Origin of the sequence: Plantactinospora sp. WMMB334, from assembly GCF_049179095.1 — a bacterium.
Taxonomy (GTDB): Bacteria; Actinomycetota; Actinomycetes; order Mycobacteriales; family Micromonosporaceae; genus Plantactinospora.
Genome location: NZ_JBMHME010000002.1, coordinates 8,101,642 through 8,426,601 on the forward strand (window position 1 = coordinate 8,101,642; position 324,960 = coordinate 8,426,601).

The 324,960-nt window shown below is 72.1% G+C and carries 268 protein-coding genes, 1 tRNA gene and 13 pseudogenes (1 of these 282 only partly in view); 162 read left to right on the forward strand and 120 right to left on the reverse strand.

Annotated elements, in window-relative coordinates; genetic code table 11:
• Positions 1 to 579, reverse strand: partial view of a LacI family DNA-binding transcriptional regulator gene (locus tag ACN27G_RS35330; protein ID WP_421496957.1) — the 5' portion only. Its footprint begins 495 nt before the window's first position; 579 of the gene's 1,074 nt are visible here — the first part of the coding sequence; its start codon is at positions 577 to 579; the stop codon falls past the left edge of the window.
• 265 nt (positions 580 to 844) lie between these two features.
• Between ACN27G_RS35330 and ACN27G_RS35335 the strand changes: the two genes are divergently transcribed.
• From ACN27G_RS35335 to ACN27G_RS35350, 4 genes are all read left to right on the forward strand, one after another.
• The gene (locus ACN27G_RS35335) at positions 845 to 2,146 is read left to right on the forward strand and encodes an extracellular solute-binding protein (RefSeq protein ID WP_421496958.1); all 1,302 of its coding nucleotides are present in this window, start codon (positions 845 to 847) and stop codon (positions 2,144 to 2,146) included.
• A 111-nt stretch (positions 2,147 to 2,257) separates the two neighbouring features.
• Complete coding sequence (locus ACN27G_RS35340; RefSeq protein ID WP_421496959.1) at positions 2,258 to 3,277, forward strand: carbohydrate ABC transporter permease; 1,020 nt, start codon at positions 2,258 to 2,260, stop codon at positions 3,275 to 3,277.
• Between the two features lie 2 nt (positions 3,278 to 3,279).
• Complete coding sequence (locus ACN27G_RS35345) at positions 3,280 to 4,206, forward strand: sugar ABC transporter permease (protein WP_421496960.1); 927 nt, start codon at positions 3,280 to 3,282, stop codon at positions 4,204 to 4,206.
• Positions 4,203 to 6,044, forward strand: a complete 1,842-nt coding sequence (locus ACN27G_RS35350; protein ID WP_421496961.1) for a glycoside hydrolase family 13 protein — start codon at positions 4,203 to 4,205, stop codon at positions 6,042 to 6,044. The genes ACN27G_RS35345 and ACN27G_RS35350 overlap by 4 nt, the downstream gene beginning before the upstream one ends.
• Before the next feature lie 78 nt (positions 6,045 to 6,122).
• Here the strand turns inward: ACN27G_RS35350 and ACN27G_RS35355 are convergent, their stop codons facing one another.
• Both ACN27G_RS35355 and ACN27G_RS35360 read right to left on the reverse strand, forming a co-directional pair.
• Positions 6,123 to 6,872, reverse strand: coding sequence for a DUF305 domain-containing protein (locus ACN27G_RS35355; RefSeq protein WP_421496962.1), 750 nt, complete (start codon positions 6,870 to 6,872; stop codon positions 6,123 to 6,125).
• Between the two features lie 173 nt (positions 6,873 to 7,045).
• Positions 7,046 to 7,651 carry a TetR/AcrR family transcriptional regulator gene (locus ACN27G_RS35360; protein ID WP_421496963.1) on the reverse strand — a complete coding sequence of 202 codons (606 nt, stop codon included), beginning with the start codon at positions 7,649 to 7,651 and terminating at the stop codon, positions 7,046 to 7,048.
• A gap of 98 nt (positions 7,652 to 7,749) precedes the next feature.
• Between ACN27G_RS35360 and ACN27G_RS35365 the strand changes: the two genes are divergently transcribed.
• The 9 genes from ACN27G_RS35365 to ACN27G_RS35405 all read left to right on the forward strand — a co-directional run bounded on the left by ACN27G_RS35365 (position 7,750) and on the right by ACN27G_RS35405 (position 18,240).
• The gene (locus ACN27G_RS35365) at positions 7,750 to 8,802 is read left to right on the forward strand and encodes a hypothetical protein (RefSeq protein ID WP_421496964.1); all 1,053 of its coding nucleotides are present in this window, start codon (positions 7,750 to 7,752) and stop codon (positions 8,800 to 8,802) included.
• Between the two features lie 196 nt (positions 8,803 to 8,998).
• Positions 8,999 to 9,340, forward strand: a complete 342-nt coding sequence (locus ACN27G_RS35370; protein ID WP_421496965.1) for a hypothetical protein — start codon at positions 8,999 to 9,001, stop codon at positions 9,338 to 9,340.
• A gap of 318 nt (positions 9,341 to 9,658) precedes the next feature.
• The gene (locus ACN27G_RS35375; RefSeq protein WP_421497591.1) at positions 9,659 to 10,726 is read left to right on the forward strand and encodes a BMP family lipoprotein; all 1,068 of its coding nucleotides are present in this window, start codon (positions 9,659 to 9,661) and stop codon (positions 10,724 to 10,726) included.
• A gap of 232 nt (positions 10,727 to 10,958) precedes the next feature.
• Positions 10,959 to 12,569, forward strand: coding sequence for an ABC transporter ATP-binding protein (locus tag ACN27G_RS35380; protein ID WP_421497592.1), 1,611 nt, complete (start codon positions 10,959 to 10,961; stop codon positions 12,567 to 12,569).
• Entirely contained in the window at positions 12,566 to 14,047 is a 1,482-nt protein-coding gene (locus tag ACN27G_RS35385; protein WP_421496966.1) for an ABC transporter permease, read from the forward strand. The genes ACN27G_RS35380 and ACN27G_RS35385 overlap by 4 nt, the downstream gene beginning before the upstream one ends.
• Positions 14,048 to 14,053: 6 nt before the next feature.
• A complete protein-coding gene (locus ACN27G_RS35390) occupies positions 14,054 to 15,331 on the forward strand; it encodes an ABC transporter permease (protein WP_421496967.1) in 1,278 nt (425 codons plus the stop codon).
• A 30-nt stretch (positions 15,332 to 15,361) separates the two neighbouring features.
• Entirely contained in the window at positions 15,362 to 16,066 is a 705-nt protein-coding gene (locus tag ACN27G_RS35395) for a cytidine deaminase (protein WP_421497593.1), read from the forward strand.
• Between the two features lie 58 nt (positions 16,067 to 16,124).
• The gene (locus tag ACN27G_RS35400; RefSeq protein ID WP_421496968.1) at positions 16,125 to 17,405 is read left to right on the forward strand and encodes a thymidine phosphorylase; all 1,281 of its coding nucleotides are present in this window, start codon (positions 16,125 to 16,127) and stop codon (positions 17,403 to 17,405) included.
• Positions 17,406 to 17,559: 154 nt separating this feature from the next.
• A complete protein-coding gene (locus ACN27G_RS35405) occupies positions 17,560 to 18,240 on the forward strand; it encodes a DUF4272 domain-containing protein (protein ID WP_421496969.1) in 681 nt (226 codons plus the stop codon).
• A 56-nt stretch (positions 18,241 to 18,296) separates the two neighbouring features.
• On the opposite strand, the gene ACN27G_RS35410 is transcribed toward ACN27G_RS35405, so the two are convergent.
• On the reverse strand, positions 18,297 to 19,157 hold the full coding sequence (locus ACN27G_RS35410) for a putative RNA methyltransferase (RefSeq protein WP_421496970.1): 861 nt from the start codon (positions 19,155 to 19,157) through the stop codon (positions 18,297 to 18,299).
• Positions 19,158 to 19,226: 69 nt separating this feature from the next.
• Here ACN27G_RS35410 and ACN27G_RS35415 point away from each other — a divergent pair, with 69 nt between their 5' ends.
• The 5 genes from ACN27G_RS35415 (at position 19,227) to ACN27G_RS35435 (ending at position 25,746) form a co-directional block, all read left to right on the forward strand.
• Positions 19,227 to 20,306, forward strand: a complete 1,080-nt coding sequence (locus ACN27G_RS35415) for an adenosine deaminase (RefSeq protein WP_421496971.1) — start codon at positions 19,227 to 19,229, stop codon at positions 20,304 to 20,306.
• A 601-nt stretch (positions 20,307 to 20,907) separates the two neighbouring features.
• Positions 20,908 to 24,270, forward strand: a complete 3,363-nt coding sequence (locus tag ACN27G_RS35420) for a nitrate- and nitrite sensing domain-containing protein (RefSeq protein ID WP_421496972.1) — start codon at positions 20,908 to 20,910, stop codon at positions 24,268 to 24,270.
• Positions 24,267 to 24,671, forward strand: coding sequence for a roadblock/LC7 domain-containing protein (locus ACN27G_RS35425; protein WP_421496973.1), 405 nt, complete (start codon positions 24,267 to 24,269; stop codon positions 24,669 to 24,671). The genes ACN27G_RS35420 and ACN27G_RS35425 overlap by 4 nt, the downstream gene beginning before the upstream one ends.
• Positions 24,672 to 24,779: 108 nt before the next feature.
• Positions 24,780 to 25,157 (forward strand): DUF742 domain-containing protein, encoded by a 378-nt coding sequence (locus ACN27G_RS35430; RefSeq protein ID WP_101371820.1) that lies wholly within the window; start codon positions 24,780 to 24,782, stop codon positions 25,155 to 25,157.
• 1 nt (position 25,158) lies between these two features.
• A complete protein-coding gene (locus tag ACN27G_RS35435) occupies positions 25,159 to 25,746 on the forward strand; it encodes a GTP-binding protein (RefSeq protein WP_421496974.1) in 588 nt (195 codons plus the stop codon).
• A 312-nt stretch (positions 25,747 to 26,058) separates the two neighbouring features.
• On the opposite strand, the gene ACN27G_RS35440 is transcribed toward ACN27G_RS35435, so the two are convergent.
• From ACN27G_RS35440 to ACN27G_RS35450, 3 genes are all read right to left on the reverse strand, one after another.
• The gene (locus ACN27G_RS35440) at positions 26,059 to 27,291 is read right to left on the reverse strand and encodes an ABC transporter substrate-binding protein (protein WP_421496975.1); all 1,233 of its coding nucleotides are present in this window, start codon (positions 27,289 to 27,291) and stop codon (positions 26,059 to 26,061) included.
• 372 nt (positions 27,292 to 27,663) lie between these two features.
• Positions 27,664 to 29,994 (reverse strand): transposase, encoded by a 2,331-nt coding sequence (locus ACN27G_RS35445; RefSeq protein WP_421496976.1) that lies wholly within the window; start codon positions 29,992 to 29,994, stop codon positions 27,664 to 27,666.
• 37 nt (positions 29,995 to 30,031) lie between these two features.
• A complete protein-coding gene (locus ACN27G_RS35450; RefSeq protein ID WP_421496977.1) occupies positions 30,032 to 31,021 on the reverse strand; it encodes a DNA primase in 990 nt (329 codons plus the stop codon).
• Between the two features lie 153 nt (positions 31,022 to 31,174).
• Here ACN27G_RS35450 and ACN27G_RS35455 point away from each other — a divergent pair, with 153 nt between their 5' ends.
• The gene (locus ACN27G_RS35455) at positions 31,175 to 31,516 is read left to right on the forward strand and encodes a PadR family transcriptional regulator (protein WP_421496978.1); all 342 of its coding nucleotides are present in this window, start codon (positions 31,175 to 31,177) and stop codon (positions 31,514 to 31,516) included.
• Positions 31,517 to 31,534: 18 nt separating this feature from the next.
• On the opposite strand, the gene cydC is transcribed toward ACN27G_RS35455, so the two are convergent.
• The 4 genes from cydC to ACN27G_RS35475 form a co-directional block, all read right to left on the reverse strand.
• Positions 31,535 to 33,496: a thiol reductant ABC exporter subunit CydC gene (cydC, locus tag ACN27G_RS35460; protein ID WP_421496979.1), complete on the reverse strand. Its 1,962-nt coding sequence runs from the start codon at positions 33,494 to 33,496 to the stop codon at positions 31,535 to 31,537.
• Entirely contained in the window at positions 33,496 to 35,325 is a 1,830-nt protein-coding gene (gene cydD / locus ACN27G_RS35465; protein WP_421497594.1) for a thiol reductant ABC exporter subunit CydD, read from the reverse strand. Before cydD ends, cydC begins: the two co-directional genes overlap by 1 nt.
• Positions 35,326 to 35,482: 157 nt before the next feature.
• On the reverse strand, positions 35,483 to 36,406 hold the full coding sequence (locus ACN27G_RS35470) for a M56 family metallopeptidase (RefSeq protein WP_421496980.1): 924 nt from the start codon (positions 36,404 to 36,406) through the stop codon (positions 35,483 to 35,485).
• A gap of 4 nt (positions 36,407 to 36,410) precedes the next feature.
• Positions 36,411 to 36,866 carry a BlaI/MecI/CopY family transcriptional regulator gene (locus ACN27G_RS35475; protein WP_421496981.1) on the reverse strand — a complete coding sequence of 152 codons (456 nt, stop codon included), beginning with the start codon at positions 36,864 to 36,866 and terminating at the stop codon, positions 36,411 to 36,413.
• A gap of 188 nt (positions 36,867 to 37,054) precedes the next feature.
• On the opposite strand from ACN27G_RS35475, the gene ACN27G_RS35480 reads away from it, so the two are divergent.
• Both ACN27G_RS35480 and ACN27G_RS35485 read left to right on the forward strand, forming a co-directional pair.
• A complete protein-coding gene (locus tag ACN27G_RS35480; protein ID WP_421496982.1) occupies positions 37,055 to 37,234 on the forward strand; it encodes a hypothetical protein in 180 nt (59 codons plus the stop codon).
• A gap of 49 nt (positions 37,235 to 37,283) precedes the next feature.
• Complete coding sequence (locus ACN27G_RS35485; protein ID WP_421496983.1) at positions 37,284 to 38,438, forward strand: FxsB family cyclophane-forming radical SAM/SPASM peptide maturase; 1,155 nt, start codon at positions 37,284 to 37,286, stop codon at positions 38,436 to 38,438.
• Positions 38,439 to 38,450: 12 nt separating this feature from the next.
• Here ACN27G_RS35485 and fxsT (ACN27G_RS35490) read toward each other — a convergent pair whose 3' ends face one another.
• The gene (gene fxsT / locus ACN27G_RS35490) at positions 38,451 to 42,371 is read right to left on the reverse strand and encodes an FxSxx-COOH system tetratricopeptide repeat protein (RefSeq protein WP_421496984.1); all 3,921 of its coding nucleotides are present in this window, start codon (positions 42,369 to 42,371) and stop codon (positions 38,451 to 38,453) included.
• Positions 42,372 to 42,381: 10 nt separating this feature from the next.
• Complete coding sequence (locus ACN27G_RS35495) at positions 42,382 to 43,638, reverse strand: TIR-like protein FxsC (RefSeq protein ID WP_421496985.1); 1,257 nt, start codon at positions 43,636 to 43,638, stop codon at positions 42,382 to 42,384.
• A 477-nt stretch (positions 43,639 to 44,115) separates the two neighbouring features.
• Here ACN27G_RS35495 and fsxC point away from each other — a divergent pair, with 477 nt between their 5' ends.
• The 3 genes from fsxC to fxsT (ACN27G_RS35510) all read left to right on the forward strand — a co-directional run bounded on the left by fsxC (position 44,116) and on the right by fxsT (ACN27G_RS35510) (position 50,294).
• Positions 44,116 to 45,291: an FxsC protein gene (gene fsxC, locus ACN27G_RS35500; protein ID WP_421496986.1), complete on the forward strand. Its 1,176-nt coding sequence runs from the start codon at positions 44,116 to 44,118 to the stop codon at positions 45,289 to 45,291.
• Positions 45,292 to 45,514: 223 nt separating this feature from the next.
• Positions 45,515 to 46,375 (forward strand): TIR-like protein FxsC, encoded by an 861-nt coding sequence (locus ACN27G_RS35505; RefSeq protein ID WP_421496987.1) that lies wholly within the window; start codon positions 45,515 to 45,517, stop codon positions 46,373 to 46,375.
• Positions 46,362 to 50,294: an FxSxx-COOH system tetratricopeptide repeat protein gene (gene fxsT, locus ACN27G_RS35510; RefSeq protein ID WP_421496988.1), complete on the forward strand. Its 3,933-nt coding sequence runs from the start codon at positions 46,362 to 46,364 to the stop codon at positions 50,292 to 50,294. The genes ACN27G_RS35505 and fxsT (ACN27G_RS35510) overlap by 14 nt, the downstream gene beginning before the upstream one ends.
• 33 nt (positions 50,295 to 50,327) lie before the next feature.
• Here the strand turns inward: fxsT (ACN27G_RS35510) and ACN27G_RS35515 are convergent, their stop codons facing one another.
• The 5 genes from ACN27G_RS35515 to deoC are packed head-to-tail and all read right to left on the reverse strand — an operon-like array spanning position 50,328 to position 56,381.
• Positions 50,328 to 52,163 (reverse strand): HEXXH motif domain-containing protein, encoded by a 1,836-nt coding sequence (locus ACN27G_RS35515; protein ID WP_421496989.1) that lies wholly within the window; start codon positions 52,161 to 52,163, stop codon positions 50,328 to 50,330.
• Between the two features lie 24 nt (positions 52,164 to 52,187).
• The gene (locus tag ACN27G_RS35520) at positions 52,188 to 53,009 is read right to left on the reverse strand and encodes an aminoglycoside N(3)-acetyltransferase (RefSeq protein ID WP_421496990.1); all 822 of its coding nucleotides are present in this window, start codon (positions 53,007 to 53,009) and stop codon (positions 52,188 to 52,190) included.
• 33 nt (positions 53,010 to 53,042) lie between these two features.
• Positions 53,043 to 53,867: an aldehyde dehydrogenase family protein gene (locus ACN27G_RS35525; protein WP_421496991.1), complete on the reverse strand. Its 825-nt coding sequence runs from the start codon at positions 53,865 to 53,867 to the stop codon at positions 53,043 to 53,045.
• Positions 53,860 to 55,290: an aldehyde dehydrogenase family protein gene (locus ACN27G_RS35530; RefSeq protein ID WP_421496992.1), complete on the reverse strand. Its 1,431-nt coding sequence runs from the start codon at positions 55,288 to 55,290 to the stop codon at positions 53,860 to 53,862. The genes ACN27G_RS35525 and ACN27G_RS35530 overlap by 8 nt, the downstream gene beginning before the upstream one ends.
• A gap of 5 nt (positions 55,291 to 55,295) precedes the next feature.
• Positions 55,296 to 56,381, reverse strand: a complete 1,086-nt coding sequence (deoC, locus tag ACN27G_RS35535) for a deoxyribose-phosphate aldolase (RefSeq protein ID WP_421496993.1) — start codon at positions 56,379 to 56,381, stop codon at positions 55,296 to 55,298.
• A gap of 123 nt (positions 56,382 to 56,504) precedes the next feature.
• On the opposite strand from deoC, the gene upp reads away from it, so the two are divergent.
• Together upp and ACN27G_RS35545 are read left to right on the forward strand one after the other, a co-directional pair.
• Positions 56,505 to 57,137: a uracil phosphoribosyltransferase gene (gene upp, locus ACN27G_RS35540; RefSeq protein WP_421496994.1), complete on the forward strand. Its 633-nt coding sequence runs from the start codon at positions 56,505 to 56,507 to the stop codon at positions 57,135 to 57,137.
• 116 nt (positions 57,138 to 57,253) lie between these two features.
• Positions 57,254 to 57,931 carry a GOLPH3/VPS74 family protein gene (locus tag ACN27G_RS35545; RefSeq protein ID WP_421496995.1) on the forward strand — a complete coding sequence of 226 codons (678 nt, stop codon included), beginning with the start codon at positions 57,254 to 57,256 and terminating at the stop codon, positions 57,929 to 57,931.
• A gap of 42 nt (positions 57,932 to 57,973) precedes the next feature.
• Here the strand turns inward: ACN27G_RS35545 and ACN27G_RS35550 are convergent, their stop codons facing one another.
• Entirely contained in the window at positions 57,974 to 59,674 is a 1,701-nt protein-coding gene (locus tag ACN27G_RS35550) for a phospho-sugar mutase (protein ID WP_421496996.1), read from the reverse strand.
• Between the two features lie 887 nt (positions 59,675 to 60,561).
• Complete coding sequence (locus tag ACN27G_RS35555) at positions 60,562 to 62,514, reverse strand: protein kinase domain-containing protein (protein WP_421496997.1); 1,953 nt, start codon at positions 62,512 to 62,514, stop codon at positions 60,562 to 60,564.
• A 233-nt stretch (positions 62,515 to 62,747) separates the two neighbouring features.
• Between ACN27G_RS35555 and ACN27G_RS35560 the strand changes: the two genes are divergently transcribed.
• Together ACN27G_RS35560 and ACN27G_RS35565 are read left to right on the forward strand one after the other, a co-directional pair.
• Complete coding sequence (locus ACN27G_RS35560) at positions 62,748 to 64,331, forward strand: acyl-CoA mutase large subunit family protein (RefSeq protein WP_421496998.1); 1,584 nt, start codon at positions 62,748 to 62,750, stop codon at positions 64,329 to 64,331.
• 492 nt (positions 64,332 to 64,823) lie between these two features.
• Entirely contained in the window at positions 64,824 to 66,077 is a 1,254-nt protein-coding gene (locus tag ACN27G_RS35565) for an amidohydrolase (RefSeq protein WP_421496999.1), read from the forward strand.
• Positions 66,078 to 66,150: 73 nt separating this feature from the next.
• Here the strand turns inward: ACN27G_RS35565 and ACN27G_RS35570 are convergent, their stop codons facing one another.
• Complete coding sequence (locus ACN27G_RS35570) at positions 66,151 to 67,155, reverse strand: DUF4349 domain-containing protein (RefSeq protein WP_421497000.1); 1,005 nt, start codon at positions 67,153 to 67,155, stop codon at positions 66,151 to 66,153.
• 139 nt (positions 67,156 to 67,294) lie between these two features.
• On the opposite strand from ACN27G_RS35570, the gene ACN27G_RS35575 reads away from it, so the two are divergent.
• Complete coding sequence (locus ACN27G_RS35575) at positions 67,295 to 68,299, forward strand: hypothetical protein (RefSeq protein WP_421497001.1); 1,005 nt, start codon at positions 67,295 to 67,297, stop codon at positions 68,297 to 68,299.
• A 246-nt stretch (positions 68,300 to 68,545) separates the two neighbouring features.
• On the forward strand, positions 68,546 to 69,304 hold the full coding sequence (locus ACN27G_RS35580) for an SCO6745 family protein (protein WP_421497002.1): 759 nt from the start codon (positions 68,546 to 68,548) through the stop codon (positions 69,302 to 69,304).
• 122 nt (positions 69,305 to 69,426) lie between these two features.
• On the opposite strand, the gene ACN27G_RS35585 is transcribed toward ACN27G_RS35580, so the two are convergent.
• Both ACN27G_RS35585 and ACN27G_RS35590 read right to left on the reverse strand, forming a co-directional pair.
• Positions 69,427 to 70,242, reverse strand: a complete 816-nt coding sequence (locus tag ACN27G_RS35585) for an ABC transporter permease (RefSeq protein ID WP_421497003.1) — start codon at positions 70,240 to 70,242, stop codon at positions 69,427 to 69,429.
• Between the two features lie 58 nt (positions 70,243 to 70,300).
• Positions 70,301 to 71,026: an ABC transporter ATP-binding protein gene (locus tag ACN27G_RS35590; RefSeq protein ID WP_421497004.1), complete on the reverse strand. Its 726-nt coding sequence runs from the start codon at positions 71,024 to 71,026 to the stop codon at positions 70,301 to 70,303.
• 131 nt (positions 71,027 to 71,157) lie between these two features.
• On the opposite strand from ACN27G_RS35590, the gene ACN27G_RS35595 reads away from it, so the two are divergent.
• Entirely contained in the window at positions 71,158 to 73,149 is a 1,992-nt protein-coding gene (locus tag ACN27G_RS35595; RefSeq protein WP_421497005.1) for a sensor histidine kinase, read from the forward strand.
• A gap of 31 nt (positions 73,150 to 73,180) precedes the next feature.
• Here ACN27G_RS35595 and ACN27G_RS35600 read toward each other — a convergent pair whose 3' ends face one another.
• Entirely contained in the window at positions 73,181 to 73,636 is a 456-nt protein-coding gene (locus ACN27G_RS35600) for a gamma-glutamylcyclotransferase (RefSeq protein ID WP_421497006.1), read from the reverse strand.
• A 106-nt stretch (positions 73,637 to 73,742) separates the two neighbouring features.
• Between ACN27G_RS35600 and ACN27G_RS35605 the strand changes: the two genes are divergently transcribed.
• Positions 73,743 to 75,146, forward strand: coding sequence for an NAD(P)H-quinone dehydrogenase (locus tag ACN27G_RS35605; protein ID WP_421497007.1), 1,404 nt, complete (start codon positions 73,743 to 73,745; stop codon positions 75,144 to 75,146).
• Between the two features lie 186 nt (positions 75,147 to 75,332).
• On the opposite strand, the gene ACN27G_RS35610 is transcribed toward ACN27G_RS35605, so the two are convergent.
• Positions 75,333 to 76,379 carry a twin-arginine translocation signal domain-containing protein gene (locus tag ACN27G_RS35610; RefSeq protein ID WP_421497008.1) on the reverse strand — a complete coding sequence of 349 codons (1,047 nt, stop codon included), beginning with the start codon at positions 76,377 to 76,379 and terminating at the stop codon, positions 75,333 to 75,335.
• Positions 76,380 to 76,605: 226 nt separating this feature from the next.
• Here ACN27G_RS35610 and ACN27G_RS35615 point away from each other — a divergent pair, with 226 nt between their 5' ends.
• From ACN27G_RS35615 to ACN27G_RS35635, 5 genes are all read left to right on the forward strand, one after another.
• On the forward strand, positions 76,606 to 78,231 hold the full coding sequence (locus tag ACN27G_RS35615; RefSeq protein WP_421497009.1) for a circularly permuted type 2 ATP-grasp protein: 1,626 nt from the start codon (positions 76,606 to 76,608) through the stop codon (positions 78,229 to 78,231).
• On the forward strand, positions 78,225 to 79,178 hold the full coding sequence (locus tag ACN27G_RS35620) for an alpha-E domain-containing protein (protein ID WP_421497010.1): 954 nt from the start codon (positions 78,225 to 78,227) through the stop codon (positions 79,176 to 79,178). The genes ACN27G_RS35615 and ACN27G_RS35620 overlap by 7 nt, the downstream gene beginning before the upstream one ends.
• A 97-nt stretch (positions 79,179 to 79,275) precedes the next feature.
• Entirely contained in the window at positions 79,276 to 80,139 is an 864-nt protein-coding gene (locus tag ACN27G_RS35625) for a transglutaminase family protein (RefSeq protein WP_421497011.1), read from the forward strand.
• Between the two features lie 242 nt (positions 80,140 to 80,381).
• Positions 80,382 to 81,593 (forward strand): threonine--tRNA ligase, encoded by a 1,212-nt coding sequence (gene thrS, locus ACN27G_RS35630; RefSeq protein ID WP_421497595.1) that lies wholly within the window; start codon positions 80,382 to 80,384, stop codon positions 81,591 to 81,593.
• A 134-nt stretch (positions 81,594 to 81,727) separates the two neighbouring features.
• On the forward strand, positions 81,728 to 82,324 hold the full coding sequence (locus ACN27G_RS35635) for a TetR/AcrR family transcriptional regulator (protein ID WP_421497012.1): 597 nt from the start codon (positions 81,728 to 81,730) through the stop codon (positions 82,322 to 82,324).
• Positions 82,325 to 82,396: 72 nt separating this feature from the next.
• Here ACN27G_RS35635 and ACN27G_RS35640 read toward each other — a convergent pair whose 3' ends face one another.
• Together ACN27G_RS35640 and ACN27G_RS35645 are read right to left on the reverse strand one after the other, a co-directional pair.
• Positions 82,397 to 83,836, reverse strand: coding sequence for a GuaB1 family IMP dehydrogenase-related protein (locus ACN27G_RS35640; RefSeq protein WP_421497013.1), 1,440 nt, complete (start codon positions 83,834 to 83,836; stop codon positions 82,397 to 82,399).
• A gap of 93 nt (positions 83,837 to 83,929) precedes the next feature.
• Positions 83,930 to 85,747 (reverse strand): biotin carboxylase N-terminal domain-containing protein, encoded by a 1,818-nt coding sequence (locus ACN27G_RS35645; RefSeq protein WP_421497014.1) that lies wholly within the window; start codon positions 85,745 to 85,747, stop codon positions 83,930 to 83,932.
• A 175-nt stretch (positions 85,748 to 85,922) separates the two neighbouring features.
• On the opposite strand from ACN27G_RS35645, the gene ACN27G_RS35650 reads away from it, so the two are divergent.
• From ACN27G_RS35650 to ACN27G_RS35660, 3 genes are all read left to right on the forward strand, one after another.
• Positions 85,923 to 86,678, forward strand: coding sequence for a PadR family transcriptional regulator (locus tag ACN27G_RS35650; protein ID WP_421497015.1), 756 nt, complete (start codon positions 85,923 to 85,925; stop codon positions 86,676 to 86,678).
• Positions 86,679 to 86,803: 125 nt separating this feature from the next.
• On the forward strand, positions 86,804 to 87,757 hold the full coding sequence (locus tag ACN27G_RS35655) for an ATP-binding cassette domain-containing protein (protein WP_421497016.1): 954 nt from the start codon (positions 86,804 to 86,806) through the stop codon (positions 87,755 to 87,757).
• A 35-nt stretch (positions 87,758 to 87,792) separates the two neighbouring features.
• Positions 87,793 to 88,548 carry an ABC transporter permease gene (locus ACN27G_RS35660; protein ID WP_421497017.1) on the forward strand — a complete coding sequence of 252 codons (756 nt, stop codon included), beginning with the start codon at positions 87,793 to 87,795 and terminating at the stop codon, positions 88,546 to 88,548.
• A gap of 105 nt (positions 88,549 to 88,653) precedes the next feature.
• On the opposite strand, the gene ACN27G_RS35665 is transcribed toward ACN27G_RS35660, so the two are convergent.
• The 6 genes from ACN27G_RS35665 to ACN27G_RS35690 all read right to left on the reverse strand — a co-directional run bounded on the left by ACN27G_RS35665 (position 88,654) and on the right by ACN27G_RS35690 (position 93,410).
• Positions 88,654 to 89,307, reverse strand: a complete 654-nt coding sequence (locus ACN27G_RS35665; protein WP_421497018.1) for an O-methyltransferase — start codon at positions 89,305 to 89,307, stop codon at positions 88,654 to 88,656.
• Positions 89,308 to 89,372: 65 nt separating this feature from the next.
• Positions 89,373 to 90,065 (reverse strand): Maf family protein, encoded by a 693-nt coding sequence (locus ACN27G_RS35670; protein ID WP_421497019.1) that lies wholly within the window; start codon positions 90,063 to 90,065, stop codon positions 89,373 to 89,375.
• Positions 90,066 to 90,122: 57 nt separating this feature from the next.
• Complete coding sequence (gene mycP, locus ACN27G_RS35675; protein WP_421497020.1) at positions 90,123 to 91,247, reverse strand: type VII secretion-associated serine protease mycosin; 1,125 nt, start codon at positions 91,245 to 91,247, stop codon at positions 90,123 to 90,125.
• A gap of 11 nt (positions 91,248 to 91,258) precedes the next feature.
• Entirely contained in the window at positions 91,259 to 92,635 is a 1,377-nt protein-coding gene (locus ACN27G_RS35680) for a hypothetical protein (protein ID WP_421497021.1), read from the reverse strand.
• Complete coding sequence (locus ACN27G_RS35685; protein WP_421497022.1) at positions 92,628 to 93,092, reverse strand: hypothetical protein; 465 nt, start codon at positions 93,090 to 93,092, stop codon at positions 92,628 to 92,630. The genes ACN27G_RS35680 and ACN27G_RS35685 overlap by 8 nt, the downstream gene beginning before the upstream one ends.
• A gap of 90 nt (positions 93,093 to 93,182) precedes the next feature.
• Positions 93,183 to 93,410, reverse strand: a complete 228-nt coding sequence (locus tag ACN27G_RS35690) for an acyl-CoA carboxylase subunit epsilon (RefSeq protein WP_421497023.1) — start codon at positions 93,408 to 93,410, stop codon at positions 93,183 to 93,185.
• A 91-nt stretch (positions 93,411 to 93,501) separates the two neighbouring features.
• Between ACN27G_RS35690 and ACN27G_RS35695 the strand changes: the two genes are divergently transcribed.
• A complete protein-coding gene (locus ACN27G_RS35695; RefSeq protein WP_421497024.1) occupies positions 93,502 to 95,709 on the forward strand; it encodes a protein kinase domain-containing protein in 2,208 nt (735 codons plus the stop codon).
• Positions 95,710 to 95,813: 104 nt separating this feature from the next.
• Entirely contained in the window at positions 95,814 to 96,029 is a 216-nt protein-coding gene (locus ACN27G_RS35700) for a hypothetical protein (protein WP_421497025.1), read from the forward strand.
• A 183-nt stretch (positions 96,030 to 96,212) separates the two neighbouring features.
• Here the strand turns inward: ACN27G_RS35700 and ACN27G_RS35705 are convergent, their stop codons facing one another.
• Positions 96,213 to 96,401 carry a hypothetical protein gene (locus ACN27G_RS35705; protein ID WP_421497026.1) on the reverse strand — a complete coding sequence of 63 codons (189 nt, stop codon included), beginning with the start codon at positions 96,399 to 96,401 and terminating at the stop codon, positions 96,213 to 96,215.
• A 247-nt stretch (positions 96,402 to 96,648) separates the two neighbouring features.
• On the opposite strand from ACN27G_RS35705, the gene ACN27G_RS35710 reads away from it, so the two are divergent.
• The 5 genes from ACN27G_RS35710 to ACN27G_RS35730 all read left to right on the forward strand — a co-directional run bounded on the left by ACN27G_RS35710 (position 96,649) and on the right by ACN27G_RS35730 (position 100,323).
• Positions 96,649 to 96,870 (forward strand): winged helix-turn-helix domain-containing protein, encoded by a 222-nt coding sequence (locus ACN27G_RS35710; protein ID WP_421497027.1) that lies wholly within the window; start codon positions 96,649 to 96,651, stop codon positions 96,868 to 96,870.
• 42 nt (positions 96,871 to 96,912) lie between these two features.
• The gene (locus ACN27G_RS35715) at positions 96,913 to 97,653 is read left to right on the forward strand and encodes a M50 family metallopeptidase (protein ID WP_421497028.1); all 741 of its coding nucleotides are present in this window, start codon (positions 96,913 to 96,915) and stop codon (positions 97,651 to 97,653) included.
• A gap of 34 nt (positions 97,654 to 97,687) precedes the next feature.
• A complete protein-coding gene (locus ACN27G_RS35720; protein ID WP_421497029.1) occupies positions 97,688 to 98,758 on the forward strand; it encodes a ketopantoate reductase family protein in 1,071 nt (356 codons plus the stop codon).
• 88 nt (positions 98,759 to 98,846) lie between these two features.
• The gene (locus ACN27G_RS35725; RefSeq protein WP_421497030.1) at positions 98,847 to 99,356 is read left to right on the forward strand and encodes a SigE family RNA polymerase sigma factor; all 510 of its coding nucleotides are present in this window, start codon (positions 98,847 to 98,849) and stop codon (positions 99,354 to 99,356) included.
• Entirely contained in the window at positions 99,349 to 100,323 is a 975-nt protein-coding gene (locus tag ACN27G_RS35730; RefSeq protein WP_421497031.1) for a hypothetical protein, read from the forward strand. The genes ACN27G_RS35725 and ACN27G_RS35730 overlap by 8 nt, the downstream gene beginning before the upstream one ends.
• Positions 100,324 to 100,374: 51 nt before the next feature.
• On the opposite strand, the gene ACN27G_RS35735 is transcribed toward ACN27G_RS35730, so the two are convergent.
• Positions 100,375 to 101,967: an acyl-CoA carboxylase subunit beta gene (locus tag ACN27G_RS35735; RefSeq protein WP_421497032.1), complete on the reverse strand. Its 1,593-nt coding sequence runs from the start codon at positions 101,965 to 101,967 to the stop codon at positions 100,375 to 100,377.
• Between the two features lie 323 nt (positions 101,968 to 102,290).
• Between ACN27G_RS35735 and ACN27G_RS35740 the strand changes: the two genes are divergently transcribed.
• Together ACN27G_RS35740 and ACN27G_RS35745 are read left to right on the forward strand one after the other, a co-directional pair.
• The gene (locus tag ACN27G_RS35740) at positions 102,291 to 103,214 is read left to right on the forward strand and encodes a biotin--[acetyl-CoA-carboxylase] ligase (RefSeq protein WP_421497033.1); all 924 of its coding nucleotides are present in this window, start codon (positions 102,291 to 102,293) and stop codon (positions 103,212 to 103,214) included.
• A gap of 177 nt (positions 103,215 to 103,391) precedes the next feature.
• Positions 103,392 to 103,964 carry a PH domain-containing protein gene (locus tag ACN27G_RS35745; protein WP_421497034.1) on the forward strand — a complete coding sequence of 191 codons (573 nt, stop codon included), beginning with the start codon at positions 103,392 to 103,394 and terminating at the stop codon, positions 103,962 to 103,964.
• 52 nt (positions 103,965 to 104,016) lie between these two features.
• Here the strand turns inward: ACN27G_RS35745 and ACN27G_RS35750 are convergent, their stop codons facing one another.
• The 3 genes and pseudogenes from ACN27G_RS35750 to ACN27G_RS35760 all read right to left on the reverse strand — a co-directional run bounded on the left by ACN27G_RS35750 (position 104,017) and on the right by ACN27G_RS35760 (position 105,985).
• A complete protein-coding gene (locus tag ACN27G_RS35750; protein ID WP_421497035.1) occupies positions 104,017 to 104,529 on the reverse strand; it encodes a MaoC/PaaZ C-terminal domain-containing protein in 513 nt (170 codons plus the stop codon).
• Positions 104,530 to 104,882: 353 nt separating this feature from the next.
• Positions 104,883 to 105,428: pseudogene (locus ACN27G_RS35755) on the reverse strand (GtrA family protein); the annotation flags it as partial.
• Between the two features lie 62 nt (positions 105,429 to 105,490).
• A complete protein-coding gene (locus tag ACN27G_RS35760) occupies positions 105,491 to 105,985 on the reverse strand; it encodes a GtrA family protein (RefSeq protein ID WP_421497036.1) in 495 nt (164 codons plus the stop codon).
• Between the two features lie 487 nt (positions 105,986 to 106,472).
• Here ACN27G_RS35760 and ACN27G_RS35765 point away from each other — a divergent pair, with 487 nt between their 5' ends.
• From ACN27G_RS35765 to ACN27G_RS35780, 4 genes are all read left to right on the forward strand, one after another.
• Entirely contained in the window at positions 106,473 to 108,335 is a 1,863-nt protein-coding gene (locus ACN27G_RS35765) for a phosphoenolpyruvate carboxykinase (GTP) (protein ID WP_421497037.1), read from the forward strand.
• 82 nt (positions 108,336 to 108,417) lie between these two features.
• Positions 108,418 to 109,314: a hypothetical protein gene (locus ACN27G_RS35770; RefSeq protein WP_421497038.1), complete on the forward strand. Its 897-nt coding sequence runs from the start codon at positions 108,418 to 108,420 to the stop codon at positions 109,312 to 109,314.
• Positions 109,315 to 109,331: 17 nt separating this feature from the next.
• Positions 109,332 to 110,474 (forward strand): NAD(P)/FAD-dependent oxidoreductase, encoded by a 1,143-nt coding sequence (locus tag ACN27G_RS35775; RefSeq protein ID WP_421497596.1) that lies wholly within the window; start codon positions 109,332 to 109,334, stop codon positions 110,472 to 110,474.
• 17 nt (positions 110,475 to 110,491) lie between these two features.
• The gene (locus ACN27G_RS35780; RefSeq protein ID WP_421497039.1) at positions 110,492 to 111,262 is read left to right on the forward strand and encodes an isoprenyl transferase; all 771 of its coding nucleotides are present in this window, start codon (positions 110,492 to 110,494) and stop codon (positions 111,260 to 111,262) included.
• 141 nt (positions 111,263 to 111,403) lie between these two features.
• On the opposite strand, the gene otsB is transcribed toward ACN27G_RS35780, so the two are convergent.
• From otsB to ACN27G_RS35795, 3 genes are all read right to left on the reverse strand, one after another.
• Positions 111,404 to 112,228 (reverse strand): trehalose-phosphatase, encoded by an 825-nt coding sequence (otsB, locus tag ACN27G_RS35785; protein WP_421497040.1) that lies wholly within the window; start codon positions 112,226 to 112,228, stop codon positions 111,404 to 111,406.
• A gap of 175 nt (positions 112,229 to 112,403) precedes the next feature.
• Entirely contained in the window at positions 112,404 to 112,775 is a 372-nt protein-coding gene (locus ACN27G_RS35790) for a hypothetical protein (protein ID WP_421497041.1), read from the reverse strand.
• Positions 112,776 to 112,934: 159 nt separating this feature from the next.
• Positions 112,935 to 113,375 carry a helix-turn-helix domain-containing protein gene (locus ACN27G_RS35795; RefSeq protein ID WP_421497042.1) on the reverse strand — a complete coding sequence of 147 codons (441 nt, stop codon included), beginning with the start codon at positions 113,373 to 113,375 and terminating at the stop codon, positions 112,935 to 112,937.
• 264 nt (positions 113,376 to 113,639) lie between these two features.
• On the opposite strand from ACN27G_RS35795, the gene ACN27G_RS35800 reads away from it, so the two are divergent.
• The 6 genes from ACN27G_RS35800 (at position 113,640) to ACN27G_RS35825 (ending at position 119,190) form a co-directional block, all read left to right on the forward strand.
• Positions 113,640 to 113,981 carry a hypothetical protein gene (locus ACN27G_RS35800; protein WP_421497043.1) on the forward strand — a complete coding sequence of 114 codons (342 nt, stop codon included), beginning with the start codon at positions 113,640 to 113,642 and terminating at the stop codon, positions 113,979 to 113,981.
• 210 nt (positions 113,982 to 114,191) lie between these two features.
• Positions 114,192 to 114,524 carry a hypothetical protein gene (locus ACN27G_RS35805; RefSeq protein WP_421497044.1) on the forward strand — a complete coding sequence of 111 codons (333 nt, stop codon included), beginning with the start codon at positions 114,192 to 114,194 and terminating at the stop codon, positions 114,522 to 114,524.
• A gap of 364 nt (positions 114,525 to 114,888) precedes the next feature.
• On the forward strand, positions 114,889 to 116,307 hold the full coding sequence (locus ACN27G_RS35810; protein ID WP_421497045.1) for a PhoH family protein: 1,419 nt from the start codon (positions 114,889 to 114,891) through the stop codon (positions 116,305 to 116,307).
• A 309-nt stretch (positions 116,308 to 116,616) separates the two neighbouring features.
• The gene (locus ACN27G_RS35815; protein ID WP_421497046.1) at positions 116,617 to 117,306 is read left to right on the forward strand and encodes a lytic transglycosylase domain-containing protein; all 690 of its coding nucleotides are present in this window, start codon (positions 116,617 to 116,619) and stop codon (positions 117,304 to 117,306) included.
• A gap of 142 nt (positions 117,307 to 117,448) precedes the next feature.
• Complete coding sequence (locus tag ACN27G_RS35820; protein WP_421497047.1) at positions 117,449 to 118,108, forward strand: rhomboid family intramembrane serine protease; 660 nt, start codon at positions 117,449 to 117,451, stop codon at positions 118,106 to 118,108.
• Positions 118,109 to 118,221: 113 nt separating this feature from the next.
• The gene (locus tag ACN27G_RS35825) at positions 118,222 to 119,190 is read left to right on the forward strand and encodes an NAD(P)/FAD-dependent oxidoreductase (protein WP_421497048.1); all 969 of its coding nucleotides are present in this window, start codon (positions 118,222 to 118,224) and stop codon (positions 119,188 to 119,190) included.
• A gap of 49 nt (positions 119,191 to 119,239) precedes the next feature.
• On the opposite strand, the gene glpX is transcribed toward ACN27G_RS35825, so the two are convergent.
• Positions 119,240 to 120,271, reverse strand: a complete 1,032-nt coding sequence (gene glpX / locus ACN27G_RS35830) for a class II fructose-bisphosphatase (RefSeq protein WP_421497049.1) — start codon at positions 120,269 to 120,271, stop codon at positions 119,240 to 119,242.
• Between the two features lie 174 nt (positions 120,272 to 120,445).
• On the opposite strand from glpX, the gene ACN27G_RS35835 reads away from it, so the two are divergent.
• Positions 120,446 to 121,126, forward strand: a complete 681-nt coding sequence (locus tag ACN27G_RS35835; RefSeq protein ID WP_421497050.1) for a DUF4245 domain-containing protein — start codon at positions 120,446 to 120,448, stop codon at positions 121,124 to 121,126.
• A gap of 122 nt (positions 121,127 to 121,248) precedes the next feature.
• Positions 121,249 to 122,016, forward strand: a complete 768-nt coding sequence (locus ACN27G_RS35840) for a hypothetical protein (protein WP_421497051.1) — start codon at positions 121,249 to 121,251, stop codon at positions 122,014 to 122,016.
• 87 nt (positions 122,017 to 122,103) lie between these two features.
• On the opposite strand, the gene ACN27G_RS35845 is transcribed toward ACN27G_RS35840, so the two are convergent.
• Both ACN27G_RS35845 and xseA read right to left on the reverse strand, forming a co-directional pair.
• Positions 122,104 to 122,334 carry an exodeoxyribonuclease VII small subunit gene (locus ACN27G_RS35845; protein WP_421497052.1) on the reverse strand — a complete coding sequence of 77 codons (231 nt, stop codon included), beginning with the start codon at positions 122,332 to 122,334 and terminating at the stop codon, positions 122,104 to 122,106.
• 59 nt (positions 122,335 to 122,393) lie between these two features.
• Entirely contained in the window at positions 122,394 to 123,614 is a 1,221-nt protein-coding gene (xseA, locus tag ACN27G_RS35850) for an exodeoxyribonuclease VII large subunit (RefSeq protein ID WP_421497053.1), read from the reverse strand.
• Between the two features lie 103 nt (positions 123,615 to 123,717).
• Here xseA and ACN27G_RS35855 point away from each other — a divergent pair.
• Both ACN27G_RS35855 and ACN27G_RS35860 read left to right on the forward strand, forming a co-directional pair.
• Positions 123,718 to 124,701: pseudogene (locus ACN27G_RS35855) on the forward strand (4-hydroxy-3-methylbut-2-enyl diphosphate reductase); the annotation flags it as partial.
• A 141-nt stretch (positions 124,702 to 124,842) separates the two neighbouring features.
• Positions 124,843 to 125,289, forward strand: coding sequence for a hypothetical protein (locus ACN27G_RS35860; RefSeq protein WP_421497597.1), 447 nt, complete (start codon positions 124,843 to 124,845; stop codon positions 125,287 to 125,289).
• 113 nt (positions 125,290 to 125,402) lie between these two features.
• On the opposite strand, the gene ACN27G_RS35865 is transcribed toward ACN27G_RS35860, so the two are convergent.
• The gene (locus ACN27G_RS35865) at positions 125,403 to 128,678 is read right to left on the reverse strand and encodes a S8 family serine peptidase (protein ID WP_421497054.1); all 3,276 of its coding nucleotides are present in this window, start codon (positions 128,676 to 128,678) and stop codon (positions 125,403 to 125,405) included.
• A gap of 258 nt (positions 128,679 to 128,936) precedes the next feature.
• The gene (locus ACN27G_RS35870) at positions 128,937 to 130,088 is read right to left on the reverse strand and encodes a DNA recombination protein RmuC (RefSeq protein WP_421497055.1); all 1,152 of its coding nucleotides are present in this window, start codon (positions 130,086 to 130,088) and stop codon (positions 128,937 to 128,939) included.
• Positions 130,089 to 130,144: 56 nt separating this feature from the next.
• Between ACN27G_RS35870 and ACN27G_RS35875 the strand changes: the two genes are divergently transcribed.
• A complete protein-coding gene (locus ACN27G_RS35875; protein ID WP_421497056.1) occupies positions 130,145 to 130,933 on the forward strand; it encodes a hypothetical protein in 789 nt (262 codons plus the stop codon).
• A gap of 136 nt (positions 130,934 to 131,069) precedes the next feature.
• Entirely contained in the window at positions 131,070 to 131,717 is a 648-nt protein-coding gene (locus tag ACN27G_RS35880) for a hypothetical protein (RefSeq protein ID WP_421497057.1), read from the forward strand.
• Positions 131,718 to 131,757: 40 nt separating this feature from the next.
• Here ACN27G_RS35880 and ACN27G_RS35885 read toward each other — a convergent pair whose 3' ends face one another.
• Positions 131,758 to 133,446: a glycoside hydrolase family 3 protein gene (locus ACN27G_RS35885; protein ID WP_421497058.1), complete on the reverse strand. Its 1,689-nt coding sequence runs from the start codon at positions 133,444 to 133,446 to the stop codon at positions 131,758 to 131,760.
• A gap of 291 nt (positions 133,447 to 133,737) precedes the next feature.
• Between ACN27G_RS35885 and ACN27G_RS35890 the strand changes: the two genes are divergently transcribed.
• Positions 133,738 to 135,705, forward strand: coding sequence for a serine hydrolase (locus ACN27G_RS35890; protein ID WP_421497059.1), 1,968 nt, complete (start codon positions 133,738 to 133,740; stop codon positions 135,703 to 135,705).
• A gap of 509 nt (positions 135,706 to 136,214) precedes the next feature.
• Positions 136,215 to 137,177, forward strand: a complete 963-nt coding sequence (locus ACN27G_RS35895) for a DUF559 domain-containing protein (protein ID WP_421497060.1) — start codon at positions 136,215 to 136,217, stop codon at positions 137,175 to 137,177.
• A gap of 108 nt (positions 137,178 to 137,285) precedes the next feature.
• Here the strand turns inward: ACN27G_RS35895 and ACN27G_RS35900 are convergent, their stop codons facing one another.
• Positions 137,286 to 137,801 (reverse strand): M23 family metallopeptidase, encoded by a 516-nt coding sequence (locus ACN27G_RS35900; protein WP_421497061.1) that lies wholly within the window; start codon positions 137,799 to 137,801, stop codon positions 137,286 to 137,288.
• A gap of 98 nt (positions 137,802 to 137,899) precedes the next feature.
• On the reverse strand, positions 137,900 to 140,503 hold the full coding sequence (gene valS, locus ACN27G_RS35905; RefSeq protein WP_421497062.1) for a valine--tRNA ligase: 2,604 nt from the start codon (positions 140,501 to 140,503) through the stop codon (positions 137,900 to 137,902).
• 76 nt (positions 140,504 to 140,579) lie between these two features.
• Here valS and ACN27G_RS35910 point away from each other — a divergent pair, with 76 nt between their 5' ends.
• A complete protein-coding gene (locus ACN27G_RS35910; protein WP_421497063.1) occupies positions 140,580 to 141,509 on the forward strand; it encodes an aminoglycoside phosphotransferase family protein in 930 nt (309 codons plus the stop codon).
• Positions 141,510 to 141,651: 142 nt separating this feature from the next.
• Here the strand turns inward: ACN27G_RS35910 and ACN27G_RS35915 are convergent.
• From ACN27G_RS35915 to ACN27G_RS35940, 6 genes and pseudogenes are all read right to left on the reverse strand, one after another.
• A pseudogene (locus ACN27G_RS35915) lies at positions 141,652 to 143,574 on the reverse strand (ABC transporter ATP-binding protein); the annotation flags it as partial.
• An 83-nt stretch (positions 143,575 to 143,657) separates the two neighbouring features.
• A pseudogene (locus ACN27G_RS35920) lies at positions 143,658 to 145,637 on the reverse strand (ABC transporter ATP-binding protein); the annotation flags it as partial.
• Positions 145,638 to 146,085: 448 nt separating this feature from the next.
• Positions 146,086 to 146,865 (reverse strand): annotated as a pseudogene (locus ACN27G_RS35925) (DUF692 domain-containing protein); the annotation flags it as partial.
• Between the two features lie 79 nt (positions 146,866 to 146,944).
• Entirely contained in the window at positions 146,945 to 147,877 is a 933-nt protein-coding gene (locus tag ACN27G_RS35930; RefSeq protein ID WP_421497064.1) for a TIGR04222 domain-containing membrane protein, read from the reverse strand.
• Between the two features lie 108 nt (positions 147,878 to 147,985).
• A complete protein-coding gene (locus ACN27G_RS35935) occupies positions 147,986 to 148,477 on the reverse strand; it encodes a methylated-DNA--[protein]-cysteine S-methyltransferase (RefSeq protein WP_421497598.1) in 492 nt (163 codons plus the stop codon).
• A 29-nt stretch (positions 148,478 to 148,506) separates the two neighbouring features.
• Positions 148,507 to 150,114 (reverse strand): DNA-3-methyladenine glycosylase 2 family protein, encoded by a 1,608-nt coding sequence (locus ACN27G_RS35940; RefSeq protein WP_421497065.1) that lies wholly within the window; start codon positions 150,112 to 150,114, stop codon positions 148,507 to 148,509.
• Between the two features lie 171 nt (positions 150,115 to 150,285).
• Here ACN27G_RS35940 and ychF point away from each other — a divergent pair, with 171 nt between their 5' ends.
• Complete coding sequence (gene ychF / locus ACN27G_RS35945; protein WP_421497066.1) at positions 150,286 to 151,389, forward strand: redox-regulated ATPase YchF; 1,104 nt, start codon at positions 150,286 to 150,288, stop codon at positions 151,387 to 151,389.
• Positions 151,386 to 151,874 carry a DpnI domain-containing protein gene (locus tag ACN27G_RS35950; RefSeq protein WP_421497067.1) on the forward strand — a complete coding sequence of 163 codons (489 nt, stop codon included), beginning with the start codon at positions 151,386 to 151,388 and terminating at the stop codon, positions 151,872 to 151,874. The genes ychF and ACN27G_RS35950 overlap by 4 nt, the downstream gene beginning before the upstream one ends.
• Before the next feature lie 205 nt (positions 151,875 to 152,079).
• On the opposite strand, the gene ACN27G_RS35955 is transcribed toward ACN27G_RS35950, so the two are convergent.
• A complete protein-coding gene (locus tag ACN27G_RS35955) occupies positions 152,080 to 153,270 on the reverse strand; it encodes an ISAs1 family transposase (RefSeq protein WP_421492187.1) in 1,191 nt (396 codons plus the stop codon).
• A 272-nt stretch (positions 153,271 to 153,542) separates the two neighbouring features.
• On the opposite strand from ACN27G_RS35955, the pseudogene ACN27G_RS35960 reads away from it, so the two are divergent.
• Positions 153,543 to 154,226 (forward strand): annotated as a pseudogene (locus ACN27G_RS35960) (glycoside hydrolase family 15 protein); the annotation flags it as partial.
• 105 nt (positions 154,227 to 154,331) lie between these two features.
• Complete coding sequence (locus tag ACN27G_RS35965) at positions 154,332 to 154,568, forward strand: hypothetical protein (protein ID WP_421497634.1); 237 nt, start codon at positions 154,332 to 154,334, stop codon at positions 154,566 to 154,568.
• Here the strand turns inward: ACN27G_RS35965 and ACN27G_RS35970 are convergent.
• A pseudogene (locus ACN27G_RS35970) lies at positions 154,526 to 154,780 on the reverse strand (IS701 family transposase); the annotation flags it as partial. The gene ACN27G_RS35965 and the pseudogene ACN27G_RS35970 sit on opposite strands and share 43 nt — an antisense overlap.
• A gap of 83 nt (positions 154,781 to 154,863) precedes the next feature.
• Positions 154,864 to 156,219: an IS4 family transposase gene (locus ACN27G_RS35975; RefSeq protein WP_421494632.1), complete on the reverse strand. Its 1,356-nt coding sequence runs from the start codon at positions 156,217 to 156,219 to the stop codon at positions 154,864 to 154,866.
• 398 nt (positions 156,220 to 156,617) lie between these two features.
• Here ACN27G_RS35975 and ACN27G_RS35980 point away from each other — a divergent pair, with 398 nt between their 5' ends.
• Positions 156,618 to 157,136 carry a hypothetical protein gene (locus ACN27G_RS35980; protein WP_421497068.1) on the forward strand — a complete coding sequence of 173 codons (519 nt, stop codon included), beginning with the start codon at positions 156,618 to 156,620 and terminating at the stop codon, positions 157,134 to 157,136.
• Positions 157,137 to 157,201: 65 nt separating this feature from the next.
• Here ACN27G_RS35980 and ACN27G_RS35985 read toward each other — a convergent pair whose 3' ends face one another.
• Positions 157,202 to 158,080, reverse strand: coding sequence for an SDR family oxidoreductase (locus tag ACN27G_RS35985; RefSeq protein WP_421497069.1), 879 nt, complete (start codon positions 158,078 to 158,080; stop codon positions 157,202 to 157,204).
• 154 nt (positions 158,081 to 158,234) lie between these two features.
• Here ACN27G_RS35985 and ACN27G_RS35990 point away from each other — a divergent pair, with 154 nt between their 5' ends.
• Positions 158,235 to 158,624 (forward strand): winged helix-turn-helix transcriptional regulator, encoded by a 390-nt coding sequence (locus ACN27G_RS35990; protein WP_421497599.1) that lies wholly within the window; start codon positions 158,235 to 158,237, stop codon positions 158,622 to 158,624.
• A gap of 48 nt (positions 158,625 to 158,672) precedes the next feature.
• On the opposite strand, the gene ACN27G_RS35995 is transcribed toward ACN27G_RS35990, so the two are convergent.
• Together ACN27G_RS35995 and ACN27G_RS36000 are read right to left on the reverse strand one after the other, a co-directional pair.
• The gene (locus ACN27G_RS35995; protein WP_421497070.1) at positions 158,673 to 159,038 is read right to left on the reverse strand and encodes a PH domain-containing protein; all 366 of its coding nucleotides are present in this window, start codon (positions 159,036 to 159,038) and stop codon (positions 158,673 to 158,675) included.
• Positions 159,039 to 159,071: 33 nt separating this feature from the next.
• Positions 159,072 to 159,386, reverse strand: coding sequence for a 4a-hydroxytetrahydrobiopterin dehydratase (locus ACN27G_RS36000; RefSeq protein ID WP_421497071.1), 315 nt, complete (start codon positions 159,384 to 159,386; stop codon positions 159,072 to 159,074).
• A 257-nt stretch (positions 159,387 to 159,643) separates the two neighbouring features.
• Between ACN27G_RS36000 and ACN27G_RS36005 the strand changes: the two genes are divergently transcribed.
• A complete protein-coding gene (locus ACN27G_RS36005; protein ID WP_421497072.1) occupies positions 159,644 to 160,042 on the forward strand; it encodes a (deoxy)nucleoside triphosphate pyrophosphohydrolase in 399 nt (132 codons plus the stop codon).
• Positions 160,043 to 160,140: 98 nt separating this feature from the next.
• On the opposite strand, the pseudogene ACN27G_RS36010 reads toward ACN27G_RS36005, so the two are convergent.
• From ACN27G_RS36010 to ACN27G_RS36040, 7 genes and pseudogenes are all read right to left on the reverse strand, one after another.
• Positions 160,141 to 160,392: pseudogene (locus ACN27G_RS36010) on the reverse strand (succinate dehydrogenase/fumarate reductase iron-sulfur subunit); the annotation flags it as partial.
• 54 nt (positions 160,393 to 160,446) lie between these two features.
• Positions 160,447 to 161,238, reverse strand: a pseudogene (locus tag ACN27G_RS36015) (succinate dehydrogenase/fumarate reductase iron-sulfur subunit); the annotation flags it as partial.
• Positions 161,238 to 163,163: a fumarate reductase/succinate dehydrogenase flavoprotein subunit gene (locus tag ACN27G_RS36020; protein ID WP_421497073.1), complete on the reverse strand. Its 1,926-nt coding sequence runs from the start codon at positions 163,161 to 163,163 to the stop codon at positions 161,238 to 161,240. The pseudogene ACN27G_RS36015 and the gene ACN27G_RS36020, both read right to left, overlap by 1 nt.
• A gap of 12 nt (positions 163,164 to 163,175) precedes the next feature.
• Positions 163,176 to 163,997, reverse strand: a complete 822-nt coding sequence (locus ACN27G_RS36025) for a hypothetical protein (protein ID WP_421497074.1) — start codon at positions 163,995 to 163,997, stop codon at positions 163,176 to 163,178.
• 269 nt (positions 163,998 to 164,266) lie between these two features.
• Entirely contained in the window at positions 164,267 to 164,911 is a 645-nt protein-coding gene (locus ACN27G_RS36030) for a hypothetical protein (RefSeq protein WP_421497075.1), read from the reverse strand.
• Positions 164,912 to 164,989: 78 nt separating this feature from the next.
• Positions 164,990 to 166,441, reverse strand: a complete 1,452-nt coding sequence (locus tag ACN27G_RS36035; protein ID WP_421497076.1) for a TldD/PmbA family protein — start codon at positions 166,439 to 166,441, stop codon at positions 164,990 to 164,992.
• A 25-nt stretch (positions 166,442 to 166,466) separates the two neighbouring features.
• A complete protein-coding gene (locus tag ACN27G_RS36040; protein ID WP_421497077.1) occupies positions 166,467 to 167,903 on the reverse strand; it encodes a TldD/PmbA family protein in 1,437 nt (478 codons plus the stop codon).
• Between the two features lie 567 nt (positions 167,904 to 168,470).
• Here ACN27G_RS36040 and ACN27G_RS36045 point away from each other — a divergent pair.
• Positions 168,471 to 172,378: pseudogene (locus ACN27G_RS36045) on the forward strand (LamG-like jellyroll fold domain-containing protein).
• Positions 172,379 to 172,561: 183 nt separating this feature from the next.
• Positions 172,562 to 177,931 (forward strand): annotated as a pseudogene (locus ACN27G_RS36050) (hypothetical protein); the annotation flags it as partial.
• 59 nt (positions 177,932 to 177,990) lie between these two features.
• Here ACN27G_RS36050 and ACN27G_RS36055 read toward each other — a convergent pair.
• Positions 177,991 to 178,935 (reverse strand): annotated as a pseudogene (locus ACN27G_RS36055) (IS256 family transposase); the annotation flags it as partial.
• A gap of 52 nt (positions 178,936 to 178,987) precedes the next feature.
• On the opposite strand from ACN27G_RS36055, the gene ACN27G_RS36060 reads away from it, so the two are divergent.
• Entirely contained in the window at positions 178,988 to 180,271 is a 1,284-nt protein-coding gene (locus tag ACN27G_RS36060; protein ID WP_421490881.1) for an IS256 family transposase, read from the forward strand.
• 25 nt (positions 180,272 to 180,296) lie between these two features.
• Here ACN27G_RS36060 and ACN27G_RS36065 read toward each other — a convergent pair whose 3' ends face one another.
• Positions 180,297 to 181,400: a hypothetical protein gene (locus ACN27G_RS36065; protein WP_421497078.1), complete on the reverse strand. Its 1,104-nt coding sequence runs from the start codon at positions 181,398 to 181,400 to the stop codon at positions 180,297 to 180,299.
• 311 nt (positions 181,401 to 181,711) lie between these two features.
• Here ACN27G_RS36065 and ACN27G_RS36070 point away from each other — a divergent pair, with 311 nt between their 5' ends.
• The 7 genes from ACN27G_RS36070 (at position 181,712) to ACN27G_RS36100 (ending at position 188,707) form a co-directional block, all read left to right on the forward strand.
• Positions 181,712 to 182,005: a hypothetical protein gene (locus ACN27G_RS36070; protein ID WP_421497079.1), complete on the forward strand. Its 294-nt coding sequence runs from the start codon at positions 181,712 to 181,714 to the stop codon at positions 182,003 to 182,005.
• On the forward strand, positions 181,995 to 182,273 hold the full coding sequence (locus ACN27G_RS36075) for a hypothetical protein (protein ID WP_421497080.1): 279 nt from the start codon (positions 181,995 to 181,997) through the stop codon (positions 182,271 to 182,273). The genes ACN27G_RS36070 and ACN27G_RS36075 overlap by 11 nt, the downstream gene beginning before the upstream one ends.
• A gap of 174 nt (positions 182,274 to 182,447) precedes the next feature.
• Complete coding sequence (locus ACN27G_RS36080) at positions 182,448 to 183,599, forward strand: oligopeptide/dipeptide ABC transporter ATP-binding protein (RefSeq protein WP_421497600.1); 1,152 nt, start codon at positions 182,448 to 182,450, stop codon at positions 183,597 to 183,599.
• Positions 183,596 to 184,645, forward strand: a complete 1,050-nt coding sequence (locus ACN27G_RS36085) for an ABC transporter ATP-binding protein (RefSeq protein ID WP_421497081.1) — start codon at positions 183,596 to 183,598, stop codon at positions 184,643 to 184,645. The genes ACN27G_RS36080 and ACN27G_RS36085 overlap by 4 nt, the downstream gene beginning before the upstream one ends.
• Positions 184,642 to 185,739 carry an ABC transporter permease gene (locus ACN27G_RS36090; RefSeq protein ID WP_421497082.1) on the forward strand — a complete coding sequence of 366 codons (1,098 nt, stop codon included), beginning with the start codon at positions 184,642 to 184,644 and terminating at the stop codon, positions 185,737 to 185,739. Before ACN27G_RS36085 ends, ACN27G_RS36090 begins: the two co-directional genes overlap by 4 nt.
• Positions 185,740 to 185,799: 60 nt before the next feature.
• A complete protein-coding gene (locus ACN27G_RS36095; protein WP_421497083.1) occupies positions 185,800 to 186,798 on the forward strand; it encodes an ABC transporter permease in 999 nt (332 codons plus the stop codon).
• Positions 186,799 to 186,952: 154 nt separating this feature from the next.
• Positions 186,953 to 188,707 (forward strand): ABC transporter substrate-binding protein, encoded by a 1,755-nt coding sequence (locus ACN27G_RS36100; RefSeq protein WP_421497084.1) that lies wholly within the window; start codon positions 186,953 to 186,955, stop codon positions 188,705 to 188,707.
• A gap of 71 nt (positions 188,708 to 188,778) precedes the next feature.
• Here the strand turns inward: ACN27G_RS36100 and ACN27G_RS36105 are convergent, their stop codons facing one another.
• The 3 genes from ACN27G_RS36105 to metH form a co-directional block, all read right to left on the reverse strand.
• Positions 188,779 to 189,267, reverse strand: coding sequence for a type II toxin-antitoxin system PemK/MazF family toxin (locus ACN27G_RS36105; protein WP_421497085.1), 489 nt, complete (start codon positions 189,265 to 189,267; stop codon positions 188,779 to 188,781).
• Between the two features lie 157 nt (positions 189,268 to 189,424).
• Positions 189,425 to 190,027, reverse strand: coding sequence for a hypothetical protein (locus tag ACN27G_RS36110; RefSeq protein ID WP_421497086.1), 603 nt, complete (start codon positions 190,025 to 190,027; stop codon positions 189,425 to 189,427).
• A gap of 113 nt (positions 190,028 to 190,140) precedes the next feature.
• The gene (gene metH / locus ACN27G_RS36115) at positions 190,141 to 193,779 is read right to left on the reverse strand and encodes a methionine synthase (RefSeq protein ID WP_421497601.1); all 3,639 of its coding nucleotides are present in this window, start codon (positions 193,777 to 193,779) and stop codon (positions 190,141 to 190,143) included.
• A 344-nt stretch (positions 193,780 to 194,123) separates the two neighbouring features.
• Between metH and ACN27G_RS36120 the strand changes: the two genes are divergently transcribed.
• A complete protein-coding gene (locus ACN27G_RS36120) occupies positions 194,124 to 194,945 on the forward strand; it encodes an SAM-dependent methyltransferase (RefSeq protein WP_421497087.1) in 822 nt (273 codons plus the stop codon).
• A gap of 32 nt (positions 194,946 to 194,977) precedes the next feature.
• Here the strand turns inward: ACN27G_RS36120 and ACN27G_RS36125 are convergent, their stop codons facing one another.
• The 3 genes from ACN27G_RS36125 to ACN27G_RS36135 form a co-directional block, all read right to left on the reverse strand.
• A complete protein-coding gene (locus ACN27G_RS36125; RefSeq protein WP_421497088.1) occupies positions 194,978 to 196,213 on the reverse strand; it encodes an RNA polymerase sigma factor in 1,236 nt (411 codons plus the stop codon).
• An 11-nt stretch (positions 196,214 to 196,224) separates the two neighbouring features.
• A complete protein-coding gene (locus ACN27G_RS36130; RefSeq protein ID WP_421497602.1) occupies positions 196,225 to 196,635 on the reverse strand; it encodes a YciI family protein in 411 nt (136 codons plus the stop codon).
• 190 nt (positions 196,636 to 196,825) lie between these two features.
• Positions 196,826 to 199,012 (reverse strand): prolyl oligopeptidase family serine peptidase, encoded by a 2,187-nt coding sequence (locus ACN27G_RS36135; protein ID WP_421497089.1) that lies wholly within the window; start codon positions 199,010 to 199,012, stop codon positions 196,826 to 196,828.
• A 150-nt stretch (positions 199,013 to 199,162) separates the two neighbouring features.
• Here ACN27G_RS36135 and mshB point away from each other — a divergent pair, with 150 nt between their 5' ends.
• The 3 genes from mshB to ACN27G_RS36150 all read left to right on the forward strand — a co-directional run bounded on the left by mshB (position 199,163) and on the right by ACN27G_RS36150 (position 201,211).
• Complete coding sequence (gene mshB / locus ACN27G_RS36140) at positions 199,163 to 200,122, forward strand: N-acetyl-1-D-myo-inositol-2-amino-2-deoxy-alpha-D-glucopyranoside deacetylase (RefSeq protein WP_421497090.1); 960 nt, start codon at positions 199,163 to 199,165, stop codon at positions 200,120 to 200,122.
• 17 nt (positions 200,123 to 200,139) lie between these two features.
• A complete protein-coding gene (locus ACN27G_RS36145) occupies positions 200,140 to 200,595 on the forward strand; it encodes a hypothetical protein (protein ID WP_421497091.1) in 456 nt (151 codons plus the stop codon).
• Positions 200,596 to 200,746: 151 nt separating this feature from the next.
• Positions 200,747 to 201,211 carry a hypothetical protein gene (locus tag ACN27G_RS36150; protein WP_421497092.1) on the forward strand — a complete coding sequence of 155 codons (465 nt, stop codon included), beginning with the start codon at positions 200,747 to 200,749 and terminating at the stop codon, positions 201,209 to 201,211.
• A 22-nt stretch (positions 201,212 to 201,233) separates the two neighbouring features.
• Here the strand turns inward: ACN27G_RS36150 and ACN27G_RS36155 are convergent, their stop codons facing one another.
• A complete protein-coding gene (locus tag ACN27G_RS36155) occupies positions 201,234 to 202,358 on the reverse strand; it encodes a GNAT family N-acetyltransferase (RefSeq protein WP_421497093.1) in 1,125 nt (374 codons plus the stop codon).
• Positions 202,359 to 202,437: 79 nt separating this feature from the next.
• Between ACN27G_RS36155 and fdxA the strand changes: the two genes are divergently transcribed.
• The 5 genes from fdxA (at position 202,438) to ACN27G_RS36180 (ending at position 208,559) form a co-directional block, all read left to right on the forward strand.
• On the forward strand, positions 202,438 to 202,761 hold the full coding sequence (gene fdxA / locus ACN27G_RS36160) for a ferredoxin (RefSeq protein ID WP_421497094.1): 324 nt from the start codon (positions 202,438 to 202,440) through the stop codon (positions 202,759 to 202,761).
• A 62-nt stretch (positions 202,762 to 202,823) separates the two neighbouring features.
• Positions 202,824 to 203,900 (forward strand): succinyldiaminopimelate transaminase, encoded by a 1,077-nt coding sequence (gene dapC / locus ACN27G_RS36165; protein WP_421497603.1) that lies wholly within the window; start codon positions 202,824 to 202,826, stop codon positions 203,898 to 203,900.
• A gap of 50 nt (positions 203,901 to 203,950) precedes the next feature.
• Positions 203,951 to 204,607: an SIMPL domain-containing protein gene (locus tag ACN27G_RS36170; protein WP_421497095.1), complete on the forward strand. Its 657-nt coding sequence runs from the start codon at positions 203,951 to 203,953 to the stop codon at positions 204,605 to 204,607.
• Positions 204,604 to 205,251, forward strand: a complete 648-nt coding sequence (locus tag ACN27G_RS36175; protein WP_421497096.1) for a nucleoside/nucleotide kinase family protein — start codon at positions 204,604 to 204,606, stop codon at positions 205,249 to 205,251. The genes ACN27G_RS36170 and ACN27G_RS36175 overlap by 4 nt, the downstream gene beginning before the upstream one ends.
• 155 nt (positions 205,252 to 205,406) lie before the next feature.
• A complete protein-coding gene (locus ACN27G_RS36180) occupies positions 205,407 to 208,559 on the forward strand; it encodes a putative bifunctional diguanylate cyclase/phosphodiesterase (protein WP_421497097.1) in 3,153 nt (1,050 codons plus the stop codon).
• 41 nt (positions 208,560 to 208,600) lie between these two features.
• Here ACN27G_RS36180 and dapD read toward each other — a convergent pair whose 3' ends face one another.
• On the reverse strand, positions 208,601 to 209,554 hold the full coding sequence (gene dapD, locus ACN27G_RS36185; protein WP_421497098.1) for a 2,3,4,5-tetrahydropyridine-2,6-dicarboxylate N-succinyltransferase: 954 nt from the start codon (positions 209,552 to 209,554) through the stop codon (positions 208,601 to 208,603).
• A 114-nt stretch (positions 209,555 to 209,668) separates the two neighbouring features.
• Here dapD and dapE point away from each other — a divergent pair, with 114 nt between their 5' ends.
• Positions 209,669 to 210,742, forward strand: coding sequence for a succinyl-diaminopimelate desuccinylase (gene dapE / locus ACN27G_RS36190; protein WP_421497099.1), 1,074 nt, complete (start codon positions 209,669 to 209,671; stop codon positions 210,740 to 210,742).
• Between the two features lie 111 nt (positions 210,743 to 210,853).
• Here the strand turns inward: dapE and ACN27G_RS36195 are convergent, their stop codons facing one another.
• On the reverse strand, positions 210,854 to 211,018 hold the full coding sequence (locus ACN27G_RS36195) for a hypothetical protein (protein WP_421497100.1): 165 nt from the start codon (positions 211,016 to 211,018) through the stop codon (positions 210,854 to 210,856).
• A 172-nt stretch (positions 211,019 to 211,190) separates the two neighbouring features.
• Between ACN27G_RS36195 and ACN27G_RS36200 the strand changes: the two genes are divergently transcribed.
• A complete protein-coding gene (locus ACN27G_RS36200) occupies positions 211,191 to 212,075 on the forward strand; it encodes a TIGR00730 family Rossman fold protein (RefSeq protein ID WP_421497101.1) in 885 nt (294 codons plus the stop codon).
• A 134-nt stretch (positions 212,076 to 212,209) separates the two neighbouring features.
• On the opposite strand, the gene ACN27G_RS36205 is transcribed toward ACN27G_RS36200, so the two are convergent.
• Both ACN27G_RS36205 and ACN27G_RS36210 read right to left on the reverse strand, forming a co-directional pair.
• Positions 212,210 to 212,554 carry a hypothetical protein gene (locus ACN27G_RS36205; RefSeq protein ID WP_421497102.1) on the reverse strand — a complete coding sequence of 115 codons (345 nt, stop codon included), beginning with the start codon at positions 212,552 to 212,554 and terminating at the stop codon, positions 212,210 to 212,212.
• Between the two features lie 106 nt (positions 212,555 to 212,660).
• Entirely contained in the window at positions 212,661 to 212,915 is a 255-nt protein-coding gene (locus ACN27G_RS36210) for a hypothetical protein (protein ID WP_421497103.1), read from the reverse strand.
• Between the two features lie 216 nt (positions 212,916 to 213,131).
• Here ACN27G_RS36210 and ACN27G_RS36215 point away from each other — a divergent pair, with 216 nt between their 5' ends.
• From ACN27G_RS36215 to nudC, 11 genes are all read left to right on the forward strand, one after another.
• The gene (locus ACN27G_RS36215; RefSeq protein WP_421497104.1) at positions 213,132 to 214,991 is read left to right on the forward strand and encodes a hypothetical protein; all 1,860 of its coding nucleotides are present in this window, start codon (positions 213,132 to 213,134) and stop codon (positions 214,989 to 214,991) included.
• A 346-nt stretch (positions 214,992 to 215,337) separates the two neighbouring features.
• Entirely contained in the window at positions 215,338 to 216,222 is an 885-nt protein-coding gene (locus ACN27G_RS36220; RefSeq protein ID WP_421497105.1) for an AbfB domain-containing protein, read from the forward strand.
• A 296-nt stretch (positions 216,223 to 216,518) separates the two neighbouring features.
• Positions 216,519 to 220,127: an ATP-dependent helicase gene (locus tag ACN27G_RS36225; protein ID WP_421497604.1), complete on the forward strand. Its 3,609-nt coding sequence runs from the start codon at positions 216,519 to 216,521 to the stop codon at positions 220,125 to 220,127.
• Entirely contained in the window at positions 220,124 to 223,588 is a 3,465-nt protein-coding gene (locus ACN27G_RS36230) for an ATP-dependent helicase (RefSeq protein WP_421497106.1), read from the forward strand. Before ACN27G_RS36225 ends, ACN27G_RS36230 begins: the two co-directional genes overlap by 4 nt.
• Positions 223,589 to 223,965: 377 nt before the next feature.
• Positions 223,966 to 224,169 carry a transcription antiterminator/RNA stability regulator CspE gene (gene cspE / locus ACN27G_RS36235; RefSeq protein WP_007464836.1) on the forward strand — a complete coding sequence of 68 codons (204 nt, stop codon included), beginning with the start codon at positions 223,966 to 223,968 and terminating at the stop codon, positions 224,167 to 224,169.
• Between the two features lie 249 nt (positions 224,170 to 224,418).
• Complete coding sequence (locus ACN27G_RS36240; protein WP_421497107.1) at positions 224,419 to 225,777, forward strand: DEAD/DEAH box helicase; 1,359 nt, start codon at positions 224,419 to 224,421, stop codon at positions 225,775 to 225,777.
• A 203-nt stretch (positions 225,778 to 225,980) separates the two neighbouring features.
• A complete protein-coding gene (locus ACN27G_RS36245; RefSeq protein ID WP_421497108.1) occupies positions 225,981 to 226,190 on the forward strand; it encodes a hypothetical protein in 210 nt (69 codons plus the stop codon).
• A 188-nt stretch (positions 226,191 to 226,378) separates the two neighbouring features.
• On the forward strand, positions 226,379 to 227,401 hold the full coding sequence (locus ACN27G_RS36250) for a hypothetical protein (protein WP_421497109.1): 1,023 nt from the start codon (positions 226,379 to 226,381) through the stop codon (positions 227,399 to 227,401).
• Between the two features lie 96 nt (positions 227,402 to 227,497).
• Positions 227,498 to 228,811 (forward strand): M16 family metallopeptidase, encoded by a 1,314-nt coding sequence (locus ACN27G_RS36255; protein WP_421497110.1) that lies wholly within the window; start codon positions 227,498 to 227,500, stop codon positions 228,809 to 228,811.
• Positions 228,808 to 230,133 carry a M16 family metallopeptidase gene (locus tag ACN27G_RS36260; RefSeq protein ID WP_421497111.1) on the forward strand — a complete coding sequence of 442 codons (1,326 nt, stop codon included), beginning with the start codon at positions 228,808 to 228,810 and terminating at the stop codon, positions 230,131 to 230,133. The genes ACN27G_RS36255 and ACN27G_RS36260 overlap by 4 nt, the downstream gene beginning before the upstream one ends.
• A gap of 79 nt (positions 230,134 to 230,212) precedes the next feature.
• Complete coding sequence (gene nudC / locus ACN27G_RS36265; protein ID WP_421497605.1) at positions 230,213 to 231,145, forward strand: NAD(+) diphosphatase; 933 nt, start codon at positions 230,213 to 230,215, stop codon at positions 231,143 to 231,145.
• Between the two features lie 187 nt (positions 231,146 to 231,332).
• Here the strand turns inward: nudC and ACN27G_RS36270 are convergent, their stop codons facing one another.
• Together ACN27G_RS36270 and ACN27G_RS36275 are read right to left on the reverse strand one after the other, a co-directional pair.
• The gene (locus ACN27G_RS36270) at positions 231,333 to 231,644 is read right to left on the reverse strand and encodes a hypothetical protein (protein ID WP_421497112.1); all 312 of its coding nucleotides are present in this window, start codon (positions 231,642 to 231,644) and stop codon (positions 231,333 to 231,335) included.
• Between the two features lie 294 nt (positions 231,645 to 231,938).
• Positions 231,939 to 232,916 (reverse strand): helix-turn-helix domain-containing protein, encoded by a 978-nt coding sequence (locus tag ACN27G_RS36275; RefSeq protein ID WP_421497113.1) that lies wholly within the window; start codon positions 232,914 to 232,916, stop codon positions 231,939 to 231,941.
• Between the two features lie 275 nt (positions 232,917 to 233,191).
• On the opposite strand from ACN27G_RS36275, the gene ACN27G_RS36280 reads away from it, so the two are divergent.
• Positions 233,192 to 234,529, forward strand: coding sequence for an MFS transporter (locus ACN27G_RS36280; RefSeq protein WP_421497114.1), 1,338 nt, complete (start codon positions 233,192 to 233,194; stop codon positions 234,527 to 234,529).
• On the opposite strand, the gene ACN27G_RS36285 is transcribed toward ACN27G_RS36280, so the two are convergent.
• On the reverse strand, positions 234,495 to 234,740 hold the full coding sequence (locus ACN27G_RS36285; RefSeq protein WP_421497606.1) for a mycoredoxin: 246 nt from the start codon (positions 234,738 to 234,740) through the stop codon (positions 234,495 to 234,497). The two genes, ACN27G_RS36280 and ACN27G_RS36285, sit on opposite strands and share 35 nt — an antisense overlap.
• A 113-nt stretch (positions 234,741 to 234,853) precedes the next feature.
• On the opposite strand from ACN27G_RS36285, the gene ACN27G_RS36290 reads away from it, so the two are divergent.
• Positions 234,854 to 237,022: an ATP-dependent DNA helicase UvrD2 gene (locus ACN27G_RS36290; RefSeq protein WP_421497115.1), complete on the forward strand. Its 2,169-nt coding sequence runs from the start codon at positions 234,854 to 234,856 to the stop codon at positions 237,020 to 237,022.
• Between the two features lie 569 nt (positions 237,023 to 237,591).
• A complete protein-coding gene (locus ACN27G_RS36295; RefSeq protein ID WP_130464862.1) occupies positions 237,592 to 237,957 on the forward strand; it encodes a WhiB family transcriptional regulator in 366 nt (121 codons plus the stop codon).
• Between the two features lie 382 nt (positions 237,958 to 238,339).
• On the opposite strand, the gene ACN27G_RS36300 is transcribed toward ACN27G_RS36295, so the two are convergent.
• The 3 genes from ACN27G_RS36300 to ACN27G_RS36310 form a co-directional block, all read right to left on the reverse strand.
• A complete protein-coding gene (locus tag ACN27G_RS36300) occupies positions 238,340 to 239,761 on the reverse strand; it encodes an ABC1 kinase family protein (RefSeq protein WP_421497116.1) in 1,422 nt (473 codons plus the stop codon).
• Positions 239,762 to 239,880: 119 nt separating this feature from the next.
• Positions 239,881 to 240,990, reverse strand: a complete 1,110-nt coding sequence (locus tag ACN27G_RS36305; protein WP_421497117.1) for a hypothetical protein — start codon at positions 240,988 to 240,990, stop codon at positions 239,881 to 239,883.
• A gap of 225 nt (positions 240,991 to 241,215) precedes the next feature.
• On the reverse strand, positions 241,216 to 241,383 hold the full coding sequence (locus ACN27G_RS36310; RefSeq protein WP_165436864.1) for a DUF5679 domain-containing protein: 168 nt from the start codon (positions 241,381 to 241,383) through the stop codon (positions 241,216 to 241,218).
• A 515-nt stretch (positions 241,384 to 241,898) separates the two neighbouring features.
• Between ACN27G_RS36310 and ACN27G_RS36315 the strand changes: the two genes are divergently transcribed.
• Together ACN27G_RS36315 and ACN27G_RS36320 are read left to right on the forward strand one after the other, a co-directional pair.
• Entirely contained in the window at positions 241,899 to 242,429 is a 531-nt protein-coding gene (locus ACN27G_RS36315) for a M48 family metallopeptidase (RefSeq protein ID WP_421497118.1), read from the forward strand.
• Between the two features lie 53 nt (positions 242,430 to 242,482).
• The gene (locus ACN27G_RS36320) at positions 242,483 to 243,106 is read left to right on the forward strand and encodes a hypothetical protein (RefSeq protein WP_421497119.1); all 624 of its coding nucleotides are present in this window, start codon (positions 242,483 to 242,485) and stop codon (positions 243,104 to 243,106) included.
• A 102-nt stretch (positions 243,107 to 243,208) separates the two neighbouring features.
• Here the strand turns inward: ACN27G_RS36320 and ACN27G_RS36325 are convergent, their stop codons facing one another.
• A complete protein-coding gene (locus ACN27G_RS36325; RefSeq protein ID WP_421497607.1) occupies positions 243,209 to 244,450 on the reverse strand; it encodes a zinc-dependent metalloprotease in 1,242 nt (413 codons plus the stop codon).
• 182 nt (positions 244,451 to 244,632) lie between these two features.
• Here ACN27G_RS36325 and ACN27G_RS36330 point away from each other — a divergent pair, with 182 nt between their 5' ends.
• From ACN27G_RS36330 to ACN27G_RS36360, 7 genes and pseudogenes are all read left to right on the forward strand, one after another.
• Positions 244,633 to 245,649: a PDZ domain-containing protein gene (locus ACN27G_RS36330; protein WP_421497120.1), complete on the forward strand. Its 1,017-nt coding sequence runs from the start codon at positions 244,633 to 244,635 to the stop codon at positions 245,647 to 245,649.
• A gap of 147 nt (positions 245,650 to 245,796) precedes the next feature.
• Positions 245,797 to 248,805 (forward strand): UPF0182 family protein, encoded by a 3,009-nt coding sequence (locus ACN27G_RS36335; RefSeq protein ID WP_421497121.1) that lies wholly within the window; start codon positions 245,797 to 245,799, stop codon positions 248,803 to 248,805.
• A 106-nt stretch (positions 248,806 to 248,911) separates the two neighbouring features.
• Positions 248,912 to 248,985: transfer RNA gene (locus tag ACN27G_RS36340), tRNA-Met, on the forward strand.
• A 178-nt stretch (positions 248,986 to 249,163) separates the two neighbouring features.
• Positions 249,164 to 249,259: pseudogene (locus ACN27G_RS36345) on the forward strand (IS5/IS1182 family transposase); the annotation flags it as partial.
• Between the two features lie 130 nt (positions 249,260 to 249,389).
• Positions 249,390 to 250,028, forward strand: coding sequence for a TetR/AcrR family transcriptional regulator (locus ACN27G_RS36350; RefSeq protein ID WP_421497122.1), 639 nt, complete (start codon positions 249,390 to 249,392; stop codon positions 250,026 to 250,028).
• A gap of 241 nt (positions 250,029 to 250,269) precedes the next feature.
• Positions 250,270 to 250,521, forward strand: a complete 252-nt coding sequence (locus ACN27G_RS36355) for a ferredoxin (RefSeq protein ID WP_421497123.1) — start codon at positions 250,270 to 250,272, stop codon at positions 250,519 to 250,521.
• A gap of 81 nt (positions 250,522 to 250,602) precedes the next feature.
• Positions 250,603 to 251,847 carry an alpha/beta hydrolase family protein gene (locus tag ACN27G_RS36360; RefSeq protein WP_421497124.1) on the forward strand — a complete coding sequence of 415 codons (1,245 nt, stop codon included), beginning with the start codon at positions 250,603 to 250,605 and terminating at the stop codon, positions 251,845 to 251,847.
• 889 nt (positions 251,848 to 252,736) lie between these two features.
• Here ACN27G_RS36360 and ACN27G_RS36365 read toward each other — a convergent pair.
• Positions 252,737 to 252,865, reverse strand: a complete 129-nt coding sequence (locus ACN27G_RS36365) for a hypothetical protein (RefSeq protein WP_421497125.1) — start codon at positions 252,863 to 252,865, stop codon at positions 252,737 to 252,739.
• A gap of 329 nt (positions 252,866 to 253,194) precedes the next feature.
• Between ACN27G_RS36365 and ACN27G_RS36370 the strand changes: the two genes are divergently transcribed.
• Both ACN27G_RS36370 and ACN27G_RS36375 read left to right on the forward strand, forming a co-directional pair.
• Positions 253,195 to 253,689 carry a DUF1772 domain-containing protein gene (locus tag ACN27G_RS36370; RefSeq protein ID WP_421497126.1) on the forward strand — a complete coding sequence of 165 codons (495 nt, stop codon included), beginning with the start codon at positions 253,195 to 253,197 and terminating at the stop codon, positions 253,687 to 253,689.
• A 68-nt stretch (positions 253,690 to 253,757) separates the two neighbouring features.
• Complete coding sequence (locus ACN27G_RS36375; RefSeq protein WP_421497127.1) at positions 253,758 to 254,003, forward strand: hypothetical protein; 246 nt, start codon at positions 253,758 to 253,760, stop codon at positions 254,001 to 254,003.
• Positions 254,004 to 254,057: 54 nt separating this feature from the next.
• Here the strand turns inward: ACN27G_RS36375 and ACN27G_RS36380 are convergent, their stop codons facing one another.
• Complete coding sequence (locus ACN27G_RS36380) at positions 254,058 to 255,386, reverse strand: ABC transporter substrate-binding protein (RefSeq protein WP_421497128.1); 1,329 nt, start codon at positions 255,384 to 255,386, stop codon at positions 254,058 to 254,060.
• Between the two features lie 191 nt (positions 255,387 to 255,577).
• Between ACN27G_RS36380 and ACN27G_RS36385 the strand changes: the two genes are divergently transcribed.
• Entirely contained in the window at positions 255,578 to 256,408 is an 831-nt protein-coding gene (locus ACN27G_RS36385; protein WP_421497129.1) for a phosphoribosylaminoimidazolesuccinocarboxamide synthase, read from the forward strand.
• Between the two features lie 26 nt (positions 256,409 to 256,434).
• On the opposite strand, the gene ACN27G_RS36390 is transcribed toward ACN27G_RS36385, so the two are convergent.
• The 3 genes from ACN27G_RS36390 to ACN27G_RS36400 form a co-directional block, all read right to left on the reverse strand.
• The gene (locus ACN27G_RS36390; protein WP_421497130.1) at positions 256,435 to 257,568 is read right to left on the reverse strand and encodes a glycosyltransferase; all 1,134 of its coding nucleotides are present in this window, start codon (positions 257,566 to 257,568) and stop codon (positions 256,435 to 256,437) included.
• On the reverse strand, positions 257,565 to 258,740 hold the full coding sequence (locus ACN27G_RS36395; protein ID WP_421497131.1) for a glycosyltransferase family 4 protein: 1,176 nt from the start codon (positions 258,738 to 258,740) through the stop codon (positions 257,565 to 257,567). The genes ACN27G_RS36390 and ACN27G_RS36395 overlap by 4 nt, the downstream gene beginning before the upstream one ends.
• Positions 258,741 to 258,853: 113 nt before the next feature.
• Positions 258,854 to 262,732: a hypothetical protein gene (locus tag ACN27G_RS36400; protein WP_421497132.1), complete on the reverse strand. Its 3,879-nt coding sequence runs from the start codon at positions 262,730 to 262,732 to the stop codon at positions 258,854 to 258,856.
• Positions 262,733 to 262,915: 183 nt separating this feature from the next.
• Here ACN27G_RS36400 and ACN27G_RS36405 point away from each other — a divergent pair, with 183 nt between their 5' ends.
• Positions 262,916 to 263,479 carry a hypothetical protein gene (locus ACN27G_RS36405; protein ID WP_421497133.1) on the forward strand — a complete coding sequence of 188 codons (564 nt, stop codon included), beginning with the start codon at positions 262,916 to 262,918 and terminating at the stop codon, positions 263,477 to 263,479.
• An 89-nt stretch (positions 263,480 to 263,568) separates the two neighbouring features.
• Here the strand turns inward: ACN27G_RS36405 and ACN27G_RS36410 are convergent, their stop codons facing one another.
• From ACN27G_RS36410 to ACN27G_RS36420, 3 genes are read right to left on the reverse strand one after another with little or no spacing between them, the layout of a single operon-like run.
• Positions 263,569 to 263,808 (reverse strand): hypothetical protein, encoded by a 240-nt coding sequence (locus ACN27G_RS36410; protein WP_421497134.1) that lies wholly within the window; start codon positions 263,806 to 263,808, stop codon positions 263,569 to 263,571.
• Positions 263,809 to 263,859: 51 nt separating this feature from the next.
• A complete protein-coding gene (locus tag ACN27G_RS36415) occupies positions 263,860 to 264,036 on the reverse strand; it encodes a hypothetical protein (protein WP_421497135.1) in 177 nt (58 codons plus the stop codon).
• Entirely contained in the window at positions 263,979 to 264,590 is a 612-nt protein-coding gene (locus tag ACN27G_RS36420; RefSeq protein WP_421497136.1) for a hypothetical protein, read from the reverse strand. Before ACN27G_RS36420 ends, ACN27G_RS36415 begins: the two co-directional genes overlap by 58 nt.
• Before the next feature lie 131 nt (positions 264,591 to 264,721).
• Here ACN27G_RS36420 and ACN27G_RS36425 point away from each other — a divergent pair, with 131 nt between their 5' ends.
• The 7 genes from ACN27G_RS36425 (at position 264,722) to ACN27G_RS36455 (ending at position 268,135) form a co-directional block, all read left to right on the forward strand.
• Positions 264,722 to 265,024: a transposase gene (locus tag ACN27G_RS36425; RefSeq protein WP_018735371.1), complete on the forward strand. Its 303-nt coding sequence runs from the start codon at positions 264,722 to 264,724 to the stop codon at positions 265,022 to 265,024.
• Entirely contained in the window at positions 265,021 to 265,917 is an 897-nt protein-coding gene (locus tag ACN27G_RS36430; protein WP_421491819.1) for an IS3 family transposase, read from the forward strand. Before ACN27G_RS36425 ends, ACN27G_RS36430 begins: the two co-directional genes overlap by 4 nt.
• Before the next feature lie 301 nt (positions 265,918 to 266,218).
• On the forward strand, positions 266,219 to 266,638 hold the full coding sequence (locus ACN27G_RS36435; protein WP_421497137.1) for a Scr1 family TA system antitoxin-like transcriptional regulator: 420 nt from the start codon (positions 266,219 to 266,221) through the stop codon (positions 266,636 to 266,638).
• Positions 266,631 to 266,990 carry a Scr1 family TA system antitoxin-like transcriptional regulator gene (locus tag ACN27G_RS36440; RefSeq protein WP_421497138.1) on the forward strand — a complete coding sequence of 120 codons (360 nt, stop codon included), beginning with the start codon at positions 266,631 to 266,633 and terminating at the stop codon, positions 266,988 to 266,990. The genes ACN27G_RS36435 and ACN27G_RS36440 overlap by 8 nt, the downstream gene beginning before the upstream one ends.
• 16 nt (positions 266,991 to 267,006) lie before the next feature.
• Positions 267,007 to 267,207: a DUF397 domain-containing protein gene (locus ACN27G_RS36445; protein ID WP_421497608.1), complete on the forward strand. Its 201-nt coding sequence runs from the start codon at positions 267,007 to 267,009 to the stop codon at positions 267,205 to 267,207.
• Positions 267,204 to 267,710: a hypothetical protein gene (locus ACN27G_RS36450; protein ID WP_421497139.1), complete on the forward strand. Its 507-nt coding sequence runs from the start codon at positions 267,204 to 267,206 to the stop codon at positions 267,708 to 267,710. Before ACN27G_RS36445 ends, ACN27G_RS36450 begins: the two co-directional genes overlap by 4 nt.
• A gap of 32 nt (positions 267,711 to 267,742) precedes the next feature.
• Complete coding sequence (locus ACN27G_RS36455) at positions 267,743 to 268,135, forward strand: MmcQ/YjbR family DNA-binding protein (RefSeq protein WP_421497140.1); 393 nt, start codon at positions 267,743 to 267,745, stop codon at positions 268,133 to 268,135.
• Between the two features lie 217 nt (positions 268,136 to 268,352).
• Here ACN27G_RS36455 and ACN27G_RS36460 read toward each other — a convergent pair whose 3' ends face one another.
• The 3 genes from ACN27G_RS36460 to ACN27G_RS36470 all read right to left on the reverse strand — a co-directional run bounded on the left by ACN27G_RS36460 (position 268,353) and on the right by ACN27G_RS36470 (position 270,713).
• Positions 268,353 to 268,613 (reverse strand): type II toxin-antitoxin system RelE family toxin, encoded by a 261-nt coding sequence (locus ACN27G_RS36460; protein ID WP_421497141.1) that lies wholly within the window; start codon positions 268,611 to 268,613, stop codon positions 268,353 to 268,355.
• Between the two features lie 107 nt (positions 268,614 to 268,720).
• Positions 268,721 to 270,211, reverse strand: coding sequence for a glycerol kinase GlpK (gene glpK / locus ACN27G_RS36465; RefSeq protein WP_421497142.1), 1,491 nt, complete (start codon positions 270,209 to 270,211; stop codon positions 268,721 to 268,723).
• A 31-nt stretch (positions 270,212 to 270,242) separates the two neighbouring features.
• Positions 270,243 to 270,713 (reverse strand): ATP-binding protein, encoded by a 471-nt coding sequence (locus ACN27G_RS36470; RefSeq protein ID WP_421497143.1) that lies wholly within the window; start codon positions 270,711 to 270,713, stop codon positions 270,243 to 270,245.
• A gap of 143 nt (positions 270,714 to 270,856) precedes the next feature.
• On the opposite strand from ACN27G_RS36470, the gene macS reads away from it, so the two are divergent.
• Complete coding sequence (macS, locus tag ACN27G_RS36475; protein ID WP_421497144.1) at positions 270,857 to 272,020, forward strand: MacS family sensor histidine kinase; 1,164 nt, start codon at positions 270,857 to 270,859, stop codon at positions 272,018 to 272,020.
• Between the two features lie 46 nt (positions 272,021 to 272,066).
• Complete coding sequence (locus ACN27G_RS36480; RefSeq protein WP_421497609.1) at positions 272,067 to 272,699, forward strand: response regulator; 633 nt, start codon at positions 272,067 to 272,069, stop codon at positions 272,697 to 272,699.
• 48 nt (positions 272,700 to 272,747) lie between these two features.
• On the opposite strand, the gene ACN27G_RS36485 is transcribed toward ACN27G_RS36480, so the two are convergent.
• Positions 272,748 to 273,314 carry a DUF5709 domain-containing protein gene (locus tag ACN27G_RS36485; protein ID WP_421497145.1) on the reverse strand — a complete coding sequence of 189 codons (567 nt, stop codon included), beginning with the start codon at positions 273,312 to 273,314 and terminating at the stop codon, positions 272,748 to 272,750.
• A 207-nt stretch (positions 273,315 to 273,521) separates the two neighbouring features.
• On the opposite strand from ACN27G_RS36485, the gene ACN27G_RS36490 reads away from it, so the two are divergent.
• Positions 273,522 to 274,721 carry a glycosyltransferase gene (locus ACN27G_RS36490; protein ID WP_421497146.1) on the forward strand — a complete coding sequence of 400 codons (1,200 nt, stop codon included), beginning with the start codon at positions 273,522 to 273,524 and terminating at the stop codon, positions 274,719 to 274,721.
• On the opposite strand, the gene ACN27G_RS36495 is transcribed toward ACN27G_RS36490, so the two are convergent.
• Positions 274,679 to 275,698, reverse strand: a complete 1,020-nt coding sequence (locus ACN27G_RS36495) for a hypothetical protein (protein ID WP_421497610.1) — start codon at positions 275,696 to 275,698, stop codon at positions 274,679 to 274,681. The two genes, ACN27G_RS36490 and ACN27G_RS36495, sit on opposite strands and share 43 nt — an antisense overlap.
• Before the next feature lie 71 nt (positions 275,699 to 275,769).
• Entirely contained in the window at positions 275,770 to 276,561 is a 792-nt protein-coding gene (gene hisN, locus ACN27G_RS36500) for a histidinol-phosphatase (protein ID WP_421497147.1), read from the reverse strand.
• A gap of 50 nt (positions 276,562 to 276,611) precedes the next feature.
• Between hisN and ACN27G_RS36505 the strand changes: the two genes are divergently transcribed.
• From ACN27G_RS36505 to ACN27G_RS36530, 6 genes are all read left to right on the forward strand, one after another.
• Positions 276,612 to 277,220: a DUF2087 domain-containing protein gene (locus ACN27G_RS36505; RefSeq protein ID WP_421497148.1), complete on the forward strand. Its 609-nt coding sequence runs from the start codon at positions 276,612 to 276,614 to the stop codon at positions 277,218 to 277,220.
• Positions 277,221 to 277,305: 85 nt separating this feature from the next.
• Entirely contained in the window at positions 277,306 to 277,836 is a 531-nt protein-coding gene (locus ACN27G_RS36510; RefSeq protein ID WP_421497149.1) for an EXLDI protein, read from the forward strand.
• 279 nt (positions 277,837 to 278,115) lie between these two features.
• Complete coding sequence (locus ACN27G_RS36515) at positions 278,116 to 278,454, forward strand: PadR family transcriptional regulator (protein ID WP_421497150.1); 339 nt, start codon at positions 278,116 to 278,118, stop codon at positions 278,452 to 278,454.
• Positions 278,447 to 278,818: a DUF1048 domain-containing protein gene (locus tag ACN27G_RS36520; RefSeq protein ID WP_421497151.1), complete on the forward strand. Its 372-nt coding sequence runs from the start codon at positions 278,447 to 278,449 to the stop codon at positions 278,816 to 278,818. Before ACN27G_RS36515 ends, ACN27G_RS36520 begins: the two co-directional genes overlap by 8 nt.
• Positions 278,815 to 279,645: an ABC transporter ATP-binding protein gene (locus tag ACN27G_RS36525; protein ID WP_421497152.1), complete on the forward strand. Its 831-nt coding sequence runs from the start codon at positions 278,815 to 278,817 to the stop codon at positions 279,643 to 279,645. Before ACN27G_RS36520 ends, ACN27G_RS36525 begins: the two co-directional genes overlap by 4 nt.
• 11 nt (positions 279,646 to 279,656) lie before the next feature.
• Positions 279,657 to 280,418, forward strand: coding sequence for an ABC transporter permease (locus tag ACN27G_RS36530; RefSeq protein ID WP_421497153.1), 762 nt, complete (start codon positions 279,657 to 279,659; stop codon positions 280,416 to 280,418).
• Between the two features lie 103 nt (positions 280,419 to 280,521).
• Here ACN27G_RS36530 and rsgA read toward each other — a convergent pair whose 3' ends face one another.
• Both rsgA and aroA read right to left on the reverse strand, forming a co-directional pair.
• Positions 280,522 to 281,673, reverse strand: a complete 1,152-nt coding sequence (gene rsgA / locus ACN27G_RS36535; protein ID WP_421497154.1) for a ribosome small subunit-dependent GTPase A — start codon at positions 281,671 to 281,673, stop codon at positions 280,522 to 280,524.
• Between the two features lie 9 nt (positions 281,674 to 281,682).
• Positions 281,683 to 282,993, reverse strand: a complete 1,311-nt coding sequence (gene aroA, locus ACN27G_RS36540) for a 3-phosphoshikimate 1-carboxyvinyltransferase (RefSeq protein ID WP_421497155.1) — start codon at positions 282,991 to 282,993, stop codon at positions 281,683 to 281,685.
• Positions 282,994 to 283,130: 137 nt separating this feature from the next.
• Between aroA and ACN27G_RS36545 the strand changes: the two genes are divergently transcribed.
• From ACN27G_RS36545 to rsrA, 5 genes are all read left to right on the forward strand, one after another.
• Positions 283,131 to 283,853 carry an SOS response-associated peptidase gene (locus ACN27G_RS36545; protein WP_421497156.1) on the forward strand — a complete coding sequence of 241 codons (723 nt, stop codon included), beginning with the start codon at positions 283,131 to 283,133 and terminating at the stop codon, positions 283,851 to 283,853.
• Positions 283,854 to 284,053: 200 nt separating this feature from the next.
• The gene (locus ACN27G_RS36550) at positions 284,054 to 284,458 is read left to right on the forward strand and encodes a WhiB family transcriptional regulator (RefSeq protein WP_421497157.1); all 405 of its coding nucleotides are present in this window, start codon (positions 284,054 to 284,056) and stop codon (positions 284,456 to 284,458) included.
• Positions 284,459 to 284,773: 315 nt separating this feature from the next.
• On the forward strand, positions 284,774 to 285,388 hold the full coding sequence (locus ACN27G_RS36555; protein ID WP_421497158.1) for an alpha/beta family hydrolase: 615 nt from the start codon (positions 284,774 to 284,776) through the stop codon (positions 285,386 to 285,388).
• Positions 285,389 to 285,647: 259 nt separating this feature from the next.
• Positions 285,648 to 286,520, forward strand: coding sequence for a sigma-70 family RNA polymerase sigma factor (locus ACN27G_RS36560; protein WP_421497159.1), 873 nt, complete (start codon positions 285,648 to 285,650; stop codon positions 286,518 to 286,520).
• A 4-nt stretch (positions 286,521 to 286,524) separates the two neighbouring features.
• Positions 286,525 to 286,809 carry a mycothiol system anti-sigma-R factor gene (gene rsrA / locus ACN27G_RS36565; RefSeq protein ID WP_421497160.1) on the forward strand — a complete coding sequence of 95 codons (285 nt, stop codon included), beginning with the start codon at positions 286,525 to 286,527 and terminating at the stop codon, positions 286,807 to 286,809.
• A 276-nt stretch (positions 286,810 to 287,085) separates the two neighbouring features.
• Here the strand turns inward: rsrA and ACN27G_RS36570 are convergent, their stop codons facing one another.
• A complete protein-coding gene (locus tag ACN27G_RS36570; RefSeq protein WP_370657623.1) occupies positions 287,086 to 287,160 on the reverse strand; it encodes a 50S ribosomal protein bL37 in 75 nt (24 codons plus the stop codon).
• Between the two features lie 240 nt (positions 287,161 to 287,400).
• Between ACN27G_RS36570 and ACN27G_RS36575 the strand changes: the two genes are divergently transcribed.
• Together ACN27G_RS36575 and ACN27G_RS36580 are read left to right on the forward strand one after the other, a co-directional pair.
• The gene (locus tag ACN27G_RS36575; protein ID WP_421497161.1) at positions 287,401 to 287,616 is read left to right on the forward strand and encodes a biotin/lipoyl-binding carrier protein; all 216 of its coding nucleotides are present in this window, start codon (positions 287,401 to 287,403) and stop codon (positions 287,614 to 287,616) included.
• Entirely contained in the window at positions 287,613 to 288,200 is a 588-nt protein-coding gene (locus tag ACN27G_RS36580) for a GNAT family N-acetyltransferase (protein ID WP_421497162.1), read from the forward strand. The genes ACN27G_RS36575 and ACN27G_RS36580 overlap by 4 nt, the downstream gene beginning before the upstream one ends.
• A 4-nt stretch (positions 288,201 to 288,204) precedes the next feature.
• Here the strand turns inward: ACN27G_RS36580 and ACN27G_RS36585 are convergent, their stop codons facing one another.
• Positions 288,205 to 288,819, reverse strand: coding sequence for a TetR/AcrR family transcriptional regulator (locus ACN27G_RS36585; RefSeq protein WP_421497163.1), 615 nt, complete (start codon positions 288,817 to 288,819; stop codon positions 288,205 to 288,207).
• Between the two features lie 118 nt (positions 288,820 to 288,937).
• On the opposite strand from ACN27G_RS36585, the gene ACN27G_RS36590 reads away from it, so the two are divergent.
• Complete coding sequence (locus ACN27G_RS36590) at positions 288,938 to 290,530, forward strand: MDR family MFS transporter (RefSeq protein WP_421497164.1); 1,593 nt, start codon at positions 288,938 to 288,940, stop codon at positions 290,528 to 290,530.
• A gap of 114 nt (positions 290,531 to 290,644) precedes the next feature.
• On the opposite strand, the gene ACN27G_RS36595 is transcribed toward ACN27G_RS36590, so the two are convergent.
• Positions 290,645 to 292,489 (reverse strand): tetratricopeptide repeat protein, encoded by a 1,845-nt coding sequence (locus ACN27G_RS36595; protein ID WP_421497165.1) that lies wholly within the window; start codon positions 292,487 to 292,489, stop codon positions 290,645 to 290,647.
• 190 nt (positions 292,490 to 292,679) lie between these two features.
• On the opposite strand from ACN27G_RS36595, the gene ACN27G_RS36600 reads away from it, so the two are divergent.
• Positions 292,680 to 293,714: an SIS domain-containing protein gene (locus ACN27G_RS36600; protein ID WP_421497611.1), complete on the forward strand. Its 1,035-nt coding sequence runs from the start codon at positions 292,680 to 292,682 to the stop codon at positions 293,712 to 293,714.
• 92 nt (positions 293,715 to 293,806) lie between these two features.
• A complete protein-coding gene (locus ACN27G_RS36605) occupies positions 293,807 to 295,330 on the forward strand; it encodes a histidine kinase N-terminal domain-containing protein (protein ID WP_421497166.1) in 1,524 nt (507 codons plus the stop codon).
• 55 nt (positions 295,331 to 295,385) lie between these two features.
• Here the strand turns inward: ACN27G_RS36605 and ACN27G_RS36610 are convergent, their stop codons facing one another.
• A complete protein-coding gene (locus tag ACN27G_RS36610) occupies positions 295,386 to 296,813 on the reverse strand; it encodes a glycosyltransferase family 39 protein (protein WP_421497612.1) in 1,428 nt (475 codons plus the stop codon).
• A 184-nt stretch (positions 296,814 to 296,997) separates the two neighbouring features.
• Positions 296,998 to 298,449 carry a glycosyltransferase family 39 protein gene (locus tag ACN27G_RS36615; RefSeq protein ID WP_421497613.1) on the reverse strand — a complete coding sequence of 484 codons (1,452 nt, stop codon included), beginning with the start codon at positions 298,447 to 298,449 and terminating at the stop codon, positions 296,998 to 297,000.
• A 430-nt stretch (positions 298,450 to 298,879) separates the two neighbouring features.
• Between ACN27G_RS36615 and ACN27G_RS36620 the strand changes: the two genes are divergently transcribed.
• From ACN27G_RS36620 to ACN27G_RS36635, 4 genes are all read left to right on the forward strand, one after another.
• Complete coding sequence (locus tag ACN27G_RS36620; RefSeq protein WP_421497167.1) at positions 298,880 to 300,619, forward strand: nitrite/sulfite reductase; 1,740 nt, start codon at positions 298,880 to 298,882, stop codon at positions 300,617 to 300,619.
• A complete protein-coding gene (locus tag ACN27G_RS36625) occupies positions 300,616 to 300,792 on the forward strand; it encodes a hypothetical protein (protein WP_421497168.1) in 177 nt (58 codons plus the stop codon). Before ACN27G_RS36620 ends, ACN27G_RS36625 begins: the two co-directional genes overlap by 4 nt.
• Complete coding sequence (locus ACN27G_RS36630; RefSeq protein ID WP_421497169.1) at positions 300,789 to 301,550, forward strand: phosphoadenylyl-sulfate reductase; 762 nt, start codon at positions 300,789 to 300,791, stop codon at positions 301,548 to 301,550. The genes ACN27G_RS36625 and ACN27G_RS36630 overlap by 4 nt, the downstream gene beginning before the upstream one ends.
• Positions 301,551 to 301,687: 137 nt before the next feature.
• On the forward strand, positions 301,688 to 302,530 hold the full coding sequence (locus tag ACN27G_RS36635; protein ID WP_421497170.1) for a sirohydrochlorin chelatase: 843 nt from the start codon (positions 301,688 to 301,690) through the stop codon (positions 302,528 to 302,530).
• Between the two features lie 381 nt (positions 302,531 to 302,911).
• Here the strand turns inward: ACN27G_RS36635 and ACN27G_RS36640 are convergent, their stop codons facing one another.
• Positions 302,912 to 303,169, reverse strand: a complete 258-nt coding sequence (locus tag ACN27G_RS36640) for a WhiB family transcriptional regulator (RefSeq protein WP_130464821.1) — start codon at positions 303,167 to 303,169, stop codon at positions 302,912 to 302,914.
• 426 nt (positions 303,170 to 303,595) lie between these two features.
• The gene (locus ACN27G_RS36645; RefSeq protein ID WP_421497171.1) at positions 303,596 to 304,546 is read right to left on the reverse strand and encodes a diacylglycerol/lipid kinase family protein; all 951 of its coding nucleotides are present in this window, start codon (positions 304,544 to 304,546) and stop codon (positions 303,596 to 303,598) included.
• A 42-nt stretch (positions 304,547 to 304,588) separates the two neighbouring features.
• Here ACN27G_RS36645 and ACN27G_RS36650 point away from each other — a divergent pair, with 42 nt between their 5' ends.
• Entirely contained in the window at positions 304,589 to 304,990 is a 402-nt protein-coding gene (locus ACN27G_RS36650; RefSeq protein WP_421497172.1) for a hypothetical protein, read from the forward strand.
• A 97-nt stretch (positions 304,991 to 305,087) separates the two neighbouring features.
• Here ACN27G_RS36650 and ACN27G_RS36655 read toward each other — a convergent pair whose 3' ends face one another.
• Together ACN27G_RS36655 and sodN are read right to left on the reverse strand one after the other, a co-directional pair.
• Positions 305,088 to 305,495 carry an anti-sigma regulatory factor gene (locus ACN27G_RS36655; RefSeq protein ID WP_421497173.1) on the reverse strand — a complete coding sequence of 136 codons (408 nt, stop codon included), beginning with the start codon at positions 305,493 to 305,495 and terminating at the stop codon, positions 305,088 to 305,090.
• Between the two features lie 125 nt (positions 305,496 to 305,620).
• Entirely contained in the window at positions 305,621 to 306,028 is a 408-nt protein-coding gene (sodN, locus tag ACN27G_RS36660) for a superoxide dismutase, Ni (RefSeq protein WP_421497174.1), read from the reverse strand.
• A gap of 158 nt (positions 306,029 to 306,186) precedes the next feature.
• Here sodN and ACN27G_RS36665 point away from each other — a divergent pair, with 158 nt between their 5' ends.
• The 4 genes from ACN27G_RS36665 to ACN27G_RS36680 all read left to right on the forward strand — a co-directional run bounded on the left by ACN27G_RS36665 (position 306,187) and on the right by ACN27G_RS36680 (position 310,543).
• Positions 306,187 to 306,462, forward strand: a complete 276-nt coding sequence (locus tag ACN27G_RS36665) for a S24/S26 family peptidase (RefSeq protein WP_421497614.1) — start codon at positions 306,187 to 306,189, stop codon at positions 306,460 to 306,462.
• Between the two features lie 181 nt (positions 306,463 to 306,643).
• Complete coding sequence (locus ACN27G_RS36670; protein ID WP_421497615.1) at positions 306,644 to 307,870, forward strand: NAD(P)-dependent malic enzyme; 1,227 nt, start codon at positions 306,644 to 306,646, stop codon at positions 307,868 to 307,870.
• Between the two features lie 66 nt (positions 307,871 to 307,936).
• Complete coding sequence (locus ACN27G_RS36675) at positions 307,937 to 308,890, forward strand: zinc-binding dehydrogenase (protein WP_421497175.1); 954 nt, start codon at positions 307,937 to 307,939, stop codon at positions 308,888 to 308,890.
• Positions 308,891 to 309,187: 297 nt separating this feature from the next.
• Positions 309,188 to 310,543 carry a hypothetical protein gene (locus ACN27G_RS36680; RefSeq protein ID WP_421497176.1) on the forward strand — a complete coding sequence of 452 codons (1,356 nt, stop codon included), beginning with the start codon at positions 309,188 to 309,190 and terminating at the stop codon, positions 310,541 to 310,543.
• Between the two features lie 127 nt (positions 310,544 to 310,670).
• Here the strand turns inward: ACN27G_RS36680 and ACN27G_RS36685 are convergent, their stop codons facing one another.
• Both ACN27G_RS36685 and ACN27G_RS36690 read right to left on the reverse strand, forming a co-directional pair.
• On the reverse strand, positions 310,671 to 311,657 hold the full coding sequence (locus ACN27G_RS36685; RefSeq protein ID WP_421497177.1) for an alpha/beta hydrolase family protein: 987 nt from the start codon (positions 311,655 to 311,657) through the stop codon (positions 310,671 to 310,673).
• 104 nt (positions 311,658 to 311,761) lie between these two features.
• On the reverse strand, positions 311,762 to 312,700 hold the full coding sequence (locus tag ACN27G_RS36690; protein ID WP_421497178.1) for an alpha/beta hydrolase family protein: 939 nt from the start codon (positions 312,698 to 312,700) through the stop codon (positions 311,762 to 311,764).
• A gap of 409 nt (positions 312,701 to 313,109) precedes the next feature.
• Here ACN27G_RS36690 and ACN27G_RS36695 point away from each other — a divergent pair, with 409 nt between their 5' ends.
• The gene (locus tag ACN27G_RS36695) at positions 313,110 to 313,280 is read left to right on the forward strand and encodes a hypothetical protein (RefSeq protein WP_421497179.1); all 171 of its coding nucleotides are present in this window, start codon (positions 313,110 to 313,112) and stop codon (positions 313,278 to 313,280) included.
• 64 nt (positions 313,281 to 313,344) lie between these two features.
• Here the strand turns inward: ACN27G_RS36695 and ACN27G_RS36700 are convergent, their stop codons facing one another.
• Positions 313,345 to 313,992, reverse strand: a complete 648-nt coding sequence (locus tag ACN27G_RS36700) for a GNAT family N-acetyltransferase (protein WP_421497180.1) — start codon at positions 313,990 to 313,992, stop codon at positions 313,345 to 313,347.
• Between the two features lie 463 nt (positions 313,993 to 314,455).
• Between ACN27G_RS36700 and ACN27G_RS36705 the strand changes: the two genes are divergently transcribed.
• A complete protein-coding gene (locus tag ACN27G_RS36705) occupies positions 314,456 to 315,709 on the forward strand; it encodes a helix-turn-helix domain-containing protein (RefSeq protein WP_421497181.1) in 1,254 nt (417 codons plus the stop codon).
• A 569-nt stretch (positions 315,710 to 316,278) separates the two neighbouring features.
• Here the strand turns inward: ACN27G_RS36705 and ACN27G_RS36710 are convergent.
• The 4 genes from ACN27G_RS36710 to ACN27G_RS36725 form a co-directional block, all read right to left on the reverse strand.
• Positions 316,279 to 316,458, reverse strand: coding sequence for a DUF6104 family protein (locus tag ACN27G_RS36710; protein WP_421490723.1), 180 nt, complete (start codon positions 316,456 to 316,458; stop codon positions 316,279 to 316,281).
• 74 nt (positions 316,459 to 316,532) lie between these two features.
• Positions 316,533 to 320,399 carry a multifunctional oxoglutarate decarboxylase/oxoglutarate dehydrogenase thiamine pyrophosphate-binding subunit/dihydrolipoyllysine-residue succinyltransferase subunit gene (locus ACN27G_RS36715; RefSeq protein WP_421497182.1) on the reverse strand — a complete coding sequence of 1,289 codons (3,867 nt, stop codon included), beginning with the start codon at positions 320,397 to 320,399 and terminating at the stop codon, positions 316,533 to 316,535.
• A 299-nt stretch (positions 320,400 to 320,698) separates the two neighbouring features.
• Positions 320,699 to 321,529 (reverse strand): ABC transporter permease, encoded by an 831-nt coding sequence (locus tag ACN27G_RS36720; RefSeq protein WP_421490724.1) that lies wholly within the window; start codon positions 321,527 to 321,529, stop codon positions 320,699 to 320,701.
• Positions 321,526 to 322,464, reverse strand: a complete 939-nt coding sequence (locus ACN27G_RS36725) for an ABC transporter ATP-binding protein (RefSeq protein ID WP_421490725.1) — start codon at positions 322,462 to 322,464, stop codon at positions 321,526 to 321,528. The genes ACN27G_RS36720 and ACN27G_RS36725 overlap by 4 nt, the downstream gene beginning before the upstream one ends.
• Positions 322,465 to 322,775: 311 nt before the next feature.
• Here ACN27G_RS36725 and ACN27G_RS36730 point away from each other — a divergent pair, with 311 nt between their 5' ends.
• Both ACN27G_RS36730 and ACN27G_RS36735 read left to right on the forward strand, forming a co-directional pair.
• Positions 322,776 to 323,591 carry a GNAT family N-acetyltransferase gene (locus ACN27G_RS36730; RefSeq protein WP_421490726.1) on the forward strand — a complete coding sequence of 272 codons (816 nt, stop codon included), beginning with the start codon at positions 322,776 to 322,778 and terminating at the stop codon, positions 323,589 to 323,591.
• 140 nt (positions 323,592 to 323,731) lie between these two features.
• On the forward strand, positions 323,732 to 324,724 hold the full coding sequence (locus ACN27G_RS36735) for a lysophospholipid acyltransferase family protein (protein ID WP_421497183.1): 993 nt from the start codon (positions 323,732 to 323,734) through the stop codon (positions 324,722 to 324,724).
• The last annotated feature ends 236 nt before the right edge of the window (positions 324,725 to 324,960 follow it).

The window sequence follows — 324,960 nt, forward strand, 5'->3', positions numbered from 1 at the left end:
CGGCACGAACCGGCCGGGCCCGGTGATCAGGCCGATCCGGCGGTGCCCGAGCGCGACCAGGTGTGCCACGGCCAGCTCGCCGGCCTCCCGGTCGTCGCAGGAGACGAAGGGCGCCGGCAGCCCGGGCTGGTAGCCGTTGACCAGCACGATCGGCAGCGGCCGGGCGATGAGCGTGCGGTAGCGGGCGGGATCGGCGGCGGTGTCGGCGTGCAGCCCGGAGACGAAGACGATCCCGGAGACCTGCCGGTCGAGCAGCATCTCGACGTACTCGTCCTCGGTGACGCCGCCGGGGGTCTGGGTGCAGAGCACCGAGGTGTAGCCGGCCTGTGCCAGCCCGGACTCGACCACCTGGGCGAAGGCCGGGAAGATCGGGTTCTCCAGCTCCGGCACCACCAGCCCGACCAGCCCGGCGCTGCGCTTGCGCAGCCGCGCGGGCCGCTCGTAGCCGAGCACGTCGAGCGCGGTGAGAACGGCCTGCCGGGTCTCCGGCGCCACCCCGGGACGGTCGTTGAGCACCCGCGACACCGTGGCCTCGCTCACTTCGGCCTGCTGGGCGATGTCGGCCAGTCGTGCACGCATGGCGGAACCTTAGCCCATCGACCGTTTCTTGCGTAGGGCACGGCAAGAACTTGCAGGCCCGGTGGTCGGCGAGTTCCGTACGACGCCGGATGCGGCGGTGCCGCCGATCAGGTCCGCACGATGAAGCGCGCAAAAGCGGCTAACAGGGCGGCCAAGATGACGATCCGGAGGCAGTTGTTGCAAGCAGATGTGCAAGGGGTTTCGAAATCAGCAACAGCTTGCTACTGTCCCGCCGATACCCAGCAGGCAGACCCTAGGAGCGCACATGCGTCGCATGGCCAAGGGGGTCGTCGTACTCGCGTCCACGGCCCTCGCTCTGACGCTCGCCGCGTGCGGCGGCGACGACGAGGCGGCGGATCCGACGTCGACAACCGATCCCGCCGCCCTGAAAGCCGAACTGACGTGGTGGGACACATCGGACCCGAAGAACGAGGGGCCGGCGTTCCAGGAACTCATCGCGAAGTTCAACGACACGTACCCCAACGTCACGATCAACTATCAGTCGGTGCCCTTCGGTGAGGCACAGAACAAGTTCAAGACCGCCGCCCAGGCCAAGACGGGCGCCCCGGACATCCTGCGGGCCGAGGTGGCCTGGGTGCCGGAGTTCGCCTCGCTCGGCCACCTCTACGCGCTGGACGGCTCCGAGCTGCTCGCCGACGAGTCCGACTTCCTCGCCACCCCACTCTCGGCGAACAAGTACGACGGCAAGACCTACGGCGTGCCGCAGGTGACCGACTCGCTGGCCCTGCTCTACAACAAGGAACTGCTGAACCAGGCGGGCGTCGCCGAGGCGCCGAAGACCTGGGCGGAGCTGAAGACCGCCGCGCTGACCATCAAGCAGAAGACCGGCGTCGAGGGGCTGTACCTCAACCCGGCCGGCTACTTCCTGCTGCCCTTCCTCTACGGCGAGGGCGGCGACCTGGTCGACCCGCAGGCGAAGAAGATCGTCGTCAACTCCGCGCAGAACGTCGCCGGGCTGCGGGTCGCCAAGGACCTGATCGCCAGCGGTGCGGCGGCGAAGCCGGCCGCCAACGACGCGTACGGCACGATGATGACCCTCTTCAAGGAGAAGAAGGTCGCGATGATCATCAACGGGCCGTGGGAGGTCAACAACGTCGGCAGCGCCCCGACCTTCGGCGGCCTGGAGAACCTCGGTGTCGCCCCGGTGCCGGCCGGCTCGGCGAAGGCCGGCGCACCGGTCGGCGGGCACAACTACGTGGTCTGGTCCGGCATGCCGCAGGAGAAGGTCGACGCCGCCGTCGCGTTCATCAGGTTCATGAGTTCGGCGGAGTCCCAGGCGTACATCGCGGACCGGCTCGGCCTGCTCCCGACGCGCACCTCGGCCTACGCGCTCGACACGGTGAAGACCAACCCGATGATCTCGGCGTTCAAGCCGGTCGTCGACTCGGCCGTGGCCCGGCCCTGGATCCCGGAGGGCGGCCAGTTCTTCGGGCCGCTGGACCAGATGGCCACCGAGGTCCTGGTGCAGAACAAGGACCCGAAGGCGGCCCTGGACGACGTCGCCGGCACGTACAAGGCCGAGGTCGTCCCCGCGTACGGCATGTGATTTCGACCCCGCCGGCCACCCGGCCGGCGGGGACACCCGGCAACACCCGGCAACCCGGCGGGGCCGGCCGACATCGGCGGCCCCGCCGGCTTCCCCTCCTGGAGCGCAGTGATGAGCACCGTGACCGCCGGTCCGGCGGCGGCGCCCGCGCCGCCCGACCGCCGTCCCGCCCGCCGGTCCCGGCTGCGGCGGAGCTGGGACAGACACTGGTACGCCTGGGCGATGGTGCTCCCCGTCGTCGTGGTCCTCGCGGTGCTGGTCTTCTATCCGCTGGGCCGGGGCATCTGGATCTCGCTGACCAACCTGAACGAGGCCAACCAGGTGGCGGAGATCTGCACCCGCTCCATCACCGGCACCGAGGACTGCAGACCCAACCCCAACCGCTGGGAGTTCGTCGGCCTGGACAACTACCTCCGGGTGCTCGGCGGCCAGGTCGGCGAGTTCTGGCAGTGGACCCTGATCACCCTGATCTGGACCTCGGTCTGCGTCGTCTTCCACTACGGGCTCGGGCTCGGCCTGGCGACGATGCTGAACCGGCCGATGCGGCTGCGCGGCCTCTACCGGGTGCTGCTGGTGCTGCCCTGGGCGGTGCCGGCCTTCGTCAGCGCCTTCGCCTGGAAGTTCATCTTCAACGAGCGGTTCGGGCTGGCCAACTCGCTGCTCACCGCGGTCGGGGTCGACCCGGTCGACTGGTTCGCCAACCGGTGGAGCTCGCTCTTCACGGCGATCGTCACCAACATCTGGCTCGGCGTGCCGTTCATGATGGTGGCGCTGCTCGGCGGCATGCAGTCGATCCCCCGGGAGCTGCACGAGGCGGCCGAGATCGACGGCGCGAGCCCGTGGCAGCGGTTCGTCAACGTCACCCTGCCGGGGCTGCGCCCGGTCAGCATGACGGTGGTGCTGCTCGGCACCATCTGGACCTTCAACATGTTCCCGGTGATCTTCCTGGTCACCGAGGGCCAACCGGCCGGCCAGACCGACATCCTGGTGACCGGCGCCTACCGGGCCGCCTTCGAGGGGATCCGGAACTACTCGCTCGCCTCGACCTACGGGGTGCTCATCCTGTCGATCCTGCTCGTCTTCTCGGTCTTCTACCGGCGGGCACTGCGCAAGCAAGGCGAGGTGTGGTGACGATGAGCCGGACCAGCGTCCCGCCGGCCGGGGCGGTCGTCGCCCCCGTCGCCGCCGCCCGCGCCACTCCGGCCCGGCCCGGCGCGCCGGGCACCGGGCGTACCGGCCGCGCGCCGCTGCGCTCCGTGCTGCTGCACGCCACCCTGATCGTCGCCTCGCTGATCGCGATCGGCCCGATCGTCTGGGTGCTCCTCTCGTCGTTCAAGCCCGGTTACGCGGTGCAGAGCAGCGAGCTGACCCTGGTCAGGGACCCGACCCTGGCCAACTATCTCTACGTGCTCACCGAGACCAGGTTCCTGCGCTGGTTCCTCAACTCGGTAGTGGTCGCGGCGTTCACCATGCTGATCGGCATCTTCCTCGCCGCCACCACCGGCTACGCGGTCTCCCGGTTCAACTTTCCCGGCCGCCGGCCGCTGATGATGATCTTTCTGGTCACCCAGATGTTCCCGATGCCGATCCTGATCGTGCCGATCTACATGATCATGGCCGGGCTGGGGCTGATCAACACACCGCCCTCGCTGATCATCGCGAACCTCACCATCGCGGTGCCGTTCTGCGCCTGGATGCTCAAGGGCTACTTCGACTCGATCCCGACCGCGCTGGACGAGGCGGCGGCGATCGACGGCTGCGGCCCCTTCGCCACCTTCTGGCGGGTGGTGCTGCCGCTGGCCCGGCCGGCGCTCGCGGTCACCGGCTTCTACGCCTTCCTGACCGCCTGGGGCGAGGTCGCGTACGCCTCCGCCTTCATCCAGGAGGACCGGAACTTCACCCTGGCGTACGGGCTCCAGCAGTTCGTGCCGCAGTTCAACCCGCAGTGGGAATACCTCACCGCCTCGGCGGTGCTTGTCACCATACCCGCCGGCATCGTCTTCCTCTTCGCCCAGCGGCACCTGGTCTCCGGCCTCACCGGCGGCGGTATCAAGGAATGACGGGGCAGCCCACCGGAGCACACCACGACGGCTCGGCGTACCACGTGCCGGAGCAGGCGCCGGCGCTCGGCGAGACCGTCGACGTCTTCCTCCGGGTGCCGGCCTCGGCACCGGTCCGGCAGGTCTTCGTCCGAAGCACCCCGGACGGCGAGCCGCGCTTCACGGCGGCCACCGTGGACCGGCGCGGCGGCGGCGAGGTCTGGTGGCGGGCCGGGGTCGAGGTCCGCAACCCGGTCACCAGCTACCGGTTCCTGCTGACCGGGCCGGCCGGGCAGCGCTGGCTCAACGCGCTCGGCGAGTTCGGCCACGACGTGCCGGACAACACCGACTTCAAGCTGGTGGCGTACGACCCGCCGCCGGCCTGGGCCCGGGACGCGGTGGTCTACCAGATCTTCCCCGACCGGTTCGCCCGGTCCGCCGCCGCCGACGGGCGACCGGTGCCGGAGTGGGCCGTCCCGTCCGACTGGGACCGGACCCCGGTGATCGGCCGGGGGCCGCAGACGCCGTACCAGTTCTACGGCGGCGACCTGGACGGCGTCGCCGAGCGGCTGGACCACCTCGACCGGCTCGGGGTGAACACCGTCTACCTGACCCCGATCTTCCCGGCCCGCTCCAACCACCGCTACGACGCCACCACCTTCGACGAGGTCGACCCGCTGCTCGGCGGCGACGCGGCACTGGCCCGGCTCGCCGGGGCGGTGCACGGCCGGGGCTGGCGGCTGCTCGGCGACATCACCAGCAACCACACCGGGGACGGCCACCGGTGGTTCGTCGACGCCGTCTCCGACGCCGGCTCACCCGAGCGGGCGCTGTACTACTTCGGCGGGTCCGGCGACTACGAGTCCTGGCTCGGCGTGCGGTCGCTGCCGAAGCTCAACTGGGGCAGCGCCGAGCTGCGGCGGCGGTTCCTGGCCGGGCCGGACTCGGTGCTGGCCCGCTGGCTGCGCCCGCCTTACGGGCTGGACGGCTGGCGGGTGGACGTGGCCAACATGACCGGCCGGCGGGGCCGGGACGCGTACACCCACGGGGTGGCGGCGGCGCTGCGCGCGGCGGTGGTGGCGGCCCGGCCGGACGCGCTGGTCGTCGCCGAGCACGGGCACGACTTCACCGGTGACCTGGACGCCGACGGCTGGCAGGGCACGATGAACTACGCCGGCTTCTGCCGGCCGGTCTGGAACTGGCTGCGCGCCGACGGGCTGGACCTGCCGGACTTCCTCGGCGTGCCGGGTGGGGTGCCCCGGCGGGACGGGCCGGAGGTGCTGGCCACGATGCGGGCGTTCGGCTCGCTGGTCTCGTGGCGGGCGCTGACGCACTCGTGGCTGCTGCTCGGCTCGCACGACTCGGCCCGGATCCGCACCGTCGTCGGCGACGCCGACCGGCAGGAGGTGGCCGCCGGGCTGCTCTGCACCCTCCCCGGCACCCCGATGATCTTCGCGGGGGACGAGATCGGGCTGACCGGGCGCAACGGCGAGGACTCGCGTACCCCGATGCCGTGGCGGCGGCCGGAGAGCTGGGACGCTGCCACGTTCGACAGGTACCGCGCGCTCGTCGGGCTCCGCCGATCGCTGCCGGCACTGCGGCACGGCGGCCTGCGCTGGGCGTACGCCGATGCCGACACCCTGGTCTTCCTGCGCGAGTCGCCGGCGGAGTCGGTGCTGGTGCTGGCCCGGCGCGCCGCCGCCACCCCGATCCGGCTGGCCGGGTCGGCCGGTTGGCCGGGACCGGACGGCGAGGCGGTCAACCTCTACGGCGGGGCGGCCGCGCTGCGGCCGGGTCCGGACGGCGCGGTGACGCTGCCCGGGGACGGCCCGACCTTCCAGGTGTGGCGGCTGCGCTGAGCCGGACCGTCGGGGGTGGCAGCGGCGGGCCGCCGGGCGCGCGGTCGCCGGTGCCGGGCCGGTCGGGCGGGCCAGGCATCACTTCGACGGCGGGTCGAGGATTTCGCGCATCCGGTTGACCTCGACGGCCTGCTCGAAGGCGATGTTCCGGGCCAGCTCCCGGATCCGCTGGTCGACGCCGCTCGCGAGCACCTCCTGGGCCATCGCGATGGCACCCTGGTGGTGCGCGGTCATCATCTCGACGAACATCCGGTCGAAGGCGGTGCCGGTGGTCGCGGTGAGCGCGTCGATCGCCTCCGGGCTCTGCATGCCGTGCATGTCCGGGTGCTCGTGCCCGGTCCCGCCGAGCAGCGGGTCGAGCCCGCGGTCCCGCAGCCAGCCCTTCAGCACCTCGACCTCGGGCTGCTGGGCGGCCCGGATGCGGTCGGCGATCGCGATCACGCCGGTGCTGCCCGCCCGCTGCGGCACCAGCGCGGCCATCTGCAACGCCTGCTCGTGGTGCGGCACCATCATCGTGACGAAGCGGATGTCGGCCGCGTTGTGCGGCGCACCGGGCGGCGGGGTGAGCTGCTCCGGCTGGAGCACCTGCGCCGGCTCGCCCGGCCGGCCGGGCTGGATGACAGGTGCCGTCCCGATCGCATCGGTGGGGAGCACGGAGGGCGTCGGCGCCGGTGTGGGGGTGGTGGCGACGGAGCCCGTTGGCGCGCCGTCGTTCCGGGTGGTCGCGACCGCCGCGATACCGGCGGCCAGCAGCAGCGCCACCGCTTCGACCACCGCGAGGAACGCGATCACCGGGCGACGGCTGCTTCCGGTCGCGTTCCTCGCCAACACCACAGCGTGACTCCCGTCCGCCCTGCCGGCCGGTGGTGGCGTAGCCGGGGCTTCGCACCGGGGCCGGGTCGTCCACCCCGGGTTGGCCGATGGTAGCCCGGCCGTCGGGGCCGTGAAAGATCCAGTAGTCCGGCCGGCAGGGCCGAACCGGAGACCTGGCCGCCCACCGCCTACTTTCGCACGCCCTGGCTGGCCAGCAGGGCGGTTACGCCGTCGAGATAGGTCTTCGGGTCCGGGCCGCCGGTGAGCACCCGTTGCAGGGCGAACCCGGGGATCACACCGAAGAGGACGGCGCCCGCGGCCTCGGCGTCGGCGTCGGCCGGCAGTTCGCCGGCCTGCTGGGCCCGGCGGGCGAGCACGACGAAGCGGGACCGGAAACGGCTGTAGACCCGCGCGACGAACTCGGCCAGCGCGGGATCGCGCAGCGACTCCGCCCAGACCTGGACGGCGAGCGGGAAGACGCCGTCCGGGCCGGTCTGGGACTCGATGAACTCGAGCGCCCGGTCCAGGGCGTCGATCAGCGGTAGCGGTGGCTCCGCGGTGGCGAGCGTCGCGAAGAGTTCGTCGGCGCCGTCGACTACCGACTCGGCGATCGAGGTGACCAGCTCGTGCTTGCTGCCGAAGTAGCGGTAGACCGCGCCCACCGAGAGGCCGGCCTCGTTGATCACATCCTGCATCGAGGTGGCGTGGAAGCCGTTGCGCCGGAAGCAGCGCCGGGCGGCGTCGAGGATCTGCTGCCGCCGGGCCGCCAGGTGTTCCTCGGATACGCGTGGCACGGCACACATTATAAAACGAACGATCGTTCTTGACCGGATCCGGGCGAGGGGAGGACGCTCAGCCAAGAGAACGAGCATTCGTTTTAGAGGGAGCCGAGATGACCCGTCCACTGGAGCACTCCGGTCCGCCACCCACCCCCGCGCACCTCCGCCGGCCGCTGGCGGTCGCCGTCCTGCTGGCGCTCGCGGCGGTGCTGCTGCAGTCGCTGCTCGTACCGCTCTTCGCCGGGCCGGCGATGAACCTGGCACCGCGCGACCTGCCGATCGGCGTCGCCGGCCCGGCGCCGGCCACCGACCGGCTGGTCGAGCAACTCGACGCGGTCGCCCCGGGTGCCTTCGAGGTGATCCGGCTCCCCGACGGCGCGGCGGCCGACCGGGCACTGCGCGACCGCGAGGCGTACGCCGTGTTCGTGGTCGGCCCGGACGGGCCGACCCTGCACACCGCGAGCGCGGCGGGTCCGGCCGTGGCCGCGCTGCTCACCCAGGCGGCCGGCGAGTTCTCCGGTGGCCAGCCCGTGCCGGTGGTCGATGTCGTGCCGGCCGACCCCGACGACCCGCGCGGTGCCGGTTTCGCGGCCGGGTTCCTGCCGCTCGCCCTGACCGGCATGATCGCCGGGGCGCTGCTCTTCCTGCTGGTGCCCGGCCGGCTCGCCCGGCTGGCCGGGCTGGTCGGCTTCGGCGTGCTGGTCGGCCTCGCCGGGCCGCTGGTGCTGCAGGGCTGGCTCGGTCTGCTCCCCGGCGACGCCGTGGCCAACGGGGCGGTACTCGGGCTCGTCGGGCTCGCCGTGGCGGCCCTGCTCTGCGGGCTCGGCGCGGTGCTGGGCCGGGCCGGTCTCGGGCTCGGTGCGGCGCTGGTCTTCCTGGTCGGCAACCCGCTCTCGGCCGTCGCCGCCGCGCCGGAACTGCTGCCCCAGCCCTGGGGCGCCGTCGGCCAGTGGCTGCCGGTCGGTGCCGGTGGCACCCTGCTCCGCTCGACGGCCTTCTTCGACGGGGCCGGCGCCGGCAGTGCGCTGCTGGTCCTCGCCGGGTACGCCACCGCCGGACTGCTGCTGGTCGCTCTCGGCCGCAGACGGCAGCCGGTCGCCCCCGCCGCGACCGCCACCGGCTTCGCCGAGCCGCCGCCCGCCGACCTGGCCCGCGCCCGGGTCTGACTCCGTCGAGCCGCTGCCCTGCCCCGCGCCGGGGTCTGACTCCGTCGCCGCCGGTCGCTGCCCTGCCCTGCGCCGGGTCTGACTCCTCTCCGCCGGCACCACCAGGCGCTCCGCTCCACCGCGTCGTCCCCGCCCGCCCGCATCGCCCTGGGGGCGGGGACGACGGGCCGGGGGGAGATGGGGGAGGATGTCCGCCGTGGAACCTCTCCGGCTGATCCTCCTCTACGCCCACCTGATCGGGTTCGCCCTGCTGCTGGGCGGTGCCGCCGCCCAGTACGTCACCGGACGGATCCGGATCAACTCCCTGATGCTCTGGGGCGCCGTCCTCCAGGTGCTGACCGGGATCGGGCTCTCCGCGCCGCTGCGGGACGGCGACGAGCCGGCCCCGGCAAAGCTGGTCACCAAGCTGGTGATCGGGCTGATGATCTTCGTGATGGTGTTCTTCCCCCGCAAGCGGGAGCAGGTCAACCGCGGCCACTTCCTGGCGATCATCGGGCTGACCCTGGTCAACGCCGCAGTGGCGGTCTTCTGGCGCTGACGCCTGCCACGCCGGGCCGCACCGGCCGCCGCTGCCGGTGAGCGGGTGGCTCCGCGCGGAACGGGTCGAAACGGGACGGGCCATATCCCCAGGTCACGCATCGGGCGGGCGCTGGAGTGATCTTCCGCACCCTGAAGTTACGTAACGGTAACGGGCGTTCAACAGTCAGGCACGATTGTCGGCCGGTGGACAGACGCGGGCGTACGCTCCCGTCCGTAACGTGGGACAGCCGGCGGCGATGCGCAGGCCGGCTCAGGGCTGCCACCGCGGTGGGCGGTGCGCAATGGGAAGGAGACCGTCTTGCGCTCTGTGCGTGGGATGCGGATCGTCTCGGTACTCGCGGCAGGTGGGCTCGCACTGGGCGCAGCCGCCGCGTGTGGCGAGGCTCCGGACGATAACGGCGCGGGCGGCGACGCCGCCGACAAGTACACCGCGTGCATGGTGACGGACGTGGGAGGCATCGACGACAAGTCGTTCAACACCTCCGCCTGGGCGGGGCTGGAGGCGGCCAAGGCCGAGAACGACAACATCGACATCAAGTACGTGGCGTCCAAGGCCGAGGCCGACTACGAGCCGAACCTGACCCAGTACGTCAACCAGGACTGCGACTTCATCCTCGCCGTCGGTGGCCTGATGGGTGAGGCCACCTCCAAGATCGCCAAGGCCAACCCCGACCAGCAGTTCGGCATCGTCGACGCGAAGCTGCCGGAGAGCAACGTCTTCCCGATGCAGTTCGACACCGCGCAGGCCGGCTACCTCGCCGGCTACCTGGCGGCCGGGATGACCACGACCGGCAAGGTCGGCACCTACGGCGGCATGAAGATCGGCCCGGTGACCATCTTCATGGACGGCTTCGTCGACGGCGTCGCCCAGTACAACAAGGTCAAGGGCAAGAGCGTCCAGGTGCTCGGCTGGAACAAGGAGACCCAGAACGGCTCCTTCACCAACGACTTCGTCAAGCAGGACGAGGGCAAGAAGGTCTCCGACACCCTGGTCGCGCAGGGTGCGGACATCATCATGCCGGTGGCCGGCGGTGCCGGGCTGGGCACCACGGCGGCGGCGCAGGCCTCCGGCGGCAGGTACTCGGTGATCTGGGTCGACGTCGACGGCTGCGAGAGCACCCCGAACTGCCCGGCCCTGCTGACCACCGTGGTCAAGAACATCAAGGATGCCGTCAAGGACGCCGTGGTGACCGCGGCCAAGGGCGACAAGCTGGCACACGACCCCGGCTACCTCGGCACCCTGGCCAACAACGGCGTCTCGCTGGCGCCGTACCACGAGTTCGACAGCAAGGTGCCGGCGGAGCTGAAGGCCGAGATCGACAAGCTCAAGGCCGACATCAGCTCCGGCGCGATCACCGTCACCTCGGCCAGCCAGCCCAAGTGACCCGGTGACCGTCGGTCGCCCGACCCGCTCGGGCGGCCGGCCGGGACGGCGTCGACGCCGACGATCCGGTCGCTCCGATCGTCGTGGAGAGTGTCTCCGCGCCGATCGGGGCGACCGGTTTTCGCACAGCAGCTAGGCTGCACCATCCGCCCGCACTCCCCAGGAGGCCGCGCTGAGACTCGAACTGCGGGGCATCACCAAGCGCTTCGGTGAGCTGGTCGCCAACGACCACATCGACCTGACGGTGGAGCCCGGAGAGATCCACGCGCTGCTCGGTGAGAACGGCGCGGGCAAGTCCACCCTGATGAACGTCCTGTACGGCCTGCTCCAGCCCGACGAGGGCGAGATCCTGGTCGACGGCAGTCCGCTGAAGGTCAGGGGGCCCGGCGACGCGATCGCCGCCGGGATCGGCATGGTGCACCAGCACTTCATGCTCGTACCGGTCTTCACCGTCGCCGAGAACGTGATGCTCGGTGCCGAGAAGGTCCGGGGCGGCATCGTCGGCCTGCTCGACCGGCGGCGGGCCCGCCGCCAGGTGGCCGAGGTCTCCACCCGCTACAACCTGCGGGTCGACCCGGACGCGGTGGTCGAGAACCTGCCGGTCGGCGTGCAGCAGCGGGTGGAGATCCTCAAGGCGCTGACCCGGGACGTCGACCTGCTCATCCTGGACGAGCCGACCGCCGTGCTGACCCCGCAGGAGACCGAGGAACTGCTCGGGATCATGCGGTCGCTCAAGGAGTCCGGCAAGTCGATCGTGTTCATCACGCACAAGCTCAAAGAGGTCAAGGCGATCGCCGACCGGATCACGGTGATCCGGCGCGGCCGGACCGTCGGCACCGCGAGCCCGGCCGCGAGCGAGGACGAGCTGGCCGCGTTGATGGTCGGGCGTACGGTCAGCCTGACGGTGCAGAAGCGCGCCGCCACGCCGGGCGACCCGGTGCTGGAGGTCGACGGACTGGTCGTCGACGACGACCGCGCGGTGCGGGCCGTCGACGGTGTCGACCTGACCGTCCGGGCCGGCGAGGTGCTCGGCATCGCGGGTGTGCAGGGCAACGGGCAGACCGAGCTGATCGAGGCCCTGATGGGGCTCCGCCCGGTGCTGCGCGGCTCGGTACGCCTGGCCGGCCAGCGCGTCGACGGCTGGCCGACCAAGCGGGTGCTGCGGGCCGGCGTCGGCTACGTCCCCGAGGACCGCAGCGTCGACGGGCTGGTCAAGGAGTTCAGCGTCGCCGAGAACCTGGTATTGGACATGTACGACCGGCCGCCCTTCGGCTCCGGCCTGGTGCTCCGGCCGGACGCGATCACCGCCTCGGCCCGGGAACGGATCCCGGAGTTCGACGTGCGCACCTCCTCGGCCGAGGCCTCCGTCGGCACGCTCTCCGGCGGCAACCAGCAGAAGGTGATCATCGCCCGGGAGATGTCCCGGCCGCTCAAGCTCTTCGTCGCCGCCCAGCCGACCCGGGGGGTGGACGTCGGCTCGATCGAGTTCATCCACCGCCGGATCGTGCACGAGCGGGACATCGGCACCGCCGTCCTGCTGGTCTCCAGCGAGCTGGACGAGGTGATCGGGCTCGCCGACCGGATCGCGGTGATGTACCGGGGCCGGATCCTCGGCGTGGTCGGGCCGGGGACCCCGCGCGAGGAGATCGGCCTGCTGATGGCCGGCATCACCGCGCCCGGAGCCGAGTCCGCGTCCGGAGCCGTGCCCGGAGCCGAGTCCGCGCCTGGAGCCGAGTCCGCGTCCGGAGCCGAGGCCGGGTCCGACAGCGCCACCACGACCGTCACCCCGGACGGGCCGGCCGAGCCGACCCCCGACGTCCCCGGTAGCGAGGAAGCTCGATGACCGACGGCAACACTCCCGCGTCGCCGGAGCGGCCCGACACCGGGCCGGCGGAGAAGCCCGACGCCGCGTCGCCGGAGAAGAGCCCGGTCGGGAAGCGGCCGGGCCGGGAGACGACGAGCACCGGGCCGGGTGACCCGGCCAGCCCGACGGCGGCCGGCGGTGGTGCCGGGCCGGCCGGCGCCACGGCGGGCGACGACGGCGGTGGCTCCGGCGGTGGCTCCGGCGGCGGCGGAGGGCTGGCCGATCGCGGCGGCGGCGGTGCGGCACTGCTCCGGAGTTTCGTGCAGAACCTCTGGTCGGCCAACACCGTCACGGTCACCGTGCTGGCCATCGTGCTGGCCACGCTGATCGGCGCCGTGCTGATCATCGTCTCCGACCCGGACGTGCTGGCCACCTGGGGCTACTTCACCGCCCAGCCCTCCGACGCGCTCGACGCGAGCTGGTCGGTGGTCAGCGAGGCGTACGCGAACCTCTTCAAGGGCGCGGTCGTCGACCCGGCGGCGGTGCGGGCCTGGGCGGACGGCACCGGCGGCTGGCAGCCGGTCTTCGCGCCGATCTCGGAGACGCTTACCTACACCGCCCCGCTGGTCTTCACCGGGCTGGCGGTCTCGCTCGCCTTCCGGGGCGGCCTGTTCAACATCGGCGCACAGGGGCAGGCCACCATCGGGGTGATCCTGGCCGCGCTCGCCGGCTTCCTGCTGCCGCTGCCGCCGGTGCTGCACCTGATCGTCGCCGTGCTGGCCGGCGCGCTGGGCGGGGCGATCTGGGGATTCGTCCCCGGCTTCCTCAAGGCGCGCACCGGCGCGCACGAGGTGATCACCACGATCATGCTCAACTACGTCTCGTTCTCCTTCCTGGCCTGGATCATCGTGCAGAACGGGATCCACGATCCGGACCGGACCGACGCGATCAGCCGGCCGGTGGACGGCTCCGCCCAACTGCCCCGGCTGCTCGGCAGCGACCTGCGGGTGCACCTCGGCATCGTGCTGGCCGTCGCCGTCACCTGGGCGGTCGGCTGGCTGCTCAACCGCTCCACCTTCGGCTTCGAGCTGCGCGCGGTCGGCGCCAACCCGGACGCGGCGCGGACCGCCGGCATCGGCGTCGGCCGGACGTACGTCCTGGTGATGGTGATCGCCGGGGCGCTCTCCGGGCTGGGCGGTGCCAACATGGTGCTCGGCACCACCGCCACCGCGCTCACCCCGCTGGTGGTCGCCCAGATCGGCTTCGACGGCATCCTGGTGGCGCTGCTCGGCCGGGTGAAGCCGTGGGGTGTCGCGCTGGCCGCCCTGCTCTTCGGGGCGCTCCAGGCCGGCGGCAACCGGATGCAGTCGTACGCCAGCATCTCGCTGGAACTGGTCACCGTGTTGCAGGCGCTGATCGTCATCTTCATCGCCGCACCGGCACTGGTGAAGGCGATCTTCGGGCTCCGGGCCGCCCGGGCCGCCCGGTTGTCCACGAGCATGGCGAAGGGCTGGTAGGCGTACATGTCGACAATGGCTGTCGAGGACGTCGCCGTCGCGGTGCGTCCGGGCTTCTGGACCCGGGAACGCCGGGTCGGTGCCGGTGCCCTGCCGCTCGGGCTGCTCGCGGCGGCCCTCTTCGGTGCGCTGGCCACCGGGGCGGACGCGCGGTTCACCCTGAGCGAGGACGCGGGCGGGGCGGCGCTGGCCGTCGACGGCACCCTCGGGGCGATCGTCTTCGGGCTGGTCGCGGCGGCGGCCGGCGCCGCGCTGCTGGCCGGGCCGGCGAAGCGCTGGTTCACCCCGCTGCTCGGCGTGGCGGTGGTCGGCGTGGTGCTCTCCTTCCTCTGCTGGCAGGTGTCGGCGGCGCCGGCCGGGCAGAACTTCATGCCGCTGGTCAACATCGTCCGGGGCACCTTCATCCTGGCCCTGCCGCTGATCTTCGGTGCCCTGGCCGGGGTGCTCTGCGAGCGCTCCGGCGTGGTGAACGTGGCGATCGAGGGCCAGCTGCTGATGGGCGCCTTCGCCGGTGCCCTGGTCGGCACCATCGCGGCGAGCGCCTGGGTCGGGCTGATCGCGGCGGCGCTGGGCGGCGCGCTGGTCTCGCTGCTGCTGGCGATCTTCACGATCCGCTACCTGGTCGACCAGGTGGTGATGGGGATCGTGCTGAACCTCTTCGCGGTCGGGCTGACCGGCTTCCTCTACGAGCGGCTGATGCAGCCGGAGGCGACGAAGTACAACCAGCCGCCGAGGTTCGAGGCGTGGCCGATCCCGGTGCTGTCGGAGATCCCGGTGATCGGGCCGGCGTTGTTCCGGGGCAACATCTTCCTCTACCTGGCGCTGATCCTGGTGCTGGTGGTCCACGTGGCGCTGTTCCGCACCCGGTGGGGGCTGCGGACCCGCTCGGTCGGCGAGCATCCCACCGCCGCCGACACCCTCGGGGTGAAGGTGCTGGGGCTGCGCTACCGCAACGTGCTGCTGGCCGGCATGGTCGCCGGGGTGGGTGGTGCGTCGTACACGCTGGCGCTCTACACCTTCAGCAAGAACATGATCGGTGGCAAGGGCTTCATCGCGCTGGCCGCGCTGATCTTCGGACGGTGGAGCCCGACGGGCGCACTGCTGGCGGCGCTCTTCTTCGGCTTCGCCGACCAGCTCGGCACCTATCTGGGCGCCATCGACAGCAGCATCCCCAGCGAGTTCCTGGCGATGCTGCCCTACCTCGCCACCCTGCTGGCCGTCGCCGGCCTGGTCGGCAGGGTACGCGCGCCGGCCGCCGACGGTAAGCCCTACATCAAGGGCTGACCAGCGGCGGGGCAGGATGGGAGGGTGGCGATGGAGATTGACTGGGCGAAGCTGCGGGCTGCCGCGACCGACGTGATGCGGCACGCGTACGCGCCCTACTCGAACTTTCCGGTCGGTGCGGCGGCGCTTGTCGACGACGGCCGGATCGTGGTCGGCTGCAACGTCGAGAACGCCGGTTACGGGGTGGCGCTCTGCGCCGAGTGCGGGGTGGTGTCGGCGCTGCACGCCTCCGGCGGCGGGCGGCTGGTGGCGCTCTCCTGCGTGGGGGCGACCGGCGAGCCGCTGATGCCGTGCGGGCGGTGCCGGCAGCTGCTCTGGGAGAACGGCGGCCCGGAGTGCCTGGTCGAGGCGGATCCGGTGCCGCTGCGGATGGCGGAGCTGCTGCCGCACGCGTTCGGGGTGGAGGACCTGGAGGCGATCGCGGCGTCGGTGAAGGTGCCGCCGGTGCCGGAGGAGCTGGCCGCGTGGCGGGGGCGGGGCACCGTCTTCGTGCACCCCGACCTGTCGGGCGGGCAGCGGGTCTGGACGGGTTACTGGGAGCGGGCCGCCGGAGACTCGGCCGGGGCGCAGACCGGCGTGCTGGAGGAGGCGCCGAGCTGGGACGACCCGGACGAGGCGGTGACCTGGGGGCTGGCCCGTACCCCCCGGGTGGTGGTGGTCGACGCGGACGGCGCGATGTTCTGGGCGGGCGAGGGGGAGCCGCCGGTCGAGATCCCCCGACGCTGGGGTTCCTGATCCGTCAGGTTGTGCCGCGCGGGAGGCCGGGATGCGACAGGAGACGTGAGGAAGAGTTGTGGGCGGGTTCGCTGCGGTTGACGTGATCCGGGCCAAGCGGGACGGTGTGACGCTCTCGGACGAGCAGATCGACTGGGTGGTCGACGCGTACACCCGGGGGACGGTCGCCGACGAGCAGATGTCGGCGCTGGCCATGGCGATCCTGCTGCGCGGCATGACGGCCGGCGAGATCGCCCGCTGGACGGCCGCGATGATCGCCAGCGGCGAGCGGCTGGACCTCTCGGGGGTACGCCGGCCTACCGTGGACAAGCACTCCACGGGTGGCGTCGGCGACAAGATCACGCTGCCGTTGACCCCGCTGGTGGCGGCGTGCGGTGCCGCCGTACCGCAGCTCTCCGGGCGCGGGCTGGGGCACACCGGGGGGACGCTGGACAAGCTGGAGTCGATCCCGGGCTGGCGGGCGACCCTGGGCAACGACGAGTTCATCGCGCAACTGGGCGAGGTGGGCGCGGTGATCTGCGCGGCGGGTGAGCGGCTGGCGCCGGCCGACCGGAAGCTGTACGCCCTGCGCGACGTCACCGGCACCGTGGAGGCCATCCCGCTGATCGCCAGCTCGATCATGAGCAAGAAGATCGCCGAGGGCACCGGGGCGCTGGTGCTGGACGTGAAGGTCGGCTCCGGCGCCTTCATGAGGTCGGAGGCGGACGCCCGGGAGCTGGCCCGGACCATGGTCGAGCTGGGCGGCGCGCACGGGGTGCGGACGGTCGCACTGCTGACGGAGATGTCGACGCCGCTGGGGCTGGCGGTCGGAAACGCGGTCGAGGTGGCCGAGTCGCGGGAGGTGCTGGCCGGTGGCGGGCCGGCCGACGTGGTGGAGCTGACCGTGCGGCTGGCCCGGGAGATGCTGGCGGCGGCGGGGCTGCCGGACGCCGACCCGGAGGCGGCACTGCGGGACGGCCGGGCCATGGACGTCTGGCGGGCGATGATCCGGGCCCAGGGCGGGAATCCGGAGGCGCCGCTGCCGGCCGCCCCGGAGGTGGAGGTGGTCCGGGCGGAGCGGGACGGGTACGTCGGCGGCGTCGACGCGTACGGGATCGGGGTGGCGGCGTGGCGGCTCGGCGCGGGACGGGCCCGCAAGGAGGACCCGGTCAGTGCCGGCGCCGGGGTGCTGCTGCACCGGAAGCCGGGAGATCCGGTCCGCGCCGGTGACCCACTCTGCGAACTCCGGGCCGACGACCCGGCGCGGATCCCGGCGGCCCGGGCGGACGCCGTGGCCGCGGTGTCGATCTCGGACCGGCCGCCGGTCGCGACGCCGCTGGTCATCGACCGGATCGGCTGAGCGGCGGCGGTGGGCGCGGCGGGCATGGTGTGAGCGTCCCCGAGCCGCTATCCTCGCTCGCCGGGGGACCACGGAGTCCGGTTCGGCGTCGACCCGGGCGTCACCGGTGCCGGAGGCACGCCCGACCGGTGCCGACGCGACAGGAAACAACACTGTGAGCGTTCTCGTTCCCGACCCGCAGGCGGTCCGCGCCTCGAACGTGGCCGAGCTGGAACGGTTGGGGCTGCCCCTGCCGCCGGAGCAGTTTCCGTTGGTCTGGGAGCCGGGCGACACGGTCGAGCTGCGACCCACCGCCGAGATCGAGGCCCGCACCGCCGTACTGCACCTGGTGCTGGCGCGCTGCTTCGGCATGCCGCCGCAGGAGGGGATGAGCTGGCTGCTCGGCTCGCACCTGGTGGAGCGGGTGACAGCGCCGGAGTGGCAGTTCGTGATCGGCAGCCGGGGCGACCACCGGTCCTTCGTCCTGCACCACGACGCCGTCTTCGCCCTGGCCTGGGTGCTCGGGCTGAGCCGGCATCTCGATCCGACCGAGCCCAGCGACGAGCGGCTGATGGAGCGGCTGCCGGACCTGGCGGCGGGGGAGACCTTCGCGCAGTGGCGCTCCCGCACCCTGGCGGCACCCCGGGACGCGGCGGAGGTGGCGGCCGTACTCGACTTCTACTACTGCCTGGACTGGGGCTACCTGGAGGCGGAGCAGGAGGGGCTGCACCTGCCCGGGATGATCGACAGCAACGCGATCGGGCAGCGGCGGTGGGCGCTGGAGTGGTCGGTGGTGTTCCGGGGGCCGTTCCACGACCCGCCGGCCGGCTGGGAGGAGGTCGACCTCTCGACCTGAGCAGGGGCGCCGATCCACCCGCGGGATGCATCCCGTGCGGACGGGGTGCGGGCCGGTCAGGTGGGGTGGTGGGCGGTGGCCTGGACGGCGACGGTGACGGTGGTCGGCCGGGAGAGGCGGGCTATCCGCCGGTCGAGGTCGGCGGGGTCGGTGTGCCAGGCGCTCGGGCCCATCCCGACCAGGGTGCGGAGCTCGGCGTGGTCGAGCCGGAGCGTGCTCCGGTGTGTCGCGGTCACGCCCCGGCTGAAGTGCCCGGCCAGGCTGCCGGCGAGCCGTGCCTCCTTGGCCGGGTCGACCCGGAGCAGGCCGAGCAGGTCGACCAGTTCACCGAGGTGGTCGGCGGCGGGCGTGACCACCAGCAGGGCGCCGTCGCGGCGGAGCACCCGGTGGAACTCCGGGCCGTTGCGGGGCGCGAAGACGTTCAGCAGCAGCCCGGCGGCGCCGTCGGCGAGCGGCAGGCCGCGCCAGGTGTCGCAGAGCGCGGCGCCGGCCCGGGGATGGGCCCGGGCGGCCCGGCGCAGCGCCGGCTTGGAGACGTCCAGGGCCAGCCCGGCGGCGGCGGGCAGGGCGTCCAGCACCGCGGCGAGGTGCCGGCCGGTGCCGGCCCCGGCGTCCACCACCAGTTCCGGGTACGCCTCCGGCCCGTCTCCGGCGACCGTCCTGGCCAGGTCGGCGAGGGCGGTCGAGATCAGGTCGTAGTGGCCGGCGCGGAGGAACTCGTCCCGGGCGGCCACCATCGCCGGGCTGTCCCCGGAGTGCGTGGCCCGACCGGCGGTCAGGTTCACGTACCCCTGCCGGGCCAGGTCGAAGCTGTGCCCGGCCGGGCAGCGCAGCGCGACCACGGCGGCGGGTGGTACGGCGGCCAGCGGCCGGCCGCAGACCGGGCAGCGGAGCCGCCGCAGGACCTCGGGAGGCACCCGGCCACGATACGTCGATGCCTGGTGGGCCCGTCCGGGGCGGGGTGGCCGGGCCACTAGGGTCGGTGCATGGCGGCAATCGGCTACGACGAGATCGTCCGGGTTCCCAAGGCGTTGCTGCACGACCATCTCGACGGCGGGCTGCGCCCGGCGACGATCGTCGAGCTCGCCGGGGCGGTGGGGCACCGGCTGCCGACCACGGATCCGGCGGAGCTCGGCCGGTGGTTCGTCGAGGCGGCCGACTCCGGGTCGCTGGAGCGCTACCTGGAGACCTTCGCGCACACCGTGGCGGTGATGCAGACGGCGGAGGGGCTGCGCCGGGTGGCCGCCGAGTGCGCCCTCGACCTCGCCGCCGACGGCGTGGTCTACGCGGAGGTCCGGTTCGCGCCGGAGCAGCACCTGGAGCGCGGTCTCGATCTCGACGGCGTGGTGGAGGCGGTGCTGGCCGGCTTCGCCGAGGGCGCGGCCGGGGCGGCGGCGGCCGGGCGGCCGATCCGGATCGGCACGCTGCTGACCGCGATGCGGCACGCCGCCCGGTCCCAGGAGATCGCCGAGCTGGCCGTCCGGCACCGGGACACCGGCGTGGTGGGCTTCGACATCGCCGGTGCCGAGGCGGGCTTTCCGCCGACCCGGCACCTGGACGCCTTCGAATACCTGCAACGGGAGAACTTCCACTTCACCATCCATGCCGGCGAGGCGTTCGGGCTGCCGTCGATCTGGCAGGCGATCCAGTGGTGCGGGGCGGACCGGCTCGGGCACGGCGTACGGATCGTCGACGACATCACCCCCGGCGACGACCGGCCGGTGCTGGGGCGGCTGGCCGCGTACGTGCGGGACAAGCGCATCCCGCTCGAACTCTGCCCCTCCTCCAACGTGCAGACCGGTGCGGCGTCGTCGATCGCGAAGCACCCGATCGGGCTGCTGCGGGACCTGCGGTTCCGGGTCACCGTCAACACCGACAACCGGCTGATGAGCGGCACCTCCATGTCCCGGGAGATGGCGCTGCTGGTCGAGGCGTTCGACTACGGCTACCCGGAGTTGCAGTGGTTCACCATCAACGCGATGAAGAGCGCCTTCATCCCGTTCGACGAGCGGCTCGCCATCATCAACGAGGTGATCAAACCGGCGTACGCCGCGTTGCTGCCCTGAGACGTACCCGGGGTCGGTGCTGGTCCGTCCGTCGGGTGTCGCCGGGTGGGCATGGCGCTGAGCAGGGGCGATTCCGACGATTTCCTCGGCCGGTGTCTCTTTCGGTCGGCAAAACTGCCGGGCCGGTCAGTCCGACTGTCCGGCCGGCCATCCGCTGTCCGCACGAACCGCGTAATCCGGCACTTCGACCTTGCCGGAGCGGACCGGTCGGGCAATGGTTTCTCCGCCCCGGAAGTGCCAGGCTCCCCGATGGGACCGGAGCCGCGCACAGCGGCCCGACGCGGGGGCGTAGGGTTTCCCGTGCCGGTAACGTTCGATATGTTGCGGTGCGGGTTCCGGTTCGGGCCGAGTGGTGACCTTCCGGCTTCGGAGGGTCGATGGCAGTAGAGCATGGACAGGATGCGTGACTACCCTGGGTAACGCCAGAAAGACAGACTGCTGTCGAACCGCCGGGACATCCTGATGCGCTTTCAATCGGTGACAACCTGGGCTTTCTTCTTGAGTAGCGGCGTGATGGAATCTCGGAGGTCCGACCCGCCCGGGTCGGTCGATCAGCGGTGCCCTGGGCCATTGGCCGGGTACTGGATGGGAAGGCGGTGACGTGAGCAAGCGGCCGAAGACAGCAAGCCCGATCCTGTCGCGTCTCCGCTGGCCGGTCGCCGGCCGGCTGCGCGACATGCCGATCTGGTCGAAGCTGGGGCTGATCATGATCGCGCCGACCATCGCGGTCGTCGTGGTCGGCACGACCAGCATCGTCGACCACATGGAGACGTTGGACGACGCGAACCGGGCGCACACCCTGGCGACGCTCGCCCAGGCCTCCGGAGGGCTGGTGCACGAGCTCCAGGACGAGCGGGCGGGCGCGGTGCTGCTGCTCGGCTCGCGTAACGACGCGGACCGGAAGACCAATCGCGAGGCCTACAGCAAGGTGCACCCCGAGGTCGACAGGGCCAAGGTGCCGTACTCCGAGCGCCGGGCGCAGCTCGACGAACTGCCGGGCAACTTCGCCGCCCTGCTCGGCCAGATCGACCAGGGGCTGGCCGACCTGCCGGGGATCCGCAGCCAGGTCATCAACTCCAAGTTGAAGCTGACCGACGCGGCGCAGTCCTACGAGGGCCTGATCAACGACCTGCTGAACATCCGGGACCTCGCCTCGCAGCTCGCCGGCGACTCCTCGCTGAGCGACCGGATGCGCGCCGCCGCCGCCAACGCGCGCGGCAAGGAGTTCCTGTCGATGCGCCGGGTCGTGGTGCACCGCGCGCTCATCGACAACCGGCTCACCGCGGCGCTGCAGACCGACTACATCGCCACCGAGACCGGTCAGCAGCAGGCGTTGCAGACCTTCAAGGCGATCGCCACCGGTCCCGAGTCCGCCTTCTACGACGAGACGGTCACCGGCGCCGACGTGCGTGAGGTCGACAGCTACGGCGGCTGGATCCGGGGCCGGACGGACGAGAGCATGTCCGACGCCCCGTTCGACGCCGAGGACTGGGACTCCGCGATGGTCGGCAACGCCGAGCTGATCCGCGCGGTGGAGGGCAGGCTCGACTCCGACGTGCTGGCCGAGGCCAGCGTGCTCCGCGACGACGTGCAGCGCCAGGTCTTCCTGGAGACCGGCCTGCTGCTCAGCATGCTGCTGCTGGCGGTGCTCTTCGCCTACCTGGTGGCCCGCTCGATGGCCCGCTCGCTGCGCGAGCTGCGGCACGGCGCGCTCTCCATCGCCCAGTACGGTCTGCCGCACGCGGTGTCCCGGCTGCGTGACCCGCAGGTGATGGGACAGATGTCACCGGTGCAGGCCGCCAACCAGATCGCCGAGCCGCTGCCCGTGCGGAGCAAGGACGAGTTCGGCCAGGTCACCGAGGCGTTCAACGCGGTCCACCTGGAGGCGGTCCGGACCGCGGCCGAGCAGGCCGCACTGCGTGCCTCGGTCGCGACGATGTTCGTCAACCTGGCCCGCCGCTCGCAGATCCTGGTCGACCGGCTCATCGGTCACCTGGACCGGCTGGAGCGGGGCGAGGAGGACCCGGACCGGCTGGCCGAGCTCTTCCAGCTCGACCACCTGGCCACCCGGATGCGGCGCAACGACGAGAACCTGCTGGTGCTCGCCGGTGCCGACTCGACCCGGGTGCAGCGCGAGCCGGCGGCACTGATCGACGTGCTGCGGGCCGCGCAGTCCGAGGTCGAGCACTACACCCGGATCGAGTTCGGCACGGTCGACCGGGACATCGAGGTCCAGGCCGCCGCCGTCAACGACCTGGTGCACCTGGTCGCCGAGCTCTTCGACAACGCCACGGCCTTCTCGCCGCCGGACTCGCAGGTGATGGTGGAGGCCCGCCGGGTGGGTGACCGCGCGACCCTCTTCGTCGAGGACCGGGGCATCGGCATCACCGCCGAGCAGTTGCAGGACCTCAACGAACGGCTCGCCACACCGCCCGCGGTCGACGTGACCGTCTCCCGGATGATGGGCCTGGTCGTGGTCGCCCGGCTGGCGTCCCGGCACGGTGTGATCGTCGAACTGCGACCCGGTCACGACCGCGGCACCGTCGCCGACGTCACGCTGCCCGCCTCGATGCTGATCCCCCGGGCGCTCTCCGGTCGGCCGCAGCAGCCGGGTGGCCGGCCGGTCGCGCCGGGTCCGGAGCCGTCCGCCCGGCCGACGCTCGGCGCCCCGCTCGCGCTGGAGAGCGGTCCGGCGATGCCGCCCGCCCCGCGGTTCGGCGACCGCGACACCGCGCCGCACGGTCGGCCGTACGACCGGCCCTACGAGCCGGCGATGAACGGCGGCGGGCATGCCGACGGTCCGCCGGCGGGCCGGCCCCGGGACATGCCGGCCTGGGGCGACCTGACCGGCGCCCGGACGGCACGCAACGGCAACGATTCGTTCACGCCACGGGTCCCCAACGGGCACGGCGGCGAGCCGCTGCCCCAGCGGCGGGCGAGCGAGCCGGATCCGTCGGGTCTCTCGCCGAACGAGACCACGATGTCGGGGTTCATCCCACGGCAGCGCCCGGTCACGCCGGAGCCGCAGCCGAACGGGCTGACCGCACTGCCGCCGGTCTCCGCGCCGCCGGTTCCGCCGGTCTCCGCCCCGCCGGTCTCCGCGCCACCGTTCGGCCTGACTCCGCCGCAGGCGCCGCCGCCGGTCGCGCCGCCCCCCGTTCCGGCGGGCAACGCGCCGCCGGCCTGGCCACCGGTGAACACGCCGGACCGGGAGGCCAGCGCGCCACCCGTGCCGGAACGCCTGGCCGCGGCGCTGGACATGACCGCCGAGCTGCCCCGGATGGCTCGGACCTCCGCCGCGGAGGCGGCGAACGCGGCGGAGAGCCGGCCGAAGTTCGCCGACGAGACCATGGAACTGCCGATTTTCCGGGAGCTGGAGTCGGCCTGGTTCCGGACCCGCCGGAAGCCCGAGGAGACCGGCGGTCAACCCCAGAGAGCCGGCTCGGCCACCCAGCCGGCCGGCCAGGCCGTCGCGGTGGACACCGCCGTCCCCGGCATGGGCCAGAGCACATCCGTATCGACAGGCAACGCGGCGACGATGCGCCCGCAGCCCGGTGGCCAGCAGCCGGGGAACGGGCCGGTCACCAACGGCACCGGCCGACCCGATGCGTCGGCGGGCGGCTGGCGTACGGCCGCCGACGACGGTTGGCGGGCAGCCATGGCGGCCACGACGGCCGCCGGCGCCCCCGAGGGGCAGACCACCCAGACCGGGCTGCCCAAGCGGGTGCCGATGGCCCAGTTGGTGCCCGGAGCCGTGGAGAAGCCGACCACTTCGGTGCAGCGTCGCACTCCTGAGGGGGTGCGCGGGCTGCTGTCCGCGTACCACCGTGGGGTTCAGCGTGGCCGCACGAACCCGACGGACGACCAGTCGACCAGCCCGGAGGCGACTCCGGCAGGGCAGCAATCCCCGCAGGCCGAGGTGGGCCCCACGACCGCAGGCGGCCAGAAGGAGCATGAAGGATGACATCTACCCAGGATCTCGGTTGGCTGTTGGCCAACTTCGCCGATCGTGTTCCCGGCGTCGCCCACGCGATCGCCGTCTCGGCGGACGGCCTGCTCCTGGCGTCGTCACGGGACCTCCCGCGCGACCGGGCGGACCAACTCGCCGCGATCGCGTCCGGCCTCGTCAGTCTCACCCAGGGGGCGGCACGCTGCTTCGAGGGTGGGGCGGTGTTGCAGACGGTGGTCGAGATGGACAATGGTTTCCTGTTCCTCATGTCAATCTCGGACGGCTCGTCCTTTGCGGTCCTCGCCGCCCGCAGTTCCGACGTCGGGCAGGTCGGATATGAGATGGCACTGCTGGTGGACCGGGTGGGCGACGCGCTGACGCCGCAGCCCCGGGCCGCGGCGGGGATGCTGAGCTAGGTGGTACCCCGGCCGGTGTGGTTCGCCGGCCGGTGCGACGACAATGGAACAATGACGAACTCCAGGCTTTGAGCCTCGGATACGGCGAGAAGGAGGTGAACGGCGATGATGGCCGAACGCGACGAGCCGACGGGCGCTCTGGTGCGGCCTTACGCCGTCACCCGTGGTCGTACCCGGCCGAGGCTCGACATCGCCCTGGAGGCGCTCGTCGAGACGACGGTGCGCGGTCGGTCCGCCGGTAACGGCAATGGCGGCCAGGGCCGGGAGCATCAATACATCGCCGCGCTGTGTGACGGTCGGCTGCAGTCGCTCGCGGAGATCGCGGCGCGGATGCAGTTACCGCTCGGAGTGGCTCGGGTCCTGATCGCCGACATGGCCGCTGATGGCCTGGTGGCGGTGCACGAACCGACAATCCTGGACGACTCGAACGACGCGGTGGGCACTGAACTGCTGGAGAGGGTGCTGAGTGGACTTCGCAGGCTCTGACATGTCGCACCGCCCAACGGCCGGGCGCGTGACATCGGCGAAGATCGTCATCGCCGGTGGCTTTGGCGTCGGCAAGACGACACTGGTCGGATCGGTCTCGGAGATCACGCCGTTGACCACCGAGGCGATCATGACTTCGGCGGGCGTGGGTGTCGGTGACACCCGCCAGGTGCCGGGCAAGACGACCACCACGGTCGCCATGGACTTCGGTCGTATCTCGATCGACCGGGATCTCATCCTTTACCTGTTCGGCACTCCGGGCCAGACGCGGTTCTGGTTCATGTGGGACGAACTGGTGCGAGGGGCGATCGGGGCGGTGGTCCTGGTGGACACCCGTCGGTTGGCCGACTGCTTCGCGGCCATCGACTTCTTCGAGCACCGGCGGCTGCCGTACCTCGTGGCGATCAACTGCTTCGACGGGATGCAGTACCACGACCCGCAGGATGTGCGGGACGCGCTGGCGATCTCGAACGAGGTGCCGGTCGTCGCCTGCGACGCCCGGAACCGGGAGTCGACGAAGCACGTGCTGATCTCGCTTGTCGAGTACGTGCTCACCATGCGGCGTTCGCGCGCCGTCGCCCCGGCCTGACCGGCGCGGTACGCCGCTCGTCGGGAGGCCCGGCCGTCGGGTCGGTGCCGTCGTGCCCGACGAGGCCGTCCGGCCCGTGCCGGGGCGACGCTCGCCCGTGGGCCGGTGACGACCGCGCGCGGCGCGGCGCACCTGCGGCGATGATGCGTTCCTTTCGTGGTGACGCGCCGTCCTCGGCCGGTGACCCGCGATGCCCGGTGCGCCCCCGCAGCCGATCGCTGCGCCGGTCGCTCGACGGACGGACTGCCGCGGACGGGTTGCGGCGAACGTGACGTGGCTCGCGGGACACCGCGAACGTGACTCGCGGGACGGTCAGGAGACCCGGCTCCAGGCCCCGGAGATGACCGTGAAGACCCCGAGCGAGTCCGGTTCCATCCCGCCGTGCCGGATCGGTGCGAACGAGTACGCCCCGGCGATCCCGTCGGTGATCTGATTGCCCAGGTAGGCGCGGAGCCGTCCCCGGTCGACGCTCTTGCCGAGCCGGGCGGCGTTGACGACGAGCCGGAGCGCGTCCGACGCGTACGGCGCGAACCCGCTGAACGAGCCGTGCAGGTGGATGTAGCGGTAGATGAAGTCCCGCCGGTCCAGCCCAGCCGGGGTGGTGTTCGTCAACGACGAGCTGCCGAGTGAGCTGGGATGCACCGCGTAGGCGCCCTCAACCGCCGGTGCGTTCGTCTCCGAGAGGGTGTCCTCGGCGACGGCGCCGGAGTCGAAGAAGAGCCTGCCCTCGTAGCCGATCCGCCGCAGCGCCCGGGCCGCGGTGCCGGAGAAGGGGGCCGTGCCCCAGATGATGACGGCTTCGGGCTCCGCGTCGACCACCTTGCGGGCCGCCGGGCGGAAGTCGGCGTTCTCGGCCCGCGGCAGCCGGGCGGACCTGACCAGCTCGACGTCCGCGGCCTTCAGGGCCGCTGTGACGGCCCGTAGGCCCGAATCACCGTGCCCGCCCGTGGTGACCAGCAGGCCGACCCGTTCGAGGCCCTGGGAGCGAATCAGCGGGGCCAGCGTGCGGGCGACGTCGCGGGAGTCGGGCGTGAGCTTGAAGATGTACGTCCGCTGCGCCAGCGGCACGGTGAGGTTGTCGGCGGAGGCGAAGGAGATGAACGGCACCTGCTGCTGCTGTGCGATGGGGATGATCGCGAGCGACGTCTCGGCAAGGCAGCCGCCGATCAGCGCGTGCACGTTCTCCCGGGTGGCCAGCTCGGTCGCGTGCTGGGCGGCGAGCCGTGGTTCGCTCGCGTTGTCCCGGACGACCAGCCGGATGGTGCGGCGCAGGTTGCCGACCGGTACGCCCTGCTCGTTGAACTTGTCGGCGGTGATCCTGAGGGCGCGTTCCTGGAGGACTCCCAGGGCCTGGCCGGCGCCGGTCAGTTCGAGACTGGCGCCGACGACCAGCTCCGTCGAGCCTGGCCCGCGCGGTCCGGCGCCGCCCTCGTCGTCCCGCCCGCAGGCGGCGAGCAGGCTGGTGGCCGCCGCCGCCAGGAGCCCCCGGCGGGTCAGGGTCCACGCCTCGCTCAGGGTCCACGCCTCGACTGCCGGTCCGGCCATCGTTGCCACCCTCCATGCGCTGGTCGTAGGTGTCGCCCACGGTCCCGGGTATGTTGCGGCAACCGGCAGATGTCGTCAACACCACCGGGTGTGGCGAGAAACACCAGGTGGACCGAGGTATGAGGCTGAGTGACCAGTCAGTCGGCCGGGTCTGGCCGTACGGCCCGCCGGGCAGCGTCGACCGGCGGACCGAGCCGTGGCGAAGGGTGTCCAGCCGGGTACGCGCAGCCGCCGTCGGCTTCTCCCACCGGCCGATCGGGCTGGCTCACGGCGGGCTTGTGACGGCATTCAGGAGCGTGCCCACGGGCAAATGCCACCGGGTGACGAGCGGTGGTGGTCCGGCGGGGTCGGAAGTGGTTGGTCCGGCGGGGGTCAGGAGCGGTAGCCGGCGGAGCGGTATTCGTAGTCGCGGTTGTCGGCCCGCTCGTCCGGATCCCGGCTGAAGTCCCAGCCACCGGCGGCCTCCCGGCCCGGCCGGCCGCCGACGGCGTAGCCGCCGATCTCCTGGCCGCGCCGCCAGCCCCGGAAGTAGCCGGTGGTGTGCTCGGCGATCCGCGCCGCGTCACGCACGATCCGCAGTGGCCGCTCGTCCCGCAGCGGCGAGCCGGGCACCAGGTTGGCCTGCGGCACCCGCTTGGGCAGGCCCGCGCTGGTCGAGGCGCCCACCGAGGGCCGGGCCGCCTGCTCGGCGGCCCGCCAACCGCTGTCGGCCGTCGATGCCCACTCGACCTCGGTCTCTTCCGGATGGCCGGTGAACCAGGCGGACTTGGCGGCAGCGAAGATCAGCAGGTCGCCGTCGCCGTCGTCGTCGGAGACGGGGGGCTCGGTCGGCTCCACGCCGCGCCGGGGCAGGCCCGGCCCGCTCCGGGCCGGCTCCTCCCGATCCACCAGGCGCAGCGGCGGGTTGTCGGCGGGCAGGTCGCCACGACCGCCCCGCTCGGCCGGCGGCGGCTCGACCAGGCGCAGCGTGGGCGGCTCCGGCGGCAGGTCGTCCGCCTGCCACGGCGGGGTCACCCGGCCGTCGCCGGGCGGAGTGCTGACCGGCGCGTTCCGCTCACCGGACTGCCCGTACGCCGGATGTCCCGCACCGGTCGCCCGGTCGTCCTGGTCATCGCCCGGCACCAGCGGCCAGTTGGCACGGGAGCCGGGCGGCGCCGACGGCTCGGGCCGGGCGGCCGGCACCGAGACGGTCAGGCCGGCAGCCGAGATCGTGCCCGGGCGCGCCGCTCCGTCCCCGTTGGTCTTGGGCCGGGGCGTGATCGGGGTCGGCCGGCGCTCGTTACGGGCACTGTTGATCGCCGCCGTGGTCAGGGTGGCCCGGAACGGTTCGCCGGCCTCGGCGGGCGGGATCGACCCGCGCTGCGTCGGTGGCATCGGAGTCATCCCGGGCGGCGGGGGCGGCGGCGCGGAGACCGGTCGGTTCGCCAGCGGATCGTTCTGGTACGCCGGTGGTGCCGAGGAGGGCATCGCCGAGCGGGACCCGCGCGGCGCACCGGAGACCGGCACGGCCGGCATGGAGAGCGTCGCGGCCGGGGAGAGCGGGGGTGCGGAGGAGGGGGTGAGCGGTGGCGGCGCCATGGGCGGCGGTGCGACCGGTGGCGGCGCGACCGGCGGCGGCCCCATCGGTTGCGGGGTGGCGGGCGCGGTGCTCGCGGCCGCCGGCTGGTGCCGGCCGCGCCGTCCCGAACTGGGCACCGGTTCGCGGGCCGGACCGGGCAGCCCGGTGCCGCCCGGCGCGGGTGAGGCGGTCTCGCCAGCGCTGCGCCGACCCGCCGCCCGCCGGCCCGGAGCTGGGGCGACCCGGGCGGAGAGGGTGGCTATCAGCGCGTCACAGCCGGCGTCGCAGGCGCGTACCGCCGCCACCGCCTGCCGGACCGCCTCGGCCGAGGCGGAGGTGAATGCCTTGTTGGTGATGCCCCGCGGCGGGGTCTCCGCGATGGCGACCCGCAGCGCGGTGACCGCCTCGGTGATGACGGCGGTCTCGGCGACGCCGTCCGCGGCGAGGTGGGCGGCGATGGCATCGGTGGCCACCGAGGTGTCCCGACCGCGCGCGCTGGTCCCACCGAACATGCCCGGCTCGGGAAGGGCGTCCAGCACGGCCAGGGAGACCGGCTCGGCCGGATCGGGATAGGCCCGCAGCGCGGCCGGATAGAGCTCGCGCAGCACCTCGCGCAGGGCCACGGCGGCGGCGTGCCGGCCGTTGGCGAGCGCGGCGTGCGCGGCGAGCACCGGTTTGAAGCTGATCAGCTCGCGCGGCGGGGGCAGGCTGGCCGCGGAGAGCGCACCGGCCTGCAGGGCCCGGGCGAGCCCGACGGCACGCCGCTCGGCCGGGGCGGACTCCCGCTCCTCCGCCGACTCGTCGTCGGCGAAGCGCTCGGCGAAATCGTCGACGGAGTCGTCGTCGGCAATGGCCAGTGGACGACCGGCCGCGCTCAGCAGCGAGGTCACCAGGTGGTCGTCGCTGTCTGCCGCGACGGCCGCGCCGCTCGGTCCGCTGCTCCGTTCGACGAGCACCGTACCGAGCCGGGCGTAGCCGGCCGGATCGTCGGTGATCTCGCAGACATGGAGCAGCCTGCCTGCGTCATCGACCACCGCGGAGGTCAGCGTCGTGCCGGCCGGAGCCGGCCGCCCCGCCACATCCGCAGAGGCCAGACCGCAGTACACCCGCACGAGCGCCACGGCGTCGTCCTCCTCCCGAGACACAGGGGTGTGCCAAAGACTGATGCTCCCTGGTAAGGGGTCAGTCGCGCCAGTCCACGGCGGCAGAGATCTTGCCGATAATCGTGCGCCACCCGAGACTTGCGGTTTGTGCCCCGATTTTCTTGAGCCGCCGCCGGCCCCGGATCCTGCCGAAACCGCCGGCCGTGGTCGCCCGGAGCGCCTCGTCGAGGTCGTCCAGGCTGGAGCCGGGAGAAAGCATATCCAGTACGGCGGGGAGCCGGAGCGCGTAGGCGAGGTCACGAGCGATCTCGCCGGCCTCGATGAGCAGGGTCGGATCCCAGACGTCGTGCCCGCCGCGCAGGTTCTCCACCACGAGGTCCAGCTCGTAGGAATCCTCGTCCAGCGGTGCGATGTCGGCCGGCTCGAGCCGCTCGACGAGCTGGTCCCAGGTGTCCAGCTCGGCCAGATCGTGCGGTGCTCCCGACCTCACGAATGTGACAAGTGCCTCAGGAGTCTTGAAGAGCAGCAACCTGCCGCGGTGCGTGAGGAAGGCCGGAACCTCCTCGGCCTCCTCCTCCACCGCCGTTTCCTCTTCGGCCGTGGCGGCGGTGGCGGTGTCCGTGTCGTCGTCGGAGTCCCCGCGTCCGCCGGCCCGCTCCGCGTCCTCCCGCTCGGCCTCGGCGAACTGGTCGGCGACCTCCTCGTCGAGGATCACGACGGTCTCGTCGCCGTCGTCCTCGTCGTCGACCTCTGCCCGCCGCGATCGGCTGGCGAAGAGGTCGTCCTGCTCCCGGTCCTCGATGTCGGTCGGTGTCAGCGTCCCCTCCGGGCGGTACGCCCGCAGGGTGAAGCCGGCGCCACTGGGCAGGGCGATCTCGACCGGGTCGATCCGGACGTCTTCCCACAGCGCCCGGTCGGCGGCGCCGGCCGTCGTGCTGTCGACGCCGGCGTCGTCGGGGGTTACCGAGGAGTCGGAGCCGTTCTGCCCGGGGTCGGCAGCTTCGTCGCTTCCGGCCGGCTGGTTGCCGGGCTCGTCGGTGTCGGGCCGGTGGGACGACTGGCGGGCCACGCTGACCTCCGTGTGCGCTCGATATGGGCACCCAACCGGCGGGGGGAGCCGGCGGATCGGTGACTCTGCGCACACACCCTAGTAGGCCGGCGGCGGGCGTGGATGCCGGCACCCCGTTGGACTTCCCTGGGCATATTAGTAGGCTTGCTACCTATGAACGCCCAGGCGTTGCACGGCCATCTCGATGCGCTGCTGCTCGCGGTGCTGGAGCAGGGCGCGCTGCACGGGTACGCGATCATCGAGGCGCTCCGGGCCCGCAGCGGCGGTGTGCTCGACCTGCCGACCGGCACCATCTATCCGGCGCTGCGCCGGCTGGAGCGGGCCGGCTACGTCAGCAGCGCCTGGAGCATCGTCAACGGCCGCGAGCGACGGACCTACGAGCTGACCGGTGCCGGGCACCGCGCCCTGGCCGGTGAGCGGAGCAGTTGGCAGGAGTTCAGCTCGACTGTCGGGCGGTTCCTCGGCGGGGCGGCGTCGCCCGGCGCGCCGGCCTGACCCGCGCCTCGGGCGCCATCAGGAGCCGACGGCGAGACGGTCGCGTTCCGCCGCCGTCTGGCGGAGCCACTGGTCGCGGTACCAACCGGGGCGCTCCACCAACCCGGCGTGGCTGCCCCGTTGCGCGATCCGGCCCGCGACGAGCACGACGACGTCGTCATATCGGTCCAGACCCGAGAGTCGATGGGTGACCAGGACCACGGTGCGGTCCGGACCGGCGTACGCGGTGGCCGAGGCGAGCACCCGGTCGGCGGCGTCCGGGTCGAGGCCCTCGGTCGGCTCGTCGAGCACGAGTACTCCGGTCGGAGCCGCGAGCAGCGCCCGGGCCAGCAGCAGCCGCTGGCGTTGCCCGCCGGAGAGCTGACCCCCGTCCTCGCCCACCATCGTGTCCCAGCCGGCGGGCTGCTGCCGTACCCAGTCGAGCAGGCCGGCCGCCCCGGCCGCCCCGGCCAGCTCGTCGTCGGAGATCCCGGTCCGGCCGAGCAGCAGGTTCTCCCGGACCGACGCGTGGAAGACGTGTGCCTCGGCGAGCAGCCCGCCGACGACCCGGGGCAGCCGCTCGACGGGGAGGTCGGCGAGGTCGACGCCGTTGAGGAGGACCCGGCCGCCGTCCGGCCGGACCATGCCGGTCAGCACGGCGAGCAGGCTGCTCTTGCCGGCGCCGCTGGGACCGACGACGGCGACCCGGGTCCCGGCCGGAAGGTCCAGGCTGACGCCGTCGAGCGCGGGTACGCCCTGCCGGCGGTAGCGGAGACCGACCTGCTCGACCCGGCAGTGCAGCCGTCCCGCGAACTCCTCGGCACCGTCGCCGCCCGGCTCCGGCGCACCGGCCCGGCCAGCCGTTGCCGACCCCGACGCGGCGGCCCGCGGCGTGGGGCCGGCGTGTGGTGCCGGGGCGGCGTGCTGTGCCGGAGCGGTCGGGCGGTCCGCCAGGGTTGCCGGGTTGCCGTCGGCCGGCACCAGCAGGTCGGCCACCCGGCCCAGCCCCGCACGCGACCGGCTCCACTGCCGCGCGGCCCCGACCAGGGCCAGGGCCGCCTCCACGGCGGCGAGCGTGCCGACGGCGAGCACCGCGACGAGTACGCCGTCGACCCCCGCCCGGAGCGCCACGCTGAGCACCGCGACGCTGGTCGCTCCGGCCACCAGCACCCCGAGGCCGTCCACGGCCCAGCCCAGCGCCGCCGTCCGGCGTTCCAGGCGGGCCAGTTCGCGGGCCCGGGCGTCGGCCCGGTCCAACGCCGACCGGGTCGCGCCGAAGGCGGCCAGGTCGGCGGCGCCCGAGGTCAGATCCACCGCGTCGGCGGCGAGCGCGCCGCGCAGCGGTGCGACCCGGTCGGCGGTACGGCGGGTGAGCAGCGCCGCCAGCGCCGGAAGGGCCGCCCCGGCGACCAGCAGCCCGCCGGCCAGGGCCAGCCCGGCGAGCGGCTCGACGGCGGACGCGCCGGCCACGGCGAGCAGCCCGACGGTCGCCGCCGCGGCACCGGGAACCAGCACCCGGAGCAGGAGGTCCTGCACCGCCTCCACGTCGGAGACGAGCCGGCTGAGCAGATCCCCGGAACGCTCCGGGGCGGTGTCGGGCAGGTCGTGCCCGGCGGTGTCTGCCGGGTCCTGCCGGGCGGCGTCCTGCCGACGGATGCCCGGTCGGACCGCATCCTGCCCGGCGGTGTCCTGCCGGGTGGCCAGCGTGGCGAAGACCCTGGTCCGCACCTCGGTGACGACCCGCAGGGTGGCATCGTGTCCGGCCAGCCGCTCGGTGTAGCGCAGCACCCCCCGGCCGATCGCCAGGGCCCGCACCGCGACGATCGCCACGGTGAGGGTGTCCAGCGGCGGCCGGCCGGCGGCGCTGACCAGCAGCCAGGTCGCGGTCGCCAGCAGCGCGAGCCCGGCGAGTTCGGTACCGGCGGCCAGCAGACCGGCGCCGACCAGCCGACCGAGGTACGGTCGGGCCAGCTGCCAGACCGTACGTTCGGGCCGCAGCATCACGCGACCACCTCCCGCGGCGTTCTGGCGTCGGGTGCGGCTCCGTCGACCGGGCCGGCGGTCTCCTCGGTCACCCGTCCGTCCTCGACCCGCAACACCCGGTCCGCCCCGGCGAGCAGCGCCGGGCGGTGCGCCACGAGCAGCGCGGTACGCCCGGCGACCAGTCGCCGGGTGGCGTCGAGCACGGCGGCCTCGGACCCGCCGTCCAGCCGGGCGGTCGGCTCGTCGAGCAGCACGATCGGGGCGTTCCGCAGGAAGGCCCGGGCCAGTGCGACCCGCTGCCGTTCGCCGCTGGACAGCCCGTGGCCGCGTTCACCGAGCCGGGTGTCGAGGCCGTCGGGGAGGGCGGTGACGACCTCGTCCAGGGCGGCGTCCCGGGCCGCCTGCCGGACTGCCCCGACGGGTGCGTCCGGGACCCCGAGCCGGATGTTGTCGGCCAGCGAGGTGCCGAAGAGATGGGCCCGCTGCGGCACCCAGGCAAGCTGCCGGCGCCACCGGTCCAGGTCCAGGGCGGCGAGGTCGGTGCCGCCGACGGTGATCCGCCCGCTCGTCGGACTGGCGAACCCGAGCAGCAGGTTGAGCAGGGTGCTCTTGCCGGCACCGCTCGGCCCGACGATGGCGATCCGCTCGCCGGGCCGGATGGTGAGGGTGACGTCGCGCAGCGCCGTGGTGCGCGGATACTCGACCGTCACGGACTCGAACCGGATCTCACCGCCTGCCCGGTCGCCGTCCGGCCCGCGACCGTCGGCCCCTTCGCCGTCCGCTCCTCCGCCGTCCGGCCGGTCTGCCCGGCCGACTGCGGATACCGGGTCCGGTCGCCGGGGCGCAGTCGCGCTCTCCGGCTGCCCTGCCGCTGCCCGGCGCTCCGAGGGCCTGGTCGGTTCGTGACCGAGCAGGGTCAGCGCCTCGTCCAGCGCGGTGAGTCCCTCCTGGCTGGCGTGGAACTGACTGCCGGCGGCGCGCAGCGGCAGGAACGCCTCCGGGGCGAGCAGCAGCACCAGCAGCGCCGTCTGCAGGGCGAGCCCGCCGCCGAGCAGCCGTAGACCGATCGGGACCGCGACCAGCGCGACCGAGACGGTGGCGACCAGTTCGAGTACCAGGGCGGAGAGGAAGGCGATCCGCAGCGTCCGCATGGTCGCCGACCGGTGCCGGTCCGCCATCCGCCGGACCACGGCCACCTGGGCGGAGGCCCGGCCGAACAGGTGCAGGGTGGGTAGCCCGCGCACCATGTCCAGGAAGTGGCCGCCGAGCAGGGCGAGCCGGCGCCACTGGCGCTCGGTGGCGGCCTGGGCCTGCCAGCCGACCAGTGCCCCGAAGATCGGGATTAGTGGCAGCGTCACCGCGATGACCAGGGCGGAACTCCAGTCGGCGAAGACCAGCCGGGCCAGTACCGCCAGCGGCACCGTCACGCTCAGCACGAGCTGGGGCAGGTAACCGGTGAAGTACGCGTCGAGCGCGTCCAACCCGCGCCCGGCCAGGGTGGCGAGCTGGCCCGTACGCTGCCCGGAGAGCCAGCCCGGTCCACGCCGGCCGACGGCGTCGAGCAGGTCGGCGCGGAGCGTGGCCTTGACCGTCGCCGCGGCGCGGGCCGCCACCGTCCCCTGCGCCCAGAGCAGGGCCGCCCGTCCGGCCACGCTGGCCAGGAAACCGGCCAGGGCGGTCCGGTCGAGCCGCCCGCCGGCCGCCTCGGCCAGCAGCATGGCCAGCGTGGTGGCCTGGGCGATGACCAGTGCGGCGCCGGCGACGCCGAGGACCCCGAGCAGCCCGAGCTGTCGCCGCGCACCGGGCACCTGGCGCAGCAGACGGGGATCGAACGGACGGCGTTTCAGCGGTGCCGGGCCGAGGCGCCGGCCCGGCAGCTCCGCCGGCTCGACCGGCTCGACCGGCTCGGCCGGTGACCATCGGGGATCCATCTACCACGCAACTTCTCGGGCGGTTTCCGGGTCAGGGGCTATCTTACTACGCTATGTAGTAGAGATCCGTGGGTCAGTTCAGGAACAGCGACACCGGCAGGCTGACCAGTGCCGCGGCCAGTGCCAGCGCGGTCGCGCCGGGCAGCCGGCCCGGCCGGCGGGCCACCAGCAGTCGCTGGACCCGGGCGTCGAGGCCGCCGTCCGCCACGCCGAGGGCGCCGGCCGGGGTGACCCGGGAGCCGGCACCGGCGAAGCGCAGCAGTGCGGCGGCGAGCGGGGCGTCGGCATGCAGCCGCCGGGCCTTGTCGTCGGCCCGCATCTCCACCAGCAACGCCACGGCCTCGTGTGCGGCGCGCACCCAGCGGACACCGGGCAGGGCCCGGCAGAGTGCGGTGAAGGGGAGCAGCACGAGATCGTGCCGCTCGTCGGCGTGTGCCCGCTCGTGACTGAGTACCGCCGCGAGCTGGGCCCGGTCGAGCAGGCTCAGGGTGCCGGCGCTGACCACCACCCGCGGGCGTACCCCGGGCAGGCAGTACGCGGTCGCGCTGGGGTGGTCGAGCACCAGCGCGCCGGGCGCGGCCGGATCGTCCCGGGCCACCAGCGTGAGCAGGTCCCGGTGCCGGCGCTGGGCCCGCAGCGCACCGAGCAGGCTGCGCGCGGTCGAGCCGAGCAGGACCACCGCCACCCCCACGCCGATCCCGACCAGCCCGAGGTGGGTGACCCCCATGCCACGCGGAAGATCACCGCCGCCGACGAGGTCGCCGGCGAGCGAGCGGAGTGCCGAGCCGGTGCTCTGCCCGTACGGAGCGAGCCCGAGAGCGATCGGCAGCCCGATCGCGGAGAGCCCGAGAGCCAGCCCCACCGCCTGCCAGCAGATGATCGCGACCCGGGGACTGTGCCAGGCCCACCCTGCGCCCAGCCGGCCGGACCGGGTCAGCATCCGGGCGGCGAGATAGCAGGCCAGCACGGCGAGCGCGAAGTGCGCGGCGTACGTCATCGGGTCATGCCTCGCGCTTCACGGCGGGCCGCCGGTCGCCCGGCGCCGGGCTGGTCGGTGCTCCCGGCTCAGCGGGCTCCTCCTGTGCGTGCGCCGCGATGTCGCCGGCTTCCCCGGCGAGCGCCGCCCGCAGCACCTCGGCCTCGGTCCCGGTCATCGAGCGGGCGAAACGGACCAGTGCGGCGTCCCGGCTGCCGGCCAGGTCCAGGGCGTCGAGCATCAGCCGTGCGATGTGCGCCTCGCGGCTGGCCGCCGGCCGGTAGCGCCAGGCCCGCCCCTCCCGCTCGCGCTCCACCATGCCCTTGCCGGCCAACCGGTCGAGCACGGTCATCACCGTCGTGTACGCCAGCTCACGGTCCCGCAGCACGTCGGCGACCTCGCGTACGGTCGCCCCGGCACCGGCGCCCCGGTCCCAGAGCACGTCCATCACCGCACGTTCGAGATCACCGAGTCGTGTCACGTCGCAAGCCTACTACCCGGTGTCGTAAGATGCCGACCCGTCGACTGCCCGGCCCGTCCGGCGTCCACGGCGGCGAGGTCGCCGCTCCGCCTGAGGTGGCCGCTCGAGGCAGCCACCTGAGGTGGCCGCCGCCATCGCGGCGCACGGTAACCTCTGTCTAACATACTGCGGCGGAGGACGAGTGCGGCATGAAGAGAGTCGGACCGGACGTCGAGGGACAGTTGGTCGATCTCGACGACATCCCGCTGGCCCAGGTGCTGCTGCTGGACGACGACGAGAGCGTCCTGGCCAACTCGATCCGGAGGGTCATCGATGCGGCCCAGCGGGACCCCCAGGACACCGTGGCGGCGTTCAACAACTACGTTTGAGGCGCTGCCGGGCCAGGTGATCGGGGACGGTGCTGCCGGTTCCGACAGGGTGGTCGGAACACCGATCCGGCAGGTGCTGCTCAAGGTCCACAGCCGGTGCAACCTGGCCTGCGACTACTGCTACGTCTACCAGCACGTCGACCAGACCTGGCGCGACCGGCCGAGGACGATGTCCCGGTCGGTGGTCGAGCTGGCGGCGACGCGGATCGCGGAGCACGCCCGGCGGCACGGTCTCGGCCGGCTGACCGTGATCTTCCACGGTGGCGAACCCCTGCTGGCCGGCCGGGAGCTGCTCGCGTACGCCGCACGCGCGGTCCGGGCGGCGGTGCCGGTGACCACCGCCGTCGACCTGCGAATCCAGACCAACGGAGTGCTGCTGGACGAGGCGTTCCTCGACCTGTTCGGGGAGCATGGCATCCGGGTCGGGATCAGCCTCGACGGTCCGGCGGCGGCGAACGACAGGCATCGGATCTTCGCCGGAGGTCAGGGCAGTCACGGCCTGGTCGCGCAGGCGCTGGACCGGCTGCGCCAGGAGCGCCACCGGCGCCTGTACGGCGGAATCCTCTGCACCGTCAACCTGGAGAACGATCCGATCGAGGTGTACCGGCACCTGCTGACCTTCGACCCGCCGCGGATGGACTTCCTGCTCCCGCACGGCAACTGGAGCGCACCACCACCCGGCCGGCGGACCGACACCGCCGACGCACCGTACGCCGAGTGGCTGATCCAGATCTTCGACGAGTGGTACGCGACCAGGCCGCAGCGGACCGGCGTCCGGCTCTTCGAGTCTCTCATCGATCTGCTGCTGGGCGGGCGCAGCGGCAGCGAGGTGGTGGGGCTGAGCCCGAGCGACCTGATCACGGTGGAGACCGACGGCGCGATCGAGCAGGGCGACGCGCTGAAGACCACCGAGGAGGGGATGGCGGCCACCGGGCTGCACGTGGCGTCGTCGACCTTCGACGAGGCGATCGCACAGCCGTCCTTCCAGGCCCGGCAGGCCGGTCTGGCCGGACTCGCCGCCACCTGCCGGGCCTGCCCGCTCGTCCGGGTCTGTGGCGGCGGCCTCTACGCCCACCGTTACCGCGCGGCGAACGGGTTCGACAACCCCTCGGTGTACTGCCGCGACCTGACCAGGTTGATCCGGCACATCCACGCCCGGCTGAGCACGGAACTCTCCGCGCTGCGGACGCGCGAGCCCGGATAGCCGACCCCGCGTTCAGAACTGCAGCAGATCGATCTCGCACTCCGCCCGCTCCCCGGCGAGAATCGCGGCGGTGAGCGGATGTTCCCGGCCGACGCCTCGGGTGGCCCGGGCCAGCAGATCGGCCCGAAACTCCGCCAGCCCGTCGACCACTCCGAGCGCGGTCCGGCTCGCGGCCAGGTTGCAGCCGGCCGCCAGCACGTCCGGGTGTGTCTCGTGCAGCACCAGCATCATCGCGTCGTACGCGGGAATCTCCATGGCCAGCGCCGCCGCCGGATCGCCGAGGGCGAACCGGACGTTCGCCGCGATGACCGAGCACTGCAGGGTGTACGGATGGTCGGCACCCAACACGGTCCGCAGACCGTCGACCACCCCGTCGGCCAACCGGCGGGCGCTGTCCAGCTCGCCGTTGCGCCGCAGGTAGATGACGAGATTTCCCGTGAGCGTGAGCGTGTCCGGGTTTTCGTCGCCGAGGATGTCGCTCTGCCGCCGCACCACCTCCCAGCCCAACTCGAGCGCCTCCACCTGGTTGCCGAGTGCCGAGAGGGTCAGCGCGAGCGTGTTGGCACAGGCCAGCCGGTCCGCATTGGTCACCGGGCGGGTGGCGGTGAAGGTGGCGTAGGCGGTCCTGGCCAGTGCCAACGCGGCGTCGAGCTGGCCCAGCCGCCGGAGGGTGGCGACGAGTTCGATCCGGGTGCGCATGGTGGCCGCCTGGTCCTCGCCGTGCACGTCGCGGTGCCCGCTCAGCGCGCTCTCCAGCACCCGCCGGCTGGCCCGTAGATCACCGGAGAGCCGCAGCACCCTGCCGTAGTTGGTGGCCGAGAAGAGCGTGTCCGGGAAGCGTTCGCCGAGGAGCCGCCGCCGGCCCTGGTACGCCTGCTCGTGCAGCCGGCGGGCCTCCTTGTAGTTGCCGATCTTCTCCAGGGTGACGGCCAGGTTGTTCATCGCCCGGTAGCTGCGGCGGTGGTCGGTGCCGTAGAGGGCGACCGCCTGGCGCAGTGCCTCCTCGCCGAGCTCACGTGCCCGGTCGTAATCTGCCTCGGTCCACAGGTCGGCCGCCAGTCCGGCCATGCAGAGCAGGGCGTACTGATTCCGGAGTCCGACGGTCTCCCGCAGCCCCTGGTAGGCATCCTCGCCCAGCCGCCGGGATTCGCGGTATCTGCCCGCCGGGCGGAGCGCGTTGGCGAGGAAGATCTTGGCGGCCAGCACCTTCAGGTCGTTCTCCGGCCACACCTCCCGCCATGCGGTGAGCGCCGACTCCATCAATTCGGCGCTCGCCACGAAGTCGCCTCGGCGGAAGAGATAACGCCCGACGTCGAGGACGAGCTGGCGGACCTCCTCGTCGGGCGAGTCCAGCGCGCCGGCGGCCTCCACGTGCGGCCAGAGGCCGGCAAAGGCCGGCCAGGTCGCCGGACGCTCCGAGTCGCCCGGACTGGCGGCGACCAGGATCTGGTGTACGTGCCGCCGGTATCCGGCCGCCACCTCGCTCGGCATCCGCTCCCGAATGACGGCCGACACCAGCCGGTGCATCTGGGCGCTGCCCAGCGCCTCGTTGAAACTGGCCAGGGCGTACCGTCGGGTCTGCGCGATCAGCCCGGCGAAGGTGGCGTCGTCGCGCAGCGTCGCGTTCTCGGCAGCCACGACCTCGATCAGCTTGCGGCTGTAGAGCAGCGTCGCCGGGATCGGCTCCGGCCCGAAGAAGGCCAGCAACTCGGTGAGCCGGGCCGCCGGCGGATTCTCCTCGCGGAGCTGATCCAGGGAGATCAGCCAGGTCACCGCGCCGGCGCGTTCGTATCCGGCCGGCGGGTTCTCCGCGAGCAGCCGGGACAACTGCCGGTCGAGCAGGGCAAGATAGCGGTCGACCGGCATCCGGGTCGCCGCCAGCCAGGAGCCGGCCTGCTCGACGGCGAGGGGAAGGTCGCCGAGCGCCTCGGCGACCTGCTCGGCCTCCCGCTGGCTCAGGGCCGGCATCCGCTGCCGGAGCAGTTCGACGCTCTCCTCCCGACCGAACGGCCGGACCTCGACCAGTTCCCCGTCCTGACCCCACACCGGATCCCGCGAGGTGACCAGGACATGCGCGGCACCGCGCGGGAGGAGGTCGGCCACCTCCGCCGGTGCACCGGCGTTGTCGAAGACGAGCAGCCACCGCCGGTCCGTGGCAGGGCGTTCCAGGGTGTCGAGCAGCAACCGGATCCGGTCCCCGGTCGTCGCCGCGCCGGCGATCCCGAGTTCGTCGGCGAGGTCGATCAGGCCGGCCCGGGCCATGCTGTTCTGGGCCGCCGAGATCCACCACACGGCGTCGTAGTCGGTGGCGAACCGGTGTGCGTACTCGTTCGCCACCTGGGTCTTGCCGACTCCGCCGATGCCGCTGAGGACCAGCGGCGGGACCGGGGCGGGGCGCGTCGACAGGTATTCGCGGATCCGGGCCAGCAGCAGGCGGCGACCGGTGAACCGCACGTTGCGCAACGGCAGCCGGGAGACCCGGGGCGGTGCCGGGAAACGGGGTGCCCCGGGCCCGGTGCCGGGCTCGACGACCGGCCGGTTGAGGATGGCCAGCAGGCCGTTGCGGGCGGTCTCCGCGGCCATCCCGGCCACGTCCAACACCCCGAGCCGTTCGAGCTCCTCCGGCGGTGGGGTCCCGTCCAACGAGAGGGTCAGCACGCTCGGCCGGCCGGGTTCCGCGGTTGCCGTCAGGCGGCGGAGCCACTCCGCGAACCTGCGCGGCGGCCGGTACGACGCGGAGAGCAGCACGGTGACCAGGTCGGCCTCGACGGCGGGCTCCGGCTCCGCCATCCCGTCCCGGTCCGGATCCGCCGTCTCCCGCAGGACGGTCGGCAGCCCCACCTCGGCCATCACCCCGGCCACCCACTCCGCCCAGACCCGGTCCTCGGCCGCGTAGCTGATCAGCACCCGGGTCATGGCCCGTGGCCGGGTGCGCTCGAACCGGGTCAACCAGTGCCGCCGGACGGACTCGTCCAGCGGCGCGAGCGGCCGGACCTGGGCGCCACCGAGGACGGCAGCCAACCGCTCGTACGCGGCGAGCAGCGTGGCCGGCTGCCGGGCCCGGTCGCCGAAGACCGCCAGGATCTCCTCGTACGCGTAGAACAACTTGTAGGGGATCTCCACGTCGGCCCAGTACCGGGCCCGGAGCTCCGGATCGAGGTGGTCGAGGAAGGGCGCGAACCGGACCCAGGCGTACTCCCGACCGGCTTCGAGCTTGCTCTGCTCGCCCTCCTCGACCCGCATCGGCACGGGCAGGATCCGTACCGGCTCGTCCAGCCGGAGATGGCGGATGGACCGCGCGACGGCCACCGCGCCGTCGATGCTCTGCGTGCTGAGGGTGAAGCAGTTCAACACGATGTCCGGCAGCAGCACGGTGCAGATCCCGGCGCTGTCACTCAGCCCGGTCCGGCTGTCGATCAGGATGAAGTCGTAGTTGTCGCGCAGGTTCTGGCGCAGTTCGGCGAGGAAGGCGGCGCCGCCGAGCCGGTCGTAGAAGCTGGGCCAGTCGAAGGTGCTCACCGTGGCGGAGTAGGCCGGCCCCTGCCGCCCGGCCGGCAGCAGGTCGAGCTCCCCACCGTGGCCGAACCGCCAGTCCAGGGAGACGGCGTAGCGCCGTACGTCGGGGCTCATCGCCGTCGTCGGGGCTGTTGCCGGCGGCTGCCCCTGTACGGCCGAGGCGGCGAAGTCCCGGACCAGGTCGATGACGCCGTCCGAGGCGTGCAGCTGGGGATCGGCCAGCAGGGGGTGGAAGAACCGGTGCAACCCCGGCGACTCCAGGTCCCAGTCCACCGCGAGGACCCGGTGTCCGTTGCTGGCCAGGATCCAGGCGATGTTGGCCAGCGCCATCGTGCGACCGGTGCCACCCTTGTACGAGTAGAAGGTGATTATCCGCCCGCCGGTCCTGCCGGGCGCGGAAGCGGCTGCTGCCGTCATCGACACCTCCTCACGGTCCCTGGAGAATCGGGCGGGTACGCGGCGGCGCCGGCCCGGAGTCGACCTGACCGGCCTCTGCGAAGAGCCGGTTGCGGGCCACCTCCAGGACCACCTGCAGATCCTCGTCGAAGGACCGGTGGCTGAGGATGTCCGCGCGGTACGCGAGCGCCTCGCCGCTGGCCACCCGACGGATCAGTACGCTGCGCAGCCCGTCCGAGAGCCGTCGCCAGTTGTCGTGCGTCTCGCGGTCCTCGTGGCTTCGCGGGACCATGGCGGCGGTGGCCGGGGCCTGCCGGTCCTGTTCGGTCAGGGCCTGCCGGTAGTCGTCGAGTTGGGTCGCCCAGGCATCCACCAGGAGCACCACTATGGAGTCGCCACTCGTCGCCACGCCCGTCCCGGTGGGCATCGGCAGCGGTGACGCCTCCGAGCTGAGGCCGCGCCGGGCGGCGATCGCCCGGGCGAAGCTGGCCAGCGGGTCCGGCAGCGACGGCCGGTACGGCGCCCAGTCGAGCGCGGCCGCGCCGTAGAACTGCACCTCGCGCCGGACGGTGCTCGCCTCCCGCTGGTTGGGTGCGGCGATCAGGAAGTGCACATGATCGGGGTGGGATCGGATGGGTACGTTCTCGCCGGCCGGCGGACCCCTGGTCTCCGCATCGGGATGGAACGCGCTCCTGACGCTGACGAATTCGACGCGCTGGTGCTTCGGCAGCGGTGTCAGGGGGTCCGTGGTGGCGTTGTCCACGATCCGGTCGGCGAGGATGCTGATCGCGTCGATGTACTCGTCCGCGTTGCGGCGCAACCGCATGAGCTGGCGCAACCCGTCCCGCCGGTACGCCTCGCTGAACACGTCGCGGTCGTACTGCACCGCCTGCACCACCTCCGGCACCTGCCGGGGCGGCAGCCAGAGCACCGGCAGCAGCGCGGCCGAGCGGGCGTCCCCGGTCGCCTCGTGCTGCCGCATCCGGTCGGTGAAGATCTGCCATTCCCGGCCGCACGGCTCGCTGGCGAAGTATCGCGGCGATACCAGAGCCACGAACGAGCAGGCGTTGGCGAGGGCGTCCACCAACTCCGCCGACCACGTCGCACCGATCTCGATGCTGCTCCGGTCGAAGAAGCCCACCCCGGCGTTGCTCGCCAGTCCCGCCCGTACCCGGACCTCGGCGCAGAGATCCCGGTAGAACCGCTCCACGTAGGGGTCGTCGTCGCTGCGCGCGTAGCTGAGGAAGAAGTGCAGGCGGTGGGGGACACCGGGCTGCTCCGCGGTCACCCGAACGACCCCCGTCCTGCCGGTACGACGATTAGGGACGCGGATGGTGGCCGGCGGGGCGGTGGACATCCGCACAGACATGATGCCCGCTCGGCAGGCGATTGCGTAGCCATTGGCTGACCGGATAGATTGGTCGGATCGCTACACGGCGGGTAAAGCCGCGTTGACCTGGCACGATTCACATTCGCGGTCGGGTTGATCAGTTATGACGTGCGTCCATGAGGTAGCAAGGAAGGTGACGCTTCCTTGCGGCGCGTCCAAAGGTTACCCGGGAGGCAATGTGCGGCGTGGACCACGGGTTTCTCCGGTAAACGTCGACCTGACCCTGCCGATCAGTTGCTCGGACATGTCCGCATTGCGGCTTGCGGCCGGGGCGTCGTACCTCCAGAATGGGACCCGCTGTGTCTGCGGCCCTTCTCGGTAAACGTGATCTAGGAAGTCCGGCCGCATGAATCGTCCCCGCCCTAGGAGGAGCTGTTGACGCAGTTCTTCCTGAGTCGTGCTGCGGGTGACGACGACAGCTACGCGCTCCGCTTCTTCCACGACCTGTCCGCCAGGGTCCGGGAGGTCTCCGGCGTGGACGGCGACGTCGGGTTCGTCGAGACGGTCGACGGCGACAGCCGTTCGCCCTGGTCCACGGCGACCCGGAACGCCCTGGCCGGCTGCCAGGCCTTCGTCGCCCTCTGTTCGCCGCGCTACTTTCTGAGCGAGCGGTGCGGACGGCAGTGGTGGATCTTCGCGGAGCGGCTCCGGCAGTACGAGCGGGAGACCGGGCGACGCGCTCCGGCGCTGCTCTCGGTGCTCTGGTCCGACAGCGGCGTCGCGGAGGGTGGTGGCGAGGCCGTCCGGCAGCTCATCCGGCTGCGCAGTCACCGGGCGCGCTACGAGGCGCTGCTCGCCTCCTTGGCCGGGCAGATCGTGGCCTCGACCGAGGAGCACCTCGTCCCGCCGGTCAACCCGAACTTCGACCTGGCCACCGTGCCGAACGCGTTCGACTACACGAGGCTCGAACCGAGCGTCCAGACGCCGCCGCGGAAAGATCTGGCGGATGCCGCGACCCAGCGGGTGCACTTCGTCGTGGCGGCCGGGAGCCGTGCGGAGATGGGCGCCGTCCGCGACGACCTCCGCTGCTACGGTGAGCGGGGGAGGGACTGGGCCGCGTACCGGCCGTCGCTGCCGGAGCCACTGGTCGCGCATGCCCGCATGCTTGCGGCCGAGCGCCTCTTCGGCTCGGACGTCGCCGACCTCGACGATCTGTCCGAACGGCTCGACCAGGCCCGGCGCAACAACGAGATCGTCGTGCTGCTGGTCGATGCGTGGGTTACGAAACTGGCGTCCTACCAGCGGATACTCGCCGAGTTCGACGGCCACGCGGAGCCGATCGTCGCGGTGCTGGCACCGTCGAGCCTGACCGACGCGGAGACGGTCAGACACGGTGGCGAACTCCGGGCCGGCCTGGCCCGGACGCTACCGCGCCACCTGGCGCGCGGCGACCAACTGGTCCGTCTCGAGATCGACAGCCCGGAGGCGTTCGAGACCGATCTCGTGGCGGCGCTGGAGGAGGCGCAGAATCGCATCTTCAGCCACGGCCGGGTGTTCCGCCGGCCCGCCCAGGACGAGCCCGCCGACCGTCCCATCCTGCAGGGTCCGTAATGGACCGATGATGTCACCGCGCACTCTCACTCGACATTCGCCGTCGGCTCGACGGCGGCGGCGATGGCACGACTCGGCACGAGAGTACGATGCGAGGTCTTCCTATAATGAGCATGGCTCGCGAACGACGCGCATTTCGGCAGCTCCGTGCCGTACGGTGATCTCCCACTTCGACGTTGATCGGATATCCCGGTCGGTACGGCGCGGAGTCCGGGGAGGACCGGTGCTGTACTTCTTCTTGAGCTACGCGCATGGTGGACGCGACGACCAGGCCCGCGTCCAGCGGTTCTTCGCCGACCTGAGCACGGAGATCGCGATGCTGACCGGCGAGGATGTCGGCACCCAGGTCGGGTTCCACGATGGCGGGGCGTTGCGCCTCGGGGACCACTGGCCCCGGCAATTGTTCGAGGCGCTCTGTCGCGCCCAGACAATGATCGCGTTGTTCTCCCCGCGCTACTTCCGCAGCGACTTCTGTGGCCGGGAATGGGCGGTGTTCAGTGCACGGATCCGGCGCTGGGAACAGCCCGCCGGACCGCGCCAGGCCCGGTTGATTCCGATCTTCTGGGTGCCGACCCCGGTGCCCGACTTCCTGGATCACATCCAGCATCACGACCCACGGCTCGGCGCGGCGTACGAGCGGGAGGGCCTGCGCGAGTTGCTCCGGGAGGACGGCCGGGACTACGACCGGTTCGTGCTGGCCCTCGCCCGGCTGGTCTGCGAGGCCGTCCAGCAGGATCGCCGGCTGCCCGAGGTCGATCCGCGCTCCGGCGCCGAGGCCGATCTGCGGGCGGTGAGCAGCGCGTTCCACCCACCCGCCGAACCGGTCCGGCCCGATGCGGTCGCGCAGCCGGAGCCGGCACCGAGGTCGATGCCGTGGGACCGGTCGGGCCGGGATGCCGACGCGTCGGGCATACCGCGGGATGCGGATGAACGGGATGCAGACCAACCGGACATTCCGCAGCCCCGGCCGATTCTCAGTCTCGAAGCCGCGGAGGACCTGGAGCGCCCCGATTCGGAAGAGCCGGTCGGGGACGCCGGTGCCGCGCCACACACCGGGTGGGGGGATGGTCATGATCGACCATGAGGACAACCGGCAACCTCTCGGCCGGATCATCACCTTCTATTCCTACAAGGGTGGTACCGGCCGGACGATGGCGCTGGCCAACGTCGCCTGGCTGCTGGCCAGCAACGGCCACCGGGTGCTGACCATCGACTGGGACCTGGAGTCTCCCGGGCTGCACCGCTACTTCCACCCGTTCCTCGTGGACAAGGAACTGCGCGGCTCGCACGGGGTGATCGACCTGGTCCGCGAGTACGCCAGGGCGGCCACCCGGCCGGCCGAGGACGGCTCCGCGGTGCTGGATCCCGCCGAAGTCTCCGACCTGGCCCGGATCCAGCGCTACGCCAGTTCGCTGGAGTTCCCCTTCCCGGGTGACGGTGGGATCGACCTGGTGCCGGCGGGCCGGCAGGTCCCGGAGTACTCGGCCCGGGTCAGCACCTTCAACTGGGACGACTTCTACGACCGGCTCGGCGGGGCGGCCTTCCTGACCGCACTCCGCAAGGACCTGCGGGCGAACTACGACTACATCCTGGTCGACAGCCGGACCGGGCTCAGCGACACCGCCGGGATCTGCACCGTCGTGCTACCGGACGTGCTGGTCAACTGCTTCACCATGAGCACCCAGAGCATCCAGGGCGCGGTCTCGATCGCCCGCTCGATCCGCAACCAGCGCCGGGGACAGCCGATCCAGATCTTCCCGGTGCCGACCCGGGTCGAGGATGGCGAGCAGACCAAGCTGGAGCGCAGCCGTACGCACGCCCGGCAGCAGTTCGAGCCGTTCGTCAGGGCGCTGGAACGGCAGAACGCCGACAAGTACTGGGGCTCCGTCGAGATCCCCTACAAGGTCTACTACGCCTACGAGGAGATCCTCGCCGCGTTCGGCGACCGGCCCCGCCAGGAGGGGACGCTGCTGGCCGCGTACGAGCGGCTGACCGGGATCGTGGTCGGTTCGCCGGTCGAGCTGCCGGTCCTCATGCCGGAGGCCCGGCGGCTGCGCTGGTTGGCCGACTTCGAACGCCGGACGCCGCCGGGACCGGGCGAGGTGGTGGTCAGTTACGCACCGCGGGACCGCATCTGGGCCGAGTGGATCGCGGCCGAGTTGAACCGGGTCAGCCAGTCCAGCCGGCTGGTCGAGCAGCGCCTGTCGGTGGAGGAGGTCGACCGGGCCGACCGGATGCTGGTGCTGCTCTCCCAGGAGTACGCGCGTTCCCGGGACGCGGCGCGGCTGTGGCGGCGCGGGCAGGAGAAGGATTACGACGGACCCGGCCGGTTCATCGTCCCGATCCGGTTCGACACCACCCCGACCCCGTCGACGATCGAGGAGCGGGACGTCATCGACCTGCACGGGGTGTCGGCGACCAGGGCCCGGGAAGCCCTGCTGGCGGCGCTCGATCTGGTGGACGTGCCGTCGTCGCCCGGTGCCGGGGGCGAGGGGCAGACCTGGCCGCGGTTTCCGGCCGCGCTGCCGCCGGTCTGGCGGGTGCCGGCCCGGAACCCGGCGTTCACCGGCCGGGCCGGGATCCTGGAGACCCTGCGGGACCGGCTGCACCGGCATCCGACGGCACAACCGCTGGCCCTGCTCGGCCTGGGCGGGGTCGGCAAGACCCAGATCGCCCTGGAGTACGCGCACCGGTTCGCCGCCTACTACGAGATCGTCTGGTGGATCTCGGCGGACCAGCCGCAGATCGTCCGGGCCGAGCTGGCCAAGCTCGCCGGGCAGCTCAAACTGCCGTCCGGACCGACCGTGAACGAACAGGTCGACGCCGTCCTCCAGGCGTTGCGGCAGGGCAGCCGCTTCCCCCGATGGCTGATCATCTTTGACAACCCGGAGGAGCCGGAACAGCTCCGGGACTTCCTGCCCGACGGGCCCGGCGACGTGATCGTCACCACCCGCAACCAGGGCTGGACACAGGTCGCCGAGCACCTCGAGATCGGGGTCTTCGAGCGGGCCGAGAGCGTCGAGCTGATCTCGCGCCGGGTGGAGACGATGGCGCCGAGCGACGCCGACGCGGTGGCCGAGCGGCTGGGTGATCTTCCGCTGGTGGTGGAGCAGGCGGCGGCCTGGTTGGCCACCACGGCGATGCCGGTGCGGAGCTACCTGCAACTCTTGGACACCCGGTTGCCCGAGATGCTGGCCGAGAAGCCGCCGCAGGGCTATCCGACCTCGGCGGCGGTCACCTGGAACCTCTCGCTGCAACGGCTGCGGGAAGGCCGACCCGCCGCCGCCCGTCTGCTGGAGCTGCTCTCGTTCTTCTCCCCGGAGCCGATCCCGACCTGGCTGCTCCAGACGCCGAGGATGGTCGAGGAACTGGCCAAGGTCGACCGGGCGATGCGCGACCCGCTGCTGCACGGCGCGCTGATCCAGGATATCGGTCGTTATGCGCTCGCCCGGGTCGATCCGGCAAACAACGCGATCCGGGTTCACCGGCTGGTACAAACGGTTATCAGGGACGCGATGAGCGTCGAGGCGAGGGCGGAGAGCCGGGTGCAGGTGCAGGAGATCCTCGCGGCCACGTCGGCGGCGAGACAGGGCGGGGTGGACGACCCGGAGAACTGGTCGACCTACGAGGAGCTGCGCCCACACCTCGAACCCTCCGGCGTGCTCGAGTCCCGGGACGACGCGACGCGACAGCTGGTCCTCGAGATGGTGCGCTACCTCTGGCTGCGTGGCGACCTCGCGGGCAGTGAGGAGCTGGCCGAGCGGGCGCTCAAGCAGTGGTCGACGATGTTGGACACCGAGGACGCCCTCGCCCTGCGGCTGCGGGTGCTGCTCGCCAACACGCTGCGGACCGCAGGCCGGCTCCGCGATTCGCTGGCCAACAGCAGAGAGGTGCTGCCCCGGCTCGCCGAGCTGCTCGGTCACGACCACTTCTACACGCTCGAAGCGGCGGGCGGCCTCGCTGGCGACCTGCAGTACTCGGGAGATTACCGTGGGGCTGCGGACCTGAACCGCGCGTCCTGGCAGCGGTGGCGCGCCACCTACGGCGACGACTTCTTCCGGACACTCGGCGCGGCGAACAACGTGGCGCTGACGGAGCGGTTGGCCGGAAACTACGGCGAGGCCGCGCGGATCGACGCGGACACCCTGCGCCGCCGGCGGAAGGTGCTCGGCGAGCGAAACAAGTGGACCTTGTACTCGGCAATCGCCTACGGGCGAGACCTCCGGGCCCTGGGCGACCACGTGGCGTCCCGCGAAACGCTGGAGCGGGCGCTGGAAGGCTCCCGGGACCTGCTCGGCGACGACGATTGGCTGACCCTGGTCGCGGCCAAGAGCCTTGCGGTGACGATCCGCCGGATGGGCCACCCGCACGACGCCGTCGCGCTGCTTGACGACACACTGCGTCGAGCTCACCAGACACTCACCGAGCGGAACCCGGAGACCAACGGATGTCTGCTGGAGTCGGCCTGCCTCCGGTCCGTGCTCGGGGATCACGTGCTGGCCCAGGCACAGGCACGCGACGCGGTGACCTATTTCCAGAAGGAGTTCGGAGCGGACCACCCGTACACCCTCGGCGCGGAAAATGATCTCGGTATTGTCCTACTCCGGGCCGGGGACGCCGCGGCAGCGCTGCCGGTCCTGGCGGATGCCGCCGAGCGGTTCACCGACGTCCTCGGCGACGACCACCCCTACACCCTGGCCTGCCGGCTCAACCTGGCCAACGCACGATCCGCCACGGGCGACGCGACGGAGGCCCGGCGGCTGGATGAGCGCAGTCAGGGCAGGCTGGTGGAGCGGTTGGGCCGGGAGCATCCGACCACGATCGCGGCCACGGCCAACCTGGCGATCAGTCTCCGGGACACCGGTGCCGTGCACGACGGCCGGCGCCAGCTTCAGAAGGCGCTCGACCTGTCCCGGCAGGTCCTCGGCGACGAGCACCCGAACACCGCCGCGATCCGTGATGGCCAGCGCATCAGCATCGACATCGAGCTTGAGCCGCTTTAGATCGCTAGAGCAGAGCGGATGGCATCCCACCGGCTATCGGCGTGTCGCCAGCTGGGTGGCCAGCCACCGCAGCACGTCGGCTGGGTCGGCTTGGCTGCCGGCCTCGTGCAACTGGCGGGCCAACCCCAGATGCTCGGTCACCCGCCGGGGTAGATCCGACTCACGGCCGAACGCCACGGCGAGCCCGATCCACGCTTCGACGTTACCCCGCCGGATCGTCGAGGCGTAGCCGCGTACCGCGTCGGAGAAGCGGCCGTCCAGGTATGCGAGGTCGGCGGGGCTCGGCGTTGCTGCGGCGTCCACCTCGCCGCCATTGGCGGTCGCCCGGATCATGGCGACCAGAACCGGCTCGGCTGCCACCGAATCGGTCGGTTCCGACGTGGTGGCGACGGGGAACAGGGTGGCCAGGTCCACCCGCTCCGGCAGCCAGGCCGGTCGGGGTGCGTCGGCGAGCCAGCTCAGATCGTCGGCGGGTGTCGGGCCGTTCGTCAGGCGCCACCGGATGATGTAGGCCAGCGCCGCATCGGCGGCGTACCGGTCGATGTCGGTCGGCACCGCCTCGTCCCCCCAGGCGACCAGCTCTCGCGCCATCGGTTTGACGAAGGTGACGCCGAGACGGGTCAACGCGCTGGTTTCGAGCAGGTTCTCGGCGGCGAGCAGGGTGAGCCGGCGCCAGAGTGCGAACTCGAAGTGCGCGGACCGCAGGGCCGCGGGATTGGTCAGGCTCTGCCGACGGCGCCGCCAGAAGTCGCAGACGCCCAGGTGCGCGTACGTGCCCTGCAACAGCGCCGACAGCGGTCGCGGGTCCGGCCGCCACGGGGCGAGATAGTGCCCACCCGGGTCCGCTTCGTGCAGGTTGACCAGGTCGTTGATGGCCACCAGTTTCATGTGTTGGAACTCGTGGATCAGTGACAGGGCGAGGGATTGCGGCTCGGAGAAGCTGGAAACAGCCACCGAACCGAAGGCGTGGAACGAGGTGGCGCCCCGGGTCGTGCCCTCGGCGGCCGGAGCGAGCGGCACCACGGAGACCAACGCGGTCCGGATCCCCGCGGCGTAGTCGGGAAACTGCCGGGTGAGGAGCTTCCAGGCCAGCCGGAAACGCCGGCCGAGCCCTGCCGCAGCCTGATCGGTCAGCCGGTCCGCCGGCAGCCACTGGTAGCAGTCCCGGTACGGGTCCAGGTCCTCGATCGCCAGCTGGTAACGGTGGCGTCCGTCACCGACCTGAATCAGCCGCCGGGGCGCCCAGTCCTCGGACGGCTGTTGGAAGGGCGGCGCGACCGCTACTCGCCGGGTGGAGCCGACGAAGACCAGCCGGCCCGGTACACCGACGATCCGGACCGGACCCGGGCCGAGCCCGGTCGCGGCGCCGAGGGTGGGCAGTACGACGGTCCCACCGCTGTTCGTCAGCTCGACCTCGAACCGCATGCCTGCCAGGGCCGCCGCGGCCGTAGCCAGGGCGGTCAGGTAGTCGAGGGCGCCGCGCGGTTGCCCGCCGTCGCCACCACCGCTGTCGAACCGCCGCAGGCAGGTATTCGCCCAGTTGTCCAGGTAAGGGTGAGCCAGCAACCTACGTGTGACCTCTGGCCGGCGATTCTCAGCGGTCGTGAGCAGCGCGAAGGCCCGTTCTGTCGAGGTCGCGGCAGGACCGCCGAGCAGCCGCGCTCTCCGGTTGACCTCACGCAACTGCACCAGGCGTTTCGACCGTTGGCTGGCGACCAGGATCTCGATCGCGTCGCGGTCGCCACCACCCCGCCCCAGCGCCGTGAACTGCTCGGCCGTAAACCCGTGCCGCTTCGCCGGAGTGTGCCGTGATTGTTGCCGCTGCGACATCGTCGGCGCAGGTCGTGCGGAACGTGGGGGTTCATCCATCTGCCCACCTTCGGCGTGTCGCCGTCAGTCGGGAGACGTGAGCTGGCCCGACGCCGGGCGATGACGGGGCAGCCAGGTCATCGCGTACGTCACCGCAGAGCTGACGGAAAACAGCACCGCCTTCCCAGCGCCCACATTACCGATTCGGACTGCATTCGCGGAGATCGATTCGAAATCCCTGCCGAGCTCGGCGAAGTCGCGGTCGTCCAGCAGTGCGGCCCGATAGCTGGTCCACCGCCGCCGGCCCTCCGGAGTCGTCACCACGCAGCGGTTGGTCCGGTGGCCCAGCCCGGGCAGCCGGTACTCCGCCAGATGGAACGCGGTGCACTGCTCGTATCCGACGCCGACGAGCAACGTGTCGCCGCCGGCCAGCTCGATCGCACCCAACGGGGACTCCGGTCCGAGCTCCGAGGTGATCGGGTGCCGGGCGGTCAGCTCCCGGGCCCGGGCGCCGACCGCCGCGAACGAGGTCTGCGGGTGGTCGCTGCGCGCGGCCCCGGGCCAGGTCCGGACCGTCTCCGCGATCATGCCCAGCTCGCGGCAGGGTGTGACGGCGGGATCGAAGGCCGGCAGCTCCGCCCGGATCGCCGGCCACCAGGACTCGGGGACCCGGACGTGTGACCAGTGGGACGGGTCACGGTTGTCCCAGGTGAACGCCGGTACGACAAGCGTCCCCTCCGCGCCCAGCACGTCGAGCAGTGCCCGGACCACCGTCGGGGCGCCGCCGCAGACCCAGCCGAGCGCCCGCAGCGAGGCGTGCACCAGGATCGTGCTCCCGGCCCGTACTCCCAACTCGCGCAGGTCCCGGACGAGACTGCTCCGGGTCCGTGGCGCCGCCTCGCCCATGCGACGGCAGTGTGCCAGACGAGGTGGCCCTCGTCAGACCCCCTTCGGGTGCCAGACAGTCTTGGTCTCCAGGAACGCCGTCATCCGGCCGATCCCCGGGTCGGCGCTCCAGTCCACCGGCCCGGCGGCCGGCCGCAGCACCCGCTTGAGGTTCCCGGCCGCGGCCCGCTCCAGCTCGGCGGCGAGCTCCGGGTCGGCGACCCCGGTCAGGTCGAGCGCGTTCACGTCCATGTGCCCGGCGAGCCAGGGTGCGGTCTCGGTCGGCCGGCCGGTGAGCAGGTTCACCACCCCGCCGGGCAGGTCGGAGGTGGCCAGCACCTCGGCCAGGGTGACCGCCGGCAGCGGGCTCGCCTCGGCGACCAGCACCACCACCGTGTTGCCGGTGACGATCGCCGGTGCGACGACGCTGACCAGCGCGAGCAGCGCCGGTTCGGCCGGGGCGACCACCCCGACCACCCCGGTCGGCTCGGGTGCGGAGAGGTTGAAGTACGGCCCGGCGACCGGGTTGGCGTTGCCGTACACCTGGGTGAGCTTGTCGGCCCAGCCGGCATACCAGACCCAGCGGTCGATCGCCTCGTCCACCTCGGCGGCCGGCGCGCCGAGGCCGACGAACTGGTCCCGCCGCCCCTCCAGCATCTCGGCGACCCGGTAGAGGATCTGCCCCCGGTTGTACGCGGTCGCGCCGGACCAGCCCTTGACCGCCGCCCGCGCCGCCAGCACGGCGTCCCGGACGTCCTTGCGGGAGGCGAGTGCCACGTTGGAGTTCTGCACCGGATACGACCGCCCCGACTCGCTGCGCGGGAACTTCCCGCCGATGAAGAGCTTGTACGTCTTGCGTACCGCCACCCGCTCAGACATCGAGGTACGCCTCCAGACCCTGCCGGCCGCCCTCCCGGCCGTAGCCCGACTCCTTGTAGCCGCCGAACGGCGAGGTGGGGTCGAACTTGTTGAACGTGTTGGCCCAGACCACCCCGGCGCGCAGCCGGTCCGCCATCCAGAGGATCCGGGAGCCCTTCTCGGTCCAGATCCCGGCCGACAGTCCGTAGGGAGTGTTGTTCGCCTTCTCCACGGCCTCGGCAGGGGTGCGGAAGGTCAGCACCGAGAGCACCGGTCCGAAGATCTCCTCGCGGGCGATCCGGTGCGCCTGGCTGACCCCGGTGAAGATGGTCGGGGCGAACCAGAAGCCCTGCTCCGGCAGGTCGCACGGCGGGGACCAGCGCTCGGCACCCTCGCTCGACCCGATCTCGCTGAGCGTCCGGATCCGGTCCAGTTGTTCCGCCGAGTTGATCGCGCCGATGTCGGTGTTCTTGTCCAGCGGGTCACCGACCCGCAGCCGGGCCATCCGGCGCTTGAGCGAGGCGAGCACCTCGTCGTACACCGATTCCTGGACCAGCAGCCGCGAGCCGGCGCAGCAGACGTGGCCCTGGTTGAAGAAGATGCCGTTGACGATCCCCTCGACGGCCTGGTCGACGGGGGCGTCGTCGAAGACGATGTTCGCCGCCTTGCCGCCCAGCTCCAGGGTGAGCTTCTTTCCGGTGCCGGCGACCGCGCGGGCGATCTGCCGGCCGACCTCGGTGGAGCCGGTGAAGGCCACCTTGTCGATCCCGGCGTGCTCGACAAGCGCCCGGCCGGTCTCGCCGGCCCCGGTGACGATGTTGACCACGCCGGGCGGCAGGTCGGCCTGCTGGCAGATCTCGGCGAAGAGCAGCGCGCTGAGCGGGGTGGTCTCGGCCGGCTTGAGCACCACCGTGTTGCCGGCGGCCAGCGCCGGGGCGATCTTCCAGGCCAGCATCAGCAGCGGGAAGTTCCACGGGATGACCTGCCCGGCCACGCCGAGCGGGCGCGGGTCCGGTCCGAACCCGGCGTGCCCGAGCTTGTCGGCCCAGCCGGCGTAGTAGAAGAAGTGCGCGGCGACCAGCGGCAGGTCGACGTCCCGGGACTCCCGGATCGGCTTGCCGTTGTCCAGCGACTCCAGCACCGCCAGTTCCCGGGAGCGTTCCTGGACGATCCGGGCGATCCGGAACAGGTACTTGGCCCGGTCCCGGCCGGACATCGGGCCCCAGACCTCGTCGTACGCCCGGCGCGCCGCCCGGACCGCCCGGTCCACGTCGCCGGGTCCGGCCTCGGCCACCTCGGCGAGCGCCTCCTCGGAGGCGGGATTTATCGATTTGAGGGTGCCGCCGTCACCGGGCTCGACGAACTCACCGCCGATGAAGAGCCCGTACGACGGCTTCAGGTCCAGCACGGCGCGCGACTCGGGCGCGGGGGCGTATTCGAACATGCTGCTCAGTCCAGGGTGAAGTAGTCGGGGCCGGAGTAGACGCCGGTGCTCAGCTTGGTCCGCTGCATCAGCAGGTCGTTGAGCAGGCTGGAGGCGCCGAACCGGAACCGGTCGGGGTGCAGCCAGTCCGGGCCGGCGGTCTCGTTCACCAGTACCAGGTATTTGATCGCGTCCTTGGTGGTCCGGATCCCGCCCGCCGGTTTGACCCCGACCTGCCGTCCGGTGGCGTCCCGGAAGTCCCGGACCGCCTCCAGCATCACCAGGGTGACCGGCAGGGTGGCGGCCACCGGCACCTTGCCGGTCGAGGTCTTGACGAAGTCGGCGCCGGCCAGCATCGCCAGCCAGGAGGCCCGCCGGACGTTGTCGTAGGTGACCAGCTCGCCGGTCTCCAGGATGACCTTGAGGTGGGCGTCCCCGCAGGCGGCCTTCACCGCCACGATCTCGTCGTAGACCTCCCGGTAGCGGCCGGAGAGGAAGGCGCCCCGGTTGATCACCATGTCGATCTCGTCCGCCCCGGCGGCCACGGCGGCGCGGGTGTCCGCGAGCCGGACCTCCAGCGGCGCCTGCCCGGACGGGAACGCCGTCGCGACGCTGGCCAGATGCACCGGGCCCGGCCCGCCGGGTGGCTGCACCCGGCCCGTCCCGTCCCGAAGCTGTTGTCCCCGGCCCGCCCCGGCGGGTAGCGCCCGGCCGGCGTCCGCGCCGGTCCCGGCGAGCACGGCGGCGGCCACCGGGACCATCGTCGGATAGACGCAGACCGCGGCGACCGGCGGGCACGACGGGTCGGCCGGGTCCGGGCGCAGCGCCTTGGTCGCCAGGGCCCGCACCTTGCCCGGGGTGTCGGCGCCCTCCAGGGTGGTCAGGTCGACCATCCGGATCGCCATGTCGATCGCCCACGCCTTGGCGCTGGTCTTGATCGAGCGGGTGCCGAGCATCGCCGCCCGCTGCTCCGCCCCGACCTGGTCCACCCCGGGCAGGCCGTGCAGGAAGATCCGCAGGGTCGCCTCGGAGCGCCCGACCTCGGAGAGGTCGGAGCGGTCGGAGCGCGCCGGTGCGGTTGCCGCCACCGCGGACGCCGTTGTCGCCGTCATGGCGGCAAGTCTACGCACCGGTACCGCCATGTGATCTTGATCATAGGGCGGCGGAGGTGGCGGGCGGCCCACGAGTGCCGGCGGCGCATCGCGCCGGGCAGGTTACCGGTAGGTTGAGCGACCGTGGACGTACTCGTGGTTGACCATCCGGTGGCCCAGACGAGGCTGACCGTGATGCGCGACGCCCGGACCGACTCGGCGTCGTTCCGCGCCGCGCTGCGCGAACTCACCAGCATGCTGGTGTACGAGGCCGCGCGCTCCCTGCCGGTCGAACGGTTCTCGATCGACACCCCGGTCGCGCCGACCGACGGCATCCGGCTGGCCAACCCGCCGCTGCTGGTCCCGGTGCTCCGCGCCGGCCTCGGCATGGCCGACTCCGCGCTCGGCCTGCTGCCCGAGGCGTCGATGGGGTTCGTCGGGCTGGCCCGCGACGAGCACACCTTCGAGCCGCGCGCCTACATGGAGTCGCTGCCGACCGACCTGACCGGGCGGCCGGTGCTGGTGCTCGACCCGATGGTGGCCACCGGCGGCTCGCTGGAGCACTGCTGCCGGCTCCTCGCCGACCGGGGCTGCACCGACATCACCGTGCTCTGCGTCCTCGCCGCGCCGGCCGGCATCGCGCGGCTGGACCGGTCGGGGCTGCCGCTGCGGCTGGTCACGGCCGCCATCGACGAGCGGCTCAACGACCGGATGTTCATCGTGCCGGGGCTGGGCGACGCCGGTGACCGGCAGTTCGGCGGCATGCCCCGGTTCTGACCCGGCCGGATCGTCCCGCCCCGGCCGGGGCCGTCCGGGGCGGGAGGCGAACCGGCGGCGACCGCGTCGGCCGGGACGCATGCGCAGGTGGCGCCGAGCGGCTACCGTCTCGGGCCATGAGTGGTGTTGGGCTGGCCGAGGAACTGCTGCTGCTCGGCTACGACGATAAGTCCGGCAAGGCGACCGGGTCGCGGATCGGACTCGACCTGGGAATGGCCGCCGCGGTACTGGTCGAGCTCGCGCTCGCCGGCCGGATCGCCTTCTCCGACGGGTCGATCGTGGCCACCGACCCCACCCCGACCGGCGACCCGATCGCCGACGACGTGCTCGCCCGGATCGCGGCGGACTCCCCGCACACGCCGGCCTCCTGGGTGCAGCGGCTCCGGCACGGGTTGCGCGACCGGATCCTCGGCGATCTCTGCGCGCGGGGTGTGGTCAGCGACGTCGACGAGACCGAACTCGGCTACATCCACGTGCACCGCTACCCGGTGCTCGACCCCTCGGTGGAGGCCGAGATCCGGGGCCGGTTGGTGGACGCGCTGACCGGCGAGGCCGTGCCGGACGAGCGGACGGCGGCGCTCGCCGCCGTGATGGCGGCGATCCGGGTGCAGCCCAGCCTCGGGCTGACCGGTCCGGCCGCCGAGGACGCCCGGAAGCGGCTGACGGAGATCGCCCGGAGTGCGGGCTTCGCCGACGACGGCAGCCTGGAGGAGAGCACCATCCGCCCGTCGGTGGCGCTGGTGATCGCCGCGCTCTCCCGGGCCATCGACGCCGCGCTGGGCAGCCGGACCTGACCTGACCTGACCGCCCTCCGCCCGCACCGGCTGCGCGACCGGTTACCAGATGCCGAGGGCGGCGGCGGTCTCGGTGCGCAGCGCGCGTACCGAGGCGGCGGCGCGCTCCCGGGCCGCCGGCACGTCGCCGTCGGGGACCGGCTCCACCACCTCCAGGTACGCCTTCAGCTTCGGCTCGGTGCCGGAGGGCCGGACCACCACCCGGGCGGAGCCGGTACGCAGGATCAGCACGTCCGCCGCCGGGGCGAGGTCCCGCACCGACGTGACCGGCTCGTCGAGCAGCGTTCCCGGGGTCCTCGTCCGGAGGTGGGTCATCGCGTTCGCGATCTCGGCCAGCTCGTCGACCCGGACCGAGAGCTGGTCGGTCAGGTGCACGCCGAACTCGGCGGCCAACTCGTCCAGCCGGTCCGCCACGGTCCGTCCGCCGGCCTTCAGCGTCGCCGCCAGCTCGGCGAAGAGGAGCGCGGCACTGATCCCGTCCTTGTCCCGCACCTGCTCCGGGGCGACGCAGTAGCCGATCGCCTCCTCGTAGCCGTACGTCAGCTCGGCGTCACCGGACTCCGGCTCGGCCCGGACGATCCACTTGAAGCCGGTAAGCGTCTCGCCGTAGGGCAGGCCACGCGCCTGGCAGAGGGCGCGCAGCAGCGACGACGAGACGATCGTGGTGGCGTAGAGCCCGGTCCGGCCCTGCCGGACGAGGTGGTCGGCGAGGAGCACGCCCACCTCGTCGCCGTGCAACATCCGCCAGCCGCGCACCGGGTCGGGGATGGCCACGGCACACCGGTCGGCGTCCGGGTCGTTCGCGATCGCGATATCCGCGCCGATCTTCCCGGCCAGCGCCACCAGCCGGTCGACCGCACCCGGCTCCTCCGGGTTGGGGAAGGGCACGGTGGGAAAGCTCGGGTCCGGCTCGGCCTGCTCGGCGACGATGCCCGGCACCCCGAACCCGGCCCGGCTGAAGACCGAGGTGAGCACGGCACCGCCCACCCCGTGCAGCGGGGTGTACGCGATCGTCAGGTCGCGGGGCCCGTCCGGCCTGACCACCCCGGCGGTGGCCCGGACGTATGCCGCGACCACGTCGTCGCCGAGCACCTCGCCGGGCTCGCCCAGCGGCACGGCCGCCAGCGGCCCCACCGCCCGGATCGCGGTCTCGATCTCCGTGTCGGCCGGGGGCACGATCTGGGCTCCCGCGCCCCGGGGCCCGCCGGTGGCGGCGCCGAGGTAGACCTTGTAGCCGTTGTCCTGCGGCGGGTTGTGGCTGGCGGTCACCATCACCCCGGCGACCGCACCGAGGGCCCGGACCGCGTACGCCAGCACCGGGGTGGGGAGCGGCCGGGGAAGCAGCAGGGCCGGTCGCCCCGCACCGGTGGCCACCCGGGCGGTCCGCTCGGCGAACTCCTTCGAGCCGCGCCGGGCGTCGTACCCGATGATCAGCGGGCCGGGCGCGGCGCGGCCGGCGAGCCAGCCGACCAGGCCGGCCGCCGCCGCGGTGACCACGGCCAGGTTCATGCCGTTCGGGCCGGCGCGCAGCGGCCCGCGCAGCCCGGCGGTGCCGAAGGTGAGCGGGCCGGCGAACCGGTCGGCCAGCTCGGCCGCGCTCGCCGGCAGCCGGTCGAGCACGCCGCGCAGCTCGTCCCGGGTCGCCGGGTCGGGATCGTCGTCGAGCCACGCCCGGGCCCGGGCCCGCAGCCCGGCCAGCTCGCCCGCGGGCACGTCGTCCGACTGGTGAGGTTCTGCCGCCATCGGACTGTGATAGCACGTCGACCGACCCGGCACGCAGCCCGGCCCTCCGCCGCGCGGGTGCACGCTGCGACGGGGTTCGTGAGCCTGAAGTGCAGAAAGTGACTGATCTCCCACGATCAGTTGCGATCACCTCAGCTTTTGGCTAATCTTAGGAATTGTTATCGGCAAATGTCGATAATGAATTCGGCATCCTGGGGAGGATCTGTGCGAATACCGCTGACTGTCGTTCGGGCTAGGTTGTCGCTCATGCTCGTGGTGGTGTTAGGTTGTGTTGTAGGTGTTGTTGTAGCCTCACCGTCCACTGCCCTTGGCTCTTGCTCTCACTCGAGTTCCTACCGCTCGACCAACGGTCCCCTCCGAGTGGTCGGTGCAGGTAGTACTGGTCTAGCTCTCCGCACTGGTCCGCACACCTCTTGTGGACTAATTACGCGTTTTGAAAATGGAACGTACTTGGGGATGGCTTGCTATACAACTGGTGACACGATCAATGGCATTACTACCTGGTCATTCGTGTACCTCTATACAGTTGGGGAGCCGCAGGGGTGGGTCTCTGATTACTACGTCGAAGATTACGGGGCAAATATGAGCTGCTAGGTCATATTTGCGTTGTTGTTAGCCGCCGACGAGTTGCCGACTGACCTTGCACGTGCTGCCCATGCTCGGGTGCTAGCTTCGATTTCCTGTGATGTGGGTCCTCATGGACGCGCTGGTCTTGGGTGCGGGCTGATGGGTTGGTTCTGGCTGCCGGTGACGATGGCTGTTCGACAAACGGACGAACAGCCATCGCATAGGGTGCGATGGTGCCTTCGTTAGACAGAAGAGAACGGCTTGCGACGAGGGTATCCGGGCAAACGTTCCGCTCTTTGGGGCCGAGCTACCCCACGGTCCTATCGGGCACTGGTTAGCTTGAAGGATCGGACCATCTCATCGAAGATTCCCTTGCTGTCCTCGAATCGCTCGTCTGGAGTGGTCAGGTAGAATGAGTAGACGTTGCCGTCGGAGACGACTGCATGCCAGATGCCGTGCCGCTTCTCGTCACCCTTGCCGCAGGTATACTCCAGCTCGGCTGAAGGCTTGCCAGCTAGTTCGGCATCAGCCAGTGCTATCTGCTGGTAGGGCTCGGAGCAACTGGTCTTATTTCTGGCTAAGCGGTCGCCGGCACTTTTGAGGAATGGCAACGGTCGGCTACTCGAGGTGGCCTCTTCTACCAAAAGCCGTATCCGACGTCCACTGTCCTCAGGATCGGTGTAGTCGATCCATACGACCTTTTTTGGTGCAATCTTTTTCCAGCCCTTCGGCACGTTGACAGAGACTCCTCGTTCGCTGTGGGACTGGGTGGCGAACGCGGCCTTGATTGGCGCGGCGCTGGACGGCCCCGCCTGGGGCGCCGGGTTGACCGGGTCGGCACCGCCGCCGCCGAGCGAGAGGGCGACGACGCCGACCAGCAGCGCGGCGGCGACGCCGCCGGCCACGGCGAGCTGCGTCTTCCGGGGCCACCCCTTGACGGTCCGCAGCACCGAGTCGCCGGCCTGCCGGGCGCCGGCCAGGCCGCGACCGAGGCCGCCGCCGCGAGCCGTGTGCACCGTGCCGGCCCGGCCGCCGGCCCCGGGCATCGCCCCGGTCGGCGTGTCGAACGGCCCGCCGCGCCGGCCGGCCGCGCCCGGCATCGCGCCGGTCGGGGTGTCCAGCGGGTTGGCGCCGTTCGCCGGTGGGCGGTTGGTGCCGGCGGCCTCGCGGGCGCTCCGGGCGATCCGGTCGGCCAGGGACTCGCCGGGGGCGAGCATGGCCCGGCCGCCGATCTCGCCGTTCGGCGTCGGCTGCGGACGCGTGGAGCGGGTCGGCTCGGCGGCGGTCGGTGGGGCCGCCGGTGACTGCGGCGCGGCGGCCGCCGGCTGCTGCCACGGTGACCGCTGGCTCGGCACCACCGCGTACGGGTCGGTGACCAGGTGTCCGGCGGCGTTGCTGGCCAGCGGGCCGGCCAGCAGCTCGCGGAGCATGGTCCGGGAGGCGGTCACGTCGAGCCGGCGGGACGGGTCCTTCTCCAGCAGGCCGAGCAGCACCCGGGTCAGTGGGCCGGACCGGGAGGGCGGCGCGGGCGGGTCCTCCACCACCGCGTGCATGGTCTCGATCGGGTCGCCCTTGTCAAAGGGCGGCCGGCCCTCCACCGCCGTGTAGAGGGTGACGCCGAGCGAGAAGAGGTCGCTGGGCGGGCCGAAGTCCTGCCCCATGGCCCGCTCCGGCGAGATGAAGTGCGGCGAGCCGAGCACCATGCCGGGGGTGGTGAGCTGCACGTCGGTCGGCATCCGGGCGACGCCAAAGTCGGTGAGCACGCACCGGCCGTCGGAGCAGATCAGCACGTTCGCCGGCTTGACGTCGCGGTGCAGTACCCCGATCGCGTGCGCCACCTCGAGCGCGCCGAGCAGCGCGATGCCGATCTTGGCAACCGCGCGCTGTGCGAGCGGGCCGTCCTCGATCACCATGTCGGCCAGGCTGCGCGCGTCGAGCAGCTCCATCACGATCCACGGCCGGCCGCCCTCGTGGACCACGTCGTAGACCTGCACCACCGCCGGGTGCTGGAGCGCCGCGGCGGCCCGCGCCTCGCGGAGCGTGCGTTCGTACATCGCGTCGCGATCGCTGGGGGCCAGCCCCGGCGGGAGCACGACCTCCTTCACCGCCACGTCGCGGCGGAGCAGGGTGTCGGCGGCACGCCACACGGTGCCCATGCCGCCGTGGCCGACCGCCGCCCGCAACGAGTACCGACCGCCGATGGTGACGCCGGGTGCCGCACGTCCGTTGGTGGGATTGGCCGGTCCGCCACTCCACGTCGGGATCTGAGTCACAGAAAAGCCACCGAAGAGAATCGAGGGGGCACAGGACAGAACCCCCCTATATTGCGGGTTCCGACCGCAGAAGGGAAAGACAACCGCCGGACTTCCCGATAACTCGACCTTAAGTGTTCATTAGGTCACGCACCGTTCAGGGGCTCCGACGCACTGTGCCGGCCCGCTCACCGCCGGGTGCCGGCGATCCGGGCCCCCGGAGCGGCGCCGGCCGCCGGCTCTACCATGCCGGTATGAGCGAAGGTCGGTCGAGCGAGTCGGGTTTCCCGATCAAGCCCGTGTACGCCGCCGCCGACGTACCGGAAGGGCTCGACGCCCGGCTCGGCGCGCCCGGCGAGTTCCCGTACGCCCGGGGCGTCCACCCGACGATGTACACCTCGCGGCCGTGGACCATGCGCCAGTACGCCGGCTTCGGCACCGCCACCGAGTCCAACGCGCGCTACCACCAGCTCCTCGCCGCCGGCACCATGGGGCTCTCCGTCGCCTTCGACCTGCCCACCCAGATGGGCTACGACTCCGACCACCCGATCGCGCACGGCGAGGTCGGCAAGGTCGGCGTGGCGATCGACTCCGTCGACGACATGCGGACCCTCTTCGCCGGCATCCCGCTGGACAGGGTCTCCACCTCGATGACCATCAACGCGCCCGGCTCGGTGCTGCTGCTGCTCTACCAGCTCGTGGCCGAGGAGTCCGGAGTGGCCGGTTCGGCGCTGAACGGGACCGTCCAGAACGACATCCTCAAGGAGTACATCGCCCGGGGCACCTACATCTTCCCGCCCAAGCCCTCGCTGCGGCTGGTGGCCGACACCTTCGGGTACTGCCGCAAGGAGGTGCCGAGGTGGAACACCATCTCGATCTCCGGCTACCACATGGCGGAGGCCGGGGCGACCCCGGTGCAGGAGATCGCCTTCACCCTCGCCAACGGGGTCGAGTACGTCCGCGCCGCGCTCGCCGCCGGTCTCGCCGTCGACGACTTCGCGCCCCGGCTCTCGTTCTTCTTCGTGGCCCGGACCACCCTGCTGGAGGAGGTGGCCAAGTTCCGGGCCGCCCGGCGGATCTGGGCCCGGCTGATGCGCGACGAGTTCGGCGCGGTGAACCCGAAGTCGCTGATGCTGCGCTTCCACACCCAGACCGCCGGGGTGCAGCTCACCGCCCAGCAGCCGGAGGTGAACCTGGTCAGGGTCGCGGTCCAGGCGCTCGGCGCGGTGCTCGGCGGCACCCAGTCGCTGCACACCAACAGCTTCGACGAGGCGATCGCGCTGCCCACCGAGAAGGCGGCCCGGCTGGCGCTGCGTACCCAGCAGGTGCTGGCGTACGAGACCGACCTGACCGCCACGGTCGACCCGTTCGCCGGCTCGTACGTGGTGGAGTCGATGACCGACGAGATCGAGGCCGGGGTGCGGGCCCTGCTGGACCGGGTCGCCGAGCACGGCTCGGCGGTGGAGGCGATCGAGGCGGGCTTCCAGAAGCGCGAGATCGAGACCTCGGCGTACCGGGTCGCGCAGGAGATCGAGTCCGGTGACCGGGTGGTGGTCGGGGTCAACCGGTTCGCGGTCGACGAGGAGGAGCCGTACCAGCCGCTCCGGGTCGACCCGGCGATCGAGGCTGCCCAGCGCGACCGGCTGGCCCGGCTGCGGGCCGGTCGGGACGCGGCCGCCGTCGAGCGCGCCCTCGCCGACCTGCGCACCGCCGCCTCGGGTACGGAGAACGTGCTCTATCCGATGAAGGAGGCGCTGCGGGCCCGGGCCACCGTCGGCGAGGTCTGCGGCGTCCTCCGCGAGGTCTGGGGAACCTACCGCCCCACCGACCGCTTCTGAGGCGTTAGGAAGGGCCCCCGCTACAACAGAAAGCGATAAGAGGGGGCCCTTCCTTGCACTCCGGGCCGGGGAGTGCGGGTGTGGGATTGCGGGTATCAGGACCGTAGCCGGGTCCGACGGGTGTGCCGACGGACAGCCTGTGCGCAGTCCGTTTGACTACGACTGCCACCCTGGGGACCCCCGCCACCCCACCCGGTGGTGCTGCACCGTCGTCCTGCCAGGAACGCCGGACAGCTCGACGAATCGGACGGGCGGTGTTGCCGCCGAGCTAGATCGTGACCGGCGAAACCGTCACGCGTTGTAGGAGGTGTGGCACAGATGGCGGGGTCTGATGGCGGGATGAGTCGCGCTCCGTACACTGCTGAGCGCTCCTACCAGGGCTTTCGTGACGCTGTGCTGTCTGATCATCACCAGAACGAGGTTGCGCAGCGTCACCGTCGGCGGTCTAGGCTGTCCGAGTCCCATCCCATTCACAGTGATCGAGAATTCGACGTGACGAGTGCGTTGCAACTGCCGACCGGCAGCCTGCCGGCGGCGTCGGAGTCCGAGACGCCGCCGGGGGCCGAACGGCTGCCCGCCGGGCTGGACCGGATGCTCGACCTCCGGCTGCCCGATCTGATCGCGACCCGCCGGTTCCTGCACGCCCATCCGGAGCTTTCCGGACGGGAGTTCGAGACCGCCGCGCTGGTGACCCGGGAGCTGTCGGCGGCCGGTCTGCGGCCGCGCCTGCTGCCCAAGGGCAACGGGGTGATCTGCGACATCGACGGGCGGCCGTCCGGGTCGGTGATCGCGCTCCGGGCCGATCTCGACGCACTGCCGCTGACCGACGTGAAGGACGTCCCCTACCGGTCCACCGTCGAGGGAGCCTGTCACGCCTGCGGGCACGACGTGCACACCAGCGTCGTGCTCGGGGTGGGACTGCTGCTCGCCCAACTCGCCCGGCGGGGCAAGCTGGACGGCCGGGTCCGGCTGATCTTCCAGCCGGCCGAGGAGATCCTGCCCTGCGGCTCGTTGGAGGTCATCGAGGCCGGTGGGCTGACCGACGTCAGCCAGATCTTCGCCGTGCACTGCGACCCCAACCTGCCGGTCGGCCGGGTCGGCCTGCGGGTCGGCCCGATCACGGCGGCGGCGGACAACATCACCGTACGGCTGAGCGGTCCCGGCGGGCACACCGCCCGGCCGCACCTGACGGTGGACCTGGTCGACGCCCTCGGCCGGCTGGTCACCGAGGTGCCGGCGCTGGTGAACCGGCGGGTGCCGGCCAACAGCGGCCTGCTGCTGGTCTTCGGGCAGGCCTCGGCCGGCACCCAGTACAACGTCATCCCGAACGAGGCGATGGCGGCCGGCACGCTCCGGGTGCTCGACCGGGACACCTGGGACGAGGCGCCGAAGATCGTGGCCCAGGTGGTCCGGGACGTGATCGCCCCGACCGGCGCCACGGTGGACGTCGAATACCTGCGCGGCCGCCCGCCGGTGGTCAACGACGCCGAGGCGATCCAGGTGCTGACCGCGGCGACGGTGGCCACGTCCGGCCCGGTCGGGGTGTCCGAGACCCCGCAGAGCATGGGCGGCGAGGACTTCTCCTGGTATCTGGAACACGTACCGGGTGCGCTGGCCCGGCTCGGCGTGGGACGGACGGCGGCAAACGTCGACCTGCACCGGGCGACGTTCGACGTGGACGAGCGGGCCATCGGGGTCGGCGTCCGGCTGCTCGCCCACACCGCGCTCAAGGCGATGGCCGGCTGAGCCGGCCACCGCGCTCTCACCGCCCGGGTACGGCACGGTCCGGCGCGCACCGGCCCGGCCGTCCGGGTACGGCTCAGTCCGGCGGCGCCGAGGACTGGGCCGGCACCGGCGGGCTCTGTGGTGTCGGAGCCGGCGCCCTCCGGCGGGAGGCCCGGCCACGCAGCCGGCGGCTCAGCCAGATTCCACCGAGCACGGGCAGGCCGATCGCGACGACGAACGGCAGCAGCGCGCCGAGCACGGTCAGCAGGATCCGCAGGGACGCGACGAACGCCGTCCAGCCACCGTCCAGGCCGGCCAGGAACCCGGTCGACGGCTCGTCGTCCTCGGGCGCGCGGGCGTTCGGGCCGAGCAGCACGGCGGTGATCGTGGAGAGCGCGGTCAGGTCGGCGAGCCGCCGCTTCCTCGCCTCCAGCGAGGCGAGGTCCGCCTCCCGCTTGGCGAGTTCGCTCTCCAGCATCACCAGGTCCGACAGGGACTTCGCCTGCGCCAGCAGCCGGCGGCCACTCTCCACCCTGGCCTGCTGGGTGGCGATCCGGGCATCCAGGTCGAGGGTCTCCTCGGTGACGTCGTCGGTCTTGACGTCCCGGCGCAGCTGCTCGCCGAGCCGGGCGATCTCCTCCACCACGGCGCCGAACCGGTCGGCCGGGACCCGTAGCTGGAGCGTGGCCTCGGAACGCGACTCGTCACTGCTCCGGTTGTCACCGCCGAGGAAGCCACCGGCGCCGGTCGCGATGCCGACCGCGCTGGCCGCCGCCGCTTCGACATCGTCCACCCGGACCGTGACGGATCCGGTGTAGACGATGGCCCGCTGCCCGACCCCCAACTCGGTCGAGGGCTCCGCTGCCCGCTCGCCGGCTCCGGCCGGCGGAACCTCGGCCCGGTCCGCCGCCGGCGCCTCGGCCGCACCGGGCTGCGCCTGCTCGGCCCCGGCCGGGGCCTCCGACGTCGAGCCGGCGTCGTCCCCGCGGTCGGCGCAGCCGGCGGACAGCAGGGCGGCCGCCAGCGCCACCGTGCCGAGCAGCCTGGCCAGGCGGTGGCCGCGGGTCGGGCCGGGCGTGGTGGTGCTTCGTCCGTTCATGTCCCCTCCGTTCCTCCCTGCCCCGTGTGGAGGCGTTCCGTCAGACGCGCCGCGAAGCAGGCCCGGTTCCGGCAGACTGCGCGCAGGACATCACGATTCGGTGACCGAGGAGTCTCGATGGGACTGACCGGATGTGGCCATGGCCGGCCTCTCCCGTGATCTCGTCGAGCGGCTCTACGCCGCTCCGCCGGACGGTTTCGTCGCCGCGCGCTCCGAGGCGGTCGCCGCCGCCCGGGCCGCAGGAGATCCGGGTGCCGCACGGGAGATCGCCGGGCTGCGCAAGCCGACGGTGGCGGCCTGGTTGGTGAACCTGCTGGCCCTGCGCCGGCCGGAGCTGATGGCCGAGCTGGTCGAACTCTCCACCGCGCTCCGCACCGCCCAGCGGGAGTTGCGAGGTGCCCGGCTGCGGGAACTCTCCACCCGGCGGCGCCACGTGGTGGCCGCGCTGGTCGGGCAGGCCCGGGCGCTGGGCCTGGCGGCCGATCCCCGGCTGACCGCCGGGAAGCTGCCGCTGGCCGAGGTCGAGGCGACGTTGCAGGCGGCACTGGCCGACGTGGAGGTTGCCGAGCAGGCCCGCTCCGGGCGGCTGGTCCGGGCCGCCAGCTACGCCGGTTTCGGTGAGGTGCCCCGGCCACAGTTGCGCCTGATCGTCGGCGGCCCGGACGCCGACCAACCGGTCGAACCGGGGGCTGGGCCGGTCGAGCCGGAGGCTGGGCCGGTCGCGGAGGGCCGGGAACCGGCGGATGCGGCCGGTCGGCGTACCGGCGGGGCGACGCGGGGCGGTGCGGCCGGGGCGGCGGGCACGACCGCCGCCGAGCGGGCGGAGGAGTCGGCCCGGGCCGCCCGCCGCCGCAGCCTGGAGCGGGCACTGGCGCAGGCGCGTACCCGGCAGGAGCGGGCCGAGGCGGAGCTGGCGGGTGCCGTGGCGGCCGAGCGGGACGGCGTCGCGGAGCTCACCGCGGTCGAGTCCGAACTGGCCGAACTGGAACGTCGGCGGGCCGCCGCCGAACAGGAGGTCACCCGGCTGAAGCTGGCCCGGCGGGCCGCCGAGCGGGGAGCGGTCGCCGCCCGGCGCCGCGTCGGCGAGGTGCAGGCCGCCGCCGAGGCGTCGGATCCGGCGCAGGACGGTGACGGTGCCTGGTAGGCCGGACGCCCTGGAGCCGGGGGAGGAGGAGGCCGGGGTGCCGGCAGGCCCGGCACGGCCGGGGCCGCGCAGGGCGTCCAGCGGCGCGGTGGCCCCGGCGCCCTGGGTCCCGGCGCCCTGGGTCCCGGCGCCCTGGGTCCCGGCGCGCCGGATCGGCGGTCAGGACTGCCGAAAAGGGAGTCCGCCAGGCAGACTCGACCGGGTGGTGCGAGCGGAACCCGTGATCCGGACCCGAGGACGGGGGCGTTGACCCCCGAGCAGGCCGCCGGTGCGGCCAGGCCGACGGTGCTGAAGTTGGGCAGCGCGTTCATCGAGTGTCCGCGTACGCTGCGCCGGGCACGCCAGATGGGCATCTCCGGGTGGGCGTTCCTGGTGACCGGTCGCGGTGCGGTGCTCGGCGATGTCCGGACCGAGACCGTGGCCGCGGCGATCGGCATCCTCTCGCCGGAGGCGGTCTCCGACGGCTGGGAGATGGCCGTCCGGGTGGCCACGCCGAGCGCCGTGGCCGAGGTCAGCCGGGCCGAGTGCTGCCGCTGGGGGATCGACTACCTGGCCACGTTCCCGCCGGTCGGCCGGATGATCGAGTTGATCGAGCCGGTCGTGGTGGCGGCCGACGCCACCGGGATGCCGCTCTTCGCGGCCTGGCGGGGGATGCCGGTGCCGGCGGACGCCGCCCCGGGCGCCCGCGCGGCGGTGCTGCTGCACCTGCTCTTCGAGTACTACTCCGGGGCCAGCCTGATGGCGCTCCGCGCCGCCGGCATGACGGCGATGGAGATCATTCTGGCGGGCCCCGAGGGCGAGTCCGGGGCGATCGCGTACGGCTGGTCGCCGCCGTATCCGCCGGTGGGGCCGCTGGTGCGGCGGCGGCTCTGGGCCGAGTCGGTCACCGACCGGATCGTCGCCCAGGCGTTCGGGGTGCTCGACCCGGCGGAGCGGGTGGAGCTGGTCAGCCTGCTCGGCGCCGCGTTGATCGGGGCGCGGATGTCACCGCCCCACCCGCACTGACCGGGCCTGCCGACCTGGGCCGGCCGAGCCTGCCGACCTGGGCGGGTCGGGTGTCGGCGCGCGTCCCCGGCCCGGGTGGCGGCCGGGGACGCGGAAGGGTGGTCGCGGTAGCGGCCGTGCGGTCAGGACCAGCGGAAGAGCCTGGCGGCCAGCGCGCCGAGGATCGCGGTCGACCCGACCAGCACCGCCAGGTGCAGCGGCTGCGGCCAGTCACCGCCCCAGGCGTCCTGCAGCGCCTGCGAGGCGGCCCCGAGCGGGGTGAAGTCGGCGACCCGGCGGACCGCGTCCGGCATCAGGGGACCGGGCGTCCAGACCCCGGCGGCGAAGAGCATCGGGTAGTAGACCAGGCTGCCGACGCCCATCGCGGCCCGGCTCGTCGGGGTGAAGGCGGCGACCAGCAGGGCCAGCGCCACCATTGAGGCCGAGCCGAGCAGGAAGGCGACAAGCAGCCCCGGTACGTCCGGTCGGGCCCGTACGCCGAAGGCCAGCCCGGCGGCGACCAGCGCCAGCCCGCAGCCGACGAGCAGTGCGGCCACGTTCACCACCAGTTGCGCCACCAGCAGCCGCACCGGCGGGGCCGGCGTGGTGGAGAGCCGGCGCAGGACGCCCTTCTCCCGGTCGGCGGCGAGCGTGTTCAGCAGGCTGACCAGAGCCACGGTGCCGATCGCCAGCGCCAGGGTGATCGGCAGGTAGAACTCGATCGGCCGGCGGCCGCCGATGTCGGCGCTCGGTTCGGTGAAGCCCGGCATGGCGCTGCCGAGGATCAGCACCAGGGCGGCCGGAAAGATCACCGTGAAGAAGGCGCCGACGGGTTCGCGGACGAAGAGCTTCGCCTCGGTGACGATCAGCTTGCGGGTGCTCCGGCCCGCGGTGCGGCGCCGGGCCGCCCGGCCGCCTGCGCCGTGGGAAACGGTCTCGGGAGGTGCGGTGCTGTTCATCGGTTCCTCGCTTCTTCGGAAAGTGTCGGCGCTCGGCTGGGCTGGGCGGGGCAAGCGCTCAGTTCGGGCTGGTGATGGCGAGGACGGCGTCCTCCAGGGTGGGCCGCTCGACACCGGGCACGTCGGCCCGGGCGACCAGCTCGGCCGGGGTGTCGATCGCGACCACCTCGCCGGAGCGGAGCACGGCCAGCCGGTCGCAGAGCCGCTCGGCCTCGTCCATGAAGTGGGTGACCAGTACGACCGTCACGCCCCGGTCCCGGACGTCCCGGACGAGCTGCCAGGTGTCCCGGCGGGCCTGCGGGTCCAGTCCGGTGGTCAGCTCGTCAAGTACCGCGATCCGCGGGTTGCCGACCAGGGCGAGCGCGACCGAGAGCCGCTGCTTCTGCCCGCCGGAGAGCTTGGCGAAGACGGTGTTCCGCTTCGCGGTCAGCCCCAGCTCGTCCATCAGCGCCCGCCAGTCCGCGGGCTCGGCGTAGAACGAGCTGTACAGGTCGAGCGCCTCCCAGACCTTCAGCCGGTCCGGCAGGTGGCTCTCCTGGAGCTGGATGCCGACCTGGTGGCGCAGCTCGGTGCGCTCCCGGGTCGGATCCAGGCCGAGGACGCGGATCGTCCCGCCGTCGGCCCGGCGCAGCCCGGTCAGGCACTCGACGGTGGTGGTCTTGCCGGAGCCGTTGGGCCCGACGATCCCGAAGATCTCTCCGGGACGTACCTCGAAGGAGACGTCGTGGACGGCGATCTGGTCGCCGTACCGCTTCCGCAGGTTGCTGACCTCGATGACTGGCATGGGACGAACGCTAGGGAGCGTGTCGGTCACCCGGAATGCGTCCACCTGCCCGGCCGGGGTGCAGGAAACCACACCCCGGCGCGGTGTCTGGGGGCAGTCCGCGCCGCCCGCCGTACGGCCAGACTGGAGGCATGTCGCGCCGGTACGGCCTCGCGTTCGCCCGCAGCCTCGCCCTGACCGGGCTGGGCCTGGTCGGCCTGGGAATGTCCGTGCTGCTGGTCGTGGCGGCCACCCTGGTGGTGCCGTACCTGCCGGCGGCCCGGGGCGCCAAGCGGCTGGCCGATCTCGGCCGGCGGCTGGCCGGGGAGTGGGGCGGCATCCCGGTGCCGGAGGTGCGCCGCCCGGGACCGCCGGTGCCGCAGCGCCGGGCGGACGGCTGGTACGTCCACGACAACCAGCTCTACCGCTCGCCGCGGCTGCCGACGTACCTGATGGAGCTGACCTGGCGCGGCGAGGACCCGGCGCTGCTCCGCGAGTGGAGCTGGCTGCACCTGACACCCTTCGCCGGGGGTCTCGCCACCCTGGTCCCGCCGGTCCTGGCCGGCGCCGGCCTCTGGCTCGGTGCCCTCGGGCTGACCGGCGGCGCGCTTCCCGGGCTCGGGGAGCCGGCGCCCCTGCCGGCGCTGCCGCTGGGACCGGCGCTGCCGCCCCTGCTGGCGCTGCCGCTGGGGCTGGTGTTGCTGGTGCTCGGCTTCCTGGTCGCGCCGTCGGCGCTGCGGCTGCACGCCCGGTGGAGCCGGCTGCTGCTCCAGCCGCCGGAGCGGTCCTGGTGGCACCGCTCCGGGCTGGCCGGCCGGACCGGGCGGTGGTCGAGGGCGGCCTGGCACGGTGCCGGGCTGACCGGGCTCGGCTTCGCGGCCCTCGGCGGCTTCCTGCTGAACCTGGCGGCCCTCGTCGTCGCCTGGGGCGGGCTGTCGCCGCAGGTGTCGAAGCTGACCCGGCCGCTGGTCAACCGCTACCGCCGCTACGCCGGCACCTGGGCCGGGACGGTGATCCGGGAGCCGTACCGGCCGTATCCGGAGCCGCCCCGGCCGGACGAGGACGGGCGCTACCGGGTCGGCCGGGCCCTCCACGACGACCGGGAGACGGCGGTCCGGGTCCAGGGCTACTCCTGGCTCTTCACCGATCCGGCGTTCTGGCGGGACCAGCTCTGGATGGCGACCAACCCGGTGCCCGGACTGCTCGGGCTGGTGCCCGCCGCGCTGATCTCGGTCGGCCTCTTCGGACTGGTGGCGCAGCCACTCTGGTGGGTGCCCTGGGGCGTGCCGCTCGGCCTCTTCGCCGGGGAGTGGGTCACGCCCTGGTACGTCTGGTACGGCGTCACCTACCTGGTGCCCGGTCTCGCCGGGACACCCGGCTGGGTCAGCGTGCCGCTCGGCCTGGCGATGGCCGGTGTCGGCATGCTGCTCGCCCCGGGCCTGCTCCGGCTGCGCCTCCGGTACGACCGGCTGCTGCTCGCCCCCACCGGGTCGGCCGAACTGGTGCTGCGGGTACGCCGGCTGACCGAGACCCGGGCCGACGCCGTCGACACCCAGGCGGCCGAACTGCGCCGGATCGAGCGGGACCTGCACGACGGTGCGCAGGCCCGGCTGGTCGCGGTCGGGCTCAGCCTGGCCGGGATCGAGCGGCTGATCGAGGAGGACCCCGCCGCCGCACGGGCGCTGGTGGCGCAGGCCCGGCAGACCTCGGCGACCGCCCTGACCGAGCTGCGTGACCTGGTCCGTGGCATCCATCCACCGGTGCTCGCCGAGCGGGGCCTGCCGGACGCGCTCCGGGCGGTGGCGCTGGACAGCCCGCTCCCGGTACGCGTCACCGGGCACCTGGCCGGCCGGCTCGACCCGCCGGTGGAGTCGGCGGCGTACTTCTGCGTGCTGGAGGCGCTGGCGAACGCCGCCCGGCACGCCGGGGCCGGCACGGTCGAGATCGACGTCACGCACACCGGTGAGGTGTTGCGGATCACCGTCCTCGACGACGGTCGGGGCGGCGCCGACCCGGAGCGGGGCAGCGGGCTGCGTGGCGTACGGCGCCGGCTGGGCGCCTTCGACGGCGTACTCGCGGTGCGCAGCCCGGTCGGTGGCCCGACCCTGGTGACGGTGGAGATCCCCTGCCCGCCGCCGACGTAGCGGGATGCCGGTCAGGCGGCGGGCATGCCGGTCAGGTCGAGGCGGTGCCGGTGGGGCGGGAACGCAACTCGGCCACGTAGTCGTCGGGCGCGCCGGCCTTCTCCGCCGCGTTGGCGATCTCCGACAGGTACCAGGCGGTCGGCAGCCCGCCCTCGTAGCCGGCGAAGACGTACACCCAGGCGGTGATCTCGCCGTCCAGGGTGACCACCCGGACGTGCAGCTTCCGGTAGGTGCCGGAGGCCACCCCCTCGACCTCGTCGAGTTGGGCGGCGTCCCACGGGTGTACGTCGTAGAGTGCGACGAAGACGCGATCGCCGGGCGACTCGACGATGGTGGTGACGGCACCCTCCCAGCCGAGCACCCCCTCACCGGCGAAGGTGAGCCGCCAGCCTTCCAGCCAGCCGGTGCCCACCATCGGCGAGTGCGGGCAGTAGGCCCGCATCCGGGCGGGGTCGAGGTTCGAGCCGTACGCGGCGTAATGACGCACGGCGATGACGATAGCCGGGCGGAGGGGTGGGGGAGAATACGACCGTGCGTGTCGGACGGGTTCTGGACAAGATTGTCACTACGGGCATCGACGGAGGGCGAGCACTGTGAGCCGGATTGTGATCATCGGCGGTGGGCCGGCCGGCTACGAGGCGGCGCTGGTCGCGGCCCAGTTGGACGCCGACGTCACGGTGGTCGAGACCGACGGCGCGGGTGGCGCCTGCGTGCTGCACGACTGCGTGCCGTCGAAGACCTTCATCGCGAGTTCCGATGTGGTGACCGGATATCGGGACACCGAGGAGTTCGGGGTGCACTCGGACGGGCTGGAGGCGATCACGGTCGACGGACCGACCGTGCACGGCCGGGTCAAGCGGCTCGCGCTCGCCCAGTCCGCCGACATCCACGCGAAACTCATCAAGGCCGGCGTGACCTTCGTCTCCGGCCGGGCACGGCTCGGCGAGGACACGCTCGGTCACACCCACCGGGTGCTGGTCACCCCGTCGGACGGGGACTCGACCTACTCGATGGACGCCTCGACGGTGCTGGTCGCCACCGGCGCCAACCCCCGGGTGCTGCCCAGCGCGGTCCCGGACGGTGAGCGGATCCTGACCTGGCGCCAGGTCTACGACCTGCCCGAGCTGCCGGAACGGCTGATCGTGATCGGCTCGGGCGTGACCGGTGCCGAGTTTGCCAGCGCGTACCTGGCGATGGGGGTCGAGGTGACCCTGGTCTCCAGCCGCGACCGGGTGATGCCGCACGAGGACCCGGACGCGGCGAGCGCCATCGAGCAGGTCTTCCGGGCCCGGGGGATGGAGATTCTGAACAACAGCCGGGCGAACGCGGTCCGCCGCACCGGCGACGGGGTCGAGGTGGAGCTCGCCGACGGCCGGACGGTGTACGGCTCGCACGCGCTGATGGCGGTCGGTTCGGTCCCGAACACCGCCGACCTCGGCCTGACCGAGTACGGCGTGACGGTCGCCCCGGGCGGCTACGTCAGCACCGACCGGGTCTCCCGGACCAACGTGCCCGGCATCTACGCCGCCGGTGACTGCACCGGGGTGCTGCCGCTGGCCAGCGTCGCCGCGATGCAGGGCCGGATCGCGATGTGGCACGCGCTCGGCGACGCGGTCTCGCCGCTGCGGCTGCGTACCGTCGCCGCCAACGTCTTCACCGACCCCGAGCTGGCCACCGTCGGGGTGTCGCAGAACGAGGTGGACTCGGGCAGGGTGCCGGCCCGCCAGGTGATGCTGCCGCTGGCCGGCAACGCCCGGGCCAAGATGGCCGACCAGCAGGACGGGTTCGTGAAGCTCTTCTGCCGCCCGGCCAGCGGCCAGGTCGTCGGCGGGGTGGTGGTGGCGCCGAAGGCGAGCGAGCTGATCCTGCCGATCACCATGGCGGTGGAGAACAACCTCACCGTCGACCAGCTCGCGATGACCTTCACCATCTATCCGTCGCTCTCCGGGTCGATCACGGAAGCCGCCCGCCAGTTGATGCTGCACGAGCTGGAGTGACCGCGCCGGGGGGATCCGACCGATGTCACGGATCGTGACGGGGCGGTGCGTCCGTCGTTGCCGGCGTACCGTTGGCGGCGCGCGGGCCGCGACCGCCGGGTCCCCCGTTCCCGGCGTGGTCGAAGCGGTTCGCCACCGGGCCGCCGACGGGTCCCGCGTCGGCGGCCCACCGCAGGCTCTCCCGGCCTAGCAGCCGGTCCAGAGCACCGCCCGCACCCCGTCGGGCACCCTCGGGTTGTGGAAGCCGGCAACCGTGCCGTTGTCGGCGATGGCACGACCGCCGACGACGTGGTCGGGTGCGGGCGACGGAAGCGTCAGCACGGTGTCACCGCGCTGGATCAGGCTTCCGCCGAGCACCGTGCCGCGCCCGTTGACGTCGGTCTGGTCGTAGCCGAGCTGCGGGTCGAGCACGGTGTACCGGCCGGTCCGCAGATTCCACCGCAGTCCGGCGTTCGCGCCGCCCTGCAGGCCCTGGCCGACCGCCCAGCGTCCGCTCGCGGCCCGGACGGTCACCCACGCCTCCCCGTCGGGTCCGGTGAGCGGCCGGAGCACCCCGGCCGGCGTACGCAGCCACGAAGTCGTCTCGATTCCGTCCGTGCGGCCGACGACGGTGCCGTCGTCGGTGAGGCCGGTGATCGTCGAGTACGGCGACGGAGTATCGATCACCCGGACGGTGCCCGGGCGTCCCGCCGGCCAGAGCAGCCCGTACCGCCGGTTGGTCGGGGTGAGGCCCATGCCGACGATGTCGCCACCGGAGTTGACGGCCACCACTGTGGTGTCGTCGGCCGGGTCGAGCACCGGCAGCAGTTCGCCCCGCCCGGCGCGGTACCGCCACGGCGGCGACAGCACGTCGCGCGGCCCGTTGCCGACGGCGACGCCGTGCCGGTTGACGTCGACCGGGCTGCCGCCCGGCACCGGCGGGTCGAAGCTGGTGAGCCGGCCCCGGTCCCAGAGCAGCACCGGGTGGGTGTCGGTGGCCTGGCGCACGATCGCCGAGCCCAGGACGAACCGGCCGGAGGGGTCCATCGCGGTGACGTCGCTGCGATAGGTGTCCGCCGGCACCGGCAGGGTCCGCATCGTGCAGGCGCCGCCGGGTGCGGCGGGTCCGGCGGGCGCGGGCCGGGCGGGCGGGGACGTGGCGTACGCCGCGACGGCGTACCCGGACGTGAGTGCGACGGCCGCGGTCGTGACGGCGACTCCACGCAGGAGGTTCCGTCGTGAGATCTCGATCATTTCTGCCTCTCCCTAGGTGGTCCAACGTTGCGAACACGTGCCGGAAGCCGAGCGGGTTTCAGTCCCGAACCGGACAGTGGTCGACCGCAACCGATGAGCGCATCGACAGTTCTCGTTGGATGGAGGGCGTGGGCGGCTCCACTGACCAGGAGAAGTGCCCGATTTGGGCGATCATCCGCGGTCTCCGTGTTACGCGGGCGCAACGAGATCGGCGTAACGTCGGGCCATGGCGGACTTGTTCGAGGACTACCGCCTCGGCCCCGGCTGGGACGAGATGTTCGGTGCGCCCGGGATGCCTCGGGACGCGTACGAGGCGCTGCACGCCACCCTGCAACCGCTCTCCAGCGTCGAGCTCCGGGTCCGGGCCGACGTGCTCGCCCGGGCCTTCCTCGACCAGGGGATCACCTTCGCGCTCAAGGGCGTCGAACGGCCCTTCCCGCTCGACATCGTCCCCCGGATCATCGCCGCCGACGAGTGGCGGGTGGTCGAGGCCGGGGTCGCCCAGCGGGTGCGGGCGCTGGAGGCGTTCCTCGCCGACATCTACGGCGCCGGCCAGGTGCTGGCCGACGGCGTGGTGCCGCGCCGGGTCGTGGTGACCAGCGCGCACTTTCACCGCGAGGCCGCCGGCATCGTCCCGCACAACGGCGTACGCATCCACGTCGCGGGGGTCGACCTGGTCCGCGACGAGCGCGGCGACTTCCGGGTGCTGGAGGACAACGTCCGGGTCCCGTCCGGGGTCAGCTACGTGATGGAGAACCGGCGGGCGATGGCGCACGTGCTGCCGGAGGTCTTCGCCGCCACCCGGATCCAGCCGGTCGAGTCGTACCCCGGGCAGTTGCTCCGGGCGCTGCGCGCGGCGGCACCGGTCGGGGTCACCGACCCGACGGTGGTGGTGCTGACCCCGGGCGTGCACAACTCGGCCTACTTCGAGCACGCGCTGCTGGCCCGCGAGATGGGCGTCGAGCTGGTCGAGGGTCGGGACCTCGTCTGCGTGGGTAACGAGGTCGCCATGCGCACCACCGCGGGCGAGCAGCGGGTCGACGTCATCTACCGGCGCATCGACGACGAGTTCCTCGACCCGGTGCACTTCCGGGCCGACTCCGTGCTCGGGGTCGCCGGGCTGCTCAACGCGGCCCGCGCCGGCCGGGTCACCATCGCCAACGCGGTCGGCAACGGGGTCGCCGACGACAAGCTGCTCTACTCGTACGTCCCGGAGCTGATCCGCTACTACCTGGCCGAGCAGCCGATCCTGTCCAACGTGGAGACGTACCGGCTGGAGGACCCGGACGTCCGCGACCACGTCCTCGACCGCCTCCCCGAGCTGGTGCTCAAGCCGGTCGACGGCTCCGGCGGGATGGGCATCGTGATCGGCTCCCAGGCCAGCGAGGAGGACCTCGCCGAGCTGCGGCACCGGATCACCGTCGACCCGCGCGGCTGGATCGCCCAGCGCGAGGTGGCGCTCTCCATGGTGCCGACCCTGATCGACAACCGGCTGCGGGCCCGGCACGTGGACCTGCGGCCGTTCGCCGTCAACGACGGGCGGCGGGTCACGGTGCTGCCGGGCGGGCTGACCCGGGTGGCGCTCCCGGAGGGGGCGCTGGTGGTCAACTCCAGCCAGGGCGGCGGTTCGAAGGACACCTGGATACTCGCCGAGCCGCCCTCCGGGCTCAGCGCGGTCGACCTGGCCACCGGGATCGAGCCGACCGACCCGGAGAGCCCGCTCACGCCACCGGTCCCGGCGCCGCGAAGCCCGGACCCCGGGCCGGACGCCGGCCTGGTCAGCGCGCAGCAGCAGCAACAGCAGCAGTCCGGCCGGGACAGCGCCGCCGCGCCGGGGTGGTCGGGGTGCTGAGTCGGATCGCCGAGTCGCTCTACTGGATCGGCCGCTACGTCGAGCGGGCCGAGGACACCGCCCGGATCCTCGACGTGCACCTGCACCGGATGCTCGCCGACCCGTGGGTCGACGAGGCGACCGCCTGCCGCTCCCTGCTCACGGTGATGGGCGTCGGGCGGCTCGACCAGCCGGTCACCGCCGCCCGGGTGGTCGGGGTGCTCGGCCTGGAGGAGGAGAACCCGAGCTCGGTGGTGGGTGCGCTCGCCGCCGCCCGGGAGAACGCCCGGGGTGCCCGGGAGACGATCTCGGCCGACATGTGGGAGTGTCTCAACTCGACCTGGCACGGCCTGCCGGCGGTCCGGCGCCGGGCCGAGCAGCAGGGCGTACACGCCTTCTTCCGGTGGGTCCGGGAGCGCTGCGCGGTGATGGCCGGGCTGACCGACGCCACCATGAGCCGGGACGAGGGCTGGCTCTTCCTCGTGCTCGGCCGCAGCGTCGAACGGGTCGACATGACCGCCCGGCTGCTCTCCACGCACGTACGCGCGGGCGGCAGCATCCCGTCCTGGCTGACCCTGCTGCGCTCCTGCGGTGCCTGGGAGACGTTCCTGCGTACCTACCGCGGCTCGCTCGACGACCGGTACGCCGCCGAGTTCCTGCTGCTCGACCGCCTCTTCCCGCGCTCGGTCTTTGCCGCGCTCTCCCGGGCCGAGTCGTGCCTGCGCGAGCTGGAGCCGACCGGCGGGCCCGGGCAGCCGGGCCGGACCGGCGTCGCCACCGACGCCCAGCGGATCATCGGCCGGGCCCGGACCGGCCTGGAGTTCCGGGCCGCCGACGAGCTGATCGGCGACCTCGCCGTGGTGCTGGCCGGCCTGGAGCGCACCTGCTCCCAGGTGAACGACGCGGTCTCCCGCCGCTACTTCCGGCAGACCTCGGCGGTCGCCTGGCTCCCGGAGGCGGTGTCGTGACCGTGCCGGGCGGGAAAGGTGCGACGGGCGGGTCGCACGGGCCGGCCGGGAGCGGGTCGTCGGGCGGGCAGGGCCGGACGGGAGGGCAGGGGACGCGATGACGGTGGGAAGCTGGCGGTTGAAGATCAGTCACAGGACCGGCTTCAGCTACGCGGGTGCGGTCGCCTCCTCCTACAACGAGGCGCGGATGTCGCCGCGCAACGAGGCCCGCCAGGCGGTGCTGGAGGCGCGGGTGGAGGTGTGGCCGTCGGCCCGGACCTACCGGTACGAGGACTACTGGGGGACCGTGGTGACCGCCTTCGACGTGCACAACGCCCACGACTCGTTGCAGGTGACCGCCGTCTCCACGGTGGAGACGACCGGCCCCGGTGACCAGGTGGCCGCCACCGACGGCGTGGGCTGGGCCGACCTGCGCGGGCCGGAGAACATGGACCGCTGGTACGAGCTGCTGCTGCCGACCCCGCGTACGGCGCTGGACACGGAACTCACCGAGCTGGCCGAGTCCGTCCGGACCGCCCAGCCGACCCCGCACGCCGCCGCGATGGCCCTCTGCGAACAGGTCAGGGACGAGGTCGAGTACGCCTCCGGCGCCACCGGCGTGCAGACCGACGCGGTGCAGGCATGGCGGCAGCGCAAGGGCGTCTGCCAGGACATCAGCCACCTGGTGGTGGGGCTGCTGCGCACCATCGGCATCCCGGCCCGCTACGTCTCCGGCTACCTGCACCCGGCGCCGGACGCCGCGATCGGGGAGAGCGTCGTCGGGCAGAGCCACGCCTGGGTGGAGTGGTGGGTGGGCCGGTGGACGGCCTTCGACCCCACCAACGGGATACCGGTCGGCGAGCGGCACGTGGTGGTCGGCCGGGGCCGGGAGTACGGCGACGTGCCGCCGCTCAAGGGCGTCTACTCCGGCCCGGCCAACACCGGCCAGGGCGTCGAGGTGGCCATCACCCGGCTGCGGTGAGGCCGGCGGAAATCGGCTGCGGGGGTGGAGCCGGCGGCGGTACGGTGACCGCCATGTGCAGCGCGATGCGGGAGACGACGACGCCGGGAGACCCCGGCGTGCCGCGCTGACGTTCCGTCCGACCGGCCCCGGGGCGATCCGCCCCGGGGCCGGTCGTGCTTCCCGGATCGGCATCCTGCCGGGGCGGAGTCGCCGCCGGAGGCGTACCGATCCGGGAGACCGAGATGTCCGACCACCGCACCATGCCCGACCACCGCAGGCTCGGCCGCGAGCTGGAGCTCTTCCACGCCGATCCGCTCTCCGGCGCCGGCCTGCCGCTCTGGCTGCCGGCCGGCGCCGCGGCCCGGCACAGCGTCGAGGAGTACGTCCGCGAGCTGGAACGCCGGGCCGGCTACCAGCACGTCTACTCGCCGCCGCTCGGCAAGCGGGAACTTTTCGAACTCTCCGGGCATCTCGGCTATTTCGCCGACGACATGTTTCCGGTGCTGCGGCTCTCCGCCGACGACGAGTTCGTGCTGCGTCCGGCGCTCTGCCCGCACCACGCCCTGGTCTACCGGGCACGCGGGCGGTCCTACCGGGAGCTGCCGCTGCGCATCGGCGAGCTGGGCGGGATGTACCGGCCGGAGCGCTCCGGCGTGCTCGGCGGCCTCGGCCGGGTACGCGCGATCTCACTCAACGACGCGCACAACTTCTGCGCACCGGAGCAGGTCGGCGCCGAGGTCGCCGAGGTGCTGGAGCTGATCCGGGCCGCGCACGCCGCCCTCGGGGTACGCCCGGCGGGTTTCCGGCTCTCGCTGCGCGGACCCGGTGAGAAGTACGTCGGCGACGACGGGATGTGGCGGCGGGCGGAGGAACTGCTCCGGGCGGCGCTGGCCGGGCTGCCGTACGTCGAGGCGGCCGGGGAGGCGGCGTTCTACGGACCGAAGATCGACATCCAGGTACGGGACGCCGCCGGCCGGGAGTCGACCCTCTCCACCATCCAGCTCGACTTCGACAAGCCGGAGCGGTTCGACCTCTCCTACACCGATGCCCGGGGCCGGCGCGTCCGACCGGTGATGCTGCACCGGAGCCTGATCGGCAGCATGGAGCGGCTCTTCGCGTACCTGATCGAGGTGCATGCCGGGGCGTTCCCGGCCTGGTACGCGCCGGTCCAGGTCCGGGTGCTGCCGGTCGGCCCGGAGCAGGTGGCCGCGGCGGAGGTGTTCCGCCGGGACTGCGTGTCGGCCGGGCTGCGGGCAGAACTGGTCGTCGACGGCTCTCTCGGCGCCCGGATCAGGGACGCCGCCCTGCGCCGGGTGCCGTACGCGGCGGTGCTCGGCGCCCGGGAGGTCTCGGCCGGCGAGGTGGCGCTGCGGCTGCGGGACGGCCGGGGGGTGGACCCGATGGCGGCGCCGGACGCGCTGCGCCTGATCGCGGGGGTGGTGGCCAGCCACTCGGCGGACCTGCTGCCGTGAGGCCGGGCCCGGCGGGCCACTCCGCAACCGGAGCCATGGGCTGTCCTCCGGTCTTCGGGACTGCGGGCAACTTGTCGATGGCAAGACTCCCTCCCGGGGGCGCATCTTGTCAATGACAAGATATGCTGGCCAGTATGAGCGAGCCCACTGCCGCCGGTCGGCAGTACCACCACGGAGACCTGCGGCGGGCGCTGCTGGCCGCCGCCGCGACCGCGATCGAGGAGTCCGGCCCCGCCGCGCTCAGCCTGCGCGACCTCGCCCGCCGGGCCGGCGTCTCGCACGCCGCCCCGGCACACCACTTCGGCGACAAGGCCGGGCTGCTCACCGCGTTCGCCGCCGAGGGCTTCGAGATGCTCGCCGAGACGCTGGCCCAGGTGCGCGAGGAGTCCGGCGGCAGCCTGCTCGAAACCGGCGTCGGCTACATCGGGTTCGCGGTGCGGCACCGGGCCCACTTCGAGGTGATGTTCCGGACGGAACTCCTGCACCGCGACGACAGTGCCCTCGCCGCCGCCCGGCAACGGGCCGGGGCGGCGCTCCGGGCCGGCGTCGCCGGGCTGCCGGCGGCACCGACCGGCGACGAGGCCGGCAACGCCGCGCTGGCCGCCTGGTCGATCGTGCACGGCTTCGCGACCCTCTGGCTCGGCCGGGCGCTCCCGGCCGACCAGGTCGGCGACGACCCGGAGGCCGCCGCGCGGAAAGTGATCCGGCGCCTCTTCGCCGCACCCGACTGAACTCCGTCAGCCGCACCCGACTGAACTCCGTCAGCCGCACCCGGCCGAGCTCCGTCAGCCGCACCGGTGACGTCACCAGTTGGTCGGCAGCGGCATCCCCTCGGCGTAACCGGCGGCGCTCTGCACCCCGATCACCGCGTTGGCGTGGAACGCGGCGAGATCGGGTGCCCCGGCATAGGTGCAGGCGCTGCGTACCCCGGCGACGATCTCGTCGATCAGATCCTCCACGCCCGGCCGGGTCGTGTCGAGATACATCCGGGCGCTGGAGATCCCCTCCTCGAAGACCGCCTTCCGCGCCTGGTCGTACGCGCTGTCCTCGGCGGTACGCGCGCTGACCGCCCGCGCCGACGCCATGCCGAAACTCTCCTTGTAGCGCCGGCCGTCCGCATCGGTGTAGAGGTCACCGGGCGACTCGTAGGTGCCGGCGAACCAGGTGCCGATCATCACGTTGGACGCCCCGGCGGCCAGTGCCAGGGCGACGTCGCGCGGATGCCGTACCCCGCCGTCGGCCCAGACGTGCCGGCCCAGTTCCCGGGCGGCGGAGACACAGTCGAGCACGGCGGAGAACTGCGGCCGGCCGACCCCGGTCATCATCCGGGTGGTGCACATCGCCCCCGGCCCGACACCGACCTTGACGATGTCCGCACCCGCCTCGACCAGGTCCCGTACGCCCTCGGCCGTGACCACGTTGCCGGCGGCGACCGGGACCGGCGGATCGAGTGCGCGTACCGCCCGCAGGGCCCGGAGCATCCGTTCCTGGTGGCCGTGCGCGGTGTCCAGCACCAGGGTGTCGACCCCGGCCTCGACGAGCGCGGCGGCCTTCGCGGCGACGTCACCGTTGATCCCGATCGCGGCGGCGATCCGCAGCCGGCCCTTGCCGTCCAGCGCCGGCCGGTAGAGCGTGGCCCGGAGCGCGCCCTGTCGGGTCAGCACCCCGACCAGCCGGCCCTCGACGTCGACCACCGGGGCGAGCCGGCGGCGCCCCCGGGACAGCCGGTCGAACCCGGTCCGCGGATCCGCCTCGGCCGGCACGGTGTGCAGCTCGGTGGACATCACCTCGCGTAGCTGCGTGAACCGGTCCACCCCCAGGGTGTCGGCCTCGGTCACCACCCCGACCGGTCGCCCGGCCGGGTCGACCACCATGACCGCGCCGTGCGAGCGCTTCGGCAGCAGATGGATGGCGTCCCCGACGGTGTCCGTCGGGCCGAGCGTGATGGCGGTGTCGTGCACCAGGTGCCGCTGCTTGACCCAGCCGATAACCTCGGCGACCACCTCGATCGGAATGTCCTGCGGCAGCACGGCGAGGGCACCGCGCCGGGCCACCGTCTCCGCCATCCGTCGCCCCGCCACCGCCGTCATGTTCGACACCACGATCGGAATCGTGGTTCCGGTCCCGTCGGCGCTCGACAGGTCGACGTCGAGCCGGGACTCCACGGCCGACCGGACGGGCGCCAGGAAGACGTCGTTGTAGGTCAGGTCCTGCGCGGGCTTCGCGCCGTTGATGAACCGCACCCGGCCATCATGCCCGAGTGCAAGGAAGGGCCCCCGCTTATCGCTTTCTGTATATGCGGGGGCCCTTCCTAACGCTTTCCCCGCATCGCCGGCTCAGCTGATGAGGCAGATGGTGGCGCCGGCGGTGAGCACCGCGCCGACCTCGGCGGTGAGCCCGCTCACCACGCCGGCCCGGTGGGCGTGCAGCGGCTGCTCCATCTTCATCGCCTCCATCACCACGACCAGGTCGCCCTCGGCCACGGTGTCGCCGTCGGCGACCGCGATCTTGACGATCGTGCCCTGCATCGGGGAGGTCAGCGCGTCACCGCCGGCCCCGCCCGTCCCGCCGGAGCGGGAGCCGCGCCGGACGGGTCGCCGGGCGGCGGCACCCGACGCAACCTGGCCGGCGGCTGGTCCCGTACCTCCGCCGTGGCCGGCGGCTGTGGGCGTACCCCCGCCGAAGCCGGCGGGGAGGCTGACCTCGAGCCGCTTGCCCGCGACCTCGACCACGACGGTCTCGCGACCGCCGGCGGCGGCCGGGCCGCCGGGTGGGTCGCCGGCCGGCGCGGCACCGGTGAACGGCGGCACGGTGTTGTCGAACTCGGTCTCGATCCAGCGGGTGTGCACGGCGAACGGCTCGGCGGTGAAGGCCGGATCCCGGACGACCAGGCGGTGGAACGGCAGCGCGGTGGCCATCCCGTCCACCACCATCTCGTCGAGCGCCCGCCGGGCCCGCTGCAGGGCCTCGGTACGGGTCTCCCCGGTGATGATCACCTTGGCGAGCAGCGAGTCGAAGTTGCCGCCGACGACGTCGCCCACGACGATGCCGGCGTCCACCCGCACGCCCGGGCCGGAGGGGAGCCGCAGCGTGGTCACGGTGCCCGGCGCCGGCAGGAAGTTCCGGCCCGGGTCCTCGCCGTTGATCCGGAACTCGATCGAGTGCCCGCGCGGGGCGGGGTCGGCGGCGAACCGGAGCCGCTCGCCGGCCGCGATCCGGAACTGCTCCCGGACGAGGTCGATGCCGGAGGTCTCCTCGGTGACCGGATGCTCCACCTGGAGCCGCGTGTTCACCTCCAGGAACGAGATGGTGCCGTCCGCGCCGACCAGGTATTCCACCGTGCCGGCGCCGTGGTAGTCGGCCTCCCGGCAGATCGCCTTCGCGCTGGCGTGGATCTGCGTCCGCTGTTCGTCGGTGAGGAATGGGGCCGGCGCCTCCTCGACGAGCTTCTGGTGCCGGCGTTGCAGCGAGCAGTCCCGGGTGCCGACCACCACGACGTTGCCGTGCCGGTCGGCGAGGACCTGCGCCTCGACGTGCCGGGGACGGTCCAGGTAGCGCTCGACGAAGCACTCGCCCCGGCCGAAGGCGGCCACCGCCTCCCGGGTCGCCGACTCGAAGAGCGCCGGGATCTCCTCCATCGTCCGGGCCACCTTCAGGCCCCGGCCGCCGCCACCGAACGCCGCCTTGATCGCCACCGGCAGGCCGTGCTCGGCCGCGAAGGCGAGCACCTCGTCCGGGCCACCGACCGGCTCGGCGGTGCCGGGCACCAGCGGGGCGCCGGCACGCTGCGCGATGTGCCGGGCGGTCACCTTGTCGCCGAGGTCGCGGATCGCCTGCGGAGTCGGCCCGATCCAGGTCAGGCCGGCGTCGATCACCGCCGCCGCGAAGTCCGCATTCTCGGAGAGAAACCCGTAACCCGGGTGTACGGCGTCCGCGCCCGAGCGCGCGGCCACGTCGAGCAGCTTGTCGATCCGCAGGTACGTCTCGGTCGCCGTCTCGCCGCCGAGCGCGTACGCCTCGTCGGCGAGGACGGCGTGCAGCGCGTCGCGGTCGGAGTCGGCGTAGACGGCGACGCTGCCGAGGCCGGCGTCTCGGCAGGCGCGGACGACCCGGACGGCGATCTCGCCCCGGTTGGCAATCAGTACCTTGCGCACTCGGCTGCTCCTCCTCAGGTTGCCAGGAACATTGTCGACGACCGGAACCGTACGCCCGTCCGGCGGGGGCGGTCGCGGTGCCGGGGCGCTCGTACGGGCTGAGGCCCGAGGCGGGTGACCCGGGCCACGGGGCGGCGCTGGTGGTTAGTCAAGTTTGGTTATTACGCTTTATGGTGTGTCGGCTACCCGAATGATGATTCTCGGCCTGGTCCGGTGGATGCAACCGGTGCACGGCTACGACGTACGTCGCGAGCTGTTGAGCTGGAGCGCGGACAAGTGGGCCAACGTCCAGCCCGGTTCGATCTACCACGCGCTGCGCAAGCTCACCGAGGAGGAGCTGCTGCGGGAGGTGGCGACCGAGCAGGTCGGTGCCAGGCCGGCGCGGGTGACCTACGAGGTCACGCCGAAGGGTGAGGACGAGTTCCAGAACCTGCTCCGCGGCAACTGGTGGAGCCTCGGCGAGGTGGCCGACCCGTTCTTCGCCGCCTTCTCCTTCCTGCCGGCGCTTCCCCGCGACGAGGCCTCGGCGGCCCTGCGCAACCGGGCCCGGCTGCTGCGGGCGGGTAACGACAGCCTGCGGTCGGCCGTGGAGTCCGACTGGATGAAGCAGGGCAAGCCGGTCCACGTCACCTGGATGTGGCAGCTGACCATCGCCAGGGCAGAGGGTGAGATCGGCTGGTGCGAGCGGATCGCCGACCTGATCGACGCCGGGGTGCCGTACCTGCCCGAGGGCTTCGCCGAGGTTCCCGGCTGGGAGCGGTTCGACACGCTCGTCGACGAGAGCACCTGGACCGACCCGGGGGCCGCGCCGGGCGACGGGGCCCGCCGGGGCGACGGGGCGACGCCGGGCGACGGGGCGACGCCGGGCGACGGGGCGACGCCGGGCGACGGGGCGACGCCGGGCGACGGGGCGACGCCGACAGACGCGTAATAATCAACGTTGACTAGATAAGCTATATCGCGTTAGCCTGCCGGAAGCGTTGCCGTGGGCGCCTTCCGGCGTGCCCCGGGGGGATGGGCCGGTGGGGATACCGGTCCGGCTGACCAGGAGCAGGCATGATCGAGACAAAAGGGCTGCGGAAGTCGTTCCGCTCCCGACAGGGCAGGGAGAAGAAGTCCGTCGACGCGGTCCGTGGCGTCGATCTCGTGGTCGCGGAGGGCGAGATCTTCGGCTTCCTCGGCCCGAACGGCGCGGGCAAGACCACCACCCTGCGGATGCTCGCCACGCTCATCGAACCGGACGGCGGCGACGCCAACATCGCCGGAGTCGACCTGCGGAGCAACCCCGGCGAGGTGCGGCGCCGGATCGGATACGTCGCACAGGGCGGCAGCACCTGGGACGAGTCGACCGCTCGAGAGGAGCTCGTGCTACAGGCCCGGATGTACGGCATCGGCAGGGCCGAGGCACATCGGCGGGCCGCCCGAGCCCTTGACGCGTTCCAGCTCACCGAGTATGCCGACCGCAAGTGCAGGACGTACTCCGGCGGTCAGCGCCGCCGGGTCGACATCGCGCTCGGCATCATCCACGAGCCGAAGATCGTCTTCCTGGACGAGCCGACCACCGGGCTCGACCCGCAGAGCCGGGCACACATGTGGGACGAGATCCGCCGGCTGCGCGCCGAGGGGATGACGATCTTCATCACCACGCACTACCTCGACGAGGCGGACGCGCTCTGCGACCGGATCGCCATCATGGACCACGGCGAGGTGGTGGCCGAGGGAACACCGGCGGAGCTGAAGCGCGAGATCTCCGGCGACGTGGTGCTGGTCGCCACGCCGTCCGCGCAGAAGGCCGGCAAGGTGCTGGAGACCGAGCCGTACGTCACCAGGCTGGAGACTCCGGACGAGGGCGGGCTGCGGCTCTACGTCAACGACGGTGCCCGGGACATGCCCCGGATCCTCCGGGCATTCGACGCCGCCGGCATCGCGCTCGACTCGATCGAACTGCACCGGCCCAGCCTCGACGACGTGTTCCTCACCAAGACCGGCCGCTCCCTGCGCGAGTCCTGACCGCTCGCCGCGCCGCCCCCTACAGGAGACCTGCAATGAAACTTGTCCGTGACACCTGGTTGATCTTCCAGCGGCAGTTCCTGCTGCTGGTCCGCCAGCCCGTCTGGCTCTTCGTCGGCGTCTTCCAGCCGGTGATGTATCTCCTGCTCTTCGCACCGCTGCTCAAGCCCGCGTTGCAGGCGTCGAGCGACGCCGAGGCGTACCGGATCTTCGTGCCCGGCCTGCTCGTGCTGCTCGCCATCTTCGGCGGCCTGTTCCAGGGCTTCGGTCTGATCGCCGAGCTACGGGCCGGGGTGATCGAGCGCTCCCGGGTCACCCCGATCAGCCGGCTCGCCCTGCTGCTCGGTCGGTCACTGCGCGACGTGGTCTCCCTGATCGCCCAGGCGGTCATCATCACCCTGCTGGCGCTGGCCTTCGGGCTCTCGGTGTTCATCGGGGACCTCCTGCTCGCCTACCTGCTGCTGGCCCTGATCGCGCTGATGACGTCGGCACTGTCGTACGGGATCGCACTGGTGGTGAAGAGCGAGGACGCGCTGGCGCCGCTGATGAACACGATCGCCCAACCCGTGCTGCTGCTCTCCGGGATCCTGCTGCCGCTGAGCTTCGCACCCGGCTGGTTGCAGGGGATCGCCGACTGGAATCCCTTCTCCTGGGCGGTCGACGGCGCCCGGGCGCTCTTCGCCGGGGACCTCGGCAACGACGCGGTCTGGCAGGGGCTGTCGGTGATGGCGGTCATCACGGTGCTCGCCGTGGGCTGGGCCGCGCGCGAGTTCGCCCGCAGCGTCCGGTGACGTCCGATCGGGTACGGCGGGAAGTCGCCGGCCAGTGTCGATCGATCGACACTGGCCGGCGTCGGTCAGCGCTGGCCGGCGTCGGTCAGCGCTGGCCGGCGTCGGTCAGCGGCGGCGGGCCAGGGTGAGCCCGTCGGCGATCGGCAACATCACCGGCTCGACCCGCTCGTCCCCGAGCACCGCCTCGTTGAAGTCGGCGACCGCCCGGTCGGCCACGGAAACCGGGGCCAGGACACGGCCGCCGCGCAGCACGTTGTCCACCACGATCAGCCCACCGGCACGCATCCGCGGCACCAACTCGGCCCAGTAGACCGGATAGCTCGTCTTGTCCGCGTCGATGAAGGCGAGATCGAGGTGGGGCTCCGCCGGAAGGGATCGCAGGGTTTCGGCGGCCGGACCGATCCGTAGCTCGATCCGGTCGTCGACACCGGCCCGCGCCCAGTAGCGCCGGGCGACCGCAGTGTACTCCTCCGAGATGTCGAAGCAGGTCAACCGCCCGCCGGACGCCAGGCCACGGGCGATCGCCAACGAGGAGAGCCCGGTGAAGGTGCCGACCTCGACCGCCTGCCGGGCGTTCACCAGCCGGGTCAGCAGGGTGAGCAGCCCGGCCTGCTCCGGTGCGATCTGCATCTCGGCGTCGGCGGGCAACAGGGCCACCGTCTCGTCGATCAGTTCCCGGGTCAGGGCGTCCTGGGGTGACCCGTGCGCCACGATGTACGCGTGCAGTTCGTCGGTGACCGCGATTGACTTTGTCGACACCGCTCGACGCTATTGCACGGCCGCCGGCCGGGGTAGCTGTTTGTGCATGACTGCCGCCGGGTTTGTCAGTGTCGGCCGCCGGGGACGTGTGCCGCAGCCGTCCACAGGTCGGTGATGCGCAGATCGACTTCGCCGAGCAGTGCGCGGAACAGCGGCAGGGACAGTCCGATCACCGTGCCGGGATCGCCCTGCACCCGCTCGACGAACGGGCCGCCCAGCCCGTCGATGGTGAACGCCCCGGCAACCTGCAACGGCTCACCCGTCGCGACGTACGCGGCGATCTCGTCGTCGCTGATCGCCGCGAAGTGCACGGTGGTGGCGGCGACCCGGGCCACCTCGCGACCACTCGGCAGGTCGATCAGGCAGTGCCCGGTGTGCAGTACGCCGCTGCTGCCCCGCATGGCCCGCCAGCGCCGGACCGCCTCGTCCGTGTCGGCCGGCTTGCCAAGAATCTCCCCGTCGAAGGCGAGCACCGAGTCGCAGCCGAGCACGAGCGTTCGCGGCTGTGACTCGACAGGTGAGATCTCCGTGCCCGTGGCGACACCACTGCCCGTGCCCGTGGTGATCCGTTCGGCCACGGTCCGCGCCTTGAGCTGGGCCAGCGTGAGGCTCAGCGCCTCCGGCGTCGAATGGTCCACCTGTGACTCGTCGACACCACTGACGAGCACCTCCGGCTCGATGCCGGCGGCCTGCAGAAGCTTGCGTCGGGCCGGGCTCGCCGAGGCGAGCACCAGGCGCAGCGGGCTTGTCGTACGCACGGCGGCCTACGCTACCCGGCCTGGGGGTGGCCGCCTGCGGACGGGCCGGATCGCGGCTCAGGAGCTTCTCGGCTGTTGCCGCCGACGGGCCAACAGCACCACCGCGAGGACGACCAGCAGGCCGACGACGACGAGAGCGGCCAGGACGCCGATCAGGACCGTGGAGCTGTTCGACTTGTCCTCCGGCTCCGCACCGGCGGCCGGTTGGCTCTGGGTGGGGCTCGGGTCGGCGCTCGCACTCGTCTCGGCGCCCCCCTCCAGCGGCGGCACGTCGGCTGTCAGCGCCTTGACCAGATTGAGTACGCCGTACCCGTACTCCTCGTCCCTGCCCGGTGCACCCTTGTCATCGGCCGTAGCGGTCAGGCGGTGGATGACCTCCTCCGCCGACAGCTCGGGGAACTTGCTCCGTACGAGCGCCGCAGCCCCAGCAACGATCGCCGTAGAGGGAGAGGTGCCGCTGGCGGTCCGATATCTGCCGCCGGGGGAAGTGCTGCTTATGTCCTCCCCGGGCGCAGATATTACAATTTTCGAGCCGGTGACTGAGATGCTGGAGTGGCTTCCATTCCTATCCGTAGCTGCGACCGCTACAACCCCCTGAAAAGCAGCGGGAAACCTAACCAGAATTCCACCTGAGCGATTGCCTGCTCCGGCGACGATCACAACATTGGCACTGAGTGCTGCAGTCACCGCTTGCCGAAGCGCGGGGGTGGAACTCGTGGTCGAAGATATGCTAATTACTTTCGCGCCCTTTCCTACGGCCCAATTGATACCCGTGGCGACGTCATCTGGATCGTTGCTTCCCGTTGTCTTGACATAGCGGATCGGCAGGATCTTGGCGTCAGGTGCGATGCCCAACGCGCCACGGTTGCCCGGTCTGCCGTGCGCGGCTATTAGGCCGGCCATCCGCGTTCCATGACCGTCGTCGTCTACCTGTCCATCTCCTGTTCCTCCTGGAAAAGAATCGGTGCCTTCTAGGAGGTTCTTGTGTAGGTCGGGATGGGGATCAACGCCAGTGTCAATAACCGCGACGGTCACTCCGGCTCCACGACTGATGTCGTGTGCCTTGTTAACTTGCAAATATCTGAGATGCCACTGATTATCCCGCGCTTGGTCCGCGTGGGCGGGGCTGGTCGGAAAAATGGCGACGGCCGTGGCGCAAAGAAGTGCTACGGCCGTACGCATGGTGCGACGGATCACCGGTTGTGGCCAATCGCTGGGCCAGGATCGACCTTGTCGATATTGCGGGCTGGCATCATTACCGGCGCGACCCCTTCGTCGGTCTCCCACGGATTGTCGGGATCCCAATTCCGGCCATTTTCCTCATCGCGGTCCTGGCCGCCCGAGCGCCCCGATGGACCCATGCCGAACGCCTGGCTAGTGGCCGAACCACGACCCATGCCTGCGCCAGATCGCTGGCCTGCGCCGCCGATCGGCGGCGTGCCCGACCCGCTGCCGATGACGCCACCAACCGGATTGATGCGTCGAGCTGCTCCAGTCCCGGTGGTGGGCTGCGCCAGACCTGCTCCGGGCACCCCGCCGATCATTCCGCCCGGCGGCATTGCTCGGGGACCCGGACCAGTGTTCGGGCCAAACCCTGCCTTGTTAAAGCCATTTGTCGGTGTCACGGTGGAGGGATACCCGGGAGGCCTGGTCCCCGGCGGCTTGGTACCGGGCGGCAGGGTGGGCGGGATCGCAGGCGGCGCCAGACCGGGACCGGTGGTCGGCGGCGGGGGAGGAACGACGCTTGGAGGCGCTGGCGGTACAGCCGGAGGCGCAATTGGTCCAGTGCCCCCGAGGATTGGACCGGCGGTGGGTGGAGTTGTCGTCGGAACGACGGTTTGGACAGCCGGAGTTGGAGGAGGGGTGTAGCTGCCACCACCACCCGATGGCATCGGTACAACGGGCGGAAGGACCGGCGGTCCCCCAGTGCCCATCACACTGCTGCCACCCGAACCACCACCGCCACCTCCCTCGTCTACGGTGCGTCCACTTTTGTATACAGGGGGTTGTCGCAGTTGCATTTGGGCGGTGGCGAGTTCGCCGCTCAGCCCGTACATGATGTGGCGAGCGCGCCAGTTCAGGTCTTCCAGGTCGCTCTGTGTCGTGGGCTGCTTTCCCTCGGGGGGACGTCCGTTGTTGGCTGTAAGCGCAGCATCGTATTCCTGCTTGGCCTGCTCCTTCGCAAGGTATTCCTTGTGAATCTCCTCAAGGTCCCTGCGTGACTCCCAGATTGCCTGAGTCGCCCCCATGAAGGTCTGATGGTTGGCGACGGCCGCATCGTAGACGCCCTGCACTGTCTCGATAAGGAAGTCGAGTCGGGCCACGTACGCCCTCGAAGCCTCACTCTTCTCCGGTGGCCATGCTTCGATCAGGTTCTCACGGTACAGCTGCAATCTTCCCAGGTGGAGCAGGCTGAGCTCGAAAGTCTTGCGCCAGCCGCTGACATGCTGCCAGTGGGTATCCGTCTCTTGGTTGGACACCAGTTCCCAGATCTGCCGGACGTTGTGGGATGTCCAGTTGGTCGTACCGGCGACCTGGTTGCTCCGCCCCCCGCCATCGTCATCAAGCATTCGGGCTCCCCGTGGTTTCTGCGCCGCCCTCCGGCATCTCTGCGCTCTCCGAGCCAGGCGGTGGTGGTGCGGCAGCAGCGGTCCTGTCCAGCTCGGTCTCGACGACGCCCACGCGGGCGTGTGAGAACGCGTCAGAGTCTCCGTACCGCTTGCTGACAGTGTCGGCGGCGGTAGCCAGCCCGCCCGTGCCGTCGCCGACCTCCCAGATGCGGTTTGACGTGTCCTGTTGGACGTTGCGGTGCGCGTCGAAGAACGACACCAGCTCGGCGAAGCCGTCGCGGGGCTGAGGTAGCTCGGGCAGCATGTCCGACTGGACCTGTTCCATGTGTGGGACGTAGTTCTGCTGCACCTCGCCCAGGAGCTGCTGGGCGAACTGTTCCATCCGCTGGATGTCGGCCTCGATCGTGCCGCCGTAGTCGCGCAGCCAGGCAGGGCCGAGGTCTTCCTCAGGTATCACGTCTTCTCCCCAGGTGCTACGTACTACCCCATATCAAGGTTAGTGGTTGCAGGCGTGCCTGGGCAGCCCCGTTGGGCGGTCTGAAGCGGTTTACCGAGGAAGGCCGGAGATCCGCCAGGCGTCGCGACCGATGTGGGCCGGTATGCCCGACGGTGACGTCATGCCGGGGCGGCTGTGCAGCGCCCAGGTCGAGGCGGTGGCGGGCTGGACCGATGTGGCTGGTCGGCCACGAAGGAGGATCGCCCCTACCAACGCGGCAAGATCCTCGGCGGTGGGAGTGCCTCTGACCACCCGGAGCAGCGGTTCTTCGTCAGCCATGGCACCGAGGGTATGTCCCCGTCAATTGGCGCAGGTCTCAGATAGGCGTGCCGAGGGTGTGACTGTTGTTGACGTTGGGTACCGTCCACGAGTGTCCAGTGCGCCTCCGCAACTCATCGCTGACCGCTACCGGCTTGTCGAGCCGCTCGGCCAGGGCGGGATGGGTCGTGTCTGGAAGGCGCGCGACGAGGTCCTGCACCGGGACGTCGCGATCAAGGAGTTGGTCCCGCCGCCCGGGCTGACCGAGGACGAGCGTCGGGAGATGCGCGAGCGTTCGCTCCGCGAGGCGCGGGCGATCGCCCGGCTCAATCACGCGAACGTGGTTCGGGTCTTCGACGTACTCCGTACCGACGGTGATCCGTGGATCGTCATGGAGTACGTCCCGTCGCGATCGTTGCAGGACGTGCTGGCCAGCGACGGACCGGTGTCGTCGACCCGGGCCGCCGAGATCGGTCTGGGGGTGCTCGGCGCACTGAAGGCCGCGCACCGGGCCGGGGTCATGCACCGTGACGTCAAGCCCGGCAACGTCCTGCTCGGCGACGAGGGCCGGGTGGTGCTCACCGACTTCGGGCTGGCGACCGTGCCGGGTGACCCGAACGTGACCCGTACCGGCCTGGTGCTGGGGTCGCCCGCCTACATCGCGCCGGAGCGGGCCCGGGACGGCACCGCCGGGCCGGAGGGAGACCTCTGGTCGCTGGGCGCGACGCTCTACGCGGCCGTGGAGGGGCAGTCGCCGTTCGCCCGGCCGTCCGCGATCGCGACACTGGCGGCGCTCGCCACCGAGCCGGCGCCGACGTCACGCCGGGCCGGTCCGCTCAAGGCGGTGCTGTCCGGGCTGTTGCAGAAGGACCCGACGAGCCGGATCAACGCCGAAACCACGGAGCGGTTGCTCCGTCGCGCGGCGGGTCGGCGCCGGCCTTCCGGGATGTCGCTGCTGGAGGGGGTACGTCGGCCGGGGCCCCATGGCCCGCGTGGACCGGGCGAGCCGCGCACCCGGATCGTGCCGTTGCCGGCGCCCCGGCAGTCCACTCCGACACCACCACCGGCACCGGCCGCCTCTCCTCCGGCGCATCCGGCCGCCGAGACGACGAAGTTGCCGGAGACGTCAGGCTTGCCGGGTACGCCGGGCGAGTCATCGCCGGATCCGTCGCCAGCCGGGGAGACGACGAAGCTGCCGGTCGCCCCGGCACCTTCCACCGAGAGCACGAAACTGCCCGGCGCCCCTCCGGCGGCGGAGACGACCACGTTGCCCGCACCAGCGGCGGCGGATGACGAGCCCGCGGCGGAGGCCGTGCCCGAGGCGGAGACTTCGGACGCGGAGACTCCGGAGCCTGAGCGGCCGCCCGCCGAGCCGACGGTCGTCGTCGTACCCGGGGAGTCGGCCGACGAGCCTGCGGCGGAGGCGGGGCCGGCGCCCACGGAGTCCGACGCGGCGCCCGAGACGCCGGAGCCGGCGCCCACCGCGCTCCAGCCGAAGGTGGCGGAGGCGCAGCCGGCGGGTCGGGCAGCCGTCCCGGCCGGCCCTGACGGGTACGAGGACGACCGGCGGGACGATCGTGGCCCGCTGGCCGCGCTGGCGGCAGGCAACCGCCGGGTGTGGCTGCTCGGTGGTCTGATCGTGCTGCTCCTGCTCGCGGTCGCCGTGATCGTGCCGCTGGCCAACCAGGGGTCGGACGAGGGCGGCGAGGATCGTTCTGGTTCGGCTCCGACCAGTCAACCTGCCGCTACTCCACCGGCCGAGGCCACAAGCGCGGCGCCGACTCCGACCGAGGCGGCACCGACCGAGGCGCCGGCCCAGCCGCCGTCGACCCCGGACGGGGAGCCGGGTCAACCACAGGTGCCGGCGGGCTGGATCCTGCACAAGGATTCGACCGGCTTCTCCGTACCCGTGCCGAGGGGATGGCGGGAGTTCCGGGAGAAGTGGGGCTCGAGAGCCGACCAGGTCCGGGTCTGGTTCCGGGATCCGGACGGGCCGCGCCAGATGCTGATCGACCAGACGAACGATCCGAAGCCCGACCCGGTGGCCGACTGGCGGAGCCAGGAGGCGTACCGGCGGGACCACACCGTCAACTACGAGCGGGTCGGCGAGATCCACGCGGTCGACTACTGGGACAAGTGCGCGGACTGGGAGTGGCTGGAGACCGTGAACGGGATACGGATGCATGTCCGCAACCGGGGCTTCGTCACCGCGCCCGACAAGGCGTACGCGATCCGGTGGGACGCTCCGACGGACGAGTGGGAAGAGAACCTGCCGAACTTCGAGATCGTCGCGGACGGGTTCCGGCCGGTCCGGGATTGACACGCATGGCCGCCCCTCCGTCGGGGTAGTGATGATCTCGACGGAAGGAGGTACGACTGATGCGTTCCCGACATCATGCGACGAAGCCGAGTATCGCGCTCTGGATGCTGGTCGCGGTCGGCGATCTCGCCCTGCTGGTGGCGAGCATCGGAATGGTCGCGCTGATCGTGCTCGCGAGCGTCGTGACCGTGGCCGTCGGTACCATCGGTGCGTGGCTGTTGTTGCGGCGAGGCGTGCCAGGTCGGGCTGCGATCCCCGCTCGGGTGGCCGTACCGGCAGCGGGACGGGCGAGGGCCGGTTCCACCCCACGGTTTCGCTGAATCGTGGCGACGACGATAGCGGCAGCCGGATCAGTTATCGACCGCACAGGTGATGACAGGTCCCGCTGCCGCTAACTCGTCGCAGCGAGCCGTAACCTACCGATGATCTCGGCGTTTGCCGCGCTATCGGCGGGATGGGCCGGCCGAGTGTGAGTGCCGAGCCGGGCTGCGGTGGACGCCGTGTCAGGGGCGCGGCCAGCGGCTGTTGAGCCGCCTCGTCAGGTGCGCGACATCGTGCCGGTTGTTGGCGAGGAGGCTGCTGCGGGCGTCCCGGTAGCGCGGGCGGGGCCAGCGGCGCCGGCAGGCCGCGCACCGCCACATGCCGAGCATTCGCCAGAGCGGTGCGGGTCGATGTCGTTCGACGATTGCCATGGAGCGGTCGCGTTCCAATGCGGACCTCCGGCGGTTGCGGGACGCGCGGCGGCTCGCCGGCTGTCAACGGGAGACGAGCCGCCGCGCGGGGGGACCGACTCCACCAGTTGCGGACCAGAGAAATCGGCCAACCGAACATATGGCATCTAGATGCCCTAGGCAACCCTTGATGCATCCTTGTGCATCCTTAGGCTTGTGCTGACATAAGGCCGCGTGATCGAATGCTCCTGCGGACCAGGGAGTATCGGTGACAACCTCAAAGACTCAAAAGATCATTGATGACCTCACCCGTAAAATCGCGGCGGGCGAGTTGAAACCTGGTGACCAGATTCCCAGCGCCGCCGACCTGCGCGCCGAGTATGGCGTCTCGATCACCGTGGTTCGTGGCGCGATCAACTGGCTGAAGGCAACCGGTGTCGTCAAGGGAGTCCCGGGCGTCGGGGTCTTCGTCGCCGAGAGCAAGGAGTAGCCGGCCGGGGCTGGTGGCGGGACGTGAGCTAGGCTCGCGCGGGTGTCAGTGGACGGCGTGACAGAGTTCTGGGACAGGCTCCTCGGAGCGCAGCCCGACCCACCCCCGCTGCTGGTCCTGATCACCGGGCTGGTCGCGCTCGCGGTGGTGGTCACCCGGGTGCCGTGGCGGATCGGCCGCAATGCCATCACCATCGCCCACGAGGGTGGGCACGCGCTGGCCGCCGTACTGACCGGGCGGCGGTTGCAGGGCATCCGGCTGCACTCGGACACCTCCGGGCTGACCCTGTCGTCGGGACGACCGACCGGGCCGGGGATGGTCTTCACGCTGCTGGCCGGCTATCTCGCACCCTCGCTCGTCGGGCTGGCCGGCGCCTGGGTGCTCGGCGGCAACCGGATCACCCTGCTGCTCTGGGTCGCCGTCGCGCTCCTGCTCGCCATGCTGGTGATGATCCGCAACGTCTTCGGCATCGTGTCGATCGTGGTCACCACCGGGGTCGTACTCGTGGTGTCCCTGCGGGCGTCGCCGGAGGTGCAGGCCGCGTTCGCGTACACCGGGGTGTGGTTCCTGCTGCTCGGCGGGGTACGGCCGGTGGGCGAGCTGCAGACGCTGCGTCGGCGGGGTCAACTGCCGCAGTCGGACGCCGACCAGCTCGCCTGGCTGACCCGGATACCCGGGCTGGTCTGGGTCGGGATCTTCGGGGCGGTCAACCTGATCGCGCTGCTGGCCGGCGCCGCCCTGCTGGCCGGCCCGATACTGAACTCCGCCAGCCTGCCCGGCTGAGCAACGGTAGCGGCAGGAGGGTGGGAACAGCGGCATGCGTTATGTGATCATCGGCGCGGGTGCGGTCGGCGGGACCATCGGCGTACGGCTGAGCGAGGCTGGGCGGGACGTGACGCTCGTCGCCCGAGGGGCGCATCTCGCCGCGATCCGCGAGCACGGGCTGCGCCTGGGCACCCCGGACGGGGAACACCTCGCCCGCCTCCCCGCCGTCGGGGAACCCGCTCCCGGCGAGCCGCCGCTGACCCCGGACACCGTGCTGGTGCTGACGGTGAAGTCGCAGGACACCGAGGCGGCGCTGCGGAGCTGGGCCGACCTGCCCGTCCTCGGCGGCGGTACGGCGGCACAACGACTGCCGCTGCTCACCGCACAGAACGGCGTCGCCAACGAGCGTGCCGCCGCCCGGCTCTTCGCACGGGTCTATCCGGTCTGCGTCTGGCTGCCGGCGACGCATCTTGAAGCCGGCCGGGTGATCGCGAGCGGGCACCCGTACTCCGGAATGCTGCATCTCGGCGCCTTCCCGCACGGTTCGGACGACCTCGCCCACCGGATCAGCGCGGACCTGACGGCGTCCCGCCTGCTCGCACCGGTCCGCGACGACGTCATGCGCTGGAAGTACGGCAAACTGCTGCGCAACCTCGGCAACGCCGTCCAGGCACTCTTCGGCACGCCGGCCGGTCTCGAGGCCGACCGGCGGACCGGGCCGGCGGAGGGCGCGGACGATCGGCGGGCGGTGCAGGCCGACCTGCTCGCGGCGGTACGCGCCGAGGGTGAGGCGGTGCTCGCCGCCGCCGGTATCCCGCACACGTCCGAAGAGGAGGAGGCCGCCGAGCGCGGCGACCGGGTGGAGCCGGTGCCGGTGGCCGGGCAGCGCCGGCAGGGCGGCTCGACCTGGCAGAGCCTGGCCCGGGACGCCGGCTCGGCCGAGACCGACTATCTCAACGGCGAGATCGTGCTGCTCGGCCGGACGCACGGCGTGCCGACCCCCGCCAACGGTGCGGTGCAGCGGGCGATGCGCCGGGCGGTACGCGAACGCATCCCCGCCGGTGCCTTTCCCGTCGCAGACCTGACCGACCAGCTCGGCGAGGTGGCCAGCTCGACGAGCTGACCCACGGAAAGCCGAACTGGGCGCGGGGAGGCTGCAACCGCACGTCGGTCCCCAGGCGTATTGGCTATGTCCGCCAGGGGAGGTGCAGGTGCCCGACGTCGACGAGGTTGACGACTTCGACGAGTTCTACCGGGGGAGTCGGCAACGGCTGCTCGGCTACGTCTATCTGCTCACCGGTGACCTGCCCGAGGCTCAGGACGCGGTGCAGGAGGCGTACATCCGGGCGTGGCAGCGCTGGTCGCGGGTGCGCGGGTACGCCGACCCGGAGGCGTGGGTGCGGGTGGTGGCGGTACGGGTGGCGATCAGCCGCTGGCGCAGCCTGCGCAGCCGGGCCCGGGCGTACCTGCGGCACGGGGCGATGGCCGACAGCCCGGCACCGGGCACCGAGACCGTGGAGGTGGTCGCCGCGCTGCGCCGGCTGCCCGAGGAGCAACGGACCGCGATCGCCCTGTACTACCTGCTCGGCCTGCCGGTCGCCGACGTGGCCCGGGAGACCGGTGCGCCCGTCGGCACCGTGAAGGCCCGACTCGCCCGGGGCCGGGCCGCACTGGCCGGGCTGTTGACGGTGACAGATCTGGAGGAGGCCACCGATGCCTGAGCCGACGCCCAGCCGGGCTCCGGAACCGGAGCTGGGACCGGAGCACGCCTTCGCGCCGTCGCCGGGGTCGTCGGCCGGGGCAGCGGCGAAACTCGCCGATCGGATCGAGCAGGAGATCGCCACGGTGCGCTGGCTCCCGTCCGAGGAGATTCGGACCCGGGGCCGGCGCCGCAACCGGATCCGGTCGGTGGTCGGGGCGGTCGCGGTGGTCGCGGTGGTCGCGGTCGGTTCGGTCGTGGCCGTCGGGCGGTACGGGCCGCAGCCGTCGCCGGTCGCGGGACCGCCACCGGCCAGCTCCCCGATCCCGAACCCGGCCCCGGTACCGGAGCTGGTCGAGATCCCGCCGTCGGCGCTGCTGCAACCGGCGGAAGTCGGGCCGGGACTGGTGGTCGACCGGGTCGACGTACGGCCGGACGAGGCGGTGGAGGTGGTCGATCCGACCGTGCCGCACAGCTGCTCCGGGTACGCCACCCGGGCCCGCTACGTCGGGCTGGCCCGGATGATCCGCCGGCACACCGTGCAGCGGCCGCCGACGGTACCGGGTGACCCGCACAGCGGGGCGGCGGTCGTACACGAGCAGGTTGTCCGGCTCGTTCCCGACGCGGCCCGGCAGGTCTTCGCGGATGCCCGCTCCGTCCCCGACCTCTGCGCCGAGTACGTCTCGGCGGGCGCGATCGAGATCGACGGCGAGCGGCTGGGCGTGGCCGCGGTGCACCGCTGGCGGGTGCTGGCCGAGGACTTCGCCGGAGACGAGTCGGTGCTGCTGAACTGGCAGACCACGATCCGCCGGCAGGACACCTCGGCGGTGGTGGACGGTCCCGCCAGCCGGCTGGTCGGCGTGGTCCGGGTCGCCGACCTGGTCGCCACGGTGGACCGGGTCGACGAGTCGGCGGATCCGGAGCGGGGTCGGGCGCTGGTCCGGGCCGCCGCCGCCCGGCTCTGCACGGCCGCCAACCCGCGCTGCTGACACCCGCTGCTGACACCCGCTGCTGACACCCGCCGCGGCGAGCCGGATCGGTCAGAGCGGGATGTTGCCGTGCTTCTTCGCCGGCAGCGTCTCCCGCTTGGTACGCAGGATCCGCAGCGCCCGGACGATCTGGCCGCGCGTCTCCGCCGGCCGGATCACCGCGTCGACATAGCCGCGCTCGGCGGCGACGTACGGGTTGGCGAGGGTGTCCTCGTACTCCTGGATCTTCTCGGCCCGGGCGGCGGCCGGATCGTCGGCGGCGGCCAGCTCGGACCGGTAGAGGATGTTCACCGCGCCCTGCGCACCCATCACGGCGATCTGCGCGGTCGGCCAGGCGAAGTTGAGATCCGCGCCGAGATGCTTGGAGCCCATCACGTCGTACGCGCCGCCGTACGCCTTCCGGGTGATCACGGTGACCTTGGGGACGGTCGCCTCGGCGTACGCGTAGATCAGCTTGGCGCCGCGCCGGATGATGCCGTCCCACTCCTGCCCGGTGCCGGGCAGGAAGCCGGGCACGTCCACGAAGGTGAGCACCGGGATGTTGAAGGCGTCGCAGGTGCGGACGAACCGGGCGGCCTTCTCGGAGGCGGCGATGTCCAGGCACCCGGCGAAGTGCATCGGCTGGTTCGCCACCACCCCGACCGGTCGGCCCTCGACCCGGCCGAAGCCGACCACGATGTTCTGCGCGTAGAGCGGGTGGACCTCCAGGAATTCGCCCTCGTCGACGACATGCTCGATCACCTCGCGGATGTCGTACGGCTGGTTCGCCGAGTCGGGTATCAGGGTGTCCAGCTCCCGGTCGGCGTCGGTGACCGCCAGGTCGCCCGGCACGCCGACAACCGGCGGCTCGTCGAGGTTGTTGCTCGGCAGGTACGACAACAGCGCCCTGACGTAGTCGACCGCATCGTCCTCGTCGGCGGCGAGGTAGTGGGCGTTACCGCTCCTGGTGTTGTGGGTGCGGGCCCCGCCCAACTCCTCCATCGCGACGTCCTCGCCGGTCACTGTCCTGATCACGTCCGGTCCGGTGATGAACATGTGCGAGGTCTGGTCGACCATCACGGTGAAGTCGGTGACGGCCGGTGAGTAGACGGCGCCGCCCGCGCAGGGACCCATCACCAGCGAGATCTGCGGGATCACGCCGGACGCGCGGACGTTGCGGAAGAAGATCTCCCCGTAGAGGCCGAGGCTGACCACACCCTCCTGGATCCGGGCGCCGCCGGAGTCGTTGATGCCGACCACCGGGCAGCCGATCTTCATCGCCAGGTCCATCACCTTGATGATCTTCTCGCCGAAGACCTCGCCGAGGGAGCCGCCGAAGACGGTGAAATCCTGGGCGAAGACGCAGACCTGCCGGCCGTCGACGGTGCCGTAGCCGGTCACGACGCCGTCTCCGTACGGCCGGGTGCGGTCCAGCCCGAAGTTGGTCGACCGGTGCCGGGCCAGCTCGTCCAGCTCGACGAAGGAACCAGGATCGAGCAGCAGGTCGATCCGTTCCCGGGCGGTCTTCTTGCCCCGGGCGTGCTGCTTCTCCACCGCCCGCGCCGATCCGGCGTGCACCGCCTCGTCCACCCGCCGGTCGAGGTCGGCCAGCCGGCCGGCGGTGGTGTGCGGGTCGATGTCGGTGGTATTCGGCTGCCCAGTCACGTCCGCGATCCTAACGACGGCCGGTATCCGGTCAGTGCCCGGTCACGGCGGGTGTGCCATGCCACTCCGCGGCTGGTCGGACCGGCCAACCCGGCGGGCCAGGCGGCTGCATCCCGCCCGCAGGGCTGGCTCGGCTCGCTGGGGTTGGGGCTGGGGTCGGTGAGGTTGGCCGGGCTCGCCGGGGCGGCCGGTACGCCCACCGGGTTCGCCGCCTCAGAACCGACCTGCCGGGGTGGTCGGTCCTGCCGGGCTCGCCGGGGTGGCCGGCCCCGCTGGCCTTGGCCGACGCCGTGTCACGGCCGTGGTGCCCGTACGCTGGCCTGATGCCGGGATCGCCCTACACCGACCTGGACCGCCCGCCGCTGCACGCGCGGCGGTTGCAGCAGGCCCTGATCACGCCGGAGAGTCTCTGGACCCGGCTGGTGCTGCACGCCGAGACCGCGTCGACCAATGCCGACGCGGCCGAGGCGGCCCGGACCGGCGAGCCGGAGGGACTGATCGTGGCCGCCGAGCGGCAGACCGCCGGGCGGGGGCGGCGCGGGCGGAGCTGGGAGTCGCCGGCCCGGGCCGGGCTCGCCGTCAGCGTCCTGCTGCGGCCGGGGCAGGCCAGGCCCGACCGGGACTGGCCGGCCGTGCCACCACCCCGGTACGGCTGGCTGCCGCTGCTCGCCGGCGTCGCGCTGGTGGAGGCGGTGGAACTCCTCGCCGAGCTGGACTCCGCGCTGAAGTGGCCGAACGACCTCCTGGTCGCACCCGCCGCCGATCGTGCCGCGGCGAGCGGACCTGATCGCCCGGCGGGTGGGGAGGCGAAGTGCGCCGGCATCCTGGCCGAGGGGGTCAACGGAGCCGATGGCGCGGCCCCGGCGGTGGTACTCGGGGTGGGGGTGAACGTGACGCTCCGCGCCGACGAACTGCCGGTCAACCCGACCGGACTGCCTGCCACTTCGCTGCAACTGGCCGGTGCGGCGGCCACCGACCGCGACCCGCTGCTGCGGGCGCTGCTGCGCGGCGTCGCCCGCTGGTACGGGCGCTGGCGGGCCGCCGGTGGTGACGCGCTGGCCTGCGGGCTGCACGAGGCGTACGTGCGGAACTGCGCCACCCTCGACCGCGAGGTACGCGTGCTGCTGCCGGCCGGCGACGAGTTCACCGGTACGGCCCGCGCCGTCGATCCGGACGGGCAACTGGTGCTCGCCACCGTCGACGGCGAGCGCCGGGTCGCCGCCGGGGACGTCCTGCACCTCCGCTGAGCGGCGACACCTCCTCCGCTGTCACGGTGCGATTCCCACTGCCGCCATGGTGCGATTCCCGTTGCCGCCATGGTGCGGCTCCCCGCTGCCGCCGCGGTGCGGATCCCTGACGCCGACACGGTGGCACGCGGGCGCTACGGTCACCGCGGATATTCCGATCTGGACGAGGAGGTTGGGGTGGCTTTCCCTGAGGACGTGCTCACCCAGGACGAGCACGTCGTAGCGCACCTGCACCCGCACTGGAAAGCGTTGATCCGACCAGTCGTGGTGCTGGTCCTGGCCGTTGCGGCGGTGGTCGCCGGCCTCGTCCTGCTGCCGTCGACCGGCGCGGGCACCATCGGCGGCTACGTGATCGCGGCGGCCGCAGTGGTCCTGGTGGTCTGGCTGAGCCTGTGGCCGTATCTGGTCTGGCGGACCACGCACTACCTGTTCACCAACGAGCGGGTGTTGTTGCAGAAGGGCGTGTTCTCCCGCGACCGCCGGGACATCCCGCTCGGCCGCATCAACGACCACTCCATGAACCAGAGGTTCCTCGAGCGGCTCCTCGGCTGCGGCACCCTGACCATCGAGTCGGCAGGTGAGCGTGGCCAGTCGGTGCTGGAGGACATCCCGGGTGTGGAGCGGGTGCAGACGATGCTCTACGAGATCGTCGAGGCCAACCACGACAAGCACTCGTTGGGTGACGACGAGATGCGGGAGATCATGGCGGACGCGGCCGAGGGCAAGCCGCTGCGCGAACAGCCGAAGTGAGCTGCGGCGGGGCCCCTCGGCGTACGGCGTGAGGGGCCCGGTCGGGCGGGTGTCAGCCTGCCTGCGCCGGCTCCCGCATCAGGAACCAACCCCGGAACCGGGTCCGCAGTACCTCGCGTTCCGGCTGCCCCCGGGAGTCCAGCCGATCCATGCTCGCGGTCAGCGTGACCGTGCCGAAGCCGGGCCGGGCCGCGGACGGCTTGCTGCCGAGGACGGTCAGCCGGGTCGCCAGCCGGTCACCGGCGCGTACCGGGGCCAACCAGCGCAGCTCCTCCAGGCCCGGCGAGGCGTCCCCGGCGGCCCGGGACAGCACGTGGTCGACGTACGCCCGCATGAAGAGGCTGACGGTGAAGAAGCCGCTGGCGATCAGCCCACCGTGGTGGCTGCGCCGGGCCAGCTCGTCGTCGACGTGGTACCACTGCGGGTCGAAGCGTCGGGCGAAGTCGACCATCTCGCGGCCGTCCACGACGGTCACCCCGAGGTCGAAGGTGCGGCCCGGCGTGAGGTCCTCGAAGAACAGCTCGGCCGGCGCACCGGTCCCCGAGCGGCTCACGACCGTGCTCAACGGGCCGACGAACGCCGTGGGGCGGCGTTCAGTTCGGCGGCAAACTCGGTCTCCAGAGCGTCGTCGTCGAAGGCTGTGTCGTCGAAGGCGTCGTCGTCGAAGGCCGCGTCGATGTTCCCGGCCAACCGGCGGTCCGCGTCCCCGGCCAACCGGCGGTCCGCGTCCCCGGCCTCGGTCAGTTCGCTGACCGCTTCGGCAAGCTCGGCCACCGGGTCGAGTTCGGCCAGCAGGTCGCCGTCCGGCCCGGACTCGGTTCCCGGCCCGGACTGCACCCCTGGCCCGGACCGCGTGTCCGGCCCGGTGGTCTTGCGTACCGCGCCGTCGCCGACAGCGGTGGCATCGGACGCGGATGGCGCGCCCGGGACCGGCGTCGCCGTCGTGACCGCCCGTGCGCTCGTCGCGGCCCGTGCCGTTGTGGCGGTCCGGGCGGTGGTGGCGGTCCGGGCGGTGGCGGCGGCCAGCTTCGGGGACTTGCGGAAGACGAAGGTGCGGTACGACCAGAACCGGAAGACCGTCGCCAGCCCGACGCCTACCGTCTTGGCTACGTTGAGCGCCAGCAGACCGCTGATCCCGAGCCCGTACTTGGCCACCGCGAGAACGCCCAGCTCGATGAGGAGGCCGGCGGCGTTGAAGAGGAAGAAGAGGGCGTATTCGCGGCGCATCGCCGATTTCGGCCGGTCCCGGTAGGTCCAGTGCCGGTTCATCAGGTAGGACGAAACGGTCGCGACGACCGTCGCGACGACATTCGCCTTCAGTTGCCCATCGGCGAACACGGTGAGCGCCAGCGCATTGAACACCGCGTAGTTGACCGCGGCGTTCAAACCTCCGACGGCACCGAATTTCAGCACCTCACGCAGGAACTTCTGCCACCGTTCGGGCAACAGACGGGCGAAACGCATTCGACCACCTTAGGGCAGACGCGGGCGCAGGGTGCGCCGACCGTACGGAGGCAGGTTGTCGGTCACTGCCTCTTGTGACTGTGCGTAATCACGTCCGGCGCGTCGGCAGCCGCCGGCCCGACGAAGACGAAGCGGCGGTAGGACCAGAACCGGAAGAAGGTGCCCAGCGCGGCACCGACGAAGTTGGCCGCGATGTTGTCGGCGACGAGGGACTTGAAGACCCCTGGCCAGATGCTGCCGAGCCCGTAGTGGCTGATCGCCAGGCAGGCGAGGCCGATGCCGAGGCCGACGGCGTTGAAGAAGAAGTACAGCGAGTACTCCCGGGCCATCCCGGAGCGCTCCCGGTGGCGCCACGTCCAGAACCGGTTGCCGACGAACGCGACGGTCGCGGCGATGACCGTCGAGAACGTCTTGGCGGTGAGGGTCTCCCAGCCGAGGCTCGCGTTGGCGAAGTTGAACAGCGCGAAGTCGACCACGAAGGCGACCGCGCCGACCGTGCCGAACTTGCCCAGCTCGTGGATGAGGTGACCGAACCGGTCCAGAAGGCTGCGAAACAAACCGCGTCGCGTGCCCGGCGCAGAGGGCTGTTCGCCGGTGGCGGTCGAAGACACGAGTCGAGCCTACCGGGTGCCGGCCGTCCTCACCGGCCGCTACCGGCGACTCGCGGGTCGGCGGTGGCGGTATCGCCGGCCCGGGGGCGAGTGCTGCGTGGCGTGCAGAGTGAAACTCCACAGCGTCATGACGGCCACGTTTCGCATGTGACCGCCGGGTCATCTGGGGTAGAGGTCAACAGTGAGGATGCCGTGACGCATTGCGATTGCGTCGCAGGATTTGCGTGAAACTGCGCATGGGAGCGAGTAAAGAATCGTCTTGCGGCAGCGGGAGCGCATCTTGTGCAGTTCTTCACAACCAGTCTCGCTGCCCCGAACGCTCGATCGGTTTACGCTGACGGAAATCCCAGGCTTTCACAAGGCGACGCGGTCGCCGGCCCTGTCGGCACCGTACGCCCTGTAATCGGTCAGCGCCGACCAAAGGAGAGAACTCATGGCCGCTCCGGCTACTATCCGGGGTCTCGATCAAGCTCCGACACGCCATCCGAAACTACTCGCCTGGGTCAAAGAGGTAGCCGAACTCACCAGCCCTGACCAGGTCGTCTGGGCAGACGGCTCGGAGGAGGAATGGCGGCGCCTCACCGACGAACTGGTCGACTCCGGCACGCTGGTGCGGCTCGATCCCAACCGGAAGCCCAACTCCTTCTGGGGACGTACCGACCCCAACGACGTGGCACGGGCCGAGGACCGCACCTTCATCTGCTCGGTCGACGAGGCCGACGCCGGGCCGACCAACAACTGGATGGCCCCGGCGGAGATGAAGCGCATCATGACCGACCTCTACCGGGGTTCGATGCGCGGTCGCACCATGTACGTCATTCCGTTCTGCATGGGCCCGCTCGAGGCGGAGAAGCCCATGTTCGGTGTCGAGATCACCGACAGTCCGTACGTCGTCGCGTCGATGCGCATCATGACCCGGATGGGCGCGGCGGTGCTGTCCGGGATGGGCGAGGACGCGGACTTCGTGCACGCGTTGCACTCCATCGGCGCCCCGCTGGAGCCAGGACAGCCGGACGTGGCGTGGCCGTGCAACGACACCAAGTACATCTCGCACTTCCCGGAGACCCGGGAGATCTGGTCCTTCGGCTCCGGCTACGGCGGCAACTCGCTGCTCGGCAAGAAGTGCTACTCGCTGCGGATCGCCAGCGTGATGGCCCGGGACGAGGGCTGGCTCGCCGAGCACATGCTCATCATGAAGCTGACCTCGCCGGAGGGGACGGTCAAGTACGTCGCCGGCGCCTTCCCGTCCGCCTGCGGCAAGACCAACCTCGCGATGCTCGAGCCGAGCATCCCCGGCTGGACGGTCGAGACCATCGGCGACGACATCGCCTGGATGAAGTTCGGCCCCGACGGCCGGCTCTACGCGGTCAACCCCGAGTACGGGCTCTTCGGGGTGGCGCCCGGCACCGGCTGGGACACCAACGCGAACGCGATGCGCACGATCGACCGGGGCAACTCCATCTTCACCAACGTCGGGCTGACCGACGACGGCGACATCTGGTGGGAGGGGATGAGCGAGCAGCCGCCGGCCCACCTCATCGACTGGAAGGGGCGGGACTGGACGCCGGAGAGCGGCGAGCTCTCCTCGCACGCCAACAGCCGGTTCTGCACGCCCCTGTTGCAGTGTCCGATCGTGGCGGACGAGTTCAACGACCCGAACGGCGTACCGATCGACGCGATCCTCTTCGGCGGGCGGCGCAGGGACACCATTCCGCTGGTCACCGAGGCCCGGGACTGGGTGCACGGCGTCTACATGGGTGCGACGCTCTCCTCGGAGACCACCGCCGCCGCCTCCGGCCAGGTCGGCGTCGTCCGCCGGGACCCGATGGCGATGTTGCCGTTCATCGGCTACCACGGCGGCGACTACTTCCGGCACTGGATCGAGATGGGCAAGGGCACCGACGGCGACGAGTCGAAGCTGCCGAAGATCTACTACGTGAACTGGTTCCGCAAGAACGCCGACGGTGACTTCATCTGGCCCGGCTTCGGCGAGAACTCCCGGGTGCTGAAGTGGATCGTCGAGCGCATGGAGGGCCGGGCCGAGGCGGTCGAGACGCCGATCGGCTTCGTACCGGCGCCCGGCGCGCTCGACGTCGAGGGGCTCGACATGAGCCCGGAGGACCTGCGGATCGCCACCCGGGTCGACGTCGAGGAGTGGCGAGACGAACTGCCGATGATCACCGAGTGGTTCGAGAAGTTCGGCGACAAGCTGCCGGGCGTGCTCTGGGCCGAGCTCGACGCGCTGCGGGCCCGCCTCGACGACGAGGCGATCCGGGTCGGCGTCGACCAACGCTGAGGCGTTAGGAAGGGCCCCCTGTACAACAGAAAACGATAAGCGGGGGCCCTTCCTTACACCGCGGTCGGGCATTATCGACGGCATGACGGGGGGCGCGGCGGCGAAGCTTCGGCGGTCGGCCGCCGTCCGGCTGCTGAGCTGGCTGCTCGCCGCGACCGCCGCGGCCACCGTCGCGGTCGACGTGCTCAACTGGTGGTACGCCACGGACCGCGGCTTCGGACTGGCGGTACGCAGCGGCTGGGCCCTGCTGCGCACGATCGGCTTCCTGATCCTGATCCGGCACGTCCGGCGGGGCCGTGCCGGTGCCCGCCCGCTCGGGCTGATCCTCGCGGTGACCACGGTCTTCGCGGTCGGCCGGCTGATCGTGCCCCGGGCCGGTGTGCCCGCGCTGCCGGGGGTGCTCGGCTTCGCCGTGCTGGCCGTGCTCTGCGGCTGCGTGGTGTGGCTGCTCTACCGGTCCCCCGCGCTCCGGGAGCATCTGGTCCGGCATCCCGGCCGGCTGGTCCTGGACCGCCGGGGCATTTCCTGGCAGGAGGTCGCCCCGCGCCGGCCACCGGTGACCGGTTGGCTGCTCACCGCCCGGGTCGCGGCGTTCACGTACGCGCCGCTGACCCTGGTGCCGTGCCTGGTGGCAATCGGCACGATCCTCGACGGCCGGCTCGTCGCGGTGCCTACCGTGGTGCTGTGGTTCGGCATCGGCATCGGGGTCAGCTACGCCGTGCTGTTCAGCACCTTCTTCCTGCTCCGGGGCAGGGCCTGGGCGGCCCGGCTGCTCGTGTTGATCACCGTCGGGGTGATCGCGGTCGATCTTGCCTTCTGTTGGCTGCTGCTCGGGGTCGACGGGCTGGTCCGGGACGGCGTACCGCTGGTGATGGCCGCCGCACTCACCCTCTACGCACTGCGCCGGGGCGGCCGGGCCGCCCGGGACGGCGGCGCGTCGGAGAGTCCCGTCGCCGCCGCTGCCGCCCGTCCGGGTTGAGGTGAGGTGCGGTGGAGATCGTCGACGTCGCGGTGGTGGGTGCCGGGCCGGCCGGGGCCAGCGCCGCGCTGGCGGCCCGCCGGGCGGGAGCGAGTGTGCTGCTGCTGGACCGGGCCGACTTTCCCCGGGACAAGGCGTGCGGGGACGGGATCGCCGCGCACGCGCTCGACGTACTCGAAGAACTGGGTGTCACCGACGCGGTGGCCGGCTACCGGCCGGTGCCGGCGCTGCGGCTGGTGGCGCCCGGTGGCGGCCACGTGGCGCGGCGGCTGCCGCGGCCGGCGTACACGGTGCCCCGCCGGGTCTTCGACGCCCGGCTGGTGGCGGCGGCGCAGGCAGCCGGCGCGGAGCTGCGCCGGCACGTGGTGCGGCGGATCGAGCACTCCGGCGACCGCGTCGTGCTCGACGGCGGGATCGCCGCCCGGGCCGTGGTCGGTGCGGACGGCGCCGGGTCGGTGGTCCGGCGGGCGCTGGGCCACGGTGCCAACCCGGACGGCCACCTGGCGCTGGCGATCCGGGGGTACGCCCCGGACGCCTCCGGCGCGGCCGAGCAGCGGATCGTCACCTCGGCCGCGCACTGGCCGGGCTATGCCTGGTCGTTCCCGATCGGTGACGGCCGGGCGAACGTCGGGTACGGCGAGGTGCTGGCCGGCCGGCCACTGCGCCGGGCGGAGCTGCTGGAACGGCTCGCCGCGCTGCTGCCCGAACTCGAACCGGGGACCGTCACCGGGCTGCGGGCGCACCACCTGCCCCTCTCCACCCGCCGCCCGGCGCCGGGCCGGGGCCGGATCGTGCTCGCCGGCGACGCGTTGTCGCTGATCAACCCGTTCACCGGCGAGGGCATCTTCTACGCGGTGCTCTCCGGGGCGCTGGCCGGGGCGGCGGTCGCCACGGCGCCGCACGCCGCCGCCGACCGGTACGCCGCCGCGCTGCGGCACCGGCTGGGGCGGCACCTGCGGGACAGTTCGGCAGTGAGCTGGCTGGCCCGGCGGGCGGCGGTCGTCGACGGGGTGGTCCGGGCCGCGGATCGGGACGCCCGGGTCTTCCGGGTCCTGGTCGAGCTGGGGCTGGGCGACGGCCGGCTGGACGGCCGGACGATGACCAGGGTGGCCGGCGCGGTGGTCGGCTCGGCCGGCCGGCACTTCCATCGGCGCTTCTGATCGGTACGCTGCAGGGGATGAGTCTGCGCGACCTGATCTACTCGGTGTATGAGCGTCGTCTGACGGCAAAGCTCGCCGGTAAGCCCGTGCCGAAACATGTCGGAGTGATGTGCGACGGCAACCGGCGCTGGGCCAGGGAGATGGGGTATGTCGACCCCAACGACGGGCACCGGGTCGGCGCAGCCAAGATCAAGCATCTGCTGGGCTGGTGCGACCAGGCCGGCATCGGTCATGTCACGCTCTACCTGCTCGCCACCGACAACCTGCGCCGGCCGGCCAGCGAGCTGGACCCGCTGGTGCAGATCATCGAGGACCTGGTGGTCGAGCTGGCCGAGGAGGGCAACCCCTGGCGGCTGCGGATGGTCGGCGCGCTCGACCTGCTGCCGGCGCAGACCGCCATCGCGCTCAAGTCGGCCGAGGAGCGCACCCAGGACCGCAGCGGCGGGGCGCAGGTCAACATCGCGGTCGGCTACGGCGGCCGGCGGGAGATCGCCGACGCGGTCCGCTCGCTGCTCTACGAGCACGCGGCGGCCGGCGGCACCCTGGAGGAGCTGGCCGAGGTGCTCGACGTCGACCACATCGCCGAGCACCTCTACACCCGGGGGCAGCCCGATCCCGACCTGGTCATCCGGACCAGCGGCGAGCAGCGCCTCTCCGGTTTCCTGCTCTGGCAGTCCGCCCACTCCGAGTTCTACTTCTGCGAGTTGAACTGGCCGGATTTCCGGCACGTCGACTTCCTGCGCGCGCTCCGGTCGTATGCGACCCGGCAGCGTCGCTACGGCGCATAGCCGGGTAACGGGAGTCCGGGTAACGGGAGTGCCGACTGCGGCGCATGAGCCAGGGCAGTGCCGCCGCGGCGCATGGCCGGCGGAGTCCAGGCGAGCGGCGGGCGTGGGGCGTTCGGTGTGGGGTGCGCCGGCCGTCAGCCGTCAGGTCAGCCGGTGCAGGGCCTCGGTGAGGAAGTCGCCGAGGGCTTCCGGGGACTCGATGTCCAGGTCGGCGGCGGTGGAGACCTCGTCGCCGGTCTCGGGGTTGGCGACGGCGACGCAGACCCCGAAGAAGTCCGGGTCGGCCGCCTCCCGCGCCCGCAACGCCGCGAACGCCTTGATGTCCGAGACGTCGTCGCCGAAATACCACGCACAGCCGGCGTCCCGGACCGCCTCGTCGATCACCATGCCCTTGTCCCGGTCGACGGGCGGCTTGAGCTCCAGCACCATCCGGCCGACCTGGACCCGCAGGCCGAGCCGCTCCGCCTGCTCCCGGCCCCAGGCCTCGACCTGCTCGGCGAGGTGCGGCGCGGTGCGGTAGTGCAGGGCGACGGAGAGCCGCTTGTATTCCACGAGCGTCCCGTCGGGGAGCGCCGCCCGGGCACGGTCGGCCAGCTCGGCCATGGTGGGCACGAACGGCAGGGCGGCCTCCTCGGTGATGATCTCCCCGGAGGCGAGCTGGTGCTCCAGCCCGTAGAGTCCGTAGATGTCCACCCCGGGAGTGCTGGCGAAGCGCTCCCGGAGGAACTCCACCGGCCGGGCCGAGACGATCGCCACCCGCTGCACCACCTCGGTGAGGGCGGAGATCGCGGCGAGCGCCTTCGGCGCCGGCTCGACGGTCGTCGGATCGTCCCGGACCGGGGCGAGGGTGCCGTCGAAGTCGAAGAAGAGGACGCAACTGCCGGCCCGCTCGGCGGTCGCCCGCCATGCCTGCTCGGCGGTCAGGGAACGGGTCGGGGGCTCGCTACCCGCGTTGATCGGCCGCACGGGCGTCAGCGTACCCCGGCGGGTTGCCGCCGCAGACCTCGAAGCGAAAACGTCTCACCCGAAGGGGGCGGCAACCCCACGTGTCATCGCTCGGGTTGAGGCGAACATCACTTCCGTCGAGGCGGCAACCTCGTTCGTCGCGGTGGCGACCCGCCGGAGTACGGCCTTGCTGCTCTCAGTCGTCGCCGCCGAGCATGGCCCGGCGGCCGTGTAGCCGGGGTCCGATCGGCACCACCGCCGAGTCGTGGCCACGGCTCAGCAGGTAGCCCTCGACGAAGCCGGCGTTGTGGTCCCCGGTGTTCCTGTCGAGCTCGTTCATCCGGGAGGTGAGGTAATCGGTGAGTGCGGTGATGCGCGCGTTGAGTCGTTCGTGTAGATCGGCTACGACGGCCAGGACGGTGGCGGTGCCGGCGGTGGTGACGGCGAGCGCATTCACCAGGAACGGCACGCCGTCGCCGCCGTGTGCCGCCCCGACCACGACGTTCGCAGTCACGCACAAGGTCAGGGAAACCGCCGCGACAACGACAGCCATCCACTTCAGGGTCATGGCTGACCCTCCTTCTGTCCCGCAGGGCTGAATTCGGCCTTGTCCCGTCCCCCCGCCGACGACGAGCCCAAGCAGTACGAAGAGGGACGTTAGCGCGACTGATTGGTTCCTGGAGCTGATTGGATGGGACTCATGCGCTAAGTTGCGCCATCTGAGTAACTACCCAACTTGCCTTCGCCCTTTTCGGGCATCGCGGGGCAGAGGCGGGCGATACGCTAGATAGCGGATGGTCTCCCGAATGTGGAACTTCTCCGCGTCCGAGACGTTAGGGTCGACCAGCCGGCGCAGCAGCGCCTCGACGTCCGGATCCATCGGCGGGGCGCTGGGAGCCGGCCGGGACGGGGTGGTCCGGTCCCAGCCGAGCACTCCGAAGGCGACGGTCGGGTCCAGTCCCAGGCCGTCGCAGAACGCCACCACCCGCTCGGCCTCGGGGTCGCTGGCCCACTCGCCGCGGACCCAACGGTTGATGGTCTGGCGGGACACGCCGGTGCGCCGGGAGACCTCGGTGCCGGTCCAGGCGCGGGTCGCGCGGGCGTCGTCCAGTGCCTTGCGTACGAAGGCAGCGAACGCGATCTTCCGTCCGTGGGCGCGGTCCGGCACCTGGTGACGGTACGGCCAGGGGTCCGACTCCGGGGGGACTGTTACCGTCGTGTACTGCGTGCGTGACAACGGCTCACTTTCCCGGCGCGCGGTGTTCTTGCTTGTGTTGAGGGGCGTCACGTGGCAACAATAGGTGTACGTAGGTGTGGGGGTAATCAGACGAAAAGCTGATACTGTCACGCGTACGGTACGTCCTACCGTGTGTCTCGTGCTTGAGACGTTTCGTGCTCACGAGGGCCATGCCTTCGTGACAGGAGGAGTCCGGTGACCGAACTAGCAACCCGGGCCCAGGCATTCGGTCTGATCGCCGACGGCGTCGCCGCCGGTCTCAGCGCGCCGTGGCGGCTCTACCTGGCGCGCGGCTGCCGCTACCTCTCGCTGAACGTCGGCGACCGCGGGGAGTGGAACTCGTGGCGTGCCCATCTCGGCTGTCCGGAGCTGAGCGTCCGGGTCTACGACTCCGGTGGCGAGATCCGGCGGGCCTCGGTCGCCGAGGTCGTGCTGGACGGCTGCCGGATCAGTGTCGAGCTGGTCGAGGAGGTGAGCACGGACGATCTCGACCGGTTGCTCGTCTCCGACCCGACCCTGGACCAGGAGGAGACGTGACCGGCCGCGACCGGGAGCGGGGAGGGCCGCGACCCGGGGAAGACCGGAGCGGGCGCGGGGACGACCGGAGCGGCCGGGCGGGCCGGCCCGGCAGGGGAAATCCAGGCATCGACGAGCGGAGCGAGGAGACTGCGTGAGCGAGAGTTGCGAGCGAACCGGCCGGCTCAGGCCCCGAACCCATGGCGTCTGCGGGCGGAGCGGGGAGACGGCGTGAGTCCCTTCTTCGTGATCTTCGTCCTGCTCCTGCTCATCTCGGCCAGCTACGCGGCCGGACGGTTGCACGGCCAGCTCAGCTACCGGCTCGGTTACCGCTTCGGTTACCGGCAGGGGTACTTCGACGGGGACCGGGGAGCCTGGAACCGTCGGCGTAGGGAGGCGCAGGCGGCCATCGCCTCGGTGTTGGCGGTGCCATCACCCAGCACACCGCACATCGCCCACACCGTCGTAGGTCAGGGAACGACGTATACGGGCGCCTCTTTCGCGGGGACCGCGACCAACGGCGGACGGCACTCCACCGACGCCCTCGCCGGTCGGAACATCTGACCGGCGGCGCGGTGGGGTGAGCGGTCACCCGCGAGCACGGTGCGCAGGCCCGTCACGGGCCGGCACCGTCGGGATCACGTCAGACCGGTGACGGTGATCCCACCGGCCGGGATGCGCGCAGGGGGCATGCATCCCGGCCGGTCCGCCGCCGGACGCCGTGCGAAGTCGCACAGGTCCGTGCCCTAGCCCAAGCCGGCGTCTCCCGGTTAGCGTCTACGCATGGCACGGGGCCGTCCCGAGCCAGCCGGCCGGCCCGGACTCTGCGACTTGCACGCGCCACGGGGCCCGCATCCGACCCCGTGTCTCCGGGCACCGGACGAGGCGGAACGCGGGTGGACGGGTGCACACCCGCCGGAGCAGGCCTGTGACGACTCGCCGTACCACCCCTCGGGCCGACGACCAGAACCCGGCCGCCACCAGGACCCCGGGCCGGGCCAGGAGCGCCCGCCGCACCCGGACGTCCGAGCCGGCTGCCAGTGCGGAGCCCGCACCAGAGCGCCGTGCCTACGTGCTGGACACCTCCGTGCTGCTCTCCGATCCCGGCGCCTTCCACCGGTTCGCCGAACACGAGGTCGTGGTGCCGCTCGTGGTCATCTCGGAGCTGGAGGGGAAGCGTCACCATCCGGAACTGGGTTGGTTCGCCCGGCAGTCGCTGCGGTTGCTCGACGAGTTGCGGGTGAGGCACGGCCGGCTGGACCAGCCGGTGCCGGCCAACGACTCGGGTGGCACATTGCGGGTGGAGCTGAACCACGCCGACGACACGGTGCTGCCGCCGGGGTTCCGCACCGAGTCCAACGACACCCGGATCCTCTCCGTGGCCCTCAACCTGGCCGCCGAGGGGCGGGAGGTCACGCTGGTCAGCAAGGACATGCCGCTGCGGGTCAAGGCGGCCTCCGTCGGGCTGACCGCCGACGAGTACCGGCACGGCCAGGCCAGCGATCCGACCTGGACCGGCATGTCGGAGCTGGAGTTGGGCGAGGAGCAGGTCAACCAGCTCTACGAGGGTGCGGCGCTGGACCTCGACGTCGCGGCCGGCCTGCCCACGCACACCGGACTGGTGCTGCACTCGCCGCGCGGCTCCGCGCTCGGCCGGGTGCTGCCGGACAAGACCGTACGCCTGGTCCGCGGTGACCGGGAGGCGTTCGGACTGCGTGGTCGGTCGGCCGAGCAGCGGGTCGCGCTCGACCTCCTGCTGGACGAGTCGATCGGGATCGTCTCGCTCGGCGGCCGTGCCGGCACCGGAAAGTCCGCGCTGGCTCTCTGTGCCGGGTTGGAGGCGGTGATGGAGCGCCGCCGGCACCGCAAAGTCATCGTCTTCCGCCCGCTCTACGCGGTCGGCGGCCAGGAACTGGGCTATCTGCCCGGCTCGGAGGCGGAGAAGATGTCGCCCTGGGCCCAGGCGGTCTTCGACACCCTCGGCGCGGTGGTGCACGAGAACGTCATGGACGAGGTGCTCTCCCGGGGGATGCTGGAGGTGCTGCCGCTGACCCATATCCGGGGCCGGAGCCTGCACGACGCCTTCGTCATCGTCGACGAGGCGCAGTCGCTGGAGCGCGGGGTGCTGCTCACCGTCCTGTCCCGGGTGGGGCAGGGCTCCCGGGTGGTGCTGACCCACGACGTCGCCCAGCGGGACAACCTGCGGGTCGGCCGGCACGACGGCGTGACGGCGGTGATCGAGGCGCTGAAGGGGCATCCGATCTTCGCGCACGTCACCCTGACCCGGTCCGAGCGGTCCCCGATCGCCGAGGTGGTCACCGACCTCCTGGAGGACATCCCGCTCTAGCCGGACGCACGAGGATGTTCGGCCCGAGAGAGAGTGTGATCTGTCCAATTTTAGGGTGATTAGTGGCGTGACCCAGTTCACAAATCTTGCCACTCCTTTCCCGGTGGTCCCATCTTGCGCAATCGTGTCCTTCGAGCGCCCACGTCCCGGCGGGAACGACTGAAGATCATTTCTTCCACCGGGGCGGAGGCACCGACGGACAGCGGTCGGTCGGGGTCGCGGCCCACCGGGCCGGGGCGCTCGCGGCGTGACCAGGGGCCTTCAGGTCCGGGCGGCGCCGCGTCCCTGTCCCCGACGAGAGGACCACCTGTGAGTCGGCTGTGGAGCCGGTTCGGTGTCCGGGGAGTCGCCGTCGCCCTGCTCCTGGGGGGCGTCGGCGGCGGTTACTACCTCGGTGAAGACCGGAAAGCGCAGCAACACAGCATCGAGGCCGAGTCGGCGTTCGACGCGCAGCAGGCCGAGTGGGACCTGATCCGTGAGCGGCACGCGGCGCACCTGCGGGCCACGGCCGAGCAGCGGGCCGCCGAGGCGGAGGCCGCGCGCAAGGCGGCCCAGGTCGCCAAGGCGGCTGCGGAGCGGGCCAGGAAGGCGGAGGAGGCCGCCAGCCGCAAGCGCGAACGCGAGAAGCAGGAGAAGAAGGAGGCGGAGGAGGCGACGAAGCCCTACACCGGGCCGATCCCCGCTTCGTGCAACGAATACAGCGGCAACCGCAAGATCGGCTGTGCACTGCTCCTGGACCGGGGCTTCGCGCTCGACGAGATGCCCTGCCTGGACAAGCTCTTCACCAAGGAGAGTGGCTGGAACCACAAGGCCCAGAACAGGTCGACCGGCGCCTACGGCATCCCGCAGGCACTGCCGGGCAACAAGATGGCCTCGGTCGGCAGTGACTGGAAGACCAGCCCGGCGACCCAGATCAAGTGGGGGCTGGGCTACATCAAGGGCCGCTACGACACGCCGTGCGGCGCCTGGACGTACTTCCAGAACGAGGGCTTCTACTGAGCCGTACGCCCGCGCGGGGCGGGGCCCGGACCGACCGACACCGGTCCGGGCCCCGCCCTCTCGGCCCCGCCCCGCCCCGTCGTCCCGCCCTCGCGACCTGCTTCGGTGGCGGTTGCCCGCGGAAGCTGATAGCAACGTCAGGGTGACGTTCGATCCGTTGTCCCGCGGTAACGACCCGAACCGGTTCGGCACCGAAGCCTTCTACGCGGCACTCGGCCGTGCCTTCGTGGCGATGTGCGCCGTCGTGCCGGTGCTCTTCGTGATCGAGGCGCTCGACGTCTGGCTGAACGCCGGATTCGACACCGCCGCCGGGATCATGCCCCGGAGCATCGCCGGGCTCGACGGCATCTTCTTCGGGCCGTTCCTGCACCACGGCTTCGACCACCTCTACAGCAACAGCATCCCGCTGATCCTCCTCGGCACCTTCGTGCTGGCCACCGGGGCGCGGCGGTTCCTCTACTCCACCCTTCTGATCATGTTCGTCAGCGGGCTCGGAGTGTGGATCACCGGATCGCCGCGGACCGTCGTGGTCGGCGCCAGTGGAGTGATCTTCGGCTATCTCGGCCTGCTCTTCATGCGCGGCATCGTCGAACGGAGCTGGTGGAACTTCGGCGTGGTGCTGCTGGTCGGGCTCCTCTACGGCTGGCAGCTGCTCGGGGTGCTGCCCACCGACGAGCCGATCTCCTGGCAGGGGCACCTCTTCGGCCTGCTCGGCGGCCTGGTGGCCGCGGTGGTGTTCCGGCGGCGCCGCCCCCGCGACGACGACCCGTACCGGTCGGAGTCGACGCTGACCCTGCCCTGACCAGGGAACCACCCGGGAGTGGGACGGCTATTGCTTCGATGCGTGCTCTCCGCCTACGGTCGGATCGGCAGAGCCGTTGATCAGTCCGTGGTCGGAGAGCGACGGGTGAGCACATGCGTGAGGTCGATGTCGCGATAATCGGGGCCGGCCCCACCGGGCTCTTCGCCGCCTACTACGCCGGGTTCCGAGGGCTTTCGGTCGCGCTCGTCGACGTGCTGCCCGAGCCGGGTGGGCAGATCACCGCGATGTACCCGGAAAAGATGATCTACGATGTCGCCGGGTTCCCCTCGATCAAGGGGCGCGACCTGGTCGCCAACCTGGTCACCCAGGCGGACGCCTTCGGCCCCGAATACCTGCTCGGGGTACGCGCCGAGAAGCTGTCGTACCTGGACGGCAGGCCGGTGCTGAGCCTGGCCAACGGCGACATGCTGCACTGCGGCGCGATCATCGTCACCGCCGGACTGGGCAGCTTCACCCCCCGACCGCTCCCCGCCGCCGAGAACTTCGTCGGCAGCGGCATCGTCTTCTTCGTACCGCAGCTCGCCGAGCTCGCCGGGCAGGACGTGCTGATCGTCGGCGGCGGCGACTCGGCGTTCGACTGGGCGCTGGCGCTGCACCCGCTGGCCCGGTCGGTCACCCTGGTGCACCGCCGGGAGAGGTTCCGGGCGCACGCCGCCACCGTCGACCGGGTACGCGACCTGCCGGTACGCATCGTGGTCAACGCCGAGGTGACGCGGTTGCGCGGCGACGGCGCGGTGACCGGCGCCGACATCGTGGTGAAGGGCGGCACCACCGAGACGCTCCCGGTCGACACCGTGGTCGCCGCGTTGGGCTTCACCGCCGACCTCGGCCCGCTGACCGAGTGGGGACTGACCCTCGACAGACGGCACATCCGCGTCGACAGCACCATGCTGACCAATTTGCCCCGGGTCTTCTCCGCCGGCGACATCACCGAATATCCGGGCAAGGTCCGGCTGATCGCCACCGGCTTCGGCGAGGCCGCGACCGCCGTGAACAACGCGGCCGTGATCATCGATCCGGCCGCGCACCTCTTCCCGGGTCATTCCTCCGACGCGGGCTGACCCCGGCCGTGGGCTGAGCCGGGTCGTGCCGACCCGGGATCGACCTCGGTCACTCCTGTTCGGCCAGAGGGCGGCCGTCGAAGTCGACCGCCGAATAGAGCGCCAGCTTCTCCAGCCGGTGGTAGGAGTCGATCACCCGGATGGTGCCGCTCTTCGAGCGCATGACGATCGACTGCGTGTACGCGCCACCGGCCCGGTAGCGGACCCCGCGCAGCAGGTCGCCGGAGGTGATCCCGGTGGCCACGAAGAAGGCGTTGTCCCCGGTCACCAGGTCGTCGGTGCAGAGTACCCGGTCCAGGTCGTGCCCGGCGGCGATCGCCTTCTCCCGCTCCTCGTCGTCGCGGGGCCAGAGCTTGGCCTGCATGACCCCGCCCATGCACTTCAGCGCGCACGCGGCGGTGATGCCCTCCGGGGTGCCGCCGATCCCCATCAGCACGTCGACCCCGGACTCTCCCCGGGCGGCGGCGATGGCACCGGCGATGTCGCCGTCGGAGATGAACTGGATGCCGGCGCCGGCCCGCCGGATCTGCTGCACCAGCTCCGTGTGCCGGGGGCGGTCGAGCACGCAGACCGTCACGTCGGAGACCTCGGTGCCCTTGACCTTGGCGATCCGGCGCAGGTTCTCCACGGCTCCGGCGTTGATGTCGACGGCGTCCGCGTAGACCGGCCCGACGGCCAGCTTCTCCATGTAGAAGACGGCGCTCGGGTCGAACATGGCGCCGCGTTCGGCGACCGCCAGCACGGCCAGGGCGTTCGGCATCCCCTTGCTCATCAGCGTGGTCCCGTCGATCGGGTCCACCGCGACGTCGACCTCCGGGCCGGTGCCGTCGCCGACCTGCTCGCCGTTGAAGAGCATCGGGGCGTTGTCCTTCTCGCCCTCGCCGATCACCACGACCCCGCGCATCGGGATCGAGTTGATCAGTTTGCGCATGGCGTCGACGGCCGCGCCGTCGCCACCCTCCTTGTCGCCCCGGCCGACCCACCGGCCGGCGGCCATCGCCGCTGCCTCGGTGACCCGGACGAGGTCGAGAGCCAGGTTGCGGTCCAGGTTCTGTGGCACCCGGGTCCTGGTGTTGGTCATGTCGGCTCCTCCTCGCGGCACTGCGGGGTGGCCCGGCACAGCGTGGCGCGCCGCCGGCCTCGTCAGAATCCTGACACGCTGGTCAACGTAACGCCGGTTCGGGGTGCCGGTGGCCCGGATCGCGGTAACCGGCACCGGGAGGGTTGTCCGGACCAGGGCTGTCAAGATAGAGGCGTGAACTCCACCGCCCAGCCCGCCGACCGTACCCCGGAGAACCAGACGCTGGCCGAACCCGCCGCCGCCCCGGAGGCCCGAGCTGACGCGGAGGCCCGAGCTGACCCGGAGGCTCGGGCCGGCGCGGACGCCCGGGCCGCGGCGGCGGCCGACCAGGTCGTCCCGGCCGCGATCCGGTCGCAGCGGTCGACCAGGGACATCGTGATCTCCCTTCTGGTACTGCTGGTGCCGATCGCCCTCGTGATCGGCTTCGGTCGGCTCGTCCTCGGGGCGGACCAGCCGGTGCTGGTCGATCCGACGCCGGCGGTGCGGCAGGCCAGGGCTGCCGGGGCCTTCCCGGTCAGCGAACCGGCCGGCCTGGGCGAGGGCTGGCGCACCGTCACCGCCGACTTCCGGCGGGAGGCGGCGGGTGCGACCCTGCGGATCGGCTACCTCAGCCCGGACGGCGACGGGGTGCAACTGGTGCAGAGCAGCCTGCCCGCCGACGGGCTCCTGCCGGCCGAACTGACCCGGGACGGGCGGCCGCGCGGCGTCGTCGAGCTGGGCGGGCGCGGTTGGCAGCGCTACACGGCCCGCCCCGGCGAGTCCGCACTCGTCCTGCTGGAGCCCGACCGGACCGTGCTGGTGGTGGGCCAGGCGCCCGAGAGCGAGCTGCACCGGGTCGTCGTCGCCCTGCGGTAGCCGTCCTCCGCCGGTACGCTGCGTGCCTGGACACCTGGTGGGCGCGCGACGCCTGCCGGGCCACATTCTGGGGAGGAACGACAGTGACAATCCGACGGTGGGGCGTCGCTACGCTCGCTGCTGTGGCCCTGTTCGCGCCGGCTCTGGCGGGCTGTACGGACAAGGGCAGCGAGCCGGGCACATCGGGCTCCGGCACGCCGGCGGTGCCGGCGGACGCCAAGGAGGCGCTGCTCGCGTCGACCAAGGAGATCACCGAAGGTAACTTCAGGTTCAGCATGAAGGGTGCCGATCTCGACGGCCAGGGCGTCGTGCACAAGCCGAGTAAGAGCGCCCAGATGACCATGAAGGCCGGCGAGGGCGAGTTCTCCATGGACATGGAGATCATCTACATCGAGCCCGACAGCTGGGTGAAACTGTCGATCACCGGTGCCGAGGGCGTGCCGGGGCTGGAGAGCCTCAACTCCGGCAAATACCAGCATCTCGACCAGTCCAAGATCAAGGGCACCGGCGGCCTCGGCTTCACCTTCAAGGACGTCGACCCGGCCGGCAGCGAGGCGCTGACCAGGGCCGTCGTCGACGTGCAGAAGACCGGCGAGGGCACCTACACCGGCACCATCGACCTGACCAGGGCGACCGGCGCCGGCATGGTCAACGAGGACTCGGTCCAGCTGCTCGGCGCCGAGGCGACGAATCTGCCGTTCGAGGCGAAGCTCGACGCGGAGGGCCGGCTCTCCACGATGACCATCAAGCTCCCGGCGGTCGGCGGCGGCACCGCGCAGGAACTCACGGTCAGCTACTCCGACTACGGTGCGGCGAGCCCGGCCACCGCACCGCCGGCCAGCGAGGTGGTGGAGGCGTCTCCGGAGACGTACGAGCTGTTCGACAAGTGAGCACCGGCCGAGCTGGCGGTCGGCAGGGTTGCTGAACCCACAGGTCGGGTGGGCCCGGGTCAACTCGGCTCGGGCGGGCCGGCGGGGTCAGCCTGGCGTGGACTCCCGGGCCTGGCGGACGGTGTCGATCCGTTGCCGGGCCCCGTCCAGCCAGCCCTGGCAGATCTCGGCCAGCCGCTCGCCCCGCTCCCAGAGCGCCAGCGACTCCTCCAGCGAGGTGCCACCGGCCTCCAGGCGTTCGACGACCGAGGCCAGCTCGGCCCGGGCCTGCTCGTAACTGGGTCCGTCGCCCGGACTGTTCACAGGTTCGTCAGTCATGGTGGTTCCATCTCAGCACACCGTCCCCGGAGGCGAACCCGCGTACGCCCGTTCGCCGGCTACGGTTCGACGACGGCGGTCAGTTCACCCTCGGCGAGGCGTACCCGCAGCCGGTCGTCGGGGGCCACGTCGCCGGGTGCGCGTACGACGTGTCCGTCGGCGCGCTGCACGATGGCGTACCCCCGGTGCAGGGTGGCGGCCGGGGAGAGCGCCCGGAGCCGCGCCAGGGTGTGCCGCAGCTCACCGGTTGCCGTGCCGAGCCGGTGCTGCACGCACCGGGCGGCCCGGTCCCGCAGCGCGGTCACCTCGGCGCTCCGCTGGTCGAGCAGGATCTCCGGCCGGGCGAGCGCCGGCCGGGAGCGCCACGCGTCGAGCCGGTGCGTCTCCCGGTCGACGAGTCCGATCATCGCCCGGTCGAGCCGGTCCCGGGCCATCCGGATCAGCCGGCTCTCCTCGCCGAGATCCGGCACGATCCGCTTGGCGGCGTCGGTCGGCGTCGAGGCGCGCAGGTCGGCGACGTAGTCGACCAGGGGCGCGTCGGTCTCGTGCCCGATCGCGCTGACCACCGGGGTCCGGCAGCCGAAGACCGCCCGGCACAGTGCCTCGTCGGAGAAGGGGAGCAGGTCCTCGACGCTGCCACCACCCCGGGCCAGCACGATCACGTCGATGCCCGGGTCGGCGTCGAGCACCTTGAGCGCGTCGATGATCTGCGGTACGGCGGTCGGCCCCTGCACCGCCACGTTGACGGTCCGGAACCGCACCGCCGGCCAGCGGCGCCGGGCGTTCGTCAGCACGTCCCGCTCGGCCGCCGAGGCCCGGCCGGTGATCAGGCCGATCCGGCCGGGCAGGAAGGGCGGCCGGCGCTTGCGCGCCCGGTCGAAGAGCCCTTCGGCGGCGAGCAGCTTCTTCAGCTTCTCCAGCCGGGCCAGCAGCTCGCCCAGCCCGACCTGGCGGATCTCGTCGGCCCGCAGGCTGAGCGTGCCCCGGGCGGCGTAGAACTCGGGCTTGGCGTGCAGCAGGACCCGGGCTCCCTCGGCCAGTTCCGGAGCGCCGGCGTCCAGCACGTCCCGGTTGGTGGTGACGGTGAGGCTGAGGTCGGCCGACGGGTCGCGGAGGGTGAGGAAGACGGTCGACGCCCCGGGGCGGCGGCTGAGCTGCGCCACCTGACCGTCCACCCACACCCAGCCCAGCTTGCCGATCCAGGCGCTCAGTTTCTGGCTGACCACCCGCACCGGCCAGGGCTCGTCGGGCGTACTGCGGGGGATCCCGGCCTCGGTCATCGGGCCAGCCTACGGCCGCCGCCGTGCCGCGGCCTGCCGGGCGGTTGACCGGCGGCAGAACTGCCACGCGGGTGGAATCCCCGGCGGAACGTAGACTGGGCGGGTGACCGAGGCTCAGGAGACATCCCAGACCGGTAAGCGTGTCCTGTTGGCCGCGCCCCGTGGCTACTGTGCCGGCGTCGATCGCGCGGTGCAGACCGTGCAGGAGGCCCTCAAGCTCTACGGTGCGCCGATCTACGTCCGCAAGCAGATCGTGCACAACAAGCACGTGGTCTCCACCCTTGAGCGGCAGGGCGCGATCTTCGTGGAGGAGAACGAGGAGGTGCCGGAGGGCTCCATCGTGATCTTCTCCGCGCACGGGGTGGCGCCGGAGGTCTACGAGCAGGCGAAGACCCGTTCGCTGCGGGCGATCGACGCCACCTGCCCGCTGGTCACCAAGGTGCACCACGAGGCCCGGCGGTTCGCGGCGGACGATTACGACATTCTGCTCATCGGTCACGAGGGGCACGAAGAGGTGATCGGCACCTCGGGAGAGGCGCCCGCGCACATCCAGCTCGTGGACGGCCCGGAGGAGGCCGACAAGATCACCGTACGGGACCCGTCGAAGGTGGTCTGGCTCTCCCAGACGACGCTGTCGGTGGACGAGACGATGGAAACCGTCGCCCGGCTCAAGCGCCGGCTGCCGCTGCTCCAGTCCCCGCCGAGCGACGACATCTGCTACGCCACGCAGAACCGGCAGCACGTGGTGAAGGAGATCGCCGCAGACTGTGACGTGGTGATCGTGGTCGGTTCCCGCAACTCGTCGAACTCGGTCCGGCTGGTCGAGGTGGCGGTGGACGCGGGCGCCCGCGCCGGCCACCTGGTCGACTACGCCTCGGAGATCTCCGACGAGTGGCTGGCCGGGGCGGGCACGGTCGGCGTGACCTCCGGAGCGAGCGTCCCCGACGACCTGGTCATGGAGGTGCTCGATCATCTCGCCGCGCGCGGCTTCACCGACGTGACCGAGGTGACCACGGCGGAGGAGCGGCTGACCTTCTCCCTGCCCCAGGAGCTCAAGCGCGACATGAAGGCGGCGGCGGCCAGGGCGGCGGCGGAGCGGGCCGAGGTCGAGCGGGCCGAGGTCGAGCGGGCCGAGGCGGAATCGTTCGCGGCGAGCGGCGCCAACGGCTGACCGGCCGGGGGCGGCGTGGCACGGAACGAGCGACGGGTCGTGGGCGTCCAACCCAGCATGCGGATGCGGTGGATCGCCGGTGTCGTGCTCGCCGGCGGGCTGGCCCTCGGCGCCTGTGCGGACTCCGGCTCGACGCCGCCGGACGGAGCGGAGGGAAGCCCGGTGACCCCCAGCGCCCAGCCGGATCCGACCGCCACCGGCCCGACCCCCGGCGGCCCGACCGGCCCCGACCCGACGGTCCCCGGCAATCCGACGGCGGTCACTCCGACCCGCCCGCCGCACGGCGGGGCACCGCCCAGCGGTGCGACCACGCTGAGCGGCACCGTCCGGGCCGGCGTCGAGCCCAACTGCGTCCTCCTGGAGAACTATCTGCTGGTCGGCGGGCCCCGGGACGTGCTCGTCCCCGGCGCGCGGGTGACGGTGACCGGCGAGGTGCGGCCCGGCCTGATGACCACCTGCCAGCAGGGCACCCCGTTCATGGTGCGGGACGCGACCCGCAACTGACCCCGCCGGCCCGGCACTGTCCGAGGTGACCGCGAATCGCCCGGTGCGGACGACGGAGCGGGGCCCGCCCCAGGCTGGGACGGGCCCCGTCTCGGTCGTGCCGACCGCCGGACTCAGTCCACCTCGCCGATCGTCACCAGGGCGGTGCCGACCACGGCACCCTCCACGGTGACCACCCGCAGCTCACCGGAGAGCTGCCGCCCGGCCGGCGGGACCTCCTGCGCGGTCACCGATCCGGTGATGGTGGTCGCGCCCCGGTACGGCAGCGCGTCGTAGTTCGCCGGTACCGACAGGTTGCCGAGGGCGGGCGAGAAGTACACGTCCCGGTAGTCGAACTCGGTGCTGCCGGCCGGCACCGAGTACCCGTCGATCTCGATCTCGTAGGTCCCCGCCGCCGGGTTGGTCAACGAGACGGACTCCTCGGAGTCGCCGTCGGCGTCGTACGCCACCCGGACGCCGTCCTTGTAGACGTAGAGGTCGAGATCGGCACTCACGTCGCTGGTGTTGCCGATCGCCACGTCGAACCGGCTGGCCCCGGCCGGCACCGTCACCTCGTACACCAGGGTCTCGTGGTGGCCGATGCTCGGCCGGCTCGCGCTCGTGCTGCCGAGCGGCCCGCCCGAGCCGGTGACCACGACCGGACCGAAGGAGTTGCTCACCTCCCAGGTGACCGGGGTCGGCTCCCCGGCGACCACGCTGGGCAGCTCGACCACGGCCGGCTCGACCTCGACACCCTGGATCCGGGCCTGGAGCTGGTACGGGTTGCCCAGCAGCGGCGACGTACGCCGCGACTCCACCTCGATCTCCCAGACGCCGGGGATCGGGTTGTCGTACGACCGCTCCTCCGGCTTGCACGCGGCGGCGTCGGAGAAGTTGGTGAAGCAGGCCGTGCTGGCGGTGCTGTCCATCGGGATGCCCCACGGGTTGACCGCGATGAACCGGGTCTGCGAGCCGGGGGCGATGCCGGAGAGGTTGACCTGCAACGACCCGGCACCCTCCGGCACCGTGACGAAGTAGGTCCGGAAGAGGTTGCGGTCCACGGTGCCACCGGCCGAGAAGGAGAAGTCCTTCTTCTTCGGCACCTCGGCGATGGTGACGGCGTTCATGAACTCGAAGTCCACCGCCGGGGTCGCCGGATCGTCGACCTCGATGATCGCGCTGTGCACCCCGACGCCCGCCTTCGCCTCGACGGTGAACGAGACGGTCCTGCCCAGCGGCAGGTCGACGTGCTTGGGCACCTTGCGGAAGACCCTGCCGGCGTCGCCGACCAGCCGCAGCGCGTGCCGGACCGTACCCTTCGGCCCGCTGGTCCGGGTGAGCTTCACCTTGTAGGTCTTGACCACGCCCGGCCGCTGCCCGCCGTCGCCGATGGCGCACCGGTTGTAGATCCCGGTGCCCCGGTCGGGGGTGGCCAGCAGGTCCGAGAGCGGGGTGCAGACCGGCGCGTCGACGGTGTAGCCCCGGGTCTCGATCGCGGCGCCGGCCAGCAGTTGCCAGGCGGCCGGGACGTCGAGCTGGCCGTTGCCCTGGCCGTGCGCGGGCACGCCGGCGATCCAGGACGCCGACGAGTAGACCGCCCGGCGCAGCGCGGCCGTGGTGACCAGCTTGCGGTTCGCCTTGGCGGCCGAGAGCAGCAGCGCGAGGCCGCCGGTCACCTGCGGCGCGGACATCGAGGTGCCGTTGAGCATCTGGTACCCGGGCGGCAGCGGGTAGCCCGCCTCCGGCACCGGGTTGCCCGGCAGCCAGAGCGGGGTGGTGGAGATCGCCGAGCCGGGTGCGGTGATGTTCGGCTTGAAGCCGCCGTCCTCGCGCGGGCCGCGCGAGGAGAAGTAGAGCAGCTGGTACGGCGTGCGGGTCTCGGAACCGTAGTTCGCCAGGTAGGTCTCCTGGCTGATCCCGGCGGCGACGCTGACGATGTCGGTGACCGTGGACGGGTCGCCGATGGTGTTGATCCCGGGGCCGGAGTTGCCGGCCGAGAAGACGAGCTGCACGCCGAGTTCGTTGATGATCCGGCCGTAGAGCTCGGCCCGCAGGTCGCTGCCGTCGTTCAGCGGCCCGAGACCGCCGATCGAGACGTTGACGACGTCCACGTCCCGGTTGATCACCATCTCGACGATGCCGTCGGTAAGCGCGGCGAAGGTGCAGCCGCCGCCCCAGGTGCAGGCGCGGCCGGAGACCAGCGTGGCGCCGGGCGCCCCGCCGTCCAGGTCACGGTTGCCGAACATGTCGTTGGCGGCGGTGATGCCGGCGACGTGTGAACCGTGCGCGTCCTCGACCAGGCCGATGTTGACGAAGTCGTACGCCCCGGGCAGCCCGGCCGGGGTGGTGTCCACGTCCTCGCGGAACTCGACCACGAACGGGGTCTGTTCGCGTACCGGGGTCTCCGGCTTGTCGGTGCCGAAGTGGCCGACGTCGTAGCGCTGCGCGTACGGGCGCATCACCGCGTCGTCGGTGAAGTCCTGGTTCTGGTTGACGTCGACCCGGATGTCGTGGCTGGTGGGGTCGTAGAGGATGCCGAACTGGTCGCTGGTGTCGCCGTCCCGGTTGACGTCACCGCCCGGCTCGCTGCCCGCGGTGATCGCCTCCGAGAAGCGGTTGATCCGGTACGTCCCGGCCGGCGCCGTCCAGGTGGCGCCCGCGTAGCCGAAGCTCGGGCCGGTCACCTCGTCGCGCATGATGCGCCAGGTCGCGTCGCCGTCGAAGAGCGGGTCGGTGGCGGTGAACCAGTCGACTATCTTGCGCTCGCCGGTCGAGGTGGTCTGCAGCGCCGGGTGGTCGAGGTCGACCCCGGTGTCCATGATGCCGATGGTGACGCCCCGGCCGTCCCAGCTCGGATGGGCGGCCTTGAAGTCCACCGCACCGATCTCGTGCGTCGGCATGTACGGGTTCCGGGCCGGGGTGTCGGCACCGGGACCGGCCACCGCCGCCCTGGCCTGCGCCCGCGCCTTCGCCTGTGCCGGGGTGGGGGTCGGCTCGGGATCCGGCATCCTGATCTTGTCGTCGAGGTCCACCGCCGCGACGCCGGGCAGCGTCGCGGCGGCCGGCACGGCCGAGGTCGGCACGCTCGCCCGGAGGTAGCCGACCTCGTCGGCCCGCTTGGCGACGGCACCGCCGAGTTTCCGCAGCCCGGTCACGACCGAGGCCGACCGGCCCCTCTCGGCCGCGATGAGCAGCGTCACCCGGGCCTCGGCGCGGGACTTCGCCTCGGCGAGCAGCTCCAGGTCGCGCGGACCGAGGGTGTCGGTGGGATCGGTCTTCAGCGTCTCGGGTGCGGCGGTCGGATCGGCGCTCGCCGGGGTGGCGTTGGCCAGGGTCAGGCCGCTGAGGGTCAGCACCGAGGCGAGTGCCCCGGCACAGGTCCGTCGACGCCAGGTGTGGGATCTACTCACGTTCATGTCCTCCGCGAGGAACAGGGCCCGGCAACGCAGGGCACACGTGACCGGAATCCTCGTTCTCGGTACGCGTGCCTGTCACTATGGACCTGCGCGTTGTGACCTCCCCGTGACCTGAACGGACCGGTCGGCGGAACACCGGCGCGGATCGGCGTCGATGGCCGACCATTCGGGTGTCCGAACCGGACGCCCCGGGCCGAGGTGTTAGGAAGGGCCCCCGCTACAACAGAAAACGATAAGCGGGGGCCCTTCCTTTCAGTTGTCGAGCAGTTCGGGGGCCTGTGGCTGGCGTGGGGCGGCCTCGACCTGCGGCGGTGCCGGCAGGTCGTCGCCGGCCACACCCAGCTCGGCGAGCTTGCGCGCGCTGACCAGCACCCGCGCCTCCAGCGAGCCGACCGCGCGGTTGTACGCGGTCACCGCCCCGCCGAGCGCGCCGCCCAGCTTGGACACGTGCTCGCCGAGGGTGCCGAGCCGGCCGTACAGCTCGCGGGCGAGCGTGTGCACCGCCACCGCGTTGCGGGCCAGCGCCTCCTGCCGCCACGAGTACGCGACGGTACGCAGCAGTGCCACCAGGGTGGCCGGGGTGGCCAGCACGACGTTGCGGGCGAAGGCGTGCTCCAGCAGCGTCGGGTCGCGTTGCAGCGCCACGTCGAGGAACGGGTCCGCCGGCACGAAGAGCACCACGAACTCGGGGGCCTGGTCGAAGGCGGCCCAGTAGGACTTGGCGGCGAGCGAGTCGACGTGTGCCCGCAGGTGCCGGGCGTGCGCGTCCAGGTGCCGGTCCCGGCCGTGCTCGTCGCGCGCCTCCATCGCGGTCAGGTAGGCGTCGAAGGGCGCCTTCGCGTCCACCACCACCGAGCGGCCGCCGTGCAGCCGGACCACCAGGTCGGGGCGGACCCCCTGCTGGTCGGTGGTTGCCGTGACCTGCTCGGAGAAGTCGCAGTGTTCCAGCATCCCGGCCGCCTCGACGACCCGGCGAAGCTGGTGCTCGCCCCACCGGCCGCGCACCTGGGGCGCGCGCAGTGCGGCGACGAGCTGCTTGGTCTCGGTACGCAGCTCGCCGGAGACCGCCGTCATCGAGCGCACCTGCTCGCGCAGCTCGGCGTAGGCGTCGACCCGGTCGTGCTCCAGCTCGGCGACCCGCTGCTCGTAGCGGCGCAGGGTCTCGTGCAGCGGCGCCACCGCCCGGGCCACCGCCTCCTGCGACTGGGCGGTCGCCTCGTAGGAGAGCGCCCGCATCGACTGCTCCAGCCGGCCCTCGCCGTCCCGGGTGGCCCGCAGGGTCGCGTCGAGCCGGGCGATCTGCGCGCCCGACCGGGCGGTCGCGGCGAGCCAGCCGATCACCCCGCCCGCGACGAGGCAGACGATCACCACGGCGAGGGTCGAGAGGTCCACCTCACAGAGCATGCCAGGCGCCCGGCCGGCCGGTGCGGTCCCTCGCCGGGGCTGGGTACCGTGGGGTGATGGCCGAGGTGATCTGGTTCCTCCTGCTGGTGTTGCTGCTCGGTGGCGGTCTGCTCTGGTGGCAACGGGAGAGTGCGGCCCGGCGGGCCCGGGAGCTGGCCGACGCGCGGGCCGAGGCGGGGCGCTGGTACGAGCGGCTGGGCGGGCAGGTGATGCATCTGCACGGGGAGGAGCCGGCGGTCCGGCAGGCGCTGGCCGACGCCGGTGAGCGCTACAACGCCGCCGGCAGCCAGCTCGAACAGGCGAGCACGACCCGGCAGTACGAGCTGGCCCGGGAGACCGCGCTGGAGGGGCTGGCGTACGTCCGGGCGGCCCGGGTGGCGCTCGGCATCGATCCCGGGCCGGAGCTGCCGCCGCTGGCCGCCGCCCGGGGCGTCGGCGCGGTCACCGTGCCACGGGAGGTGCAGGTGCAGGGCGAGACGTTCCGGGCCGGCCCGAGCCCGGGAGCGGCGACACCGTACTACTACCCGGGCGGCCGGATGCGCGGCCGGCCGGTGCCGGCGGGCTGGTACTCGACCCCGTGGTGGAAGACCGGCCTGGCGGCCGGCGCCGGGGTGCTGGGCGGCATGCTGATCGCCGACGCGCTCTTCTCGCCCGCGTTCGCCGACCCCGGCTACGGCTACGACGCCGGCTACCAGGAGGGCTTCGCCGACGGTTCGGACATCGGCGGCGCGGGCGACGCGGGCGGTGGCGACTTCGGCGGCGGTGATTTCGGCGGTGATTTCGGCGGCGGTGGTGATTTCGGTGGCGGCTTCGGCGGTGGTGACTTCGGCGGCGGCGATTTCTAGCCTTCCGTCCCGTCTTCTTTCCAGCCTTCCGTCCCGTCTTCCCCCGCGATCGTGGTGGCCGTCGGGCTAACCGTCGAGCGGATGGTAGGGCTGACGGGATGGTCCCGACGGCGACGAGCCGGCAGAGTCGTCACCTGTGAGCGTTGACGTGGAGACCGTGGGAGGGCCCCGGCCGCGGGTCGCCGGGAGCTGGCTGGCGAGTCTGGCCGGGGCGGGGCTCGGCGTCGTGGCGGTGACCGCGACCGCCCAGTCGATCGACCGGTTTCACTGGTGGGCCGGCTTCGTCCTCGTACCCGGGGCGCTGATCGCGGCCTCCGGCGGACCGCTGCTGGTCCGCGGCGGCGGGCGCGGCTTCGTGGGATACCTGCTGGCCTGCGTCGGTGGGCTCGTCTTCACCGTCGGGGCGCTGCTGATGCTCGGCGTGATGGGCAGGGGTTGGCCGTTGATGATCACCCTGCCGGCACTGGCGGTCGCCGGCACCTATCTCTGGCGGTCGCCGGACCCGCTGCCCCGGGCCTTCCACCGCACGGTCGCGCTGCTGGCGCTGGACGCCGCCGCGCTCGGGGTGACCTTCCTGCTGCTCGTCAACGACGAGCTCGACTTCGGCTCGATCGGCTGGTGGGGCGGGTTCATGATGGCCGGCGGCGTGATCATCCTGGCCAACGGGATGGAACTGCTCCGGCACCGGATCGCGTACCGGGCCCAGGCGGTCACCCTGGCGGTCGGCCCGGCGGTGGTCGCCTTCCTGCTGGGGCTGCGCTTCCTGCGCGACTGGCCGTTCTGAGCCCCGCCCGTCGGCGCTACCGGGGAGACGCCCGTCGGCGCTACCGGGGGAGCCGCCAGGTGAGGCCGTGCCCGTACGGGTAGCGGTCCGTCGCCGGGTCGGCCGGATCGGGTACGCCGACCGGGAGCCGGCCGCGCGGCGCCACCTCGCCGGTGAGTACCCGGGCCAGCGCCTCCATCGACGCCCTGGTGTAGCCGAAGGTGGCGAGCTGGGTCGGCACGTCGTCGAAGTGCCCGAGGTCGTACGCGTCCCGGACGGCGACCACCAGCACCGGCCTACCGGTGGCGGCGAGCGCGTGCACCAGCTTCTGCTGCCGGGCGTTCGGGTCGGTGACCGTGGTGTCGAAGGCCTTCTGGGTCAGCACCACGGTCAGGTCGTTGGCCTGGGCCGCCGCCACCGCCTCGGCGATCTTCGCGTCGTTGGGCAGCCCGGTCGGCAGTGCGGTGCTGCGGTTGCCCCGGGCGGCCAGCGCGGCGGCGAGGGTGCCGACGTTGTCGAAGGCGCTGGAGTTCCAGCCGGTGACCAGGACCGACCGGTCGGCCCGGCGCAGCGGCAGCAGCCTGGCGTCGTTGCGCAACGCGGTGACGGTGCGGTCGGTGATCTCCCGGAGTGCGGCCTGGTGGGCGGGCTGCCCGACGGTCCGCTCGGCGGCGGCCGGGTCGACCGGTGGCACACCGTCGAGGAGGCCCCGGCGCTGCTTGAGGGTGAGGATCCGGCGCACCGACTGGTCGATGCGGGCCTCGGGAAGCTCACCGGAGCCGACGGCGGCCAGCACGGAGGTGACCGCGAGGTCGAGGTCCGGCGGCATGAGCAGCAGGTCGGCGCCGGCCTTGAGGGCGAGCACCGGTACCCGGTCGTCGCCGTACTTCTGGCGTACCCCGGCCATGCCGAGCGAGTCGGTCACCACCACACCCCGGAAGCCGAGCCGCTCGCGGAGCAGTCCGGTGAGGATCGGCGCGGAGAGCGTGGCCGGGTCGCCGGAGGGGTCCAGCGACGGTACGACGATGTGCGCCGTCATGATCGTGTCCACCCCGGCGGCGACGGCGGCCCGGAAGGGCGGCGCGTCGAGCCGCTGCCACTCGGCGCGGGTGTGCGCGATCACCGGCAGCGCGGTGTGGCTGTCGTCGTGCGTGTCGCCGTGCCCGGGGAAGTGCTTGGCCGCGACGCTCACCCCGGCGCCCTGCTGGAAGCCGACCACCTGCGCGGCGGTCATCCCGGCCACCAGCAGCGGGTCGGAGCCGTAGGAGCGTACCCCGATCACCGGGTTGGCCGGGTTGACGTTGACGTCGGCCGACGGCGCCCAGGCCTGCCGGATGCCGACCGCCCGCAGCTCCCGCCCGGTGATCCGGGCCGCCGTGTACGCGTCGACCAGGCTCCGCCCGGCGCCCAGCGCCATGTTGCCGGGGAAGAGGGTGGCGGGTGCCGGCATCCGCTGCACGACGCCGTGTTCCTGGTCGGTGGAGATGAGCAGCGGGATCCCGGGGGCGCTGGCGACGGCGCCCGCCTGGAGTCCGTTGGAGAGGGTGGCGATCTGTCCGACCGAGTCGAGGTTGTGCGACCAGGTGAAGTAGATGACGCCACCGAGGTGGTATTTGGCGACCACCTCGGCCCCGGTGTCGACGCCGTACGCCGCGCGGTTCGCGGCGGCGTCGGATGCGCTCGGCGCGGTGGCGGACCCGCCGTAGACGTAGGTGGCGAAGAGCTGGCCGACCTTTTCCGGCAGACTCATCCGGGCGATGAGCCGGTCCACGCCGGAGGTGCCACCCCATGTTGCGGAGGGGGGCGGGGCCTGCGCCGGTGCGGCGTGGGCGGGTGTGCCGGCGCCACCGGCGACGAGTAGGACTGTCGCGACGGTCGAGGCCAGTAGCCGGGCTCGCATGGCGCCTCCAGGGAGATCGATCCGCCTACATAAGCTAGTCGTCCCGCACCGCGTGGGGCAAGAAGCTTCTCTGTTATTGCCACAAGCGAAGGAAAGCTTCATGCTTGTCGGTACCTGGCATCGATGCGGGGAGGTATGCCGATGCGTCGGCGGAGGATCGGCCCGATCGGGTTCGGCGGTGGCGTCCCGGAGCGCAGGGCGGCGGGGAGCCTGTCCCGCGTGCCGGCGCTGGCCACGACATCGCTGCTGACCACGACGTTTCTCCTGGCCACGGCGCTCGCCGCGCCAATCCCGGCCAACGCCGGTCCGAAGGTCGGGCAGGCGCTTACCGGCCCGAAGGTCGGCCAGGCGCTGGCGGGACCGAAGGTGGGGCAGGCAGTGGTGGCCGGTCGGGAGGTGGCGGGCCGGGAGAGTGGGCCGCCGACCGTCGACCCGGACGACGTCCGCTTCGCCCGGCGCACCCTGCGGAGCGGTCGGCCGCAGCAGGTCGGCCTGCTGCCGGAGTACGTCGACCGGCTGCGCGCCGACGCCGAGGCGTACCTCGTGCCCACCCCGGACCACCCGAACTTCCCGACCTACGCCGGTGCCGTGCTGCTCGCCGCCAAGGACGGCGTGGTGGTCGCGCACGAGGCCGTCGGCACGGCGGTCAGGTACGCCTCCGTGGGCCCGGCACCGGAGCGGGCCGGCGTCGAGCTGCCTGCCGACCAGCAGATCCCGATGCGCAGGGACACGATCTTCGACCTCGCCTCGATCTCCAAGCTCTTCACCACGGTGGTGGCGCTGCGCCAGGTCGAGCGCGGCACCGTCGACCTCGACGCGCCGGTCGTCGACTACCTGCCCGAGTTCGCCGCCGGTGGCAAGGAGGCGGTGACCGTACGGATGCTGCTCACCCACACCGGTGGGCTGCCCGCCTTCGCGCCACTGTGGAGCAGCTACCCGACCCCGGAGGAGCGGGAGGCGGCGGCCCTGGCCACCCCGTTCGCCTCCGGTGCCAGCCCCGGCAACCAGTACGTCTACTCCGACCTGGGGCTGATCGCGCTCGGCGTACTCGTGGAGCGGGTGACCGGCCGCCCGCTGGAGCAGCTCGTGGCCGCCGAGGTGACCGGGCCGCTGCGGATGCGCGACACCGGCTACAACCCGGCGGCGGCGCTGCGGCACCGGATCGCCGCCACCGAATACCAGCCGTACGCCGACCGTGGCATGGTCTGGGGCGAGGTCCACGACGAGAACGCCTGGGCCCTCGGCGGGGTGGCCGGGCACGCCGGCCTCTTCTCCACCGCCCCCGACCTGGCCATCTTCTGCCAGATGCTGCTGAACGGCGGCGAATACCGGGGCGCCCGGATCCTCCGCGAGTCGACCGTGCGGGACATGCTTGTCAACTACAACGCCGGGTTGGAGACCCGCTATCCGGAGAGCGACCGAGGGCTGGGCCTGGAGCTGAACAAGCACTGGTACATGGGCGGGCTCGCCTCGCCGGTCACCTTCGGGCACACCGGTTTCACCGGCACCTCGATCGTGATCGACCCGCTGTCGCACACCTTCCTGGTCCTGCTGACCAACCGGGTGCACCCGGACCGGAACTGGGGCAGCAACAACGTGGCCCGGCGGGCGCTCGCCGCCGACCTGGCGAACGCGATCCCGGTCCGGCCGCCGCTGGGCGGCACCGCCTGGCGCGCGGACGACCGCGACGGCGGCAGCGTCACCCTCACCGCGCCACTGCGCCGCCCCGCCGGCCGCACAACGGTGGCCAGCTTCCACCTCTGGTACGACACCGAGCCGCGCTACGACGTGCTGCACTTCCAGACCTCGGCCGACGGCGGCGAGACCTGGGCGCCGGTCGACGTGACCCTGCTCGGGCCGGGCGGGCGGTGGACCGCCGAGGGTTCGGTCACCGGCTACGGGGGCCGGCGCTGGTGGCAGGCGTTCGCCGAGCTGCCGGCCGGCGCCACCGACCTGAGCTGGAGCTACGCCACCGACGTCAGCTCCCGGGGCCGGGGCGTCTACGTCGACAATCTGCTGGTGGTCGGCACCAACGGGCTGCTCTTCTCCGGCGAGGGCAGCGACGCGGCCCGGTTCACCTCCACCGGCTGGACCCCGTCGAGTCGTTGATCGGGAGCGCTGCTGTCGGAAATCGGCCTCCGGACCGGTCAGCACGCGCTGTCGCGCCAGGCGTCTCTCTGCCCAGTGTGCAACTGATTCCTCAAGGTCTTTGTAGAAGCGCATCACCGCCGTGGCGAACTCCCTGACACGTGTCACCTCTCGAGAAGACTCGGGGGAGTCGTTGCGCCACGTCGTCGGCCTGGTGGAGCGTGGCCGGGGAGCGAGCTTCCAGGTGGTGATGAAGTGCTCTGTCCTGGCGGGCCTCAAAGGGTGGGCCTCACCCGAACCGACTTACACACAGATCTATCGCAAGCCACACATTCCACGCGATCCCGCGGCCGGACAGCTCCAGGATCTTGGAAACCTATGGTTCGGGGCGCGCCATAACTTACCGAAGATCTTGGGGATCCTGGGGCTGTCCACAGGCGGCGGGGGTGGGATTGCCTGGAGGGGGTGTGCTGGGCAGGGTGGGTGGGGTGGGTGGTGGGGTGGGGTGGGGGAGATCTCCGGTTGGTGTGGTGGGGCCGGGCGGATTGCCCGGCGACGGGGCGGCCGAGCTCGACTGGCTGGCCTTCGAGCAGGCCGGCGTGCTGACCGGCCGGCAGGCGACGGACCTGCTGAGCCGGGGGACGGTTCGGGGCCTGGTCAGCTCGGGCCGATGGCGTTCGATCAGCCGGAACGTGTTGCTGACCGGCAACGGCCGACTCACCCGTGACCAGCAGTTGTGGGTGGCGGTGCTCGCCGCCGGCAGCGGGGCCGTACTCGCCGGGGTCACTGCCGCCACCGAAGCCGGCGTACGAGGACTCCGCCGGGAGCCACTGCACGTGCTCATCCCGGCTGCCCGGAAGGCGCCCGACATCCTGCGCCGGCTACCGCTGGACATGCCGGCCGTGCTGGTGCACCGCACCACGACCCTGCCCGAGTCGCACCTGCAGGTCGGCCGGCCGATGCGTACGACGGTGGCGCGGGCCCTGGCCGACGGGGCGGGCTGGGCGCGCTCGGACGACGAGGCGCGGACCATCCTTGCCGCCGGCTGCCAGCAGCGGCGTACGACGGCCGAGGAGATCCGTGCGGTGGTGACCGAACTGCCGAGACTGCGACGTCGGCTCCTGCTCCTGCGCACCCTCGACGACATCTCCGGCGGTGCCCAGGCACTCTCGGAGCTCGACTTCGTGGCGCTCTGCCGCAGGTTCCGGCTGCCTCCTCCGGACCTCCAGCAACGGCGGGTCGACGCCAGCGGACGCGTCCGCTATCTGGACGCGTACTGGCGGCAGTGGCGGCTGCACGTCGAGGTCGACGGCGCGCACCACATGGATGCCCGACACTGGGAGGCCGACCTGCGCCGGCAGAACGACGTCTGGATCGCCGGGGACCGGATCCTGCGCTTCACCGCCTCGGCGGTGCGCTGCCGGCCGGCCGAGGTGGCCGCCCAACTGCGCGAGGGACTCGCCGCCGCTGGCTGGCGAGCCGATCAGCGCTGACCGGGACGCACAGTCAGCGGTGCGAGTTGGACGGCACTGCCCAGCGCGCTGGCCGGGCCGTACGGCGCTGGCCGGGCCGTACGGGACGCACGGCGCTGACGCGGCGACCTAGCAGCCGACCGTCCGGGTGTAGTTCTTCGTGCCGAAATAGAGGGCCAGGTTGCCGTTGAACCGGGCCTTGACGGCGCTGCCGTTGTGTCGCTGCTCGTAGTGCAGGTGTGGCCCGGTCGAGCCGCCGGAGCTGCCGACGTAGCCGATGGTCTTGCCGTAGCCGACACTGGCCCCGACCGAGGTGTTGAAGCCGCTCAGGTGGGCGTAGTAGGTGGTGTAGCCGTTGCCGTGGTTGATCCGGACGTACCTGCCGTAGCTGGTGTCGCCGAGGTTGGCGACCACGTCGACCGTGCCGGGGGCGCTCGCCTTCACCGGGTCGCCCTGGTCGTTGGCCCGGTTGAAGTCGATCGCGTACTGCGGGCTGTGGTTGGTCCGGGTCTGGCCCGACCAGGTCTGGTTGCAGGGGAACGGCACCCGGAAGGTGGGCGCGGCGGCGGCCGGTGAGGCCGGGACCAGGACCGTGGCGGCCAGCATCACACCGACCGTGCCGAGAGTTGCCACGCGGAAACGCATCCGACCTCCCAGGATGAAACTTCTGAACGCCTGGAGAGACGATCTCAGAAGATTTCCGCCAGGGGAAGTCTCCCTGACCCGTGCATCGCCCCCCGCGATCAGAAGGCGCAGGCGATGACGAGCTCCGGGGTACGGTCCGGGAGGAAGTCGAGCTTGCCGATCCGGCCGGCCGCCTTCAGGTCACCGGCGATGGTGGCGAGCTGCTCCAGCATCGCCGCCGGGCCGAGCGCCTCGGCCAGCGGCACCTCCGTGCGCATCGACAGCTTCCGCTCCGACTTCGCCCGGCGCACCTGGGTCAGCGCGACGCCGGCCAGCTCCAGCAGCGCCGGATCACCCTCGGCGGCGACCCTCTTGATCTCGTACGTCGTCGGCCACGGTGCGCGGTGCACCGAGCCGTAGCGCCACCACGACCAGACCTCCTCGGTGACGTAGGGCAGCACCGGGGCGAAGAGCCGCAACTGCACCGAGAGCGCGGCGGCGAGTGCGGCACGGGCCGACTCGGCGCCCGCACCCTCGCCGTAGGCGCGCTCCTTCACCAGCTCGATGTAGTCGTCGCAGAAGCGCCAGAAGAACGCCTCGGTGACCTGCAGCGCCTCGGTGTGGTCGTACCGCTCGAAGGCGGCGGTGGCGTCGGCGACCACGCCGCGCAGGGCCGCGAGCATCGACCGGTCCAGCGGCTCGCCGGCCGGCGCCCGCAGGGCGTCACCGGCGCCGAGGCCGAGCGCGAACCTGGAGGCGTTGAGCAGCTTGGTGGCGAGCCGGCGGCCGACCCGGATCTGACCCGGGTCGAACGCCAGGTCGGTGCCGGGCCGCCCGTTCGCCGCCCAGTAGCGGACCGCGTCCGGGCCGTGCTCCTCCAGCAGCGCCGCCGGGGTCTGCACGTTCCCCTTGGACTTCGACATCTTCTTGCGGTCCGGGTCGAGGATCCAGCCGGAGAGCACCGCGTCGCGCCAGGGCAGCACCCCGGCCTCCAGGTGCGCACGCACCACTGTGGAGAACAACCAGGTACGGATGATCTCCTGCCCCTGCGGACGCAGGTCCATCGGGAAGACCCGGGCGTAGAGGTCGGGATCGTCGAGCCAGCCGCCGACGATCTGCGGGGTGAGTGACGAGGTGGCCCAGGTGTCCATCACGTCCGGGTCGGCGGCGAACCCGCCCGGCCTGCCGCGCTGCGCCTCGGTGTAACCGGGTGGCACGTCGCTGCTCGGGTCGACGGGGAGCGTCGACTCGTCCGGCGTGAGAGGCTGGGCGTGGTCCGGCTCGCCAGTGTCGTCGAGCCGGTACCAGACCGGGAACGGCACCCCGAAATAGCGCTGCCGGCTGATCAGCCAGTCACCGGTCAGCCCGCCCACCCAGTGCTCGTAGCGGTGCCGCATGTGCGCCGGCACCCAGTTCAGCTCGCGACCCCGGTCGAGCAGCGCGGCCCGCAGCTCGGCGTCCCGGCCGCCGTTGCGCAGATACCACTGCCGGGTCGAGATGATCTCCAGCGGGCTGTCGCCCCGCTCGTAGAACTTCACCGGGTGGGTCACCGGCGTCGGCTCGCCGAGCAGGTCGCCGGAGGCGGTCAGCAGCTCCACGATCCGCCGCCGGGCCGCGTTGACCCGCAGGCCGGCAAGCTCGGCGTACGGGGCCGGGGCGACCCCGGGCGGCGGCTCGGGGAGCAGCCTGCCGTCCCGGCCGATCACCACCCGGGCCGGCAGCCGCAGCTCCCGCCACCAGGTCACGTCCGCCAGGTCGCCGAAGGTGCAGGTCATCACGAGCCCGGTGCCCTTGGCCGGGTCGGCCAGCGGGTGGGCGTAGACGGTCACCTCGGTGCCGAAGAGCGGGGTGCGGACCGTGCCGCCGACCAGGTCGGCGTAGCGCGCGTCGTCGGGGTGGCAGACCAGCGCCACGCAGGCCGGCAGCAGCTCGGGCCGGGTGGTCTCGATCCGCACGTACCGGTCGTCGCGGCCCGGCGCCGGGGTGCCGGCGCTGCCCGGTCCGGAGGCCAGCACCTCGAAGCGGAGTCGGTGGTAGGCGCCCGGCCGCTCCCGGTCCTCCAGCTCCGCCTGGGCCACCGCCGTGCCGAAGCCGACGTCCCAGAGCGCCGGCGCCTCGGCGCTGTACGCCTCACCCCGGGCCAGGTTGCGCAGGAAGGCCCGCTGCGCGGTGGCCCGGGCGGTCCGGCCGATGGTGGTGTACGTCAACGACCAGTCCACCGAGAGCCCGAGTCGCCGCCACAGCTCCTCGTAGACCTGCTCGTCCTCGGCGGTCAGCGAGGCGCAGAGCTCCACGAAGTTGCGCCGCGAGATCGAGACGGGCTGCCGGCGGGCCGCCTCGTCGACCGGCCGCCGCGGCGGCTGCCACCGCGGGTCGTACGGCAGGCCCGGGTCGCAGGCCACGCCGTAGACGTTCTGCACCCGGCGCTCGGTCGGCAGCCCGTTGTCGTCCCAGCCCATCGGATAGAAGACCGTCCGGCCGCGCATCCGCTGGAACCGGGCCACCGTGTCGGTGTGGGTGTACGAGAAGACGTGCCCCATGTGCAGTTCACCGGATACGGTCGGCGGCGGGGTGTCGATGGCGTACACGTCCGACCGGTTCTTCGTCCGGTCGAAGGCGTACGTCCCCTCCTCCTGCCAGCGCGGGGCCCACTTCTCGGCCAGCCCGTCCAGGCTCGGCCGCTCGGGGATCCCGGCGCGCTGGTACCGCTCGGCATCCGTCATTGGCCGATGGTACGCCGGGCGGGCCGCCCGGCCGGCCGGGTTTCCGAGGCGGTGGACCGGCCCGCACACTGGGCGGGTGGATGCCCTGACCACCGATGCGCTGGCCCGCAACGCGGTGCAGGTGTGGGGGCCGGCCGGCGCCCGCTGGCTCACCGAGCTGCCCCGGGCGCTCGCCGAGCTGGCCGCCGACTGGGAGTTGACCGTCGGCGGGCGGTACGAGCTGTCGTACCACTTCGTCGTCGCGGTGACCTGTGCCGACGGCCGGCCGGCGGTGCTGAAGCTGGGGGTGCCGAGCGGGGACTCGCTGCGTACCGAGGCGGCGGCGCTGGCCGCGTTCGCCGGCCGGGGCGCCGTACGCCTGCTCCGCGCCGACCTGGGTCGCGGTGCCCTGCTGCTGGAGCGGGCCGAACCCGGTGGCCGGCTGCGCGACCTGGTGCCCGGCCGGGACGACGAGGCGACCGCCGTGGCGGCGCGGGTGCTGCGCCGGCTCGCCGTGCCCCCGCCGCCGGACTGCCCGCTTCCCGACCTGGTGGCCTACGCCGCGGGCTTCGACGACTATCTGGCGGCGCACGGCGACGGCGGGCCGCTGCCGGCCGACCTCGTCCGCCGGGCCGGCGGCCTGCTGCGTGAACTCTGCGCCTCGGCACCCGGGCGGGTGGTGCTGCACGGCGACCTGCACCACGACAACATCCTGCGTGCGGAGCGCGAGCCGTGGCTGGCGATCGACCCGCACGGCGTGGTCGGCGACCCGGGGTTCGAGATCGGTGCGCTGCTCTACAACCCGGAGCCGGACGACCGGGATCCGGCGCTGACCGCGCTGGTCCCGGCGCGGGTCGAGCAGCTCGCCGACCTGCTGCCGATGCCGACCGAGCGGGTCGTCGGCTGGGGTTTCGTGATGGCGGTGCTCTCGGATGTCTGGACGGCCGAGGACTGGACCCCGGGTGCCCGGTCTCCGGCGAGCCGCGCCCTGGACGTCGCCCGCCTGCTGCTGCCCAGGCTGAGCTGACGGTCCGGTGGCTCGGTGCCGGGCGCCAGGAGACCACGCTCGGGACTCAGGGCTGGACGGTCTCGCTCTGCCGGCTCCGGCGGGCCGGGTCGGTGGTGCCCTGGAGTCCGGTGGTGTGCTGGAGTTCGGTGGTGGCCTGGAGCAGGGAGTCGCACCACTGCCGGTGCAGGGTCGCGTAGCGGCCACCCCGGGCGACGAGCAGCTCCGGCGGCCCGTCTTCGACCACCCGGCCGTCGTCGAGCACCAGCACCCGGTCGGCGATCTCCACGGTGGATAGCCGGTGCGCGATGACGATCGCGGTTCGGTCGGCCAGGATCGTCCGCAGCGCCCGCTGCACCAGCCGCTCGCTCGGGATGTCCAGCGACGAGGTGGCCTCGTCGAGGATCAGCACCGCCGGATCGGCCAGGAACGCGCGGGCGAACGCGACGAGTTGCCGCTGCCCGGCGGAGAGCCGCCCGCCCCGCCGGTGCACGTCGGTGGCGTAGCCGGCGGGCAGCGCGGCGATGAAGTCGTGCGCTCCGATCGCCTCCGCCGCCGCCACCACGGCGGCATCGTCCGCATCCGGCCGGCCGAACCGGATGTTCTCCGCTACCGACCCGGTGAAGAGGTGGTTCTCCTGGGTGACCATGACGATCGCCCGGCGCAGGTCGGCGTCGGCGACGTCGCGCAGGTCGACACCGTCGAGGGTGACCGTGCCCCGGGTCGGGTCGTAGAACCGGGCCACCAGCTTCGCCACCGTCGACTTGCCGGCCCCGGTCGCCCCGACCAGAGCCACGGTCTGGCCGGCCGGGATCGACAGGGTCAGCTCCGGCAGCACCGGGCTGCCGGAGCGGTAGCCGAAGGTCACCGCCCGCAGGTCGACGGCGCCCCGGACCGGGCCGGCCGGCAGCGGCCGGGGTCGGACCGGTTCCGGTACGCCGGGACGCTCGTCGAGCACCCCGGCCAGCTTCTCCAGCGCGGCGGTGGCGGACTGGAGGGCGTTGTAGAACTGGCTCAGCTCCTGCATCGGCTCGAAGAACCGGCGCAGATAGAGCAGGAACGCGGCGAGTACGCCGATCTCGACCTGCCCGTCCAGCACGCGCGTGCCGCCGTAGGCCAGTACCACCGCGATGGTGACGTTGCCGATCACCTTGATGCCGGGGGAATAGGTGGAGATCAGCCGGAACGCCCGCAGGTTGGCCCGCCGGTGGTCGTCGTTGAGGGCGGTGAAGATCTGCTGGTTGCGCGGCTCGCGGCGGAACGCCTGCACGGCCCGGATCCCGCCGAGCGACTCGACGAAGTGGACGATCAGCACTGCGACGGTCTCCCGGGTGCGCCGGTAGGCGTACGCGGAGGCGCGGGCGAACCAGCGGGAGAGCCAGAACAGGAACGGGAAGGCGAGCAGGGTGACCGCGGCCAGCGGCGGATCCAACCAGAGCAGTATGCCGGCCACCGAGACGATGGAGAGCACGGCGAGCACGAGATCGTCGATGCCGCCGTCGACCAGTTCGGCTATCGAGTCCATGTCGCTGGTCAGCCGGGCCACCAGCCGGCCGGACGTGTATCTCTCGTGGAAGCTGACCGACAGGCGCAGAAAGTGGTCGTAGACCCGGCGGCGCAGGTCGAGCAGGATGGCCTGGCCGATCCGGGTGGAGAGGGTGAGGAAGCCGCGCTTGCCGGCGTACTCGGCGACGGCGGCGAGCGCGAACGCCGCAGCCACGGCGACCAGCGGTCCGGCGTCCCCGGCCCGGAGCGGGCCGATGGCCCGGTCGATGCCGAGCATCACCAGGTACGGCCCGGCCATCCCGGCCGCGTTCTGGAGCAGCAGCAGGGCCACCGCCACTCCGATCAGCCGACGGTGCGGCCGGATCAGTGAGCGGAGCAGGGCCCGGCTGCGGGACCGGAGCCGGGCGAGCCCCTGCGCGGTGCCGGTCTCGGCGGCGGTACGGTCCGCCTCCGGATCGGCGGCGGTGCCCCGCCATCGGGTCAGATCCGGGCGGGCCGTCGCGTCGTCGGGTGAGCCGCCTGTCGTCATGACCGGACGAGCCCTCGGCCGCCGGCCAGCTCGGCCGCATCCTCCGCGCATGTGTCCGCCACACCGACGGCCCGGCCGGGCTCCATGTCCTCTGCGCGCCCCATGTCCTCTGCGGGCTTCACGACCTCTGCGGGCTTCACGACCTCGCCGGGCCCGGCATCCTCGGCTTCGGCGGCGAGCACCGACCGGTACGCGGGCACGTCGCGGAGCAGTTCGGCGTGGGTGCCGATGGCGGCGATCCGCCCGTCGGCGAGCAGCGCCACCCGGTCCGCGAGGGCGACGGTCGACGGCCGGTGCACCACCACGAGCGCGGTGGTGTCCCGAAGCACCCGGGCCAGCGCCCGTTCGACAAGCGCCTCGGTCTGCACGTCCAGCGCCGACAGCGGGTCGTCGAGCACCAGCACCCCGGGCCGGCCGAGCACCGCCCGGGCCAGCGCCAGCCGCTGCCGCTGCCCTCCGGAGAGGGAGAGCCCCTGCTCGCCGATCCGGGTGTCGAGGCCCCATGGCAGGTCGTACACGAAATCGGCCTGTGCCACGGCGAGCGCCGCGCGTACCTCCTCGTCGTCGGCGTCCGCCCGGCCGAGGGTGAGGTTTTCCCTGACGGACATCGAGAAGAGCGTGGGTTCCTCGAAGGCGACACCGACCCGGCTCCGGAGCGAGTCGAGCCGGACGTCCCGGATGTCCCGACCGTCCAGGGTGATCCGGCCGGCGGTGACGTCATGCAGGCGGGGCACCAGCGACAGCAGGGTGGTCTTGCCACAGCCGGTGGCGCCGACGATGGCCAGCGTCTCGCCGGGCTCCACCGCCAGGTCGACCCCGCGCAGCACCGGCGGACCCTGCGGGTAGCCGAAGCAGACCCCCTCGAAGCGGAGCGCGCCACTCCGCCCGGCGCTGCCACCCTGCCCGGCGCTGCCGACCGGGGCCAGGGTCACCGCACCGGGCCGGTCGACGATCGCCGGGCGGGTGTCGAGCACCTCGAATATGCGATCGGATGCCGTCATCGCCTCCTGGGCGTTGGCGATGATCCAGGCGAGTGACTCGATCGGCCAGATGAGCATCAGTTGCAGGCTGACGAAGGCGACCAGCTCGCCGATGCTGAGTGAGCCGTGCGCGACGGCCACCGCACCGGCGACCAGCACCGCGCCGAGGATCAGGTTCGGCACCAGGTCGAACTGGGCGGAGGTGCGGGCGAGCAGCCGGCCCTTGCCGGTGGCGGTGTCGTGCAGCGTACGGGTACCGGCCGCGAACCGGCGGGTCATCTCCGGCCGCCGGCCGAACGCCCTGATGGTGCGTACACCCTGCGCGGACTCCTCGATCAGCGTGGCCAGGTCGCCCTGCTCGTCCTGGAGCCGGCGCGCCGCGAGCAGGTACGCCCGGGTGAACCGCCGGCTCGCCAGGAAGAGCGGCACCGCGCCCGCCGCGACCAGCAGGCCGAGGCCGGGGTGCAGCACGATCAGCAACGTCACCACCGCGAGGTAGGTGGTGACGTTGACGACGAGGAAGAGCAGCCCGAAGGAGAGGAAGCGCCGGATCACCGACAGGTCGCTGGTGACCCGGGACAGCAGCTGGCCGGACTGCCAGCGGTCGTGGAAGCCGATGTGCAGGCGTTGCAGGTGGGCGTAGAGCTCGTCCCGGATGGTGGCCTCCATCCCCACCGCCGAGGAGGACTGGGTCCATCGCCGAATGAAGATCAACACGGCTTCGGCGAGGCCGAGCAGCAGTGCCAGCCCGCCCAGCCGGAGCAGCCCGCCGGGGTCGCGGTCCGCGATCGGCCCGTCGACCGCCCGCTGCACCACCAGCGGTACGCAGATGCCCGCCCCGGTCGCCGCGAACGCCGCGAGGAGCAGCCAGACCAGTTGGCCACGGTATGGCCGGAGGTAGCGCCGGAGCCGCCAGAGGTTGCGGGGCAGTGGGGTGCGGAGCAGCGGATTGCCGGGCGGCCGGACCGGGCGACGGGCCAGCCGTCCGGTACCGCGCCGGTCGGGCCGCCACAGGCTGCGCGCCGGGCGCACCCGCAGCCGGGCGGTCAGTCGGAGCCGGGCGGTCAGCCGGGCGGTCAGTCGGAGCACTGGCCGGTCCCGGACCGTGGGCTTGTCGTCACGATCCGGCACCATCCCCTGACGGTATCGGCAAATACCGGGGACGACTGAGTCGTGTTGTTGTCACCTGTCGCCGTCCGCCGCCCTCGTTCACCGGACCGCCGCTGATCCGCTGATCAGTGCTCGTAGCCGACTGATCAGTGCTCGTAGCCGCCGATCAGTGGTCGTGGTGCCGGTCCCGGTGGTGACGGCGGCGTGCCATCAGCCGCTCGGCCTGCACCCGGAGGCGTACGGCGTCGAAGCCGGCCGGCGCCGGCGCGGCCAGCACCAGCGCGCGGAGCAGTCCGGCGTACCGTTCGCCGAGCCGGGCGCGGGCCGCGTCGAGCCCGCCCGCTGGCCCCGGGGGCACGGCCGGCGCCGGCAGGCTCGCCGGGGCCGGGGCCGGGGCCGGGGCCGGGGCCGGGGCCGGAGCGGTGGCGGTGGTGCGCGGGTGCGTGGCGGAGCCGCCCTCGACCACCCGCCGGATCCGGGCCAGGGTGTCGGCGAGCACCTGGTCGCGGGGATAGTCACCGTCCCACTCCAGCAGCACCCCGGGTGGCCGGGCCAGCGCGCACAGCTCGGCGAGCAGTTGGTAGATCTCCTCCGACGGCGCACGGGTGTGCGTGTCGTGCCAGATGCCGTCCCGCGAGTATCCGCCCGCCACGTGTACGTACGCCAGGGCGTCCGGCGGCAGCGCGGCCAGGGTGTCGAGTGGATCGACCGCCTGGTTGTGCCGGTTGGTGTGCAGGTTGGCCACGTCGACGAGCAGCCGTACCCCGGTCCGGTCGACCAGCTCGGCCAGGAACTCGCCCTCGGTGAGTTCGTCGTCCGGCCATCCGAACAGCGCCGCCACGTTCTCCAGGGCCAGCGGCACCGGTAGCGCCGCCTGTGCCAGCCGGACGTTCGCCACCAGCACCTCCAGGCAGTCCCGGGTGCGGGGCACCGGCAGCAGATGTCCCGCCTCCATCCCGGCCGCCCGGACCACCGCGACATGCTCGCTGACCAGCGGTGATCCCAGCATCTCGGCACAGGCGGCCAGGTGGGCGAGGCGGTCCCGGTCGGGCGGCTCCGCACCGCCGAGGCCGAGCCCCACGCCGTGCGGTACGACGGGTACGCCCCGGGCGCGCAGCAGCCGGAGCGATTCCGGCAGCCGGGGTGGGCGCAGCCGCTCGGCGATCACCTCGACGAAGTCGACCCCCGGCAGCCGCTCCACGGTGAGGTCGATCTCAGGTCGCCAACCGATCCCGACACCCAACATCCTCATCGACCTCCCGACTCAAGCCCGGCACGTGCGCGTCCGCGGTCGGCACCGGCAGCGACCGGACGGCTCGTGGCGTGCCGGCTCAGCCGCCGCACCCGCAGCCTCCGCAGCCTCCGCCGCACCCGCCGCAGCCGCCTGCGGTGCCACCGCCCTCGGGCGCGGGTGGGCGGAGCGCGGTTTCCAGGGTGGGGTCGTCGAGCATGACCAGCCCGCCGAGCGCCACGGCGAGCGCGACCGGCACCAGGGCACGGCGCTGCCCTGGGCCGCGGGAGATCTCGTCGGACCTCCGCAGCAGGGCATCCCGGAGCGCCGGGGCGATCCGGTGGGACGGGTGTTTCTCGCCATGCCAGCCGCCGTGTTCACCGAGGGTGTCGACCGCCCGTCGGCCCTCCAGGTAGGCGCGGATGCCGAGCCCGCCGACGGCCGTACCGAGCAGCGCCGCGCCGAGAGCCGGCCACGCGTCGACCGGGAGGAACGCCGCCGCCAGCACCAGCAGCCAGGGCAGGACGACGGCGCCGATCGAGGCGGCGAGCAGCTCGGCCAGCCGCGTGCTGGTCGGCTTTACCGCGTCATCAGAGGTCAGCATGCCGAGGCGTTCCAGCCGCCGGTGGATGTCGAGCATCTCGGACCCGTGTCGGAGTGCCGCCCGCAGGTCGGCCGCGGACCGTACCGGCTGCGGTCCGGTCGTGAGCCGGTCCATGATCGCCTGTTCCAGCGGCTTGGGCGGGCGTGGCTCGCCGGTGACGGCGCTGACCTCTCCCTCCCGGGAGATCCGTACCGACCGTTTGCGGTGCAGCGTGACGAGCGCCGTGTCGACGGCATGCCCGGAACCGCCCGTCAGATAGGCCATCTCGTACGGGCCGAGTTCGGCGAGCGGATCTCCGGTGAACGCCGGTCGCCACTGCCGTTGCCGTACCTGTGGCAGCCATCCGTCCAGTGCCTCCCGGGCCCGGTGCCGGGCCCGGAGGACGAGCCCGACGGGGATGATGGCTACCAGGGCGAGCAGCAGGGTCATGGTGGCTCCCGGCGAGGTGGACCGACCGATCAGTCCGGTGCCGGGGCTCTGCCTGTCTCGGGGACCGGCGCGGCCCCTGATCGGTGTGCGTCAGTATATTTCGCCGTGTCACCCGCGTTCGTGGGCGATCAGCCAGGTTTTCACCGGCAGCCCCCACCGGTAGCCGCCGAGGCCACCGTCGGTGCGCAGCACCCGGTGGCACGGTACGAAGAGTGCGGCCGCGTTCTGCGCGCAGGCCATCGCGGCCGCCCGGACCGCGCGGGGCCGCCCGGACAGCTCGGCGAACCGGGTGTAGGTGATCGGCTCTCCCGGCTTGACCTGACGCAGCGTCTCCCAGGCGTGCGCGAGGAACGCGCCGTCGGTGTGCTGGCGGACCGGCACCGCGTCTATCGCGGCGAGGTCACCGTCCAGATAGGAGCGGATGGCCGAGGTGACCGGACCGAGGTCGGACCGCTCCCGCACGGGGCCGCGTAACCGGGGGTGTACCAGGGCGAGCAGCTCGGCGCTCTCCGTGGTGAAGCCGGCCGCGTACACCATCCCGTCCGGGTCGGCGAGCACGGTCAGCGGTCCGGCCGGCGTCTCGATCCGGCTGCTCGACATCTCGTTCACTGCGTTCTCCATCGTTCAGCTCACGCTCTCCACAGTCTGATCACCGCGTACGACCGCCAGGGCCGCCAGCGGCCGGCGTACGCGTCGAGACCGGCCGGGTCGTCCGGCAGGCCGAGGGTTGCCGCACCCCGGCGTACGCCGAGGTCGGTGGGGAGGAAGACGTCGGGGTCGCCGAGCGCCCGGATCGCGACGTAGCCGGCGGTCCAGGCTCCGATCCCGGGCAGCCGGGTGAGCCGCTCGACCAGCTCCGCCCGGTCCGCGCCGGGGTCGAGGTCGAGGTCACCGGTGGCGACCGCCTCGGCCACGGCCCGGATCGTGGTACGCCGGGCGGCCGGCATGCCGAACGCGGTGTCCGGCAGCGCCAGTACCTCCTCGGCGGAGGGAAACGGCCGGATTCCGCACCCCCGCTCGACCACGCCGGGGGAGGAGCCGTCCGCATCCGTCCGTCCGGCGGTCGCCGGACCGGCGGCGGCGACGAGTCGAGCCAGCACGGCGCGGGCGCCGGCGACCGAGACCTGCTGGCCGACGACGGCCCGGACGGCCATCTCGAAGCCGTCCACCGCACGCGGTACCCGAATGCCCGGCTCCTTCGCCACCGCCTCGGCGAACACCGGATCGGCGCCGAGCACCGCGTCCACCGCCTCCGGGTCGGCGTCCAGGTCCAGGAGCCGGCGGCAGCGGGCGACCGCCGGAGCCAGGTCGCGCAGGTCCGCCAGGCGGAGGGTGGCGGCGACGTGTCCGGGCAGCGGAGTCATGCTGATCTCGGCCGGCCCGTGCGGCAGCCGCAGACCACGGCGGTACGACCCGGCCTCGACCCGCTCGACGCCGGGGACCGCCCGCAGGGCGAGAAAGTCGAGCAGCGCCTCGGCGTGCAGCGGCGCCCGGTAGGCGAGCCGAAGCGCAATCGTCCCTGCCGTGCCGCTCGTCCCCGCTGTGCCGCTCGTCCCGGCGCTGCTGCTGGCTCCCGCCGTGCCGGTGGCGGCGGGGCCGGGCGGCGGGGCGGCGTCGGAGCCCACCGGCCGGGCCGGGCGGCCGCCCGAGCGGCGGGGCGGGGCGCCGGCCGAGCGGCGAGCGGTCTCGCGCAGTTGGGACGGTGCCACCGCGTACACCTCGCGGATCGTGTCGTTGAACTGGCGCACGCTGCCGAAGCCGGCGGCGAAGGCGATCTCGGCCAGGCCGAGGTCGGTGGTCTCGATCAGGATCCGGGCGGTCTGCGCGCGCTGGGCCCGGGCCAGTGCGAGCGGCCCGGCGCCGACCTCGGCGACGAGCATCCGGTTGAGGTGCCGCTCGGTGTAGCCGAGCCGGCCGGCCAGTCCCGGCACCCCATCCCGGTCGACCACCCCGTCCCCGATCAGCCGCATCGCCCGGCCGACGACGTCGGCCCGGACGTTCCAGTCGGGCGATCCGGGGGCGGCGTCGGGCCGGCAGCGCCGGCAGGCGCGCAGCCCGGCCCGCTGCGCGGCGGCGGCCGAGGCAAAGAACCGGACGTTCTCCCGCTTCGGGGTCGTCGCCGGACAGGACGGCCGGCAGTAGATGCCGGTGGTGGTGACGCCGGTGTAGAACCAGCCGTCGAAGCGCTGGTCCCGGCTGTCGACCGCCCGGTAGCAGCGTTCGAAGTCCAGCTCCATGCCCTCGATGGTGCCGCGTGCCCGCCGCGTTGACTCGCGGAAATCGGACCTGGCTGTGCGGGTCTCGCCCGTCGCGGCGGCGGTGGGGGCACGTCCGTAGACTTCACCCCGGGCCGGGCCGGTGGCGCATACCGGGTCGCGGGAGGCTATGAGAGAGGCAGTCGCGTTCGCATGACTTCACTGACCATCGGTATCGTCGGCCTGCCCAACGTCGGCAAGAGCACTCTGTTCAACGCGCTCACCAAGAACGACGTGCTGGCCGCGAACTACCCGTTCGCCACCATCGAGCCGAACGTCGGGGTGGTCGGCCTGCCGGACGAACGGCTGGGCAGGCTCGCCGAGATCCACGGCTCGCAGAAGATCATCCCTGCGCCGGTCTCGTTCGTCGACATCGCCGGCCTGGTCCGGGGCGCCTCGAAGGGGCAGGGCCGGGGCAACGCGTTCCTGGCCAATATCCGGGACGCCGCCGCGATCTGCCAGGTCGTCCGGGTCTTCTCCGACCCGAACGTCGTGCACGTCGACGGCAAGGTCTCGCCCGGCGACGACATCGAGACGATCAACACCGAACTGATCCTGGCCGACCTCCAGACCATCGAGAAGGCGCTGCCCCGGCTGGAGAAGGAGGCGAGGGTCCGCAAGGACCGGGCCGCCGCCGTCACCGCCGCGAAGAAGGCGGCCGAGCTGCTCGACACCGGGGTCACCCTCTACGCGGGCGCGGCGAACGCCGGGATCGAGGTGGCGGAGCTGCGTGAGCTGCACCTGCTGACCACCAAGCCCTTCCTGTACGTCTTCAACGTCGACGAGGCGGAGCTGGGCAGTGCCGACCTGCTGGACGAGCTGCGCCAGCTTGTCGCGCCGGCCGAGGCGATCTTCATGGATGCCAAGGTCGAGTCGGAGCTGACCGACCTGCCCCCGGACGAGGCCCGGGAGCTGCTGGAGTCGATCGGGCAGTCCGAGCCCGGCCTCGACCAGCTCATCCGGGTGGGCTTCCGCACGCTGGGGCTGCAGACGTACCTGACGGCCGGGCCGAAGGAGGCGCGGGCCTGGACCATCCCGGTCGGGGCGACCGCGCCGGAGGCCGCCGGTGTGATCCACTCGGACTTCCAGCGCGGCTTCATCAAGGCGGAGGTCGTCTCCTACGACGACCTGGTCGCCGCCGGCTCGATGGCAGCGGCCAAGGCCGCCGGCCGGGTCCGGATCGAGGGTAAGGACTACATCATGCAGGACGGCGACGTGGTCGAGTTCCGTCACGCACCAACAGCACCGAAGAAGTGAGCCCAACCGTCAGGCAATCCCGTGGTGCGCGAGGCGAAGAGTTGATCGTCCGCAAGGTCCGATGTCCCGGGTGTAAGCGGTCGGAACGCACCTTGCGGAGGCTGCCACCAAACTTCAAGTGTGCCGACGTCATCTGTGATTTCTGCGGCTATCTCGCGCAGGTCAAGACGAAGTCGTTGCGAGGCCCGCTGCCGGACATATGCCCGTCGAAGATCCCGGGGGCTGCCTGGGCACCGCAGCTCGCACGGATGGAGGCGGGTATCTACTTCTCGCTGTTCATCGTCCTTGAGAACGACCTCGGCATGATGTCGATTTTTCTTCTCCCCCGAGACCTTCAGGTCCCCGACATGTTCGTTCCCCGTAAGCCGCTCGGCCCTACCGCCAGGCGTGCGGGCTGGCAGGGTTTTACGATTGATCTATCGCGCGCGTTAGGCCGGCCGACGCGGTATGCGGACGGCGGCGTGGTCGAGTTCAGGTGTCGGTAGGGTCTTTGAGTTGGTTGCGGTAATTTCATGCCCGTCGCGGGCGATCGTCCCACCGATCGTCACCGTCTGGTGCGAATGGTACGGGTCGTCCGCGGCGTCATGTGGTTCCGCTTCCAGGTCGAGCCCCGCTTCAACTATGGCAGGGATCCGCACGAGGTCGACGTGTACATCGAGGGGGAGGTTTCCGCACCCCCGCGTACCAGGGTCATTGCGTAGTCGGGTAGCTGCTGGTCACGGTGGTGATGAGGTCGTGGGGTCGGCGGTTGGCGCGTCGGGTGGCTCGGGCGATGTTGGTCTCGCCGTTGCCGCGATGGAATCCGATCGCGGTGTTTCGCAGGACCGCCGCGACGGCGGGTCCGGTGCCGGTGCGGGCTCGGTGGGAGTCCTCGCCGAAAGTCACATCGCGGACCCAGTGCAGCCGGTTCTCGATATGCCATTCCAGCCGGGCCCATTCCTGCAGGTCAGCAGGCTGGGCGTGGACGGCGGGTAACGATGCCACCAGATAGACCGTCTCCCGCGTTCGCTTGCCAGCCACGGTGCGGGTACGGGTGATCCGGACCGCCTGCTGAGCATGAGGAAAGCCGATGCCGCCGGGAGTCTGCAGGGTCAGCGCCTTGACGGTGCGGGTTTCGTGGCGGCTGTGTCCGGTGTCGCGGTGCTGGTCCCCGACCGGCACCTGCGCCCACGGCAACTGCTTGAGCTGGGCGTACAAGGTCGGCTGGTTGGCCTTGACCGACACGTACAGGTCCCCGCCGGCAGCGGCGACAGCTCGGGCGTGGGCGAGCTGTGTGTGCAGGGCGTCCGCGACGATCACCACCCCGGCCAGGCTGCCCAGCCGTGCCGTGACCTGTTCCAGCAGCGGGGCGAACGCCGGGATTTCGTTCGACTTCGCCGCGACCTGCACCTGCGCCAGGACCACACCGGTCGAGGTGTCGTAGGCCGACAGCAGATGGACCCGTCCCTCGGGCAGAACCGCGCCCCGCAGCACCTTGCCATCAACGGCGATGACCCGCCGCACCGGCGGCGGCGCCGACACCCGCGAGCACAGCCAGTCGGCCAGGACCGCCGTCAACATCTCGGCGTCGACGCGGACCAGCAGCCGCCACACCGTGGTCAGCACCGGTATCCGGCCGGTGAACCCGAGCCGGCCCCACGCCGGCGCATCGAGATCATCAACCCAGTCGACGATCGCGGCGAACGTGCAAGCCCCGGCCATCACCGCGCACACCGCGACCGCGAGCACGCTGGTCAGGGGATAGCGGATCCCTCGCGGGTCACGCGGGTCAGGAACCCGCGCCAGGGCCTCCAGCAGGCCAAACGCCTCATGACCGGCAGCCGTGCTGTCGGACGGGGTAGGGGCGTGCCGGCGGATCACGTCGATCAGCGATGATGACATGCGCGGGTGTGGTCCTTCTCGGTGTCATGTTGTCTCAGCAACTCCATGATCACCGACGGGCCGCACCCGTACCGCATCACCCTCCACACAGGTCACGGCACCGCGTACAGCCAGGTCAGACGCACCTCGATCGACTACGCAAAGACCCTGCCCCGCGTACTCCCTCATGATGAGCGCCATTCGATATCCGGAATCCCGGATTGGCGAGCGGCCGCGCGAACGGAGCGAGGCGGGGGCGTGGGTGCGACCTTCGTGCTGCGTGAGGCGTGGGCCGCTCCCGCTACACCGGCCGTTGGCGGGAGATGGCCGAGCGGTCAGCGATGACGCTCAAGCTCATGACGTACGCACCGACCGGCGCGGTGATCGCCGCCCCCCACCGCCGGGCTACCCGAGCAGATCGGTGGAAGCCGGAACTGGGACTACCGCTACACGTGGATCCGTGACGCGTCGTTCTCCGTGTACGCCCTGCTCAGCTTGGGCTTCACCGACGAGGCGTGGCAGTACCGGCTGATGGGTGGACGACCGGATCCGGGACGCCGAGGAAACCGGCGTACCGCTGCAGATCATGTACCGCGTCGACGGCTCACCCGATCTCGCCGAGGAGGTGCTGGACCACCTTGAGGGGTATCGGGGCTCAGCACCGGTGTGGGTGGGCAACGGCGCGGCCGGCCAACTGCAGCTCGATATTTGCGGCGAGGCGCTCGACGCCCTCCATTTCGCGGACAGTCACGGCCTGATGAATTCACACCAGGAGTGGCTGAGCACCGTGCGGATGGTGGACTGGCTCTGCGAGAACTGGGACCAGCCCGAGCAGGGGATCTGGGAAGCGCGTGGCGATCGCCAGGACTTCACCTTCGGACGCCTGATGTCCTGGGTAGCCCTCGACCGGGCCGTTCCGCCTCGCTCACAAGCGCGGACGACCGGGCGACACCAGCCGATGGGCGAACACCCGGAACCCAGAGTGCTGGCTATGGTTTCCGTTAGCCAGGGTCGTGGTGGGCCGGCTGCGCCACCCCTCCGTAGCGAACAGGTGGCCGAGCCTGTTCGTAGTCTGCATCGGCGTGATGATGGCCTTCGTCAACGCCTCGTCGACCATCGGGGCGCTTGCCTCGATCCAGGACGACCTCCACGTCTCGGGCAGCACGCTGGTGTGGATCACCAGCTCGTTCACGCTCGCGTTGGTGAGCCTGGTGATGTCGGCCGGGACGGTCGGCGAGCTCTACGGTCGCCGCCTCACCTATCTCGTTGGCGTTGTGCTCGCCGCGTCCAATCCCGCCCCGGCGAACCGCCGCACCTGACTGGCCACACCCACCGTGTCCCACACCGCCCGGTTCAGCAACCGCTGAGTCCGATCCGGCGCGGCGGCCCCGATCTGCTCCGCGATGGCCCACCCGTTGTCCTTGGGCACCCCACTGACCAGCGCCGAGACATACCGGCCCGCCTGCTGCCACGTCCGCGTCCGGACGAAACACGACCGCAGCCGCCCCAACAACTCGGCCCGTGCCCGCACCGCGCGGGCGGCCGCTACCCCGGCGGCAGCAGCCGCCTTCGATCTAGTTGCAACGCCTTTCAGTTAGGGCAGTGGTTGGTTGGTCAAGGGTCGTTGGTGATGACATCGATGCTGGTGGTGGCCTTGTAGGTGCGGCGATCGATGTTCGGTCCGCGGGCTTGGTACTTGGAGTTCGAGCGTTTGATCATGCGGCTCTTGGTGCGGATGCGGCGTTCGGGCAGCAGGTTGGCCAGGACACGTTCGCCGATGGCGCCGACCAGGTCGATGACGGTGTCGGCGATGACGCCGGCGGCGTGGACGACTTGGTCGCGGGCGGCGTTGAGGGCGGTGGTGAAACTGGCCCGGTCCGGGTCGAGGCCGGGCTGGCTGTCGGTGGCGTCGACCATGGCGGTGCGTAGCAGTTGGTAGACGATCAGCAGGGCGTGGATCTCCTGGTCGACGCCGTCGGGGGTGCGGGCGCGTAGGACCCGGCCGCCGAGGATGGTGGATTTGAGTTCCAGGTAGGCGGTCTCGATCTCCCATCGCTGGTGGTAGAGGGTGACGAGGTCGGCGGCGGGGTAGCGGGACGGGTCGAGCAGGGTGGTGATGAGCCGGTAGTCACCGATGTGGCTGCCGGTGGTGGTGGTGATGCTGATTCGGGCCTCGATCACGCGGACGTGTCGGCCGCCGATGACTGATAGCCAGGATCCGTCGCGGTAGCGGTGGATCAGCGGGAGTCTGCGGCCGGTCTTGCAGCGGATCAGCAGGTTCGCTCCGGTCGCGGTGAAGGCGGTGATCAGGTCGGCGGCGCAGTAGTTGCGGTCGGCCAGTAGCAGCATCCCGGCGCGTAGGCTGCGGGCGAGTCGCTCGGCTTGGGCTGTCTCGCCGGTGGTGCTCGGGTCGAACACGGCGTCGATGACCGTACGAGTGCCGCAGGTCAGCAGGGCGCTCAGCCGCAGTGTCGGGTAGCCGGAGCCGCCGTTGTTGCACCGGTGTTTGACGTAGCGGTGCAGGTTGGCCGGCGAGTCCGCGACAGCGATCATGGTGCCGTCGATGACGACCGGCAGCAGGCCCCGCCACCACACGGTGGCGACGGCGCCGGTGGCCGCAGGCCCTCGTAGCAGGTCGAACAAGGCCCGCAACGGGGCCGGGCCGAGTCGTTGCCGGGCTTGGCGTAACGCGCTGCCGCTGGGGTCCGGTACCGGTAGCCCGCGCAGGCCGGCGACGAGTTTCGCCCACACCTGCCGGTAGCCGCAATCGGCGAACAGACAACCGGCCAGCAGCAGATACACCACGACCCGGGCCGGCAACAGGCGGACCCGTCGCTGCGTACGCCGGGTCGTGGCCAGCACATCATCGACCATCTCGAACGGCACGAGGCGGGTCAACTCACCGAGATGACCCGCCGCGAACGGTCCGGCAGCTACCGTGACCGTCCGTGTTATGGCAATCTGATCCACCGAGCGGGGTTCCTGGTTCGGGTTGTCTTGGAGTGACAAACCTTGATACCGGAACCCCGCCTCTCATTCCCTGATCAACACACCCCTTGACCAGCCCCACCCACGCCTAACTGAACGACGTTGGATCTAGTTGTCCTCACAACACATGATCAACAGGCGGCTGCGTCCATGTTGCACCACCCCACCCGTTCCACCCGGCGAGCAACCACCACATTAGGTCAGAACACCAATGGCGGCTGCCGTACTGAGCTCTTCAGCACTCACCATCGTCGAGGCCGTCCACGCCGGTACACGCGGGCTGTAGGCGGGATCTCCGGCGGCCGAAGATCCGGTTCCGGGCAACCTCCGTCGAGGCCCAACGCGTTCCTGCGTCAGGTACTCGACGAGGAGGTAACCAGATGCGCCGACTGTTCGGTGCCGTCGTGGCGGGCGTCCTGATCGCCCTCGCGCTCGGCGTACCCGTGCAGGCCGCCAGGCCGGGCGGTTCCGGCTGGGTGCACGTGCCCAGCCCACCGTTCGACTATCCAGCCGGACTGACCTGTGATTTCGGGGTGCACGGCGAACCCATTGTGGACAAGGTGTACTACCGGACCCTCACCACCGCACCGGACGGTACGGCCCGGACCGAGGCCGCCGTCGGGCCGCTGATCTACCGGCTGACCAACGTCTCCACCGGGGCGACCGTCGAGGGCGACGCGAGCTCGAGCAGCCTGATCACCCACCACGACGACGGGGCCCTGACCTACCGGCTCCACGGCCCGCTCCTGCTCGGCATCCGTGAGGGTCGCAGCAACCTTCCCGGCGGCCTCTACGTCATCGACGGCGTCGCCTGGCGCCTCGACATCAGCGCCGACAACTTCCGCACGATCTCCGGCGCCTACCGGATCGCCCAGGACGTCTGCGCCGATCTGAGCTAGTCGCCGTCACCGGCCCCGGAGAGCGCGCGTCTCGCGGCGCGCTCTCCGGGGCCGGCCGATGCGGCTCAGGCGGTCTGGGCGGCGGCCAGCCCCTGGGCGATCGTGTCGGCGATCGGGGTCGTCGGGCGGCCGGCGAGCCGGGACAGGTCGCCGGGAGTGCCGGCGAGCCGACCCCGGCTGATCGCGTCGTCCACGTCGACCAGCACCTCGGCGAAGGGCGCCGGCACGCCGAAGCCGATCAGCATCGCCGCCCGTTCGGCCGGGTCGATCGACCTGTGCACGATCGTGCGGCCGCTCTGCCGGGACACCTCCTCGGCGAACTCCTCGAACGTCCACGCCGTGTCGCCGCTCAGCTCGTACGCCCGGCCCAGGTGCCCGTCCTCGCGCAGCACGGTGGCGGCCGCCGCCGCATAGTCGGCACGGGTGGCGGTGGCGATCCGGCTCCCCGGGGCGACGTTGGTGACGATGGCTTCCTGTGCCAGGATGCCCGGGATCTCGTTGACGGCGTACATCTCCGAATACCAGTTGTTGCGCAGGAACGTGTAGGGCAGGCCCGAGGCGATGATCAGCCGTTCGGTCTCCCGGTGGTCGTCGGCGAGCCGGAAGTCGGCCTCCGGCCCGCCGAAGACGCTGACGTAGCCCAACTGGGCGACGCCGGTGGCCCGGGCCGCGTCGATCACCGCGGCGTGCTGCGGCACGCGCCGGCCCGCGTCGGTGGCGGAGATCAGCAGAACCCGGTCCTCGGGCCGGAACGCCCCGGTGAAGCTCTCCGGCTCGTCGTAGTCGGCGACGTGCAGCCCGATGCCCTGGGCCACCAGGTCGGCGGCTTTCTCCTTGCTGCGTGCGACGGCCGTGATCCCGCCCGCCGGTACGCCGGCACCGAGCAGGTCCGCGATGATCAGGCGGCCGAGTTGGCCGGTGGCCCCGGTGATGACGATGCTCATCGAGTGCTTCCTCCGTTGGTGACACGGTGCCGTCATGGCATAGGCCCAGCTCCTGGACCTGTCGCTAACTTTATCTACGGTACCTGTCTGGTGGGAAGTACGCACTTCTGGGTAAGGTACTGGTGTGAGCGTCAGTGAAGCGTCCAGATCGCGGATATCGGCCGGCGGGGGTGCGGGCGCGCCCCCGCCCGACGTCAACCGCGCGGATTGTCCCTCCCGGGGCGTGCTCGAACACGTCACCAGCCGCTGGGGTGTGCTGGTGCTCTCCGCGCTCCTGCACCGCTCCTACCGCTTCAGCGAGCTGCGCCGGCACGTCGGCGGGGTGAGCGAGAAGATGCTCGCGCAGACCCTGCAGACCCTGGAGCGCGACGGCTTCGTGCACCGCGCCGCCAGGCCGGTGATCCCGCCCCGGGTGGACTACTCGCTGACGCCGCCCGGCCGGGAGGTCGCCGAGCAGGTGTCCGGGCTGGCACGCTGGGTCGAGGGCCGGCTCGGCGACGTCCTCGCGGCTCGCGGGGCCTACGACACCGCGCGGGACGGCTGACGCGCACGGCGTGCCCGGCCGCTCGTGCGGCCGGGCCCGGCGGCCCGGTCAGGCGGAGATGTAGTGCAGGATCACGTTGTGCACGTGGTGGCTCTTCTGGTCGCCCCGGAACTCCACCTCGTAGGTGTGGGTGCCGACGTTGATCGCGATGGCCCCGGTGGAGAAGAACGAGCCGCCCCAGGACTTGTTGCTGACCACGCTCACGCTGGTGATCTTCGAGTACGGGATGCTGGTGATCGCGAACTTCTTGCCGATGAAGGACTTGTCCTGGATGATCACACGCCGGTCGGTCAGGCCGATGAATCCGGTGCCGGCGCCGACGGCGTCGTAGACGGCGATGACCTGCTCGCCGTCGAGGAGGCCGCTCTCGATCTGCTTGAGCTGTTCGCGACGGTCATAGGTGACGTTGGCCATGATCCGAGCGTAGAAGGGCTCCGCCAGTCGCGCTCAGTTCGGAGCGGCGGTCACGGCGCGGTAGACATCCTCGATACGGGCAGCGAGAGTGACCTCGCCCTCCGTGATAGCGCTCTCGTCACGGGGGCCGATCCTGATCTGGGTGTATCCGTCCAGCCGGCGGATCTCGGGGCGGAGATGCAACGCGTCCGCGATGATCTTTATCCGCTCGGTGAGCGCCGCGTGCTGGGTGTCGTCGAGGATGAGGGTTCTCCTGATCTGCTGACCCTCGCGGGTCCAGTCGCCCAGTAGGGTGAGTGCGTCGCTCAGGTAGTCGCGGTCCATCCGGCCGCCCCACAGAGCGCGCATCGCCAAACCTCCCAGGCGTCGTTGCCGGCTTGTGGCCAAATCGTCGCCATCCCGTGTCTTGGTCGGTGCTCCCTAGTCTGTCTCCGGCCGGCGGGTGTGTCCACGTCCACCCTTCCGTCTTCTATTGGCCGGTGGGGCCGGCTCAGCTACCCGAAAACCCGATTGATCTGGCACGCTGGACCCTCGTGCGGACCGATCGGGCGAACGGTAACGACCGTCATGGGGCGACTGGGGGGTTTTCCGGACCCCGTGGCCGGGTGCCGAAGGTCGTGGTGGGTGCGGCCATCGTCGCCGCCGGACGGGTGCTGGCCTGTGCGCGATCTCACCCTCCGGAGGTGGCCGGCCGGTGGGAGTTTCCGGGCGGCAAGGTCGAATCCGGCGAGTCGGAGGTGGCCGCGCTGGTCCGGGAGTGCGCCGAGGAGCTGGGCGTACGCGTCGAGATCGGCGAGCGGATCGGCCGGGACGTCCCGATGGGGCACGGCAGCTCGGTGCTGCGGGTCTATCTCGCCCGGCTCGTCGCCGGCGAACCGCAGCCGCTGGAGCACGCGGAGCTCCGCTGGCTGGGCCCGGACGAGCTGGAGAGCGTGCCGTGGCTGCCGGCCGACGAGCCGATCGTGGCGGCGCTGCGTCCCGTGCTGACCGTTTCGCCGTCCTGACCGTCCCGCCGCCATGGAGACGGCGGAGGCCGACGGCCGTCCGCGCGGGTCGGGATCGCCGTCCGGCAACCCCGACCCGTAACACGGCACGGACGGGCTCAGTCGTCGTCCTGGGGCTGCTTCGGATGGCTGTAGTTGAGGCCCTCGGCCGGCAGCGGGAACGTCACGTCCTCGCCGAACGGCGACGGTGCGGCCGCCCGGTCGAAGGTGAACTCGCTGATCGGCAGCCGGCCCCGGGAATCCACCGGAGGCGCCGTGGGGTGCGGGACCTGACGGCCCCAGTGCACGCCGTGCTCCGCGCCGGCCTCGGCCTCCGGCTCGTGCGACCCGCCCGCGGTCGAGTGCACCCTGCCCAGCTCGTCGGGGTCGCGCGGGGTCTGGGCCGCTGCGGCCCCGTCCTGCTGCTGCCCACGACGGAAGATCTTGCTACCCAGCCACACAACCGGATCGTACCGCCGGTCGACGACGCGTTCCTTCATTGGGATGATCGCGTTGTCGGTGATCTTGATGTGCTCCGGACAGACCTCGGTGCAGCACTTGGTGATGTTGCAGTAGCCGAGACCCTGCGACGCCTGGGCGTATTCCTTGCGGTCCGTCTTCGTGTCCAGCGGGTGCATGTCCAGCTCGGCGGCGCGGATGAAGTAGCGCGGCCCGGAGAAGGCGGTCTTGTTCTCCTCGTGGTCCCGCACCACGTGGCAGGTGTTCTGGCACAGGAAGCACTCGATGCACTTCCGAAACTCCTGCGACCGCCCGACGTCGAGCTGCTGCATCCGGTACTCGCCCGGCGCCAGCTCCTCCGGCGGGGCGAAGGCCGGCGTCTCCCGCGCCTTGGCGTAGTTGTAGGAGACGTCCGTGACCAGGTCCCGGATGATCGGGAAGGTACGCAGCGGCGTGACCGTGATCGTCTCGTTCTCCTCGAACGTGGACATCCGGGTCATGCAGCCCAGCCGGGGCATGCCGTTGATCTCCATCGAGCAGGAGCCGCACTTGCCGGCCTTGCAGTTCCACCGGCAGGCCAGGTCCGGCGCCTCCGTCGCCTGCAACCGGTGGATGACGTCGAGGACCACCTCGCCCTCGTTCACCTGCACCTGGTAGTCGGTCAGCTCACCGCCGGACTCGTCGCCCCGCCAGACCCTGAAGTGCCGGGTCCCGCCGGCCTTGCCGGTCGTGGTCCCCGGCGCGTCCTGTGTCGCCATTACTTGGCCGCCTCCTCAGCGTGCGCCTCTGCGGTGAGGGCGTCGAAGTCCGCCAGTTCCTCGTCGGTCAGGTACTTGGCCAGCTCGGTGCGGTCGAAGAGCTGGATCAACTCGCCGCGCATCTTCGGCACCGGCTTCTGCTCCAGGCGTACCTTGTCGCCGTCGAGGGAGCAGACCAGGTTGAGGGTGCGCCACCGCGGCGCCATCGTCGGGAAGTCCTCCCGGGTGTGGCCGCCCCGGGACTCCTCGCGCTCCAGCGCCGCCCGGGCGGTGCACTCCGAGACCACCAGCATGTTGCGCAGGTCCAGCGCCAGGTGCCAGCCGGGGTTGTAGCGGCGGCCGCCGGCCACCGCCACCCGGGTCACCCGGTCGCGCAGGTCGGCGAGCTTGACCAGCGACTCCTCCAGCTCACCCCTGCGCCGGATGATGCCGACCAGGTCGCCCATCACCGCCTGGAGGTCCTGCTGCAACGTGTACGGGTTCTCCCCGCCCTCGCGCTCCAGCGGGGCCAGCGCCCGGTCCACCGCGGCCTCGACGTCCGCCGCCGCCACCTGCGGGCGGGCGGGCAGCGCGGCGGCGTACGCCGAGGCGTGCTCGCCGGCCCGCTTGCCGAAGACCAGCAGGTCCGACAGCGAGTTGCCGCCGAGCCGGTTGGAGCCGTGCATCCCGCCGGAGACCTCACCGGCGGCGAAGAGCCCCTGCACGTGCCCGTGCGCCGCGCCGCTGTCCGGGTCGACCTCGACGCCACCCATCACGTAGTGGCAGGTCGGGCCGACCTCCATCGGCTCGGCGGTGATGTCGACGTCGGCCAGCTCCTTGAACTGGTGGTACATCGAGGGGAGCCGGCGACGGATCTCCTCGGCCGGCAGCCGGCTGGCGATGTCCAGATAGACGCCGCCGGCCCGCGTACCGCGACCGGCCTTGACCTCGGCGTTGATCGCCCGGGCGACCTCGTCCCGGGGCAGCAGCTCCGGCGGACGCCGGTTGTTGTCCGGGTCGGTGTACCAGCGGTCCGCCTCCTCCTCGGTCTCCGCGTACTGCCTGCGGAAGACGTCGGGGACGTAGTCGAACATGAACCGCTTGCCTTCGGAGTTCTTCAGCACCCCGCCGTCGCCCCGGACCGACTCGGTGACCAGGATGCCCTTCACCGAGGGCGGCCAGACCATGCCGGTGGGGTGGAACTGGAGGAACTCCATGTTGATCAGCGTGGCGCCGGCCCGCAGCGCGAGCGCGTGACCGTCGCCGGTGTATTCCCAGGAGTTCGAGGTCACCTTGTAGGAGCGGCCGACGCCGCCGGTCGCCAGCACCACCGCCGGGGCCTCGAAGAGGACGAACTCGCCGGACTCCCGGTAGTAGCCGAAGGCGCCCGCGACCCGGTCGCCGTCGAGCAGCAGCTCGGTGATGGTGGTCTCGGCGAAGACCTTGATCCGGGCGTCGTAGTCGCCGTGCGCCTTCTTGTCCTCCTGCTGCAACGAGACGATCTTCTGTTGCAGGGTACGGATCAGCTCCAGCCCGGTCCGGTCGCCGACGTGCGCCAGCCGCGGATACTCGTGGCCGCCGAAGTTGCGCTGCGAGATCTTGCCGTCCCTGGTGCGGTCGAAGAGCGCACCGTACGTCTCCAGCTCCCAGATCCGCTGCGGCGACTCCTTCGCGTGCAGTTCGGCCATCCGGAAGTTGTTGAGGAACTTGCCGCCCCGCATGGTGTCCCGGAAGTGCACCTGCCAGTTGTCCCGGGGGTTCACGTTCCCCATCGCCGCGGCGGCGCCGCCCTCGGCCATCACCGTGTGGGCCTTGCCGAAGAGCGACTTAGAGATGATCGCGGTCCGCTTCCCGGCGAGCCGGGCCTCGATCGCCGCGCGGAGGCCGGCACCACCGGCACCGATGACGACGACGTCGTAGTGGTGTCGTTCGATTCGGGTAGTCATGTCAGAGGCCCTTTAGTTGATGAACCGCAGGTCGTCGAACCAGCCGGCGGAGAGTGCCATGACGTAGAAGTCGGTGAGCGCCAGGGTGCCCAGGGTGATCCAGGCGAGCTGCATGTGCCGGACGTTGAGCTTGGAGACGAACGTCCAGAACCGGTACCGCACCGGGTGCTTGGAAAAGTGCTTCAACCGGCCGCCCGCGATGTGCCGGCAGGAGTGGCAGGAGAGCGTGTACGCCCAGAGCATCACCACGTTGCCGAGCAGGACCAGGTTGCCGAGGCCGAAACCGAAGCCCTCCGGGCTGTGGAAGGCGAGGATGGCGTCGTAGCTGTTGATCAGCGAGATGATCACGGCGGCGTAGAAGGTGTAGCGGTGCAGGTTCTGCCCGAGCAGCGGGAAGCGGGTCTCCCCGGTGTAGGTCCTGTGCCCGTCCGGGACGGCGCAGGCCGGCGGCGAGAGCCAGAACGACCGGTAGTAGGCCTTGCGGTAGTAATAGCAGGTGAGCCGGAACAGCAGCAGGAACGGCAGGGTCAGCGCGGCGTCCGGGATGATCCACCAGCCGGGCAGCACCCGGCCGAGGTGCGCCGCCTCGGGAATGCAGGCTTCCGTCACGCACGGCGAGTAGAACGGGGTCAGGTAGTGGTAGTCCGCGACCCAGTAGAAGTCGTGCATGAAAACCCGCACCGTCGCGTACGTGACCCAGGCGCCGAGTCCGATCACCGTGATCAGTGGTGCGAACCACCACCGGTCGGTACGCAGGGTTCTTGCCGCGATGGACGCGCGCTGGCGCACGCCCCCCGGCAGTCCGGCCGGAGGTGGGGCCGTCCTCGTAGTCATCTATGTCTCCCTGACGGGGCCCGGTCTGGCTGACGGGCACGGATGGTGTTCCGGCGGGGCGCGCGGGGGCAGGGGGGACCCGCAGCCGCGCTACCTGCGTCCGCGTCGGTGCACACGTTACGCCGCACGCTTACCGGCACATGCGCAAGGGAGTCTCGCGGGTTTCCCGCCGATTACGAAAGTCCCGCCCGCGGATAGTCGTGCGGTTGTGCAGAACTTCACTCTGCGCGACCCGCCCCGTCGTGCGGACCGGGCACCCGGGCCACGGCTCAGAGATCGGGTGCGGCGAGCCGCCTGGCGGACGCCGCGCACTCCTCCGGCCCGTGCTGCAGCCGGTCCACCACCGGGCGGCCGAGCGGATCGCGCGGCGCCAGGAAGAAGGCCGGCTCGCCGTTGGTCACCTGCCGGTCGAGGGCGTCGGCGTAGCTGCTCCGGGCGTCGACCAACTGCTGCCAGTACTGGCCACGACCGCGCCGCTCGTCGTCGTCCGGGTCCGCGTCCCACCAGCCGCGCAGCCGCTCGACGTCGGAGAGGAACGGCCGGACCGCGGCGTTCTCGTCCCGGATCGCCGCCGCCCGCTGTCCCGGGCTGTCGGTGGCACCGGGCGGGAGCAACCGGTGGAGCCGCTTCTCCAGGTCCCGGCAGGCGGACTCGGCCCGCGCCTGCGCGGTCCGCTCCCGGTCGGACTCCCGGGTGAACCGGCCCAGGCCGGCGGCGAAGGCGCCGAGGCAGCCGCAGACCAGCAGGACGACGACCGCCGCACCGGCGATCACGGCGATGGTCAGCCGGCGCCGCCGCCGCGCGGCCGGGTCGGGCTGCCGGGCCCCCGGGTCGGGCTGCGGTGCCGCCGGGTCGGGTCGCTGGGCGCCCGTCGTCGTGTCGTCGGCGGCGGGGGTGGTCGCGTCGTCCGTCACGCCACACAGTGAAGCACCGCGAAGCGATCCGGGCATCCCCGCCCGACCCGTCTGTCACATCGGCGGGTCGGGCACCGGTCAGCCGGAGGCGCCGCCGGTGAAGTTCCACGAGGCCAGCCGGAGCGGCGGCGCCGACCACCACGCGTTGCTGAAGGTCTGCGACTGCAGCGCGGCGTGCCGGCCGATCCCGAGTACCGCGCCGGGGGCGAGCGCCTGCGGGTACGACTGGGTGAACCGGAAGTTCTGCACGGCGGCGGTGACCTCACCATCCTCGACCAGCCACACGCCGTTGCGGGTCAGCCCGGTGACGACCAGGCTCTTCGGGTCGAGGATCCGGGTGTACCAGAGGTCGGTGACGAGCAGTCCACGGCGTACCTCGGCGACCAGGGCGGCGGTGTCGGCGTCGACCGCCGGCCCGGACGCCTCGGCCGGATCCGGTGCGCCCTCCGGCGACGGGGCGGGGGCGAGCCCCAGGTACAACGGGAACGCCCCGGCGACCGGGCCGGCCGGCACGGCATGTCCGGTGGAGGCGGCGCCGGCCTCGGCGGCGGTCCGCCGGTCGTGCGCGACGCTCCGGGTGACACCCCCGTCGACCAGCGCGACCCGGCTCCGCGCCGTCCCCTCCGCGTCGAACGGCATCGCCGGCCCGGCCAGCGCGTCGTCCAGCAGCGTCACCGACCGGTCGAACTGCTCCGCCCCCGGTACGACGAACGAGCGCTGCTCGTTGTACGCCTTGCCGTTGAAGCCGTACAACGAGAAGTTCTGCAGCAGGTCGGCGGCGGCGGTCGGCTCGAGTACGACCTCGTAGCGCCCCGGCGGCAGTTCGACGGGAGCGACCCCGGCCCGCGCCTTCACCGAGGCCCGCGCGCCGAGCACGCCGCCGGCCAGGTCGGCGAGGCGGTACGAGCCGAGCCGGGCGACCCCGTCGGCGCCGCCGCACCGGGCGATCCCGTCCATCGCCGCCTCGGTGCTCCGCCCGCGCACCGCGTGCCCGGCCGTGTTGGCGAAGGCGGCCTCCCGGCGCCCGCTGCGGCAGTAGCCGGCCGTCTCCAGCCCGCCGGCCGCCTCGACGAACTCCCGGACCCGCTCGGCCCGCTGCTCCGGACCGGCCGCGGCGGTCGCCTCGTCCCAGTTGCCGTCCCAGCCGCTGCCCCAGCCGCCGGTCCCGCCGTCGCCGTTGCTACCGTTGCTGCCGTTGCCGGCACCGTCGATCGTGGACGGCGGGGTCAGCCCCGGCCAGCCCGGGTCGGGCGGGCAGTGTCGGACCGCCGAGACGGTGCGCTCGACCAGTCCACGCAGCCCCTCGTCGGTGGCCACCGTCGAGACCCCGGTGGCGGTACGCCCGTCGAGGTGCAGCCGCAGCCGCACCACCGTGGCGACGTCGGCCATGTTCTGGTGGATGAACGAGTTGGCGAACCGGGTCAGTGCCAGCTCGGCGTGCTCGGCGCCGACCTCGGCTTCGGCGCCCGCCCCGGCGACCTGCCGGACCAGCTCGACGACCCGACCGGCGAGATCGAGTGGGCTTGTCATCACTGCCTCCATTGCCTCGCCGCCGTCATCCCCGGACCCCGACCCGTACATTCGTGAACCGCGCGGGCGCGGCGGGATGCCCGGTGTGGCCGACCTGTCCCGGCTGGCCCTTGCCGCAGTTCGGCGTCCCCCAGGCCACGGTCTCCGAGGAGAGCATGTCCATCGACCGCCAGAACTGCGGCCCGATCCCGGTGTAGGTCGGGTTGCGCAGCATCCGGCCCCGCCGCCCGTTCCTGACCTCCCAGCCGATCTCGCAGCCGAACTGGAAGTTGAGCCGCTTGTCGTCGATCGACCAGGAGCGGTTCAGGTCCATCAGGACGCCGTCGTCGGTCGCCGCGATCATCTCGTCCAGGGTGTGCGGGCCGGGCTCCAGCCCGACGTTCGTCATCCGGACCATCGGCAGCCGGGCCCAGCCGTCGGCCCGGACGCTGCCGGCGTAGTCCAGCCCGGCGACGGCGGCGGAGTCCCGCCCGGCCAGCGTGCCGACCCAGCGCCCCTCGCGGACCGCGTCACGCCGTGCCGCCGGGGTCCCCTCGTCGTCGAAGCCGAAGCTGCCCAGCGCGCCCGGGATGGTCGGGTCGATGGTGACGTTCATCAGCTCGGAGCCGTAGCGGAGCGCGCCGAGCTGGTCGAGGTCGAGCCAGGAGGTGCCGGCGAAGGCGGCCTCCCAGCCGAGGATCCGGTCGAGTTCGATGGCGTGCCCGACCGACTCGTGGATCTGCAACGCCATCTGCTCGCCGCCGAGGATCAGCGTGGTCTCGCCGGCCGGGCAGAGCGGCGCGGTGACCAGCTCCCGGGCCTCCTCGGCGACCCGGGCGGCGTGCGCGCCGAGGTCGAGGGAGTCGACCAGTTCCCAGCCCTGGGTGCCGTACTGCCCCCGGTAGCTGGGATAGGAGCGGCGCTGCGTCTCGCCGTCGCCGATCACCGTCGCCGAGATCCCGGCACCGGACTCCCGGATGTGCTGGTCGATCCGGTGCCCCTCGCTGGAGACGAACCACTTGCGGGTGTCCCAGATCTGGTAGATCCCCTCGGCCAGGTCGGCGCCGTGCTCCCGGGACGTGCCGGTGGCCCCGACCAGCAGGTCACCCTTGTCCGACAGCGGCACCGCGAGCGGGTCGACGACGCACGGCGAACTCCACGACCCGGTGCTTGCCGGCACCGGCAGCAGGCTGCTGCCGGGACCGGCGACCCGGCCACTCGCGGCGGCGATCCGCGCGGCCCGCTCACCCGCCGTCCGGGCCGCCGACTCCGAGAGATCGGGTACGGCGTAGAAGCCCCACCCCGAACCGACCAGCGCGCGTACGCCGACTCCGGCACTCTCGACCTGGGTGACGGACTCGATCTCGCCGTTGCGGGCGGACATCGACTCGTACCGCTGGTGCATCACCCGCGCGTCGGCGTACCGGGCCCCGGCGTCGAGGGCGGCCTGCACCGCCGCCGTCGCCACGTCGAACTCGGCCATCGACATCTCCTCGCTGCGCTCGCCCCGGTCCACGGTCCGCGATCTGCGATCCGCCGTCCGGCCAGGATTGGACGGCGATCACGGGACGACCCTATGCGAGGTGTCCGGGTCAGCGCCCGGCGAGCAGCCCCTCCGGCCGGATCTCCGCGGCGCGGAGAATCCCGGCGGTGGCGTGGTAGTGCATCTTGAGCACCTTGTCGGTGGTGGCGTCGGCCGGCGGGATGGTCTCGCAGACCAGCCGGACCGCCGCACCGTCGACGACCGGTTCGTCGAAGTCGATGTCGCCGGTGACCGGCGCATGGTGGCGGGACGCTGCGGTGCGTGGTGGCCTCCGGGATGGTCGGACAACTTTGCCTGATTCGTGACTACCAGTTGTAAGGCCTCTTTACACGTGATCTTCGATCTCCGTACAGTCATCGACGCACTGTCATCTATCGACCACGGGGGGTTGCGGTGCGGCGTAGCTGGGGGCCAGGGTCGGGGCGGTTGGGTCCAGAGTCGACGGGCGCCGTGGCGATGGGTAGCTCGGCTTCGAGGTACGGCATCGGCCAGCGACCGCGACGGGGTATGGCCCGGTGGGTGGTGGCCGGGGTGGTGGCCGGCAGCCTGGTGGTTCCGGGATCGTCGCCGGCCGTTGCGGCCCCGGCCTGCACCGGGGTTGCCGACACCGAGACCGCAGCGTCCGCGCTCGCAGCCGCCTGTGCCGAGCCGGTGGTGGTGGAGGGTTCCCAGACAGAGTTCGCACAGGTGGTCGCGCAGCCGGAGGGGTGGCTGAGGCTCGAGTCCGCGGTCGTGCCACAGCGTGTCCGTCGGGCGGGCGGGTGGGTCGACGTCGACCTGGGGCTTGTCTCCGGCGGGGACGGTCGGTGGCGGCCGGCCGCGTCCGTAGCCGACGTGACGTTCTCCGCCGGCGGTTCTGGACCCGTGGTGACGTTGACCAGCGAGGGCCGGTCGCTGTCGGTGTCGTGGCCGGGTGGTGCGCTCCCAACGCCGGTCGTCTCCGCCGACTCCGCGACGTACCCAGAGGTTCTGCCCGATGTGGACCTGGTGGTCCGGGCGACCTGGACGGGATTCACCCATGCGCTCGTCGTCAAGACGGCGGGCGCGGCGGCGAATCCGGCCGACAGCAGATCCGGTTCGAACTCGGCGGGGATGCGCAGGTGCTCCCCGAGCCAGATGGACGGCTTCGAGCGGTGGTGGGCAGCCGAGTGCTCGCCTCGGCGGAGCCACCGGTGATGTGGGACTCGCGCACGGCCCCGGCGCCGGGACGCCCGACCGGACCGCAGGCGTCGTCGACCGGCCAGGAATCGTCACCCGCCGCGCCCGGTGACGCGGCGCGGGTCGCGCCGGTGGAGGTGGAGGTATCAGGTGGTGACCTGGTGCTGCGTCCCGACATGGAACTCCTCACCGCCCCGGACGCGGACTTTCCGCTCTACGTCGACCCGGCCTGGTCTGTTTACAAGACGAAGTGGGCCTACGCGACCAACAATGGTTCGACGAACACCGACCACAGCGCGGCTCGGGTGGGCTTGAACCCGGACACGGGGGCGCTGTACCGGTCGTTCTTCGAGTTCTCCACGACCGCGAACGGTGTGTCGCTGAAGGGCAAGCACATCGAGTCGGCGTACGTGCAGATGAAGCTCGACCACTCCTGGTCCTGTGACGACACGGTGGCGTCGATGTACTGGACGTCTGCGATCACCGCCACCCCGAAGGCGTCGTGGTCGCTATCGCTGAAGGCGTTCATGGACTCCGCGTCGGGCCACGCGAACGAGGCGGGCGGCTGCGACTCGATCCAACCCGACATGATCATGAACTTTTCGGGATCGACCGTGACCAGCCGGCTGCAGACCGCCGCGAACGAGAAATGGTCGACGATCACGGTCGGGTTCACCGCCCGGGCCTCGGACGGTTCCGGCGAGTCAACCCAGAACAGGTGGAAAAAGTTCTTCCCCAACAACGCGAAGCTCTATGTGGACTACGACACCGAGCCCGGCCCGCCCAACGGCCTGCAGGTTGCCGGCGTTGCCTGTCCGGCGTCCGGCGTGCTGACCGTGGGCACGGTGAGCCCCACCTTCTCCGCAGTCTTCCCGGACGTAGACAAGAGCGACTCGTTGACCGGGACGTTCGAGTGGATCGAGGTGCCTTCCGGGGGGATGGGCTCGGTGACCAACACGTCGCCGGCGCGCAGGACCCCACCGCCCGCCAAGACCGGAGTAACTCCGAACGCCCGCGCGACAAGTAACGCGGTGTCGATCGCCACCGACAAGACGTACGCCTTCCGGGCCAAGGGCACCGACAAGGCGCCGTACTCGCTGACCGGTGACTGGTCCGCCTGGTGCCAGTTCAGGGCGGACACCATGGTGCCGACGGTCGTGGTGAGTGTGGTGACCGTGCCTGCGGGTCCTGGCATGAAGGGCAGGGTCCGGTTCCAGTCGACGGATTCCGATGTCACCAGGTTCAGGTACGGCTGGGACGCCGCGACCAGGGAGGTCACGGCCCAGGGGACGAGTCCGAAATATGCCGAGGTCGACGTGACCGCGCCGAATTTTGGCCGCAACGTGTTGTTGGTAAAGGCCATCGACGCCACGTTGAACGAGGGAAACGGATCGGCCGAGTTCACCGTCGGGCGGCCGGCACCGCCAATCGCGAAGTGGGGGCTGCAGACCTATCCGGGTGTGGACCAGCCAGCGGCGCTGGCCGACGGGCGGCCGACCCCGACCGACTCGCCGTTGACGGTCACGAACGTGAGCTGGGCCGACGGTGTCCGGATGCTCGGCGCGCAGACCGCATCCTTCAACGGCACCTCCTCGGCGGCGACGACCGCTTCCAGCGTGGTGGACACCACCCAGTCGTTCAGTGTCGCCGCCTGGGTCCGCCTCGGGGTCCTTCCCAGCGGCGCTGACATGAAGGTGCTTGCGCAGGCCGGCACCGACGCAGCGGGATTCGAGCTGGGGGTGCGGCGTACGGGCAGCCCGTCTACACCGTACTGGTCGTTTGTGATGAAGGACACCTCGGCTCAGTCGAGCGCCACCCGGGCGGCGATCTCCCCAACTGCGATCACGGCCGCCGACGTGGGGCGGTGGACGCACCTCGCAGGCGTTTACGACGCGACGGAGAAGAAGCTCCGGCTGTATGTCAACAGTCAACAGGCGGCGGAGGCGGAGCGCGGTGTGACGCCGTGGCTGGCATCCGGCCGGACCGTGGTGGGCCACAGCTTTGACGCTGGCGCGGCCGCCAACAGGTGGAACGGGGCCATCGCCGACGTGCAGGTGTTCGACCGGGTGCTGGTGGCCCACGACTTCACCGGCCAACTGGCGACCGACACACTCTCGGGCGGCTTCAACGAGCCAGGGATGCTGACCGCGACGCAGGTCGGCAACTGGGACTTCGAGGCCGCAAGGCCCTGCTACGTAGCTGACCTGGCAGACACCTGCCAGGCCCCCGATACGGTGCCGAGTTGGGGTCGGTGGCTGGCGTTGACCCGGGGCGCGGCGATCGGGGCCGGACGGTCGGTCAGCGGCTCCGGACTCTGGCTCGACTACGAGTACTTCCCGGAGGAGGGCTACACCGAACCGTCCGAGGAGTACGCCCGCAGCGCGGTGAAGACGGGTGTGACACCTCCCGACGGCGAGGGCAGGGAGTTCACGCAGTGGCAGGAGCGGCCGGTGCTGCGTACCGACGACTCCTTCACCATGTCGGCGTGGGTGATGCTGGACCGCCTGGACGGGATGCGTACCGCGGTGGCTCAGCGAGGAGAGCACGAGAGCGCCGCCTGGCTGAAGTACTCCTCGGCGGACGGCAGATGGCAGTTCAACGTCAGCGTTGAGGACGTCAACCCGTCGGTCCCGACGGGAGTCAGTTCGACCTCGGTGCCCGAGACGGGGGTGTGGACACATCTGGCGGGTGTGTACGACGCGAGCCGTAGCGAAATCCGCCTCTATGTGAACGGCGAGTTGGAGGGTCGGCGGGCACTCTCGTTCCGGCCGATGAGTTCGTCCGGCCCGCTGCTGGTGGGGCGGACGCTGTGGCACGGCAATGTCATCGACCAGTGGAGCGGCGCGATCGACGATGTGGCGGTCTTCCAGGGGGCGATGAGCGACGCCGCGATGTTCGAACGGCACAACGCCCAGGTCCCGGTGAACCCGGGGACGAACGCCCTTCCCCGGGGGGAGCGGCTCACCGGGGCGGAGTACATCCGCTCCGACGTCGGCAACTACCAACTGCTGATGCAGGACGACGGCAACCTGGTGCTCTACCAGGCAGGCCATCCGCTCTGGGAGACCGCGACATCGGGCAACCCCGGCGCACACCTGATCTTCCAGCCCGACGGAAACGTGGTGCTCTACGACATCGACGGCGTCGCCCTGTGGAGCACCGGGACGTGGGGGAGCGCAGCCGACCGGTTGGTCCTTCGCGACGACGGGGACCTCGTGCTGCTCGATATCAATGGTCAGATCCTCTGGCGGCGGTGACCGGATGCCAGCCAGCAGCACGCGCCTTCAAGACGTGTTCGTCGGATTCGGTGTGGGGAGGAACAGCTGATGTTCGCTGGGTCGGCGCGGGGATCGGGGCGCAGACGCCGCAGTGGTGCCGCCGCCAGGGGCGGGCGTGGGGTAACCATCTGGGGGCTGGTCGCGGCGCTGCTCGTGGCACTGCTGCCGGGCGGCCCGGTGCAGGCGGCGCCGGACGTCCCACCGCGGGCGCCCGAGGCGGCGCCGGTGGAGAAGCTCGACACCGACGGCGGGCCGGTGACCGGCCGGGCCTGGCCGCAGCAGCGGGTGAGTTCCGATCCGGCGCCGACACCGGTGTGGCCCGAGCCGGCCACCAACCGGCTCGACCTGTCGGCGACCGCTGCCGCCGGCCGGGGCGTCCGGGCGGGGAAGCTGCCGGTGTGGGTGCGGCCCGTCGCCGGCACGGCGGGGACATCGCCCGCCGCCCTGGATCTCCAGATGCTCGAACGCGACGGTCTCCCCGAGGTCTGGCGGGACGGTCTGGTGCTGCGGGCGAGCGTGCCCGCCGGGGCCGGCGGCGGTGGCACGGTCAGACTCTCGGTGGACTACAGCACGTTCCGGCAGGCGGTCGGTGGCTCGTGGGCGTCGCGGCTGCGACTGTGGCAGGTGCCGGAGTGTGCGTTGACCACCCCGGACGCACCGGCGTGCGGGTCGGTGCCGCTGCGTACCCTGAACGACCCGTCGGCGGGGGTGGCGTCGGCGGAGGTGACCGTGTCGTCACCGCCATCGCCGGCCGCCGTCCGGGGATCGGGCCCCGCCGCGGCGGAGCCGGCCGGATCGCTCGTGGTGCTCGCGGCCGGCGCATCCGGCAGCGACGGTGACTTCGGAGCTACCAGCCTCGCGCCCTCCTCGACGTGGTCGGCCGGCGGGTCGTCGGGGGACTTCACCTGGAACTACCCGATGCGGACGCCACCGGCGACCGGCCCGGTCCCGGCGATCGCGCTGGGCTACTCCTCCTCGTCGGTCGACGGCCGGTCCGAGGTGACCAACAACCAGCCGTCGTGGATCGGCGAGGGGTTCGACTACTCCCCCGGCTACATCGAGCGGCGGTACGTGCCCTGCGTGGAGGATGCGAAGAACGGGGCGAACGGCGGCAGCAACAGCGGCGACCAGTGCTGGCGGTCCGACAACGCGACGATGAGCCTCAACGGTCGTGGCGGCGAGCTGATCTTCCAGACGGGTCGGGGCTGGCATTCCCGGAGCGAGGACGGGTCGAAGATCGAGAAGCTGACCGGGGCGTCGAACGGCGACTCCGGCGACGCGGGCTACGGGGACGTCGGCGAGTACTGGAAGGTGACGACCACCGACGGCACGCAGTACTTCTTCGGGTTGCACAGCCTGCCGGGGCAGAGCGGCCGAACGAACTCGACCCTGACCGTCCCGGTCTTCGGCAACCACTCGGGGGAGCCGTGCCATGAGAGCAGCTTCGCCAGCTCCCACTGCGTGCAGGCGTGGCGGTGGAACCTCGACTACGTCGTGGATGTGCGCGGCAACACGATGTCCTTCTGGTACGGCAAGGAGACCAACAAGTACGCCCGGAACGTCACCGACTCCGACGACGTGACGTACGACCGGTCCGGTTACCTGACCCGGATCGACTACGGCACCTACGACCGCACGGCCGCGACGCACGAGGTCACCGAGCGCAGCGTCACGCCGTACGCGCAGGTGCTGTTCGAGACCGACATGCGGTGCACGTCCAACTGTGGCACCGAGTCCGCCCCGGTGAAGTCCAGTTGGAAGGACACTCCCTGGGACCAGGAGTGCAAGGCGTCCGCGACATCCTGCCCGCAGCAGTACACACCGACGTTCTGGACCACGAAGCGGCTGAAGGGGATCACCACCCGGGTGTGGGACACCACCAAGGCCACCCCGGCCTGGCAGAACGTCGAGTCGTGGACCCTGTCACACACCTTTGCGGCGACCGCCGACGCCACCCACGAGGGCCTGTGGCTGGACCGGATCGACCACGCGGGCCTGGTGGGCGGCACGGTGAACCTGCCCCCGGTGACCTTCGAGGCGGAGTCGTTGCCGAACCGAGTGCTGACCGAGCACGGCACCGCCGACAACTGGCTGCGGATCTCCAGCATCGTCACCGAGACCGGCGCGCGGATCAAGGTGGACTACTCCCTGCCGGAGTGCACCGAGGCGATGGTGGAGACGCTGGACCCGCACACCAACACCAGACGCTGTTATCCGGTCAAGGTCCCGGACCCGGCTGACCCGACCGGTAAGGCGCTGGTCACCGAGTGGTGGCACAAGTACCGGGTCGAGCATGTTGCCGAGGACGACGTGCAACTGACCGGCGGGCACCAGGCGCCGTCCAAGCACACCTGGTACCAGTACGTGGGCACTCCGGCATGGCACTACGCCGACGACGACGGGTTGTCCAAGCCGGACCGGAAGACGTGGAGCCAGTGGCGCGGGTACGCCCAGGTGAATACGCGGGTCGGCGATGATCCGGCGACCCGGACCCTGTCCGTCACCAGGTTCATGCGTGGTATGCACGGTGACCGGGCGGCCCCCTCCGGTGGCACCCGGACGGTGACGGTGCCGGCATCGCTGGGCTCCGAGACGGTCCACGACGAGGACCAGTTCGCCGGGCAGATCCGTGAGCAGATCACCTACAACGGTGTCGACACCAAGCCGGTCTCCAAGGTCGTGCACGTTCCGTGGCGATCCAATCCGACCGCCAGCCGCACCATCAACGGTGACCTGGTCGAGGCGCGGTTCACCGACACCCAGGTCACCTACACGGCCACCGCCCTCGGCGTCGACGGAAGTCGTGGCTGGCGGGTTTCCCGTGGTCGCCAAGTCTTCGACCACACCTACGGGACGATCAACTACTCCCAGGACGACGGAGACGTCAGCGAGAGCGGTGACGAGACGTGCACCACATACGCCTACAACCGAAACCTTGCCAAGAACCTCACCGAACTGGTCAAGCAGACCACCGTCAAGGCGCTGCCCTGTGAGACCCCACCGACCAGCGCGGACCATCTGATCAGCGACAGGCGTGAGTCCTACGACGGTGCGGCCAGCCCGGACACCGCGCCGAAGTTCGGCTCCGTGACAAAGTCGGAGCAGCTCAAGGACTGGTCGCCGGAGACCATGACGAGCTGGCAGACGATTTCCCAGGCCACCTATGACAGCGCCGGTCGGCAGTTGACCAGCACCGACATCAAGGGCAACGTCACCACCACCGCCTACACCCCGACGGTCGGCGGCCCGGTGACCAAGGCCACCACCACCGGCCCGGCGCCGTTCAACTGGGTCACCAGCGAGGAGTACAACCCGTACTGGGGTTCCGCCGTCAAGGGCACCGACCAGAACGGGAAGAACACCGGAGAGGCGGAGTATGACCCGTTGGGGCGAGTCGCCAAGGTGTGGGACTTCGGCTGGTCGAAGTCCACGAACCCGAACCAGCCGTCGGCGCAGTACTACTACACCTTCGCGACAGGCCGCGACGCCTACCCGTTCGTCCGGTCGTTGACGATCAACCCTGACGGCAACTACATCACCTCCATCGAGATCCTTGATGCGCTGCTACGTCCCCGGCAGACGCAGTCCATCTCGCTGGCCGGCAGCGGCGACCGGGTGGTCACCGACACCATCTACGACGAGTTCGGACGGCCGGCGGTCTCCTACGGTGCGCACGCCGAGCCGGGCGCGCCCGCGGGCACGCTCTGGTGGGAGCCGGAGTGGTCGGTGGCCGCGGTGTCGAAGACCCTTTTCGACCGTGCGTCGCGGCCCACCAACGAGATCTTCTTCGCCGGTGACGGGGTCACCAACCTGATCGAGAAGTGGCGCACCGTCACCGCCTACGAGGGTGATCTCACGAAGGTCACCCCGCCGGCCGGGGCGACCCCCACCACGACGGTGACCGACATCAAGGATCGGACGATCGGGGTCCGCCAGCACACCACGCCGGCCGGTGTAGCGGGTGCGTACCAGGAGACCAGGCACGTCTACGACCACAGGGACCAGTTGGTCAAGAGCGTCGACTCGGCCGGCAACGAGTGGATCAACGAGTACGACATCCGGGGCCGGTTGTGGCGGACGACCGACCCGGACAAGGGTGTCACCACCAGCACGTTCAACGACTACAACGAGCTGGTCAAGACAACCGACGCCCGTGGCGAGTCCCTCTGGTACGTCTACGACCAGATCGGCCGCAGGACGCAACTGCGCGACGACTCGGCCACTGGTGCGCTGCGGGCGGAGTGGAAGTACGACACGCTCTTCAGCGGACAGCCCGGCTTCAGGGGGCACCTGGCGCAGGCGATCCGGTACGAGCCGGCGGGGTCGAGCAACGCCTACCGCTGGCAAGTGGGCCAGTTCAACAACCGGTACCAGCCAAGTGGAATCATCTATGTCATCCCGGCGGTGGAGACAGGCCTGGGTGCCAGCTACAACTACTCGTACGTCTACTCCCCGTATACGGGCACAACGACGTCAATGTCGTACCCGTCCGGTGGTGGCCTCGTCACGGAGCAGGTGACGACGGACTACGACTCGGTGACGGGCATGCCGACCCGGTTGGACACCAGCCTCACCGGTTCTGCGGGGACGATGGCGACCGCGTCCTACACCGCCTACGGCGAGCGGTCGGGCTCCATCTACAAGATGCCGGGGGGCGATTACACCCAGGACCTGGTCTATCGGGACGAGGCGACCAGACGGGTCACCCGGACCACGGTGGAGCGGGAAACTGTCGCCGGCACCGTCTCCGACCGGAACTACAGCTATGACGACGCGGGAAACGTCACCTCGATCAGTGAGACCCCGCATGTGGGACAGGCTGATCGGCAGTGTTTCCGGCACGATTCTCTGGGCCGGTTGGCGTCGGCCTGGACGCCGAAGAGCGGAGTGGACTGTGCGGCGGATCCGACGGCTGCCGATCTGGGTGGCCCGGCGCCGTACTGGCATGACTGGACGTTCGACGAGACCGGTTCGCGGCTGACTGAGACCAGTCATACCGCAGCTGGTGAGACCACCCGTAGTTACGCCATGCCGACCGGTGGTGCGGGTGTGGCACGGCCCCACGCGGTGACGGCGATGACCACGACCATGCCGGGGCAGTCGGCGGTGGTGTCCCGATATGGGTACGACCAGGCAGGCAACACGACGTGTCGGCCGGCGGGGACGGCGGCGAACGACTGCGCCACGGCGGCGGGTAGTCAAACCCTGGGGTGGGATGCCGAGGGCAGGCTTGCGACCGTCAGCAGCGGTGGACAGACAGTCGAGACGAACATCTCCGATGCCAACGGCGAACGGTTGATCCGGCGTGATGCGACGGGGACTACGTTGTATCTGCCGGGGCAGGAGATCCGCCGTGAGGGCGGCGTCAACACCGGAACCCGTTACTACAGTTTCGCGGGCACGATCTGTGCCAGTCGTACGGGCGCCTCCAGCATCAGCAATCTGACGTGGTTGTATCCGGACCATCAGGGCACTCAGCAGATCGCGATCAATGCGGCCACGCAGGCGGTCACGGTGCGTCGGCAGACTCCGTAGGGTGTGTCACCTAAAAGGTGTAATTAGGATTCTCTAGATTGATGATCTTTGGGTTGTCAACGTTGTGCTGCGGTCAGGCGCCCGTCGAAGGCGATGTCGAACGCGTTCATCGCGGCTTTCCACTTGTTCGACCAGCGGGTACGGCCCTTACCGGTCGGGTCGAGGCCGCACACGGTCAGGTAGAGCACCTTCAGCGCGGCGTTCTCGGTCGGGAAGTGCCCGCGGGCGTTGACCGCGCGCCGGAACCGGGCGTTGAGGCTCTCGATCGCGTTCGTACTGCACACGATTTTCCGGATCTCGGGGCTGAACTGCAGGAACGGAGTGAACTCCGCCCACGCGTTCTCCCAGAGCCGGACAATCGCCGGATACTTGCGCTCCCACTTCTCGCTGAACTCCGCGAACGCGTCGAGAGCGGCCGAGTCACTCGGTGCGCCGTAGACCGGCTTGAGGTCCTTGGCGATCTGGCCCCAATCGGCTTTCGACGCGTACTTGAACGAGTTGCGCAGCAGATGGATCAGACACGTCTGCACGACGGCCTGCGGCCAGACGACGCCGATCGCGTCGGGCAGGCCCCTGAGCCCGTCGCAGACGACCATCAGCACGTCGGCCACGCCACGGTTTCTAAGCTCGGTCAGCACCCGGGTCCAGAACTTCGCGCCCTCGCCGTTGCTGTCACCGACCCACAGCCCGAGCACGTCCTTGCCACCGTCGGCGGTCACGGCCAGGGCGACGTAGACCGGCCGGTTCGCGACCTGACCGTCACGGATCTTCACATGGATGCAGTCGATGAAGATCACCGGATAGACCGTGTCCAGGGGCCTTGACTGCCACTCCGCCTGATACTCCATCACCCGCTCGGTGATCGTGGAGATGTGGTCCTTGGACACCTGCGCCCCGTACACCTCGGCCAGATGCGCGGCCACCTCACCGGTCGTCAGGCCTTTCGCCGTCAGGCTGATGACCAGGTCGTCGATCCCACCGAAACGCCGCTGCCGCTCTCTTGAGGGTGTGTACAACTAACGGCGGATCTGCTGATCAAGGGAGATGCGCCAGATGACGACCGAGACCACCATCGAGCAGGAGCCGGCAGGCGGGTCGGTGGATGCGGCCACGGATGAGCAGTTGATCGCGCTGCTGGTGGACCGGGCACGCGGTGAGGGGCTGAAGCTGACCGGTGAGGGCGGCCTGCTGCAGCAGCTGACCAAGCGGGTTCTGGAGTCCGCTCTGGAGGGCGAGATCACCGACCACGTCGGCTACGACAAGCATGATCCGGCGGGCAAGGGCACCGGGAACTCCCGTAACGGCACCCGGGCGAAGACGGTGCTGACCGATGTTGGTCCGGTCGAGGTGCGGGTTCCGCGGGACGTCGCGGGGACGTTCGAGCCGCAGATTGTGCGCAAGCGCCAGCGCAGGTTGTCCGGGGTGGATGAGCTCGTGTTGTCGTTGTCGGCCCGGGGGCTGACGCACGGGGAGATCGCCGCGCACCTGGCCGAGGTGTACGGCGCCGAGGTGTCGAAGCAGACGATCTCGACGATCACGGACAAGGTCGTCGACGGGATGGCCGAGTGGCAGAACAGGCCCCTCGACTCGGTCTACCCGGTCGTGTTCATCGATGCGATCAACGTGAAGATCCGGGATGGGAAGGTTGCGAACCGGCCCGTCTACCTGGCGATGGCGGTCACCGTCGACGGACATCGTGACATCCTCGGCCTGTGGGCCGGCGACGGCGGCGAGGGCGCCAAGCACTGGTTGCACGTGCTCACCGAGCTGAAGAACCGCGGCGTCGCTGATGTGCTCATGCTCGTCTGCGACGGACTCAAGGGCCTACCCGAAGCGGTCGAGGCGGTATGGCCGCGCACCATCGTGCAGACCTGTGTGATCCACCTGCTGCGTAACTCGTTCCGCTACGCGGCCCGACAGGACTGGGAGAAGATCGCCAAAGCGCTCAAGCCGGTCTACACCGCGCCCACGGAGGACGCGGCGACGGAGCGGTTCCTGGAGTTCGCCGAGGCCTGGGGCCGGAAGTACCCGGCGATCGTGAAGCTGTGGGAGAACGCCTGGGCCGAGTTCGTACCGTTCCTCGCCTTCGACGTCGAGATCCGCAAGGTCATCTGCTCCACCAACGCGATCGAGTCCGTCAACGCCCGCATCCGCAAGGCCGTCCGCGCCCGCGGACACTTCCCCAACGAACAGGCCGCGCTCAAGTGTGTGTACATGGCGCTGATGAGCCTCGACCCCACCGGCAACGGCCGCCGCCGGTGGACCATGCGCTGGAAAGCACCTCTCAACGCGTTCCAGATCGCCTTCGAGGGCCGGCTCACCCCGGCCAACCACTGACCATTTCAAAAACCAAGATCAGCCGTTAACTTGACACTCCCTGCGCACGGACCGCCTCCTCGGCGTACTCCCGGGCCGGTTCCAGGTCTCCGAGGCTAATGAGCGCTTCGGCAAGCTGCGCCTCCAGGAGGCCGGGCTGCATGTACTCCGTCTCCGGCGGCTCGTCTTCTCGGCGGATCCGCGTCGCCGTCTGCTCGGCAAGCGCCATGCAGTGGTGTGCGTCCCTGACGGCCTTCATGCCGGCGAACGCTTTTGCCTGCATCACGAACAGATCGGTTCTGAGCGCCGGAGAAATATGGGAGCCGGCGCTGCGGAGCCCTGCCTCGGCGAACCCGATGGCCTGCCGGTACTCTCTCAGGAACATCGCCTGGTTGACCAACAGTGCGACGACGTATCCGCCGAACCGGCGATCGCTGGACGCCTTGGCCAGCCGCAGCGCTTGATGGAAGTAGCGCTGTGCGAGGCCATGAGCGTCAGAGTCGTACCCGCAGAGCCCGGCGATGGCAGCCAGCCCGCCGGCTGCTCGGAACAGGTTGCGGCCTGTCCGGTCGCTGTAGGAGCCGCGCAGTAGCGGTACGGTGTGCTCCACCAGAAACCTCACCACACGAACTCTGGTGGTGACCCCTCCGACTTGCCGATACATCGATTCGTAATGTCGGCGGGCGGTTCGGAGCATGGTGACATCTTCAGCTCCGACGCGGGGACCCGACGGCCGCGATACATCGGTGTCGTCAGGTGGGTTCTCCCATTCCCAGACGGGCGCGACAGCGTTCAGCCCGGCGATGAGCGGTGTGTCGGTAAGGTCGCGGCCCTCCTGGTCCGAGCGCCAGAGTGCGGTGGCGCGGGCGATGAAGCCCGACAGCGGCGCACCGTGCGTGCTGTCCGGCCGCCCCATGCCGATGTCTTCGAGGGTGATCCGTCGCGACAGACGCTCGCTGAGAAGCTCGCAAATGATCTCGGGAACGTAGCCGCGTGGGCGTTGCCCCTTCATCCATCGGCCTACGGACGTGTGATCGTAGCGGGTGGGCTTGCCGCTGTTGTGTCCGAGCCGGTTGATCCGGGTAGCCAAACCAGCACGGGACATGCCTGCCTCATGGATGAGCGCATTGAGCAGGATGTTCGGCTCCATCCATCACCCGCTTCTACGAAAGGACCAGTACAGGGTAACGGTGTGCTGTTCACACGGAGTGTGGAGTCGCTACACCACTCGTCCTCATTCGAGCTCTCCCGGCGTCTGCTGCGGGGGAGTTGGCTGGCTGTGGCGCGCCACTACCGAACATCGGTGGCCGCCTACCAGCACCATTGTCGTTCGAGACGAAGGAGGAGCGATGTTGACGAGAACTCGAGGATGGATCTGGTTGCGGCAGCGCCGGGTGCATGACTACCGGTGGGACGGTCGCCGGTGGGTGCGGGTGCCGGGGCCGAAGCGGTGACGGCGCGATGACGAAGCCGCCGCACGTCCCGCCGCCCGAGATCCCCGAACTGCCGGCCGGTGTTCTGCTCCGGCTCCGGGCCGGGGACTGGCACCACCTCCACGACCTGCCCTGCACCGCGTACTGCGACATGACCGTGACGAAGGTCCATGCTGGCGTGACTCGGGAGGACGGTGGCCACCTCTGGGTCTGGGTCACCGGGCACGACCATCCGACCTGCTCGTGGGAGTCCGTCGAGCCGCATCCGCCCTGCGTCGAACTGATGGTCCGGCTCGACGTGCTGCGCCGCCATGCCCGCTGAGGGTGGCGGGTCGGCCGAGATCCTGGACGCGGCGCGCCGCCTCCTGGCGGCGCACTGGGCCGGTACGTGTCCCGCCTGTGCTCCTGACGGCTGCCCGGCGGAGGAGTGGGCGGCGGTGACCCTCTTCGAGGACGCGGTGGCGACGGCGCCGTCCGGCCCGAAGACCCTCGACGACGTACGCCGGATCGCCGGCCGGATCCGCGGCGATCGGGACGGTGCCGGGGAGCCGGGCGGGGTCGACAGGGGCGGACCGGAGCTACTTGAATAGGGGTGATGTGCCGGACCGCCGGCCGGGGGAGCCCGGCGGGCCGGAGATCGACACATGGAGCTTATTTTCAGCCTCCAAACTCTGCTGTAGGTTACCTTCACGCTCCCTCGGGTTGGCGCAGATCAACCGGGCGGTGAGCGGCGGAACGGGTGACGGAGCAGGAGAAGGAGGGCGCTGGTGGGAACGGCGGAAACGGCAGCGTCGTCCGGCAGCCCGGAGGCCAACCCAGCCCCGGAGGCCGACCCGACCCCGGAGGCCGACGACGCCCCGGCAGCCGACCCGACTCCGGAGGCCGACCCGTACCTGCGGGTGCGGGAGCTGCGGGTGCGGTTCCGCACCGAGGACGGGGTGGTGCGCGCGGTCGACGGGCTCTCCTTCGCCGTGCGGCGCGGTCGCACGCTCGGCATCGTCGGGGAGTCAGGGTCGGGCAAGAGCGTCACCAGCCTGGCCGTGCTCGGCCTGCACGACCCGAGGCGTACGGAGATCAGCGGCGAGATCCTGGTCGGCGGGCGGAACGTGGTCGGGATGCCCGACGCCGAGTGCCGCAGGCTGCGCGGCCGGGACGTGGCGATGATTTTCCAGGATCCGCTCTCCGCCCTGCACCCCTACTATCCGGTCGGCCGGCAGATCGCCGAGGCGTACCGGGTGCACCATCGGGAGGCGGGCCGGCGGGCGGCGTGGCGGCGCGCCGTCGAGATGCTGGACCGGGTCGGCATCCCGCAGCCGGGCCGCCGGGCAGAGCAGTACCCGCACGAGTTCTCCGGCGGCATGCGGCAACGGGTGATGATAGCCATGGCGCTGGTCAACGACCCGGATCTGCTGGTCGCGGACGAGCCGACCACCGCGCTCGACGTCACCGTGCAGGCACAGATCCTCGACCTCCTCGCCGACCTGCAAGCGGAGTTCCACTCGGCGATCATGCTGATCACGCACGACCTCGGGGTGGTCAGCCAGGTCGCCGACGACGTGCTGGTGATGTACGCCGGCCGGGCCGTCGAGCACGGCAGCGTCGAGCAGGTGCTGCGCCGGCCGCAGCACCCGTACACCTGGGGGTTGCTCTCCAGCGTGCCGTCGCTGCACGGTGACGCGGACGCGGACCTGGTGCCGATCCCGGGCAACCCGCCGAGCCTGATCCACCGGCCGGCCGGCTGCGCCTTCCACCCCCGCTGCCGCTACGCCGACCGCACCGGCGGCCGGGCCTCCACCGAGGTCCCCGAGCTGCTGCCGGTGGCGGAGCCGGGTCACCTGGTCGCCTGCCACCTGCCCGAGGCCGACCGGCAGCGCTACTACGCCGACGAGATCGCCCAGGTGGGGGTGGCGCGATGAGCCTGGACCAGCGGGCCGGTGCGGCGCCGCTGCCCGCCGACCCCGCCGACCCCGCCGACTCCGCCGCCGGGCCACTGCTGTCGGTGACCGGGCTGGCCAAGCACTTTCCGGTGCGCTCCGGGTTCCGCCGCGCCGGGCTGGTCCGCGCGGTGGACGGGGTCGACTTCGAGGTGCGGGCGGGGCAGACCCTGGGGCTGGTCGGCGAGTCGGGCTGCGGCAAGACCACCACCGGCCGGCTGCTGGTACGCCTGCTGGAGCCGACCGCCGGCCGGATCGTCTTCGAGGGGCGGGACATCACGCACGCCTCCCGGGGCGAGCTGCGCCCGCTGCGCCAGGACCTCCAGATCATCTTCCAGGACCCGTTCGCGTCGCTGAACCCCCGGCACACCGTCGGCCGGATCGTGGCGATGCCGTTGCAGGTCAACGGGATCGTCCCGCCCGGCGGGGTGCGGCAGCGGGTCCGGGAACTGCTCGAACTGGTCGGGTTGAATCCGGAGCACTACAACCGCTATCCGCACGAGTTCTCCGGCGGGCAGCGGCAGCGGATCGGGATCGCCCGCGCGCTCGCGCTGCGGCCGAAGCTGATCGTCGCCGACGAGCCGGTCTCCGCGCTGGATGTCTCGATCCAGGCGCAGGTGGTCAACCTCCTCCGCGACCTGCAACGCGAGCTGGGGCTGGCCTTCGTCTTCATCGCGCACGACCTCGCGGTGGTGCGGCACTTCTGCCAGCGGATCGCCGTGATGTACCTCGGGAAGATCGTGGAGACCGGTGACCGGACGGAGATCTACGAGCGGCCCCAGCATCCGTACACCCGGGCGTTGCTCTCCGCCGTGCCGGACGTGACGACGTTGGGGCCGGCGGGGCGGATCCGGCTGGCCGGGGACGTGCCGACGCCGCTCGACCCGCCCTCCGGTTGCCGGTTCCGGACCCGCTGCTGGAAGGCGCAGGAGATCTGCGCGGCCGAGGAGCCGGCGCTGACCGGACATCCCGGTCGGACCGGCGCGGTGGCCTGCCACTTCCCGGAGGAGGGTGAGCTGCACCAATGAGCGAGCAGCAGATGGCGTCCCAGGCCGGGGCGGTGGCGGCGGGAGTCGATCCGGTGCCGCCGGCTCCCGCCGCCGGGCCGGGTCCGGACGGGATGCTGCCGGCCGGGTCGCCGCCGGACAGTGCCGCCGCACCGGAGGCCGGGGCGGCACCGGTCGCGGCGGGCGACGGGTTCGTCGGGCGGTCGCCGGGGCAGCTCGCCTGGCGGCGGCTGCGCCGGGACAGGGTGGCGCTGGTCAGCGGCGCCACGCTGGTCTTCTTCGTCCTGCTGGCGGCGGCCGCGCCGTTGGTGGCCCGGCTCTACGGCAAGGGTCCGCAGGAGCGCTTTCCGGAACGGCTGGACCGCAACGGCTTCCCGCTCGGCTACGCCGGGGTCTCCGGCGAGCACTGGTTCGGCATCCAGCCGGGGATCGGCCGGGACATCTTCATCCAGGTCGTCTACGGGCTGCGTACCTCGTTGATGATCGCCTTCACCGCCGCGGTGCTGACGATCGCGCTCGGCGTCGTGATCGGCATCGTCGCCGGCTACGTCGGCGGCTGGGTCGACGCGGCGATCACCTGGGTCATCGACCTGGCGCTGGCCTTCCCGTTCTACATCTTCTGCTTCGCCTTCGTGCCGCTCGCGGTCAACCAGTTCTACGGGCCACGCGACGAGGTGGCGTCCTGGTTCCGGCCGGCACTGCTGGTGGCGATCTTCGTGTTGTTCAACTGGACCATCTCGGCCCGGCTGGTCCGGGGGCAGGTGCTCTCGTTGCGCGAGCGCGAGTTCGTGGAGGCGGCGCGGGCCTCCGGGGCGGGCCTGGGGCACATCCTGTTCCGGCAGCTCCTGCCGAACCTCTGGGCGCCGATCCTGGTGACCTTCTCGCTGAACGTGCCGGCGCTGATCACGGCGGAGGCGGCGCTGTCGTTCCTCGGCATCGGGGTGCTGGAGCCGACTCCCGACCTCGGCCGGCTGATCAACGACAGTGTCCGCTACATCCGGGACGTGCCGAGCTTCACCATCGTCGGCGGCACCACGCTCTTCCTGCTGGTGCTGGCGTTCAACCTCTTCGGAGACTCGCTGCGCGACGCGCTCGACCCGAAGTCGAGCAGGTAGTCGAAACAGATAGTCGAGTAGGCAGTCGAGTCCGAGGGCGGGCAGGAAGGAGGCGTCGTCGTGCTGCGGTTCGTGGTCAAGAAGGTGCTGCTGGCGCTGAGCACCCTGCTCGCGGTCAGTGTGGTCACCTTCGGGTTGTTCTTCGCGGTGCCCAACAACCCGGCCGAGCTGATGTGCGGGGACAGCAAGAACGTCTGCAGTCCCGAGCGGATCGAGATGATCGAGCGCCGGATGGGCCTGGACAAGCCGATCGTCGTGCAGTACGGCGACTTCATGCGCGGCATCGTCGCCGGCCGTACCATCGGCAGCGGCGAGACGGCCCGGGACTGCCCGGCGCCCTGCCTGGGCTTCTCGTTCCGCAGCGACGAGCCGGTGACCGGGATCGTCGGTCGCACCCTGCCGGTGACCCTGAGCATCGTCTTCGGCGCCGCCGTGGTCTGGCTGGTGCTCGGCATCTCGATCGGGATGGTCTCGGCGCTGCGCCGGGGCACCGTCTTCGACCGGCTCGCGGTCGGCACCTCGCTGGTCGGCGCCTCCATGCCGATCCTGCTCTTCGGGCCGCTGCTGCTGATCGGCCTGGTCTACGAGACCGGCCTGCTGAGCTATCCGCGCTACACCCCGCTGACGGAGAACCCGCTGGCCTGGGCCGCCGCGATGATCCTGCCCTGGTTCGCGCTCGGCTTCCTCAACTCGGCGACCTACGCCCGGCTCTCCCGGGCGCAGATGCTGGAGACCCTCTCCGAGGACTTCGTCCGGACCGCGCGGGCCAAGGGACTGGCCAAAATCACCGTGTACGGCCGGCACGCGCTGCGCGCCGCGATCACGCCGATCATCACGATCGCCGGGCTGGACCTCGGCGCCTACCTCGGCGGCACGGTCATCACCGAGACGGTCTTCGGGTTCACCGGGCTCGGCCGGACGGCGCTGAACGCCGCGCTCAACCTGGACATGCCGATCGTGATGGCGACGGTGCTGCTCGCCGCCGTCTTCGTCGTCGCCGCCAACGTCCTGGTCGACGTGCTCTACGCGGTCGTCGACCCCCGGGTCCGGCTCGGATGACCGGCAGATGGTGTGCCGGTGGCGGCTGCGGAAACGTTGTCCCATCGTTACTGCTATGAAACTTACCTTCAGGTCAGCTTGAGTGAATATTTCCTTCAACAGATCAACGCCGATTCGATTCTGACCTGCGAGAACGAGACCAGGAGGAATTCCTATGCGACCCAGGCTCGCGATGGCCGCGACGAGCGCCGCGCTCGTGCTCGCGACCAGTGCGCTGGCCGCCTGCTCGGAGAACACCGGGGAGAACGGTGACTCCGACAACGGCGGCGGCAAGCAGTTCACCAGCTCGATCGCGACCGATCCGAAGGACTCCCAGGGGCCGGCGGCCGAGGTGCCAGGGGCGACCGCTGGCGGCGTGCTGAAGCTCTACAAGGAGGAGGACTTCGAGCACCTGGACCCGCAGCGGACCTACACCTTCCTCGGCATGTCCATCCAGCAGATGTTCGCCCGGACCCTGACCGTCTTCAAGGAGGACGGCAACGGCAACGTGCTGCTGGTCGGCGACCTCGCCACCGACCCGGGCAAGGACGTCAACGACGACTGCAGGACCTGGGAGTACACCCTCAAGGAGGGGGTGAAGTTCGAGGACGGCTCGCCGATCCGGGCGGCCGACGTGGCGTACGGGATCGCCCGCTCCTTCGAGGAGAGCATCGACGGCGGCCCGACCTACATCCAGGAGTGGCTGGCCGACAACCCGACCTACAACGCGAACTACAAGGGGCCGTACACCTCGGGCAGCGACACCGTCCCCGGGCTGACCGTGAAGGACGACCGAACCCTGGTCTTCGCCTTCGCCAAGCCGCACTGCGACCTGCCGTTCGCGCTCTCGCTGCCGACCTCGGTGCCGGTGCCGAAGGCCCAGGACACCAAGACCGAGTACGACCGCCGGGTCGTCTCCTCCGGGCCATACAAGATCAAGGAGTACGTGCCGGACACCCGGTTCGTGCTGGAGCGCAACCCGAACTGGGACGCCAGGACCGACCCGCTGCGGCACGCCTACCCGGACACCATCGAGGTCGAGATCGGCCCCAACGACACCGCCGCCACCGAGCGGGTGCTCGCCGGCCAGGGTGCCGACCAGGGCGGCGTGGCCTGGGAGGAGATCCCGCAGGCGCTGGTCAACCAGGTGCTCGGTGACAGCTCGCTCGGCGATCGGGTGCTGCGTAAGACCGCACCCTCCGTCTGGTACCTGAGCATCAACAACGAGCGGATCAAGGACGTCAAGGTGCGGCAGGCGATCGCGTACGCGATCGACAAGCAGGGGCTGCTCACCACCCAGGGCGGCGACGCCGCCGGCAAGCTGACCCACACCCTGCTGGCCGACACCACCATCGGGCAGACCAACTACCCGAACCCCTACGACGGCGGCCCGACCGGCAACCCGGAGAAGGCCAAGGAGCTGCTCGGCGGCCAGAAGCCAAAGCTGGTCTTCATGTCCCGGACCAATGCCTTCGGTCAGCAGACCGCGCCGATCGTCGAGCAGAGCCTGGAGAGGGCGGGCTTCGACGTCACCGTGCAGTACGTCGAGGACCACAACCCGACGGCCCGGACCCGGGGCAACCCCTACGACATCTACCTGTCGAACTGGGCGGCGGACTGGCCGAGCGCGGTCTCGACGATCCCGGTGCTCTGGGACGGCCGCAAGCTCGGCCCGCAGGGCAACTCCAACGTGTCGTACTTCAACGCCGACGACGTCAACGCCGAGATCGACCGGGTGAGCAACCTGCCGGCCGGCGAGGCGGGGCCGGAGTGGGCCAAGGTCGACCAGATGATCATGGAGAAGTACGTCCCGGTCGTGCCGCTCTTCCAGGACAACACGTTCATGGTCAGCGGCGCCAAGGTCGGCGGGCTGATCATCTCCGAGCAGTTCGGCACACCGGTCTTCTACAACAGCTACCTCAAGCAGTAGCGCCGCGGTGCAAGGAGGGGGCCCTTCTTATACAAAAAACGATAAGAAGGGCCCCCTCCTTGCACGCAAGGTCAGCGCCAGCCGTAGCCGGTGCGGAGGGCGCGGCCGACCCGGTCGAAGCGGGGCCGGTCGAGGATCGCGCCCTCCCGCCGGATGCTGTCCTCCCGCATCGTCAGCACCCGGTCGAGCCGGATCCAGCTCGGCCGGTTGTCCCGGTCCCACTCGCCGGGGCCGAGCGCGAGCCAGTGCCGCTGGCCGTCCCGGTCGCTCTTGCTGGAGAGCATCAACCCGAACAGTGTCCGGCTGACCCGCCCGACCACCAGCACCGGACGGTCCTTGCCCTGCCGGGGGTCGTCCTCGTACGCCACCCAGGTCCAGACGATCTCGCCCGGATCGGCGTGCCCGTCGAGCTCGGGTGCGTAGACCAGCTCGCGGCGCTGCAACGCGGTGACCTGGCGCCGCCGTGCGAGCTGGGCGGGGATGGGGCCGGGGGCCGGCCTGGGGCTGCGCCGGGCCACCCGGTTGACCGTCGCCGTCACGCCCTTCCAGAGATTCGCCACGGCGGCACCCTACCCCTCGCCGGTCGCGGTGTTCGGACCGGCGGACTCTCCGGAGTCCGGGACAACGCCGAGCGCCCGAACGTTGGCGCCCGCTCCCGGGCGCCGCCCGTCCCCCGTGCCGGGTGTGGGCGGTCCGGCTGAGGAGGGGCCGCCCCGATCAGCCGATCCGCTGCACGAGGCCGCGGAGCCAGACCGGCCAGCGTGGACTGTCGTGCACCCGTTCCGGGACGAGGTAGCGCTCGTGGTCCACCCGGCGGATGACGTCGTCGCGTACCGGAAGCAGCACGATGTCGAGGCGGAACGGGCGTACCGAGCGGCCCAGCGACTGTTCGACCTCGTCCACCACCCGGTTGACGACCAGTCTGCCGGGGCCGGGTCGGGGGAGGGCGTCCTGCCGGCGGGCGGAGTGCCACCCGTGGGCCTCCTGCCAGCGTTCCGCGACGACCCGGCGCAGCGTCGGCCACGGTGCCAGGCCGAGCGGGTCGGGGGTGTCGTCGGCGGGCTCCAGGCCGGCGCGGGGCTGCGGGCGCTGACCCGCCGGGTCGACAAGCGAGAGCCACCAGCCGAGCCATTCGGTGCCCGGCACGTGCTCGACCGACCGGGTCGGCTCGGGGAGCTCGTCGATGTCCAGCGGACCGGGCACCAGCCGGTGCGCCGGCACCTCGATCCGCTCGCTCGCCCGGATCCACAGTGCGCAGTCGATCAGGAATTCCTGCCTGCGGATGCCGATCCGCCAGGAGATCGGGCCTCGCAGTTCCACCGGCGTCTCCTCCCGTTGGCCGCCACTGACCAGGGTAGTGAGCCGAACGGTGGATAGGCGTAGGTAAATAGACTGAGAGTAACCTCGTCGATACGGCGGAAGGAGGCGGGCGGCTACCGCTCCGGGTCGTAGCCGAGGTTCGGGCGGAGCCAGCGCTCCACCTCGGCGAGCGGCAGGCCACGCCGCCGGGCATAGTCCTCGACCTGGTCGCGGCCGAGCCGGCCGACGGTGAAATACCGCGACGCCGGGTGCGCGAAGAGCAGGCCGCTGACGCTGGCGGCCGGGGTCATCGCGTACGACTCCGTCAGCCCCATCCCGAGGCGCTCGGCGTCGAGCAGCGCGAAGAGTTCGTGCTTGAGGCTGTGGTCGGGACTGGCCGGATAGCCGAGGGCGGGGCGGATTCCCCGGAACCGCTCGGCGTGCAGGTCCTCGATCGCGGGGTCGGCGTCCGGCTCGTACCAGTCGCGGCGGGCCCGCAGGTGCAGGTACTCCGCGAACGCCTCGGCGAGCCGGTCGGCCAGCGCCTTCACCATGATGGCCCGGTAGTCGTCGTGCCGCGCCTCGAAACCGGCGGCGAACTCCTCGGCACCGTGCACCGTCACGGCGAAGCCGCCGAGGTGGTCACCGGCCGGCGCGACGTAGTCGGCGAGGCAGCGGTTCGGCCGGCCGGCCGGCTTGGTGGTCTGCTGCCGCAGCATCGGGAAGCGGGTGCCGGCCGGGTCGTCCAGCACGATGTCGTCACCGTCGGCGTGCGCCGGCCAGAAGCCGTACGACCCGACGGCGGTCATCGCGCCGCCCGCGATGATCTGGTCGAGCAGCGTGTTGGCGTCGTCGTAGAGCTCGCGGGCCACCGGCTGGTCGAGGATCGCCGGGAACTTCCCCTTCAGCTCCCAGGCGAGGAAGAGGAACTGCCAGTCGATCATCTCGCGCAGCGCGGTCAGTTCCGGCGAGACGGTGCGTACGCCGGTGAAGGCCGGCACCGGCAGCTCGGCGAAGTCGACATCCTCGCGGTTGGACCGCGCCTGGGCGAGGGTGAGCAGCGGGACCCGGTCCCGCCCCTCGTGCTGCTCGCGCAGCCGTTGCTGCTCGGCCCGGTTGCGCAGGTCCAGCTCGGTGGCACGCTCCGGGTGCAGCAGGTCGGAGACCACCCCGACCACCCTCGACGCGTCGAGCACGTGCACCGTGCTGCCGTCGTACGCCGGGGCGATCCGCACCGCCGTGTGCTGCCGGGAGGTGGTGGCGCCGCCGATCAGCAGCGGCAGGCTCAGCTCGCGCCGCCGCATCTCGGTGGCGACCGCGACCATCTCGTCCAGGGACGGGGTGATCAGCCCGGAGAGCCCGATCGCGTCCGCGCCCTCGGCGACGGCGGTGTCCAGGATCTTCGCCGCCGGCACCATCACGCCGAGGTCGACCACCTCGTAGTTGTTGCAGCCCAGCACCACGCCGACGATGTTCTTGCCGATGTCGTGCACGTCGCCCTTGACCGTCGCCAGCACCACCTTGCCCTGGCCGCGGCCCTCCTCGATCAGCCCCGCCGCCCGCGCCTGCTCCTTCTCCGCCGCCATGTACGGCTCCAGGTAGGCGACCGAGCGCTTCATCACCCGGGCGCTCTTGACCACCTGCGGCAGGAACATCCTGCCGGAACCGAAGAGGTCGCCGACGACCTTCATCCCGTCCATCAGCGGGCCCTCGATCACGTCGAGCGGGCGGTCCGCCTGCTTGCGCGCCTCCTCGGTGTCGGCCTCGATGAAGTCGACGATGCCGTGCACCAGGGCGTAGGAGAGCCGCTCCGCGACCGGCGCCTCCCGCCAGCCGAGGTCCACGGCCCGCCGGGTGCCGGAGCCGCTGACCGTGGAGGCGAAGCTGACCAGCCGGTCGGTGGCGTCCGGGCGCCGGTCGAAGAGCACGTCCTCGACGAGTTCGAGCAGGTCGGCGGGGATGTCCTGGTAGACGGCGAGCTGCCCGGCGTTGACGATGCCCATGTCCAGCCCGGCCCGTACGGCGTGGAAGAGGAACGCCGAGTGCATCGCCTCGCGTACCACGTCGTTGCCGCGGAACGAGAAGGAGAGGTTGGAGATGCCGCCGCTGGTCCGGGCCCCCGGGCAGCGCTCCTTGATCAGCGGGAGTGCGTCGATGAACGCCTTGGCGTAGCCGTTGTGCTCGGCGATGCCGGTCGCCACGGCCAGCACGTTCGGGTCGAAGACGATGTCGGTGGGTGCGAACCCGGCCCGCTCGGTGAGCAGGTCGTAGGCGCGGGCGCAGATCGACACCTTGCGTTCGGTGGTGTCCGCCTGGCCGAGCTCGTCGAAGGCCATCACCACCACACCGGCGCCGTAGTCCCGGATCCGGCGCGCCTGCGCCAGAAACGCCTCCTCACCCTCCTTGAGACTTATCGAGTTGACGATCCCCTTGCCCTGCACACACTTGAGCCCCGCCTCCAGCACGCTCCACCGCGAGCTGTCGATCATGATCGGGATGCGGGCGACCTCGGGCTCGGTCGCGATCAGGTTCAGGAAGGTGGTCATCGCCCGCTCGCTGTCGAGCAGGTCGGCGTCCATGTTCACGTCGAGCACGTTGGCGCCGCCGCGTACCTGCTCCAGCGCCACGTCGACGGCGGCCTGGTGGTCGTCGGCCTCGATCAGCCGGCGGAACCGCGCCGAGCCGGTGACGTTGGTCCGCTCGCCGATCATCACGAAGCCGGTGTCGGCACCGATCGCGAAGGGCTCCAGGCCGCTGAACCGGGTGCCGTCCGGGATCGCCGGCACCGGGCGGGGCGGCCGGCCGTCGACCGCCGTCGCGATCCGCGCGATGTGCTCCGGGCCGGTGCCGCAGCAGCCGCCGACGATGTTGACCATGCCGCCGTCGACGAACTCGCGGATCAGCCGCGCGGTCTCCTCGGGCTGCTGGTCGTAGCCGCCGAACGCGTTCGGCAGCCCGGCGTTGGGGTGGCAGGCGACGTAGGTGCCGGCGAGCCGGGACAGGTCGGCGACGTGCGGGCGCATCTCGGTGGCGCCGAGCGCGCAGTTCACCCCGACCACCAGCGGCTCGGCGTGCGCGACCGAGGTCCAGAACGCCTCGACGGTCTGCCCGGAGAGGGTCCGGCCGCTCAGGTCGACGATGGTCACCGAGATCCAGAGCGGCAGGTCGGGCGCGACCTCGCGGGCGGCGGCGATCGCGGCCTTGGCGTTGAGCGTGTCGAAGATCGTCTCGACGAGCAGGATGTCGACGCCACCCTCCGCCAGCGCCCGGATCTGCTCCGCGTACGCCTCCCGGACGGTGTCGAAGGTCACGGCCCGGAACGCCGGCTCGTCGACCCGGGGGGAGAGCGAGAGGGTCACGTTCAGCGGCCCGACCGAGCCGGCGACGAACCTGCCGCCCGCCTCGTCGGCGGCCTGGCGGGCGAGCTGGGCGCCGCGCAGGTTCATCTCCGGGACCAGCGCCTCCAGGCCGTAGTCGGCCTGCGCGATGCTCGTCGCGGTGAAGGTGTTCGTCGAGGTGATGTCCGCACCGGCCGCCAGGTAGCGCCGGTGTCCGTCGAGGATGACGTCCGGCCGGGTCAGGTTGAGCAGGTCAGGGTCGCCGGTCACGTCCTGCGGGTGGTCGGCGAGCAGCTCGCCACGGTAGTCGGCGGGAGTGAGGCCGGCGCCCTGGAGCATGGTGCCCCAGGCACCGTCGAGCACCACGACCCGCTCGGCGAGCAGTTCGCGCAGCGCCCAGGTGCGTGCTGCCCGGGTGCCGGGGACACTCGACATCGTCACCAACTGGACCACCTCCGTCGTCGAACGGAGGCGCCCTTGCAGGGATCTGTGCTCGGGTCGAGCGTGGCGGGCACGTCAGCCCGTTGCAGCGCCTCTCGACCGAGGTCCAAGACTACCCGAAAGGGTCCGGACCGGGCCGGAATCGTCGCGGACTGTGGGACGGCGGCGTCGCCGGGACCCGCTGTCGCGGGATCGACGTACGAGGCGGCCTCATCTAATCTCGTGGGCAGATACGCCCGGTGACGCCGCCCGGCACCGACGCCGGCCCGGTGACGGGAACACCTCAGGTCAGGCGTCGATGGCGTGCCCACATCGTGCCCGTTCGGAGGGATCGAGGCTTGACGAGCGAGAACGCCCCACCGGGCGTGGACATCAACCGGGCCAGCATCGCCCGGGTCTACGACTTCCTCCTCGGTGGCAAGGACAACTTCGCGGTCGACCGGCAGGCGGCCCAGATGGCGTTGAAGATCACGCCGGACGGTCTGGAGGCGGGCCGGGCCTGCCGGGCGTTCCTCCGCCGGTCCGTGCGACACCTCGCCGCGGAGGCCGGCATCCGGCAGTTTCTCGACCTCGGCTCGGGACTGCCGACCCAGGGCAACGTGCACGAGATCGCCCACGAGGTGGATCCGGACGCCCGGGTGGTCTACGTCGACAACGACCCCATGGCCCTCGCGCACGGGCGGGCCCTGCTCGCGGACGCCCGGACCACCACCGTGGTCGGGGCCGACGTCCGGGAGCCGGAGGAGATCCTCGACCATCCCGAGGTCCGGCGGGTGATCGATTTCGAGCAGCCGGTCGGGCTGCTGCTCATGGCGATCCTGCACCACCTGCACGACCACGAGGAGCCCGGCGCGGTCACCCGGCGGCTCACCGCGGCCCTGCCCTCCGGCAGCTACCTGGCGATCTCGCACTTCCACGACCCCGGCGAGGCACATCCGGACATCTCGCAGAAGGTCCGGGGAGTGGAGAAGATCTTCAACGAGACCCTCGGCACCGGCCGGTGGCGTACCCACCAGGAGATCCTGGCCTTCTTCGGCGACCTGGAGCTGTTGCCGCCCGGGCTGGTCCCGGTGGCCGAGTGGCGCCCGGACGGCGACGAGGACGCGCGGCAGACCGACACCTACCACACCATCGTGGGCGGGGTGGCCCGCAAGGCCTGAGGCACCGGCGCCCGCCGCGCCACCGGGCCGGATCAACCGAGGCGGGCGGCGCGGCCGTTCAGGTAGCGCTGCTGGGCCAGCCCGGTCGCGCGGCGGGCCGCCGTCTCGTACGCCGCCCGGGCCGCCGCCGTCTCGCCGGCCCGCTCCAGCAGGTGCGCCCGGACGGCGTACATCCGGTGGTCGCCGGCGATCCGGCCGTCGTCGGCGAGCCGGTCCAGCAGCTCCAGCCCGGCCCGCGGCCCGCGGGCCATCGCCACCGCCACCGCGTGGTTGAGCGCCACCACCGGGTTGGTGGCGATCCGCAGCAGCACCTCGTAGAGCGCGACGATCTGCGGCCAGTCGGTCGCCTCCGCGCTGGGCGCCTCGTCGTGCAGGGCGGCGATCGCCGCCTGGAGCTGGTACTGGCCGGTCGGTCCGGTCCGCAGCGCCGCGCTGACCAGGGCCACCCCCTCGGTGATCTGCTCCGCGTTCCAGCGGCTCCGGTCCTGCTCCGCCATGGGGACCAGCGCGCCGTCCGGTCCGGTACGCGCCGGCCGGCGGGCGTCGGTGAGCAGCATCAGCGCCAGCAGCCCCGCCACCTCGGCGTCCTTCGGCAGCAGCCGCTGCAGCAGCCGGGCCAGCCGGATCGCCTCACCGGAGAGTTCGGTGCGGTAGAGGGTCGGGCCGGAGGTGCTGACGTACCCCTCGTTGAAGACCAGGTAGAGCACGTGCAGCACCGCGTCGAGCCGCGCGGCGCGTTCGGCCGCCGGTGGCATCCCGAACGGGACACCGCTCGCCCTGATCTGCCGCTTGGCCCGGCTGATCCGCCGGGTCATGGTCGCCTCCGGCACCAGGAAGGCCCGGGCGATCTCGGTGCTGGTCAGGCCGCCGACGGCACGCAGGGTCAGGGCGATCTGCGAGGCCGGCGAGAGCGCCGGGTGGCAGCAGAGGAAGAGCAGGATCAGCGTGTCGTCGGAGTCCGACGCCGGGCGGTCGGCGGCCGGGGCGAGCCATCCGTCGGGCGGGGTCCAGCGGGCGACGCTCTCCTCGCGGTGCCGCCGGGCCCGCTCGGCCCGGAGCAGGTCGGTCAGCCGGCGCGAGGCGACGGTGATCAACCAGCCCCGGGGACTCTCCGGCACCCCCTCCTCCGGCCAGCCGGTGGCGGCGGCGAGCAGCGCCTCCTGGACCGCGTCCTCCGCCGTGTCGAAGTGGCCGTAGCGGCGGACCAGCGCGCCGAGGACCTGCGGCGCCAGGCGGCGCAGCAGGTCCTCGACATGGCGTTCCGGCACGGTACTTCGCCCTACAGTTCCTCGACGCCCTCGATGACCGGCCGGATGTCGACGTGCCACTCGTTGGTCAGGGTCGCGTGCTCCGGATGCGGGGTCCGGGCCAGCTTCGCCGCGATCTCGGTCGCCCGGTCGAAGCTGTCGCACTCCACGATCGTGTAGCCGGCCAGCACCTCCTGGGTCTCCGGGTACGGCCCGTCGGTCACCACCGGCGCCCCGTCGCGCAACGAGACCCGCCGGGTGTGCACGGGAGCGCTGAGCCCTCGGCCGTCGACGAACTCGCCGGACTCCACCAGCTCGTTGTTCCAGGCCGCCATGAACTCGTGCAGCGCCGCCATCTCCTCCGGCGTCCAGGCCGGCGAGCCATCGCTGCCCCTGCCCGCCATCGCGTCGTAGTCCCGCTGCGAACCGGCCATCATGATCATGTATTTCACGGTCGTTCCTTCCCGTCGGCGCCCCTGCGGCGCCCGTCCGGTGGAGACGTCGGTGCCGCGCCGCGGTTCCGGACATCCGGCCCGGAGAGATCCGGACATCCGGCCCGGAGAGATCCGGACAGCCGGCCGGGAGAGATCCCGGACGTCCGGCCGGGGAGAGATTCTGCCAGTGCTCCGAGGGTCAGAGGTGCTGGCGGAGGAAGTCGAGTTCGAGGGCGAGCAGCCGTTCGGCGGTGCCGCCGGCCGCCATGTGGGTGGCGCCGGTCAGCGGGATGACCGAGTGCGGCCGGCCGGTGGCCAGCAGCGCGGCGGAGAGCCGCAGCGTGTGCGCGGCCACCACGTTGTCGTCGGCCAGCCCGTGCAGCAGCAGGATCGGCCGGGCCTCCTCGGGGTCGCGTACCGGCTCGGCGGCGAGTTCCAGCAGCGAGTGGTGGGCGTACACCTCGGGGCTGTCGGTCGGGGTCCCGAGATAGCGCTCGCTGTACGCGGTGTCGTAGAGGGTCCAGTCGGTCACCGGCGCACCGGCGACGGCGCACCGGAAGAGGTCGGGCCGGCGCAGCACGGCGAGCGCGGCGAGCCAGCCACCGAACGACCAGCCCCGGACCGCGACCCGGCCCAGGTCGAGGTCGGGGTGCTTGCCGGCGAGTGCGGTCAGCGCGTCTGCCTGGTCGGCCAGGATGACGTCGGCGAGTCGCCGGTGCACCACCTTCTCGAACGAGGGCGCGACTCCGGGCGTACCCCGGTTGTCGACGGTGACCACGGCGTAGCCGGCGTCGGCCCACCACTGCCGCTCCAGCCACGCCGACCGGGCGGCCACCACCTCCTGGTGGCCCGGCCCGCCGTAGACGTCGAGCAGCACCGGCAGCCGCCGGCCGGCGACGTGGTTGCCGGGGTAGAGCACCGCGGTCGGCAGCCGGCGGTCGGTGACCCGCTCCAGCGCGGGCCGGGGCGCGTACGGCGGGGTCGCGGCGAGCGAGCGCAGCGAGGCCACCTCCCGGTCGCCCTGCCAGACCGTCCAGGTGCTGCCGGCCGCGTCGAGGGAGCGGGACTGCACCACGAGCACGTCGCCGCCGACCGTGCCGCCGTGCCAGCCCGGGTCGGCGGTCATCCGCCGGGCGTCGATCCCGCCGGCCCCGATCGCGGTACGCACCCGGAACAGGTGCTGCTGGCTCGGCTCCCCCTCGCTCCCCTCCACCAGCAGGTCGGGGCTGCCGTTGCGGTTCGGCAGCCAGCCGACCACCCGGCGCACGTAGAGCGAGGGCGGGGTGAGCAGGGTGCCGTCGGCGAAGAGGCAGCGGGCGTCGTAGCCGTCGTGCGCGAGTTCGCCGCCGACGAGTACCCGGCCGTCGGGGAGGTGCCGGGGGGTGCCGGCGACCGGCTCCACCCAGCGCGGGTCGGCGAGCTCGGCGTGCACCTGCGTCTCGCCGGTGCGCGGGTCCACGGCGAGCACCAGGCCGTGCTGCTGCAACCGGCGCAGTACGGTGATCAGCGGCCCGGTCTCGGCCCACTCCACCCCGACCAGGTAGGGATAGGTCTCCCGGTCCCAGTGCACGTCGACCCAGCCGCCGTCGAGGTCGAGCAGGTGCAGACTCACCTCGGCGTTCGGCCCGCCGGCCCGGGGGTACGCGACCGAGCGGGGCGGGCTGGCCGGGTCACCGGGGTCGTGCAGGTACCAGCGCGGCAGCCGGGCCTCGTCGACCCGGGCGGCGAGGATGGACCGCCCGTCCGGCGCCCACCAGTAGCCGCGGAACCGGTCGAACTCCTCGGCCGCGATGAACTCGGCCAGTCCCCAGGTGACCCCGGCGTCCTCACCGGCGAGCAGCATGTCGGTGCCGTCGGCGTCGACCACCCGCAACTGCCCCACCCGGCCGTCGCCGGCCGCGTCGGTGACGTAGCCGATCCGCTGGCCGGTGGGGTCGGGTCGGGGGTCGAGCACCGGGCCGGTGACGTCGATCTCGACCACGTCGCCGTGCAGCAGGTCGGCCCGGAAGAGCCGGCCGGCGAGGGCGAAGACGGCGACCCGGGCGGCCGGGTCGGTGGCGTACGAGCCGATGCCGGCGGCGCTCAGCCGGAGCCGTTCGCGCAGCGCCTGCTCGGCCGGGTGCGGCGTACCGGTGGGGTCGGCGGCGGCGGTCGGGTCGGCGCCCCCGGTCGGGTCGGCGGTCGGGTCGGCGAGCAGGTCGGCGGGGTCGGCGACCAGGCGTTCGGTGCCGGTCGCCACGTCCAGCATCCAGAGCGCGTCGACCGGGTCGGTCGGGCCGCCGGAGCGGAGGAAGAGCACCCGCGAGCCGTCGTTCGCCACCGTCACGGACCGCGGCGCGCCGCGGTTGAAGCGGCGGGTGCGGGCGGCCAATTCCGGGTAGTCCACATCGTGATCGTAGAGGCGGGCGCGCGGCGATGTGGCCGAGCCGGCCATCGCGTCCCCGTCCGGTACCGGTAGTGACCTGGTGACTCTCCGGGGGCGGCGGCCGACGTCGGTGGGTAGGGCGTGCGGGTGCGGCGGCGTAGAGTTGCCCGGGTGACGAATCCGACCTCGGCCGGCCAGGGCCGGCCGGCCCGGCGGCTGCTGCTGGTGCACGCGCATCCCGACGACGAGTCGATCGGCACGGGCGCGACGATGGCGTACTACGCGGCGGCGGGCGCCGGAGTCACCCTGGTGACCTGCACCCTCGGCGAGGAGGGCGAGATCCACGTGCCGGCGCTGGCCGGGCTCGCGGCGGCCGAGGCCGACCAGCTCGGTGGGTACCGGATCGCGGAGCTCGCCGCCGCCTGCACCGCGCTCGGCGTACGGGACCACCGCTTCCTCGGCGGCGCCGGGCGCTACCGCGACTCGGGGATGATGGGGCTGCCCACCAACGACCACCCGCGGGCCTTCTGGCGGGCCGACCTCGACGAGGCGGCGGCGCACCTGGTCGAGATCATGCGGGAGGTACGCCCCCAGGTGCTGGTCACCTACGACCCGAACGGCTTCTACGGGCACCCCGACCACATCCAGGCGCACCGGGTGGCGATGCGCGCAGCCGAACTGGCCGCCGCCGAGGGCTTCGGACCGGCCAAGATCTACTGGACGGCGATGCCGACGAGCGTGCTGGAGGCCGGCCTGGTCGCCTTCGCCGAGGCCGAGGAGAACCCGTTCGCCGGCGCCGAGCACGCCGACGACCTGCCGTTCGGCACGCCGGACGACGAGATCGCGGCCCGGATCGACGGCACCGACCAGCACACCGCCAAGGAGGCGGCGATGCGGGCGCACGCCACCCAGATCCCGGACAACTCGTGGCTCTACTCGATCGCCAGCAACTTCGGCGGCGAGTTCATGGGGGTGGAGTACTACACCCTGGCCGCCGGGACCCGGGGTCCGGGCTCCGGGCCGTACGGCTGGGAGGACGATCTCTTCGCCGGCCTGCCCGCGTCGACGGCGGAGGCCGGGCCGTCCTCGCCCCCGGTGTCGTCGCCGGCTCGGGTGGCGGCGGCGCGGTGACCCTGCCGAGCGCGTCCGTGTCGACCTTGCCGGAGCAGCAGCCCGGCCCGCCGCCCGCCGGCCGGCCGGGGCTGCGCCGCGCGGTCGACCTCGCGATACGGGTGGTGGGCGGCGTGGTCGCGGTGGTGGCCGCGGCGGCCACTGCCGTGCTGGAGCTGATCCTCTCGACGCTCCGGGTCGGTGGCGTGCTGATCGGGGTGTCGGTGCTGGTCACGGTGCTGGCGAACGCGGCGCTGGGCTGGTTCGCACCCCGGGCCGTCGGACGGCGGTGGGCGCTGGCGCTCCCCGCCGGGGTCTGGTTCGCCGTGATGGTGGTCGCGGCCGGCGGTACCAGCGAGGGCGACATTCTGATCGCCGGCAACAACTGGGTCGGCATCGCGATGATCTTCGCCGGCTCGGTCACCTTCGCGGTGGTGGGCTTCCGCATGATCATGAGCCCGCGCGGCCCGGACTCCCCGCTGCTGCGGCCCTGACCTGGCCCGTCGCGCCTGGCCGCGCCGGGTGGTGCCGGCGTGCACCGGGTTTCCCGTCGTTCGCACCATGGATCCACCCGGCGACGGATGGTAGAACCTTGTGGCAGGTGGCCCCCGGTCCGGTGGGGGCCGGAGGCCAAGAGGACGTGCGATGAAGGAGCGCTGGCTGCCGGTCGGGGTACTCGCGGGTGTGCTGTTCGGGATCAACGTCGTGGCGCGGCTCGTGGCCCGGTTCGCCTTCGGGGACGACACCGGGATGCAGGACCGGATCTCGCTGGGCATGTTCGCCGCGATCGGGGTGGTGCTGGCGACCCTGGCCTTCATCCGGGGCCGGCGCCGCCCGCTGCCCGACTGGGGCGGGGAGATGGCGCTCGCCGTACTGGTCGCGATGGTGCTGACCATCTTCGTCGGGCCGTTCATCAGCGGCAACCAGCCGTTCGCCGCGGGCGCCGGGGCGTTCTTCGCGCAGATCTGGTTCTACGCCGGCTGCGCCCTCGGCGGCGTACTCGTCGGCTATCTGCTGCTGACCGCGTTCGGCTGGGACCACCGGTCGCAGTCGCTGAAGCGGTACGCCGAGGCGAAGCAGGCCAAGCCGCGCCGGGTGGTGCGCCGCTGACCGGCCCACCGGCCCGCCCGGGTCAGCCCCGGCCCGGCTCGACCCGGGTCTGGTAGGTGTGGTGGATGGTGAAGCCGAGCCGCCGGTAGAGCGAGACGGCTGCCTCGTTGCGCTCTTCCACCTGGAGGAACGCCCGGGTCGCGCCGAGCCCGGCCGCCCACCCGGCCAGTGCCCGGACCGCATGCTGGGCGAGCCCTCGGCGCCGGGCCCGCGGGACCACCTCGATCAGGCTCAGGCCGAGCCAGCGTCCCGGACCGGTGACCGTGCCCCGGGCCACCGCGACAAGCTCCCGCCCGTCGCCGCCACCCGATGCTGAGCCGTCGGCGGGCGGCTCGGCGTAGAGGTGCACGAAGCGGACCTGCCGCACGGCGGTGAGGATGTGCCGGGCGGCGTCCGGCAGCTCGGCCGCCGGCTCGCCGTCCGGCGGGGTGGCGGCCGTCTCGGCACCCGGCGGGGTGGCGGCCGGGAGCGGAGCGCCGGTCCGGCCCACGGCGTCGGGCCCGGCGTGGTCGCGGGACTGCTTCGCCTTGCGCTGGGCGGCCAGCGCGTACCAGCCCGGGGTGGGTGTCCCGGTCAGCTCGGGCGCCGGCAGCTCCGGCCGGGGCGGCACGGCGTCCAGGATCGCCGCCAGCGGTGCGGTCTGCACCAGCACCAGCGGCCGGGCCGACCAGCCGCGCGCGTCCAGTGCCGCACCGACCGGGGCGGCCAGCGGCAGCGGCACGTTGACCATGGCCGGTCGTCCACGCTCGGCGTACCAGCGGGCGACCGCGTCGATCGCCTCGTCCAGCGGCCGGTCCGGGTCACCCACCGGCAGTGCGCTGTTCGCCCGCCCGGACCACCCCTCGGCGGTACGCAGCAGCCAGTCGCCGAGCCGCGCCCGGACCGGAGCCGGCCACGCCTCGTCCGAGGCGAGTTCGAGCTCGACCACGGCCGTCGCGTTCGGGCGCCGGGCCGGCGGCACCCGCTTGGCCCGGTGCACCTCGCCCAGCGGCACCCGCAGCGGCCCGCTGGCCGTGGCGAGCGTGAGATGGGTCTCGGTCAGGTCGACCAGCTCGCCGAGGGCGTCGCTGAAGAGCGTCCGACCGCCGCGATCTCCGACAATGCGCCGCACGACGATCCGGTGTCCCACATCGCGGCGTCCCAGCACGATCGACCCCCTCCCCGGCGACATACTAGGCTCTTACCGTCGCGGTCCATCGCGGCGGAGCTTGCGGAGGAGAAGATCGGTGACCTACATCATCGCCGAGCCGTGCGTGGATGTGCTCGACAAAGCGTGCATCGAGGAGTGCCCGGTCGACTGCATCTACGAAGGCAACCGGATGCTCTACATCCACCCCGACGAGTGTGTGGACTGCGGGGCGTGTGAGCCGGTCTGCCCGGTTGAAGCGATCTTCTACGAGGACGACGTGCCGGAGCAGTGGAAGGACTACACCACCGCGAACTACGAGTTCTTCGAGGACCTCGGTTCGCCGGGCGGAGCCGCCAAGATCGGTAAGGTGGAGAAGGACACCCCGTTCATCGCGGCGCAGCCGCCGCGGAGCGAGCACTGAGCGGCACCACCCCGGCTGCCACCCGGCGGCCCGCCGGGGTCGCCCCGGGCCGCACCGGTGACCTGCCCGACTTCCCGTGGGACCTGCTGGAGCCGGCGAAGGCGCTGGCCGCGCGGCATCCGGACGGGATCGTCGACCTCTCCGTGGGCACCCCGGTCGACCCGGTGCCCGAGTCGATCCGGGCGGCGCTGGCCGCGAGTGCGGACGCGCCCGGCTATCCGCTGACCGCCGGCTCGCCGGCGCTGCGCGCCGCGCTCACCGACTGGGTGGCCCGACACTGCGGCGCCGATCCGGAGGCGGTCGGGGTGCTGCCGACGATCGGCTCCAAGGAACTGGTCGGCTGGTTGCCGACCCTGCTCGGGCTCGGTCCGGGCGACGTGGTGGTGATCCCGCAGGTCTGCTATCCGACGTACGAGGTCGGGGCGCGGTTGGCCGGCGCGGAGGTGGTCCGGGCCGACGCCCTGACCGCCCTCGGACCCGACCCCCGGGTACGGCTGATCTGGATCAACTCACCGGCCAACCCGACCGGGCGGGTCCTGCCGCCGGAGCACCTCCGCAAGGTCGTGGAGTGGGCCCGGGAACGCGGCGTCGTGGTGGCCAGCGACGAGTGTTACCTCTCGCTGGGCTGGGAGGAGACGCCGACCTCCATCCTCGATCCGGAGGTCTGCGGCGGCGACCACGCCAACCTGCTCGCCGTGCACTCCCTCTCCAAGCGCTCCAACCTGGCCGGTTACCGGGCCGGTTTCGTCGCCGGTGACCGCGCGCTCGTCGACGCCCTGCTCACGGTCCGCAAGCACGCCGGGATGATCGTGCCGGCTCCGGTGCAGGCGGCGATGGTCGCGGCGCTCGCCGACGAGGCGCACGTGGCCGAGCAGCGCAGCCGGTACGCCGCCCGCCGCGAGGTGCTGCGGGAGGCGCTTGTCAGGTCGGGCTTCGAGATCGAACACTCCGGGGCCGGGCTCTATCTCTGGGCGACCCGGGGCGAGCAGAGTCGGGCCACGGTGGACTGGCTCGCCGAGCGCGGCATCCTGGTGGCGCCCGGCACCTTCTACGGCCCGACCGGCGACCGGCACGTCCGGGTGGCGCTCACCGCCACCGACGAGCGGGTGGCCGCCTTCGCGGCCCGGTTGCCCGGCTGATCCTCCCGCCGGGCCGGGGCCGCCGGGGGAGCGGGCACTAGGGTGGACGGATGACGGATCGACCGATCGTGGTGGTGCGCGGCGAGGTGGTCCGGGAGGTGCCGCCGGAGATCGCCCGGTTCACGGCGACCGTCTCGGCCCGCGACCGGGACCGCCGGGCCGCGCTGGCCCGGCTGGCCGAGCGCGCCGAGGCGGTGCGGGCGCTCATCGACGGCTACGGCGACGCGATCGAGCGCCGGGAGACCGGCCAGCTCTGGGTGCGCCCCGAGCTGAAGCGCTCCGGCGAGAAGGTGACCGGGTACGCCGCCAGCGCCACCACCACCGTGACCGTGACCGACTTCGGGGTGCTCGGCGAGCTGATGCTCCGGCTCGCCGACCAGGACCAGACCACCGTCGCCGGGCCGTGGTGGGAGTTGCGGCCGGATAGCCCGGCGTACCGGGAGGCGCGGCGGGCCGCCGTCGGTGCGGCGTTCGACCGGGCCCGGGAGTACGCCGAGGCGCTCGACGTCGAGGTCAGCGCCCTGATCCAACTCTCCGACACCGGCACCGGCGCGCAGCCGATGATGGCGCTGGCCGGGCACGGCATGGCCTACCGGGCCGCCGACGCGGGGCTCCCGGAACTCGAGCTCGACCCGCGCCCGCAGACCGTGCAGACGGCCGTCGAGGCCCGGTTCGAGATCACCCCGCCCCGGATCCCCGGGCGGTGACCGCGCCGGTCTCGCACACCCTGGCCGAGCTGGTGAACCGGGCCGCCGTCCTGGCCTCGACGGGCCCGCGCCGGCTGCTCGGCATCACCGGCCCACCCGGAGTGGGCAAGTCGACCCTGGCCGGGCTGGTGGTGGCGGCCCTCGACGGCCTCGCCGAGCTGGTGCCGATGGACGGCTTCCATCTCGCCGAGGACGAACTGCACCGGCTCGGCCGGCACGCCCGCAAGGGCGCGCCCGACACCTTCGACGGTGCCGGTTTCGTCGCGCTGCTCCGCCGGCTCCGGGCCGCCGGACCCGACACTGTGTACGCTCCCGAGTTCCGCCGCGAGATCGAGGAGGCGATCGCCGGGGCGATCCCGGTGCCGGCGTCGGTGCCGCTGGTGGTGACCGAGGGCAACTACCTGCTGGTCCCGGAGCGGCCGTGGGGCGAGATACGCGACCTGCTCGACGAAATCTGGTATCTCGACGTGGACGAGACCGAACGGCTGCGCCGGCTGACCGACCGGCACATCGCGTTCGGCCGGGAGCCGGCCGAGGCGGCTGCCCGGGCCCGCGGCACCGACCAGCGCAACGCCGAGCTGATCGCCGGCACGATCGGTCGCGCCGACCTCGTCGTCCGGATGGCACCGTCCAATCCGGCCTGACCGGTGTCCCTGCTCACTGCCCATCGGCCGGCACCAGTACCCGGCGGGGTGATGGCGAAGCGCATCGAGGACTGGTAGACCGATCGGCGAAGCTGTTTCGACCCTGTTGCTTCGACCCTGTTACGCGGCCGGCGGCGACGATCGGCAGGAGAGCCGTGTCAGTTCGGAAACTGTTGTCCTGGTACGCCGGGCTCAACGCTGCGCTGGTGGTCTGCTTCTTCGCCCTGCCGGTGCCGCGCCCGGTGGTGGCCGCCGCGTTCGGGCTGGCCGGCATGGCGGCGGTGGCGATCGGCGTCCGGCGCTACCGGCCGGAGCGCGCGTACGCCTGGTGGCTGCTCGGCGCGGCTCTCGTCGTCTTCGCCGCCGGTGACACCGTCTACCTGCTCGCCGCGAACCTTCCGCTCGGGGACTCCCCGGCAGACTCCGGGCTCGTCTCGGACCTCTTCTACCTGGTGATGGTGCCGCTGATCGGCGCCGGGCTGCTCGGGCTGACCCGCTCCACCACCGGCGCCCGGGACCGGTCCGGGCTCCTCAACTTCCTGATCTTCACCACCGCCGGTGCCTTCCTGCTCTGGGTGCTGGTGATCCGGCCGTACCTGGTCGGTCCGGGGCCGACCACGTTCGAGCAGTCGGTGCTGGCCGCGTACGCCCTGCTCGACGTGCTGTTGCTGGCCACCGCCGCACGGATCGCGGTCACCTCGCGGGGCAGCGTCGCCGGGCTGCTGCTGGTGCTCGGTGCGGCCGGGATGCTCGTCTCGGACCTCAGCTACGGCGCCGCGCTGCTGCGCGGCGGCTGGCAGCCGGGCGGGCCGGACGAGCTGGGCTGGCTGAGTTTCTACGTCGCCTGGGGTGCCGCCGCGCTGCATCCGTCGATGGCGACGCTGACGGAGCCGGCCGAACCGCTGGACAGCGAGATCGGCAGGACCCGGCTGGTCCTGCTCGGCATCGCCGCCACCCTCGCCCCGACGGTGCTGCTCTACGAGGTGCTGAACGGTGACGTCCGGGACGGAGCGGTGATCGCGGTGGTCGGCGGCGTGGTCTTCGCCCTGGTGCTGAGCCGCCTGGCGGACGCGGTGGACGGGCACCGGCAGGCGGTGGCCCGGGAGCGCGGGCTGCGCCGGGCCTGCGCCGAGCTGGTGGCCGCGACCGACACCGCAGAGGTCCGCCGGGCGGTACGCACCGCGGTGGCCCGGCTGGTGCCGAGGCAGGCCGCGCACCGGATCATCTTCTCGATCAACCACACCGACGGGGTGCCGGCGGCCACCACCAGCATCTGGGGGCCGGGGATGGTCGCGGCCTCCCCGTTCTATCCGGCGCCCACTCCGGCCGTCGCCCGGCGCAGCCGGCTGTTGCGGGTCCGGATCCTGCAACCGGCGCTGGCCGAGCAGCTCCGGGGCTTCGAGACCGTCGCGCTCTGCCCGCTGGTCGGCGACGGCCGGACCGAAGCCGTCGTCGGCGGCGGCCGGACCAGCGGCGGCGGCCGGACCGGCGGCGGCGGCCGGACCGGCGGCGCGCCCCGGGTCGGCGCGCTGCTGGTCGCCACCGACAGCCGGCTGCTGCCCTCGCTGCGGGACTCGCTGGAGGTGCTGGCCGCGCAGGCGGCGATGGCGCTGGAGCGGATCGGCCTGGCCCAGGAGATCAACCGCCGGGAGAGCGAGGCCTACTTCCGCAGCCTGGTGCAGAACGCGGCGGACGTGATCCTCATCGTCGGCGACGACCATCGGATCCACTACGCCAGCCCCTCCGTCCGGAGCGTCCTCGGTGTCGAGCCGGCGGACTGCACCGATCTCGGCACGCTGCTCTCCGCCGAGGAGCAGCTCCCGGTCGCCGCCCTGCTCACCTCGGCGGCCGGCGAGCCGGAGCGGCGTGGGACCGACTGGTGCGTACGCCTTCCGGACGGGCAGCGGGTGCAGCTCGAGGTGACCTGCCGGGACCTGCGCCGGGACCGGGCCGTACGCGGCTTCGTGCTGACCCTGCGGGACATCACCGAGCGGGTCCGGTTGGAGCAGGAGCTGACCCATCGGGCGGTGCACGACTCGCTCACCGGGCTGGCCAACCGGGCCTCCTACCAGGACCAGGTCTACGAGGCGGTGGAGAAGGCCCGGGACGCCGACCGCACGGTCGGCGCGCTCTCCATCGACCTCGACGAGTTCACCGCGGTCAACGACACCCACGGGCACGCCATCGGCGACGCGCTGCTGATCGCCGCCGGTGAGCGGCTGCGGGAGATCGCCGGGCCGAACGACCTGGTGGCCCGGCTCGGCGGGGACGAGTTCGCCGTGCTGATCCCGGACGCGGACGACCCGGAGCAGGTGGAGCGGGTCGCCGACCACCTCGTCCGGGCACTCGCCGAGCCGCTGGAGGTCGGCGACACCGTGGTCAACGGCTCGGTCAGCGTCGGGGTGGCCACCACCGCCGACGCCAGCGACGCCGGTGAGCTGCTGCAACGCGCAGACCTCGCGCTCTACGTCGCCAAGGGGGCCGGCAAGGGCCGCTGGTGTCGCTACCAGTCGGAGCTGCACACGGCGATCGTGGAGCGGCTGGAGCTGCGGGCCGCGCTGGCCGAGGCGGTGGCGAAGCTCAGCTTCTCCGTCGACTACCAGCCGATCGTCGACATGCGGACCGGGGCGGCGGTCGGCTTCGAGGCGTTGGCCCGCTGGCACCACCCGGCCCGGGGGCCGGTGCCGCCGGCGCTCTTCATCGGGCTCGCCGAGGAGACCGGGCTGATCGAGCCGATCGGGGACTACGTGCTGCGCCAGGCGACGGCCGCGATGGCCCGGTGGCGGGCCGTACGGGGCGAGCGGGACGCCCCGTACGTCAGCGTCAACGTCTCGGCCCGACAGCTGCGTACGCCCGGCTTCGTGACCACCGTACGCGCGGCGCTGGCCGCCGCCGAGGTGCCGCCGGACCGGGTGATGCTGGAGATCACCGAGAGCCTGCTGCTGCGCGACCAGGAGCCGGTCTGGGCCGAGCTGGCCGAGCTGCGCTCCCTCGGCCTGCGGGTCGCCATCGACGACTTCGGCACCGGGTTCTCGTCGCTGAGCTACCTCCAGCAGATGCCGGCCGACGTACTCAAGATCGACCGATCGTTCACCGAGACCGTGGCCACCTCGCGGCGGCAGCGGCTGCTGGTGGAGGGGATCATCCGGCTCGCCGGCACGCTCGGCCTGGACGTGATAGCCGAGGGGGTGGAGACGGAGGCGGTCCGGACCGTCCTGCTCGACATGGGCTGCGCCTCCGGGCAGGGATACCTCTTCGCCCGACCGCTGCGGGACTCGGACGTGCTGGGCTGGCTCGACGGCGGTTGACCCGGGGCAGGCTGGCACCGGTCGGGTCGCACCCGCCGGGCTCAGTCGTTGGCGTGCAGGGCGGCGTTCAGCTCGATGCCCCGGCCGGTTCGCGGTTTCGCCTCCAGCGCGCCGGTCACCGAGTTGCGCCAGAAGAGCAGCCCGTCGACCCCGGAGAGCTCGCGGGCCTTGACCACCCGGCCGTCCGGCAGGGTGACCTTGGAGCCGGCGGTGACGTAGCAGCCCGCCTCCACCACGCAGTCGTCGCCGAGCGAGATCCCGATCCCGGCGTTGGCGCCGAGCAGGCTCCGCTCGCCGATCCGGACCTTCTCCCTGCCGCCGCCGGAGAGGGTGCCCATGATCGAGGCGCCGGCGCCGATGTCGGAGCCGTCCCCGACCACCACCCCGGCGACGATCCGGCCCTCCACCATCGAGGCGCCGAGCGTGCCGGCGTTGAAGTTGCAGAAGCCCTCGTGCATCACGGTGGTGCCGCTGGCCAGGTGGGCGCCGAGGCGCACCCGGTCGGCGTCGGCGATGCGGACCCCGGCCGGGACGACGTAGTCGGTCATCCGGGGAAACTTGTCGACCCCGTAGACCGCCAGGTGCCGGCCGGCGGCCCGCTCGACCACCCGCAGCTCGTCGACCCGCTCCGGCGGGCAGGGCCCGGCCGAGGTCCAGGCGACGTTGGCGAGCACCCCGAAGATGCCGTCGAGGTTCAGCTCGTTGGGCCGGACCAGCCGGTGGGAGAGGAGGTGCAACCGGAGGTACGCGTCGGAGGCGTCCTTGATCGGGTCGGCCAGCGAGCCGATCTCGGTGACCACCACCGCGGTACGCAGCCCCGGCAGCGCCTGCTCACCGAGCGCACCCGGCGGCAGGTCGAGCACGTCGCCGTCCTCGCCCGCGACCAGCGGCGAGGAGCCGAGGCCGAGCTTGCCGGTCGGGTACCACGTGTCGAGCACCTGGTCCCCGGCGAGCGTGGCTACGCCGATCCCCCAGGCGGGCTGTGCGGTCGTCACCGGTGCACCTCTCCGTCATCCGGGCAGGATTCGACTCAGGCGGAAGTGTGGAACGTCATTTCCGAGCCTTGGACGCGTCCCGCCGATACGACCTTGACGGTACCGTCTCCCACCATGGAGAACCCGCTCACCCCCGAGGTGTTGGCCGATCCGGTCGCGTTGACCCGCGCCCTGGTCGACATCGAGTCCGTGTCCAGGAACGAGAAGGAGATCGCGGACTGCGTCGAGGAGGTGCTGACGGACGTCCCGCACCTGACCGTGGCGCGGCACAGCAATACGATCATGGCGCGTACCGAGCTGGGCAGGGCCCAGCGGGTGGTGCTGGCCGGGCACCTGGACACGGTGCCGCTGAACAACAACTTCCCGTCCAGCGTGCAGGGCGACCTGATCTACGGCTGCGGCACCTCCGACATGAAGTCCGGGGTGGCGTACGCGTTGCACCTGGCGGTGAGCGTGCCCGAGCCCCGCTACGACGTGACGTACTTCTTCTACGAGGCCGAGGAGATCGAGTCCCGCTACAACGGGCTGACCCTGGTCGCGCAGGCCCACCCGGAGTGGCTGACCGCCGACTTCGCGGTGCTGCTGGAACCGACGCACGGGGTGGTCGAGGCGGGCTGCCAGGGCACGATGCGGGCGATGGTCAGCGCAACCGGCCGGCGGGCACACTCGGCCCGTTCGTGGAACGGGGTGAACGCGATCCACGGCATCGGTGACGCGATCCACCGGCTCGCCGGCTATCAGGCCCGGATGGTCACCATCGACGGCTGCGTCTACCGGGAGGGGATGAACGCCGTCCGGATCGGCGGCGGCGTCGCCGGCAACGTGGTACCGGACCTCTGCGAGATGGAGGTCAACTACCGGTTCGCACCGGACCGTACGGCGCAGGAGGCGGAGCTGCACCTCCGGGAGACCTTCGACGGCTACCAGGTGCGGCTGATCGACTCGGCACCGGGCGCGCTGCCGGGGCTGACCGCCGCACCGGCCCGGGAGTTCCTGGCGGCGGTCGGCGCGGACCCGATCGGCAAGCTCGGCTGGACCGACGTGGCGCGGTTCGCCGCCCTCGGCATCCCGGCGCTCAACTTCGGACCGGGTGACCCGAACCTCGCGCACGCCCCCGACGAGCACGTCGAGATCGGCAAGATCCGGGACGGCGCCGCCACCCTGCACCGCTGGCTCGCCTCACACTGAGGCGGCGTGGCCCGGGCCGGCCCGGCGCCCCGATCCCGGTACGGTGCGGGCCGGCGGTGACCCCTCTGCCGCCGGCCCGCACCGCTGTCCCGGTGCTGTCGGGTCGACGGACTAGCCGTCGACGTGCTGGTGTGTCAGCGATTCCTGGGCCGACCCCGGCTCGCCGTCGTCGGCACCGACCGGCGCGGCGGTGCGGGCCAACCGGCGCTCGGCCACCACCGCCCTGATCCGGCGCTGCATCTGTCGTCGAAGCCGGATGATCTCCCCGTTGGTCATCACAATTGCCCCCCGGAAGGTGCGCGGCCGTGGTGTGGGCGCCGCGCGTTTCCCTTTGTGAATGGTAAGACGCTGGTGAGACATGTTTGGTTGCGTCGGCGCCGGATGTTTGTCCCGCGACGTACCAGATCACGCCACCCCGGCGCTGGCCCACGGGATTACGGTGGAGCCCATGAACCACAGCGAGAGCCGGAACGGCGGCCGGGGTCCGGGACCGGAACGGCACCGGGGGGCGGTCACGCTGCGCCGCGAAGCGATCCCGTTGAGTACGGCGGACCAGCGGCTGCTCGACTCCCGGAGCCGCGGCGACTGGAAGACCAAGGACGCCTGGCGGGCCCTGCGCATCCTGTCGGAGTTCGTGGAGGGCTTCGACACCCTGGCCGACCTGCCCCCGGCGGTCAGCGTCTTCGGCTCGGCCCGCAGCAAGCCCGACAGCCCGGAGTGCGTACTCGCCGAGCAGCTCGGCGCGGCGCTCGCCGCCGCCGGCTACGCGGTGATAACCGGCGGCGGACCGGGGGTGATGGAGGCGGCCAACCGGGGCGCGACGGAGGCCGGCGGCCTCTCGGTCGGGCTCGGCATCGAGCTGCCGTTCGAGCAGGGCCTCAACGACTGGGTCGACATGGCGATCGACTTCCGGTATTTCTTCGCCCGCAAGACGATGTTCGTCAAGTACGCCCAGGCGTTCGTGGTGCTGCCCGGCGGCTTCGGCACCCTGGACGAGCTCTTCGAGGCGCTGACCCTGGTGCAGACCGGCAAGGTGACCCGGTTTCCGGTGGTCCTGATGGGCATGGCGTACTGGCGCCCGCTCATCGACTGGCTCCGGGACACGCTCGCCGCCGACGGGAAGATCGGCCCGGCCGACCTCGAACTGATCATCATCACCGACGACGTCAGCGCCGCCGTCCGGCACATCGTGGAGGCCGACGCGGCCCTCGCCGCCGAGCAGGAGGCGATCCAGGAGAGCGCGATAGCCCAGGCCGAGGCCGCCCAGCAGTCGGCGGCTCGGCAGTCGGCGGCTCAGCAGTCGGCGGCCGGGCGGCGGCGCGGCTCCCGCTGACGCCCGGCGCGGACGCCCGCATGACGGCGGCGGCTTCCGCTGACGGCGGCGCTGCCTGTACCGACGGACGCGTCGGCCACGACGGAACGCCGACGGACGCGTCGGCTACGACGGAACGCCGACGGACGCGTCGGCTACGACAGCACGTCGACGCTTCGCGGCGAGAACGCGGTGGAGCCGCCCGGTGGCAGCACGACGGAGGGCAGGCCGGAGCAGCCGAGCGCGGGATAGACCACGATGGTCGCGTCGGTCTGGTTCCGCACGACGGTGCCGGCCGGGAGGCTGGCCTGGATGTTGTGGCAGCCGGCGGGTGGGTTCAGCAACGTGACGTTCGGCCCGGTCGGGCTGGAGATGCTGATCCGACCGGTGGCGGCGAGGCCGGGCGAGCCGGCGAGGCCGACGGCGGCGCCGGCCAGCACGCCGACGACTGCCACCCGGGCGGCCCGGCGCCACGTCGACGCCCGGCGCGTCCCGGCCACCGCTCCCTGTCCTACCCGCGCTGCCTGTGAATGCTCCATGACTTCCTCCAAGGGATCGAAGTGCCGGCGGTACGGCTCGACCCGGCGAAACTAGCCACGGCCGGCTTCAACCCGCTTTCACCCGTCCCTGCCGACGCGGGATTTGGTGCGTGCCCTGGATGACGTCGAGTGCGGCGTGGAACTCGGCGGGCATGACGCGTCCGACGGCCGACCGCCTCGCCGAAGGTTGATCCGACAGGCCCGGCCGCGGCGCGCCGCCCACGATATGGAACAGCTCCTTCGGGTCGACCGCGACCTTCTCTGCCAGCGACTCGGCGGTCTCGCCCAGCTCGGCCATGGCGATCCGTACTGCCTCGTTCATGTCGCCTCCCCATTGGACGTTTTCAGCATCCGCCCACCATCGCGATACCGTTTGTGTTTGTCCGACCACGAAGAGCGTTAGTTTGCTGACGGTTTGACCGAGGAGAGCCTCGCCAGTCGCTGGTCCGAGTGCCGGGCATTTCCCGGTCCGGGCGTTCCACCACGGCAGGACCGAACGGCCGTGTCCGAAACCGGACCGGCCGGGCATGATCAGCCGATGTCCGAGAACCGGCCCTGGTGGCGCGATCCCCGCCTGCTCCTCCTGCTCACCGGGGCCGCCGTGGTCGCCACCGCGATAGCCGGTGCGGAGCTGGCCCGGCCCTGTTCGGTGGCGCAGCCGTGCCGGCCGAGTGCGGTCTCGGCGGCCTCGATCGGCCTGCTCGCCGGATCGATGATCGCCGTATACCTGCACGCGCGTACCGCAGCCTGGTTGGCGACCGCCATGGCGGTGACATTCGTGCTGGCCGACATCGCCGACCCGGTCATGCCGTGGTGGGTCTACCTGGCGGTGGCCGGGCACGCCGCCGTCGGCTGGTACGTCTCCGATCCGGCCCGCCGGGCCGGCGACCCGGGTCCGGCCGGGACGCCGCCGGTGACGGACCATCGGCCGGCCCCGGCCCCGGACACCCGGCTGCCGGTACTCGGCCGGCGCTGGTTTGCCCTGGCCGGCGTGCTCGCCGTCGTTGTCGCCGCGCTGACCTGGTGGTCCTACGCCGAGCAGGCGCGTAAGGACGCTCAGCAGCGGGCGGCCCTGCAGGTCACCGGGACGGTGCGCGAGCATGTCGACGAGTTCACCGCCCGGGTCGACCTGCCGGACGGCAGCTCGGTGAAGGTGGACGTGCTGGACGCGGCCGACCACCCGGTCGGCGGCCCGATAGCGCTCCACGTCGACGGTCGAGGGCTCCGCCAGCCGGTCAGCGAGCCCTACGACGCGACCGGCTGGCTGGCCCTGGCGGCGACCGCCGGCTCGGTCGCCCTCGCCGGCGCTCTGCGTGCCCTCGACACCAATTCGGCGCTGCGCCGGCTCTTCGCGACGGCGCAACCCGTCCGGGCGGTACGCGCGGTCGAGAACTACCACGAGGTGTACGTCTTCCTGCCCGGCAGTGGCCCCGGCCGGGCGGCCGTGGCCACGATGCCGGCCGTCTACGCCGATCCGTCCGACGCCGATCCGTCCGACGCCGATCCGTCCGACGCCGATCCGTCCGACGCCGATCCGTCCGACGCCGATCCGTCCGACGCCGATCCGTCCGACACCCGTTTCGCGGACGTGCCGGTGCCGGCGGTGCTCTACGGCGACCCCCGGCCGGGGAAGTGGTGCGCGGTGCAGGTCGGCGGCCGGCTCCGGGTGCCATCCGACCCGGTGGAGTCGCTGCTCGACGTGTCGGTCGACACGGTCACGGGGGAACACCTTCCGGTGGCCGACGAGCCCGCCGTCGAGCTGACCCTGCTCGCCGCCGCCGACCGGCGGGCCACCCCGGCCGAGCCGCGCCTGCACCGGATGCATCCGCTGATCGCCTGGGCCAGGGCGCTGGGCGCCGTCCCGGTGACACTGGCGACCGTCGGTCAGTTCGTCGCCGGCCTGGTCGCCCCGCTGGACGCCGTGGCGGCCGTGGCCATCGCGGCGCCGCTGACCGCCGCCGCGCTCTACTTCGGATGGAGGCGGTGGCTGCGCCCGTACCTGTGCTGGAACGCGGGTGGTCTGGTGGAGGTGACACCGTGGCGGATCGTCCGGGTCACCTGGTCGGCCCGGACCCGGGTGGAGCAGACCGAAGGTGGCGGCGTGCTCGTCATCGCCGACGAGGACGAGCACGAGGAGGATGAGGACGACGGGGAGACGTTCGTCGCGGTGGTGGCGCGAAGGCATTTCCGGCTGCTCCCGGCCGCGCGGGGCGAGCGTACCGCCGATGAACTGGCCAATGCCCTCCGGTACGCCCGCGAGCAGGCACTCGCGACTGCCGGCGCGGTACCGCCACCGACGGTAGAGCCACCACGACCGCCGGTCGGCCCGCTGCTGGCCTGCTGGTTCGTGCTGGCCTCGCTCGGTGCCGCCGCCCTGCTCTGGCTGACCGCCGCCTGACCCTCGGCACGGTTGCCGGTGCCCGTCGGGAATTGATTTCCGTGCGGTGTCCATTACTCCAATAGTCACGATCAGTCGAGACTTGTACTCGACTGCGATCAGGTGGGAAAGTGACACGTCCCGCGACGCGAGGAAGCTTCCGCGCCGGGGCAGTCGGGGTGTAGCGGCGGCCGACTGGAATGGAGCATACGTGTCTGAGGACGACATTGCCGGAGGACTGCGAATCGGCAGGTGGCTGCCTTCTCATGAAGCCGGTCGAGCCTGTCGAGCTGCGGTTTCGCATTCATCGACGTCCACCTGCGCCGACGACGAGGGCGGTGCCGACACCGCCGCCGGACCGGTTCGGGTGGGAACGGACCGGGAGCGGCCCTGGCGGCGCGTCGCGGGCGTGGCCCGGTGGGACCGTTGGCACGGCTCCGGGGAGCGCTCCTCCTCCGGGGTGCTGCTCGCCGGCACCACCGCGCTGCTGATGCTCGCGACGCTCGCGACCGTCTTCCTGGCACAGGGTGCCGGCCAGACCCGGATGGAGTGGGAGTCCGCGCCGGTCCTGCCCGACATCCGGTCGAGCGTGCCCCTCGACGACCTGTCGGTTCCCGGTGCACCGAGCCCGGAGCCGCCGGAGCCGGACGGCGACGATCCGGCGGCGGAGGTCGGGATGGTGAGCGAAGCACGCAACCCGACCCCGGAACCAGCCAGTACGACGTCGCCCGCCCGCACCACGCCGCCCCGCACGACGTCACCGGGCCGTACGACGGCACCGCCGAGGGCGGAGGAGGCACCGAAGCCGCCGACGCTCTCCCAGGGCGCCCGGGTCGGGCTGGAGCCGGTCGCCCGGTCGGGATTCCGGGTCCGGCACGCGCGGTTCGTCGGGCGGGTCGACCGGATCGGCGCGGGCAGCGGATGGCACGACCGGCTCGACGCCACGTTCGTCATCCGGTCCGGCCTGGCCGACCGGCGCTGCGTCTCCCTCGAATCCGTCAATTACCCGGGTTACTATCTGCGGCACCAGAACTTCAGGATCTATCTGCACCGCCGCGACGGCTCGGCACTCTTCGCCGCCGACGCCACCTTCTGTGCCATTCCCGGACTGGCCGGTAGGGGAGTCTCGCTACGTTCGCGGAACTACCCGAGCCGCTATCTCTCGCACAGCGGATCGGAGTTGAGCATCCGGACGCCCGAGGGCGCCGCAGGACGAGCCGCCGCGACCTTCACGGTCAGGTCACCCCTCTGACACGGTCCGGTCACCCCTCCTACGCCGAGGCGGACAGACCGGGATCACCATCCCGACAGCCCAGCCGGAAGGTAACCGGTGCACACTGTCGAGCTGGGCGCACAGACGGGGCATGCGACAGACGGGGCATGCGACACCGGTTCGCCGACACCGACCGGGGCACATACCAGCCGACACGACGCTCTCGAGACGAGGCACGCCTGTGACGCGATGGTCCTCCGTCGGACAGTTCGAACAGGCGCGGCGCGGGCGTACCTGAGGGTCGCTCGTCGGGGCGGCGTGGTGTGATGGGCGACGTGCAGGCGTACCGGCTGGTCCGCCGGCCGGCCGAGGCCGGGCCGGCCCGACACGACGATCCCGGGCAGCGGGAGGTCGTCGCGCACACCGACGGCCCGCTGCTGGTCCTCGGTGGACCGGGCACCGGCAAGACGAGCACCCTGGTCGAGGCGGTCGTCGCCCGGGTCGCCGAGGGCGTCGACCCGGAACGCATCCTGGTGCTGGCGTTCGGCCGCCGCTCCGCCACCGCCCTGCGGCACCGGATCGAGGCGCGGATCGCCGAGGCCACCGGGCGGGTACTGCACGAGCCGCTGGTCCGCACCTTCCCGGCGTACGCCTTCGGGCTGCTGCGCCGGTCGGCAGCGGAGCGCGGCGAGCCCTCGCCCCGGCTGCTCACCGGCCCGGAGCAGGATCTGATCATCCGGGAGCTGCTCGGGGTGATCGGTGTCGAGGAGGGCGACGGTGACGGCGGCGAGGCCGGGCCGGCGGCGGACGAACTCGACGACCCGGTCGGCTGGCCGGTGGAGTTGCGCGCGGCGCTGCGTACCCGGGCCTTTGCCGAGCAGCTCCGTGACCTGCTGATGCGGGCGGCCGAGCGCGGCATCGGGCCGGTCGAGCTGGCCCGGCTCGGCGAACGGCTCGGCCGGGCAGACTGGCCGGCCGCCGCCCGGTTCCTCCGACAGTACGTCGCGGTGCTCGCGCTGCGCGACGTCACCACCCGGGGCTCGGTCGCCTACGATCCGGCCGAACTGGTCCGGGCCGCCTCCGGCCTGCTCACCGACGACCCCGACCTGCTCGACGCCGAGCGGGCCCGGCTCGCACACGTCTACGTCGACGACCTCGCCGACACCGACCCGGCCCAGGTGGACCTGCTGCACCTGGTGGCCGGGGGCGGCAAGTCACTTGTCGCCTTCGGTGACCCGGACTCGTCCACCTACGCCTTCCGAGGCGCCGACCCGGAGATCGTGCACAGTTTTCCGCACCGGTTCCGTACCGTCTCCGGAGCAGTGGGCGGCACCCGGCTGCTGCTCACGTCGTACCGGTCGGGGTCGGAACTGCTGGCCGCGACCCGGCGGTTGGCGCGGCGGCTGCGCGGGCCGGTGGCCCACCGTGACCTGCGCCCGGCGCCGGACGCCGCGCCGGGGGCGGTGCAGATCCGCACCTTCCGCTCGGGCACCAGCGAGGCGGCCTACCTGGCGCACGCGCTCCGCTCGGCGCACCTGCTCGACGGGGTGCCCTGGTCGCGGATGGCGGTGCTGCTCCGCTCCACCGCGCTGCAACTTCCGCCGCTGCAGCGCGCGTTGCACACCGTCGGGGTGCCGACCGTGGTGCACGCCGAGGACCTGCCGCTGCACCTGCAACCGGCGGTGGCGCCGCTGTTGCTGCTGCTGCGCTGCGCGCTGGAGCCGGAACGGCTGGACGAGGAGGCGGCCGTCACGCTGCTGCACTCCCCGCTGGGCGGGGCCGACCCGCTGGCCGAGCGGCGGCTGCGGCAGGGGATGCGCGCCCTGGCGCTGGCCGGCGGCGACCGGCGGCCCTCCGGCGACCTGCTGGTCGAGGCGCTGCGGGAGCCGGGTGACCTGCTCGCGATCGAGCGCCGCTGGGCGGCACCGGCACAGGCGGTCGCGAACCTGCTCGCCGCCGCCCGGGAGGCCGCCGCCGTGCCGGGGGCGACGGCCGAGGAGGTGCTCTGGGCGGTGTGGCGGGCCAGCGGGCTCGCCGAACGCTGGACCGCCGCCCTGGCCCGGTCACACACCACGGCCGGCGCCCAGGACACCGGGCTGCGCTGGCGGGCCGCCGCCGCCGACCGGGACCTGGACGCGATCGTCGTACTCTTCGACGCAGCGGCCCGGTTCGTCGACCGGCTGCCCGGGGCGCGTACCGAGGTCTTCCTCGACCACGTCATGGGGCAGGACCTGCCGGCCGACACGATCGCGCCGAGCGCCGACCGGGGCGAGGCGGTACGCCTGCTCACCGCGCACGCGGCAAAGGGGCTCGAATGGGACCTGGTGGTGGTGGCCGGCGTACAGGAGGGAATCTGGCCGGACCTGCGGCTGCGCGGCAGCCTGCTCGGCTCGGAGCGGCTGGTCGACCTGCTCGCCGGGCGGGGTGAGGGGGCCGGGGACGCGGCCACCCTGGTCGGGCAGACCTCGGCGACCCTGGACGAGGAGCGCCGGCTCTTCTACGTCGCCGCGACCCGGGCCCGGCGAAGGCTGCTGGTCAGCGCCGTCGCCTCGGCGGCGGTCGGGGTCGCCGACCACGAGGAACAGCCCAGCCGCTTCCTCTACGAACTCGCCCCGGCAGACCCGGCCCCGGGCACTGACCCGGCCCCGGGCACTGACCCGGCCCCGGGCACTGACCCGGCCCCGGGCACGGCGGCGCGCGCCCCGAGGGCTGGCGGCCCCCCCGACAGTGACCCACCGCCCGCCGGCCCACCGCCCGCCGGCCCACCGCCCGCCGGCCCGCCGCCCGCCGGCCCGCCGCCCGCCGGCGAGCGGGATGAGGTGTTAGGCGGGGGCCCTTCTTCTACAGAAAGCGATAACGGGGGGCCCTTCCTTGCACGGCCGCCGCGGGCGTTGACGTTGGCGGCGCTGGTGGCCGAGCTGCGTACCGCCGTGACGGATCCGGCGGCGTCGCCGGGCCGGCGGCGGGCGGCGGCGGCCGAGCTGGCCCGGTTGGCGGTGGCGGGAGTGCCGGGAGCGCATCCCGACGACTGGTGGGGGCTGCGGGCGCTCTCCGACGACCGGCCGCTTGTCGACGAGGGGGAGCCGGTCCGGGTCACCCCGTCGGGGATGGAGAGCGCGCTGCGGTGCAGCCTGCGGTGGCTGCTGGAGCGGCACGGCGGCCGGGCTCCGGCCAGCTCGGCGCAGGGGGTCGGCAACCTGGTGCACGCGGCCGCCATGCTCGCCGAGGACGCCAGCGCCGACCGGGGGAAGCTGCTGGAGTACGTCGCCGCCCGGTTCGACGTGATCGAACTCGCCGCCCGCTGGATGGCCGGCACCGAACGGGCCCGCGCCGAGGTGATGGTGGACAAGCTGCTGCGCTGGCTCGCCGGCAACCCGCGCCGGCTGCTCGCCATCGAGCACGAGTTCGCGGTACGCCTCGACGACCCGAAGCGTCCGATCGAGCTGACCGGCCGGGTGGACCGGCTGGAGGTGGACGCCGAGGGCCGGCTCGTGGTGATCGACCTCAAGACCGGCAGGTCGACGGCGGTGACCGCGTCGGAGCTGGCCGAGCATCCACAGCTCGGCGCCTACCAGGCGGCGGTGGAGGCGGGGGCGTTCGAGGGCCTGGCCGCCGGATCGGAGCCGGGCGGGGCCGCGCTGGTGCAGCTCGGCACCCCGACCCAGGACGCCAGGGAGCAGGTCCAGCCGCCGGTCGTCCCGGCCGAGGAGACCGGGAGCTGGGCGCGGGCGATGGTCCGGCGTACCGCCGACACGATGGCCGCGGCCACCTTCTCCGCCGTCGCCAACTCGAAGTGCCGGGTCTGCCCGGTGCGGGCCAGTTGCCCGATTTCCGGGCAGGGCCGGCAGGTCGTCGAGCCGCCCACCCGGCGCCGCCCCGACGACACCCCGCCGAAGGCGCCGAAGCCACCCGGCCAGCGCGGCGGCGGCGGGGAGGGACGGTGACCCAGCCATCGCTGTTCACCTCGGCGCCACCCCAGCGGGTCGCCGACGCCGGTCCCCGGTACACCCCGGTCGAGCTGGCCAAGCTGCTCCGGTTGCCGGCACCGACCCGGGAGCAGGCCGCGATCATCTCGGCGCCGGTCGAACCGCTGCTGGTGGTCGCCGGGGCGGGCTCCGGCAAGACCGAGACGATGGCCGCCCGGGTGGTCTGGCTGGTCGCCAACGGGTACGTCGAACCGGGGCACGTCCTCGGCCTCACCTTCACCCGCAAGGCGGCCGGGGAACTCGGCACCCGGATCCGGACCCGCCTCGGCCAACTGGTGCGCCGGCTGGGCCGCAACAGCCGCAACAGCGACGACGACCCGTTCGGCGGTGAGCCGACCGTGGCGACGTACCACTCGTACGCGGCCCGGATCGTCACCGAGCACGGCCTGCGCGGCGGCTACGAGCCCTCCACCCGGCTGCTCACCGAGGCGTCCCGCTGGCAGATCGTCGACTCGATCGTCCGCAACCACGACGGGGACATGTCCGAGGTGGAGCGACAGCCGAGCACCATCACCGACGCCGTCCTCGCGCTCGCCGCCGACCTGGCCGAACACCTGGTCACCCCGGACGACCTGGCCGCCTGGACCGGACGCTTCTTCGCCGAGGTGCAGTCCCGGCCCGGCCGGGTCTACGCCGACGTGCGCAGGGCGCTGCACCTGCAACAGCTCCGGCTGCGGCTGCTGCCGCTGGTCCGGGCGTACGCCCAGCGCAAGGACGACTTCGAGGCGATGGACTTCGGCGACCAGCTCGCCCGGGCGGCGCTGGTGGCCCGGGACCACCCGGAGGTCGGCGCGATCGAGCGCGGGCGCTACAAGGTGGTGCTGCTCGACGAGTACCAGGACACCTCGCACGCCCAGGTGGTGCTGCTCCGCTCGCTCTACGGCGGCGGGCACCCGGTCACCGCCGTCGGCGACCCGTGCCAGTCGATCTACGGCTGGCGGGGCGCCAGCGCCGGCACCCTGGACCGGTTCCCGGCCGAGTTCGCCGCGCCGGACGGCACCCCGGCGCAGGTGCGCACCCTCACCACGAGCTGGCGCAACCGGCCGCAGATCCTGGACGTCGCGAACGGGCTCGCCGCACCGCTGCGGGCCGCCGGGGCGCAGGTCGCCGAGCTGGCCGCCGCCCACCGGGTGGACGAGGAGATTCCCGGGCGCAGCGCCCGGGGGCACCCGGGCGGTACCGTGCACTGCGCGCTGCTCGACACGTACGCCGACGAGGCCGACTGGATCGCCGACAGCATCCTCGCCGCCTGGCGCGGGGCGGCCCGGATGCCGGACGCGCTGCCCGAGCAGATCCCGGTGCTGGCCCGGCCGACGACGGCGGTGCTGGTCCGGCTGCGCAGCCAGATCCCGGCGATCGAGGCGGCGCTGCGCGACCGGGGACTGCCGGTCGAGGTGGTCGGGCTCGGCGGGCTGCTCGACACCCCCGAGGTGCGGGACGTGGTCTGCACGCTGCGGGTGCTCTCCGATCCGACCGACGGTGCCGCGCTGCTCCGGTTGCTGACCGGGGCACGCTGGCGGATCGGCCCGCGCGACCTGGTCGCCCTGCACCGGCGCGCCACCGCGATCGCCCGCGCCCGGCAGGCACTGCCCCGGGGCGGTGACGGCGACGACACCGAGCCGGAGATCGTGACCGACCGGCTGGACGAGGCGACCCTGGTCGAGGCGCTGGCCGACCTCGGCCCGGCGCAGGCGTACTCGGCGGAGGGCTATGCGCGGCTGCGGGCGTACGCGAAAGAACTCGGCCTGCTCCGGCACCGCCTGGACCAGCCGTTGCCCGACCTGCTCGCGGACGTGGAGCGGACCATCGGCCTCGACGTGGAGGTGGCGGTACGCGCCGGCAGCGACGGCCGGGGCGGCGACGCCGGCCTGGCCCGGGGGCACCTGGACGCGCTCGGCGACGTGGCGGCCCGGTTCGCCGGTGACTCGGCCGGCGCGCCGCTGCACGCCTTCCTCGCCTACCTCGCCGCCGCCGAGGACGAGGAGCGGGGCCTCTCCCCGGGCGAGGTCGAGGTGGTGGAGGGCGCGGTGCAGATCCTCACCGCGCACGCCGCCAAGGGGCTGGAGTGGGACGTCGTCTCGGTCGCCGGGCTGAGCCGGGGCGTCTGGCCGGGCGCCGCCCGTGGCTCCGACCACTACCTGCTCGGCCTCGGCGTGCTGCCGTTCCCGTTGCGCGGCGACGCGGACGGGCTGCCGAGGCTGGGTCTGGACGACGCCGACGACCAGAAGGCGGTGGCCCGCGCGCTGACCGCCTTCACCGACGACTGGCGGGCGCACGACGAGCGGGAGGAACGCCGGCTGGCGTACGTCGCGGTGACCCGGCCGCGCCGGCTGCTGCTCTGCTCCGGCTACTGGTGGGGCGAGGGGACGAAGCGCCCGCGCGGCCCGTCGGCGTTCCTGACCGAGGTGTACGACTGGTGCCTCGCCACCCCCGCCGAGGACGGCCGGAGCGGCTTCGTCGTCGACGCCTGGGCACCCGAGCCGCTGGCCGACGCCACCAACCCCACCACCGAGGTGGTGCTCCGGGCCGAGTGGCCGGCGGATCCGCTCGGCGCCCGGCGGCCGGTGCTCGCCGAGGCCGCCGCGCTCGTCCGCCACCTCATCGCCGAAGGCGAAAGGAAGGGCCCCCCATTATCGCTTTCTGTTGTAGAAGGGCCCCTTCCTAACACCTCCCCCCAGCCGGAGCCGGAGCCGGAGATGGTGCGCTCGGAGGCGGTGGAGCCGGAGGTGGCTGCCTGGCGGCGGGAGGCGGACCTGCTGCTCGCCGAGCGGGAGATGCTGATGCACCGCTCGGGGCCGGCCGAGGTGGCTCTCCCCGAGCATCTCTCCGTCTCGCAGCTCGTCATGCTGCGCCGCGACCCGGCGGCACTGGCCCGTACGCTGCGCCGGCCGATGCCCCGGCCGCCCGAGCCGTACGCCCGCCGGGGCACCGCCTTCCACGCCTGGCTGGAGCAGCGGTACGGGATCAGCCGGCTGCTCGACGTCGACGAGCTGCCCGGGGCGGCGGACTCGGACGCCGCGCCCGACGAGGCGCTGGCCGAGTTGCAGGAGCGGTTCCTCGGCAGCGAGTGGGCCGACCGCACCCCGGTGGAGGTCGAGGTGCCGTTCGCCACGCTGGTGGGCGGGCTGCTGGTCCGGGGCCGGATGGACGCGGTCTTCAGCCTGCCCGGCGGGCGCTACGACGTCGTCGACTGGAAGACCGGCCGGCAACCGACCGGGGTCGAGGCGGAGGCGGCGGCGGTGCAGCTGGCGGCGTACCGGCTGGCCTGGGCGGAACTGGCCGGTGTACCGGTCGACCGGGTACGGGCGGCCTTCCACCACGTACGCGAGAACGTCACCGTGCGTCCGGCGGACCTGCTCGACGCCGACGGCCTGGCCGCCCTGGTGGCGCGGGTGCCGGAAGCGGACGCCGGCCGCTGAGCCGTCGGTCGGTGGGCAGTCGACTGGTGAGCCGTCGACTGGTTGGCAGCCGGGCGGTGGGCAGTCGGCTGGTTGGCAGTCGACTGGTTGGCGGCCGACCGGTCGGCCGCCGGGCCGCCGGGCCGGGGAGGCTCGCCACGCCGCCGATCTGCCGGAGTTGACGTCGCGGGGCCGGCGGTGTGCTAACGTGGTCGCGTTGCAGTTTTGGTTCCCAGAGACTCTGTGTGCGCCTGCGGGATTGTGACCGTAGGCGCGCTTTGTTGTGTCCGGAGTTCTCCGGGCGGGGCGACCAGAGCGACAGCGACCCACCGCTCCGGTGGGCACAACTTCGGTCCGCAACAGGTGCGGACCGTACGTTCCGTCAGGAGACGAAACACATGGCAATTGGCACCGTGAAGTGGTTCAACGCCGACAAGGGCTTCGGCTTCATCACCCCGGACGGCGGCGGCGCCGACGTCTTCGCCCACTTCTCCGCGATCCAGAGCTCCGGCTACCGCAGCCTGGACGAGAACCAGCGGGTGGAGTTCGAGGTCACCCAGGGCCAGAAGGGCCCGCAGGCGGAGAACATCCGCCCGCTCTGACCGGGCATCTCCGGGCGACAGCCCGGACATGCGGCCTCTGTGGCGACACAGCCCGGAGGCCACGTTCGACCACCGCGCCCAGATCGGCGTGGTGACGCGGCCAGCCCGCGCCCGACGGCACGGGCTGGCTCCCGCGTATTTCCCGGTCCGTGGCTGCGGTCACCGGGCGACAACCGCCGGTGGCCCAGCCCGCCGGTGCTGCCGCCGGCGACCTTCCTCGACACGTGCCGCTTCGAGGAAGGTCTCGCGATGACCCGCTCCACCCGCCCCATCCGCTCGTTCGCGGACGCACCGCTGGCCCCCGGGCTGCACGCCGCGTTGACCGCGAACGGCATCGTCACGCCGTTCCCGATCCAGGCGGCCACCCTGCCCGACTCACTGGCCGGCCGGGACGTGCTCGGCAGGGGCCGTACCGGCTCCGGCAAGACCCTCGCGTTCGGCCTGCCGATGCTCTCCCGGACCGCCGGGCGCCGGGCCCGGCCCGGCCGTCCGCTCGCCCTGGTCCTGGTGCCCACCCGCGAACTGGCACAGCAGGTGACCACGGCCCTCACCCCGTACGCCCGCCCGCTCGGACTGCGCTGCGCCACCGTGGTCGGCGGGCTGTCGCTGCACCGGCAGGCGGAGACGCTGCGGGCCGGAGCGGAGGTGTTGATCGCCACGCCGGGTCGCCTCGCCGACCTGGTCAACCGGGGCGACTGCCGACTCGACCAGGTCGCCGTCACCGTGCTCGACGAGGCCGACCAGATGGCCGACATGGGTTTCCTGCCGCAGGTCACCGACCTGCTGCGCCAGGTCGCGCCGGGCGGGCAGCGGATGCTCTTCTCGGCCACCCTGGACCGTGGCGTCGACCGGCTGGTCCGCCGGTTTCTCGCCGATCCGGTGTCGCACTCCGTCGACCCGACGACCGCCACGGTGACCTCGATGACCCATCACGTGCTCCAAGTGGAGGCGCTGGACAAGGCGGCGGCGACAGCGCAGATCGCGGCCCGGGACGGTCGGGCCATCCTCTTCGTCGGCACCAAGCACCGGGCCGACCGGCTGGCCCGACAGTTGCTGACCAGGGGCGTACGGGCGGCGGCGCTGCACGGCGGGAAGTCGCAGCCGCAGCGGACGCGGGTCCTGGAGCAGTTCCGGGCCGGCCAGGTGACCGCCCTGGTGGCGACCGACGTCGCGGCCCGGGGCATTCACATCGACGGGCTCGACCTGGTGGTGAATGTCGACCCGCCGGCCGACCCGAAGGACTACCTCCACCGCAGTGGCCGTACGGCCCGGGCCGGTGAGTCCGGTCGGGTGGTCACGCTGGTGCTGCCGGAGCAGCGCCGGGACGTGTCCCGGCTCCTCACAGATGCCGGGATCAGGCCCGAGACGCTGACGGTCCGCCCCGGTGACGATGCGCTGGTGCGGCTCACCGGAGCGCGGGTCCCGGCGCAGACCGCGGCGCAGACCGCGGCTTCGAGTGCGGCGCAGACCGCGGCTTCGAGTGCGGCGCAGACCGCGGCTCCGAGCGCGGTGCCGACTGCGGCGGCAGGCGCGGTGCCGAGGCGCGGTTCCGGGAGAGGCGTGGCCGGTGGAAGGTCCCGGCCGCGCCGCCTTCGCCGGGCCGCCTGAGAACGTCGCAGGACCGGCCACCGGCCGGGCCGCATGTACGATGCCGGCCGGTCGCATGATCGGAGCGCCGATCGGTCAGGACAACTATGCCCGCGAATTCACCTGATCGGGTCCGATGGGTGACTGTGTGGGGCCTCTCGGCCGGCCATCCTGTCCTGGGGAACCAGCGACCTTGGGGAAGGGTCGCACTGGGGGAGGTTGCAATGACCGTGCGTGTCGGCCAGGGGGCGATGCGGGAGATCCTGGTGGTGCTTGCGCTCGCGGTCGGTGGCCTGATTCTCGCCACGCTCGCCGCGTTCACCCCGTGGTACGGCTTTGCCGCCGGGGTGCCCGAGGTCGAGGTGATCGAGATGCACGCTCCGACGGAAACGGGGTCCGGGGACATCGGGATGACCGTCGCGGGTGACGGCTGAGCGAGCCGGTCGCGCTGTGACGGCTGAGCGAGCCGGTCGCGCTGTGACGGCTGAGTGAACCGGTCGCGCCGGCTCTCCCGGCGTTCACGGCTGGAGGTCAGGCGTGTGGAGCGGGCGGTCGAGCCGTGGGCGACCGCCCGACGCGGTCGGCCGGCCGCCGGCCCGTGGTGTTGACTAGGACCATGCCGGTGAACGTTCCGCGCCACACCGACGGTACGCAGGCGCCGCCGCCCGGTACCGCCTGGGCGGCGGGCGCCGTCACCCGGATCGGCCTACCCGCACCGGCACCGGAGCCGCCTCCGGCACCGCCCGATGGCGGGCGGGGTCCGGGGGACCGTCGCCTGTGGTGGTTCGGAGGTGCGGCCGCCGCCGTACTGGTGATCGGTCTGGTGGTGGTGCTCGGGCTGACCATGTCGGGCGGGGTCGAGCCGATCTGGAGCCGGCCGGAGGCTCCGACGGATGTCCGGCCCCCGCTGGCCCGAAAGTGTCCGCCGCCCGGTTCGCCGGGCCAGGCCGCACCCGGTTCGCCGGGCCAGGCCGCACCCAGCTCGCCAACGCCCGGCTCGCCAACGCCCGGCTCGCCAACGCCCGGCTCGCCAACGCCCGGGTCCCCGACGCCCGGTTCGCCGGGGCCGGCCGCGCCGGAGCCGGTCGAGCCCGTCGTGCCGCCGCCCGGTCCGGGGCAGCCGCTCCCGGAACGGACCGTCGATCCGGAGGCGGGCATCTCGTACGCCGCCTACGCCGCCCCGTGGCAGCCGTGGCGCACGGTCTGGAGCGCCGGCACCCTGGAGGTGCCGTACCGGACCGGGCAGCATTTCGTCACCGAGCGGGAGTACGACGGCTTCAGCAACTACCACGCCTCCATCCTCTCCGCGGCGGTGCCGGCGGCGGAGAACGACGCCCTCACCTTCGACCTCGAATGCGTCGGCCGGCAGGTGACCACCGACGTGCGGACGGAGTACTACCCGCAGCCGAACCGGCTGGAGTCGATCCGGGACGGCCGGACCACGCTCGACGGCCGCCCGGCCTGGGTGTCGGTGTTCCGGCTGCACTTCACCCGGCCGGGGTTGCGGGCCACCGACGAGTTGGCCGCCGTGGCCTGCATCGACGTCGGCCGGTCGACCGCCGCGATCCTCTACATCTCGATACCTGGCACGCATCGGGAGTTCGACTGGGTCGTCGAGCACGCTCTGGCTTCCGTCCGGGCGTAGGAACGGGCGTAGGAACGGGCGTAGAAAATGACGTAGGAAATGGCCGGCAGGTGCGGGCCGGTCACCGGTGGTGGTGGGACGCGCTAGGGTCGGTTCGTGGCGGCGGGAAGATCGAGAATTCCAGCGACGAAACATTCGGTCGAGCGGTTCACCCTCGACAACGGGCTGCGGGTGGTGCTGGCACCGGACCGTAGCGCCCCGGTCGTCGGCGTGGCGGTCATCTACGACGTGGGCATCCGGTCGGAGCCGGAGGGGCGGACCGGCTTCGCCCACCTCTTCGAGCACCTGATGTTCCAGGGGTCGGAAAATCTGGAGAAGCTGGCGCACTTCCGACACGTTCAGGGGGCCGGCGGGACCTTCAACGGCTCCACGCACCTGGACTACACGGACTACTGGGAGACGCTGCCGAGCAACGCGCTGGAGCGGGCCCTCTTCCTGGAGGCCGACCGGATGCGCGGGCCCCGGCTCACCGAGGAGAACCTCCGCAACCAGGTCGACGTGGTGAAGGAGGAGATCCGGGTCAACGTGCTCAACCGCCCGTACGGCGGCTTTCCCTGGCTGCGGCTGCCGCCGGTGCTCTTCGAGACCTTCGCCAACGCGCACGACGGGTACGGCTCCTTCGACGACCTGGAGAACGCGAGCATCGCCGACGCGGTCGACTTCTTCGACCGCTACTACGCCTGCGGCAACGCGGTGCTCGCGGTCGGCGGCGACCTCGACGTGGCGGAGGCGACGGAGCTGATCGAGCGGCACTTCGGCGACGTGCCGGCCCGGCCGGCGCCGGCCCGGCCCGACTTCGCCGAGCCGGACCTGACCGGAGAGCGACGGGAGTCGTACGCCGACCGGCTGGCGCCGCTGCCCGCGGTGGCGGCGGCCTGGCGGGTGCCGGATCCGATGGACGACTTCGCCGGCTATCTGCCGTACGTGGTCCTGGCCGAGGTGCTCACCGACGGCGACGCGTCGCGGCTGGTGCAGCGGCTGGTGCTGCGGGACCGCACGGTGACCAGCGTCGGCGGCTATCTCGGGTTGATGGGTGACCCCTTCGACGTGCGGGACCCGACCGCGCTGGTGCTCCAGGCCCACCTGCCGCCCGGCGGTGGCGTGGACAAGGTGCTCCAGACAGTCGACGAGGAGATCGACAGGCTCGCCACCGACGGACTCGCCGCCGACGAGCTCGCCCGGACCCAGGCCAGGATGGCCACCCACCTGCTCCGGGAGACCGACGCGGTGCTCGGTCGCACCCTGCAGATGGCGGTGCTGGAGCAGCAGCGGGGTGATCCGGGGCTGCTGGGCGAGCTGCCCCGGCTGGTCGGCGAGGTGACCGGGGAGCAGGTACGCGCGGCGGCCGCCACGCTGCGACCGCAGCGCCGGGCCGCCGTCGAGGTCGTCCCGGGTGGAGGTGCCAGGTGAGCATCCGTACGCTGCCCGCGCTCGGGCCGAACCGCAAGCTCAAGCTGCCCCGCGAGGTGGAACAGACGCTGCCCAACGGGCTGACCGTGATCGTGCTGCGCCGGCCGGCCGTGCCGCTGGTCGAGGTGCGGCTCTGGGTGCCGTTCGGCCGGGCCCACCTGGCCCGGGGCCTGATGCTGTCGCAGACGCTGCTCTCCGGCACGGCCACGATGTCGTCGGTGCAGCTCGCCGCCGAGTTGCAGAAGGTGGGCGGCGGGCTCTCCGCCGGGGCCGACGCCGACCGGCTGATGATCTCGGGTAACGGCCTCTCCACCGGGCTGGGCCGGCTCCTGGAGCTGCTGGCCGAGGTGGTGACCGGGGCGAGCTATCCGGCCGACGAGGTCGCCACCGAGCGGGCGCGGCTGATCGACGGGATCCGGATGGCACAGAGCCAGCCGACCCACCTGGTCCGCAGGGCCCTGCTGAAGCGGATGTACGGCAGGCATCCGTACGCCGTGCAGACGCCGGAGCCGGAGCAGGTCGAGGCGGTCCGGCCGGCCCAGTTGCGTACCCTGCACGCGGGTCGGGTGCGTCCGGCCGGTGCGGTACTGCTGCTCGTCGGCGACGTGCAGCCGGCCCGGGCGATGGACGCGGTGGAGCGGACCCTCGGCGGCTGGGCCGGGGACGGCGCGCCGGGGGAGCTGCCACCGACCCCGCCGCTGGAGTCGGGACCGCTGCTGCTGGTGGACCGCCCCGGGTCGGTGCAGTCGTCGCTCCGGCTGGCGCTGCCGGCGGTGCCGCGTACGCATCCGGACCACGCCGCGCTGCAACTGGCCAACCTGGTCTTCGGCGGCTACTTCTCGTCCCGCTGGGTGGAGAACATCCGCGAGGACAAGGGCTACACGTACGGTCCGCACTCGGTCGTCGAGCACTCGGTCGCCGGGTCCGCCCTGGTCGTCGCCGCCGAGGTGGCCACCGAGGTGACCGGCCCGGCGCTGCTGGAGACGATCTACGAACTGGGTCGGCTGGCCTCGCTGCCGCCGAAGGAGGACGAGCTGGAGCAGGCCCGCCAGTACGCCCTCGGCACGCTCCAGCTCGGCATCTCCACCCAGGCCGGGTTGGCGGCGGTGGCCAGCGCGTACGCCGGTTCCGGGCTCCGCCTGGAGTTTCTCGCCGAGCACGCCGCCCGGTTGGCGCGGGCGACCCGGGAGGAGGTGGCCGCGGCGGCGGCCAGCTATCTGGCGCCGGCCCGGGCCGTCACCGTGGTGCTCGGCGACGCCGGCCAGGTCGAGGCGCCGCTGGGCGTGCTGGGGCCGGTGCGGACCGAGGCCGCAGGGTCATGACCCCGTGACCACGAACCCTCCACCGCCGGTCGGGCAGCCGCCGGTTGGGCAGCCGTCGGTTGGGCAGCCGCCGGTCGAGTTGCCGCCGCTTGCGCGGTCCACCCTCGACCGCGCCGCGCACCGGCGTACCGACCAGCGGTGGTTGGCCGAGGCGTGGCTGCGGGCCCGGGTGCTGATGGTGGACGTCGCCGGTGGTGGGCGGGCCCTGGTCGAGGATTCCGGCACCAGGACCGAGCTGATCCTGCTCGGTCCGGACGCGGCACGGGAGAGCGCGCCGGAAGATCGGCTCTTCCTCGGCGTCGAACCGGACGGGGTGCCGGTGTTCGCGGTCGACGCGCCGCTGCCGCAGATCGCCGGTACCCGGGCGGCGAACCTGCGCGAGACCGGGCACCTGCTCGCCGACCGGGACGCCGGACTGCTCACCACCGCGCTGGCATTGGCGAACTGGCACGCCCGGCACCTGTACTCGTCACAGACCGGCCTCGCCACGGTGGTGGGGGACGGCGGCTGGTCCCGGCGGGACGAGGCGGGCAACCCGCTCTGGCCCCGTACCGATCCGGCGATGATCGTGCTGGTGCACGACGGCGTCTCCGGCCCGGACGGTCGCTGCCTGCTCGGCAACAACGCCGCCTGGCGGTCGACCCGGGGGGTGCGCCGGTATTCGTGCCTGGCCGGCTATGTGGAGCCGGGCGAGTCGGCCGAGGACGCGGTGGTCCGGGAGGTCACCGAGGAGGTCGGCCTGGTGCCGGGGCACATCCGGTACGTCGCCAGCCAGGCCTGGCCGTTTCCGGGTTCGCTGATGCTGGGCTTCTCCGCCCTGGGCGACCCGGCACGTGCGCTGCGGCTCGACCCGGCGGAGATCGCGCACGCGGACTGGTTCAGCCGCCGGGACATCACCGCGGTACTCGACGGCGAGGTGGTACAGGTCGGCGACGGGTTGCGGCTGGCGTTGCCGCCGGCGTCGTCGATCGCGCTCTTTCTGATCCGCCGGTGGGTGGACGGCATCCGTTAGCCCGGTTGGCAGCGCCCGGTGGTTCCGGATGGCGCGGAGTCCTCCGCGGGACCGCGGTGCGCAGAACGCAAAAATCTTGGCTCGCGACCGCCGTTGCCGCGACGATCACGAGCCAAGATCACAGGCCGTCGCTGCCGGGTGTGGCATGGAGCGTGGCGGGGGACGCCGCCCGGCCGACGACGGTCGTCTAGCCGAATCTCGACTGTGGGCCGAGATTCGTCGGTTCTGGGTTGCCGGTGCGGGTCTCCGCGTGGAGTCGCCGGTCGGGCCTGCCGACCGGCAGTACCTTGACCCGCTGCCGTCCGGACCGGACCGCGCCCACGCTGGACAGGGCCCTGGCCAGCACGAGTGCGGCCTCCCGGTCGTCGGCCCGGAGGATCTGGCGGCGCTGTTCCGGGGAGGTCTGTTCGTCGCGGAGGCGCTGCCCCTGCGCCCAGGCGGCGGCCAACTCGTCATCGGCGGCGGCACGGATATCCGTGCGAACGATTAGAAACCGCATGGGTGTCTCCGAAGGCCGGTGACGGACGATGATTCTGCGATTACTTACCGAAGTCGTTTCGTGGAACTTCCACGTCCCCCCTTCGGCTATGTTCACCCATTCCGGGCCGGTCGGCAAGTGAAACGCGCCGATTGGAGTAGTTGCTCGTCCGATCAGGTGACGTCGGTCACTGTCCTTGGGGGCGCACGACGAGGCCGCCGGCTCCCGTACGGGAACCGGCGGCTGTGGACGCACGGCTGTGGACGCGGCCGTCCGGCGGGCTCGGCCGTTGTGCGGTCAGCCGGCCGGGGACGGCTACTGTTCGGTCAGCCGGCCGGAGCGGCGGCTGCGCTGGGTCGGCGGCATCCCCGGGTCGCGGCCAGCGGGCTTGCGGGCCGGACCCGACGAGCGCTGCTCCGCGCGCTCCGTCAGCCAGGTGATCGTCTCCTCCGGACCGAGCGCCGCGTCCTGGAGCCACTCGAAGACCATGGAGTACGTGCTGATCTCCTTCTGGTCGGTCACCATCAGGTTGGTGGCCAGTCCCTCGATCGCCAGGGTCTCCGGATCCTCCGGCTCGGCGAACCGGTAGAGCGAGAACCCGGTGTGCGGCAGATACCAGTCCGCGATGGTCTGCTCGGTGGGGAGCACCTGGATCGTCACGTTGGGCAGGCCGGCGAGCTTGCGCAACTGGAGCAGCTGGGTGCGCAGCACCTCGCGCGGGCCGGCCCGGTCGCCGAGTGCGGCCTCCTCGATCACCGCTGAATAGCGGGGCGGCTCGACCTCGCGGGTCAGCAGCGACTGCCGGGCCAACCGGGCCTTCACCTCGGTGTCGGCGTCCTCGGTGTCGTCCTGGTCCGGGTCGTTGACCAGTTGCCGGGAGGAGAGGATCCGTAGCTTGACGTACGCCTTGCTCTGCAACAGGCCGGGCACGATCACCGGGCTGTACTCGAGGATCTCCGCGCAACCCGCCTCCAGTTCGGCGTAGCCGCGCTGGCGTGGCGTCATCGTCGCGTACGAGCGCAGCCAGGCCCGGATGTCGCCGGCCTCGTTGGTGATCGCGGTCAGTTCCTCGCGCCGGTCACCGGTGACCTTGTAGAGGTCGAGCAGGTCGAGGACGTCCCGCAGGTCGGGCCGGCTGCGGCCGTTCTCCAGCCGGGAGAGCTTGGAGGCCGAGGCCCAGCCCACCGCCTCGATGACCTGATCGCCGGTGAGCCTGGCCGACTCCCGCAGCTTGCGCAGTTCCGCGCCGAGCCGGCGTCGCCGCAGGATCGGGCTGGGTTGAGGAGCAGGCACTGGATCCTCGCTCTCGATCGCGTCTCGCCCGTCGCCGGGCAGGTGCGGACCGTCGCGGTCACACTCCCGGCGGTCCAGTATGCCGTGCCCCGTTCACGGGGTGCTGCCGGATGGTAACGGCGTGTCTAAATGGGAAGGGCCTCCGGACCGTTCCGGAGCGGTGCCGTCGGAAAGCCGATCCGGTTCCGACCGTGGTCGGCGGGCACCGCACCATCGATTGCGACGATTTCTCACGAGGACGATCAGGTCTGTTCACCGCGAAAGGGACCCCTCGCATGCGAACCATCCTGCGTCGCCCGGACTTCCGGCTGCTCTTCGCCGGCCTCGTCTTCAGTATGACCGCGGAGTCGATCATGCTGTTGGCGCTGGCCGTCTGGGTCAAGGACCTGACCGGCTCGGACGGCATGGCCGGCGCCACCATCTTCGCCATGGTCGCGCCGATGCCGCTCGCCCCGCTCGTCGGCTGGGTGGTGGACCGGTTTCGCCGCCGCCCGTTCTTCCTGGTCGCCAACCTGGCCACCGCGGTGGCGCTCACCCCGCTGTTCCTGGTCCGCGACCGCGGGGACGTCTGGGTGATCTACGTCGTGGGCGCGCTGTACGGACTCTCCTACGTCGCCCTCGGCGCGACCCTGAACGGACTCATCAAAGAAATCGTGCCCGAGGAGCTGATGGCCCAGGCCAACGGCGTCCTGCAGACCGTCAAGCAGGGACTGCGGCTGGTCGGCCCGCTGGCCGGGGCGGCCCTCTACACCGGGGCCGGCGGCTGGACGCTGCCGGCGGTCGGGATGGTCGGCTTCGTCGGTGCCGCCTGCGCGGTCTCCGCGCTGCGGATCGCCGAGCGGGTGCCCGGTCCGGCGCAGCTCCGCTGGGTGACCGAGGTGGGTGCCGGGCTGCGGCACATGGTCGCCGAACCCGCCCTGCGGCGCGCGGTCGTCGGTGCCGCCCTGGCGGTGCTGGTGATGGGCTTCAGCGAGTCGTTGATCTTCGCGTACGTGGACCAGGGGCTGGGCCGGCAGCCGGGCTTCGTGGGGGTGCTGGTCACCGTGCAGGGCATCGGCGGGGTGCTCGGCGGGCTCTCCTCCCCGGTCGTGGTACGCCGGTTCGGCGAGTTGGCGGCGCTCGCCGTCGGGGTGGCGGTCTTCGCGCCGGGCGCGCTGCTGCTGGCGTACCCGACGCTCTGGCTGGCCTTCGTCGCCCTGGTGCTGCTCGGCTTCGGCCTGCCGATCGCGTTCGTCGGGCTGAACACGCTGATCCAGCGCCGCACCCCCGGGCCGTTGCTGGGTCGGGTCGCCGCCGCGTCGGAGGCGCTGATCAGCGGCCCGCAGGCGGTCTCCATCGGCACCGGGGCGCTGCTGGTCGCCGTCGTCGACTACCGGCTGCTCTTCGTGGTGATCGCGGTGGTGATGACGGCGGCGGCCGGATACCTCTGGGCCGGGCGGGCACTTTCCGCACCGCCCGCCGCCACCGCACCGCCTCCCGCCACCACACCGCCTCCCGCCACCACACCGCCTCCCGCCGCCGTACCGGCGCCTCGGCCGGCGCCTCGGCCGGACGCGGCACCACGGATGGTCGGTCGGGTCAGCTCTGTGCGCGGGCGGCCAGGTGCTTCCTGACGTCGACGATCGACGGGTTGGTCAGCGCCGTACCGTCGTCGAACCTCAGCGTCGGTACGGTCTGGTTGCCGCCGTTGACGCTCATCACGTACTCCGCCGCGGCCAGGTCCTGCTCGATGTCGACCACCACGTAGCCGATGCCCTCCCGGTCCAGCTGTGACCTCAGCCGGTGGCAGTAGCCACACCAGGACGTGGAATACATCGTCAACATCGTCGAGACCTCCGCGGTGCTCAGTCGTAACCGGCCGGCTGTCGGATCGGACAGGGTGCCGATCACACAGGCTAACGGTGCAACACCGCGGAGGGCTGCCATGATTCCTAGCTGTGGCGGCTGACTCGAACGTGGCACGAATCCTGGGCGGACTCGACCCGGAGCAGCGCAGCGCGGTGACCGCGTCGGCCGGGCCGGTCTGCATCCTGGCCGGTGCCGGCACCGGCAAGACCCGGGCTGTCACGCACCGGATCGCGTACCGGGTGACGGCCGGCGAGATCGCCGCCCGGCACGTGCTCGCGGTCACCTTCACCGCCCGGGCCGCCGCCGAGCTGCGGGCCCGGCTCGGCGCGCTCGGCGTACCGGGGGTGCAGGCCCGGACCTTCCACGGCGCCGCGCTGCGCCAGGTCCGCTACTTCGCGTCCCGGCTGCTCGGCGGCAGGGAGATGCCGGAGCTGCTGGACAGCAAGGTGCGGCTGGTCACCCTCGCCGCCGCCCGGGCCGGGCTGCGCACCGACCGGGCCGCCGCCCGGGACCTGGCCGGTGAGATCGAGTGGGCCAAGTCGTCCCTGGTCGAGCCGGGGGAGTACGTCGTCGCGGCGGCCAAGGCGCTGCGTGAGACCCCGCACGACCCGGCGAAGGTGGCCGAGGTCTTCGCCGGATACGAGAAGGTCAAACGCGCCAACGGTGTGATCGACTTCGAGGACATGCTCCGGGCGGCGGTGTGGGGGATCGAGGAGCACCCGGACGTCGGCGAGCAGATCCGGGCACAGTACCGGCACTTCGTGGTCGACGAGTACCAGGACGTCAACCCGCTCCAGCAGCGGTTGCTGGACGTCTGGCTGGGCGGCCGGGACGACCTGACCGTGGTCGGCGACGCCAGCCAGACCATCTACTCGTTCACCGGCGCCACCTCGGCGTACCTGATCGACTTCCCCCGGCTGCGCCGGGACGCGGTGGTGGTGCGGCTGGTCCGGGACTACCGCTCGACCCCGCAGGTCGTCGGGCTCGCCAACGCGGTGATCCGGCAGGCCCGGGGCGCCGAGGCGCGGCTGCGGCTGGAGCTCGTCGGACAGCGTCCACCCGGCCCCGAGCCGGACCTGCGGATCTTCCCCGACGAGCCGGCCGAGGCCGCCGCCGTGGCGGCACGCTGCCGCGACCTGGTCGCCACCGGCACGCCGGCCCGGGAGATCGCGGTGCTGTTCCGGACCAACGCGCAGTCCGAGGCGTACGAGAAGGCGCTGGCCGACGCGGAGGTGCCGTACCAGGTCCAGGGCGCGGAACGCTTCTTCGAGCGGCCCGAGATCCGCCGGGCGATGGTCGCGCTCCGCGCCGCGACCCGGTCGACGCCGGGCGAGGCGCCGCTGGTCCCGGCCGTGGTCGAGGCGCTGGCCGCGGTCGGCTGGGCACCGGACGCCGCCCCGCCCGGCGGCGCGGCCCGGGAGAGCTGGGAGGCGCTCGCCGCCCTGGTCCAGCTCGCCGAGGAGTACGCCGCCACCCCGACCGTGCTGCCGATCGGCGAGGCCGCCGCCGTGGAACGGCCACCCTCGCTTGCCGACTTCTGCGCCGAACTGGGCCGGCGGGCCGCCGCGCAGCACGTACCGGCGGTCCAGGGGGTGACGCTGGCCTCGCTGCACTCGGCGAAGGGGCTGGAGTGGGACGCGGTCTTCCTGGTCGGGCTCTCCGACGGCACGCTGCCGACCAGCTACGCGAAGACCGCCGAGCAGGTGGAGGAGGAGCGCCGGCTGCTCTACGTCGGGGTGACCCGGGCCCGGCAGTGGCTCTGGCTGTCGTACGCCTCGGCGCGCTCGCCCGGTGGCCGGCCCCGGCGCCCGTGCCGCTTCCTCCCCCAGTTCGAGCGCTCCGGCGGCCGTCCGGCCGAGGTGTCCGCTGCCGGCGGTCGGAAACCCGACCGTCGGCGGGTGCAGGTCGTCTCCTGCCGGGTCTGCGGGGCGACGCTGCTGGCCGGGGCCGACCGCAAACTGGGTCGCTGCGCGACCTGTCCCTCCGATCTCGACGAAGGGCTGCTGGAGCGGCTGCGGGACTGGCGGGGCCGGGTCGCCGGGGCGCAGCGGGTTCCGGCGTACGTGGTCTTCACCGACGCCACCCTGGTCGCGCTCGCCGAACGCCGCCCGACCCGCCCCACCGAGCTGCTGGCGATCGCCGGGATCGGTCCCCGCAAGGTCGCCCTCTACGGCGACGCGGTGCTCGCCCTGGTCGACGGCGTCGCGGTGGAGGACGTGCTGCTCACCGAGGGCACGGCCGAGGCGTCGCCGGGCTGACCGGCCGGCTGTCGGAAAGTGTCGGAAGAAAGTTCCGAGATCTCGCCGTAATTCGTTTGCCCTGCCGCCCGGGGGAGGCATAGCCTCATGTCACACCTCGCGAGCGGCGGCTTTCAGGCTGTTCAAGAGGGGGACGAGTCCGATGTTGGCGACGAGTGAGAGTCAGGAGGTGGCCCCGATGGGGACGACCTATGTCACCCGGCGACCGTGGGCGCTGCCTGCTGCCCCCGCTCCGGTGTCAGAGGTCGGCGGCATGCTGACCAATGAACTCCTCCAGCGTTCGCAGGCGCACCAGGCCCCGATCCAGGCCGAGCTGGTTCAGGCCCACGCGTCCGCCGAGCTCCGGGGGACCAATGGATTCACGGGCAATGGCATCCGTGTCGGCGTCAAGCGGATGGATGTCAGCGGGGTTCCACCTCGAGGGAGACCGGTCTAGCACAGACCAGCCGGCTCACCTCGAGGCCGCGGACCCCGCACACCGGGATCCGCGGCCTTAGTCATTTCCGCACTGCCGAAGTAAGTCGGAACAGCGATCTACGAGATCGACACGAGAGAGAGGTGACCGGGCGATGAGTCTGGCGTTGGCCCCCCTCGACGCGAACGTCGAGCTGGAGGCGAACCTGCCCTGCCGGAAGTTCGACCCCGACCTGTGGTTCGCCGACTCGCCTGCCGAGCTGGAGCTGGCCAAGTCGCTCTGCGGGGACTGCCCGCTGCGCGTCGAGTGCCTGGCCGGTGCGGTGGAGCGGGCGGAGCCGTGGGGCGTCTGGGGCGGCGAGATCTTCGAGCGTGGCGCGGTCGTTCCGCGCAAGCGGCCCCGTGGCCGTCCGCGCAAGGAGGACGTCGCCCGGGACGCGGCGCTGCGGGTCGAGGCCCAGGCGCGGCTGGCGGCCAGTGGCCTTGCCGAGTCGCGCAGCGCGGTCCGGTTGGCGGCCTGACATGAACCCGATCCGTACGAACGCCGGTCTGGTATCGGCGCCCGACACCGCGATGGCCGTGGTGTCGAGATTGACCACGACTGCCATGCCTATCCGAGACGGAGCCACCAAGATGCATCTCATCCACGAAGCGTTGTCCCGGGCACGAATGCGGATGCCTCAGGCCGGTCGCAGCACCACGAGCACTGAGGCAACCCGATCCGCCCGCATGATCGCGCTGGAGGCCCGCCGCCGGGCCGCCCGCGAACTGGGCAGCATCTGATCCGTCCGGCGTACGCCGGAGGAACGTAACCGAATCTGAGATCCCGTCCGGGCCGGTCGTCGGCGAGGGGTGACACCCCGCCAACGGCCGGCCCGGCGCCGTAGCGGTGGGTGGCCCTGCTCAGGCCACCGGGGCGAAGCCGGGCAGCCAGCGCTCCACGATGCCCCGGTAGGGGGCCTTCGCCTCCAGTTGGCAGAGCACCCCGATCGAACCGAGGGTCACCCGGTGGATCAGCAGGTACGACGGCGGCAGATTGAGCTGCCGGGAGAGCTGGTACGCCGGGGAGCGCGGGTTGCCGAGCCTGGTCGCCTCGACGCGCAACCACGCCCGGGTGAAACGGAACTCCTCGACGGAGAGGGGTTGCAGGATCGGCATCAGGAAGTCGAGTACCGCCTGCGCGTCGAGCGAGAAATCGGCCCGGATGAACCCCTCCTCGCGCAGGCCGACCACGACCGCCTCGGCCTCGCCGGCCAGGGCGAGCCGGACCAGCCGGCCGATCGGCTCCGGGTGCCCGCCGGGCAGCCGGGCCACCGCGCCGAAGTCGACGACGCCGAGCCGCCCGTCCGGCAACAGCCGGAAGTTGCCGGGATGCGGGTCGGCGTGCAGCAGCCCGGCGCGCATCGGCGCCGAGAAGTGCAGGGTGGCCATCAGTCGACCGGCCAGGTTCCGCTCCTCCTCGGTGCCGGAGTCGATGATCGCCGACAGCGGCTTGCCCTCGACCCAGTCCGTGACCAGCACCTGGGGGGTGGCCGCGACCACCTCGGGCACGAAGATCTCCGGATCGCCGGCGTACGCGGCGGCGAACGCCCGCTGCGACTCCGCCTCCAGCTCGTAGTCGAGTTCCTCGCTGATCCGGTCGCGTAACTCGCTGAGCAGCGGCTTGATGTCCAGGCCGGGCTGGATCGCCCGGAACATGGCGCCGAGCCGGGAGAGCTGCTTCAGGTCGGAGAGCAGCGCCGGTCCGGCGCCCGGGTACTGCACCTTGACCGCCACCGGACGCCCTGCCGGAGCGGTCGCGCCGGCCCGGGCCACCGCCCCGGCACCGGCTCCCGACCTGGTGGCGGCCCCTGCCCTGGTGCCGCGCCGCCGGCCGTTCGGCGGCGGGTCGACCTTCCAGATCGCCCGGTGCACCTGGCCGATGCTTGCCGCGGCGGCCGGCTTGTCGTCGAACTCCAGGAAGTACGACCGCCAGTCCGGCCCGAGTTGCTCCGCGAGCACCTTGTGCACGCTCGCCGCCGGCAGCGGCGGAGCCGCCTCCTGGAGCTTGGTCAACGCCTGCCGGTAGGGCGCGGCGATCTCCTCGGGCAGGGCCGCCTCGAAGACCGACAGTGCCTGCCCGAACTTCATCGCCCCACCCTTGAGCTGGCCGAGCACGCTGAAGAGTTGCTCGGCGGTGCGTTGCTGGATCTCGTTGGAGATCACGTCGGAGGCGAGTCCGGTGACCCGCTTGCCCACGCCGAGCACGGTCCGGCCGGCGAAGCCGAGCGGAAGAGCGGCGAGCTTGGCGGTCCGGGAGACGGCCCGGCGCGGGATGTCGGTCACCAGATCATTGTTACCGACTCGGCGGGGCGAAGTCGGCCGTCAGCGGGTGGCACCGACCACCCCGCCGGAAAGGAAGGGCCCCCTCTTATCGTTTTTTGTATAAGAAGGGGCCCTTCCTATCACCTCGTCCCGGGGATCTGGTTCGGGGGGCCGGGCGGGGTGGCTGTGCCCCGGCGCCGCCGTTGTCCGGTGCAGTCGCACCGGGGGTGCGGTGGCCAGCTCCGGCGGCGGAGGCGGCCGGCGGCGGTCACCTCGACCGCACCGCCCACCGTCTCCGGCGTACCGCCGTCGAGGAAGGCGAGGACCTCGCTCACCGCGTACCCGACGGCGGTGATGAGGGTCGCGGTCAGGCAGGGTTCCGGGCCGTCGAGGTCGGCGAGCTGGGCGGCAAGGCCCGGCCAGCCCGGGTCGCGGTCCTGACGGTGCAGGTCGACGCAGTTGAGGCAGGGCGAGCCGGCGGCCCGGACCAGGGGCCCGACCACCGGGGTTCCGTCGCGCAGGGTGAGCAGCAGGTGCGCCTGGCGGTGCCGGGCGTACCCGGCGGCGAGCAGGCCGGCAGGGCGGTCCGTACCCACCTGGAGCACCAGGTCGGCGCGGCCGCGCCGGACGGGCCGGGTGGCGGTGCCGGGTGCGGACCGGGCGATCGCGTCCGTGACCGCGGCGGCGCACGGCCGGCGTACGTCGGTGGCGAGCAGTCCGCCGCCGGCCACGGTGTCCGCCGGCCCGACCCGGCCGCGTAGATCCGGATGCACCTGGCCGACGCCGGCCTGGGCCAGGGCCACCGCCACCGGAGCGGCGAGCCGGCCCTGACCGGTCACCACGACCCGGGCGGCGGCCCGACGGCGGAGCAGCTGGGCCGGGGTGCCGGGCGCGTCCCGGCCGTGCAGGGCGAGCGCCGCCGCCTCGGCGGCGAGCCGCTGCCGGGCCGGCTCGGGCAGGTCGGTGGGGAGCAGGGTCTGCGCGGCGACCACCAGGCCGGCGGCCCGCAGGGTGTCGATAAGCGTCCGGGCGTCGTCGCGGGTCACGTCCACCGTGACCGCGTGGTCCAGGACGGCCCGTTCGCTGCGGCTGCCGTCGAGCAGGTCGAGCAGCCGGGCGGCGGCCGGATTCGCGACCTCGAGCAGGACGGCGCGCCGGGGATCGAGGCCGAGTTGCAGCGTGTGCCGGTCGCGCCAGAGTCGGATGAGGCCGGGCAGCAGGGTGGGGCGGGGCAGCACGGTTCTGGTCATGGCGCAACAGGCTGTCACCGTCCAGGTGCGGACCGGTCAGCGTTTTCCACAGCCGGTACGCGCGATGCACTGCTCTATCCACAGGATCCACGGCGTTATCCACAACTGGCGGGTAACTTCTGTCGCGGCCCGGACATCACGCCGGGTGTCCGTAGCCCGACAGGAAAGCGGGAAGGGGCGGCGCCCCGGCCACCCCTTCCCGCAGTTCCGCGTGCTGCTCGACGGTCAGACCTTGGCCTTGCCGAGGATTCGGTTGACGGTCGTGCCGCAGACCGGGCACTTGCCCTTGGCCATGTTCATCCCCGTCTTGGAAACCTCGACGTTGCCCTCGAAGTCACGCTTCTCCTTGCACTTCACGCAGTACCCGTTGTAGGTCTGGGCCTTCTCGGCCACGGTGCCCTCCTCGTCTCTTCCGCCGGCTCTCGCGAGCCTGGCGTGCGCCCGGCGGCGGGCGGCCATGTTAGGGCGCCAGCGCTGGGATTCTCCGCGGTCACCACTGTGACCGCCGGTCCGCGGACCCTACCCAGTTCCGGGCAGTTCCATGTCAGCGATCTGTCGACACTGTGAGGAAGCCGACGCCCAGAGTGTGCATGCCGGAATAGGTCGGATAAGTCAGTTTCGCAGGGACACGCCGGATGAACTGCGTCAGATCGCTGATCGGGGGCGTCTGGCGGTGGTGGCAGATGATCGTTTACCGTTGCCTCCGGTGCCCGGCTCCGCGTGACCGAGAAGTCCCGGCGGCGGCGGACGCGACGGTGTAGACGATCACCGCAATGAATTTTTTCCGGACGGGTCACCGCCAACCGGTATTTTTCCGGCGGCTATCTGCGGGTTGACTCTTGCGGTGACCTGGTCACTACGCATTAGTTTTCCTTCGTGAACGAAACCCGGGGCTGCGCGGACCGCTAATGGCGGGGTTGCGGAAGCCGGTCGTGGAGGTACGGCGCAGCCAGCGCCGGCGCCGGACGGTGTCCGCGTACCGGGACGGCGAGCGGGTCGTGGTACTCATCCCCGACCAGTTCTCCCGCGCCGAGGAGAGCGAGTGGGTGGACCGGATGCTCGCCCGGCTCGCGGCCCGGGAGGAGCGGCTCGGCCGTTCCGACGCGGAGCTGTTGCTCCGGTCCCGGCGACTCATCGACCGTTACCTGAGCGAGCACGGCGCCGCGGCCGTGCCGGCCAGCGTCCGGTGGGTGACGAACCAGAACGGCCGCTGGGGATCCTGCACCCCGGCCGACCGGACCATCCGCATCTCGCACCGGATCCAGGAGATGCCGGAGTGGGTGATCGACTACGTGCTGCTGCACGAGCTGGCCCACCTGGTGGTGCCGAGCCACAACGCCCGGTTCTGGGCGCTGGTCGGGCGCTATCCGAAGACGGAGCGGGCCCGGGGCTACCTGGAGGGGATCGCCGCCGCCGCCGGGATCGTCCTGCCGGAGTGAGCCCCGGCGACCCGTCGGTCCCACCCGGCGTCCGAGGTCGGTAGGGTCGGCGGGTGACCCGCCGTGTGATCGTGGTGATGCTCGGAGCCGTCGCGTGGGCGCCGCCCGGTGCCGACCCGGCCCGCTGGCGCTCCGCGCTCGCCGAGGACGTGGTCGACCTGGTCGCCACCCTGGCCGAGGTGGAGCCGGCGATCGCCGCGGCCGGGGCCGACCGCCCGCTGGCGGACGCGATCGCCTGGCCCGGCATGCCCGTGTACGACCTGCCGGCCGCCCGGGCCGGCGAGGCGCCGGCCAACCGGGTGGGCGCCGCGCTGGACGCCGCCGCCCGGGACGGCTACGACCAGGCCGCCCTGCTCGTCGCCGACGCGCCGGACCTGCCCGGCCTGATCCTCGGCAAGCTGTTCCGGCCGCTGACCAGCCGGGGCGTCGCGGTCGCCCCCGCGACGAATCCCGGCCCCGGGCTGCTCGGGCTGGCCGCCCGACTACCCGCACCGGACTGGCTGCCCGAGCTCGACATGGACACCGCCGACGCAGCCCTGATCCGGCGTGCCGCACCCCGCCCGGCCGAGGTGGCGGTCACCCCGGGATGGCGGCGGCTGCGGACGCCGGCCGACCTCGCGACGCTCGACCCGGCCCTGGAGGGCTGGGACGCCACCCGGGTACTGCTCGGCAGTTGACCATCCGGCTGCTCGGCGGCCCACTCGTCCCGCTCCCGCGGTGGCCCGCTCGTCCCGCTCCCGCGGTGGCCCGCTCGTCCCGCGACCCGCTCGTTCGGTGGCCTACTCCTCCGGTCTGCCGGAGCCGGGTCCCTCCTCGGGGCGGCGGGGGTCGGAGCTGCCCTCGGGGCGGTCGGGGTCGGACGCGTCCTCGGGCCCGCCGAAGTCGAAGTCGTCGAGGTCGCCGAGGTCGAGCTGGGACCGGGCGAAGGCATCCGGATCGGCGAAATCCGCCTCGGCGGGGAGCAGGTCCGGGTGCCCCCAGAGCGCGTCCCGGCCGGCGATGCCCCGGTGCTCGGTGAGTGCCGCCCAGAGCGCCGCGGCCTCGCGCAGCCGGCGGGGACGCAGCTCCAGGCCGACCAGGGCGGCGAAGGTCTGCTCGGCCGGGCCACCGGCGGCCCGGCGACGGCGGAACGCCTCGCCGAGCCGGTTCACGTTCGGCAGCCGCTCGGCGGCGGCGGTGTCCACCACGTGGCACACCCAGCCCTCGACCAGGGCCAGCGTGGTCTCCAGCCGGCTCAGCGACGCCTTCTGCGCCGGGGTGTCCTCCGGGGTGAAGATGCCCTCCAGCGCCAGCTCCTGCATCGACTCCGGGTTGGTCGGGTCGATCCGGCCCATCGCCTCCTCGATCGCCTCACGGTTCACCGTGATGCCGGTGGCGTACATCTCCACGCTGGTGAGCACGTGGCCGCGCAGCCAGGGCACGTGCTGGAAGAGACGCTGGTGTGCGGCCTCGCGCAGGGCCACGTAGAGGCGTACCTCGTCCTCGGGGAGTTCGAGACCGTCGCCGTACGCCCGGATGTTCGCCGGCAGCAGCGCGGCGGTGCCGGCCGGGCCGAGCGGCAGGCCGATGTCGCCGGCCGAGAGCACCTCGGCGGCGAGCGAGCCGAGCGCCTGCCCGAGCTGGCCGCCGAAGAGGGCGCCGCCGAGCGTGGAGATCATGGACTGCATCGGGCCGAGCTGTGCCCGGGCCTCCGGCGGCACCAGGTCGCCCATCGCGGCCACCATCCGGCCGGCGACCGGGTCGCAGAGCTTCTTCCAGACGTCCAGTGTCTTGTAGATCCACTCGTTCCGGTTCCATGCCACGGAGGTGCGGATCCCGGAGGGGTGTGCCGAGGTCGGGTCGAGCCAGAGGTCGGCCAGCCGGAGCGACTCCTCCACGGCGTTGCGCTCGTACGGCGTCACGGCCGGGTCGCCGGCCGAGGAGAGCTGGCTGGCGGCGACCTGGCGGGCCAGATCCCAGTTGACCGGACCGCTGCCCGGCGCGGCGAGCAGTTGCTGCAGTTGCGCCATGAACTGCTGCATCTGCTGCGGGTCGTTGGGGTCGGGCGGCTGGCCACCCGGCAGGGCGAAGCCGAACGGAATATCAGGCACCCGTCCACGGTACGCGGGCCGGGGGGTGCGCTGCCCGCCCAGGTGTCACGCCGTGGGCGAACTCGGGGTTCGGGGGACGGTCGGGCAGCGGTGCCCGGGTACGCTCGGCGGCTATGAGACGTCGCGGGGTCACGGTACTGCTCGGCGCGGTGGTCACCGCACTGCTCAGCATCGGCGTACTCGCCGCACCCATCCCGTACGTGGTGCTCGGCCCCGGGCCGACGGTGGACACCCTGGGCCGGCACGACGACAAGGACGTCATCCAGGTCTCCGGCGAGGAGACCTCGACGTCGGCCGGAGAGTTGCGGCTCACCACGGTCGGCGTGCAGCCCGACGTCAAACTGCTCACCGCGATCGCCGGCTGGGTCTCGTCGGACGAGGCCGTGGTGCCGTACGAGCTGATCTACCCGCCGGGTCAGACGCAGCAGCAGGTGGAGGAGCGCAACGCCGAGGACTTCGCCGCGTCGCAGACCAGCGCCGAGACGGCGGCGCTGCGCGAGCTCGGCTATCCGATCCAGGTCGTGGTCAAGAACGTCTCGGCGGGCGCCCCGGCGGAGGGGATCCTCAGGGTCGGCGACGTGATCACCTCGGTCGACGGCAAGCCGGTGCCCGCCGCGAGCAGCGTCACCCAACTGGTGCAGGCCCGGCCGGCCGGCTCCCCGCTCTCGATCGGCTACACCCGGGACGGCAGGCCGACGACCGCGACCGTCGTCAGCGCCGCCACCGACAACAACCCGCCCCGGATCGGGGTGGAGATCGAGCAGCGACAGCCGCACCCGTTCGAGCTGAAGATCGACCTGAACGACATCGGCGGGCCGAGCGCCGGCCTGATGTTCGCACTCGGCATAGTCGACAAGCTCAGGAGCGAGGATCTGACCGGCGGAAAGATCATTGCCGGCACCGGCACGATCAACGATCTGGGCGAGGTGGGGCCGATCGGCGGGATTCCGCAGAAACTGGTGGGCGCGAAGAACGCGGGCGCGAAATATTTTCTCGTGCCGGCCGGCAACTGCGCGGAGGCGGTCCAGAATGCCCAACCGGGTCTGCCGATGGCCCGGGTCGGCACTCTCGGCGAGGCGCTGAGCGCGCTGGAGACGATCCGCGCCGGGGGTCGGCCGCCGGCCTGCTGACCGGGCCGCCGCGTCGGCCGCTCACCGCCCGGGCGCCGGCCCGCTCGCCGCCCCCACGGGGGGACCGATCGGACTCAGGAACACCCCGTAGTCTAGGTGCTCTGATCAGAGCCGGTCACTTCCGAGCGTGCGGAGCCAACAGTGGTCATGCGTAGCAGCCCCCTACCAAGAATGAGTCGACGTGGTCGCGCCACGGTCGGCGTACTCCTCGGGGTGTTCCTGCTCCTCACCCTGCTGGGCTGGGGCGTCCAGGCGTGGACGGACTGGCTCTGGTTCGAGGAGGTCGACTACACCCGGGTCTTCAGCGGTGTGCTGGTGACCCGGATCCTGCTCTTCGTCATCATCGGCCTGGGCATGGCCCTGCTGGTCGCCGGCAACATGTGGCTCGCCTACCGGCTGCGGCCGGTGCTCCGGCCGAATTCGCCGGAACAGATCACGCTGGAGCGTTACCGTTCCGTGCTGGCACCCCGGATCGGCACCTGGCTGGTGGCGATCGGGCTGATCGTCGGACTCTTCGCCGGCCTTTCCGCGCAGACCCGGTGGGGCCAGTGGATGCTCTTCCGCAACTCGCAGAGCTTCGGCATCGAGGATCCGGAATTCAAGATCGATATCGGCTTCTACGTCTTCGAGTTCCCGTTCCTGCGCTATCTGCTCGGGGTCGGCTTCACCGCCGTGGTGCTCGCCGTGATCGGCTCGCTCGCGATGCACTACGTCTTCGGCGGGGTGCGGTTGCAGGGCGTGGGCGACCGGATGACCGCCGCCGCGCGGGCCCACCTGACCACGCTGGTCGCGGTCTTCGTCCTGCTCAAGGCCCTGGCGTACGTGCTCGACCGGCGGGCGATGCTGCTGGAGTTCAACGAGGGCGTCAACCTCTACGGTGCCGGCTACGCCGACATCAACGCGCTGCTGCCGGCCAAGGAGATCCTGGCCTACATCTCGGTGGTGGTCGCGCTGGCGATCATCATCTTCTCCAACGCCGTCATCCGGAATCTGGTCTGGCCCGGCATCTCGCTGGCCCTGCTCGGCATCTCGGCGGTGGCGATCGGCGGCATCTACCCCTGGGCGGTGCAGACCTTCGAGGTCAAGCCGAGCGTGCGGGACAAGGAGGCGGAATACATCGCGCGGAGCATCACGGCCACCCGGGACGCCTTCGGGCTCGCCGGCACCGTGATGGCGCCGTACGGCGCGGAGAACCTGCGGCCGCCGGAGTCGCTGGCCACCGACACCTCGGTGGTGCCGAACATCCGGCTGCTCGACCCGCAGCTCGTCTCCGAGACCTACACCCAGCTCCAGCAGGTCCGCGGCTTCTACGACTTCGGCCCGAAGCTCGACATCGACCGCTACCAGGTCGGCGGGGAGACCCAGGACTACGTCGTCGGGATGCGCGAGATCAACTATCTGGAGCTGACCGCGCAGCAGAGCAACTGGATCAACCGGCACACGGTCTTCACCCACGGGTACGGCCTGGTCGGCGCGCCCGCCAACCGGGTGGTCTGCGGCGGGCAGCCGTACTTCGTCTCCGGCTTCCTCGGCGAGCGGACCGAGGAGGGCTGCGCCTCGGGCACCGAGGCGATCCCCGCCACCCAGCCGCGGATCTACTACGGCGAGCAGATGGACGGCAGCGACTACGCGATCGTCGGGCAGCCGGAGGGGAACAACCCGGTCGAGTTCGACCGGCCGACCGGCCAGGGCGGCGAGCAGTACTACACCTACACCGGCTCCGGCGGGGTGGAGATCGGCTCGTTCGGCCGCCGGCTGCTCTACGCGATCAAGGAGCAGGAGCCGAACTTCGTGCTCTCCGGTGCGGTCAACGACGACTCCAAGCTGCTCTACATCCGTAACCCCCGGGAGCGGGTGGAGAAGGTGGCGCCGTTCCTGACCCTGGACGGCGACCCCTACCCGGCGGTGATCGGCGGGCGGGTCCAGTGGATCGTCGACGGCTACACCACGGCGGCCACCTACCCCTACGCGGAGCAGGTCAACCTCCAGGAGCAGACCGCCGACGAGCTGACCGGGCTCGGCACCTTCGAACTCGCCCGGGAGAACGTCAACTACATCCGCAACTCGGTGAAGGCGACGGTCGACGCGTACGACGGCACGGTCACGCTCTACCAGTTCGACGACGCCGACCCGGTGCTGAAGGCGTGGAACAAGGCGTTCGGCGGCGACCTGGTGAAGCCGAAGTCGGAGATCCCGGCCGAGCTCGCGGAACACTTCCGCTACCCGGCCGACCTGTTCAAGGTGCAGCGCAACCTGCTGGCGCGATTCCATGTGACGGACGCGTCGGAGTTCTTCTCCGGACAGGACTTCTGGGAGGTGCCGAACGTCCCGGACGCGCCGGACACCGGCCAGAAGCAGCCGCCGTACTACCTCTACACCCAGTTCCCGGGTCAGGACACGCCCCGCTTCCAGCTCACCGCGGCGGTCACCCCGGCCGGTCGGCAGAACCTCGCCGCGCTGATCAGCGGGTCGTACCTGAACGGCCAGCCCCGGCTGGAGGTGCTGGAGCTGCCCGACCAGACGGCGGTCTCCGGGCCGGTGCAGGTGCACCAGAAGATGACAAACGACGGTGACATCCGGCAGCAGCTCAACCTGCTCACCTCGAACCAGGCGCAGGTGCAGTACGGCAACCTGCTCTCGCTGCCGTTCGGCGACGGGATGCTCTACGTCGAGCCGGTGTACGTGAAGAGCAACCAGCAGAACGCCTATCCGCTGCTGCAACGGGTGCTGATCTCGTACGGTGACGGTGGCCAGTACGTCGTCCTGGCCAACAGCCTCGAAGAGGGCATCAAGCAACTCGTCGAGCAGGGCAAGCAGGCGGCGCCGACCACGCCGACGCCGCCACCCCCGCCGGAGGGGGGCGGCACCAACCCGACACCCACGCCGACGGCACCGCCGACGACGGCGCCGCCGGCCCCCGGCGGGCAGCTGACCCCGGAACTCTCCGCCGCCGCGACCAAGGTGCAGGCCGCGATCGAGGAGGTCCGGGCGGCCCAGGCATCCGGCGACTTCGAGCGGTACGGCCAGGCGCTGAAGGCGCTCGACGCGGCGATGAGCGAGTTCCAGGCGGCCCAGCGGGCGGCGGGTACCAACCCGTCACCGGGTGCGGGCGGCGGCGCCACCCCGAACCCGCCACCGGCCTCCCCGAGCGGCTGACCAGCCCGTCCGCGTGCCTCCCGGCGGCGGCGATGTGGCCGCCGCCGGGTAGTTCGCCCCCCGTTTTGCAGGGGCCGGGCCGGGTGCGCTAGTGTTAACGAGTCGACGCGGGGTGGAGCAGCTCGGTAGCTCGCTGGGCTCATAACCCAGAGGTCGCAGGTTCAAATCCTGTCCCCGCTACGGAGATGAGGCCCTGACCAGCTGAAAAACTGGTCAGGGCCTCATAGTCATCTATGGGCGTTTGAATCCTCCCCCGAAAACCCCCTGCAAACGCCCGGACGCGATCAGATTCGACGCGTCGTGCTTGACGGGATCGCTAGGCGGCCCGCGGCTTCCCGGGATCGTGTTTCAGCCGTCCGCCGGGATCATCGACTCCCATAGCGTCAAGGCCGCCGACACCGTCGGCCGCGACAGCCGAGGCTACGACGCCGGTGAGCAAACTCAGGCGAGACGTTTTCGCCCGTTGGCGGCGTTGTCGCGGGATGCCTGACCCCTGTGACCCGCGTAGGGCGAAACGGCCGTCGTGTGACGGAAGTGAGTCGTCGGTCGCGTAGGTTCGCAGGACCGATGCGAGGAGGCGAGTGGTGGGCGATGCGGTCAGCAGGCCGGCGGGGACGCGACGCCGGGGTGCGGCCCTGGAGGAGGTCATCCTGGAGGCGGCATGGGAGGAACTCAAGGAGGTCGGCTTCGCGAATCTGACGGTGGCGAATGTCGCAGTGCGAGCGCGGACGGGTAAGCAGGTGCTGTACCGGCGTTGGCCGAACCGCGCGTGGCTGGCGTTGGCCGCCATCAACCACCACGCCGAGCCGCCGTTGGCGGTACCAGAGGACACCGGGTCGCTGCGGGGCGACATCCTGGCCCTGCTGGACGTGGCGGCCCGGCGGCTTGATGGTTTCGACCCGAGTCTGCTGCGCACGATCCTCGCGGAGGAGGACGGGGCGCAGGACGGCCCGTCCTCCTCCGCCGTGGCCCACCTGATAGCCGCGGGTCCCCTGGTAAAGGTGCTGATTCAGCGGGCCGTGGCACGTGGCGAGTTGAGCGACGCGCCGATTCCGGAGCGGGTGCTGGATGTGGTGGCGACCCTGGGGCGGCACGAGTTCATGATCGCGGCACGGCCGGACGACGGGTCCAGCGTCGCCGACGTGCTGCGCAGGCCGTTCACCGAGATGGTCGACCAGGTGATCCTGCCACTTCTGCTCGCCTACGCCCCACCCACAGAATAAGAGACTTGCGTTCCTTGGAGCTCTACTCTACTCTCAAGTAAGAGACTGTAGTTTCTTGTATGAGGCAAGGCTCGCCATGGAATTCCCGCAACACCGCGTCTGCCCGTTCGCCTCGCCCGACGACTACCGCGAGCTGCGCGCGCCGCCGCCGTGACCGGCGGACCGGGCACCTGATCGGGCTCATCGTCGGCGTGCCGGCGGCCGTCGACGGGCCCGCCGTCGCCCAGGAGTCCGCGACCATATGGGGCTTCACGTGCAGGTGGACGAATGCCGCTGTGTGGCGACGAGCCAGTGCGTCGTGGCGGCGCCGGACGTCGTCGATCGGTGCGACGAGGGCGGCATCGTCACGGTCCTGCAGTCGGCGTCGGGTCCGGCCCACCACGACGCGGTCCGGGAGGCCGCGGCCCCGTCCCCGTCTGCGGCGATCGCACTGACAGGTGCCGGCAACCATGGGCAGTCCATGCGGATGGGCCGATGGCGCCTACGACCATAAGGAATGCCGAGGATGAGATCTGAGAGTTGCTACAAGCGTACTTCGATATCCTGGCGGTAGAGATTCAAGGGAGATCCGAAAGTGTCCCACGAAGAACAAGAACTCAAGTTGACCGACCGTGGATCGCAGAGCACTTTCATCGACGAGGAGGATCTGGATTTCATGTTCCAGTTCTTCCTGGCTTTCCAGCAGTATGGCGGCGCTTCGCTTGGTGAGATGTTCAACGTCTCTCGCCGGATAGACCCGACAGACCCGGCGAGCTGGGAAGCGGAATTCGTAAAAGAGGCCCAACGGGTTGAAGCAATTGCTGAGGGCTGCCTGGAAAAGGGGCATCGGGTAAGCGCCAGCGATGCGTTCCTGCGTGCTCACACCCTCTATAGGGCGGCCTACGTCGCCGTGACTCCCGGAGCACCGAATTTCGTGCCCGTCTATCGAAAGTCGGTGGAGTGCTTCGAGAAGTCCATGAAGCTGAAGCCCTTCCCTGTCGAGTTTTTCGACATCCCCGACAATGGCTTCAAGTTCCACAGCTGCCTCGTGAAGCCCGACAACAGTGGCAAGAGAAGGCCCACCGTCATGGTGATCTGCGGCGGAGAATCGCACCTGGAGGACCATTACTTCATGTTGGCGAAGGGTGCCATTGAAAGGGGCTACAATGCCTTTCTGTGGGAAGGCCCGTATGATGTGAACAACAGGCACTACAATCCCACCTGGACGGCCAGGACCTATGACGGGCCCAAGTTTACGGGAACCTACCGGAAGGCATTCGACACCCTGGCCGCCCGCCCTGATGTCGATCCCGATCGCATCGTTCTGACTGGTGACAGTTATGGCGGCGCCAAGTCGTTGGTGATCGCTACTGCGGAAGACCGTTTTGCGGCGGTAATTCCCAATTCACCAATGGTCTCTCAGTCGCGAGTCCTCCTGAGTACTCCACTGCCTAAAGCTTATGGAGGCACCCCGGAAGAGTCGGCGGCACTGCAGGCAAGGCTCCCGTTCTCCTCTCGTGTGACGCTGCAACGAGTGACCTGGGCGCACGGCCTGGACAGCCTTACCGAGTGGATCCCGATCATGGAAAAGAACTTCATCATAGATCTACGAAAGATCGAAATGCCCTTCATGGCATTGTATTCGGAAAGCGAGGCGGGGGAACTCCAGAAGCAGGCCGAAGAAGCATATGAAGGTGTTGCCAGCAAGGTGAAGACCATCAGGATGACAAGCAAGGCGGAGGGCGCCGACTTCCATTGCCAGGCCAATAACCTTGCCTTGGCAAATCAGGTGAAGTTTGATTGGCTGGATGAGGTTCTGGGTTATGACGGCACGGTTTAGCCCAGGCGGTCTCGCTGTGCAGGTCCTTCCAGTCCGACCGCGCCCGCAGGCAGGCGGCCAGTTCCGCTGAGAGGCCCAGCCCTTCCGGACGGACCATGCCGACGATCTCGCGGCCGGGCCGGTCCCTCCGGGCGGGCGTCGCGCCCCAGGCCCAGACCGGGAAGGCGCCGTGGTCGAACGCGACGTCCAGCCGCCGTACGCCGGGCGGGCGGCCCCGCGGGCAGGAGAGCGCGTGCCGCCGGAACTCCTGCATCCCGCCACCACCCCGGCTCTTTCCGATCCCGGCTCTTTCCGAGCTCTGACACAGACCATCGACGGTGGATCCCGGTACCGGGATCCACCGCAGGTGTACGGTCGCGCTGCCGTCCAGCCACTCCTCGCCGACCATCGCCAGGGTGCCGGTGGCGAGGGCGTCCTTCAACTCGGTCGGCGCCATCAGCGGGCCGACGGTCGCCGGTCCGCTGCTCCCCTCGGCCGGCACCGGCGTGGCGATCGTGTCGGTCCACCACTTCTTCTTCGTGTGGTCGACGACGATCGCGTCGTCGCCGGAGCCCGTCTTGACGACGGTGTGCCTGCCGTCGGCGCTCTCCTCCTCGGCGCTCTCCTCCTCGGCGCGCTCCCGGCCGGTCCGGGCGTCGCCCCAGCGCTCGTTGGTCATGATTGTCTTCCCGCCGCCGTCCGCGTAGGTCGTCCGGGCGTGCTGGACGTAGTCGCCGAGGCTGCCCAGGGCAGTGGCGGTGCGGTCACTGACGAAGCTGACGGAGAGCATCTCCGCAGCGGTGCCCCTGCCGGACGGGTCCGTCGCCGGAGCGTCGGTCGGCGACAGGGCCAGGGAGGCGGCCACCGCGGCTGCGGCGACCACGGGTACGGCGCCGGCTATCCGGAGCCCTCAGGTCCGGCGGGCGTGCCGGCGGTGCAGGGTCGCGGTCAGGTTCGATGGTGCTGTCATCGTCTGTATCTCCTCGTCTAGTCGTACGGCGAGCTGCCGTCCCAGCCGGTCTTCTTCGCAAGAGGTCATCGCCGGACCCTCATCTCCTCGTGTTCGTCCATCTCTCCGAGCAGCTCACGGAGTCGGGCCAGGGCCCGGTACGTGTGCGACTTGACCGTCCCGGCCGAGCAGCCGACCAGCGCCGCATCGTGCGGAGCAGGGCGCTCTGCAACAGGTCCTCGGCATGACCGTGGTCACCGGTGAGGGGGTGCCATCCCCGCGCGACGGTCATCAGCTCTGGATCACATCCACATCCGAACGTCACATCTTCGCGAGCCGATGTCGGTTACGGTACGGATGCTGCCGGAGCGGGCGTGTCCGGCGCCGGAGTGCCGGCGAGACCGACGGGAGGCAGAAGATTGTTCACCGGAGCTGTGCTTGTCGTCGCCGCGTTGACCACCGGCCTCGTGGCCGGCGTGTTCCTGCTGTACGCGCACACGATCATGCCCGGGTTGGGCCGGACCGACGACCGCACCTTCGTCGGCGCGTTCCAGGCGATCGACCGGTCGATCGTCAACCCGTGGTTCCTGTTGTGCTTCTTCGGCGCGCTGATCCTCACGGGCGTGGCCGGCGCACTGCATCTGGAGGAGAGCGGGCGTGGCAGGCTGCCGTGGATCGTCGCGGCGTTCGCGCTCTACCTCATCGTCATGATCATCACCATGGCGGTGAACATGCCGCTCAACGACGCCATCAAAGCGGCCGGTGACCCGGACCGGATCGCCGACCTCGCCGAGGTGCGGCGCGCTTTCAGCGAGGCGCGGTGGCGGACGTGGAATCTCGTCCGGGTCGTCCTCGGCACCACCGCCTTCGGGCTCCTGCTCGTCGCGCTCGCCCTGCACGGCGGACACGACTGAGGGTCGGTCCGGGGCCGTGTCCGGCCGCGTTGCCGGCGGGACTTGCCCACAGCGTCGAGGATGTAGTCATGGAGATTTTCCGGAACTGGTGGGTCCGCCTGAGCGCAGTGCTCGGTACGGCGGCGTTGACAGTGTTCATACCGGCCATGGCCTGGGCGTCGACCGGCCCCGGCGAGATGGTGGTGGAGGCGGCCCGCCGCCGGACCCGGGGCAGCTTCGGGATCTGGGGGTTGGTCTGCTGCCTGATAGTGGTCGGCGTGATCGTGGCCGTCCTGGTGCTCGTGATGCGCAACCGCCGCTCGGGGCGGCGCTGATAGGAAGGGCCCCCGCATATCGTTTTCTGTTGTAGCGGGGGCCCTTCCTTGCACTCAGCTGGTGAGGGCGGCGTTTGCCTGGCTGATGAAGGACGCCGCCGCCGAGCGGGGTGACGCCCGGCCGAACTGCACGCTCTCCGCCGCCGTGATCAGCAACTGCTTGATCGCGGCGTGGCCCTTCGGGGGTGGTGCGGGAGCCGCGCCGAACTTGTCCGCCATGGCGGTCTCGAAGGCGACCGACTGCTTCATGCTCTCGTCGGTCAGCGACGCCTCCACCGTCCGCCGCACGTCGAGGTTGGCGCTGAGCCCGCGCTCGGTGCCGAGGATCTCGCCCGCCCTGGCGTCGTTGACCAAGAAGTCGATCACGTGCACCACGGTGTCGGGGTGCCGGGTGCCCCGGAAGGCGGCCCAGTAGAGCGAGGCCCGGGCCCAGTGCGCGGCCGGGTCGCCCGGGTAGCTGACCACCTTGAGGGTGTCCTTGCTGAGCTTCTGCAACTCCGGTAGCTGGTTGGACCAGACGAACGACGTCGCCGCCTTGCCGCTGGTCACCAACTGCTTGGTGACGTCGCCGCTGTTCGCCGGCTGGATCACCTTTGCCGGTGGCGCCGCGCCGCGCTGCCGCGCCCCGGCCCACAGCTCGAACCAGCGGGTGAGGTCGCTCTCGGTGAAGCCCACCTGGCGACCCCGGTAGAGCTCCTTGTCCTGCGAGCGCAGCCAGAGCCAGAACGCCTTGTAGTCGGCGGACGGGTCCATGGTGCCGAAGACCTTGCCGCCGCTGCGGTCGGTGATCTCGTCGGCCCAGTTCAGATAGTCCGAATAGGACATCCCGATCTGCGGCTCGGGCATGTCGAGCCGGTCGAGCAGGCTCTTGTTGTAGATCAGCCCGGGCGTGTTCTCCGCCGCCGCGGCGGCGACGGTGCGGCCGGTCACCTGGCTGGACTGGGCCAGGCCGGCCGGCAGCTTCCGCAGGTCCAGCAGGTCCTCCCGGACGTAGTCGGTCAGGTCCAGCAGGATCTCGCGCTGCGCGTACTCGGTGAGGTAGTTGTCGTCGATCTGGAAGATGTCCGGGGCGTTGCCGGCGGCGGCCTCGATCGAGAGCTTGTCGTAGTAGCCGGCGTTGCCCTGGTGGGTGAACTCGAAGGTGACATCGGGATAGCGCTGGGTGTAGAGCTCCAGCGCCTGCTTGGTCAGTTCGGCGCGCCGGTCGCCGCCCCACCAGAAGATGGAGAGTTGGACCTTGTCGTTCTCCGGGGCGGCGTCCTCGGCGGTGCAGGCGGAGAGGGCGGTGATGACGACGACGAGCAGGGCGGCACCCAGCCGCCAGCCGAGCCGGCCGGCCCGGGGACCGCGGCGGGTCGTGGGGGAGGGGAGGGGGAGGGGCACGACAACTCCTGACGGCACATGGTCAGCGGTGACGGCAACCGGACCATTTACACAGTCGCCCTCGGCGGGTGTCAACGTCCGTACCGGCAAGATCGTCCACTTCGCCGCCCGGAACGACCCGGGTGGCTCGCCGGCCTGGCCGGCCGGGCCGGGCCGGGGCCCTCGGCGGGGCCCGTGATGTACTTGCGCACGTGGAACTGCTGCATTCGGGCAAGGTCAGGGACGTCTACGCCGACGGCGACGATCTGGTCCTGGTCGCCTCAGACCGGGTCTCGGTCTACGACGTGGCGCTGCCGACCCCCATCCCGGACAAGGGCAAGCTGCTCACCGCGCTCTCGCTCTGGTGGTTCGAGCAACTCGCCGACCTGGTGCCGAACCACGTCATCTCGGCCACCGACGTACCCGCCGAGTTCGCCGGGCGGGCGATCCGGGTCCGGAGGCTGGAGATGATCCCGGTCGAGTGCGTCGCGCGGGGCTACCTGACCGGTTCCGGCATCAGGGAGTACGCGAGGACCGGCGCCGTCTGCGGCGTACCGCTGCCACCGGGGCTGGTGGAGGCGTCGATCCTGCCGGAGCCGATCTTCACGCCGACCACCAAGGCGCCGCAGGGCGAGCACGACGAGGCGATCACCTTCGACGACGTGGTGGCGAAGGTCGGCACCGAGACCGCCGAGCGGCTCCGCGACGTCACCCTGGGCGTCTACCGGCGCGGCGCCGAGATCGCCGCCGAGCGGGGCATCCTGGTCGCCGACACCAAGCTCGAGTTCGGCTGGGCGCCGGACGGCACGATGGTGCTCGGCGACGAGCTGCTCACCTCCGACTCGTCGCGGTTCTGGCCGGCCGACTCCTACCAGCCCGGCCGCGACCAGCTCTCGTTGAGCAAGCAGTTCGTCCGGGACTGGGCGGTCGGCACCGGCTGGGACCGGAGCGGCCCGGCACCCGAGATGCCGCCCGAGGCGGTCGAGGCCGCCCGCAACCGATACGTCGAGGTCTACGAACGGCTCACCGGCCGTCGCTGGTAGTCGGCGGCCCCGATGCTGCGGGGCGCCTACCGGGTGTCGTGCGACGGCACGCGTACCGGAAGGTCGTGCGCGGCGAGGAAGCCCGCCACCGCCGCCGACCACGGAAAGCGCTCGGCCTGCCGACGGGCCGCCGCCCGGCGTTCCGGCTCCGGCCGACCGGCCAGCTCCCGCACGGCGTCCGCGTAGGCCGGCCCCTCGCCCGGCGCGGCCAGCCCGGCCGCGCCGACCACCTCGGGCAGCGCGCTCTCCGCGCTCACCACCACCGGGGTGCCGCTGGCCAGCGCCTCCAGGGCGGCCAGGCCGAACGTCTCCACCGGCCCGGGTGCCAGCACCACGTCGGCGGTGGCGAGCAGCCCGGCCAGCAGGTCCCGGTCGGCGACGTAGCGCAGGAACCGGACCGGCAGGCCGTCCCGGGCGGCCGCCGCACGCAGCTTCTCCCGGCGCGGTCCGTCGCCGACCACGACCAGCACGGCGGGTACGCCCCGCGCCCGCAAGCCGGCCAGTGCGGCGAGCGACCGCTCGGGGCGTTTCTCCGGCGAGAGTCGGCCGCAGTGCAGCAGGAGTAACTCGTCGGGCTCGGCGTAGACGGAGCGCAGCCGGCGGTCGTGCCGGTGGGGGTGGAAGTGTCCGAGGTCGACCCCGAGCGGCACCTGGCTGAGGTTGGTGGTGCCGATCCGCCGGAACTCCGCCGCCGCCCACGAGGTGGTGCAGACGATCTGGTCGTGCCCGGCCGCGCTGCGCCGGTTGAGCCGGTCGGCGACCCGGCGGAGCTGATTGCCGGGGAGCAGCCGGAGCAGCCCGTCGAGGCTCTCGTGCGAGACCATCATGCTGCGTACGCCGTGCCGGCGGGCCCAGGCGCCGGTCCAGCGCAGGGTCGTGCGGTCGGAGATCTCCAGCCGGTCGGGACGCAGCTCGTGCAGCACGCGGGTGAGCCGGACACCGTCGACGAGCACCCGGTAGCCGCCCATCCAGGGCACGGCCGGGCTGGCCAGCGTGATCACCCGGCCCTGCTCGGTCTCCTCGTCGCTGTCCCGCCGGCCCGGCATCACCAGCACCGGCTCGTGCCCGGCGGCGGCGTACCCGGCGCCGAGCTGGCGCAGCGCGGTACGCAGTCCGCCGGAGCTCTCGGTGATGAAGTTGGCCAGCCGCACGATCCTCATGCCGCCGCCTGCCGGAGCCGGAAGAGCCGGCCCGACCGGGAGCCGCTGCCGACCACCGGGGCTTCGGCGAGCACCGCCGCATAGTGCCCGACCAACTCGTCGCCGATCGCGGCCCAGGTACGCCCGCGCACCTCGGCCCGCCCCGCCTGCCCGTACCCGGCCCGGCGCTCCGGGTCGGTGGCGAGTCCGGCGATCGCGGTGGTGAACGCTTCGGCGTCGTCGGGCGGGACGAGGTGACCGGTCTGCCCGTCCCGCACCAGGTCCAGCGGTCCACCGGCGGCCGGGGCCACCACCGGCAGGCCGCTGGCCATCGCCTCCTGCACCGCCTGGCCGAACGTCTCGTAGGGGCCGGTGTGCGCGAAGATGTCGAGGCTGGCGTAGATCCGGGCCAACTGCCGGCCGTGCCGGGGGCCGAGGAAGAGCGCGTTCGGCAGGGCCCGGCGCAGCGCCGCGGCGGCCGGTCCGTCGCCGACGACCACCACCCGGACCCCGGGCAGGCTGCTCGCCCCGGCCAGCAGGTCCACCCGCTTCTCCAGGGCCAGCCGGCCCACGTAGCCGACCAGCACCTCCCCGCCGGGCGCGAGTGCCCGGCGCAGCGCGGCACTCCGGTTGTCGGGGCGGAACCGATCGCTGTCCACGCCCCGCTGCCAGAGCCAGATCCGCTCGATGCCGTGCTCGTCGAGGGCGGCGGCGGTCGCGGTGGACGGGACCAGGGTGCGGCTCGCCGAGTTGTGTACCCGGCGCAGCCAGCGCCACGCCGTCGCCTCGGTCAGCCGGACCCCGTACGCGCGGGCGTAGGAGGCGACGTCGGTCTGGTAGACCGCGACCGACGGCAGCCCCAGGGTCCGGGCCACCGAGACGCCCCGGGCGCCGAGCACGAACGGGCTGGCCAGGTGCACGACCTCGGTGCCGTGCGCGCGCAGCGCCGCCGTCAGCTCCCGGCCGGGCAGGCCGAGCCGGAACTGCGGGTAGCCGGGCATCGGCACCGAGGGGAGCCGGACCACCGGATAGGGCAGCGCGCCGGTGGCGTCCCGGGTGCCGGAGGCCGGTTGCGGGGCGATCACCAGCGGTCGGTGACCGCGCCGTACCAGGTGCTCGGCGACCCGGACGACGGAGTTCGCCACTCCGTTGACGTCCGGCGGAAACGACTCCGTGACGATCGCGATCCGCATGCGCCCACCGTCGTGCAGGTCCCCACCGTCCAGGTCACGGCATCATGACCTGAGGGCGAACTGTCAGCGACGAAGCGAGGAGCGGAGCCGTGCCGTCGGACGGGCGGCGTGGCTCAACCCCGGCCGGCCTGCTCGCCGTCGAGGAGGAAGGTGTGCCGCTCGTCCGGGGTGAACGGCCGGGTGGCCCGGGTGGCCGCGGCGGCGAGGAGCCGCTCGACCGGGCCGCAGACGTCACATCTCCAGAGCCGGACCGAGCCGTCGGAGTGCACGGTGGCGACCCGTTCGCCGTCCGGGGCGAACGCGAAGCCGAGCGGTCCGGGGCCGAGCGTGCGCAGGGTCACCGGTTCGGTGGCGCCGGAGGCGGCCCAGAGCTGGACCCCGGCGAGTTCCTCGCCACCGCCGAGGATCGCCAGGTGCCGGCCGTCCGGGGTGTAGCCGAGCCGGGTGGTGGCGGCACCCTGGCCGGCGGAGGGGAGCACCACCCGGGCGGCCCCGCCGGTCACCGGCCAGATCCGGATGGTGCTGTCCCGGCTGAGCCCTGCCACCGAACCGCCGTCGGGACTGAACGAGACCGAGCTGACCGGGTCGCCGCCGCCGTCGAGGGTGCCGACCTCGTCCCCGGCGAGGTTCCGCAGGCGTACGCCGCCGTCCTCCGCCCCGGTCGCCACCCGGGAGCCGTCCGGGCTGAACGCCGCACCCGAGCCGGTCGGCGCCAGCTCGATGGCGACCGGTTGGCCGTCGAGCCGGTCCCAGAGCCGGATCCCGCCGCTGCCGCTGGTCAACAGGCGTCGGCCGTCCGGCCCGAACACGACCCGGGTCGCCGGCCCGACCTCGAACGCGACGAGTTGCCGCCCCGTCACCCAGTCCCAGATCCGGACCGTGCCGGCCGCGTCGACGCTGGCCAGCCGCCGGCCGTCCGGAGCGAAGGCCACGTCCATGGTCATCCCGACGTGCCCGCCGAGCACCACCGGCGCCGCGGGTGCCGAGATCTCCTGCGGTGCCGACCCGGTGGCGACGGCCGGGGCGGGCCAGACCTTCGCCGTACCGTCGAAGATGCCCGCGCTGGCCAGGTGGCTGCCGTCCGGGCTGAACCGGGCGGCGTGCACCAGGCCGCCGTGCGGCCGCGCGATCGTCGGGTCGAACGGGCCGCCGACGTCCCAGCGCCGGACGGTGCCGTCCTGGCCGACGCTGAGCAGCCGGCCGTCCGGGGTCAGGGTGACCGCGCAGACCGTGCCGGCGTGCCCGCGCAGCGGCAGCGGGTCGAAGGCGCCGCTCGGATCCCAGATCGTGATCACGCCGTACGCGTTCTTGGTGACCAACCGCCGCCCGTCCCGGCTGAACACGGCCGGGAAGGCGCTGCGGAGCCGGCCGAGCACGGTCGGCTGCCCGCTGCCGTCGGCCGGCCAGCTCCGCAGCACGCCGCCGTCCTCGGTGGTGGCGTGGTCCACCGCGACGATCCGGGCGCCGTCCGGGCTGAAGAGCAGGCTGGCGGCGGTGCCGGTCGAGTCGGGGAGTGAAATCGGCGGAGTCGGCATTACCGGCGGGATCGGTGGCCGGTCCGGCTCGGCGAGCCGCCAGATCCGGGCCGGGTCGTCGATGGTGGCGACGGCCAGCCGCCGTCCCTCCGGCGACCAGGCCAGCGAATACACGGCGCCGCGTCCGGCACCCGGCAGCCGGTGTGCCCGGGGCGTGCCGGTCAGCTCCCAGATCCGGACCGCCCCGGCCGTGTCACCGGTGGCGAGCCGGCGGCCGTCGGGGCCGAACGCGATGTCCCGGACCGGGCCACGATGCCCGGGAAGCAGCACCGGGCCGCGCCCCGGGTCGGCGGTGTCCCAGAGCCGTACCGAGGCGGACTCGTGCGCGCTCGCCACCCACCGGCCGTCCGGGCTGATCGCCAGGGCGATCAGCAGCTCCGGGCCCCGGCCGGGCAGCGTCACCGGCGGCCGGTCCGGGCTGTCCGGCCGCCACAGCCGCAGGGACGCCTCCGGGCCACCGGCGACCGCGTACCGGCCGTCCGGGGTGAGCGCCGCCTGCTTGATCGGCGCCGGGAAGACCTGGTGGGTCCGGACGCCACGCCAGCTCAGCGTCGCCTGCCGCAGCACGGTCTCGGCCTCGGCGTCCGGCCGCACGTCGTATGCCCGCCGGGCCAGCAGGAACGCCAGCTGGGGATCGCGGGCCATCTGGGCCCGCGCCCCCGCCACCAGTTGCCGGTGTACGGCGAGATCCCGCTGCCCCCGCGCCTGCCGGGCCTGCACGACGGCCACCGAGGCGAGCACTGTCACCACCGACACGGCGGCGGCCAGTGCGGCACCGAGCGCGCGTCGACGGCGTCGCCGGCCGGCCGCCCAGCGGTCCTCGGCCCGCCGGCTCGCGTCGAGGTACTCCCGCTCGGCGCTGGTCAGGCTCTCCGGGTGCGCCTCCGCCCAGCCGAGTGCCCGGGTCAGCGCCAGCCCCCGGTAGAGCCCGCCCGGGTCGCGGTCGAGTGACCGCCATCCCGCCGCAGCCTGGGTGAGCTGGCGGTGTATCCGTACGCCGTCGAGGTCCTCCTCCAGCCAGCGGTGCAGCCGGGGCCAGGCGTCGAGCAGCGCCTCGTGCGCCAGCCGTACCGAGCGGTCGTCCAGGGTGACCAGCCGGGCGGCGGCCAGCCGTTCCAGTACGCCCCAGGTGAGCGCGTCCGTGCCGGCCAGCTCGGCCCGGTCCACCCGGCGGGCGGTCGGCAGCCCGGCCCGGTCCGGCTGCCGGGCGGTCGGCAGCCCGCCGGGATCCGGTGGTGGCGCCGACGGATCGTCCCCGGTGCCGATCTCCACCATCCGGAGCAGCACGTGCCGGGCGACCCGGCGCTGCTCGGGGTCGAACTCCTGCCAGACCCGCTCGGCGGTCTGTGCCACCGCGCCGTCGATCCCGCCGGCCGCCTGGTAGCCGGCGAGCGTCACCGCGCTGCCCCGGCGTCGCCGCCACGCCTCCAGCAGCACGTGCGAGGCGACCGGCAGCGCGCCGGCCCGGCCGGCGACCTGGGCCACGATGGTGGAGACGAGGGCTCCCTCGACCATTGCTCCGGCGCGTTCGGCCGGGCGTACCACCGCGTCCCGGACCTGGGCGGCGGTCATCGGCCCGACCAGGACCTGGGCGTCGGCGAGCGCCGACACCAGCTCGGGCAGCTCGGCGCAGCGGCCGTAGAAGTCGGCGCGTACCCCGAGCACCACCCGCAGCCGGCTCTCCGGCGCGGCGACCGCCGCCAGCAGCGCCGCCACGAACCCGGCCCGGACGGTGGCGTCCCGGCAGAGCGTGAAGACCTCTTCGAACTGGTCGACCACCAGCCACAGGTCCGCCTCGGCGGGGGCCTCGGCCAGGAGTTGCCGGACCGCCAGGTGCAGCCGGTCGGGGTCGGTGGCCAGGTCGGCCCGGAGCGCGCCGGCCGTAACCCGGAGCAGCCGGGCGAGCTGCACCGCCAGCTCGCCGAGCGGGTCCGGCCCGGGGGTCAGCACCAGCACCGGCGGCCGTTCCGGCCGGGACGCGACGACGGGGACCAGTCCGGCCCGGAGTACCGAGGACTTGCCGCTGCCGGAGGCGCCGAACAACGCCACGAAGCGGCGGGCGGTCAACCGCTGCCGCAGGTCGTCGACCACGTCCTCGCGGCCGAAGAACCACTCCGCCCGGTCCGGTCCGTACGGCAGCAGGCCCTGGTAGGGGGCGTCGTCGGGGTGTGCTCCGGTCGTCCCGGGCGGCGGCTCGTCCCGGGCGATCCGGCGCCAGCGGGCCTCCCACTCGGCCGGGTCGCCGCCGCAGGCGGCCACGTACGCCAGGGTGACGGCGAGGGTCGGTAACCGCCGCCCGCCGGCCGCCTCGGAGAGCGTCGTCGCGGAGAAGTGCGCCCGGCGGGCCAGCTCCCGGTAGCCGGGGAGGCCCGCCTTCTCCCGCAGCAGGCGCAGCCCGGCGGCGAACTCGCGCACCTCCGGAGTTCCCGGCCCCAACTCGCCCTCTGGTCGCGGCACTCTTCCCCGCCCACCTGCTCCGCCTGCCGACGCTCCGTCGACTCTCTGCTGACTTCCTGTCGCTGTCCGGAGTTGATTGTCCGGGTCGGCGGGCCGAAGCCGGACAACGAGTCGGCGACTAGACATCTCCTCAGCCGGGGTGCGACAGGCGCCCCACCAGCAAGGATCACGAGGTGATCAGTAATGCGATCCGTTTCCCTTCCACGCCCGGTACGCCAGCTCTTCGATCGGCTGCCGGCGGTGGCGGTCCTGCTCGGACTGACCACGGCCCTGCTCGCCGGGACGGCGTCGCCGGCCAGCGCGGCGATCATCACCGTGCAGGACGGCTTCGAGGGCAACCAGGCGGCGAACTGGAGCTTCAGCCACGTCGGTAACGGCACCGGCGGGATCAGCTCGCTGCAGACCCACAACGGGGTCAAGGACGGGTTCATCTCGATGCACGGCGCCGGCTTCTCCTCGGTCGGCCGGCGGGTCTTCCTGCCACCGACGACGAGCTGCACGGCCGGCATCTGGGTCAACCCGGTGCTCGCCACCCAGCAGATCAACTTCGAGATCATCGAGCCGGCCAGTTTCACGTACGTGGCGCTGAGGACGGTGGTGCTCAGCGGGGACGCCCCGTACACCTTCGTCTCCACCTCGTGGAACCACGGCCCGACGGACATCCTGGTCCGGGTCTCGCTGATCGGCGTCAACGGGGTGCAGTTGGGGACCTGGGTCGACGACCTGGGCATCCTCTGCCACACCTGAGCCGGCGACGCGTCGTCACGCGGGTGCCGTCCCTCGGCGGGGCGGCACCCGCATCCGTCCGCCCTGCCGACGGTCGGGCGGTCCTCGGATCAGGTGGCGTCGTATGCGTCGCCGAGGGCGGTGACGAAAGCGGTGCTCAGCGCGCGGACCGAGGCTTCGGGTATCGCGCCGTCGAGCGCCCGCACCGCGAGGTCGACGCCGGCGGAGCGCCGCCGGCCGAACAGCTCCCGCAGGTGTTCCACACCGGAGCGGACGCTCGGCCCCGCGGTCGCGTCGTCGGCGATCTCCCGCAGGCGGCGACCTAGCTGTTCGGGCGACTCGGTCCGCATGAGTCGGACGATGTCGCTGGCGTCCTTGGGCTTCAACCGACCCGCGCGCCCTCAATCGGCGTCGGCGAGCCGTTCCCAGACCTTGTGCGCCTTCGCCACGAACAGTGCCGCCGTCCCGGCGACGGGGACCAGGAGCGATCGGCCGTCGGCGTCCGGTTCGAGGCTGGAGATCAGGACGTCGCTCTGGTCGGCCAGCGCCGCTTCCAGGCCCGGGGTACGCCGGGCCACGTTCCTGGCGTGTGGTGGTAGCCGTGCGGAGCGCCGCCCGGTCCCGGCCAGCGCCTCCGGGACGAGCAGATCGACCGGAACCTCGACTCGCGTACCCGCGACGACAGCCGCCGTGCCTTGGAGCCCCGTAGCCGAGCCGGCGGGCGGGGAGCCGGGCTAGGGCTCCGGTCCGCGCCCCGCACGCTGACGAAGATCGCTGGACGGTCGACGGCCAGCAGCGCGTTACCCGCCAGGTCGAGATAGGAGAAGCCCTGTGTCTTCAGGACTTCGCGGGTGCGAGGGCTGAACCAGGAGGTGACCACCAGCAGGGTCGGCTCACCAGGCGCCCACATGTCGATCCGAGACGCTGCGATCCGCTGCGCCTCCCGTGGGGTGACAGATCGCTTGGCCAGGACGAGGAGTTGCGCCGAGTCGCCGTCGGCGTCCCTGACCAGCCAGAGCGCGTCGGCACCCCGATCGGTGCTGGCTCGCTGCTTTACGAGCTGGAAGCGGTCGGGCAGCAGCTCGGCCAGGCGCGACCACGCCTGAGTAAGCAACTCACCCTTCTCGCCCATCACAGGTTAAGTTTGCCACAATCGTATGTTTGCTGGGCCAGCAAAATATGATTATTGGGCCTGACCCGGTTTGACGGACATCCGAGATCAGGGGGCTGTGAGCCCTCGGGAGGATGTTCATCATGGAAGGCATGGGAAAGAAGCCACGCCGGCCGCGCAGGGCGTTCACGCCGGAGTTCAAGGCGGAGATCGTGGAGGTGTGCCGGCGGGGTGACCGTACGGTCGGTCAGGTCGCGAAGGACTTCGACCTGACCGAGACGGCGGTGCGGGACTGGGTCAAACAGGCCGACCTCGACGCCGGGACCCGTACCGACGGGCTGGCCAGCGCGGAGCGCGAGGAGTTGGCGCGGTTGCGGCAGGAGAACCGTCGGCTGCGTGAGGACGTGGACATCCTCAAACGGGCCACGGCTTTCTTCGCGAAGGAGACCCGGTGAACGTGTACCCGTTCATCGAGGCGGAGAAGGCGCAGCAGGGCAACGTGAAGCGTGCCTGTGAGCTGTTGAAGGTCTCCCGGTCCGCCTACTACCAGCACCGCGCCGCCGGCCCGTCGCCCCGCCAGCGGGTCGACACCGAGCTGGCCGAACGGATCGCTGAGGTGCATGACGCTTCGGCCGGCACCTACGGCTCCCCACGGGTACACGCCGAACTCCGCGCGCAGGGCCGGCGGCACTCCCGCAAACGGATCGCCCGGCTGATGCGCACGGCGGGTCTGTGCGGTCGGACACCGAAGCGGTGGCGCACCACCACCGTGCCCGACCCAGCGGCAACCCCGCGCCCGGACCTGGTCGGCCGGGACTTCACCACCAGCCCCGCCGACGTCGACACCCGATGGTGCGGCGACATCACGTACATCAACACCTGGGAGGGCTGGCTGTACCTGGCCACCGTCATCGACCTGGCTACCCGCCGGGTCGTCGGGTGGGCCGTCGCCGACCACCTCCGCACCGACCTGCCCGCCCAAGCCCTGTCCAACGCCATCACGTCACGACGACCGACCGGGCCGGTGATCTTCCACAGCGACCGCGGCTGTCAATATACGAGCGGCCAGTACGCCCACCTCGCGAAGCGGCACAACGTCCAACTCTCAGCCGGACGCAAGGGGCAGTGCTGGGACAACGCCGTCGCCGAATCGTTCTTCGCCACCATCAAAACCGAGCTACTCGACCGGCGGGCCTGGCCCACCCGAGCCGCCGCCCGCACGGCGATCTTCGACTGGATCGAGGGCTGGTACAACACCCGCCGCCGGCACTCCACCCTCGGCTACCTCAGCCCCGCCGCCTACGAGGCCACCGCCTATACCAGCAGACCGCTCGGCAAGGTAGCGTGAGATCAACTTATCGACCCTGTCCGTCGAATCGGGTCAAGCCCATATCAGCAAAGAATGCAGCTCCGCGCCCTCCTGCTCTGAACCGCCGGTCCAAAGCCTTGCCCCCATGCGATGCCGGCGCTGTCGACCTCCGGGTCGATCGGCAGGAGTCGGCGATCAGCAGCGTCGCCTCGTAGCGGCTGGCCAGATCGCATTCCCAGTCGCCATCCCGGTAGAGCTTGAGACCAGCGTCCTCCCGGTCATGCCCGAGCTCACCCGCCGCCTCCGGCGGCACCAGGACGACCGTGTAGGAGGTTCTCAGATGACGAAGCCGAACCAGCCGACCGTCATCGGGCGCGGCTCGGCGGGTGAACTGCGCGGACTGCGACAGGCGAAACGCCTGAGCGTACGAGGAGTCGCGACCCAGCTCGGCTGGCAGGCATCGAAGCTGTCCCGGATGGAGACCGGGCGCCAGGGCATCCGGATCGAGGACGTCGCTTCGCTCTTGGTGATCTACGGCGTGACCGGCGATGAGCGCAAGCGCCTGCTGGCCATGGCGGAACGCTCGGCCGAGCCGGGCTGGTGGGAGGTGCTCGGCGGCCTCTCCGCCGAGTCGCGGACGCTCATCCCGCTGGAAGCGGAGGCGACGGCAATCGTCAACTTCGAGCCGCTGCTCGTGCCCGGCCTGCTCCAGACATCCGAATACACCCATGTCCGTGATGAAGGCTTGCGGTGTGGCTGACACCGAAGCGCAGCCGAGAGTGTTGCGCAGGGTGCTCGGCAGCCGACGGGTGATGGTCCGGCAGCTACACGCCCTGCTCGATGCCGCCGGGCGGCCGACAACCACCCTGCGGGTCGTGCCGCTGGCCGTGGGTGGGTACGCCGGCCTTGACGGCTCGTTCGCGCTGCTCGACTTTCCGCGCAACCGATCCGTCGTGCATCCGGAACACAAGATCTCCGGTCTGTTCCTGGAAGAGCCGGAGCAGGTGGCTTTCTACCGGCGCGAGGTGGATAGGCTGACGGAGGTGGCGCTCAGCGCTGCCGACTCGGCGGCTCTTGTTGCGCAGGTCGCAACGGAGCATGAGCGGGAGTGAGGCAGTCATGGTTCCCATGGGCCGGCCCAACCTGGTATGGCGCAAGTCCAGCCGCAGCGGATCGAACTCGAATTGTGTAGAGGTGGCCGAGTTGCCGAGCGTGGGGGCGGTACGTGACTCCAAGGATCCTGACGGCTCGGTGCTGCTCTTCCCGCGCGACAACTGGGCGACGTTCATCGCGGGTACCCGACGGGATGCCTCCGACGACACCCGTTGACCGTTCCTACCGACAGTCCGCCCTGGTTGATCGGTAGCTGGCTCATTGTTGTCGAGCGGCCGGAGCTTGTCGACGAGATGCTCGGCCGGGACGATTCCCACGCCGGGGTCGCGCTTCTCGCCCTCGTACTGAACCACCCGGATCCACTCGTCGTCACGGCGCGCGTGAGCCGGGGCCTGGCGTCGCCGAGTGCGCAGAACCGGGCCAACGCACTGCAGTCGCTTGGCCATCACGCCCGCCTGCACGGCTCGATCGACGCGCGCTCGGTCAGCCGCCTGCGCCGTGCCCTGCGCGACCGGACCCCGCTACACGGTTCCGAGCTTCGCGGGTACGCGGCCGACGCCGGTGACGACATCGGGACGTTCGTGCGGCGGCGCGAACTGCCCCGCTGGCTTCGACGCCGTTTCCCGGGGCCGCGTCGCCCCGCGCGACTGCGGTTGCCGGCGTCACGCCGGGCATCCGGCGCGGCGTCCGAACAGCATGAGAGGCGCGGTGGCGGGTAGGTCCGGCCGTCGCCATGTGCTTAGCTTCGGACATGGGACATCCCATCATGTTCGACGAGGCGGATCCGCTCCTGCGCCGGGTGCGGTCGCTCGCGCTGGCGTTTCCGGACGCGGCGGAGAAGATCTCCCACGGGCGGCCCGCCTTCTACACCACCAAGGTCTTCGCCTACTACGGCGGATCGGTGAAGGCCGACGGCGGCTACCGGCAACACGATCAGTCCGTGATCGTCCTGGCCGATCCCGACGAGCGCGCGGCGCTGCTGACCGGCGACCACTGCTATCTGCCGATGTATCTGGGCGCCTACGGGTGGATCGGGGTGGACCTGACCGACGGCACCGACTGGGACGAGATCGGCGAGCTGCTCGACGCCAGCTACCGGCGTACGGCCGGACCTCGCAGGGTGGCGGCACTCGATCGGGAGTAACAGCTCCGCTGCCAATCGGGATGGTGACCTGGCGGCTCCGTTGTCAGCTGTCGGGCACAGGCCGGAGCAGAGCCAGTGACGGATCGCCTGCGTCGCCCGGCCGGCCACGGGTCGCCGACAGGACGGCGCGACCAGGGCGCTGGTCCGGTTACGACTGACAACCAAATCAAGATCGGCAATTGTGAGCTGAGCCAGGCGTCGGCGGGCCACGGGCGGCTTATGAATAGACGTCCTTGCGATGCCCGACGGCGTGAATGGTCAACTCGTCACCGTCGAGGCGGTAGAGGACACGGTAGTCACCACGCGCAATCGACGCCCGGATCCGTCGCGCAGCTCGGTCGAGTTCTGTTGCGCCGGGTCGGAGACCAGGCCGAGGATCGCGCTCAGGACGGTGAGGAACACGTTGCGGGGCTGCTTGTGCAGCCAGACCAGCACCTCCCGGTCGATCTGAACCTTCACGCCGCCGCGGCCCAGCCACCGACGGAGCGACTGGGCTAAGAATTGCTTCACCTGATCACCTCCGGCGATCGCGCCGCGACGCTACGCGCCGCGCGACCGGACAATCCTCAACGCTGTCATCTCAGGTCACTCGTCCTCGACCCAGTCGAGGGTGCGGGCGACCGCCTTGTGCCAGTTGCGCAGCTCGCGCTCCCGGTGCGCCGGATCCATCGCCGGGCTCCAGTCGGCGTCCTGGCGCCACTGTTCCCGCAGCGTCTCCAGGTCCGGCCAGAAGCCGACCGCGAGGCCGGCGGCGTACGCGGCGCCGAGGCAGGTGGTCTCGCTGACCCGGGGACGGACCACCGGCACGTCGAGCACGTCGGCGAGGAACTGCATCAGCAGGTTGTTGGCGGTCATCCCGCCGTCGACCCGGAGCCGGCGCAGCGTCACGTCGGAGTCGGCGTTCATCGCGTCGACCACCTCCCGGGTCTGCCAGGCGCTCGCCTCCAGCACCGCCCGGGCCAGGTGGCCCTTGGTGACGTAGCCGGTCAGCCCGGCGATCACGCCCCGGGCGTCGCTGCGCCAGTGCGGGGCGAAGAGCCCGGAGAAGGCCGGCACGACGTAGCAGCCGCCGTTGTCCTCGACGGTCCCGGCCAGCTCCTCGATCTCCGGCGCGCTGGAGATCAGCCCGAGGTTGTCCCGCAGCCACTGCACCAGCGAGCCGGTGACCGCGATCGCCCCCTCCAGGGCGTACGTCGCCGGCCGGTCGCCGATCCGGTAGCCGACCGTGGTCAGCAGGCCGTGCCGGGACACCACGGGACTCTCGCCGGTGTTGAGCAGCAGGAAGCTGCCGGTGCCGTAGGTGCACTTGGCCTCGCCGGGGTGGAAGCAGGTCTGCCCGAAGAGCGCCGCCTGCTGGTCGCCGAGGGCGGCGGCCACCGGCACCCCGGCGAGGGGGCCCGTGGCGGTGCCGTAGACCTCCGCCGAGGAGCGGATCTCCGGCAGCATCGCGGCCGGGACGCCGAGCGCGTCGAGGAGCTCCGGATCCCAGTCGAGGGTGCGCAGGTCCATCATGAGCGTCCGGCTGGCGTTGGTCACGTCGGTGACGTGCCGCCCGGTGAGTTTCCAGATCAGCCAACTGTCCATGGTGCCGAAGAGCACCTCGCCGCGCTCGGCCCGCTCGCGCAGCCCGTCGACGTTGTCGAGCAGCCAGCGCAGCTTGGGGCCGGCGAAGTAGGTGGCCAGCGGCAGCCCGGTGCGCTCCCGGAAGCGCTGTTCGCCGTGGTCGGCGTCGAGCCGGCGCAGCAGCGGGCCGGTGCGGGTGTCCTGCCAGACGATGGCGTGCTGCACCGGCCGGCCGGTCGCCCGGTCCCACACCACAGTGGTCTCCCGCTGGTTGGTGATGCCGATCGCGGCGAGCCGGTCGGCGCCGATCCCCGCCCCGGCCAGTGCCTCCGGCACCACCCGCTCGACGGCGGCCCAGATCTCCTCGGCGTCGTGCTCGACCCAGCCGGGTCGCGGAAAGATCTGCCGGTGCTCCCGCTGGGCCATCGAGACGACGGTGCCGGTGGCGTCGAAGACGATGCACCGGGACGAGGTGGTGCCCTGATCGATCGCGGCGACGAACTGACCGGTCATCGCAGCACCGTACCCGGCGCCACCGACGGCGTCACCCGGTCGGCTGGTCCGGCTCCGGTGCGTCCGGTGCGGAGAGGCTGGCGCTGATCCGCACGGTGGTGCCCTCCGGGCCGCTGCGTACCACCATCTCGTCGCTGAGCTGCCGGGCCAGCCAGAGCCCCCAGCCACCCGCGATCTCCGGCGTGGGCCGGCTGCGGTCGTCGAGCCGGTCGGTGCCGATCCCGACGCCGGTGTCGGAGACGAGACAGTAAAGGATCTTTCCGGTACGCCACAGCCGCAGCCAGCCCTGCCCGCCGCCGTGCCGCACGGCGTTGGTGATCAGCTCGTTGGTGGCCAGCACGAAGTCGTCCAGCCGGTCGCCGTCGAGCCCGGCCTCCTCGGCCCGGGTCGTCACGGCGTGCCGGAGCTCGGTGACCCGGTCGCCGTCGAAGGTCACGGCGAGCAGCGGGGGAGTGTTGTCGCGTGCCACAGCCGTGAGGGCGAGGGGGTCTAGGTCGCTCATGGCCGTCCCGCCGCTGGTCGTGGAGTCCTTTCGTGGCTTTCCCACCCTACGTCAGGGTATGTAGCCGCGCATCCAGGGCGGGGGCGGCCGCCGCCGACCCCGGCGGGTCGCCCGAGGAATCCGGGCTGTGCGAGGGTCGGACCGTGCCGGATTCGTCGACCGACGGGCCGGGCGGTCGCCGCCGCGACCCGCCGGGCGGCCTACAGGCGCCGCTGTGGCGGTCGATCGCCGTCTACCGCTTCGCCGCCCTGGTGTACGTCGCCGTGCTGGCGGTCCGGAACCTGAACGACTACGCGCACCCGGTGGCGGGTGTGGTGCTGCTGGTGGTGATGACCGGCGCGACGGTGGCGGGCGGCTATGCGTACGCCGATCCGGCCTGGCGGCGCTGGCCGCTGCTCCTGGCCGACCTGGCGGTGGTGCTGGCGGTGGTGGTCGCCGCTCCCCGGGTGGTCGGCCGGGACATGCTGGACGCCGACGTGCCGCCGCCGAGCGTCGCCTGGCTGGCCGGGCCGGTGCTCGCCTGGGCGGTCTCCGGCGGGCGGCGGCGCGGCGTGGTGGCGGCTCTGATCATCGGTGGCACCGACCTGGTCGCCCGGGAACGCTTCGTCCAGGGGTCGCTGACCGGTGCCGCGCTGATGCTGCTCGCCGGGATCGCCGTCGGGCACGTCGCCCGGCTGGCGGTGATCGCGGAGGAGCGGTTGCAGCGGGCGGTCGAACTGGAGGCGGCGAACCGGGAGCGGGAGCGGCTGGCCCGGGGGATCCACGACTCGGTCCTCCAGGTGCTCGCCCTCGTGCAGCGGCGCGGCGCCCACCTCGACGGCGAGGCCGGTGAGCTGGCCCGGCTCGCCGGGGAGCAGGAGGCGGCGCTGCGGTCGCTGGTCGCGGGCCGGGCGCCGACCGGGCTGGACCGGCAGGAGGTCGACCTGCGTTCACTGCTCGGCCGGTACGCCTCGGCCACCGTCTCGATCGCCGGCCCGGCGACACCGGTGCCGCTGCCCGCCGCGGCGGCCGGGGAGGTGGCCGCGGCGGTCGGGGCGGCGGTGGACAACGTCGCCCGGCACGGCGGCGGGCGTGGCTGGGTGCTGGTCGAGGACGACGGGTCGGCGGTGACCGTCTCGGTCCGCGACGACGGGCCGGGGATCCCGCCGGGACGTCTCGCCGAGGCGGCCGGTCAGGGGCGGCTGGGCGTCGCCCAGTCGATCGAGGGCCGGGTCGCCGACCTCGGCGGCACGGTGCGGATCAGCTCCGTCCCGGGCGGCGGCACCGAGGTCGAGCTGCGGGTGCCCCGGGGTGGCCCCGAGGTCTAGGCTCGCCGGTGTGACCGACGAGGGCGTGGCGGAGGCCGTCCGGGTGATGGTGGTCGACGACCATCCGATGTGGAGGGAAGGGGTGGCGCGCGACCTCACCGAGGCCGGTTACCAGGTCGTCGCCACCACCGGCGAGGGGCGGCAGGCGGTCCGGGTCGCCCCGGCCACCCGGCCCGACGTGGTCGTACTCGACCTGCAGCTGCCGGACATCTCCGGGGTCGAGGTGCTCCGGGGCCTGCTGGCCGAGCTGCCCCGGGTACGGGTGCTCATGCTCTCGGCCAGCGGCGAGCAGCAGGACGTGCTCGACGCGGTCAAGGCCGGGGCGACCGGCTATCTGCTCAAGTCGGCCGGGCCGGCGGAGTTTCTGGAGGCGGTCCGGCGTACCGCCGCGGGTGACGCCATCTTCACTCCGGGACTGGCCGGCCTGGTGCTGGGGGAGTACCGGCGGCTCGCCGTCACCCCGGCACCGGCCGGCGACGACCTGCCCCGGCTCACCGAGCGGGAGACCGAGGTGCTGCGGCTCGTCGCCAAGGGGATGTCCTACAAGCAGATCGCCGCGCGGCTCGGGCTCTCGCACCGCACCGTGCAGAATCACGTGCAGAACACGCTCGGCAAGCTGCAACTGCACAATCGGGTCGAACTCACCCGCTACGCCATCGAGCGCGGGCTCGACGACTGAGCGCGTGCCGGGTCACGGCAGGGCGGGCGGAAAGGGCGGAAGGGCGGGTCACGGCGGCGGCTGGGTCTCGTTGATCGCCAGCTCCTCGGCGCTCGCGCCGCCGCCCGCGGCGCCCGCGTCGTGCGCGACCGAGTCGGTCTCGTCGTCGGTGCGGGCACCCTCGTCCGATTCCACCAGCCGGCCCACCGGACCGCCCCCCGGTGCGTCGCCGAGGTTGCCGTGGTCGTAGATCGAGACGGGGGAGTGCGGGTCGGAGGTCGGACCCGGATCGATCACGTCCGCGTCGAGCTGTGCCTCGGCGGCGGCCTCCTCGCTGTCCGCCTCGGCGGCGATCGCCGGGTCGACCGGACCGGCGAGCGGGTCGTCGACCGGGCGCTCCAACTGCTCCCGCCCGAGCTTGTGGTCCAGCGTCTCGCCGTCGGCCTGCTCCTCGGCGGTGTTGCCGAACCGGTTCACACCGAGTGGGAGGTCGGCCGGCAGCTCGGCGGGATCCCGGCCGTCCGCCTCCCGACCGCTGGCGACGTCGTCCCAGGCCGTCGAGTCGTCGTCGGCGGTGTCGGGCAGTCCTTCGGCCTCCGGGTCGGACACGGGCGTCGGAAACTCGTCATCGCGCATGACAGGTCACTACCCGCTCCCCGCGTACCCGTAACCGGGCGAACGTGGACCGGCGGCCGGAGGAACGCTCCGCAGTCGGTCGGCCGCGCGAATGCGGGCCGGCAGGAGGAGGCGGACCGGTTTGCCAGGTTTCCGCTCGGCCTGCCGTGGTTAATGGGAGCCTCTGATCGAATGACCGTTGCCCGTAGCCGTCGCTGGAGGTGACCCATGCGCGTTGGCCTCGTCTGCGCACACGCCGGCCCGCCGCAGGCCCGCCGCAACCGGTACGTCGGCACGCACCAGCACGTGGCCCGGGTGGCCGCCGAGCTGGCCGAGCGAGGTCACGACGTACGGGTGTACGAGCGGCTGGACGACCCGGAGGCGCCGCCGACCAGCGAGGTCGACGGCTACCAGGTGGAACGCGTGCCGGTCGGCCCGGCCCGGCGGGCCGCCACCGGGGAACTGGTGCCGCTCGTCCCCGAACTCGGCCGCTGGCTGACCGAACGCTGGGCGGCGGAGTGGGCGCCCGAGGTGGTGCACGGGCACTTCTGGATCGGCGGCCTGGCGGCGGCCAACGCGGTCCGGGAGACCGTCATCCCGGTCGTGCAGACCTTCCACTCGCTCGGTGTCGAGCAGCGCCGGCACCTCGGCGGGGCGTACCGGGGGCCGGGCCAGCGGATCCCGCTGGAACTCGCGCTGACCCGGGCGGTCGACATGGCGGTGGCCGGCTGCACCGACGAGGTCGACGAGTTGACCCGGATGGGGCTGCAACGCGCCTCGGTGGTGATGGTGCCGGGCGGGGTGGACATCGAACTCTTCACCCCGGAGGGCGAGGCGATGCCCCGGAACGGGCGACCCCGGATCCTCGCCGCCGGTGGCCTGGAGCCGGGGCACGGACAGGAGGACCTGATCCGGGCGCTGCGGCTGATCGGGGACGCGGAACTCGTCATCGCCGGCGGGCCGCCCGCCGACAACCTCGGCAACCACGCCGAGGCCCGCCGGCTGCGGGAGGTCGCCGAGCAGAGCGGCGTGGCCGACCAGATCCGGTTGGTGGGCGCGGTGCCGCACGACCACATGTCCGCCTGGTACCGCTCGGCAGACCTGGTGGCCTGCACGCCCCGGTACGCCTCGGCCGGGCGGATACCCCTGGAGGCGATGGCCTGCGGGGTGCCGGTGGTCGGCTACTCGATGGGCGGCATCGCGGACACCGTCGTCGACGATGTCACCGGCCGGCTCGTCCAGCCCGGTGACGTACGCGGGCTGGGCGTGACGCTGCGCCGGCTGCTCGCCGCCGACGCGGAGCGGTTCGCGTACGGGCACGCGGCGGTGGACCGGGTGCGGTGCAGCTACACCTGGGACCGTACGGCCGGTGCGCTGGAGCGCCTCTACGAGCGGGTGGTACGCCGCCGCCAGCCCGCCGCCAGTTGACCCGCCGGTGACCGGGCCGCCCCCGCGGGCCCCAACACCGGAGGAGTCGCCGGGCCGAGCGCGGGAGGGGTCGACGGGCCCAGCGCCGGGGCACCGGTGCGCCCGGGACGGCCCGTCACCGGCCGCTCGCCGTGCGGCTCGGGCCGGCGGCGGTCGCGCTGGTCGGGGAGCGGCACGTGCTGGTGTTGCGGCTCGGCGTAACGGGTCAGGCCGAGCACCGCGGCCAGGGTGACCAGGAAGCCGATCCCGGCGAGCCACTCCCGCCCCGGCCAGATCCGGTCGCCGAGCAGGAACAGCCCGACGATCGCCGCCGGCACCGCACCGGCGGCGTCCATCGCGGCCACCGCCGCCGTGGTCGAACCGCGCTGCATCGCCAGGCCGAGCAGCAACTGCCCGACGATCGAGTGGGTGATCAGCAGGTAGAGCAGCGGGTCCCGGAGGAAGGCGTCGAAGGAGTGCTCGGAGGCGAGCGGCCGGGCGGCCACCGCCGCCGCCGAGAAGGCCAGCCCGGCCAGCGCGCCGAGCGCCACCGAGCCGGGCGCGCCGTGCAGGCGTACGGCGAAGAAACCGAGCCCGCCGATCACGCCGAGCGCGGCGACCAGGGCGACCACGCCGGCGGTGCCGAGCTGCCGGGACGGCGCCGGTTTCGCGGCCAGCACCAGCGCGGTGATCCCGACCAGCAGGAGCACCAGCAGCAGGACCTCGGCGGCCGGCAGCCGCCACTTGAGCACCAGCACCCCGAGCAGGGCGGTCACGCCCAGCGCCCCCGCCACGCTCGCCTGCACCAGGAAGAGCGGGAGGTCGCGCCGGGCCAGGAAGGCGAGGACGAAGCCGAGCATCTGGCAGGCGACGCCGACCAGATAGCTGCGGTGCCCGGCCAGCCGCAGCAGCAGTCCGGGGTCGAAGGTGTGGTGCAGGGTCGTCCGGGCCGCCGCCACCGACTGGAGCAGGTTGGCCACGCCGTAGACGGCGATCATTGCCGCGAGGAAGCACCAACCGGGGGACACCTGGCGAGGATAGAGGCTGATGCGCCGCGTCGCGCGGCCGGCTAGCCGAGCCGGCGGAGGAGATCCTGGTGCAGTTTGCCGTTGCTGGCCACGGCGCTGCCGCCGCCCGGCCCGGGGCGTCCGGCCAGGTCGGTGAAGGTGCCGCCGGCCTCGGTCACGACCGGGATCAGCGCCGCCAGGTCCCACAGCGACAGCTCCGGCTCGACCATCGCGTCGACCGCGCCCTCGGCGACCAGCATGTAGCCGTAGAAGTCCCCGTACGCCCGGCTCCGCCACGCCGTCCGGAGGATGTCGAGCATCGGGTCGAGCCGGCCGCTCTCCTCCCAGCCGTGCAGCGAGGAGTAGCAGAAGCTGGCGTCGGCGAGCCGGCCGACCCCGGAGACCCGGATCGGGGAGGCGGCGGCCTGGTGCCGGCCCGCGTACGCGCCGAGCCCGGTCGCCGCCCACCAGCGGCGCCCGAGGGCCGGGGCGGAGACCAGCCCGACCACCGGGACGTCCCCGTCCATCAGCGAGATGAGGGTGGCCCAGATCGGCACGCCCCGGACGAAGTTCTTGGTGCCGTCGATCGGGTCGATCACCCACTGCCGGGAGCCGGCTCCGGCGGGCGGGGCCGAGGCGCCGTACTCCTCGCCGAGCACGCCGTCCCGGGGTCGGGTGCGGGCCAGGGTGGCCCGGACGGCCTTCTCCACCGCGGTGTCGGCGTCGGTCACCGGGGTCAGGTCCGGCTTCGCCTCGACGCGCAGGTCGAGGGCGCGGAACCGGGCCATCGAGATCGAGTCGGCGGTGTCGGCGAGCACGTGCGCCAGGGACAGGTCGTCCGCGTACCGGGCCATGGCGGAAACGTACTCGATCCGGTCCAGCCGGTGCGTTAGCATCCCGCGCCGTGACGACCGAACCGATCTCCGAACCGTCTCCCGCCCTCCTCGTCGGACTGCTCGCCGAGCCGGACCGGCTGGCGACCTTCGCGGCCGTGGTGCTCGGCGCGGGTGATCCGGCCGAGGTGGCGGAGCGGACCGCGCTGCCCGTCCGGGCCGTGGTCGCCGCGCTGCGCCGGCTGGAGTCCGGCGGCCTGGTCGAGACCGTGCAGGGCCGGGCGGTCGCCGTGCCCGGCGCGTTCAAGGAGGCGGTACGGTCGCAGCCGTCCGCCGCCGACGGACCCACCGGGGAACTGGATCCGGACCGGGCGACCGCCGCCGTGCTCCGGTCCTTTCTCCGGGACGGCCGGATCAGCCAGTTGCCGGCCGCCCGGGGCAAGCGGCGGCTGCTGCTGGAACACGTCGTGACGGTCTTCGAGCCGGGTGTGCGCTACACCGAGCGGGAGGTGAACGCGCTGCTGCGGGCCTGGCACGACGACTACGCGGCGCTGCGCCGCTACCTCGTCGACGAGGTGCTGCTGACCCGCCGGGACGGCGTCTACTGGCGCAGCGGCGGCCCGGTCGACCTCGATCCGGGCCCGGCCACGACCGATCCGGACGGCACCCAGGGCAGCTAGGGCTCGGGTCCGGACCGGCGACGGCGGCCCGTGCCGCCTTGTGGGTACGTATATGTATGCGTATAGTCTGCCTGGGGGGAGTGCGATGCCGAACAAGACGATCTACGTCTCCGACGACGACCTGCCGCTGTTCCAACGCGCTCAGGAACTCGCCGGGGGCACGATGTCGGCGGCCATCTCGGCGGCGCTGCGGCGCTACGTGGAGGTTGAGGAGGGCCGGAAACAGGGGTACGACGAGATCATCGTGCGTGTCGGTCCCGGGCTGGGTCGCAAGCAGCGGTTCTCCGGCGTGCTGCTCGCCGAGTGGGAGCGGTCCACGAACGAGCGGACCGAGACCTTCCGGGTCTACCGGTCCCGGAAGGGGAAGTTCGTGGTCCACCTCGAGCGCTCCGAGAGCTACCGGAACGTCGGTCCGAACGCCGAGAAGTGGAACACCGGGTGGCGTGCCTGGGTCGGGGACTGGAGCGCGAACCAGACCTGGACGCGTACGCCCGCCGACTCCAGCCTGCGCGTCGCCGAGACCCTCGACGAACTGCGCGAGACGCTTCCGGTCGAACTGTACGACGTAGTCGTCGACGTGGTGGAACAGCCCACGGTCGAAGACCTCGACATCTGATCCCTCGACATCCGGTGGACCCGGCGCGGGTGATCGACCTGGCGCACGCCGGACCGTAGCGGGCCGGTGGGCCGACCCGTCCCTGCGCGCCGGTCTGCGCGCGGCCTGAGCGGGCCGGCGGATGACCGCGCCGTGGCAGCCCTCGTCGTCCGCCAGCGGTCGGGCCGGCGAACCACCGCGGCCCGTCGATCCGGTCGCCAGGCGCCCTTGCGGCCTCGGTAGTCAGTGTTACTATTTACCAGTAGTCAGTATTGCTTAGTAGCAGTCGGGAGGTGATCCGTGGGCAGGCAGATGACCGAGATGCTCAAGGGCACGCTGGAGGGCATCGTCCTGGCGATCCTGGCCATGCGCCCCGCGTACGGCTACGAGATCACGGCGTGGCTGCGCGGCCAGGGCTTCGCCGACATCGCCGAGGGCACCGTGTACGCCCTGCTCGTCAGAATCGAGCAGAAGCGCCTCGTCGATGTGCAGAAGGTCCCGTCCGAAAAAGGGCCGCCGCGCAAGGTCTACACCATCAACGCTCAGGGACGCGAATACCTCGAAGAATTCTGGCGGACCTGGAGCTTCCTCGCAGAACGACTGGAACAACTCCACGAAGGAGCGGACAAGAATGTCTGACGCTGACAAGGGTGGGCTCATCGCCAGGGTGATCGGTCCCAAACGGCGCTGGTGGGAATACAAGGCGCGCGTGAAGAAACTGCCGCCGAAGTACCGCACGGCGGTCGAGGCGATCGAACGGTACCTGATGCACTTCGGGCCGGTGACCGCGGACAACGTGAACGCACTGTTCGAGGATGTCGCCGACCTCTTCGAGCGGGCCGCGGCGGACGGGACGCCGATCCGCGAGATCGTCGGGGACGACCCGGTGGAGTTCGTGGAGGCGTTGGTCCGCAACTACTCGAAGGGCGGATACGTCGACCGGGAGCGGGCGCGGCTGATTCACACGATCGACGACATCGAGCGAGAGGAGAAGAACCGGTGACGACCACGCACGTCCGAGGGCCCGCCATCCAGGTGCGGGGGCTGGAGAAGTCGTACAAGGAGCTGCGGGTGCTGCGCGGCGTGGATTTCGACGTGGCGGCGGGCAGCATCTTCGCGCTGCTCGGCTCCAACGGCGCCGGCAAGACCACGGTGGTGAAAATCCTGTGCACGCTGCTCAGGGCGGACGCGGGGACGGCCGGCGTCAACGGTTTCGACGTCGCCACGCAGGCGGGGAAGGTGCGGGAGTCCATCAGTCTCACCGGACAGTTCGCGGCCGTCGACGAGATCCTCACCGGGCGGGAGAACCTCGTCCTGGTCGCCCGGCTGCGGCACCTCAGGAATCCGGGCGCCGTCGCGGACGGACTGCTCGACCGCTTCTCGTTGGCCGATGCCGGGGCGCGGAGGGTGTCGACGTACTCGGGCGGCATGCGCCGCCGTCTCGACATCGCGATGAGCCTCATCGGGAATCCGCCGGTGATATTTCTCGACGAGCCGACCACCGGGCTCGACCCCCAGGCCCGCATCGAGGTCTGGCAGGCCGTCAAGGAGCTCGCCAGGCAGGGCACGACGGTGCTGCTCACGACGCAGTATCTGGACGAGGCCGAACAACTCGCCGACCGGATCGCGATCCTCCACGAGGGCCGGATCGTCGTCGACGGCACCCTCGCCGAAGTCAAGCAGATACTCCCGCCCGCCAAGGTCGAATACGTCGAGAAGCAGCCGACCCTCGAGGACGTCTTCTTCGCCATCGTCGGGGCCAAAGGCGGGAGCGGCGCCGACGGCGGGGGCGGCGTGGGCAAGGATCGCAACGTCGGCGCGGACAAGTGAGAGGAACGATGATGGCAAGGCATTTCGTCGGCGACAGCGCCGTTCTGCTGGGTCGATCCCTGACGCACGTCACCCGCAGCGTGGACACCATCATCACCACCGCGATCACGCCGATCGCCATGATGCTGCTCTTCGTCTACGTGCTCGGCGGCGCGATCGACACAGGGTCGGACTCATATGTGCAGTATCTGCTGCCCGGCATCCTCATCATCACGATCGCGTCGGGCATCGCCTACACCGCCTTCCGGCTCTTTCTCGACATGAAGAGCGGCATATTCGAACGCTTCCAGTCCATGCCGATCGCCCGGTCGTCCGTACTCTGGGCGCACGTGCTGACCTCGCTGGTGGCCAACCTCATCTCGCTGGTGGTCGTCGTGGGCGTCGCCCTCCTCATGGGCTTCCGCTCCGGAGCGGGAGTGCTCGCCTGGCTCGCGGTCGCCGGCATCCTGATCCTGTTGACCCTCGCCCTGACCTGGCTCGCCGTCATCCCCGGCCTCACCGCCAAGTCCGTGGACGGGGCGAGCGGCTTCTCCTACCCGCTCATCTTCCTGCCCTTCATCAGCTCGGCCTTCGTGCCCACCGACACCATGCCCGGCCCGGTGCGTGCCTTTGCCGAGCACCAGCCGGTGACAGCCATCGTCAACACGATCCGCAACCTGCTCACCGAGCAGCCCGTCGACACCGACATCTGGGTCGCCCTCGCCTGGTGCCTCGGCATCCTCGTCGTCACGTACGTCTTCGCCATGGCCATCTACCGGCGCAGGATCAGCTGATTCGGCTCACCACGGCGCGGCCTGTCCGGCGGGCATCGGGTCCCGCCGGGCACGCCGCGCCGACCGGTAGCGGCTTCGACCGGTAGCGGCTTCGGCAGAAGCCCTAGTCGGTCTCGCCGGCCCGGGAGGCGAGCAACCGGCGGTACGAGGCCAGCCGGCGCGGGTCGGCGTTGCCGGCCGCCACCCAGGCGTCCAGCGCGCAGTCCGCCTCGTCCGGGGTGTGCTCGCAGTTGGGCGGGCACTCGACGGTCCCCTCGACCAGGTCCGGAAAGCCGTGCAGGAGGCTTTCGGCCGAGACGTGCGCCAGCCCGAAACTGCGTACCCCGGGGGTGTCCACGATCCAGCCGGGATGCCTGCGCCGGCCGCCGCCGTCGAGCGCCGGCAGCCGGAGCGCGACAGCGCTGGTGGAGGTGTGCCGGCCCCGGCCGATCGCGCTGACCGTGCCGACCGCCCGCTCCGCCGCCGGGACCAACCGGTTCACCAGCGTCGACTTGCCCACCCCGGAGTGCCCGACCAGCACCGAGAGGCGCTCGGCGAGCAGCCCGCGCAGTTCGTCGAGGTCGGAGCCGGGCTCGACGAGCACGTGCGGCAGGTCCAGCTCCGCGTAGTAGCCGAGCACTCCCCCGGGCGGCGCCAGGTCCGCCTTGGTCAGGCAGAGCAGCGGCTCGATGTCCGCGTCGTACGCGGCCACCAGGCACCGGTCGATGAACCCGGTGCGCGGCGGCGGGTCGGCCAGCGAGCTGACGATCACCAGTTGGTCGGCATTCGCCACCACGACCCGCTCCAGCCGCCCCTCGGCGGTGGTCTCGTCGTCGTCGGCGGTACGCCGCAGCACCGAGGTGCGTTCGGCGATCCGGACGATCCGGGCCAGCGCCCCGGCGGCACCGGAGGTGTCGCCGACCAGGGCCACCCGGTCACCGACCACCACGGACTTGCGCCCCAACTCCCGGGCGCGCATCGCGGTGACCGTCCCGCTCCCGCTCCCGCTGCCGCCCTGCTCCCGGCTGCCGTCCCGCTCCCGGCTGCCGCCGGTGGTGGGAGCGTCCTCGATCACGCAGGTGTAGCGGCCCCGGTCGACGGCGATCACGAACCCGTCGACGGCGTCGGAGTGCCGGGGCCGGGTCCGGGTACGCGGGCGCGACGAGCGACCGGGCCTGACCCGTACGTCGTCCTCGTCGTACTCCCGCCGCCTGCCCGCCAGTTCCGCGCTCCCCGTCTCGTCGTCGGCCGGCGACGATCGGCGCGGGTGCGCCACCGGCCCCGGCTACCCGCGCCCGTCGCCGCCGGTCACCATCGTCGACCATAGTGCCGGGAACTCCGGCATGGTCTTGGAGGTACACGCGACGTCGTCCAATTCGATACCCGGCACGGCGAGCCCGATCACCGCCGCCGCGTGTGCCATCCGGTGGTCGGCGTAGGTCCGGAAGGTCGCGCCGCGCAGCGGCCGGGGGGTGATCTCCAGCCCGTCGGGGGTGTCGGTGACGTCGGCGCCGAGCCCGTTCAGCTCCCGGGCCAGCGCGGCGAGCCGGTCGGTCTCGTGGCCCCGGATGTGTGCCACGCCCCGCAGCCGGGACGGCGCGTCGGCCAGGGCGGCGAGCGCGGCCAGCACCGGGGTCAACTCGCTGACGTCGGAGAGGTCGGCGTCGAGCCCGTGCACCGCGCCGGTGCCGCGCACGGTCAGGCTATCGGTGCCCAGGGTCACCTCGGCACCCATTCGGGAGAGCAGCTCGCGCAGCGTGTCGACCGGTTGCAGGCTGCGATGCGGCCAGCCGTGCAGGGTGACCGCGCCGCCGGTGACCAGGGCAGCGGCAAAGAACGGGACCGCGCCGGAGAGATCCGGCTCGATCTCCCAGTCGCGTGCGGAGAGCCGTCCCGGCGCCACGGCCCAGACGTCCGGGGTGGCGTCGTCGACCGTGACACCGGCCGCCCGGAGCATCTGAACGGTCATCCGCAGGTGCGGCGCGGACGGGACCGGCGGGCCGTCGTGCCGGACCACGATCCCGTGGGTGAACCGGGCCGCGCCGAGGAGCAGTCCCGAGACGAACTGGCTGGACGCCGAGGCGTCGATGACCACCTCGCCGCCGCGCACCTCTCCGGCGCCCCGCACGGTGAGCGGCAGGCCGCCGGTCTCGGCGGCGTCGACGCGTACCCCGATGGAGCGCAGCGCGCCGACCAGCGGGCCGAGCGGGCGGAGCCGGGCGTGCGGGTCGCCGTCGACGGTGACCGGCCCGTCGGCGAGCCCGGCGATCGGCGGGAGGAACCGCATGACCGTGCCGGAGAGGCCGACGTCGACGTGGGCGGGGCCGTGCGGCGGCCGGGGCCGGACCAGCCACCGCTCGTCGTCCACGGTGGAGACATCGGTGCCCATCGCCCGCAGGCCGCCGGCCATCAGCTCGGTGTCCCGGGCGCGCAGCGGGTGCCGCAGTGTGGAGGGGCCGTCGGCGACCGCGCTGAGCACCAGCGCGCGGGCGGTCAGCGACTTGGAGCCGGGCAGCCGCACCGTCGAGGCGACCGGGTCGGTCGCGGTCGGCGCGGTCCAGGGCTCCAGCGGGCGGACCGCCGTCAGGTTCGGCACCGGTACATTCTGCCGCGCCGCCGGGTGCCCCCGCCCGGAGCCCCGCTCCCTCCCGCCTGGCGGGACGGCCGGCAGCGCGGCTGGCGGGGTGGCCGGCGGGACAGCTGGCGGGAGCGGGGCGCGCTAGCGTGGCGACCATGTGCGGCAGGTACGCGACCACCCGTAGCGCGGCCGATCTGAGCGCCCTGTTCGAGGCGTACGACGACACCGGTGGCCGGCTCGCCGCCGACTACAACGTGGCGCCGACCGATCCGGTCCCGATCGTGCGGATCTCCGCCGAGCTGGGCGGTTCGGTGCTCTCCGTCGCCCGTTGGGGCCTGCTGCCGCACTGGGCGAAGGACGCCAGGGGTGCCGCCCGCATGATCAACGCCAGGGCCGAGACGGTCGCCACGACCCGGGCGTACGCGCACTCCTTCGCCCGGCGTCGCTGCCTCGTCCCGGCCGACGGCTGGTACGAGTGGGTCCGCCGGGACGGCGGCAGGCAGGCGTACTTCATGACGCCGCGCGACGGCGCGGTGCTCGCCTTCGCCGGTCTCTGGTCGGTCTGGCGCGGCGCCGGCGACCCGCTGCTCACCTGCAGTGTCGTCACCACGGCGGCACTCGGCGAGCTGGCCCTGGTGCACGACCGCATGCCGCTGCTGCTGCCCCGGCGGCGCTGGTCCGACTGGCTCGACGGCGACGATGACCCGGCGGTGCTCCTCGCGCCGCCCGACGGGGAATCGCTGGCCGAGATCGAGATCCGGCCGGTCGGGAGAGGCGTGGGAGACGTCCGCAACGACGGGCCGGAACTGGTCGCCCGGGTGCCGGCCGCGCCGCTGCGGGCGTTACCAGAAGAGCCGATTGCGACGACGCTGTTCTGACTACGGAGCGGGGTATTTGCCTGCACCGATTTGCCACTGTTCGGGATAGATCGTCGTACCGACTTTTCCACACCTTTGCGGGGAGCCCTTGTCACGCATCGTGGTGGTGCGATAGAACACAGCGCCGGCAGTGGGTGTCGGCTCGCATGGGGCGGGCGGCACTCATCGATCTTTGTCGGTCCCACGGGGGAGGTGGGTGAATGACACGGGCGCGGATGCCACGCCCGCACGAGGTTGCCGCTGCACGACGAGACCCGAGGTTGCTTCGGGCCCTCAGTGAGCGGCGTCTGGACGATGCCTGGCGTACCCGGGGGGTGTGCCAGAGCGTGGATCCCGAGACGTTCTTCCCGGCGCCCAGCGAGCCGGCCGACTCGGCCGTCGCGCTGTGCCGGACCTGTGAGGTGCAGGGGCCCTGCCTTGCCTGGGCGCTCGAGGTGGGCGACTGCCACGGCGTATGGGGGGCAACTACGCCGCGTGAGCGCAGGGCCATGCTGGTCGCCTGGCGGGACCAGGTGGAGCACGACCCGGATGCGGTCGGCGACGCCGGACCACCGGTCCGCGACCGGTTGCTGACGCTCCTTCCGCTCAGTTCGAGCCGCCGCTGACCCGTCCACCGCCGCCCCGGGTGCGCGGGGTCGGGCGATGCGACGGGTCCGTGGTGTCGGGTGTCGTGGTGTCGGGTGCCGTGGTGTCGGGCGAAATGGTGCCGTGGCGCCGGGTGTCGTGCTGCCACGGCGCCGGGTGGGACGGCGCCACGGGCGCCGGGTGCCGTGCTGCCACGGGCGCCGGGTGCCGTGCTGCCACGGGCGCCGGGTGCCGTGCTGCCACGGGCGCCGGGTGCCGTGCTGCCACGGGCGCCGGGTGCCGTGCTGCCACGGGCGCTGGGTGGCACACCGTGCCGGTTGCCATACAGTGGCGCCGTGCGGCACGGCGACGAGATCGAGACCCCCCGCGGCCCGGCCCGGGTGGATCTCGACCTGCCGGGCACCGCACCGGCGACCCTGCTGGTGCTCGGGCACGGTGCGGGCGGCAGCGTGGACGCGCCGGACCTGGTCGCGCTCCGGGACGCGGCGGTCGGGGCCGGGGTGGCGGTGGCCCGGGTCACCCAGCCGTACCGGGTGGCCGGCAGGCGGGCGCCCGCGCCCGCCGCTCACCTCGACGAGGCCTGGGTGGCGGTCGTGGCGGAGCTGCGTGCCCGCTGCCGGTCGGCCTCCACCCTGGTCGTCGGCGGGCGCTCCAGCGGCGCCCGGGTCGCCTGCCGGACCGCCGGCACGCTGCGGGCCTCCGGTGTCGTCGCGCTCGCCTTTCCGCTGCATCCGCCCGGTCGGCCCGAGCGGTCCCGGGCGGCGGAGCTGCGTACCGGGCTGCCGACCCTGGTGGTGAACGGTGACCGTGATCCCTTCGGCGTGCCGCCCGGCGAGCCGGGGATCCGGGTCGAGGTGCGGCCGGGCGAACGTCACGACCTGCGCGTCGACCCGGCCGGGACCGCCGCCCTGGTGCTCCACTGGCTCCGCGAGCGGGGTTGGGCGGGCTGACCGGAGTCGCGGCGCCGGTCCGGCCGTTTCTGTCGTGCCGGCGTGATCGTTGCTACATCTGATGCCGGACACCGCACCCGGTCACCGATCGGGTGCGGGCCCGGTTTCATCCTCCCAGGCCCTTCCTGGTCCCAGCCGTGGGCGCTCCGAACGGAATCGGCCACGGCCGGGGCCAGGGATGGGCGGTGGCCGGAATGCCTGCCCGGGTACGGCGGTTACACCTCCCGGAAGCCAGTGAAGCCACGAGGGGGTTTGCCCGGTGTCGACCGAGACACGGAGCCTGCAACACGACCGCGGGGCGCGGTGGTCCGACCGGTGGCGGAACGGGCCGCCCTCGCGACCGTCCGGTGACCGGCCGGGCGCGGGTGCGGACCGGCCCGGCGTGGGCGGCGGCACCGCCCGAACCGAGTCGCAGGGGCGTGCTTTCCGCGTATCCTCGGCGGGACAGCCGAATAACGCTGCGGCGGTGGGGAAGAATATCGCCGCGCCGGTTCGGTACCGAGGCGAGGGAGACGGCCGGTTGACAGCGGAGAAGACGGACGAGCGCAGGGCCCGGTTCGAACGTGACGCGCTGCCCTTCGTCGACCAGTTGTACGCCGCCGGCCTGCGGATGACCCGTAACCCCGCCGACGCGGAGGATCTGGTCCAGGAGACCTTCCTCAAGGCGTTCGCCGCGTTCCACCAGTTCGAGGAGGGCACGAACCTCAAGGCGTGGCTCTACCGGATCCTGACCAACACCTACATCAACTCCTATCGTCGGCGGCAGCGGCAGCCGGTGCAGGCGCCCACCGAGGAGATCACCGACTGGCAGCTCGCCGAGGCCGAGTCGCACACCTCCAGCGGGCTGCGCTCGGCCGAGACCGAGGCGCTGGACCGCCTGCCGGACAGCGACGTGAAAGAGGCGTTGCAGCAGCTCCCGGAGGAGTTCCGGCTCGCCGTCTATCTCACCGACGTCGAGGGGTTTTCCTACAAGGAGGTCGCCGACATCATGGGAACGCCGATCGGCACCGTGATGTCCCGGTTGCACCGTGGCCGGCGGAACCTACGCAAGCTGCTTGAGCGTTACGCTGCCGAGCGGGGCTTCTCGTCCGCCCCGTCGAGCAGGTCCGCCGCGGCCGGCCGGGAGGTGTGAGCGAATGAGTTGCGGTGACCCGCACGAGACGGACTGCCGTGAGGTGCTCACGGAGGTCTACCTCTACCTCGACCTGGAGTGCGCGGACGAGCGGCGCAACCTCATCCGGAACCACCTCGACGAGTGCTCGCCCTGCCTGCGCGAGTACGGCATCGAGCAGGAGGTGAAGGCGCTGGTGGCCCGCTACTGCGGCAACGAGACCGCGCCCGCCGAACTCCGCGAGCGGCTGCGCGTCCGCCTTGCCGAACTGGTCTTCGAGACCGAGTCCCGGGAATATCTGCCCGACTGAGCACGAGAATCCGCCGGACCGGGCCGCGGTTCGGCGGATCGCCGGGCTGGCCGGCCGGGCCGCGGTTCGCCCGGCTGGTTCGTGCGGACCGGGCTGGTTCGTGCGGACCGGGCTGGTTCGTGCGGACCGGGCTGGTTCGTGCGGACCGGGCTGGTTCGTGCGGATCTGGTTCGTGCGGTTCGCCGGGCGGGCCGGGCGTCGCCCGCGTTCACCGCGATCGTCGACGGATCCCGTGCCCGGCCCGGCCGCCCCCGGCTCGGCGCGGCGTGCCCGCGCTCAGGAGTTGGGGCGCTTGCCGTGGTTGGCGGAGCTCTTCTTCCGCGCCTTCTTCTTCCGCGACTTCTTGGCCATGCTGTCCTCCGTCTGTTTCCCGGGGCGGGGCGGCGACCGTAGCCCCGACCGCCGCCGTCGACCGCCCGCGTTCTGCTCGCGACGGGCAATCCTCCCACGACCGGCACGCCCCACCGGTGGCGGTCCACCCGGGCGCGTCCGGGCGGGCGATGGTGCGGGCTCCACGCGTGTCCGTACGCCGGCGGCTGCCGCGTGATTGGATACCGTTCGCAGGGCAACGGCGACGACGAGGGGGAACCCATGGCCGAGGAGATCCGCGCCGAGATGGTGGCGAACGTCTGGAAGGTCGTCGCGGCCTCCGGGGACTCGGTGTCCGAAGGCGACACGCTGGTGATTCTCGAGTCCATGAAGATGGAGATTCCCGTCGTGGCCGAGTCGGACGGGGTGATCCGCGAACTCGCCGTCAACGAGGGTGACGTGGTGCAGGACGGCGACCTGATCGCCGTCATCGAATGACCGGCTGGTCGCGGCGGTCGGGGCGGACGACCGGGCTGGTGGTCCGGGCCGCCGAACCGGCCGACTTCGGCGCGGTCGCCCGGCTCACCGTGGCCGCGTACCGGGCGGACGGGCAGCTCGACGGCGAGCACGGGTACGAGCAGGTCCTGGCCGACGTGCCGGGCCGGGCCGGCGCCGGTGAGCTGCTGGTCGCCGCCGACGGGGCGACCGGGGAGCTGCTCGGTGCCGTGCTCTTCGTCCTGCCCGGCACCCCGTACGCCGAGCTGTCCGGACCGGGCGAGGCGGAGTTCCGGATGCTGGCGGTGGACCCCCGGGCACAGGGTCGCGGTGCCGGCAGGGCGCTGGTCCAGGCCTGCCTGGACCGGGCGCGGGCGCTCGGCTGTGCCCGGGTGGTCATCTGCGCCCGCAGCTTCTCGACGCCGGCGCACCGGCTCTACGCGGGTTTCGGCTTCGTCCGTACGCCGGATCGCGACTGGTCACCGATGCCCGGCGTCGACCTGATCGCCCTGCGCCTCGACCTGGCCCCCGTGCTGCCCTGGCCGGCCCCGGCCGATCCCACGGCCGGAGCGGTCGGCCGGTCCTGAACCCTCAGGCCCGCCCGGGATGCTCCCCGGATGCGGGCCGCCCGGACCGGCCGGCAGGCTTCTCTCCGAGCCGGTCGAGCAGCTCGTTGGCGATCTCCAACGCGAGATCCTGCCGCTCGGCCGCGCTGACGTCGCCGCGCAGCACGAACATACTTCCGTGCACGGAGAAGAGCGCCAGCATCGCCCGGAGCTGTCCGGCCGGCGACGGGTCGGCCCGGGAGAGCAGCTCGGCGATGCGGAGCATCCGGTCCCGCATCATCTGCCCGGAGGCGAGGTGCTTGACCACCGTGCGGTTCTGCTCGAAGAACTGCATCACGTTGCGCCCGTCGTCGCAGAAGAACTCCTGCGAGTAGCGGTGGAGCGTCGCGCGGCGCCCGGCGGCGTCGGCCGGCTGCTCCGCGGCCCACTCGATCAGCCGGTCCAGCCGGTCCAGCCGGTCGGAGACGAAGCTGTCGACGATGTCGTCCTTGCTCTTGAAGTGGTAGTAGAGCGCGGCCTTGGTGACGCCGAGCCGCTCCGCGATCTCCCGGAGCGAGGTCTTCTCGTAGCCCTGCTCGGTGAAGAGCTCCAGTGCTACGGCCTGGATCCGGGACCGAGTGTCGCCTGTGCCGCCGGTCACCGGACCACCTCTCGTAATCGCTTGACGGTTTACTGGCACCTAACTTACCGTCCGGCAAGTAGAATCACTAGCCGGTCGGCAAGTAAGCGAGTCCACGACTCGGGGGGAGAGCCTAATCATGACGACGGTGGCGGCACAGGCACCGGCGCGACCCGTCAATATCCGGGTCGTGCTCGGTGGCCTGATGATCGCGATGATGCTCGCGATGCTGGACAACATGATCGTCAGCACCGCGCTGCCCAGGATCGTGGGCGAGTTCGGCGGGCTGAACCACTTCACCTGGGTGGTCACCGCGTACGTGCTCGGCTCGACGGTCTCCACACCGATCTGGGGCAAGCTCGGCGACCTGTACGGCCGGAAGACCGTCTTCCTCAGCTCCATCGTCCTCTTCCTGCTCGGGTCGGCGCTCTGCGGGATGGCCGGTCTGGAACTGCTCGGCGGGCCCGGCGACGGGATGATGGAGCTGATCGCCTTCCGTGCCGTGCAGGGCCTCGGTGCGGGCGGCCTGATGGTCGGCGTGATGGCGATCATCGGTGACCTGGTCCCGCCCCGGGAGCGGGGGCGCTACCAGGGCATGATCGCCGGCATCATGGCCATCGCCATGGTGGCCGGACCGCTGGTCGGAGGCTTCATCACCGACAACCTCTCCTGGCGCTGGGCGTTCTACGTCAACCTGCCGCTCGGCGGTGTGGCGCTGCTCCTGCTGGCCACCCGGATGCATCTGCCGAAGTACCGCACCGAGCACCGGATCGACTGGTTCGGCGCGGCGCTGCTCTCGGTCGGAATCACCGCGATCGTGCTGGTCACCACGTGGGGCGGCAACGAGTACGACTGGGTCTCCGGCCAGATCCTCGGCCTGGCAGCCGTCGCCGTGGTCTCACTGGTCGCCTTCGCCCTCGTCGAGCGGCGGGTGCCGGAGCCGATCCTGCCGCTGAGCCTCTTCGCCAACCGCAACTTCGCGGTGATCTCGGTGGTCGGCTTCCTGCTCGGCTTCGCGATGTTCGGCTCGATGAACTTCCTGCCGCTCTACCAGCAGACCGTGCAGGGCGCATCGGCGACCAACAGTGGGCTACTGCTGCTGCCGCTGATGTTCGGCATGCTTGTCGTGTCGATCGTGGTCGGCCGGGCGATCACCAGGACCGGCCGGTACCGGATCTACCCCATCGTCGGCGGGATCGCGATGACCACCGGGATGGCGCTGCTGACCATGCTCGGGGTCGGCACCAGCAAGCTGGAGTCCTCGGCCTACATGATCGTGCTCGGCGTCGGCATGGGCTTCCTGATGCAGACCTCGATGCTGATCGCGCAGAACAGCGTCGAACAGAAGGACCTCGGCGCGGCGAGCGGCGCCGCCACCTTCTTCCGGTCGATCGGCGGCTCGTTCGGGATCTCGCTCTTCGGCGCGGTCTTCGCCAACCGGCTCGCGGATTCGCCCGTCGGAGCGATGCTCGGCGGTGCCGGCGAGGGTGCCGGGGTGGACCCGGTGGCGCTACGCGGGCTGCCGGCGGAACAGCAGCACGTGGTGCTCGGCACCCTGGCCGACGCGATCAGCGCCGTCTTCGTCTGGGCGGTGCCGTTCGCCCTGGTCGTCGCGGTGCTGGCCTGGTTCGTGAAGGAGATCCCGTTGCGGGGCGGTCCCGTCACGGAGGCACCGGCCGGCAGCCCCGAGGAGCAGGCGGAGACCGCTCTGGCGACCCCGCCCGTCCGCTGACCCGGCAGACCCCGCATCGGCGCGGCGCCGGCGTGCTGCCGGGCCGCGCCGATGCGTTGCTGGAGTCACGCCGGTGCGTTTCCCGGAGGCGCGCCGGTGCGGTGCGGGACGCGGTCAGCCGTGGCGGGTGAGCCGGCGCCACATCCGGTCGAACAGCCGGCCGAACCGGCGCTGCCTGGGCGCCACCGCGCGGGCGTTGTCCCGGCTGAGCAGCAGCCGGGCGGTGTCGAGCGCGGCCGGCGGAGCGTCCGGGGTGGCCAGCACCAGATGGGCCAGTGAGGTGAGCACGGTGACCGGCCGGCGCTGGGCCACCTCGACCGCGTCGGCCAGCCGCTCGGCACCTTCCCGGGCGACCTCGGCACGCACCGACGGGTCCATCCAGGCGGCGGTGACCAGGGCGAAGAGCGCCGCCTCGGTGACCCAGTCCTCGACGCCCCAGAGCAGGTCGAGGAGGACCCGGCGCCGGGTCGAGTCGGCCCACGGCTCGTCTGTGCGGTGGTGCAGCAGCCCGAGACAGACCCAGACCTGGACGCTGCGCACCCAGAGCGTCGGGTCGTGCCGGCTCAGGGTCCGGCCGAGCTCGGTCGGCGGTGGAGCCGGCGGATGGGCCAGCAGGCCGAGCAGGTCGTCGAGTTCGAGCGTGGCGAGCCCGACCGCCGCGTCGTAGGCGGCCGGCGGGTGCGGCCAGGCGGGGTGGGCCAACTGCTGGATCCGGCGTACGGCCGGCTCGGAGGGTGCGGGCGTGGCAGGCGTGACGCTGTCACCGGTGTACTGCCAGAGCCGGTGCCCGACCGGCCGGCGCGGCTCGCGCGGATCCGGCGCCGGAGTGGTGTCGGCCGCGACGGTCAGCTTCGGGGCCGTGTCGTGCAGCGCGCGCATCGCGCTCGGCGGCTCCGGGCCGCGCAGCCAGAGCCGGGTGCCGTCGGCCGGCTCGCCGGTGGCCAGCCGCTGGCGCAGCGCCATCGCCACCGTCTCGGTTGCGGGCGGCACCCGCCCCAGCCACGGCTGGCTCTGGCAGCACTCGGCGAGGTCGCTGTGCTCGTGCGAGTCGTCGGGATGCTCCCGTGCGAAGTCGGCCAGCGCCACGAGGTGGGCGAGAGAGCCGTCCCGGCGGTAGCGCAGCCGGTGACCGGTGTGCACGGCGCAGTCGAAGGACGGGTCCCGGGCGAGCGCCCGGTCGATCCAGTCCAGCGCCTCGTCGAGTTGGCCGTGGTCGGCGAGGGTGCCGGCGATGTCGGCGTACACCGAGAGGTCGTCCGGGTCGTGGTCGACGGCCCGGCGCAGCGCGGCGAGCGCCTCCCGGGTGCGCCCGGCGCTGCGGTAGGCGTAGCCGAGCCACACCTCGGAGAGCTTCGACGGCAGCTCCCGGGCCCCCTGGCCGGCCCACTCGACGGCCTGGCCGACTGCGCCGACCCGCCGGGCCAGCGCGGAGGCCGCGCCGAGCAGCAGGCCGTGCCGGGGATGCGCCGCCACCGCGTGCCGGGCCAGCCGCAGGTAGGGCCAGAGCGGTTCGCGGTCGGGCTCCGGCACCGGGTCGGGGATGCCGGCGCAGACCTGCATCAGGACCCGGGCGAGCCGGTCCGGATCGAGACTGCCGGGCAGCTCGGGGGCGCTGACCCAGGGCACGCCGGCCCAGTCGGCCGAGGGCACGTGGCCGGTGGCGGCGGCGAGCAGCTCCAGCCCGTCGCCGGGCCGGCCGGCGGCGGCGAGCAGGTGGGCGCGGGCCACCACGGTGCCGATGAACGGGTGCTGGTCGAGGGGAAAGAGCTCGACACCGCCGCCGGAGCGGGCGGCCAACTGGGCGAGCGCCTCGTGCACCTCGGGCATGGTCGGGGCGTAGGCGATGGCCCCGGCCAGGTGCCCGGCGGCGTGCTCGAGATCGCCCTCGTCCAGCGCCAGCCGGGCCAGCGCGAGTTCCCCCTCGGCCGAGAGCCGGGGGTCGTCCGTTCCCTCGGGCACCGGGTCGACCCTTCGCGTACGTGGAAATTCCCCTGGGTTGGGGAGCCTAGGGCATGGGGAGGCGAGGTGGTGATCTACTGCTCAAAACTGATCGTTAGATTGCTCGGAGACGTTAAATCGTGCAAGATTGAGCATGGAACGCGCGGGAATCGCGCATGAGGAGGTCATCGTGGCGCAACCGGGAGCCGGCATGGCGGCGGACATCGCCGAGCAGCCGGAGGGCTTCGCACGACTGCTGGAACCAGCCTCCACGGCGGCGATCGCGCAGGTGGCGGCCGTCGTCGCCGAGCGCCGGCCGAAGCACGTGGTCTTCACCGCACGGGGCACCTCGGACCACGCGGCGCTCTACGCGGCGTACCTCACCGAGATCCGGCTCGGCCTGCCCGCCGGACTCGCCTCGCCGAGCACCATCACCGTCTTCGGGGCCCGGCCCGACCTCTCCCATGCGCTGGTCGTCGGGGTGAGCCAGAGCGGCGGGTCACCCGACCTGACCGAGGTGCTGCGGGTGGCCCGGGAGGCCGGCGCGCTGACCCTGGCGGTGACCAACGCCCCCGACTCCCCGCTGAGCAACGCGGCGGAACTCGCCGTCGACGTGGCGGCCGGGCACGAGCGGGCGGTCGCCGCCACCAAGACGTACACCGCCGAACTGCTCGCCCTGCTGATGCTGGTGGAGGGGATCCGGGCCGGAGACGGCGTACTCCCCGGGCAGGAGCGGGCCGCGCTGGGGGCGCTGCCGGAGCTGGCCGGGCGTACCCTCGCCGACCCGACACCGGAGCAGTTGGCCCCCCGCTACCGCTTCGCGGGCCGGATGGTCACCACCGGCCGGGGCTACGCCTATCCCACCGCCCGCGAGGCGGCCCTGAAGCTGATGGAGACCTCCTACCTGCCGGCGCTGGCCTTCTCCGGCGCCGACCTGCTGCACGGCCCGCTGGCGATGACCGACCCGGACGTGCCGGTGCTGGCCGTGGTCGGCGGGGGTGCCGGCGGCGCGGCCATGCGGGACGTGGTCGCCAGGGTCGCCGAGCGCGGCGCCGACCTGGTCGTCGTCGGTCCCGGCGAGGCGGCCGGCGCCGCCGCCCAGCTGCCCGTCCCCGAGGTCGACGAGCGGTACGCGCCGCTGCTGGACATCCTCCCCGTGCAGCGGCTCGCCCTCGCCCTCGCCCTCGCCCGCGGCGAGGACCCCGACGCCCCCCGCGGCCTCCACAAGGTCACCGCCACCCTCTGAGGTGTAAGGCGGGGGCCCTTCTACAACAGAATCCGATAAGAAGGGCCCCCTCCTTACACCTCGGCCCGGGGCGGGCGTGGCAGGCTTGCCCCGTGTCCACGCTGCGCGATCTCGCCGAGGAGCACACCACCCTGCGTCCGGTCGACATCGACCACCTGCACCGGGTGGCGGGCGACTGGCAACTCCTCTCCGATCTTTCCTTCGCGGATCTGCTGCTCTGGGTGCCGGTCACCGGGACCGACGGCTTCGTCTGCGTCGCCCAGGTGCGGCCGACGACGGCGCCGACCGCGTACCAGGACGACCAGGTGGGCCGGATCTTCGGTGGCCCCGAGGTGGCACACCTGGCGATCGCCTACACCCAGGGCCGGATCTGGCGGGAGGGCGACCCGGTCTGGTACGGCGACACCCCGGCCCGGCACGAGGCGATCCCGGTCCGGCTCCGCACCGGCGACGGCGAGCCCGGTGAGGTGATCGCCGTGGTGGGCCGGGACACCAACCTCTCCACCGCACGCACCCCGAGCCAGCTCGAACTGAACTACCTGACCACCGCCGACGACCTGGCCCAGATGCTCGCCGACGGCACCTTCCCGCCGGTCCGGCACCCCGGCGAGACCACCACGGCGCCCCGGGTCGGTGACGGGCTGGTCCGGTTGGACGCCAACGGCAAGGTCACCTACGCGAGCCCGAACGCGCAGTCCGCGTACCGCCGGTTGGGGTTCGCCTCGCACCTGGTCGGCGAGGACCTGGCGGCGCTGAACGGCCGGCTCGCCGCCGACCCGCTGGAGGGGACCGAGGCGGCGAACCGGGTACTGGCCGCGCTGCGCGGCGAGGCGCCGCCGCGCCGGGAGATCGAGGCCCGGGGGGCGACCGTGCTCACCCGGGCGCTGCCGCTGATGCCGGCCGGGGTGCCGATCGGCGCGCTGGTCCTGGTCAGGGACATGACCGAGGTACGCCGCCGGGACCGCGCCCTGATCACCAAGGACGCCACCATCCGGGAGATCCACCACCGGGTGAAGAACAACCTGCAGACCGTCGCCGCGCTGCTCCGGCTCCAGGCCCGCCGGGTCGGCATCCCGGCCGCCCGGTCCGCCCTGGAGGAGTCGGTACGCCGGGTCGCCTCCATCGCCCTGGTGCACGAGACCCTCTCGATGTCCAGCGACGAGGCGGTCGAGTTCGACGGCATCGTCGACCGGGTCGCGGCGGCCGCCGCCGAGGTGGCCGCGACCGACGTGCCGGTGCGGATGCGCCGGGAGGGGAGCTTCGGGGTACTCCCGGCCGAGATCGCCACCTCGCTGGTGATCGTGCTGAACGAGCTGCTGCTCAACGCCGTCGAGCACGCCTTTCCGGAGCCCGGTGACGGCGACGGCGGTGCGCCGCCGGAGACCACGCCGGCCGAGGTGGTCGTCTCGGCCCACCGGTTCCGCAAGCAACTCCACGTCACGGTCGCCGACAACGGTCAGGGGCTGCCGGAGGAGTTCGACGCCGACCAGGGCGCCACGCTCGGCCTGCAGATCGTCCGGGCGCTCGCCACCGGAGAGCTGCGTGGCACGATCGAGCTGCGCAACCGGACCGAGGCCGGCACCGAGGCGCTGCTGGTGGTCCCACTGGCCCGTTGAGCGGCGGGGCACGGCCGGCCCGGTTCGAAGGGACACCGGCCGCGGACCGGTGGCTTCAGCCGGCGGGCCTGGGGACGAGCAGCGCCACCGTCAGACCGGGGACGGTCCACTGACGCTCGACGAGGAACTCGGCACGCAGCGGATCCGCCCGGTCGGCGGGCATCCTGGCCAACGGATCCCGTTGCTCGCCCAGGGCCAGCAGCCAGATCCGGTCGACCCCGGCCGAGGCCAGGCACTCCGCCGGCCGGTCGCACTCGGTCGCCGAGAGGTCGGCCCGGCGTACCGGGTCCTCGGCCAGGAGTACGTCCCGGGGCGGGTCGCCCGGCAGGTAGTACGCGGTCGCCAGGTCGAGGCGCCCGATGCCCGTCCGGGGCGCGTAGACGATGCCGTCGCCCGGCCGTTGCCGCTCCGCGATGATCGCGACCGCCGCCGGAAAGTCGAGCGGGGCGCTGCGCGGCCACTCGTGGGTACGCCGGAACTCGCGCTGTACCGGCACTCCGAGCAGTCCGGTGACGACCAGGATCGCCAGTACGGCGGGTGGTCTGAGCGTGCTCAGGGTCGCTGCGGCCAGCACGGCGGCGAGTGGCACGACGAAGAGCAGATATCGGGGTACGAAGAGGTCGGTGACCTGGCCGGCGGCGAAGAGCAGCAGCACCGGCAGCAGCACGGCCAGCCCCAGCAGCACACCCGGCCGTCCCCGGTTGGCGACCGCGACGGCGGCCAGCCCCAGCAGCAGGCCGCCGACCGCGCTGGCCTGGGTCAGCGCGCCGGGCACCCCGATCAGGGTGGTGAGGTCGGGCTGCTCCACCCAGCCGAGCTGCCGACCCTGCTGGCCCCGGCCGAGCACGGCCAGCGGCGCCAGCACCAGTCCGGCGGCCCCGACGGCGACCGCCCAGCGCCACAGGATCCCGGGCCGGCGGCAGGTGAGCACGGCGAGTGCGTGCCCCACGACCAGCAGGACCGCGACCAGATGGGCCAGACCCGCTCCGGCCACGGCAGCCGTGTAGCCGGCCCAGCGCGGCCAGCCCGGCCGGTCCATGGCCCGGAGCAGCAGCAGGCCGGCCAGCATCGCGAGCAGGGTGACCAGGGCGTACGAGCGGGCCTCCTGGCCATATCGGGAGGTGCTCGGCAGCACCGCGAAGAGCAGCCCGGCGACCAGCCCGGCGAAGGGGCCGAAGAGACGTGCGCCGAGCAGCGTGGTGAGCGCGGCGGCCCCGGCCATGGCGAGCGCGGAGGGGAGCCGCAACGCGACGGTGGAGTCGCCGGCGACGGCGATCCAGAAGTGCATCAGGAGGTAGTACGGCCCGCTGACCGCGTCGACGTTGCCGGTCAGCCGGAACAGGTCGCCGACCGGGCGGGACGCCGCGCCCCAGGTCGCCAACTCGTCGCGCCACAGCGGGGCCCGGCTCAGCTGGGTGGTCGTGATCGCCAGGGTGACCAGGGCCGGCCAGAGCCAGACCACCCGGTACGTCCAGCCGGGCAGCCGGACCCGGCGGACCGGAGCCGGCAGCAGGGTGCGCCGGACGGCCTGCCCAGGGGTGTCGTCGTCCAGGTCCGCCGACACGGCCCGCGTCTGAGAAGTTTCGATAGCTGCGGATCGTAGCGTGTGGTCGGACGCCGCGAGGCCCCCTCCTGACCGCAGGTTCGGAGCCGCACAGGAGGCTGATTCACGGGCGGGTGCGGACCAGCAGCGCCACGGTGAGCCCGGGCACCGTCCAGCGTCTGTCGATCCGGAACCCGGTTCGCAGCGGCTCGGCGCGGCCGGCCGGCATCGCGTCCAGCGGGTCCGCGTCCTCTCCCCGGGCCAGCAGCCAGAGCCGGTCGACGGTGGCGAGGCACTCCGCCGGCCGGGCGCACTCGGTCGCCCAGAAGTCGCCCCGGCGCGCCTGGTCCTCGACCAGCAGCACGTCGCGGGGGCGGTCGGTCCGCAGGTGGTACGCGGTCGCCAGGTCGAGGAACGCCCAGCCGTCCCGGGGCGCGTAGACGATGCCGTCGCCCGGCCGCTGACGCGTGCCGATGATCCGTATCGCCGCCGGATAGTCGACCGGTGCGCTGCGGGGGGACTCGTGGGTGCGGCGCAGCGCGGCCTGCTCCGGTGCGCCGAGCAGGCCGGCGGCGAGCACGATCGCCAGCGCGGCGCCGAGCCGGAGCGGGGCGAGGGTCGCGGCGGCCAGCAGCGCGGTGAACGGCACCACGAAGAGCAGGTAGCGCGGCACGAAGAGCGGGGTGACCTGGCCGGCGAGGAAGAGCAGCAGCGCCGGCAGCGCCACGGTGAGCCCCAGCAGCACGCCCCGGCGCCCCCGGCTGGCGACGGCGACGGCGGCGAGCCCGACGAGCAGCCCGCCGACGACGCCGGCCTGCACCACGCTGCCGGGCAGCCCCAGCAGGCTCGCCGGGCCGGGCCGGCCGACCCAGTCGAGTTGCCGACCCTGCTGGCTCCGGCCGAGCAGCGCCAGCGGGGCCAGCACCAGTCCGGCGGCGAGGACGGAGACCACCCAGCGGAGCCGTACCCCAGCCGGCCGGCGGGTGCCGGCGGATCCGGCAGGCCGGCGGGTGCCGGCGGCGAGGGCGTGCCCGAGGAGCAGGCTGAGCGCGAAGAGGTTGGCCAGGCCCAGCCCGGCGACCGCCGCCGCGTAGCCGGCCCAGCGGGGGAGGGAGGGCCGGTCCAGCGCCCGGCACAGCAGCAGGGTGGCGAGCAGCGCCAGGAGCGTGACCAGGGCGTACGGCCTGGCCTCCTGGCCGTACCGGGAGGTGCTGGGCAGGATCGCGAAGAGCAGCCCGGCGAGCAGCCCGGCCCGGGGTCCGAAGAGGCGCGCGCCGAGCAGGGTGGTGAGCGCGGCGGCGCCGGCCATGGCGAGCGCGGAGGGGAGCCGCAGCGCGGTCACCGGATCCCCGGCGCTCGCCAGCCAGCCCCACATCAGCAGGTAGTACGCCCCGTTGACCGCGTCGATGGTGCCGACCAGCCGGAACAGGTCGCCGAGGGGGCGGGTGGCGGCGCTCCAGGTCGCCAGCTCGTCCCGCCACAGCGGCGCGCGGTCGAGCTGGACGGCGGTGACGACGAGGGTGAGCAGCCCTGGCCAGAGCCAGTACGCCCGGCGGAGTCGGTCCGGCAACCGGATCCGGTCCCATGCCGAGGCACGATCCGACGCGGGAGATGAACCTTTTGTCGTATCAGTTCCAATATTCGAGAGCGTAGCGTGAAGCCGGCCACAACGGGTCCGCCAGGCGGGATCCTTGCTCGCAGCCGGTGGTCCGGTGGATACGGATGTGGCAGCATGACGGGCATGACCGCCGCCGAGCGCCGCTTCGCGAGGCCGGGATTCACCTCCCGCCGCCACGTGGACTACGGCCGCGTTCGCAGCGCGATCTGTCCGGCCCACTGACGCCGCTCGGACCAGTTCCGTCCCGGGCGCGCGGTGCCCCGGCCTCTCCGACACCGTCGCTGTCGACATCGTCGTTCCGGCCCCCGGCGTTCCGGCCCTTCCCGGGCCGAGCGCCGCCGCCCCGCGCGCCCACCCGAAGCCACAGCAGACAACGGAGGACGCCGCGATGGCGGTCAGTGACACGCCGGCCCGGCCCGGCGCCAGCAGCGCACCGGCGGGCGGCAGCGTACGCGCGGCCCGACCGGCCCGCCGGCCCCGGGGCGAGGGGCAGTGGGCGCTCGGCCACCGCGAGCCGCTCAACCCCAACGAGCGGACCAAGAAGGACGACAACCCGCTCAACGTACGGGCCCGGATCGAGAACATCTACGCGCACCGGGGCTTCGCCTCGATCGACCCGCAGGACCTGCGCGGCCGGTTCCGCTGGTGGGGGCTCTACACCCAGCGCAAGGCAGGGATCGACGGCGGCCGCACCGCGGTCCTGGAGCCGCACGAGCTCGAAGACGAATATTTCATGCTCCGGGTCCGCATCGACGGCGGCCAGCTCAGCCTGGAGCAGCTCCGCACCATCGCCGACATCTCCCAGACCTACGCCCGGGACAGCGCCGACATCACCGACCGGCAGAACATCCAGCTGCACTGGATCCGGGTCGAGGACATGCCGGAGATCTGGCGCCGGCTGGAGGCGGTGGGGCTGCAGACCACCGAGGCGTGCGGCGACTGCCCCCGGGTGGTGCTCGGCAGCCCGGTCTCCGGGGTCGCCGAGGCGGAGCTGCTCGACCCGACGCCCGCGATCGACGAGATCGTCCGGCGCTACGTCGGTGACCAGAAATACTCCAACCTGCCGCGCAAGTTCAAGTCCTCGATCTCCTGGCTGGTCGACACGCCGTACGAGGTCAACGACATCTCCTTCCTCGGCGTCGACCATCCGGAGCACGGCCCCGGCTTCGACCTCTGGGTCGGCGGCGGGCTGAGCACCAACCCGATGCTGGCGCAGCGGCTCGGCGTCTGGGTGCCGCTCGACGAGGTGCCGGACGTCTGGGCCGGGGTGGTCGGGATCTTCCGTGACTACGGCTACCGGCGGCTGCGGCACCGCGCCCGGCTCAAGTTCCTGGTCGCCGACTGGGGAGTCGCGAAGTTCCGCGAGGTGCTGGAGAAGGAGTACCTCGGCCGGGGACTGCTCGACGGGCCGGCTCCGGACCTGCCGGGAAAGCCGATCGACCACATCGGGGTGCACCGGCAGCGGGACGGGCGCAACTACGTCGGGGCCGCCCCCGTGGTGGGTCGGGTCTCCGGCACCCAGCTCGCCGAGCTGGCCGACGCCGCCGCCGAGCACGGCAGCGGGCGGGTGCGGCTCACCCCGTACCAGAAGCTGCTGGTCCTGGACGTGCCGCCGGAGCGGACCGACTCGCTGGTCGCGGCGCTGCGCCGGATCGGCCTGGAGGCGTTCCCGTCGGTCTGGCGGCGGGACACCATGGCCTGCACCGGCCTGGAGTTCTGCAAGCTCGCCATCGTCGAGACCAAGGCCCGGGGGCAGGAGCTGGTGGCCCGGCTGGAGGAGCGGCTCGCCGGCGCCGACCTCGGCGAGGCGGGCCTGAGCATCCACATCAACGGCTGCCCGAACGCCTGCGCCCGGACCCAGACCGCCGACATCGGCCTCAAGGGCCAGCTCGTGGTCGGGCCGGACGGGCGCCAGGTCGAGGGCTTCCAGGTGCACCTCGGCGGCGGCCTGGGCATGGCCCAGGGCCACTCCGCCGGCTTCGGCCGCAAGCTGCGCGGCCTCAAGACCACCGCGGCGGAGCTTCCCGAGTACGTCGAGCGGCTGACCCGGCGCTATCTGGACGGCCGCACCGAGGGCGAGAGCTTCGCCAACTGGGTCGTGCGAGTCGACGAGGAGGAACTGCGATGAGTGGTGAGACCCGAGCCGCGCCGCTGTACTGCCCGTACTGCGGCGAGGAGGACCTGCGCCCGCACGAGGCGTCGCACGGTTCCTGGGAGTGCCGGGCCTGCGCCCGGGTCTTCACGGTGAAGTTCACCGGCCTGCTCGCCACGGCCGTCTCCGACGAGGGACGGTTGTCGTGAGCCCCGTCGCCGCGGCCGGCTTCGGGCTGGTCACGCTCGGGCCCGAGGTGCCGGCCGACCCCTCGCGGCGCGACCCGGCGGAGTTGCGGGCGCTGGCCGAGGAGGCCAACCGCGCACTCGAGGGTGCGCCGGCCCAGGAGATCGTCCGCTGGGCGGTCGACGAGTTCGGCGACCGGTTCTGCGTCACCAGCTCGATGGCGGACGCCGTGCTCGCGCACGTGGTGTCCCGGGTGGCGTCCGGAGTGGACGTGCTCTTCCTGGACACCGGGCTGCACTTCCCCGAGACACTCCGGGTACGCGACACCGTGGCCCGTACCCTGCCGGTCAACGTACGCTCGATCCGGGCCCGGCAGACCGTCGGCCAGCAGGACGGCGAGTACGGCCCCCGGCTCTTCTCCCGGGCACCGGACGAGTGCTGCGCGCTGCGGAAGGTGGCGCCGTTGGAGCGGGCCCTGGCCGACTACGACGCCTGGGCGGCCGGCCTGCGCCGCGACGAGTCGCCGACCCGGGCCAACACCCCGGTGGTCGGCTTCGACCCGCGACGCGGCAAGGTCAAGGTGAATCCGATCGCCGCCTGGACCCAGGCCGACGTCGACGCCTACATCTCCCGGTGGAACGTGCCGGTCAACGAGCTGTTCCGGCAGGGCTACACCTCGATCGGCTGCTGGCCCTGCACCCGGCGCACCAGGGCGGGCGAAGACCCCCGGGCGGGCCGCTGGGCCATGTTCGAGAAGACCGAGTGCGGCCTACACGTGTGACCGCCGGGGCCGCCGGAGGGACCCCCGTCCGGGCCGGCCCTGGCCACGGCCACGGCACTGACCCTGGCCCTGGTACCGATCCCGGGCCGCTGGCCTCCGGGCCGGCGGCCGGGCTCGGGCCGGCGCCGGTCGTGCTGGTGGCGCACGGCAGCGGGGATCCCCGCGCCGCCCGGGCGACCGAGGCGCTGACCCGGGCCGTGGTGGCGGCCCGACCCGGGCTGCTGGCCCGGGCGAGCTATCTCGACCACGGCCCGCCCCGGCCCGGCGCCGTGCTTGCCGAGCTGGAGGCGGCCGGGCACCGGCGGGCCGTCCTGGTGCCGCTGCTGCTCACCGCCGCATATCACGGGCGGGTCGACATCCCCGGTGCCGTCGAGGCGGCCCGGCGGGCGGGGCTGCGCATGCCGGTACGCACCGCCGAGGTGCTCGGGCCGACGGCGGCCGGCGTCGACCCTCGACTCCTGGCCGGGCTGCTGCGCCGGCTCACCGAGGCGCTCGGCACCGCCGGGGTGCTCGGCACCGCCACGAGCCGGCAGCGCGGGGTCGATCCCGCGTCGGGCTCGACCGACGGGATCGCCGTGGCGGGCCCGCTCGGCGGGGCTGACACCGTGGCGGGCTCGGTCGGCGGGGTCGATGCCGTGGTGGTGGCGGCCGCCGGCACCCGGGACGCGGCGGCCCGGGAGACCGTGGAGCAGGTGGCGGAGGCGCTTGGCGCCACGCTGGGCCTTCCGGCCCGGGTCGGGTACGCCTCCGCGGCGCCGCCGACGGCCGGTACGGCGGTCACCGCGCTGCGGGACGCCGGCGCCCGACGGGTGGCGGTGGCGACGTACTTCCTGGCGCCGGGCCGGCTCTGCGAGACGGCGATGGCCTCGGCCCGGGAGGCCGGTGCGGTTGCGCTGGCCGCCCCGCTGGGCGACGCGCCGGAGCTGGTCCGACTCGTACTCGCCCGGGCGGACGCGGCGGCGACCGGTGACGCCCCGTAGCGGTCGCGGTGCAGTCGATCGACAGCGGATCGACGAGCGGGATTCGCGACGACTCAGCGTAGCTACTCGTGGCCACGTACCGTAGTCGTCGGCGGCGCGGCGCGGCAGACCGCCGCCATCGGCATTGCAGGGGTCGGTGCCGGCGATGGTTCGGTGGACGGCAGGAAGTGTGGACGCCCGTTCGGAATCACGCGGCCCCATGAAGGGAAAACGCCTTACGGGTTCTCGGTCGACGAATTGGTGAGCAGAATGTCGTCGATCCACTCTCCATCGTCACGGCAACAGCAGAACGCGTTCCGTGAATGACAGAACGTGTTAGTGCGGAACAGCAGAACGCCCCGGAGGTCGATCCCTCCGGGGCGTCCGATGCCTTGCGGTTGGTCAGGCGGAGTGAGCGCGCAGAACCCGAAGGCCGCCACGGCGCTTGACGGCGCGCCGCTCTTCTTCGCTCATTCCGCCCCAGACGCCGGCGTCCTGACCGGACTCGAGCGCCCACTGCAGGCACTCGTCGGTCACGGAGCAACGCCGGCAGACGGCCTTGGCCTGCTCGACCTGCAGGACGGCGGGGCCGGACGTTCCGATCGGAAAGAACAGCTCCGGGTCCTCGTCGCGGCAGGCAGCATGGTGGCGCCAGTCCATGGCGGCAACACTCCTCAATCTGGGTGGGCGGCAGTGCTTTGTGGATCTTTTCTATATGCGTCCGCGGTGCCGATCACGACGGCGTGGGGCCCGTCGGTTCGGCAGCGCGAGAGCAGGCTTTGTGTTGCGGGACCCGCGCGGCGCCGGTCGGTCGTCGATCGACCGCGCCCACGCAATCTCCCGGTAACTCAAGTTCGCTTGTGAATACTTTCACGAACCCTCGCGATGTCAAGGGTAGCGCCCGGAAAAACTCTGGACGGGTGAGACAGGTCACGGCCCATTTGTCCGGATCTCCGCCCTCGTCGGCACCCGGTGCGCCACAGCCGAGAATCAATATAGTACAGTCCGCCCGACATTGCTGGCATTTCCGGCACCGTCCTCGCAAGTTGCCGCACAGGTTCGCTACCGGTAGCTCTACCCCCAGGCTCAGCAGATTACTCGCAGTGCGGCCGCGACGGACGTGAACCGGACCTTGTTTCGCTCCCCGAGGTAGTCGCCGTCCAGCTGGAACGCCTGCGGCTGCTCGGCGACCAGGGTGAACTCCTCCAGGTCGTGCAGCCGCAGGATCTGCCGGCCGCGCGGATCCGGTCGCCTCGACAGGCTCTGGGTGACCATCCGGGTGGTGCTCGGCACCCGCAGCCGGCGCAGCGCCAGCACGTCCAGGCCCAGGTCGAACGAGGCGTCCGGGTTCGGGTTGACCTCGCGGTCCCCGACGTACGTCCAGGGGGCGGTGTTCTGGATGACCACCGTCGCCAGCTCACCCTCGGTGGTCTCGCCCGGCCGTTCCAGCCTGATCCCCGGATGCCGCCGCTCGGCGCCGACGAGATATTGGCCGACGATCGACCGCAGGTACAACCCGGGAGTGGAGACCCGGCCCCGGCGGCGGGCCCGCTCCACCCGGTGGATCACCGCCGCGTCCATGCCCAGCCCGGCGCAGAAGGTGAAGTAGCGGTCGTCGGCGAGGCCGAGGCCGATGGTGCGGCTGCGGCCCACCCGCAGTGCCTCCAGGATCATGCTGGTCGCCTCCGGCCACTCCCGGGGCAGGCCCAGCGCCCGGGCGAAGACGTTTGTCGAGCCACCCGGCACCGCCGCCAGCGCCGGCAGCCGCTCGGCCGGCAGCCGGTCCTCGGCGCTGCCCGACGGCCCCGCGGTCATCAGCCCGTTGACCACCTCGTTGACGGTGCCGTCACCACCGAGGGTAACCACCAGATCGACGCCCTGCCGGGCGGCCATCCGGGCCAGTGCGACGGCGTGGCCGCGCCGCCGGGTGTACTCGACGGTGAGATCCACCTCGCTGCGGAGCGCACGGACGAGTACGTCCCGGCCCCGACCCGTCGTGGTGGTGGCCTTGGGGTTGACCACCAGGATGGCCCGCATGGGCGGCACTGTACCGCGAGCGACCGGGGTATCGTGGCGGCCGTGACAACCCGTCCCGAACCGGCACCCGGGCCGCTGCGATGGGCGGTCTGGCTGCTCCGCGCCGAGGGGGTCGGGCTGGCGCTGCTGACGCTCCTCCTGCTCTACGAACTCTTCACCGCGACCGCGACCGACCTGCTCTCCGCAATACTGGTCACCGCGTTCGCGGCGGGTGGCGCGGCGGCGCTGTGGCTGATCGGCACCGCGCTCGGCCGGCGCCGGCCGGCGGCCCGGGCCCCGGCCATCGTGCTGCAACTCATGCTGCTGCCGATCGGCTACTTCATGATCCAGGGCGGGCTGGCCTGGCTGGGTGGACCGCTGATCGTGCTCGGCCTGCTGGTCGTCGGCCTGTTGATCAGCACCTCGACCAACCGCGCCCTCGGCTTCGACACCGAACGGGCCTGACGCCTCCGGCCGGTTCGACCGGAGGCCGAACCGGTGCCGCTTCGTGCCGGGCCCGACCGGAGGCCGACCGGCGGGAGGTCACATCTCGGCGGGCGGGTCAGACCTCGGCGGCGCGCCGGGTGAGCAGGGTGATGACGGCCCGGTCACCGGTGGCCGTCGCGGTGGCCGAGGTGGTCAGCGCGGTCAGCACCTTCCAGGCGAACGACGACTCGGCCGGCAGCCGCGCTCCCCGGGTGGTGGGGACCGAGACCTCCACGGTGAGCGCGTCGTCGCTGACCGAGAACCGGCAGTCGAGCTCGGCGTCCCGGGTGGCGACGGCGAGCAGCATGGCGCATGCCTCGTCGACCGCGATGCGCAGATCCTCGATCTCGTCCAGAGCGAAGTGCAGGCGCGCGGCGAGACCGGCGGTCGCGGTCCGTAGCACGCCGAGGAATCCACCATCGGCGGGCACGGTCAGCAGGACGACGTCGTCGCCGGTCGTCGGCGGTGTGGTCAGTGAAGTCACCAGCGCTGCCCCCCGTCTCGGACTCTACCGGCCCGTCGCACCGGCGTGCCGACCGGATCCGCGACCCGGCCGGCACGCCGCCGACGATGTCCCGCCGGGACTGACCTCCGGCGGGTGGCAGGGACTCACGCCTGCTTGGTCTCCCAGAAGATCTTCGCGATCTCGTCGATCTTCTGCAGCAGCTCGTCGGCCTTTGAGGCGTCGGTCGTGGCCTTGGTGCCGCCGCCACCACCGGCGAGCTTGGTGGCCTCGTTGAAGAGCTGGTGCAGCTGGGGGTACTTCTCGAAGTGCGGGGGCTTGAAGTAGTCGGTCCAGAGCACCCAGAGGTGGTGCTTGACCAGCTCGGAGCGCTGCTCCTTGATGATCAGCGCCCGGGTGCGGAACTCGGGGTCGGTGTTCGCCGCGTACTTCTCGTCGATGGCCTTGATCGACTCGGCCTCGATCCGGGCCTGCGCGGGGTCGTAGACCCCACAGGGCAGGTCGCAGTGGGCACGGGCGACGAAGCGTGGTGTAAGGATGCGTGGAAGCCGCATGGGACCCTCCAAGGCACGTCTGTGATGATCCAGGATGACAGTACTCCTGCGATATGTCCCCGAAGGGGCGGAGGTGAAACTCGGTGTCCACCGCCCCTTCCGCCGCTGCCGGGCGGCCCGGTGGGCCGCTCTTCGCCGTACTCGTGGTCGGACCCTCGATGGTGCCGACCCTGCGGCACGGCGACGCGTTGCTGGTGCGGCGCGGCGGTCGCGCCGTCCGCGCTGGCGACCTGGTGGTCGGCACCTTCCGGACCCGGCCCGACCTGCTCGTGGTCAAGCGTGCGGCGCGTCCCGTGGACGGTGGCTGGGAACTGCGTGGCGACAACGCGTTGGTGACCGACGACTCCCGGGTGTACGGCGTGGCCGACGTCCTCGGCCGGGTGGTTCTCCGGTACTGGCCCCGACCGACGTGGTTCTCCGTCCCGTCGGTATGACCCTGCGAGCCAACCGGACCGTCCGGTCGCACTATGCTCTGTAGTCCATACCCGGGTGACCCCCGCACCGCCGCTGGCGGCCGCCGATCTCGCGTCCAGCCGACGGCTCCCACTGCTCGTCGCGATTTCTGGAGTCACCATGTCACCCACTGCTGTGGATCCGTCCGATCCTGCCTTCGAACTGCATCGGGGCGGCAAGCTCTCGGTCGCCTCGACCGTGCCGCTGGCCACCCGGGAGGACCTGTCCCTCGCCTACACCCCGGGGGTGGCCCGGGTCTGCGAGGCGATCGCCGCCGACCCCGCCCTGGTCGACGACTACACGTGGGTCTCGCACACGGTGGCGGTGGTCACGGACGGTTCGGCAGTGCTCGGGCTGGGCAACATCGGGCCACGTGCGGCGATGCCGGTCATGGAGGGCAAGGCGGTGCTCTTCAAGCAGTTCGGCGGCGTGGACGCGGTGCCGATCTGCCTGGACACCCAGGACACCGACGAGATCGTCGCGCTGGTGACCGCGCTGGCTCCGTCGTTCGGCGGCATCAACCTGGAGGACATCAGCGCGCCACGGTGTTTCGAGATCGAGCGCCGGCTGGAGGAGGCGCTGCCGATCCCGGTCTTCCACGACGACCAGCACGGCACCGCCGTCGTGGTGCTCGCCGCGCTGCGCAACGCCGCCACGCTGCTCAACCGCAAGCTCGGCGACCTGCGGGTGGTGGTCAGCGGCGCCGGTGCGGCCGGTGTCGCGGTGACCAAGATGTTGGCGGCCGGAGGCGTCAGCCCGGACGAGGTGGTGGTCTGCGACTCCCGGGGCATCCTGCACCCGGACCGGCCGGACCTGACCGCGTCAAAGGCCGAGCTGGCCGAGCTGACCAACGCCGCTGGCCGGGTCGGCGGGATCACCGAGGCGCTCCGTGACGCCGACGTGCTGATCGGAGTCTCCGGGGGCGAGATCCCGGAGGAGGCGGTGGCCGGGATGGCGCCCGGCGGCGCCGTCTTCGCGCTCGCCAACCCGACCCCCGAGGTGCACCCCGAGGTGGCCGCCAGGTATGCGGCGGTGGTGGCGACCGGCCGCAGCGACTACCCCAACCAGATCAACAACGTGCTGGCCTTCCCCGGCATCTTCCGGGGCGCGCTGTCGGCGCGGGCCACCCGGATCACCGAGGGCATGAAGGTGGCGGCCGCGGACGCGATCGCGGCGGTGGCCGTCGAGGCGGCGTGGTCCGACGGTGCGCATCAGGATGGTGCGCATCAGGACGGCGCGCATCAGGACGGCGCGCATCAGGACGGTGCCGACGTCGGGCAGCTTCGGATCGACGCCATCGTCCCGTCACCGCTCGACCCGAGGGTCGCGCCCGCGGTGGCGGAGGCGGTGGCCGAGGCGGCCCGACGCGACGGCGTGGCCCGCGCCTGAGCAGAAGGGCCTGCCCGGGTCGGCCGGGCGGGGCGGAGGCTGTCGGCCGGGTGTAGCGTCTCGATCATGCGTGCCGCCTACGCCTCGACCCTCGATGCCGACGATCCCCTCGCCGCCCTGGTCGTCGGGGACCGGCCGGAGCCGGCGCATCCGGAGCCGGACTGGGTGACGGTGGAGGTCAGGGCCAGCTCGCTCAACCACCACGACCTCTGGTCGCTGCGCGGGGTCGGGCTCGCCGCCGGCCTGCTGCCGATGATTCTCGGCTGTGACGCCGCCGGGGTCGATCCGGACGGCAACGAGGTCGTGCTCCATCCGGTGATCCCGGACCGGGCCGACCCCCGGGGGTTCTCGCTGCTCTCCGAGCGGCACCAGGGCACCCTGGCCGAGCGGGTCGCGGTGCCGCGCGCCAATCTGGTGCCGAAGCCGGCCGGGCTCTCCTTCGCCGACGCGGCCTGCCTGCCGACGGCGTGGCTGACCGCGTACCGGATGCTCACCGCGCGGGGACGGGTGGAGGCAGGGGAGTCGGTGCTGGTGCAGGGGGCCGGCGGCGGCGTGGCGACCGCCGCCGTGGTGCTCGCGGTGGCGCTCGGCAAGCGGGTGTACGCGACCAGCCGCGACCCGGGCAAGCGGGAGCGCATCACCGCGCTCGGGGCGACGGCGGTGGAGCCCGGAGCCCGGCTGCCGGAGCGGGTCGACGTGGTCATCGAGACGGTCGGTGCCGCCACCTTCGACCACTCGCTCAAGTCGGCGGCCCCGGGCGCCCGGATCGTCGTCTGCGGTGCGACGGCCGGATACGAGCCGGCGGTGAACCTCCGTCGTGTCTTCGCCATGCAGCTGGAGATCCTGGGATCGAGCATGGGGACGGCGGCGGAGCTGGCCGAGCTGCTGGAGCTCTGCGTCCGGCGGGAAATCCGGCCGGTGATCGACGGCAGGTACCCGTTTCCGGAGGTCCGCGCGGCGTTCTCCCGGCTCCTCTCCGGCCAGGTCTTCGGCAAGGTGGTTCTGGACCACACCGCATAGCGCCGAGGCGTGCCCGGCCCTGAGACGGCCGTAACCTGCGATCGTCACGGTGCGAACACGCGCGGTTACAGTATTTGAAAATCCGGACGTTCCGCCCGGTCATGTGGCCGAGACGCGGCGGGATAAGTCGCCGACAATGCACCGGAAAGTCGGGGTAAAGCCGGACTTCAAGAAAAATAAAGGTTAGGTCCGTGGTCATTCCTTCGCGTCTCCGGCTGCTTGGGGACGGCGGGTACAGTCGTCCCGTTCCGCCCCTCTCTGATCGGATGATCTGTACGGCGAAGGAGTCGGATCTTGATGAGTTTCTCTGCGGCGGGCCAGCATAATCCCCGACGGTCACCGTCCCGGCGTACCCATTGGCGCGGCTGGCGTACGCCACGGTCCCTGGTGGTGAGTTCGGCGACGGTGGGGATCATTATCGCCGGGATCGGGGTGGCGGTCGCCAGCAGCGGTGACGGCTCGATGACCATCACCCGGAACGGGGCGGTGCTGGACGGTCGGACGATTGACGGGTATGTGCACATCAAGGCGAATGACGTCACTATCCGGAATAGCACCGTCAAGTACGGCGGCGCGCACGCCGTGCGGATCTTCGAGGGCTTCTCCGGCGCCCTGATCGAGAACACCAAGATTGAGTGCACCCGGCCCGGGACGAACGGTCTGGTGTTCGGTAACTACACGGCCCGCAGGGTGCGGGTCGTCGGTTGCCGGAACGGCTTCCTGCACTCGCCGGAGGCCCCGGCGACGATCGTCATGTCGACCTGGAACGGCAAGCCGGTCGCCGCCGGCGACCTTCCTCCGGCCGCCGAGCCGGCGCCGGATCCCACGACGCCGACGCCCGACGCCGCCCCGACCACTCCGGACGGGCCGGCCCCGGCCGCCGCGGCGACCGAGACCAGGGCGCCGATCAACCGGGCGCCCGGCACCTTCCCCGGCCCCGACGACACCGGGGTGCCCGCCGGCACCTCCCTCAGGGCCTCGGGCTCGATCAAGGTCACCCAGGACGGTCAGGTGCTCAGCGGTCTTAACATCACCGGCTGCGTGACCGTCACCGCCAAGAACGTCATCCTGCGGAAGTCGCGGATCACCTGCGACGGAATCTACTCCATCCGCACGATAAACGCGGTGAATCTGGTGGTCGAAGACGTCGAGATCAACGGCATGGGAAAGAACTCGGCGGCGGTCTGCTGTGGTGATTACACGCTGCGTCGGGTCGACATCAGCAATGTCATCGACGGCCCCCGGCTCGGCAGCAACGTCGTGGTCGAAGATTCCTGGATCCACCACCTGACCCGGGGACCCGGCTCGCACAACGACACGCTCCAGACCACCGGCGCGTCGAATATCGTGGTCCGGGGAAACTCGCTGGAGGCGTACAACCCGGTCACCAAGGATCCGTTCAACGCATGCCTGATGATCGGATCGACCACCGGGCCGATCGTCTCCAATCTGGTATTCGAACGCAACTACTGCAACGGTGGAAACTATTCTATCGGGGTGCGTACCGACCTCAACGCCGCCAACATCCGGGTGAGCGGCAACGTCTTCGGGCGAAACCACAGATATGGCGTGATAGCCCGGCCGGACCAGGCCGGCATCACCTGGGACCGGGCGACCAACCTCTACGCGGACAACCGCAAGCCGGTCGTGTAGCCGAAGCCCATCCCTCGGAGAGCGCGGCCGGTCGGGCCAGGACCGGCCGCGCTCGCGGCTGAGCCAGGCGCCCGGGGCTGAGCCAGGCGCCCGAGGGCTGACTCAGCCTCCCGGGAGCGGAGTCGGATCAGAGCCGGTCGTCGAGGGTGGCCAGGCCGCCCCGGGTCGCCTGCGCCGGCAGCCGGCGCAGTGCCCGGGCGTCGCCGTAGAGGGTCCAGCGCAGAAACTCGACGGTGGTGCCGGTGACCACGTCGAGGGCGCGCTCGTCGCTGCCGCGCAGCGCGCCGCCATGGTCGCCGTCCGGCAGCGTCAGCATCGCCTTCGGCCAGGGGACCCGGTCGTACGCCGCCTTGCCGGCCTGGTACGACACCACGTCGTCGAGCTCCCCGTGCACGAAAAGCTGCGGCGCGGCCGACCCGCTGAACGTGGTGCCGACGCCGAGCGCGGTGCCGGCGAGCACGATTCCGGCGTCGAGCCGGGCGTCCCGGCCGGCGGTGAAGAGCCCGATGGTGGTGACGCCGCCCGCCGAGTGCCCGGCCGCGGCCACCCGGTCGACGGCCAGATGGCCCCGGAACGGGTCATCGGCGGCACCAGCCAGGGCCAGCACGCGGGTGAGCACGTACGACGCGTCCGCCGGCTGGTTCACCACGTCGAGCACCTCCAGCTCCGACGCGCCCCGGCTCGTGTGCGGATAGGTCGGCGCCACCACCATGAAACCCGCGGCCGACCAGCGGGTCAGCAGCGCCCGGTAGTCCGACGGCCGGCCGGTCAGGCCGTGGCTGAACAGCACCACCGGAAACCGTCCGTCGGCGACCCTGGCATTCCGCTGCGGCGACCCGCCGGCCGCGCCCTTCGCCGGATACCAGACGGTGACCGGCAGCCGGCGGTCACCGCCCCGGTTGTAGGTCAGCTCCCGTCTTCCGACCGCGAACCGTCGGCTCGGTGCGACGCCTCCCGGCGTGGCGGTCGCGGCGTCGCTGGCCGAGGTCGGGCTCCCCGAGGGCCGGGGAGGCCCGGCGGCCGAGGAGCCGGATCCGGAGGAGCAGCCGAGCACCGCCAGGGTCGTCGCGACGGTCGCGCCGGCCAGCACGGCGCGGAAGGGTTGTCGGCGCATGGCATCGATTCTGCCTCGCCCGCCGACCTCGCCGGCCCCGCTCGCCCCCGAACGGTTAGGAAGGGCCCCCGCTACAACAAAAAGCGATAACTGGGGGCCCTTCCTTACAGCTCGTCGGTGAAGGTGGTGATGCCGGGGACCGCGGCGTCGGAGCGGAGGTCCCGGCGGGCCCGCGCGTCGCCGTAGAGCGTCCAGCGCAGGAAGTTCGTGGTCGCGGCGAGCGTCTGTGCAAAGCCGCGCCGGCCCGGGGTGAGGTATTCGCCGTGTCCCTGACCGGTCACCGTCATGAGGGCCTTCGGCCAGGGCACCCGCCGGTACGCCTGCCGGCACCTGGTCACCGGCACGACCCGGTCGGCGTCACCGTGCACGAAGAGCAGCGGCGCCGGCGGACCGCCGAAGCTGGCACCGGGCATCCCGCCGCCCCCGATCACGACGCCGCCACGCAGCCAGGCGGAGTGGCCCGGCGTGAAGAGGCCGGCCGTGGTGTAGCCGCCGGCGGAATGGCCGACGGCGGCGATCCGGGTCACCGCGAGATGCCCGGCGAACGGGTCGCCGGCAACCCGGTCCAGCCGGCTCAGGTGTTGGACGACCTGCCAGGCGTCGGCCGGCTGGCGGCGGATGTCGCTCCGGTCGAACCGGCGCGCCGCCCGCCTGGTGTGCGGATAGGCGGGCGCGGCGACCACGAAGCCGGCGGACGCCAGTCTCGTGATGATCGGGGCGTGCAACTGGGGCAGACTGTGCAGGCCGTGGCTGAACAGGACGATCGGGAAGCGGCCGGTCGCCACCGGGACGCCGCGGCGCGAAGCTCCGCCGGCCGGGACGGCGGGCGGTTCGCCCCTGGCCGGATACCAGACGGTGACCGGAAGCGGGCGGGTGGCGCCGCGATCGAGATCGAGCGTACGCACGCCGACCGCGTACGTCCGATCCGGGGCTGAACCGGGCGATGCCGCGGGAGCCGGAGCGGCGACCACCCACCCGCCGATGGTGAGCGCGATCGGCAGCAGCAGAGCGATCAGCCCCGCGACCTTGGGGTTCACGCGCACAACATCGACCGTAGACGGTGGACCGCCGGGCGAGGCCAGCTTTCCGGTCTTGCTACGGCGGCCACCCGGATGGTTTGCCGCCGCCGTCCCCGCCCGTCCGCCCGCCTCGCCCTCGCTTTCCTCCCCTCCCCGCCCGTTCTCTCCTCCCCGCCCGTTCTCGCCACCCCTACCCGTTTTCGTTGCCCCCGCCCGTTCCCGCCGTTCCCGCGACTCTCGCGACCAGGTTGGCGTACCCGGGGGGTGGCGGCGGCCGGGTCACCGTCGTGGAGGGCCGTGGACATGCCTCCGACACCAGGAGCCGGAGCGACCGGGTTCGCCCCGGTGAGCACACCCTGGTCAGGGGCAGGGAGGGCCAGGTGGCGCGGGTAGGGCGGGCCCGACCGTGCGGTGGTTCGCTATCGTGCTCGGCATGTCTGATCAGCACCTTGACCCCAGCGGCAACACCGAGGCGTTCCGGGCCTTCGCCAACCCCCCGGAGACCGCGACCGCCGAATCGCCGTCCCGACTGCCGCTCGTCATCGGGATCGCGGTCGCCGTCGTGGTGGCGGTCGCGCTGGTCGGCTGGGTCGCACTCGGCTGATCCGTCCATGCCCGGCTGACCTGCCCGCATTCGGCCGGTCTGCCGTCGTCGGCGCTCGGTCAGGTTACGCCAGCCCGTTCCGTCCGGGCGCACGGTCCCGTGCTGCCTCCGTGCCGTCGGCGGTGTGCGGCGTCCGCCGCATCAGGCAGATCCGGTTACCGTCCGGCATGGGCACGGCGTGTACCGGGCGATATCCCAGGGTCCGGTAGAACTCCCGGGCGGCGCCCGTCGCCGCGCCCGCGTACGTCGTGATCCCGGCATTGTCGAGCTTGGCCAGGTGGTGCCGCACCAGCCACCGGCCGCGTCCGGCTCCCCGGCACCCGGACGCCACCGCGACGAACGCCAGTTCTTCGTGCCCGTCACCGGGCCGGTTCCCGTCGAGCAGCTTGTCCAGCAGCATGAACCGGGAAACGTTGCCGCCCGCGACGTCGGCCAGCCGCGACCAGTAGTCGAGCGGCGGCGGCATGGGACGGTGGCGGTCGAACCAGACGGTCGCGGCGGTGCCGTCGGCGAGGATGTTCACCGTGCCGTAGAACGTGGCGTGTTCGATGTGGATGCGGGCCACCTCGCCGAGGATCATCCGCCGCTGAAGTCGGTTGGGGACGAGCCAGGCGGCCTGGTCGAACCGGCACCACGCCTCCGCGACCAGCCGGGCGACCCGGTGGACGTCCTCGTCCGACTCGACCGGCACGATCTTCGGTAGCTGACGCATCGGACTCCCTCAGCTCAGGACACGCGGGCGGACGAGTGTGGCGGCGCCGGTCGAGGCCGAAACATCCCTTCGGCACGGGACTGACACAGAAGGACAGAGGTACTGGTGGGGCGTACGCCTGGTGGTGGCGTACGCCCCACCGTTCACCTGCCGGCACGGAGCCCTCGTCGCGTGACGACAGGGAGCCGATCCGGTGGCACTGCGGCGACCGGTGATGCGTTGACGGAGTTCCCGCCGACGCGACCTCAACGACAATGCGAATCGTGCAGATCACAGGTCCTGACAACCACTCATGGATGCATATGGGTCGCCCGGCTATACCTGTAGGTATGTCGATCACAGTGGGTGGGGTCATAGTGGAAGCACAGGACCCCTTCACGCCTCGGAGCCAGGAACTGCTACGTACCAGACCGGTGACGCATGCCATGCCCGCGATGTTGCTGCACTTCAAGGGCCTACTTCAGTGATCACGGCGCCGGCGGAGATGTTCGACCGGGCCGAGATCAGACGTGCGCTCCGCACCGGTGACTGGTCGACGGTGCTTCGGGTCCTCATCCGGGAGACGGGAGCGTCGCAGACCGACATCGCGGTAGCGGTTGGCATCTCGCAGCCGCACGTCTCGCGGCTGGTGAATGGCCAGAGCAGGAAGCCGGGGATCCGTACAGTGCGAGCACTATGCGACGGCTTGGGCATCCCGAGGTCGCTCGCGGGCTTGCTCGATGACCAGGAGGACGACACGAACCGCCGCCAGTTTCTAGCCGGGACCGCAGGTGCTTCGGGGATCGCACTCGTCGGCACCGTAGCAGGTGCCGTTCCCGTCGAAACCCAGGACGAGGAACGGTTGTTGACGATCCCGTCTGCGACCTATCGCCGACTCGAACAGCGCCTTCCCTCGCGGAGCCTGATCGCGCCGGTCAGCGCGCATCTTGCTCTCATCCGTCAACTTGCCACCCGTAACGGGCACTCGCCAGCACATGTCCGCCGACTGTTCGCCGTCCTCAGTGAAACGGCTGGACTCGCGGCGTGGCTATACGTCGATGTGGAGGATCGGGCGAGCGCCCGGCGCCACTACCAACTCGCCGTGCGGGCGGCCGAGCGCTCGGGCCATCCGCTCTTGCCGGCCTATATGCAGGCGAGCATGAGTCAGTTCGCCGCCAACTGTGGGGATGCGGCGGAGAGCGTACGGCTGGTGGCGAGCGCCCGGCATCGGCTTCCCAGGTCGGCGCCGATCATTGCCGGCATCTGGATGGACGCGATCGAAGCGTTCGCGTTGGCGCAGGTCAAGGATAGAAGCGCGTTGAACAGGTTGGACAATGCCGAGGCCCGCCTCTCTCGCGCAGCGGCCGACGAACCTGTGTGGCCGTGGATCTTCCGCTTCGATGAACGAAAGCTGGCCGGATTTCGAGCGCAGGTCGCCGGCAGCCTGGGGCGGGTGGGGGTCGCAGAGAACGCACTGCGGATCGCGATCGACCCATATCAGGCGCCGAAGCCCCGTGCGGTGATGGATCTGCTCCGTGCCGACGTGCTCGTTCAATCGGGCAACGTGGATGAGGCATGCCGGGTCGCTACTGAGGCGTTCGACGTGGGAAAGACCTACGGCTCGGAGCGCGTCACCCGCGCCGTAGCCACATTCCGGAACAAGCTTGGCAAACGGCCTGGTCAGGCAGTTGCCGCCCTTGACGAACGCTTGTACTCCACATACAGGGAGGAACCTTGACGCGAGTGGCCGTAAGCGGTCATAGAGGGCTGTCATCCGACGTTGCGGAGCTGGTGGCCGGTGGGATTGACAGGTTGCTGGCGCAGCTTGCCCCTGCCGGTTCACCACTTATCGGAATGTCCTGCCTGGCGGACGGTGCGGACCAGATCTTCGCTACTGCTGTTCTCGGCCGAGGCGGAAGCCTTGAGGTAGTGGTCCCCGCCGAAGAATACCGTGACAGTCTTCCCGAGGCTGCGCGGTCCGGGTACGACGAACTGTTCGGTCGCGCGGGTGTCGTACACAGTTGTGTGCATCGCGCATCAACGGCCGAAGCGCACATGGACGCGAGTCGACTGATGGTCGATCGTGCCGACCATCTCGTGGCGGTGTGGGACGGCGAACCGGCGCGTGCATACGGCGGAACAGCAGACGTTGTGCAATATGCGCGAGAAAGAGGCGTTCCCGTTTTCGTGGTCTGGCCTACCGGGGCGTACCGCGACTGACGTGGCCCGGCCGGTGCGCGGGCGCCGGGTCCTCGGTGCGGAGCGTGTGGAGCGAGAACAGGCCCGCCGTTGCCGCTCAGCCGGCCGTCAGAGGTCGTCCTCGTCGTCCAGCCGGGAGAGCCAGGTGGCGAAGCGCTCCACCGGCGTCTCGAACTCCGGATTCAGGTCGACGAAGTCGCGCAGCCGCGCACCCAGCCACTCCAGGGTGACCGTCTCGGTGCCCCGGCGTTCGACAAGCTCCTCGATGCCTCGGTCGGTGAAGTACACAGCTTCCTCTCCAATGAAAGGAAGGGCCCCTTCATATCGCTTTCTGTATATGAAGGGGCCCTTCCTAACGCCTCTCAGGGGCGGGGCAGGGACGCCTCGATCAGCGCCGTCTGCTCGCCGTCGTGCGTCTTCGCCGAGCCGACCGCCGGGGCCGCCGCCGCCGGCCGGGAGATCCGGCGCAGCCGTACGCCTTCCAGGTGCTCCAGCAGGTTGAGCGCGACGAACGACCAGGCGCCCTGGTTTGCCGGCTCCTCCTGGACCCAGGCGACGTCCTCGGCGTTCGGGTACTGCGCGAGGGCGGCCCGGACCTCCTCCACCGGCAGCGGGTAGAGCTGCTCCATCCGGAGGATCGCGGTGTCGGTGATGCCGCGATCCCCGCGCGCCTGGAGCAGGTCGTAGTAGACCTTGCCGGAGCAGAGCAGCACCCGCTTGACCGACTCGGGCGCCGCCCCGGCGTTGTCGACCAGCACCGGCTGGAAGGTGCCGGTGGTGAAGTCTTCCACGCTGGAGACGCAGAGCTTGTGCCGGAGCAGCGACTTCGGGGTGAAGACCACCAGCGGCTTGCGCTTCGGCGAGAGCGCCTGCCGGCGCAGCAGGTGGAAGTAGTTCGCCGGGGTGCTCGGGATGGCGATCCGCATGTTGTCCTCGGCGCAGAGCTGGAGGAACCGCTCCGGCCGGCCGGAGGTGTGGTCCGGCCCCTGGCCCTCGTGCCCGTGCGGCAGCAGCAGGGTCAGCGCCGACTGCTGGGCCCACTTCACCTCGCCGGAGGAGATGAACTCGTCGACCACCGTCTGCGCGCCGTTGGCGAAGTCGCCGAACTGCGCCTCCCAGAGCACCAGCGCCTCGGGGTTCTCCACCGAGTAGCCGTACTCGAAGCCCATCGCCGCGTACTCGCTGAGCAGCGAGTCGTGCACGAAGAACCGGGCCCGGTCGCCGCCCAGGGTGCTCAGCGGGGCGTGCTCGGCGCCGGTCCGGGAGTCGACGATGACGGCGTGCCGCTGCACGAAGGTGCCGCGCCGGGAGTCCTGGCCGGCGAGCCGGACGGTCACGCCGTCCTGGAGCAGCGCCCCGAAGGCGATGATCTCGCCGAAGCCCCAGTCGATGTTGCCGGACTCGGCCATCCTGGCCCGCCGGTCCAGCAACTGCTGGATCCGCCTGTGCGGGCTGAAGCCGTCGGGCAGGTCGGTGTGCGCCGTACCGACCGCGCGGAGCGCGTCGACGGAGGTGGCGGTCTCCACCTCCGGCTCCGGCTCGGGCTGCCGTCGGGGCCGGCTCGCGGGGCGGGCCGACGAGGCGGCGTCGCGGGTGGCCTTGAAGACCCGCTCCAACTGGGACTGGAAGTCGCGCAGCAGCTCCTCGGCGTCCTCCAGGGTGATGTCGCCGCGCCCGATCAGCTCCTCGGTGTAGAGCTTCCGGACCGACCGCTTGGAGTCGATGATCTTGTACATCAAAGGGTTGGACATGGCCGGGTCGTCGCCCTCGTTGTGCCCGCGCCGCCGGTAGCAGACCATGTCGATCACGACGTCCTTGTTGAACGCCTGGCGGTATTCGAAGGCGAGCCGGGCCACCCGGACCACGGCCTCCGGGTCGTCGCCGTTGACGTGGAAGATCGGTGCCTGGATCATCCGGGCCACGTCGGTGCTGTAGAGGCTCGACCGCGAGTATTCCGGTGCGGTGGTGAAGCCGACCTGGTTGTTCACCACCACGTGCACGGTGCCGCCGGTGCGGTAGCCGCGCAACTGCGACAGGTTGAGCGTCTCGGCGACCACGCCCTGGCCGGCGAAGGCGGCGTCGCCGTGCACCGCCACCGGCAGCACGGTGTAGCCCTCCAGCTTGAGGTCGATCCGGTCCTGCTTGGCCCGGACGATCCCCTCCAGCACCGGGTCGACCGCCTCCAGGTGGGACGGGTTGGCGGTCACCGACACCTTGATCGAGTGCTCGCCGTCCGGCGTGGTGAACTTGCCGGCCTGGCCGAGGTGGTACTTGACGTCGCCGGAGCCCTGCGTCGAGCGCGGGTCGAGGTGTCCCTCGAACTCGGAGAAGATCTTCTCGTACGGCTTGCCGACGATGTTGGCCAGCACGTTGAGCCGGCCCCGGTGGGCCATCCCGATCACGACCTCGTCCAGGTCGTTCTCGGCGGCCGACTCCAGCACCTCGCCGAGGAGCGGGATCAACGACTCGCCGCCCTCCAGCGAGAAGCGCTTCTGGCCGACGTACTTGGTCTGTAGGAAGGTCTCGAACGCCTCGGCCGCGTTGAGCCGGTTGAGCACGTGCTTCTGCTCGTCCGGCGCCGGCTTGGTGTATTTCCGCTCGATCCGCTCCTGGATCCAGCGCCGCTCCTCCGGGTCCTGGATGTGCATGTACTCGATGCCGACCCGGCGGCAGTAGGAGTCCCGGAGCACTCCGAGGACCTCGCGCAGCTTCATCTTCTGCTTGCCGGCGAAGCCGCCGACCGGGAAGGTCCGGTCCAGGTCCCAGAGCGTGAGCCCGTGCTGGAGTACGTCGAGGTCCGGGTGCTTCCGGATCTTGAACTCCAGCGGGTCGGTGTCCGCCATCAGGTGCCCACGGACCCGGTAGGCGTGGACGATCTCGATCACCCGGGCGGTCTTGTTGATCTGCCCCTCGGAGCTGACCGCCACGTCCCGCATCCAGCGCACCGGCTCGTAGGGGATCCGCAGCGAGGTGAAGATCTGGTCGTAGAAGCCGTGCCCGCCGAGGACCAGCTCATGGATGGTCTTGAGGAACTCACCCGACTGCGCGCCCTGGATGATCCGGTGGTCATACGTGCTGGTCAGCGTGATGATCTTGCTGACGGCCAGCTCGGCGAGGGTCTCCTCGGACATCCCCTGGTACGGCGCCGGATACTCCATCGCGCCGACCCCGATGATCGTGCCCTGCCCGACCATCAGCCTCGGCTGCGAGTGCACCGTGCCGATCCCGCCCGGGTTGGTCAGCGAGATCGTCGTGCCGCCGTAGTCCTCCATGGTCAACTCGTTGCGCCGGGCCCGCCGGACGATGTCCTCGTACGCCTGCCAGAACTGCCGGAAGTCCATCTGCTCGCCGGCCTTGATGGACGGCACCACCAGGGTGCGGGAGCCGTCCGGCTTGGCCAGGTCGATCGCGATGCCGAGGTTGACGTGCTCCGGCCTGACCAGCGCCGGCCTGCCGTCGACCTCGGCGAAGGAGTTGTTCATCTCCGGGTGCTCGGCGAGCGCCTTGATCAGGGCCCAGCCGATCAGGTGGGTGAAGCTGACCTTGCCGCCGCGCCCCCGGGCCAGGTGGTTGTTGATGACGATGCGGTTGTCCACCAGCAGCTTGGCCGGGATCGCGCGCACGCTGGTCGCGGTCGGCACCGCCAGCGAGGCGTCCATGTTCTGCACGATCCGGGCGGCGACGCCGCGCAGCGGGGTGGTCTGCGGGCCGGCGGCAGCCGCGCCGTCCGGTGCGGCGGCGGCCTTCGACGTACCCGTGCCCTTCGGTGCGCCCGTACCCTTCGTCGTCGCGCCGGCCTTCGGCGTCTCGGCGGTCTTCGTCGTCTCGGCGGCCTTCGACGCGTCGGCGCTCTTCGGCGTCGCGGCGGTGGTCTTCGCGGCGGTCGTGGTCTTCGGGCTCGCGCTCGGCTTGGCCCCGGCGGAAGCCCTGCCGTCCGGCTTCGGCCGGGTCGTGGCGGTGGCCTCCGGCGTCGGGGTGCCAGACCTGGCCGGCGTGGCGTCGGCCTTCGCCGGGCGGGCGGGCGCCGGCTGCTCGGCGGTCGCGGCGGAGCCACCGGCACCGGTCACCGTGCTGTCACCGGCACCGCCGCCGTCCGGGCCGGCCTGCCCGGCGTTCGGTCGGTAGTCGGCGAAGAAGTCGTGCCATGCTGGATCGACGCTGGCGGGGTCGGCGAGGTAACGCTGGTACATTTCCTCGACGATCCACTCGTTGGGGCCGAACCCCGCCAGTGGATTGTCCTGCGAAGTCTGCTGGGTCGACACGGCCGGTAATCGCCTCTTTCACGCGGGTCGTATGTCACGCGGTCTCCTGCCACCCGGGCCGGGGGGCTGCGTCGAAAGACGCGTCCAAGGCTACGCCGTGCGGTAACCGACAGCATTGTCGCATCGGACCCGTGTCGTGTTTCACAGGTTTTGCGAGTTGTCGGCTGATCGGTAACAAGGAACCCGGCCGGGCCGGTAACGAGGAACCCGACCGGGATCGATGACCCCGGCCGGGTTCCGGTGAACTGTCTAGCCCTGCCCGAGGGTCAGGAGACGTCGCGCTTCCGCATGATCAGCGTGCCGATGGTGCCGGTCACCACCGCGTAGGCGATCATGACGGCGGCACCCGCCCAGCGGGGCGGGCTGCCCGGCAGGTCGGTGCCGGTGGCCATCAACTGGGAGGCCAGCGACGGCACGATCAACTGAAGGTTGTTGATCCAGTCGCCGAACCGGTCGGCCAGGATCGACAGCACGATGATCGCCCCGATGTAGCCGGCGAGGTAGACCAGCAGCGCCGTGACGGTGGCGCCGATCTGGCTGCGGATCAACACCCCGAACCCGATGCCGAAGACGGCCCAGAGCAGGTAGGCGAGCCCGTTGAGCCCGATCGCCTGCCACACCGCGCCGACGCCGAGCTGGCTCGACACGTCCAGGCTGCCCAGGATGAGTGGGGTGAACACCAGGTTGAGACCGGTGGTGACGACCCAGAAGAGCAGCCCCAGGATGCCGGCGGCGACCAGCTTCGCCAGCACCACGGCGGTCCGGTGCGGCGTGGTCAGGAACGTCGTGGTGGCGGTCTGGTGCTGGAACTCGTTGGTGACCACGAGCACACCGAGCAGCATCACGATCAGCACGCCGAAGAACTGGCCGTTGGTGTAGAGATTCGCCGCCACGTTGACGTGCTCCCCGGCCGCCTGGAACTGCGGGTTCTGCGCGTCCGCCTCGGGCACGCCGACGCCGGCCGGATCGAGCAGGGCCTGGGACTGGAAATAGTTGATCAGCAGGGTCAGCCCCCAGAGGGGCAGCGTGATCAGGGCAAAGACCCACCAGGTGTTCGTGGTGCGGATCTTCAGCAGCTCGGAGCGGACCAGGTTCATCGGATCCCCGCCTTTCCGGCCGTCAGCTCCAGGAAGACGCCCTCCAGGTCCGGGCGCTCGGTGGTCAGCTCGTGCAGCTCGACCTTTGCCGCCAGCGCGGCCCGGCCCACCGTCGGGGCGTCCGCCCCCTCGACCAGCAGCAGGCCGTCGTCACTCCGGGTCACCGTGGCGCCGTTGCCGGTCAGCGCGGCGGCCAGCTCGTCGCCCTGCGGGGTCCGGACCCGGACCCGGCCCGTCTGGGCCATCGAGCCGACCACCTCGTCGATGCGGCCCTGCCGGACCAGCTTGCCGGCAGCGATGATCACCACGTCGTCGGCGAGCAACTGCATCTCGGAGAGCAGGTGGCTGGAGACCAGCACCGTACGCCCCTCGGCGGCGAGCGCCTTGAGGAAGCCGCGCATCCAGCGGATGCCCTCCGGGTCGAGCCCGTTCGCCGGCTCGTCCAGGATCAGCACCCGGGGATCACCGAGCATGGCGGCGGCGATGCCGAGCCGCTGCCTCATCCCCAGCGAGTAGCCCTTGAACTTCCGCTTGGCGGCCGGGGTGAGCCCGACCAGGGCGAGCGCCTCGTCGGCCCGCTGCTTCGGCAGCCCGGCGGCGGCACAGGTCACCCGCAGGTGGTTGACCCCGGTGCGGCCCTTGTGCGCACTCGACGCCTCCAGCACCGCCCCGACGTGCCGGATCGGTTGCGACAGGTCCGCGTACCGGGCGCCGCCGATGGTCGCGCTGCCCGCCGTCGGCGTGACAAGGTTGAGCAGCATCCGCAGCGTGGTCGTCTTGCCGGCACCGTTCGGGCCCAGGAAGCCGGTGACCCGGCCCGGCTCGACGCTGAACGACAGGTTGTCGACCGCGCGGACATTGCGATAGACCTTCGTAAGACCGGAGACCACTATCTGGCCGCTTCCGGCTGTTGGGCTCAGTCGCCCGTCGGACATGTCTCTCCCTCCGTGAGGCGTCGCCGTGCCGGCCACGCCGTCACCCAGCGTCGACAATCTGAGCCGCGCGGTCAATCGGGATCATTGCGTACCCGGTCCTCATCCCTGGGCAGGAGCCCGTCCTCCTCGAGCACGAGCCGCGCGGTGTGCGGAGGAGGGGCGAAATTTACCAGCTCGGACGCCCCCTGCGGGGGAGGTCGCGATTCTTGCCCGCCGGCCGGGCGCCGCGACCACATCCCGTTCACCGTTTCGACACGCCACCGGCCGTCAGCCGACACGTCCAGGGCAGGCCGGGGGCCTACACAGAGACCATGGCCGTTCTGCTCACCGCCCCGGCACAAACCGGGACCAGCGGATACACCCTGCTGATCGCCGAGGGCGCATCGCAGGTAGCCGCCGCACAACGACTCCGGCACGCCGTGTTCGTCGACGAGTTCGGCGCAAACCTCCGCTCGCCGACCCCCGGACTCGATGTCGACGATCTCGACAGGTACTGCGAGCACCTCATCGTCCGGGAGGACCGGTCCGGGGCGGTGGTCGGCACGTACCGGATGCTCCTGCCGGACCGGGCGGCCCGCGCCGGCCGGCGGTACGCCGAGGGCGAGTTCGACCTCTCCCCGCTCGCGCCGCTCCGCGACGAGGTGGTCGAGATCGGCCGATCCTGCGTCGACCCGGCGCACCGGTCCGGCGCCGTGATCAACCTGATGTGGGCCGGTATCGCGCGTTACCTGCAACTGCGCGGCCTCCGCTGGCTCGCCGGCTGCGCCTCGGTGCCGCTGCACGACGGTGGCGCGACCGCGCTCGGGGTCTGGGCGGAGGTGCGGCGGCGTCACCTCTCGCCGCCGCCGATGCGGGTCCGGCCGCACCGACCCTGGCTCGCCGAGCCGGCCGCCGCGGCCGCGCTGGCCTCCGCCGAGGCGGCCGCCGCCACCGGCGCGGCTCCGGCCGCCACCGGCGGCCGGGTGGCGATGCCGCCGCTGCTCCGCGGCTATCTGCGGCTGGGCGCCTGGGTCTGCGGAGAGCCGGCGTACGACCCCGAGTTCGACGTGGCCGACCTCTACGTCCTGCTCTCGATGGACCGGATGCCCGACCGGTACCGCCGGCACTTCCTCGGCCCGGACCGATGAGCACCCGGATCGCGCCGGCCCCGACCCGACCGGACCCGAGCGCCGCCCCGACACCCGACCGACCGCAGCCCGGCCCCGGTCCTGCCTCTGCCGTTCCGGTCTCTGCCGTTCCGGTCTCTGCCGTTCCGGCCACTTCCGCTCTGGCCTCCTCCGGGACCGCGCGCCAGCGCAGGTCGCTGTGGCGGCCGCAGTCCACCTGCGGGCCGGCCTGCCTGCCGGCGCCGGGGGAGACGCCGAGGGTCTCCGGAGCGCGCCAACTGGTCCGGCTGGTGGCGCTCGTCGGTGCCCTGCTCTTCGGCGCGCTGTTGCTGCCGGTGCTTCCGGTCCTGTCCCGGGCCGGCCGGCAGGTCGCCGGGCGGAGGTGGGCCCGCATGGTGTTGCGGGCCGGCGGCATCCGCCTCGACGTGCGGGGTCGGCCGCCGCAGCGACGGGCGCTGCTGGTGGCCAACCACGTCTCCTGGCTGGACGTCCTCGCCATCCTCGCCGTCACCCCGGCCCGGTTGCTGGCCAAGCACGAGGTGCGCCGCTGGCCGCTGATCGGGCCGCTGGCGGCGCTCGGCGGGACGGTCTTCATCGACCGGACCCGGCCGCGGACGCTGCCGGAGACGGTGGCACAGGTGGCGGAGGTGCTCCGGGTCGACGGCGTGGTCGCGGTCTTCCCGGAGGGTACGACCTGGTGCGGCCTGCCCCGGCGGGCGATCGGTTGCGGCGGGGCGGTCCCGTTCCGCCCGGCGCTCTTCCAGGCCGCGATCGACGCGGCGGCACCGGTGGTGCCGGTACGCCTCACCTACCGCCTCGCGCCGGTCGGGTCGGCCGGGGCGCTCGCCACCGGCTCCGGGGCGGCCGGGGCGGGGGCCGGGGACACCACGGCACCGGCCTTCCTGGCCGAGGAGAGCCTCTACACCTCGGTACGCCGGACGCTGGCGCTGCGCGGCCTGGTGGTGACCCTCACGGTCGTCGACGAGCCGTGGGCCGACGGCACCGTGGACCGGCGCCGACTCGCCGCGGCGGCACAATCGGCGGTACGCGGCACCGCCGTACCCGCCGGTGCTGCCGGGGGACCCGCAGTGCCCGCCGGTGCCGCCGTCGCCGAGCCTCCGGGGGATACGGTGCCGCTGGAACTGGCGGCCTGAGCCCCGAGGTCGCTGCCCGCCGAAGGTCGACGTCGCTCCCCACCGAAGGCCGACGTCGCTCCCCGCCGAGCTGGCGACCTGGCGCCGCTGCTCGCTCTGCGGACGCGTGGGCGTTCTTTTCGGCAACGCGATGTATCGCGTTATCGTGGTGGGACGCACGTCCGCCGTCCGTGCCCGCGCCCTGCCGGCCGGATCGGCCAGCAACCGGAGCGAGGCGATATGACGACCGTGTTCGG

Bases quoted from the DNA above. Each gene is read 5' to 3' on its own strand.
- ACN27G_RS36065 (WP_421497078.1), bottom strand. From the start codon at position 181,400: ATGGAGCCGAACATCCTGCTCAATGCGCTCATCCATGAGGCAGGCATG.
- ACN27G_RS36435 (WP_421497137.1), top strand. From the start codon at position 266,219: ATGACGAAGCCGAACCAGCCGACCGTCATCGGGCGCGGCTCGGCGGGT.
- ACN27G_RS36530 (WP_421497153.1), top strand. From the start codon at position 279,657: ATGGCAAGGCATTTCGTCGGCGACAGCGCCGTTCTGCTGGGTCGATCC.
- ACN27G_RS36640 (WP_130464821.1), bottom strand. From the start codon at position 303,169: ATGGACTGGCGCCACCATGCTGCCTGCCGCGACGAGGACCCGGAGCTG.
- ACN27G_RS36365 (WP_421497125.1), bottom strand. From the start codon at position 252,865: ATGACCTCTTGCGAAGAAGACCGGCTGGGACGGCAGCTCGCCGTACGA.
- ACN27G_RS36545 (WP_421497156.1), top strand. From the start codon at position 283,131: ATGTGCGGCAGGTACGCGACCACCCGTAGCGCGGCCGATCTGAGCGCC.
- ACN27G_RS36150 (WP_421497092.1), top strand. From the start codon at position 200,747: ATGAAGGAGCGCTGGCTGCCGGTCGGGGTACTCGCGGGTGTGCTGTTC.
- glpX (WP_421497049.1), bottom strand. From the start codon at position 120,271: ATGACCAACACCAGGACCCGGGTGCCACAGAACCTGGACCGCAACCTG.
- ACN27G_RS36330 (WP_421497120.1), top strand. From the start codon at position 244,633: ATGAGACGTCGCGGGGTCACGGTACTGCTCGGCGCGGTGGTCACCGCA.
- valS (WP_421497062.1), bottom strand. From the start codon at position 140,503: ATGACGGATGCCGAGCGGTACCAGCGCGCCGGGATCCCCGAGCGGCCG.
- ACN27G_RS36575 (WP_421497161.1), top strand. From the start codon at position 287,401: ATGGCCGAGGAGATCCGCGCCGAGATGGTGGCGAACGTCTGGAAGGTC.
- ACN27G_RS36580 (WP_421497162.1), top strand. From the start codon at position 287,613: ATGACCGGCTGGTCGCGGCGGTCGGGGCGGACGACCGGGCTGGTGGTC.
- cspE (WP_007464836.1), top strand. From the start codon at position 223,966: ATGGCAATTGGCACCGTGAAGTGGTTCAACGCCGACAAGGGCTTCGGC.
- ACN27G_RS35545 (WP_421496995.1), top strand. From the start codon at position 57,254: ATGAGTGGTGTTGGGCTGGCCGAGGAACTGCTGCTGCTCGGCTACGAC.
- ACN27G_RS35955 (WP_421492187.1), bottom strand. From the start codon at position 153,270: ATGTCATCATCGCTGATCGACGTGATCCGCCGGCACGCCCCTACCCCG.
- fxsT (WP_421496984.1), bottom strand. From the start codon at position 42,371: ATGACGGCAGCAGCCGCTTCCGCGCCCGGCAGGACCGGCGGGCGGATA.
- ACN27G_RS36700 (WP_421497180.1), bottom strand. From the start codon at position 313,992: ATGCGTCAGCTACCGAAGATCGTGCCGGTCGAGTCGGACGAGGACGTC.
- ACN27G_RS36405 (WP_421497133.1), top strand. From the start codon at position 262,916: ATGCGATCCGTTTCCCTTCCACGCCCGGTACGCCAGCTCTTCGATCGG.
- ACN27G_RS36480 (WP_421497609.1), top strand. From the start codon at position 272,067: ATGGTGGTCGACGACCATCCGATGTGGAGGGAAGGGGTGGCGCGCGAC.
- ACN27G_RS36410 (WP_421497134.1), bottom strand. From the start codon at position 263,808: ATGCGGACCGAGTCGCCCGAACAGCTAGGTCGCCGCCTGCGGGAGATC.
- ACN27G_RS36510 (WP_421497149.1), top strand. From the start codon at position 277,306: ATGCCGAACAAGACGATCTACGTCTCCGACGACGACCTGCCGCTGTTC.
- ACN27G_RS36315 (WP_421497118.1), top strand. From the start codon at position 241,899: ATGGCGGGGTTGCGGAAGCCGGTCGTGGAGGTACGGCGCAGCCAGCGC.
- cydC (WP_421496979.1), bottom strand. From the start codon at position 33,496: ATGCTGCGGCCCGAACGTACGGTCTGGCAGCTGGCCCGACCGTACCTC.
- dapE (WP_421497099.1), top strand. From the start codon at position 209,669: ATGGAGAACCCGCTCACCCCCGAGGTGTTGGCCGATCCGGTCGCGTTG.
- ACN27G_RS36685 (WP_421497177.1), bottom strand. From the start codon at position 311,657: ATGCGCCGACAACCCTTCCGCGCCGTGCTGGCCGGCGCGACCGTCGCG.
- sodN (WP_421497174.1), bottom strand. From the start codon at position 306,028: ATGCGGCTTCCACGCATCCTTACACCACGCTTCGTCGCCCGTGCCCAC.
- ACN27G_RS35890 (WP_421497059.1), top strand. From the start codon at position 133,738: ATGCGTCGGCGGAGGATCGGCCCGATCGGGTTCGGCGGTGGCGTCCCG.
- ACN27G_RS35395 (WP_421497593.1), top strand. From the start codon at position 15,362: ATGGAGATTGACTGGGCGAAGCTGCGGGCTGCCGCGACCGACGTGATG.
- ACN27G_RS36075 (WP_421497080.1), top strand. From the start codon at position 181,995: ATGCCCGCTGAGGGTGGCGGGTCGGCCGAGATCCTGGACGCGGCGCGC.
- ACN27G_RS35470 (WP_421496980.1), bottom strand. From the start codon at position 36,406: ATGACGTACGCCGCGCACTTCGCGCTCGCCGTGCTGGCCTGCTATCTC.
- ACN27G_RS36425 (WP_018735371.1), top strand. From the start codon at position 264,722: ATGGGAAAGAAGCCACGCCGGCCGCGCAGGGCGTTCACGCCGGAGTTC.
- ACN27G_RS36090 (WP_421497082.1), top strand. From the start codon at position 184,642: ATGAGCGAGCAGCAGATGGCGTCCCAGGCCGGGGCGGTGGCGGCGGGA.
- ACN27G_RS35425 (WP_421496973.1), top strand. From the start codon at position 24,267: ATGACATCTACCCAGGATCTCGGTTGGCTGTTGGCCAACTTCGCCGAT.
- ACN27G_RS36210 (WP_421497103.1), bottom strand. From the start codon at position 212,915: ATGAACGAGGCAGTACGGATCGCCATGGCCGAGCTGGGCGAGACCGCC.
- ACN27G_RS36665 (WP_421497614.1), top strand. From the start codon at position 306,187: ATGGTGCCGACCCTGCGGCACGGCGACGCGTTGCTGGTGCGGCGCGGC.
- ACN27G_RS35825 (WP_421497048.1), top strand. From the start codon at position 118,222: ATGCGTGAGGTCGATGTCGCGATAATCGGGGCCGGCCCCACCGGGCTC.
- ACN27G_RS36720 (WP_421490724.1), bottom strand. From the start codon at position 321,529: ATGAACCTGGTCCGCTCCGAGCTGCTGAAGATCCGCACCACGAACACC.
- ACN27G_RS35570 (WP_421497000.1), bottom strand. From the start codon at position 67,155: ATGAACGGACGAAGCACCACCACGCCCGGCCCGACCCGCGGCCACCGC.
- ACN27G_RS36040 (WP_421497077.1), bottom strand. From the start codon at position 167,903: ATGGCCGAGTTCGACGTGGCGACGGCGGCGGTGCAGGCCGCCCTCGAC.
- ACN27G_RS35980 (WP_421497068.1), top strand. From the start codon at position 156,618: ATGCGCCGACTGTTCGGTGCCGTCGTGGCGGGCGTCCTGATCGCCCTC.
- ACN27G_RS36270 (WP_421497112.1), bottom strand. From the start codon at position 231,644: ATGCGGTTTCTAATCGTTCGCACGGATATCCGTGCCGCCGCCGATGAC.
- ychF (WP_421497066.1), top strand. From the start codon at position 150,286: ATGACTTCACTGACCATCGGTATCGTCGGCCTGCCCAACGTCGGCAAG.
- ACN27G_RS36285 (WP_421497606.1), bottom strand. From the start codon at position 234,740: ATGTTGACGATGTATTCCACGTCCTGGTGTGGCTACTGCCACCGGCTG.
- ACN27G_RS36325 (WP_421497607.1), bottom strand. From the start codon at position 244,450: ATGCAGCAGTTCATGGCGCAACTGCAGCAACTGCTCGCCGCGCCGGGC.
- ACN27G_RS36725 (WP_421490725.1), bottom strand. From the start codon at position 322,464: ATGTCCGACGGGCGACTGAGCCCAACAGCCGGAAGCGGCCAGATAGTG.
- ACN27G_RS35385 (WP_421496966.1), top strand. From the start codon at position 12,566: ATGACCGACGGCAACACTCCCGCGTCGCCGGAGCGGCCCGACACCGGG.
- ACN27G_RS35730 (WP_421497031.1), top strand. From the start codon at position 99,349: ATGCCTGAGCCGACGCCCAGCCGGGCTCCGGAACCGGAGCTGGGACCG.
- ACN27G_RS36645 (WP_421497171.1), bottom strand. From the start codon at position 304,546: ATGCGGGCCATCCTGGTGGTCAACCCCAAGGCCACCACCACGACGGGT.
- ACN27G_RS35440 (WP_421496975.1), bottom strand. From the start codon at position 27,291: ATGGCCGGACCGGCAGTCGAGGCGTGGACCCTGAGCGAGGCGTGGACC.
- ACN27G_RS35515 (WP_421496989.1), bottom strand. From the start codon at position 52,163: ATGGATGAACCCCCACGTTCCGCACGACCTGCGCCGACGATGTCGCAG.
- ACN27G_RS35525 (WP_421496991.1), bottom strand. From the start codon at position 53,867: ATGTCTGAGCGGGTGGCGGTACGCAAGACGTACAAGCTCTTCATCGGC.
- ACN27G_RS35340 (WP_421496959.1), top strand. From the start codon at position 2,258: ATGAGCACCGTGACCGCCGGTCCGGCGGCGGCGCCCGCGCCGCCCGAC.
- ACN27G_RS35530 (WP_421496992.1), bottom strand. From the start codon at position 55,290: ATGTTCGAATACGCCCCCGCGCCCGAGTCGCGCGCCGTGCTGGACCTG.
- ACN27G_RS35585 (WP_421497003.1), bottom strand. From the start codon at position 70,242: ATGAACAGCACCGCACCTCCCGAGACCGTTTCCCACGGCGCAGGCGGC.
- ACN27G_RS36375 (WP_421497127.1), top strand. From the start codon at position 253,758: ATGGAGATTTTCCGGAACTGGTGGGTCCGCCTGAGCGCAGTGCTCGGT.
- ACN27G_RS36035 (WP_421497076.1), bottom strand. From the start codon at position 166,441: ATGACAAGCCCACTCGATCTCGCCGGTCGGGTCGTCGAGCTGGTCCGG.
- ACN27G_RS36305 (WP_421497117.1), bottom strand. From the start codon at position 240,990: ATGACCAGAACCGTGCTGCCCCGCCCCACCCTGCTGCCCGGCCTCATC.
- xseA (WP_421497053.1), bottom strand. From the start codon at position 123,614: ATGACCGAGGCCGGGATCCCCCGCAGTACGCCCGACGAGCCCTGGCCG.
- ACN27G_RS36215 (WP_421497104.1), top strand. From the start codon at position 213,132: ATGTCCGAGAACCGGCCCTGGTGGCGCGATCCCCGCCTGCTCCTCCTG.
- ACN27G_RS35900 (WP_421497061.1), bottom strand. From the start codon at position 137,801: ATGCGTTTCCGCGTGGCAACTCTCGGCACGGTCGGTGTGATGCTGGCC.
- ACN27G_RS36730 (WP_421490726.1), top strand. From the start codon at position 322,776: ATGGCCGTTCTGCTCACCGCCCCGGCACAAACCGGGACCAGCGGATAC.
- ACN27G_RS36550 (WP_421497157.1), top strand. From the start codon at position 284,054: ATGACACGGGCGCGGATGCCACGCCCGCACGAGGTTGCCGCTGCACGA.
- ACN27G_RS35765 (WP_421497037.1), top strand. From the start codon at position 106,473: ATGGCCGCTCCGGCTACTATCCGGGGTCTCGATCAAGCTCCGACACGC.
- ACN27G_RS35560 (WP_421496998.1), top strand. From the start codon at position 62,748: ATGAGCGAAGGTCGGTCGAGCGAGTCGGGTTTCCCGATCAAGCCCGTG.
- ACN27G_RS36495 (WP_421497610.1), bottom strand. From the start codon at position 275,698: ATGATCGCCGTCTACGGCGTGGCCAACCTGCTCCAGTCGGTGGCGGCG.
- rsrA (WP_421497160.1), top strand. From the start codon at position 286,525: ATGAGTTGCGGTGACCCGCACGAGACGGACTGCCGTGAGGTGCTCACG.
- ACN27G_RS36295 (WP_130464862.1), top strand. From the start codon at position 237,592: ATGAGTCTGGCGTTGGCCCCCCTCGACGCGAACGTCGAGCTGGAGGCG.
- ACN27G_RS36590 (WP_421497164.1), top strand. From the start codon at position 288,938: ATGACGACGGTGGCGGCACAGGCACCGGCGCGACCCGTCAATATCCGG.
- ACN27G_RS35590 (WP_421497004.1), bottom strand. From the start codon at position 71,026: ATGCCAGTCATCGAGGTCAGCAACCTGCGGAAGCGGTACGGCGACCAG.
- ACN27G_RS35660 (WP_421497017.1), top strand. From the start codon at position 87,793: ATGAAACTTGTCCGTGACACCTGGTTGATCTTCCAGCGGCAGTTCCTG.
- ACN27G_RS35365 (WP_421496964.1), top strand. From the start codon at position 7,750: ATGACCCGTCCACTGGAGCACTCCGGTCCGCCACCCACCCCCGCGCAC.
- ACN27G_RS35875 (WP_421497056.1), top strand. From the start codon at position 130,145: ATGGCCGAGGTGATCTGGTTCCTCCTGCTGGTGTTGCTGCTCGGTGGC.
- ACN27G_RS35435 (WP_421496974.1), top strand. From the start codon at position 25,159: ATGTCGCACCGCCCAACGGCCGGGCGCGTGACATCGGCGAAGATCGTC.
- ACN27G_RS35610 (WP_421497008.1), bottom strand. From the start codon at position 76,379: ATGATCGAGATCTCACGACGGAACCTCCTGCGTGGAGTCGCCGTCACG.
- ACN27G_RS36020 (WP_421497073.1), bottom strand. From the start codon at position 163,163: ATGACTACCCGAATCGAACGACACCACTACGACGTCGTCGTCATCGGT.
- ACN27G_RS35780 (WP_421497039.1), top strand. From the start codon at position 110,492: ATGAGTCTGCGCGACCTGATCTACTCGGTGTATGAGCGTCGTCTGACG.
- ACN27G_RS36240 (WP_421497107.1), top strand. From the start codon at position 224,419: ATGACCCGCTCCACCCGCCCCATCCGCTCGTTCGCGGACGCACCGCTG.
- ACN27G_RS36335 (WP_421497121.1), top strand. From the start codon at position 245,797: ATGCGTAGCAGCCCCCTACCAAGAATGAGTCGACGTGGTCGCGCCACG.
- hisN (WP_421497147.1), bottom strand. From the start codon at position 276,561: ATGGCCCGGTACGCGGACGACCTGTCCCTGGCGCACGTGCTCGCCGAC.
- ACN27G_RS35415 (WP_421496971.1), top strand. From the start codon at position 19,227: ATGGCGGCAATCGGCTACGACGAGATCGTCCGGGTTCCCAAGGCGTTG.
- thrS (WP_421497595.1), top strand. From the start codon at position 80,382: ATGCCCGACCACCGCAGGCTCGGCCGCGAGCTGGAGCTCTTCCACGCC.
- ACN27G_RS35930 (WP_421497064.1), bottom strand. From the start codon at position 147,877: ATGACCCTGCTGCTCGCCCTGGTAGCCATCATCCCCGTCGGGCTCGTC.
- ACN27G_RS35770 (WP_421497038.1), top strand. From the start codon at position 108,418: ATGACGGGGGGCGCGGCGGCGAAGCTTCGGCGGTCGGCCGCCGTCCGG.
- ACN27G_RS36195 (WP_421497100.1), bottom strand. From the start codon at position 211,018: ATGACCAACGGGGAGATCATCCGGCTTCGACGACAGATGCAGCGCCGG.
- ACN27G_RS35985 (WP_421497069.1), bottom strand. From the start codon at position 158,080: ATGAGCATCGTCATCACCGGGGCCACCGGCCAACTCGGCCGCCTGATC.
- ACN27G_RS36455 (WP_421497140.1), top strand. From the start codon at position 267,743: ATGGGACATCCCATCATGTTCGACGAGGCGGATCCGCTCCTGCGCCGG.
- ACN27G_RS35345 (WP_421496960.1), top strand. From the start codon at position 3,280: ATGAGCCGGACCAGCGTCCCGCCGGCCGGGGCGGTCGTCGCCCCCGTC.
- ACN27G_RS36695 (WP_421497179.1), top strand. From the start codon at position 313,110: ATGTCTGATCAGCACCTTGACCCCAGCGGCAACACCGAGGCGTTCCGG.
- ACN27G_RS36280 (WP_421497114.1), top strand. From the start codon at position 233,192: ATGCGAACCATCCTGCGTCGCCCGGACTTCCGGCTGCTCTTCGCCGGC.
- fxsT (WP_421496988.1), top strand. From the start codon at position 46,362: ATGATCGACCATGAGGACAACCGGCAACCTCTCGGCCGGATCATCACC.
- ACN27G_RS35690 (WP_421497023.1), bottom strand. From the start codon at position 93,410: ATGGCTGACGAAGAACCGCTGCTCCGGGTGGTCAGAGGCACTCCCACC.
- ACN27G_RS35550 (WP_421496996.1), bottom strand. From the start codon at position 59,674: ATGGCGGCAGAACCTCACCAGTCGGACGACGTGCCCGCGGGCGAGCTG.
- ACN27G_RS35390 (WP_421496967.1), top strand. From the start codon at position 14,054: ATGTCGACAATGGCTGTCGAGGACGTCGCCGTCGCGGTGCGTCCGGGC.
- ACN27G_RS36490 (WP_421497146.1), top strand. From the start codon at position 273,522: ATGCGCGTTGGCCTCGTCTGCGCACACGCCGGCCCGCCGCAGGCCCGC.
- ACN27G_RS35995 (WP_421497070.1), bottom strand. From the start codon at position 159,038: ATGGCCAACGTCACCTATGACCGTCGCGAACAGCTCAAGCAGATCGAG.
- ACN27G_RS35740 (WP_421497033.1), top strand. From the start codon at position 102,291: ATGCCGGGATCGCCCTACACCGACCTGGACCGCCCGCCGCTGCACGCG.
- glpK (WP_421497142.1), bottom strand. From the start codon at position 270,211: ATGACCGGTCAGTTCGTCGCCGCGATCGATCAGGGCACCACCTCGTCC.
- ACN27G_RS36420 (WP_421497136.1), bottom strand. From the start codon at position 264,590: ATGGGCGAGAAGGGTGAGTTGCTTACTCAGGCGTGGTCGCGCCTGGCC.
- ACN27G_RS35575 (WP_421497001.1), top strand. From the start codon at position 67,295: ATGGCCGGCCTCTCCCGTGATCTCGTCGAGCGGCTCTACGCCGCTCCG.
- ACN27G_RS36485 (WP_421497145.1), bottom strand. From the start codon at position 273,314: ATGCGCGATGACGAGTTTCCGACGCCCGTGTCCGACCCGGAGGCCGAA.
- ACN27G_RS35720 (WP_421497029.1), top strand. From the start codon at position 97,688: ATGCGTTATGTGATCATCGGCGCGGGTGCGGTCGGCGGGACCATCGGC.
- ACN27G_RS35935 (WP_421497598.1), bottom strand. From the start codon at position 148,477: ATGTCGAGCAGCCGGATCGAGACGCCGGCCGGACCGCTGACCGTGCTC.
- ACN27G_RS35940 (WP_421497065.1), bottom strand. From the start codon at position 150,114: ATGGAGCTGGACTTCGAACGCTGCTACCGGGCGGTCGACAGCCGGGAC.
- ACN27G_RS35335 (WP_421496958.1), top strand. From the start codon at position 845: ATGCGTCGCATGGCCAAGGGGGTCGTCGTACTCGCGTCCACGGCCCTC.
- metH (WP_421497601.1), bottom strand. From the start codon at position 193,779: ATGTCGAGTGTCCCCGGCACCCGGGCAGCACGCACCTGGGCGCTGCGC.
- mycP (WP_421497020.1), bottom strand. From the start codon at position 91,247: ATGCGTACGGCCGTAGCACTTCTTTGCGCCACGGCCGTCGCCATTTTT.
- ACN27G_RS36620 (WP_421497167.1), top strand. From the start codon at position 298,880: ATGGCGGTCAGTGACACGCCGGCCCGGCCCGGCGCCAGCAGCGCACCG.
- ACN27G_RS35625 (WP_421497011.1), top strand. From the start codon at position 79,276: ATGACGGTGGGAAGCTGGCGGTTGAAGATCAGTCACAGGACCGGCTTC.
- ACN27G_RS36060 (WP_421490881.1), top strand. From the start codon at position 178,988: ATGACGACCGAGACCACCATCGAGCAGGAGCCGGCAGGCGGGTCGGTG.
- ACN27G_RS35700 (WP_421497025.1), top strand. From the start codon at position 95,814: ATGCTGGTCGCGGTCGGCGATCTCGCCCTGCTGGTGGCGAGCATCGGA.
- ACN27G_RS35655 (WP_421497016.1), top strand. From the start codon at position 86,804: ATGATCGAGACAAAAGGGCTGCGGAAGTCGTTCCGCTCCCGACAGGGC.
- ACN27G_RS35790 (WP_421497041.1), bottom strand. From the start codon at position 112,775: ATGACCCTGAAGTGGATGGCTGTCGTTGTCGCGGCGGTTTCCCTGACC.
- ACN27G_RS36085 (WP_421497081.1), top strand. From the start codon at position 183,596: ATGAGCCTGGACCAGCGGGCCGGTGCGGCGCCGCTGCCCGCCGACCCC.
- ACN27G_RS36675 (WP_421497175.1), top strand. From the start codon at position 307,937: ATGCGTGCCGCCTACGCCTCGACCCTCGATGCCGACGATCCCCTCGCC.
- ACN27G_RS36070 (WP_421497079.1), top strand. From the start codon at position 181,712: ATGACGAAGCCGCCGCACGTCCCGCCGCCCGAGATCCCCGAACTGCCG.
- ACN27G_RS35680 (WP_421497021.1), bottom strand. From the start codon at position 92,635: ATGCTTGATGACGATGGCGGGGGGCGGAGCAACCAGGTCGCCGGTACG.
- ACN27G_RS35375 (WP_421497591.1), top strand. From the start codon at position 9,659: ATGCGGATCGTCTCGGTACTCGCGGCAGGTGGGCTCGCACTGGGCGCA.
- ACN27G_RS35635 (WP_421497012.1), top strand. From the start codon at position 81,728: ATGAGCGAGCCCACTGCCGCCGGTCGGCAGTACCACCACGGAGACCTG.
- ACN27G_RS35705 (WP_421497026.1), bottom strand. From the start codon at position 96,401: ATGGCAATCGTCGAACGACATCGACCCGCACCGCTCTGGCGAATGCTC.
- ACN27G_RS35430 (WP_101371820.1), top strand. From the start codon at position 24,780: ATGGCCGAACGCGACGAGCCGACGGGCGCTCTGGTGCGGCCTTACGCC.
- ACN27G_RS36600 (WP_421497611.1), top strand. From the start codon at position 292,680: ATGGCGGCGGACATCGCCGAGCAGCCGGAGGGCTTCGCACGACTGCTG.
- ACN27G_RS36520 (WP_421497151.1), top strand. From the start codon at position 278,447: ATGTCTGACGCTGACAAGGGTGGGCTCATCGCCAGGGTGATCGGTCCC.
- ACN27G_RS35350 (WP_421496961.1), top strand. From the start codon at position 4,203: ATGACGGGGCAGCCCACCGGAGCACACCACGACGGCTCGGCGTACCAC.
- ACN27G_RS36130 (WP_421497602.1), bottom strand. From the start codon at position 196,635: ATGATCATGATGGCCGGTTCGCAGCGGGACTACGACGCGATGGCGGGC.
- ACN27G_RS35480 (WP_421496982.1), top strand. From the start codon at position 37,055: ATGAAGAGAGTCGGACCGGACGTCGAGGGACAGTTGGTCGATCTCGAC.
- ACN27G_RS36025 (WP_421497074.1), bottom strand. From the start codon at position 163,997: ATGACTACGAGGACGGCCCCACCTCCGGCCGGACTGCCGGGGGGCGTG.
- ACN27G_RS36200 (WP_421497101.1), top strand. From the start codon at position 211,191: ATGAACCACAGCGAGAGCCGGAACGGCGGCCGGGGTCCGGGACCGGAA.
- ACN27G_RS36680 (WP_421497176.1), top strand. From the start codon at position 309,188: ATGAGTTTCTCTGCGGCGGGCCAGCATAATCCCCGACGGTCACCGTCC.
- ACN27G_RS36170 (WP_421497095.1), top strand. From the start codon at position 203,951: ATGACGGATCGACCGATCGTGGTGGTGCGCGGCGAGGTGGTCCGGGAG.
- ACN27G_RS35455 (WP_421496978.1), top strand. From the start codon at position 31,175: ATGAACGCCCAGGCGTTGCACGGCCATCTCGATGCGCTGCTGCTCGCG.
- ACN27G_RS36245 (WP_421497108.1), top strand. From the start codon at position 225,981: ATGACCGTGCGTGTCGGCCAGGGGGCGATGCGGGAGATCCTGGTGGTG.
- ACN27G_RS35595 (WP_421497005.1), top strand. From the start codon at position 71,158: ATGTCGCGCCGGTACGGCCTCGCGTTCGCCCGCAGCCTCGCCCTGACC.
- ACN27G_RS36625 (WP_421497168.1), top strand. From the start codon at position 300,616: ATGAGTGGTGAGACCCGAGCCGCGCCGCTGTACTGCCCGTACTGCGGC.
- ACN27G_RS36100 (WP_421497084.1), top strand. From the start codon at position 186,953: ATGCGACCCAGGCTCGCGATGGCCGCGACGAGCGCCGCGCTCGTGCTC.
- ACN27G_RS36445 (WP_421497608.1), top strand. From the start codon at position 267,007: ATGGGCCGGCCCAACCTGGTATGGCGCAAGTCCAGCCGCAGCGGATCG.
- ACN27G_RS36000 (WP_421497071.1), bottom strand. From the start codon at position 159,386: ATGCGCGCTCTGTGGGGCGGCCGGATGGACCGCGACTACCTGAGCGAC.
- ACN27G_RS36390 (WP_421497130.1), bottom strand. From the start codon at position 257,568: ATGAGGATCGTGCGGCTGGCCAACTTCATCACCGAGAGCTCCGGCGGA.
- ACN27G_RS35885 (WP_421497058.1), bottom strand. From the start codon at position 133,446: ATGAGTCTGCCGGAAAAGGTCGGCCAGCTCTTCGCCACCTACGTCTAC.
- ACN27G_RS35615 (WP_421497009.1), top strand. From the start codon at position 76,606: ATGGCGGACTTGTTCGAGGACTACCGCCTCGGCCCCGGCTGGGACGAG.
- ACN27G_RS36470 (WP_421497143.1), bottom strand. From the start codon at position 270,713: ATGAGCGACCTAGACCCCCTCGCCCTCACGGCTGTGGCACGCGACAAC.
- ACN27G_RS35520 (WP_421496990.1), bottom strand. From the start codon at position 53,009: ATGGGCGAGGCGGCGCCACGGACCCGGAGCAGTCTCGTCCGGGACCTG.
- ACN27G_RS35845 (WP_421497052.1), bottom strand. From the start codon at position 122,334: ATGACTGACGAACCTGTGAACAGTCCGGGCGACGGACCCAGTTACGAG.
- ACN27G_RS35860 (WP_421497597.1), top strand. From the start codon at position 124,843: ATGCGGATGCGGTGGATCGCCGGTGTCGTGCTCGCCGGCGGGCTGGCC.
- ACN27G_RS36395 (WP_421497131.1), bottom strand. From the start codon at position 258,740: ATGCGGATCGCGATCGTCACGGAGTCGTTTCCGCCGGACGTCAACGGA.
- ACN27G_RS35870 (WP_421497055.1), bottom strand. From the start codon at position 130,088: ATGCTCTGTGAGGTGGACCTCTCGACCCTCGCCGTGGTGATCGTCTGC.
- ACN27G_RS36355 (WP_421497123.1), top strand. From the start codon at position 250,270: ATGGGGCTTCACGTGCAGGTGGACGAATGCCGCTGTGTGGCGACGAGC.
- deoC (WP_421496993.1), bottom strand. From the start codon at position 56,381: ATGACGGCGACAACGGCGTCCGCGGTGGCGGCAACCGCACCGGCGCGC.